General features: G+C 41.7%; 389 protein-coding genes, 6 tRNA genes, 1 other RNA gene, 38 pseudogenes and 2 riboswitches (1 of these 436 only partly in view). Of the genes and pseudogenes, 214 read left to right on the forward strand and 220 right to left on the reverse strand.

From position 1 onward, the window contains the following. From dnaK to JNUCC1_RS16155, 32 genes and pseudogenes are all read left to right on the forward strand, one after another. Positions 1-1,182, forward strand: a pseudogene (gene dnaK / locus JNUCC1_RS16005) (molecular chaperone DnaK); it begins 650 nt to the left of the window's first position. A 203-nt stretch (positions 1,183-1,385) separates the two neighbouring features. Continuing rightward, complete coding sequence (gene dnaJ, locus JNUCC1_RS16010) at positions 1,386-2,507, forward strand: molecular chaperone DnaJ (protein ID WP_331713827.1); 1,122 nt, start codon at positions 1,386-1,388, stop codon at positions 2,505-2,507. Positions 2,508-2,533: 26 nt separating this feature from the next. After that, positions 2,534-3,472, forward strand: a complete 939-nt coding sequence (gene prmA, locus JNUCC1_RS16015; RefSeq protein WP_156646493.1) for a 50S ribosomal protein L11 methyltransferase — start codon at positions 2,534-2,536, stop codon at positions 3,470-3,472. Between the two features lie 2 nt (positions 3,473-3,474). Then, positions 3,475-4,239: a 16S rRNA (uracil(1498)-N(3))-methyltransferase gene (locus JNUCC1_RS16020; RefSeq protein WP_156646495.1), complete on the forward strand. Its 765-nt coding sequence runs from the start codon at positions 3,475-3,477 to the stop codon at positions 4,237-4,239. Continuing rightward, positions 4,236-5,591, forward strand: a complete 1,356-nt coding sequence (mtaB, locus tag JNUCC1_RS16025) for a tRNA (N(6)-L-threonylcarbamoyladenosine(37)-C(2))-methylthiotransferase MtaB (protein WP_156646497.1) — start codon at positions 4,236-4,238, stop codon at positions 5,589-5,591. Before JNUCC1_RS16020 ends, mtaB begins: the two co-directional genes overlap by 4 nt. Positions 5,592-5,688: 97 nt before the next feature. Beyond that, positions 5,689-6,360 carry a deoxyribose-phosphate aldolase gene (gene deoC, locus JNUCC1_RS16030; protein WP_156646499.1) on the forward strand — a complete coding sequence of 224 codons (672 nt, stop codon included), beginning with the start codon at positions 5,689-5,691 and terminating at the stop codon, positions 6,358-6,360. Positions 6,361-6,467: 107 nt separating this feature from the next. Beyond that, on the forward strand, positions 6,468-6,641 hold the full coding sequence (gene rpsU / locus JNUCC1_RS16035; protein ID WP_015009841.1) for a 30S ribosomal protein S21: 174 nt from the start codon (positions 6,468-6,470) through the stop codon (positions 6,639-6,641). A 16-nt stretch (positions 6,642-6,657) separates the two neighbouring features. Further along, entirely contained in the window at positions 6,658-7,107 is a 450-nt protein-coding gene (locus JNUCC1_RS16040) for a GatB/YqeY domain-containing protein (RefSeq protein WP_156646501.1), read from the forward strand. Positions 7,108-8,278: 1,171 nt separating this feature from the next. Continuing rightward, positions 8,279-9,582, forward strand: a pseudogene (locus JNUCC1_RS16045) (NfeD family protein). Between the two features lie 26 nt (positions 9,583-9,608). Further along, a pseudogene (gene floA, locus JNUCC1_RS16050) lies at positions 9,609-10,603 on the forward strand (flotillin-like protein FloA). A gap of 20 nt (positions 10,604-10,623) precedes the next feature. Beyond that, entirely contained in the window at positions 10,624-11,127 is a 504-nt protein-coding gene (locus JNUCC1_RS16055) for a hypothetical protein (protein ID WP_156646503.1), read from the forward strand. Between the two features lie 110 nt (positions 11,128-11,237). Continuing rightward, positions 11,238-11,519 carry a sporulation protein YqfC gene (gene yqfC, locus JNUCC1_RS16060; RefSeq protein ID WP_156646505.1) on the forward strand — a complete coding sequence of 94 codons (282 nt, stop codon included), beginning with the start codon at positions 11,238-11,240 and terminating at the stop codon, positions 11,517-11,519. Positions 11,520-11,549: 30 nt separating this feature from the next. Continuing rightward, complete coding sequence (gene yqfD, locus JNUCC1_RS16065; protein WP_156646507.1) at positions 11,550-12,761, forward strand: sporulation protein YqfD; 1,212 nt, start codon at positions 11,550-11,552, stop codon at positions 12,759-12,761. A 2-nt stretch (positions 12,762-12,763) separates the two neighbouring features. After that, positions 12,764-13,726, forward strand: coding sequence for a PhoH family protein (locus tag JNUCC1_RS16070; protein WP_156646509.1), 963 nt, complete (start codon positions 12,764-12,766; stop codon positions 13,724-13,726). A gap of 75 nt (positions 13,727-13,801) precedes the next feature. Continuing rightward, on the forward strand, positions 13,802-15,934 hold the full coding sequence (locus JNUCC1_RS16075; protein ID WP_331713828.1) for an HD family phosphohydrolase: 2,133 nt from the start codon (positions 13,802-13,804) through the stop codon (positions 15,932-15,934). Continuing rightward, positions 15,935-16,402 carry an rRNA maturation RNase YbeY gene (gene ybeY, locus JNUCC1_RS16080; RefSeq protein WP_156646513.1) on the forward strand — a complete coding sequence of 156 codons (468 nt, stop codon included), beginning with the start codon at positions 15,935-15,937 and terminating at the stop codon, positions 16,400-16,402. Further along, positions 16,392-16,766 (forward strand): diacylglycerol kinase family protein, encoded by a 375-nt coding sequence (locus tag JNUCC1_RS16085; RefSeq protein ID WP_231784253.1) that lies wholly within the window; start codon positions 16,392-16,394, stop codon positions 16,764-16,766. The genes ybeY and JNUCC1_RS16085 overlap by 11 nt, the downstream gene beginning before the upstream one ends. Positions 16,767-16,891: 125 nt before the next feature. After that, positions 16,892-17,794, forward strand: a complete 903-nt coding sequence (gene era / locus JNUCC1_RS16090) for a GTPase Era (protein WP_156646515.1) — start codon at positions 16,892-16,894, stop codon at positions 17,792-17,794. A 95-nt stretch (positions 17,795-17,889) separates the two neighbouring features. After that, positions 17,890-18,030 (forward strand): YqzL family protein, encoded by a 141-nt coding sequence (locus tag JNUCC1_RS16095; protein WP_331713829.1) that lies wholly within the window; start codon positions 17,890-17,892, stop codon positions 18,028-18,030. Positions 18,031-18,055: 25 nt separating this feature from the next. Then, positions 18,056-18,801, forward strand: a pseudogene (gene recO / locus JNUCC1_RS16100) (DNA repair protein RecO). An 816-nt stretch (positions 18,802-19,617) separates the two neighbouring features. Then, entirely contained in the window at positions 19,618-20,496 is an 879-nt protein-coding gene (glyQ, locus tag JNUCC1_RS16105) for a glycine--tRNA ligase subunit alpha (RefSeq protein WP_156646517.1), read from the forward strand. Beyond that, on the forward strand, positions 20,497-22,581 hold the full coding sequence (glyS, locus tag JNUCC1_RS16110; RefSeq protein ID WP_156646519.1) for a glycine--tRNA ligase subunit beta: 2,085 nt from the start codon (positions 20,497-20,499) through the stop codon (positions 22,579-22,581). A gap of 70 nt (positions 22,582-22,651) precedes the next feature. Next, the gene (locus tag JNUCC1_RS16115; RefSeq protein ID WP_331713895.1) at positions 22,652-23,281 is read left to right on the forward strand and encodes a helix-turn-helix transcriptional regulator; all 630 of its coding nucleotides are present in this window, start codon (positions 22,652-22,654) and stop codon (positions 23,279-23,281) included. 20 nt (positions 23,282-23,301) lie between these two features. Next, entirely contained in the window at positions 23,302-24,105 is an 804-nt protein-coding gene (locus tag JNUCC1_RS16120; RefSeq protein ID WP_156646523.1) for a pyruvate, water dikinase regulatory protein, read from the forward strand. A gap of 395 nt (positions 24,106-24,500) precedes the next feature. Next, the gene (dnaG, locus tag JNUCC1_RS16125; protein WP_156646525.1) at positions 24,501-26,303 is read left to right on the forward strand and encodes a DNA primase; all 1,803 of its coding nucleotides are present in this window, start codon (positions 24,501-24,503) and stop codon (positions 26,301-26,303) included. 29 nt (positions 26,304-26,332) lie between these two features. Beyond that, positions 26,333-27,454, forward strand: coding sequence for an RNA polymerase sigma factor RpoD (gene rpoD / locus JNUCC1_RS16130; protein ID WP_156646527.1), 1,122 nt, complete (start codon positions 26,333-26,335; stop codon positions 27,452-27,454). 204 nt (positions 27,455-27,658) lie between these two features. Continuing rightward, a complete protein-coding gene (cccA, locus tag JNUCC1_RS16135) occupies positions 27,659-28,033 on the forward strand; it encodes a cytochrome c550 (protein ID WP_156646529.1) in 375 nt (124 codons plus the stop codon). Positions 28,034-28,105: 72 nt separating this feature from the next. Further along, positions 28,106-28,807, forward strand: a complete 702-nt coding sequence (locus JNUCC1_RS16140; RefSeq protein WP_156646531.1) for a tRNA (adenine(22)-N(1))-methyltransferase — start codon at positions 28,106-28,108, stop codon at positions 28,805-28,807. Further along, positions 28,800-29,914 (forward strand): annotated as a pseudogene (locus JNUCC1_RS16145) (Nif3-like dinuclear metal center hexameric protein). The gene JNUCC1_RS16140 and the pseudogene JNUCC1_RS16145 overlap by 8 nt, the downstream one beginning before the upstream one ends. An 85-nt stretch (positions 29,915-29,999) precedes the next feature. Beyond that, positions 30,000-30,484, forward strand: a pseudogene (locus JNUCC1_RS19345) (DEAD/DEAH box helicase); the annotation flags it as partial. A gap of 129 nt (positions 30,485-30,613) precedes the next feature. Further along, complete coding sequence (locus JNUCC1_RS19350) at positions 30,614-31,270, forward strand: C-terminal helicase domain-containing protein (protein WP_331713896.1); 657 nt, start codon at positions 30,614-30,616, stop codon at positions 31,268-31,270. A gap of 24 nt (positions 31,271-31,294) precedes the next feature. Continuing rightward, positions 31,295-32,185: a deoxyribonuclease IV gene (locus tag JNUCC1_RS16155; RefSeq protein WP_156646533.1), complete on the forward strand. Its 891-nt coding sequence runs from the start codon at positions 31,295-31,297 to the stop codon at positions 32,183-32,185. Between the two features lie 10 nt (positions 32,186-32,195). On the opposite strand, the gene JNUCC1_RS16160 is transcribed toward JNUCC1_RS16155, so the two are convergent. Further along, positions 32,196-32,477 (reverse strand): DUF2624 family protein, encoded by a 282-nt coding sequence (locus tag JNUCC1_RS16160; protein WP_156646535.1) that lies wholly within the window; start codon positions 32,475-32,477, stop codon positions 32,196-32,198. Between the two features lie 149 nt (positions 32,478-32,626). On the opposite strand from JNUCC1_RS16160, the gene JNUCC1_RS16165 reads away from it, so the two are divergent. The 12 genes from JNUCC1_RS16165 (at position 32,627) to JNUCC1_RS16220 (ending at position 41,048) form a co-directional block, all read left to right on the forward strand. Then, positions 32,627-33,043 carry a hypothetical protein gene (locus JNUCC1_RS16165; protein WP_156646536.1) on the forward strand — a complete coding sequence of 139 codons (417 nt, stop codon included), beginning with the start codon at positions 32,627-32,629 and terminating at the stop codon, positions 33,041-33,043. 449 nt (positions 33,044-33,492) lie between these two features. Continuing rightward, positions 33,493-34,146 (forward strand): NfeD family protein, encoded by a 654-nt coding sequence (locus JNUCC1_RS16170; RefSeq protein WP_156646538.1) that lies wholly within the window; start codon positions 33,493-33,495, stop codon positions 34,144-34,146. Between the two features lie 159 nt (positions 34,147-34,305). Next, positions 34,306-35,934, forward strand: coding sequence for a Na/Pi cotransporter family protein (locus JNUCC1_RS16175; protein ID WP_156646540.1), 1,629 nt, complete (start codon positions 34,306-34,308; stop codon positions 35,932-35,934). A 195-nt stretch (positions 35,935-36,129) separates the two neighbouring features. Further along, a tRNA-Asn gene (locus tag JNUCC1_RS16180) sits at positions 36,130-36,204 on the forward strand. 3 nt (positions 36,205-36,207) lie between these two features. Continuing rightward, positions 36,208-36,284 (forward strand) — tRNA-Met (locus JNUCC1_RS16185). A gap of 16 nt (positions 36,285-36,300) precedes the next feature. Further along, positions 36,301-36,376: transfer RNA gene (locus JNUCC1_RS16190), tRNA-His, on the forward strand. Between the two features lie 17 nt (positions 36,377-36,393). Beyond that, a tRNA-Ile gene (locus JNUCC1_RS16195) sits at positions 36,394-36,470 on the forward strand. A gap of 9 nt (positions 36,471-36,479) precedes the next feature. Further along, positions 36,480-36,571: transfer RNA gene (locus tag JNUCC1_RS16200), tRNA-Ser, on the forward strand. 33 nt (positions 36,572-36,604) lie between these two features. After that, positions 36,605-36,680, forward strand: a tRNA-Phe gene (locus tag JNUCC1_RS16205). A gap of 196 nt (positions 36,681-36,876) precedes the next feature. Then, entirely contained in the window at positions 36,877-37,488 is a 612-nt protein-coding gene (locus tag JNUCC1_RS16210; RefSeq protein ID WP_156646542.1) for a superoxide dismutase, read from the forward strand. A 99-nt stretch (positions 37,489-37,587) separates the two neighbouring features. Next, entirely contained in the window at positions 37,588-38,859 is a 1,272-nt protein-coding gene (locus JNUCC1_RS16215; protein WP_156646544.1) for an MFS transporter, read from the forward strand. Positions 38,860-38,930: 71 nt separating this feature from the next. Continuing rightward, positions 38,931-41,048, forward strand: coding sequence for a peptidoglycan D,D-transpeptidase FtsI family protein (locus JNUCC1_RS16220; protein WP_156646546.1), 2,118 nt, complete (start codon positions 38,931-38,933; stop codon positions 41,046-41,048). A gap of 36 nt (positions 41,049-41,084) precedes the next feature. On the opposite strand, the gene JNUCC1_RS16225 is transcribed toward JNUCC1_RS16220, so the two are convergent. Together JNUCC1_RS16225 and JNUCC1_RS16230 are read right to left on the reverse strand one after the other, a co-directional pair. After that, positions 41,085-41,642 (reverse strand): endolytic transglycosylase MltG, encoded by a 558-nt coding sequence (locus JNUCC1_RS16225; RefSeq protein ID WP_231784254.1) that lies wholly within the window; start codon positions 41,640-41,642, stop codon positions 41,085-41,087. Positions 41,643-41,672: 30 nt separating this feature from the next. Beyond that, positions 41,673-41,882 (reverse strand): hypothetical protein, encoded by a 210-nt coding sequence (locus JNUCC1_RS16230; RefSeq protein ID WP_156646549.1) that lies wholly within the window; start codon positions 41,880-41,882, stop codon positions 41,673-41,675. 208 nt (positions 41,883-42,090) lie between these two features. Between JNUCC1_RS16230 and rpmG the strand changes: the two genes are divergently transcribed. The 8 genes and pseudogenes from rpmG to JNUCC1_RS16265 all read left to right on the forward strand — a co-directional run bounded on the left by rpmG (position 42,091) and on the right by JNUCC1_RS16265 (position 48,652). Beyond that, complete coding sequence (gene rpmG / locus JNUCC1_RS16235) at positions 42,091-42,240, forward strand: 50S ribosomal protein L33 (protein ID WP_156646551.1); 150 nt, start codon at positions 42,091-42,093, stop codon at positions 42,238-42,240. A gap of 114 nt (positions 42,241-42,354) precedes the next feature. Continuing rightward, a complete protein-coding gene (locus JNUCC1_RS16240) occupies positions 42,355-42,933 on the forward strand; it encodes a 5-formyltetrahydrofolate cyclo-ligase (protein ID WP_231784255.1) in 579 nt (192 codons plus the stop codon). Beyond that, positions 42,934-43,947 (forward strand): ThiF family adenylyltransferase, encoded by a 1,014-nt coding sequence (locus tag JNUCC1_RS16245; protein WP_156646552.1) that lies wholly within the window; start codon positions 42,934-42,936, stop codon positions 43,945-43,947. Between the two features lie 61 nt (positions 43,948-44,008). Next, entirely contained in the window at positions 44,009-44,185 is a 177-nt protein-coding gene (locus tag JNUCC1_RS18360) for a hypothetical protein (protein WP_197431772.1), read from the forward strand. 115 nt (positions 44,186-44,300) lie between these two features. Beyond that, the gene (locus JNUCC1_RS16250; protein ID WP_156646555.1) at positions 44,301-45,872 is read left to right on the forward strand and encodes a rhomboid family protein; all 1,572 of its coding nucleotides are present in this window, start codon (positions 44,301-44,303) and stop codon (positions 45,870-45,872) included. Positions 45,873-45,941: 69 nt separating this feature from the next. Beyond that, positions 45,942-47,399, forward strand: coding sequence for a spore germination protein (locus tag JNUCC1_RS16255; protein WP_156646557.1), 1,458 nt, complete (start codon positions 45,942-45,944; stop codon positions 47,397-47,399). A 41-nt stretch (positions 47,400-47,440) separates the two neighbouring features. Further along, positions 47,441-47,689, forward strand: a complete 249-nt coding sequence (locus JNUCC1_RS16260) for a YqgQ family protein (RefSeq protein ID WP_331713830.1) — start codon at positions 47,441-47,443, stop codon at positions 47,687-47,689. Further along, positions 47,667-48,652 (forward strand): annotated as a pseudogene (locus JNUCC1_RS16265) (ROK family glucokinase). The gene JNUCC1_RS16260 and the pseudogene JNUCC1_RS16265 overlap by 23 nt, the downstream one beginning before the upstream one ends. A 214-nt stretch (positions 48,653-48,866) precedes the next feature. Here JNUCC1_RS16265 and JNUCC1_RS16270 read toward each other — a convergent pair. Next, positions 48,867-49,055, reverse strand: coding sequence for a DUF2759 domain-containing protein (locus tag JNUCC1_RS16270; RefSeq protein ID WP_156646561.1), 189 nt, complete (start codon positions 49,053-49,055; stop codon positions 48,867-48,869). A 178-nt stretch (positions 49,056-49,233) separates the two neighbouring features. Here JNUCC1_RS16270 and JNUCC1_RS16275 point away from each other — a divergent pair, with 178 nt between their 5' ends. Then, positions 49,234-49,842 (forward strand): MBL fold metallo-hydrolase, encoded by a 609-nt coding sequence (locus JNUCC1_RS16275; RefSeq protein WP_156647163.1) that lies wholly within the window; start codon positions 49,234-49,236, stop codon positions 49,840-49,842. A 56-nt stretch (positions 49,843-49,898) separates the two neighbouring features. Here JNUCC1_RS16275 and JNUCC1_RS16280 read toward each other — a convergent pair whose 3' ends face one another. The 9 genes from JNUCC1_RS16280 to comGA form a co-directional block, all read right to left on the reverse strand. Further along, on the reverse strand, positions 49,899-50,141 hold the full coding sequence (locus JNUCC1_RS16280) for a DUF2626 domain-containing protein (protein WP_156646563.1): 243 nt from the start codon (positions 50,139-50,141) through the stop codon (positions 49,899-49,901). Between the two features lie 100 nt (positions 50,142-50,241). Then, positions 50,242-50,940, reverse strand: a complete 699-nt coding sequence (locus JNUCC1_RS16285; RefSeq protein WP_156646565.1) for a helix-turn-helix transcriptional regulator — start codon at positions 50,938-50,940, stop codon at positions 50,242-50,244. 93 nt (positions 50,941-51,033) lie between these two features. Beyond that, positions 51,034-51,429 (reverse strand): hypothetical protein, encoded by a 396-nt coding sequence (locus JNUCC1_RS16290; protein WP_156646568.1) that lies wholly within the window; start codon positions 51,427-51,429, stop codon positions 51,034-51,036. Then, positions 51,404-51,847 carry a competence type IV pilus minor pilin ComGF gene (locus JNUCC1_RS16295; RefSeq protein ID WP_197431774.1) on the reverse strand — a complete coding sequence of 148 codons (444 nt, stop codon included), beginning with the start codon at positions 51,845-51,847 and terminating at the stop codon, positions 51,404-51,406. Before JNUCC1_RS16295 ends, JNUCC1_RS16290 begins: the two co-directional genes overlap by 26 nt. Continuing rightward, on the reverse strand, positions 51,795-52,136 hold the full coding sequence (locus tag JNUCC1_RS18365) for a type II secretion system protein (RefSeq protein WP_197431775.1): 342 nt from the start codon (positions 52,134-52,136) through the stop codon (positions 51,795-51,797). The genes JNUCC1_RS16295 and JNUCC1_RS18365 overlap by 53 nt, the downstream gene beginning before the upstream one ends. Further along, positions 52,123-52,554 carry a competence type IV pilus minor pilin ComGD gene (comGD, locus tag JNUCC1_RS16300; protein WP_156646572.1) on the reverse strand — a complete coding sequence of 144 codons (432 nt, stop codon included), beginning with the start codon at positions 52,552-52,554 and terminating at the stop codon, positions 52,123-52,125. Before comGD ends, JNUCC1_RS18365 begins: the two co-directional genes overlap by 14 nt. Next, positions 52,554-52,862, reverse strand: a complete 309-nt coding sequence (comGC, locus tag JNUCC1_RS16305; protein WP_156646574.1) for a competence type IV pilus major pilin ComGC — start codon at positions 52,860-52,862, stop codon at positions 52,554-52,556. Before comGC ends, comGD begins: the two co-directional genes overlap by 1 nt. Before the next feature lie 14 nt (positions 52,863-52,876). Further along, positions 52,877-53,926: a type II secretion system F family protein gene (locus tag JNUCC1_RS16310; RefSeq protein ID WP_197431776.1), complete on the reverse strand. Its 1,050-nt coding sequence runs from the start codon at positions 53,924-53,926 to the stop codon at positions 52,877-52,879. Further along, positions 53,889-54,908 carry a competence type IV pilus ATPase ComGA gene (gene comGA, locus JNUCC1_RS16315; RefSeq protein ID WP_331713831.1) on the reverse strand — a complete coding sequence of 340 codons (1,020 nt, stop codon included), beginning with the start codon at positions 54,906-54,908 and terminating at the stop codon, positions 53,889-53,891. Before comGA ends, JNUCC1_RS16310 begins: the two co-directional genes overlap by 38 nt. Positions 54,909-54,952: 44 nt before the next feature. On the opposite strand from comGA, the gene JNUCC1_RS16320 reads away from it, so the two are divergent. Together JNUCC1_RS16320 and JNUCC1_RS16325 are read left to right on the forward strand one after the other, a co-directional pair. After that, on the forward strand, positions 54,953-55,453 hold the full coding sequence (locus JNUCC1_RS16320) for a shikimate kinase (protein WP_156646580.1): 501 nt from the start codon (positions 54,953-54,955) through the stop codon (positions 55,451-55,453). Positions 55,454-55,510: 57 nt separating this feature from the next. After that, positions 55,511-55,684: a YqzE family protein gene (locus JNUCC1_RS16325; protein ID WP_156646582.1), complete on the forward strand. Its 174-nt coding sequence runs from the start codon at positions 55,511-55,513 to the stop codon at positions 55,682-55,684. Between the two features lie 6 nt (positions 55,685-55,690). Here the strand turns inward: JNUCC1_RS16325 and JNUCC1_RS16330 are convergent, their stop codons facing one another. Next, complete coding sequence (locus JNUCC1_RS16330; RefSeq protein ID WP_156646584.1) at positions 55,691-56,497, reverse strand: YqhG family protein; 807 nt, start codon at positions 56,495-56,497, stop codon at positions 55,691-55,693. Then, the gene (locus JNUCC1_RS16335) at positions 56,487-58,151 is read right to left on the reverse strand and encodes a DEAD/DEAH box helicase (RefSeq protein WP_156646586.1); all 1,665 of its coding nucleotides are present in this window, start codon (positions 58,149-58,151) and stop codon (positions 56,487-56,489) included. The genes JNUCC1_RS16330 and JNUCC1_RS16335 overlap by 11 nt, the downstream gene beginning before the upstream one ends. A 124-nt stretch (positions 58,152-58,275) precedes the next feature. Continuing rightward, positions 58,276-58,392: riboswitch (glycine riboswitch) on the forward strand. A gap of 3 nt (positions 58,393-58,395) precedes the next feature. Beyond that, positions 58,396-58,478, forward strand: a riboswitch (glycine riboswitch). A 65-nt stretch (positions 58,479-58,543) separates the two neighbouring features. Between JNUCC1_RS16335 and gcvT the strand changes: the two genes are divergently transcribed. From gcvT to gcvPB, 3 genes are read left to right on the forward strand one after another with little or no spacing between them, the layout of a single operon-like run. Continuing rightward, positions 58,544-59,653 carry a glycine cleavage system aminomethyltransferase GcvT gene (gene gcvT, locus JNUCC1_RS16340; RefSeq protein WP_156646588.1) on the forward strand — a complete coding sequence of 370 codons (1,110 nt, stop codon included), beginning with the start codon at positions 58,544-58,546 and terminating at the stop codon, positions 59,651-59,653. A gap of 15 nt (positions 59,654-59,668) precedes the next feature. After that, a complete protein-coding gene (gene gcvPA / locus JNUCC1_RS16345; RefSeq protein ID WP_156646590.1) occupies positions 59,669-61,021 on the forward strand; it encodes an aminomethyl-transferring glycine dehydrogenase subunit GcvPA in 1,353 nt (450 codons plus the stop codon). Further along, positions 61,011-62,474, forward strand: coding sequence for an aminomethyl-transferring glycine dehydrogenase subunit GcvPB (gene gcvPB / locus JNUCC1_RS16350; protein ID WP_156646592.1), 1,464 nt, complete (start codon positions 61,011-61,013; stop codon positions 62,472-62,474). Before gcvPA ends, gcvPB begins: the two co-directional genes overlap by 11 nt. A 238-nt stretch (positions 62,475-62,712) precedes the next feature. Here gcvPB and JNUCC1_RS16355 read toward each other — a convergent pair whose 3' ends face one another. Then, positions 62,713-63,078: a rhodanese-like domain-containing protein gene (locus JNUCC1_RS16355; RefSeq protein ID WP_156646594.1), complete on the reverse strand. Its 366-nt coding sequence runs from the start codon at positions 63,076-63,078 to the stop codon at positions 62,713-62,715. A gap of 251 nt (positions 63,079-63,329) precedes the next feature. Here JNUCC1_RS16355 and JNUCC1_RS16360 point away from each other — a divergent pair, with 251 nt between their 5' ends. From JNUCC1_RS16360 to JNUCC1_RS16370, 3 genes are all read left to right on the forward strand, one after another. Next, on the forward strand, positions 63,330-65,885 hold the full coding sequence (locus JNUCC1_RS16360) for a vitamin B12-dependent ribonucleotide reductase (protein WP_156646596.1): 2,556 nt from the start codon (positions 63,330-63,332) through the stop codon (positions 65,883-65,885). 153 nt (positions 65,886-66,038) lie between these two features. After that, the gene (gene mntR, locus JNUCC1_RS16365) at positions 66,039-66,449 is read left to right on the forward strand and encodes a transcriptional regulator MntR (RefSeq protein ID WP_156646598.1); all 411 of its coding nucleotides are present in this window, start codon (positions 66,039-66,041) and stop codon (positions 66,447-66,449) included. An 89-nt stretch (positions 66,450-66,538) separates the two neighbouring features. Next, positions 66,539-67,423, forward strand: a complete 885-nt coding sequence (locus JNUCC1_RS16370) for a patatin-like phospholipase family protein (protein WP_331713832.1) — start codon at positions 66,539-66,541, stop codon at positions 67,421-67,423. A gap of 25 nt (positions 67,424-67,448) precedes the next feature. Here the strand turns inward: JNUCC1_RS16370 and JNUCC1_RS16375 are convergent, their stop codons facing one another. Further along, on the reverse strand, positions 67,449-67,826 hold the full coding sequence (locus JNUCC1_RS16375; RefSeq protein WP_156646600.1) for an SA1362 family protein: 378 nt from the start codon (positions 67,824-67,826) through the stop codon (positions 67,449-67,451). A gap of 299 nt (positions 67,827-68,125) precedes the next feature. On the opposite strand from JNUCC1_RS16375, the gene JNUCC1_RS16380 reads away from it, so the two are divergent. From JNUCC1_RS16380 to spo0A, 27 genes and pseudogenes are all read left to right on the forward strand, one after another. After that, the gene (locus JNUCC1_RS16380; RefSeq protein ID WP_231784256.1) at positions 68,126-68,656 is read left to right on the forward strand and encodes a YqhR family membrane protein; all 531 of its coding nucleotides are present in this window, start codon (positions 68,126-68,128) and stop codon (positions 68,654-68,656) included. Positions 68,657-68,729: 73 nt separating this feature from the next. Then, positions 68,730-69,194, forward strand: coding sequence for a type II 3-dehydroquinate dehydratase (aroQ, locus tag JNUCC1_RS16385; RefSeq protein WP_156646602.1), 465 nt, complete (start codon positions 68,730-68,732; stop codon positions 69,192-69,194). Beyond that, positions 69,175-70,242 carry a M24 family metallopeptidase gene (locus JNUCC1_RS16390; RefSeq protein WP_156646604.1) on the forward strand — a complete coding sequence of 356 codons (1,068 nt, stop codon included), beginning with the start codon at positions 69,175-69,177 and terminating at the stop codon, positions 70,240-70,242. The genes aroQ and JNUCC1_RS16390 overlap by 20 nt, the downstream gene beginning before the upstream one ends. 29 nt (positions 70,243-70,271) lie before the next feature. Beyond that, positions 70,272-70,829, forward strand: coding sequence for an elongation factor P (gene efp / locus JNUCC1_RS16395; RefSeq protein WP_156646606.1), 558 nt, complete (start codon positions 70,272-70,274; stop codon positions 70,827-70,829). Positions 70,830-71,016: 187 nt separating this feature from the next. Next, positions 71,017-72,045 (forward strand): stage III sporulation protein AA, encoded by a 1,029-nt coding sequence (gene spoIIIAA, locus JNUCC1_RS16400; protein ID WP_156646608.1) that lies wholly within the window; start codon positions 71,017-71,019, stop codon positions 72,043-72,045. Further along, a complete protein-coding gene (gene spoIIIAB, locus JNUCC1_RS16405; RefSeq protein WP_156646610.1) occupies positions 71,942-72,454 on the forward strand; it encodes a stage III sporulation protein SpoIIIAB in 513 nt (170 codons plus the stop codon). Before spoIIIAA ends, spoIIIAB begins: the two co-directional genes overlap by 104 nt. Before the next feature lie 18 nt (positions 72,455-72,472). Further along, on the forward strand, positions 72,473-72,679 hold the full coding sequence (spoIIIAC, locus tag JNUCC1_RS16410) for a stage III sporulation protein AC (protein ID WP_156646613.1): 207 nt from the start codon (positions 72,473-72,475) through the stop codon (positions 72,677-72,679). A 6-nt stretch (positions 72,680-72,685) separates the two neighbouring features. Further along, a complete protein-coding gene (spoIIIAD, locus tag JNUCC1_RS16415) occupies positions 72,686-73,078 on the forward strand; it encodes a stage III sporulation protein AD (RefSeq protein ID WP_156646615.1) in 393 nt (130 codons plus the stop codon). Positions 73,079-73,107: 29 nt separating this feature from the next. Next, the gene (gene spoIIIAE, locus JNUCC1_RS16420; protein WP_156646617.1) at positions 73,108-74,283 is read left to right on the forward strand and encodes a stage III sporulation protein AE; all 1,176 of its coding nucleotides are present in this window, start codon (positions 73,108-73,110) and stop codon (positions 74,281-74,283) included. Positions 74,284-74,293: 10 nt separating this feature from the next. After that, complete coding sequence (spoIIIAF, locus tag JNUCC1_RS16425; RefSeq protein WP_156646618.1) at positions 74,294-74,914, forward strand: stage III sporulation protein AF; 621 nt, start codon at positions 74,294-74,296, stop codon at positions 74,912-74,914. Continuing rightward, positions 74,911-75,486: a stage III sporulation protein AG gene (gene spoIIIAG, locus JNUCC1_RS16430; RefSeq protein WP_331713833.1), complete on the forward strand. Its 576-nt coding sequence runs from the start codon at positions 74,911-74,913 to the stop codon at positions 75,484-75,486. The genes spoIIIAF and spoIIIAG overlap by 4 nt, the downstream gene beginning before the upstream one ends. 77 nt (positions 75,487-75,563) lie before the next feature. Further along, positions 75,564-76,139 carry a SpoIIIAH-like family protein gene (locus JNUCC1_RS16435; RefSeq protein ID WP_156646620.1) on the forward strand — a complete coding sequence of 192 codons (576 nt, stop codon included), beginning with the start codon at positions 75,564-75,566 and terminating at the stop codon, positions 76,137-76,139. An 838-nt stretch (positions 76,140-76,977) separates the two neighbouring features. Continuing rightward, entirely contained in the window at positions 76,978-77,487 is a 510-nt protein-coding gene (accB, locus tag JNUCC1_RS16440) for an acetyl-CoA carboxylase biotin carboxyl carrier protein (protein ID WP_156646622.1), read from the forward strand. 10 nt (positions 77,488-77,497) lie between these two features. Beyond that, positions 77,498-78,856, forward strand: a complete 1,359-nt coding sequence (accC, locus tag JNUCC1_RS16445; protein ID WP_331713834.1) for an acetyl-CoA carboxylase biotin carboxylase subunit — start codon at positions 77,498-77,500, stop codon at positions 78,854-78,856. Between the two features lie 35 nt (positions 78,857-78,891). Continuing rightward, positions 78,892-79,293, forward strand: coding sequence for an Asp23/Gls24 family envelope stress response protein (locus JNUCC1_RS16450; protein ID WP_156646626.1), 402 nt, complete (start codon positions 78,892-78,894; stop codon positions 79,291-79,293). Between the two features lie 141 nt (positions 79,294-79,434). Continuing rightward, entirely contained in the window at positions 79,435-79,815 is a 381-nt protein-coding gene (gene nusB / locus JNUCC1_RS16455) for a transcription antitermination factor NusB (protein ID WP_156646628.1), read from the forward strand. Between the two features lie 13 nt (positions 79,816-79,828). Further along, a complete protein-coding gene (folD, locus tag JNUCC1_RS16460; RefSeq protein WP_156646630.1) occupies positions 79,829-80,677 on the forward strand; it encodes a bifunctional methylenetetrahydrofolate dehydrogenase/methenyltetrahydrofolate cyclohydrolase FolD in 849 nt (282 codons plus the stop codon). 1 nt (position 80,678) lies between these two features. Further along, a complete protein-coding gene (locus JNUCC1_RS19355; RefSeq protein WP_331713835.1) occupies positions 80,679-80,846 on the forward strand; it encodes an exodeoxyribonuclease VII large subunit in 168 nt (55 codons plus the stop codon). Next, the gene (gene xseA, locus JNUCC1_RS16465) at positions 80,810-81,970 is read left to right on the forward strand and encodes an exodeoxyribonuclease VII large subunit (RefSeq protein WP_331713836.1); all 1,161 of its coding nucleotides are present in this window, start codon (positions 80,810-80,812) and stop codon (positions 81,968-81,970) included. Before JNUCC1_RS19355 ends, xseA begins: the two co-directional genes overlap by 37 nt. 49 nt (positions 81,971-82,019) lie before the next feature. Continuing rightward, entirely contained in the window at positions 82,020-82,253 is a 234-nt protein-coding gene (locus JNUCC1_RS16470; RefSeq protein ID WP_156646632.1) for an exodeoxyribonuclease VII small subunit, read from the forward strand. Positions 82,254-82,256: 3 nt separating this feature from the next. Beyond that, a complete protein-coding gene (locus JNUCC1_RS16475) occupies positions 82,257-83,141 on the forward strand; it encodes a polyprenyl synthetase family protein (RefSeq protein WP_156646634.1) in 885 nt (294 codons plus the stop codon). 659 nt (positions 83,142-83,800) lie between these two features. Further along, on the forward strand, positions 83,801-84,403 hold the full coding sequence (locus JNUCC1_RS16480) for a hypothetical protein (protein WP_156647166.1): 603 nt from the start codon (positions 83,801-83,803) through the stop codon (positions 84,401-84,403). Positions 84,404-84,416: 13 nt separating this feature from the next. Further along, positions 84,417-85,236, forward strand: a pseudogene (locus JNUCC1_RS16485) (TlyA family RNA methyltransferase). A 5-nt stretch (positions 85,237-85,241) separates the two neighbouring features. Continuing rightward, a complete protein-coding gene (gene recN / locus JNUCC1_RS16490) occupies positions 85,242-86,957 on the forward strand; it encodes a DNA repair protein RecN (RefSeq protein WP_156646636.1) in 1,716 nt (571 codons plus the stop codon). 156 nt (positions 86,958-87,113) lie between these two features. After that, the gene (locus tag JNUCC1_RS19535) at positions 87,114-87,404 is read left to right on the forward strand and encodes a hypothetical protein (RefSeq protein WP_231784259.1); all 291 of its coding nucleotides are present in this window, start codon (positions 87,114-87,116) and stop codon (positions 87,402-87,404) included. Next, positions 87,392-88,399 (forward strand): SpoIVB peptidase, encoded by a 1,008-nt coding sequence (spoIVB, locus tag JNUCC1_RS16495; protein WP_442915510.1) that lies wholly within the window; start codon positions 87,392-87,394, stop codon positions 88,397-88,399. The genes JNUCC1_RS19535 and spoIVB overlap by 13 nt, the downstream gene beginning before the upstream one ends. 206 nt (positions 88,400-88,605) lie before the next feature. Then, the gene (gene spo0A / locus JNUCC1_RS16500) at positions 88,606-89,382 is read left to right on the forward strand and encodes a sporulation transcription factor Spo0A (RefSeq protein ID WP_156646640.1); all 777 of its coding nucleotides are present in this window, start codon (positions 88,606-88,608) and stop codon (positions 89,380-89,382) included. Between the two features lie 35 nt (positions 89,383-89,417). On the opposite strand, the gene JNUCC1_RS16505 is transcribed toward spo0A, so the two are convergent. Next, positions 89,418-89,651 (reverse strand): DUF2627 domain-containing protein, encoded by a 234-nt coding sequence (locus tag JNUCC1_RS16505; RefSeq protein ID WP_156646642.1) that lies wholly within the window; start codon positions 89,649-89,651, stop codon positions 89,418-89,420. A 326-nt stretch (positions 89,652-89,977) separates the two neighbouring features. Here JNUCC1_RS16505 and JNUCC1_RS16510 point away from each other — a divergent pair, with 326 nt between their 5' ends. The 7 genes and pseudogenes from JNUCC1_RS16510 to JNUCC1_RS16540 all read left to right on the forward strand — a co-directional run bounded on the left by JNUCC1_RS16510 (position 89,978) and on the right by JNUCC1_RS16540 (position 97,457). Then, entirely contained in the window at positions 89,978-91,072 is a 1,095-nt protein-coding gene (locus tag JNUCC1_RS16510) for a Glu/Leu/Phe/Val dehydrogenase dimerization domain-containing protein (RefSeq protein WP_156646644.1), read from the forward strand. A 38-nt stretch (positions 91,073-91,110) separates the two neighbouring features. Continuing rightward, positions 91,111-92,531: pseudogene (gene lpdA, locus JNUCC1_RS16515) on the forward strand (dihydrolipoyl dehydrogenase). A 30-nt stretch (positions 92,532-92,561) separates the two neighbouring features. Next, positions 92,562-93,556, forward strand: a pseudogene (locus JNUCC1_RS16520) (thiamine pyrophosphate-dependent dehydrogenase E1 component subunit alpha). Positions 93,557-93,571: 15 nt separating this feature from the next. Beyond that, positions 93,572-94,555: an alpha-ketoacid dehydrogenase subunit beta gene (locus tag JNUCC1_RS16525; RefSeq protein WP_156646645.1), complete on the forward strand. Its 984-nt coding sequence runs from the start codon at positions 93,572-93,574 to the stop codon at positions 94,553-94,555. A gap of 18 nt (positions 94,556-94,573) precedes the next feature. After that, positions 94,574-95,857, forward strand: coding sequence for a dihydrolipoamide acetyltransferase family protein (locus JNUCC1_RS16530; RefSeq protein WP_156646647.1), 1,284 nt, complete (start codon positions 94,574-94,576; stop codon positions 95,855-95,857). A gap of 89 nt (positions 95,858-95,946) precedes the next feature. Further along, positions 95,947-96,378, forward strand: a complete 432-nt coding sequence (locus JNUCC1_RS16535) for a BrxA/BrxB family bacilliredoxin (RefSeq protein WP_156646649.1) — start codon at positions 95,947-95,949, stop codon at positions 96,376-96,378. Between the two features lie 92 nt (positions 96,379-96,470). Next, complete coding sequence (locus JNUCC1_RS16540) at positions 96,471-97,457, forward strand: aromatic acid exporter family protein (RefSeq protein WP_331713837.1); 987 nt, start codon at positions 96,471-96,473, stop codon at positions 97,455-97,457. Positions 97,458-97,474: 17 nt separating this feature from the next. On the opposite strand, the gene prli42 is transcribed toward JNUCC1_RS16540, so the two are convergent. Beyond that, a complete protein-coding gene (prli42, locus tag JNUCC1_RS16545) occupies positions 97,475-97,609 on the reverse strand; it encodes a stressosome-associated protein Prli42 (RefSeq protein ID WP_156646651.1) in 135 nt (44 codons plus the stop codon). A 106-nt stretch (positions 97,610-97,715) separates the two neighbouring features. Here prli42 and JNUCC1_RS16550 point away from each other — a divergent pair, with 106 nt between their 5' ends. Genes JNUCC1_RS16550 through JNUCC1_RS16570 form a run of 5 tightly spaced genes read left to right on the forward strand, consistent with a single transcriptional unit; the run spans position 97,716 to position 104,197 of the window. Further along, positions 97,716-99,371 carry an acyl-CoA mutase large subunit family protein gene (locus tag JNUCC1_RS16550; protein ID WP_156646653.1) on the forward strand — a complete coding sequence of 552 codons (1,656 nt, stop codon included), beginning with the start codon at positions 97,716-97,718 and terminating at the stop codon, positions 99,369-99,371. 18 nt (positions 99,372-99,389) lie between these two features. Beyond that, on the forward strand, positions 99,390-100,211 hold the full coding sequence (gene mce, locus JNUCC1_RS16555; protein WP_156646655.1) for a methylmalonyl-CoA epimerase: 822 nt from the start codon (positions 99,390-99,392) through the stop codon (positions 100,209-100,211). After that, positions 100,211-101,758, forward strand: a complete 1,548-nt coding sequence (locus JNUCC1_RS16560; RefSeq protein ID WP_156646657.1) for an acyl-CoA carboxylase subunit beta — start codon at positions 100,211-100,213, stop codon at positions 101,756-101,758. The genes mce and JNUCC1_RS16560 overlap by 1 nt, the downstream gene beginning before the upstream one ends. 24 nt (positions 101,759-101,782) lie before the next feature. Continuing rightward, entirely contained in the window at positions 101,783-102,907 is a 1,125-nt protein-coding gene (locus tag JNUCC1_RS16565; protein WP_156646659.1) for a M20/M25/M40 family metallo-hydrolase, read from the forward strand. A gap of 51 nt (positions 102,908-102,958) precedes the next feature. After that, on the forward strand, positions 102,959-104,197 hold the full coding sequence (locus tag JNUCC1_RS16570) for a DNA polymerase IV (protein ID WP_156646661.1): 1,239 nt from the start codon (positions 102,959-102,961) through the stop codon (positions 104,195-104,197). 43 nt (positions 104,198-104,240) lie between these two features. On the opposite strand, the gene JNUCC1_RS16575 is transcribed toward JNUCC1_RS16570, so the two are convergent. The 3 genes and pseudogenes from JNUCC1_RS16575 to JNUCC1_RS16585 all read right to left on the reverse strand — a co-directional run bounded on the left by JNUCC1_RS16575 (position 104,241) and on the right by JNUCC1_RS16585 (position 107,325). Continuing rightward, positions 104,241-105,602 carry an aldehyde dehydrogenase gene (locus JNUCC1_RS16575; protein ID WP_331713897.1) on the reverse strand — a complete coding sequence of 454 codons (1,362 nt, stop codon included), beginning with the start codon at positions 105,600-105,602 and terminating at the stop codon, positions 104,241-104,243. A 2-nt stretch (positions 105,603-105,604) separates the two neighbouring features. Next, positions 105,605-106,542 (reverse strand): annotated as a pseudogene (gene rnz, locus JNUCC1_RS16580) (ribonuclease Z). A gap of 27 nt (positions 106,543-106,569) precedes the next feature. After that, a complete protein-coding gene (locus JNUCC1_RS16585; RefSeq protein ID WP_156646663.1) occupies positions 106,570-107,325 on the reverse strand; it encodes a glycerophosphodiester phosphodiesterase in 756 nt (251 codons plus the stop codon). 240 nt (positions 107,326-107,565) lie between these two features. Between JNUCC1_RS16585 and JNUCC1_RS16590 the strand changes: the two genes are divergently transcribed. Next, positions 107,566-108,435, forward strand: a complete 870-nt coding sequence (locus JNUCC1_RS16590; protein ID WP_231784260.1) for an MBL fold metallo-hydrolase — start codon at positions 107,566-107,568, stop codon at positions 108,433-108,435. A 108-nt stretch (positions 108,436-108,543) separates the two neighbouring features. Continuing rightward, positions 108,544-109,811, forward strand: a pseudogene (locus JNUCC1_RS16595) (Y-family DNA polymerase). 11 nt (positions 109,812-109,822) lie between these two features. Here the strand turns inward: JNUCC1_RS16595 and JNUCC1_RS16600 are convergent. Next, entirely contained in the window at positions 109,823-110,743 is a 921-nt protein-coding gene (locus tag JNUCC1_RS16600; RefSeq protein WP_156646665.1) for an aldo/keto reductase, read from the reverse strand. Between the two features lie 129 nt (positions 110,744-110,872). On the opposite strand from JNUCC1_RS16600, the gene JNUCC1_RS16605 reads away from it, so the two are divergent. From JNUCC1_RS16605 to sigF, 13 genes are all read left to right on the forward strand, one after another. Further along, positions 110,873-111,436: an NUDIX domain-containing protein gene (locus JNUCC1_RS16605; RefSeq protein WP_156646667.1), complete on the forward strand. Its 564-nt coding sequence runs from the start codon at positions 110,873-110,875 to the stop codon at positions 111,434-111,436. A gap of 9 nt (positions 111,437-111,445) precedes the next feature. Then, on the forward strand, positions 111,446-112,621 hold the full coding sequence (locus tag JNUCC1_RS16610; RefSeq protein WP_156647167.1) for an endonuclease Q family protein: 1,176 nt from the start codon (positions 111,446-111,448) through the stop codon (positions 112,619-112,621). An 87-nt stretch (positions 112,622-112,708) separates the two neighbouring features. Then, a complete protein-coding gene (spoIIM, locus tag JNUCC1_RS16615) occupies positions 112,709-113,353 on the forward strand; it encodes a stage II sporulation protein M (protein ID WP_156646669.1) in 645 nt (214 codons plus the stop codon). A 116-nt stretch (positions 113,354-113,469) separates the two neighbouring features. Beyond that, a complete protein-coding gene (fur, locus tag JNUCC1_RS16620; RefSeq protein WP_156646671.1) occupies positions 113,470-113,925 on the forward strand; it encodes a ferric iron uptake transcriptional regulator in 456 nt (151 codons plus the stop codon). A gap of 174 nt (positions 113,926-114,099) precedes the next feature. Beyond that, the gene (locus tag JNUCC1_RS16625) at positions 114,100-114,306 is read left to right on the forward strand and encodes a DUF4227 family protein (RefSeq protein WP_156646673.1); all 207 of its coding nucleotides are present in this window, start codon (positions 114,100-114,102) and stop codon (positions 114,304-114,306) included. Between the two features lie 4 nt (positions 114,307-114,310). After that, the gene (gene xerD / locus JNUCC1_RS16630; protein ID WP_156646675.1) at positions 114,311-115,204 is read left to right on the forward strand and encodes a site-specific tyrosine recombinase XerD; all 894 of its coding nucleotides are present in this window, start codon (positions 114,311-114,313) and stop codon (positions 115,202-115,204) included. Between the two features lie 59 nt (positions 115,205-115,263). After that, entirely contained in the window at positions 115,264-116,442 is a 1,179-nt protein-coding gene (gene deoB / locus JNUCC1_RS16635; RefSeq protein ID WP_156646677.1) for a phosphopentomutase, read from the forward strand. A gap of 12 nt (positions 116,443-116,454) precedes the next feature. Next, positions 116,455-117,273, forward strand: a complete 819-nt coding sequence (locus JNUCC1_RS16640; protein ID WP_156646679.1) for a purine-nucleoside phosphorylase — start codon at positions 116,455-116,457, stop codon at positions 117,271-117,273. 20 nt (positions 117,274-117,293) lie between these two features. Continuing rightward, positions 117,294-118,601 (forward strand): pyrimidine-nucleoside phosphorylase, encoded by a 1,308-nt coding sequence (locus tag JNUCC1_RS16645; protein WP_331713838.1) that lies wholly within the window; start codon positions 117,294-117,296, stop codon positions 118,599-118,601. Positions 118,602-118,711: 110 nt separating this feature from the next. Beyond that, positions 118,712-119,902 (forward strand): D-alanyl-D-alanine carboxypeptidase family protein, encoded by a 1,191-nt coding sequence (locus JNUCC1_RS16650; protein WP_156646681.1) that lies wholly within the window; start codon positions 118,712-118,714, stop codon positions 119,900-119,902. 95 nt (positions 119,903-119,997) lie between these two features. Then, a complete protein-coding gene (spoIIAA, locus tag JNUCC1_RS16655; protein ID WP_156646683.1) occupies positions 119,998-120,351 on the forward strand; it encodes an anti-sigma F factor antagonist in 354 nt (117 codons plus the stop codon). Beyond that, positions 120,348-120,788: an anti-sigma F factor gene (gene spoIIAB / locus JNUCC1_RS16660; protein WP_156646685.1), complete on the forward strand. Its 441-nt coding sequence runs from the start codon at positions 120,348-120,350 to the stop codon at positions 120,786-120,788. The genes spoIIAA and spoIIAB overlap by 4 nt, the downstream gene beginning before the upstream one ends. A 10-nt stretch (positions 120,789-120,798) precedes the next feature. After that, positions 120,799-121,548 carry an RNA polymerase sporulation sigma factor SigF gene (sigF, locus tag JNUCC1_RS16665; RefSeq protein ID WP_156646687.1) on the forward strand — a complete coding sequence of 250 codons (750 nt, stop codon included), beginning with the start codon at positions 120,799-120,801 and terminating at the stop codon, positions 121,546-121,548. 468 nt (positions 121,549-122,016) lie between these two features. Here the strand turns inward: sigF and JNUCC1_RS16670 are convergent, their stop codons facing one another. Then, positions 122,017-123,240 carry an IS110 family transposase gene (locus tag JNUCC1_RS16670; protein ID WP_156646162.1) on the reverse strand — a complete coding sequence of 408 codons (1,224 nt, stop codon included), beginning with the start codon at positions 123,238-123,240 and terminating at the stop codon, positions 122,017-122,019. Positions 123,241-123,880: 640 nt separating this feature from the next. On the opposite strand from JNUCC1_RS16670, the gene JNUCC1_RS16675 reads away from it, so the two are divergent. The 7 genes from JNUCC1_RS16675 to JNUCC1_RS16705 all read left to right on the forward strand — a co-directional run bounded on the left by JNUCC1_RS16675 (position 123,881) and on the right by JNUCC1_RS16705 (position 129,291). Next, the gene (locus JNUCC1_RS16675) at positions 123,881-124,483 is read left to right on the forward strand and encodes a stage V sporulation protein AA (RefSeq protein WP_156646689.1); all 603 of its coding nucleotides are present in this window, start codon (positions 123,881-123,883) and stop codon (positions 124,481-124,483) included. Further along, complete coding sequence (locus JNUCC1_RS16680; protein ID WP_156646691.1) at positions 124,476-124,904, forward strand: stage V sporulation protein AB; 429 nt, start codon at positions 124,476-124,478, stop codon at positions 124,902-124,904. Before JNUCC1_RS16675 ends, JNUCC1_RS16680 begins: the two co-directional genes overlap by 8 nt. A gap of 37 nt (positions 124,905-124,941) precedes the next feature. Then, positions 124,942-126,417 carry a spore germination protein gene (locus JNUCC1_RS16685; RefSeq protein ID WP_156647169.1) on the forward strand — a complete coding sequence of 492 codons (1,476 nt, stop codon included), beginning with the start codon at positions 124,942-124,944 and terminating at the stop codon, positions 126,415-126,417. Between the two features lie 86 nt (positions 126,418-126,503). After that, the gene (lysA, locus tag JNUCC1_RS16690) at positions 126,504-127,811 is read left to right on the forward strand and encodes a diaminopimelate decarboxylase (RefSeq protein WP_156646693.1); all 1,308 of its coding nucleotides are present in this window, start codon (positions 126,504-126,506) and stop codon (positions 127,809-127,811) included. Between the two features lie 27 nt (positions 127,812-127,838). Beyond that, entirely contained in the window at positions 127,839-128,273 is a 435-nt protein-coding gene (locus JNUCC1_RS16695) for a peptidylprolyl isomerase (protein WP_156646695.1), read from the forward strand. A 24-nt stretch (positions 128,274-128,297) separates the two neighbouring features. After that, positions 128,298-128,756: a site-2 protease family protein gene (locus JNUCC1_RS16700; RefSeq protein ID WP_156646697.1), complete on the forward strand. Its 459-nt coding sequence runs from the start codon at positions 128,298-128,300 to the stop codon at positions 128,754-128,756. Positions 128,757-128,925: 169 nt separating this feature from the next. Next, a complete protein-coding gene (locus tag JNUCC1_RS16705) occupies positions 128,926-129,291 on the forward strand; it encodes a GNAT family N-acetyltransferase (protein ID WP_156646699.1) in 366 nt (121 codons plus the stop codon). Positions 129,292-129,347: 56 nt separating this feature from the next. On the opposite strand, the gene JNUCC1_RS16710 is transcribed toward JNUCC1_RS16705, so the two are convergent. Continuing rightward, positions 129,348-129,434, reverse strand: coding sequence for a YjcZ family sporulation protein (locus JNUCC1_RS16710; protein ID WP_156647170.1), 87 nt, complete (start codon positions 129,432-129,434; stop codon positions 129,348-129,350). Positions 129,435-129,581: 147 nt separating this feature from the next. Between JNUCC1_RS16710 and JNUCC1_RS16715 the strand changes: the two genes are divergently transcribed. From JNUCC1_RS16715 to JNUCC1_RS16765, 11 genes and pseudogenes are all read left to right on the forward strand, one after another. Further along, complete coding sequence (locus JNUCC1_RS16715; RefSeq protein WP_156646701.1) at positions 129,582-130,313, forward strand: segregation/condensation protein A; 732 nt, start codon at positions 129,582-129,584, stop codon at positions 130,311-130,313. Beyond that, a complete protein-coding gene (scpB, locus tag JNUCC1_RS16720) occupies positions 130,313-130,894 on the forward strand; it encodes an SMC-Scp complex subunit ScpB (RefSeq protein ID WP_331713839.1) in 582 nt (193 codons plus the stop codon). The genes JNUCC1_RS16715 and scpB overlap by 1 nt, the downstream gene beginning before the upstream one ends. A gap of 236 nt (positions 130,895-131,130) precedes the next feature. Continuing rightward, positions 131,131-132,077 (forward strand): annotated as a pseudogene (locus JNUCC1_RS16725) (D-alanyl-D-alanine carboxypeptidase family protein). Next, positions 132,070-132,654: a nucleoside recognition domain-containing protein gene (locus JNUCC1_RS16730; protein WP_156646703.1), complete on the forward strand. Its 585-nt coding sequence runs from the start codon at positions 132,070-132,072 to the stop codon at positions 132,652-132,654. The pseudogene JNUCC1_RS16725 and the gene JNUCC1_RS16730 overlap by 8 nt, the downstream one beginning before the upstream one ends. A 1-nt stretch (position 132,655) precedes the next feature. After that, positions 132,656-133,185: pseudogene (locus JNUCC1_RS16735) on the forward strand (spore maturation protein). 61 nt (positions 133,186-133,246) lie between these two features. Further along, positions 133,247-133,990: a pseudouridine synthase gene (locus JNUCC1_RS16740; protein ID WP_156646705.1), complete on the forward strand. Its 744-nt coding sequence runs from the start codon at positions 133,247-133,249 to the stop codon at positions 133,988-133,990. Between the two features lie 52 nt (positions 133,991-134,042). After that, entirely contained in the window at positions 134,043-134,615 is a 573-nt protein-coding gene (gene resA, locus JNUCC1_RS16745; RefSeq protein ID WP_156646707.1) for a thiol-disulfide oxidoreductase ResA, read from the forward strand. Between the two features lie 18 nt (positions 134,616-134,633). Further along, positions 134,634-136,274, forward strand: coding sequence for a cytochrome c biogenesis protein ResB (gene resB / locus JNUCC1_RS16750; RefSeq protein ID WP_156646710.1), 1,641 nt, complete (start codon positions 134,634-134,636; stop codon positions 136,272-136,274). A 22-nt stretch (positions 136,275-136,296) separates the two neighbouring features. Further along, positions 136,297-137,481, forward strand: coding sequence for a c-type cytochrome biogenesis protein CcsB (gene ccsB, locus JNUCC1_RS16755; protein ID WP_156646712.1), 1,185 nt, complete (start codon positions 136,297-136,299; stop codon positions 137,479-137,481). A gap of 636 nt (positions 137,482-138,117) precedes the next feature. Then, positions 138,118-138,834 (forward strand): response regulator transcription factor, encoded by a 717-nt coding sequence (locus JNUCC1_RS16760; protein WP_331713840.1) that lies wholly within the window; start codon positions 138,118-138,120, stop codon positions 138,832-138,834. After that, positions 138,834-140,591 (forward strand): ATP-binding protein, encoded by a 1,758-nt coding sequence (locus JNUCC1_RS16765; RefSeq protein ID WP_197431777.1) that lies wholly within the window; start codon positions 138,834-138,836, stop codon positions 140,589-140,591. The genes JNUCC1_RS16760 and JNUCC1_RS16765 overlap by 1 nt, the downstream gene beginning before the upstream one ends. 150 nt (positions 140,592-140,741) lie before the next feature. On the opposite strand, the gene JNUCC1_RS16770 is transcribed toward JNUCC1_RS16765, so the two are convergent. Further along, positions 140,742-140,981 carry a ferredoxin gene (locus JNUCC1_RS16770; protein ID WP_331713841.1) on the reverse strand — a complete coding sequence of 80 codons (240 nt, stop codon included), beginning with the start codon at positions 140,979-140,981 and terminating at the stop codon, positions 140,742-140,744. Between the two features lie 862 nt (positions 140,982-141,843). Here JNUCC1_RS16770 and JNUCC1_RS19540 point away from each other — a divergent pair. From JNUCC1_RS19540 to JNUCC1_RS16970, 39 genes and pseudogenes are all read left to right on the forward strand, one after another. Further along, a pseudogene (locus JNUCC1_RS19540) lies at positions 141,844-142,166 on the forward strand (helix-turn-helix domain-containing protein). Then, positions 142,117-143,643 carry a RecQ family ATP-dependent DNA helicase gene (locus tag JNUCC1_RS16785; RefSeq protein ID WP_156646717.1) on the forward strand — a complete coding sequence of 509 codons (1,527 nt, stop codon included), beginning with the start codon at positions 142,117-142,119 and terminating at the stop codon, positions 143,641-143,643. Before JNUCC1_RS19540 ends, JNUCC1_RS16785 begins: the two are co-directional and overlap by 50 nt. Then, a complete protein-coding gene (locus JNUCC1_RS16790) occupies positions 143,640-144,227 on the forward strand; it encodes a CPBP family intramembrane glutamic endopeptidase (RefSeq protein ID WP_231784261.1) in 588 nt (195 codons plus the stop codon). Before JNUCC1_RS16785 ends, JNUCC1_RS16790 begins: the two co-directional genes overlap by 4 nt. Beyond that, positions 144,224-144,601 carry a hypothetical protein gene (locus tag JNUCC1_RS16795; RefSeq protein WP_156646719.1) on the forward strand — a complete coding sequence of 126 codons (378 nt, stop codon included), beginning with the start codon at positions 144,224-144,226 and terminating at the stop codon, positions 144,599-144,601. The genes JNUCC1_RS16790 and JNUCC1_RS16795 overlap by 4 nt, the downstream gene beginning before the upstream one ends. A gap of 80 nt (positions 144,602-144,681) precedes the next feature. After that, positions 144,682-145,956, forward strand: coding sequence for a Glu/Leu/Phe/Val family dehydrogenase (locus tag JNUCC1_RS16800; protein WP_156646721.1), 1,275 nt, complete (start codon positions 144,682-144,684; stop codon positions 145,954-145,956). Between the two features lie 170 nt (positions 145,957-146,126). Next, a complete protein-coding gene (locus JNUCC1_RS16805) occupies positions 146,127-147,071 on the forward strand; it encodes a YpdA family putative bacillithiol disulfide reductase (protein WP_156646723.1) in 945 nt (314 codons plus the stop codon). Positions 147,072-148,118: 1,047 nt separating this feature from the next. After that, positions 148,119-148,798 (forward strand): annotated as a pseudogene (gene prsW / locus JNUCC1_RS16810) (glutamic-type intramembrane protease PrsW). Between the two features lie 122 nt (positions 148,799-148,920). Then, complete coding sequence (locus tag JNUCC1_RS19545) at positions 148,921-149,145, forward strand: peptidoglycan-binding protein (RefSeq protein WP_442915493.1); 225 nt, start codon at positions 148,921-148,923, stop codon at positions 149,143-149,145. Next, entirely contained in the window at positions 149,124-149,750 is a 627-nt protein-coding gene (gene sleB / locus JNUCC1_RS16815; protein WP_442915494.1) for a spore cortex-lytic enzyme, read from the forward strand. The genes JNUCC1_RS19545 and sleB overlap by 22 nt, the downstream gene beginning before the upstream one ends. A gap of 15 nt (positions 149,751-149,765) precedes the next feature. Then, complete coding sequence (gene ypeB, locus JNUCC1_RS16820; RefSeq protein WP_156646725.1) at positions 149,766-151,109, forward strand: germination protein YpeB; 1,344 nt, start codon at positions 149,766-149,768, stop codon at positions 151,107-151,109. Between the two features lie 101 nt (positions 151,110-151,210). Then, on the forward strand, positions 151,211-151,867 hold the full coding sequence (locus JNUCC1_RS16825; RefSeq protein ID WP_197431779.1) for a flagellar brake protein: 657 nt from the start codon (positions 151,211-151,213) through the stop codon (positions 151,865-151,867). Between the two features lie 95 nt (positions 151,868-151,962). Further along, positions 151,963-152,643, forward strand: coding sequence for a (d)CMP kinase (gene cmk / locus JNUCC1_RS16830; RefSeq protein ID WP_156646729.1), 681 nt, complete (start codon positions 151,963-151,965; stop codon positions 152,641-152,643). Positions 152,644-152,654: 11 nt separating this feature from the next. Further along, positions 152,655-153,245 (forward strand): lysophospholipid acyltransferase family protein, encoded by a 591-nt coding sequence (locus JNUCC1_RS16835; RefSeq protein ID WP_156646731.1) that lies wholly within the window; start codon positions 152,655-152,657, stop codon positions 153,243-153,245. 137 nt (positions 153,246-153,382) lie between these two features. Beyond that, complete coding sequence (rpsA, locus tag JNUCC1_RS16840) at positions 153,383-154,507, forward strand: 30S ribosomal protein S1 (RefSeq protein WP_156646733.1); 1,125 nt, start codon at positions 153,383-153,385, stop codon at positions 154,505-154,507. A gap of 92 nt (positions 154,508-154,599) precedes the next feature. Then, positions 154,600-155,184, forward strand: a complete 585-nt coding sequence (locus tag JNUCC1_RS16845; RefSeq protein ID WP_156646735.1) for a YphA family membrane protein — start codon at positions 154,600-154,602, stop codon at positions 155,182-155,184. Between the two features lie 4 nt (positions 155,185-155,188). Continuing rightward, complete coding sequence (locus tag JNUCC1_RS16850) at positions 155,189-156,088, forward strand: YIEGIA family protein (protein ID WP_156646737.1); 900 nt, start codon at positions 155,189-155,191, stop codon at positions 156,086-156,088. Beyond that, a pseudogene (locus JNUCC1_RS16855) lies at positions 156,085-156,272 on the forward strand (capping complex subunit for YIEGIA). The gene JNUCC1_RS16850 and the pseudogene JNUCC1_RS16855 overlap by 4 nt, the downstream one beginning before the upstream one ends. A gap of 89 nt (positions 156,273-156,361) precedes the next feature. Next, positions 156,362-157,672 carry a ribosome biogenesis GTPase Der gene (gene der, locus JNUCC1_RS16860; protein WP_156646740.1) on the forward strand — a complete coding sequence of 437 codons (1,311 nt, stop codon included), beginning with the start codon at positions 156,362-156,364 and terminating at the stop codon, positions 157,670-157,672. Positions 157,673-157,684: 12 nt separating this feature from the next. Further along, positions 157,685-158,716, forward strand: a complete 1,032-nt coding sequence (locus JNUCC1_RS16865; protein ID WP_156646742.1) for an NAD(P)H-dependent glycerol-3-phosphate dehydrogenase — start codon at positions 157,685-157,687, stop codon at positions 158,714-158,716. 66 nt (positions 158,717-158,782) lie between these two features. Next, complete coding sequence (locus JNUCC1_RS16870) at positions 158,783-159,043, forward strand: stage VI sporulation protein F (RefSeq protein WP_331713842.1); 261 nt, start codon at positions 158,783-158,785, stop codon at positions 159,041-159,043. 292 nt (positions 159,044-159,335) lie between these two features. Next, positions 159,336-159,476: a DUF2768 family protein gene (locus JNUCC1_RS16875; RefSeq protein ID WP_331713843.1), complete on the forward strand. Its 141-nt coding sequence runs from the start codon at positions 159,336-159,338 to the stop codon at positions 159,474-159,476. Positions 159,477-159,534: 58 nt separating this feature from the next. Continuing rightward, positions 159,535-160,217: pseudogene (locus tag JNUCC1_RS16880) on the forward strand (hypothetical protein). A 226-nt stretch (positions 160,218-160,443) separates the two neighbouring features. Beyond that, positions 160,444-161,922 (forward strand): stage IV sporulation protein A, encoded by a 1,479-nt coding sequence (gene spoIVA, locus JNUCC1_RS16885; RefSeq protein WP_156646744.1) that lies wholly within the window; start codon positions 160,444-160,446, stop codon positions 161,920-161,922. A gap of 295 nt (positions 161,923-162,217) precedes the next feature. Beyond that, entirely contained in the window at positions 162,218-162,490 is a 273-nt protein-coding gene (locus JNUCC1_RS16890; protein WP_156646745.1) for an HU family DNA-binding protein, read from the forward strand. A gap of 96 nt (positions 162,491-162,586) precedes the next feature. Beyond that, positions 162,587-162,808 (forward strand): trp RNA-binding attenuation protein MtrB, encoded by a 222-nt coding sequence (gene mtrB, locus JNUCC1_RS16895; protein WP_156646747.1) that lies wholly within the window; start codon positions 162,587-162,589, stop codon positions 162,806-162,808. Between the two features lie 123 nt (positions 162,809-162,931). Then, positions 162,932-163,690 carry a heptaprenyl diphosphate synthase component 1 gene (locus JNUCC1_RS16900; RefSeq protein ID WP_197431780.1) on the forward strand — a complete coding sequence of 253 codons (759 nt, stop codon included), beginning with the start codon at positions 162,932-162,934 and terminating at the stop codon, positions 163,688-163,690. Positions 163,691-163,693: 3 nt separating this feature from the next. Further along, a complete protein-coding gene (menG, locus tag JNUCC1_RS16905; RefSeq protein WP_156646751.1) occupies positions 163,694-164,401 on the forward strand; it encodes a demethylmenaquinone methyltransferase in 708 nt (235 codons plus the stop codon). A 37-nt stretch (positions 164,402-164,438) separates the two neighbouring features. After that, positions 164,439-165,410 (forward strand): heptaprenyl diphosphate synthase component II, encoded by a 972-nt coding sequence (gene hepT / locus JNUCC1_RS16910; protein ID WP_156646754.1) that lies wholly within the window; start codon positions 164,439-164,441, stop codon positions 165,408-165,410. Between the two features lie 80 nt (positions 165,411-165,490). After that, the gene (gene ndk / locus JNUCC1_RS16915) at positions 165,491-165,937 is read left to right on the forward strand and encodes a nucleoside-diphosphate kinase (RefSeq protein ID WP_156646756.1); all 447 of its coding nucleotides are present in this window, start codon (positions 165,491-165,493) and stop codon (positions 165,935-165,937) included. A gap of 88 nt (positions 165,938-166,025) precedes the next feature. Next, complete coding sequence (locus JNUCC1_RS16920; protein WP_331713844.1) at positions 166,026-166,802, forward strand: CheR family methyltransferase; 777 nt, start codon at positions 166,026-166,028, stop codon at positions 166,800-166,802. 30 nt (positions 166,803-166,832) lie between these two features. After that, positions 166,833-167,897 (forward strand): 3-dehydroquinate synthase, encoded by a 1,065-nt coding sequence (gene aroB / locus JNUCC1_RS16925; protein ID WP_156646758.1) that lies wholly within the window; start codon positions 166,833-166,835, stop codon positions 167,895-167,897. A 62-nt stretch (positions 167,898-167,959) separates the two neighbouring features. Further along, a complete protein-coding gene (locus JNUCC1_RS16930) occupies positions 167,960-169,225 on the forward strand; it encodes a tetratricopeptide repeat protein (protein ID WP_156646760.1) in 1,266 nt (421 codons plus the stop codon). A gap of 36 nt (positions 169,226-169,261) precedes the next feature. Continuing rightward, positions 169,262-169,831, forward strand: a complete 570-nt coding sequence (locus JNUCC1_RS16935) for a ReoY family proteolytic degradation factor (protein ID WP_331713845.1) — start codon at positions 169,262-169,264, stop codon at positions 169,829-169,831. A gap of 71 nt (positions 169,832-169,902) precedes the next feature. Further along, a complete protein-coding gene (locus tag JNUCC1_RS16940) occupies positions 169,903-170,361 on the forward strand; it encodes a DUF2487 family protein (protein ID WP_156647175.1) in 459 nt (152 codons plus the stop codon). Between the two features lie 133 nt (positions 170,362-170,494). Next, on the forward strand, positions 170,495-171,007 hold the full coding sequence (locus JNUCC1_RS16945; protein ID WP_156646764.1) for a QcrA and Rieske domain-containing protein: 513 nt from the start codon (positions 170,495-170,497) through the stop codon (positions 171,005-171,007). 6 nt (positions 171,008-171,013) lie between these two features. Further along, positions 171,014-171,688, forward strand: coding sequence for a menaquinol-cytochrome c reductase cytochrome b subunit (gene qcrB, locus JNUCC1_RS16950; RefSeq protein ID WP_156646766.1), 675 nt, complete (start codon positions 171,014-171,016; stop codon positions 171,686-171,688). 18 nt (positions 171,689-171,706) lie between these two features. Then, a complete protein-coding gene (locus JNUCC1_RS16955) occupies positions 171,707-172,486 on the forward strand; it encodes a menaquinol-cytochrome c reductase cytochrome b/c subunit (RefSeq protein WP_331713846.1) in 780 nt (259 codons plus the stop codon). Positions 172,487-172,552: 66 nt separating this feature from the next. After that, positions 172,553-173,134, forward strand: coding sequence for a DUF1405 domain-containing protein (locus JNUCC1_RS16960; RefSeq protein ID WP_156646768.1), 582 nt, complete (start codon positions 172,553-172,555; stop codon positions 173,132-173,134). Positions 173,135-173,523: 389 nt separating this feature from the next. Next, the gene (locus JNUCC1_RS16970; protein WP_156646772.1) at positions 173,524-174,222 is read left to right on the forward strand and encodes a zinc metallopeptidase; all 699 of its coding nucleotides are present in this window, start codon (positions 173,524-173,526) and stop codon (positions 174,220-174,222) included. Positions 174,223-174,309: 87 nt separating this feature from the next. Here JNUCC1_RS16970 and JNUCC1_RS16975 read toward each other — a convergent pair. Continuing rightward, positions 174,310-175,181, reverse strand: a pseudogene (locus JNUCC1_RS16975) (YitT family protein). 163 nt (positions 175,182-175,344) lie between these two features. On the opposite strand from JNUCC1_RS16975, the gene JNUCC1_RS16980 reads away from it, so the two are divergent. From JNUCC1_RS16980 to nth, 12 genes and pseudogenes are all read left to right on the forward strand, one after another. After that, positions 175,345-175,674, forward strand: coding sequence for a nucleotide pyrophosphohydrolase (locus tag JNUCC1_RS16980; protein ID WP_156646774.1), 330 nt, complete (start codon positions 175,345-175,347; stop codon positions 175,672-175,674). A 19-nt stretch (positions 175,675-175,693) separates the two neighbouring features. Next, positions 175,694-176,410 (forward strand): 4-hydroxy-tetrahydrodipicolinate reductase, encoded by a 717-nt coding sequence (dapB, locus tag JNUCC1_RS16985; RefSeq protein WP_156646776.1) that lies wholly within the window; start codon positions 175,694-175,696, stop codon positions 176,408-176,410. A 55-nt stretch (positions 176,411-176,465) separates the two neighbouring features. Then, positions 176,466-176,881, forward strand: a pseudogene (locus JNUCC1_RS16990) (methylglyoxal synthase). After that, the gene (gene bshA / locus JNUCC1_RS16995; protein ID WP_156646778.1) at positions 176,878-178,008 is read left to right on the forward strand and encodes an N-acetyl-alpha-D-glucosaminyl L-malate synthase BshA; all 1,131 of its coding nucleotides are present in this window, start codon (positions 176,878-176,880) and stop codon (positions 178,006-178,008) included. The pseudogene JNUCC1_RS16990 and the gene bshA overlap by 4 nt, the downstream one beginning before the upstream one ends. A gap of 5 nt (positions 178,009-178,013) precedes the next feature. Further along, positions 178,014-179,210, forward strand: a complete 1,197-nt coding sequence (locus JNUCC1_RS17000; RefSeq protein ID WP_156646780.1) for a CCA tRNA nucleotidyltransferase — start codon at positions 178,014-178,016, stop codon at positions 179,208-179,210. After that, positions 179,186-180,175 (forward strand): biotin--[acetyl-CoA-carboxylase] ligase, encoded by a 990-nt coding sequence (locus tag JNUCC1_RS17005; protein WP_156646782.1) that lies wholly within the window; start codon positions 179,186-179,188, stop codon positions 180,173-180,175. Before JNUCC1_RS17000 ends, JNUCC1_RS17005 begins: the two co-directional genes overlap by 25 nt. 77 nt (positions 180,176-180,252) lie before the next feature. Further along, positions 180,253-183,051 carry an ATP-dependent DNA helicase DinG gene (gene dinG / locus JNUCC1_RS17010; RefSeq protein ID WP_156646784.1) on the forward strand — a complete coding sequence of 933 codons (2,799 nt, stop codon included), beginning with the start codon at positions 180,253-180,255 and terminating at the stop codon, positions 183,049-183,051. A 356-nt stretch (positions 183,052-183,407) separates the two neighbouring features. Then, positions 183,408-183,929, forward strand: a complete 522-nt coding sequence (locus tag JNUCC1_RS17015; RefSeq protein WP_156646787.1) for a cell wall elongation regulator TseB-like domain-containing protein — start codon at positions 183,408-183,410, stop codon at positions 183,927-183,929. 17 nt (positions 183,930-183,946) lie between these two features. Then, positions 183,947-185,131, forward strand: coding sequence for a pyridoxal phosphate-dependent aminotransferase (locus JNUCC1_RS17020; RefSeq protein ID WP_156646789.1), 1,185 nt, complete (start codon positions 183,947-183,949; stop codon positions 185,129-185,131). 19 nt (positions 185,132-185,150) lie between these two features. Further along, positions 185,151-186,443: an asparagine--tRNA ligase gene (gene asnS / locus JNUCC1_RS17025; protein ID WP_156646791.1), complete on the forward strand. Its 1,293-nt coding sequence runs from the start codon at positions 185,151-185,153 to the stop codon at positions 186,441-186,443. 85 nt (positions 186,444-186,528) lie between these two features. Then, positions 186,529-187,209 carry a DnaD domain-containing protein gene (locus JNUCC1_RS17030; RefSeq protein WP_156646793.1) on the forward strand — a complete coding sequence of 227 codons (681 nt, stop codon included), beginning with the start codon at positions 186,529-186,531 and terminating at the stop codon, positions 187,207-187,209. A 3-nt stretch (positions 187,210-187,212) separates the two neighbouring features. Then, complete coding sequence (gene nth, locus JNUCC1_RS17035; protein ID WP_156647177.1) at positions 187,213-187,899, forward strand: endonuclease III; 687 nt, start codon at positions 187,213-187,215, stop codon at positions 187,897-187,899. 959 nt (positions 187,900-188,858) lie between these two features. On the opposite strand, the pseudogene JNUCC1_RS18855 reads toward nth, so the two are convergent. Both JNUCC1_RS18855 and recU read right to left on the reverse strand, forming a co-directional pair. Next, positions 188,859-190,736 (reverse strand): annotated as a pseudogene (locus tag JNUCC1_RS18855) (transglycosylase domain-containing protein); the annotation flags it as partial. Between the two features lie 4 nt (positions 190,737-190,740). Next, positions 190,741-191,337, reverse strand: a complete 597-nt coding sequence (gene recU, locus JNUCC1_RS17045; RefSeq protein WP_331713847.1) for a Holliday junction resolvase RecU — start codon at positions 191,335-191,337, stop codon at positions 190,741-190,743. A 122-nt stretch (positions 191,338-191,459) separates the two neighbouring features. On the opposite strand from recU, the gene JNUCC1_RS17050 reads away from it, so the two are divergent. The 7 genes and pseudogenes from JNUCC1_RS17050 (at position 191,460) to JNUCC1_RS17080 (ending at position 195,989) form a co-directional block, all read left to right on the forward strand. Continuing rightward, positions 191,460-192,410 carry a DUF2515 family protein gene (locus JNUCC1_RS17050; protein WP_156646797.1) on the forward strand — a complete coding sequence of 317 codons (951 nt, stop codon included), beginning with the start codon at positions 191,460-191,462 and terminating at the stop codon, positions 192,408-192,410. 312 nt (positions 192,411-192,722) lie between these two features. Further along, a complete protein-coding gene (locus tag JNUCC1_RS17055) occupies positions 192,723-192,938 on the forward strand; it encodes a hypothetical protein (protein ID WP_156646799.1) in 216 nt (71 codons plus the stop codon). Positions 192,939-193,019: 81 nt separating this feature from the next. Further along, a complete protein-coding gene (locus JNUCC1_RS17060; protein ID WP_156646801.1) occupies positions 193,020-193,412 on the forward strand; it encodes a DUF1798 family protein in 393 nt (130 codons plus the stop codon). After that, positions 193,405-193,809 carry a cytidine deaminase gene (locus JNUCC1_RS17065; protein WP_197431782.1) on the forward strand — a complete coding sequence of 135 codons (405 nt, stop codon included), beginning with the start codon at positions 193,405-193,407 and terminating at the stop codon, positions 193,807-193,809. Before JNUCC1_RS17060 ends, JNUCC1_RS17065 begins: the two co-directional genes overlap by 8 nt. A 194-nt stretch (positions 193,810-194,003) precedes the next feature. Continuing rightward, positions 194,004-194,312 (forward strand): cell division regulator GpsB, encoded by a 309-nt coding sequence (gene gpsB / locus JNUCC1_RS17070; RefSeq protein WP_156646803.1) that lies wholly within the window; start codon positions 194,004-194,006, stop codon positions 194,310-194,312. Positions 194,313-194,369: 57 nt separating this feature from the next. Next, positions 194,370-194,745: RNase P RNA component class B (rnpB, locus tag JNUCC1_RS17075), an RNA gene on the forward strand. A gap of 114 nt (positions 194,746-194,859) precedes the next feature. Further along, a pseudogene (locus JNUCC1_RS17080) lies at positions 194,860-195,989 on the forward strand (THUMP domain-containing class I SAM-dependent RNA methyltransferase). Between the two features lie 48 nt (positions 195,990-196,037). Here the strand turns inward: JNUCC1_RS17080 and JNUCC1_RS17085 are convergent. From JNUCC1_RS17085 to JNUCC1_RS17100, 4 genes and pseudogenes are all read right to left on the reverse strand, one after another. Continuing rightward, complete coding sequence (locus tag JNUCC1_RS17085) at positions 196,038-196,625, reverse strand: SCO family protein (RefSeq protein ID WP_156646805.1); 588 nt, start codon at positions 196,623-196,625, stop codon at positions 196,038-196,040. Between the two features lie 85 nt (positions 196,626-196,710). Beyond that, positions 196,711-198,359, reverse strand: a pseudogene (locus tag JNUCC1_RS17090) (b(o/a)3-type cytochrome-c oxidase subunit 1). Next, on the reverse strand, positions 198,359-198,841 hold the full coding sequence (locus JNUCC1_RS17095; protein ID WP_156646807.1) for a cytochrome c oxidase subunit II: 483 nt from the start codon (positions 198,839-198,841) through the stop codon (positions 198,359-198,361). The pseudogene JNUCC1_RS17090 and the gene JNUCC1_RS17095 overlap by 1 nt, the downstream one beginning before the upstream one ends. Positions 198,842-198,862: 21 nt before the next feature. Further along, on the reverse strand, positions 198,863-199,030 hold the full coding sequence (locus JNUCC1_RS17100) for a cytochrome c oxidase subunit 2A (protein WP_231784262.1): 168 nt from the start codon (positions 199,028-199,030) through the stop codon (positions 198,863-198,865). A 220-nt stretch (positions 199,031-199,250) separates the two neighbouring features. On the opposite strand from JNUCC1_RS17100, the gene JNUCC1_RS17105 reads away from it, so the two are divergent. Both JNUCC1_RS17105 and JNUCC1_RS17110 read left to right on the forward strand, forming a co-directional pair. Then, entirely contained in the window at positions 199,251-200,336 is a 1,086-nt protein-coding gene (locus tag JNUCC1_RS17105; protein WP_156646811.1) for a type III polyketide synthase, read from the forward strand. A 1-nt stretch (position 200,337) separates the two neighbouring features. Continuing rightward, a complete protein-coding gene (locus JNUCC1_RS17110; RefSeq protein ID WP_156646813.1) occupies positions 200,338-200,847 on the forward strand; it encodes an isoprenylcysteine carboxyl methyltransferase family protein in 510 nt (169 codons plus the stop codon). Positions 200,848-200,913: 66 nt separating this feature from the next. On the opposite strand, the gene JNUCC1_RS17115 is transcribed toward JNUCC1_RS17110, so the two are convergent. Next, complete coding sequence (locus JNUCC1_RS17115; RefSeq protein ID WP_156646815.1) at positions 200,914-201,114, reverse strand: cold-shock protein; 201 nt, start codon at positions 201,112-201,114, stop codon at positions 200,914-200,916. 439 nt (positions 201,115-201,553) lie between these two features. Here JNUCC1_RS17115 and JNUCC1_RS17120 point away from each other — a divergent pair, with 439 nt between their 5' ends. Together JNUCC1_RS17120 and JNUCC1_RS17125 are read left to right on the forward strand one after the other, a co-directional pair. Continuing rightward, positions 201,554-203,224, forward strand: a complete 1,671-nt coding sequence (locus tag JNUCC1_RS17120) for a formate--tetrahydrofolate ligase (RefSeq protein WP_156646817.1) — start codon at positions 201,554-201,556, stop codon at positions 203,222-203,224. Continuing rightward, entirely contained in the window at positions 203,224-203,820 is a 597-nt protein-coding gene (locus tag JNUCC1_RS17125; RefSeq protein WP_156646819.1) for an HD domain-containing protein, read from the forward strand. The genes JNUCC1_RS17120 and JNUCC1_RS17125 overlap by 1 nt, the downstream gene beginning before the upstream one ends. Before the next feature lie 30 nt (positions 203,821-203,850). Here the strand turns inward: JNUCC1_RS17125 and JNUCC1_RS18860 are convergent, their stop codons facing one another. Continuing rightward, complete coding sequence (locus JNUCC1_RS18860) at positions 203,851-204,153, reverse strand: C40 family peptidase (RefSeq protein WP_231784263.1); 303 nt, start codon at positions 204,151-204,153, stop codon at positions 203,851-203,853. A 314-nt stretch (positions 204,154-204,467) separates the two neighbouring features. After that, positions 204,468-204,983: pseudogene (locus tag JNUCC1_RS19360) on the reverse strand (peptidoglycan-binding domain-containing protein); the annotation flags it as partial. Between the two features lie 124 nt (positions 204,984-205,107). On the opposite strand from JNUCC1_RS19360, the gene JNUCC1_RS17135 reads away from it, so the two are divergent. From JNUCC1_RS17135 to JNUCC1_RS17160, 6 genes are all read left to right on the forward strand, one after another. Next, positions 205,108-206,061: a thymidylate synthase gene (locus JNUCC1_RS17135; protein ID WP_156646821.1), complete on the forward strand. Its 954-nt coding sequence runs from the start codon at positions 205,108-205,110 to the stop codon at positions 206,059-206,061. Between the two features lie 21 nt (positions 206,062-206,082). Continuing rightward, on the forward strand, positions 206,083-206,577 hold the full coding sequence (locus JNUCC1_RS17140) for a dihydrofolate reductase (RefSeq protein WP_156646823.1): 495 nt from the start codon (positions 206,083-206,085) through the stop codon (positions 206,575-206,577). A 26-nt stretch (positions 206,578-206,603) separates the two neighbouring features. Next, a complete protein-coding gene (gene mobA, locus JNUCC1_RS17145; RefSeq protein ID WP_197431783.1) occupies positions 206,604-207,188 on the forward strand; it encodes a molybdenum cofactor guanylyltransferase in 585 nt (194 codons plus the stop codon). 60 nt (positions 207,189-207,248) lie between these two features. Beyond that, a complete protein-coding gene (locus JNUCC1_RS17150; RefSeq protein WP_156646827.1) occupies positions 207,249-207,425 on the forward strand; it encodes a twin-arginine translocase TatA/TatE family subunit in 177 nt (58 codons plus the stop codon). Between the two features lie 73 nt (positions 207,426-207,498). Next, complete coding sequence (gene tatC, locus JNUCC1_RS17155; protein WP_156646829.1) at positions 207,499-208,245, forward strand: twin-arginine translocase subunit TatC; 747 nt, start codon at positions 207,499-207,501, stop codon at positions 208,243-208,245. A gap of 11 nt (positions 208,246-208,256) precedes the next feature. Beyond that, positions 208,257-208,478 carry a YozE family protein gene (locus tag JNUCC1_RS17160; protein ID WP_156646831.1) on the forward strand — a complete coding sequence of 74 codons (222 nt, stop codon included), beginning with the start codon at positions 208,257-208,259 and terminating at the stop codon, positions 208,476-208,478. Positions 208,479-208,480: 2 nt separating this feature from the next. On the opposite strand, the gene JNUCC1_RS17165 is transcribed toward JNUCC1_RS17160, so the two are convergent. Further along, positions 208,481-208,810 (reverse strand): YolD-like family protein, encoded by a 330-nt coding sequence (locus tag JNUCC1_RS17165; protein ID WP_197431784.1) that lies wholly within the window; start codon positions 208,808-208,810, stop codon positions 208,481-208,483. A 281-nt stretch (positions 208,811-209,091) separates the two neighbouring features. On the opposite strand from JNUCC1_RS17165, the gene vrrA reads away from it, so the two are divergent. From vrrA to JNUCC1_RS17185, 4 genes are all read left to right on the forward strand, one after another. Continuing rightward, positions 209,092-209,541, forward strand: coding sequence for a VrrA/YqfQ family protein (gene vrrA, locus JNUCC1_RS17170; RefSeq protein WP_156646835.1), 450 nt, complete (start codon positions 209,092-209,094; stop codon positions 209,539-209,541). 69 nt (positions 209,542-209,610) lie between these two features. Continuing rightward, entirely contained in the window at positions 209,611-210,567 is a 957-nt protein-coding gene (msrA, locus tag JNUCC1_RS17175) for a peptide-methionine (S)-S-oxide reductase MsrA (protein WP_156646837.1), read from the forward strand. Positions 210,568-210,624: 57 nt separating this feature from the next. Further along, entirely contained in the window at positions 210,625-210,834 is a 210-nt protein-coding gene (locus tag JNUCC1_RS17180) for a DUF6501 family protein (RefSeq protein WP_156646839.1), read from the forward strand. A gap of 97 nt (positions 210,835-210,931) precedes the next feature. Next, a complete protein-coding gene (locus JNUCC1_RS17185) occupies positions 210,932-211,171 on the forward strand; it encodes an indolepyruvate ferredoxin oxidoreductase subunit alpha (protein ID WP_156646841.1) in 240 nt (79 codons plus the stop codon). A 92-nt stretch (positions 211,172-211,263) separates the two neighbouring features. Here JNUCC1_RS17185 and JNUCC1_RS17190 read toward each other — a convergent pair whose 3' ends face one another. Then, the gene (locus JNUCC1_RS17190) at positions 211,264-211,536 is read right to left on the reverse strand and encodes an acylphosphatase (protein ID WP_156646843.1); all 273 of its coding nucleotides are present in this window, start codon (positions 211,534-211,536) and stop codon (positions 211,264-211,266) included. Positions 211,537-211,548: 12 nt separating this feature from the next. Between JNUCC1_RS17190 and JNUCC1_RS17195 the strand changes: the two genes are divergently transcribed. Then, positions 211,549-212,565, forward strand: coding sequence for a P1 family peptidase (locus JNUCC1_RS17195; RefSeq protein ID WP_231784264.1), 1,017 nt, complete (start codon positions 211,549-211,551; stop codon positions 212,563-212,565). A gap of 98 nt (positions 212,566-212,663) precedes the next feature. Further along, positions 212,664-214,205, forward strand: coding sequence for an FAD-dependent oxidoreductase (locus tag JNUCC1_RS17200; protein WP_197431785.1), 1,542 nt, complete (start codon positions 212,664-212,666; stop codon positions 214,203-214,205). A gap of 168 nt (positions 214,206-214,373) precedes the next feature. On the opposite strand, the gene JNUCC1_RS17205 is transcribed toward JNUCC1_RS17200, so the two are convergent. The 16 genes and pseudogenes from JNUCC1_RS17205 to JNUCC1_RS17275 form a co-directional block, all read right to left on the reverse strand. After that, positions 214,374-215,882, reverse strand: a complete 1,509-nt coding sequence (locus JNUCC1_RS17205; RefSeq protein WP_197431786.1) for an FAD-dependent oxidoreductase — start codon at positions 215,880-215,882, stop codon at positions 214,374-214,376. A gap of 262 nt (positions 215,883-216,144) precedes the next feature. After that, positions 216,145-216,765, reverse strand: coding sequence for a CPBP family intramembrane glutamic endopeptidase (locus JNUCC1_RS17210; protein WP_156646851.1), 621 nt, complete (start codon positions 216,763-216,765; stop codon positions 216,145-216,147). A 74-nt stretch (positions 216,766-216,839) separates the two neighbouring features. Further along, positions 216,840-217,706 carry a 5'-3' exonuclease gene (locus JNUCC1_RS17215; protein WP_156646853.1) on the reverse strand — a complete coding sequence of 289 codons (867 nt, stop codon included), beginning with the start codon at positions 217,704-217,706 and terminating at the stop codon, positions 216,840-216,842. Positions 217,707-217,720: 14 nt separating this feature from the next. Continuing rightward, complete coding sequence (locus JNUCC1_RS18370; RefSeq protein ID WP_197431787.1) at positions 217,721-217,885, reverse strand: hypothetical protein; 165 nt, start codon at positions 217,883-217,885, stop codon at positions 217,721-217,723. Continuing rightward, on the reverse strand, positions 217,849-221,367 hold the full coding sequence (locus JNUCC1_RS17220; protein ID WP_156646855.1) for a dynamin family protein: 3,519 nt from the start codon (positions 221,365-221,367) through the stop codon (positions 217,849-217,851). The genes JNUCC1_RS18370 and JNUCC1_RS17220 overlap by 37 nt, the downstream gene beginning before the upstream one ends. A 322-nt stretch (positions 221,368-221,689) precedes the next feature. Continuing rightward, positions 221,690-221,941 carry an alpha/beta fold hydrolase gene (locus JNUCC1_RS17225; protein ID WP_197431789.1) on the reverse strand — a complete coding sequence of 84 codons (252 nt, stop codon included), beginning with the start codon at positions 221,939-221,941 and terminating at the stop codon, positions 221,690-221,692. Positions 221,942-222,068: 127 nt separating this feature from the next. Further along, positions 222,069-222,707 carry an alpha/beta fold hydrolase gene (locus tag JNUCC1_RS17230; protein WP_156646859.1) on the reverse strand — a complete coding sequence of 213 codons (639 nt, stop codon included), beginning with the start codon at positions 222,705-222,707 and terminating at the stop codon, positions 222,069-222,071. A 92-nt stretch (positions 222,708-222,799) separates the two neighbouring features. Then, entirely contained in the window at positions 222,800-223,048 is a 249-nt protein-coding gene (locus JNUCC1_RS17235) for a hypothetical protein (RefSeq protein WP_156646861.1), read from the reverse strand. Positions 223,049-223,211: 163 nt separating this feature from the next. Beyond that, positions 223,212-224,741, reverse strand: coding sequence for an acyl-CoA carboxylase subunit beta (locus tag JNUCC1_RS17240; protein ID WP_156646863.1), 1,530 nt, complete (start codon positions 224,739-224,741; stop codon positions 223,212-223,214). 18 nt (positions 224,742-224,759) lie between these two features. Next, a pseudogene (locus JNUCC1_RS17245) lies at positions 224,760-225,535 on the reverse strand (enoyl-CoA hydratase). Between the two features lie 22 nt (positions 225,536-225,557). Beyond that, entirely contained in the window at positions 225,558-225,767 is a 210-nt protein-coding gene (locus tag JNUCC1_RS17250) for an acetyl-CoA carboxylase biotin carboxyl carrier protein subunit (protein WP_156646867.1), read from the reverse strand. A 23-nt stretch (positions 225,768-225,790) separates the two neighbouring features. Continuing rightward, a complete protein-coding gene (locus JNUCC1_RS17255; RefSeq protein ID WP_331713848.1) occupies positions 225,791-227,137 on the reverse strand; it encodes an acetyl-CoA carboxylase biotin carboxylase subunit in 1,347 nt (448 codons plus the stop codon). Positions 227,138-227,164: 27 nt separating this feature from the next. Beyond that, positions 227,165-228,307 carry an acyl-CoA dehydrogenase family protein gene (locus tag JNUCC1_RS17260; protein ID WP_156646869.1) on the reverse strand — a complete coding sequence of 381 codons (1,143 nt, stop codon included), beginning with the start codon at positions 228,305-228,307 and terminating at the stop codon, positions 227,165-227,167. Between the two features lie 147 nt (positions 228,308-228,454). Continuing rightward, entirely contained in the window at positions 228,455-230,902 is a 2,448-nt protein-coding gene (gene parC, locus JNUCC1_RS17265) for a DNA topoisomerase IV subunit A (RefSeq protein WP_156646871.1), read from the reverse strand. 15 nt (positions 230,903-230,917) lie between these two features. Next, positions 230,918-232,870 carry a DNA topoisomerase IV subunit B gene (gene parE / locus JNUCC1_RS17270; protein WP_156646873.1) on the reverse strand — a complete coding sequence of 651 codons (1,953 nt, stop codon included), beginning with the start codon at positions 232,868-232,870 and terminating at the stop codon, positions 230,918-230,920. A 176-nt stretch (positions 232,871-233,046) separates the two neighbouring features. Further along, positions 233,047-233,466, reverse strand: coding sequence for a CoA-binding protein (locus tag JNUCC1_RS17275; protein ID WP_156646875.1), 420 nt, complete (start codon positions 233,464-233,466; stop codon positions 233,047-233,049). A gap of 195 nt (positions 233,467-233,661) precedes the next feature. Between JNUCC1_RS17275 and plsY the strand changes: the two genes are divergently transcribed. Together plsY and yidD are read left to right on the forward strand one after the other, a co-directional pair. After that, positions 233,662-234,243, forward strand: a complete 582-nt coding sequence (gene plsY, locus JNUCC1_RS17280) for a glycerol-3-phosphate 1-O-acyltransferase PlsY (protein WP_156646877.1) — start codon at positions 233,662-233,664, stop codon at positions 234,241-234,243. Positions 234,244-234,270: 27 nt separating this feature from the next. Continuing rightward, complete coding sequence (gene yidD / locus JNUCC1_RS17285) at positions 234,271-234,519, forward strand: membrane protein insertion efficiency factor YidD (RefSeq protein ID WP_156646879.1); 249 nt, start codon at positions 234,271-234,273, stop codon at positions 234,517-234,519. Here the strand turns inward: yidD and JNUCC1_RS17290 are convergent. The 6 genes and pseudogenes from JNUCC1_RS17290 to JNUCC1_RS17315 all read right to left on the reverse strand — a co-directional run bounded on the left by JNUCC1_RS17290 (position 234,498) and on the right by JNUCC1_RS17315 (position 239,918). Next, a pseudogene (locus JNUCC1_RS17290) lies at positions 234,498-234,793 on the reverse strand (hypothetical protein). The gene yidD and the pseudogene JNUCC1_RS17290 sit on opposite strands and share 22 nt — an antisense overlap. Then, positions 234,793-235,221, reverse strand: a complete 429-nt coding sequence (locus tag JNUCC1_RS17295) for an acyl-CoA thioesterase (protein ID WP_269448178.1) — start codon at positions 235,219-235,221, stop codon at positions 234,793-234,795. Before JNUCC1_RS17295 ends, JNUCC1_RS17290 begins: the two are co-directional and overlap by 1 nt. Before the next feature lie 101 nt (positions 235,222-235,322). Continuing rightward, positions 235,323-235,553 carry a small acid-soluble spore protein Tlp gene (tlp, locus tag JNUCC1_RS17300; RefSeq protein ID WP_156646883.1) on the reverse strand — a complete coding sequence of 77 codons (231 nt, stop codon included), beginning with the start codon at positions 235,551-235,553 and terminating at the stop codon, positions 235,323-235,325. A 74-nt stretch (positions 235,554-235,627) separates the two neighbouring features. Next, positions 235,628-235,846 (reverse strand): FbpB family small basic protein, encoded by a 219-nt coding sequence (locus JNUCC1_RS17305; protein ID WP_156646885.1) that lies wholly within the window; start codon positions 235,844-235,846, stop codon positions 235,628-235,630. Positions 235,847-235,921: 75 nt separating this feature from the next. After that, complete coding sequence (gene acnA, locus JNUCC1_RS17310; protein ID WP_156646887.1) at positions 235,922-238,627, reverse strand: aconitate hydratase AcnA; 2,706 nt, start codon at positions 238,625-238,627, stop codon at positions 235,922-235,924. Positions 238,628-238,835: 208 nt separating this feature from the next. Further along, positions 238,836-239,918, reverse strand: coding sequence for an ATP-binding protein (locus tag JNUCC1_RS17315; protein WP_156646889.1), 1,083 nt, complete (start codon positions 239,916-239,918; stop codon positions 238,836-238,838). A 184-nt stretch (positions 239,919-240,102) separates the two neighbouring features. On the opposite strand from JNUCC1_RS17315, the pseudogene JNUCC1_RS17320 reads away from it, so the two are divergent. Continuing rightward, a pseudogene (locus JNUCC1_RS17320) lies at positions 240,103-240,574 on the forward strand (DUF2621 family protein). A gap of 17 nt (positions 240,575-240,591) precedes the next feature. Here JNUCC1_RS17320 and JNUCC1_RS17325 read toward each other — a convergent pair. The 9 genes and pseudogenes from JNUCC1_RS17325 to JNUCC1_RS17365 all read right to left on the reverse strand — a co-directional run bounded on the left by JNUCC1_RS17325 (position 240,592) and on the right by JNUCC1_RS17365 (position 247,144). Further along, positions 240,592-241,079: pseudogene (locus JNUCC1_RS17325) on the reverse strand (CcdC family protein). Between the two features lie 40 nt (positions 241,080-241,119). Continuing rightward, positions 241,120-241,482 (reverse strand): response regulator, encoded by a 363-nt coding sequence (locus tag JNUCC1_RS17330; protein ID WP_156646891.1) that lies wholly within the window; start codon positions 241,480-241,482, stop codon positions 241,120-241,122. Between the two features lie 69 nt (positions 241,483-241,551). Further along, positions 241,552-241,976 (reverse strand): annotated as a pseudogene (locus JNUCC1_RS17335) (Na(+)/H(+) antiporter subunit B). 63 nt (positions 241,977-242,039) lie between these two features. Further along, positions 242,040-242,747, reverse strand: coding sequence for a cytochrome c biogenesis CcdA family protein (locus JNUCC1_RS17340; protein WP_331713899.1), 708 nt, complete (start codon positions 242,745-242,747; stop codon positions 242,040-242,042). 177 nt (positions 242,748-242,924) lie between these two features. After that, positions 242,925-243,146 carry a YneF family protein gene (locus tag JNUCC1_RS17345; RefSeq protein WP_156646895.1) on the reverse strand — a complete coding sequence of 74 codons (222 nt, stop codon included), beginning with the start codon at positions 243,144-243,146 and terminating at the stop codon, positions 242,925-242,927. Positions 243,147-243,197: 51 nt separating this feature from the next. Then, positions 243,198-243,650: a sporulation inhibitor of replication protein SirA gene (sirA, locus tag JNUCC1_RS17350; protein ID WP_156646897.1), complete on the reverse strand. Its 453-nt coding sequence runs from the start codon at positions 243,648-243,650 to the stop codon at positions 243,198-243,200. Positions 243,651-244,142: 492 nt separating this feature from the next. Beyond that, entirely contained in the window at positions 244,143-246,149 is a 2,007-nt protein-coding gene (gene tkt / locus JNUCC1_RS17355) for a transketolase (RefSeq protein WP_156646899.1), read from the reverse strand. Between the two features lie 36 nt (positions 246,150-246,185). Beyond that, entirely contained in the window at positions 246,186-246,419 is a 234-nt protein-coding gene (locus JNUCC1_RS17360; protein ID WP_331713849.1) for a DUF896 domain-containing protein, read from the reverse strand. An 86-nt stretch (positions 246,420-246,505) separates the two neighbouring features. Continuing rightward, positions 246,506-247,144, reverse strand: a complete 639-nt coding sequence (locus JNUCC1_RS17365) for a YneB family resolvase-like protein (protein WP_331713850.1) — start codon at positions 247,142-247,144, stop codon at positions 246,506-246,508. A 266-nt stretch (positions 247,145-247,410) separates the two neighbouring features. Here JNUCC1_RS17365 and lexA point away from each other — a divergent pair, with 266 nt between their 5' ends. Then, positions 247,411-248,034, forward strand: coding sequence for a transcriptional repressor LexA (gene lexA, locus JNUCC1_RS17370; RefSeq protein WP_156646903.1), 624 nt, complete (start codon positions 247,411-247,413; stop codon positions 248,032-248,034). A gap of 60 nt (positions 248,035-248,094) precedes the next feature. Here the strand turns inward: lexA and glnA are convergent, their stop codons facing one another. The 117 genes and pseudogenes from glnA to JNUCC1_RS19390 all read right to left on the reverse strand — a co-directional run bounded on the left by glnA (position 248,095) and on the right by JNUCC1_RS19390 (position 358,668). Continuing rightward, the gene (glnA, locus tag JNUCC1_RS17375) at positions 248,095-249,432 is read right to left on the reverse strand and encodes a type I glutamate--ammonia ligase (protein ID WP_156646905.1); all 1,338 of its coding nucleotides are present in this window, start codon (positions 249,430-249,432) and stop codon (positions 248,095-248,097) included. A 68-nt stretch (positions 249,433-249,500) separates the two neighbouring features. Beyond that, complete coding sequence (locus JNUCC1_RS17380; protein WP_331713851.1) at positions 249,501-250,775, reverse strand: methionine gamma-lyase family protein; 1,275 nt, start codon at positions 250,773-250,775, stop codon at positions 249,501-249,503. Then, positions 250,775-252,030: pseudogene (locus tag JNUCC1_RS17385) on the reverse strand (hypothetical protein); the annotation flags it as partial. The gene JNUCC1_RS17380 and the pseudogene JNUCC1_RS17385, both read right to left, overlap by 1 nt. Before the next feature lie 88 nt (positions 252,031-252,118). Then, complete coding sequence (locus JNUCC1_RS17390; protein ID WP_156646907.1) at positions 252,119-253,057, reverse strand: AAA family ATPase; 939 nt, start codon at positions 253,055-253,057, stop codon at positions 252,119-252,121. Positions 253,058-253,173: 116 nt separating this feature from the next. After that, positions 253,174-253,404, reverse strand: a complete 231-nt coding sequence (gene hfq, locus JNUCC1_RS17395; RefSeq protein ID WP_156646909.1) for an RNA chaperone Hfq — start codon at positions 253,402-253,404, stop codon at positions 253,174-253,176. Positions 253,405-253,442: 38 nt separating this feature from the next. Further along, on the reverse strand, positions 253,443-254,378 hold the full coding sequence (gene miaA / locus JNUCC1_RS17400; RefSeq protein ID WP_156646914.1) for a tRNA (adenosine(37)-N6)-dimethylallyltransferase MiaA: 936 nt from the start codon (positions 254,376-254,378) through the stop codon (positions 253,443-253,445). Between the two features lie 20 nt (positions 254,379-254,398). After that, on the reverse strand, positions 254,399-254,848 hold the full coding sequence (locus JNUCC1_RS17405) for a Dps family protein (RefSeq protein ID WP_156646916.1): 450 nt from the start codon (positions 254,846-254,848) through the stop codon (positions 254,399-254,401). Positions 254,849-254,911: 63 nt separating this feature from the next. Further along, a pseudogene (gene mutL, locus JNUCC1_RS17410) lies at positions 254,912-256,758 on the reverse strand (DNA mismatch repair endonuclease MutL). Positions 256,759-256,779: 21 nt separating this feature from the next. Next, the gene (gene mutS, locus JNUCC1_RS17415; RefSeq protein WP_156646918.1) at positions 256,780-259,353 is read right to left on the reverse strand and encodes a DNA mismatch repair protein MutS; all 2,574 of its coding nucleotides are present in this window, start codon (positions 259,351-259,353) and stop codon (positions 256,780-256,782) included. A gap of 156 nt (positions 259,354-259,509) precedes the next feature. Then, the gene (locus JNUCC1_RS17420; protein WP_156646920.1) at positions 259,510-260,073 is read right to left on the reverse strand and encodes an outer spore coat protein CotE; all 564 of its coding nucleotides are present in this window, start codon (positions 260,071-260,073) and stop codon (positions 259,510-259,512) included. Positions 260,074-260,211: 138 nt separating this feature from the next. Continuing rightward, complete coding sequence (locus JNUCC1_RS17425; protein ID WP_156646922.1) at positions 260,212-260,643, reverse strand: RicAFT regulatory complex protein RicA family protein; 432 nt, start codon at positions 260,641-260,643, stop codon at positions 260,212-260,214. A gap of 1 nt (position 260,644) precedes the next feature. After that, the gene (miaB, locus tag JNUCC1_RS17430; protein WP_156646924.1) at positions 260,645-262,204 is read right to left on the reverse strand and encodes a tRNA (N6-isopentenyl adenosine(37)-C2)-methylthiotransferase MiaB; all 1,560 of its coding nucleotides are present in this window, start codon (positions 262,202-262,204) and stop codon (positions 260,645-260,647) included. 222 nt (positions 262,205-262,426) lie between these two features. Further along, positions 262,427-262,687, reverse strand: coding sequence for a stage V sporulation protein S (locus tag JNUCC1_RS17435; protein ID WP_156646926.1), 261 nt, complete (start codon positions 262,685-262,687; stop codon positions 262,427-262,429). Between the two features lie 103 nt (positions 262,688-262,790). Then, positions 262,791-263,588, reverse strand: a complete 798-nt coding sequence (locus tag JNUCC1_RS17440) for a TIGR00282 family metallophosphoesterase (protein WP_156646928.1) — start codon at positions 263,586-263,588, stop codon at positions 262,791-262,793. Positions 263,589-263,692: 104 nt separating this feature from the next. Further along, complete coding sequence (rny, locus tag JNUCC1_RS17445; RefSeq protein ID WP_156647180.1) at positions 263,693-265,270, reverse strand: ribonuclease Y; 1,578 nt, start codon at positions 265,268-265,270, stop codon at positions 263,693-263,695. Positions 265,271-266,118: 848 nt separating this feature from the next. Further along, entirely contained in the window at positions 266,119-267,150 is a 1,032-nt protein-coding gene (recA, locus tag JNUCC1_RS17450) for a recombinase RecA (RefSeq protein WP_331713857.1), read from the reverse strand. Positions 267,151-267,317: 167 nt separating this feature from the next. After that, positions 267,318-268,226: a CinA family nicotinamide mononucleotide deamidase-related protein gene (locus JNUCC1_RS17455; protein ID WP_231784265.1), complete on the reverse strand. Its 909-nt coding sequence runs from the start codon at positions 268,224-268,226 to the stop codon at positions 267,318-267,320. After that, the gene (locus JNUCC1_RS18870; protein WP_231784266.1) at positions 268,226-268,564 is read right to left on the reverse strand and encodes a molybdopterin-binding protein; all 339 of its coding nucleotides are present in this window, start codon (positions 268,562-268,564) and stop codon (positions 268,226-268,228) included. Before JNUCC1_RS18870 ends, JNUCC1_RS17455 begins: the two co-directional genes overlap by 1 nt. Then, positions 268,561-269,139 (reverse strand): CDP-diacylglycerol--glycerol-3-phosphate 3-phosphatidyltransferase, encoded by a 579-nt coding sequence (pgsA, locus tag JNUCC1_RS17460; RefSeq protein ID WP_331713858.1) that lies wholly within the window; start codon positions 269,137-269,139, stop codon positions 268,561-268,563. Before pgsA ends, JNUCC1_RS18870 begins: the two co-directional genes overlap by 4 nt. A gap of 85 nt (positions 269,140-269,224) precedes the next feature. Further along, on the reverse strand, positions 269,225-270,154 hold the full coding sequence (locus tag JNUCC1_RS17465; RefSeq protein WP_231784267.1) for a helix-turn-helix domain-containing protein: 930 nt from the start codon (positions 270,152-270,154) through the stop codon (positions 269,225-269,227). A gap of 9 nt (positions 270,155-270,163) precedes the next feature. After that, positions 270,164-270,952, reverse strand: coding sequence for a DUF3388 domain-containing protein (locus tag JNUCC1_RS17470; protein WP_156646931.1), 789 nt, complete (start codon positions 270,950-270,952; stop codon positions 270,164-270,166). Between the two features lie 183 nt (positions 270,953-271,135). Then, complete coding sequence (locus JNUCC1_RS17475) at positions 271,136-271,384, reverse strand: DUF3243 domain-containing protein (RefSeq protein ID WP_156647183.1); 249 nt, start codon at positions 271,382-271,384, stop codon at positions 271,136-271,138. A gap of 80 nt (positions 271,385-271,464) precedes the next feature. Then, on the reverse strand, positions 271,465-272,190 hold the full coding sequence (gene ymfI, locus JNUCC1_RS17480; protein ID WP_156646933.1) for an elongation factor P 5-aminopentanone reductase: 726 nt from the start codon (positions 272,188-272,190) through the stop codon (positions 271,465-271,467). 6 nt (positions 272,191-272,196) lie between these two features. Then, on the reverse strand, positions 272,197-273,480 hold the full coding sequence (gene yfmH / locus JNUCC1_RS17485; RefSeq protein ID WP_331713859.1) for an EF-P 5-aminopentanol modification-associated protein YfmH: 1,284 nt from the start codon (positions 273,478-273,480) through the stop codon (positions 272,197-272,199). After that, positions 273,477-274,754, reverse strand: coding sequence for an EF-P 5-aminopentanol modification-associated protein YfmF (gene yfmF, locus JNUCC1_RS17490; protein WP_156646935.1), 1,278 nt, complete (start codon positions 274,752-274,754; stop codon positions 273,477-273,479). Before yfmF ends, yfmH begins: the two co-directional genes overlap by 4 nt. 61 nt (positions 274,755-274,815) lie before the next feature. After that, a pseudogene (locus tag JNUCC1_RS17495) lies at positions 274,816-277,111 on the reverse strand (DNA translocase FtsK). Between the two features lie 111 nt (positions 277,112-277,222). Then, entirely contained in the window at positions 277,223-277,435 is a 213-nt protein-coding gene (locus tag JNUCC1_RS17500; RefSeq protein ID WP_331713860.1) for a YlzJ-like family protein, read from the reverse strand. After that, positions 277,432-278,153: pseudogene (locus tag JNUCC1_RS17505) on the reverse strand (ClpP family protease). The gene JNUCC1_RS17500 and the pseudogene JNUCC1_RS17505 overlap by 4 nt, the downstream one beginning before the upstream one ends. A 120-nt stretch (positions 278,154-278,273) precedes the next feature. Next, the gene (gene dapA / locus JNUCC1_RS17510; protein WP_156646937.1) at positions 278,274-279,152 is read right to left on the reverse strand and encodes a 4-hydroxy-tetrahydrodipicolinate synthase; all 879 of its coding nucleotides are present in this window, start codon (positions 279,150-279,152) and stop codon (positions 278,274-278,276) included. A gap of 47 nt (positions 279,153-279,199) precedes the next feature. Continuing rightward, positions 279,200-280,432, reverse strand: a complete 1,233-nt coding sequence (gene dapG, locus JNUCC1_RS17515; RefSeq protein ID WP_156646939.1) for an aspartate kinase — start codon at positions 280,430-280,432, stop codon at positions 279,200-279,202. Between the two features lie 20 nt (positions 280,433-280,452). Next, positions 280,453-281,463 carry an aspartate-semialdehyde dehydrogenase gene (locus JNUCC1_RS17520; protein WP_156646941.1) on the reverse strand — a complete coding sequence of 337 codons (1,011 nt, stop codon included), beginning with the start codon at positions 281,461-281,463 and terminating at the stop codon, positions 280,453-280,455. After that, the gene (gene dpaB / locus JNUCC1_RS17525; RefSeq protein ID WP_156647185.1) at positions 281,456-282,073 is read right to left on the reverse strand and encodes a dipicolinate synthase subunit B; all 618 of its coding nucleotides are present in this window, start codon (positions 282,071-282,073) and stop codon (positions 281,456-281,458) included. Before dpaB ends, JNUCC1_RS17520 begins: the two co-directional genes overlap by 8 nt. A gap of 18 nt (positions 282,074-282,091) precedes the next feature. Then, positions 282,092-282,961, reverse strand: a complete 870-nt coding sequence (gene dpaA, locus JNUCC1_RS17530; protein ID WP_156646943.1) for a dipicolinic acid synthetase subunit A — start codon at positions 282,959-282,961, stop codon at positions 282,092-282,094. 123 nt (positions 282,962-283,084) lie between these two features. Next, positions 283,085-283,327 (reverse strand): YlmC/YmxH family sporulation protein, encoded by a 243-nt coding sequence (locus tag JNUCC1_RS17535; protein ID WP_156646945.1) that lies wholly within the window; start codon positions 283,325-283,327, stop codon positions 283,085-283,087. A gap of 58 nt (positions 283,328-283,385) precedes the next feature. Further along, positions 283,386-284,603 (reverse strand): M16 family metallopeptidase, encoded by a 1,218-nt coding sequence (locus JNUCC1_RS17540; protein WP_156646946.1) that lies wholly within the window; start codon positions 284,601-284,603, stop codon positions 283,386-283,388. A gap of 24 nt (positions 284,604-284,627) precedes the next feature. Beyond that, positions 284,628-285,188, reverse strand: coding sequence for a polysaccharide deacetylase family protein (locus JNUCC1_RS19375; protein WP_331713861.1), 561 nt, complete (start codon positions 285,186-285,188; stop codon positions 284,628-284,630). Beyond that, on the reverse strand, positions 285,173-285,586 hold the full coding sequence (locus JNUCC1_RS19380) for a hypothetical protein (protein WP_331713862.1): 414 nt from the start codon (positions 285,584-285,586) through the stop codon (positions 285,173-285,175). Before JNUCC1_RS19380 ends, JNUCC1_RS19375 begins: the two co-directional genes overlap by 16 nt. 117 nt (positions 285,587-285,703) lie before the next feature. Beyond that, on the reverse strand, positions 285,704-287,809 hold the full coding sequence (locus JNUCC1_RS17550; protein ID WP_156646948.1) for a polyribonucleotide nucleotidyltransferase: 2,106 nt from the start codon (positions 287,807-287,809) through the stop codon (positions 285,704-285,706). A 106-nt stretch (positions 287,810-287,915) separates the two neighbouring features. After that, complete coding sequence (gene rpsO, locus JNUCC1_RS17555; RefSeq protein ID WP_156646950.1) at positions 287,916-288,185, reverse strand: 30S ribosomal protein S15; 270 nt, start codon at positions 288,183-288,185, stop codon at positions 287,916-287,918. Between the two features lie 127 nt (positions 288,186-288,312). After that, a complete protein-coding gene (gene ribF / locus JNUCC1_RS17560; RefSeq protein WP_156646952.1) occupies positions 288,313-289,263 on the reverse strand; it encodes a riboflavin biosynthesis protein RibF in 951 nt (316 codons plus the stop codon). 44 nt (positions 289,264-289,307) lie between these two features. Next, positions 289,308-290,198: a tRNA pseudouridine(55) synthase TruB gene (truB, locus tag JNUCC1_RS17565; RefSeq protein ID WP_156646954.1), complete on the reverse strand. Its 891-nt coding sequence runs from the start codon at positions 290,196-290,198 to the stop codon at positions 289,308-289,310. Between the two features lie 40 nt (positions 290,199-290,238). Continuing rightward, on the reverse strand, positions 290,239-290,580 hold the full coding sequence (rbfA, locus tag JNUCC1_RS17570) for a 30S ribosome-binding factor RbfA (protein ID WP_156647186.1): 342 nt from the start codon (positions 290,578-290,580) through the stop codon (positions 290,239-290,241). A 31-nt stretch (positions 290,581-290,611) separates the two neighbouring features. Next, positions 290,612-290,890 carry a DUF503 domain-containing protein gene (locus JNUCC1_RS17575; RefSeq protein ID WP_156646956.1) on the reverse strand — a complete coding sequence of 93 codons (279 nt, stop codon included), beginning with the start codon at positions 290,888-290,890 and terminating at the stop codon, positions 290,612-290,614. Continuing rightward, on the reverse strand, positions 290,887-293,004 hold the full coding sequence (gene infB / locus JNUCC1_RS17580) for a translation initiation factor IF-2 (protein ID WP_156646959.1): 2,118 nt from the start codon (positions 293,002-293,004) through the stop codon (positions 290,887-290,889). The genes JNUCC1_RS17575 and infB overlap by 4 nt, the downstream gene beginning before the upstream one ends. A 15-nt stretch (positions 293,005-293,019) precedes the next feature. Beyond that, positions 293,020-293,325 (reverse strand): L7Ae/L30e/S12e/Gadd45 family ribosomal protein, encoded by a 306-nt coding sequence (locus JNUCC1_RS17585; protein WP_156646961.1) that lies wholly within the window; start codon positions 293,323-293,325, stop codon positions 293,020-293,022. After that, the gene (rnpM, locus tag JNUCC1_RS17590; protein WP_156646963.1) at positions 293,322-293,597 is read right to left on the reverse strand and encodes an RNase P modulator RnpM; all 276 of its coding nucleotides are present in this window, start codon (positions 293,595-293,597) and stop codon (positions 293,322-293,324) included. The genes JNUCC1_RS17585 and rnpM overlap by 4 nt, the downstream gene beginning before the upstream one ends. 13 nt (positions 293,598-293,610) lie before the next feature. Beyond that, the gene (nusA, locus tag JNUCC1_RS17595; protein ID WP_156646965.1) at positions 293,611-294,717 is read right to left on the reverse strand and encodes a transcription termination factor NusA; all 1,107 of its coding nucleotides are present in this window, start codon (positions 294,715-294,717) and stop codon (positions 293,611-293,613) included. A gap of 13 nt (positions 294,718-294,730) precedes the next feature. Then, a complete protein-coding gene (gene rimP, locus JNUCC1_RS17600; protein WP_156646967.1) occupies positions 294,731-295,201 on the reverse strand; it encodes a ribosome maturation factor RimP in 471 nt (156 codons plus the stop codon). 252 nt (positions 295,202-295,453) lie between these two features. Next, positions 295,454-299,746, reverse strand: a complete 4,293-nt coding sequence (locus tag JNUCC1_RS17605; protein WP_156647187.1) for a PolC-type DNA polymerase III — start codon at positions 299,744-299,746, stop codon at positions 295,454-295,456. A gap of 71 nt (positions 299,747-299,817) precedes the next feature. Continuing rightward, a complete protein-coding gene (gene rseP, locus JNUCC1_RS17610) occupies positions 299,818-301,083 on the reverse strand; it encodes an RIP metalloprotease RseP (protein ID WP_156646969.1) in 1,266 nt (421 codons plus the stop codon). A gap of 101 nt (positions 301,084-301,184) precedes the next feature. Then, positions 301,185-301,961: a phosphatidate cytidylyltransferase gene (locus JNUCC1_RS17615; RefSeq protein WP_156646971.1), complete on the reverse strand. Its 777-nt coding sequence runs from the start codon at positions 301,959-301,961 to the stop codon at positions 301,185-301,187. A gap of 15 nt (positions 301,962-301,976) precedes the next feature. Then, a complete protein-coding gene (locus JNUCC1_RS17620; protein ID WP_156646973.1) occupies positions 301,977-302,738 on the reverse strand; it encodes an isoprenyl transferase in 762 nt (253 codons plus the stop codon). 299 nt (positions 302,739-303,037) lie between these two features. Then, on the reverse strand, positions 303,038-303,595 hold the full coding sequence (gene frr, locus JNUCC1_RS17625) for a ribosome recycling factor (protein ID WP_156646975.1): 558 nt from the start codon (positions 303,593-303,595) through the stop codon (positions 303,038-303,040). Between the two features lies 1 nt (position 303,596). Further along, entirely contained in the window at positions 303,597-304,319 is a 723-nt protein-coding gene (gene pyrH, locus JNUCC1_RS17630; protein ID WP_156646977.1) for a UMP kinase, read from the reverse strand. A 118-nt stretch (positions 304,320-304,437) separates the two neighbouring features. Further along, positions 304,438-305,322 (reverse strand): translation elongation factor Ts, encoded by an 885-nt coding sequence (gene tsf, locus JNUCC1_RS17635; protein ID WP_156646979.1) that lies wholly within the window; start codon positions 305,320-305,322, stop codon positions 304,438-304,440. A 107-nt stretch (positions 305,323-305,429) separates the two neighbouring features. Next, a complete protein-coding gene (gene rpsB / locus JNUCC1_RS17640) occupies positions 305,430-306,209 on the reverse strand; it encodes a 30S ribosomal protein S2 (protein WP_156646981.1) in 780 nt (259 codons plus the stop codon). A gap of 173 nt (positions 306,210-306,382) precedes the next feature. Continuing rightward, entirely contained in the window at positions 306,383-306,820 is a 438-nt protein-coding gene (locus tag JNUCC1_RS17645) for a DUF6115 domain-containing protein (protein WP_156646983.1), read from the reverse strand. A gap of 11 nt (positions 306,821-306,831) precedes the next feature. After that, the gene (locus JNUCC1_RS17650) at positions 306,832-307,140 is read right to left on the reverse strand and encodes a hypothetical protein (protein WP_156646985.1); all 309 of its coding nucleotides are present in this window, start codon (positions 307,138-307,140) and stop codon (positions 306,832-306,834) included. A 23-nt stretch (positions 307,141-307,163) separates the two neighbouring features. Beyond that, the gene (locus JNUCC1_RS17655) at positions 307,164-308,540 is read right to left on the reverse strand and encodes a DUF342 domain-containing protein (protein WP_197431790.1); all 1,377 of its coding nucleotides are present in this window, start codon (positions 308,538-308,540) and stop codon (positions 307,164-307,166) included. A 27-nt stretch (positions 308,541-308,567) separates the two neighbouring features. Then, positions 308,568-309,350, reverse strand: a complete 783-nt coding sequence (locus tag JNUCC1_RS17660) for a FliA/WhiG family RNA polymerase sigma factor (protein WP_156646989.1) — start codon at positions 309,348-309,350, stop codon at positions 308,568-308,570. Between the two features lie 22 nt (positions 309,351-309,372). Continuing rightward, positions 309,373-309,870, reverse strand: a complete 498-nt coding sequence (locus JNUCC1_RS17665; protein WP_156647188.1) for a chemotaxis protein CheD — start codon at positions 309,868-309,870, stop codon at positions 309,373-309,375. Continuing rightward, the gene (locus tag JNUCC1_RS17670; RefSeq protein ID WP_442915496.1) at positions 309,863-310,501 is read right to left on the reverse strand and encodes a chemotaxis protein CheC; all 639 of its coding nucleotides are present in this window, start codon (positions 310,499-310,501) and stop codon (positions 309,863-309,865) included. Before JNUCC1_RS17670 ends, JNUCC1_RS17665 begins: the two co-directional genes overlap by 8 nt. A 4-nt stretch (positions 310,502-310,505) precedes the next feature. Continuing rightward, entirely contained in the window at positions 310,506-310,973 is a 468-nt protein-coding gene (locus JNUCC1_RS17675) for a chemotaxis protein CheW (protein ID WP_156646990.1), read from the reverse strand. Between the two features lie 25 nt (positions 310,974-310,998). Beyond that, entirely contained in the window at positions 310,999-313,005 is a 2,007-nt protein-coding gene (locus JNUCC1_RS17680) for a chemotaxis protein CheA (protein ID WP_156646992.1), read from the reverse strand. A 1-nt stretch (position 313,006) separates the two neighbouring features. Further along, entirely contained in the window at positions 313,007-314,068 is a 1,062-nt protein-coding gene (locus tag JNUCC1_RS17685) for a protein-glutamate methylesterase/protein-glutamine glutaminase (protein WP_156646994.1), read from the reverse strand. Further along, a complete protein-coding gene (locus JNUCC1_RS17690; protein WP_156646996.1) occupies positions 314,065-314,928 on the reverse strand; it encodes a MinD/ParA family protein in 864 nt (287 codons plus the stop codon). The genes JNUCC1_RS17685 and JNUCC1_RS17690 overlap by 4 nt, the downstream gene beginning before the upstream one ends. Beyond that, on the reverse strand, positions 314,921-316,030 hold the full coding sequence (gene flhF / locus JNUCC1_RS17695; protein WP_156646997.1) for a flagellar biosynthesis protein FlhF: 1,110 nt from the start codon (positions 316,028-316,030) through the stop codon (positions 314,921-314,923). The genes JNUCC1_RS17690 and flhF overlap by 8 nt, the downstream gene beginning before the upstream one ends. Beyond that, entirely contained in the window at positions 316,027-318,060 is a 2,034-nt protein-coding gene (gene flhA / locus JNUCC1_RS17700; RefSeq protein ID WP_156647000.1) for a flagellar biosynthesis protein FlhA, read from the reverse strand. Before flhA ends, flhF begins: the two co-directional genes overlap by 4 nt. 17 nt (positions 318,061-318,077) lie before the next feature. Continuing rightward, positions 318,078-319,160: a flagellar biosynthesis protein FlhB gene (gene flhB, locus JNUCC1_RS17705; RefSeq protein WP_156647002.1), complete on the reverse strand. Its 1,083-nt coding sequence runs from the start codon at positions 319,158-319,160 to the stop codon at positions 318,078-318,080. Positions 319,161-319,162: 2 nt separating this feature from the next. Next, complete coding sequence (gene fliR / locus JNUCC1_RS17710; RefSeq protein ID WP_156647004.1) at positions 319,163-319,942, reverse strand: flagellar biosynthetic protein FliR; 780 nt, start codon at positions 319,940-319,942, stop codon at positions 319,163-319,165. Between the two features lie 7 nt (positions 319,943-319,949). After that, positions 319,950-320,219, reverse strand: coding sequence for a flagellar biosynthesis protein FliQ (gene fliQ / locus JNUCC1_RS17715; protein ID WP_156647006.1), 270 nt, complete (start codon positions 320,217-320,219; stop codon positions 319,950-319,952). A gap of 32 nt (positions 320,220-320,251) precedes the next feature. Next, positions 320,252-320,917, reverse strand: a complete 666-nt coding sequence (gene fliP, locus JNUCC1_RS17720; protein WP_156647008.1) for a flagellar type III secretion system pore protein FliP — start codon at positions 320,915-320,917, stop codon at positions 320,252-320,254. Next, positions 320,910-321,296, reverse strand: coding sequence for a flagellar biosynthetic protein FliO (locus JNUCC1_RS17725; RefSeq protein WP_331713900.1), 387 nt, complete (start codon positions 321,294-321,296; stop codon positions 320,910-320,912). The genes fliP and JNUCC1_RS17725 overlap by 8 nt, the downstream gene beginning before the upstream one ends. Next, the gene (locus JNUCC1_RS18875; protein WP_231784298.1) at positions 321,206-321,544 is read right to left on the reverse strand and encodes a hypothetical protein; all 339 of its coding nucleotides are present in this window, start codon (positions 321,542-321,544) and stop codon (positions 321,206-321,208) included. The genes JNUCC1_RS17725 and JNUCC1_RS18875 overlap by 91 nt, the downstream gene beginning before the upstream one ends. A 17-nt stretch (positions 321,545-321,561) precedes the next feature. Beyond that, a complete protein-coding gene (locus JNUCC1_RS17730) occupies positions 321,562-321,924 on the reverse strand; it encodes a response regulator (RefSeq protein ID WP_331713863.1) in 363 nt (120 codons plus the stop codon). Positions 321,925-321,948: 24 nt separating this feature from the next. Continuing rightward, positions 321,949-323,123 (reverse strand): annotated as a pseudogene (gene fliY, locus JNUCC1_RS17735) (flagellar motor switch phosphatase FliY). Continuing rightward, positions 323,116-324,111: a flagellar motor switch protein FliM gene (gene fliM / locus JNUCC1_RS17740; RefSeq protein ID WP_156647012.1), complete on the reverse strand. Its 996-nt coding sequence runs from the start codon at positions 324,109-324,111 to the stop codon at positions 323,116-323,118. The pseudogene fliY and the gene fliM overlap by 8 nt, the downstream one beginning before the upstream one ends. A 42-nt stretch (positions 324,112-324,153) precedes the next feature. Then, positions 324,154-324,573, reverse strand: coding sequence for a flagellar basal body-associated FliL family protein (locus tag JNUCC1_RS17745; RefSeq protein WP_156647014.1), 420 nt, complete (start codon positions 324,571-324,573; stop codon positions 324,154-324,156). Continuing rightward, a complete protein-coding gene (locus JNUCC1_RS17750; RefSeq protein ID WP_156647191.1) occupies positions 324,566-324,784 on the reverse strand; it encodes a flagellar FlbD family protein in 219 nt (72 codons plus the stop codon). Before JNUCC1_RS17750 ends, JNUCC1_RS17745 begins: the two co-directional genes overlap by 8 nt. 50 nt (positions 324,785-324,834) lie before the next feature. Next, positions 324,835-325,635, reverse strand: a complete 801-nt coding sequence (flgG, locus tag JNUCC1_RS17755) for a flagellar basal body rod protein FlgG (protein WP_156647016.1) — start codon at positions 325,633-325,635, stop codon at positions 324,835-324,837. 84 nt (positions 325,636-325,719) lie between these two features. Further along, the gene (locus JNUCC1_RS17760; protein WP_331713864.1) at positions 325,720-326,097 is read right to left on the reverse strand and encodes a TIGR02530 family flagellar biosynthesis protein; all 378 of its coding nucleotides are present in this window, start codon (positions 326,095-326,097) and stop codon (positions 325,720-325,722) included. An 18-nt stretch (positions 326,098-326,115) separates the two neighbouring features. Beyond that, the gene (gene flgD, locus JNUCC1_RS17765) at positions 326,116-326,562 is read right to left on the reverse strand and encodes a flagellar hook assembly protein FlgD (protein ID WP_156647193.1); all 447 of its coding nucleotides are present in this window, start codon (positions 326,560-326,562) and stop codon (positions 326,116-326,118) included. A 9-nt stretch (positions 326,563-326,571) separates the two neighbouring features. Beyond that, the gene (locus JNUCC1_RS17770; protein ID WP_156647018.1) at positions 326,572-327,867 is read right to left on the reverse strand and encodes a flagellar hook-length control protein FliK; all 1,296 of its coding nucleotides are present in this window, start codon (positions 327,865-327,867) and stop codon (positions 326,572-326,574) included. A 20-nt stretch (positions 327,868-327,887) separates the two neighbouring features. Then, the gene (locus JNUCC1_RS17775; RefSeq protein WP_156647020.1) at positions 327,888-328,493 is read right to left on the reverse strand and encodes a MotE family protein; all 606 of its coding nucleotides are present in this window, start codon (positions 328,491-328,493) and stop codon (positions 327,888-327,890) included. Between the two features lie 4 nt (positions 328,494-328,497). Then, positions 328,498-328,938, reverse strand: a complete 441-nt coding sequence (fliJ, locus tag JNUCC1_RS17780; protein WP_156647022.1) for a flagellar export protein FliJ — start codon at positions 328,936-328,938, stop codon at positions 328,498-328,500. Next, the gene (locus JNUCC1_RS19550) at positions 328,938-329,189 is read right to left on the reverse strand and encodes a hypothetical protein (RefSeq protein WP_442915514.1); all 252 of its coding nucleotides are present in this window, start codon (positions 329,187-329,189) and stop codon (positions 328,938-328,940) included. Before JNUCC1_RS19550 ends, fliJ begins: the two co-directional genes overlap by 1 nt. A gap of 66 nt (positions 329,190-329,255) precedes the next feature. Beyond that, positions 329,256-330,256 (reverse strand): annotated as a pseudogene (locus JNUCC1_RS17785) (FliI/YscN family ATPase); the annotation flags it as partial. After that, positions 330,253-330,996, reverse strand: coding sequence for a flagellar assembly protein FliH (fliH, locus tag JNUCC1_RS17790; RefSeq protein WP_197431791.1), 744 nt, complete (start codon positions 330,994-330,996; stop codon positions 330,253-330,255). The pseudogene JNUCC1_RS17785 and the gene fliH, both read right to left, overlap by 4 nt. Next, complete coding sequence (gene fliG / locus JNUCC1_RS17795) at positions 330,989-331,999, reverse strand: flagellar motor switch protein FliG (protein WP_331713865.1); 1,011 nt, start codon at positions 331,997-331,999, stop codon at positions 330,989-330,991. The genes fliH and fliG overlap by 8 nt, the downstream gene beginning before the upstream one ends. A gap of 10 nt (positions 332,000-332,009) precedes the next feature. Next, positions 332,010-333,608: a flagellar basal-body MS-ring/collar protein FliF gene (gene fliF / locus JNUCC1_RS17800; protein WP_156647025.1), complete on the reverse strand. Its 1,599-nt coding sequence runs from the start codon at positions 333,606-333,608 to the stop codon at positions 332,010-332,012. A 57-nt stretch (positions 333,609-333,665) separates the two neighbouring features. Continuing rightward, a complete protein-coding gene (fliE, locus tag JNUCC1_RS17805) occupies positions 333,666-333,971 on the reverse strand; it encodes a flagellar hook-basal body complex protein FliE (RefSeq protein ID WP_156647027.1) in 306 nt (101 codons plus the stop codon). A gap of 14 nt (positions 333,972-333,985) precedes the next feature. After that, positions 333,986-334,438 (reverse strand): flagellar basal body rod protein FlgC, encoded by a 453-nt coding sequence (gene flgC / locus JNUCC1_RS17810; protein WP_156647029.1) that lies wholly within the window; start codon positions 334,436-334,438, stop codon positions 333,986-333,988. A 2-nt stretch (positions 334,439-334,440) separates the two neighbouring features. Next, positions 334,441-334,839, reverse strand: a complete 399-nt coding sequence (gene flgB, locus JNUCC1_RS17815) for a flagellar basal body rod protein FlgB (RefSeq protein ID WP_156647031.1) — start codon at positions 334,837-334,839, stop codon at positions 334,441-334,443. 245 nt (positions 334,840-335,084) lie between these two features. Beyond that, positions 335,085-335,864: a GTP-sensing pleiotropic transcriptional regulator CodY gene (codY, locus tag JNUCC1_RS17820; protein ID WP_156647032.1), complete on the reverse strand. Its 780-nt coding sequence runs from the start codon at positions 335,862-335,864 to the stop codon at positions 335,085-335,087. 30 nt (positions 335,865-335,894) lie between these two features. Further along, entirely contained in the window at positions 335,895-337,292 is a 1,398-nt protein-coding gene (gene hslU, locus JNUCC1_RS17825; RefSeq protein WP_156647033.1) for an HslU--HslV peptidase ATPase subunit, read from the reverse strand. Positions 337,293-337,306: 14 nt separating this feature from the next. After that, positions 337,307-337,854 (reverse strand): annotated as a pseudogene (hslV, locus tag JNUCC1_RS17830) (ATP-dependent protease subunit HslV). A 15-nt stretch (positions 337,855-337,869) separates the two neighbouring features. Then, a complete protein-coding gene (gene xerC / locus JNUCC1_RS17835) occupies positions 337,870-338,787 on the reverse strand; it encodes a tyrosine recombinase XerC (RefSeq protein ID WP_156647195.1) in 918 nt (305 codons plus the stop codon). 296 nt (positions 338,788-339,083) lie between these two features. Further along, positions 339,084-341,162, reverse strand: coding sequence for a type I DNA topoisomerase (topA, locus tag JNUCC1_RS17840; RefSeq protein ID WP_156647034.1), 2,079 nt, complete (start codon positions 341,160-341,162; stop codon positions 339,084-339,086). Between the two features lie 172 nt (positions 341,163-341,334). Continuing rightward, positions 341,335-342,246 carry a DNA-processing protein DprA gene (gene dprA / locus JNUCC1_RS17845; RefSeq protein WP_331713866.1) on the reverse strand — a complete coding sequence of 304 codons (912 nt, stop codon included), beginning with the start codon at positions 342,244-342,246 and terminating at the stop codon, positions 341,335-341,337. Positions 342,247-342,312: 66 nt separating this feature from the next. Next, complete coding sequence (gene sucD / locus JNUCC1_RS17850) at positions 342,313-343,215, reverse strand: succinate--CoA ligase subunit alpha (protein WP_156647035.1); 903 nt, start codon at positions 343,213-343,215, stop codon at positions 342,313-342,315. Between the two features lie 68 nt (positions 343,216-343,283). Further along, positions 343,284-344,444: an ADP-forming succinate--CoA ligase subunit beta gene (gene sucC, locus JNUCC1_RS17855; RefSeq protein WP_156647036.1), complete on the reverse strand. Its 1,161-nt coding sequence runs from the start codon at positions 344,442-344,444 to the stop codon at positions 343,284-343,286. A gap of 94 nt (positions 344,445-344,538) precedes the next feature. Beyond that, positions 344,539-344,817, reverse strand: coding sequence for an EscU/YscU/HrcU family type III secretion system export apparatus switch protein (locus JNUCC1_RS17860; protein WP_156647037.1), 279 nt, complete (start codon positions 344,815-344,817; stop codon positions 344,539-344,541). After that, a complete protein-coding gene (locus JNUCC1_RS17865) occupies positions 344,814-346,577 on the reverse strand; it encodes a hypothetical protein (RefSeq protein ID WP_156647038.1) in 1,764 nt (587 codons plus the stop codon). The genes JNUCC1_RS17860 and JNUCC1_RS17865 overlap by 4 nt, the downstream gene beginning before the upstream one ends. A 22-nt stretch (positions 346,578-346,599) precedes the next feature. Continuing rightward, positions 346,600-347,372 (reverse strand): annotated as a pseudogene (locus tag JNUCC1_RS17870) (ribonuclease HII). An 84-nt stretch (positions 347,373-347,456) separates the two neighbouring features. Further along, positions 347,457-348,305 (reverse strand): ribosome biogenesis GTPase YlqF, encoded by an 849-nt coding sequence (gene ylqF / locus JNUCC1_RS17875; RefSeq protein ID WP_156647039.1) that lies wholly within the window; start codon positions 348,303-348,305, stop codon positions 347,457-347,459. Positions 348,306-348,311: 6 nt separating this feature from the next. Continuing rightward, the gene (lepB, locus tag JNUCC1_RS17880) at positions 348,312-348,860 is read right to left on the reverse strand and encodes a signal peptidase I (protein ID WP_156647040.1); all 549 of its coding nucleotides are present in this window, start codon (positions 348,858-348,860) and stop codon (positions 348,312-348,314) included. Between the two features lie 694 nt (positions 348,861-349,554). Then, the gene (rplS, locus tag JNUCC1_RS17885; protein ID WP_156647041.1) at positions 349,555-349,899 is read right to left on the reverse strand and encodes a 50S ribosomal protein L19; all 345 of its coding nucleotides are present in this window, start codon (positions 349,897-349,899) and stop codon (positions 349,555-349,557) included. A 127-nt stretch (positions 349,900-350,026) separates the two neighbouring features. Continuing rightward, entirely contained in the window at positions 350,027-350,773 is a 747-nt protein-coding gene (gene trmD / locus JNUCC1_RS17890) for a tRNA (guanosine(37)-N1)-methyltransferase TrmD (protein WP_156647042.1), read from the reverse strand. Continuing rightward, positions 350,773-351,213, reverse strand: coding sequence for a ribosome maturation factor RimM (gene rimM, locus JNUCC1_RS17895; protein WP_331713901.1), 441 nt, complete (start codon positions 351,211-351,213; stop codon positions 350,773-350,775). Before rimM ends, trmD begins: the two co-directional genes overlap by 1 nt. A gap of 85 nt (positions 351,214-351,298) precedes the next feature. Further along, on the reverse strand, positions 351,299-351,688 hold the full coding sequence (locus JNUCC1_RS17900; protein ID WP_156647043.1) for a YlqD family protein: 390 nt from the start codon (positions 351,686-351,688) through the stop codon (positions 351,299-351,301). A gap of 86 nt (positions 351,689-351,774) precedes the next feature. Further along, positions 351,775-352,002, reverse strand: coding sequence for a KH domain-containing protein (locus JNUCC1_RS17905; protein ID WP_156647044.1), 228 nt, complete (start codon positions 352,000-352,002; stop codon positions 351,775-351,777). A 19-nt stretch (positions 352,003-352,021) separates the two neighbouring features. Further along, a complete protein-coding gene (gene rpsP, locus JNUCC1_RS17910; RefSeq protein WP_156647045.1) occupies positions 352,022-352,288 on the reverse strand; it encodes a 30S ribosomal protein S16 in 267 nt (88 codons plus the stop codon). Between the two features lie 78 nt (positions 352,289-352,366). Then, complete coding sequence (ffh, locus tag JNUCC1_RS17915) at positions 352,367-353,710, reverse strand: signal recognition particle protein (RefSeq protein ID WP_156647046.1); 1,344 nt, start codon at positions 353,708-353,710, stop codon at positions 352,367-352,369. A 13-nt stretch (positions 353,711-353,723) separates the two neighbouring features. Beyond that, positions 353,724-354,044, reverse strand: a complete 321-nt coding sequence (locus tag JNUCC1_RS17920; RefSeq protein WP_331713869.1) for a putative DNA-binding protein — start codon at positions 354,042-354,044, stop codon at positions 353,724-353,726. Positions 354,045-354,094: 50 nt separating this feature from the next. Then, positions 354,095-355,087, reverse strand: a complete 993-nt coding sequence (ftsY, locus tag JNUCC1_RS17925; RefSeq protein ID WP_156647047.1) for a signal recognition particle-docking protein FtsY — start codon at positions 355,085-355,087, stop codon at positions 354,095-354,097. Positions 355,088-355,102: 15 nt separating this feature from the next. After that, positions 355,103-358,552, reverse strand: a complete 3,450-nt coding sequence (smc, locus tag JNUCC1_RS17930; protein ID WP_331713902.1) for a chromosome segregation protein SMC — start codon at positions 358,550-358,552, stop codon at positions 355,103-355,105. Further along, positions 358,444-358,668 (reverse strand): hypothetical protein, encoded by a 225-nt coding sequence (locus JNUCC1_RS19390; RefSeq protein ID WP_331713870.1) that lies wholly within the window; start codon positions 358,666-358,668, stop codon positions 358,444-358,446. The genes smc and JNUCC1_RS19390 overlap by 109 nt, the downstream gene beginning before the upstream one ends. A gap of 140 nt (positions 358,669-358,808) precedes the next feature. On the opposite strand from JNUCC1_RS19390, the gene JNUCC1_RS17935 reads away from it, so the two are divergent. Then, complete coding sequence (locus JNUCC1_RS17935; RefSeq protein WP_331713871.1) at positions 358,809-359,033, forward strand: DUF1128 domain-containing protein; 225 nt, start codon at positions 358,809-358,811, stop codon at positions 359,031-359,033. 569 nt (positions 359,034-359,602) lie between these two features. Here the strand turns inward: JNUCC1_RS17935 and rnc are convergent. The 11 genes and pseudogenes from rnc to JNUCC1_RS17990 form a co-directional block, all read right to left on the reverse strand. Continuing rightward, positions 359,603-360,283 carry a ribonuclease III gene (rnc, locus tag JNUCC1_RS17940; protein ID WP_156647048.1) on the reverse strand — a complete coding sequence of 227 codons (681 nt, stop codon included), beginning with the start codon at positions 360,281-360,283 and terminating at the stop codon, positions 359,603-359,605. A 63-nt stretch (positions 360,284-360,346) separates the two neighbouring features. Then, positions 360,347-360,583 (reverse strand): acyl carrier protein, encoded by a 237-nt coding sequence (gene acpP / locus JNUCC1_RS17945; protein WP_156647049.1) that lies wholly within the window; start codon positions 360,581-360,583, stop codon positions 360,347-360,349. 41 nt (positions 360,584-360,624) lie between these two features. Beyond that, a complete protein-coding gene (gene fabG / locus JNUCC1_RS17950) occupies positions 360,625-361,365 on the reverse strand; it encodes a 3-oxoacyl-[acyl-carrier-protein] reductase (RefSeq protein WP_156647050.1) in 741 nt (246 codons plus the stop codon). Then, complete coding sequence (gene fabD / locus JNUCC1_RS17955) at positions 361,352-362,302, reverse strand: ACP S-malonyltransferase (protein ID WP_156647051.1); 951 nt, start codon at positions 362,300-362,302, stop codon at positions 361,352-361,354. The genes fabG and fabD overlap by 14 nt, the downstream gene beginning before the upstream one ends. Next, positions 362,299-363,308, reverse strand: a pseudogene (plsX, locus tag JNUCC1_RS17960) (phosphate acyltransferase PlsX). Before plsX ends, fabD begins: the two are co-directional and overlap by 4 nt. Beyond that, on the reverse strand, positions 363,292-363,885 hold the full coding sequence (fapR, locus tag JNUCC1_RS17965) for a transcription factor FapR (RefSeq protein WP_156647052.1): 594 nt from the start codon (positions 363,883-363,885) through the stop codon (positions 363,292-363,294). Before fapR ends, plsX begins: the two are co-directional and overlap by 17 nt. Positions 363,886-363,989: 104 nt before the next feature. Next, the gene (gene recG, locus JNUCC1_RS17970; protein WP_156647053.1) at positions 363,990-366,023 is read right to left on the reverse strand and encodes an ATP-dependent DNA helicase RecG; all 2,034 of its coding nucleotides are present in this window, start codon (positions 366,021-366,023) and stop codon (positions 363,990-363,992) included. A gap of 15 nt (positions 366,024-366,038) precedes the next feature. Further along, positions 366,039-366,914: an L-serine ammonia-lyase, iron-sulfur-dependent, subunit alpha gene (gene sdaAA, locus JNUCC1_RS17975; protein WP_156647054.1), complete on the reverse strand. Its 876-nt coding sequence runs from the start codon at positions 366,912-366,914 to the stop codon at positions 366,039-366,041. A 16-nt stretch (positions 366,915-366,930) separates the two neighbouring features. Next, complete coding sequence (gene sdaAB, locus JNUCC1_RS17980) at positions 366,931-367,593, reverse strand: L-serine ammonia-lyase, iron-sulfur-dependent subunit beta (RefSeq protein WP_156647055.1); 663 nt, start codon at positions 367,591-367,593, stop codon at positions 366,931-366,933. Between the two features lie 121 nt (positions 367,594-367,714). Then, positions 367,715-369,370: a DAK2 domain-containing protein gene (locus tag JNUCC1_RS17985; protein WP_331713872.1), complete on the reverse strand. Its 1,656-nt coding sequence runs from the start codon at positions 369,368-369,370 to the stop codon at positions 367,715-367,717. A gap of 25 nt (positions 369,371-369,395) precedes the next feature. Next, positions 369,396-369,758, reverse strand: a complete 363-nt coding sequence (locus JNUCC1_RS17990) for an Asp23/Gls24 family envelope stress response protein (RefSeq protein WP_156647056.1) — start codon at positions 369,756-369,758, stop codon at positions 369,396-369,398. Between the two features lie 217 nt (positions 369,759-369,975). Here JNUCC1_RS17990 and rpmB point away from each other — a divergent pair, with 217 nt between their 5' ends. Then, on the forward strand, positions 369,976-370,164 hold the full coding sequence (gene rpmB, locus JNUCC1_RS17995) for a 50S ribosomal protein L28 (RefSeq protein WP_156647057.1): 189 nt from the start codon (positions 369,976-369,978) through the stop codon (positions 370,162-370,164). A gap of 331 nt (positions 370,165-370,495) precedes the next feature. On the opposite strand, the gene JNUCC1_RS18000 is transcribed toward rpmB, so the two are convergent. The 16 genes from JNUCC1_RS18000 to JNUCC1_RS18075 all read right to left on the reverse strand — a co-directional run bounded on the left by JNUCC1_RS18000 (position 370,496) and on the right by JNUCC1_RS18075 (position 389,584). Then, positions 370,496-371,959, reverse strand: a complete 1,464-nt coding sequence (locus JNUCC1_RS18000) for an IS1182 family transposase (RefSeq protein WP_156643992.1) — start codon at positions 371,957-371,959, stop codon at positions 370,496-370,498. 240 nt (positions 371,960-372,199) lie between these two features. Next, positions 372,200-373,519 carry a group II intron reverse transcriptase/maturase gene (gene ltrA, locus JNUCC1_RS18005; RefSeq protein ID WP_442915421.1) on the reverse strand — a complete coding sequence of 440 codons (1,320 nt, stop codon included), beginning with the start codon at positions 373,517-373,519 and terminating at the stop codon, positions 372,200-372,202. Between the two features lie 892 nt (positions 373,520-374,411). Next, positions 374,412-374,540, reverse strand: a complete 129-nt coding sequence (gene spoVM, locus JNUCC1_RS18010) for a stage V sporulation protein SpoVM (protein WP_331713873.1) — start codon at positions 374,538-374,540, stop codon at positions 374,412-374,414. After that, on the reverse strand, positions 374,527-375,186 hold the full coding sequence (locus JNUCC1_RS18015; protein ID WP_156647058.1) for a thiamine diphosphokinase: 660 nt from the start codon (positions 375,184-375,186) through the stop codon (positions 374,527-374,529). The genes spoVM and JNUCC1_RS18015 overlap by 14 nt, the downstream gene beginning before the upstream one ends. A gap of 1 nt (position 375,187) precedes the next feature. Continuing rightward, positions 375,188-375,850: a ribulose-phosphate 3-epimerase gene (rpe, locus tag JNUCC1_RS18020; protein ID WP_156647059.1), complete on the reverse strand. Its 663-nt coding sequence runs from the start codon at positions 375,848-375,850 to the stop codon at positions 375,188-375,190. A gap of 1 nt (position 375,851) precedes the next feature. Further along, positions 375,852-376,733, reverse strand: coding sequence for a ribosome small subunit-dependent GTPase A (rsgA, locus tag JNUCC1_RS18025; RefSeq protein WP_156647060.1), 882 nt, complete (start codon positions 376,731-376,733; stop codon positions 375,852-375,854). Next, on the reverse strand, positions 376,734-378,722 hold the full coding sequence (gene pknB, locus JNUCC1_RS18030; protein ID WP_156647061.1) for a Stk1 family PASTA domain-containing Ser/Thr kinase: 1,989 nt from the start codon (positions 378,720-378,722) through the stop codon (positions 376,734-376,736). After that, complete coding sequence (locus tag JNUCC1_RS18035) at positions 378,719-379,477, reverse strand: Stp1/IreP family PP2C-type Ser/Thr phosphatase (RefSeq protein WP_156647062.1); 759 nt, start codon at positions 379,475-379,477, stop codon at positions 378,719-378,721. The genes pknB and JNUCC1_RS18035 overlap by 4 nt, the downstream gene beginning before the upstream one ends. 27 nt (positions 379,478-379,504) lie before the next feature. Next, positions 379,505-380,851 carry a 16S rRNA (cytosine(967)-C(5))-methyltransferase RsmB gene (gene rsmB, locus JNUCC1_RS18040; protein WP_156647063.1) on the reverse strand — a complete coding sequence of 449 codons (1,347 nt, stop codon included), beginning with the start codon at positions 380,849-380,851 and terminating at the stop codon, positions 379,505-379,507. Further along, on the reverse strand, positions 380,852-381,787 hold the full coding sequence (fmt, locus tag JNUCC1_RS18045) for a methionyl-tRNA formyltransferase (RefSeq protein WP_331713874.1): 936 nt from the start codon (positions 381,785-381,787) through the stop codon (positions 380,852-380,854). It abuts the gene before it with no gap. A gap of 13 nt (positions 381,788-381,800) precedes the next feature. After that, positions 381,801-384,209, reverse strand: coding sequence for a primosomal protein N' (priA, locus tag JNUCC1_RS18050; protein ID WP_331713875.1), 2,409 nt, complete (start codon positions 384,207-384,209; stop codon positions 381,801-381,803). Continuing rightward, on the reverse strand, positions 384,206-385,411 hold the full coding sequence (gene coaBC, locus JNUCC1_RS18055; RefSeq protein WP_156647065.1) for a bifunctional phosphopantothenoylcysteine decarboxylase/phosphopantothenate--cysteine ligase CoaBC: 1,206 nt from the start codon (positions 385,409-385,411) through the stop codon (positions 384,206-384,208). Before coaBC ends, priA begins: the two co-directional genes overlap by 4 nt. 152 nt (positions 385,412-385,563) lie before the next feature. Further along, a complete protein-coding gene (gene rpoZ / locus JNUCC1_RS18060; protein ID WP_156647066.1) occupies positions 385,564-385,761 on the reverse strand; it encodes a DNA-directed RNA polymerase subunit omega in 198 nt (65 codons plus the stop codon). Then, positions 385,758-386,378 carry a guanylate kinase gene (gmk, locus tag JNUCC1_RS18065; RefSeq protein WP_156647067.1) on the reverse strand — a complete coding sequence of 207 codons (621 nt, stop codon included), beginning with the start codon at positions 386,376-386,378 and terminating at the stop codon, positions 385,758-385,760. The genes rpoZ and gmk overlap by 4 nt, the downstream gene beginning before the upstream one ends. A gap of 32 nt (positions 386,379-386,410) precedes the next feature. Continuing rightward, on the reverse strand, positions 386,411-386,671 hold the full coding sequence (gene remA, locus JNUCC1_RS18070; RefSeq protein ID WP_156647068.1) for an extracellular matrix/biofilm regulator RemA: 261 nt from the start codon (positions 386,669-386,671) through the stop codon (positions 386,411-386,413). A 258-nt stretch (positions 386,672-386,929) separates the two neighbouring features. Continuing rightward, positions 386,930-389,584, reverse strand: coding sequence for a calcium-translocating P-type ATPase, SERCA-type (locus tag JNUCC1_RS18075; protein WP_331713876.1), 2,655 nt, complete (start codon positions 389,582-389,584; stop codon positions 386,930-386,932). A gap of 122 nt (positions 389,585-389,706) precedes the next feature. On the opposite strand from JNUCC1_RS18075, the gene JNUCC1_RS18080 reads away from it, so the two are divergent. After that, the gene (locus JNUCC1_RS18080) at positions 389,707-391,422 is read left to right on the forward strand and encodes an Rqc2 family fibronectin-binding protein (protein ID WP_156647070.1); all 1,716 of its coding nucleotides are present in this window, start codon (positions 389,707-389,709) and stop codon (positions 391,420-391,422) included. A 241-nt stretch (positions 391,423-391,663) separates the two neighbouring features. On the opposite strand, the gene JNUCC1_RS19395 is transcribed toward JNUCC1_RS18080, so the two are convergent. From JNUCC1_RS19395 to JNUCC1_RS18110, 7 genes are all read right to left on the reverse strand, one after another. Then, positions 391,664-392,098, reverse strand: a complete 435-nt coding sequence (locus JNUCC1_RS19395; RefSeq protein WP_331713877.1) for a substrate-binding domain-containing protein — start codon at positions 392,096-392,098, stop codon at positions 391,664-391,666. After that, positions 392,074-392,520 (reverse strand): LysR family transcriptional regulator, encoded by a 447-nt coding sequence (locus tag JNUCC1_RS19400; protein WP_331713878.1) that lies wholly within the window; start codon positions 392,518-392,520, stop codon positions 392,074-392,076. Before JNUCC1_RS19400 ends, JNUCC1_RS19395 begins: the two co-directional genes overlap by 25 nt. A gap of 62 nt (positions 392,521-392,582) precedes the next feature. Beyond that, positions 392,583-393,197 carry an orotate phosphoribosyltransferase gene (gene pyrE, locus JNUCC1_RS18090; RefSeq protein ID WP_156647071.1) on the reverse strand — a complete coding sequence of 205 codons (615 nt, stop codon included), beginning with the start codon at positions 393,195-393,197 and terminating at the stop codon, positions 392,583-392,585. Continuing rightward, entirely contained in the window at positions 393,181-393,894 is a 714-nt protein-coding gene (gene pyrF / locus JNUCC1_RS18095) for an orotidine-5'-phosphate decarboxylase (protein ID WP_156647072.1), read from the reverse strand. The genes pyrE and pyrF overlap by 17 nt, the downstream gene beginning before the upstream one ends. Beyond that, complete coding sequence (locus tag JNUCC1_RS18100) at positions 393,869-394,804, reverse strand: dihydroorotate dehydrogenase (protein WP_156647073.1); 936 nt, start codon at positions 394,802-394,804, stop codon at positions 393,869-393,871. The genes pyrF and JNUCC1_RS18100 overlap by 26 nt, the downstream gene beginning before the upstream one ends. After that, complete coding sequence (locus tag JNUCC1_RS18105) at positions 394,801-395,583, reverse strand: dihydroorotate dehydrogenase electron transfer subunit (RefSeq protein WP_156647074.1); 783 nt, start codon at positions 395,581-395,583, stop codon at positions 394,801-394,803. Before JNUCC1_RS18105 ends, JNUCC1_RS18100 begins: the two co-directional genes overlap by 4 nt. Next, positions 395,558-396,200: amidohydrolase family protein (locus tag JNUCC1_RS18110; protein ID WP_156647075.1), on the reverse strand; the 643-nt coding region annotated here is incomplete at its 5' end. The genes JNUCC1_RS18105 and JNUCC1_RS18110, both read right to left, overlap by 26 nt.

Genomic DNA, 396,200 nt, shown 5'->3' on the forward strand with positions numbered 1-396,200 from the left:
AATGGTCTCGATTTGTCTAAAGACAAAATGGCTGTACAACGGTTGAAAGATGCCGCTGAAAAAGCGAAAAAAGATCTTTCCGGTGTGACTCAAACACAGATTTCGTTGCCATTTATCACTGCTGGCGATGCAGGTCCGCTTCACCTAGAAATGACATTGTCCAGAGCGAAATTTGAAGAACTATCTTCAGATCTCGTAGAACGTACGATGATTCCTACTCGTAAGGCGATCAAGGATTCAGGTCTGTCCATGAACGATATACAGAAAGTATTGCTTGTCGGCGGTTCCACTCGTATTCCGGCCGTTCAAGAAGCAATTAAGAAAGAAACTGGTAAAGAACCTTCGAAAGGTGTTAACCCTGATGAAGTAGTTGCTCTTGGTGCAGCAATCCAGGGTGGCGTTCTGCAAGGTGATGTCAAAGACGTACTGCTTCTTGACGTAACGCCTTTATCACTCGGTATTGAAACAATGGGTGGTGTGTTCACGAAGCTTATCGAACGAAACACAACAATCCCAACAAGTCATTCACAGGTGTTCTCAACAGCTGCTGATAATCAGACAGCCGTAGATATCCATGTCATGCAAGGTGAGCGTGAAATGGCTGCTGATAACAAAACGCTCGGACGTTTTCAGCTCGCGGATATTCCACCAGCACCAAGAGGGATTCCACAAATTGAAGTATCATTCGATATTGATGCTAATGGTATTGTAAATGTTCGCGCCAAAGACAAAGGAACCAATAAAGAACAGTCGATTACCATTAAGTCATCCTCTGGTCTTTCTGATGATGAAGTCGACCGCATGGTGAAAGAAGCAGAAGAAAACGCTGAAGAAGACAAAAAGCGCCGTGAGGAAGTTGATCTCAGAAACGAAGCTGATCAAATGATCTTCACAACTGAAAAGACACTTAAAGATCTTGGCGATAAAGTGACTGATGAAGAAAAGCAAAAAGCCGAATCAGCCAAAGATGAGCTGAAAACAGCGCTTGAAGGCGACGACCTTGACGAAATCAAAGCCAAGAAAGAAGCACTTGAAGAACAAGTTCAGCAACTTTCTGTAAAACTGTATGAACAAATGCAGCAGGAAAATCAGGGTGCTGAAGAAAGTGCAGAAAATAGTGATGAAGATGTCGTTGATGCTGATTATCAAGAAGTAGATGACGAAGAAAGCGACAAGAAGTAAACACTTTAAAAAGTCAAAGTCAGGATCCCCTTGACTTTGACTTTTTTACTGTATCCAACCCTTCTCATAAAAAAACTTTTTTGTTTTAAGTCATGTAACAAACTTAATGTATATGTAGGCAGACAAAGCATTAGTTGCTATGAAGTGTGTGTTAGTGATATTATGAAACCTATGCAATAGTGGATCGGGAGAGTGATTTAATAGTGAGTAAGCGTGATTATTATGACGTTCTCGGTGTGGAACAAGACGCATCGAAAGAAGATATAAAAAAGGCATACCGAAAGCTGGCCAGAAAATATCACCCAGATGTGAACAAAGAAGAAAACGCCGCTGACAAGTTTAAAGAAGTAAAAGAAGCTTATGAAGTGCTGAGTGATGAGCAAAAACGTACACAGTATGATCAATTTGGGCATGCCGGAACAGATAACCAAGGTTTTGGCGGCTTTGGTGGCGCCCAGGACTTTGGCGGTTTCGGTGACATTTTTGACATGTTTTTCGGAGGTGGGGGCAGAAGACAAGACCCGAACGCCCCGAGACAGGGTGCTGATTTGCAATATACAATCACACTTGACTTTGAAGAAGCAATTTTTGGTAAGGAAGCCGACATAAGGATACCGCGGGAAGAAGAATGTGACACTTGTCAGGGTTCCGGTGCTAAACCAGGAACACAGACTAAAACGTGTGGCCATTGTAATGGCTCTGGTCAGTTAAATACGGAACAATCAACCCCATTTGGAAAAGTTGTGAACAGGCGTGTGTGTCATTATTGTAATGGTACAGGCACAATTATTCCGGAAAAATGTAGCACGTGCGGTGGAGCAGGTCGTGTTAAAAAACATAAACAAATTCACATTTCCATCCCTGCTGGTATTGACGAAGGGCAACAAATTCGTGTAACCGGGAAAGGTGAATCCGGTATTAATGGAGGGCCGCCGGGAGACTTGTTTGTCGGTGTGCGTATCCAGCCACATGACTTTTTCGAACGAGATGGCGATCATATATACTGTGAACTGCCATTAACTTTCGCTCAGGCAGCTCTGGGAGATGAGGTTGAAGTACCTACAGTTCATGGGAATGTTAAATTGAAAATCCCTTCAGGTACACAAACCGGTAAAACATTTCGACTAAAAGGGAAAGGTGTACCAAATGTTCATGGTATGGGTCATGGCGATCAGCACATCCAAATTCGTATTGTGACACCGACAAAATTATCCGAACGGCAAAAAGACCTGTTGCGGGAGTTTAATGAAATTGGCGGTCACGATACTACAGAAGAACAACATTCTTTCTTCCAGCGATTTAAAAATGCATTTAAAGGTGAGTAACCTTGAAAAAGAAATGAGTGGGTCTGATGAAATGGAATGAAGTAGCTGTCAATACAAATAGAGAAGCGGTCGAAGCAGTTAGCCATACCTTTCATGAAATAGGGGCAAGCGGCGTATCAATTGAAGACCCGCTTGATATGATTAAAGATCGAGATTCCCTTTTTGGTGAAATCTATGAACTGAATCCGGGTGATTACCCCGAAAAGGGGGTCAATGTTAAGGCGTATTTCCCCGAGGACTTTGATTTGAAGACGGCAACACAACAGCTCAATACATCATTACAGAATCTAAAAGCCTTTTTTGATATTGGAAATGGCTCCATTACAATCAAGGAAATGGATGAAACTGACTGGGCGACCGCCTGGAAGGCTTATTATAAACCAGTAAAAGTCTCTGATAAAATTGTCATTGTACCAACATGGGAAACGTATATACCTGAGGAAGGCGAAATCATTCTGGAGCTGGATCCTGGCATGGCGTTCGGCACGGGTACACATCCGACAACTCAATTATGCATTCGAATGCTTGAGTCATATGTAGAACAGGGGCAAAAAGTTATTGATGTTGGCTGTGGGTCAGGGGTTTTAAGTATTGCCTCAGTGTTACTAGGGGCGGGCTCAGTTCATGCTCTGGACCTGGATGATGTTGCAGTAAGCAGTACCAGAAACAACCTGGACTTAAATGGTTTTCTAGATCATGTTCGTGTTGAGCAAGGCAACTTGCTTGAAAAAACGCATCTTTGCGCTGATATTATTGTGTCTAATATACTCGCCGAGGTTATTGTGCAATTTACAGACGATGCATGGGATAAACTTGAAACGGATGGTTTGTTTATTGTTTCAGGTATTATCATGGAAAAGAAAGCGATGGTAATAGATGCTTTGACTGTGGCCGGATTTGTAATAAAAGAAGTGGCTGAAATGGAAGACTGGGTATCTATTTGTGCCCAAAAGAAGCAGGTGTAAATATGCAGCGTTATTTTGTGCCAGAGTCAAGCTGGCGAAACGATAAAATACTCATTAAGCAAGATGACGCCCATCATATTGCCCGAGTAATGCGTATGGATACTGGAGATACCATTGTTTGTGTTGATCCTGGAGGCCATGCGGCTTTGTGTAAGATTGAAACGGTTGCTCAACAGCAAGTGGTGTGCGCACTTGTTGAGTGGATGGAACAAACCCCGGAACTCCCTGTTGACATTACGATCGTCCAAGGGCTCGCGAAAGGCGATAAGATGGAATACGTTCTGCAAAAAGGAACGGAAATGGGTGCATCTGGTTTCATTCCTTTTCAAGCAGCACGTTCTGTTGTTAAATGGGATCAGCAAAAGGCACACAAGAAACTAAATCGTTATGAAAAAATTGTTAAGGAATCCGCAGAGCAGTCCCACCGGACACGGATTCCGGTCATACATAACCCAATGGAATTACAAGACATTATCAATGTCTCTGGCGACTATGACGTCACTATGTTAGCATATGAAGAAGAAGCAAAGATTAAATCTCGACATGCGGCTCTTTCCGGGATTATTCAAGAACTGGAACCTGGAAAAAAGCTCTTGGTCGTTATTGGGCCAGAAGGTGGGCTGACTCTAGAAGAAGCAAATGAAATGCAAAAAAACGGATTTCTTGCCGTTCGAACTGGTCCGCGTATATTACGCACAGAAACAGCAGCTCTTTATATTTTAGCTGCTGTAAGTTACCATTTAGAAGAATTGAGGTGTCAATCATGACAACAGTTGCTTTCCATACACTTGGCTGTAAAGTCAATCACTATGAAACAGAAGGCATTTGGAATATGTTCAAAGCAAATGGGTATGAGCGGGTGGATTTTGAAAAACAGGCTGATATTTATGTAATCAATACATGCACAGTCACAAATACTGGTGACAAGAAAAGCAGGCAGGTCATACGCAGAGCAGTTCGAAAAAACCCTGAGTCAGTTGTCTGTGTGACGGGATGTTATGCCCAAACATCACCTGGTGAAATCATGGAAATTCCCGGCGTTGACGTAGTTGTCGGCACTCAGAACCGAAAAGAAATGATCGGCTATATTGAAGAACATATGAAAACACGACAGCCCATCAATGGTGTCGCAAACATTATGAAAAACCGTACGTTTGAAGAAATGGACGTACCGGCATTTACCGATCGTACCCGGGCATCCTTAAAGATACAGGAAGGTTGTAATAATTTCTGTACCTTCTGCATTATCCCCTGGTCCAGAGGGTTATTACGGTCGCGGGATCCAGAGAATGTATTGAAGCAAGCGAGACAGCTTGTTGAGGCTGGTTATAAAGAGATTGTGCTTACAGGCATTCATACAGCAGGCTATGGTGAAGATATGAAAGATTATAATTTTGCCAACCTGCTTTATGATTTGGAACATAAAGTGGAAGGACTCAAGCGCATTCGAATTTCTTCAATTGAAGCCAGTCAAATTACAGATGAAGTGATTGATATCCTTGACCAATCAAAGAAAATTGTCCGGCATTTGCATATTCCGCTTCAGGCTGGCTCTGACTCTGTGCTTAAACGTATGCGTCGTAAATACTCCACAGCATATTACCGTGAAAAGATTGAAAAGATCCGTCAAGCTTTACCCGATTTAGCGATTACATCAGATGTAATTGTCGGTTTTCCAGGCGAGACAGATAAAGAATTTAATGAAACCTATCAATTTATTGAAGACCTTGGCTACGCTGAATTGCATGTATTTCCATTTTCACGCAGAACCGGCACACCTGCCGCACGCATGGACAACCAAGTCGATAACGATACAAAAAATGATCGGGTGCATCAAATGATCACATTGTCAGAAAAACTTGCCATGCAATATGCTAAACAGTTTGAGAATGAATTGCTTGAAGTGATACCAGAAGAACATTCCGAAGACCCAGATGAACCCAACATGCTGATTGGTTACACCGATAATTATCTGAAAGTGAAATTTGAAGGTACGCCCGATATGATCGGACAAATTGTTCGCATTAAGTTATTGAAAGTAGACTATCCAATTAATGAAGGACAATTTGTGCGCATAATGGACGAAGCAACGAATCAGCCTATATCAGCACAGTCATAAAGAAAACCGGCGCTTGCCGGTTTTCTTTATGCAACAGATGGAAAGAAGTGCTATGATAGATATGAATAAGAACTTACATACAGAGAGGACGTTATACATGCAAAAGGAACTTGCTAAGTACATTGATCACACCGCATTAAAACCAGGTACAACTTCAAACGAGATCGATCAGTTAGTTCAAGAAGCTGCAAAATACGAATTTGCTTCAGTTTGCATAAACCCTTATTGGGTGAAAAGATGTTATGATCAATTAAAAAACACATCGGTAAAAGTGTGTACGGTTATCGGTTTTCCTTTGGGTGCCACAGCTACGGAAGCTAAAGCATTTGAAGTGAAAACAGCCATCGAACATGGTGCTACTGAAGTCGATATGGTCATCAATGTCGGAGAACTGAAAGCCGGCCATGATGAAAACGTCCAAACCGATATTGCCGAGGTGGTAAAAGCCGCTAAAAATCAGGCGCTGGTTAAAGTCATTATCGAAACATCTTTATTAACTGAAGAAGAAAAAATTCGTGCCTGTCAATTGTCGAAAGCAGCAGGAGCCGATTTTGTTAAAACTTCAACAGGCTTTTCAGGGGGAGGCGCGACAGCTGAAGATATTAAGCTGATGCGTGCTACAGTAGGACCGGAGATGGGCGTCAAAGCTTCTGGAGGCGTGCGCGATAGAGAAACAGCACTTGCTATGATAGAAAATGGTGCGACACGAATCGGTGCCAGTGCAGGTATTGCTATCGTAGAAGGTGGAACTGGAGAATCAACTTATTAAACAGAATAGTGTTGACCATGTTAGATTCATATATTATAATAACATAAGCATATAAGTTCATATGCTATGAAGAAATTGGCTGTTGCTTCGGAGGGAGGGAAATTAGCATGTCAAATACAACTCGCGTTCGTAAAAACGAGTCTCTTGAAGATGCTCTTCGTCGCTTTAAGCGTAATGTATCAAAAAGTGGTACATTATCTGAATATCGCAAGCGTGAATACTATGAAAAGCCCAGTGTTCGCCGCAAGAAGAAATCAGAGGCTGCCAGAAAGCGCAAATAAAGGGTGCTGAACATTTATGACATTGTTGGAAGAATTGAATCAGGATATGAAACAGGCAATGAAAGATAAAGACAAAGAAAAGTTGAGCGTCATTCGTATGGTGAAAGCTTCATTGCAAAATGAGGCAATTAACACCGGGAAAGATTCTCTTTCCAAAGAAGAAGAGCTCACAATACTCTCAAGAGAATTGAAGCAACGAAAAGATTCCCTCCAGGAGTTTAAAAATGCAGGACGAGATGATCTGGTTGAAAAGCTCGATAAAGAAATTCAAATCCTGACAAAATACATGCCTGAACAACTTTCTCCTGAAGAATTGGATCTAATGGTTCAACAAACCATCGAAGAAGTTAATGCAACTTCACCAAAAGACATGGGGAAAGTCATGAGCGCCATCATGCCGAAAACAAAAGGCAAAGCTGACGGTGCCCTGGTTAACCAACTGGTACAAAAGCATTTAAAACAATGAAACATAAAAAGTCCTTGCAATCACCATCAGCAAGGACTTTTTTTATGCATTTAACCTGCAAATGCTTCACAAAATCCGTAAACTGCGAACTAACTTAAGACTGCCACTGGCAACCGCTCGGGGAAAACACTCCGCGTCCAGCGGGCGCTGCTGAGCCTCGGGCCCACAGGATGTGGGTCATGAAGGCGTTGCGACAGGACGTCGCGGTTTTAGCCTTCCTTCCCCTCTGACGACCTCCGGGGTCTCACCGAGGCTTTGCATCCCGCAGGAGTCTTCGCGTTTTTCCCCGAGCTGATTGAGAAGTGTTCACCTTTCTTCTTGCTTTTGTGGGTAGAATAGTTGAAAGTGTGAATGGGCATATAGGGATTGAAAAAAACATAAACGGAAATAAATCTCATAAGTAAGCCGAGATTATGACTAATAAGGAATCATACCTAACAGTGTGCGGCCCTAGAAGTGTTCACGTCCATACTTGATTTCTTAATTAGAACCGTCCAAGCCACTGAAAAACATAAAGTGATTGGAGCGGAGGGAAGTCGACTCCTGCGGGAACAGCACGAGTCCGAAGACCCCACAGCGAGTACATTAAGGAGGGTCGACTAAAACCGCCCTTTGCGGGCAACGTCGACATACCCCTTGCCGGGGCAAGGAGGCTGAGGCCGTGCCCGCGGCTAGAAGACACTGTGAAAGTGGTTTTCTTGAACAGATGTCGCACTTGAGCTGTGATAAAGTTAAAGCGACTTCCCGCAGCGGAAATCACGATGCTCTTACAAACATGTTGGTGTTTTGCTTTGCTATATTGGAAATTCTATGTGTTGTAATCGGCATTTTTGAAGTACATATCGGCGTTTTTAACTCATATATCGAAAAATCACATGAAATTACTATACGAGTCGCATCCTAAAACTTCACAGGCCAGAAGTCTTAAGTTTGTTTTTCATTAGTTCGCAGTTTGTATCTACTATGTAATATGGAATTGGGTTTTGGAATTTGTTATGGTTTCTTTACTTGATGTAAAAAGATATACTGTGTTTAGTTTGGGGGTAAAACATGAGGAGAAATGTGATCTTATGATATAATTAATGAAACCATTTTCAATGACAATCGTATAAACGGTTAACGGAGGGGGTGATGAGTGGTGAGTAAAAAAAGAAAGTTCAGGTCGGTTGTGATGATCTTACTGGTTGTTGCGATTGCATCTATTCAATTTACTACACTGGTTCTCGCTGATAACAGCGGTAGCGGTAAAAAAGTGTATGTGATCCCCGTTAAAGATGAAGTAGAACGCGGGCTTGAAGCATTTTTAGAGCGAGCGACCAAGGAAGCAAAAGAAGCTTCTGCAGACCACATCATTTTTGAAATCGATACACCTGGAGGACGCGTTGATGCAGCCGGCAATATCGCAAATATCCTTCAGAAGCTGGATATACCAACAACAGCATTTGTGATCAACCGTGCACTTTCAGCCGGATCCTATATTGCACTCTATGCAGACGAAATCTATATGACGCCTCAAGCTACGATGGGCGCAAGCGGCATCATTAATCAGGACGGCACTGCAGCTGATAAAAAGGCACAGTCTGCTTGGATTGCGGCTATGGAAGGGGCTGCAGAGGCGAAAGAACGTGACCCACTATATGCACGTGCTATGGCAGATGCATCTGTTGACCTTCCGGAATATGATGCGCCAAAAGGCGAATTTCTTACATTAACGCCTTCCAAAGCTGTTGAAGTCGAATATGCAGAGGGAGTCGTCAAACATCGTACAGCATTGCTTAATGAATTAGGACTCTCTGGTGCTGAAATTCATGAAGTAGAACAAACGACTGCAGAAGGCATTGCGAGATTTCTCACCAATCCTGTCGTCATACCAATTCTCTTATCTGTCGCAAGCCTTGGCCTTGTTGTTGAGTTATATTCACCAGGTTTTGGTGTGCCGGGTATTATGGGACTTATAGCTCTCGTACTGTTTTTCTATGGTCATATTATTGCCGGACTCGCTGGAATGGAATCCGTTATATTGCTCATATTGGGTATTGCACTCATTATTGCAGAGTTTTTTGTACCTGGTGGCATTGTTGGCTTACTAGGTGTTGGGGCAGTACTTGGCGCCTTGCTAATGGCTGGTTATGATTTAGGGCATATGGCAATGAGTGTGGGAATAGCCTTTATCGTATCTGTTGTGGCTGCCGTTATCTTATTTAAGACGATGGGGCTTAATAAGGGATTGTTTAGACACATTGTCTTGCAGGAGCGAACTACGACTGAAGAGGGTTATGTATCCAGTGTCAGCCGACTGGAGCTCATAGGTCTGGAAGGTGTTACACAAACACCGCTACGGCCTGCGGGGACTGCCCTTTTTGATGACGAACGACTTGACGTTGTTTCCGAAGGGGGTTTGTCGAACAGAATAAGAAGGTTAAAATTGTGAAAACAGAAGGCATGCGTATTGTCGTTAGGCCTATGGGAGACTAAATACATACTTTAGAGGAGGAAAATAAATGGAATTTGAACAAGTGTTAACATTGATTATTATTGCAGCGATCTTAATTGTTATAGCTGTATTATTCACCTTTATTCCTGTAATGCTTTGGATCAGTGCTCTTGCTGCAGGTGTAAAAGTCGGTATTTTTCAACTTGTGGGTATGCGCCTGAGACGTGTTATCCCCTCTCGTGTAATTAATCCGCTCATCAAAGCGTACAAAGCAGGTTTGGATGTTAAGACAAACCAGCTTGAGAGTCACTATTTGGCGGGTGGTAACGTTGACAGAGTGGTCAATGCTTTGATTGCTGCGCACAGGGCTAACATTACCCTTACTTTTGAACGGGCAGCAGCGATTGACCTAGCCGGTCGTGATGTTCTTGAAGCCGTTCAGATGAGTGTTAACCCGAAAGTCATTGAAACACCGTTTATTGCAGGTATTGCCATGGACGGGATTGAGGTTAAAGCTAAAGCACGTATTACTGTAAGAGCCAATATTGACCGCCTTGTCGGTGGTGCCGGTGAAGAAACCGTCATTGCTCGTGTTGGTGAAGGGTCGTCAGTACCATTGGTAGTTCTGAAACACATAAGAAGGTACTGGAAAATCCAGATTCCATTTCACACAATGTATTAAGTAAAGGCCTAGATGCCGGAACAGCCTTCGAAATTTTATCCATCGATATTGCGGATGTGGATATCGGCAAGAACATCGGGGCGATGCTTCAGACAGATCAGGCTGAGGCAGATAAGAATATTGCTCAGGCTAAAGCCGAAGAACGTCGTGCGATGGCTGTTGCAAAAGAACAAGAAATGCTTGCCCGCGTTGAAGAAATGCGCGCGTATGTTGTTGAGGCAGAGGCAGAGGTGCCAAAAGCATTGGCAGAAGCATTACGTTCCGGCAATATGGGTGTTATGGATTATATGAATTACAAAAACATTGATGCTGATACAGATATGCGTGATTCCATTGGCAAACTAAGCAGTGATGATAATGATGAAGACGATCAACAATAAGCTGAATTGGAGGTTATGCCATGGATGGGCTCTTTGAATTTCTGTCGGCAAACTTTGTTGTAGTCATTGCGCTGGTTATAGGGCTTATGGGATTCCTGAAAGACAGATCTGACAAGCAGGAGGATGAAAGAAAGCGGCAAACAGCGTCACCTACGAGACGGCAATCATGGCCTGACTCAACCCCTTCCGGTCCAACCCAGGTTGAAAGACCGGATGCTGATATGAGACAAACAGCTATAGAATTATATCAACAGTCTCAAAGGGATGCGTTGGCAAAACGGATGCGCGTTGATCCAGCCGAAACAGAGAACCTCCAGCAAGAAGAAGTCGTTTCTGCTTCGAAATTCAGATCGGCTGATCGATCTGAAACAAATCAGGAGAAGCAAGCATTAAAAAGACAGTTTAAAAACCATTTAACGAAAAAAGGAATCGTAAATGGGATTGTTATGTCAGAAGTACTTGGTCGACCCAGAGCGCATAAGCCATATCAAAGCGTTACAAAAGAACGAATGGATCGGATATGATCTTCTCATGAAAGCCACTAACAGGCTGAACAATGCCTGTTAGTGGCTTTTTTTGTTCTTAAAAACTGTATCTTTTCATAAGTATGTAATGGGAGAGAGGGGGTTTTCATTTGAAAAAATGGCAGCAGTTTAAACCATGGCTCAATCAACATTTGGATCTTCCGTCAGATACACTGCTGGAAGTCCCCCGGATTACTGCAATTGGACAATTCCACGTTTACATAGAAAATCATAAAGGTTTAATCCTTTACACCGATCAAAAACTGGTTCTTAAATCAGATCAGGGGGAGATCCAAATTACAGGTCAGGGATTTGTTATAAAAATGATGCTTCCGGAAGAATTATTGCTTGAAGGTCAGATCGAAAGTATTCAATTCATTGAAACGCCTTAGATATCATTCTAAAGAGAAAGTAGGGAAAACATGCGGCAGATACAAGCAACATTTTTGACAGGGTATGTGACGATCCGAGTCTATGGCGGATATCCTGAACGGTTTTTCCAAAAACTATCCCTAAACGGTATACAGATATGGGATGTTAAAAAAGAACAAGAGATGGTCTGTACCGGGAAGATGCGCTTAAATGATGTAAAACGAATGCGGTCTTTTAGAAGGGGCACCCACTACAAAGTATCTTTCCAAGATAAAAAAGGATTGCCGATTATGATCAATAATATATTGCGTAAACGTGCACTTGTCATAGCGCTTGTGATGAGTGCAGCACTCGTGTTTATTTTATCTAACATGGTTTGGAAAATTGAGATCAATAACGTCTCAAAAGAACTGGAAGAAAAGATTGACACCTCGCTGTCCAAGTACGGTATACGCGAGGGGAGCTGGGCATTGTCCCTTGATGCTCCAAATGTGATCCAGCGGAAGCTTATTGAAGATATTCCGGATTTGTTGTGGATTGGTGTGTCAAAAAAAGGGACAACCTATTTCTTTGAAGGTGTGGAGAAAATAGTGGTTGAAGAGGAAGAAGCCCCATCCCCACGGAATTTGATCGCCAGTAAAAATGGTGTGATCGAGAACATGTATGTGTCCAAGGGGCTTCCGCTTGTACATGTTAATGATTTTGTGAATAAAGGAGATCTTCTTGTAGCGGGAGAGTTGCAGTTTGGTGAAGAAGATGATGAAGAGGATAGCGCGCCCAAAAGTAAAGTCGCTGCGGATGGTGAAATTATAGCCAGAACATGGTATAAAACAACGGTAACTGTGCCTATGAAAACAAATACAGAAAAATTGACAGGTGAACACAAACGGCAGTATGCCCTTAAGTTTGGCGAGACGAAACTTCCAATATGGGGCTTTAAAAAACCGGATTATCAAACAATGCACCAAGATATTCAAGAGCACCCGTTATATTTTTTAAAGTGGAAACTCCCAATTACTTTCCAAAAGACCATCATCAGCGAAACAGAGCAAAAAACTGAAACAAGAACACGTGATGAGGCCATGCAAATCGGAAAAAAACAGGCCACTAAAGAATTGCAACTCCAGCTTGGTCCAAAAGCAGAGATTGTATCAAGTAAAGTTTTGCATGAATCTGTCGGGCGTGGTAAAGTTAAACTAATCATATATTTAACTGTAAAAGAAGATATAACTGAAACACAACCCCTAACTCAAGGAGATTGATTATGTCAGAAAATCTGCATGCCATTGATCTGAGTCTATCCAGTGCGTCAGAAGCTTTGGCACTGTTTGGAACAAATGATAAGTATTTAAAACATCTTGAAGAGCAATTAAACGTGTCGATTGTAACACGTGGAGAAAAAATCAGCGTATCTGGTGCTGAACAAGACGTTACGCATGTTCAGAATATTCTCCTGAAGCTGCTGGATATCATTCGAAAAGGTTTAACGATTACAGAACGTGACGTGGTATATGCTGTGGATCTAGCCAAAGCAGGTAAGATCGATCAGTTTGAAACGTTATTTGAAGATGTGATCACCAAAACCCATAAGGGCAAAGCAATTCGTGTGAAAACATTAGGCCAAAAAAAATATGTGAATGCTATTAAATCAAATGACCTTGTATTTGGAATTGGCCCTGCCGGAACTGGAAAGACGTATTTGGCGGTTGTAATGGCCATTCATGCACTTAAAAATGGAACAATCAAACGCGTGATTTTAACCAGACCGGCGGTTGAAGCCGGTGAAAGCCTGGGCTTTTTGCCTGGTGACCTAAAAGAAAAAGTCGATCCGTATTTGCGCCCATTGTATGACGCTTTGCATGATGTGCTGGGCACAGAGCACACGGCACGATTAATTGAACGTGAAGTGATTGAAATTGCTCCGCTTGCATACATGCGCGGAAGAACGCTTGATGATGCTTTCGTTATCTTAGATGAAGCACAAAACACAACTCCGGAACAAATGAAGATGTTTCTGACACGACTCGGTTTCGGCTCGAAAATGATCATAACAGGTGATATTACCCAAGTTGACCTGCCTAAGGGGACGACATCCGGGCTCCGTGTTGCAAGCAGTACACTCGCCACCGTCAAAGGGCTGGATTTTGTATACCTCGATCAGACAGACGTTGTCAGGCATCCGTTGGTTCAGCGGATTATTGATGCATATGAAAAAGAAAATAAATGATATAAGCGTAAGACCCCGGAAAGCGGGTCTTATTTTACATATAAATCTTCTTGTGGCATGAGAGGTGTCATGAAAATGAAAAAGGCTGTGGCTTGGATAAATCACATTAAAACGAAATGGCTGACCATTGTTTTACCTGTTTTAATTTTGGGTTTTATTATCTTTTTTGCGACACTGAACAATGTGTATACTCAAACGTATGATATTGAACGCTTCACAATTGCAAAAGAAACGATACGCTCTCCAATTACTGTAGAAAATGAACCGGAAACAGAACGCAAAATGCGGGAAACAGTCCAGTCTGTTGAGGATCGGTATACGATTTCAAATGAAGTAACCGAGGAAAGAATTGCTTATGTCGAAGAAATATTTGATGCGATCACAAAACTGGAAAGTGAAACAACGATTGCAGCTGAAAAGAAAACAGGCGAAACTAAATTTGTGCAATTAACGACTGAGGAAAAGGTAGAGCGTCTTAAACAGGTCTTATCCAGTAGCATTGTTCAGTCTGTCAGTGATGGAACCCTGCATGCGTTAATTGAGACATCTCCAAAGGCCCGAAGCGAAGGGGAAAAAGTCTTCATTCGTATTTTGTCTGATACCCTTGACAAAGGCGTAAGAGCACAACATATCCAAACGACAACAAATGAAGTCCAGCAGCATATTAAATATGCGAACCTGGAAAGCGGAATGATCCAGGTTTTATCTGAGTTAAGTGATTTTGCAGTTACGGAAAATGCTTTTTATGACGCAGAAAAAACCATGCAAGCTCGAAAAGACGCCGCAGCTGGTGTAGAACCTGAAGTTATAAGAGCAGGCGAGGTCATTGTAAGAGAAGGCCATCGCATTACGAACGAGACTTTTGAAGAACTGCAGCTTGCGGGATTGCTTAACAAGGACCGCAACCTGTTTCCGGTGATTGGTCTTGTATTGCTGATTGTATTGGTTATGAGTGTTTTATCTTATGAGATGAACCTGCTTTCAGTAAAAAATCAGCTTGATAGAGGCACTGTTATAACAATTCTTGTCGTCAGTGTGATGAGTATCGCCTTAATGAAAGTGGTAAGCTTATATACAAATGAGGTGAATCAGCTGTTTTATATAGTGCCTGTGGCTACAGGTGTCCTTCTTGCTAAACAATTGATTCACGAACGACTTGCCATCGTTCTTGCCGTTTTGTATGCTGTAGTTGGAAGTGTGATTTTCAATTCTGAAATCCCTGGTTCCCTTAATTTTGAAGCAGGTATTTACTTTTTGTTTTCTCAATTGGGTGCGATTATGTGCCTTGTCAACGTGAAAGATCGACTTTCTATTGTCAGAGCGGGTATCGGAATGACACTTGTAAATGTGTCTGCTGTTATGTTATTTATATTTCTGTCATTTGAAAAGTATGCCTGGAGCGACTTAATTGTTCAAGGTGGATATGGCGTGGCTTCCGCTTTCTTGTCCGCGGTATTGACACTCGGATTAATGCCATTTTTTGAAACCTCACTGGGGATCTTATCGGATATTAAGTTACTTTCTCTGGCAAACCCGAACCACCCTTTATTAAGGAAAATTCTGATGGAGGCTCCTGGAACTTATCACCATTCACTCATGGTGGCCAATCTAAGTGAAGCAGCTTGTGAAGCTGTGGGGGCCAATGGACTGCTTGCAAGAGTTGGTGCTTACTATCATGATATAGGCAAAACCGTTCGGCCTCAGTTTTTCATTGAAAATCAAATGGGGATTAAAAATCCTCATGATCAGATTGACCCACAAGAAAGTGCAGACATTATTATAAGCCATCCTTATGACGGGGCTAATATGTTGAAAGAATACCGTATGCCAAAAGAGATTATTGCGATTTCCAGAGAGCACCACGGAACGACATTATTGAAGTATTTTTACTATAAAGAGAAGGAAATCTCAAAACACGCAGATGAAACCCGTTTTCGTTACCCTGGCCCCAAACCTCAAACGAAAGAATCGGCGATCATATGTATTTGTGATTCGGTAGAGGCAGCAGTGAGATCCATGGAAGCTCCGACTGAACAGAAGATTGAAGATACTGTTTCTGCAATTATCAATGACAGACTCATGGAAGGACAATTAATCGATTGTCCCCTGACAATGAAAGATTTAAACAAAATACAGACAGCTGTATGCGAAACACTAAAAGGCATGTTTCATTCCCGTATACAGTATCCAATGGAGGAGGCAACATAAATGCATATTGATATTCATGATCAGACACAGTCCGTAACTGCAGACACAGTGGATTCGATTCAGCAGCTTCTATTATTCGCCGCTAAAGAAGAGCAGATTCCAAGAGAGGCGGAGATTTCTGTTAATTTTGTGGATGACACAGACATTCAAGCGCTCAACAGGAACTACCGACAGCTTGATCGTCCTACAGATGTTTTATCTTTTGCGTTGCAAGATGCCGTGGATGAAGAAATGACAGTTAATGACGAAGCTGACATTCCACTCGCTCTTGGCGATATTGTCATTTCAGTCGACACTGCTAAGCGTCAGGCGAATGAATATGAGCACTCCATTAAGCGCGAACTGTGTTTTTTAGCATTGCATGGTTTTCTGCATTTGCTTGGGTATGATCATATGAACGAAGAAGATGAACAAAGGATGAACAACAGACAAAACGCCTTGCTGGGAACGTTTGGCATTGAGCGCTAAATCAAAGAAACGGGGCATAGGACTATCATTTGCACTTCAAGGCATCGGACAAGCCATTAAGAAAGAACGTAATATGAAAATACATGTCGCAGCTGCTATAAGCGCTCTTATAATGGGGGTTCTGCTTAAGCTCAACAGTATTGAATGGATCGTGCTTGTGCTTGTTATTGCTTTGGTTGTAGTAGTTGAAATGCTCAATACATGTATTGAGGTTATAATGGATTTGATTAAACCAGAATACCACATCATGACGAAGTATATAAAAGACATGGCCGCTGGTGCTGTGCTTGTGGCAGCGATAGCAGCTGCCGTGACCGGGTTGATCTTGTTTGCGCCGAAGTTAATAGAGTTTGTATTGTTGTAAATAGGGTATATTTTATAAAAAAGATGATGATGTCTGTCAGATCAAGAGAAGTTCTGTCGAAGGTCTGGTCAAAGGATCTATTTCATGTAATATAGAGGACAACACATCTAATCGGAGGATACATCATGTCGCAAGAACATAAATCGGGATTTATTTCAATTATAGGCAGACCTAATGTTGGGAAATCAACATTTCTAAATGCTGTGATTGGACAAAAGATTGCTATTATGAGTGATAAGCCCCAAACGACCCGTAACAAAATCCAAGGGGTTGTGACACAAGAAGAAGCTCAGTTTGTATTTATAGACACACCTGGTATACATAAGCCAAAACATCAGCTTGGAGATTTCATGGTCAAGACAGCACAAAGCACCCTTAATGAGGTTGATGCTGTTTTGTTTATGATCAATGCAGAAGAAGGGTATGGCAGAGGTGATCAATTCATTATTGATAAATTACAGACTATTGAAACCCCTGTTTTTCTCATCATTAATAAAATTGACTTGGTGACACCTGAAGCATTATTTGAACTAATAGAGCAATACAAAGATAAGCTCCCTTTTGCAGAAATTGTTCCGATTTCGGCTTCAGAGGGCAACAACCTAGCTCATTTGCTGGATGTTCTCAAATCGTATTTGCCCGAAGGCCCCCAGTACTACCCGGTTGATCAGGTGACTGACCATCCGGAACGATTTATCATGAGTGAATTGATCAGAGAAAAAGTACTTGAATTAACAAAAGAAGAAATTCCCCACTCAATTGCAGTTGTCATAGAAGGAATCGAACAGAAACGAGAAGACCTGGTACATGTGCAAGCAGTAATTATGACAGAACGAAAATCACAAAAAGGCATATTAATTGGCAAGGGTGGCGTTATGCTTAAAAATATAGGTAAGCGCGCCCGCCTTGATATCGAAACCCTACTTGGCACTAAAGTGTATTTAGAACTGTGGGTGAAAGTTCAAAAAGACTGGAGAAACAAAGCTGCTCAACTCCGTGATTTCGGCTATGATGAAGAACGCTATTAGATATGGTAAATTTTAATACTCATTGATTTGCGATGAAGGGGTCATTCTAACAGTATACACATGTTCAAACACATATAGAAAGGTGGGGGTTTCTTGTGATTGATTTGACTTGGCAAGTGTTCAGTCAGACAGGAAACATTGAAACCTATTTACTCATGAAAGAGCTGGAGAATGAAAACGAAATGACGGTCATAAAGAGTCAAACTCAATATCGGCAAACACCATTATCGGATTAATTTGGTGTAGAAATAGGTGACATGTGTGCTCGAGAAAGTTAAGGGGATTGTACTAAAAACACAAGAATATGGTGAAACACACAAAATTGTTACGCTTTTTGGAGAACAGACAGGCAAAATAACTGCAATAGCTAGGGGCGCGAATAAACCTAGAAGTAAGATGACGGCCATAACACAGCCATTTATATACGCTGAAAACTTTCTTTACCTAAATGCCAGAGGCCTCAGTACCCTTCAGCAAGGAGATGTGATCGATTCATTTCGCGGGATTAGGGAAGACATTATCAAAACGGCTTATGCGGCTTATATCGCGGAGCTAACCGATAAGATCATGGAACGCCATGAAGCTGATGCCTTCTTATTTAAACAGTTATATTTAACTTTAAAAGAATATCTGAGAGTGAAGAACCAGCAATTCCGATTATGATGTATGAACTTAAATTGTTTCACAAAGGTGGTTTTGCACCTGTTTTGGATAGGTGTGCTATTTGCGGACGCGCAGAAATGCCGTATGCCTTTTCAATCAGTGAAGGTGGATTCCTCTGTCCGCGCTGCCGACATAGGGATTCCTATGCGGTTACCTTAAATGAAGCCCTAGCAAAGTGGATGCTTGTGTTCATGCAGACGGACTTGGAAAGAATTGATAAAATCTCTGTAAAAGAAGAAAACATTAACCGACTGCGCTCTTTACTGGATGCATATTATGACCAGTACGGAGGTTATTATTTAAAATCAAAACGTTTTCTGAAACAAATGGATCTGCTTAAATGATCTTTAATTGACAAAAATGTATGGTTGAATTAAGATTTAATGAAGAAACAATAAATGATGAATGCGTTGAAGGAGAAGAGTACCCTAGAACAAAGCGATTCCGGGATGGTGAAAGCCGGAAAGAAACAGGGGAATGGCACTCTCGGAGCATCAGCACAATAAAGTGGCCCGTCCAACGGGCAAATAGGGTGGAACCGCGGGCCCCAATCCCGTCCCTATGCCTTTTACCGAGGCATAGGGACGGGATTTTATTATGAAGAGCACAATTTCCGTAAACTGCGAATTAACCAGAAGATTTATGACTGCCTCTGGCAACCGCTCGGGGAAAACACTCCGCGTCCAGTGGGCGCTGATGAGCCTCCTCGGTCTGACGACCTCCGGGGTCTCATCTAGGCTTTTGCTCCCACAGGAGTCTCCGTGTTTTCCCCGAGCTGGATATGAGAAATCAGTTTGCTAGCTCTTATTATGAGTAGAACCGTCCAAGCCGCTGAAAAAATAGAGTGATTGGAGCGGAGGGAAGTCGACTCCTGCGGGAATAGCACGAGTCGAAGACCCCACAGCGCTACACTAAGGATGGTCGACTAAAACCGTCCTTTGCGGACAACGTCGACATACCCCTTGCCGGGGCAAGGAGGCTGAGGCCGTGCCCGCGGAAAGCGACTTCCCGGAGCGCAAATCACGATCTGCTTACTACGCACATTGATTTGACTTCACCTTATGTAGTAAGAACGCTTCTTAAAACTTTCACTAGTTCGCAGTTTGTGTCAATTATGTTATTAAGAAGGTCTGCTAGATAAAAAATCGGGAGGTATTGTAATGAATATTCAAGATATGATTTTGACGCTTCAGTCGTATTGGTCAAAACAGAATTGCATTTTAATGCAGTCGTATGATGTTGAAAAGGGTGCCGGGACGATGTCGCCTATGACTTTATTGCGCAGCCTCGGTCCGGAACCATGGAATGTTGCATATGTTGAACCATCGAGACGTCCTGATGACGGTCGATATGGTCAAAATCCAAACAGGCTATACCAGCATCACCAATTCCAAGTCGTGATGAAGCCCTCTCCAGATAACATTCAAGATCTGTACCTGGATTCGTTAAAAGCACTTGGAATTGACCCCTTGGAGCATGACATCCGGTTTGTTGAAGACAATTGGGAAAATCCAACTCTCGGGGCTGCTGGTCTTGGTTGGGAAGTCTGGCTTGATGGTATGGAGATCACTCAATTTACTTATTTTCAGCAGATTGGAGGACTTGAAGCAAGTCCGGTCTCTGTTGAACTTACATATGGAATTGAGCGACTGGCCTCCTATATACAAGACAGAGAAAATGTTTTCGATCTAGAATGGACAGAAGGTGTAACTGTAGCAGATATATTTATGCAGCCGGAATACGAGCATTCTGTTTATACATTCGAACTGTCGGATTCTAATATGCTTTTCGATCTGTTTACCATGTATGAACGTGAAGCGAATCGAATCATGGAAAAAGGGCTTGTTTTCCCTGCTTATGATTATGTGCTTAAGTGTTCTCACACATTTAATTTGCTGGATGCGAGAGGCGTGATCTCAACTACAGAACGAACCGGCTATATTGGTCGCGTGCGCAAGCTTGCTCGTGAGATTGCCAAAGCCTATGTTGCTGAGCGGGAGCGTCTTGGATTCCCGATGCTCAAAAAGGAGGAAGCGTAGATGCGAAAAGATGCTTTGTTTGAAATCGGACTGGAGGAACTCCCCGCAAGATTTATTGATGATGCTGAACAACAGTTTCATAAGGCAGCTATAAAGTTTTTAAAAGATGAGCGTCTTGCGTTTGAGTCTGTGGAATCCTATGCTACTCCCAGACGACTTGCAGTGATTATCCGCGGACTTGCAGATGCTCAAACGTCAATCGAAGAAGAAATGAAAGGGCCAGCGGTGAAAATTGCCAAGGATGATAACGGGGATTGGACTAAAGCAGCTGTTGGTTTTACGAAAGGGCAAGGGCTGTCAGTTGAAGATATTTATATTAAGGAATTAAAGGGAACGGAATATATCTTTGTCAATAAACATATAAAAGGGCTTCCTGCTATGGAGCGTCTTTCAGGCTTTGCCGATCTTATTCAATCAATACAGTTTAATAAGAACATGCGCTGGGCCGATCAATCTATGCGGTATGCAAGACCGATACGATGGCTTGTGGCATTATATGGAAACGATGTGGTTCCCTTTGAAATAGCTGGTGTTCGAACAGGCCGGATGACATTCGGGCACCGTTTTTTGGGTGGTGAAATTGAGCTGAAGGAGCCGAAAGAATACCTGCCTTCACTTACTGATCAGTACGTCATTGCATCCCCGAAAGAACGGGAAGAAATGATTGTGCGGCAAATTCATCATGTGGAAACAACGGAAGGCTATGAGATTCCGGTCGACCAGGCATTATTGGAGGAAGTTAGAAACCTCGTTGAGTACCCAACTGTTTTCATGGGGAGATTCGAGGATACGTTTCTCAAATTGCCATCGGATATTCTGGTTACATCTATGAAAGCCCATCAGCGTTACTTCCCGGTAAAGGACAGCGACGGTCATCTGCTGCCAATGTTTGTCGGTGTGCGAAACGGTGATGAAAGAGCACTGGAAACAGTTGTAAAAGGGAATGAAAAGGTACTTAAAGCGCGCTTGGCCGATGCTCAGTTTTTCTATGAAGAAGATCAGAAAACCCCCCTTAAAGATCACCTGGAAAAATTAAGCCGCGTCGTATTTCAAGAGAAACTTGGTACACTTGAGGATAAAGTAATGCGCATTAAACAAATCGCAGGCCGGATATGTGATATGATTGCTCTTTCACCTAATACCAAAGACCACATTGAAAGAGCTGCAGAGATTTGTAAATTTGACCTTATGACTCAGATGGTCAATGAATTTACGGAACTGGAAGGTATTATGGGCGAAGATTACGCATTAAAATACGGAGAGAGCCCACACGTGGCAAATGCGATTCGTGAACATTATTTGCCAAAGAGCTCACAAGGAGAATTGCCGCAAACCGTTGAAGGGGCTGTGTTAAGTATCGCTGACAAGCTTGATACAGTTACAGGCAGTCTCTCTCTTGGCCGGAGACCGAGTGCATCACAGGATCCATACGGTTTAAGACGGCAGGCTACGGGGATTTTGCGTATTCTTGAATCGAGAAAATGGGACGTTTCTGTGGAGGATCTCCTACAAGTTGTGATGCGCATTTACGATGAAACGGTTAAAAACATAAACTGGTCAGCTGATACGTTCAACGAAGTGCAGGCGTTTTTCAAAACCCGCGCTGAATATGTGTTGAGAGATGAGCAAGTTGAACAAGATATTGTACATGCTGTTATAAGTAATCGTATTGGAAACTACTCTTATGCGGCCGATAAAGCGCACGCGTTATCCAGTAAACGCCATGATCAAAACTTTAAACCAACTCAAGAAGCACTTGTTCGGGTATTGAATATTGCTAAAAAGGCTGAACAGACAATAATTGAACCAGCCGTATTCCAAACTGATTCAGAAAGAACACTTTATGAGGCGTTTGAAGACATTAAGCCAAAATATCAAACTGCGAAAAGTTCATTAAAGGCCCAAAATGCTTTAGACCAATTGGAGAAGCTGGCTGCCCCCATTCATGCGTTTTTTGAACATAATATGGTCATGGCTGAAGATGAAGAAATCCGCCTTAATCGACTAGCGCTAATGCATGCCATTTCTGAACTGGTTTTTGATTATGCTGATTTATCTGTTGTAGAATGGAAACAGCATTTCTGAAGCCGCGAAACTGATATAGGCTGTGATTTTGGCCCTTAGTATGCCATAATTGGATGTAGGTGATGATATAGTGGAATTATCCAAGCGACAAGAACAAATTATTGAAATTGTTAAGTCTAACGGGCCGATCACAGGCGAGAATATTGCAAGTAAGTTAGGTCTGACGCGTGCAACATTGAGACCTGATTTGGCCATTTTGACCATGTCAGGCTTCCTTGAGGCACGGCCTCGTGTCGGTTATTACTATACAGGCAAAACAGGCAATGAGTTGCTGACAGAAAATATTAAACGGCTGAAAGTCCAAGAATATCAATCAGTTCCGATTGTTGTTAAAGAGCATACGTCTGTGTATGATGCGATTTCCACTATGTTTTTAGACGATGTCGGGACACTGTTTGTAGTAGATGAACAATCATGCCTCATCGGGGTTCTGTCTCGAAAAGATCTATTAAGAGCGAGTATGGGACAGCAAGATCTCACTGCAGTGCCTGTTCATATCATTATGACACGGATGCCTAACATAACGGTTTGCAGACGTGACGACATGGTTCTTGATGCGGCCAGAAAAATGATTGATCAGCAAATAGACGGATTACCAGTGGTTAAAGCCGTTGAAGGCGGACTCGAAGTTGTTGGGCGCATTACCAAGACAACCATTACAAAAGTATTTGTCGAACTGATTAGAGGTAACCATATTTAAATAAGAGAGGAGATTTTACCATGAGTGCCAAACCACCTGTGTATGTCTTGTCAGACTCAGTAGGGGAAACGGCAGAACTTGTTATAAAAGCAGGCCTGAGTCAATTTAATGGTGAATGTGATATTCAGCGTGTACCATATGTTGAAGATAAAACCACAATTGATGAAGCATTACAGCAAGTTGTAGAAACAAACGGAATGCTCGGATTTACTCTTGTGGATCCCGAACTCAGGCATTATACAAATGAGCAAGCAGACAAGTTGAACATTGAGGCGATAGACATCATGGGGCCTATGATGGGGGCGATGGAAAAGTACTTTAAACTTGAGCCTCGTTTAGAGCCTGGGCTTGTTCATAAACTCGATGAAGATTATTTCAAACGTGTGGAAGCCATCGAATTTGCGGTTAAATATGACGATGGGAGAGACCCTCGCGGAATAGCCCGGGCAGATATCATTTTGATAGGTGTTTCACGGACGTCCAAGACGCCTCTATCACAGTATTTGGCATTGAAACGTTTGAAGGTGGCCAACGTCCCGATTGTTCCAGAAGTAGAACCACCAGAGGAACTCTATCTAGTGGATCCATCGAAATGTATTGGGCTAAAAATCAGCTCGGTTAAATTAAATGATATACGAAAAGAAAGATTAAAAGCGCTCGGACTTGGGGATCAGGCTTCATACGCTAATATTGAAAGAATAGAGCAGGAATTGACTTATTTTAACAAGGTGATTGACAAAATTGGCTGCGAAGTGATCGATGTATCCAATAAAGCAGTTGAAGAAACAGCAAACATCATTATGCACATGGCAACAATGAAATAATGCTTGAAACAGAAAACATCCCTAAAAGGTATGTTTTCTGTTACTTTTGTAGTCATTTGGTTATAATTAATGTATAATGTTAATTTTAATGATGAAGAGGAGAAGCAATGTGCCACATATTGATTCTGAAAAATATAACATCGTAAAAAAGAAGGATTTTGTTCCTCTCATGTAGAATTAATATATTGAGCATGATTGAGAAGACACTTATTCTTCTGCGATGATTCGCTGATTCAATCGAATTGTCATTATAAATGAATCCAATGGTCTATTCATCCTTCTAGAATCAACATTAAACAATAGAAGGAATTTTTTACGCCTTGCAAAAAAATATTGTCGAAATATGAAGGATTTTCGAAGGTGGTATCGAATATTAAATAAGCATGGTGGTTGAAATGTCTAAGCGAATATCTGACGAAGTGATCGAAAATGTCAGGAACAACAATGAAATTGTCGATGTCATTGGAGAATATGTGCAACTCAAAAAGCAGGGGAAAAACTATTTTGGTCTATGTCCGTTTCATGGAGAAAAAACGCCTTCATTTTCAGTGAATCAAGATAAACAAATTTTTCATTGTTTCGGTTGTGGTAAAGGCGGGAATGTTTTTACTTTTCTTATGGAACTGGAAGGGTACACTTTTTATGAGGTGCTTGTTCAGCTGGCGGAAAGAAGTGATATAGAGCTACCGGAACAAGTAACAGAAAAGCAACAAACGCTTCCGCAAGCAGACCAAAATATACTTATGGCTCATGAGTGGCTTGCAAAACTCTATCATCACCTTCTTATGTACACAAAGGATGGCAGGGAAGGCCTTGAATACTTCAAGAAAAGAGGGATTCATGAAGAAACCATTAATCTATTTCAATTGGGCTTTGCACCGAATGTGTCAACCTTCACTGTGGAGTTTCTTGAAAAGAAGGGTTTTCATCAGCAAGAACTCATAAAAGCAGGTCTTGTTTCAGAACAGGAGGATGGACGTGTAACCGATCGCTTCAGAGGGCGTATCATGATCCCGATCCGCAACCACCTGGGAAAACCAATTGCTTTTGGTGGCCGTGCAATAGGACAGCAGGAACCGAAGTATTTGAACAGTCCCGAAAGTGATTTGTTTCAAAAGGGTCGTATGCTGTTTAATTTTGATTTGGCCAAGCGGGATATCCGCAAACAGAATGAAGTCGTTTTGTTTGAGGGGTATATGGATGTGCTTTCTGCATATCAGGCTAACGTTCGAAATGCACTCGCTACGCTTGGAACATCTTTGACTGAACATCAAGCTCGACTGCTTAAAAGGTATACAGATACAGTCATTCTATGCTATGACCAAGATAAAGCAGGCCAAGATGGTGCTTATAGGGCAGCGACATTGCTTCGGCAATCGGGTTGTGACGTGAAGGTGGCCAAGATGCCTGATAATATGGACCCCGATGATTATATCCGATCACATGGTGGAGAAGCTTTTAAAAAGCATGTGATTGCTGCCAGTGATACATTCACACACTTTTATATGCAATACGCCAAAAAGGATTTTAATTTAAACATCCAAGGTGACCGCATAGAATATATTGAGCATATAGTCTCATACTTGGCGACGATTGAAAGCCGTGTTGAAAGGGAATATTATTTAAAAGAGTTAAGTAGTGATTTTCATGTTTCAATGGACACACTTTTGGATGAAATAAAGACAAAACGTGAAACTGCAAGAAAACATGAGGATAAGAGAGAAAATAACCGTTATACTAATAGGGCAGTACGTATACAACAAGAAAAAAAATTACTACCGGCATTTCATAATGCTGAAAGACAACTTATTGCACACATGCTTTCTGATGAAACCATTGCCTTTCAAGTTCAGGAAGAATTAGGTGCAGCATTTAATATTGACGCTCATAAAGTGCTTGTTACGCATTTATATGCATATTATGAGAAAGGGAACCCGGCAGAAGTCAGTCTTTTTATGGAACACATCGAAGACGACCAGTTGCGGCAATTAGTAGCAGAGATTACAATGATGCCGATTTTTGATCAAATAAGTTCAAAAGAAATTCAGGACTATATTAATATGATTAAAGCAAAAACTCATGAGCTTGAACACATCGCAGTACTTAAACAAGACCAACGCATAGCTGAGCAGCAAAACGATCCCATTAAAGCCGCGCAAATCGCTATGCAAATCATACAAATGCAGAAACCACAGTAGTATTTTACAGTCTGGAAGGAGGGGGCCTCATGGCAGAACAAAAACCTTCACAAATGAAGGGCAACGAAAATGAGACCACTTTAGAACAAGCAAAAGAACAATTATTGGAATTGGGCAAGAAAAGAGGCGTTCTTGCCTATGAAGAAGTCGCTGATCGGTTATCCGGGTTTGAGATGGAACCGGATCAAATGGATGAATTCTATGAGTATCTGACTGAGCAAGGTGTCGAAGTCATAGGTGATTCAGAAGAGGATCCAAGTATGCAGCAAATTGCCAAGGAAGAGGAATTCAATCTGAATAATCTGAGTGTCCCGCTTGGCATTAAAATAAATGACCCTGTCCGTATGTACCTGAAAGAAATTGGCCGTGTTGATCTGCTGTCTGCAGCGGAAGAAATTGAACTTGCCAAACGCATTGAAAAAGGCGAAGAAGAAGCTAAACGCCGTCTAGCTGAAGCAAACCTGAGACTTGTGGTCAGTATTGCCAAACGTTATGTCGGGCGCGGCATGTTGTTTTTGGACCTTATTCAGGAAGGCAATATGGGCTTAATTAAAGCTGTTGAAAAGTTTGATTACCGTAAAGGCTATAAGTTCAGCACGTATGCAACATGGTGGATCAGACAAGCCATTACCCGTGCCATAGCTGACCAGGCAAGAACCATTCGTATTCCAGTTCATATGGTTGAAACCATTAACAAGCTGATTAGAGTCCAGCGTCAATTGCTTCAAGATCTTGGCAGAGAGCCAACCCCCGAAGAAATTGGGGAAGAGATGGAGCTGACGCCTGATAAGGTGAGAGATATTCTTAAGATTGCCCAGGAGCCAGTTTCTTTAGAGACCCCCATTGGTGAAGAAGATGATTCTCATTTGGGTGACTTTATTGAAGATCAGGAAGCTGTTTCACCTTCCGATCATGCGGCATATGAACTGCTGAAAGAACAGCTTGAAGATGTGCTTGATACGTTAACAGACCGCGAAGAAAACGTGCTGAGATTACGTTTTGGTTTGGATGATGGTCGCACACGCACACTTGAAGAAGTTGGCCGCGTATTCGGTGTGACTCGGGAACGCATCAGACAAATTGAAGCAAAAGCACTTCGGAAACTCAGACACCCAAGCAGAAGCAAACGATTAAAAGATTTTCTTGAATAGAAAAGCATGAGCAGGGATGAGTTAACATTTGTCCAAAAAGACTTATGGGCGTTTGTTAACTCTTCTCTTCCCGGTCTGCCGGGGTGAAACCTAAGTATTATGAAGTGATTTTACTCTTATTACTTTAAAGTCAGGGGCATTTCGAGTAAAATATACGTTAGCAATAAAAAGAATTCATGGGGATTACATAAGGAGGAAACAGAGATGAAGAAAAATGCAGTTATCCCTTATGCAATTATAGCTTCTATCGGGATACTCATGGTCATTGTTTTGTCAACTGCAGGGGTTTTTCAGCGTGAAAACATTCAGCAAGAAGCAGAAGGCGGCGAAGAACAGAGTGCAGAAGAGGGAGAATCAATGGACCCTGAAGAAATTTTCCAAAGCAACTGTATGTCATGTCACGGAGAAGATCTCTCTGGCAGTGGCAGCGCTCCAGCCTTGACAGAAGTGGGTGCAGATCACTCTAAAGAAGATATCAAAAAAATTATTATTAACGGAACCGACGGCGGAATGCCAGGTGGTCTTGTTAACAATGAGCAAGCCGATAAATTAGCAGAATGGCTTTCTGAGAAGAAATAATTATAATTTTATATTCATGGGGGAGCTTTCTTGCAACATGCAGAAAGCTTTTCTTATTAAAGGAGCACTGCAATGAAGCAAGCGGTAAATATATCAAATAGACTTAAATTGATAGCAGATTGGATTCCCCAAGGGGCGCAGTTTGTTGACATCGGCTCTGATCATGCGTATTTGCCCTGCTATGTATGCAGTAAGGATCTAGATGCAAGCGCCATCGCAGGAGAAGTAAAAGAGGGACCTTTCAAATCAGCGGAACGGACCGTGAAACGTCTTGGGCTTAATCATGCAGTAACAGTCAGGCTTGGGGATGGTTTTAACGTTGTGGTTCCTGGGGAGGTTCACACAGCCGTCATTGCAGGCATGGGTGGAACGTTGATTGACGAAATTCTTCAAAACGGTCAGGAAAAGCTTAATGGTATTAAACGTATTATTGCTCAGCCGAATCTCAATACGGGTGCAGTCAGAAAAACACTGTCTGTTTTGGGATTTAAGATAATACACGAAGACATGTTAGAAGAGAATGGACACATTTATGAAATGATTGTTGCAGACCGAACAGAAGAAGCCATTAGTCTGGATGATCAAGCAGCTATGTTCGGACCTATCTTGCTCAAACATAAACCGCCCATATTTTATCTAAAGTGGGAGCATGAAAAAAATAATCTTGAACGTGTAGTCAAACAGATGGAGCATGCAAAGAAACCGAACATAGAAAAAATAGCTCAATTTAAAAAAGACATAGCATGGATCGAGGAGGTGCTCCGAGATGAATAAGACGCTCGTACACCAAGAGGTTATTGAACTTATGGAGAAATGGGCTCCACAGGCATATGCATACGACTGGGACCCTGTTGGCTTGCAAGTGGGTTCTTTGAAAGCACATCTGAATCATATTTTGGTTACGCTTGATGTGACAGAAGCTGTTGTGGATGAAGCAATCAAAAAGAACGCTAATTTGATTATCGCCCATCATCCGTTGTTGTTTCGTCCCGTCAGCCAAATTGATACGGATTCAGTCAAGGGAGGGTGTTGGAGAAACTCCTTAAGCACGACATAACAGTCTATGCATCACATACAAACCTTGATGTGGCAGCAGGTGGAGTTAATGATATGCTCTGCAAGTGTATCGGCCTTGGCGAGACGGCTATTTTGGATGAGACAGACGAGGAGCCATTATTCAAAGTCGTTGTCTATGTGCCCGATGAGCATGCTGATGCGGTTCGCTCTGCACTTGGCAAAGCCGGCGGTGGTTTTATAGGAGACTATAGTCATTGCACTTTTAACACAACAGGCAAAGGTACATTTAAACCAACTGAAGAAGCAGACCCATTTATTGGCGAGATTAATGAACTGACTGTGGTTTCGGAAACAAAAATTGAAACGATCGTTTCAAAAACCGATTTGGACCTCCTTATTCAAGCAATGCTTCAAGCGCATCCTTATGAAGAAGCGGCTTACGATATTTATAAAATGGCCAATGAAGGTGTCAAAAGAGGTATAGGAAGAATCGGTGATCTACCCGAACAAAAAACGTTGCGAGAGCTTGCTGACCATGTTAAAACCAACCTTGATGTGCCAATGGTGCGCACCGTTGGCGATCTATCATCCCATGTAAAAACGGTTGCGATTTTAGGTGGAAGCGGTGAAAAGTTTATTTCATCAGCTTTAAAAAATAAAGCTGATGTTCTTGTTACAGGGGACTTGACCTTCCATGCAGCACAGGATGCGTTGGAAGCCGGATTGATGATCATAGACCCAGGGCATCATGTTGAAAAAGTGATGAAATCTGCAACTAAAGCGTATTTGGAGAACAACCTGGATGACGATGCTGTAAAAATATACGCATCAGAAGTTAATACCGAGCCTTTCCAGTTTGTCTGATACTCAAGTTTCCCTGAGGTATGTATAAAGGAGCAATAAGACCATGACAGAAACAACATTTAACGCCTTTAATTTAAACAGAAATATGCTTGAAGTGATCGGAAAGTTACAATTTACGGCACCAACACCTATTCAGCAACACGTCATTCCAGCAGTTTTAAATCATCAGAGCGTGATCGGGCAGTCACATACCGGTTCTGGAAAGACACACGCGTTTTTACTGCCTTTATTCAATATGATTGACGAGGACAAGGAAGGGGTCCAATGTGTCATTACAGCCCTACACGTGAGCTGGCAAGGCAGCTTGATGAACAAATAAAACGGATCATACAGCTGGCAGAGAAAGAGGGGATCTGGACGTCCCGGCTTCTTGTCGGGGGGACTGATAAGCAAAAAATGAGAGGGAAATTGAAACAAGTGCCTCAAATCGTTGTTGGTACCCCCGGCCGGATTTTTGACATGGTAAATGAACAAGCACTCTCTATATACACAGCTAAAGCCTTTGTAGTGGATGAAGCTGATTTAATGGCTGAACTTGGTCTCATTAACGATATCGATCAATTATTGAATCGAGCTCATCCCGATATTCAGCTACTCGCATTTTCAGCCACAATTCCTGTTGTGCTGGAACAGTTCTTTAAAAAGTATCTGGAAAACCCTGTACATGTAAAATTGGATGATGAGATGGTTCCGGTCAACATGGAACATCGTTTGATTCCAAAAAAGCACCGGGATGAAGCGGATATCATTTTGGAAATATCGCGAGCCATACATCCTTATTTAGCCATCGTATTCACAAATGGTAAAGACGAAGCAGACAAACTCGCGGCCAAACTGGTTGAACGGGGTTTGAACACTGGGATTATTCATGGCGGTCTTGCGCCGCGAGAGCGTAAACGCCGCCTGAAAGAAATCCAAAACCTTCAATATCAATACGTGGTAGCAACGGATCTCGCTGCAAGAGGAATTGATATCAAAGGGATCAGCCATATCATTAATGCCCAAATGCCTAAAGAAGAAAGTTTTTATCTGCACAGAGTGGGGAGAACGGCTCGTGCTGGCCTGGAAGGAACAGCTGTAAGTCTATATGAGGAATCGGATATCACCTTGGTAGATAAATTGGAAGCAAAAGGGATTGAATTTACTTTTTCAGATGTGAAAAATGGTCAGTGGACTACTGCCAATCCATACAATATGCGTTCTAAACGACAAAAATCCACACAAGACATAGACAGAGAAGCATGGAAACGCGTTAAAAAGAGTAAAACGGTAAAGCCGGGCTATAAAAAGAAAGCAAAACAACAGCAAGAGCGCATAAAGAAAAATCTCAGCAAAAAAAATCAATACAAAAAGTAAGTCCGATTGGGAGGAGAGAACACCATGAAACTGGGATCACACGTATCAATGAGCGGTAAAAAAATGCTGCTCGGTTCAAGTGAAGAAGCAGCATCTTACGGTGCGAATGTGTTTATGATCTATACAGGCGCACCGCAAAATACACGCAGAAAGCCAATTGAAGAATTGAATATAGATAACGGACAAGCTCATATGAAAGAACATGGCATTGAGGATATCATTGTCCATGCGCCATACATTATTAACATTGCCAATACAACAAAACCGGCTACATTTGAGCTTGGTGTTGATTTCCTTCGTAATGAAGTTGATCGTACAGAAGCAATTGGGGCCAGACAAATCGTCCTCCATCCGGGAGCACATGTGGGCGCTGGCGTTGATAAAGGGATAGCCAAAATTGTTGAAGGTCTGAATGAAGTCCTCGTTAAAGACAGTCCAGTTCAGATTGCACTTGAAACCATGGCAGGTAAGGGCACTGAAATTGGACGTACGTTCGAGGAATTGGCCCAGATTATAGAGGGCGTTACTCACAACGAATTGCTGTCAATTTGTCTTGATACCTGCCATATTCATGATGCCGGTTACGCTGTTCAGGATGATTTTGACAGTGTTTTAAATGACTTTGATAAAATTATCGGAATTGACCGGTTAAAAGTTGTGCATGTTAACGATAGTAAAAATGAACAAGGTGCACATAAGGATCGTCATGAAAATATTGGTTTTGGCCATATTGGATTTGATGCGCTTTATAAGGTCGTCACACATCCTCAGCTTGAAGATCTTCCTAAGATTTTGGAAACGCCATATGTGGGTCCTGATAAAAAGAACAAAAAACCGCCTTACCAGTTTGAAATTGACATGCTTCGGGAAGGGTCTTTTGTTCCGGATTTGAAAGACAAGATCATGGCACAATAAAGTTAATCATTTAAAACATATGGTCAATGCCATATGTTTTTATGATCTCTCTGAATAAACGTTCTGCTTTTTGCGCTGTTTGCCGATCTGTGATTGAAGCCAAATCGTTAAAAAGAATGGTGCGGCCTTGTTCACTAAATGGATCGACCTGGTTCTGTTTAATATAGGCAATCATGTCCTGCGCTTCCTGTTGCGTTAAATTGAAACCATATTGTCGGGCATACCCCATTAGTTCTTTTTCGGATAATGATTTGAGTTTACCCATCATGATGGTCTTTAAAATATCATTCATCTTTTACCCTCCATTGGTCTTTTTAAGTGTTGTTAAAATATACTATGCGAGATGGTGCATGTGTTGACCATGTGTTGGAAGATATAAGCATCATGAATTCTCCTGACCTCCATAAACTAGGCATGTAAAAGAGGAAGGAGGGTGAGCAAATGGATGATAAAGATAAAGATCAATATTCAAATGAAACAGAAAAAGCACCGGAATATGGAAAAAATAAAAACCATTTAACGCCAGAGATGGCGCCACCACCTGGCCAAGCGGTACAAGTGGATAGCTTGAGGCAAGAAGAAATGGCTCAGGAATTAACCGCAGATGATATTTCCATGGACCAAGATACTGGGACAACCTCAGAATTGCCTGAATCACATGCAAACAGCATAATAGGCTGGGGAGCATTGGCACTGTCTGTTTTATCGTTTTTCATGATGCCAATTATTCTGGGCGGTGGCGGGGTCATTCTCGGATTTGTAGCAAGAGCACGTCATGCTAATACACTGGGTACTACAGCAATTGTTGCAGGAGCTGCATCGATTTTAATCACCCTGTTTATTGCGCCGTTTATTTAAATAAAGAGGCTGTTTCGTCAGAGTCACAACTCTTATGAAACAGCCTTTTCTTATGAATTAATGTATAATGGGATCATGATACAAAGGAAATAAATAATAGTGTCCAGGTTGAAGTTTGTACGGGTCGGCTTGAGGGTTTAATCGTTTGAAATCAGACAAAATACGATTGACATCGAAGGATTGATGTAGACCATGGTTAACGTGTTCTACAACTGTGAGAACTGTATCACCTGCCTCTACCTGAACCTCAATCCTGTTTGAATTGGACTGCTCTTGAGTGCTATTAGATGTAGGTTGGTTGTCAACGGACAGATCATGATACATACTGGAAATAAATAACCAAATACAAAGATATAGTAGCATTCGTTTAATAAATTCCAACTTGATCACGCCTTTTTTGAAACCATATTGAACACTGAACCGTACATATCAATAAGGAGAGGATTCATATGGATATGGCATCGGCTGAATGGATTGCATTTGTAATGACAGGGCTTGGGACCTTGTTTCTCCTTGGAGAAATAATGGTGAATACGAGGGGGATTTTTGCAATCTTGGGCATTGGTTTTATAACTGTATTCTTCACAGTGGCCCTTGATACAAGCTCCTTTATATTAATGCTTATTATTTATTTTGCGGGAATAGTACTGATTATTATCGATGGGAAACTCTTAAACGATGGGACGCTTGGCACACTCGGCGCTGCCGGAATGTTAACTTCTGTGGCGATTGCTGCCCCTACATTCGGCTCTGGATTATTTGCAGTGGCAGGCGTTCTAGTGGGCGGCATCAGTTCTATCTTGTTTCTCAAGGTATTTAAGCGCAGGGAAATGTGGACAAAAATAACACTTCGGGATCGTCTTACAAAAGAAGCAGGGTATAACACAATGACAGAAGAGTACAGTGCATTACTCGATCACACAGGCATCACTTTAAATGATCTGCGTCCTGTAGGTACCGTCAAAATTGCTGGAAAAGATTATAGTGCCGTGTCTAATGGACAATGGATACCTGCTGACACGCAAATTAAAGTGGTTCAGGTGGATGGGACCGGGCTAAAAGTGGAACCGATTCAACAACATCAAAACACCTCTGACGATTAAGTCAGAGGTGTTTTACATAGAATATATTAGGTGTGTTGCAGAGTATTGTAAAGAACATGTTAAAATTATGGATAAGCTCTTTACAAATTGTACAAATTCATACATGATTAAACACGGTACGACATGTTTTTTACAATTTATCGAAGGGATGGGTCACCTTTGGGCATTGATTTACAATCGCTATTATTTGAATTTATTGGTGGTTTGGGCATCTTTCTTTTAGGTATTAAATATATGGGAGAGGGCCTTCAGAAATCAGCTGGCGACCGTCTACGGGATATATTGGACAGATTTACAAGCAATCCCATTCTTGGCGTCTTGGCTGGTATTGTTGTTACCGTCTTGATTCAGAGCAGTTCAGGTACAACTGTATTAACAGTAGGCTTGGTTAACGCTGGATTTATGTCATTAAGACAAGCAATCGGCGTAATCATGGGTGCCAACGTCGGAACAACGGTAACTGCATTTATTATTGGTATTGATATCGGTGCCTATGCTTTGCCAATACTGGCTGCCGGGGCAATGATGCTATTCTTTTTCAAGCATAAAAAAATTAATGCCTTGGGTCAGACTGTATTTGGGTTCGGATCTCTATTTTATGGACTTGAATTAATGAGCAGCGGCATGTCTCCATTAAGGAGTATGGATTTCTTCCAAGAGCTGACGCTGCGTATGAGTGATCAACCGATTCTTGGGGTCTTGATCGGTACTGTCTTTACGCTCATCGTACAGAGTTCATCAGCCACAATTGGTATTCTCCAGGGGTTATTCTCAGAGGGTGCTATTGAACTTAAAGCAGCCATTCCTGTTTTGTTCGGGGACAACCTTGGAACAACGATTACAGCAATATTGGCAGCTATAGGAGCGTCTGTAGCGGCTAAACGTGCAGCATTTACACATGTTGTTTTTAACCTGGTCGGTTCTATTGTGTTTTTATTGCTACTCGGGTTTTTTACGCAATTTATTGAATTTCTGCAAGCACAGTTCAACCTTAACCCGGAAATGACAATCGCCTTTGCTCATGGCAGTTTTAACATTGCTAACACAGTGATTCAATTTCCGTTTATTGCGGGACTTGCCTGGCTTGCCACCAAAGTGATTGCAGGTAAAGATGTTATTATCGAATATAAGCCGAAACATCTTGATCCTATTTTTATCCAGCAGTCACCTTCAGTTGCCCTCGGACAAGCTAAGGCAGAAATCATTCGAATGGGTGGGTATGCCTCAAAGGGACTCGAAGAAACACAAAGTTATTTGGCCACACATCAGCAGAAACACTCAGAAATTGCTATGCAGGTAGAAGGGGCACTTAACAACTTGGACAAAGAAATTACGAATTATCTTGTTGAGATCTCCAGCCGTTCTATGTCAGAACACGAAAGTGCTCAGCATACGAATTTAATGGATACAGTCAGAGATATTGAACGAATGGGAGATCACTTTGAAAACATTATTGAATTGATTGATTATCAAATTTCCAACAAGGTCATTATAACGGATCATGCGATAGAGGACTTGAATAACATGTTTGATTTAACCATTCTAACCGTTAGACAGGCCATTAATGCTTTGGACACCATGGACCGTGAAGAAGCCCTGGAAGTGATTCAAAAAGAGGATCAGATAGACAGAATGGAACGGAAATACCGCAAACGGCATATTATACGCGTGAATGAGGGGCAATGCAGCGCCTCAGCAGGCATTGTTTTTGTGGATATTCTTAGTAATTTGGAACGTATAGGAGACCATGCAGTCAACATTGCGGAAGAAGTACTTGGAGATTCTTAAAAAAGAGGCTGATTTTTATCAGCCTTTTTTTGCGAAATTTATTGCTTAATGGATATGAACATGCTATAGTATGTAGTGTTGTGTTTTGGCTTACATCTGTGCGAGCTGAAAAATAAAATGAAGTATATTGACATATTGTGAAGAACATGGTAAATTATATTTCGTGCTCTTAATTGACATATATTTTAATTCTATTCCACAGTAGCTCAGTGGTAGAGCAATCGGCTGTTAACCGATCGGTCGCAGGTTCGAATCCTGCCTGTGGAGCCATGTGGCGGCGTAGCTCAGCTGGCGAGAGCGTACGGTTCATACCCGTGAGGTCGTGGGTTCGATCCCCTCCGCCGCTACCATTTTATTACGCTTATGGCGGCCGTGGCGAAGTGGTTAACGCACCGGATTGTGGCTCCGGCACACGTGGGTTCGATCCCCACCGGTCGCCCCATAATATATTTTTATTCAGGACCCTTAGCTCAGTTGGTTAGAGCTATCGGCTCATAACCGATCGGTCGCAGGTTCGAGTCCTGCAGGGTCCACCATAACTAAGCGGAGGTATACCCAAGTTCGGCTGAAGGGATCGGTCTTGAAAACCGACAGGCGGGTCAAACCGCGCGGGGTTCGAATCCCTCTACCTCCTCCATACATATTGTTTTACAGTGCAACAACTGAATAAGGCTCGGTAGCTCAGTCGGTAGAGCAAAGGACTGAAAATCCTTGTGTCGGCGGTTCGATTCCGTCCCGAGCCACCATCTTTCAAACAAGCAGATCAATGGCTTGTTTTTTGTTCTTGTGTTTAACCTTTATTGAGAAGGGGTATTATGTATAAGTGGATAGACACTTCAGGGGTAAGAGCACTTTGTTTGCATATCCGAAAGGCCTTTGATAACCTCTAATCAAAAGGGTGAATGTTCTATCCTTTTAAAAATATGGAGGAGGAAGATATATATGGCAAAATTTGAACTACCAGAGCTACCATACGCTTATGATGCATTGGAGCCAACAATCGACAAAGAGACAATGAATATTCATCATACGAAGCATCATAACACATACGTTACGAAACTAAATGATGCAATTGAAGGACATGCTGATCTTCAGAACAAGTCCATTGAAGAACTTGTTTCCGATATGGATGCAGTCCCTGAAGACATTAAAACAGCTGTTCGCAACAACGGCGGCGGTCACGCCAATCACAGCTTGTTCTGGAAAGTTATGTCACCAAATGGCGGTGGCGAACCCTCCGGTGAATTAGCTGATAAAATCAACAGCAAATTTGGCAGTTTCGATAAGTTTAAGGAAGCGTTTGAAACTGCAGCAAAAGGACGTTTCGGTTCCGGTTGGGCTTGGCTTGTTGTAGATAACGGTGACATCGCCATTACAAGTACACCAAATCAAGACTCTCCATTAATGGATGGCAAGACACCAATTCTCGGTTTAGACGTATGGGAGCATGCTTATTATCTTAAGTATCAAAACAGACGTCCTGAATATGCTTCAGCATTCTGGAACGTTGTAAACTGGGACGAAGTTGAAAAGAATTACAATAACGCTAAATAATTGTTTGAGATCAACAGCGCGAGGTATTCCTCGCGCTTTTTGTATATCTGCTTGCTTATTGCCCACACTATTTAACGTGTGAAAAGGAGCATGCAGCCTATGCAAAAAATTATTCAAAGTATGTCTAAAAACATGACCATTACCCGTGATTTGATTTTTTTACTTTTAATTGGAGGTCTCTATTCACTGGGTATATTTTTATCCAATACATTTGTGAATGTGTATTTATGGAAGCAGGCCGGAGATTATATGACAATAGCCGTATATAATCTGGGAATTTTTATATTCCAGCCACTTACTTTTATTATAGCCGGGCGCATCGCCAAGCGGGTCGATCGTGTGATTGTCCTGCGGCTGGGTGTAAGCTTTTTGTCTATATTTTTTCTGAGTGTGTTATTAATTGCTGAACATGCATCAACATTTAATTTTATGCTGGGGAGTCTGCTTGGCATTGGCTACGGTTTTTATTGGCTAGCCTTTAATGTCCTGACATTTGAAATAACCGAACCAGATACAAGGGATTTCTTTAATGGGTTTCTTGGTGTTCTGCAGTCGCTTGGCGGTATGATTGGACCAGTGCTGGCTGGAAGCATTATTGCACGTATGGCGGAGAATACGGGGTATACAACCATCTTTACGGTATCCTTTATTTTGTTTCTGTGTGCGGTGATCATGAGTTTTTTTCTTAACCGCCGGCAAGCAGAGGGGAAGTTTGAGTTTAAGCGGATCTTAAAAGAGAGAAATCACAATAAAAACTGGAAACGTATATTGAACGCCCATGTGTTTCAAGGCCTGAGAGAAGGCATATTCTTATTTGTCATCACAATTTGGGTCTTTTTAACAACTGGCAGTGAATTTTCACTTGGTATTTTTAATCTGGTGCTCTCCGGTCTCTCGTTTGTGTTTTATTTCTTGGCCACACGCTTTATCAAACCTGCCATGAGAAAAAGAGCTATTTTAACAGGAGGACTGTTATTATTTGCAGCTCTATTTACTATTTTATTCGACATCAACTACACCCTTTTAATCATTTATGCTGTATTAATTGGGGCCGCTTACCCTATATTTACTGTCCCATATGTTTCCCTCACGTATGATGTGATCGGGAAAGCACGTTTTGCCAAGGATTTGAGGATAGAGTATATTGTTGTTCGGGAACTTTTTGTTAACACTGGACGGGTCATTTCATTGCTCACATTTATATTGACGCTGAGTGTCTTTGATCCCAAAATAATGATACCAGTACTGCTGGTTATATTTGGCATGGGGCACCTGATGATTTATATCTTTGTTAAAGATATTCACCTTGGACCGACTGGAAAGAAAAATGTCATGGTAAAAGAACAAGTTACAGACGAAAAAAATCGATAAGTGATTTGGAATATGTCCCTTGCATGTTATAATAAACAAGATATGAATGAAAAGGCGGGGGACAGAAACACATGGCGAACCAGAAAAAGAAAACGAAAAAGTCACAACTCCCATTCAGGTTAAATATATTGTTTTTTATCGTTTTTATTTTGTTTTCAGTGCTTATTATTCAACTCGGTGTCGTACAAATTCTAAATGGACAAGAATTCCAAGATGAAATTGACCGAACCATTGAAGACACAACCAAGATTCCGGTGCCGCGGGGGAAAATATATGACCGTGACCACAATGTGATCGTTGATAATAAACCTATGTATTCCATTACGTATACACCGGCAAAAGGCGTCCAGGCCCAGGATCGGCTTGATGTAGCCGAGGAGCTTGCAAAATATATTACAATGCTGGAAGAAGACGAGGATGCTCGGGAAAAACAGCTTAAAGCCATTACAGACCGTGACCGACGTGAATATTGGTATTTAAAGCACGAAGAAGAGGCGAGAGATCGTCTTTCACAAGAAGAAGCCGCAGAGATGGAAACAAGTGACCAATATCAGGCCATACTGGACCGGATTACAGATGAGGAAATCAGTGGTTTCTCCGAGAAACAATTGGAAGTTATCATGATAAAAAAGGAATTGGATAAAGCCCCGTATTTAACACCTCATATTGTTAAGAATGAAAACGTCACTATCGAGGAGTATGCAAGGGTTGCTGAGCATATGAATACACTTCCGGGCGTCAATGCCACTACCGACTGGGACCGGGAATATCCTTATGATTATACTTTGAAAAGCTTTGTCGGAACGATTACCTCTCAAGAAGAAGGTATCCTTGCCGATAAAAAAGACTATTATATGACCCGTGGCTACAGCTCGAACGACCGTGTTGGACGGAGTGGGCTGGAAGATCAGTATGAAGAAATCTTGAGAGGGAGAAAAGAGCAGCTTTTATATACCACGAACAAAGACGGAAAGGTCGTGGACTCTAAAGTTGTTGTAGAAGGTAAACGAGGAAAAGACCTCGTCCTAACAATCGATATGGCTTTTCAAAAGAAGGTAGATCAGATCGTGAAGGAAGAGTTGGAAGCAGCAGTCCGAAAGCAACCTTATGAGAACAGGACCCTTGATGACGCTCTGGCTGTTGTCTTACACCCAAAAACCGGTGAATTGCTCGCTGTTTCGGGTCAGCGTTATGACAGAGAAAAAGGTGAGGCTGTTGATGTGGGTATTAGAACAGTTATTGACCAGCATTTACCAGGGTCATCGATAAAAGGAGCTACTGTACTGGCAGGCCTTGATTCGGGTGTCATTACACCAGGACAGGTTTTTGTAGATAAACCCATTCGAATTCAAGGAGATCCTAAACCAAGAAGTTCGTGGAAGGACCTTGGCCCTGTTAATGACATAGGCGCACTTAAGATGTCATCAAACGTCTATATGTTTAACATTGCTATGAGAATGCTTGGAGATTATAACCATCAATATGGAGACAAAATAGACGTTTCAAATTGGGATGCCTTTCAGGATATTCGTAATTATTTTTGGCAGTTCGGCCTGGGAACCAAGACGGGAATTGATTTGCCTTATGAGGCTACAGGCTTGGTTGGCTCCTCAAAAAAGTCAGGCTACTTGTTAAACCAAGCAATCGGTCAACACGACACATACACGACCATGCAATTGGCTCAATATGTTGCTACAATAGCCAATGATGGGTACCGGGTGAGACCTCATTTCCTTAAAGAGGTCAGAGAGCCAATATCGCAAGACGGTGAACTCGGGCCTATTTATGAAACGGTTGATACCGATGTTTTGAATAAAGTGGAAATGGATGACAGTTATATTGATCGTGTGCAGGAAGGATTCCGACGTGCATTTCAGGAGCGTCCTGGGACAGGGTACAGCTATTGGGGCAACAAACCGTATAAGCCAGCAGGCAAAACCGGTACAGCCGAAAACAGGAAGTATATTGAAAAAGAGGAAAGAGTTGTAGATACAATTAATCTCGCGCTTGTCGGGTATGCCCCATATGACGATCCTGAGGTAGCCTTCGCTCTGAACGTGCCTAATCTCGGTGATGATAACGAATCAAAGATCAACCATAGTATCGGTACTCGAATCATGGATGCGTATTTCGATATGAAAGAAGGTAAGCTGTCTGAAGATGATTCATCAAGTGAGTCAGATGATTAAAAAACAGCCTGAAGCTTCGGCTTCAGGCTGTTTTTATTAAGGGTTTGTTAAAGTTTCAGCGAGTTCATAGGCACTCATGGAACTTTTGACTTCAAAGGTTCCGATTTGAATGAGCATGCTGTAGTCATTTTCTTGTAAATAAGCGTTAAATGCTTCAGCATCATCGATAATGCCTTTATTTTCTAGAGTTGTGCTGATGTCTCTCGAACTCATACCAGGCTCAATGGTAAAAGAGAAAGATTTGGATGAGGCCCTCTCTTCTTTTTCTGCATCTTCTTTGTCTTTGTTTTGCTCTGTATCGTCTGACTCTGTTTCAGAGGATTGATCCTGATCATCTGAATTCGTTTCTTCATCCTCTGTTTTGCCCGATGTGTCAGTGTCCGCCTCTTTTGTCTGACTGGACTTATCCACTGATAAGGCGATATATTCATCCTCTGGAATCACTCGCATGTTTTCTTTTTTCAAATGGGCAATCATTTCATCAGTGGTCAGTTCTTCTTGTACAGCTTCTGAATCGTTGAACATATACACCACAAGCATGATGAGACCTGCAGTGATCAAACCAATTGAAAATATACGTATAGGCTGTTTCATAGTCGTCTCCTTGAAAGTATGTAATAAATGTTATTTAAGGGAATCCTCACCAACTGTATCAGATAAGAGTTCTTCTTCCAGAATTTTAATTTTCTTTTTCATCTGGTAGGTTTCTTGCATGGTTGTAATCTGCAATTGGTCAATCTGGCCTTCAATATCCGACATTTTGTCATTCATGAAAAACGACACGATAAATAACACAAGGCCAACGCCAATTACAGCTCCGATAGCAATCATCATATGACTTTCCTCCAATTTTTGACAGCTTTTGCTGTATGGTGTTGAAAAATGCACTATAATATATATAACATAGTTTGCTGAAATAGAAAATAGCAATTTTTTCTGCACAGACCTTGCTGACTAAGCAAAAATCTGCTATTATAGTTGAGTCGAAATGATTATAACTTGAAGCTGGTAACAGCAGTATAAATAGTCTGGAGGGATACACATGCGCGTAAATATTACTTTGGCTTGCACTGAAACAGGCGACCGCAACTATATTACGACAAAAAACAAGCGTACAAACCCTGAGCGTCTTGAGCTCAAAAAGTACAGCCCACGTTTGAAAAAACACACATTGCACAGAGAAACAAAATAAAGCAACACCAACAGCTCTTATCAAAGTAACTTGATAAGGGCTTAATTTTTAACAGCACAAATTACATAAACTGCAGCATATACCATGAATCGATAGATATTGAAGGTGGGGATTATGATGAGTGAGGATAAGCAGGAGCTTCGGAAATCGGCGATCGGACTGTTAAAAGGAATGCCAGATGATGAGAAAGATCAAATTTCAGAACAGCTCTATCAGCAGGTTTATGCATCAGATGCGTGGCAGGCGGCCAAGGTTGTTGGGCTGACTGTATCACAGGGAATGGAATGGGACACCTGGCCGCTCATCCATCAAGCCTGGAACAGCGGTAAAATTGTGTGTGTACCCAAATGCGACCCTAAAACCAAAAGAATGACTTTCTACCAATTGGACCATTTTGATCAGCTTGAGCGTGTATATTTTAATTTACTTGAACCGAAACCAACAGAAACAATGTCTGTTTCAAAAGAGGATATGAATGCGTTGGTTGTCCCAGGTTTGCTTTTTGATAAAAGAGGCTATCGCATTGGGTTTGGCGGTGGATTTTATGACCGGTTTTTGCAGGACTTTAACCAGCCCACGTTATCCATTTTAAGCTCAAAACAACTTGTGGATCATTTACCGGCAGAATCGTTTGATATTCCGGTCAGACAATTGCTGACAGAGAATGGATCTATTGTGACGGGAGTGAGATAAATGAATAAAGCTCGGTATTCCCGGCAAATGCTGTTTCCGCCTATTGGAGATAAAGGACAGCAACAGCTTGCAAATAGCCGTGTTCTCATCGTGGGAGCCGGAGCGCTAGGAACTGTGGCAGCCAATCACATGGTAAGGGCGGGTATTGGATGGGTTCGTATCGTTGATCGGGATTTTGTGGAATTGAGCAATTTGCAGCGACAGATGCTCTATGACGAAGAAGATGTCAAACAAACCTTGCCCAAAGCGATCGCTGCCAAAAACAAACTCGAACAAATGAACAGTACTGTTAAAATAGAGGCCTTCGTAAATCATGTGTCCTCAGAAAATATCATGACTTTGATCAAAGATATGGATGTGGTCATTGATGGAACTGATAACTTTGCCACACGACACTTATTGAATGATGCCTGTTTCAAAGTGGGCATACCATTTTCCTATGGTGGCGTTGTCAGTTCAAGAGGCATGACAGCATTCTTTCGGCCGGGAGTGACATGTTGTCTGAGGTGTAGGATCAAAGAAGGAGCCCAGACAGGCGAAACATGTGATACTGCAGGTGTGATTTCACCTGTTGTTGATATGGTGGCTTCCCAGCAGTCCACCGATGTACTCAAGTATCTTACAGGCCATGATGAGCAGATTGATCAAACGCTAAGAACGTTTGATCTTTGGTATAACCAACACTTTGCTTTTAAATTTTCCAAACCTGATGATCATTGTCCGACATGTCAACAAAAGCAATATCCCGCATTGAATAGTGATCAACTTACGAAAGAAACGGCTTTGTGTGGCAGAGATACTGTACAGATTCATCACCACCGAAAAATGGATCTGGCTGATTGGGAAAGCCGGTTAAAAGATGTTGCAGATGTGCAGCGTACCCCATTTTTATTGAAAGCGCATTTTGCAACAGGCTTGTCTTTTGCCATTTTTCCAGATGGCAGAGTTCTTGTTCAGGGCACAGAGGACGTAGGCAGAGCGCGTTCAATGTATGACCGTTATATCGGATCTTAAATGCATAAAACATTTTTTCATTAACATACTAGGGACAGGACGTTTTTGAAAGGATGGTTGTATGCGAATCATTGCGATGGCAGCCAGTGTTCTTATTCTGGCTGGCGTTATTTATAAGTGGCGTTACCGCATTATGAATATGCTGTTAGCTGTTGGTGTGTTGAGACATCTGGCTATTTCGTTTACGATGAAAATGCCTCAGATCCGCAATAAAATGCTGCCTGCTTTATTTAAATAATGCATAGAGTAAAAAGAAGCTGGAGGAACAGCTTCTTTTTTTATACCTTGAATGAATAGAATATCAGGTAAAGACAATTCGTTTTTGGTATGATGAGAGGGAAGGGGGAAATTTGATGTATGACGATGAACAAAATGAGCAATATACGCTTTACAAAATAGCATACGAACTGGCAGCTCATCACCAGTTTGAGCCATTGTATATCAATGATGGCAAGGAAATCTGGCTTGAAATGTATCAACAGAAAACATCGTATGTGGTGCGGTTGCAGCATGGCGGTTTTGATTGGAAAAATCATTTGAAACAGGATATTGCCAATATATTTCAAAAAGTTAAGGCGATGAAAGGTTTGTTGAGAGGAAAGTCTGTCGAAATCTATAATGTTTATGTTTCGGCACATGAACCGTTAGATGATTGGGAGTTCCTGAAAAAACCAATGCAGCTGAAAGAAAAAACATCTGTCAAAATGCACGTTTATTATATCTCTGATATGAATGATTCTTCAGAACTACGCAGGTTTCAAGCTGACACAGGCGCTGATGATCTCGTTGTAACCAGCGAATCTCCTGTTGAAGAAAAGTCAGAAGAACAGCTGCAGGATCTGAAAACACGGCTTACCAAGATGCTTAGGGATAAAGAGGCGGAAGTGCAAAATGTATTTTCTCGTGGAAAACCATTTTGGACTTACATACTTCTTGCCGTTAATGTTATTTTGTTTGGGTTGCTTACAATGTTTGGTGGATCTGAAAACCTCGAAACATTGGTTAAATTCGGTGCAAAGTATAATGTGGGCATAATAGAAGATGGAGAATGGTGGCGGATCATTACTTCCATGTTTTTACATATCGGTGTGTTTCATTTGCTAATGAACATGCTCGCCGTTTATTTTCTCGGGACAGCTGTTGAGCGGATTTTTGGCTCATGGCGGTTTATTGTTATTTACTTTTTATCCGGAATCGGCGGAGGTTTGGCAAGCTTTGCATTTACAGCCAATATATCCGCGGGAGCCTCAGGAGCATTGTTTGGGTTATTCGGTGCACTATTATATTTCGGCACAGTGTATAAAAAGATCTTCCTCCAGACAATGGGCCAAAATATCATGCTTGTACTGATCATCAACCTCATATTTGGTTTTAGTGTGTCACAGATCGATATGGGTGCACACTTAGGCGGACTTGTGACGGGCTTTCTGGCTTCTGCAGTTGTGGCCATACCACATAAGAGACGCGTCGGTATACAGCTTGCTGCTGGGGTGGGTTATATTGTAATCGCAGTGGCCTTGATTATATATGGATTTCAGGCCAATCAGAATGATCCATCTTATCAGCTGTTAAAAATGGATGAATTGAGACAATCTGATCAATATGAAGCAATGATAGAAAGTGCAACAACAGGTCTGGAACATAAGCCTGACCAAGATGAGGAAGCCTTGCTTAGATTTCAGCGTTCTTATGCCTATTTATTATTAAACCAGCCTGATAAAGCCATCCCGGATCTGGAGAAAACAATTAAGCTGGATGATTCGTTTACAGAAGCCTTTAATAATCTTGCTTCTGCTTATTACCAGACAGGGTCTCAGGAACAAGCCGAAGAGATGATCAAACGCGCTTATGAACTTAATCCTGATGACCAGGATATCCAGTCGCTTTATCGAGAAATAACAGGAGAAGCACCTGGAACATCATAATGATGTATAAAGTCTAGCTGAGTCACCCACACTAAGCCATGACATTATGAAAGTGCAGGGTGACAATATATGGCAGAATTTAAGCAGTTACTACATGACTCCCATGAAAAAAATGTTCATTATATGCGCGAACGACTTGGCGTTGATAAAAGTTTTGATATGATTCATATCGATTTGGAATATGCGGGGCGGAAAATGGCGCTGTTCTTGATAGATGGTTTTGCCAAAGATGATATTTTACATTTTCTGATGAAGCTTCTGGCGGATATTAATGAAGAAAAATTAGCTTCAGAGCCTTTGGAGAAACTGGTTAAAACATATATTCCATATGTGGAAGTCGATCATGTAAAATACCTCGACGAAGCGGCAGAGACAGTTCTGGGCGGGCCGACCGCCTTGCTTGTCGAGGGCATTGATGAGGTCATCATGATCGACGCCCGAACATATCCGGTCAGGTCTCCTGAAGAACCGGATTTAGAAAAGGTTGTCAGAGGATCCCGGGACGGCTTTGTGGAGACGATTGTATTTAATACAGCATTGACCCGGCGGAGGGTAAGAGACAGGTCACTTCGTATGGAATATATGCAAATCGGCCGACGCTCCAAAACAGATGTCTGCCTATGTTACCTGGAAGACATTGCTGATGATGAGCGGATTACACATCTGAAACAAACCCTCGAGAAGATTGACACAGACGGTCTTCCTATGGCAGAAAAAACTGTGGAGGAATTTCTCAGTGGGCGTCACTGGAATCCTTATCCAACAGTGAGGTACACTGAGCGGCCTGATACAGCTGCAGCTCACCTCTATGAAGGGCATGTCTTACTGATCATTGATGGGTCACCGAGTGTGATGATCACGCCTGCAACCTACTGGCATCATTTACAGCATGCGGAAGAATACCGGCAAAAGCCACTGGTAGGCGCTTATTTGCGTATCGTCCGATTTATTGCTGTGGTGGCTTCGATCTTTATCTTGCCTTTATACTATTTATTTTCTGTGGAGCAGGATCTACTCCCCGCCACTTTGTCTTTTATTGGACCATCAGAATCAGGCCAGATTCCATTGCTCGGCCAATTTTTAATTGCTGAGGTGGGAATTGATATGCTCAGAATGGCAGCGATACACACCCCTTCTGCACTGGCAACGGCACTAGGCCTTGTTGCTACAATCTTAATTGGTCAAGTGGCGGTTGAGGTTGGGTTGTTTTCAAATGAAGTTGTTCTTTATCTGGCTGTAGCAACAATAGGCACATATACAACCCCGAGCTATGAGTTAAGTCTTGCTAACCGGCTGGTGAGGATTTATTTACTCCTGAGCACAGCGATTTTTGGTGTGCTGGGATATGTCGTTGGTGTGACATTATGGATTCTATATTTAAGTCGGATGTCCTCCTTTAAGACAGCTTATTTCTGGCCCTTTATTCCATTTTCGTATAAAGCCTTTCGTGATATCCTTATACGATCCCCGATTCCACTTAAAAATCGACGTCCCGCTTTTTTGAATCCTGAAGATCCAGACCGTTAAATCGGTCTGGATTTTTCCAGTTAGGGCCGGTATTTGCTATAATGACAACAGGTGATGATATGAAAACAATGTATGATGTTCAGCAGTTATTAAAACGATTTGGTACTTTTATTTATACAGGAAACAGGCTGGCTGATCTGGACTTGATGGAATCAGAACTGAAAGAAATAAAGAACATGAATATGCTGCAGGCAAATGATTACACACAGGCTTTACTTTTGGTGCGAAAAGAAAAAAGAAGATTAAAGCAAATGGAGGAGAGAAACAATGACATTTCTAACGGGGATTGATATTGGCGGAACATCAGTTAAGATTGGGTTTATTTCAGAAGAGGGAAACATTATACATAAATGGAATATCCCAACAAACAAACATAAAGGGGTTGAAACCATTATTCCCAATGTATGGGACTCGATTCAAGACAATATGCTGAAACAAGGATTAAATAAGAGTGATATGACAGGAATGGGTGTGGGTGCTCCTGGATTCATAGACGTTGATAGCGGTATGATATACGAAGCTGTTAATATTGGATGGAAAAACTATCATCTTACACAGGAACTGTCTGAACTGAGCGGCCTACCTGTTTATCTTGCCAATGACGCAAACATTGCGGCTTTAGGTGAGAACTGGAAGGGAGCCGGGAATAATGCGCGCGATGTCATTGCCATTACACTTGGAACAGGCGTCGGGGCGGCATCATATCTAATGGGGTGATCGTAGATGGGGCTAACGGTACAGCCGGAGAAATTGGCCATATGACCATTGACCCGAATGGCTATCTCTGCAACTGCGGACGTAAAGGATGTCTGGAAACCATTGCCTCAGCTACAGGAATTACCCGGCAGGCTATGGCTTATAAGACGCAACAACCCACATCTGCCCTCAATCACTTGTTTGAGGAAAAAGGATCACTTGAGGCAAAAGACGTATTTGAATTGGCGGCCCAAGGTGACGAGCCCTCACAGCACATACTTGACTACACAATGAATACACTTGGTTTTGCACTTGCCAATGCAGCGATTTTAATCAATCCTGAAAAGATCTTGATTGGCGGTGGCGTATCAAAAGCAGGACAGGTATTGATTGACGGTATTAATCAATCATTCGCGAGCTACGCGCTGCCCCATGTACATGACGCATGTCAAATTAAACTTGCGCAACTCGGAAATGACGCCGGTATCATCGGAGCAGCCTTTCTTGTCCGACAAAAACGATATCATGTGACGTTTAACAAATCCGAAAATGTTTAAGAACAAAAGCGGAAACGCCTTGGTCACCCCCGAAAATCAAAAGCAAGAAGGCGTAGTGGTGGTCTGTGCAACGTAGTGTTATTGCAAATGACTCGAGGGGGAGGGGTTGGAGCTGGATTCGGCCTTTGGCAAAGTTTATTAACAGCTCGGATACTTTATAATTTCCTAAGCAATAAAAAAAGCCGGTCCATGAGACCGGCTTCTCTTTTAATAGTTAGTTGCTGCAGAAAGGAGCATTGGTTACTTGACAAATAATCGTAGCAATTGAAAAGAATCCGAAGGCCAAAACTGTCAGCCCGGAAAAACCCAATGCGAGGTAGTTTTTTAATTTCATCTGGCGTATGACTGAAATGGCGGCAACGATTGCAACAATAAGAAATAAAATACCCAACACTAATCTCATGCTTGTGTTCCTCCTTCTTAAATCAACCTATGTAATGTTAGAATGACGATAATACTGTATAATAGGATGTGTGAGAAATACCTACTTATACATTTTATAGTAAAACAATTGTTTTGTCGAGCGAGGACAAACGTTTTAACTATTCTCAGAGTGAGGGATCAAATTGATATTGAAAAAAATGAGTCTTGGTCCACTTGGAACCAATTGTTATATCTTGATACAAGACCAAGAAACCTTAATTGTAGACCCTGGTGGTGATGCTGATCAGGTCATTGCTTATCTGGATAAGGAAAATTTGAAGCCATTGGCAATCCTCTTAACACATGCCCATTTTGACCATATTGGCGGGGTAGATGATCTGCGACAACATTATCAAATTGATGTTTATGGACATGAAGCTGAAAACGAATGGCTTAGTTCAGCAAGGTTGAATGGGTCTTATATGTTTACAGGTGAAACCATTGAAACGACACCACCGGAAAAATTGCTTGATCCGGGACACATAACGCTGGGAGGATTTGATTTCGATGTTCTTCATACACCCGGGCATTCACCAGGAAGTGTATCTTTTGTTTTCCATGACAGAGCTTTAATAATCGGTGGAGATGTTCTGTTTAACGGTGGTATCGGAAGAACTGATCTGCCGGGAGGAGACTTTCAGACACTGGAGAGCAGCATTAAAGAGAGGTTCTATACGCTTCCGGATCATTTTGAAGTTTATCCTGGACATGGACCTAAAACAACAATTGATGCTGAAAAACGAGGCAACCCCTTCGTAATGGGGTAAGAAAGGTTCCTTAACATACAAAAAAACCCTGCGCAATAACCGGCAGGGTTTTTTGTTTAACCGCCGAACCCTGGTACAAGTATAAATTCGGAGTACCATGTAAAAGCGGCAAAGAAAATTGTACAGTAGGCTCCAAATAAATACATATACATGCGTTCGGATAATTTCAGATAACTGACTGCAAGGAAAAATACCGTTTGGACCAAAAATATAAGTGCCACATTAGCCATATCCCCTATGTAGAACATGACAGTAAATATACCGGTCCAAAAGGCGAGGACTCGAAACATTCGCTCCATTATTTCCCCTCCTTAAGATGACTTATCAAGAGTATTATAACCAACTCGGGCCTGTTTGTAAATAAATGTCTTACCAACGACCGACAATTTTAAGGAACCTTTACACATGCACAGCATATAAACAGTTTTTGCAACCATCAAGCATATTATCCAGCTCAACCAATTCGACTTCGCCAAACATGACTTCGAACATGCCATTGAGGAAGGCATGATGCATATTACAGATCATTTTTTTATTAGGTCCGCTTTTGCTTGCTACTTCTTTGAAAGGGCAGTTGCTCACAGTCATTGTAACGTGCTGTTTTTCATCATCGTAAGAAAAGACCGGATACATGCCGAATAAAGTCGCTGCTTCTTCAACGATTTTAAACTTCTCCTCGTTAACCATCTGGTGAATCGGCGTATCCTTTTGGTGCTGGGCCATTAATTCGGTTCCATACTTTCTGCCTGTATCATATAAAGCCTGTCTTCCGGGCTCACCAAGGTTTACAAACGTTTCGATGGCAATCGATGAGAGGAGCTTGTAATCCCGATAAGGAAAATTAAGTTCTACCACTTCGTCTGCCAAACGGTAAAGTCTTCCAGGCCGGCCACCTTTACCTGTTTTTTTAGTGTAGGATGCAACAAGCTTAACATCTTCCAGTTTTGAAAGATGGAGTCGGGCAACATTGGGGTGAATGTCAAAAATATCGGCAATTTGTGTGACGCTTACTGATTCGTGGTTTTTAATGATAAACTGGTAAATGTTAAAACGAGTGGGATCGCTTAATGCACTAGTTACTTTCAATGTTTGATCCATGAATGTCATCCCCTTACTTAACTTTTCTATCATAAGTATAGGTGAAACATTCGTATCAGACGGCAAGTTTTTGTTTTTGTTAAAGATTAGTCATTAATTAATGGGGATTTTGTGACAATCACGACATTTCTCTTCCGATGGCATCGAAAAGGGCCGCACAAACGTCTGACGTTGATTCTTGTTGGTGGTGGTTTTGATATTTAATATAGCTTTACTTTCAACAAATTGGATATGGACCCGCCCTTGAGGAAATGTGTAAAATTGTTCACCCGGCGATTCTCCTGTCTCAATGGTTTTCATATAGTTTGTATAGCCCATTTGTAAGAGGGTCTCTGTTTTGATGTTTTCCATCTCGATGTCTGTCATATAAATCTCGTTATGGTACATATGAATAGAAGCACTAAGCGCAATCAAAACCAATGCAGAGATAAAAACAACATATGGCAGTATAAAACCGGATTGGTTAATGAAAAACGATGGTTTTGGCATACTGTTTCCCTTCTAAAGTCGTAATATGGACACGCACGCCATATGGCAATAGATCCAATGTCATTTGCTCAGCATCATAAAGATATACTTCATACCCGCCTTTTAAACGTCTGATAATCCCCTGGTTGTTTTTTTCAAAGGTTGCGGTTTCACCGTCATGCATTTCCATGGTTAACTTTCCTTCATGGACAGACCAAGCTTGTGCTTTTGCTGCTTCTTCATGCAGGTAACTGAAAAAACGCTGAACAGAAAGTGCTTCATAATTATTTTGTGTTTGAAACGTCTGTATTAACGGCGAAATGAGTGACAGTGTCATTGCGATCACCAACAGCGCTAGAAGCGTGGAGACCAGCGTAAAACCATTTTCATTGTGGTACGTATCCATAGAGACAGACTTTTTCTTCTTTTTGTCTTTCATTGATCCATGTGGCACATCCTTCAATATATTGATTTGTTGGTTTAAATGAAAATGTAATGGATTTGTTTTGCATATTGCGGTTATACGGGGTGAAGTCAGCTTCTTGCGGGATAAATATATGCTGTTGTAATTCGTCATGGAGCAAGTTGCCAACAGCGAGCCGTATATCAAGATTGCTACGTTCTCTTTTTAAAAGGCTCACCACCGGTAGGGCAGTGGTAACGAGCATTAAGACGATCGAAAAAGCAACAAGCGTTTCGGTAAAGGTAAATCCATTATATTGTTTCAATACGAGCACGCCCCTTTCCAAGAGGGAATACAAATTTGTACATTTGTCGTGGTGTTGTAATAAGAAAAGATGCAGGTTGTTTCACCACCCCGCTGCTAAAAAATACAATTTCATGCTTTTTGTCAATCCATTGACCTGGTATTTCTCGTTCCACAATTGGAATTGTTCCGGTGAAAATGGTATAAAATTGTTCGGTGCCATTAATCCTCAGGCGAACGGAAAGTTCAGGGTGAGAGGCGGCAAGCATCTGTGTGTAAAGCAGGTCTGATTGAAGCGTTTTAAGAAAATGAACTTCCTTCTGTTCCTGTAACCTGTCGCTGTTTAATGGCGCCATAATTAATAGGAAAGCCGAGACCACTCCGAGAATAATCAACATTTCCGTGAGAGTGAATCCTTTCTCGTTTTTCCATCTCAGCATTATGACCCACCTGCAGTGACATTACCACCCGAAAGTGTTAATACTTTTCCATTTCCACACTTTCTCTGCTCTTTATTGATATAATTATGTGTAACGAGATCTTGTAAACTTCTCGGTTTTTCACTCTTTTCTATCGTATATTGATCTACCTGGGCTTGTACCACAGCAACTAGAGCTTTACATCCTTTCTCCTGTACATTTTCTCCTCTGTTTAACAGGTTCGGAACGATTAAAATTAATAACACGGAAATGACCATTAAAACAATGAGCATTTCAATTAGTGTGAATCCTTTCTCATTTTTAAGCATAAATACATCTCTCCTTATATGGTTTTAATTAAATCCAGCATTGGCGCCATCAATGCGACATAGGTCAAAATGATAAAACAGGCGAGCATCAAGAAGACTGCCGGTTGGATCATAGCGATCATTCGGATGGTTTTTCTATGCATATCTTCTGTGAGAAACTCTGCATATACAGCCAGGTCCTTGACAAGTGTTTCTGAATCGACATTTTTTTGAAACAGGACGGCTAAATTATGATAAATGAACGGCATTTGTTTGAGGATTTCCGAAGGCAGCACCCCTTTCGTTAGTTCTCTGGTCATCTTGACGCTGTAATGAGACAAAATTGGAAGCTGTTTCTGAGAAGCGATGATTTGAAAAACGTCTTTAATGGGAAGGCCGCTCTCTAATAAAGAGCCGACATGGGAGGCAAAGTTAAATGATGTTTGCATGCGGACATAGTTTCGATAACCTGGAATCCGACGAATCAGATTAAGTTGCTGTTTGATGTGAAGGCGCGGAATTAATACGCGCCATACAATGAATACGCCCGATGCACATACCATGATGCCAATTAGACCGTAACTTAGTGCGTTGATCACAAAAAGAGCGTACTGAGCTGCTGAAGAATCTGAGGCTGTTTCAAATATTTGTGTGAAAGAAGGGAGCAGGAATCGTTTAATAAAAAAGAAAAGGATAAGAAAGGACACAAGTAATATAAGAGGGTATCGTGATGTTGATCGGAGGGTTTTCTGCTGGGCGAGCTGGTGCTCGTATAAGACACTGCCTTTTTGTATGCTTTCGACCAGACGTCCGCCATTTCGTGCAAAAAATACAAATGATGTCACGAGACCTGGAAATCTCTCGTTGACCAACGCCTGATCCAGTGTGCCGCCATTTTTTAATGTTAGTTTTATACGTATTGTCATTGATCTGAACTGCTCGTCCGCCTGGAGCGTCTCAAGTGCCTGAATCAATGGATAACCCAATTCCATCAACCTGGCGAGACGTTTCAAAAAACGCAACTGATCTGGAGGCGACAAACGGTTTTTAGCCTTCATTAAAAACAGCTTCTGAAATAAAGCCATATGCATACGCCTTCTTTCGTAAATGGTTAAACGTGTGATAATGTACAGCCTGTTCTGTATCACCCTTTGTGAGCAGGGTCTTCAGCGCATGCTCGTCCAGAATTTCAAGTAAAGCTGCCCGTCTATTGATGCTGTTTTGACTCATCACAGGCAAAAGCTTCAATGATGCTACAGCAATAAGAGATTGCATAAGATCAGATTTCGAAAGATCCATTTCCATTAATCGATGCAAAGTTCCTACAGCATCCTTAGCATGCAGAGTGCTTAATACCAAGTGGCCTGTCAAAGCCGCTTCAAAAGCGAAGTGAGCCGTAAACTGATCCCTGATTTCACCGACCATAATAATGTCCGGGTCGTGTCTTAAGGCCGCTTTGAGTCCGACTTGATAAGACATACCGGCCTTTTCATTAACTTGGACTTGAAGCATATCATGCATGGTTTTCTCTATTGGATCCTCAAGGGTTATGGTTTGGTAGGATTTTTGCTTCATAATGGATTGAAGGAGGGCGTAAAGTGTGGTTGTTTTTCCGCAGCCTGTCGGTCCTGTAAGTAAAATAATGCCCGAGCGGAGGTTGACCAGATTGAGCAGTCGCTCTCTTTGAAAGGGAAACAGAAATAAATCATCAAGGTCGAGGTGTCTTTCTTGAGGTAAGATACGAACAGCAAGACTTTCATAATGGTTTGCAGGAAGTGTGGACAACCTTAGAGCATATGTTTCTTCATTATTATGAAATTGAATCGTTCCGTTTTGAGGTTTTCTTGTTTCACCAATATCCATTCCTGAGGTAAACTTATAATAGGTGAGAAGTGTCTCGTACATGCTTCGGGGAATCGTGTCGTGGAGATAACGTTCCCCTTGAATACGAAGGAAGACTTCAGCAGAGTCTGGCAGAGGATAAAAGTGAATGTCAGAAGCATCTGACTGGATTGCATGAGAAAGTAAGGTTTTTGAAAGGGTTTCAGCGGAATTCAAGCAAATCATCTCCTTTAGCGGTGAATGAGAAATAGAAATTGGGAGGTTTAAAGATGAGGTGCATATATTTAATTGGATTTATGGGCAGCGGAAAAACAACAGTTGCAAAAGAAACAGGTCAATTACTTGGATGGCGGGTTATTGATTTGGATCAGGAAATAGAAGAAAGGTTTGGAAGAATTTCGGATATATTCAAGCGTAAGGGTGAACATGCTTTTCGATGTTTTGAATCTGAAGTCCTTGAAGCGGTTAGAGGTGACGATATCATCGTCTCTACCGGAGGCGGTATTGTAGAAAATAAGAAGAATGTTGATTACATGAATTATAATGGATATGTGATTCATTTGCAAGCATCATTTAAAGAAATTTCAAAAAGGCTGAAAAATGATACAGACCGGCCATTGTGGAATAATGGGCAAAAGAAACAACGTGAATTATACACGAAACGTCTGTCATTATATCATCAAGCAGCACATTTTAATTTGTCAACAGACTGCCAAACACCGGAAGAGATTGCTTGTCAGATTGCGAAGTTGTCAAAGTCATTTGAATAAAAAGGCACTGGGAAGGTCACATTAATATATAAGAAGTATCTGACCGGAGTGAGCTATATGTCCATTAATGATTATGTGAAATTCCTGACTGAAACATTGACGTCATACATCGATCAGCCTAAAGAAGACCGCAAACAGCATAAAAAAGATAAGGCTGAGCCGCGTTCAGCCTTATCTGATCGCTGGTTTGGAGTGCTGCCATTTGCAATGAAGCTTTTCAGGAAGAGGTGAATAACATCACTTGGATGCAAATAACGTATCTGACAAGTACATGACCCCGCCGTTGACGACTTCCATGGTGATGGTCGGACTGAGCCGCTGTTCGATTTCAAGACGCTCTTTTTCCATGAGCTCTGCTTGTTCTTCATTAGCTTTCTGTCCCTCATAGAAGTGATCTAACAGTTCAAGTTCTGCTGTTTTACTTTTTAGTGATTCCTGTGCCCAGTTATGATCCTGTCGCTGAATATAATCACTGATCACATCTTCAATGCGTTTAAATCCACTTCCTAATTTAATCATAGGTGATAGGGTGTAACAAAAGTCCGGAATGGTTAATTGCATATCGATATGAGAGAGTGTGTCCATCATACCGGAAGTCATAATACCGTTAATCAAATTTAATCCGATTGACATCATTTCTTCTTTACGCTGTTTGCCTGTATAAGTGATTTTAAGATTAACGACCAACCATGGATATAATGGGGTTCTAGTATCGACATTTAAAGCCTGAAATAGTTTTGTGTAGCGCTCATTTTTAGTTAAATGACTGACGATCTGTTGAAATCGGGGGCTTCCGTAATCCACATATTCTCCGCGTTCATTCTGCTCTTGACAGACTTTATCCGTGTAAAAAGTCATGTGAGCGGGCTCTCCTTTATAGCCCATTTTAGATATATAATGCCAGTAGAAGGGGCGGTTCATTAAAACCTTGTCCATGTCTTCGGTTAATTGGACAGAGAGCTTGCCTGATGTACTTTCTAAAATGGAACAATGATGGCTTTTAAAATAGTTTTCCATAAAACCATGCAAATTCTCAATTGCCATAATCAACCTCCTCTGTTGTGGTTAATTTTTTCTGATGATCTGCAAGAACAGACGTTAAATTATCGAGTTTTATTTTAGCCTCTCCAGCTGAACTGGATTCTGAGTAGATCGTTTTGATTTCCTCTTCAAGATCGTTGATTTCCAAATCAGCCATAATATCATCAAGTTGACCAATCACATCTTCAAACAAGCCAATTTTCTCGTATAGCAACGTCATAATATGTTCCTCGATTGTACGTCGGGTGCCCATATTATAAATATAGACATCTTTTTTCTGACCATATCTGTGAATGCGGCCGATGCGCTGTTCCAAACGCATTGGATTCCAAGGCAGGTCATAGTTGATCATCAGGTTGCAAAATTGCAAGTTGATTCCTTCCCCGCCAGCTTCTGTTGCAATTAACACTTGGGCATGGTTTTCAAACAACTGTTTCATCCAATCTTTCTTGCTTTTCTTAAATCCGCCTCTATAAGGTACAGAGGAGATGCCGTGCTGCTGCAAGAGCCACTGCAAATACACCTGTGTGGCACGGTATTCTGTGAACACAATGATTTTGGAATCATTATGGTTGTTGATGAGTTCAACAAGCTTTTGCCCTTTTGCATGTTGAGGCAGCTGCTGAATGTGTGAAATAATATCTTGCCCATCTTGTGAAATAACAGGATTGTCGCTGAGCATTTTTTCAAATGATAGGTAACATGCTTCACGAGAAGAGCATAATTCTCTCAGTAAGGTAATTCCCGCAAAAGTGGATATGGATGCTGACAATGATTCCAGCATGTTATAAACAGCTATTTCTTCTTCACTGAAATCCACCCACACCGTTTCAACATGCCTCTTAGAATCGAGCAAAGACTCTTGCTTTCTCGTATTGCGAATCATCACTTTTTGAATAAGGGTTTTTAAGTAAGTATCTTGATGAACCAATTTGCGGTCGTTTCCATACGTTTTCATAAATGTATCATAGTTCCCAAGGTGACCTGGTTTTAAAATAGATACCAGATTGAAGATGTCCATTAATTTATTTTGAACTGGTGTGGCTGTTAGTAACAGACAATATTTTTTTCGTATTGATCTAGCAAAAGTATAATTCTTTGTTTGGTGATTTTTAAGCTTATGAGCTTCGTCGATCAGTACAAAGTCATATTCAATATCCAGAATCTGTTCCCGATGTGGTGATTTTTTCGCCTTGTCCATGGAAGACACAACCACATGATACTCTTGCCATGGATAGTTTTTCCGGTGAGACGCAGCAGGGATAAAGAACTTTTCGTTTAATTCACGCACCCATTGGTTAACGAGAGAAGCAGGAACCAGGATTAAAGCTTTATTAATCAGGCCTCTTACCATATATTCCTTTAAGATCAGACCCGCTTCAATGGTCTTCCCAAGTCCAACTTCATCAGCAAGCAAAGCACGTCCATTCATTTTTTCCACAACCTGGTGTGCACACCTGGTTTGATACGGCAAAAAAGTCATGTGATTAAGATGCTTAAGTGCTGTCAATCCGTCAAACTCTGACGTCATAGTTGAGAGTTGGGCATCATATGCAAGTTTAAATAAGGACCAGGACGATAATTGTTCGTTATTTTCAAGTGCTGTTTCAAGATGGTTGATAAAATGCTGGTCTTTTTTAACATTAATTTCATTCATGACGTACATCACTCACTTTTAGCTGGATTACTTTCAAACCTATGTTATAATAAGCTTGAAATAGATATTCTTTGTGCATGAACAGCATACATAGTGTAACCAACTGAATAATTTTTATAAGCGAATGAATGCAAGAGGAGAGTTTACGCCCGTATGCCGGATATAAAAAAATGGCTCGGTCGTAACGCCGAAGGAGCAAACATATTGTGAATCTCTCAGGCAAAAAGACTCTTGCAGGACGCACCTCTGGAGAGTGTTTACTGCTGTAAACCACCCACGAAGCAAGCCGCGGTCAAACGCGCGAAACTTTCTGGTTGAAGGACAGAGATTTCATTTGAGCACTGGAATCTCTATTTTTTATGCACACTATTTTTACAGAAGGGGTTGGGAGAATGGATGCATTGAAACGCACACCCATTTATCCGGAATACGGGGATTTGGGAGCCAAGACGATTGATTTTGGCGGCTGGGATATGCCGGTTCAGTTTGCCGGTATTAAACAGGAACATGAAGCCACACGAACAAAAGCAGGCCTGTTTGATGTCTCTCACATGGGAGAAATCATGGTGAAAGGACCTGAAAGCGAGTCATTTTTACAAAGAATCCTGACCAATGATATTTCCAAGATGACAGAGGGGAAATGTCTGTATACATTTATGTGTTATGAAAATGGCGGGGTTGTCGATGACTTCTTAGTTTATAAGTTTAAAGAGCATGAATACATGCTTGTCGTCAATGCAGCCAACACAGAAAAGGATGTTGAGTGGCTGACCAAACAGCAATCGGCATTTGGGGCAGACGTAACCATTAAGAATGTCAGTGATTACTATGCTCTGCTTGCACTTCAAGGACCAAATGCACAGGCGATACTGCAAACGATTACAACGACGCAGCTTGCCGATATCAAATTTTTCCGTTTTGACCAGAACGTGCATTTTGACAGTATTAATTCCGCTGCGATTGTGTCTAGGACGGGTTACACGGGCGAAGATGGCTTTGAGATCTACATCGATCAAGTTAATGGGCGTGTGCTTTGGAATCTTATTCTGGAAGCCGGTGCTGACTACGGGCTGGAGCCAGTTGGTCTTGGTGCAAGAGACACGCTGCGTTTTGAAGCCAATTTGCCACTATACGGTCAGGAAATATCACCAGATATCACGCCAATTGAAGCCGGTTTAAAATTTGCAGTTAAAGTAAACAAAGACGCTAATTTCATCGGTAAAGACGTGCTTCGTAAGCAAGTGGAGGAAGGCGCAAAAAGAAAGCTTGTAGGCATTGAAATGATTGATAAAGGCATCCCGCGTCACGGCTATGAAGTGCTTTCTGAAGACAAAGTGATTGGAGAAGTGACATCTGGCACCCAATCACCTACTTTGAAGAAGAATATAGGGCTGGCGCTTATTGATGCCGAATATGCTGATATCGGTGCAGAGTTGACTGTTCAAGTTCGGAAACGTCGCTTGAAAGCAGTTGTGATTCCAACACCATTTCTTAAAAAATGAGGGGGAAGATCTTCAATGGAATTTCGTTATTTACCAATGACAGAAAAAGATAAAAAAGTAATGCTTGATACCATTGGCATCGATTCTACGGAAGAATTGTTTGCAGACATTCCGAAAAAAGTCCGGCTGGAACAAGAGATGAACTTGAAGAAACCAGCAAACGAGTATGCTTTGAAAACTGAGTTATCACGAATGGCAGCCAAGAATGTCAATTTGCAAACGCACGCCTCCTTTTTAGGAGCAGGCGTCTATGATCACTTTATCCCGTCTGTTGTTGACCATGTCATATCACGGTCAGAATTTTATACAGCTTATACACCTTATCAACCAGAAATCTCTCAGGGCGAGCTTCAAGCTATATTCGAATTTCAGACCATGATCTCTGAGTTAACAGGCATGCCTGTTTCCAATTCTTCCATGTATGATGGAGGAACAGCACTTGCCGAAGCCGTTAACTTAAGTGCTGCTCAAACAAAGCGCAGTAAAGTGCTTGTTTCAAAATCGATTCATCCAGAATCAAGAGCAGTCATCGAAACATATGCCAAAGGACCAAATGTTGAAATCATTGATATTGATTTGAAAAACGGTCAGACTGATCTGGATCACTTGGAGAAAGAACTGAACGATGAAATTGCCGGTGTAGTCGTTCAATATCCAAACTTCTTCGGTCAAATTGAGCCGCTTGATAAAATTAACGAGCTGGTTAAAAACCAAAAGAAAACGATGCTTATTGTTTCAAGTAACCCACTTGCACTTGGTTATCTAGCACCACCAGGAGAATTTGGAGCAGACATCGTGGTTGGAGATACGCAAGTCTTCGGAATCCCAGCACAGTTTGGCGGACCGCATTGCGGTTATTTCGCAACAACGAAAAAGCTCATGCGTAAAGTTCCCGGTCGTCTGATCGGCGAGACCACAGATGAAGAGGGTGTGCGTGGGTATGTGCTGACACTACAGGCTAGAGAGCAACATATCCGCCGGGATAAAGCGACTTCCAACATTTGTTCCAACCAGGCCCTGAATGCTTTAGCCAGCTCGGTTGCCATGAGTTCAATCGGAAAGCACGGAATTAAAAAACTGGCTGTGCTGAACATGCAAAAAGCACGTTATGCTGCAAAACAATTTGCAGATAAAGGGTTTGAAGTAGCATTTCAAGGTTCGTTTTTTAATGAATTTGTCATAAAGCTTCCAGGATCCGTTAAAGCTGCCAACAAAAAACTGATTCACAAAGGGTTAATTGGCGGATATGATCTTGGTCAAGTTCATTCAGATATGGAAAACCATATGCTGGTGGCAGTGACAGAAGCACGTACAAAAGCTGACATTGACTCATTTGTAAAAGAATTGGGGGATATTTATGACAAATAACAACTTTCCTTTAATTTTCGAACGCAGTAAAGAAGGGAGAACGAGTTTCAGTCTTCCGGAGTTGGATGTTCCAGAACATGACCTGGATCAAGAATTGGATCAAATGTTTATTAGAAAATCGGCACCAGATTTACCAGAAGTAAGTGAGCTGGAGATTATGCGCCACTATACAGGTTTATCCAATCGAAATTATGGTGTAGACTCAGGTTTTTATCCACTTGGTTCATGTACGATGAAATATAACCCTAAAATAAACGAAGATGTTGCACGCCTGCCTGGATTCAGTCATATTCATCCGCATCAGGATGAAGAGAGTGTTCAGGGTGCACTGGAAATGATGTATGATCTGCAAACTTCATTATGTGAGCTTACTGGCATGCATGAAGTCTCCCTCCAGCCAGCTGCTGGAGCGCAGGGTGAATGGGCCGGCTTAATGATGATCAGAGCGTTTCATGAAGCAAATGGTGATTATAACCGTACTAAAGTGATTGTGCCGGATTCGGCTCACGGGACCAACCCAGCATCAGCAAGTGTTGCAGGCTTTGATGCTGTTACGGTTAAGTCCAATGAGCGGGGACTCGTTGATCTCGAACACCTGAAAGAAGTGGTTGGGGACGATACAGCAGCCCTTATGCTGACGAATCCTAACACACTCGGACTATTTGAAACTGAAATTCTTGAGATGGAAAAGATTATCCATGATGCAGGCGGTAAGATTTATTATGACGGCGCCAATTTGAATGCCATTATGGGCTATGCAAGACCAGGCGATATGGGCTTTGATGTTGTCCACTTAAACTTGCATAAGACGTTCACAGGTCCCCATGGTGGGGGTGGACCAGGCTCAGGTCCAATAGGTGTTAATGAGGAACTTGCTCCTTTTCTGCCTAAACCGTTACTCGTCAAAAAAGAAGATCAGTTTATGTTCGATTATGATCGTCCAAAATCCATTGGTCGTATCAAACCTTATTACGGGAATTTCGGCATATATCTGCGGGCCTATACCTATATTCGCACGATGGGAGCAGAAGGCCTTAAAAAAGCAAGTGAGTATGCTGTGTTGAATGCGAATTATATGATGCGGAAATTAGAGGGTACTTATGTACTGCCATATGATCAGCATTGCATGCATGAATTTGTCCTATCGGGCAAAAATCAGAAGAAATTGGGCGTTCGGACATTGGACATTGCCAAGCGACTTCTCGATTATGGCTACCATCCGCCAACGATTTATTTCCCGCTAAATGTGGAAGAGGCATTAATGGTAGAGCCTACTGAAACTGAATCTAAAGAAACCCTGGATGGTTTCATTGACACAATGATTAAAATAGCTGAGGAAACAGAGAACGATCCTGAATTGGTTCAGGAAGCACCTCATACAACTGTTGTTAAACGAATGGATGAAACGACAGCTGCGCGGAAGCCAATCCTTCGCTATGAAAGAGATAATTAAGGAACAAAAGCGAAAGCGCCTTGATCATCCCCGAAAATCATAAGCAAGAACGCGCAGTGGCGGTCTTGGCCACGTAGCGGTATTGCTTATGACTCGAGGGGGCAGGCGTTGGAGCTGGACATGGCCCTTGGCAATGTTTATTAACAGCTCAGATATTTTATAATTTCCTAAGCAACAATAAGAGAGATGGCCGGCAAAATGCCGGCCATCTCTTTTGAATTCAGAAGGAAAACCTGTATTATTTAACTTTTCCAGTCCATTTTTTAAATCCGCCTTTAAGCTGATTAATATCCTGGTAACCCTTTTTTCTTAGCAACTGGGCTGCTCTAGCTGAACGGGAGCCGCCTTGACAATACAAATAAACAGGCTTATCTTTTCGTAGTTCAACCAAACGCTGTTTCATCTGAGTGAGCGGTATGTTTCTTGCTCCCAGAATATGTCCTTTTTCAAATTCCTGTGGTTCTCTGACATCAATCAGCTGGGCTTTACGATAACCTTCTTTAAATTGTTCTTCTGTTAACACTTTCAAATACGAGCGTTGTCTATAGTAACGGAATATGCTAAATCCGACCAATATGACAAGAATAATAACAAGTACTTCCATAATATCCCCGTCTTCTTAATCATTTACTTCTCTATTATATGACCATTACAATATTTTTTCAAAGAAAATTTTTTACTGATAAAAAAGACGTAAATCTGCTATAATGGTGTGGTGCATAAAAAAAACTTACTGTATGTTTGACAAGCATTGGTTTTATGGTCTAATATCTATATGTAGTATCTACGTATGAATTTTAAACACAATATATTGTTTTTTTAATTGATTGTTTTCAGATAAAGGGAGGGGTACCATTGTCAGTTGTGACAAAGGAATTAAGCAAAATTAATATTAATGCTTTAAATGAAGATATCGCGCATTTTCCGCAAGTATTTCCTATTACGGAGGATATGTCTTTAACACATAAAGGCGTATCCCGACTTGTAATGTTGGATCGCTATGCTTTTAAAGACACAGAAAAAAAGACTCTTAAAACAGGGGATTTTGTTGTGTTGACAGTTAAAGATGATCCAAAATTCCCTGCACGCGGGTATGGGATCATTCAGTCTGTGGACCGAAAGACACAGAAAGCTACAATTGAAGTGGATGAAGAATTCCGCTCTATTCTGGATCCGAGTGAAGGTGAAACAGGATTGATCACACGCGGACTGGATGTTATTGATAAGCCATTGGAAATTTTTTATGAACAAATTGCTATGCGCAATGCAAAAGGTCTCTCAGAAGTGGAAGAGACTGAAGATAAACAGCACATGTGGCAGGAGCGCTTTTCTCAAGAACTAAAAGACTTGAATTTCATACCGGCAGGGCGTGTATTATACGGTGCCGGGTCTCATACAGATGTTACTTATTTCAACTGCTATGTTATGCCTTATATTCGGGACTCCCGAGAAGGAATTTCTGATCACCGTAAGCAAGTTATGGAGATTATGTCAAGAGGGGGCGGTGTCGGCACAAATGGTTCCACTCTGCGGCCTCGAAACACACTGGCAAAGGGTGTGAATGGGAAGTCATCTGGTTCAGTTTCCTGGCTCGATGATATTGCAAAACTGACCCATCTGGTTGAACAAGGTGGAAGCCGCAGAGGCGCGCAGATGATTATGCTTGTTGATTCCCACCCTGATATTATTGAATTTATTATTTCTAAAATGCAAAATCCGCGGATACTTCGGTATTTGGCTGAGAACACAACTGATGATCAGATCAAACGTCTGGCTCATGAAAAACTTAAATTTACCCCATTGTCTGAGACTGAAATGGACCTTTATCAAAGCATTGTAAATTATAAGCACATCCCCGGCCAAGGCGGATTCACGCGAGAGGCAATTCAAGAAGCTGAAAGCAAACTAAGAACTGGAGGAACGTACTCTGTTCATCAACCCGAATTCTTAACGGGGGCCAATATATCTGTCTGTTTGACAAGTGATTTTATGCAGGCTGTTGAAGAAGATGCGATGTACCCACTCCGTTTTCCGGATGTGGAAAATTACACCGAAGAAGAAATGGCCATTTATAATGATCAGTGGCATGAAGTCGGTGATGTTAGAAAATGGGAAGAAAAAGGATTTGCTGTCCGCACATATCGAGAAATCAAAGCACGTGAACTGTGGAAGCTGATCAACGTTTGTGCAACTTATTCTGCTGAGCCCGGAATCTTTTTTATTGATAATGCCAATGAAAAAACGAATGCCAAAGCATACGGTCAACAAGTTGTCGCTACAAACCCGTGTGGTGAACAGCCCCTGGCTCCTTTCTCTGTCTGTAATCTGGCAGCAGTTAATCTGGCAGCAATGGCTGATAAACAAACAAAACGCGTTAATTTCAATAAGTTGAAAAAGACCGTTGAAACAGGCGTGAGAATGCAAGATAATGTCATTGACGCGACCCCTTACTTTCTTGAGGAAAATAAAAAACAAGCCTTGGGAGAGCGGCGGATTGGTCTCGGTGTTATGGGCCTCCATGATTTACTGATTTATACAGAGACTACGTACGGCTCAACAGAAGGGAATGAACTGGTAGACCAGATTTTCGAAACGATCGCCCTTACTGCATATCGCACATCAATCGAACTGGCGAAAGAAAAAGGCAGTTTTCCGTTCTTAACTGGAGACACGAATGAAGAAACTCAAATCTTGAGAGAAAACTTTATCAATACTGGATATATGAAACAAATGCCGGACGACATCAAAGAAAACATATTGAAACATGGCATTCGTAACTCTCACTTGCTGACTGTGGCACCCACAGGAAGTACAGGGACGATGGTCGGTGTGAGTACAGGCCTGGAACCTTACTTTTCATTCTCCTACTTTAGGAGTGGGCGATTGGGTAAGTTTATCGAAGTTAAAGCAGAAATAGTTCAAGAATATCTGGACGCCCATCCCGAAGCAGACCCTGATCATTTGCCTGAATGGTTTGTTTCCGCAATGGAATTGTCCCCTGAAGCACATGCAGATACGCAATGTGTTATTCAGAAATGGGTGGACAGCTCTATATCCAAGACTGTTAACGCTCCTCGCGGTTACACCGTTGATGAAGTCGAGCAAGTGTATCAAAGACTTTACAAAGGCGGCGCAAAAGGCGGTACAGTGTACGTGGACGGCAGCAGAGATTCACAAGTTCTGACCCTGAAAGCAGAAGAGAATTCAGAACAGCTCACATTGGAGGGGACAGATCAGGAGAAACCCCATGTCGTGCTTATGGAGACAATTCATGAACTGGAAAACACGAATGTTACGGTTGGCTCCGAAATTGGTAATACATGCCCGGTATGTCGCAAAGGACATATTGAAGACCTTGGCGGATGCAATACATGTACCACATGTGGCGCACAGCTGAAATGCGGATTGTAATAGGTTAGGTGTATATAGAGCCTCCAGTTGTTTTGACAAACAGCTGGAGGTCTATCTATGTCTGGATAGCTTGTGTAACAGCTCAAATTGCGTTATCATGAAAGTGAAACATTTTTGCGTGAGATAAAAATACGTTGAAATGAGGGAGATTAAATGCCAACACCAAGTATGGAAGACTACATAGAAATTATTTATAATTTAATTGATTCAAAAGGATATGCCCGGGTGTCCGATATAGCAGAAGCACTGGAAGTTCACCCATCCTCCGTAACTAAAATGGTCCAGAAACTGGATAGAGATCAGTACTTGGATTATGAAAAATACAGAGGCTTTGTATTGACTGATAAAGGCAATAAGATTGGTGAGCGTCTTGTATTTAGACATGATTTACTGGAGCAGTTTTTAGGCATTATCGGAGTGAAAGAAGAAAATATTTACAATGATGTTGAAGGTATTGAGCATCATCTGAGCTGGGATTCTATTGATCGTATTGGCGATCTTGTTCAGTATTTTAAAGAAGATGAGGGCCGTGTAAATAAACTGCGTGCCATGCATATGGAATAGGTCGCGTTCTGTTAGCCTTTAAACATTTATGGTTCTATCTCCATACTCACTTGCTTATGCATGTAGTATAAGGTGAGGAGGGGATAGAAGTGCGGATCGATGTTGTTTTTTCAGGAGGTGGAGTGAAGGCCTATGCATTTATGGGGACGCTTAACCGACTGAAGGAAGCTGATCTGGAGCCTGTTCGAGTGGCAGGTACATCCGCCGGTGCGATTATAGCTGGGCTGGTGGCAGCCGGATACGACAATAAGTCCATACAACAAATGGCATTTGACATTGATCTTAAAGAGTTTCTTGATGCCCCTCCTTTGACGCAATATCTGCCATTCACAAAGTGGGCTTTATTATACTTTAAAATGGGTCTCTATCGGGGTGTGAAACTGGAAAAATGGCTTTATGATGTTCTGAGTGAAAAAGGGGTCTATACCTTCAAAGACATTCCTGCCGGCCATTTGAAAATGGTCGTGAGTGATCTCTCAAGAGAAAAGCTGATCGTCATTCCGGATGATTTGCTCACTGTTTATGGAATCCGGCCTGAGGAGTTTTCTGTTGCCACTGCCATTCGGATGAGTGCAGGATTTCCTTATTTTTTTATGCCTAAAAAACTGATGGGAACAGATCATTGTGAAAGTGTGATTGTCGATGGGGGATTGCTTAGTAACTTCCCATTATGGATTTTTGGAAACGGGAAAGTGAAAAAGCTTCGGCCGGTTCTCGGGGTTCAATTGACGGATCAAGATCCACCGATGACGACCATATCAAATGCTACCCATATGCTTCGGTCGTTTTTTACAACGATGAAAGAGGCGCATGATACACGGTACATTGATCAATCACACGTCAATAACATTATACATATTCCAGTTGAACATATTGAGGCAGTTGATATGAAAGTCAGTAAAGAAGTAAAACAGCGCTTGGTCGACAAGGGATACCAGGAAGCTGATCACTTTTTGAAACATTGGTCAACTTAATACATTGAACAAAAAAACGAGCCCATTAATTTGAGGCTCGTTTTTTGCTTTTGGATTTATTTCCTTCTATAACGCGCAAATGACTCGTGCGTTTTTTAGAAGGACGCTTTTGTTTTGATGATGATTGTTTGCGTACTGCTTTTTGATAATTACTTTTTTGTTCTTGATTGTACTTCTGTCTAGATTGTTTTACGGCTTGTTTATACTTCTTTGTCTCATCCGAATTTGTCCGTTTTCGAACAAACACAAAGTAGAAAGCACCCAGAAACAATGCCCCCATACCGACCATGAAAACAATTTGAGTCAGAAAACGAGAGGTGTTGCCAACTAATTGGGTAATTAACCCGACTGCCGCGAGTCCGATTATAAAATAGACAACTAAGGATACGCCACGGTTCTTCATTCTGCTCACCCTTTCCGGTTATGAGTTCGCCAAAAGTGCATTAATAACAGTAACTATATTCATATTGTCTTAAAACCCTCTATATTATACGCATTTCTTATTTTATTCTATCATGAAAGGCCGCTTTGAATCATGTAATTGCTTTGTTTTGAAGAATCCTGAACAGAAAAAATGATTATTATATATATTTTACCCTGCAAGGAGCGTAGTAAACACGTTATTTATGTATAAACCGATGTCTGTATATGAACACTAATGCTGTGGCTTCATATTAAATATTTAAGCTGAGGTGTATTACTATGGCTATGTCAAAACCGAACCAGCTCGAACAAAACAAACAGGAAGATCAAATGACGCTTATGTCCCGTTCACTTTTAACTGGCTTCATTGGAGGCGTTTTATGGAGCTTATTTGGTGTTGTGTTTTATTACTTTAATTTTACGGAAGTTTCGCCTCGAGCATTTCTTCTTCGGTCCTGGCTCAGTAAAGAGTGGACAAGCACATGGCTTGGAGATCTCCTTTCTGTTTTGATGGTAGGTATCATCTCTTTGGGGACGGCACTTGTCTACTACGGGCTGTTGAGGAAAATGAATACGTTATGGGCGGGAGTCGCATATGGTGCAATCCTGTGGGGGGTTGTCTTCTACGTACTTAACCCTATTTTCACTAATATCCCTTTATTGGCTGATATGAGCAAAGAGACCATTGTCTCCACACTATGTCTTTTCATACTTTACGGAACGTTTGTCGGATATTCTATTTCATATGATTATAAAGATACAAACCTTAGAATCATGAAAGAGAAAAAGGAAAACACTTCAACCGAATGACTATTATTATTAAAAACCCCTGATATATGATAAACTGAAAAAAGCCATATTTTGTCTGGGGGAATGAGTCGAATTGAATCGATTACTGATGCTGAATGGGCCAAATCTGAATCTTCTCGGTGCTCGGGAAAAAGATATTTATGGAACACAGACACTTGCCGATATTGAAAGTGCTGTTAAGGAAACTGTTTTACAGGCAGGTTATGACATAGATTGTTTTCAGTCCAATCATGAAGGTGAGCTCATTGATCTACTTCATCAGGGGAACGGGGTATATGAAGGGATCATTTTTAATCCTGGTGCGTTCACCCATACGAGTATCGCCTTACGAGATGCGATCGCTGCGATTGATGTTCCAGTCATCGAAGTTCACCTGTCAAACGTTTATGCCCGGGAAGCCTTTCGCCATACTTCTGTACTGGCGCCTGTATGTATGGGACAGATTACAGGCTTGGGACCCGAGGGGTATCATCTGGCCGCAAAGGCATTAATGCACGTAAAGGGGAGGAGAGAATTCAATGTCAACACAAAAAATTGAAAAATTAAGAGAGCTTTTGGAAAAAGAGAGTCTTGATGCATTATTGATTACAAGTCCGGTGAACCGTCAGTATATGACCGGATTTACGGGAACAGCAGGCGCAGCAATTATCGCACGGGAGGGAGCAGTATTTATAACGGATTTCCGTTATACAGCCCAAGCAACAACCCAAGCAAAAGCGTATACAGTCATCGAACATAAACAATCACTTGAAAAAGAAATTAATCAGCAGCTGGCATCATTAAAGGTTAACACTCTTGGATTTGAAAAAGATCATGTGACTTATTCTCAATATGAACGCTACAGCCAGCTTTTAACCCCAAAGCTGAAAGCAACTTCAGGACTTGTTGAAGCGTTGCGGATCATTAAAACGGATGATGAACTGAATGTTATGCAAGAAGCTGCAGATATCGCTGATGCTGCTTTCGAACATATAAAAAACTTTATCAAACCAGGTGTCAAAGAAATTGATGTTTCCAATGAACTGGAATTCTTCATGCGTAAACAAGGTGCAACTTCCTCCAGTTTCGACATTATCGTAGCTTCTGGAGAACGCTCTGCACTTCCGCATGGGGTTGCATCAGACAAAGAAATACAGTCCGGCGAACTTGTAACGCTGGATTTTGGTGCGCTTTATAAAGGGTATTGCTCAGACATCACGCGCACCGTGGCTGTTGGTGATATCAGTGATGAATTGCGTCGCATCTATGATATTGTTTTAGAGGCCCAATTAAGAGGGGTAAATGAATTGAAGCCCGGAATGACTGGCAAAGAAGCCGATGCTCTGACACGGGATTATATCAAGGAACAAGGTTACGGTGACTACTTTGGTCACTCCACAGGACATGGGCTTGGTATGGAAGTTCATGAAAGCCCTGGTTTGTCTTATAAAACAGAACAAAAACTCAAGCCAGGCATGGTCGTTACTGTAGAACCGGGTATTTATGTTCCCGGTGTTGGCGGCTGTCGTATTGAAGATGATCTTGTTATGACAGAAACAGGATGCAAACGCCTGACGAATTCATCCAAGGCATATACACAGCTATAGAGTTATTATGACTTAAAGGAGAGAAGTGCATGATTTCAGTAAACGATTTTAAAACAGGATTAACCATTGAATATGATGGAAATATCTGGCAGGTCATAGAGTTTCAACATGTGAAACCTGGAAAGGGAGCCGCATTTGTCAGATCGAAACTACGTAATTTGCGCAACGGTAATATCCAGGAAAAAACGTTTCGCGCTGGCGAAAAAGTGGGCAAAGCCCATATCGAACATCGCAAAATGCAATATTTATATGCTTCCGGTGACATGCATGCTTTTATGGATACAACAACTTTTGAACAACTTGAAATTCCGGCGACACAAATTGAACATCAGTTACACTTCATCAAAGCAAACATGGAAGTGTCTGTTATGACATATGAAGGAGAGGTTCTTGGTGTTGACCTGCCGAAAAACGTAGAGCTTGAGGTCGTGGAAACTGATCCCGGCTTGAAAGGTGATACCGTGAGCGGCGGTTCTAAACCAGCAACACTTGAAACCGGTCATGTCGTCCAGGTGCCATTATTTATTAACACAGGCGATACTGTAGTTGTTAACACGAGTGACGGTAAATATATGTCACGTTCCTAATAGCCAATATCAAACGAACCAGGATAAAAAAGCAGTTCTTTCCCATTTGGGGAAGAACTGCTTTTTTTATTCTTTAAAAAAAGAAATCAAATCGCATGTTGTGTTTAGGAAGTTGGATTGATATGGTCATAAATCGTTTATACGCGCATATATTTGTTTGTAAAGTGGCCGGAAGGAGGGACATGCCATGATTGAAATTCGTCGTTTATTTCCAGCATCCATAGAACAAGCGATCTCGCAGCATGTCAATTTGAAATGGGACATATTACAAGAGATCCGTATTAGAGTTGGCCAGCCAATTGAATTGATATTTGATGATGGCTACATTTCAATTAAGAATCCGATACCGGCTGCAAACGACGCCAAACACATTATGAATAAATTGAGTGCTTTTTCGCTTTATAGAATGGAAGAGGAGCTGCGTCATGGATATGTCACCATTGAAGGCGGGCATAGAGTAGGTCTTGCTGGAAGTGTCAATACAATTGATGGTTATGTGAAAGCCATACAGCACGTCATGTTCTTTAATATTAGAATCGCCAAAGAGAAAAAGGGATGTGCGCTTCCTGTTCTCCCACATCTGTATAACCAAGGTCTTTATAAAAATACGTTGCTTATAGGACCGCCGCAAACAGGTAAAACAACATTGCTTAGAGATCTGACCAGACTCATATCAACTGGATGGAGCGATACAGCAGCTCAAAAAGTCGCTGTTATTGATGAACGCTCTGAACTTGGCGGGGCTATTAAAGGCATTCCTCAGCATGATCTCGGCTTCCGGACAGACTTATTGGACGCTTGTCCGAAAGCAGAAGGCATGATGATGGTGATTCGTTCCATGTCTCCAGATGTCCTTGTGGTTGACGAAATCGGCTCAGATGCAGATGTGAAGGCATTAATGGAAGCCTTGAATGCCGGAGTGTCTGTCATATGCTCTATACACGGCTACACACTAGAGGACATCAAGAAGAGGCCTTCTCTTAACACTTTATTCAACCAGAGTGTCTTTGAACGGTTTATTGTTTTGAACAGACATCATCAACCTGGAAAGGTCGGGGCAATTCTTGACCAACAGGAGCAAAACGTCGTGGTGCAAAAGAGGTGTTCAGAACATGATGTGGATTGGCGCGATTCTTTTAATCGGCACCACAACATTGGCAGGTTTCGACGTCAGTCACCGGCTGCAAGAAAGGCCAAAACATATTCGACAACTTAAAAATGCTCTGCAGGTTCTGGAAGCAGAAATCTTATATAGCCAATTGCCTTTGCAGGACGCTTTTAATATGGTCGCCAAACAAGTTCCGAACCCAACCGGGAATTTCTTCGCATCATTAAGTAAAAGGCTTGAAACATTGCCGGATCATTTCGGAGATCTCTGGGAACAGGAATTGAGTCAATTTATGCATCACGCCTGTATAAATCGGAATGATCGGGAAATCATGATGCAGTTTGGGCGAACACTTGGCCAGCATGACTTCGAACAACAGCAAAAACATATTTATTTAGCGAACAGCCACTTAGATCGAGAACTTGAGGAGGCACGGGACAACCAGATTAGGTACGCGAAATTAGCCAAAAGTCTTGGTGTCTTGTTTGGATTATTTATCGTGCTGCTGCTCATTTAGAAGAAAGGAGTCCATCCCATGTTGTACGATGCAACCATCTTATTTCAGATTGCAGGAATTGGCATCATAGTGGCTCTCATTCATACGATTTTAAAGCAAATGGGAAAAGAGGAAATTGCTCAATTCGCCACACTGGTGGGATTCGTGATTGTGCTGCTGATTGTAGTCAACAGCTTATCTAACCTGTTTCAACAAATTAAATCAGTTTTCCTCTTTCAGGGGTAAAGGGATATGGGTATCGTGCAAATTGTAATGCTTGGAATGATTGCCAGTCTCCTTTACTTGGTCTTGAAAGAGACTAATGGAACCTTTGCTCACTTTCTGATCATTATAACCAGCATCATTATTTTTGTAATTGTGATCAGCCAGATTGGCTCAATTTTAGATCTGATTCATTCGTTGGGCCAGCGTGCAAACATCGACGTCATGTATATGAATACCATTTTAAAAATTATTGGCATCGCCTACATTGTGGAACTTGGGGCAAACATTACCAAAGATGCAGGTTTAGGATCAGTAGCAGCGAAAATAGAGTTAGCAGGGAAAGTTTTCATCATCATATTGGCCATTCCTATTATCACAGCTGTAATTGATGCAATTCTTGGTTTTTTGCCTGCCGTGTAGGTAATCGTCTCAGGAGGGGATGCATCTGTATGAAGTGGACAAAGTATCTAATCGCAACCTTGATAACATGCTGCATCCTGCTTATGAATTCTGTTGTAATCTTTGGTGAGACAATGCCAGATGAGAAGAAAAATGAAATGACTGAGGAGATTAATCTAGATGGTATTCAAACCTATTGGCAGAAGATCGTTCAGGATTATGGCCCTTATATTGATGGGTTAAATAAAGGACCTGTTTCTGAAATGATTAAAGGTGATGCCTCCATTTCTTTCAAGAACATTTTCTACGGCTTACTTGAATATTTGTTTCATGAACTGATTTTAAATGGGAAATTGATGGGTTCCTTATTGCTATTGACGTTATTTTCAGCTGTTCTTCAAACAATGCATAATGCTTTTGAAGGAAGCACAGTGAGTAGGGTGGCATACTTTGTTGTTTATCTGGTTTTGATTTACTTGGCTTTGAACAGCTTTTATCTCTCTGTGACATATGCCAAGAATGCCATTGACGGAATGAGTGGATTCATGATTGCCCTGATTCCCCTTGTACTTGGACTAATGGCTACTTTTGGACAAGTTGTATCAGTTTCATTTTTCCATCCCTTCATCATATTTCTGATCCATTTGAGTGGCATTATTGTATCGCGGTTTATTATGCCTTTGTTATTTCTATCTGCATTGATGCACATCGTAAGCAGTCTGAATGATCGGTATAAAGTGACACATTTAGCTGACCTGTTCAAAAATGTTGCCCTGGGAGTGCTCGGATCATTTATGACGATTTTCATAGGTGTGATGTCTGTTCAGGGGGCAGCAAGCGCCATTCAAGATGGCGTGGCAATGAAAACGGCTAAATTTATAACAGGCAACTTCATACCCGTCGTAGGGAGAACATTGACGGATGCAGCCGATACAATGCTGAGCGCTTCCTTGTTGTTGAAAAATGCCGTTGGAGTGGTCGGTCTCGCAATCCTCGTGATGCTGGCTTTGTTTCCTGCCGTAAAGATATTTGTAATTGCCTTTGTTTACAAACTATCTGCTGCTCTACTTCAACCGTTGGGGGACGGACCGGTTATTACCGTAATGAATACCATGAGCAAATTTATTGTTTACATCCTGGCTTGTTTATTGATTGTCACGTTTATGTTTTTCTTGGCAATTGCCATTATTGTCATTTCCAGCAATATTACCTTGCTTTTAAGATAGGTGGTTTAATATGGATGCGATCATACAATGGGTTTCGCAAATTATTATCTTTATTTTACTAGCCACCATTATTGATTTGCTGATCCCTCAAACAGGGTTAAAAAAGTATATTAATCTCGTTGTTGGACTGATTTTAATTTTAATCTTTTTAAAGCCTGTTTTTCATATATTTAATATGGACATACAGGAGGCGTTAAGCCGCTCGTACAAACAGATCGAGCAACAAGAAATAAATCTGGTGGAATCAGAAAAAAAGATGGAATTTCAAAAAAAGGATATACAAGCCTCCCAAGATGCATATATTTTAGAACAGATGGCAAGCAGATTAAAAGAATTGGCTGATCCGCCTTTAAGAAACGGTGTTCATTATGAAGTTGCAGATATTAAGTTTGAATTCAAGGGCGGAACTGAAATGACGCTTGAAAACATGGAAACATTGATTGTTTTTGTTAAACCATCAGAAAGTCAGGAGGGGGTCGTCAAACAGGTAAATGAAATTGAGATTTCCACTAATGATGAACATATACAAGAAGAGTCACTTCCTAGTGACGAGATTAAAGATATTCTACAGTCAACCTGGGAAATTGAAACAGACCGGTTGGAAATTGTCTGGGGAGGGGGGATAAATTGAAGAATTTCTTTAAAGACTTTTTTTCTGGAGAACAAGGCGGGCGTGACACTGACGGAAAAACGTCTAAAAAAACACGTTATCTCATTATTATTAGCTTAGTTGGTCTGCTTTTCATCATTGTGGGAAATGCTTTTTCAAAAACCGATGACAGTTCTTCCTCAGAACCGCCGGATACTTCACCACCGGAAGAACAGAGTACACAGTCAAGCCCTCCGCAGGCGGAAAAAGGAACGTCGAATATCGGCGAACTTGAACATAGTTATGAGGCGGATTTAAAAGGGTTGCTGGAACAAATTGATGGGGTCTCGGATGTGCGCGTAATGGTGAATCTTGATTCAACCGACGTTAAGATCTATGAACGTAACCTTGTAACCGGAAAGCAGACAACCCAGGAGGAGGATACCAATGGGGGAACACGTTTGGTGGAAGATCATACCGAGGATTCTCAGACCGTGCTTGTCAGAAAGGGAGATCAGGAAGTACCACTTTTAGTTCAAACGAAAAAACCTGAGGTAAGGGGGTTCTGGTTGTCGCGAATGGAGTTGACCACGCTACTGTTAAGCAGTGGGTAGTTGAATCCGTATCAAGGGTATTGGATGTACCCACACACCGGGTTTCAGTATTGCCTAAAAAACAAGGGGATAAGTAAATGTTGAAAAAACAAACTGTATGGCTGCTCACAATGCTAAGTCTGATGATCGTTTTAAGTGTATATTATATTATGGCAGATCCGGATGAATCTGCGTTTGATCCTAGTGGTGATGATATAACTGAATCAGAAACTGCGGCTCCTGGAACTGATGGAGATGATACTGAAGCAACCGATTCAGAAGATGTTGATGTGGAAAATACATCCGCTGCTGATAGCAATGAACTGTTCACCATGCTGCGGATGGAAATTCAGGACGAACGCAGTATGAAAAAAGATAGATTAAAAGACATTGTAACATCAAGTTCAGCGTCCATTGATGAAAAGAATCAAGCTTTTGAAACAATGGACCACCTCGATGAAACAAGCAAGAAAGAAGCGGTGTTGGAAAAGTTGATCGGCGCTGAAGCTGAAAATTATAAAGACGTTTTTGTTCGCTCGGACGATGATAAAGTAGATGTTCATGTAATGGGCACAGAACTTTCCAGGGAAGAAGTTATTAATATCATGAAAATGGTTGAAGATGAATTTGGAGAAGTTACAGTCAATGTGAACCAAGGGACGTCAGAAGGATAAACACTTGAAAAGGTGCCTCATACCGGGCACCTTTTCAAATGGGGAAAAATATGAGGTTCGCATTGAAAGCGCAATATTGATATAATATGATGCAGTTGGTTAATGCACAACCGTTTTTCATAGATTGTTGTTATGATGGTAGACATAATAAATAAGGTTTTATAACTACTAATAGGCACTTTATATCTTTAAACGAGCACCGTGATTTCCGCTACGGAAATTCGCTTTAACTTTATCACAGCTCAAGTGCGACATCTGTTCAAGAAAACCACTTTCACAGTGTCTTCTAGCCGCGGGCACGGCCTCAGCCTCCTCGAGGAAGACCACCTCTGCGGGGTCTTCGGACTCGTGCTGTTCCCGCAGGAGTCGACTTTCCTCCGCTCCAATCACTCTATGTAATTCAGAGGCTTGGACGGTTCTGTACACACATTCATCTGAGGCATTTACACGCTCCACCCAAGCTCGGGGAGAACAGGGAGACTCCAGCGGGAGGACAAGCCTCGGTGAGACCCCGGAGCGTGCAATAGGGGAAGGAAGGCTAAAACAGCGACGTCAATCGCCACTTCTTTATGACCAACATCCTGTGCCCCGAAGCTCAGCAGCGCCCGCGGAAAGCGGGGTATTTTCCCCGAGCGGTAGTTAGAAGCAGTCATTCCAAGTTTTAGTTGATTCTGAGTTGGTGTCTATTTTTGTTTGTGTTATGACAATGATCGTTGGAAAATGGTATTTGTAAAAGCTCTTGCCGGCTCAAGGTTGATGTTTGGTTTGTTTTTATCGTAATATAGGATTAGACATTAACATCTGTTATTAATTTTTGACTATGAAAGGATGCCAAATTATGCTTAAAGTCCAGGAAATCCGTGAATTGATCAAGCTGATTGATGAATCATCCATTGATGAATTTTCTTATGAAACGAATGGAACAACTATATCCATGAAAAAATCCTCAGGTGAACAAATTGTTAAAGCTGAGCCTGTTCCTGCAGTTGAAAAACGAGAAACAGCTGTTCAGCAAACTGAAGCACCTCAAACGGCCCCTGTTGAAAAACCAGCTGAGGTTTCACAAGAAGAACCAGTTGCAAATACACCTTCAAATGCCGTTGACTATGATCATGAAATTGTCTCACCGATGGTCGGAACATTTTATTCATCTCCTTCACCAGACAGTGACGTTTATGTCAAAGTCGGGAGCCAAGTTGAGAAGAGCTCCATTGTATGTATTGTAGAAGCCATGAAATTATTTAATGAAATTGAGGCTGAAGCAAACGGTGAAATTGTAGAAATCCTCGTAGAAAATGGCGAGTTAGTCGAATATGGCCAACCGCTTTTCAGGGTTAAAACAAAGTAGGGGAACTCTCGTGATTAAAAAAGTACTTATTGCAAATAGAGGTGAAATTGCGGTACGGGTTATTCGTGCCTGCAAAGAAATGGATATTCAAACTGTTGCTGTATATTCAGAGGCTGACCGTGAATCGCTGCATGTGCAATTGGCAGACGAAGCTTATTGTATTGGGCCAGCCGCAAGTAAAGACAGCTATCTTAATTTCACCAACATCATGAGCCTTGCCACATTGACAGATGTTGATGCGATCCACCCCGGTTATGGGTTTTTAGCAGAGAATGTTGATTTTGCGGAAATCTGCCGGGCTTGTAACATCACATTTATCGGCCCGTCCCCGGAAGCAATTCAGCAGATGGGCATTAAGGATGTTGCCCGCGAAACGATGAAAAATGCCGGTGTTCCTATTGTTCCGGGCTCAGATGGTGTTGTTGCAGATGTGGAAGAAGCGAAGACAATTGCTGCTGAAATCGGATATCCAGTTATCATTAAAGCAACAGCAGGCGGCGGCGGAAAAGGCATTCGAGTCGCTAGAGATGAAAAAGAATTGATAAACGGCGTTCAAATGACACAAAATGAAGCCGAAACCGCATTTGGGAACCCGGGTGTTTATCTTGAAAAATTTATAGAGGACTTCCGCCATGTTGAAATCCAGGTCATGGCTGATACTTACGGGAATGTTGTCCATTTGGGTGAGCGTGATTGTTCGATTCAGCGCCGGCTGCAAAAATTGATTGAAGAAACCCCATCCCCGGCCATTACACCTGAAATCAGGGAGAAAATGGGCCAGGCTGCCGTAAAAGCCGCTAAAGCAGTGGATTACGTCGGCGCCGGTACGATCGAATTTATTTTTGAACGACCGACACAATCATTTTACTTCATGGAAATGAATACAAGAATTCAAGTTGAACATCCCGTAACCGAAATGGTTACCGGTATTGATCTGATCAAGGAACAAATCAATGTGGCTGATGAGAAGGAACTTTCTTTTAAACAGGCAGACATTAAGTTCGATGGTTGGTCCATAGAATGCCGTATCAATGCCGAGAATCCATTTAAAAATTTCATGCCATCTGCCGGGCATATAGACATGTATTTGCCTGCAGGCGGTTTGGGTGTGCGAGTTGATTCTGCTGCATACCCCGGTTATCGTATCCCGCCCTATTATGATTCCATGGTGGCAAAATTAATTGTGCATGGCGCTACCCGTGAAGAAGCGGTGTCCCGCATGAAGCGCGCTTTGGATGAGTTTTTGGTTGAGGGAATCCACACGACCATACCTTTCCACAGGCTCATTATGGACCATGAGGTATTCGTCAGTGGAGATTTTAACACGAATTTTCTTGAATTATATCCTATTGAAGAAGAGAATGAATGATCCAAGCATTTATCTTAGCAGAGGAGAGTGGAAATATGAGTGACCAGCCATTATTGAATGTTAGTGACAATACGGATTTGGGCAAGGTCGAAATTGCTCCCGAAGTGATTGAAATTATAGCTGGGATTGCCGCCTCGGAAGTTGAAGGTTTGTCTTCCATGCGCGGGAATTTTGCGACCGGAGTTGTGGAGCGTTTTGGACGTAAATCACACAGTAAAGGTGTTAAAGTAGAACTTGCTGAAAATGGAATTGTCATTGACTTGTATGTTGTCATGAATTTTGGTGTTTCTATTCCGACCGTCGCACAAAGCATTCAAAACAATATCAGACAGTCACTTAAAACAATGACAGCTCTCGAAATAGAAGAAATCAACGTCCACGTGGTAGGCGTCCAAATGGAAAGCCAAAGCGATCATGAGGCAGAAGACACCGAGTAAACATAAACGATGGCCAGGGGATATCCTTTGGCCTTGTTTATTTGATCATTATGGGCTTATGGCCTGTCATTGTTGATTCTAGCAATACATAGGGGATCGTGTTATGATTTGAAAAGATATGATAAAAGGAGTTAATCAACAATGAATCGTCATACTGCAAGAGAAACAGCATTTCAGGTTATTTTTCAAATGGATATGAATGATATTGACCCTATAACAGCCATTCAGCAGTTTTTGGAAACAACGGATATAGATACTTTTTTGCAAACGTTGGTGGAAGGTGTTGTTTCCCATAAGGTGAATATTGATGAGACAATCTCCAGTCACCTTGAAAAGTGGACCATCGATCGTATTGCCCGTGTTGAAAAAACCATTTTGCGGATCGCTGTATATGAGATTCTGTTTATCGAGGATATTCCTGAAAGTGTTTCGGTCAATGAGGCAGTTGAACTGGCCAAAACATTCGGGGATGAAGATTCAAGCAAATTTGTCAATGGTGTATTATCTAAAATACTAGCTTAAAGGGGAATGAGCAATGGTAGCAGAGATCATCAGTGGGAAGGAATTGGCACAAAAGCTGCGAGAAGATATGAAGGTGGAGGTTGACCGGCTGCGAGAAGCGCATATTGTTCCACATTTGACGGTGGTCCTGGTGGGAGATGACCCGGCTTCCCGTTCTTATGTCCGGGGCAAGGAAAAAGCCTCCAGAGAAACCGGGATTTCATCTGATGTGATTGAACTCCCAACTTCCACTACCGAAGAGGATTTACTAAAGACAATCCACCAGTTGAATGAGGATGAGAATGTACATGGGATCCTTGTACAATTGCCGTTGCCTGACCATATCCGGGAGCAGCTTGTCATCGAAACAATCTCGCCGGACAAAGATGTTGACGGGTTTCATCCAATCAGTATTGGCCGGATGATGACTGGTCAGGATACGTTTTTGCCATGCACACCCCATGGTATCATCCAAATGCTTAAATCCAAGAATATTTCGATGACGGGCAAGCATGCTGTGATCATCGGAAGAAGCAATATTGTAGGTAAGCCTGTAGGACAATTATTGTTAAATGAACATGCAACGGTAACGTATTGTCATTCGAAAACAAAGGATTTGAAAGCTCTCACCACTCAAGCTGATATTTTAATTGCAGCTGTAGGAAAGCCGAACGTTATAAAGGCCGACCATATTAAAGAAGGGGCTGCTGTGATTGACGTAGGTGTCAACAGACTTGAGAACGGTAAACTGACCGGTGATGTAGATTTTGAAGCCGTTAAAGAAAAAGCGTCTTATATCACCCCAGTTCCAGGCGGTGTAGGACCGATGACAATTACAATGCTTCTTAAAAACACCATTAAAGCTGCTGAAGGACTGGATTAAAGTGAATGACAACTATTTAACAGTTACAGCACTCACACGGTATATCAAACGTAAAATGGATTCTGACCGCCATTTACAAAATGTTTGGTTAAAAGGAGAGTTATCCAATTTCAAGCATCACAGTCGGGTCATATGTATTTTACAATTAAGGACGACCGGACTAAAATAAATTGTGTCATGTTTGCAGGACAAAATCGTAAACTCTTATTTCGGCCCGAAAGTGGTATGAACGTGCTCATACAGGGGGCTGTCAGTGTGTTTGAACCTTATGGCCAATATCAACTGTATGTACACCAGATGGAGCCGGATGGCCTTGGCGCACTCCATCTTCAATTTGAACAATTGAAAGAACGATTAAGCAACCAAGGGTATTTTCGGGAAGATCACAAGAAACAGCTGCCAGCTTTTCCAAATCATATCGGCGTGATCACGTCTCCAACAGGAGCGGCAATCAGGGACATATTAACAACGCTAAAACGCAGATACCCTGTTGCGCATGTTACGGTTTATCCAGTTCTGGTGCAGGGGAAAGAAGCGGCAGATTCCATTGCTAAAGGGATCAGACAGGCTAACACAGCTATGCTTTGCGATGTCCTTATTGTGGGAAGAGGTGGGGGCTCCATTGAAGAATTATGGAGTTTTAATGAGGCAATTGTAGCAGAAGCAATTTATGAATCCCACATTCCGATTATCTCTGCTGTAGGACATGAAACAGATTTTACGATCAGTGACTTTACAGCAGACGTTCGTGCCGCAACCCCAACAGGTGCAGCTGAAATTGCTGTTCCCTCGACCATGGAGTTGAAATCAAATCTGGCAGAGTTCAGACGAACCATGACAAGATTGATTCAGTTGAAAATAGAGGGAGAAATGCGTCACCTTCAGAGAATTAAGGCGTCACATGCACTTAATTACCCTGAGCAGTTGACTGTTCAAAAAGAGCAAGAGCTTGATAAAGTAACGGAACGATTTGATCGAGCTTTAATGAATGTATTACAGCGGAAGCGAGAACAGAGTGAAAATGCGAGAAAACGATTGTTTATCCAACATCCCAAACGTCATATTGATCAGGCTGTAAAAGAATTGAATCAATTAACCCATCGACAGGATGCAGCCATGAATCGCTTCATTCAGCAAAAAACAATTGCCTTAGATAATATGCTTGAAAAACTGACTCTGCTCAACCCGCTTGAAATTATGAAACGCGGCTATGCAATACCTTATGGGGAAGATGGCCATATTGTTCGCTCTGTAAGAGATATAAAAAAGATACAGCTTTATCTGTCAAGTTAGCTGATGGAAAAGCGCACTGCACAGTGCAAACATTGGAGGAGGACCCGTCATGACGACCGAGAAAGAACTGTCTTTTGAAGAAGCGATGAAAAAACTTGAAGAGATCGTTCAAAAGCTTGAAGAAGGGGATGTTCCCTTGGAGAAAGCCATCACCTATTATCAGGAGGGCATGGCATTATCCAAGCTTTGCAGCGACAAACTTTCGAATGTACAAAGTAAAGTAACTCAAATAACGAATCAGTATGGTGAATCTGAACCTTTCGATATTCAGGAGGGTGAATAAATTATGACTGCCTCTCTTGAGACGTTTATGGCCCGTTACAAGAAAACAATTGAAAGCGTAATGAACGGCTATCTGAATGAACTTGACGTTCCGAAAGAGCTGAAGGATTCCATGCGGTATTCCATAGAGGCAGGCGGCAAGCGAATCAGACCTTTGCTCTTAATGGCGAGTTATCTCGCATATAAACGCGATGTGGAAATAACATATTCCAGCGCTGCTGCTCTTGAATTTATTCATACATACTCGCTTATTCACGATGACCTCCCTGCTATGGATGATGACAATTTGCGAAGAGGGAAGCCTACTAATCATATTGTGTTCAATGAGGCGACGGCCATCTTGGCAGGCGACGCCCTTTTGACATCCAGCTTTGAGCTGATTTCCAAAGATGAATCGCTTTCGAATTCCCAAAAGCAATATCTTATCGGTCTTTTATCCGAGACGAGCGGCCCAAAAGGCATGGTTGCGGGACAAATACTGGATATGCAAGCTGAAGAACAACAAGTTTCTTTGGTCGAACTTGAACAGATTCATACACTTAAAACGGGTGAGTTGTTACGGTTTGCAGTAACCGCTGGGGCATATCTTGCAGGTGCAACCAATGAGCAACTCGAAGACCTAAAGCTATTTGCGCATTACATTGGATTGATCTTCCAAGTGCAGGATGACATTTTAGATGTAGTTGGTGACGAAACTAAGCTTGGAAAACCAATTCAAAGTGATACAGCAAACCTTAAAAGCACTTATCCACTTCTGCTCGGAATTGAAGGCGCCATAGAACAAAAGAAAGCATATGTCAAACAGGCTAAAGAAGCATTACATCGGGCAGGAGTTGCAGACTCGTACCTTGCTGAACTAACAGATTATTTCAGTGATAGGGATCATTAATGTCTGGAAAAGCAGCAGGAAAAATGTTATAATATAATTATAAAGGAATGGTACAGTATTCTAGTCAGTCCTCCGCTCCTGAAGGCGGGCCTAAAAATCCGCCAAAGGGCACATCGATGAAGTTCCTTGTGCTGGCTTGAGGCGCCCAGCCTTGGGTCAGTGCTGGGAGTTAAGGTTTTCGGGCGATCCACAAAGGCATGTGGGCGTAGACCCGATTACCGCGGAGGCCCATCTCTGTAGCGCAGACTAAGCCTAGGATGTGCTATGGAATGGGGTATGAACCTGTAGAATAAGGTAAGGGAAACCTTGTTTGCAGCGTAGCCTGCCTTGAGTGGTAACGAGGGGATTGGAGTTCATACGAATTGCCCGATTGGCCGTCGGTCAATTCGTTTACTCTCCATGAAATCGTTACTGCAAAAGAGGCTAGGGAGCGGCCAAAGGCTGTTGAGGAAATCTCCTAGACTGTTTCTAAGACATTTAAAAGGGATTATAGTGTGGACTAAGTGGTAATCCAGTCAAGCTTTCGGCGACGGAGCTTAGATGAATTTAAAGGGGAACCGCCTTCATGGCAACATGAGGTATTCATCTGGGAAAACCTACTGGACCTAAGCCACAGTTTTAACCTTTTAAATGACCATTCCTTGTTCTTACATAATCCAATGATTGAGGTATATGATGAAATCTGTGTTAAAAAATCGATCAAATTCAGTTTAACCATAGCCGTTATCACGTTTGTGTTAGCGGCTGTTTTTTCAATTGTGTCATCCACGATTTTGAATGATGTTATTTGGATGGTTGGATTAATTATTGTATTTGTGATTGTCTTTATTGGTGTTGTTTTCGACATGCTTGGTATTGCAGCTACTGCAGCCGCTGAGTCGCCTTTTCATGCGATGGCTGCAGAAAAGGTTAATGGTGCAAAGGAATCCGTGATCATCGTCAGAAACGCGGATAAGTTTGCCAGCTTTTGTAATGATGTAATCGGGGATATATCCGGAATTGTCAGTGGAACCGCCTCATCCATCGTTGTTCTGCAGATTGCAAATTTATTAAATGGCTCACAAGGTTCAATTTACATTATACTTAATGTGTTTTTAACAAGTCTTGTAGCTGCAATGACAGTAGGAGGAAAAGCGGTTGGTAAAACAATGGCGATTCAGTCTTCAACAAAAATTATTTTTACAGCAGGTAAAATAATAGCGTTTATAGAACGTCATACCCCATTCGACTGCTCCCAAGACAATCTGATTAAAATAAACTAAAGGATTCGATTACATGGCAAAAGTAAGACTCGATCTTCTGCTCGTTGAGCGAGGATTAGCTGAAACTAGAGAACAAGCGAAACGATTGATCATGGCGGGACTGGTTTACACTGAACAACAACGGGTAGACAAGCCGGGCGTTAAGGTGTCTGAGGACTTGCCGTTATCAGTGAAGGGAAAAGATATCCCATACGTCGGAAGGGCGGTCTTAAGCTTGAAACAGCACTAAAAGCATTTCAATTGGATGTTAATGATAAAGTAATGGTCGATGTAGGGTCCTCAACTGGCGGATTCACAGATTGTGCTCTCCAAAACGGGGCCCGTATGAGTTATGCAGTTGATGTGGGCTATAATCAGCTTGCCTGGTCATTGCGTCAGGACAAGCGGGTAGAAGTCATGGAGCGAACAAATTTCAGGCACGTAACTCCTGATATGTTCACCCGTTCCCTCCCTAATTTTGCTTCAATTGATGTATCGTTTATCTCTCTCAAGCTCATTTTGCCTACACTGAGAATGATTCTCCAGGAAGACAGTGATGTCGTTGCTTTAATTAAACCTCAATTTGAGGCTGGAAAAAATCAGGTTGGCAAAAAGGGGATTGTAAAAGATAAAAAGGTTCATCTGAGTGTGCTTGAAACCATTATCCAATTTGCCATCAATGAAGGCTACCAATTTATGGATTTGACGCATTCAGGGATAACGGGGGGTCAGGAAACATTGAATTTTTGGGTTATTTCAGATGGCCGAACCGACACGATATACAGACAATTGATGCCCAAATGATTCAGTCGGTGGTGGATAATGCGCATCACCATTTTCAACAAAAGGGGTGAGTGGCATGCTAACTGAATTATCGATAAAGAACTTTGCAATTATTGAACAACTTGCTATATCATTTGATGAAGGCTTAACAGTCCTTACTGGAGAAACCGGCGCAGGAAAATCCATCATTATTGATGCTGTCCAGCTGCTTGCAGGTTCCAGAGGTTCTATAGATTTTGTCAGACATGGAGCGAAAAAGGCCGAACTTGAAGGCCTTTTTACAATTGATGAAGCACATGTTGTTCATGATCTCGGGGCCACGTATGGTATTGATACAACAGATGGAATGGTAGTTCTGAACCGTGATATTACGGCTGCTGGCAAAAGTATTTGCCGAATAAACGGGAAATTGGTAACGCTCGCAACATTAAAAGAATTTGGACATACTTTAATTGACATTCACAGCCAGCATGAAACCCAATCTCTTTTAAACCAGGATCAGCATTTGCGTTTGTTGGACCTCTATAACGAGAAGCAAATTGCACCTATTAAGTCAGCTTATCAGGAATTATATTTTGATTTGAGTCAAATGAAAATTCAGTATAGACAGTTAAACCATAAAGAACAAGATCTTGCTCAAAAACTTGATTTACTTCAGTTTCAATCCAACGAAATTGCAAATGCAAATTTAAACGAAAATGAAGATGATGCATTGTTGGAAGAACGAAAAAAACTGGCGAATTTCGAGAAAATTCATCAGGCACTTGAAGAAGCTTATGAGGCATTGTATGGCGATCAAAAGGGAATGGATTGGCTCGCCCAGGCAATGCAGGCTCTGCAAAACGGACAAGATTATGATGAATATATACAAGCCAAAGCAGATGAACTTGCTAATTATTATTATGCCGCAGAAGAACTAACCTATGACTTGCGCAGTCATTTGGACACATTGCAATTTGATTCTTCGCGTTTGAATGTGATTGAAGCACGGCTGGATGAAATCAGTCGCCTGAAGCACAAATACGGCCCATCCGTCAATGAGATTATAGCCTACGAACAAGAAGTCAATGAAGAGATCCAGCAAATACAAAATAAAGATTCTTTCTTATCTGAACTTGCCATTAAAATCGAACAAGTGGAGAAAGAAGCTTATCAAAAAGCTGTTCAACTGCACGATGTCAGAGAGAAAGCTGCTCATGCATTAACACGGGATATTAAAAAAGAATTAAAAGGGTTATATATGGATAAGTCCGTTTTCAAAATTGTATTTGAAACGACACCTTCTGAAGAGAAAACGTCTAATTACGTGAAGTTGAACCAAAATGGGTACGATCACGTCCATTTTGAACTTTCAACAAATCCAGGTGAACCTTTGAAGCCTCTCCATAAAATTGCTTCAGGGGGTGAAATGTCCCGAATCATGCTTGCTTTAAAAACAATATTTGCTAAGCACGAAGGTGTCACGAGTGTCATCTTTGATGAGGTAGATACAGGCGTGAGTGGGCGAGTAGCACAGGCTATGGCGGAGAAAATCCAACATATTTCAGAGGGTTCTCAGGTGCTATGTATTACACATCTGCCACAAGTAGCCGCAATGGCTGATCACCACAAATATATTGGCAAAGATGTTTCACGAAAAAGAACAGCGACCTATATCATCGATTTAAATATTGAAGACAAAATTGAAGAACTCGGCCGGATGATTACAGGAGCGGAAATGACCGAAACCGCTAAAGATCATGCAAAGGAACTGCTTGAGCTTGCATTTACTTATAAGGAAACCCAAAAATAACGATTGTTTATCCAAGCTGTGTGATATTCCTTTTTATTAAAGGAAATGTTACACAGCTTTTCTTGTCTTTAACCAGTTTAAAACAAGGTCAGTTCGGTCAAATTAGAAGTACACCATCAAAAAAGGTATGGGTTAGAAAGAGGAGAGTGGATAATAGTGCTGACTAAAAGATGTTTACGTTTGACCATTGGAGTTCTGCTCCTGCTGGCTTTGTTTTCGGCTCCTTTTTTAACACCCGTTCAAAATTACCTGTCGATTCCCAACGACATTGTAACCTTTAATAACCAGTCACCCATAGAAATTCCCAAAGTAAAAGGAAATATAACCGTTGAAGCATCAAAAAGTGACATGATGACCCTTCAAAAATTGACACAGAATTTTACGCAGAACAATCCGGCAGCAGTGAGCTTGTTTATAAGCTGGCGGGGCTTCCCATTAAAAAGGTGAATGTTTCGATTCTGGATGATTTGAAAGTTGCTCCTGGTGGACAATCTATAGGAATACAACTGCAAACACTTGGCGTACTTGTTGTGGGCCACCATTTAGTAAATGGGGAGGAAGGAAAAGTGTCCCCTGGTGAAGAAGCTGATATTGAAGTTGGTGATGTCATCCTGGAGATAAATGGTAAAGAGGTTAAAAAAATGGATGATGTTAAACCGATTGTCAAGGAGGCTGGTAAAACCGGCGATCCCCTTGATTTGGTGATTAAGCGCGGAAAAGATAAACACGAAACAACCCTTCATCCTGTAAAAAATAACACGGATGGTGAGTATCAGATTGGTTTGTATATCAGAGATTCTGCAGCGGGTATTGGTACGATGACTTTTTATGAACCGGATTCCAAAAAATATGGTGCGCTTGGCCACGTTATTTCAGATATGGATACAAAAAAACCGATCGAGATTATGGATGGTTCAATTGTGAATTCAACGATCACATCGATTCAAAAAGGAAATAATGGGTCACCGGGTGAAAAGCAAGCTACTTTCTCAACGACCGATAAAAAACTTGGCAATATCACAAAGAACAGCCCTTTCGGTGTGTTTGGGGTTCTTGAGGAAGCTATAGACAACGGCATACAAGATAAGGCGTTGCCGATTGCTTTATCACATGAAGTGAAAGAAGGACCAGCACAAATTTATACAGTTGTTGAAGGCGAAAAGGTCGAAGCTTTTGACGTAGAAGTGATCAACAGTGCACCACAGAAATATCCTGCTACTAAAGGTATGATTGTTCAAGTAACAGATAAAGAATTGCTGGATAAAACAGGAGGAATTGTTCAGGGTATGAGTGGTAGCCCAATTATCCAAGATGGAAAGGTAATTGGTGCGGTAACACATGTTTTTGTTAATGACTCCACATCTGGTTATGGCGTGCATATCGAGTGGATGATGCAAGAAGCAGGTATTGATATTTATAAAACAGAGGAACAGGCAAGTTAACAAAAAAGATCTGCACATGTTGCAGATCTTTTTTATTAGAAATTTTTTTCGACAAAACCATCAAAAAAAGTCGAATCACATCGAATAATCGAGTAAAGTAATGAAAATGGAAGGAAATTAATTTTTTTAACAAAATAAAAAGGAATTGTCATGTTTGTGTCGAATAATAATAAAGGGAAGCATAGTACAAAGGGGAGGAATTATTGATGGAGAAAATATCTGTTTGTCTGGTTGATGATAACCGGGAATTAATTCAGTTGATGGAGGATTATTTTGACACACAGGATGATATTCAAGTAACAGGGGTTGCCTATAATGGCAGAGAATGCCTGGATATAATAGAAGAAGCAGAGCCTGATGTTCTTGTTTTGGATATTATTATGCCGCATGTTGATGGATTGGCCGTTATGGAAACGCTAAAGGGCATGGATTTAACCAAACACCCTAATGTCATTATGCTGACAGCTTTTGGTCAGGAAGAAGTTATGAAGAAAGCGGTCGATCTCGGTGCAGCTTACTTTATATTAAAACCATTTGACCTTGATCACTTAGGAGAACAAATTCGTCAGGTATGCGGTTATCAATCACCATTGACAAACGGTGGACAACGCAATAAAAAAGATAAAAAACTGGACTTGGAAGCAAGCATTACAGCCATTATCCATGAAATTGGTGTCCCAGCGCATATCAAGGGCTACATGTATCTAAGAGAAGCGATTACAATGGTATATAATGACATAGAGCTTCTTGGATCCATTACAAAGGTCTTGTATCCGGATATTGCCAAAAAGTATGGCACGACCGCCTCTAGAGTGGAGCGCGCTATCCGCCATGCCATAGAAGTTGCCTGGAGCCGAGGAAACATTGATTCCATCTCGTCATTATTTGGTTATACTGTTTCAGTTTCCAAGGCGAAACCAACCAATTCTGAGTTTATTGCCATGGTGGCTGATCGGCTGCGGCTGGAGCATCGAGCGAGCTGAAATACATAAAAGGAGCTGACTCAGTCAGCTCCTTTTTAATCTCTTCGTTTTTGTTTTTGGGCTTGACGCTTTCGGTCACGGTAGACAATAAAGCCACCAATAAACCAAATACCTCCAACCAGGAGTGCCAGCCCGGCTATGAATTGTAATCCTGTGTTTATCATAAATGGATTCACTTCATTGAACAAAGAATCACGCATCAGTTTGATCCCGAAAGCCGCTATAATCCCTGGGATGACCAGGAGCGTTGCTGCAATAAGTCGAGCCATAGGTTGTCTGTTCCCCTTAAGAATAATATCAATACATAAACATCATAGCAAATTAGAAGCGAGAACGAAATGAATTTGCCAAAAAATACATCGTCATGTAAACTAGAACCAGTTGTCCAAAATAGTATAGCGTATCAAGTGTTAAATCATCACATATTTTTACGGTTTTACAACGCTATATTTAAAGCGCTTACAAGGAGTGGGGAATTGCATATGTTTTGAAAGGGGGCATTGTTTTTATTTTCCGTTTGGATCAAATACGTGTATATTAATAACATAAAGCAACAGATATATATATGAGTGAACAGGACAAGGAGGAAATAGAAATGGAAATTTTTAACTACATGGAGAAATATGAATACGAACAATTGGTGCTTTGCCATGATAAAAGCTCAGGTTTGAAGGCTATTATTGCTATACATGATACGACACTTGGACCAGCACTTGGCGGCTGCCGTATATGGCCATATGAAACAGAGGAAGAAGCCATCGAGGATGCTCTCCGACTCGCTAAAGGCATGACTTATAAAAATGCGGCTGCCGGTCTTGACCTCGGAGGCGGAAAAGCGGTCATTATTGCTGATCCAAAGAAAGACAAGAACCCGGAAATGTTCCGAGCGTTTGGACGATACGTTCAAGGGCTGAACGGTCGCTACATTACAGCTGAAGATGTAGGCGCAACGGAACAAGACATGGACATTATACATAAGGAGACAGACTTTGTTACAGGTATATCCAAAGAATTTGGATCTGGGGGCAACCCATCTCCCGTCACCGCATATGGCATTTATATTGGGATCAAAGCATCTGCTAAAGAAGCGTTTGGTTCTGATGATCTAAATGGAAAAACAGTTGCTGTACAGGGTGTCGGAAATGTTGCTTTTGAGTTATGCAATTACCTGCACAAAGACGGTGCCAAACTAATTGTAACGGATATTCATAAAGAAGCCGTGGATCGTGCTGTTCAGGCCTTTGGGGCTGAGGCAGTTGAGCCGGACGCCATCTATGATGTACAATGTGACATTTTTGCACCTTGTGCGCTTGGGGCTGTCATTAACGATGACACCATACCACGCTTGAGTGCAAAAGTGATTGCAGGTTCCGCCAATAATCAGCTTAAGACAGAAAAACATGGGAACGTTCTACATGAAAAAGGGATTTTGTACGCTCCTGATTATGTGATCAACTCAGGCGGCGTGATTAATGTGGCAGATGAACTTATCGGCTACAATGAAGCACGGGCCATGCGTAAGGTGGAAACCATTTATGATAATCTGATGGAAATCTACCAGATCTCAAAGCAGGAGAACATTCCTACTGCAGAAGCAGCCGATCGTCTTGCCGAGGACAGAATCGAATCTGCGCGTAAATCCCGTTATCAATTCTTTCCTGACCGCCATCATATTTTGAGCAGACGGTAAGAAAACTAAACAAAGGCAAAGGAAGGAGCGCATATATCGTGGCGAAAGATTATGATGTTGCCATTTTGGGTGGCGGCACGGGTGGTTACGTTGCTGCAATTCGAGCCTCACAGCTCGGATTGCAAGTTGCCCTGGTGGAAAGCGGGGAGTTAGGGGAACATGTCTGCACAGAGGCTGTATCCCATCTAAATCGCTTTTAAGAAGTGCTGAGGTGTATAAGCAAACAAAGGATGCTCATGAATACGGTATTGAGGTTCAGGATGTCAGCCTGAACTTTGATCGTGTTCAAGACCGTAAAAGGACAATCGTCAACACGTTGCACCAAGGCGTTAAAGGGTTAATGAAGAAAGGAAAGATTGACGTTTACGAAGGGTACGGCCGTATTCTGGGACCGAGTATTTTCTCACCTGTAGCCGGAACAATTTCCATTGAGCATGACAACGATGACGAGAATACGATGATCGTTCCCAAAAACGTCTTAATTGCGACAGGGTCCAGCCCCAAATCACTGCCCGGCCTCAAAATTGACGGGACACATGTGTTAACCTCAGATGAGGCGTTGGAACTTGAAACACTGCCAAAATCAATGATAATTGTGGGTGGCGGTGTTATAGGAGTGGAGTGGGCTTCGATGCTTGCTGACTTTGGCGTAGAAGTAACGGTGTTGGAGTTCATGGACCGTATTTTACCGACTGAAGACAATGATATTTCGAAAGAAGCAAAAAAACTTCTCGCCAAAAAAGGAATTACCTTCCAAACCTCAGCTAAAGTGCTGCCAGACACTTTAACAATCCAAGACAGTGTGTCGATTGATGCAGAAATTAATGAACAAACAGAAACGTTCACAGCGGAAAAAATGCTTGTTTCAGTAGGCAGGCGGGCAAATGTTGATAATATTGGCCTGGAGAATACCGATATCATAATTGACAACGGGTTTATTCAAACCAATGATATGTATCAAACTAAGGAATCGCATATATATGCAATTGGTGATGTTATTGGCGGATTGCAGCTGGCTCATGTTGCTTCTCATGAAGGGATTGCAGCAGTTGAGCATATGGCTAATCAGCATCCAGCCCCGATTCAGGAAGAACACGTGCCAATTTGTGTGTATTCTTCACCGGAAATTGCGCGTGTCGGATTGACTGAAAAACAAGCAATAGAACAGGGCTTGAACATTAAAACAGCCAAATTTCCATTTAAAGCTGTTGGTAAAGCGCTTGTCCACGGTGAGACGAATGGTTTTGTGAAAATTATTTCCAATAAAGATAATGACGATCTTGTCGGTGTGCACATGATTGGACCGCATGTGACCGATATGATTTCTGAAGCTGGTCTCGCCAAAGTGCTTGACGCCACAGCCTGGGAAGTTGCAGAAACCATTCACCCTCATCCAAGCTTATCAGAGGTGATAGGTGAAGCTGCGCTGGCTGTGGATGGCAAACAAATACACGGATAACTATGATTCAATTATGAAGGAGGTTATTTCATGGCTGATGCACGCCATAAAGAACTGGGTTTAACAGATGAAGACGTCCTGGAGATGTTTAAAACAATGCTTTTGGCCAGAAAATTGGATGAGAGAATGTGGCTCCTGAATCGAGCCGGAAAAATTCCTTTCGTTATTTCCTGTCAAGGTCAGGAAGCAGCCCAAGTCGGCGCAGCTTTTGCGCTCGATCGAGACAACGATTATACAGCACCGTATTATCGGGATCTTGGGGTTGTGCTGGCGTTTGGCATGACGGCCAAAGATCTAATGTTATCAGCTTTCGCCAAAGCAGAAGACCCAAACTCGGGCGGACGTCAGATGCCGAGCCACTTTGGTCAGAAAAAGAATCGCATTCTAACAGGTTCTTCGCCTGTCACAACACAATTGCCGCACGCAGTTGGTGTTGCTTTGGCAGCAAAAATGGACCAAAAAAATATCGCTTCGTTTGTAACACTCGGAGAAGGTTCATCCAATCAGGGCGATTTCCACGAAGGTTTGAACTTTGCAGGTGTACATAAGCTTCCTGTGATTACAATGGTGGAAAATAATAAATATGCGATTTCTGTTCCCATTCAAAAGCAGCTCGCATGCGAGAAGGTTTCTGACCGTGCGCAAGGCTATGGCATGCCGGGCATCACTGTGGACGGTAATGACCCCTTGCTGTATTTGAAGTCGTTAAAGAGGCAAGAGAACGGGCTGTAAGCGGTGAAGGTCCGACGATGATCGAGGCGTTGACTGATAGATATACCGCGCACTCCAGTGACGATGATGATCGGTTGTATCGTGAAAAGGGTGAAGTCGAGGAAGCGAAAAAGAAAGATGCGATTGTTTCTTTTGCGGCATATTTACGCAATGCAGGTCTATACGACGAAGAAACAGAAGAAGCATTACACAAAGAAGTCGATAAAATTGTAAATGAAGCTACGGATTATGCTGAGAACGCACCATATGCAGCACCGGAAGATGCTTTAAAATATGTTTATGAAGAAGTGTAGGGAGGGGGAACAATCATGCCAGTTATGACCTATATTCAGGCTGTGACAACAGCTCTTAAAGAAGAAATGCAACGGGATGACAATGTGTTTATTCTTGGGGAAGACGTTGGAAAGAAAGGCGGAGTGTTTCGCGCCACTGATGGCCTGTATGATGAATTTGGTGAAGCACGTGTTCTTGATACGCCGCTAGCGGAATCTGCTATTGCAGGTGTTGGGATCGGGGCAGCCATGTATGGCAAACGGCCAGTCGCGGAAATGCAATTTGCGGACTTTATTATGCCTGCTGTCAATCAGATCATTTCTGAAGCATCACGTCTCAGGTATCGATCAAACAATGATTGGTCATGCCCAATTACAATTCGTGCGCCATATGGCGGCGGCGTTCATGGCGCTTTGTATCATTCTCAGTCTGTTGAAGCGGTGTTTGCCAATCAGCCGGGATTAAAGATCGTGATGCCGTCCACACCATATGATGTAAAAGGTCTTTTAAAGGCGGCTATTCGGGATAATGATCCAGTTTTGTTTTTCGAACATAAGCGTGCTTACCGTCTGCTAAAAGGCGAGGTGCCTGAAGAAGATTATGTGCTTCCGATTGGGAAAGCAGATGTGAAGCGAGAAGGTTCCGATATCACCATTATTACTTACGGGTTATGTGTTCAATTCGCATTGCAAGCCGCTGAAAAGCTTGCCGAAGAAGGCATTGATGCACACATACTTGACTTGAGGACCATTTACCCGCTGGATCAGGAAGCGATTATTGAAGCTGCCCAAAAAACAGGTAAGGTTCTCCTGATTACTGAAGACAACAAAGAAGGCAGTATTCTAGGTGAAGTAGCAGCTATCATATCTGAAAACTGCTTGTTTGATCTTGATGCTCCAATTCAGCGTCTTGCTGGTCCGGATATTCCGGCCATGCCTTATGCACCGCCAATGGAGAAGTTTTTCATGATCAACCCGGATAAAGTTGAAAAGGCAATGCGTGAACTGGCGGAATTTTAAACGAAAGGAGGAAATGCAATGACCATTGAAAAAATAAATATGCCTCAGCTTGGAGAAAGTGTTACAGAAGGCACGATTAGCACATGGCTCGTTAAGGAAGGTGACCATGTCAATAAATATGATCCCATTGCAGAAGTCATGACGGACAAAGTCAATGCAGAAGTACCGTCATCCTTCAGTGGTGTGATCAAAGATATTATCGCGCAGGAAGGCGACACGCTTGAAGTCGGATCGTTGATGTGCCACATCGAGATTGAAGGCGCTGCGGAGCGTCCGGAAGAATCTGACTCAGATAGTCAATCCAAGTCAAATCAAGAAGGTTCGGCTGAGCCATCGGATCAATCTTCTGATCAATCCATGAAAAAACGCTATTCACCGGCAGTTCTGAGATTATCTCAGGAACACGGCATTAATCTTGAAGAAGTTAGCGGAACTGGGCGTGGCGGCCGAATTACACGTAAGGATATTGAGGCTGTCATCGCTCAGGGTGGGAAAGCCTCTGCCGATACACAGAAACAAGAGGTCAAACCAGAGCAGGAAATGCCTTCTGCATCAACAGAATCCGCTCCCAAGCCGACGGCAGTTCCGGTGGATTCACAGGCCGGTGACGTTGAGATTCCTGTTAAAGGTGTTCGTAAGATGATTGCGGATAACATGGTTAAGTCCAAAACAGAGATCCCTCATGCTTGGATGACGGTGGAAGTCGATGTAACGAACCTGGTCGCATTACGCAACCAGGTGAAAAATGAATTCAAGCAAAATGAAGGGTATTCGCTGACATATTTTGCATTCTTTGTGAAAGCTGTTGCCCAAGCTTTGAAAGAATACCCAATTTTGAACAGCACATGGGCTGGAGACCGGATTATCAAGAAAAAAGATATCAATATCTCCATCGCTGTTGCCAAAGATGATGAATTGTTTGTCCCGGTTATTAAACAAGCTGATGAACTGACAGTTAAAGGCATCGCTAGAAACATTTACGAGCTTGCTCAAAAAGCGCGCAACGGTAAATTAACAGCAGAAGATATGCAGGGTGGCACGTTTACAGTAAATAACACAGGCTCTTTCGGCTCTGTTTCTTCCATGGGTGTCATTAATCACCCTCAGGCAGCCATTTTGCAAGTTGAATCTATTGTAAAGCGTCCTGTTATTATTAATGATATGTTTGCGGCCCGTGACATGGTTAACCTTTCATTGTCGCTGGACCACCGTGTGCTGGACGGACTTGTGTGCGGGCGATTCTTAAACCGTGTGAAAAACATTCTTGAAGAAATGAATGCCCAAACCACTTCAATTTATTAATCAATGAATTGAAATCTGGGAATGGAATTGATAAGCTAAAGATGGGTGAATGATAACGATCCCCATTAATTTTCAAGGAGTTGAAAGAATTGGATTTCAATCTATTTATGAACGACGTTGTAGATGTGGCACGTACAGATATAAAAGAGGCAGGATATGAAGAATTAACGACACCCGAAGAAGTGGATACGGCTCTTTCCAGAGAAGGCACCACACTGGTAATGGTTAATTCCGTATGCGGATGTGCTGGGGGTGTAGCACGTCCAGCGGCAGCAAATGCCATACATTATGACAAGCGCCCGGATCATTTGGTGACCGTTTTTGCTGGTCAGGACCGGGAAGCGACTGAAGAAGCCAGAACCTACTTTAAAGGGTTTCCACCTTCTTCACCTTCATTTGCCTTTTTGAAAGACGGCGAAATCGTAACGATGATCGAACGTCATGACATTGAAGGATTTACGGCTATGGACGTCGTTGGCAAGTTGCAAAACCTGTTTGATGAATATTGTGAAGAAGTTTAAATCCTGAAATGATGAAATGGGGCTGTCTCAGTTAAAGCGGGCCAGCCCCATTTTTAAATATGATGAGATGTTATAAAAGGGAATGACCGCATGTGAAAATAGGTTATCGTACAATTAAAACAGCACTTGGTACACCTGTTGCCATACTGATTGCACAACTTTTCGGGGTATCGAATGTGGCCACTGCGGGAATTTTAACGATATTATGCATACAGCCTTCACGGAAAAAATCCATGCTGAGTGCTTGGGACAGGTTTCTGGCGTGTATACTTGCAACATTGTTTTCTGCTTTGTTTTTTGAATTGCTGGGATATAACCCAATAGTATTGGGTGTGTTGCTTGCTGTTTTTATACCGGTGACAGTTTGGTTGAACATCACCACCGGTATCGTAACCAGCTCCGTCATTATCTTAAATTTATATGCGTTTGGCCAATTTTCATGGCCTTTCTTGGTTGATCAATTTGTTTTGATTTCCATCGGTGTGGGAACAGCTCTTCTTTTGAATCTATATATGCCAAGCCTTGATAGAAGGCTCGAACAAGAGCAAAAAAAGCTTGAGATAAATTTTCGAATAATCTTGTCTGAAATCGCTCTATATATTAGAAATAAGAATCAAAATTGGGACGGTAAAGAGCTGAAAGAATCAGAGGAGATTCTTACGGAAGCGATGCATCTGGTTGAATTGGATAAGGAAAATCATATGCTGCGATCGGAACACCCGTATTATGATTATTTCAAAATGCGGAAAAGGCAGTTAGAAACATTGAGACGTATGCTGCCACTGGTCACTAGGCTCTCTGTGGAAGCTGAAACATCTGAGGAAATTGCAGCGTTTTTCGAGCGCCTGTCTCGTTCTGTTCACCCGGGAAATACAGCGATTTATTTTCTTGATGAGCTTAAGAATATCCGTAAGGCGTTTAATGATGAGGCCTTGCCCGATAATCGGAAAGAATTCGAAACCCGCGCAAATTTGTACCGGCTCCTGTATGAGATTGAGCAATATCTAAAATATAAACATCAATTTAAAAAGAGTGATTTAGCAAAAGATAAAAATAAAAAGACTGGTTCAGCCACTTGAGCTGCCAGTCTCCTCTATTAAAGAAAAGCCAATCCGTATGTCATGGTGGACAACACCATTGCGATAATCATCACGTACACAGCAATTCTTGTTCTTTTCTCACGTTTTGACTTTTTTCTTTGTGTGTATGTTTTTGTTTGTTTTGCAGCCATGGTTATAACCCCCTTTAAACCCGGTAAACTATGTCTATTCTATCGTGAATAGACCATAACGACAAGTGAAATATTCATGAATTTAACATAAACGGAGGTCTGTTCCATGAATCAAAATGAACCCCGTCATTCAAAAGGGGAACAAGAGTGGAAACGCTCTGCAAAAAAAGCCATTGAACGTTTCCCGGAGAGAAAGGAAACATTCGAAACTTCATCATCGATAAACGTTAACCGACTTTATTACCCAGAACCAACAGAAGAATACATGAAAAAAATGGGTTTTCCCGGTCAGTATCCGTATACACGGGGCATTCAACCAACCATGTATCGAAGTCGTTTTTGGACAATGCGGCAATATGCAGGGTTTGGATCTGCGGCGGAAACGAACAAACGGTTTCGTTATCTTCTGGATCAAGGTCAGACAGGGCTGTCCGTTGCTTTTGATTTGCCCACACAAATCGGGTATGATTCCGACGACCCTATGGCTGAGGGTGAGGTGGGAAAGGTCGGGGTAGCCATCGACACGCTGGAAGATATGGAGGTATTGCTTAACGGGATTCCACTGGATCAAGTAAGCACATCCATGACCATTAATGCACCTGCCTCTGTGTTATTGTGCATGTATATTGCGGTGGGCGAGAAGCAGGGCGTCCCCCTTGAAAAACTGACAGGAACCATCCAAAACGATATTTTGAAAGAGTATATTGCACGGGGTACATATATTTTTCCACCAAAGCCCTCCATGCGTCTCATTACGGATATATTTGCGTTCTGTCACGAAAATGTGCCAAAGTTTAATACCATCAGTATCTCTGGCTATCATATTAGAGAAGCCGGTTCAACAGCCATACAAGAGGCTGCATTTACAATTGCTAATGGTATGGCCTATGTAGATCATGCACTGGAGGCCGGTTTAGATATTGATGCCTTCGCACCGAGGCTGGCCTTTTTCTTTAATGCCCACAACAACTTTTTTGAAGAAATAGCGAAATTCCGGGCGGCAAGACGCGTATGGGCGAAAATCATGAAAGAACATTACGGTGCTAAAAATGCAAAAAGCTGGAAAATGCGCTTTCACACCCAGACAGGTGGTTCAACATTGACAGCCCAGCAGCCGGATAATAATGTCGTGCGTGTGACAATGCAGGCACTGGCAGCCGTCTTGGGTGGAACCCAAAGCTTGCATACAAACTCCAGGGACGAGGCCCTCTCACTTCCGACAGAAGAGTCGGCAAGAATCGCTTTGAGGACCCAGCAGATTATTGCACATGAAAGCGGTGTCGGGGATACGGTAGACCCGCTTGGCGGATCTTATTATGTTGAGGCATTAACAGATGAAATTGAACAGGGAATCAATCAATATCTGGAACGCATCAATGATCTTGGAGGCGCGGTGCAGGCTGTTGAGGAAGGATTTATGCAACGTGAAATTCACCAAACAGCGTATGAGACTCAAAAACAGATTGAAAAAGAAGAACATATTATTGTCGGACTCAATGCATTTGAACTTGAGGAAGAAGTAAATCCGGATCTGATGAAAGTGGATGCAGAACTGGAACAAGCTCAAATACATGAAACGCAAAAAATAAGAGAAAATCGTGATCAGTCTCAGGTCGACCAGGCATTAAATGCTTTAAAAACGGCGGCGGAGTCAGATCACACAAATTTAATGCCATATATTCTTGAAGCAGTAAAAGCCTATGCAACGGTGGGAGAGATTTGTAACGTCCTTCGTGAGAAATTTGGAGAATACATTGGCTAAGCAAGGGGAGGATGCATCATGGCAAATGTTAGAGTACTCATCGCAAAACCAGGTCTAGACGGGCATGACCGCGGGGCGCTTGTAATTTCACAGGCGCTACGAGACAGAGGAATGGAAGTCATCTATACCGGCTTGCGGCAATCACCTGTCCAAATTGCCCTTGCCGCCATTCAGGAAGATGTTGATGTAGTTGGTCTATCTTCCTTATCAGGGGCCCACAACACATTATTTCCCAAAATTATTGATGAATTGGAAAAGCGGGGCGCAAAGGATATCCCGGTGATAGGCGGTGGTGTAATACCGGCAGAAGATATTCCTTATTTACTTGAAAGTGGTATTAAAAAAGTCTTTACCAGTGGCGCGTCCACTGATGCTCTTGCCAATTATATAGAGGAACTTGTCGGTGAGAAACCTGCCCACACACCTCCTAAAAAAATCGCCCACATCGGCATAGCTGTTGAAAACATTGACACGGCACTGCCGTTCTATACCGACACGCTTGGACTGGAATTGGAAAGAATCGAAAGCGTTCAATCGGAACAAGTCAAAGTAGCTTTTATTAACATTGGGGAGTCACGCCTTGAATTGCTTGAGCCTTTAGATCAATCCTCCCCTATTCAGACCTTTCTTGACAAGAAGGGGGAAGGGATTCATCACATTGCTCTTGAAGTGGATGATATTGAAGGGCGGCTTTCACAGCTTAAAGATCGAGGAATTCCGTTGATTAATGAAACGGCCAAGGCTGGCGCCCATAACAGTCAAATCGCTTTTATCCATCCTAAAGCCTCGGGAAGGGTTTTATTTGAACTGTGTGAACCGAGTGAGGAGGAAGAGAGCTAATGGATATTTTTGATAAAATCAATGAGTTGTATGACAAAAGACGGCAAGTGGAACTTGGTGGGGGAGATGAACGGATTGACAAGCAACATGCCAAGGGGAAATGGACAGCACGGGAACGAATTGATTACTTGCTGGATGAGGGGACCTTTGTTGAATTAAACCCGTTTATTGAACATCGTGGCAGTGATTTTGGCATGGATAATAATCATGCCAAGGGAGAAGGCGTTGTCACCGGCTATGGCAAAATTTCAGGACGAGCTGTTTATTTATTTGCCCAGGACTTCACGGTGTATGGCGGGGCGCTTGGGGAAATGCATGGCAAAAAAATTGCTGCGGTTATGGATCTTGCTGCCAAAAACGGTGTGCCGTTTATTGGCTTGAATGATTCTGGAGGTGCCCGTATTCAGGAAGGTGTTTCATCTCTTGATGGATATGGGCATGTATTTTACCGTAACTCAATCTATTCAGGGGTTATACCGCAAATATCGGTTATTATGGGACCAAGTGCCGGCGGTGCGGTATACTCGCCTGCCATTACCGATTTTGTTATTATGGTAGAAGAAACATCACAAATGTTTATAACAGGACCTAAAGTAATTCAAACGGTCACAGGTGAAGATATTTCGTCAGAAGATCTTGGTGGTGCGCATATACATAACACCAAGAGCGGCAACGCGCACTTTAAAGCGAAGGATGAAGAAGAGGCCCTCGATGCTGTTAAGCGGTTATTATCCTATTTGCCTGACAATCACCGGGAAAAGCCAGAGCTGCAGGCTGTGGCTGATCATGACAATTACCGGCCTGACCTTACGGATATCGTCCCCTTTGAGGCAACACGCCCTTATGACGTTAAGCAAGTAATTGCTCAGGTTGTTGATGACGATAGCTTTTTAGAAGTTCACGCAAACTTTGCGAAAAATATTGTGGTTGGTTTTGCGCGGATTAACGGAGAGTCTGTGGGCCTCGTATGCAATCAGCCGAAATATCTTGCAGGCGGCCTGGACATTGATTCAAGTGACAAAGCTGCACGCTTTATCCGTTTTTGTGATTGTTTCAATATCCCTCTGATCACATTTGAAGATGTCACTGGATTTTTCCCTGGTGTCAAACAGGAACATAATGGCATTATTCGTCACGGTGCTAAAATACTTTACGCATATTCTGAAGCAACCGTTCCAAAAATCACAGTGATCACAAGAAAAGCTTACGGCGGTGCCTATGTTGCTTTAAACAGTAAGTCGATTGGGGCAGACCTTGTTTTTTCATGGCCCAACGCAGAGATTGCTGTTATGGGTCCAGAGGGAGCTGCCAATATTATTTTTGCAAAAGATATTGCAGCGAGTGATGACCCGGAACAAGCCCGTCAGGATAAAATTGATGAATATCGCGACAGATTTGCCAATCCATACGTTGCTGCTGGTCTTGGCATGGTTGACGATGTTATTGACCCGCGTGAGACCCGTATAAAACTAATACAAGGATTGGACATGCTGAAAAACAAAGAAGAACAACACCCAAGTAAAAAACATGGCAACATACCGTTGTAATTGATTCAAGGAGGAAACCATACAATGTTTAACATCAATGAAGAACGACTTCTGAATACTTTCCTGGAACTGGTGCAAATCGATTCGGAGACAGGAGAAGAAGCTGAAATCGCACAAGTTCTTAAACAAAAATTCACGGATCTTGGTCTTGATGTCAAAGAAGATCAGGCTAAGGAAGCGACCGGACACGGTGCAAACAACCTCATCTGCAACCTGAAAGGAACACGATCAGGTGTGGACTCCATTTATTTCACATCTCATATGGATACAGTCGTACCTGGTAAAGGGATTAAGCCGATTGTCAAAGATGGGTATGTCACATCAGACGGATCAACTATTCTTGGCGCAGATGACAAGGCGGGTCTTGCTGCGATTCTTGAGACCATTCAAGTATTGCAGGAACAAAATATCTCCCACGGCGATATTCAATTTGTGATTACAGTCGGTGAAGAATCCGGACTTGTCGGTGCTAAAGCACTGAATGAAAGCCTTTTGAACGCGCGTTTCGGGTATGCGATAGATAGTGATGGTGAAGTAGGAGATATTGTCGTTGCTGCTCCGACTCAGGCTAAGTTGTTTGCTGCCATCAAAGGCAAAACTGCACATGCTGGTCTTGCGCCGGAAAAAGGTGTTTCAGCCATTACCGTTGCGGCCAAAGCTATTGCAAAAATGCCGCTGGGACGTATTGATGAAGAGACAACAGCGAATATTGGCCATTTCAGCGGGGGACAAAAAACCAACATTGTTTGTGACTATGTAGAGATCCAAGCAGAAGCTCGGTCACTGGTCCCTGAAAAAATGGAAGCACAAGTCAAAAAAATGAAAGAAGCGTTTGAGTCCACTGCACAGCAATTTGGTGGCGAAGCAGACGTTGAGGTCCAAATCATGTATCCTGGATTTAGCCAAAGCAGCGGTGACCGTGTCGTAGAAGTAGCCAAACAAGCTGCAAAACGATTGGGGCACGACAGCAAATTACTTAAAAGCGGAGGCGGAAGCGATGCGAACGTGATTGCTGGTTACGGAATCCCAACCGTCAATTTAGCAGTCGGCTACGAAGATATTCACACAACCAACGAACGCATTGCCGTTGAAGATTTGAACAAGATTACTAAGTTGATCACGTCTATTATTATTGAAGCAGCTGAATAGACAACGCCCAGCCTTCCCTAAGTGTTTTCGGTTGCTAAAGGATCGATTTAAATGAGCACATTGCAAAATAAAGCCCGTATTATTTTTCACATTGATATGAATTGTTTTTACGCTTCTGTGGAAATGGCTTATAATCCTGATTTGAAGGGAAAAGCGTTGGCTATTGCCGGCAATCCAGAGGAACGAAAAGGGATTGTCGTAACGAGCAGTTATGAGGCACGGGCAAAAGGGGTCAAAACAACAATGCCATTGTGGGAGGCTAAAAAGCTGTGTCCGGAGTTACTCGTGATGCGTCCGAACTTTGACCGCTACCGAGCCGCATCGAAACAATTGTTTCAAATGCTTGCAGACATCACCCCTTTGGTAGAACCTGTTTCGATCGATGAAGGCTATCTGGATGTAACCGATGTCCAGATGCATCCTGTTCAGATTGCTGAAGCGTTACAGAAAAATGTATTGGATACACTGGACTTACCTTGCAGCATAGGCATCGGCCCGAATAAATTTCTCGCTAAAATGGCTTCTGACATGAAGAAGCCTTTAGGCATCACCATACTGAGAAAGCGGGATCTCCCTGTGAAGTTATGGCCTGAGCCTATCGAAACCATGTATGGGGTAGGCGATAAAACAGCTGAGAAGTTAAAGGGTATTAAGATCACAACGATAGGCGAACTCGCAAAAGCTGACAGATACAGTTTGAAACAAGTGCTTGGTGTGAATGGTGAGCGCTTGAAAAATCGAGCCAATGGGATTGACCCACGGCCAGTAGATCCTGAATCCGTCAATGAGTTTAAAAGTATTGGCAGTTCGCAAACACTGCCCCATGATACGACAGATGAACAAGAAATTGTTTCACTGATTCATGCCTTAGCAGATAATGTTGAGCGGCGACTTAAACGAAAAGAGGCCGCGGGACGGACTGTTCAAATTATGATCCGTTATGATGATCGGCAAACCGTCACCCGCAGCCGCAAGCTGCAAACCTATATTGATAATGCAGATGATATTAAGCAAATTGCATGTGATTTATTTTTTCAGCATTGGAATGAAAATCCTGTCCGGCTGATTGGCGTTACTTTGCAGGAGGCTGCAGAAAAAGCTCACATTGCCTATCAGCTTGATCTCTTCACGTATCAAAAAGAAGAGCAGAAGGCGAAATTGCAATCAGTGGTTGAGAACCTTTCAAAAAAATATGGATCAGATACGTTTAAAAAAATGGATCCTTCAGAAGGACATGATATCCGAACCAGCTTTCAAAAAGATTTTCTCGACGATTATAGAAAAAAGTAGCGCAAAAGCATTCAAAATGCCTTTGCGCTACTTTTTTGTTTTTTTATTTCATCAGACGTTTAACAATGGCATGTGAAAGTTTTCCACCTGGATAGCGAAAAGGTAAATCAAATTTGGTGGATTGCTTCATGACGCTTTTTCGGTGTGTAAAGGTTTCAAAGCTATATTTTCCATGGTAAGCTCCCATGCCGCTTGTGCCAATTCCGCCAAAAGGTAAATGCGGATTGCCGAGATGATAAAGGGAGTCGTTGATTGAACCCCCACCAAACTGAATTCGGTCAATAACCTGGTTTTGCCGCTCTGTCTCTTCCCCGAAATAGTATAGAGCAAGGGGGTGGTCGTCTTCGGCTATTTTATCTATGACTTGGTCCAACTGTGCAAACGTCAGAATTGGCAAGATCGGCCCGAAAATTTCTTCCTGCATAACATTATCATGCCATGTGATATCTTTTAATATTGTTGGTTCAATTTTTCTTGTGTCCGGATCTGACCCGCCGCCATGTACAATTGTGCCTTCGCTCAGAAAAGCTTTTAACCGTGAAAAATGGGCTTTATGGATGATTTTAACATAGTCTTTGTTTTGAAGCGGGCGTTTACCGTAAAATGACATGATATATTTTTTGAGTTTTTTGAGCAGACGTTTTTCGATATCTTTATGAACATAAATGTAATCTGGCGCAACACAGGTTTGACCTGCGTTGGTGAATTTGCCCCATACGATGCGCTTGGCTGCAAGGTCAATGTTTGCATCTTGATCTACAATAGCAGGACTTTTGCCACCGAGTTCCAATGTGACAGGGATCAGCTGCCGGCTTGCTTGCTCCATCACTTTTTTGCCGACTTGAGAACTACCCGTGAAAAACACGTAATCAAATGGTTCTTGAAGCAATTGTTCACTGACCTCTTTTTCGCCTTCTACAACGGTTATATAAGCAGACTCAAATGTCGTTTCTATCATTCTCTTCAGTAAAGCAGATGTTGCTTGAGCATGTTCGGATGGTTTTAACACAACGCAATTTCCTGCTGCAATCGCACCTATGACAGGTGCAAGGGCGAGCTGTAAAGGGTAATTCCAAGGTGCGATTACGAGACATACGCCGAATGGTTCTTTATAAATCTTGTTCTCTGTGCCTTTATGCGTAATTGGGGCTTCCACCTTCTCAGGTTTCATCCAATCTTTTAAATGTTTCAATGCAAAATCAATTTCAGTGTACAAAATGCCCAGTTCGGTTGTCAGGGTTTCATGTTTGGATTTGTTTAAATCGTCTTTCAGTGCTTGATAAATTTGTTTTTCATATTGTTTCAGCATTTTTTTCAATGATTTCAATTGAGCTGTTCTGAAACTGTATGATCGTGTTTCACCTTTGAAAAAATACGTTTTTTGTTTTGCTGCAATTTCATGTATACTCACTTTTTTCTCCTCCCTTGGTCAGATACAGGTACTGTCATAAAGTCATGAGCAATGATCGTATTTGGAAAAACATCCTTGGCTTCAGCTAATAATTGCGGGTGATCGTTCATATGATATCTGGATGAAATATGTGTTAACACAAGCTGAGCCGCACTTGCTTCCGATGCCAGATGTGCTGCATCCCCGATGGCAGTGTGAAAGTACCGATGCGCCAGATGGGCATCCTGCTGTGAAAAAGTAGCTTCATGAACAAGCACATCAACATTTTTAATCAAATCCATGTAATCACGGCTTAAGCGTGTGTCTCCAATAAGAGCTAAATGCCTTCCTTGTTTAGGTGGGCCTATATAATCTTCTCTGTGGATGATGCGGCCATCGGGCAAGGTGGTGGAAGGGTTGTCTTTGATCTGTTGATAGACAGGACCCGGCTGTATGTCTGCATCTTTAAGTTGATCAACGAGCAGTTCACCCATTTTATCTTTTTCTTCAATTCGAAACCCGTAGCTCGGCACCCCGTGTTCAAGTCTTTGACAATAAACCGTAAATTGCTGATCGGAAAAGATTTCGCCTTCGTATAGCTCGACAAAGGTCAGCGGGTATCCCAATTTTGTATGGGATAACTTCAGTGTTGTCTGGACAAACTCCTGAACCCCCGTGGCCCATAGATCGTCAATTCGTCTTTTCCTCCTTGGTGTGAGCGGCTGCTCAAGACGCCTGGAAGACCGAATATATGGTCACCATGCATATGCGTGATGAAAATTTTGTTGATTTTTCCAGGTTTAATGGGTGTGTTGAGAATCTGATGTTGGGTTGCTTCTCCGCAGTCAAACAGCCAAATATGATTGTTTTCCTGATGGAGCGTCAGCGCGATGCTTGAGACGTTGCGCTGTTTTGAGGGCATGCCCGCCCCGGTTCCAAGAAAAACGAGCTCCATATCGTCACTTCCTCTTTATATACATATTTAATGGTGGCGAGGTGCATGATTGTTAAATACATGCCTGAATTGAAGCGCTTTGTCAGGCAGATCCGTGAAGATTCCTGTACACGCTGTTTGAAAACAATGAGCCATGCGCCTTGAACTGTTAACCGTAAAGACTCTTAAAGCGATGTTTTTTTGTCTGCATTGAGCTGCAAGAGCCGGCGTTAAAAATTTATATTTAATATGCAAACTCTTGGCTCCAATTGAGTGTGCTTTTTGAACCACATCTGCGCCTCTTTTCTTGGAAACAAGAAGAGCTGTGTCAATCTCCGGATTCATTTGGTTCAGACGCTCGATGCTATGTGGATTAAAGGAAGACAGCGTTGTATCGTTTAATATACGATAATGATTGAGGTGTTCAACCACAATCACTTCCAAGTCTTTATACTCTATTTTATTATTCTTAAGTTCCAGATTTAAATAAAGCGGCTTATCAGAAAGCCAGTTCAGAAAGTCATCCAAGGATATGATTCCGGTTCCGGAAAAGCTTTTGTCAAACCAGCCGCCTGCATCAAATTGTTTTAACTCATTAAATGTGTAATCTTTAACATAACCGCTACCGTTTGTCGTTCGGTTAATTCTTTCATCATGTATGAGCACAGGCACGTGGTCTTTTGTGAGCTGGACATCTGTTTCAATGCCTTCAGCCCCTGCTTGCCAGGCCAAATCAAAAGCCGGCAGCGTGTTTTCAGGCGCCTGTTTACTCGCACCCCGGTGGGCAATAATCATCGTTTGCATAAAGTCACCTCTCGTTTAATTGTCTTGGATTTCTTGTTAAAAGTCAATTTCTGCCCAGCCGGGTTCAAATGTCTTTAAGTGACTTTTAACCTTTTTAAGCGTAAAATAAACACATACTGAATAACCATTCATTTTCGGAGGTTTTATACATATGACGATACTTGGTGAAACCATTCATCAGATTACCCTACCGACTCCTTTTGCAGTTGGTGATGTGCATGTGTATGTCCTTAAAGGGACATGCTGACATTAATAGATGCAGGCGTAAAAACAAAAGAAGCGTGGGAGGTGTTGAAGTCCGGGTTGCGCCAGCTTGGTTATGGACCTGAAGACGTTGAGCAAGTCGTTTTAACGCATCATCATCCAGATCATACAGGACTGGTTGATGAATTTCCGCGGGCTCAATATATCTCCGGGGATGAAGGGTTACAGCCTTGGCTGATGAGAGATGAGACATATTTACAGCGGTACGAACAATTCTTTTATGATTTGTTTAACCAGTGCAGCATACCTGAAGAATACCATAACGCCCTCCATGGCTTAAGGGCTCCTTTGGTATATTCAGGCATTGGCGAGTTGACGACACCCTTGCATGAAGGGGAAAATCTGCCGGGCCATCCTGGATGGGAGGTAATTGAAACAAAAGGACATGCGCAGACCCATCTGTCTTTTTGGCGCCCGCAAAGTGGCGTTCTGGTTGGCGGAGACCATTTATTGCATCACATATCCCCTAACCCGCTTATTGAGCCTGGTAATCCGCGCCCAAAACCGCTGTTGCAGTACCGCGAAAACGTCCGGAAATGTGTGGGATTGGGGGTCAGCCAAGTTTTGCCAGGGCATGGACGGTGTTTTTCTGATGTGAGGGAGACGACTGACAAGCAGCTGAAAAAGCAGGAAGAACGTGCAGATCAAGTTTTGAAACTGCTCCATCAAAAAGCGTTGACTCCGTTTGACATATGCCGGGCAATCTTCCCTCGGCAATATGAAAAACAGTTGAATTTAACCATGTCCGAAACGCTTGGACAGATTGACTTTCTAGAGGATCAAGGACTTATCCAGCCGCTAGAGGACCAGAAATTAATCTACCAAGCCATCCCCGTCTCACAATGATTGCTTTTAGTCGGTTGCTTTAAATTGGTAAAGATTTAACATAGAAACAGAACGTACATTCGTGTATACTGAGGCCATAAGCAACTGACGAAAGAGGAGAATGTTCAAATGACGGAGATTGAGAAATATTCAAATGCAGAACGCCGTGTGCTGTGTGTGGACATGAAAAGTTTCTATGCAAGTTGTGCAGCGCTGGCGAAGGGGCTTGATCCACTAACCGCTCATCTGGCAGTCGTCGCTGATATAAACCGGAGAGGAAGTGTTGTGCTCGCGGCATCTCCTGCTTTGAAACGCGATTTTGATATTCGGACGGGGAGCCGGCTATTTGAGATCCCGGATGATGAAAGAATTGTTGTAGTCTCAGCACAAATGAATTTGTATTTGCGTGTGTCGACTGAAATCACCCGTCTGTTCCACAAATATGTTCCAAAAGAAGCCATTCACACATATAGTGTTGACGAAAGTTTTTTGGAGCTTTTGGGGACAGAACATTTGTGGGGAGGCCGGAAGCACTTGCTGCGGACATTATCGAAGAACTTGAAGATACATTTGGCCTTACTGCTGCAATCGGAATCGGACCGAACATGCTGCTGGCCAAATTGTGCCTGGATCTTGAGGCGAAACAAACGGGCATTGCACATTGGACCTACGCAGATATACCTGACAAATTGTGGCCTGTTACACCTCTGTCAAAAATGTGGGGCATCGGTTCCCGCCTTGAACAACGGCTGAATCGCTTGGGAATTACTACTGTTGGTCAGCTTGCTAATTATTCACTTTCGCGTTTGGAGAAGACATTTGGCGTGATGGGCAACCAGCTTTATTATCACGCTAACGGCATCGATCTGTCTGAGCTGGGAGCGCCGATATTGGAAGGGCAGAAAAGTTACGGAAAAAGCCAAATTTTGCTTCGGGATTACCATCGTCCAGAAGATGTTGCATGTGTGATTTTGGAGATATGCGAAGAGGTGGGAAAGCGGGCGCGAACCCACGCCCATGCCGGTCGCACCATCAGCCTTGGAATTGGCTACAGCAAAACAGAAGGAGGTGGCGGATTTCATCGGTCACTGACGATTGCCACCCCTACAAATCTGACAATGGACATTTACCGTGCCTCCATGTATTTGTTCCGTAAATTTTACACAGAAAAAACGGTCCGCAGTATCGCGGTCAGTTTGGAAAATATATGTGACGATGATCATATCCAGCTTGATTTATTTGCCAGAGATCGCGCTAAAGAACATACGTTGAGCTATACGGTTGATCAGATACGAAATACCTATGGCAGTGACGCGCTGCTGCGCGCTGTATCGTTCACACCGGCAGGAACAGCATTAGCCCGCTCCAAATTGGTGGGCGGGCATTATGCTGAGTGAACAAAGTGTCTTTACCGGTGATTTGTGTATTGAATGGGTTTCGTCAGCCCTGCCAGTTGATGGTATAAATCTTTGGAAAGCGGCTCTTCGGTCTTCCAATCTGTATTGGCTTTGATTTGTTCTGGTGAACTTGCTCCAAATACCGCACTTGCAACGGCCGGGTGTCTTAAGACGTATTTAAGTGCAAGTTCATTGCGGGTGTTGCCGAATCCGCCTATCCGGCTCAATTCTTCATGAATCATTTCCAATTCGGGATAGCTGTAACCGAGAAGCCCATCTTGCGCTTTTGCATCAAGCTGTCTGCTCCCCCCATCGGCTAAAATACCTTTGGCAAGCGGACCGCGGGCGAGTACACTGATATTATGCTCATGAAGTAAGTCCAACATCGCTTCTTCCGGCCGCCGGTCCAGCAAACTGTATTGCATCATAACGACATCCATATTCGAACGCTGGACATATTCCCGGATAACATTGGAACGTATGGATGAAATACCATATGCAAGAATAAGACCTTCCTCTTTTAATTCTTCAAATGCCGCAATCGATTCGTCAATCGGGTCATCAATTGTACCTCCGTGAAGCATATACACATCGAGATAATCGGTTTGCAGGCGGCGCAAGCTTTCTTTAAGGCCGTTTTTGATATGGTCTTTGGAGGGGTCCCAAAACCAGTCTTTTTTAGTGGCATCAAAATGATTGCCAACTTTTGAGGTGAGTACAATATCTTTGCGCCGCTCATGAATCGCGTCACCGATCAATGTTTCATTCATGCCGAAATCATATAAGTCGGCAGTATCGAGATGATTAATGCCAGCGTCAAGCGCCTGGTCGATCAATGATGCCACATTGTCTGGATCTGTTCCAAGTGACATGCATCCCAGTGTCAGATTGGAGACATGGACAGACGATTGCCCCAGTCGATTTTTTTGCATGATGATAACCTCCAGTTCATTTATAAGATGTATCTATATTGTAGAAACGGGCTTTCTGAATTACAACCATTTCACTTCGGGGTATGGTAAAATGGGGTTAAACAATAATAAGAACGGAGGCTATGGGAGATGAAGAAGTTTGAGGAAAAAACGCTTGATTCTCAAAGCATTTATGATGGGAAGATCATTAAAGTTCATGTGGATGATGTCCGCCTGCCTGATGGCAATACAGCGAAACGAGAGCGTGTTGAGCACTCCGGAGCGGTTGCCGTCATTCCGATAACGGAAGAGGGCAAAATAGTGTTTGTCGAACAATACCGGAAGCCGCTGGAAAAGTCAATCATTGAAATCCCGGCCGGAAAGCTTGAACAGGATGAAGCACCGGAAAAAACAGCTGTCCGCGAGCTGGAAGAAGAAACAGGCTACACGACCCATGAGCTTGAATACGTTGCGTCATTTTACACGTCGCCGGGTTTTGCGGATGAACTTATGCATATTTATCTCGCAAAAAACATCATCAAACTGGAAGAAACAATTGCTGGAGACGATGATGAATTTATTGACATCATAGAAATGACACTTGAGGAGGCCGAAAAGTGTGTTAAAGAAGAACGCATCCATGACGCCAAAACAAATTATGCGGTATTATATCTGGCATCGCTGAATTGGCCGCACCTCAATAAACGGAGTTGATTATCGTTGATGCTAAAGAGCGTTTTCGCCGATTTGCATATTCACATCGGTAGAGACATTTACAATAAACCTGTAAAAATCACTGCGTCAAGTCGTTTGACGTTAACAAACATTTTAAAAGAAGCAAGCCGCAATAAAGGAATCCAACTTATCGGAATTATTGACTGTCATGCGCCGGCAGTCCAGGAGGAAATTAAAACGCTTCTGGCCAATGAACAGGCAGTGGAACTGGAAGATGGCGGAATTCAATTTGAAAATGTCACACTGCTGCTCGGCTCAGAAATCGAGGTGTATGATGACAATTGCCGAGGTCCCATTCATGTGTTGGCATATTTGCCGTCCCTTGAGAAAATGGCAATGTTCACGGAATGGCTGGAACAGAGAATGACTAATATTACGTTAAGCTCCCAGCGATACTATGGCACAGCTAAGGATCTGCAGTATAAGGTTAAGGAGCTGTCTGGTATCTTTATTCCAGCGCATGTTTTTACTCCATTTAAAAGTTTATATGGCAAAGGTGTCGCCTGGTCGTTAAGTGAAGTGCTCGACCGCGATCTGATAGATGCTGTCGAACTTGGATTAAGTGCAGATACAGAAATGGCTGATCACATACAGGAATTACGCCGATATACGTATGTCTCCAATTCTGACGCACATTCTTTAGCAAAAATTGGGCGGGAGTATCAGGAAATCGCAATGGAAGAAATCACGTTTAAGGAATTTTATTGGGCTATGCATGAGGTGAATGGCCGGAGGGTTATCAGCAACTACGGTATGAATCCACAGCTGGGTAAATATCATACGACAGTCTGTCAAAAGTGTCTTACACAACTTTCACCTCAAGCAAAGGTCTGTGAAGCGTGTGGCTCTACAAAGGTTGTCAAGGGTGTTGCGGATCGCATAAAAGAACTTCAAACGATAGAAGGCTCACAACGAACGCAAGAGCGCCCTCCTTATGTCTATCAAGTTCCCCTTGAGTATCTACCTTCTCTTGGTCCAAAAACATTCGAAAAGCTACTCGAACATTTTAAAACAGAAATGAATGTGATTCACTTTGCAGCGGAAGATGAATTAGTAGAAATTGTGCCTGCCAAACTGGCTAAAGCGATCATCGCAATGCGCCGTGGCGAGCTGCAGATAAAAGCAGGCGGCGGTGGTAAATACGGGTCAGTTTCTGCAGATTAAAATGGCTCGTCCATCAATTGTTCTTTTTATCCATCAACCATCATAGATTTTATTAATAGACTGATTCTATTGAATGGAGGAAGATGGATGTATATGAAAAAACAATTGATGCTTAACCACATTAAAGAACATGCGACTGTTTACCTGTTTATGGTCATTTTATTTTTGACGGGCGTTGTATTTGGAGCCGTTATTGTTAATAGTATGGGCTTTGCGCAAAAGCAAGATCTGGCATTTTACCTTGACCGTTTTTTTGATCAGCTTCTGCAGCAGGAAAACTCTGAAACAAAGACGGTTTTGATGGACAGCTTTTTATATCACATCAAATATATTTTGTTGCTTTTTATACTCGGGTTGTCCGTCATCGGACTTCCGTTGGTCTGGGTGTTATTATTTACCAAAGGACTTGTTGTGGGTTTTACGGTCGGTTTCATTGTCAATCAATTAAGCTGGAATGGCCTTCTATTGTCTGCTTTATCCATTGCACCGCAAAATTTGATTATCATTCCCATTTATCTTGCGGCAGGCAGTTTGTCTATGATTTTTTCTTTAACATTATTGCACCGGCTGTTCAGTCGTAATATTCGCCAATCGATCTTGAGACCGCTTGGAGTATACGCTGGGACCTTTGCCGTTTTATTAATGTTTTCGTTTATTGCTGCCCTTCTGGAGGCCTTTATAGCACATCAAGGGATGAAAGTGGTTGTCAAAGCATTGTATAGTGCGTTATAATATAATAACTATTATAATCTGGGAATCATTATAGTTATTTAGTTCAACTGATTATTTTTGACAGTTGTTTCTTGATGGGCCTATAATAAAGAAAGGGAATAAGGGAGGAGTTTGCTATGGAACACCGTATCGATAACATTAAAAAACAACTCCATGCACAAAATTATAAATTGACACCGCAACGGGAAGCGACAGTGCGTGTCCTGATCGAACGGGAACAAGACCACTTGAGTGCTGAAGAAATTTATTTGCTTGTTAAAGAAAAAGCACCTGAAATTGGCTTGGCTACGGTGTACCGGACGCTGGAGCTCTTGTCTGAACTGAAAGTTGTTGACAAAATCAATTTTGGCGATGGTGTTTCACGATATGATCTTCGCAAAGAAGGCGCAGAGCATTTTCACCATCACTTGATTTGTGTAGAATGTGGATCTGTTGAAGAGATTATGGATGATTTACTTGTTGACGTGGAAAAAATAGTTGAAAAAGACTGGGGTTTTCAAGTGAAGGATCACCGCTTGACATTTCATGGTGTATGCCGGCAATGTCAGGAAGTGATGGTCAGCACCAGTTAAACATGTAAGTGCCTTTTTTCAATATGGAAGAAAGGCGTTTATTTTTGTGTACATAGATTTCTCCTTGTGACAGGAGCGTAAAGATTAGTTTCTTGTATGGATGTATATTATAATAAAAATATGGCATATCTTTTAATGATACGGTTTTTTACCAAATAAAGGGAGATATGCCATATGAAACAGCTTGTGTGGGATACATTTAAAGTGTTTTTTATCTTCTTGGCGTGCACGGTTTTATTTTATACTGGTCTTCGTATGATGCATGCAGAGTACGAGCAATTTCACAGGTATGATCCGCCGGAGGGGCAGTCTGTAAAAGTGTTTGGTCAAGAACAAACGTTGTTGGACCGGTTAAATTTATTTTTTCGGTTAGGGGAGTAGCTACATGCTGGAGTCTGGTTACAATGATTTTTTTCATTATATTCAAGTGGAACGGGGTTTGTCGGAAAATACATTGAAGTCTTACCGAAGAGATCTGAATCAATACAAACAATTTGTCATAGGTACACTTGAACAACCAGATTGGGAAACGATTACAAGGCAAAATATTTTGCAGTTTCTTCAAAAATTGAACATGGATGGAAGGTCTCCAGCTACAATTGCACGCATGGTTTCTTCCATACGCTCTTTTCATCAGTTTCTATTACGTGATGGCGTTGTGACGCATGATGCTTCCCTGCATATAGAAATTCCACGAAAAGAGCGAAAGCTGCCTGCAATTCTATCCACTGATGAAGTGGGCTTACTCCTTGATATTCACGATCGCACTCCGCTCGGCCTTAGAAACAAGGCAATGCTGGAAGTGCTTTATGCAACAGGGCTGAGAGTGACGGAATTGATTACATTAAAAGTCAGTGATTTACACTTAACCATGGGGTTTGTTCGGTGCCTTGGAAAGGGGAACAAAGAACGCATTGTCCCTCTTGGGGAAGTTGCACAAGAAGCAGTAGAACTTTATTTGCAAAACGCACGCAGAAAGCTCGCCAAGCGGAATGAAGACAGTAACGTGCTGTTTGTTAACCAGCACGGAAGACCTTTGTCAAGACAAGGCTTTTGGAAGGTGCTCAAAGCGATATCGAAAGAGGCGGGTATTAAGAAAAAGATCACACCACACACATTAAGGCACTCATTTGCAACACATCTTCTTGAAAATGGTGCAGATTTGCGGGCGGTTCAGGAAATGCTTGGACATGCGGATATCTCAACGACGCAAATATACACACACGTCACGAAGAGCAGGCTTAAAGATATGTATAAGGCCTATCATCCTCGAGCGTGACACATCAATGTTCATCAAAGGCTATGAACGGGTAACTGATATTTAGGAGGTAATGTATTATGCAACCATTTAAACGTGTATTTTTAATTGTTATGGATTCTGTAGGAATTGGAGAAGCCCCTGATGCAGAAAAATTCAACGATCTTGGAGCACACACGCTCGGGCATATTGCTGAACATATGAATGGCCTTCGCATGCCCAATATGGAAGCGCTTGGCCTTGGAAACATTGAACCTATTAAAGGTATTGGTCGAGTTGAAACAGCTGAAGCCCATTATACCAAAATGCAGGAAGCTTCAAACGGCAAAGATACGATGACAGGTCATTGGGAACTCATGGGACTTAATATCCAACAGCCTTTCCGCACATTTCCGGACGGGTTTCCTCAGGAACTTCTTGATGATTTGGAAGAGCGGACTGGGCGCAAATCTATTGGAAACAAACCAGCTTCCGGCACGGAAATCATTAAAGAACTGGGAAAAGAACATATGGAAACAGGAGCACTCATTGTTTATACATCCGCAGACTCTGTCCTGCAAATCGCTGCGCATGAGGATATTGTGCCAATTGATGAGCTTTACCGGATTTGTGAAGTTGCCAGGGAACTGACACTGGATGAGAAATATATGGTGGGACGGGTTATTGCTCGGCCATTTATTGGACAACCTGGTGCTTTTGAACGCACATCAAACCGTCATGATTATGCATTGAAACCATTTGGACGCACGGTTATGAATGAGATGAAAGACAGTGGACTTGATGTCATAGCTATTGGGAAAATTTCTGATATTTATGATGGCGAGGGCGTGACAGAAGCGATCCGGACTGCTGATAATGACGACGGGATGACAAAGATTGTCGACACATTGGATCAAGATTTTACTGGATTAAGCTTTTTGAATCTGGTTGATTTTGATGCGAAATTCGGCCACCGACGTGATCCGGAAGGCTATGGAAATGCGCTTGAAGCCTTTGATCAGCGCTTGCCGGAGGTGCTGGAAAAAATGACTGACGATGACCTGCTCATCATTACAGCCGACCATGGCAATGACCCGATCCATCATGGCACAGATCACACGCGGGAATACGTGCCTTTGGTCGTTTACCACAAACAAATTAAAGAAGGAAAACACATTCCGCTCAGAGAAACTTTCGCTGATGTGGGGGCAACCGTCTCGGAGAACTTTGACATCAAAATGCCTGAGCATGGCAAGAGTTTTCTTAAAGAGATTAAATAGGGGGATGATGACATGAAGGAACAACTGAATGAATCTGTTTCATATATTAAGTCAAAGTTAAACGCTGCACCAGAGATCGGGTTGATTCTCGGCTCCGGTCTTGGGGTGCTTGCTGATTCGATCGAAGAACCAGTTGTGATTGATTATAAAGACATACCTCATTTTCCGGAGTCGACAGTTTCCGGTCATAAAGGACGTTTGGTCTGTGGCATGTTCGAAGGTAGACAGGTCCTTGCTATGCAGGGGCGCTTTCATTACTATGAAGGCTATACCATGCAGGAAGTGACATTTCCTGTGAGGGTTATGAACCAGCTTGGTGTTGATAAGCTTTTGGTTACCAATGCTGCCGGCGGCGTTAATACAGCGTTCACACCTGGAGATCTGATGATACTAACCGATCATATCAACAATATGGGAAATAATCCGCTGATCGGTCCGAATGATGATGACGCAGGGGTACGTTTTCCCGATATGTCGCGTGTTTATACAGAGTCTTATATTGATCATGCAAGTAAGTGTGCTGACGATCTGGGAATGGATATACAAAAAGGGGTATATGTCGCCAACACAGGACCTGTTTATGAAACACCTGCAGAAGTCCGTATGCTTAGAATGATGGGAGGCGATGCTGTTGGAATGTCTACCGTTCCCGAGGTTATCGCCGCAGCACATACAGGCATGAAGGTGCTTGGAATTTCCTGTATCTCCAACATGGCTGCGGGCATTCTTGATCAGCCGCTCACACACGACGAGGTCATCGAAACAACTGAAAAGGTAAAAGGTAATTTCATAAAGCTTGTTAAAAAAATCATTCAAACATTACCACAATAAGAATGTGCAGGTGAAAAAACGTGAGAATGTACGATATCATTACTAAAAAAAGAGATGGTTTGGCTTTATCAGAAGCAGAGATCCGTTATTTTATAACAGAATATACAAACGGCAACATCCCGGATTACCAGGCAAGTGCTTTGCTCATGGCCATTTATTTTAACGACATGACTGATGAAGAGCGTGGTCTGATCACCATGGCCATGACAGAATCAGGCGATATGATTGACCTATCAGCAATTGAGGGGATTAAGGTAGACAAGCATTCCACAGGGGGAGTAGGGGATACAACAACTTTGATTCTTGCGCCTCTTGTTGCCTCTCTGGGCGTGCCTGTTGCCAAAATGAGCGGACGTGGACTCGGTCATACTGGTGGTACCATCGATAAATTGGAAGCAATTCCAGGTTTTCATGTAGAAATTACCACAGAAGAATTTATCAATCTTGTGAATAAAAATAAAGCTGCCGTCGTTGGGCAAACCGGGAATCTGACCCCTGCAGACAAGAAGCTTTACAGCTTACGAGATGTGACTGCCACAGTCAACTCGATCCCTTTAATCGCAAGTTCCATTATGAGTAAAAAAATTGCTTCGGGTGCTGATGCCATTGTACTTGATGTAAAAGTTGGATCTGGGGCATTTATGGAGGAATTGGAAGACGCAAGAGAACTTGCCCGTGCGATGGTCAGTATTGGTCGTCATGTTGACAGACAAACGATGGCGGTCATTTCAGATATGAATCAGCCACTTGGAAAAGCGATTGGGAATGCCCTGGAAGTAAAAGAAGCGATTGATACATTAAAAGGACACGGACCTGAAGACCTCACCGAGCTCTGTTTGACGCTTGGCAGTCAGATGGTTGTTCTCTCAGGGAAATCGGGATCAATCGATGAAGCAAAATCATTGCTGAAAGAACAATTAACAAATGGAAAAGCACTTGAGCAATTCAAGACTTTCATAACAGCTCAGGGCGGTGATGCCAGTGTTGTAGATGAACCGAATAAGCTTCCGACAGCACAGCATCAAATTGAATTGCCAGCTCAAGCCGATGGCATTGTAGCCCAATTCGACTGTAATAGTGTTGGAGCTGCAGCAGCTATGCTGGGGGCGGGAAGAACCACAAAAGACTCAGTAATTGATCTCGCAGTTGGAATCGTGCTCAACAAAAAAATTGGTGATCATGTTCATGAAGGCGAGTCGCTCGCAACCATTCATACAAATCACGCTGATATTACTCAAGTTAAAGAGAAATTATATAACAGCATTCATATTCAGGATGAAGAAGTTAAGCTGCCAACCTTGATTTATGATACCATTACAAATTCATAATATGAAAAAGACACACATGAATAAATCATGTGTGTCTTTTATTTTCTAGTATAAAAATGATGGCCCTCGGCAATCCTAACTATATATATTAAATTGTTGGAGGGAAAACTATGAAAAAGTATCTGCTCATTGCTGTCGTGGCAGTGTTGTCTTTATTCACAGCAATTGCGCCTGTTAACGGTGAAAGTCATAGAGAAGAAAAGGAAGAAAATGCTGACAACCTCAAGCTTGCTGCGACTGCTAAATCGGCCATATTAATAGAACGTGATACCGGGCAGGTTATTTTCAAGAAGAACGAAAATGAGGTCCTGCCTCCTGCAAGCATGACCAAAATCATGACCCTTTTACTCATTATGGAAGCATTGGATAAAGGTGAATTGAAACTGGACGAAATGGTGCGTGTGAGCGAACGTGCGGCGTCTATGGGCGGCACACAAATATTTTTGGAAGCAGGCGAAGAAATGTCTGTTAAAGACATGCTTAAAGGAATTGCCATTGGATCGGCGAATGATGCGAGTATGGCCCTTGCTGAACGCATTGGCGGCAGCGAAGAAGCCTTTGTTAAAAAGATGAACGAGAAGGCAAAAGCACTTAGCCTGGAACACACAAAGTTCCAGAATCCATCGGGGCTCCCGGCCAAAGATCACTATACTACTGCTCATGACCTGGCTATAATGGCAAAAGAATTATTAAAATACGAAACTATAACAGATTATACATCAATTTATGAAGATTATTTACGAAAAGGGAAAGAAAATGAATTCTGGCTTGTGAATACGAATAAACTTGTTAAATTTTATCCAGGTGTGGATGGGCTTAAGACAGGCTATACAAGTGAAGCTAAATATGGCTTGACTGCAAGTGCAGAGAAGGACGGGATGAGGCTGATAGCAGTTGTAATGGGCGCCGAAACATCCAAAGAGCGCAATCAAATGGTATCGGGTATGCTCGACTATGCTTTTAGTCAATATGATACAACACGTTTATTTAATAAAGGCGACGTTATCACACATCTGGAAATGTTAAAGGCAGACCATGCACAAACACCAGTAGTTGCGTCAGAATCTGTTAGTACTATGTTTAAAAAAGGGAATCCTTCTGAAAACATTTCAACAACTGTGAACATGGATAAAGATATCACACTTCCGTTGAAGGCCGGGGATCGAGTTGGAACATTGGTTGTCAAAGATGGGGATAGAGTCATGTCACAAACACCACTAATTATTGACCGGGACCTATCAAAGGCATCTGTATATATGTTGTTTAAACGAGCCATGCAAGAAATAGCAAAGAAAGACTAAATATGCCGATTTGCTTCTTCTTTTGTCAGCTGGCAGGATTTCTTTTACTGAATGGAGAAGTAAGCAATACAGCATTTTTTCAAGGAGGAGAACATATGGGGTTGAGGATAATGTTTGAAGTGCGGGAAGATGTTTTGATTGTCAGATTATCAGGGGAACTGGATCATCATGAAGCCGAAGAACTTCGCGAAGAATGGAAAAGTATGATTTATAATAACGCTGTTCAGCATGTCATATTAAATCTTGAAGATGTTACATTTATGGACAGTTCAGGATTGGGTGTTGTACTTGGCAGGTACAAAGAAGTGTCACAACTGGGGGGAGAAATGGTGGTATGTGCGATTTCCTCTCCAGTTAAACGTCTATTCGAAATGTCGGGGTTATTTAAAATCGTTCGCCTGGAAGAAAGTGAAACAGGGGCCTTGGCAACTTTGGGGGTGGCTTCATGAGAAATGAAATGTCTATACAATTTTCAAGTTTGAGCGAAAATGAATCGTTTGCCAGAGTGACTGTGGCTGCCTTTATTTCTCAGCTTGATCCCACAATGGATGAATTGACGGAAATTAAAACAGTCGTTTCTGAGGCCGTAACAAATTCAATTATTCATGGTTATCACAACCAGCCGACGGGCACGATCACCATTACGTGTGTCCTGCATGACGAAGAAGTTGAACTCACTGTAAAGGATGATGGGTGCGGAATTGGAAATCTTGAGGAAGCCAGACAGCCGCTATACACATCCAAACCCGAGCTGGAACGCTCTGGAATGGGTTTCACCATCATGGAGAACTTTATGGATGTCATTGACGTGACTTCTGGGGAAAATCAAGGAACCATCATCCAAATGAAAAAGCAACTTACTACGAGCAAAACGGTTTGCAAATAGAGGGGCCGCCATGGATGTGAATGTAACCGAAAAAAAACGTCAATTGACCGATGAACAGGTGAAAACATATATCCATAGAAGTCAACAGGGGGATCAAGCGGCCCGAGACCTCCTTGTAGAGAAAAATACGCGACTGGTCTGGTCTGTTGTTCAACGATTTATCAATCGGGGTTACGATCCGGATGATTTGTTTCAGATTGGCAGCATCGGTTTAATTAAATCCATAGATAAATTTGATCTATCGTATGATGTACGGTTTTCAACCTACGCTGTCCCCATGATTATTGGAGAAATTCAGCGGTTCATTCGGGATGACGGCACCCTTAAGGTGAGCAGATCACTTAAAGAAACCTCCAATAAAGTACGGAGGGAAAAGGAACGGCTGACAAAAGAATTCGGGCGATCACCGTCCGTTAATGAACTTGCTGACAGCTTGGGCATACCAGTTGAGGATATCGTTCTTGCTGAAGATGCTGCACGTTCACCGCAATCGATCCATGAAACAGTGTTTGAAAATGACGGTGATCCAATTACACTTCTTGATCAGATAGCTGATTCGGACACAAGCTGGTTTGATAAAATGTCGCTTGAAGAGACAATCCGCACTCTGAAGGAAAGGGAACGACTTATCGTCTATCTCAGATACTACAAAGACCAAACACAATCCGAAGTCGCCGACCGATTAGGAATTTCCCAGGTCCAAGTATCCCGACTCGAGAAAAAAATACTGCAAGACCTAAAAACACGCATGAACCTCTAAAAAGCCGTCAATCAAGACGGCTTTTTTCGTTATATAAGTAAACTGCGAACTAACTTGTAACTGCCTCGCTCAGCGGCTCGGGGGAAACACTGCGCTTTCCGCGGGCGCTGCTGAGCCTCGGGCCCACAGGATGTGGGTCATGAAGGCGTTGCGACAGGACGTCGCGGTTTTAGCCTTCCTTCCCCTCTGCCGACCTCCGGGGTCTCATCGAGGCTTTGCATCCCGCAGGAGTCTCCGTGTTTCCCCCGAGCTTGGTATGAGTGATTATTCCCTAACTCTTATGTGAGTAGAACCGTCCAAGCCTCTGAATTAAATAAAGTGATTGGAGCGGAGGGAAGTCGACTCCTACCATGAAAATTAAAATACTATAATACTTAAAAATGGCAATACTAAAGTAGACGCAGCTCATTCTTTTTTAAAAAAAGTAGGAGAGCGCCAATGTCTAATGGGTATAGAATCAGTAAGATGTTAAGATACTTCTTGTTCCTTAATATCAACTGTATATCCTAAACTTTCTAGGCGGCGCAGTGAATGGTTAACAATAGATTGTTTTCTTTGCTTGTCGAAGTGATCTTCGCCTAAATCTACATACATCTCTTTACGAGTTAGTAGATAGTAGGCTATTCGTAAAATGGCATGAGCAACTACAATTGCTGCTCGTTTTCTACCCTTACGGGCAGCCGTACGACGATAGAGTGCTCCGAGATAGGTCTTGGAACCCCGAAGTGAATGAGCTGCTTCAATTAATGCAGATTTCAAATATTTATTTCCATTCCTAGTTCTAGATGATTTACGTTTCCCAGCACTTTCATTATTACCGGGAACTAACCCCGCCCATGAACACATTTGCGGTGCAGTAGGAAATTGTTTTTTAATATTTGTTCCAAGCTCTGCAAGTATTTGTTCAGCCATTCTTGTTGCTATTCCTGGGATTGAATCCAGTCGCTCAATATCTTCCTGATATTCACTCATTCTTTGAGCTATCTCTTCATCAAGCATATCTATTGTTTTAGTAAGGTAATCATAGTGGTCTATAATAGTCTTTATCATGAACCGCTGATGATCTTGTATATAACCTTGTAGAGCAAGTTTTAGTTGTTCTTTTTTCTGTTTCATTACGCCTCTTGCATAATTGGCTAAAACATCAAGGTCTTCAACGCCATTAGCTATAGACCGAAGCATATCAAGAGAAGAGACGCCTGTAATGTTAGAAACAACAGAACCTAGTTTGATGTTAGCGCCTTCTAGGACTTTCTGAATTCGATTGAGTTGTCTCGCACGTTCTTCGATGATGCTTCTACGATACCGAACAAGTTCACGTAGTTCCCTTTGTTTCCGATCTGGAATGAAGCTAGCCTTTAGTAAACCATGACGAAGAAGCTTAGCAATCCATTCAGCATCTTTGACATCTGTTTTTCTTCCTGGAACAGCTTTAATATGTTGCGCATTCACTACTAAGAATTCAATATCTTCTGCTTCTAACAAATTAACAATTGGTTTCCAGTAGACACTCGTGCTTTCCATCGCAACATGTGTGCATTTGTGTTCCTTGATCCAATCCACTAATCCGATCAGATAAACAGTTTTGGTTGAAAATGTTTCAATCTCCTTTCCTTTTGGTGTGATAATGCATGCAGTAATGTTGTCTTTGTGGACATCCAAACCGCATGCTCTTTCAATGAGTATATCCATTGAAAAGCATCCTTTCTACGGCATTAAATATTTTAAGGCTGGCGCAACAACCAGAATAGGGTTAATCTACCATGAGTGCTTCCCGAAAGGGAGCAACAATAAGTGATGCGCCGTGGTCGAAGGAGTCAGACTGCGGGTAGGGCTCTAAGGCACCAAGGAGTATCGACCTTCCTCATCCAGCCGTAGCACTAGTATCGCCACCCTACATCTATTTTCATCCCCTTGTGGTGTATAGCGTTTTTTGCGATACATGGTTGACTCCGGGAACAGCACGAGTCCGAAGACCCCACAGCGTTACATTAAGGATGGTCGACTAAAACCGCCCTTTGCGGGCAACGTCGACATACCCCTTGCCGGGGCAAGGAGGCTGAGGCCGTGCCCGCGGCTAGAAGACACTGTTAAAGTGTCCTTCTTGAACAGATGTCGCACTTGAGCTGTGATAAAGTTAAAGCGACTTCCCGGAGCGCAAATCACGATCTGCTTACTATGCACATTGATTTGCCTTCATCTTATGTAGTAAGAACGCTCTTAAAAACTTTCACTAGTTCGTAGTTTGTGTCAAATGTGAAGTGGTTTTGATAATTTTGAGGGGTGTTGGTCATAATAAGGGGTAACCTTTTTGATGAAGGAATGGTGAGTTATGGTTGACACTGTATATTTGCGGATGAGGAAGAATGTTGATTTGACTGATATGAAACTGTTGAAATTAAATGACATTGCATATATTTCCGCTCCGTCAGCTCTTAAATCACATCTTTTGGAGACCGACATTTATCGTATGACAGAGAAAGACCAGAATACAGTTGTGATCGATGGCTTTATGGTTATTGATCATCTGAATGAGATATTTTCAGATGCTGAGTTTCAAATGGTTGGTCCAAATGAAGCGATTATCCGTGTGCATAAACAGCGGAAGAGAACACCAATTGTGATTGTCGCTTTCATCTGGCTGCTGCTATTCATTGGAACCGCTATGACCATTATGAATTTCCATTATGATGTCAGCATGCAAGAAGTTCAGCAAAAACTACATTATATCATAACAGGGGAAAAGAAAGAATATCCCCTTTGGCTGCAAATTCCTTATTCAATCGGCCTTGGGGTCGGAATGCTGTTGTTTTTTAATCATTGGTTTAAAAAGCGATTTAACGAAGAACCAAGCCCACTAGAAGTTGAGATCTTCAATTATCAGCAAAGCCTTGATCAATATGCTGTCCAGCATGAGAATAAACTTCATGATTAAAGAGATCGTATTAAGGGTGGCAGAAAGCATCATCGGTTTTGCTGGAGGTTTGGCAGTGGGAGCAGGTTATGTGGCTTTTTTGACCGTATTGGGCATCATCCCCAGGCTGATTCAATTAAGCAAAACAAGTCACCTCCTTAAAGTGTATGCAGCATGTATCATACTAGGTTCCATGTTCGGCATTTATTTAAGTTTTGCCGATGTCTCCTGGGATCACCCTGTTATCCTTGTTGTTATATGGGGGGCATTTCATGGGATTTTTGTGGGGATGATTGCAGCTGGTTTGACGGAAATTCTTAATGTGTTTCCGTTATTATCAAAGCGCATCGGACTTAACCGATACTTGAAAGGATTAATGATGGCAATTGTTTTTGGCAAAGTTGCCGGGTCGTTGTTTCAATGGCTTTATTTTGTTCAGTAGTTTTAAAAGAAATGTGGTGGGTTTTATGGCGAAGGACATGTCAAAAAGAAAACATAAAGCGCCTGTTTCAAGGCGCATTAAAGTCAATGAGGCCTATATGAAAGAGCACCTGGGTATAGGTGTTTCATTTGATTTGGGATTTCGAAAACTGACGCTCTTGAAAAAAGATGTCTACATTTATTATTTAACTGGCTTGACTGAAACGCCTATCATTGTAGAATTGTTGGAGCAACTTGTAAGGATCAATGATGATGAGAGACAAAGTCAAAAGTTGGATGACATTATTCAAAATAGACTTGTTCATCAACAGGTTAATGCGGTTGATACGATGGACGAGGCCGTTGATCAGCTTCTTTCTGGATTGATCGTTGTGTTTATTGATGGTTTCACTAAAGGATATGTTATTGATGTGCGTTCATATCCGGGGCGCACGCCAGAAGAGCCTGATACAGAGCGTGTGATAAGAGGTTCACGGGATGGATATACAGAAAACGTGGTCATAAATACAGCTCTGACACGGCGCCGCATTCGTGATGAACGCCTCCGCAATGAAATGTTGAAAGTCGGTGAACGCTCTAAAACAGATGTGTGTGTTGCTTATTTGCAGGATGTTGCCGACAAAGGGCTGATCGATCTGGTAAAAAGCAAAATCAATGAAATTGAGATTGATGGGATCTCTATGGCAGAGAAATCCCTCGAGGAATTCATTGTGAAGCGGGGCATCATTCCGTATCCAATGGTCCGATTTACCGAACGCCCTGATGTGGCAGCTACACATTTGCTGGAAGGGCATGTTGTGATACTTGTGGACACCTCGCCAAGCGCCATCATAGTGCCTGCAACGTTCTTTCATCACATGCAGCATGCTGAAGAGTTCCATCAGTCCCCTGTGATTGGGACAGTCATCAGATGGCTGCGATTTTGTGCTGTATTGATGTCGATTTTCTTATTGCCCTTATGGCTGCTATTTGTGATGGATCCCACATTACTCCCAAAAGCATTGTCCTTTATTGGTCCCAATGAAGAAGGCAATATCCCTATCTCTATTCAGATCATTATGGGCATGGCGGGAATTGAATTTCTGCGTATGGCTGCAATTCATACACCCACACCGCTCTCGACAGCTATGGGATTAATCGCAGCAGTGTTAATTGGTCAGATCGCCATAGACGTCGGGATGTTTAGCCCAGAGGTTATTTTGTATGTATCTTTATCTGCAATCGGAGGGTATGTCACACCCAGTTATGAACTAAGCGTTGCCAATAAGTTGGCTAATGTTTTTCTTGTGATCGTAACTGCATTGTTCGGTTTAAAGGGTTTTCTGATTGGTGTTCTGGTTTATACGTTATGGCTGGTGCGTTTATCCGCACTGAATACGCCATATTTGTGGCCGTTTATTCCGTTTAATTTTAAAGCGATGATGCAAATTATCATCCGTGTGCCTGTGCCATTTTCCAATAAACGACCAAGTATTGTCCATCCTGAAAACAACTACCGGCAGCCGGTCAAATAATCCTTGGCAGGGCCTTCTTTAACTTTGCCCATTATTGTGGTATTGTGTTTTTATCGAATGAACGATCTCGGATTGGGGATGGTCGGATGTCTATTAAACAATATGAATCCTATAAGGTGAACGAATTAGGCCATTTAACGATTGGCGGAATCGATACAGTTGATCTGGCAAAGCATTATGACACGCCTTTATATGTCTACGACGTTACACGCATACGGCAGAACGCCCGTATCTTTAAAGACGCTTTAAAAACTTTAGGGGTTAGAGGTCAGATTGCTTATGCCAGTAAGGCCTTTTCAACCATTGCCATGCTGCAGATCATTAAACAAGAAGGATTAAGTCTTGATGTGGTTTCAACCGGGGAACTTTATACCGCTATTAGGGCTGGGTTTCCAAAAGAAAAGATTCATCTTCATGGCAATAACAAAACCCGTGAGGAATTCTCTATGGCGGTTGAGGAAGACATAGGGTGTGTGGTGCTTGATAATTTCCATGACATTACCTTGCTGGAGAATGAGCTTGGCGATACACAGCATATGGATGTTCTCATGCGTGTTACACCAGGGGTAGCATCTCATACCCATCAATATATTATGACAGGCCACGAGGATTCTAAATTTGGATTCGATCTATTTAACGGACAAGCTGATGAAGCATTCACGCGCCTCGTCAGTCACTCTAACATTCATTTAAAAGGACTCCACTGCCATTTGGGGTCACAGCTTACTGATTCTTCAAGTTATACGCAGGCTTCAGCACGTTTGTTTAAAAAGATAAGGCAATGGCATGAGGAAACAGGCTATGAGCCTAAGGTAATGAACTTTGGAGGCGGCTTTGGCATTCAGTATACAGATCAAGACCCCTTGGTTCGATATGAAGAGATGATTGCTTCTCTAATTAATGATGTCAGGGGACGGGTTAAAGCCTTGGATATACCGTTCCCTGAGATATGGCTCGAACCAGGCAGAGCTATTGTCGGTAACGCCGGTTTGACCTTGTATTCAGTTGGTGCCATCAAACACTTACCGAATATTAGAACGTACGTATCTGTTGATGGCGGCATGACAGATAATATCCGCCCAGCGCTCTATAATGCGGATTATCATGGCGTCGTGGCCAATAAAGCGGCGAAAAAAACCAGCTCCACGGTATCCATAGCTGGTAAATGCTGTGAATCAGGAGATATGCTGATTGATGAACTAACCGTTCCCGAAACAGAACCAGGCGATATTTTGGCTGTTTATTCGACAGGTGCATATGGCTTTTCAATGGCGAACAATTACAATCGGTTCCCTAAACCTGCTGTTGTTTTTGTGGAGGAAGGCCGGGACCAATTAGTCGTTAGACGGGAATCACTTGACGATATCATAAAGAATGACTTATCGTATGAATGATACATAAAAATTTAAGGAGATGTACAAATGGCTAATAAAGGATATATACTCATGAATAATGACGGAAAAATTGAATTCGAACTGTACCCTGAGGCAGCACCAAAGACAGTGGAAAATTTCGCCTCCCTTATACAAGACGGTTTTTATGACGGGTTGACTTTTCATCGCGTGATCGATGGGTTTGTCAGTCAAGGCGGTTGTCCAAAAGGAAATGGAACAGGATCAGCTGGTTATACGATTAAATGCGAAACAGACAATAACCCTCATCGTCATGAAACTGGAAGTCTTTCAATGGCACATGCTGGGAAAGACACAGGAAGTTGTCAATTTTTTATTGTGCATGAACCTCAGCCTCATCTTGACGGGGTGCATACTGTTTTTGGTAAGGTAACTTCGGGAATGGAGCATGTTAAAGCCATGAATAATGACGATGTCATGAAAGAAGTTAAAATAACAGAATAATAAACTGGGAAGCAGGTGACGTTTATGGGTGTGCTCATCATAATGCTTTTCCTGATTGTCATCGTCCCTGTGTCGAACGCGCTTCATGAAGCCGGACATATGGCTGCTGCTGCGGCTGTCCATTCTGACCGGTTTAACATGATTATTGGCAGCGGACGCCCGTTATGGCAACTTGATTTTGGCCGATTAACGATAACAGTTCATAGAATGTTTTTCATTGGTGCCTCAGCTGAGCAGACCAGAGAATCTCCATTTACACCACTTGAGAAAACATGGATTTCGCTTTGTGGGCCGCTTTTAAACGTCTTTGCTTCCCTTATTGGATTGATGGCATTAAATTGGATCAGTCTTCCTTTAATTGAATGGTTCATTTTGTATAATATGTGGCTTGGTATTATGAATCTGATTCCTCTTAAGATAAAACAGAGGCAATCAGATGGCTATATTATTGCAGCCAATCTGTTTAAAAAGCAGTTTCAATAATTCGATCGGTTTAGGTATGTAATAATGATTAATTGTTCAAACTGATTAAAAATAATCCAAACCGATTTTGACAGGTTGACAAAGTTTTGTATTCGTGCATAAATATATATCAACCACTTGAACCTAATACAGCAACCTTAATAGATTGCTAATTTAAAGAGGGATAACTATGTTAATTCGCTATAAAAAAGCTTTTGAAAAAATAGCTATGGGCTTATTGTCCTTTATGCCTGAGGAGAAGGATGTCAAAAAACTCCAACAAACGATTAAAGAATATGAAACAAATAAAGACTGGCATTTATTTTTATGGAAACAGGGTGATGATGCCATAGGAGCTATTGGTGTACGCATTGATGATGAGATCAATGCCGTCATTCAGCATATTACAGTTAATCCTTCACATCGTAATATGGGTGTCGGAAAGCGTATGGTTCATGAAGTGAAAAAAATGTATAGGGATAAATATGCCGTTTGTTCAAATGACATGACAGAATCATTTATCGATTCTTGTGAAGAACAGGACATTGATGATTAAATAAGCCAGCCCCTTTTGTAGCGAGCTGGCTTATTCCCTCTTTTAGCATGGCTGGTTTAGAACCACGCAGCGCCAACAATAATCAAGAGAATAAACAAAACAACGATTAACGCAAATCCTCCACCGTAATATCCACCACTCATAAGTGAATGCCTCCTTAAAAGAATTCTTGTCAGAAACTTGCTCTGACATATTTTTTCATCTTACATGATTAACGTATGTAGCATCTCCGGAAAGCGTTTGGGCGGTCATACATAAATGAATATTTATTCGAGATAAGGAGAAACCCAATGAGTTTGTCATATGAAGTAAAGCTGGATGCATTTGAAGGTCCGCTCGATTTGCTGCTCCATTTAATCTATCAATATGAAATTGATATTTATGATATCCCTGTTGCGCAAATCACGGAACAATATATGGGCTACATTCATGCGATGCAGCAGCTTGAGTTAAATGTTGCAAGCGAATATCTGGTTATGGCATCGACCCTTTTAGCACTCAAAAGCCAGATGCTTTTGCCTAAACAAGAATTTGATGAAGAAGATGAATATGAAGAAGATCCTCGTCAGGAACTTATGGAACAGCTGATCGAGTATAAAAAATATAAAGAAGCCGCTAAACATCTCGAGGAAAAAGAGAATGAGGCTCTTGGCGTTTATACGCGTCCACCTGTGCAGTTAGAAAAAAACGAAGCAAAACCTCTCATGGAACCGGGCGCTGTCTCGATCTATGACATGCTGGATGCACTTGCCCATGTGCTGGAGCGTCAGAAGTGGAATGAGCCACTTGATACCACCGTGCAGCGCACTGATATTTCTATAGAAGACCGCATGGATCAAGTATTAGATATGGTCAAAGCTAACCATAAAGGGATACGGTTTGATCATTTATTCGACACTTATACACGTTCCCATATTGTGGTCACGTTTATCGCTGTTCTTGAATTAATGAAACACAACTCTATTCTCTGTGAGCAAAAACACCACTTTGATCCTATTATAATTTATGGGGAGGGCGCATAGTGGAATACAAAGAGATCAAAGCTATTATTGAAAGTCTTCTATTTGCGAGTGGGGACGAGGGTGTTAAGGTTAGACAGTTGTCACATGTGCTTGAAGTTGAAAGTGAAATGATTCAACATTTATTGGAAGAGTTAAAGTTCGATTATGATAATAAGCAGAGTGGCATCATGCTTGCAGAATCCCAGGAAACATATTTCTTAACGACGAAACCGGAATACAGCCCTTATGTTCAAAAATTGCTCAATACGCCACACACCAGCAAATTGTCACAAGCTTCACTTGAAACACTTGCTATAATTGCGTATGGACAACCCATTACGCGGACGGAAATAGAACATATCCGTGGCGTAAATAGTGATCGAGCCGTTCAAACCCTTGCAGCACGCTCCCTGGTTGAAGAAGTCGGCCGTAAAGAAGGAGCGGGAAGGCCAGTATTATTTGGAACAAGTAAGACTTTTTTAACTTATTTTGGTTTGAGCACGTTGGAAGAACTCCCAGAACTTCCCAGTGAAGTTGATGTTCAAGATATTACAGAGGAAGCAGATTTATTTTTTGATGCATTCAATGATGAAACAGAATAGACCTATCACCTGCAAACATCGCCCCGTAAGCGATGTTTTTGTTTTTGAAACATAATGTTTGTTAATCCCTGGTTCATAATGGGGTTGTCTGTGCATATGCATATAAGGAAACAAGCCCTGGGAGGTTGTCTGATATGAGGTCAGTCTTTTTAACGTTCATGTGTATACTGTTATTGCCGGTTTCTACTGTATTAGCTAATGAAAAACCAAGTGTATCTGCTGAAAATGCTGTGTTGATGGATCAAACAAGCGGACGTGTATTATTTGAGAAACAGCCGCATGAACAGCAGCCAGTGGCCAGTATCACTAAAATTATGACTGCGATTTTGGTTGTGGAATCCGGGAAAATGGATGAAACAGCAATTGCCAGTAAACGAGCTGTTCATGCTGAAGGTTCGGCAATTTATTTAGAGCAAGGTGAAAAAATGACCGTGAAAGATCTTGTGTATGGCTTGATGCTCAGGTCGGGAAACGATGCAGCTATAACACTCAGTGAGCACATCGGCGGTAGTGTGGAAGGGTTCGCGCACTTGATGAACGAAAAAGCGTCCTGGCTTGGAATGACACAAACACATTTTGAGAACCCCATGGCCTTCATTCGGATCAACACTATTCATCAGCCTACGATATGGCGTTATTAATGCGATATGCCATGGATAACGACGTGTTTCGTGAGATATCGGAGACCCCTTTATATAAAGCGGAATCAAGAGCATACGCTTGGAAGAACAAAAATAAACTTCTCACCTCTTATTATAAATATTGCACAGGTGGAAAAACCGGTTTTACAAAAAAAGCCGGGCGTACGCTGGTTTCGAGTGCCCAAAAAAACAATATGGATTTAATAGCTGTCACCTTGAATGCACCTGATGATTGGAATGACCACATAAAGATGTATGACTGGGCTTATGACGCCTATACGCTAAAAGAATTAAAGGAACAAGAAGACGCAGAGCATGGAAAGTCCTTTTTTTATCCACTTAGTACTGACGAACAGGATCAACTCGTTAAACAAACTGTGAAGTCTGATTTAGCCAGAAAAACTATTTATTATTTGAATGGCAACACGATCGGTCGCACGCTCACAAAACAAACAGCTGATGCGGTCCCAGATCGAACGTCTTTAAAAGCCAACATCACAACTGTTTTCAAGCAAATGATTGGAATGCATGGCGATGGTTAATTATATTTGGGCTGCAATGGCGATGATTGGTATTGTGTACGCGATGTTTAACGGCACGATGGAGCAGGTGAACCAAGCCATATTCGAAAGTGCTGGTGAAGCGGTAACACTGTCAATCGGATTAATAAGCATCCTTGTGTTTTGGCTTGGTATTATGAAGGTTGCTGAGCACGCTGGGATGTTGCGGTTTTTGGCAAAGGTATTTCGCCCGTTTGTTGAATGGCTGTTCCCGGAAATCCCTAAAGACCACCCTGCTATAGGCTATATCCTCTCAAATATGACGGCCAACCTGTTCGGTCTTGGGAATGCAGCCACACCCATGGGGATTAAAGCAATGGAACAAATGAAATCACTCAGTCGATCTGATTCAGCTTCACGGTCCATGATCACATTTTTGGCACTCAATACATCCAGTCTAACCATCATCCCAACCACTGTTATAGCGATTAGAATGCAATACGATTCCATTTCACCTACAGAAATTGTAGGGACGACCATTGTAGCAACCGTCATTTCCACATTAGGTGCCATTATGATTGATCGTTTTTTTTACTACCGGAGCATACGGAGGAAATGATATGAGTCTCATCACAAGCTTGAGTACGTGGATGATTCCGTGCTTTATACTGATTGTCCTTATTTTATCCACCTGGAAACGTGTTCCCGCATATGAATTATTTGTGGAAGGCGGGAAAGAAGGTATTAAGATGGCGTTTTCCATACTGCCGTTTCTAGTCGGTATGATTGTTTCCATATCCATACTTCGAAGTTCAGGTGCACTGGAAGCATTTATTGTAATGATATCCCCGCACTTTCCTTTGTTGGGATTCCACCTGATATCATCCCTTTAGCCTTGGTAAGGCCAATATCTGGGACAGCAGCGCTCGGCATGACGACAGAAATTATCGGCACCCATGGACCAGACTCGTTTCTTGGCAGGCTTGCCTCAACCATGCAAGGAAGTACGGACACAACGCTTTATATTATTACCGTTTATTTCGGGGCAGTGGGCATCAGGAAAATGGGCTATGCCCTAAAGGTTGGACTTGTTGCGGATGTAATTGGTATAATAGCTTCGATCATTATTGTAACGATTGTATTCAATTGATGGTAGGCGTTAACATTGAGTTAACGCTGTATTTTTATTTTAAAAAGAATGGTGGATCTATATGACAAGTTCAAAAGAACGTTTGCAAAAAGTTATGGCTCGAAGTGGTGTTGCCTCGAGACGAAAAGCCGAGCAGATGATTGTGGATGGCAAGGTGAAAGTGAATGGGAATGTTGTACGGGAGCTGGGAGTGAAGGTGCTGCCTTCTGATCGAATCGAGGTTGAAGGGGGGCCGATAGAGAAAGAAGAACCTGTTTACTTTTTACTGTACAAACCCCGCGGCGTCATATCAAGTGTGCGTGATGATAAGGGCAGAAAAGTGGTAACAGATTTTCTTCCAGAAATCAGTGAACGCATTTATCCGGTAGGACGTCTTGACTTTGATTCATCAGGAATCATCCTGCTTACAAATGATGGAGATTTCGCCAATTTGCTAATGCATCCAAGCCATGAGATTGACAAAGTCTACGTTGCTAAGGTAAAGGGCATACCTGATAAAGCAGACTTGAATCGGATCAGAAAGGGCATCAAATCTGAACAGGATGTACTCAAAGCTGTTCACTATCAGATCCTTTCAACAGATAAACAAAAAAACACTGCTATCGTGAAGATCGTTTTGAACGAAGGCAAAAATCGTCATGTACGCCGAATGATGGAGGGAATCGGGTTTCCTGTGTTAAAATTGAAGCGTGAACAATACGGGTTACTAACACTCGATGGCATGCAGCCGGGAGATATTCGTCCGTTGACACCGCATGAAGTTAAACAAATGCGTGCTCTAGCCATGGAAAATGTTGAAGAATAGTCATAATTTCCACTGTGTATAAATGGTATAATGGCGGCGGGAGTGATGTCGAATGAGCTTGGAAGAGAGAAAAAAAGCGAAGCAGAAGAAAAAAAGGAAACGTTTAATCATTCGAAGCGTTATATTAGCTGTGCTTTTGGCAGCAGTTGTCTATGCACTAATCGATAATTTACAAAAAGATAAGTCAATTTACAAGGCTGGAGACCAAGCTCCAGACTTTGAACTTATGCAGGTGAATGAGCACAATGAAATGGAAAAAGTCAGATTAAGTGATTTGCAAGGAAAAGGGGTTATGCTTAATTTCTGGGCAACATTCTGTGACCCATGTAAAGCAGAAATGCCGTATATGCAAAATTTATATCCTGAGTATAAGGATAAAGGCATTGAAATTGTAGCTGTCAGTCTTGACAACACTGAGCTTCGGATTGATCAGTTCATTGAACAGTATGGCCTCACGTTTCCAATCCCACAGGATAAAAAGGATACTGTACGGGAGAAATATAAAATCGGCCCAATTCCTACAACATTTTTCATTGACCCTGATGGAGTCATTGTAGAAAAGGTTGAGGGAGCATTAACACTGGACAGGCTTGAAGGGCATCTCAAGGACATCATGCCTGAATAAAGGGAATGAGGGGTTTTAATGAAACATATCAAATGTGAATGCGGCCACGTTAACCCGGAAGGCACAGTGCTTTGCGAAGCATGTGGAAAGCCGGTAGAAGGAAATCAGCATATTGATGGAAACGATGAGAAAAAACTGCTCAATATGCGTTATGAAGGCAGCGCGCGGCGTTCACAAACATATAATAAATCAATTATTGACAAAATATGGAGCTTTTTTTCATCAGTAAAAGTAGGTGTATGGCTGATCGTCCTGGCATTGATTGCCTCAGCGATTGGCACGATCTACCCGCAGCGGGCATACATACCTCAAGATGCTGTTTCAAGAGATCCAGCCATATTTTATGAAAGTGCCTATGGTCTGACTGGAAAAATATTTTACCAACTGGGCTTTCATGAGTTATACAGCTCTTGGTGGTACATGATTCTAATTGCTTTAATCGGTGTATCGCTTGTCATTTGCAGCTTGGACCGTTTTTTACCGCTTCACAAAGCATTAAAGAACCAAAAGGCAAAGCGGCATAAAACTTTTTTGGAGCGGCAGCGTCTGTTCAGTCAAACAGATCATGTGACAGATGAAGAAAAAGAAAAAGTGATTAACGCTCTTAAAAAGCAAAAATATAAGGTTCGGAATGAAGATGGGCATATTCTGGCTGAAAAAGGCCGTTTTTCAAGATGGGGCCCATATGTGAACCACATCGGCTTAATTATTATCCTTCTTGCCGCCTTGTTGAGAACGACACCATGGATGTATCTGGACGAATATGTGTGGGTTAGAGAAGGCGAACAGAAAGTTATACCAGGGACAAATCAAGAATTTTACATCGAAAACAAAGAATTTATTTTGGAAACATATGACGAAGACGATGAACTTTTCGGAGAAGCCATTAAAAAACAAGGTGTTGTTCCGAGTAACTTCCAAACCAACGCTACAATCTATCGTGCGAAAGGCCAGGACGTGTCCGCCGAAGACCAGCAGTTAGAAAAGTATGACGAAGCCGAGATCTATATGAACAACCCTTATAAGTTCGAAGGCTATTCATTGTATCAGGCGGGTTACCAGTTAAACGAATTCAGCTCTGTCACCTTTGCAGTCGGAAAAAAAGATGAGGGCGACATTGCCGGACAATTTAAAGTAGATCTGAACAAACCCCGATCGACCTATGAGCTTGATAACGGGATAGAAGTCGCAATCAGAGATTACTATCCGGATTATTATATGGGTGAAAATGGGCCTAAATCAAGAACAGATGAGACAAAAAACCCAGCATTTGTATTTAAAGTGACAGCACCGGATGTTGAGACACCTGAAGTCAGTTTTGTAGGGGATTTTATGGAAAACCCCATCAATTTCGATGCAACTGGTGAAAATGAATACGTGGTCGAGCTCGTTGATGCTGAACTTCATAACGTAAGTGGGCTGACTGTGCGCCGTGATTATACGTTGCCGTTTTTTGGTCTGGGTGCCGCTATTTTTATGATTGGCGTTATTCAAGGCATGTATTGGCAGCACAGACGTATTTGGCTTAATATGAAAGACGATGGTGTTTTGCTTGCCGCTCACACGAATAAGAACTGGTTTGGACTGAAAAAAGACATAGATAAAGTCATTTCAGATACAGATATCAACAACGTAAATGATCAACAAGAGTTGGAATAATGCTTGCAGAGGAGGATAAGAAATGGATTTACTTAAAATAAGCAGCGCCGCTTTATATACAGCTTTCATTTTGTATTTAGTTGCGACTTTCTTTTTTGGGGCAACCATACGCGATAAACGAAGTACCAAAAAAGGAAAGGCGGGCACAATAGGCATTGCGCTTACGATAATAGGGGTCATTGCTCAACTCATATACTTTATCACGAGATGGATCGCCAGTGGACATGCCCCGGTGAGCAACATGTTTGAGTTTGTTACGTTCTTTGGCATGGGGATCGTAATGACCTTCATCGTTTTGTATTTTATTTATCGGGTTCATGTGCTGGGGTTGTTTGCGCTGCCAATTGCAATGATTTTAATTGCATACGCAAGCATGTTCCCGACAGAAATTGCACCGCTGGTACCGTCATTAAAAAGTCATTGGCTCTATATCCACGTTACGACTGTATCACTTGGGAGCGCCATTTTGTCAGTCAGTTTCGTATCAGGCCTGATTTATTTAATCAGGCAAATTGACCAGAAAGTAACAAGTAAGCACAACATGTTTCTTGAACTGGTCATGTACATTTTGTTCTTGTTCATAGGTTTTATTGCCATTTCAACGGTGTTCAATATTGCCGGTTTTGAAGCGACATATGGTTATGAGCATAATGAAAAACCTTATGAATCGGTTTATCATATGCCGCCAATTGCTGGGCCGCATGACGGTGAAATGCTGACACCAGGTGCTATGGAACCTGTGTTTGAAGCGCCGGCCTGGATGCAAGGTAAAGATGCAGGCCAAAAACTCAACACGATTATTTGGTCCTTTATCAGTGGTACAGTCATTTATGGGCTTGTACTCCTGTTCATTCGAAAGCGGGTAGGCGCTGCTCTTCAGCCCCTTCTGCAAAGAACAAAGCCGGACTTGCTTGATGAGATTACTTACCGTGCTGTAGCGATTGGATTCCCCGTTTTCACACTCGGGGGACTCATTTTCGCGGCGATATGGGCTCAGATTGCTTGGGACCGGTTCTGGGGATGGGATCCTAAAGAAGTGTGGGCTCTCGTAACCTGGTTCTTTTACGCCGCATTTCTTCACCTCAGATTATCAAGAGGCTGGCATGGTGAAAAATCAGCCTGGCTCGCAGTCGGCGGATTCGGGATCATTATGTTTAACATCATTGTTGTAAACTTGATCTTGGCAGGCTTGCATTCATATGCTTAACTAACAGACAGGATATCACATAGATGTCCTGTCTTTATAATAATAATGTATGCTTTCCTTATACATTTTATGCTTTTTCATTTATAATCTATCACAACAACACTTTTAAAAGTGGACCAACAAAAATACTAAGTAGACACAAACCGCGAACTAGTGAAAACTTGGATTTACACACAAAAGCTATTGCTGGAAATGCAAGGAGTATATAAATTAACTTGTGTGATAAGCGTACCGTGATTTCCGCTGCGGGAAGTCGCTTTCCGCGGGCACGGCCTTAGCCTCCTCGAGGAAAACCACCTCTGCGGGGTCTTCGGACTCGTGCTGTTCCCGCAGGAGTCGACTTCCCTCCGCTCCAATCACTCTATGTTAGTTAGTGGCTTGGACGGTTCTACTAACAAAGGAGTTAGAGAATTAACCTCTCATACCTAGCTCGGGGAAAACACGGAGACTCCTGTGGGAGAAAAAGCCTAGATGAGACCCCACAGCGCGCAGCGCGAGGAGGCTCATCAGCGCCCACTGGACGCGGAGTGTTTTCCCCGAGCGGTTGCCAGGGGCAGTCATTAAAATCTGTCTAGTTACTTCGCAGTTTATGGATATTTGGTATTGGTTAATGATGAATATAAGGGGGATTGCTGCGTGGAGGAAACAAATAAGGTATTGGTAGTAGATGATGAGGATCGGATCAGACGGCTTATTCGTATGTATCTTGAACGTGAAGAGTTTGAGGTGGAAGAAGCTGAAGATGGCACGGAGGCACTTGAGATGGCAATGAATGATACATACAGTGTTATCTTGCTTGATATTATGATGCCTGGTATGAATGGCATTGATGTATGCAAGGAAATCCGAAAAGAGAAAGAAACGCCTATAATTATGCTGACAGCTAAGGGAGAAGAATCCAATCGTGTGCAAGGGTTTGAAGTCGGTGCAGATGATTACATTGTAAAACCTTTCAGCCCCAGAGAAGTTGTGCTTAGAGTTAAGGCCATTTTAAGGCGTATGTCTGCATCACAGTTTGAGCAATCTTCATTGCCGCCTAAAGATATCCTTTCTTTTCCGCATTTAACGATTGATCATGATGCACATAGGGTTACAGCAGATGGGACAGAAGTGGGTTTAACACCAAAAGAATATGAATTGCTGTGTTTTTTGGCTAAGTCCCCTGACAAGGTCTTCCACCGAGAGGATTTGTTGAAAGAGGTATGGCATTATGAATTCTTCGGCGATCTGCGTACTGTGGACACACATGTCAAAAGATTAAGAGAAAAATTAAGCCAAGTATCCGAACAAGCTGCTAAGATGATTGTAACGGTGTGGGGCGTCGGCTATAAATTTGAGGTGGATGATAACTGATGTTTTGGCGCAGTGTGGTTGGCAAACTAGCAATAACAATTCTATTGCTAGTTTCTTTTGTATTATTCGTACTCACAATTCTCATGCTTGAGTTTTTTGAGAATTTCCATATTCAAGAAGCTGAAGAAGATATTTTGGAAACTGCCAATAAAATATCAACGATGGTTAACCAGTATGAACATCGGGAAAATTTAATTGAGACAGTTGATTATATCAAAGATCCCTCAAGCCGTGTGTTGATTAGGTTCAACGATGAAGAGTATTGGCTGTCTGAAACAAGTGATGACGCTCTTTCTGCTGAAGACTCAACAACATGGATAGGTCATGACCAAGAACTCAATAATGTCGTAAAGGGAGAAGAAGTCAAAAAGCAAACACTTCTCCCAGGAACATCCACAGAAATAATGGTGGTCGGGACTCCTATTCCAAATGGACAGGGAGCAGTGTATGTTTATCAATCTCTAGCTGTGATCGACCAAACAAAAGCTGAAACAACAAAAATTATTTTTCTGGCGGCTGGAATCGCGATTATTTTGACGACCATTTTCGCTTTCTTTCTGTCTACGAGAATTACCTCTCCGCTCATTAAGATGCGAGAAGCCGCGTTTGATCTGACAAGAGGGGAATTTAATACAAAGGTCCCCATCTTAACCAATGATGAAATTGGCGGTCTGGCGATGGCATTTAACAGAATGGGGCGTCAGTTAAAGTTTCATATTAATGCACTGCGGCAGGAGAAAGAGCAAATGTCCAGCATTATCAGTTCAATGGCTGACGGTGTGATGACTTTAAACAGAAATGGCAATATCATTGTCACCAACGCCCCTGCAGAACACTTTCTGGATAGTTGGTATTTTGATAAAAATGAAGACCAATTTGAAGAAAATCAAATGCTTCCGGAAGAATTAAAGGAATTATTAACAGAGGTTGTCAATAAAGAAACTGAAGTCATGCAAGAAATCAATTTGCAAGGACGTACATGGGTCATGATCATGACACCTTTATATAACCAAACCTATGTAAGAGGCGCAGTTGCTGTCATACGCGACATGACTGACGAACGTCGGCTTGATAAATTGCGTAAGGATTTTATTGCCAACGTCTCTCACGAACTGAGAACACCAATAGCGATGATGCAAGGTTATAGTGAGGCGATAGTGGATGATGTTGCAGAAAGTAAAGAAGATAAAAATGAGCTGGCTGAAATCATTCATGAAGAGTCACTCAGGATGGGCAGACTGGTAAATGAACTGCTTGACCTGGCTCGGATGGAAGCAGGCCATATTCAACTGGATAAAGATGAAGTTAATCTTGACAAATTTTTTGAACGGATTATGAGGAAGTTCAGAGGTTTAGCTGAAGATACTCATATTGATCTGACACAGGAAAAAGATATCCAAACACAAACGGTCATGATGGATGCTGATAAGATGGAGCAAGTGCTCACCAATTTAATTGATAATGCTATTAGACATACAAGTGAAAATGGAGAAGTCAAAGTCATCGCTTTGAGTCATCAAGATAAATTCACCATTTCAGTGAAAGATAATGGTTCAGGTATACCAGAGGACGATCTTCCATTTGTATTTGAGCGTTTTTACAAAGCAGATAAAGCCAGAACACGAAACGGCAAGAAAAAAGGCACTGGTCTTGGACTCTCCATTGCTAAGCACATTGTTGAAGCACACCGGGGATCTATTACAGTCAACAGCAAACTGGGAGAAGGTACTACTTTCACCATTAAAATCCCAAATTAGTTTTAAATAGGATATAATTTATTAAAATTAGAACGCATGTCTTGGATAAGCACAAATCAAATGACATGCGTTTTTTTGACTTATTTTGAGAAAACATTTAATCTGTATATGAACAAAAGTATATTATTCTTATTCACATTCTGAATCAAATTACCCCGTCTCGCCATTGAAAGGTTGATGAGCGGTTTTTACAGAATTGGTCGGGCACTCTTCCCAAGCATCATTCAAGTCTTCAATAATATCCTCATCAACCTCTTCTGTTCCAGTATTGTGATCTATGCATACAAAAGCGATGCCTTCTTCGTCATAGTCAAATAGATCCGGAGCTGCCATCCCGCACGCCCCACAAGCAATGCATGTTTCTTGGTCTACAATGGTATAGGTCGCCACTAAGTATCCTCCTTGCTACTTCATCTATATTGTAAAACCCTCCGAGATAAATGGCAACCTGGCAAATATTCTCATTACAAAGGAATTGGTTAAAATGCTGCTTGAAGGTATGATCATAGCTTCTAATTTAAAATTCCGAGGAAACCGAACAACATCTGCATGCTACAATATTCTAATCGGTAAAAAATCCGTCCAAACTCTTCAAGATATACATGTATATGGATTGGGACCGCTTTATGGCGTTTACAAAGCTTTGGCAAGACATCGATTTCAAAGCGTTGTGCAACATCTCCTTGATGAGAGGTTACTAACCCTCCTAGACTCCAAAACAGTTATGCCAACGAAGAAAGGTGCAACATGGTTAAAAGACCAGAAGTTTGATCTTCATCATTTCAATGGAATACATTATCATGCTGTTGAACCTGTATTTATCAGACGACTGCTTCTCCTCATTCAGACGATGACCAACGCTGCAAACAACTATTTTTCTTTCATACCTATTGAAGATGATCGTTTGATATTGAACTGGGTTAAGAAGATCTATCGGCAAAACAACCATCCTGAAAAAGTGCTTGAGAGACTGTATTATGAATTATTCTCTCTTCTATCCAACATCCACGAGGAGCAGGCAGAGATGTTTGTGGATCGAATAACGGGGTATCTGCACTACGGAGCAAGCATACGACAGCTATCGCAAGCATACAACCTTTCTGTTGATGATGTTCATCTTAAGCTAACTTTGGTCAATCATCGAATGATACAGATGATTAGCGACTCAGATGCCTATCCATTTATGCAGAAGGTGTTAACAGGGATTGAACAACCAAGTACAATGAGCCATTCAGCAAGTCAAACCTATGATATGATCAAAAAGAAGTACACGCCCGAAGAAATTTCTGTAGCCAGGGGACTAAAACTGAATACGGTGTATGATCATATTGTCGAAATCATTTATTTTGACCCCAACATCCCCTCGAACCGTTTGTCCCCAGTAGGGAGAAAGACAGAATAGCTCAGGCGATTCAGCAAACAACCTCATATCGATTAAAGGACATTAAAGAACAAATGAATGAGGATGTTTCCTATTTTCAGATACGTTTGGTCATAGCTGCCATGCAGAGAGAAGGTGAATTTGATGCCCTCAAGGGAATTGGAAAAAGAACTGAAACATCATCTCAATTATGATGCATTCAGAACTGGACAGAAGGCGATTATTGAAGATGTTATGGGAGGCCATGATGTTATGGGGGTTTTGCCGACGGGCTCAGGCAAATCATTATGCTATCAATTGCCAGCTCAACTTTTAAAAGGTTTAACAATTGTTGTAAGCCCGTTAATCTCTCTTATGACAGACCAGGTGAAACAATTAAGAGCGCAGCACTATAAGGGTTCGATTGCCTTGAATAGCTTTATGAGCCCTAAGGAAAGGCAGGAAGTTCTCCGATCCCTTGGCGCATATAAATTGATCTATATCTCACCCGAACTTTTGCAGAACCCTGTTATTATGACAGCTTTTAAGCGACAAGAAGTTAGTTTGTTTGTCATTGACGAAGCACATTGCATTTCACAATGGGGACATGAATTCCGGCCTGACTATATGAGGCTTTCTGAAACGATTGCACATCTTGGCAATCCCCCTGTGATGGCTCTAAGTGCGACTGCAACCCCACAGGTACAAGAGGATATCATACGCGTATTGAATCTTCCCAACATCAAACGGCATATACATCCAATGGATCGACAGAATATTATGTTTGCAGTTGAGCAGGTTTTTGACCATAAAGATAAGATGTCGCGGTTAAAGGATTTGCTCGAAATGTATCAGGCACCGACATTAATATACTTTTCAAGCCGTCAGCTTACGGAGGAGGTTGCCTTAAATCTTCAAGCCGCTTTTAAGGATCGCCGCATTGCTTATTATCATGGCGGAATGGAACAGTCTGACAGACTATTAATTCAACAGCAGTTTATGAATGACCAGACAGATGTGATTTGTTGTACAAGCGCCTTTGGAATGGGGATTGATAAGAGCGATATTCATCTTATTGTACATTATCATTTTCCAACTCAGCTGGAATCCTATATCCAAGAGGTAGGCCGAGCCGGCAGAGATGGAAAAGATAGTATGGCCGTTTTGTTGTATGATTCTAAAGATGTGCATCTATCAAAACGGCTGCTGGCGAATGAATTGCCTGATGAACAGCAACTCGGAAATATAATTAGCATTATTAGAAATCTTAGCACCACAAGCAGAAAACTTCCTTTCGATGAAGAAATGATACTTATGACAGGCTTAAATGAGATTCAGTGGCGATTTCTGAAACACCAGCTTATGAAACGTGATATAATAACTGAAGATGGTCGTTTTATTCAGTCAGCAGATGATTGGGTAAAAACAATAGATACCATTCTTTCTCATATCCAACAACGTATGGGCGTCAAAGAACATAAGTTGAAACAAATGGTAGACTGGATGGAAACCACTAATTGTTTGCGATACGAGTTATATCGTCATTTTCAAGATGGTTATACCAAGAGGACTGTGAACTGCTGTTCAAATTGTGGCCTTCAATGGGATAAGCGCATTATCAGTGAGAGAAAACGCGAATCAAATGGAGAGAATTGGCATATGAAACTCAGAAAGCGTTTGCTGCAGCAATGAAAATGAAATCACAAAGCGATATTATTAAAACATTGTCAGATCGTCAATTAACCATACAGGTATATATGTCACAAGCACTGATGATGGTTTTCGCTGTTGGGCTGAGTTTATTTTTATTTGATGATCTTTCTGTTTGGCTCCAGCTGGTTAAATGGGACATCGAAGCCATAAGCTATTATGGCGTGGGTGCCGGGCTTGTGGTTATTTGTGCCGACCTGGTGCTTATGAAAGTGTTTCCTGAGCGTTTTTTTGATGACGGCGGCATTAACAAGCGTTTGTTTCAAAGCCGCCCATTTGGCGGTATATTTATCTTAGCAGCAGTTGTTGCCATAGCTGAAGAAATGTTATTTCGTGGCGCTATTCAAACTGTATTTGGATATTTTACGGCAAGTATTTTGTTCACACTCGTACATATTCGTTACTTGAAAAAACCTGTACTGTTCGTTTCCATTTTATTTGTCAGCTTTTACATTGGCTATATGTACGAAATTACAGGCAATATTCTTGTTACGATAGCTGCACATTTTACAGTTGACTTTGTTTTAGGATGTTTGATTCGCTTCCGGATGGGGGGATTTCGATGAATGAAAAAACTGAGCGACAGGATGAGGATCAGGCAGAGGAATTGCGAAGATTAATAGGAGACGTACAAGCAAATGAATTTCAGGCAGATGAAACTGACCAGAATAAACCAGAACATAATCATTCAAATCCGGATTCTGAAGAAGAAATTGATATTCTGAATTTACCGCCGCGTAAAATGGTTCATCAGCAGAAAAAGACGCCTGTAAAATTAAAGATCAAACGTCCTTTACTCCGGCTTTTACTTGTTGTAATTATCCTTATTGTCATATTGGTGTTGGCATGGATGTATTTGGATGGTACAATAATGGCGGCAGGGCCCCAATCAAGTGAAGAGGGTCCGAGTATATGGTTGGATACGCATGAATTCTTATGATTGCATATTTACTATGAACGTGTATACTAAAATTTGAGTATAACTTATAATAATTTTTAGGGATATTGTAGGAGGTAATCATGGTGGCCGAGAAAGCAGCTTCAAGCAAAGAAAACGAACAGATGGATGTTTTGCATTCAACTCGGGTTGTAATTAAAAATGCCTTGGACAAATTGGGATATCCGGATGAGGTTTATCAGTTACTAAAGGATCCGATTCGTATGTTGACTGTTCGAATTCCTGTCAGAATGGATGACGGGTCAATCAAGATTTTTACGGGTTACCGTGCCCAGCATAACGATGCTGTAGGACCGACAAAGGGCGGCGTTCGCTTTCATCCGGATGTTACGGAAAAAGAAGTTAAAGCGCTATCAATATGGATGAGTTTAAAAGCCGGAATTGTCGACTTGCCATATGGTGGAGGAAAGGGCGGCATCATCTGTGATCCGCGAGAAATGTCTTTTCGTGAACTTGAGGGATTAAGTCGGGGTTATGTCCGGGCCATCAGTCAGATTGTAGGACCGACAAAAGACATCCCTGCACCGGACGTTTTTACAAATTCGCAGATCATGGCTTGGATGATGGATGAATACAGTCGTATAGATGAATACAACAGCCCTGGTTTTATTACTGGCAAGCCCATTGTTCTTGGTGGTTCTCACGGACGTGAATCTGCTACAGCCAAAGGTGTTACAATTTGTATCAATGAAGCAGCCAAGAAAAGAGATATTGAATTAAAAGGGGCAAGAGTTATTGTCCAGGGGTTCGGTAATGCCGGTAGCTTCCTGTCCAAATTCTTACATGACGCAGGTGCAAAAGTTGTTGCCATTTCAGACGCTTATGGTGCTATTCATGATCCTGAAGGTTTAGATATCGATTACCTGCTGGAACGTCGAGACAGTTTTGGTACGGTGACAAACTTATTTAACAATACCATTTCAAATAAAGAAATGCTTGAATTGGAATGTGATATTTTAGTTCCAGCAGCTGTACAAAATCAAATCACCGAAGAGAACGCCCATAATATCCAAGCTAAAATTGTTGTGGAAGCTGCGAATGGTCCAACTACAATGGAAGCCACGAAAATATTGACCGAAAGAGATATCTTGCTTGTGCCGGATGTCATGGCATCAGCTGGCGGTGTTACGGTATCTTATTTCGAATGGGTGCAAAACAACCAGGGTTACTACTGGTCAGAAGAAGAAATCGATGAGAAGCTTCATGAAATTATGATTAAATCATTTAACGCCATCTATCAAACAGCTCAAACTAGACGTATAGATATGAGACTTGCTGCCTATATGGTCGGTGTGAGAAAAATGGCTGAAGCTGCGAGATTCCGTGGCTGGGTATAATAACCCGCGCACATCTTTATAAATGACGCAAAAACTCTTATCGTGTATATTAGATAAGAGTTTTTGTCTGTGCGATAAAATGTTTTTATTGAACAAAGGACGTGATTGACAGTGAAGGAAATAAATCAAAATGAGGAAAAAGTGGTGATCGTTGGGGTGGGCCGTGTGGCATGTCTTGTGCCATAGAACTTAAGAAACAAGGCTTTAATCCGCTCATTATTGAAAAACAAAATGTTGCCCATACGATACACCAATTCCCAACCCACCAGACATTTTTTAGTTCAAGCGACAAACTGGAAATAGGAGAAGTGCCATTTATAACAGAAAAGCAGAAACCCGTACGTAACGAGGCACTTGTGTATTACCGCAATGTTGCAAAAAGAATGGACCTGCGCATCAACACATTTGAAAAAGTAACAGCCGTTGAAAAGAAAGGCGATGCTTTCTTAATTTATACCCAGCACACTACAGGGGAAGAGCGTATATACAAAGCCGATTATGCAATCATTGCAACAGGGTACTATGACCAGCCGAATACGCTTGGGGTACCAGGTGAAACATTGCCCAAAGTATCACATTACTTTAAAGAAGCCCACCCTTACTTTAATACAGATGTCGTAGTGATTGGCGGTAAAAACTCTGCAGTAGATGCAGCCTTGGAACTGCACGCTGCTGGTGCTCATGTGACGGTGCTTTATCGGGGAGCTGAATATTCCCAAAGTATCAAACCGTGGATTTTACCCAACTTTGAGGCGCTTGCCAATAAACAGTATGTAAAAATGGTTTTTAGCGCGCAGGTACGCAGCATTACAGATCACTCTGTTACCTATCAGACTGGTAAAGAGGTGCATACCATTGATAATGATTTTGTGTTTGCTATGATTGGATATAAACCAAACGTTGAGTTTCTTGAGACAATGGGGATTAAAATTGATTCTGAGACAGGAAAACCGTGCCACGATGAGCACACATACGAAACCAATGTACCAGGCATTTATATCGCTGGCGTCGTAGCAGCGGGGTTCAATAATAATAAGATCTTCATTGAAAATGGACGCTTCCACGGTATGAATATCGCCAAATCGATTGCAGATAAAGAAACGATTCACCAGTAACCATCAATTACGGCATATTTGAACGAGCCAAATACTTCTTTACTGCGTTTACTATATAAGACAAATTATTTGTATTTACTAGAATGGCTCGTTATGGCTTTAAAAGAAACATTTGGCTATTACTCACACGGTAAACTGAACTTAATTACATGCATCGGAAATTAGAATGATCAAGTAGGTACACACCAACAACGCCTGATGGTGTATACCCAACCGAAAGAAACATCAAAAAACAACCTCCAGCTGAATGATTCCAGCTGGAGGTTTTTCCATTAAAAGTAAATCTTTTTCATATATATTACTCCTGTTCATTAAAGCACAATATAAGTAAACTGCGAACTAACTTGTAACTGTCTCGCTCAGCGGCTCGGGGGAAACACTGCGCTTTCCGCGGGCGCTGCTGAGCCTCCTCGGTCTAACGACCTCCGGGGTCTCACCGAGGCTCGTCCTCCCGCTGGAGTCTCCGTGTTTCCCCGAGCTTGGTGAGAAGTGTTCACCTTCCTTCTTGCTTTCATGAGCAGCCCAAGAAGTGTTCCGTTCAAACTTAAATTCTTATGCAGAGCCGTCCAAGCCCCTGAATTACATAGAGTGATTGGAGCGGAGGGAAGTCGACTCCTGCGGGAACAGCACGAGTCTGAAGACCCCACAGTGAGTACATTAAGGAGGGTCGACTAAAACCGCCCTTTGCGGGCAACGTCGACATACCCCTTGCCGGGGCAAGGAGGCTGAGGCCGTGCCCGCGGCTAGAAGACACTGTGAAAGTGGGGTTCTTGAACAGATGTCGCACTTGAGCTGTGATAAAGTTAAAGCGACTTCCCGAAGCGCAAATCACGACGCTCTCATTGTGGTGGTTAGTTGCCAGAAGCAGTCATTCAAGTTTTCATTAGTTCACAGTTTGTGTCTACTATCACCATGTTTTTTAAGTGAAATCGGCAATTTTTTAAGGAAAGAATTTAAAGTGAATGTATATGTATTTTAAAATTTGTGTTTTCAATTTTTAGTGTTAATGGTACGATTGTCTTATCAACTCGAAATGAGGGCATTTGTATGTTTGCTGTACTGTCTGCCAGTGTGGCTCCGGCGGTTGCGTTGATGTCATTCTTTTATCTAAAAGACAGGTATGCTGAGCCGCTGCCGTTAATTATAAAGATGTTTTTGTGGGGCGTTTTGCTCGTATTGCCGATTATGTTTATGCAATATGCCATAGCTCAGGAAGGCTGGATACAAAATGGCGTGTTTCAGTCATTTATTGTGTCAGGTTTTTTTGAAGAGTTCTTCAAATGGTTCATTTTTATATACATGATCTATCATCATACCGAATTCGACACCCATTATGATGGAATTGTATACGCAGTAGCAATCAGTCTAGGGTTTGCAACTTTTGAAAACGTGCTGTACTTGATGACAAATGGTTTAAAATATGCGCTTACAAGAGCGATTTTCCCGGTATCATCCCATGCTCTGTTTGGGTTATTATGGGTTATTACTTTGGGAAAGCCAAAATGAGGAAAGCTCGAAAGGTTCGTCATATCATTCTGGCACTTGTACTACCATTTCTTTTGCATGGGACATATAATTATATTTTGACTGGAACGAACTGGGCATATGTTTTAGTTCCGTTTATGTTGGGCTTATGGATGCTTGCCATGCGCCGTGTTAAAACTGCATCAGCCCTGTCCCGACATAACGACGTGGTTCCCATCAATCAATTTAAAAATCAAGCTTAAGCCTCCATACAAACGTGTGGAGGTTTTAATTTGTCTTAAGAGACAGGATTTTGATGTATAAACCTGACGTGTTTGACAAAAAATAACTGACCAGAACAACCAGTAGAGCAGGAGGAGCAAATATGACTCTTAAGAAAAGACTTATCCTGGCCGCAGGAATAATCATCATGACGATTTTCCTTGTGCCTGTTCATTCAAATCATCCGGTGAAGGCATTTTCAAATCAGGTTATTCAACACGGTGCGGTGGGGGACGATGTAATTGAATTGCAAGCACGGCTGCAATATCTGGGCTTTTACAATGGAAAAATTGACGGTGTTTTTGGATGGGGACATACTGGGCTTTAAGAAACTTTCAGTATGAATTCGGGCTTGATATTGACGGTCTTGCAGGTGGCACCACCAAGAATAAGCTAGCAAAGGCAAGTAAGTATGATAAAGATTTTGTGCAAAAACAAATTAAAGAGGGCAATCGCTTCACTCATTATGGAGGGGTGGACAACAAGAAGCAGACTGCTCCAAAAAAGCAACCAGACCAAAAGGAACAGCCTTCAACTACCCCCACGGGGACTTCAAAAGTAAATGTGCCACAAGGTTATTCGCAAAATGATATTAAATTGCTGGCGAATGCTGTTCATGGGGAATCGAGGGGAGAGTCTTACGTAGGCCAGGTTGCCGTAGCTGCGGTCATTCTTAACCGTGTTCAGAGTCCGACATTTCCTAACACGGTTTCAGGTGTTATATTCGAGCCGAGAGCTTTTACAGCCGTAGCAGACGGTCAGATATGGCTTACACCGAACGACGAATCAAAACGCGCAGTCTTGGATGCCATTAATGGCTGGGACCCATCTGGAAATGCTTTATATTATTTTAACCCAGACACGGCTACCTCTGCTTGGATATGGACAAGACCGCAAATCAAAAAGATTGGCAAACATATATTTTGTAAATAGAAAGGTGGGAACAGTATGATACGCTGGATATTGATCGGAGTCTTGTCCATAACGACAATCGCAGGCGGAATTTGGGGTTACCAAGAGAGACAGGATAAAAACGCAATCTTGATTCAGGCGGAAAACAATTATCAAAAGTCATTCCATAACCTCACTTACCACATGGATTTGCTTCATGATAAAATTGGTACAGCACTGGCTATGAATTCCGAAAAAAGTCTATCACCCGCCATGGTGGAAATCTGGCGCTTAACTTCAGAATCTTTGTCAGATGTGGGGAATCTCCCTTTAACATTGCTGCCTTTTAATAAAACGGAATCATTTCTGGCAGATATTGGTGATTTCACCTACAGAACGTCGGTTCGAAACCTGGAGAAAGATCCGCTGACAGATGAAGAGACAAAGGCTTTGGAAAATTTGTATAAACAAGCTGCTGATATAAAAGACGAGCTGCGGGAAGTACAGCACCTGGTACTTGAAAATAATCTGCGTTGGATGGATGTCGAACTGGCTTTGGCTACTGAAGACGAACAGGCGGATAATACCATTATTGATGGCTTTAAAACCGTGGAAGAAAAAGTGGAAGGGTATTCAGAAGGCAACATTCAGTCCAGTGTGATAGGCATGGCAACGAAAGATCATGAGTTTAAAAATATCTCAGGCGAAAAACTCAATCAAGAAACAGCGCTTGACAAAAGTAAAGCGATTTTTAAACTGAAAGACGACCAGGATCTTGCAATTGCCGGGACAGGCAAGGGGGCTGATATTCCCCTCTACAGTATATCGTATAAAGATGGTGATCGTCATGGATATATGGATATGACCCAAAAAGGCGGGCATCCGCTGAATATTTTAGTTGAGCGACCTATTAAAGAAAAAAAGCTCAGTTTGAATAAAGGGCTTGAAAAGGCAGAGCGTTATTTACAGGATTATGATCTTGATCATATGCAGATCTTCAACAGCAGTGAATATGAACATATCGGCGTTTATTCATTTTTATATAATCAGGATGACATTCGAATATACCCGGACGCTGTGGAAGTGAAAGTTGCCCTCGATAATGGAGACATTCTTGGATTGACTGCACGAAACTTTTATATGAATCACCACGAGAGGGAAATACCGGAACCGGAATGGTCCGCCGAAGAAGCAAAAGAGCAAGTGAATTCTAATGTGAAAATACAAGAAAATCATCTTGCCGTCATCGAAAACGATTTAGGTGAAGAAGTTCTTGTTCATGAGTTTCTAGGAACCATGAATGATGACACATATAGAATCTTTATTAATGCTTTAAACGGAAATGAAGAACGTATTGAAAAACTTGGGGGTACTGAGATCAATTACGAAGGGTTATCGTAAAACAAGATTGAATGGTCAGTTTTGGAAGGAAAGGGCTGTTTAGCCTTTTCCTTTTGCTTTTTTTCTGTAATAATAAAATTATATACAAAGGGGGAATTTGTATGCTGCCAGTTGGTACGCCATTGTCGCTTGTTGTGCTGGACGGTGATGAATATGCTGAAGAAACTTACAGGGCAAATGTAATTGATGTGAGGGATCAATTTATATACATAGACTACCCGATTGGGGAACAAACAAATAAATCAGCATTTCTTCCAATCGATGCACATGTCCGCATCTCTTATGTTGGAAAGGATAAAGCAGTTTACACTTTTGCGACACATATTGTATCAAGGGTGAAATTAACGATACCAGCGTTAAAGCTGTTTCAACCTGATCAAACGACTATTAAGAAAATACAACGAAGACAATACGTACGCATCGATACCGCAATAGACATTGCCGTTGAACGTATTGAGAAGGGGCAAGAAAGCTTCACGACGGTTACACTCGATATCAGCGGCGGAGGTTTGTCCGTCATTACACAGAATCAGACTCTGATTGAAGGTGAAAACGTTGCTGTCACGATGGTGCTTCCATTCTTATCAGGGGAAATCATTTATAGTCATGCTAAAGCAAGAGTTGTCAGAATCCGTATGGTTAATAAGATTAAAAGCGCATCACTCGGATTCACTGAGATATCAGATAAAGATAGACAGACGATCATCCGTTATTGTTTTGAAAAACAGCGGGAGACAAGACGTAAAGAACGATTATGATTGCAGTCAAATGGACGCTGGTTTGTTACTTATGTTATGATATGTATGCGAAAGTAGGTTGAGACCTTAAGAGCCTTTGGAAGGAATGACTGTACATGAATGAAAATAATATCGCCATTGCAATTGATGGGCCGGCAGCAGCTGGCAAGAGCACGGTTGCCAAAATAGTTGCCCACCGTCTATCCTACATATATATTGATACCGGCGCGATGTACAGGGCATTGACATTATCTGCTATAGAACAGAGTATGGATGTCCGTAATGAACAAAAGCTTAATGAGTTATTGCTGCAAACCGACATCGTGCTGGAACAGGAAGAAGACGGGCAGCATGTTTTTGTAAATGGAAAAGATGTTACATTTGATATCCGGACAGACCAGGTGTCGAACCAGGTATCCCATGTGGCTGCGCATCCCGCAGTAAGACATGAAATGGTCCGCCGTCAAAAAGAAATGGCAACAAAACGTTGTGTGGTTATGGATGGGCGAGATATAGGCACCCATGTAATACCAGATGCCGAAGTGAAAATATTTCTTGTAGCGTCTGTTGAGGAGCGGGCTAAACGCCGGTATGAAGAAAATGTAAATAAAGGCATTCCAGCAGATTTTGATAGATTGAAACAAGAAATTATTGACAGAGATTTGATTGATTCGCAACGTGAGATTTCGCCACTGATTAAAGCGGATGATGCAATTGAAATTAATACGACCAGCTTATCCATTCAGGAGGTCGCTGATCGTATATTAACATATGCCGAACAGCGGATACAGGCATAAGGGGGAGAACTATGAATCTATATACGATCGCCAGAACGGCAGTTAAAATCATTCTCTTTCCCCTGTATCGCATTAAAGTTCATGGCAAGGAACACATACCGAGTAGAGGGCCTGTGATTATTTGTTCGAATCATATTTCGAATCTGGACCCCCCTGTTGTGGGCATCACTTCGCCCAGACCCATTTATTTTATGGCTAAATCAGAACTGTTTGATAAACCAGTTCTAAAAAAGTTGCTTCCTGGTATCCAGGCATTTCCAGTCAAGAGGGGCATGAAAGACCGAAATGCATTAAGAAAAGGTCTGCAAGTGCTGGAAGATGGCAATACACTTGGGTTGTTTCCTGAGGGGACAAGAAGCAAAACAGGCGAACTTGGAGATCCTTTAGCAGGTGCCGGTTTTTTCGCATTAAGATCTGAAGCTACGATTATACCATGTGCAATTGTCGGTCCATATAAAATTGGCAGACGGCTGCACGTCATTTATGGAAAGCCAGTGGACATGAAATCATACAGAGAAAATAAAACTTCTGCTAAAGAAACAGTCAATATGATAATGGGCGATATACAGACCTTAATTGATGACCACAAAAAACAAAAATAGCTTTTTTTGTAAAATCAATTCTTTTCAGGTTAAAAATATCTTTATTTATGATATATTATGGTGGACAAATAAAATATCGAGACATATTTCATTTATAAGATGAAATTGCTGTTTGTATTTCTAAGGAGGGCTATAGTATGAGTGAGCACGAAGTACCAAATGTCAATGTGGGAGACATTGTAAAAGGAACTGTTGTGAAAGTTGAAGACAAGCAGGTTCTTGTAGATATCGGTTATAAAACCGAGGGAATTGTTCCCATCAGCGAGTTATCCAACCTTCATGTCGAAGAAACTGCGGATGTCGTTTCTGAAGGTGATGAACTTACTTTAAAGATTAAAAAAGTGGAAGATGATGAAATTATCCTTTCCAAGCGTGCTGTCGAAGCAGAAGAAGCATGGGAGCAACTGGAAGAAAAATTCAATAGCCAGGAAGTTTTTGAAACAACGGTTAAAGAGGTTGTAAAAGGCGGATTGGTTGTTGACGTTGGTCTGCGCGGATTTATTCCGGCTTCACTTGTTGAGACCTATTATGTTGAAGACTTTTCAGACTACCTTAACCAGCCCCTTACTGTAAAAGTGGCTGATCTTGACCGTGAACAGGATCGCGTCATTCTTTCTCATCGGGCTGTTGTGGAAGAGGAAAATGAAAAGAATAAGCAGGAAATCCTGCAAAAACTTGAGCCAGGACAAGTCATCGAGGGCACGGTTCAGCGTATCACTAATTTTGGTGCTTTCGTGGACGTAGGTGGTATTGATGGTCTTGTGCATATTTCCGAGTTATCACATGAACATGTTGAAAAGACATCTGATGTCGTGTCGGAAGGCGATAAATTGGAAGTGGAAATCTTGTCAGTTGACCGAGACAGTGAGCGTATTTCGCTTTCTCACAAGAATACACTTCCTGGCCCATGGACAAATATAGAAGCGCGTCTTGCGCCTGGTGATGTTGTAGAAGGTACTGTTAAAAGACTTGTTAATTTTGGCGCTTTTGTAGAGCTTTTCCCAGGTGTTGAAGGGTTGGTTCATATTTCACAGATTGCCAATCGTCACATCGGTACACCATCAGAAGTTCTTGAAACCGGTCAGACTGTTAATGTCAAAGTTATAGATGTGAATGAACAAGATGAGCGCATTGCGCTGAGCATCAAAGAACTTGAGCAGGAAGAAGAAGCTAAGGAAATTACGTCTTATGAAAAAGACAATGATCAATCAAGCTTTTCTTTCGGTGATGTTATTGGTGACAAACTGGACAAATATAAATAAGAATTGCTTCCCCCTCTCCATGATGGAGGGGGATTTTTTTGTTTAAAAAGTACGATCACAACCCATAATGATAAAAGATGGGGGTGGTCAATTTGAGCAGTGGATTTTTGTTTGTGTGGATGACATGGGTTATTTGGGTGATTATGGTTTTCTTTTTGTCATCTTTTAATAGCAAAACATTGCTCTCAGGCGGGCTGTTATTAATGATTTCATGTGTCAATTTTTATGTAGCCTTGTCGGATATCAGTTTTAATATGACATTTTTCTTGATGTTTTTAGGAAGCATTTTTGTTTTTGTCCGTAAATCCTTGCCTCTTTATGCTTTATTCTGTGCCTTAGCATTATCAATTGGCTATACCAGTATGCTGTTATGGGAGCAACTGATGCCTGTTTGGTGGTTCATGCCTAAACTTCTGATGATGCCTTTATTGGTCTGTATATTGGTCGTGCTCATGCAACGTACTACAGAAGGAAGAATGGTAGTCTCTGTTTTGGGTATGGTAAACGGGGAAATGCTGCATAAGCTGATTTTGTATGGTTACCATATACAGATAGACATTGGATCTTTTGAGTTTTTGGATCAAGTGACTGTAACGGTATTGTTGATCTTGGTCATACATACTTTCAGATGGCTTAAATCCCCATTCTACAGTTTTCCGAAACAACTGGTGAGGTGAGGTTATGAATGAATATATCTATCCTATTGTATTTGGCATTTTAATCGGTGTCATAGCGCGGATTATAATGCTTCGAACAGATTACAGGCAATATCCGACTTATCTGCACGGCAAGATCATCCATCTGGCCCTTGGATTTATAGCGGCTTCACTGGGAGCGATGGCCGTGCCTGCTCTGATGGAAAAGGAATTTACAGCCATCACTTTTTTAACGCTTGCAGCCAGTCAATTTCGTGAAGTCCGTAATATGGAAAGACAAACTTTAACAGAAATTGACGGTCTGGAACTGGTTCCAAGAGGCAAGACATATATCGAAGGCATCGCCATCTCGTTCGAAGGCCGTAACTATCTGGTTATATTCACATCACTTGTAGGCACGTTGCTGTTTCTTGTCTATAATGTCTACATTGCTTTTTTAGGAGGCATCCTCTGTTTGCTGCTTGGAAAAATGCTGATGAGTGGCTCCACATTAAAGGATATTGTTGATATTGAGCATCACCCACTTCATTTTGACGGAGCAGGGCTGTATATTGATAATATTTACATCATGAATATTGGACTAACAGAACGGCAGGAAGATATTAAAAAATATGGCATGGGTTTTGTTTTAACACCAAAGAACATGAATATTAATACAACCATTGCAAACCTGGGGCAGCGTCAGGCGATTTTACATGATGTATCGATTTCACTTGGAGTGTTCAGAGATTCAGGCACGCCAGCCCTCACCCCACTTATTAAGCGTGATCTTGACGATGGACGCATTGGTGTGTTTATCCTACCCCAAATTAGAGAAGTGAAAAAAGCCGCAGAGATTATTGGAGCAGTCCCGGTACTTGAAAATGCAATTCGACTTCCATCCAAGTCCAGGACGCATAATAAGGATGAGGAGGCAGCACAATGATCGTTGAAAAAGCGATACTGGCAGTCATTACAACGAACAAACAAAAATCGGCGGCGGGGCTCCGGTTTTTTTGTGCGATGACAAAGAGGAAATGCAAATGGTAGCCTCGAATCTGGAAGCAATTATGGATGGCATTGCCCATGCACTGGGGGAAGAATTGCTTGTGATTGTTAAACACGGTTAAAAATTGTTTATATCTCTCAACTTTGATAAAATGAGTAACAGACTTTTACAGTTCGATACTTATAGCACAAGAAAGGATGTTCTTCATCCATGAGAAAATCAGTTGTTGCCATTGTGGGCAGGCCAAACGTTGGAAAGTCAACGATATTCAACAGGCTTGTCGGGGAAAGAATTTCAATCGTTGAAGATACGCCCGGTGTAACCCGGGACAGAATATACAGTGAAGCAGAATGGTTGAACACAACATTTAACCTAATAGACACAGGGGGCATAGATGTCGGTGATGAGCCCCTGATTGCTCAAATCAGATATCAGGCGGAAATTGCAATAGATGAAGCAGATGTCATCATTTTTATGGTTAATGGCCGTGAAGGTATAACTGCTTCCGATGATGAGGTTGCGAAGCTTCTTTACAGATCAAACAAGCCTGTGGTACTTGCTGTGAATAAAATTGATAATGTGGAAATGCGTAATTCTATTTATGACTTTTATGCACTTGGTTTTGGGGAACCCTTCCCGATATCCGGGGCGCACGGGCTCGGTCTTGGTGACCTTCTTGATGATGTAGTGGCTAAGTTTCCTAAAGATCAAACTGAAGATGTAGATGAAGACACAATATACTTCAGTCTGATCGGAAGACCGAATGTGGGTAAGTCCTCTTTAGTTAATGCGCTCCTGAATGAGGAACGGGTTATTGTTAGTGATATTGAAGGGACAACCCGAGATGCTGTGGATACAAGACTGCGCAGAGATCATCAAGATTATATGATCATTGACACAGCAGGCATGAGGAAAAAAGGAAAAGTTTACGAAGCGACAGAAAAATATAGTGTTCTCCGTGCATTGAAAGCAATCGACCGTTCTGATGTCGTTCTTGTTCTGATAGACGCTGAGACCGGCATCAGAGAACAGGACAAACGGATTGCCGGATACGCTCATGATGCGGGTAGGGGTATTATTATTGTTGTAAACAAATGGGATACTGTTGAAAAAACAGATAAAGCCATGAAAGAATTTGAAGACAATGTTCGCCAACAGTTTCAGTTTCTTGATTACGCACCGCTTGTCTTTTTATCTGCCAAAACCAAAAAACGCATTCATACACTGATTCCAGCTATTAAACTTGTAAGTGAACACCACGCCAAACGTATACCGACAAACGTTCTAAACGATGTGATCATGGACGCCCTTGCGATCAATCCTACACCTACTTATAAAGGGAAGCGGCTTAAAATTTTGTATGCAACACAAGTCGCTGTGAAGCCACCCGCTTTTGTGGTATTTGTAAACGATACAGAGCTCATGCATTTCTCATATGAGCGCTTCCTTGAAAATAAGATAAGAGAAGCGTTTGGCTTTTCAGGGACACCAATTAAAATCTTTGCCAGAAAAAGGGACTAGGAGGAAATACACATGAAACGAGTAGCAGTACTGGGTGCAGGCAGCTGGGGAAGTGCCTTGAGCATTGTTTTGGCAGATAATGGTCATGACGTCAGATTATGGACACATCGAAAAGAACAGGCTGATTTAATCAATGAAACTCATAAGAACGAAAAGTACCTGGAAATCATGATACCAAAACAGATCATTGCTTATCACGATATGTCTGCCGCAATTAAAGATGTTGACGTTATTTTGATTGTGGTGCCAAGCAAGGCAATGAGAGAAGTTTGTCAGCAATTGAGTTCAAGCATGGAAGGCCATCCTGTGATTGTCCATGCTTCCAAAGGCATTGAACCAGGTACTTTATCACGTGTTTCACAAGTCATTGGTGAAGAGTTGGCTGCTTATAAAGAAGAAGACATTGTTGTGTTGTCGGGTCCAAGTCACGCAGAAGAAGTGGCGCAACGTCAGCCGACCACAGTCACTGTATCTTCAAACAATGAGCAGAATGCCAAAGCTATCCAGGATCTGTTTATGAATGAATCTTTTCGTGTATATACGAGTACCGATGTGATCGGCATAGAGCTTGGCGGCGCATTGAAAAACATTATCGCTCTTGGTGCCGGCATTTCTGACGGTCTTGGGTATGGAGATAACGCTAAAGCAGCTTTGATTACAAGAGGTCTCGCAGAAATCTCGCGTCTGGGAACGAAAATGGGAGCTAACCCTTTTACATTCCTCGGATTACCGGGCGTGGGAGATTTAATTGTAACATGTACAAGTGTCCATAGCCGTAACTGGCGGGCCGGAAATCTGCTTGGTAAAGGCAACCCGCTTGATGAAGTTCTTGACCAAATGGGGATGGTTGTAGAAGGTGTCAGAACGACCAAAGCTGCTTACCAATTCGCTCAGGATCATAATATTGAAATGCCGATTACAGAAGGTATTTATGAGGTGCTTTTCAACGATACAGAACCTCGGGCGGTTGTGGAACAACTCATGAATCGCACTAAGCGAGAAGAATTGGATGATCTTAAACAACTGTTGAACAATCCAGAATAGACGATACACAGAGACTTCTCCGCTTGCATACAATGTGGTGTACCCACATCACAAGGAGGAGAGCATGTGAGCCATTCACAAAAAAACGTTTTTGACAACATTCAAAATAACTCTAACATTAATCCAGACGAAATTTATAAAGTCGCGAACTCAGTAAAAAACGCAGACTTTTCAGATGAAACAACAGTAAGAAATCTTGTTAGGCGCCTGTCAAAAATGGCTAATAAACCGATATCGAAAGAAAAAGAAGATCAAATTGTTGCTTCAATTATTAACAAAGATGTTCCGATGAATATGCAATCATTAAGCAACATCTTTAAAAATTAGTCTGACTGGGCAAGTGATGATACAATGTGCTGCGATTGAGCATAATATAAATCGTACAAGGATTTATGGGTAGAACTGTGTTGGATGTTATTTGGTCAACCGAGATGAAGCTCATTCGCCCGCTTCATCTCGGATATTTTGTTAAATGTGCATATATCTGAAGAGACAAGCATATTGTCTCTTGTTTTTTTATGTTATAATACTTATGTTAACGACGTGTAGTTAGGGTGAGAACAATGAGTGAGGCAGGATTAAAGGAACTGATTTCATTTGGGGCATTGGCCTCTTGATTTTGGCACTTGTTTTAATACAATTAAGTCGAAGAAAATTGTCAGGGGTGCTGGCAGGGGTAACGGCTTTTTTCGCTTATATTTCTCTGATCATTGGCGGGCTGTTTGTCTTATATGTGGTATTCAGCGGGCCAACCATATAGCACCAGGAGGTTTACCATGAAGCGGTCATATATAACAATAATACTATTACTTATTTTGATGATGATCTTAAACGGATGTATGTTTCCGGAAAGTGAAAAAAGAAAAATTCAACACCGAATGAAGATCAGCTGCAAATGGTCCAGACCGCAGTTGATCAGTTTCGTGAACAGACAGATGGACTGCTCCCTATAAGAACAAAACCGAACGAGACACCAATTTTCCAAAAGTACCTGATTGATTTTGCCCAGTTAAAAGAACGCAATCTATTGACCGAGATTCCAGGAAATGCATTTGAGAATGGTGGCGTGTATACGTATGCCATCATTTATCCTGAAACAGATCCACAGGTCAAACTGATCGATTTGCGCCTTTCAGAAGAAATCAGGCGCATTAACCTGAAGTTGGATATGTATCGGGACGAGCATCTCTATCCACCTTATGGCAGTCAGATTGCAGATGGTGTGTTCCAAATCAACTATAAAAAGCTTGGTTTAGAGGAGCCACCTCATGTCGTCAGTCCTTTTTCCAATGTTAATCTTCCAATCGTAATGGATACAACAGGATCACTCTATATCGACTATCGGATTGATTTAAATAAAGCACTTGAAGAACAAGAACATAACTACCAGGAAAAAGACGATATCAGATATATCCTTGCAGAAACATCTCCATTTCTGCCAGCCTATTCGTTACCTTATACAGTAGAAAATGGTGAACCTGTTTTTATGGCGGAAAAATAATATATATCAGGCATATTAAGTCTCTTGATACATATAGTGTGTCAAGAGGCTTTTTTAATGAGTACAGCCAGGCTGCATATATGTCTAAAGGGCGAAAAGGAAGTTTTAACCGTCTTTTACACATATTTAAGTCATATTGTGATAGGACAACATCATAGAATTGTAATGTCAATTCATCGAGATTGTTTTTAACACTATTCGGCAAAGGAGATCGGGAGGGGATCGTTTGGAACGGGTTGATATTTTTAGTGATATTTCGAAGCGCACAAATGGTGATATTTATCTAGGAATTGTTGGTGCTGTCCGGACAGGCAAATCTACTTTCATTAAGAAGTTTATGGAATTGGTTGTCTTGCCTGGCATTGAAGAAGAAGGGGCGCGGAACAGAGCACATGATGAACTGCCCCAAAGTGCAGCAGGGCGCACCATTATGACAACTGAGCCTAAATTTGTTCCGAATCAAGCAGTTTCGGTGCAAGTGGATGAGGGGCTTGATGTAAATGTCAGATTAGTGGATTGTGTGGGGTATGCAGTTGAAGGCGCGAAAGGTTTTGAAGATGAGAATGGTCCGAGAATGATTCATACACCTTGGTATGAGGAACCTATTCCGTTTCATGATGCAGCTGAAATCGGAACACGGAAAGTCATTCAAGAACATTCAACCATCGGGGTTATTGTAACTACAGATGGATCAATTGGTGATCTGCCGCGTTCAGATTATGAACCAGCAGAAGCAAGAGTTGTTGAGGAATTGAAAGAAGTAGGCAAACCATTTATCATGGTGGTTAATTCGGTTCGACCAACAAGTCAGGAAACTGAACTGCTCAGACAGGAACTGGCGGAAACCTATGATATACCAGTTCTGGCTATGAGCGTTGAAACGATGGAAGAACATGATGTCTATAATGTGTTGCGGGAAGCATTGTATGAGTTTCCTGTCCTGGAAGTAAACGTTAATCTGCCCAGTTGGGTAATGGTACTCCGTGAAGATCATTGGCTGCGGCAAAATTATCAGGAAGCTATTCAAAACACCGTTCAGAATATTAAAAGGCTCAGAGACGTCGATTCAATCATGGGTGACTTTGATGAGTATGAATACATTGAACGGGCGAATCTCGCTGGTATGGAGCTTGGGGAAGGAATTGCTGAAATAGACTTACATGCTCCAGATGCATTATATGATCATATTCTGAAAGAAATTGTAGGGGAAGAAATACGGGGGAAAGATCATTTGCTGGAGCTGATGCAGGATTTTGCGCATGCTAAAAGGGAATATGATCAGGTCTCAGGAGCTTTGCAAATGGTGAAACAAACTGGCTATGGCATTGCAGCTCCGACTCTTGAAGACATGGTCCTGGATGAACCTGAAATTATCAGGCAAGGCTCAAGGTATGGTGTTCGGTTGAAAGCAGTAGCACCATCCATTCATATGTTAAAGGTGGAAGTGGAGTCGGAATTCGCCCCCATCATCGGAACAGAGAAACAAAGTGAAGAGCTGGTGCGGTATCTGATGCAGGATTTTGAAGATGACCCTTTATCAATATGGGAATCGGATATCTTTGGCAGATCATTGAGTTCAATTGTGAGGGAAGGGATTCAAGGGAAAATTTCTCTCATGCCAGAACATACCAGATATAAACTAAAAGAAACATTGGAGCGAATGATTAATGAAGGCTCGAGAGGCTTGATTGCGATCATTTTATAAACATAAAAAGCAGCTGGTGTACAGCTGCTTTTTTTACGTTTATATAAGAGAGATCAGGGGTACATAAAGAGAACGAATCATGATAAATGAGTTCACTATAAAGAATAATATGCTAAAAATGGCATGAAAACCAAAAAAAGTGCGGTTTAATGTTGAATTTTAAGTGAAACTCAGTTATGATAATCGTTGTCAACCATTGATTTGAATAGGTTTGACGTATAAAAATGAGAAAAACAGTGAACAAATGATGATAAGATTTATTTGTTCTGATTTCAATTGGGAGGAGGTGAATGTCATGAACAAAACAGATCTTGTTAATGCAGTAGCTGAGCAAAGCGACCTGTCAAAAAAGGATGCTGCGAAAGCGGTTGACGCTGTTTTCGATTCTGTCATGGATTCACTTAAAAAAGGTGAAAAAGTACAGCTGATCGGCTTCGGTAACTTCGAAGTACGTGAGCGTTCTGCTCGTAAAGGCCGTAACCCACAGACAGGCGAAGAAATTGAAATTCCAGCAAGTAAAGTTCCTGCTTTCAAACCAGGAAAAGCCCTAAAAGACGCTGTTAAATAATAGCTACATAGGGTAATGAGGGGTGCGTAAATACGTGCCCCTTTTTATATGCCTCTTATGTACGAGAGTGAACAAGCAATAAGGGAGTGATAACGGATGGATTCAGAAAATCAAAATGAATTTTTTGTGATTAAGGCTCTTGAGGATGGTGTTAACGTCATTGGACTGACAAGGGGAACAGATACCAGATTCCACCATTCTGAAAAACTTGACAGAAATGAAGTTATGATTGCTCAATTTACCGAACATACATCAGCTGTGAAGATCAGGGGTAAGGCATTGATTCAAACCAAACATGGTGAAGTGGCAACTGATTAGTTTCTCCTGTCGGCTTGTTTTTTATACTGTTAGTCCTTTTGGTTATGTGCTATAATAGCGAAAGACATAACTAGAATAAAGGGCCGTGATCAGATGCAGACTTCCATCATCACAATGGAGGACATGAAGAAAGAAATTCAGGCAACTATAAAACAGTCATTTTTAGAACAATATATCCAAGCGCCCGTTGATGAAGAAAAACTGTTCGTGCTGATCGCGATCATGAATGATATAAAACTGCCCACATACCGTAAAGTTCAGTATATCCTTGCTGTAACCCTTATACAGACCGCGCTTGACGCACACGATTTGGTGCGTGTGAAGGGTGAAGCCTCTGAACAACCTTTCTCTGTACAGGATCAACTAACGGTCCTGGCCGGTGACTATTACAGTGGGCTGTATTATTTTTTGTTATCGAAAATAGATGATCTTCGAATGGTCAGACAGCTTGCTACAGCAATTAAGGATATTAATGAAGAAAAAATGGCCTTGTTGTATGGCGACACAGAGACCCTACACAAGCGTGTACAACGCCTTAAACGAATTGAGACGCTTCTTATTACGCGTGTCGTTCAACATATCGGATGCGAATATATAGCACCTTTGGCGGAAGAATGGGTGCTTGCTGCAGTTTTAATAAAAGAAAGAGAAGATCTTGAAAAATACGGGAAGTCAAAATGGTTCTGTGGTCTGAAACAGAGCGGTGGAAGTTTTGATCGTGTGAGTTTAATCGGACATCTTAGTGACTGGATTGATGAATGTTTACAGTATACCAAAAGCGATCTGCCTTTAAGAATTCAGGAGAATATGCGCAGGGAGCCATATCATTCCCGCTTATATCGTGAACTGTGTGGACTGGAACTAAACAAGGAAGAAGGATAAACATTGACAGAACCATCAAAAGAGGAACGCGTGCATCACGTATTTGAAAAAATATATGGTAAATATGATGTTATGAACTCCATTATATCTTTTCAGCGCCATAAAGCCTGGCGTAAAGATGTGATGAAACGTATGAACATCGAACCGGGGGCCAGTGCATTAGACGTATGTTCCGGAACCGGCGATTGGGCAATTGCAATAGCGGACGTTGTTGGCCCCGAGGGCTCTGTTATTGGGCTGGATTTCAGCAAAAACATGTTATCGGTTGCTGAAGAGAAAAGAGAGCATTTCGATATTCAACAACTCAGCTTCCTGCATGGAAATGCAATGGAACTACCGTTTGCCGACGATACATTTGACTATGTTACAATTGGTTTTGGTTTAAGAAATGTGCCGGACTACCATACGGTGCTCAAAGAAATGTATCGCGTAGTAAAACCGGGTGGCATAGTGGTTTGTCTTGAAACATCACAACCTTCATTAATTGGTTTCAGACAACTTTATTATTTTTATTTTCGTTTTATAATGCCCATGTTTGGTAAATTATTTGCCAAAAGCTACAAAGAATATGCTTGGCTCCATGAATCCGCAAAAGATTTTCCTGACAAAAAAAGACTCAAAAAAATGTTTCTGAATGCTGGCTTTGACCGTGTGGATGTCAAAAGCTACACAGGCGGTGTGGCAGCTATGCACATGGCCTTTAAACAATAACAGCCATGGAGGCCTGCATTTATAAAAGGTGACCTGCATGAAACTAACCAAAACATATGGATACTTAAAAAAAGACCTCACAATGATTGAGGAAGCCTTGAATGAAGCAATTGATGCTGATCACCCGGTTCTTAAAAAAGCTTCAGTCCAATTACTGGAAGCGGGAGGAAAACGGATACGCCCAGTTTTTGTCCTATTATCCGCTCGTATGGGTGATTATGATGAAGAGAAGGTTAAGACCGTGGCAGTATCTCTTGAATTGATTCACATGGCCTCTCTGGTACATGATGATGTAATCGATGATGCAGATTTGCGCCGGGGCAAACCAACTGTCAAGCATACATATGATAATAAAGTTGCCATGTATATGGGGGACTTTATTCTTGCACGCGCACTGGAAAATATGACTTCTATCTCCAAACCGGAAGTTCACCGCCTGCTGTCTCACGCTATGGTGGAACTTGCTCTTGGGGAAGTTGAACAAATTAAAGACAAATTTAACTTAGATCAGAATTTACGCCATTATTTGCGGCGTATTAAACGTAAGACCGCCTTACTTATTGCAACAAGCTGCAAACTGGGTGCCATTGTCTCAGATGTACCAGCCCACGAGGCGCGTCAGCTGTATAAATATGGCTATTATATAGGCATGTCTTATCAAATTATAGATGATATCCTTGACTTTACATCAAATGAGAAAGTTTTAGGGAAGCCGGCAGGTCATGATCTGCTACAAGGTCATATTACGCTGCCGATTCTATATGCAATGGAAGATTCACATTTTAAACATGAGCTGATTAAAGCGGGGACAAGTCAGGGGCATATCACTTCTGATCACATAGACCACTTAATGGAAGCCTTTCATCAGACGGACGCTATTGCCAGATCTTATGCTCTGAGTGATCGTTATTTGCAGAAGGCACAATCCTCATTGGATATCTTTCCTGCTTCAAAAACAAAGGAAACAATGCAGAATATCGCTCAATTTATTGGCAGTCGCCGTTCATAGTCCTGATGTTTGTCATATGGAAGGATATTTGATAGAATCTAAAAGGCTGTACCAATATATACAAATGATGAGGTGTAATAATGGAAAAGACATTTTTAATGATTAAACCAGACGGCGTACAACGCAATCTGATCGGCGACATTGTATCTCGTTTTGAACAAAAAGGTTTTACACTTGTCGGAGGTAAACTGATGCAAATTACCAATGAACTCGCACAAACACATTATGGGGAGCATAAAGAACGCCCATTTTTTGGTGAGTTGGTTGATTTTATTACTTCCGGACCGGTTTTTGCCATGGTTTGGGAAGGCGAGGACGTCATTAAAACTGCAAGAAATATGATGGGGCAGACAAATCCTCAAGAAGCTGCGCCTGGCACAGTTCGAGGAGACTACGGAATCACTGTGGGAAAAAATATTATTCACGGATCTGATTCTCCAGAGAGTGCTGAACGTGAAATCAAATTATTTTTTGATGAACAAGAGCTCGTCAGCTATCAAAAACAACTGAACGATTGGATTTACTAAAACCAAAGCCTCCGTTAAATACGGAGGTTTTCTTGCATAAGGAGAGACTTTTTCAAAGATTATATAGAACGTAAGAGGAGAATGAACCGTGACAGAAGAATATACAGCGTTTATGTCTCGTATTAAGAAGAAACTGGATATTGACCTTTCCTTATATAAAGAAGCCCAAATGAAGCGCAGATTAACATCTTTAAGAGACAAAAGAGGGTTTACCAGCTTTGACCTTTATTATAAGGCTCTGGATCGTGAGGAAGAATTACTCCACGAATTTATGGATCGGATCACGATTAACGTCTCTTCTTTCTTCCGTAATCCCAATCGTTGGGATGTTCTTGAAAAAAAAGTGCTACCTGAATTACTTAAAGAAAGGAAACATCTCAATATCTGGAGTGCAGCTTGTTCAACAGGGGAGGAACCGTATAGTTTAGCCATGGTGCTGAACAAACATTTCCCGGGTATTACAGCACATATTCTAGCGACAGATATTGATGACAACATCTTACATAAAGCAGAAACAGGCTTGTACACGAAACAAGCGATAACCGGTGTTCCAACAGATATGCAGCGGTTGTATTTCACTGAAACAAATGGCAACTATCGGGTACAAGATCAGTTGAGGGATATGATTACATTTAAAAGACATAACCTTCTTAAAGATTCTTACCCGAAACAGTTGGATTTGATTTTATGCAGGAATGTGCTCATTTATTTTACGGATACTGCGAAAGAGCATATTTATAACAAGTTCAGCCAATCAATGACTCAGGGCGGAACGTTGTTCGTAGGAAGCACTGAGCAGATTTTCACACCGGAAAAATACGATATGCATCTTTTGGATACATTTTTTTATCAGAAAAACACATAACGGGTTGCTTGAGTGGGGCAGGAGGTTCAAATGGAGATTTTGCATATTAAATCAGAAAAAAGATCTTATTCTATTTATATTGAGGAAAATATCCGATACCAAATTTCGAAATACGTGTCAAAAGATTATTCTAAGATTCTGGTGATCACAGATGCTCACGTCCAGAAACACTATTTACAGGATATCCTTGATGCCCTTCATGGCTACGCTGTTTCTTATGTTTCTTTGCATCCAGGAGAAGGAAGCAAAAGCTTTGAAGTGTATCAGCAGTTATTGACAACAGCATTGAATGAAAAGCTTGATCGGCACTCCCTCATTTTAACACTTGGAGGCGGTGTGGTGGGTGATATCGGCGGGTTTGTTGCTGCGACCTACATGCGCGGCATTGATTATATACAGATGCCAACGACCATCCTTGCACATGACAGCAGTATAGGCGGGAAGGTTGGAATTAACCATGAACAAGGGAAAAACTTGATCGGCAGCTTTTATCCGCCCACTGCGGTTATTTATGATATCGCCACACTTCAAACATTAGAATCCAAAGACGTTCGGTCCGGTTATGCGGAATTGCTGAAAGAAGCTTATCTATCCAGCCCAGTTTGGACAAAAGAATTGCTAAATTTAAATCTCAGAGATTTAAATTCTTCAGCGGTTCAGGCGCATATTGCCAAAGGTATAAAGGTAAAAGCAGCCATTGTTGAGGCAGATGAGTTTGAAACAGGCAAGAGAGCTTTCTTGAATTTCGGCCATACATTGGGCCACGCCATTGAACATGCTGCAGATTTTAGGAATTATACTCATGGGGAAGCAGTTGCCATAGGGATGCTGTTTGCTCTTTTTGTAAGCGAAACGGTATTCAAAACGACATTAGGGTATAAACAATTATATAAGTGGATGGAAGAGAACCGGTTCCCGCTTAATCTTCCACATTTTGAAACAGAACGCTATTTGACTGCTATCCAAAAAGATAAAAAAACAACACGATCTGTCATAACGCTTGTGTTACTCCAAGATATAGGCAAACCGGTTTTAAAAGACTTTTCTGCTGAGGAACTCAGAGTGTATTTGAATAGATTCTATCAAAGATTATAGCTTCTTTTGAGAAAAAGAGAACACGAATTATAGCCTCATTCGGTATAGAAAGGACGTTGTAAATGGAAGAGATTATGAAAGCGATCCGGCTGATGGAACAGCAAAAGCATGACGAAGCTGTTATTCAACTTGAAACAGCTTTAGAGACTGCTGACGAGGAAGAAATGTTTACCATTGCTGAAATTTATCAGCAATGGGGATACGTTAAAGAGGCAGCTGAGATTTTGGAAATTCTGAGACAATCCTATCCAGGTGAAAGCGAATTGAATATTATGCTGGCGGATTTATATATTGAAGTTGAAAATGATGAACAAGCAATTGAATTATTAAATGAAGTAAAAACAGATGATGAAGCATATGTGCAATCACTTGTGCAGTTGGCAGATTTATACCAGGCACAAGGCTTATTTGAAGTGGCTGAGCAAAAATTATTGGAAGCCAAACAGCTGGAGCCAAATGAAATGATCATTGACTTCGCGCTTGGTGAATTATACTTTTCAATTGGAGATCATTTAAAGTCCATTAACTACTACGAACGTGTTTTACCAGAGTCGACCGTTGTAGCTGACATTTCTGTCGGTCTTAGACTTGCAGAGGCCCACGCTGCATCCGGCGGCTATGAAGAAGCAATCAATTATTATCGTGATGCAGAGCCCGAAGACCCTGACACACTTTTCAAATACGGGCTGGCTGCCCACCAAATTGATCGTAATGATATAGCGATACATGTGTGGGAACAAGTGATTGAACTGGATATGTATTATCATACTGCTTACTATTATCTTGCAGAAGCGTACGATAAAGAAGAGATGACAAAAGAAGCGTTGAACGCTGCCAAAAAAGGTCTTACAGTTGATGAATATAACGCTCAACTCTATTTTTTGGCAGGCAAGCTTGCACATAAGTTGGGAGAAGATGATGAAAGCGAACAGTATCTCAGACAATCCATCGCTCTTGATCCGGATTACAAAGAGGCCATACTATTTCTGGTTGAAATGTTTAAATCAAACGATAGCCACGAGGCTATTATAGATCTGCTGCAAGAAGTTAACAGAACCGAAACAACTGATGCCTTATACGAGTGGGAGCTTGCCCGCGCCTACTATGAAAATGAGTCATTTAAAGATGCATTAAAGCATTACGACCTTGCATATAATACACTTAAACAGGACAGTGACTTCCTCAAAGAATATGCTTATTTCCTGATAGAAGAAGGGAGGAAAGAGAAAGCCATTCAAATATTTGAGTCTTATTTGCTGCTTCAGCCGCTCGATACGGAAACAGAAGCATATGTTGATCGATTAAAAGAAACCCATACAAGTGAATAATAATTTGCAAATGACATTTGGGAGGCGATGTTACGCGTGCAAACCCCAATTTCTGCCCATGATAAAAAGTCGTTTATCAAGTGGTTTCTCAACCATTATCAATTAAAAAAACGGGAAAGTGTCTGGATTCTGAACTATTTATCAAATCACCCTAAAATTTTATCCAATGTACACTTTGTAAGAGACATTAAATTTTGTCCAAGAGGCATCGTCATTACGAGCCACTGTTCGGATCATGTACCTTTTCGGTTTTATAAAAAGCAGGTTGTAACCACCGATGCGGAGAAATCGTTTCATGATATTCGATTAAATCAGCAGGAACCGCTTTATATCCAACTGAATTTCAAGAATGCGCATCAAAATACATTTTATGCTGCTGTCCTTGAGGAAAACCCTTTTATACCTGATGCTCACTTCATTACCAAGAAGGATGAAATCAATGCCAGACAACTGCTTGAACATACGCTGTATCAATTTCAACAGGAAAAGCTTTTAGCAGAAATTAATGAAGCACTGGATCGGAAAGACAAACAGCGATTCATGGATTTGGCTCAGCAAATGGAAGAAATAAAACGCTCGTATATTAATCAACCTGATTCGTTTTAGGTTGATTTTTTTTGATTGTATGGTTAATATTTGAGTTGGCAGACTGTATCAGGAAAGGCAGGCTACATACTATGAAGTGGACTAAATCTGATTTATCACGATTTTTGGAAGCGCAGGAATATGTTGATACTGTAATAATTCCATTGGTTCCTTTTCAGTTTTCACATGAAAAAAAGATGGGAAAAGACGCATTTCAAGCTGAACTTGTTTATTTATTTGCTCAAGGCGTTGAACAAGAGCTTGCAGGAAGGGTGATACTTACCCCCGCCTATCATTATGTTAAATCAACAGATAAACATAAAGAAGCTGAGCGCGTGGCTGAGTGGGAGAAGGAAATTAAATCACAGCCCTTTAAACACGTTTTTTATCTTACCTTTGACCCATCATGGAAGAAAAACGAAAAAGCGCTTGAGGGTACGCTTCTGTGGTTTCCTGCAATATCTGCGAATGGAGACGCTCACTCATCTGTGGATGTGCTGCGCCCGCAGGTTGAACAGGTGGTTGAATTAATTCGATCTTATTGGGAATAAATACAATAATCATCGTACAATTAGAGTATAATTGATTGACCGCGTCATCACTTTGCGCTATCATGGGTATGTCCTAGTAATCTGTATAAAATGCAAAATGTCCGTGATATTATCTTTAAGAGGGGGGAAAAACATGAGTGGAGAAAAACAGCAGGTGTCCCGTCGCCAGTTTTTAAACTATACGCTTACAGGTGTCGGTGGATTTATGGCAGCCGGTATTATGGTTCCAATGCTGCGTATGGCAGTAGACCCGGTTTTAAAACCATCCGGCCATGGTGATTTTCACAACGTCAATTTGTCTGTTGATGATATCAGCAATGACCCACAGCGTGTTGAATGGGAAGTTGAACAGGTGGATGGCTGGTATAAATCCAAGGTGCAAAAAGCAGCCTGGGTTTACAAAGATGATGGTGGCAACATCATTGCGCTTTCCCCAATTTGTAAGCACTTGGGGTGCATCGTGACATGGGAAGGCAGTGAGCAATATCCAAATGAATTTTATTGCCCATGCCATGACGGACGCTATTATAAAAGCGGTGTAAACGTTCCGGGCACACCACCAACAGCGCCGTTAGATATGTACGAGAAAAAAGTTGAGGATGGCATGTTGTATCTCGGCGATACCAAACCACATAAGGAGGCGTAATCATATATGCTGCAGAAAATGTATGACTGGATAGATGAACGCGTAGATATTACGCCTATATGGCGGGATATTGCCGATCATGAGGTGCCAGAGCATGTTAACCCGGCACACCATTTCTCGGCCTTTGTTTATTGTTTTGGCGGATTGACGTTTTTCGTCGTCGTCATTCAAATTCTATCCGGTATGTTTTTAACGATGTATTATGTCCACGATATTGAAAATGCATGGAGATCTGTTTATTATTTGCAGATTGATGTAGCTCATGGACAGATAGTCAGGGGAATGCACCATTGGGGCGCGAGTGTCGTGATTGTTATGCTGTTCTTACATACGTTGCGTGTCTTTTTCCAAGGTGCTTATAAAAAACCTCGGGAACTGAACTGGATGGTGGGAGTATTACTATTCTTCACAATCCTCGGTCTTGGTTTCACAGGTTACTTGCTGCCATGGGATAACAAAGCTTATTTCGCAACCCAAGTAGGTTTAGAAATTGCAGAGCAGGTACCTTTTATAGGTCCTGAAATTAAAACGCTCCTTGCTGGTGATGAAAGTATTGTCGGAGCCCAGACATTGTCAAGATTCTTTGCGATTCACGTGTTTTTCTTGCCAGGTGCGTTATTTGCTTTGATGGCAGTTCACTTTATCTTGATTAGAAGACAGGGCATATCCGGTCCACTATAATAAAAAGGAGGTAAAGCTGTGCATAAGGGAAAAGGAATGAAGTTTGTCGGAGATTCCCGTATTTCCGCTGAACGCAAATCAACCATACCTAAAGATTATTCTGAATATCCCGGAAGAACAGAAGCTTTTTGGCCCAACTTCCTCTTAAAAGAGTGGCTGGTGGGAGCTGTTTTTCTAGTCGGTTTTCTAACATTGACATTGGCACATCCTGCTCCTTTGGAAGGGGTTGCCGATCCAACAAGTGCAACGTACATACCGTTGCCTGACTGGTACTTTCTGTTCTTGTATGAATTATTAAAATATCAATTTGCAAGTGGTCCGTTCGTTTTGTTTGGGATTCTTATCTTGCCAGGACTCGCTTTTGGTGGTCTTTTACTTGCTCCGTTTTTGGATCCGGGACCAGGCAGAAGGCCTCATCAGCGTCCGGTAGCAGTAGCTATGATGCTGTTGGCTGTTGTGTCAGTAATCTGGCTCACATACGAGTCTTCTTCACATGTTGATTGGGAACAGCGTGCCGAAGCGAATAAACCGATTCATCCAGATGAGTCTGTAGTTGATCAAGACGACCCGGGATTTGCGATATATGAATCCAACTGTATGTCTTGTCATGGAGATAACCTGCAGGGCACTCAAATGGGACCTTCACTTCTGGAAACCGAACATAGCGCAGAAGAAATCGCCACAATTGCTCATGAGGGAATTGGCGATATGCCAGCTGGTATTTTCCAGGGTTCGGACGAAGAATTGGATAAATTGGTTGAGTTTATTGTGAAAACGAAAGAAGAAAGCCAGAAGTAATGATTAAACACCTTTGCCTACACACGGCAAAGGTGTTTTCCATCTTGTTTGAAAAGGAAGAGGTTTATGCCGCTTAAATACATCCTTACCGATCGACGTTTTTTGATTGTTTTATTTTTGATCAATTTATTTGGCACCGTTTACGGTTACATATGGTATGAAAGCCAACTAGCGATTACACCGGCTATTTTCCTTCCTTTTGTGCCAGACAGTCCAACTGCCAGTCTCTTCTTTACGATTTTTTTGTTGTTTTTCATTGCTGGCCGAAATATACCTTATATAGAGGCCTTGGCTATTATGTCATTATTTAAATATGGCATATGGGCAGTTGTCATGAATTTGCTGACCTTATATGTAGATGGATCTCTTCCATGGGAAGGCTATATGCTGATTGTGTCCCATGGTGCGATGGCCGTTCAAGGGCTGTTATACGCTCCTTTTTATCGGATTAAATTACGGCATTTTGCGGTTGCGGCAGTCTGGATTTTACATAATGACATTATTGATTATGTGTTCGGTATGATGCCAATATATTCAAAACTGACAGATCACATGAACCAAATTGGCTATTTTACTTTTTGGCTTAGCATTGCCACTATTGTGGTGACATATTTCGTTACGTTAAGAAATGAAAAAAGAGGACTATAAAATATTTTTACCCACTTCTCTTGTGTGATAAATGGGAGACGTCCTGCATATATTGGAAGAAAGTCATGTGTGTGGGGTGGTGCTTTGTGGGACAGAGCGTTAAAAAGCATATACAGATTCTGTTGTTCCTTACAGCGTGTTCCATTGCCATCTTTTTTAACAATCAGCATCACGTATTTGCAAGTAGTGTGAATAACAAAAAAGTTCACATCATCAATATGGTTCCTTTTTATTGGCTGGTTGGGGTTGTAGGGGGATCCATCGTTATCACACTTCTTTATGTAAGTTTAAAAAAATACAATGCAGAACATAAAAGGCAAAAACAAAGGAAAGATAGTTGACGAGCATACCATTTTTGACTATAATTGACCTTAAGAGTTAATCTATTTATGGAGGCAGGTAAATTGGGAGGACTAGGGATATATCTTGTATACTTTGCGATATTAATTATTATCCCCTTATGGGCTCAGGGTAAAGTAAAAAGCACCTATAAAAAGTATTCCAAAATCGGGTATTCTTCACAGATGACCGGTGCGGAAGTTGCGCGGAAAATATTAAATGATAACGGTCTGTTCGATGTAGAGATCCAAGAAACAAAGGGAATGCTTTCAGATCACTATGATCCAAGAAAAAAGGTTGTTCGTCTTTCAAGCGCAAACTATCATGGCCGGTCTATGGCCGCTGCTGCGATTTCCGCTCACGAAGTAGGCCACGCTATTCAAGATGCTGAGGCATACGCCTTTCTGCGTTTTAGACATGCGCTTGTGCCAGTTGCCAATCTCGGATCTAATATGTCAATGTTCTTGATTATTGGTGGTATTTTCCTCGATATGGCAAATTTAATTCTCTTCGGTGTTATTTTTATGGCCGCTGCAGTATTGTTTCAGTTTGTCACATTGCCTGTTGAATTTAACGCTTCAAGCCGGGCAATGACACAACTTGTATCTACAGGAATTATTACAAATAGTGAAGAACGTCCGACGAAAAAAGTCTTAAATGCCGCAGCTCTCACCTATGTCGCTGCAGCAGTTGTTGCGTTAATGGAACTGATGAGATTTGTCTTGATATTCGTCGCGAGCGATGATTAAGTATTAAGCAAGTCATCTGACATATGCTAAAAGAAAATCCGGCCCGATTCACTTTCCAAATGAATCGGGCCGGATTTTTGCGTTTTGTTAGTGCTCCAATGGCTTTTTGTTTTCATCCAGTGTGAATCCTTCACCCATTACATCGTGTACGGAATCAACAGCGACAAAAGCGTGGGGATCAATATCGTTGATGATGTTTTTGAGGCGAACGATTTCATTACGTGCAATGACGCAGTAAAGTACATCGCGTCTTTCCCCGGTAAAACTGCCTCTTCCATCAAGCATCGTCACTCCGCGGTCCATTACCTGGTTGATTTTAGCAGCAATTTCACTGCTCTTTGACGAGATGATCATGGCCCCCCGTGCTGAATAAGCACCTTCCTGAATAAAGTCAATAACCCTAGCACCTATATACACTGCTACCAACGTATACATACCCTCTACCAGCTCAAGAACAAAAAAGATGGAAGTGGAAATCACAACAAGGTCAAACAGAAACATGGTTCTTCCCATACTCCAACCGGCATATTTATGTACAATCCTGGCGATGATATCGACCCCGCCTGTTGTACCGCCATAACGAAATATAATACCGAGCCCTACACCTATAAACACTCCTGCAAATAAAGCGGCCAATGTCATATCCGATTGCAGGTATGTCGGAAAATGGTGTGCCTGAAAGACGCCCAGAAACACTGAAACAGCAAAAGTCCCAATAATCGTATATAAAAAAGTAGTTCGGCCCAGGAACTTCCAACCAATAAAAAAGACTGGAATGTTAAGGACAAGGTTCATGACAGCAGGGTCCCATCCCCACAAAAAGTAAAATAACAATGTGATCCCTGTAAAACCGCCTTCACTCAAATTGTTCTGCATATTGAAATGAACAATTCCGAATGAAAATATTGCAGAACCCAACAAAATAAAAAAGTGTTTTTGAGCTTCAATCCGAATAACATCTATAATTCCTCCTTCCTTGCAGCAAACATGCCTCCAATTATAGCCAAAAACATCATGATCTACAATGAATCAGCTAAAACATTTGTCAAATCTGCTATTTTTAGCTAACATTAAAGAAACGCAAAACATGATCATACAATTTAGAAGGGTTTTGACGACCATATGAATTATCGCACGAAAGAGATACAACAACGTGTACATAACTATATTTCCCAATTTGAAGAAGGTTATTTTTCACCTTTGTCTATGATGGCGAGACTCACCGAAGAAACTGGCGAACTTGCGAGGGAGATAAATCATTTTTATGGAGAGAAACCTAAAAAGTCCAGTGAAAACATTCGAACAGTAGAAGAAGAACTCGGTGATATACTGTTTGTTATTACGACTTTCGCAAATTCATTAGATATTGATTTATCAGATGCATTTGAAAGCAGTATGAGTAAGTTTGAAACGCGTGATAAAGATCGCTGGACTAAAAAGAATACGGACTGATGAGCACAGGGGGACTGCTATGAAAAGCATTCGCATCGTATTGGCCGGACCAAGAGGGAAAATGGGAGGAATTGTGCAACAGATGATCAAACAAACAGAAGGGTTTGATCTCGTTGGATGTATCGACCGAAAGTCAGGCAATCCAGACCTTCAAGCTCCTGTCTTTGATAATGCATATACATGCTTCGAGCAAATAGAAGCTGATGTTTTGGTAGACTTTACGGTAGCCGATGCTTGTTTTGAACACTGCAGAGCTGCGATAGCTCAACATGTGCGACCCGTCGTTGGGACATCTGGTATGACAGAGAAGCAAATGAATGAACTTGTTCAGCTTACACAAACGCATAAAACGGGCTGCATTATCGCTCCTAATTTTTCCACAGGGGCTGTATTGATGATGCAGTTTGCCAAAATGGCTGCGAAGTTGTTTCCGGAAACAGAAATTATTGAAAAGCATCACAACCAAAAAGTGGATGCACCATCGGGTACAGCTATTAAGACCGCTGAGATGCTGGAACGTGATCACGCAAATAAAACCATACCCATACACAGCATTCGTCTTCCTGGTCTGATGGCTCACCATGAAGTTATTTTTGGTGGCGAAGGAGAGACCCTCTCCATAAAACATGATTCATACAGTCGAGATTCATTCATGGAAGGTATTAAATGGGCTGTCCATCATGTTATGACAATGGATCATTTCATTTATGGACTTGAAGAGATGCTAGAGAACTGAAGATCATTAGTGATACAAACCAGTTAATTAATTGCAGAAGAAACAGGTGAGTGTGTTGAATATAGCTTTAATTGCACATGATAAAAGAAAGAAGAAATGATTCGCTTTTCAATGGCGTATAAGCATGTCCTGAAAGAACATCACTTATATGCAACAGGAACAACAGGCAAGTTAATTCATGAAGCAACCGAATTGCCTGTAACGCGCTTTCAATCAGGACCACAAGGTGGCGATCAACAAATTGGAGCGATGATTGCCAGTAACGAAATGGACATGGTGATTTTCTTCCGAGACCCTTTAACGTCCCAGCCGCATGAGCCTGATGTAAGTGCCTTGATGCGTCTTTGTGATGTGCACTTAATTCCACTGGCTACAAATTTAGCAGCTGGAGAAATTGTGATCAGAGGGCTTGAGCGGGGAGATCTTCAATGGCGTGAGATTGTTGCAGCACAAAAGGATTTGAAAAAATGAAGATCGGAATCACATGTTACCCAACAGTTGGAGGATCGGGCGTAATTGCGACCGAACTGGGTATGTTGCTTGCTGAGCAAGGCAATGAAATTCATTTTATTACTTCTAGCCTGCCATTCCGTTTAAACCAGGTCAATCCCGCTATTTACTACCATGAAGTCGAACCAAGTCACTATCCAGTCTTTCAATATCCGCCATATGATCTGGCACTTGCTTCAAAAATGGCTGAGGTTATTGATCGCGAAAAACTGGATATCCTTCATGTGCATTATGCGATGCCGCATGCAATATGCGCCATACTGGCTCGTGATATTGCTAAACACAAGGTTAAAATTGTGACAACACTGCATGGAACAGACATCACTGTACTGGGTATCGATGATATCTTTAAAAAAATGATTAAGCATGGAATTGAACAATCTGATGCAGTTACAGCGGTTTCAGAGAGTCTTGTGAAACAGACGCATCAAACACTTCAAATCAATAAACAGATACATGTTGTCTATAACTTTGTCAATGAGCAAGAATATTATAAGAAATATCTGCCCTTGATTAGGGAGCAGTATGGCATTAAATCTAATGAGAAAGTTATTATACACATATCGAATTTCCGAAAAGTCAAACGTATTAAAGACGTCATTCGCACATTTCATGGTATTCAAGCGAAAATCCCAGCAAAACTTCTACTGATCGGTGATGGTCCTGAGTATTCAGAAGCGTGTAAGTTGGCAAGAGAGCTTGGGGTTGAAAACAGCATATTATTACTTGGTAAACAAAAAAACATCAGTGACCTACTGTCAATCTCTGATTTAAAGCTGTTAATGTCAGAAAAAGAAAGTTTCGGGCTGGTATTGCTTGAAGCAATGGCGTGTGAAGTTCCGTGCATCGGCACGAATACAGGTGGTATCCCCGAAGTCATCAAACATGGAGAAACGGGCTATATCGTAGAAGTTGGAGATGTTAAAACAGCAACTGATTACGCTGTGAAGCTCCTGACAGACGAAGCCTTACTGGAACGCTTTACGCGTAATGCGAAGCTTCGGGCCAAAACAGAATTCAGTTCTGAAAAAATACTGCAACAATATATGAACGTTTATCAAGACGTTTTGCAGAAAGGAAAAGAGTGAAGCCAATGGAGCATCCATTCCACAACGCACTTGGTATTATTCAAACCTTGAAGCAGTATGGGCATGAGGCTTTTTTTGTTGGGGGATGTGTGCGAGATTGGCTTCTTCAGCGGCCGATAGGGGACGTCGATATCGCGACATCTGCCAAACCTAATGAGGTACAGGACATCTTTGATAAAGTGATTCCCGTCGGGATTGAACATGGCACTGTTATAGTCAGATATGATGGTGAATCATATGAGGTGACCACCTTTCGGGTGGAAGGTGCGTATTCTGATCAGCGCCATCCTGATACGGTTCATTTCGTTACCTCACTCGAAGCTGACCTAGAGCGCCGTGATTTCACGATTAACGCCCTTGCGATGGGTGAGAATGGTGAAATCATTGACCCCTTCAAAGGAAGACAAGATTTGCAGTACCAGCAGATTAGGACTGTGGGTAATGGCCATGACCGATTTAAAGAAGATGCGTTGCGTATTATCCGTGGGTTAAGATTTTCAAGCCAGCTTGGGTTTTCGATCGCCTTTAATACATTGAATCATATGATTGATTTAAAGAATCATATCAACTATTTAGCGGTTGAACGGATCTATGCCGAAATGGAAAAACTTCTGTCAGGTGATTCAATTCAGACAGGGCTTAATTATTGCCTGCAAACTGGAATCGGGTATGAATTGCCAGTGTTTAAAGACCATCCGGGATTATTTGAGGAAATCGTTGTCTTGAATAGGCCCCTGACTTCTTTTGCAGAATTTATTGCTTTTTGCCATTATAAACGCCCAGATGTTTCCATTCATGAATGGGTAAAAGAATGGAAAGCACCGAATCGCATCAAGTATCAAGCAATGGCACTAACACATGCGCTGACCGATTATGGACAGAATGGATTGAATACATGGCTGGTGTATCAATTACCATATGAACTCCTGGAGTCTTTTGTTCGACTTGAACACCTCCTGCAAGATGGTAGCGTCACTGTTGAAGATTTACGCAATATGAAAGCAAATCTCCAAATTAACTCTAAAAGAGAACTTGCTGTTGATGGAAATGATCTTCTGCAGATGTTTCCCGAACGCATGCCAGGTCCATGGCTTAAAGAACATCTTCAACTGCTCGAGAAGCATGTCGTGATGAACCATTTAAAAAATGATAAACATATCTTAGAGGAGTGGATCCAATGTCATCCACCCGGCAAGCATTAATCCGGATCCTGGCTGGGAATAAACAAGACAACACTTATATTTCCGGTCAGCAGCTTTCAGAGAAACTTAACATATCGCGAACCGCGGTATGGAAATATATGAACGATTTAAAACAAGATGGTTTCATTATAAATGCGGTCCCAAACAAAGGATATCGAATTCAGCAATTTCCCAGCAGATTAAGTGCGAATTCCATGCAATGGGGGCTTGAGACGAAATGGCTCGGTCAAAGAATTGTTCATAAGAATACCGTTCCGTCCACCCAATTTGTCGCCCATGATCTGGCGAGAGAGGGAGCGGAACACGGCACAGTTGTAATTGCGAATGAGCAAACAGCCGGAAGAGGGCGTCTGAACCGGAAGTGGCAATCAAGAAGGGACAAAGGTATTTGGATGAGTATGATCCTGCGGCCAAATATGCTGCCGCACCTAGCGCCCCAGCTCACGCTGCTTACGGCGTGTGCTGTTGCTGAAGCTGTCTTAATCGATACCCATCTTACACCGCAAATTAAATGGCCAAATGACATACTTTTTAATGGACGGAAAGCTGTCGGGATCTTGACGGAAATGCAAGCAGAGCAAGATCGTATTCAATACGTGATCATTGGAATTGGTGTGAATGTCAATCATAATACTGCTGATCTTGCTGAAGGCCTGACACAACATGCCACTTCTCTTCAAATTGAATCGAATGAGCCACAGGACATTGTCCAACTTTCACAGCAGATATTGGTTCAATTCGAGAGACTGTATGCTTCCTACTGTGATAAAGGATTTAGTGTTGTTAAAGACAAATGGGAGCGTTATGCATACAAAATGAATGAACCGATTGCCATTCATACTCACAACAAGACCTCCAGTGCCATATTTCGTGGAATAGCCGAGGATGGTGCGCTGTGCATTGAAGAAAAGGGTATGCCAAAAAAAATCTACTCGGCAGAAATCGTGTGGGATGATGAAGATTGACGCACTTAGTTAATCTGCTATGATATGAATGAATTACATTTTAAACAGCTGATTTATTTTTTTAGAAGGGGATAGCCATGACGAAGTATGCAGTCATAGACCTTGAAACTACCGGACATTCTCCGGCGAAAAATGATAAAATTATAGAAATAGGTCTTGTTATTGTTGAGGACAACCAAATTCTAGAAACATACTCGACATTCATCAATCCTCAAATTCCAATACCATCCTTTATTTCGACCCTGACTGGTATAAAGGATACGGATGTGGCAACGGCTCCCTTGTTTTCTGAAGTCGCCGGGCATTTAAGCCAGTTGGTGTCAGATTGTTATCTTGCAGCACACAATGCTGATTTTGATATCGGGTTTCTAAACGCGGCTTTCGATCTTGAAAATATGCCCAAGCTTGAAAACCCAGTTATAGACACTGTCGAGTTGGCCAGGATATTGTATCCTTCAGCACCTGCTTTTAAACTTGGGTATTTGGCGGAATACTTGGAACTTGATCATAGTGATCCCCATAGGGCCTTATCAGATGCTTTGGTAACAGCCAAGATGCTGATGAAAATGACAGCGAAAATTGAAATTTTGCCACTTGAAACAATCATTCACTTGCAAACACTTGAAAACAAATTGAAATCGAATATCAAGCATTTACTTAGTGAACGGGAGGAGGCGAGCCTCCTTTCTCCCGTTTCTTCAGACTCAATAGACACTTTTCGTGGTCTTGCTTATAGGAGAGTGCCAGATAACCCTGAAAAAAACACACCGTTTCTTTCATCTTTTGGACATTTGCTCGATGAGGTCTATGAGGATGGGGGGCGCTTATCGGAATTGTTCAGCGGACGCTATGAAAAAAGACCTGGCCAGCGACATATGTCAGAAGTGGTTTTCGATGCTTTTCAATCCAACAAACATGCTCTGATTGAAGCTGAAACTGGTACTGGTAAATCATTGGCATATTTAATACCTGCTGTTTATGAAGCCTTGAAAGCCTCAGAGAGAGTGGTCATCAGCACGCACACCACACAATTGCAAGCACAGCTACTTGATGAAGAAATTCCGCTAGTACAGCGCGTCATGCCCTTTCCATTTCAAGCGGCTTTACTTAAAGGAAAGCGTCATTATATCAGTCTGGAGCGGTTCCAGCATGAGCTGTATACATCAGAAGATGACCATTACGGAGTTACATTGACCAAAGCGATGTTGCTTGTTTGGTTAACTGAAACAGAAACAGGGGATATTGACGAGGTATCTTTACCTTCAAGCGGTTACTTATTCTATCATAAGGTATCTGCTGAAGGTGAAGACTTTAGTCAAAGTGATCCGGCATGGTTTGGTAGATCGTATTATCAAAAGGCCCGTAAACGTGCGCAAAGTGCTCATATCATTATTACCAACCATGCGCTTTTATGTACAGATTTATTCAGTGATTCAAATTTCATTCCAGCCTATGATCGGGTGATTATTGACGAGGCACATCATTTAGAAGACACTGTCGCCAACCACTATGGACTAAAACTTGACTATCAAAACATACAATATAATCTGAATCAAATCGGATCAACCCAGGAAGGCGGATGGATGAACCGTGTGATGGGGCAAATGGGTGACATGGCACCATTATTTTTGGAGGCACAATGGCATGAGGCCCTCATATCAAGTAAAAAAGAAATTGACGAGTGCTTCAACCAAATATTTCAATATGTTAAACTAAAACAGAAAAAAAGTAATACAAAGAGTGACATTGGACGGGTCCAGCACCGAATCAGCCCAGAAGACGTTAACGGGGAGAGCCGCTGGAGCATTATCGTAGAAATGACAGCACGTGTGACGTTTTACTTACGTGACTTAATCCATATGCTCACTTTGTTGAAACAGACTTTAAAAGAAGAAAAAAGTGACTCTGTTCTATTGGAAGAAGCCGATAACCATATTGAACGGATCCAGGATATCATTGATAATATCGAGACTTTATTTCTCGTTGAACAAAAGAACGTTGTTAAATGGATAGAAATCGATCCAGCCGGTTCTAAAAACACCGTATATGTATACAGCGAGCCCTTGGAAGTATCCCAGGTGTTAGAAGGGACCTTTTTTGACAAAAAGAAAAGTATCGTCATGACAAGTGCCACTCTTACGATTCGCGATTCTTTCACTTTCATTGTTGACAGGTTGGGTATACCTGAGAGTGTCATGAAAGAACAGATTAAATCGCCATTTAATTATGAGGAACAGGTTAGGCTGATGATTCCTAACGACTTTCCAGACATTAAACATGGCAATATGAATGATTTTATATATTCAACGTGTGAAGCGATCTTGTCACTAGCGGAAGTGACGCACGGACGAATGCTCATATTATTTACCTCTTATGATATGTTGAAAAAAACACACGCCATGTTAAAAGAAACCCTGGACACAAACCGATATGCTTTATTTGCTCAAGGTATTACAAGTGGCAGTCGAACACGGTTAAAGAAAAATTTCCAGACTTTTGACCAAGCTATTTTGCTTGGAACCAGCTCATTCTGGGAGGGTGTGGACATTCCTGGTGATGATTTGTCATGCTTGATGATTGTTCGATTACCGTTTTATCCGCCAGGTCAGCCGGTGTATGAGGCACGTGCAGAAGCGATCAAAGCACGCGGTAAGAATGCTTTCATGGATTTGGCTTTGCCCCAAGCCGTTATTCGCTTTAAACAAGGGTTTGGCCGTTTAATCCGATCAACCCAGGACAGGGGGATTGTATTTGTATGCGATACCCGTATCGTTAAATCCCGTTACGGTCGTTATTTCACACAATCGATACCTCATGTGCCTATTATGCACGCTTCCATGACAGATTTGGTGGAAGAGGCATCAGAATGGTTTTAAGCACAAAAGCGGAAACGCCTTGTTCACCCCTGAAAATCATAAGCAAGAACGTGTAGTAGCGGTTTTGGCCACCAAGCGTTATTGCTTATGACTCGAGAGGGTAGATGCTGGTGCTGGATATGGCCTTTGGCAATGTTTGATAGCAACTGGGATATTTTATAATTTCCTAACCTTAAAAAGCCGGCACAAGTGTATCGGAATTGTAAAAAGTTTGGGTTAATGATTTGATCCGTCACTCACCACTTTAATCGAACAGCACAGTTTAAAGATGAAGCGGGTTGCTCGTATATATAGATTGTTCTTTCTTCGTGGTACAAAATGTGTTAAAAAATGTCATCTTTGATAGGTGGTGGTGGATGTTGAAATCTAAAAGAGTTATATGGACATGGATGAAGTGGGGGGCTGTTTTTTTATGTGTGGCAGCAATCGTGCTTATGGTCTATGTTTGGATTGCGGTTCAAAACATACAGGCTCAAAAAGAAACTGGATTTGAGCGTTCGGAGCAAGCAGTAATTGACGAAACAGACATATCAGCCATCAATGATATACACGCTTTTCATGAAGCAACATCATATCATATTGTGTTTGGTTCTACCGATGACGGAGATCAGAAAATTGCTTTTGTTCCTCTTGAGGATGATCGTAATTTGACGGTATTAAACCAAGATGCGCTATTAACTAAGCAAAGCATGCTGAAAGAGTGGAGACAATCATGTGATGCATGCGAGCTTATCCGCATTCAGCCCGCTATGATTGAAACCACGGCGTTATGGGAACTGACCTATCGCGATCAAAACGGTCGTTATGTGCTCGATTATATGACCATGGCAGACGGTGAGCAATATGAACAAATGCGGTTCAAACAGCGATTTAAATAAATTAGGAGGCGTTTATATTGAATTTAGCCAAACGGATTCAAACCTTATCACCTTCACCAACCCTGGCCATCACAGCGAAAGCCCAGGAATTGAAGCAAGCAGGACATGATGTCATCGGCCTTGGGGTCGGGGAGCCGGACTTCAACACTCCAGAGTTCATTATTCAGGCAGCCAAACAGGCAATGGATGATGGCCACACGAAATATACACCAGCTGGCGGTATATTAGAACTAAAAAAAGCAATTGCAGCCAAATTAGCCAAAGACAATTCACTTACATATGATCCTGATCAAATTATTGTCACATCAGGTGCTAAATACGCTTTATATAATTTGTTTCAGGTTTTATTATCCCCTGGGGATGAAGTCATTGTACCGGCACCTTATTGGGTCAGTTATCCTGAACAAGTGAAATTAGCAAACGGAGAACCGGTGATTGTCAAAGGTGAAGAAGCCAATGATTTTAAAATCACCCCCGAACAACTGAAAGCCGCGATTACAAATCAAACAAAAGCACTCATATTGAACTCACCCAGTAACCCGACCGGTATGATGTATAACGCTGATGAACTGGCACAATTGGGTGAGATCTGTCTTCAGAATAACCTCATGATTATTTCTGATGAGATCTATGAGGAACTTATTTATACAACTGATGTTCATGTTTCAATTGCCCAGATATCACCCGAGTTGAAAGAAAGCACAATCATTATAAATGGGGTTTCTAAATCCCATGCAATGACTGGCTGGCGAATCGGTTTTGCAGCAGGGCCCAAAAAGATTATCAAAGCTATGACCAGTTTAGCATCCCACGCCACATCAAATCCGGCTTCCATCTCGCAATATGCCGCACTTGCTGCCTATGAAGGCGGGGAAGAAGAGATTGAGGAAATGCGGTCACAATTTTCTGCGCGGTTAGACATGCTATATGATATGATTATGGATGTCCCGGGGATGGCATGTCGAAAACCAAAAGGCGCGTTTTACTTATTCCCGAATGTGGAAGAAACTGTTCGTATGACAGGTTATTCTTCAGTCGATGAGTGGGTGAAGGCTCTCCTTGAAGAACAGCGTGTTGCTCTTGTACCGGGTTCCGGATTCGGTTCTCCCGAGAATGTTCGCTTATCTTATGCAACATCAATGGAAATACTTGAAGAAGCAGCAAAGCGCATTAAACAATTTGTATTGGATCATCAAAAATAGCATCTGGAGGTTTTGCAATATGAAAACAACGATATCTCATGTTGAAAAGCATGAAGGACAAGAGGTCACAATAGGTGCTTGGTTGTCTAACAAACGCTCAAGCGGAAAGATAGCTTTTTTGCAACTGAGAGACGGTACGGGATTTATGCAAGCCGTTGTCGCGAAAAACGATGTAAGTGAAGAAACATTTCAGCTTGCGAAAAATATGAACCAAGAATCATCTTTCTACATAACTGGAACAATTGTAGAAGATAAACGGTCACCCCTTGGATTTGAAATGCATGCAACAGAAATTGAAATGATCCACGAGGCACATGACTATCCGATTACACCGAAAGAGCACGGTACAGAATTCCTGATGGACCATCGACATCTGTGGTTACGTTCTAAAAAACAGCATGCCATCATGAAAGTGCGCAATGAAATTATCCGTTCAACCTTCCAATATTTTAATGATCATGGCTATGTTAAAATCGATCCCCCGATATTAACCGGGTCATCAGCAGAGGGGACAACAGAATTGTTCCATACTGAATACTTTGGAGAAGAAGCTTATCTGTCTCAAAGCGGACAGTTGTACCTAGAAGCCGCTGCTATGGCACTGGGAAAGGTTTTCTCGTTTGGACCAACATTCCGTGCCGAGAAATCCAAAACACGTCGTCACTTAATTGAGTTTTGGATGATCGAACCTGAGATGGCCTTTGTGGAACATGATGAGAGTCTGGAAATTCAAGAGTCCTATATTGCCTTTGTCGTCCAATCCGTATTGGAAAATTGTCAGATGGAATTGGAGACATTAGGTCGGGACCTTTCAAAATTAGAGAAAATCAAAGCACCATTTCCAAGGATCACCTATGACGATGCCATAACTTTATTGAAAGAAAAAGGGTTTACAGATATTGAATGGGGAGAGGATTTTGGGGCTCCACATGAGACTGCTATCGCTGAACATTATGATCAGCCGGTATTTATTATCAATTACCCTGCTGAAATCAAAGCATTTTATATGAAGCCTGTACCTGGACGTCCAGAAGTGGTGCTTTGCGCCGATTTAATTGCACCAGAAGGTTATGGTGAAATTATTGGAGGGTCTCAACGGATTGATGACCTCGAATTGATGCAGGAACGATATGAGGCGCATGGACTAACTGGAGAGGCTTATGAATGGTATCTGGATCTCCAAAAATATGGCAGTGTGCCACATTCAGGCTTTGGACTCGGGCTTGAACGTACTGTAGCTTGGATTTCAGGTGTTGAACATGTCCGGGAAACAATCCCATTTCCACGTCTGCTTAACCGTTTGTATCCATAATGAAACATCCACCCCTTGCTTTTTTAGCAAGGGGTCATTTAGTAAATGGTGATCCCATGTTAAACTGTATTAGAGGTGCACAATAATGACACAATCTTTAAACCATCAAGCTATGATTCTCGACCAGATTCCTATCCCAGGTCAGCTTTTGGCTTCATATACACGATTAGGACTAGACGAAAAAGAACTGATCGTGATATTACAGTTATACCGTTTTCTATACAATGAAATCGCGTTCCCAACGCCTGGTAACTTGGCTGAGCATGTGAATTTCGATGTAGAGGAATGCTCGGCAATTTTGCGAAAACTGGTCCAGCGCAATTTGTTGGATATTAATGAAACAAAAAACGAATACGGGCAATTGAGTGAAACATTTTCATTAAACCCGTTATGGAAGAAGTTATATGAACCACAGGAGAAGGATACAGACCAACATGAAGGCACATTGTTTATTTTGTTTGAGCAAGAATTTGGCAGACCGCTCTCGCCTTTTGAGATTGAAACGGTAAACATATGGCTTGATGAAGATCACATGAAACCAGCGCTTATTAAAGCAGCGCTCCGGGAATCTGTTTTAATGGGAAAGCTCAACTTTAAATACATTGATCGTATTCTTCGTGAATGGAAGAAGAAGGGTATTCACACAGTTGACCAAGCTCGTCAAGCGGGAAGGGCATTTCATGATAAACAGAAAAAAGACCCTTCACAACCCGCGCAAAAGCGTGATACTTCAATTTATTATAACTGGCTTGAAGGGGAAGATTAACCCATGTTGAACAAAAAGCAAATTCGTTACTGCCTGGATCAAATGGCGGAGATGTTTCCACAGGCAAAATGTGAGCTAAACCATTCCAACCCATTTGAATTGGTGATTGCCGTGTTATTATCAGCTCAATGTACCGACGTGCTCGTTAATAAAGTCACAAAGGAATTATTTAAGAAATACAAGACTCCAGAAGATTTTCTCACTGTTTCTTTGGAAGAACTGCAGCAGGATATCCGGTCAATTGGTTTATATCGAAATAAAGCCAAGAATATCCAAAAGCTTTCTAAATCCCTTCTAGAACAGCATGACGGACAAGTTCCGCGTTCAAGAGATGAGTTGATGCAATTGGCGGGCGTCGGGCGCAAAACGGCTAACGTTGTGGCATCTGTTGCTTTCAGAGAGCCGGCAATTGCAGTGGACACCCATGTCGAACGTGTATCTAAACGCTTGGCAATGTGTCGCTGGAAGGATTCAGTTCTTGAAGTTGAACGAACACTCATGCGGAAAGTACCAAAAGATGAATGGGCTGATACGCACCACCGGATGATATTCTTTGGTAGATACCATTGTAAAGCACGGAATCCAAATTGTCCGGAGTGTCCACTTCTCAGCCTGTGCAGAGAAGGTAAAAAACAAATGAAAAAGCGTGGCTTGGCGGATATGATTCCAAACAAAGAAGAGGGCACCTGATTTAAACAGGTACCCTCTTTATTAGTTTCCAGTATTTTTTTGTTGTTTATTGTCACCTTGCCCTTGTTTATCGCCATTTCCGTCGTCTTTTTATTATTACTGTTATTGCCGCCGTCTCCATTGTCATTTTGATTATCACCGTCTTTTTGAGGGACTGTGACACTTGCTGATTGAGGATCACCTTTTTTATTTTGGTTGGCTCCATTTTTGCCAATAGGCGTGACGGTAATCGTATATTGACCCGGCGGCAGTTCACCTGATATTTCAATTCCGTTTGATTCAACAGTTTGAGTCTTGCTGTTCGGGCCACTGACTTTTACCTCAAATGAGGCAGGAGGACCGTTATACCCCCAACTGACGTCAATCATCGAATCAGAAGCTACGTATTGAGCTGACAGATTTTGAACAGCCGGAATTTGCTGTGCTTCGTCATCTCCGTTGTTTTCCTCATTATTTTCATTTTCTTCATTGTTCTCTTCATTGTTTTCTTCATCTTTATCACCAGGAACTTTAAGTTTGACCGTTTTTGGATCACTGTCAGCGGCTGCAGTGTCTTTCCCTTTGACAACTACTTGTATCGTATATTCTGCGCCTTCTTCAACGTTGGATATTTCTATCGCAGTTTTGTCCGTTGTCGACAGGTTTTTCATGCCGCCATCATCGATCGCTGCGCTGATCTCAAAGGTGACATCTTCGCCAGAATCATAAGACCATTCCACGTCAATTAATTCATCATCCTTATTATATTCGGCTTTTAAATCACTTACTGGATCAAGCTTGTCAAATTTTTCCGAAGTTGATTTAGGTTCAGTTCCTTTTACGAACAGTTCAGTAACGATCCTGGAGTCAGGTGTATACTCACTTGGCAGAGCTGGCGGATTGGATCCTTTTTCAACTTGAACCTCGGAAACAGAGCTCGGTTTCGACCAGTCTGGTGTCTCAATGTCTTTGGATATATCTTGCATGGTCAGCTTAAACAAATCCAATGCGATTGTCGTATCTTTGGAATCAATGCTTAAATCATTGGCACCCTCATAGCCGGTCCATACGGAAATGGTATAGTTGGTCGTGTATCCGCTGAACCATCTGTCTCTGGTTTTGTCGGTCGTTCCTGTTTTTCCCGCTACTGGCAAACCAGGGATTTGTACTCTTTGACCAGTGCCTTCTTTTACGACATCTTTTAACATGTCGGTAACCATATAAGCGGTGTAATCTTCCATGACAGCTTTGGGTTCAGGCTTGAATTCCATCGTTTCGCCGTCTTGAAATTCGATTTTGGTTACAGAATAAGGTTCATTATAAACACCTTCGTTACCAAAAGCCCGGTAAGCACCGGCAAGCTGAAGCGTCGTAACATCTGTCGAGGTGCCGCCGATCACATCTCGCAAGTTAATATTCTTTTCAAAGTTAATTCCAAGGCTTTCTGCAAACGACTGGGCCTGAGAAGGGTCCACTTCCTCAAATAATTTAACAGAAGGGACGTTTCGAGAGTCGACTAATGCATGGCGCATGGTCATCCAGCCTTCAAATTTTTGGTCGACGTTTCTGATGTCACTTGAGCCCTTCACCTCATAGGGCTTATCATCGTTAAGTTGATGATAGGTTGACAGCTTTTCATATTCAATGGCCGGTCCATAGGCTATAATCGGCTTGAAAGTTGAACCAGGTTGATTGTGTCCTTGAGTCGCATAGCTGAACCCACCATTTTTGACTCCGTCTACAGCACCGCCAATCGCCCGGATCGCCCCTGTTTTCGTATCCAGAACTGTCATCCCAGCCTGGAACGCACGCTCATCCCCATTATCGTCTGTTTTGTCCTCGGGGTATGTGATGCCATGATCGCCATCACGTGACATGAGATACTCGACACGATCTTGCACAGAAGGATCCAAAGTTGTATATATTTTTAGTCCATCTGTCCGTATGTCCGCATCATCTGCTTTATTTGCTACTTCTTTTTCCACTTGCTTTACAAATGCTTCATAGGGTGTTGCTTGAGGTTTCTTGCCTTCGAGCAGTGATGCAATTTCTACTGTTCTCGCTTCTTCAGCATCTTCTTCGCTGATCTTGTCATGTCTAACCATAAGCTTTAATACCGTGTTCATGCGTTTTTTCATCAAATCCGGATTTTCATACGGATCATAGGCAGAAGGGCGTTGTGGGAGACCTGCAAGAATGGCTGCTTCTGGTAGTGTCAGTTCATTTAGGTCTGTTTTACCAAAATAAACTTCTGCGGCTTTGGCAACGCCATATGCATTACTGCCATAGTAAATTTTGTTTAGATACATGGCCAGGATTTCTTCTTTGCTATATTCTCTCTCAAGCTTGAGCGCCATCCATTGTTCCTGCACTTTCAGCTTGATTTTTTTGTCACGGGCGAGAAAGTAGTTTTCAACCACTTGCTGGGTAATGGTGCTTGCACCTTCAGACCCGAATCCATTTTTAATGTTGGCGATAATGGCCCCGCCAATACGTTTCAAATCAATACCAGAGTGTTCGAAAAACCTGACATCCTCTGTGGCTGTGACAGCATTGATGAGAACAGGGGGGAGATCATCATATTCGATCTTTGTCCGGTTTTGCGCCCCCAGGTCACCAATCAGGTCACCATTGATATCGTATAATTGTGATGAAAACGGATCTTGAAGTTTATCCGGATCTATGCCCGGTGCGGTAGCTGCGTAATAAGCAAATAAACCGCCGACACTGATCATTCCCACCAAGCCAACTAAGAGCAGGATCAGAATGACTCTTTTCCACATAGGTTTCTTTTGAGATTTTTTTTGAGCTTTCTGTTGTTTCCGTCTTGCTGTGCGTGAATTATTATTTTCAGCCATGGCTTCAATCCTCCGATCTAAAATAAAGCCTGTCGATGATGTTTAAATAATCTACCCTTGCTTGAAAGTGAAAAGGGATATAAAACCCTTTGGACTCAATATCTTGAAATGGTATGGATTTTCTGCCTCCATTATCCTGAGCATACCAATAATCCAAGAGCTTGTCAGCTTCAAGAAAATATGTTGCATCTAATGAAGAAAAGCGAATAATGACAAAGGCAATACCACCATGTTCAATGATTTGCTTCATATGCTCCGCTTGGTGCTCGTGGATGTTTTTGAGCGGGAAGCGTGTGGTGTGCTTGGTTTCTTTAGCCTCGAAGTCAATGTATTTACCTCGATAGATCCCGTTGTAATCCGTCGTGGATGCTTGCTTGAAATAACCTTCCTTTATAACAGCAGCACTTCGTTTCGGGTAATGGACATCAACGATCTGAACGGGTGTCGGCTTTTTATGAACAATTGCTTTATTAGTCGATAAATAGAATATATTCGTTGCATTGATATCTTCTTCGAGAGACATACCACGATTGGCAAAGTTTGGTTTTGCTGTATTTTGTTGCACTTGATTTGACCTTCTTTGCCCGTTTGGGTAATTCACTTCTTGCACCTCCATGTCTCACAGTATCATATCAGAATCCCGCTTCTCTTGGTAATTATTCAGCATATTTTAATCTGCTGGCGGCAGATTAATAAATAACTTGTTTCAATAAGGGGGACTCAATGTTGCTTAAAAGAAATCACCATCCCATTCATTATATAATAAAAAAGGCCAGAGCGCATAATATGGATAATATTTCCCGGACCAAGGCTTATCAAAACTTTTATTTTCATCATCCTGAAATCAGGTGGGCCCTGCTGGCGTCGGTTGTTTCGAGAAATGCGGGATGGAATATGACAGATTTATGTCTGCCGCCGTATTTAAATATGCTTACAAGCAAAGATTTAAGGTATTTATTTATGACATATGAACGGGCCAATTGGTTGATTTTTTCAGACGCTTATCCTCAGCTGCTTGTGTATGAAAGATCTAAACAAACGAATCAACCCTGTTTTAATTGGCTGAGGACGCTAAACGTATCAGAATATATCATTCAAGAATGGGAGCATTTTTGGACATACCGTGATGAAACGAGGCTGATGCATGCGCTTATTGTTAATGAACAAAATGTTATTGAAAATCCAGTCATACAGCAATCATTCTTTAAACGGCGTGTGTTTCGTGAAACACCTTATTTCATGCAACGTATATTAAGGATGAACGCTGTCCTGCTGCCGACGCGCTCGAGTGCTTTATATGGCATAACCGTGAAAAAGTTTACAAACTTAGACAATCGTATTGCTTTAGGAAAACAGCTCGCCAAGTATCTCTTTGAATCCGGGATCTATACAAAGGTAATTGATTTTGCTATTCATGTTGAACATACGGGCTCGAGACGGGATTATGAAATCTACCACGAATTCCCATTTCCATACGCACCAGTGCTAAGATCCATATACCCGGTTATTACACATCATGATCAAATAAGGATAGATTGGTTTAACCGAAAACGCAAATACTCTATAAAGATAGGGAGGGAAAAAGACGCGGATATAAAAGATATCAGTCGCCGATATTATCAAAAAAGGCATTTATTATTCGCTTATAATCATTTCAAACAAATGCTGACATGACAAAACCCAGGCATCCGCCTGGGTTTGTATGTTTAAGTGGATGGACGATTGGGACCCGCCAGCTTCTTGTCTCTTTGAAGCGGAGGTGTGTTGCGGTTCTTTTTTTGATGGTTCTTTTCGGGCATATCATGTGTTTTCTTAGTCATAATTCATTCCTCCTTCTTGGATAGTGTGTCTGGATTAAAACGAAATATGAGGGTTATACACATGTTTTGTATATTTAGTTCTAGTTTTGTCGACTGAGCAGGTTAATCCGAACAAATCACGAACTATACTATAACACTTTAAAAAGGGAAGGTGGATTTTATGACAATGGCCATGCAAATCTCAAAGAAAGCGCCTGAAAAAGGGATTGAAACGTCTGATTATATTAAACGTCTTCTTCATATGACCGATCAATTACGGATTGCCGAACAAAAAGTGACCATGTCAATTGAGAGGGAGATCGAAAGTATATACAAGAAACATCAATATGCAGTCAATACAGGGTTCATCTCGATAGATGATTTAAATAAAGAAAAACCATAAACTCAACTTAAGTTTTGTGCCAAATGTCCTAAAACATGGTATAATGTTATTATAGCTTCGGAAATAAAGGCAGGTACTGATATGAGTACATTGAGACAATTAACCATACAACTTAAACAAAAACTTGAGCGCTTAAAAAAGATGTATGAAGAGAACGAACCACCCGAGTCTATAAAAGATAAACAATTCTTTCTGCATATGAAGGAAGAAACAGCTCCTGTTTATGAAGAGCTTGCACAATGGGAAGAACGTGTCCTGGATGTTGTAAAAGAACAGCGCATTAACTTGCATCCGCAACAGATTACGTCTACAAAAGAAAACATGGAGCTTGTAATTTTGCACAGCTATTACATTGATGCGCGAGAGAAGCGTTATATGGAACTTTATAAATCTATTTTGTATATATTCGATCAACTGTTGAGGAGTCTTGAGACACTGCAGCATGATGACACTGGAGGACAAACGGATGCATAAAAGCGATTTAGTTGATAAAGCAGTAGAAGCGATGAAACAGGCATATGTACCCTATTCGAAATTCCCCGTTGGTGCAGCACTGCTGACTGCTGATGGGACTGTTTATACAGGGTGCAATATTGAAAATGCCGCCTATCCTTTAGCATGCTGTGCGGAGCGTGTTGCGATATTTAAAGCTATTTCAGACGGCTGCACCGTATTTGAACAATTGGCCGTAACAGCAGAAACGGATCGTCCTGTACCGCCTTGCGGATCATGCAGACAAGTGATGAGTGAATTTTTCCCGAAGGATATGGTCATTCATCTGGCTAACTCGAACCGTGAAGTTACCACACTCAGAATGGAAGAGCTGCTGCCATATTCCTTTCAGGCAGAAGATATGGATCATAGTCATTAGATGGTCATCAAACGGACATTAAATCTTAATATGAAAAAGCAGAGAGGCTGATTTTCAGCTTCTTATTTTGATGCTATACTTGAGATGGTTATACATAAACAAAATGACCATGCATAAATTGTATCAATAACATAAGCATGGACATAAGATTTCAGGCTATTTTTGCCTGGTAAAGATTAACGAGGTGAATAAATATGACAACAGGCCGTACACAACTCGCAATAAACGATATTGTGGAAAAAGAATTTAAAACAGGCTTACGAGGCTATAATCAAGAGGAAGTTGATGCGTTTCTAGACACAATCATTCAGGATTATGAAGCCCTACAAGGTGAAATAACGCAATTAAAGCAGGAAAATGAACGACTCAAAAAAAACGCTTCGTCATCAGGATCATCACGCTCACAGCAATCAACTGCGCCAAACCAAGTTAACTACGATGTGCTCAAACGTTTGTCCAATTTAGAAAAAGCGGTATTTGGCAAACGCACGATGGACACATGATTTTTGCATCTTTTTTCCAGTGTTTTCAAAGGCGGATTATGCTATAATAATATAGGAATACTCACGTAATCGCTGCAGACTTGATCTGCAGAGGAAAGTCCATACTCACACAGGCTGAGATGCCTGTAGTGTTCGTGCTTGACGAAACGATAAGTCAAGGTAGCCATACGGCTAACGGCAGCGGAGCCCCTAAGTCAATTGATATGGGGCAGTACGCTTGAAAGTGCCACAGTGACGTATGCGTAGTGGAAACACTGCGCGTGGAACGCGGTAAACCCCACGAGTGAGCAACCCAAACAAAGGTAGGGGCACCCTTGATTAGGAAATTCAACCGAAAAAGGGACAAGAACTTTCTTGTAGACAGATGATTACGACCGTTGTACGAGGCTGACCACCGCTTGCAGTACGACGGAACAGAATATGGCTTACAGAGTATTCCTATGGTCAACACACGATAAACCTTCCAATTTTATTGGTAAGGTTTTTTATTTTATACCTTAACATGATACACTGAAATCAATTAAAAAGATGTGGAAGGAATTATGCTATGAAAAAAGATGTTACGTTAATTGCTACAGCGGCTATGGGCCTTGAGTCTATTGTGGCTCAAGAAGTTAAAAATCTAGGTTACGCTCCGAAAGTGGATAACGGAGCTGTTTATTTCGATGCCCCATTATCCGCCATTCCGCGTTGTAATTTATGGCTTCGGACGGCTGATCGTCTTAAGATTCAAGTAGGTGAATTTAAGGCAGACACATTTGATGCATTATTTGAAGGTGTAAAAGCCTTGCCATGGGAATTTTTTGTGAGTGAGGACGGTGCTTTCCCTGTCCAAGGCAAATCTGTTAAATCGACTTTGTACAGTGTCCCGGATTGTCAGGCGATTACTAAGAAGGCCATCGCAGAGCGTTTGAAATTAAAATATGGATTGGCTTCAAAAATGCCTGAATCAGGCCCCCTTTATAAAGTGGAAGTCGCTCTTCTTAAAGATCAAGTATCATTAACCCTTGATACGTCAGGGGCTGGTTTGCATAAGCGGGGATATCGAACAGGGCAAGGAAGTGCTCCTTTAAAAGAAACGCTTGCTGCAGCTCTTGTTTTATTGACCAACTGGAAGCCTGATGAGCCGTTTGTAGATCCTTTTTGCGGTTCGGGCACAATTCCGATAGAAGCAGCTTTAATAGGACAGAATATAGCACCTGGATTCAACAGGGAATTTGACTCCGAAAATTGGTCGATCATATCTTCAAAATTCTGGGACAAGGCTTTTGAAGAAGCGGAAGATCAGGCTGATTATGACCAAGCTTTGGACATTACCGGCAGTGACATCGATCATAATATGATTAGCATCTCCAAACAGAATGCAATGGAAGCAGGTCTTGCTGATCTTATATCATGGAAGCAGATGCAAGTGCGCGATCTGACCATTAAACGTCATAATGGATATATTGTCACCAATCCCCCGTATGGGGAACGAATTGGCGACAAGGATAAAGTCGCTCAATTATATAAATCCCTGGGGGCGTCATGAACAACCATCCTTCATGGAGTGTCTATGTATTGACAGCGTTTGAACAATTTGAAGCCCTGTATGGAAAACAGGCTACTAAGAAGCGGAAATTATTTAACGGCTTTATTAAAACAGATTACTATCAGTATTTTGGAAGTAAGAAATAGAAAAACGTCATCACGCATACATGTGTATGCGTGATGACGTTTTTAAGCTTAATTAATCGTACTCATAATGCGTCTGTATACTTTATCCTTATCAAAGCCGCTTCCCATTGTGAATTGCTCGCGGAGATTATTGTTTTTATCGAGGAAATAGGTAAAGGTGGAATGAATAATGTCACCAGTGCCTGGGTCCCGATAAAGAAAATTCAAAGAATCGGTTATTTTTTTCGTGTCTTCCTCTGATCCCCTTAGAAACAACCAGCCGTCATCTTCTTTATCTACATTGAATAATGAGGCATAATCTTTTAAAACCTCTTTTGTATCCTGTCTCGGGTCGATGGTAATCGTAATAAATTCAATTTCATCTCCAAACACGCCGGCTTCTTCAAGCTCATCTCGCAGCTTGGACATTTCTAACGTTGTGACTGGGCATACATCTGGACAGTTGGTGTACATAAATTCAATTAATCGTGCTTTTTTAGGCATATTTTCGAAAGAATATGATTCGTCGAATGCTGTTTCCATTACAACGTCTTTAGGCAATTCTGCGCTTCCGGGTCTGATTATAGTCAAATAAAGTATACCTGCAGAAATTCCCAGAACGAGAAGGACGCCAAATGTTATATAAAGCTTTTTCATGAGTTAACCTCCTAACCAAACGATTCACTCATAAGAGAAAGGGGGAGAGGGCATCGTCTCCCAGAACCCCCTATTTATTTTCCTTTTACCAGAGTTTGAATCCTTTAGATCCTGGTGGTGCGTTTTGTATAATATCTATAAACGGTATTGTATAGGCAAACAGGATGAGCAAAACGGTAACTCCAATCCAGACTTTCCAATTTTCCAGAATTTTCGGTGTCGGAGCTGCTTCATCTGCAAGCTCTGCAATTGGGAACTCTTCTTCACCCTTTGGTGCGAAAAATGCTAGGTTTATGAAGATAATGATCATAATAACCATGCCGATGAATAAGATAGAACCCCGATTGCTTGTGCCAGTTGGTATGCGCCCCATGCAGCAGTATCATCGTTTCCGACATATTCGGAATAAGCCGAACGTCTTGGTCCGCCCAGCAGACCCTGCCAGTGCATCGCACCGGACATAATCAACATTCCTACTGTCCAGAACATGGTCTGAACCATACCCAGCTTATTCATTTTCGGCGTCAATTTTCTACCTGTAAGAGAAGGGACAAGCCAATAAGTGATACCGAAAAACGTTAAGATAACTGTTGTAGCTGCAGTTAAATGGAAGTGTCCGGTGACCCAGATGGTATTATGAATAACCTGGTTCATTTGGTTTGAAGCGTTGATGATTCCGCCGGCACCGCCGGGAATAAACAACAGCATACCGATAAATGGTGCAAAGAAACGGACATCTTTCCATGGCAATTTCTTAAACCAGCCCATTATGCCTTTTCCACCAAGTTCTCTGCCGCGCATTTCAAACGTCGCGAATAAAGAGAAAGCTGTCATCAAGGATGGAATTACAACTAAGAATGTTAAAACAACTTGTAAGTACTTCCAAAATGGATCGATCCCTGGTTCAGTCAGCTGGTGGTGAAATCCAACTGGAATCGAGAACAAAAGTAACAAAATAAAGGACATCCGTGCCAATGAATCGGAAAAAAGTTTGCCACCGATAATTTTTGGTATAATGGCATACCAAGCCATATAAGCAGGCAATAGCCAAAAGTAAACGAGCGGATGACCAAAATACCAAAACAGGGTACGGCTGACCAGTACATCAATTTCTTCAGTCAACCCAAGTGACCACGGGATAAATTGAATTAAGACCGCTGCGGCAACTCCAATTGTAGCAATCTGCCACATCAGCATAGTGATGACACCCATATAGCTCAACAAAGGCGTGCGCTCACCTGGATTTTCTTTTCGCCATCTGTAATGTTTATGGAAAATGGCAAAACCTTCAAGCCAGCTTCCCACTACGACAAGTGCGAGACCGATGTAGAAAATTGGGTGTGCTTGTAATGGAGCATAGAAAGTATACAAGACAGAAGCTTCATTCAATAAAATTACAATCGCTGTCATGATCACACCGGACACCATCATAAGAAAACCAGTCCAGGCCCATTTTCTTTCACCTGAAGTGTATTGTCCGGCAGATTTGCTTTGTGTTGCTAGAATAAAACCAATAATGAAGAACGTTGTCAAAACAAGTCCAAGGACGACTCCGTGAAGCGTCAGCACTTGGTAATAACCAATTCCAAATGGCAGCGTAAAGTGGCCTGATCTCTCTAGTGTCTGCAACAAGCCTGCAGAGGCCCCGATAAAGAGTGCTGCAAAAGCAACAAATAAATGTGCCATGGCTAACTTTGCGTCTGGTGTATAAATGCTTCTTATTGATTTAATCATTACTCTATCACCTCAATTGTTGCGGCCATCATATGGTGACCAACACCACAGTATTCATTACAAAGCAATGTGAATTCCCCGGCGTTTTTGAATGTATTCGTATAAGTGCTGATATAGCCAGGTTCAAGCATCATATTGACATTTGTGCCAGCAAGCTCAAAACCGTGTACAACATCTGCAGTTGTCACATTAAAATGAACAGTAGCGCCTTTGGGGATCTGAACAACCTTATCATCTGTTCCAACGTCATAGTTAAAAGCGGATGCTACAATGGTCAGCTGATATTCATTATCGCCAATCTCTACTAGGCCTGGATTATCAAATGGTGCCGTTTCATGAACTTTTTCGGGATCAATGGTGACTGCACAACTTGGAGGCTGATTGCCCATGTAAAATGCACTGACACCAACAACCGTTAAAAAAACGAGCAGTGTGGCTGTACCAAACAACAACCAGATTTTTTCATATTTATGCATATTCATAAGTGCTAAACTCCCTTCGTTTTAACGAGATAAGTACAACATCCAAACTCCTGCCCACGAAACAATTAAAAATACCCCCAAAATCATAACGGACACAAAAGAGCCTTTTAATGATTTTTCCTCCTGTTTTTCTTCAGCGACTTGTTTTTGTTTTGCGGCGTTTCCCATCAGGCCACCTCCTTTATTCATGGTAGCTATAGTGAAAAATATGACCTATCCCTATAATACAATGAAATGAAAGCGATTTTGCTTGTTTTGTGATGTATTCACACTTTGTTCAATAACTCTTGAACCCCGTTGTATCAAAGGTTTACTAACCTTTGCGTTTAAAAAGTTTGTGACTGATATATGAACAAAGAGTGGATAAAACGTTACAAAGACACAAATAATAACTGCAGGAGGGATGGATATGGCTTTTATCGGCTCAGTAGGGATTGGCCTGCCTGATCACCATATTTCTCAAGATGAGGCGAAGCAACTTGCAAGCAGCCTGTTTTCCAACAAAATCGCTGACACGGATCGTTTACTAGCTGTATTCGACCATGCTGCAATTGAAGACCGACAACTTGTTGTAGATCTAGATTGGTTTGCTCAAGATCACAGGTTAAAAGAAAGAAATGATATGTACACACAATCGGTTCTAAAACACACATTAACAGCACTGGACGAAACATTGGCTGCGGGTACTTTTTTGTCAAAAAACGTTCCATATGAAGCGATTGATTTAATCGTGTTCGTATCAAGCACTGGCTTGTCAACCCCATCCATTGATGCACATCTGATCAACTCCCGCCCCATTCGTGAAGATGTTGCGCGCATGCCTTTGTGGGGTTTTGGGTGTGCAGGTGGAGCAATTGGCTTGGCACATGCGCATGATTGGCTTCAGGCATATCCTGACAAAAACGCAATTGTGATTTGTGCTGAAACAGCCAGCCTGACTTTTCAGCATCAGGATACAAATCCCAGTAATTTGATTGGTACAGCGTTGTTTGGTGATGGAATGGCAGCAGCATTATTAATGGGGAAAGAATCAAAATACCTAAATCATCTCATGAAAACAATTCCTAAAATCGCTAAACGAGGGTCTCACACTGCTAAAAATACATTAGATGTTATGGGGTGGGATGTAGTAGATAGTGGTTTTGAAGTCGTCTTTTCCAAACAAATCCCCTCGTTAGTAGAATCGGTATGGAAATCCCATGTAGAGCAATTCACCAGCGAGGTCTCCCTGCATCCGTCTGACATCCATTCCTATATCGCACATCCGGGTGGGCGAAAAGTACTGGAAGCAATGGAAAGTGTGTTTAATATCCCTCGGTTTAAACTACAGCCCTCATGGGATATACTTCGAAACCACGGTAATATGTCGTCACCAACAGTCTTGTATGCTTTAGAAAAATGGATGCAAAGTACTGTAGAAGCAGGGGAGAAAAGTATTCTGTCTGCTCTTGGACCTGGGTTTAGTTCTGAATTAATGAGTTTGGAGTGGGTGTGATATGGCGGGTTGGATGTGGATTTTTATTGGTTTTCTGAGTGTGCAGCGGGGACTGGAATTGGTGATTGCTAAACAAAATGAACGGTGGATGCTGCAACAGGGAGCGGTGGAGAGGGGGCAGCGGCACTATAAGTTGTTTATTGCTGTTCACATTCTATTTTTCATTGCATTAATTGCCGAGACAAGCTGGCGGAATGATCAAGCTATGACTTTAAACCTTGTATTATTTACGTTGTTTATCATAGTTCAGCTTCTCAGGGTTTGGTGTATCACAGCATTGGGACGCTTTTGGAATACAAAAATAATCGTGCTACCCGGGGTTTCATTAATTCAAAAGGGACCGTACAAATATGTAAAGCATCCAAATTATATTGTTGTAGCTTTGGAGTTCATCATAATTCCTTTATTATTTGGAGCTTATTACACAGCCTTCCTATTTCCGATGCTGCACTTTCTACTATTAAAAGTACGCATACCCCAAGAAGAACGAGCCCTGACAACTGCGAAATAAACAATTTGAAACACAAAAAAGAAGCGACGGGTTGTCGCTTCTTTTAATTCTCATATATGTCGATGATTAGTTTTTGGTTACGTTGGCAGCTTGTGGACCGCGTTCACCTTCGACAATTTCAAAAGTGACACTTTGGCCTTCTTCAAGTGTCTTGAAGCCTTCTTCTTGGATCGCAGAATAATGTACGAATACATCATTGCCTTCTTCCAGTTGGATAAAGCCATACCCTTTTTCTGCGTTGAACCATTTTACTACACCGTTTTCCATTGATAAGCCTCCTAAAAACTTTCACGTTCTGCCAGTCGTTCGATGATGCGATAAATCCAAAAACAACATTGAAGCTGTATTCATGATAGTGACACTTGCCGTACGTTTATCGTCTGATCAGTCGGAACATACTTCAAACGTGGTGGTAATACAAAGCAGATCCAGAACACAAAAAAACACTCCAGATAGAAGATGGGGAACATTACGCATCCACTTCCATTTGAAGTCGCTTGTTTCATGATTCCATCGATCTTCTTTGCTTGAGTATAATATAACGTATTTATGGCTATGCGTCAAGAAAACAAGTAAAAAAAAGATGATATCTCCAGATTTTCTTGATATTTGTTTGAAAAAATTGGATTACTTTTGAGAAAAGTATTAAACTGTGTGTATGCGCAATCATTTTGTGCAGGGTGAGAATACAGAAAGGGGTTTTTCTATGCCAACAGATATTGAAATAGCACAAAAAGCAGAACTTAAGCCGATAGAGGAGATTGCTAAAGGTCTTGGTCTAGCTAAAGATGATTGGTCACCATACGGCCACACAAAAGCAAAATTATCCGATCAGCTTTTAAACAAACTCTCTGACAAGCCGGACGGCAAGGTCATATTGGTTACGTCCATTAATCCAACAGCCGCCGGGGAAGGAAAGTCAACTGTAACAGTTGGTTTGGGTCAGGCGTTAAACAAAATCAATAAAAAGACAGTCATTGCACTTCGTGAACCATCGCTTGGTCCCGTAATGGGGCTTAAAGGCGGGGCAGCAGGCGGGGGTTATTCACAAGTACTCCCAATGGAAGATATTAACTTGCATTTCACTGGTGATCTTCATGCCATCACGACTGCTAACAATTTGCTCGCTGCCATTATAGATAATCATATTCACAGAGGAAATGAGTTGAATTTGGACCCGCGTCGTATTGAATGGAAACGCGTCATGGATATGAACGATCGCGTGTTGAGACAAATTGTCGTCGGTCTTGGAGGACCGCTTCGAGGCGTTCCGCGTGAGGATGGGTTTAATATCACAGTTGCCTCAGAGATCATGGCTATTTTATGTCTTGCTAATGATATTGATGATTTAAAGGCCAGGCTGTCTGAAATTGTAGTCGGTTATACATACGAGGAGCACCCGATTCGTGTTAAAGATTTGGCGGTGGAAGGTGCACTGACGCTCGTACTGAAAGATGCTTTAAAACCAAATCTTGTTCAGACCATTGAAAACACACCTGCTATTATACACGGTGGTCCATTTGCGAACATTGCTCATGGATGCAACAGTATCATGGCAACAAAAACAGCTGCTAAACTTGGTGAATATGTTGTGACAGAAGCCGGGTTTGGAGCAGATCTTGGGGCTGAAAAGTTCCTGGATATCAAATCACGCGCAGGCGGGTTTGAGACAGATGCGGTTGTCATTGTAGCGACAGTGCGCGCACTGAAAATGCATGGCGGTCTTTCTAAAGATGCGCTAACTGAAGAAAACCTCGAAGCACTGAAGGCAGGTATGGAAAACCTGAAGAAACACATTGAAACGATTGAGTCGTTTGGATTGCCGTTTGTGGTGGCCATCAACAAATTTCCTGCTGATACAGATGCCGAAGTGGAATTTGTACAGTCATGGTGTGAATCACGAGGTGTCGATGTGGCACTGGCTGATGTTTGGGCCAAAGGAGGAGCAGGCGGTATAGAACTCGCTGAAAAAGTGGTCCAAAAAGCCGACGTAACAGAGCGACAGTTTAACTATATGTATGAACTTGATGAAACACTTGAAATGAAAATACGGCATATCGCTCAAAAGGTGTATGGTGCAGATGACATCGAGCTGTCACCAAAAGCCAAAAAGCAAATCGCCTTTTATGAAGAACAAGGGTGGGGGAAGCTGCCGGTTTGTATGGCAAAAACGCAATACTCTTTGTCGGATGATCCTTCACTTCTGGGACGTCCTAAAGGATTCACAGTTAACATCAGAGAACTCAGACCTTCCATAGGTGCTGGTTTTATCGTTGTGTTGACCGGGGATATGATGACCATGCCAGGACTGCCGAAAAAACCAGCAGCCCTTAACATGGATGTTCTTGAAGATGGCAAGATTACCGGGTTGTTTTAATGGATCAAGCGGAACAATTGGAAACAATCCGTCAGTATGTTTTTAATTTGTTTGAAACAGACGCAACCGGACACGATTATCATCATATGAAGCGTGTTGCTTTAATGGCAAAAAAGATTGCTCAAGAAGAGCAAGCGGATGTGTTTATGTGTGAAGCAGCCGGCTGGCTTCATGATGTTGGAGACCATAAATTGTTCAAGAGGCCTGCGGAAATCAAAGAAGATATGCAGAAGTTATTAAAAAACATCGAACTACAGACTTTTTCGATCGATCATATCAACAGCATCATTCAATCAGTCTCATATACGTCGGGAAAACGAATTCCTGCGACACTGGAGGGGAAGATTGTCCAAGATGCGGACAGACTCGATGCACTAGGTGCTGTAGGGATTGCCAGAACTTTTGCTTATGGCGGCTTCAAACACCAGCCGATCTTCAGTGATGATGAGACTGAAAGAACATCAATGCGCCACTTTTATGATAAGCTCTTCAAATTATCAGATATGATGCATACGCAAAGCGCCCGCGAACTGGCAAAAGAGCGCCATCAGTTCATGGAGCAATTCGTGGAACATTTTTATAAGGAATGGCTATAACATCAACAGCCGGGCAAAAGCCCGGCTGTGTTATTGGATACGACGTGTTCCGATATACCGTTTTTCCCAATAGTTGTCGTCCAGGCTGGCAGTGGTCACACCAGTCGATGTTCCAGCATGAATAAACTGGCCATTACCAATATAAACTCCCATATGGGACGGACCTGGTTTATACGTTTCAAAAAACACAAGATCACCAATGGACCGATCGTTGACAGGAGATGTGAAATTCCACATGTCTGACACCGTTCTGGGCGCTGTAACATTGTGTGCCTGAAAAACATATTGAATAAAACCGCTGCAGTCAAATCCGCCTGGGTCGTACCTCCCCATACATACGGTGTTCCTATAAGAGCGCGCGCTGTTTGAACGATACCGTTCCCTGAATTTGCAAGCTTTTTCACAGGTTGTTTTTTGGGTTGTTCTTTCTTGGCGGTTTGTTCAGCTGGAGTTTCTGCTTGGGCTGTTTCAACTGGTGCTTGAACATTATCGTGTTGTTCATGTTCCTCTTTTTCTTTTGGTTCACTTTCAGGTTGGTTTTCAGACTGGTTATATAAGGTTTCAATGGAATCTGCAGTGACTTCGGGCGTTAGCTGAATCTGGTGAACATCTTCAGCTTTTTTAACAGCCTTGCTTGTAAGGGGGCCGTATAAACCATCTATTTCGCCGGTATAATAGCCAAAATACTTAAGCGCCTTTTGAACAAGTTTCACATCTTCACCTTTTATCCCGGGATAGACCGAGCCGCTCATTGTTTTTAATTCTTCAATGTACTTTTGCCGTTCCTCTTCGACAATACTATAAAGTGTATGATAATCGGCTTCACCGGTTATTTTAATGTTCATATCCGTTTGTATTTTCTTCAAAGCATGCTCGGTGAAAATCCCAAACTCTCCGTCTATATCATCATTATAGTAATTGAGGCGGTTCATTTTCTCCTGAAGAATTCGCACACTCTCTCCATGCTCCCCGAAGGATATATGTTCAGCTTCCAGCAGTTTATTATTTTCCAGAACAGGATAAGCATCCACATACACGGAAAATGGCTGACTTAGCACATAACTGTACAGAAACGACTGCTTAACCACCTGATTGATGGTTCCACTTAACATGCTCATGTCCCCTTTCTCATAGATGCCTTCTATGTATGACGGTAGCTCCATCACTTCTAAAAATTTATGTTGCGGCCTAGTTGTTTATAACTGTGTTGTCATTACGTTTGTGTTACAATAAGTAATCAATGTAATTTATAACATCGTACATAAATAGAAAAGAGGAGGGCATGGGATGACTACTGGTGAATACGCCTATTTGTCACTTTGCCGGCACGTACTGGAGAATGGCTATGAAAAATCAGACCGAACACAAACAGGGACGAAATCTGTCTTCGGTCACCAGGTCCGTTACGATCTTCAAGAGGGATTTCCTTTACTGACAACTAAAAAAGTGCCGTTTCGACTCATTGTCAGCGAACTATTATGGTTTATTAAAGGTGATACGAATATCAGATATTTGCTCGAACACAATAATAACATCTGGAATGAATGGGCCTTTAAAAAATGGGTTGAAAGCGATGCGTATTCTGGGCCTGATATGCATGATTTTGGAAACCGCAGCTTGCTGGACCCTGAGTTCAAAGCCCAATACGATGCCCAAATGGCTATATTTAAAGAGAACATCCTGTCAGACGATGCGTTCAGTGAACGTTTTGGTGATTTAGGTGCCGTTTACGGGAAGCAGTGGCGGGAATGGGAGACGTCAAGGGGAGACGTTATTGATCAGTTGAAAGACGTCATTGAATCGATCCGCAACAATCCCGATTCCAGACGTCACATTGTTTCAGCCTGGAACCCTGAAGACATCCCATCAATGGCGCTGCCACCTTGCCATACGTTATTTCAGTTTTATGTTGCTGACGGAAAACTTTCATGTCAGTTATATCAAAGAAGTGCAGACATCTTCCTTGGTGTGCCCTTTAATATAGCGAGTTATGCTTTGCTGACACATCTCATTGCCCGGGAATGTGACTTAGAAGTAGGAGAGTTCATTCATACCATGGGGGATGCGCATATTTATTTGAACCATACAGAACAAATACAAACACAGCTTGAGAGAACGCCAAGAGCGTGGCCAATATTAAAAATTAATACAGACCGCTCTATGTTTGATTTGGAAGTGAAAGATCTAATTTTGGAAGGGTATGATCCACACCCAGGCATTAAAGCACCAATTGCTGTTTAACAGGCGAAGGAGGACTTGAATATGATATCACTTCTTGTTGCTATGGATCGTAACCGTGTAATTGGGTATCAAAACGGAATGCCATGGCATTTACCGGAAGACTTGAAATTTTTTAAGCGTCTTACTACAGGCCATATGATTGTGATGGGACGAAAAACGTTTGACTCTATCGGGCGCGCACTGCCCAATAGAGAAAATGTAGTCCTGACACGAGGCACTGTTGATACTAATGAAAATATTAAAGTGATTCATGGCCTGGATCAGGTACAAACGTGGCATGACGAAGATCCTGAGAAAGAAATATTTGTGATTGGCGGCGGACATATCTTTGAACAGGTACTGCCTTTTGCTGATCGGATGTACATTACGTTGATTGAGGATGAATTCACAGGGGATACATATTTTCCCGAATTCAATGAAGCCAATTGGAAAGTATCATCTCGCGTGAAAGGTGAAAAGAATAACGATAACCCATACGACTATTACTTCATTCAATATGACAGGAACAAACATTAACAACCAGTCAATAAAGGGGGATGTCAATGAAGGTAAGTGGCGTCATCCTCTCCGGCGGCAGGTCATCCCGAATGGGTAAAAATAAAGCTGTGCTGCCGTTTGGAAACGAAACAGTGATTGAACGTATTGCTGATCAGATGGAAACATATGATGAATGGTTTGTTATCGCAAACGATGCTGATCAATACCAGTTTTTGGGTTGTCCTGTTTATGGTGATTATTATATTGACCAGGGCCCTCTTGCCGGTATTGAAGCAGCCCTTAGTCACAGCGTTCACAACGTGTGTGCGGTTACGGCATGTGACACACCTTTCGCGGACAGGCGTGTGTATGACCTGCTTCTTGAACAAATAAACACCTGCGACGTTGTGATTCCGATATATAATGGGCGGATGCATCCGTTGTCAGGTGTTTACAGTAAGTCTGTTCTTCCAGTGATTCGTCAGCAATTGACTCATAATGAACGAAAAATACGCAGCTTCTTTGACCATGTTCACGTACAGTATGTGTCTGATTTAACCGTTCTTCCAAAAGATATTGTTGACTGGCATTTCTTCAACATGAACACCCCTGAAGAATACGAAACAGCCAGAGCGAGGTTGAAGTTGTGAAGACTCATCTCTTTATGATAAAATAGACATGTACCTAGAATAAGGTCGGGAGTGATGAAAATGGGACTTGGAAGTATTGGTTTTCCGAGTTTGATTTTGATATTAGTTGTGGCGCTAATCATTTTTGGTCCATCCAAACTGCCTGAAATCGGTAAAGCAGCCGGGCAAACTTTACGTGAGTTTAAGAATTCAACGCGTGATTTGATGGATTCAGATCAAAAAAACAAAGATGAATGATAAATATCAGGAAGGTGTAGGGGAGCTGCAGGCCTTACATCTTCTTTTATGTGTATGGTGAGAGGGTGAGGTCATGTCCGCTAAAACAAGTGAAAAAGATATGAATTTGGTCGGTCACCTGACTGAATTGCGCAATCGGCTAATCGTTACAGCTATTTGGTTTGTGGTCGCTTTTTTAGCAAGTTTTACATTTATAAGAGATATTTATGCTTTTTTTGAAAACGATATTCATTTCCAGTTAACCATAACAAGTCCGGCGGATACGATCTGGATCTTTTTTACGATGGCAGGAATCGTTGCGATTGCAGCAACACTGCCGTTATTGGCGTTACAAGTATGGCTGTTTATTAAGCCGGCTTTAACATCGAAAGAAAGAAAATCATCACTGCCCTATGTGCCGGCCATTTTCTTACTGTTTGTCGGAGGGCTTGTATTTGGATATTTTATATTTATAAAACTAATACTCCCGTTTCTACTGAGCTTGAATGATGGCATGTTTAATGAATTATTTACAGTGGACCGGTATTTTAAATTTTTGTTCCGAATGACCCTGCCTTTTGCATTCTTGTTTGAAATTCCAATTATCGCGATGTTCTTGACAAGCCTTGGTCTCTTATCACCGGCTTTCCTAAGAAAAGTGCGTAAATATGCTTATTTCATTTTGCTGATTGTCGGGGCGCTTGTGACACCGCCGGACGTTGTTTTACAAGTGACCGTTGCGATCCCAATGTTTATTTTATATGAAATCAGCATCTATTTGTCAGCAGCAGTCTATCGGAAAAAAGAACGAAAGCATCGCGAATTCATGGAACAAAGCTAGTAGGTGAACATATGAGATCATTTTATCAATTTATGATGACTTATCGTGGAAAAAAGCCGCCTGACGATGCAGCGCGGCTTGCGGACTGGATGTTTTTTGATCATGATTTTCCAAAACATTCCACAGCATATGACGAAATCAGTGCTTATCTAGAATGGAACAGTCCGTTTGCAACAGCTTTATCCCTTTTTGATGAACTATGGGTTGTGTATGAAAACAAATATTTATTGTAACGTTAAAGGAAAGCTGCATCAAGCACATCCTTAACAGCGATACTATGCTGTCTGCCGGTTGTTGCACTGAGGACCAGCTTCTTTGAAGTCGTGTCCAGTGAAGTGATGACACCGGTTTTTTGTATCATGTGACCTTGATCATACAAGGTGACGCGCAATGTGGTTTTGAAGTGCAAAGCCTCTTGCAGGATATGGTCCAGCCGTTCTTTTTCCTGAGCATCAAGTGTTGGAGGTGGGGAGATATTATCTTCCTCCCATAGTTCTTTAAGCATCATGACATGTTCTGGTAACATGAGTGATGTCCATTTCATTGTACCTCGGTCTTTAAGCATCCTTATCATCCTTTCTATAGAAATATTATAAGGGAATACACGTTCGCTTTCAAGTAGTTTGGGTTCTTAATCAAACGTTTGTTTAATTTATATGACTCTAGTCACAACAGCCTAGTGTGCTTTTTCGACAAGTAATTGGTGAAATACGGAGAAAAAGCATATACGTGCGGTTGCCCGGGAAATATACTGATACAACAAATGAATTCTGGTCTGCTGTCCCGAACGTTCATGGGTGGTTATACGTACAATAACCTAGAGTACGATGAAAGCGGGGGATAGATATGGCAATCCCATTTAGAAGAATGCCAGTCAATATGATATCACCACAGCCGCCCAGGAATTCTTATCCTGTCCAACCACAGCCTGCGTATCAAAGCACTGGTTTATTGCAACAACTGCTTGGCGGAGCAGGGGGTAGCAGTCAAATCGTGAGTGCAGATGGAATTATGAACACATTGAATCATGTTCAACGCATCCTGGGGTTTGTGCAATCAACCGCCCCGGTGCTTCAAGAGTATGGTCCGTTAATCAAAAACCTGCCGGCGATGTACCAAATGATGAAAGCTTTAGACAGCAACGAAACAGATAATCTCAATTCAGACGATGAATCTGAGGTAGAACAAACAACAAGAAGTGAAGATGCGTCTGAAGAACCCGTATCCATTTCGGATAGTGAGCCGAAAGTGGAGCAGCCGCTTCAGGGACAATCGGTACCTAAATTATTTATTTAGATGCATACAACTTGATTAATTACCCGATAAACGAAAAAATAGAGATACATCATTTCTTGGAGGTGCCAAATGAAAACAGATACAGCAATATTTGCAGGTGGATGCTTTTGGTGCATGGTGGAACCATTTGACGAAAGGCCGGGCATTGAGCGTGTCGTATCAGGATATACCGGCGGTCATGTTGAAAATCCAACTTATGAACAGGTATGCTCGGATACGACAGGCCATGTTGAAGCCGTACAAATTGAATTTAACCCTGAGATTGTTTCGTATAGACAACTCGTAGACACGTTTTGGCAACAAATCGATCCAACTGATGCCGGGGGACAGTTTGCTGATCGTGGCGAATCATACCAGACGGCGATCTTTTATAATAGTGAAGAACAAAAATCTGTGGCTGAACAATCGAAACGCGATCTCGAAAACAGTGGTAAATTCAAACAGTCGATTGTAACCCCGATTTTGCCGGCTGAACCTTTTTATCCTGCCGAGGACAAACACCAGGATTACTATAAAAAGCAGTCCTTTCACTACCGCTTGTATAAAAAGGGTTCAGGTAGACAGGATTTTATTAAAAAACATTGGCAGAAACGTCCCGATTCTCAAGAATTAAAACAAAAACTCACGCCTATCCAGTATCACGTCACACAAGAAAGCGGCACAGAAGCGCCATTTCAAAATGAATACTGGAACAACACGCAGGAAGGGATTTACGTAGATGTTGTTTCTGGAGATATCCTTTTTTCATCTAAAGATCAATATGATGCAGGTTGCGGTTGGCCAAGCTTTACAAAGCCAGTTGATCCTTATCACCTGACTGCTCAAGAAGATACGACTCACGGTATGCGTCGTACCGAGATCCGAAGTAGGGAAGCTGATTCCCATCTTGGTCATGTTTTTGAGGATGGGCCCAAAGAAGCTGGAGGATTACGATATTGCATGAATTCTGCTGCTATGCGTTTTATTCCGAAAGCGGAAATGGAAGCAAAAGGCTACGGTAACTTTTTATATCTGTTTAATTCGTAAATCATAGGTTACGATATTAATATTATGTAAACTAATGTTTGGAACGAGGTGGAACGGATGATTCATTTGGATTGGGAGAACAGAGAAACACTTAAACAGATTAAATGTGTTCATGCAGACGCAGAAAAGTTCATTGTGAACAATAAACTGACACCTGGAAAATGGTATGATGTGAAAAACGAGACTGATGAGTTTTATTTCATCGTGGATAACAGCAATCGGATCGGCGGTTTTCACAAAACTTATTTTTCTGAAAACGAAAAATAACAGGTGCTGTATTAGCAGCCATACCCATTTTGTATTATAATGTGGGTATGGCTTAATTCGTATAGATGTTCAGCTGTATACCGAGGAGGAGAGCATTATGGCATTTATTATAACGTCCCCGTGCAAAGATGAGAAGTCCGGGGAGTGTGTGGAAGTTTGTCCCGTTGACTGTATTGAAGAAGGTAAAGATATGTTTTATATAGATCCGGATATTTGCATTGACTGTGGAGCATGTGAAGCGGTTTGTCCTGTTGAAGCGATATATATGGAGGATGAGGTTCCGGAAGAAGAAACAGAGTACATTGAGCTAAATCGTAAATTTTTTGAGGAGCGTTAAAATAAAGACTGAAACATACGAGTGTATAAAACCCGAACAACGCCATCACTATGGATAATTGTTCGGGTTTTATTGTTGCCCTTTTCTTTTCATTAATGTTTGATTGTAAAGTCCTGATAGTTTTTGTTTTCATCATACGTTGTAATATCGGTACTTTCCACTTGAATAACGGGTGTGAATCCGGCTTTAAGCTTGTCCACGAACACGTTTAATTGATCTTCGGAACCTTCTACTTCCATTTCGACGGTACCGTCCGCATTGTTTTGAACCCAGCCGAATAACCCAAGTTCATCAGCTGTTTGTTTTGTGCTGAATCTAAATCCAACACCTTGCACCATGCCTGATACAATGATATGTTTCCGCATTGAAATCACCTCATGGTTAATGATATCGTGAATACATCAATATTTAAAGGGAGAGACATTCATTTGAATACCATCCATATTCAGGACATGAGGGGTTTTTCGTTTGGGCATGCTGAAGATCAAGATGCACTGACAGGTTGCAGTGTTATTTTATGCGAAACAGGTGCAGTTGGGGGAGTTGATGTTAGAGGAGGAGCTCCTGGAACCCGAGAAACAGATTTACTTCATCCACAAAATACCGTTGATACGGTTCATGGGGTGTTTCTATCGGGTGGGAGTGCATTTGGCCTAGAGGTTGGGACTGGAGTTATGACATATTTGGAGCGTAAGGGTGTTGGACTTGATGTGCAGGTTGCAAAGGTGCCCATTGTGCCAGGGGCCATCTTATTCGATTTATTCCCCGGCGATCCAAAGATAAGGCCCGGGAAGGAAATGGGAATCAATGCCTGTGAACATGCGGTTCATGGGGAAAGCTTTCAAAGTGGCAATGTCGGAGCTGGAACAGGAGCAACTGTCGGTAAGGTGCTCGGGCCGCAGTACGCCATGCGCGGTGGTATTGGAAGTTATGCTGTTCGAATAGGTGATCTTGAAATTGGAGCAGTCGTTGCAGTTAACGCTTTTGGCGATATTATGGACCCCGCTACAGGGGAGATCTTGGCGGGTGCTTATGATCATGACAAAAAAATATTCATGAACAGTGCCGAACAATTGAAACAGCAGATTTTAAACGGAGAAACAAATCCATTTTCCGGCAATACAACCATTGGTTCGATTGTGACCAATGCTGTATTAACTAAAGCCGAGGCGAATAAACTGGCCTCGGTAGGACATAACGGGATTGCCCGAATGATTCAGCCCGCACATACGCTCTCAGACGGTGATACATTATTTGCGTTATCGACAAATGAAATTGACGTTGATCTGAATGGTCTTGCAACACTTGCGGTGGAAGTCGTTGAACGGGCCATTTATGTGGCTATTGTCCATGCCACACCAGTTCAAGGGATTCCGAGTTCGAATTCTATTTGATACGTGTTTTCGTGTTTAACTTTTTCAAACTGTATATATGTAAGCGTTGGTGTAACAATATGGAATGAATGTTAAACACGGAAAGGATTGTTTTTTATATGAACTCTAAGATGCCGCAATTTCCTGAGTCGTATTGGCGCAAGTCGGCTGCCCTAAAAACGTATTCCAAACTGGAAGAAACCATTCAAACAGAAGTTGCTATTGTCGGGGGAGGCATAACGGGCATTACAGCTGCTTATATGCTTGCACAAAAAGGGGTGGATGTTGTTCTGATTGATGCAGGACCGATCCTTGAAGGAACAACGGGCCATACCACCGGCAAGATTACTGCTCAGCATGGATTGATTTATGACGAACTTATTCAGCATATCGGTGTAGAAAAAGCAAAGCAATATTATCAAGCAAATACTAAGGCTATACAAATAATTCAATCAATTTCAAAAGAGCATCAGATCAACTGCGATTTAAAAACGGAAGATGCCTTTATTTATACCAACGCACAAGACAAGGTGGCTCAATTGGCGAAAGAGGAAGAGGCTTACCAAAAACTTGGCATTCAAGGTGAAATCGTTCAAAATATGCCACTGGATGTGCCGTACATGTCAGCTTTAAAAATGTCAGATCAAGCCCAATTTCATCCTTTGAAGTATTTAACTGGTGTTCTGGAACAAGCAATAGCAAAGGGCTTAAAGGTTTATGAAAATACCGCGGCGATAGATATTGAGTATCAAAGGAACCCGGCTGTTGTAACCCGGGACGGGCATCGTATTCATTGTGAACAAGTGATCCAGGCCTCACATTATCCTTTCTATGATGGTGAGGCTTTTTTCCCGACGAGGATGTATGCAGAACGAGCGTATATAATAGCTGTAAAATCACCAACACAATTTCCTGGCGGCATGTATATTAACGCTGAACAACCTACTCGGTCTATTCGAGAGGTTACAATTTATGAAGAACCGTATTGGTTGATCGCAGGCGAAAACCATAAAACCGGGCAAGGGATCTCAACCATCAAGCATTATGAAGCATTGGAAACGTTTGCAAAAGAACATTTCAGCATTGAAGAGCTTCAATATCGATGGTCTGCCCAAGATCTAACAACACTTGATAAGTTGCCTTATATTGGTCCTGTTACAAGAGGCCAAAACAGAGTGTTTGTGGCAACAGGATTCCGCAAATGGGGTATGACGCACGGCACGATTGCAGCCAAAATGATAACGGATTTCATTGTAGAAGGTGACTCACCATATGCTGAGCTGTATACACCGTCAAGATTTCAGGCTGACCCGTCGTTACGAAAATTGGTGTCATTTAACACGGATGTTGCCAAACATTTAATCAAAGGAAAACTGGAATTCACAAATGAAAATGTTAAGAATCTAACAACCGACGAGGCCACTATAACCAGAATAAATGGCAAACGGACGGGTGTATATAAAGATCAGGAAGAAAAACTGTTTGCTGTGGATACAACATGCACGCATTTGGGTTGTGAAGTTGAGTGGAATTCCGGTGACAGAACCTGGGATTGTCCGTGTCATGGATCACGTTTTACGTATACCGGTGATATTGTAAATGGTCCAGCAACAGAACCACTTAAACAAATTGATATTCAATCATCATATAAGCAGCCATAACAAGCTGCTTTTTTTGTTTCATCTCACTATCACAAGTTTACTTAGGTAATGAAATATGAAATATACTACTTCCTATAATATATATTATGTAAACTAGAAGAAATGATAAAAGAGGTATGAACAAAGCAGCAACACCCTCCTGTCTTTGGGTGTTGCTGCTTTAAAATATTATTTTTTCCAAGTTGGCATGTCTTTTACAGCCGGGCCTTCAATCACTTCGCCGGTTGCAGCAAATCGCGAACCATGACAAGGACAATCCCAAGTTTTATCGCCATCGTTCCAAGCCACATCACAGCCTAAGTGTGTGCATGCTGTATCCAATAAATGCAACTGACCGTTGTTGTCTTTGTATGCAGCTACGTTTTTGTCGTCGATTTTAACAATGGAGCCCATCCCAGGACTTAATTGTTTAGGATCACTTGCTTGGCTGGATTTATCGTAGCTTTCAGTTGGATTATCATCTTTAGGTTCAGTTTCTGTAATTTTATTGATCTGACGGTTTGGCGCGAATAATGCTGCATAAGGGTTGTCATCACCCTGAATGAGATCCGTAATAACTTTCCCACCCGTGACGGCGGCAGCGAGGCCCCATTTGCCAAAAGCGGTTAACGTATACACATGGTCGGTATCTTCATGCAACTGACCAATGAATGGAATCCGATCAGGAGCAATATAATCATGAGATGACCAATGGTTAAGCACCTCAACATCACCAAAGTGCGATTCAGCAAATTTAACCAGTTGTTCATAACGTTCTTTGGAAGATTTGCCATCTCCAGTTGGGTGACTTTCACCACCTACAAGGAGGTAATTTTCACCGTTATCACGGATGGATCTTAAAGTCCGCTTCGGCAAGTCATTATTGATATACATGCCTTCCGGAAATTCGTAGCTGGATTTTACAGCGAGTGCATAAGAGCTTTCTGTTTTCACATGACTGGAATAAAATTTCTTGCCTGGTTCATAGACAGGAAGATGTGTGGCAAGTACAACATCATCAGCAGTGACTGTATAATCTGAATCTGTATGACAAGTGACTTGTTTGTCTACAGACAGATCCATAACGGGTGTATGTTCAAACACATAGCCACCTAGTGCCTTAATTTCCTTCACGATCCCCTGAAGGAACTTCACTGGATGAAATTGAGCTTGATGCCGCATCATCACGGCTGCTGATATATCTAGATCCAATGGCAGATCTTCAACAAAAGCGCCTTCTATGCCTAATTTTTGATAAGCATCGTATTCTTTTTTCAATTTATCTTTATGTTGTATCTGTTCGGTGAAAACAAATGCATCCTGCTCTTCCAAATCACAGTCGATTCCGTATTGATTTGCGAGCTCTTTAACAAAGGCAATGCCTTCCATGTTGGCCTGGTAGTATTGCTGGGCTGTTTTCTGGCCATATCGATTAATCATTTCATCATATATCAAATTATGCTGTGCGGTTAATTTTGCAGTTGTGAATCCTGTTGTTCCACTATAAAGCTCCCGCGCTTCAAGGAGCGCAACGCGTTTGCCGCTTTTAGCCAGAAAATAGGCCGACATCACTCCAGCAATACCGCCACCAGCGACAACAACATCAGTCTGAATATCTTCTTGTAAGGTATTTTCTTGGTCCTTCTGATAAATTTTGTGCCAGTATGATTGTACATTGTCAGTTAGTTTTGTGCTCAATTTAAATACCCTCCGTTCAAATAGATTCATTACTTCTAATAACCTAAATTGATCTTTTCTAAACGGAGAAGCATACCCCCTGCCCATCTTTGAGATACCCCACCCCGTCCGATCATATACCCCTGGTGTTTTTTGTTATACGGGTAGTGGGTATATGTATATACATCTGAAGTGTTGTTGTCATAAGTGTTGCGTATACATGTTGCTGTGGGGTATTAAAATAGAAAACCCCTGGTGAGGTCAATCCCCTCAACAAGGGTTTCTAAAAAAACAGAGTTAGTCCAATGATTATAATCATAGTATCAGCGCAAACATGGATCATCCATGATGACCAAATCGTCCCTTCTCTCTCGTTCACCTTCTGAAAGATCATCCCGATCAGCCATAAGCCAATAAAACATAGTACAATCTGATAAAGATCAAACCATAGAATAATCATCGGAATATGATAAGCGGCAAACAGTAAAGGGCTATAGATATAGCCAGTCTTTCTCGGTAAGTTAAAAAATATGAAGCCTCTGAAAAAATACTCTTCAAGAAATGAATTCCCAAAAGTGATATACAAACCGACAAAAATGAAACCCACCGGTGTGATACCCAAACGATTGGTAAGATCTGATTTAATCATAGATAAATCAAGAAAAGGCTGCAGAACGATGTAGGCCAATAAAATAACGGCAGCAGAGCTTCCTCCGAGGAAAAGTAGCCTGAGCCACTTGCGTACGTATTCTTTATTGCGCAATACATCGGTCCACCTAAAATGGTCGAACCATATACGGTATATTGTGATCACTGTAAAAAACAAACTGATCTTCATGCCAGTTTTAATGACATAGTTGATACTGACACCATGCTCGAACCAGGCGAGAAAAGCACAAATCAATAGTGAGCTGATGATGATATAGAGGTATCTTGCTTTAATAATTGGACGCCTCCCTTGTATTTCTTGGGGTTGCTTTAGCCGAGAAGTTTGTCAAGGTTGCGAAACTCCAATTTTTCGAATACGGACTCAATTTTGTCACGATCGATTTCCCACAATGCATCATCCAGTTCACACGTTACGGGGACGTCACATTTTATTTGGGCCAGTTCACGGCTAAGGTGCAGCATATCCAGATCAGCCTCAAACTTTTTCTGCATGGCTGGTGTTAATTCTGTGGTTTTCTCAAGCAGTGTATCCACTGTTTTATATTGCTGCAGCAGCTTTCGGGCTGTTTTATCACCAATCCCTTTGACGCCTGGATAATTATCAGCACTATCACCGGTCAATGCTTTCATGTCGACAATCTGCTGTGGTGAAAGACCTTGTTTATCCAAGAAGTTATGCGCGTCAAACAAGTCGTAATTACCCATCCCCTTTTTCATGATGGCAACGCGCGTCCCTTCATTGACAAGCTGAAGCATATCATGATCACCGGTCAAAATCGTCACATCGTGATCTTGTGAATAGGCAGCAGCTAGTGTACCGATACAGTCATCAGCTTCGTAATTCTCAAGGCCAATGTTTGGCACATTAAAAGCCTCAACGACCTCTTTTACAAGGTCAAATTGTGGAATGAGTTCTTCAGGCGGTGCGCCTCTATTTGCTTTATAGTTGTCATATAGCTCTGTCTGGAATGTTTTGCTTCCCATATCCCAACAGCAGATGACATGTGAAGGCTTGAAGGTGTTAACAGCGTCCATAAAATAGCGCATAAATTGATAAACGCCATTTGTAGGCACGCCTGTTGACGTCAACATGTAATTGCCTCGGAATGATGTTGCATAAAAGCCACGAAATAATAAGGCCATTCCATCCACCAATAATATCTGATTTCTATTCATCGTTATATCCACCTTTATGATGTCAAAGTATAGTGTGCAAGAATGTGCTCGAGCAAGGTTGTTTTTCTTTCAATGAGGTCAATATCAGCTGGGGTGGCCATCATCTCAAGTTGCGCAGAGACTTGTTCTTCAAGGTGTTTTGTTACCCCTGCTGGATTGATTGGATCATGCGCGACCATTCGGTTAAATAATGGTCCTCCATAATGTTTTTGTTCATATCCAAATAGCTCCTGGCCATTGGATCCAACACTTCATAAATCTTTTCTTTCATGATTTCTTTTTGGTTATCGACAAAAAAGCTTTTTGTATTTTTAAATACGGTCAAAGCATGGTCGAAATTAGTAAGATCAATAGATTTAAACCCTGATTCGTAGTTTGGTGTTTGCAGGTCCGGCGTTTCAAAAGCCGGAAGGGAGAATACATGATGCTGCTCTTCACATGTTGCGCCCAGTTTGTCATAGATTTCTTGGGCGAGCTTTTGTATTGTACTTTCTACCCTGAGTGACACTGCTCGCAATTCCTGCAATAATTCATAGGCAATATCGTCTATAAGTTCGCTTAAGCTTTGTTTTAATTCCTTGTGTGCTTCTCTGCCAGATGATGTAATCGTTGTTGGGTTAAAGGATTCTTTAAACAGATCATGATAACGAAGCGAAACACGCTCCCATACATAGTGAAGCTGCTTTTCAATTCTCTGGGTCAACTGCTTGACTTCTGCATCGCTATTGACCACTGCAATGTCTTGTTTTGCTTGCTCAAAAGCTTCTTCCAAAGATTCTATGAAAGTTTGTTTTGCTTCCTGATCCATGTGAATGGATTGTCTGTAGTTGTCAAGTGCAGCCTTGGTCCGATGGATATCCTTGACAGCAGATTGGGCGGTTATAGCAGTTAAGTCATAGTGAATAAACCGGTTAAAGTCTTTTTCAAACTGATGCATCATCCCGTTTAACTGAAGATCTTGCTCTTTCTCTCTAAGAGACTGCTTGCTTGAAACGGGGTATAAATTCGGCAGCCTGATACCAAGCTGGGTTAATTGTTCTTCCACATAGGTGGTGACAAGTTTAAGTTCAGCTTCATCTTCAGCAAGGTCTGCGGCATTCACGATAAAAAACATTTTATCCAGCTGGAAGGCATCCTTGACCCGTCCAAGCTGAGTTAAGAAGGTTTTATCTGCTTTAGACAATGCATGGTTATAATAGGTGACATATAAGATTGCATCCGCTTGTTTAATGTAATCAAATGCCACATTTGTATGGCGAGCATTCACGGAATCGGCACCTGGCGTGTCGACAAGTGTAATACCTTCCTGTGTTAAAGGACAATCATAATACAAATCAATTGATTCTATAAAACTGGCTTTGGTTTCGTCCGCTACATAATCTGGAAAATCATCTAACGTTACTGTCATTGTTTGGCCAATCGCATGTTTAATTGAATCATAGCCAGCCAGTACTGCCTGCAAATATGACTGATATAATTGACTCAAACTTTTCGAGTGTTGAATGTCGTTTGCTCTCACCCACTCCAGAAATGAGGATAAATCACTTTCTGGGGGTGATAACTTTTTGGTAATTGCCCTCAGATCACTCAACATCGTTGCCGCATCTTTCACCTGTATTGTGACTGTTCCATGTGGATATTTTGGCGTAACCGGATTGATTCTATTAACAGCTGCTGTCGTTGGGTTTGGAGAGACGGGCAAAACCGACTCTCCGAGCATGGCATTGGCAAATGTAGATTTCCCAGCGCTGAATGCTCCAAATAGTGATATGGTGTAGCTGCGTTCTTCCAGTCGTGCCTGTTTTCGTTTTAAGTCCGATATAAATGTTGAAAATCCTGGTGTGTCAGCAACTGTTTGTATGGTTTCTTCAATATGTTTGGTAATATAATTATAAGATGCTTCAGGTAATGAAACTTCTTGTGATGCATGCCCTGATTCCATCTCCCCAGATGTCTGTCGGTTGTGGGGTTGTTGGAGTGTGACACCGGTTTGCTGTTTGAAAGTGATGACTTGTTCGGCCAAATGTGCTTCAGCTTGAGTGATATAAGCGTTTGTTTCGAGTGTTTGATTCAGTGCTGCATCAATTGCGTCATAGCTGTCTTGAAGTGCCTCGTCAATCATTTCTTTTTCATGGTCGAGGTCAACGTTCTTCTCCATTTCTTTTTTTGCCTGTTTCAATTCTGTTAACTCTGGCGTATTCTCATGAACAATATCCTGTTTGATCTGTGTGAAGACATGAAGCGCTTTTTGTTTATATTGCTGTTTTATATCGTTCGCTACTTCATTCGTAAAGTTCAACACATATTGCCCGGTCACCATGGCACCTGATTTAACCAGCTTCAGAACATCGTTTTCACCATAATTGATGTAAATAGACTGGATGCGGTTTATCGTGTTCTCATCGTGTACATTATGCTGTTTGAGGAGACTTATAAACTTATCCCGCAATTTCCATTCGATTGTTGTCTGTATATTTTCTTTCAGCGCATTCAAAAAGGCGTTCAGACGATCAATTCGTTCATTCTCTGTCTTGCGCTTTGACCCAATCAAGCCTACTTTGAAACTGGATTGTGTTGATTGCAGAAACGATTCAGCCAAATCTCTGGTTGTGGCTGGCATTAGATAAGCATTTTGTAATGTGAGATTTAGTTCAGCTGTTAAAGCATGAACTAAATCGTCGGGCAGGCGTTCCAGATGGGATATCTTATCATTTATATCGTTCAAATGCTCTCTATTAAAATCTGAATTCTGCTTTTGCTTAAGGATGTCCTTTTGTTCAATTGCCTGTTCTTCAAGCCGATGTTTATATGATTCAATGATCTGTTTTGCAGATTGAGAGGTATTTTGTATGTCTTCATAATGACTGCTCAGCATCTCAGAAAGTTTAGTTTTAACTTTATGCAAATCGTTGTGGGAGAATTTGGCTTGCACAAGGCTCGTATAGTATATGTCCTCAGGTTTCAACCCCCATTGAAAAAACGTTTTTTCAACGTTCATTTGGAAATTCGCAAAGCTCAGTTCCTCCTCATCATGCTTGTCAATTTGGTTGATAATCAATGAAAAAGGAAGTCCTTGTTTTTGTATGTTATTTAGAAATTCCAAATTAACTTCTGATTGGACATGGTTATAGTCCATGACATAAAAGATATGATCGACAAGATGGAGTGCACCTTCAGTCATAACCCTGTCTGCATCATCCGCGGCATCAATCCCTGGTGTGTCAATAATATAGCGGTTCTTGGGGATCAATGATTGGGAGGTACTGATGTCGATTTGTTTAATATCTGTTTTATCCTTGGAATACGCTTTTATTTGCTCAATATCATACGGTTCACTATATTCCACAGGCTGCTGATGTTTAAAATAAATGCGTGCAACCCCTTCTCCCGATGTAAGCCTGACGATATTTGCACTTGTAGGAATCGGACTCTTAGGCAGTATATCCGCATCCAACAGTGTGTTGATCATAGAGGACTTACCGGCGGAAAAATGACCCGCAAAGCTAATTGAAATGGTTTGCTGTATGTGTTTGTCGTACAAATCTAACATTTTTTGTGCATTGATTTCGTCTTTACGTGTGAGCATTTGATCGTATAATGCCGCCAGCTGCTCTTTTGAAATATGTAATCTCTGCTGTTTCACTGCTTCCACCACATCCATGTCCTTTCATTAAACATCTCATCCAGCGTCTATTATACGAAAAACCTCTCCCATTTACCATTACAATTTCTCAAAAACCAGTAGTTAACATAACATTATTATGGACAACTATAGTAATTATTACGACGCAACACGATATAAATAGATGTTAATAACTGCTCAAGCAATCGCTCGGAGAAAACACTACGCTTTCCATGGGTGCTGATGAGCCTCCTCGGTTTTACGTCTCCGGGGTCTCGTCTAAGCTTTTGCTCCCATAGGAGTCTCCATGTTTCCCCGAGCTTGGTAATGTACTCTTTTTAGATTAGATTACTGCACCTGGTTACGAAAAATTCAGGCTACATAACCCCAATACTTCATCTTGCATAAATTTATAAAAACGTTCCGATTCCTCAATAAAAGGAGTGTGGGACGAATTTTCAAAGGTGAACATTTTCTTATATGGAGCCTTTACCGATTCATAAAAGCGCTTAGCCTGTGTGTGCGTCGTTTGATAATCATACTGACCTTGGAGTATCATGACCGGAAGAGCAAGCGTTGGAACAAGTTTGACTATGTCGGTTGTTGCCATCACATGACCTAATGACTGATAGCTGGAAAAACTCCCCCGAAAAATATTTATGCGTTCTTTGATCGTATAATTTGGGCAGGAAACAATATGTCTTAAATTTTCAAAGTTTGAGTACCCGTTCCGTTTAAAGTCACCCCCCGTACTTGTTCGTGAATTTAGCCCTGATGGCACCATATGAACGATTTTTATAATAATTTTCATCAAATGCTACATTTTTTATTTGTTTCATTGCACGATGATCATTTTTATCGGTTGCGGTTTTTAGAATAAAGTTATATGTCTCATGCTCTGATTCTTTTGCTGAGCCTACTTGACCAACTCCAATATAAGCGTGGAAAAGGTGAGGTTTTTTATGTGCTGCAAGGCTTCCAAGGTAAGACCCCCATGAATGCCCAAGTAAAAATACTTTGTCTTGTGCATATTTTTCCCTCAAATAGTTTACGACTTGAATTGTATCATCCAATAGCTGTTCAACGCTTAATGGTTCATTGGATTCTTTATTATAATAAGACATGCCTGTTCCTCTTTGATCCCAATAACACACGTCGAAAAACTGTTCAAGACTGACACCATGGGCTTTAATGACGGGGTAAGCAGGTAATCCCGGACCACCATGCAAAAATAATAGCAATGGTTTTCCTTGATTTAAAGACTCAATGATTAACCCTTGTCTGACTCCATTAATTTCTATGTATTCCTTTGTTATAGTTCCTCTTCCATTTTGCTTACTTAGATTATTCAAAGGCTTTTCAAAAGACTTTAAAAGCATCGTCACACCTCTTTTCCAATAATGTGTTTGCCTATACTTATTCAACTAACCTGGCCCGTGCTTCTTTCCCAACTGCGCCCACTTGTGGTAAATTAATTGCTGCTATTTTTAATAAATATCTTAGGTGCAAAATAAGCAATTGTTGCTGCAAAAAAAGCTAAAAGGAAGGGGGAAAAAGAAGGACTTTCTTTAATAATAACACTGCTAGATAAACTTCCACTTTGACCCCAAGCACTTGGCACATCTGAAGTATAAAAAAGTGTCATAAAATATCCAGATATAACTTGAAATGCTCCAAATAAAACTAAAAAGCTAATGGAAAATACAATGAACTTTTTCATTCATATCCCTCCTTTTATTACCTAACCTTAACATATTATATTTAACTGCCCTTTTTGCTTAACAATACATTTATAATACAATCTTTCACTTATCTACCGCACTTAAAGACTTTTAATTCCATTGTTAAAAAACAAGGGCTGTTTCATAGCCCTTGTTTTTATTTTAAACTGGATATACGCCATGTTTGCGTTCGGTGAAGGTGACGTTTTTGACATCGTAAGCTGAAAAGCGGCTGATGAGTTCGTCACGTAGTTTTTCTGGATCAACGACTGCATCGACAACCAATTCGGATGCCAGACGGTATATATCAATATTCTCTTTATACTCCTCTTGTTTCTCCTGTATGAATGCCGGGCGCTCTTCCTCAGGTAGCTCGGCAATTTTATTGGCATATACAGCGTTCACCGCGGCTTCCGGTCCCATAACTGCAATCTGGGCGGTAGGCAGTGCAATACATGCATCAGGTTCGAATGCAGGGCCTGCCATGGCATACAGACCAGCACCATATGCTTTTCGAACGATAACGGATATCTTTGGAACGGTTGCCTCGCTCATTGTCGCGAGCATCTTGGCACCGTGTCTAATAATGCCTGCACGTTCAACTTTAGTGCCGATCATAAAGCCTGGAACATCAACCAAGAATAACAGCGGGATGTTAAATGCATCGCATAATTGGACAAATTTTGCTGACTTATCCGCTGAATCCGGGAACAGGACACCGCCTTTCATTCTTGGCTGATTGGCAATGATACCGACAAATTGTCCATTAATGCGGGCAAGTCCTGTGATCAATTCAGGTGCAAATTTCTTTTTGATTTCACAAAAACTGTCTTCATCAATGACGCGTGCAATCAAATCATGCATATTAAATGGCGCATTTTGATTTTCAGGAATCAAGTCTGTAATTGTTTTTTCAAATGATTTAATATCACCAGGTGCTGCTGATTTTGGTTTTTCTCTAAAGTTAGCAGGAAAGTAGGATAGATAGTGCTGTGCGTATTCAATCGCTGCCTGTTCAGATTTAACGAGTACATCTCCGCACCCGGAAACAGAACAATGCATTTTCGCACCACCCATTTCCTCCAAGCTGACTTTTTCTCCGATAACTTTTTCCGCCATACGCGGGGATCCGAGGTACATGGATGCATTACCTTCTACCATGATAACGATATCAGAGAATGCTGGTATATAAGCCCCGCCAGCTGCGGAAGGTCCAAATAGCAGGCAGACTTGTGGGACGCGACCGGATAGTTTTATTTGATTGTGAAAAATCCGTCCTGCTCCACGTCTTCCTGGGAACATTTCAATTTGATCCGTAATCCTGGCCCCTGCTGAATCGACAAGGTACAGCATAGGGATTTCCAGCTTCATCGCTGTTTCCTGAATGCGGATGATTTTCTCGACCGTTCGTTTGCCCCAGGATCCTGCTTTAACGGTTGAGTCGTTGGCCATTACACAAACAGATTGTCCGTTGATCTTCCCAATCCCTGTGACCACACCATCTGACGGCAGTGTATCATCCATGCAATTTGCAAAAAATGCGTCTTCCACATCAACCCCTGTGTCAAATAATTGCTTGAGACGGTCTCGGACAAACATCTTGCCTTTTTCCGCATTTTTTTCATGATATTTCTCATAGCCGCCTTTTTCAATTTGACTGACCCGGTCTTTCAGGTCATTGATATATGACATGAACCCATTCCCCTTATGCTAATTTCCTTTGTATTCAGGTTTTCTTTTTCTTTAAATGCTACCAGCCCTTCCACTCTGTCTTCTGTTGGGATGGTCTGCTGGTAAGCGAGATTTTCGAATTGAAGGCCCGTTGTTAAATCACTTTCGATACCGACATCTATTGCTTTTTTGGCCTGACGTACGGCGATGGGGCCGTTATGTGCAATCTGCTCTGCCAATTCCATGACAGTGTTCATGAGTTCATCAGCAGGCGGAACACTTTCGACAAGACCCATTTTCAGTGCTTGTTCCGCTGTTTTTCTTTCAGCAGCGTAAATCATGCGCTTTGCCTGACCAAGACCGATCAGACGTGGCAAGCGTTGTGTGCCTCCAGCTCCAGGAATGATGGCTAATGAGGTTTCTGTGAGCCCCATTTTAGCATGTGCGGCTGCGATTCTAATATCGCAAGCCAATGCCAATTCAAGTCCACCCCCAAAAGCAGCCCCATTTATGGCCGCTATAACAGGAACCTCCAGACTTGCGATATTCGACACCGTTTGACCGATGAATTGTACCGCCTCGATGACTTGGGTTTCATTCATGCCTCTTCGTTCTTTTAGATCTGCTCCTGCACAAAAGACTTTTTCACCCGCACCCGTGATCACGACACAACGAATGGAAGGGTCTGTCTTGATTGCGGACACCTTTTCGTTTAATTCATCCTGTAATGCTTTGGATAAGGCGTTGGCGGCTTCAGGTCTATTTAAAGTTAAAACAGCAATATAATTTTTTACATCAAATTTCACCAAAGAGATTTCAATCACCCCCACTTATTCACTATTCGATAACAGCAATAACGTCGCCTTCGTTGACAAAGTCACCTTCAGCCACTTTAATGGCTTTCACCGTGCCATCGTCTTCAGCTGGAATAGGTATTTCCATTTTCATAGATTCCAAAATAACAATATCCTGATCTTCTTCCACTTGGTCTCCTTCACTTACGACAATCTTCCATACACTACCTGCCATTGATGCTTTTAATTCCATTTGAATAGCCTCCTTGATTTTCATTAATCCTTTTTATTGTAGTAATGCTCTACGAATGCTGTGGTCGTGATCCCAGATTTAAACTGTGGGTGTTTAATGACCTCTTTCAGCATCGGTATGTTGGTTTTAATGCCTTCAATATGATAATCTGCCAAAGCTGCTTCCATTCGGCTTATAGCTTGATCCCTTGTTTCACCCGATACAACGAGTTTCCCGATCATGGGATCATAAAAGGGTGTGACATTAAAGCCGCTCACAACGGCGTTTTCATGTCTGATGCCACTACCTTCTGGAAGGCTCAGGGCAGTAATTTGGCCGGGTGACGGGAAGAATGTTACCGGGTCCTCAGCATAGATCCGTGCTTCAATGGCATGTCCCGTCCTTGTGATGTCTTCTTGCTTAAAAGCAAGCGACTTACCGTTTGCGATATTAATTTGAGCTTCTACAATATCCACACCCGTAATTTCTTCAGTAATCGGATGTTCAACTTGAATGCGAGTGTTCATTTCCAAAAAATAAAAATGTTCCTGGTCGTCAACTAGAAACTCAATCGTTCCTGCACTTGTATAACCCAACGCTTTTGCTGCCTTTACAGCAGACTCTCCCATGGAATGCCTGGTCTCTTCGCTGATGAATGGTGAGGGCGCTTCTTCAATCACTTTTTGATTGCGTCTTTGTATAGAGCACTCTCTGTCAAACAAGTGAATCACGTTGCCATCTTCATCTGCAAGCAATTGAATTTCTACGTGGTGTGCGTCTTCTATTTTCTTCTCCAGGAACATGGCACCGTCACCGAAGAACGTTTCAGCTCGTTTGGCGTTACCGCTAAAGGCTTTCAGCAGTTCCTCATCAGAGTACACGGTTTGCATACCGATGCCTCCGCCTCCAGCTGAGGCTTTAAGGAATATTGGATAGCCGATTTGATTGGCTGCTTTCACAGAATTTTCAGCTGACTCTACTGCTTGATCTGTACCGGGCACAATCGGCACACCTGCCTCTTGCATCACCCGTCTTGCTTCTATTTTACTACCCATTTGTTTCATAACATGACTTTTAGGACCGATAAAGGTGATCCCCTCTTGTTCGCAAGCTTGCGCAAACGCGGGACTTTCACTTAGAAAGCCATATCCCGGATGAAGTGCATCTGCCTTCGTTTCTTTAGCAATGGAAATGATTTTATCCGTGTTTAAATAACTTTCATTTACCCTGGGTGGGCCTACAAGATGTGCTTCGTCAGCCATGGCTACGAACGGGGCATCCTGATCGGCTTCAGAATAGATGGCAACTGTTTTGATGTTCATCTTTTGACATGTGCGTATCACACGTGCAGCAATTTCCCCTCGGTTTGCAACGAGTATTTTTTGAATCACGGCTTATCCCCCTATTATACGATTAATCTAGCAGCCTAGTTGTCTTGAAATAACAAGACGTTGAATTTCAGAAGTCCCTTCACCGATCTCCAATAGTTTGGCATCCCGCAGATATCGTTCAACTTCATATTCGCGCATATAACCATATCCGCCATGAATTTGAATAGCCTGGTTGGCTGAACGGAAAGCGGTTTCAGTTGCGAACAACTTAGCATAAGCGGATTCTTTAGTAAATGGTTTCCCCTGGTCTTTGAGCCATGCAGCTTTATAGACCATATTCCGTGCAAGTTCTACCTCCATTGCCATATCCGCCAGTTTGAATTGTATAGCTTGAAAGTCTGAAATGGACTTGCCAAACTGTTTCCGTTCTTTGGCATATTCCAGTGCCCTGTCAAGAGAAGCCTGTGCGATACCGACACCAAGTGCCGCAATCGAGATTCTGCCTCCATCAAGAGTATGTAGAAACTGTTTAAAGCCCTTTTCTGGATCGCCGAGCAAATTGGCCCGGGGAACTCTGACATTTTCCAAGACCACTTCTGCCGTATCTGAACCGCGTACACCCATTTTATCATAATTGCTTGTGATGGTAAGCCCAGCCGTATCGGTTGGCACGATAATAGCGGATATAATATTTTTGCCGCGCTCATCTTTCTCTGTTACAGCCGTCACAATAATTGTTTTGGCGAAACTGGCATTTGTGATAAAGCACTTCTCACCGTTTATAATAAAGTCATCGCCATCAACAACCGCTGTTGTTTTGGTGCCGCCTGCATCACTTCCAGCATTGGGTTCAGTTAATCCAAAGGCACCCAGAGCTTTGCCTTCTGCAAGTGGTGTGAGATATGTTTTCTTTTGTTCTTCAGTACCGAAATAATAAATGGGACTTGCTCCCAAAGAAACAGCAGCTGCATAACTCAGCCCAGTGCTTCCGCAAGCGCTGCCAATTTCCTCAACAGCTATTGCATAAGAGATTGTGTCTGACCCTGAACCGCCATATTCTTCCGGAAAGGGGATGCCAAGCAACCCGAGTTCTCCAATCTGCTCAAAAATATCTTCTGGAAATACTGCCTGTTTATCAATGTCAACAGCACGTGGGCGTATGACATTCTGTGCGAAGTCCCGAACCATTTTTTGAATCATAAGCTGTTCTTTATCCAATTCAAAATTCATTATAAACCTCCCGTAAACGATAATAGACCTTTTTGGATGGTCTGGTTTTTATTATACAATAAATTAGAAAATGGTGCAGTATCCACTAACCAAACGGCCGAACCCCCTGATCACAATTGCTGTGTATGCAGGGGACTCGAGAGATGATTATTGTATGGTTTCAAATGGTTTTGTATAACCCGCTTTCTTCCACGCTTGAATCACTTCACCGTCTGTTTCAGTGTCGATTACAAATGACCCGTTACTGGATCGATCACTTTCTGTAAGTTCCAGCGGAAACACATCTATTTGTTTCCCCTCGCTCGTCAAAAGGGTGAGCAGGTCAGCTTCATTTACTGTATGAAAGCCTCTGATCCGGTGTGGCTTGCTTTTTAATTCCCTAAGCATAAGAACACCTCGTTTAGCCCTGGTGGTTTTTTCAAACGATCTGATCTTCATGCGTTTGCAGGCGCCTCGCTGAGTTACCAGCACAAGTGACGGATCTGATAAATCATCAAACACTTGGCCGCTTACCACATAATCATCATCCTTCAGGGCGATCGCTTTCACCCCTTGAGCCCTTTGTCCCACTGCAGATATCTCAGATTCATGGTACCAGAGACCATACCCCTTATGGGTTGCGACAAATACATCAGAATAACCATTTGTCAAATGAACATTGACAACCTCGTCCCCTTCTTTAACATTCATCGCAATCATGGTACGTGCAGTCCGTTGTGCCTGATACAGCTTAAATTCGCTTTTTTTGACCATACCTTGCTTGGTGAAGAATAAAAGATAGGCATTCTCCATGAATTCTCGAACCGGTATGGTTTGTACGATTTTTTCATCTTGTTCCATACTTGCAATGTTGGATAGATGCTGGCCCATATCTTTCCAGCGGATATCCGGCAATTCGTGGACAGGAATATAAATGAAACGTCCTTTGCTTGTGAACAACAGCATATAATCTGTTGTATCAAGTTCAGTCAGGCTGACGATATGATCATCCTCTTTAATGGCAAAATCTTCCGCATTGGAAGCGCCGTATGATCGCAGACTGGTTCGTTTAATATAACCCCCTTGAGTGACTGAAACGAGAACGTCCTCGCTCGCAACGAGCACTTCAATATCGATATTTAATTCCTCAATTTCATCTTCAATAACGGTGCGTCTACTGGTCGAGAAAGTCTTTTTAAGTGATCTCAGATCCTGTTTGATTGTCTGCAAAAGCTTTTTTTCGCTGCCTAAAATGGCTTCAAGTTTAGAAATAGCTTCCTTTAATTCAGCTGCTTCTTTTTCCAGTGCGGTTATATCAGTGTTTGTAAGACGATATAGCTGAAGCATAACAATGGCTTCTGCTTGTTTTTCAGTAAAGCCAAACTGCTCCATAATGCGTCTTTTGGCATCACCTTTATCTTTAGAAGCTCTGATGACAGCAATCAATTCATCTAATATAGATACGGCTTTAATAAGCCCTTCGACAATGTGAGCTCTTGCTTGAGCCTTGTTCAAATCAAATGTCGTCTGCCGAGTGACGACTTCTTTCTGGTGTGCAATATAAGCATCCAGCATGGCGGGCAATGATAAGAGCTTTGGTGTTTTATCCTGTATGGCAACCATGTTGAAGTGATACGTAACCTGCAAATCTGTATTTTTATACAAATAATTCAGGATGCCAGTTGGATTGGCGTCTTTTTTAAGTTCGATCACTACTCTGAGACCGGTGCGGTCGGTTTCGTCACGCACCTCCGCAATACCTTCTACTTTTTTGTCAATGCGCAGTTCATCCATTTTTTTAACCATAGACGCTTTGTTGACTTCAAAAGGAATTTCATCGATGACAATTTGCTGTCTATTGCCCCGAATATCTTCTATAGCCGTCCTTCCGCGAATAACCACCTTGCCTTTGCCTGTTTCATATGCTTTGCGAATTCCTTCTATACCTTGAACAATGCCCCCTGTTGGAAAATCAGGACCTTTGATGATCGTCATCAAAGTGGACAGCTCAACAGCAGGCTGGTCGATTTTCTTAATAACAGCGTCAATCACTTCATCAAGGTTATGTGGGGGAATATCTGTCGCATACCCGGCCGAGATACCTGTAGACCCATTCACAAGTAAATTCGGGAATTTAGCTGGCAGTACAACAGGCTCAGAAATGGTGTCGTCAAAGTTCGGAATATAATCCACTGTTTCTTTTTCAATATCACGCAGCATTTCTGAAGCAATTTTAGAGATCCTTGCTTCAGTGTAACGCATGGCAGCAGGAGGATCACCATCAACACTACCATTATTCCCATGCATTTCTACGAGGACGTTTCTCACTTTCCAATCTTGACTCAAACGAACCATGGCTTCATAAACAGATGAATCGCCATGGGGGTGATAGTTACCGATGACAGTTCCTACAGTTTTGGCAGCTTTTCTAAAAGCTTTGTCATGCGTATTTTTCTCTTCATGCATCGCAAATAAAATTCTGCGCTGGACTGGTTTGAGTCCGTCTCTGGCATCTGGCAGTGCCCTGTCTTGAATGATATATTTACTGTATCTGGCAAACCGGTCCCCGATGACTTCTTCTAATGGAAGATCGAGATAATTTTCTGATCGTGCCAAGATAATCCCCCCATGTTACGAATGAATTTTGTCATTTTCTAGTATATTAGCTGCTTCCTGCATGCCGAATTCAACGTTCGTTTCAATCCAGTTTCGTCTTGGTTCAACCTTGTCTCCCATTAATGTTGTCACGCGTCGTTCAGCTCGTGCCAAATCCTCAATGGTGACCCGGATTAAAGTTCTTGTCTCAGGGCTCATTGTTGTTTCCCACAACTGATCAGCATTCATCTCACCAAGACCTTTATACCGCTGGATGATATAACCGTTTTTAAATGTTTTGACCGCTTCTTCCATCTCTGTTTCATCCCAGGCGTAGACGATTTTTTCTTGCTTGCCTTTCCCCTTGGAAACTTTATAAAGTGGCGGAAGAGCGATATAAACTTTTCCAGCTTCAACTAAAGGTCGCATATACCGGTAGAAAAAGGTCAGCAGCAAGATTTGGATATGAGCACCGTCTGTATCCGCATCTGTCATGATAATGATTTTATCATATTGTACGTCTTCCATATCAAAGTCCCCGCCGACGCCAGCTCCAATGGTGTGGATGATCGTGGAAATCTCCTCATTTTTTAAGATCTCCTGAATCTTGGCTTTTTCGGTGTTAATGACTTTTCCTCGAAGCGGCAGGACTGCTTGAAACTTGCGGTCTCTTCCTTGTTTGGCAGAACCGCCGGCAGAATCCCCCTCCACCAGATAAAGTTCATTCTTTTTGGGATTTTTGGATTGTGCTGGTGTAAGCTTGCCGGAAAGGAGGGCATCTTTGCGACGGCGTTTCTTTCCGGAACGTGCTTCCTCACGCGCTTTTCGAGCTGATTCACGTGCTTCTTTTGCTTTAATGGCTTTACGGATGAGCATGTTGGAGATATCAGGATTTTCTTCAAGGAAAAAAGATAGTTGTTCTGATACGACTGAATCAACGGCAGATCTTGCCTCTGAGGTTCCAAGCTTTCCTTTGGTTTGACCTTCAAACTGCAGCTTATCCTCAGGTATTCTTACAGAAACAACTGCCGTCAGACCTTCTCTTATATCACTGCCTTCGAGATTTTTATCTTTTTCTTTAAGAAGTGTATTCTTTCTGGCAAATTCATTGAATATCCGTGTAATAGCTGATTTGGCTCCGGACTCATGTGTGCCCCCATCATGTGTCCTGACATGGTTGACGAAAGATAGCACATTTTCGGCGTAGCCATCATTAAATTGACAGGCAAAATCGACTTCTATGCTATCATTTTCACCTGAAAAAGCTGCAACAGCATGTAAGGCGTCTTTTTCTTCATTTAAATAATGAATGAATGAAACGAGCCCATCTGGATATTCATATACATCTTGTTGATCGTGACGTTCGTCAATAAGTTCTACACGTAAGCCTTTAAGTAAGAAAGCAGCCTCTCGCAGCCGTTCGGCAATGACGTCATAATCAAACGTAGTAACAGAAAAAATAGCAGGATCCGGTTTAAAATGCACACACGTGCCTGTTTTCCTGATTGGTTTTATTTTCTGTAATGGTGTGATATCTTTTCCGCCATTGGCAAAACTCTGGTCGTATTTGTAGCCATCTCTGTATGTAGTCACTTTCATCCATTCGGAAAGGGCATTGACAACAGACGCCCCTACTCCATGCAGACCGCCGCTTGTTTTGTAGCCGCCTTGACCAAATTTACCTCCTGCGTGCAGGATTGTGAAAATCACTTCGATTGTGGGCTTACCTGTCCGGTGCATACCGGTTGGAATGCCCCGTCCTTTGTCCTCAACCGATATACTGTTGTCTTTATGTATGGTTATTTTGATCAAATCACCGTAACCGTTCAGCATTTCATCGACGGCATTATCAACTATTTCAAAGACAAGATGATGAAGACCTCTGTGGTCAGTGCTGCCGATATACATGGCCGGGCGCTTACGCACAGCTTCCAGCCCTTCCAGCACCTGTATCGAATCATCTGTATACTGCGAAGATTGATTTGTCATATTCAATGACTCCCCTCTGTCTTGCAAAGCTTACTATATTATAAACATTAGAACGTGCGTTTGCAATAGACCGTTTTTTTTGACTGCCATTTAGTATACTATATTTGTCAAACCCTTGTATAGTGCCTTTTATTCGCTTTAAAAAGGTGCCCCATGAAGGGCACCTTTTGACATAGTTACTGTTTAACAAGCAGGGAATGAAGAACTTTAATGCACATATCCATTATTACGGTGAACTCGTGGTCGTTTAAATAATGATAGGCTTCTTCGTTGATGATCCCTTGTTGGGCCCAAAACACACGGCATTCTGTCTTAACTGCTTCCTCTGCTATCGCTGGTAAATATTCAGGTCTGCGGAAGACGTTGATAATGTCGATCTGTTCAGGAACGTCTGTCAGTGTGGCGTAGGCTTTTTCACCGAGTACTTCATCGACGGTAGGGTTAACAGGTATAATCCGGTACCCATTATCCTGCATAATTTTAGCAATTTGGTAAGAGGTGCGTTCAGTATTTGCTGATAACCCAACGACTGCGATGGTTTTTGATGTTTCTAGAATTTCGCGGATTGTTTGGTTGTCAGGATTTTGCCATGACATATGCGTGCCTCCCATTCGATAAATTTGGTTCTTATTTCATTCTACCACAAAACACCTAAAACCTTAATGCTGCTGCACTTAATCTCAGATCAGGCAGTTTTATTTTGATTTGCAAACTTGGCATATCCCTTTCGTTCTTTAATGTGTTATAATTTTAATGAACATGTTCCTATTCTTCTGGCCGAGGTGTTTTATATGGAGTTTTTGATGTTTGCATTGATTGCCTATCTGCTTGGGTCCATCCCATCCGCTTTAGTCATAGGCAAAGTGATATTTAAGTTGGATATCCGTGAACATGGCAGCGGTAATCTTGGTGCAACAAATGCTTTTAGAGTGCTTGGATTCAAAGCAGGCAGTGCCGTTACATTGATCGATATTTTAAAGGGCACAGCCGCAACCGTTATACCGGTTTTGGTTGGGACAGGTGTTCATCCCCTTCTCATTGGACTGTTTGCCGTCGTTGGACATACATATCCTTTGTTTGCACGTTTTAAAGGTGGTAAAGCTGTAGCAACTTCCGGCGGCATTATTTTAGGCGTTTATCCGCTTCTATTTGTTATTATGATCCTTACATTTTTGCTGACATTATACTTATCGAAGTATGTTTCGCTTTCGTCTATGGTGACGGGGGTTGTGACAATCATATTGTCATTCATCATTCAAGATATTGTTCTGATGATCATTATAACAGCTTTGACGGCATTCGTGTTTTATCGGCATAAAGACAATATAAAGAGAATCAAAAACAAAACCGAGCCAAAAATCACTTGGATGTAAATCTGATTATAAAAAGAGGCGTTGCAAATGAAATATATCGCTATAGCGCTCATTAAATTCTACCAAAAAGCCATTAGTCCTTTTAAGCCTCCAACATGTCGCTTTTATCCGTCATGCTCGGCATATAGTCTTGAAGCGTTTAAACGATTTGGTGCATTAAAAGGCGGATATTTATCCTTAAAGCGCATTAGTAAATGTCATCCATTTCATCCAGGCGGCGTTGATTTAGTTCCAGAAAAAACCAAACATCACCATCACTCAAATCGTTTAAGTTGATCCTGGCATCCTTCTGCTGTCAGGATCTTTTTTGTCTTTCTCCGAATAAATCAAAATGTGGATATGTGTCGTCTCTGTGAATCCACTCTTTTTTAAGGCCGTATTGTCTTCCCCAAGCTTCTAATTTCGGGAGATCTGCACAACCCGCTTTTGTAACGGTATCACATCCCGGAAACCGATCATCCAGCCAGTAGTGTGTCAGAAAGGCAATTTCTCCTTTCTTGACAGCTTTTTTCCATTGATTCAGTTCTTGCCTTCTTAATCCAAAAGCCATTATGATTCATCCTTTATGATTTCTTTATAAGCCTTATGCCATTCGGGATAAGCTTTCCTGAGAGACAAAGGACGGAATGTGTCTTTTTTAACAATGACATGTTCTGTTTCTCCGGTAACAGCTGCAGTGCCATCTTCAGTAAAAACAGTGTAGCCATAGGTTGTGCGGATACCATTATAGGACTGCAGCCATGTCTCGATATAAGCCTTTTCTCCGTAGCGAATGGGCTTTATGTAGGAAACATGTACATCGACAACGGGGGATACAATTCCGTTTCGTTCCATATCTGCATAATCAAAACCGAGATTTTTTATGAAGTGGGTTCGTCCAATCTCAAACCAAATTAAATAATTGGCGTGATATACAACCCCCATTTGATCAGTTTCCTGATAGCGTACTTCTATAGGTGTTTGTGTTTTCTGTGACAATCTAATAGCCTCCTTGTATCCTTGCACATTAATTTTATCATATTACATTCAAAATCACATAAAAAACCAGGCTGCATCTTAATGTCAGCCTGGTTATCAATTCATTGTTGCTGATGATCGTATTCATCCTTGATTTCCTGTCGCATGCCTTCGATCGCTTGTTCACGACGTTTGTTTTTTGCTTTTAATTGCTCTTTGTCCTGACCTGATAAGTGTGACATGGTTTCATGCGATTCTTCAATGTTTTCTATGGTGTCCTGAACCATATCCTGCAGTTTTTCTACATTATCACTTCGGTCATCTGGCTTTGGTGCATATTTGTCATCTTTCATTTATAAAGCCCTCCCCATTATGATGATTGATTCAAATGTAGTTTATACATAATGGGCAGAACTATACACGGCATTCACGTGTCTGCTTTCTGCAAATATTCATGTCTTCTTTGTTCTAACTTTTTTTCGATTCGGTTCATGAGTTCCTGATCTGACATGATTTGTCTTCTGTTCTCCTGAACAAGTTCATCAAATGATTGTCGTTTCTTCAAGGCCACTTCAACCACTCCTTTAATATGCCTGTTCAAATTGCTAGGTGAATTTGAATTTACATTTAATAGAAGTATGGCCATTTTTTAAAAAATATATACAAAGAAAAAAAACTTCCTGCACAATTGGGTGCAGGAAGTTTTTTGGATTTCAATGTGTTAAGCCATTTTTTGACGAAGAACCATTTGCAGGATTCCGCCGTGACGATAATAATCAACTTCCACGTCACTATCGAAACGGGCAATGACTTCGAATTGAGTTGTTTTACCTGTTTCGTCCACTGCCGTGACAGACACAAGGTCATGTGGTTTGACAGACTCTCCAACTTCAATGTTAAATGTTTCTCGACCGGTGAGACCAAGTTTATCGGCGTTTTCACCTTTTTTAAACTGCAGCGGCAGTACACCCATCATAACGAGGTTTGAACGGTGTATACGTTCAAAGCTCTCTGCAATGACAGCTTCAATCCCCAACAAGTTGGTTCCTTTGGCCGCCCAGTCACGAGAAGACCCCATACCATAGTCTTTGCCTGCCATTACAATCAGACCTGTTTGATTTTCTTGATATTTCATGGCTGCATCGTATATTGGCATAACTTCTTCAGTTGGCCAGTAAGTGGTATATCCACCTTCTGTTCCTGGGGCAAGCTGGTTCCGAATGCGGATATTCGCAAATGTGCCGCGCATCATAACTTCATGATTACCACGGCGTGAACCATATGAATTAAAGTTTCTTGGTGTGACGCCTTTTTCCTGCAAATATTGTCCTGCAGGCATATCTTTGGCGATGGCTCCTGCCGGTGAAATGTGGTCCGTCGTTACCGAATCACCGAATTTCCCAATTGCGCGCAGATCATTTAATGGATGGACAGACCCAGCTTCTTTTTGCAGATTCTCGAAAAATGGCGGGTTCTGAATATAAGTGGATTCAGCATCCCACTCAAATAACGGTTCATCTGTCGTTTGAATCTTATTCCATTTTTCGTTCGAGTCGAATACACTCTCGTATTCTTTACGGAAGATAGTTGGGTTAACGACTTGTTCAACTTCTTGCTTAATTTCTTCCATAGCTGGCCAGATATCGCTCATATAAATCGCGTTACCTTCAGCATCCGTACCGAGCGCTTCTTTGGTAAGATCAATATCGACTGTTCCTGCCAAAGCATAGGCAACTACAAGTGGCGGGGAAGCCAGATAATTCGCTTTTACAAGCGGATGAATGCGTCCCTCAAAGTTACGGTTCCCGGAAAGCACACTGGAAACTGTTAAATCATTTTCGGCAATCGCATCTTCAATCTCAGGTAATAAAGGTCCGGAGTTACCGATGCAAGTTGTACAGCCATAACCGACTAAGCTGAAGCCCAACTTCTCTAAATATGGCATTAAGCCTGCATCTTCAAGGTAGCGTGTAACCACCTTAGAACCGGGAGCAAGTGATGTTTTAACATAATCAGGTACTTCAAGGCCTTTTTCAACAGCATTTTTGGCCAAAAGTCCTGCACCAAGCATAACGTATGGATTTGAGGTGTTTGTACAGGATGTAATAGCAGCAATCGCCAGAGAACCTGTCTTCATGACAGATTTTTTGCCGCTTGCATGCTCAATAGTAACCTCTTTGTCAAATTCATTTTTATCAAGCCCAAATCCTTGGTTGCCTTCAGGTGCTGTGATCGCTTTGTTGAATGTTTTCTTCATATCGGACAAAGCAATCAAATCCTGTGGGCGTTTAGGGCCGGATAGATTTGGCTCGAGATCAGAGAGGTCGATTTCAATGATATCTGTATAATCCGGATCGGCTTGTTCAGGTGAATACCACAGATTATTTTTCTTAGCATAGGTTTCAACAAGCTCAATTTGTTCTTCGTCCCGTCCGGTTAAACGTAAGTACCGCAGAGTTTCTTCATCAATTGGGAAGAAACCGCATGTTGCCCCATATTCCGGTGCCATGTTGGAAATGGTTGCACGATCTGCAAGTGGCATATCTGCAAGACCAGGTCCGAAGTATTCAACAAACTTCCCTACAACACTCTTCTCACGGAGTACTTGCGTGACCTTTAACGCCAAGTCTGTAGCAGTTGTACCTTGTGGGAAGTTCCCTGTGAATTTAACGCCTACCACTTCTGGTGCCGGGAAATAAGAAGGTTGACCAAGCATGCCTGCTTCAGCTTCAATTCCGCCTACGCCCCAGCCTAAAATACCGAGTCCGTTAATCATCGTAGTATGGGAATCTGTACCAACGAGCGTATCTGGGAATGCATCATAATGACCGTTTTCATTTTTGATACCATGAACGACGTTTGCGATGTATTCCAGGTTAACTTGGTGCACGATTCCGGTTGCTGGTGGAACAGCACGGTAGTTGTCAAAAGCTTTTTGTGCCCAGTGGAGGAATTCATAACGTTCAGCATTACGATCAAATTCCAATTCCATATTTGCTTTGAGGGCATTGGCTGTGCCATATTCATCAACCTGTACAGAGTGGTCAATGACAAGATCCACTGGTACTTCGGGATTGATTTTATCCGGCTCTCCCCCCATATCCACCATAGCTTTGCGAAGAGATGCCAAATCAACGACAGCAGGCACTCCTGTAAAGTCTTGCAAGATTACCCGTGACGGTTTAAAAGGAACATCCACGTTTCCTTTTTTTGTACCCCAGTTTAACAAGCCTTCAATGTGTTCATTTTTAATAACCCGTCCATCATGTTGGCGTAAGACAGATTCCAATAATACTCTGATGGAAAATGGCAATCGAGAAACGGCATCTTTTTTATTGCTCTCCAATGTTTTCAGCTCAAAGTAATCATATGTTTTACCATTGAGTTCAAATTGCTTTTTCGCATTTTGTGTGTAATTCTCTCCCATTGCTATTAAACCCCTTTCAGCTTAATATTTTCAATTTGCTTTGTTACGATTGGAAAAAGTTTCATTAATAGACACAATAAAACCTCTGTCCCTCTTTATACTAAATGAAGACAGCTGATAACTCAATGAATTCGTTATACTGGACAGATATCATATTGTTATTCAAGGTGATAAGTAATAGTTATACACAATGGAAGAAATGTCTATTTTAATTTAAAGGAAGTATTATTTGAAACGTACTTCCCTTTTTTTCGTTACTTAAGACTTTTAATGTACCGTTATGCTTTTGGAGAATTTGATGGGTGATCATCAATCCAAGACCAGTTCCGCTTTCTTTAGTTGTAAAAAATGGTTCAGTTAATTTATGAATAATTTCTTCAGGAATTCCGGGGCCTTCATCAATAATATCGATATAAACCGATTCCTCTGCTTTATAGGTTTGTATGTGTATAGTACCTTTTTGCTCCATCGCTTCAATGGCATTTTTAATAAGGTTGATGAGTACTTGCTTAATTTGGGATCGATTGCAATTTATTAAATGGTCTTCGGTTTCTTCCCAGTTCAATGAGATATTTCTGATTTTTCCTTGTGCACGCAGCAAATACATTACATCGTTTACCATATCATTGAGTGATTCTATTTGAAAATCATTGCTAAGTGGTTTGGATATAAATAAAAGTTCTGATGTTATGGACTCCATCTTGTCAATTTCATCAAGCATAATCTTGTAGTAGGCATCTTTTTGTATGAGACCGCCTTGCAAAAGCTGGACAAATCCTTTTAACGACGTTAGAGGGTTTCGTATTTCATGAGCAATACCCGCAGCCAGCTGCCCTGCAACTGACATTTTTTCAGAGCGGATCATAAGTTCTTCAGCTTCTTTTTTGTCAGAAATATCCTTTAACACAACTGTATAACAGATTTCATCATTTATAATATGTTTTGCAGCAACGACTTCAAACCAAATCCATTTACCTTGTTTATGTCTCAATCGAATATTGAACGCTTGAGCGTCCAGCGAATGTCTCAAAAAATGTTCATTGATGTATGCCAGATCGGAAGGAGAAATGATTTCACGCCAATTGAATCCATTCAACTCAGTGGGGGCATAACCAAGCTGTCTTTGAATTGAGTGGGAAGTGTAAAATATATTACCTATGTCATTGAACATTACAATGACATCATGATTATAGTTGTCAACCCAATTCAGTATATGCTGCGGAAGTGTCTCCAGTGTATAGGATGGCAGCGGTTTGGAAAGGTCCTTACTATTTTCGGACTTTGGTACCATACATAGACCTCCTTTGTGTCAATGACAACAAAATCTGCTGTTTAATCCATACTTATGACAATAAACGTAAAAAAATGATGATTTCTTGTATGTATGTGATAATGCTATTATAATGTTAAATGTTACTAAAAAACAGTTGAAAAGACAAAGTTTTGTTTTTCATCATATAAAAAAAGGTGATTACATGTCTGCTTTTATCGATGTGCTCATTATATTATGGGGATTTCTGCTAATTGGGTTAATGGGGATTGGCGGGTTTTTCATGTTCAGAAAGTTTTTGAAGCGCATGCCTAAAGAAGATGGAAAATCTGCAATGGATTGGGAAGAATATTACATGGAAAAGTCAAGGCATATGTGGGCACTGAAGAGAAAGAACTGCTGGAAGAGCTTGTTTCCCCTGTACCAGAATTATTCCGTGACGTGGCAAGACATAAAATCGCCAGTAAAATTGGAGAACTGGCAATTTATGAAGAAAAGACACATGTTGATCAGGATGTCGTAATCCGGGATATATTATCGCTACTCCAAAAAGGGATCATAAGTTTTTGCGCAAAAAACTGAAGCAGAAACATATCGACGTTGCTCCATACGAAATCTATTTCGAGCAGTCTCGAGACGATTATGAAACTGATTGGAAAGCCCGATATAAATCGTAAAAAAAAGCACCTCATCCTTATGATGATGGTGCTTTTTGCATGAGTTGTTTTTTTAGATTCAAAAATTGCAACAGCATGGCAAGCCGCCAAGTGACAATCATACCAAATGCCAGCAAGAAAAACATTCCGCTCATTTCGCCTAAAGAGATAGAAGCCCAGCCCCGATTACAAGCTTCAGTAAAATCCTTGCTGCCAGCAAACCGAATAAAACGAAAGCAAATGCTTTAGACGGTATTAAATAGACGTCGTTCTGTTTGATTTCAAATTTCGAGGTTTTAATTAATAAAACAGAGAAAAGAATACCAACGCCCACTGCTTCCATAACTTGCTGCCATGGGACACGAAACTCCGGTATCAGAAACATAAATGCCCCTGTGCTCATCATAAGAGGTGGAATAATAATTTTTTTAACTGTAGCTGGTTTACGCGCTGCTTTCAAACGTATAAATATCATTGTAGTGGCCATAAATGCTGCCACTACAGTGCTTGCTATGACCCAAAACATAAATACCATCCCGATCCTTATTCAAGTTTAAAACGTTAATTTATAAGTTCAACGCCCGTTCGATTGTTTCAAGAACCCTGCTTTTATCAAACGGTTTTACGATAAAGTCTGTTGCTCCGAATTCAATCGCTTGCACAACAATTTTTTGCTGCCCCATCGCAGAACAAACGACAATTGTTGCATTGTCATCAAACGCTTTAATTTCTTGTATGGCATCGATGCCGTTTTTGACAGGCATGGTTATGTCCATTGTGACAAGATCTGGGTTTAGTGCTTTGTAAAGCTCAACCGCCTTCTGGCCATTCTCGGCTTGCCCGACGATTTCATAACCTTCCTGGTTTAATATATTGGTTAACGTTACCCGCATAAAGTTTGCATCATCAGCAATAAGTATACGTGCCATATGTATTTCCCCCGTTCGCACTGGCTTGAACTGCCTAATTATCCACTATTATGGAGACAGAATATGATTTTATTGGTCACTTGCAATTGTAAGGATAATCGTAATGGTAACACCTAAAACAGTGAAAAACACACCAATATCAAACAACATGGCGGTGGCAAGTTCAATCTCTCCAAAGATAGGTAATGTCACATACCCAAATGTGTGAGACAAAAACGGTTCACCCAAAAGAATCGCTCCAATGCCTGTTGCAACAGCAATGAAAAGACCAAGTAAAATTAAATACTGAAAGTTAATCGGTATAACCTTTTCTACAACATCCATTCCATAAGCCATATACATCAATAACACTGCCGATGACGTCATTAGGCCCCCACAAATCCTCCGCCGGGCGAATTGTGTCCTGCAAGAAGCAAATATATGGAAAACCCCAGTAATATAAAGGCGATCAATGAAGTAGTCGTTCTCAAAATCAAATTGTTTGGTTTGTACATCATAGGGTACTCCTTAAAGAAAGATTGATTCTATCATAATATAAATGATTGGTAAAATCCACATTAAAACCCGCTGAACCCGAAGAGACCTGCTAAATATGACGTCAAATCCGTCAGCCAGTCAAAGAAAAGCGCAATACCCATCAGGATCATAATGACGCCGCCGATTTTAACGATTTTCTGACTGTATCGTTTAATCCAGGACATCCTGCCAATGAAAAATGATAGAACGAAGAATGGGATCGCAAACCCAAGTACATAACTGATCATCATCAGTAATGCAATGTCTGGTGTGGTCGCAGCCGAGGATAAGACAACCGCCAGGATAGGACCCATACAAGGGGTCCATCCTAATGAGAAGGCTAAACCAATTAAAAAACTGCCAGCATATCCGGTTGGCCGGTTTTTGAATTTCACTGATCGGTCTTTCATCAAAAAATCAAAATTAAGAACTCCAATAATGACGAGACCGAAGAAAATAATAACGACGGCCCCCACTTGGCGAATCAATCCTTGATTAGCTGTGAGAAAATCAGAAATCACACTTCCCATAAATCCGCCCATCAACAAAAATACCACCGAAAACCCTAATAAGAAAAACAGCGTATGTAAAATACTTTTTTTCTGTAGCATTTTATTCTCATTACTGATTTCGCTAACACTCATCCCTGTAATATAAGATAAAAAGGCGGGATATAAGGGTAAGACACAAGGAGAAATAAATGAAAGAAATCCGGCTCCAAAGGCCATGAAAATATTAATATCCTCTATACCAAGCATTGTTATCTGCCCCCTTAGTCATGTATACTCATCCTATAATTTTATCAGATATGGTCGTATAAAAACGGTTAAAGTCTAACAAATGAGCGACAAATTTAAGAAAATGGAAAACCCCCCTTGCGCTGATCAAGGAGGGTTTTTGCAAAATTAATCGTATAAGTGCAACAATTATTTGTTTGCTTGATTGTTCATAGCGCGCATCATTTGGTTGATTTTCTTTTGAGACGGCTTTTGCCCCATTTGCATCATTAATGTACGCAGCATTTGCTCGTTAATTGGCGGGTTCTTTTTCAAATAGTTCATCATATATTTTCTTGCGATGAAAAATCCAAGAGCAACACCAGCAATAAGCGCTGCGATAGCTATGAGTACGACCCAAATCACGTCCATTGTTTCTTTTCCTCCTTCGTGTTGTCTCTTTTAAAGTATAGACATTCCGTGTTAAGAATACAATATTTGTTTAGGATAGTCCAGTTTAAAATAATATGGTGAGGACATCCATCCATAATTATCATGATTGAGACCTGACACAAATAAAAACGGCTGCAAGCTTTGCAACAATGGGAATAAGCTTGTTTCAGCCTCATGGAGCATATCACATTGAAAGATGATTTGTCTATCCAGCAAGTTGACGTGAACTGGGACATGGTCTGCTTGGGCTATTATATGTTTATTTTCGTTTGATATAAGAGGCTGATGATGTTGATGAACGTTCATTTGCTCTTGCAGTAAATCTATGGGCATCGAATGTGTCACATAGTTAAATTGTTTTTGCAGGATAGGATCATTGGGATGCTCCGCACAATCACTGAAAAATCGATGCAATAGGTCCCCTTGGTGAACATAATACATAGCAATTTCTTTTTTAACCCGAAAAATTGAATATGTTTTCAATAGAATCACTCCCTATGGATCCTACCATATATGAAATAACAGAAAGAAGCTGTCATATCCTGACGCAAAAAACTACTACTTTTGTCAAACCCCAACGAACCCCAAAAAACCATCGGATCCTATCTCAACCATCGCCTTTGAGCCAAACTGCAAACTAGTGAAAACTTGACTCACACTCAGGATGATAGCAATGTAATTTCCGCTGCGGTAAGTCGTTTTAACTTTATCACAGCTCTAGTGCGACATCTGTTCAAAAAGTTCGCTTTCAAAGTGTCTTCTTTGCCGTGGACGCGGCGTCAGCTTCCTTCCCCCGGCAAGAGGATGTCGACGTTGTCCGCAAAGGACGGTCTTAGTAGACCAACCTTCGGAAAGCGCAGTGTTTTCCTCGAGCGGCCGCATGAGGCAGTCATATGTTACTTCGCGGTTTACGAATTTTGTGTTGATTAACTAAAAAAAAGAGAGATGACGTTTTGGTCATCTCTCTTTTTGGGTTTATTTGATTAATGATTCTACTCGTTTAACAACGTTGTCGACGGTAAAGCCGTAATTTTCTATGACGGTGTCTCCTTTAGCGGATGCTCCGAACATATCGATGCCCAACACGTCGCCCTGATCACCAACATATTTGTCCCAGCCGACAGAAGCTGCCATTTCAATGGCTAAGCGGGCTTTCACCTTCTTAGGCAGGACAGAGTCTTTATAGCTATCATCTTGTGCTTCAAATCGATCCCAGGACGGCATACTGATCACATTCACATCAATCCCTTTATCAGCCAGTGCTTTTTGAGCCTGAACGGCAAGTTGCACTTCTGAGCCGGTTGCAATCAATAAAGCATCCGGTGTTTCTTTGTCGCTTTGGCTTAACACATACGCACCTTTTGAAACGCCCTCATAAGCTTTGTGGGCTGTCCCTTCAAGTGTTGGAAGGCCTTGTCGTGTCAAAACCAGTGCGGTTGGTTTATCTGTTGACTCCAGCGCCAAACGCCATGCAGCCTGTGTTTCATTCCCATCAGCGGGACGAATTAAGGATACGTTTGGCATAGCCCTGAAGGAAGCGAGATGTTCAACAGGCTCATGTGTTGGACCATCCTCACCTACAGCGATAGAGTCATGTGTAAAGACGAATGTTGCAGGATTGTTCATGATCGCAGATAGTCTTACTGCAGGACGCAGGTAGTCGCTGAATACAAAGAAGGTGCCAGCATATGCTTTAAGACCGCCATGCAACATTATGCCATTTAAGGCAGCTGCCATGGCAAATTCTCGAACGCCGAACCAAATGTTCCTTCCAGCATAATTCTTGCGGGAAAAGTCTTCCACATCGTTAATTGTCGTTTTATTGGAACCAGCCAGATCTGCACTGCCACCAAATAGATAAGGTACAGATTGTGCGATTGCGTTAAGAACTTCTCCGGAAGAGGCACGGGTAGCAAGTTTGTCTTTTCCTGCCTCATACACTGGAAGATTCTTATCCCAGTCTTTTGGCAGTTCGCCTTTGATCGCCAACGACAACTCCTTCCCTAAATCAGGATATTGTTGTTTGTAAGCTTCAAATAACTTGTTCCATTCTTCTTCTGCAGTCTGGCCACGTTCTTTGACTTTCGATTTAAAATCATCATATACTTCTTCGGGAACATGGAAGTCCTTGTCATATGTCCATTTGTAATATTCTTTAGTGAGCTTGACTTCATCAGCTCCAAGTGGTGCACCGTGAGAAGCGGCAGATGCCGATTTATTAGGTGAGCCATAACCAATGACAGTTTTAACCTCGATCAGTGTTGGCTGAGTTGTATTTGAGCGTGCCTTTTCGATGGTTTTCTTTAAATCTTTAATATTGTTACCATCTTCCACACGCAGCACTTGCCAGCCATAGGCTTCAAAGCGCTTAGCTGTTTCATCGGAGAAAGATCTGTTTAAATCACCATCTAATGAGATATCGTTTGAATCATATAATGCAATCAATTTCCCAAGTCCTAAATGGCCTGCAAGTGAGGCAGCCTCGTGTGAGATCCCCTCCATAAGGTCACCATCACTAACAAGTGCATACGTATAGTGATCCACAATAGGAAAATCTTTCTTATTATACAAAGCAGAAAGGTGAGCTTCTGCCATTGCCATTCCGACTGACATGCCAAAGCCTTGTCCAAGTGGGCCGGTTGTTGCTTCTACCCCATCTGTGTGGTGTACCTCAGGATGTCCTGGGGTTCTTGAGTCCCACTGACGGAACGATTTCAAATCATCGATCGTCACATCATAGCCTGATAAATGAAGCAGACTGTATAACAGCATTGAACCATGACCTGCTGACAGAACGAAACGGTCCCTGTTAAACCATTTGGAATGTTTAGGGTTATGAGTCATATACTCTGTCCACAATGTGTAAGCCATTGGAGCAGCCCCCATTGGAAGCCCCGGATGTCCTGAACTTGCATGTTCAATTGCATCGATCGATAATGTTCGGATGGTATTGATAGATTTTTGTTCAATTTGATTTGCCATAATTATGCCCCTTTCCTTTGAGCAGCTATAGATACATTAATGTTTCTTTTCATTGCTCTGCATTTCTCTGACTTTTTTTGGTGTGACATCATTACCCTCAGGATCAATAACTGTCATCGTTTTAAGTTGATTCTTAAATGAAGAACGTACGTTTTTTAGATATTCTTGCCGAAGTGTTTGACGTTCTTCAGCTTCTGCATCAGTCAATCCTTCATTTTTTGCTTTATGTGCTAGTTCATTGATCCTCTTAAGTTTATCTTTGGAAATCACGTTTGAACCCTCCTGTTTAAGCCGTGAAAAAAAGCCGGGTGGAAAACCTCCCTGCTTTTTAATATTAAGCCTTGGAAGGCTTATATTCAAGTATTATGATATTCTCTGTATCGGCGGTGAACCGTTGCTTTGGAAACATGGAATCCGAGACCGTTCAAAGTGGTTGCAATCTCTTCAAATGTCAATTTTTTTTCACGTAAGCGAATGACTTCTTCAATTGGAAACTCTTTTCGGCTTCTCCCTGGGGCGTGTTCAATGTTTTTGAGGTTCTTGGCTGGCTCGTATCCCTGCTCAACCGCTCTTTTCATTCCACGTTTTATTTTCATGTTATGAATACGTCGCTGGTACTCTTCAACAACGCCCACAATTTTAAGGACCATGGAGTCGGATTCGGAAACTTCAAGCTTTCCATCATGTATCGCCGTATAAATTAAAATCTCGAGCTTGTCCAATTGATGAAATAAAGCTATTTTTGTATTTCCCCGTCCAAGCCGGGTTTCATCTTGTATAAGAAGACAGTCTGCTTTGTGTTCAGAAAAAAGGTCAAGCAGTTTAAAGACACCTTCACGTTCAATGTCATAGCCACTGGCCTTTTCTTCAATAATATCAACAACATCCATTTGATAACGTTCTGCTAAAGCAGTAAGTTCATGTTTTTGTCGTGTAAGAGATGTTTCCTGGCTGCTCTTTTGGGTGCTGACTCTGCAGTAAATGATGGCTTTCACGTTAAAGACCCCTTCTTAAGCATTGATCATCGCAAAATACAATACTACTAATGTTAAAATGAACGTTATCATATAGAATACATCTACTTTAGATAGATTGCCAAACACTCACTTCATCCCCTTTCAAAGTCAAGAACTTTTGTTCGTATTCATAGTATATGACGAACAAAAGTTCTTGTCAACGTTTTTCGAACGAATGTTTGCTTTCAGGGTTTCAGAATGCTATAATACAAGTATTCACAATATATGCGGGAGGCGTTAAAGAAATGAAAAAACTTTCAGCGCGTCAACAAAAAATCATTGATTTTATAAGAGATGAAGTACAACAGAAAGGGTATCCGCCATCTGTGAGGGAAATTGCCAAGGCAGTGGAACTCGCTTCAAGTTCTACCGTACACGGCCATTTGTCGCGTCTTGAAAAGAAAGGCTACATCAGAAGGGATCCGACAAAACCACGTGCGATTGAATTGCTTGATCCCTATGCTGATCCAAGTATCGTGAGAGAATCCGCTTTATACGCGCCTGTAATTGGTAAGGTAACTGCGGGGGTACCGATTACAGCAGTGGAAAATATTGAAGAATTCATACCGCTGCCTCAATCAACTGCAGGGGCAGATGATGAGGTGTTTGTTCTTGTTATCGAAGGCGACAGTATGATCGAAGCTGGGATTTTGGAAGGTGACAGAGTCATTGTCAAGCAGCAGAATACGGCGAACAACGGTGATATTATTGTTGCAATGACAGCAGAGGATGAAGCGACCGTCAAGCGATTTTATAAAGAAAAAGATCATATCAGGCTGCAGCCGGAAAATGAAACAATGGAGCCGCTTATCTATTCCGATGTTTCAATCCTTGGTAAAGTCGTCGGTTTATACAGAACGATTCATTAAATGATATGCATATAAAAAGACCGGGCAAAAGAAAATATCTTTTGCCCGGTCTTTTTAGGTTTAATACATAGTCAAGTACTGTTCTCTTTCCCATGGGTGAACCGTTGTCCGGAACATGTCCCACTCAATTTGTTTTGCTTCGATAAAATGTTCGTATAAGTGGTTGCCTAAAGCTGTTTGAATGATTGTATCATTTTGTAATTCTTTTAAGGCGTCCATTAAGGTTGCAGGTAACGTTTCGATCCCGTTTTCTTGACGTTCTTGTTCCGTCATTTCATAAACGTTTTGATCAATTGATTCAGGCGGTGTTATTTGATTGCGGATTCCATCAAGACCGGATGCCAGCAGCACAGACATAGCCATATATGGGTTAGCTGTTGGATCGACACTGCGCAATTCAACACGTGTGCTTAATCCTCTTGAATAAGGAATACGCACGAGTGGACTCCGGTTAAAAGCGGACCACGCCACATGGCAAGGAGCTTCATAGCCAGGCACTAAGCGCTTGTATGAATTGACGGTCGGGTTGGTTACAGCTGTATAATTTTTGGCATGACGCAAGAGTCCCGCAGTAAAGTAATGTGCATCATCACTGAGCTGTAGCTCTTTAGATGTATCGTAAAATACATTCTCTCCATCCTTGAATAAGGACATATTGACATGCATTCCAGAGCCATGTACACCAAAAAGAGGCTTTGGCATAAATGTCGCATGTAAATTATGCTTTCTAGCAATTGTTTTAACAACCAATTTAAAGGTTTGAATGTCATCACAATGTTTTATTGCATCTGAATACTTAAAGTCAATTTCATGTTGTCCAGGAGCGCCCTCATGGTGGGAAGCCTCAATCTCAAATCCCATTTCTTCCAGTTCAAGCACGATATCTCTGCGGCAGCTTTCTCCCAGGTCAGTTGGTCCCAGGTCGAAATAGCCGCCTCTGTCATTAAGTTCAAGAGATGGTTCACCATATTGATCCAGTTTAAATAAGAAAAATTCCGGTTCTGTTCCAATATTGAAGGCTGAATACCCCAATTCTTCCATTTTTTTCAGGTTTCGTTTAAGTGTATATCGTGGACAACCTTCAAAAGGTGTTCCATCAGGGTTAAAGATATCACAAATAAATCTTGCTACTTTACCTTTGTCAGATGTCCATGGGAACACCACAAAAGAGTCGAGGTCCGGGTACAAATACATATCAGATTCTTCAATTCTAACAAAACCCTCGATGGAAGAGCCATCAAACATCATCTTATTATCTAAAGCTTTATCAAGTTGACTGAGTGGGATCTCCACATTTTTGATCGTACCGAGCATGTCTGTGAATTGAAGTCGAATGAAGCGTACATTTTCTTCTTTAATAATGGCATATATTTCTTCTTTTGATAATCGGGAACTCATCCGTTTTCCTCCTAATTAATTTCAAATCGTCTTTAGATTCTGGTGTCAGTGGGATCAGTTATGCGAATTCAGGAATACTTCCCGCTCCTTTCCGGCTGGCTTCCTTGAAAGGAATACCCTTGATCTGTTAAATCCTTAATCGTTTGAATGACAGCGATTTTAACATGTGCATAGGTGAGTCCGCCCTGGAGAAAAACCATATAAGGCGGTATGACGGGTCCATCTGCAGACAATTCTATGCTGGAACCCTGAATAAAAGTACCTGCAGCCATAATCACATCGTGGTCATATCCTGGCATCGCACTCGGAAATGGAGCAACAAAAGAATTGACGGGTGAGTGCGTTTGTATACCCTGACATAAAGCAATCATAAGATCTTTGTCCCCCAGCTCAACAGATTGAATTAAATCTGTTCGCTTCGCCTGATAATGTGGCATTGTCTTAAACCCTAGCAATTCCAAAAAGCGTGAGGTGAACACAGCCCCTTTAAGCGCTTCTGACACAATCAGAGGGGCAAGGAAGAGCCCTTGATACATTTCCTGAAGCATATTGAATGTTGCGCCTGTTTCCTTACCAAGTCCAGGCGCAGTCAGCCGATTGGCACATTGCTCAATTAAATCGTGACGTCCAACAATATATCCGCCTGCACGTACGATACCGCCTCCAGGGTTCTTAATAAGTGAACCGGCAATCACATCAGCACCGATATGAAGTGGTTCCTGATCCTCAACAAACTCTCCATAACAGTTGTCCACAAAAACAATCAGGCTTTCATCAATGTTCTTAACAAACGCGACCATCTGAGCGATATCGTGTATTGTAAAGGAAGGTCTGTCATCATATCCTTTTGACCGCTGGATGCCAATCACTTTTGTTTGACCATTGATGGCGGCTCTGACACCATCAAAATCAATCGAGCCATTTTCGGCTAATGGCACTTCATTATACGAAACACCAAAGTCCTTCAAAGAACCGTGAGCAGCGCCACGTGTACCAATAACTTCTTCTAGTGTGTCATAAGGGTGTCCGGTGATATACAACAATTCATCTCCTGGTCGGAGCATACCCGATAAAGCAGTTGAGATTGCATGGGTTCCGGAGACAATTTGAGGTCTGACTAAAGCATCCTCTCCTCCAAATATCTCTGCATAAATTGCTTCCAGTCCTTCTCTTCCCATATCATCGTATCCATATCCACTTGTTGAATGAAAATGGCTGTCACTGATGCGGTGCTGCTTAAAAGCGTCCAGCACACGTTTTTGATTGGTTTCTGTCATTTTGTTAATCGCTTCGTGTTGTGGTTTACAGTCCTGTTCTGCTTGATTTGCATAATGATCGATCACGTTGTCTTCTCCTTTAGTATGCCGTTCAACGGGTGATTACTTCGAATATAACCGGAGACAATGTATACTTGTTTGTCTTCGTCAAAAGTATGAAATGTGACGATTGAATCACGTTTAAGCTTATTTAAAATGTCGCCTTCATTAGGCTCTATTGTGACATTGTAGCGTGTCCATTCTTCCGTCAGAATGGTTTCTATTTTATGAAGCATCTGTTGCACATCTGTTTCTTCATAAGCACTGATCAATATATTGGGATGGTGTGCAGGAATAAAGGTTTCGGATATTAAATCTTTTTTATTGTAAACCATCAGCATTGGAACAGTGTCAGCATTTAATTCCTTTAATAAATCGTGAACTGTTTTTTGCTGCTGCTCAAGATCTGGATTAGACACATCCACAACATGAATAATAAAATCTGCTTCTGCAACTTCTTCCAGAGTTGAACGAAATGCAGCAATTAGGGTGGTCGGCAAATCTTGAATAAAGCCAACGGTGTCTGTAATAAGTGTCTGTAATCCAGAAGGCATACGAATTTCCCTTGTTAATGGATCAAGGGTTGCAAAAAGTTGATCCTCTTCTAATGTGTGGCTTGTTGTGAGCCGGTTAAATAAAGTGGATTTCCCTGCATTCGTATACCCTACTACAGCAATTTGAAACATATCATTTGATTTTCGACGTTTACGGTATTGCTCCCGTTGCTTTACGACAGCGTCAAGCCTTCGTTTGATATCATGAATTCTTCTTCTAATATGACGTTGATCGGTTTCAAGTTTTGTCTCACCAGGTCCACGTGTCCCAATTCCTGCGCCAAGTCGGGACATTAAAACACCCTGCCCCGCAACCGCGGCAGCATATATTCAAGCTGAGCCAGCTCAACTTGCATTTTGCCCTCTTTTGTTTTTGCTCTTTGAGCGAAAATATCCAAAATGAGCTGACTTCGGTCAATAATTGGCACACTTAATTCATCATTTAAATTTCTGGATTGACTCGGGGAAAGCTCATCATTTGCCACAATTAATTCAATGTTATGTGTTTCTATTGCACTTTGAACCTCAGCGATTTTCCCTTTTCCGATATAAAGTGCTGAATGAACTTTCTCCCGTTTTTGAGTTATCACATTTTCCACTGTGCCTCCAGCTGTTTCGCATAAGGAGGTAAGCTCTTCAAGCGACGAATAAAACCCAGATTCATCTTGTGATTGTTTGAGTACACCCAAGGCAAGTATTCTTTGTTTAATCATGGATGAAGCCCTCATTTCAATGTCATGTATTTATTTATGTGATTGTTTATCCGACACATATAAATCATGATAGCAAAGAAAAGCGAGCTTCACAAAGCATAAATCATTCACTTAGACTTTTTAACGTATCTAATTTAAAGTCGGGGGCAGTCAGATGAATTAAATCTTCATGCGAAACGTGGTTGTGCATCATGAGTCTCATTGCCTGCATACGAATTGCATGTTCTATGATATTACGGATATATCGAGCGTTCGCAAAGTTAATCTTTTTTTGCAACAATTCTTGTTTGATTTGGGCCTTTAATACCCACTTTGCTTCCCTGGTCAATTTGTATTCTCTCTCCTGCGCCATTCTTTCTGCAATTTCAATAAGCTGTTCAGTATCATAGTCCTTAAATTCAACAATAAAAGGGAAACGAGACTTTAATCCTGGATTCAGAGTGAGAAAACGCTCCATTTCATACGGATAGCCTGCTAGAATGAGGACAAAATCATTGTGATGGTCTTCCATATGCTTTACAAGCGTATCAATTGCTTCTTTACCGAAATCCTTCTCGCCGCCGCGCCCCAAGGAATAGGCTTCATCAACAAACAAAATGCCTCCCATCGCTTTTTTAACGATGGCTTTTGTTTTTTGAGCGGTCTGACCGATGTACTCCCCGACTAAATCCGCTCTTTCGGCTTCAATGAGATGTCCTTTGGAAAGCAAATTCATGTTGTGATATAATTCGGCGAGCTTTCGAGCCATTGTTGTTTTCCCTGTTCCCGGATTACCTTTAAATAACATATGAAGTACTTGATTTGTGTGCTTAAGACCGAAATTCCCACGCTTTTCATTTATCATTTTAACAGCATAAATTTCCTTAATGGACTGTTTAAGATCATGGAGTCCGATAAAAGATGTGAATGCTTGATCAATGTTAGTGAAAGGATCTTTTTTTTGTTCCTGTTGAACGGATTCATGATGCGATCTCATTATATGTCGATCTTGTAATACGATATTAATTTGGCCGTTTCGTTCACTTTTGAGTTGCGTTTCCATTTCATCACCTCGTTCACCACATCTTACGCAATACAGATGAAAGGTGTGATAAATGCCCAGATGATATCTTTTTAAAAAACAAAAAAACGGACGACAAAGCGTCCGTTTGGTTAAACCTATTGTTCATTCAAATCAAGCGTTACATTTTTAACTGGGGCAAATGTTGAAATGGCGTGTTTAAAAATCAGTTGTTGCTTTCCGTCAATATCAAATAAGACTGTAAAGTTATCAAACCCTTTAACTGTACCTCTTAATTGAAAACCGTTTGTCAAAAATAGCGTAACAGGGACGTGATTCTTTCTGAGTTGATTCAGATATTGATCTTGAATGTTAATTTGCTGTGCCATCGTTCTCCTCCTCTTTTCTATCTATATTTATACTATTTCTACATATCTTGTAAAAATCCTTCTAAATCACTAAAAATAGTTGACCAAGTATTTCTTTTTTGAGTTGGTTCAATAGAATACCAATGTACATTCATTTTATTCTTAAACCACGTATATTGACGTTTGGCATACCTTCTTGAATTACGTTTCAATAATTCGGTGGATTCTTCTAGAGACCGTTCATTCTTTATCCATGGTATTAATTCCTTATAACCAATTGCCTGCATGGATTGTGTGTTCTCATAACCGGCATGATACAGCTTAAGTACTTCATCCATTAAGCCATTTCTCAACATAAGATCCACACGAGCATTAATACGCTCATAAAGAATTTCTCGTTCCATTTCCAGCCCAATTACAAAGGGTTGGTATGGAGAGTGGACAGTTTGCTGCTGATGGAGCTGTGTCATGGTAAGCCCCGTTGTTTTATAAATTTCCAGTGCACGGATAACGCGTCTGTAATTATTGGGATGGATTTTTTTTGCTTGTTCGGGATCCGCATTCATTAGCTGATTGTAGATGGCATGGACCCCATCTGATTTAACCTGAGCTTCTAGCTTTTCAGTGAATACAGGGTCTCGCCGCTCACTTAAGAATTGATAATCATACAGTACTGATTGGACATATAGTCCACTTCCGCCTACAATAATCGGCAATTTTTCTTTTTGTGTAATATGATCGATGCTACGTTTTACATTTTCTTTAAAGTCAGCTACGGTAAAACCTTCATCTGGTGATTTAATATCTATTAAATAATGGGGGATGCCTTGCATTTCATCAGGCGTAACCTTCGCAGTCCCAATGTCCATCCCTTTATAGACTTGCATGGCATCCCCACTAATGATTTCACCATTAAATCGTTTAGCTATTTCTATCCCAAGTTCCGTTTTTCCGACCCCTGTCGGCCCAACGACCGAAATGATTTTGGTCTTCATCAATATTCCCCTGTAGTGGTTTATTTTTCTTCCTGGTAAGCTTTAAGCATCCACAAGTGTTTTTCGTAAATACCTTGTAATGATACAAGAAGATCTGTGCTTGGTTCATCGCCATCTTTGTCAGCAAGAGGCAGCCCTGTTTCACGGATTTCATGAACCAGGGTTTCATAATCCGTTTGCAGCTGATGAATGATTTCCGTCTCTGTATCATCAGCCGATGCCTCAACAAGTGTTGACTCTTCAAGGAATTTTGCCATAGTGGCAAGTGGCTTGCCGTCTATGGCCAGTATTCGTTCAGCAACATCGTCAAGCTGCTGTGCAGTTTCTTTATACAACGACTCAAACAGCCTGTGGAGTTCAAAGAAATGCTGTCCTTGAATGAACCAGTGATACCGGTGCAGCTTTACATACAATACAAATTGATTCGATAACAGTTGATTTAAAAAGTTGATAAGTGGTTGTTGTTCCATTAAGAAGACACCTCGCACACAATTTTGTATCAGTTTAGACACAAACTGGGTACGATATACCCATTACATTACCCGTTTGAACATCTTCTCAAGTTCATATGATGTGAAATGGATGATTACTGGGCGCCCGTGTGGGCATGTGTATGGGTTCTCGGCTTTGCGTAAACTTTCCAGTAGGTGCGTCATGTCTGTGATATTTAAATGATGGTTGGCCTTGATTGATCGCTTGCATGACATCATTATTGCAGCTTCTTCACGTATTGTTTCGATATCCATCATATCTTTTTGCATGATTTGTTCCACCATATCGCGAATGATTGACTCTTCCTGTCCTTTTGGGAACCAGTTTGGGTGGGAGCGAATCACATAAGATTGGGGTCCAAATTCTTCAAAGTAAAGGCCGATGGCTTCCAGCTTGGATCTGTTATTATCGATAAAGATTTTTTCCTGACCTGAAAAATCAAATGTTAGAGGAATCAGCAAGTCTTGAAGTTCATTTTCTGGTTTGCCCAACTGTTTCTTGAAATGTTCATATTTAATACGTTCTTGGGCAGCATGCTGATCAATCATATATAAGCCATTATCGTTCTCAGCGAGAATGTAGGTGCCATGCAATTGTCCAATCGGATACATGGGCGGGACACGTTGAGCATCTTTCACCTCGGATTCTTCATGTGCCTGAACAGTTGGTTCTGGCCATGTATGTGGTTTTTCTTGAGGTGTCTTGGACTCCGGCTCCCAAGCATATTCGATATCAGTCTTGTTCGTTTGAATAGGCTCCTTATGTGAGGATGTATCGTTTAGAGATGATGCTGGATCCTCTGGCTCTTCTTTTTCAAAGCTGTGTCGTTTTGTCTCTTCAAACACAAACTGCGGCTGAACAGACCGCGGTTTTTCCCGGGGGGTATGCTGCATTTCCGGAATCAAATTTGTTTTCTGTAATGTTTGTTTGATGGTTTCCTGTACTAAGGCTTCGAGTTCTTTTTCTTTGCTGAAGCGTACTTGTAATTTTGATGGATGCACATTAACGTCGACCAGAACCGGATCCATATCAATTGCCAGAACGACAATAGGATGCCGTCCAATTGGAAGCATTGTATGATAACCCTGTGCAATCGCTTGTGTTAGACGATAATTTTTGATGTAACGCCCGTTAATGATCATCGTAATATAGTTTCTTGAAGCACGGGTTAATTCCGGTTTTCCAATATATCCTTTTAAGGTGAAATCTAAGGAAGTGTTTGCTACCGGAAGCATTTGCCGGGCTACTTTCATCCCATATACATTTGAAATGGCTTGGAGCATATCGCCTGAACCAGTTGTGCGGAACAGCTGGTTTCCATTATGAAACACCTCGAAACGAATATTCGGGTGAGATAATGCAAAACGATTCAACAGTTCTGTAATATGACCGAGCTCTGTATGAAGGCTTTTCATATATTTTAATCTTGCCGGTGTATTAAAGAACAAGTCTTCAACCACCATCTCTGTGCCTTGTCTTGCATCGCTTTTTGTCTTGCCAATAACCTTGCCCCCTCCATCGTCAAGGTCGTTCCGGCTTGATGTCCTTCAGAGGACTTAACCATTATACGACTAACCGCAGCGATACTCGCCAGTGCTTCACCGCGAAAACCGAGTGACCGCACATGGAAAAGTTCAGCCTCACTTTTTATTTTACTTGTAGCATGACGTAAAAACGCACGTTCAACATCTTCTTCAGACATGCCCCTTCCATTATCCACAAGTCGAATTTTCTCCAGGCCTGCTTCAAATGTTTCAATCTTAATCCATGAACTGTCTGCATCGATGCTATTTTCTACAAGCTCTTTGATTACAGAAGCAGGTCGTTCAACCACTTCCCCGGCTGCTATTTTATTGGCAAGGCTGTCAGGCATTAAAATAATTGACATGTATACCTTCCTTTCAACCTATTAAACTTTTGATTTTTTAACACGTTTTTGCAAACGATATAAAGCGTTCATCGCATCCATCGGTGTCATATCAAATAAGTCCATATCAGCTAATTGTTCTGCAACCGCTTGTTCTTCTCCAGATATTTTACCTTGTTTTGGTTTCGTCTCTTCAACAGGAAATAAAGTAAGCTGGGCTGATTCCTGTTCAGGTTTTTCTCCGTTTTTTTCGAGTTTATGCAAGATAGATGTAGCGCGTTCAATGAGAGCATCAGGTAAATCAGCTAATTTAGCAACATGAATGCCGTAGCTTTTATCAGCCGGACCATCTTTAATTTGATGAAGAAATACAACTTTGCCCTCGTATTCTTCTGCTTTAACATGAATGTTTTTCAACCCGGACAATTGGTTCTCAAGACTTGTCAGTTCATGGTAATGGGTTGCAAATAACGTTTTTGCTCCAATTTGGTCGTGAATATATTCCACGATTGCCTGGGCAAGTGCCATGCCATCATAAGTGCTTGTCCCGCGTCCGATTTCATCAAGTAAAATCAGGCTATTCTCAGTAGCATTGGCAATGGCATGCCGTGCTTCCAGCATTTCAACCATGAAAGTGCTCTTGCCAGATACTAAATCATCAGCCGCACCGATGCGGGTGAATATTTGATTGAAAATGGTCAGGTCAGCCGATTCACAAGGGACGAAACAACCAATCTGGCCCATGATAGAGATGAGTGCGAGTTGTCTCATATACGTGCTTTTACCCGACATGTTCGGACCGGTAATAAGCAGCATATTACGTTCGCCATCCATATAAACATCGTTAGGCACATAGATATCATCGTTCATGACCTGCTCTACTACGGGATGGCGCGCTTCTTTGATTTGAATTGTATTTAAAGTGAAGTTTGGCCGTGTATAGTGATTGGTTTCACTAACAGTTGCAAAGGCTTGAAGAACGTCGATCTCACTGACTTGTTCTGCAAGGTCCTGCAGATCTTTAATATAAGATTTAATCTCATCTCTAATCTGGATAAACAGTTCATACTCAAGATCAATAATCCGATCTTCAGCTTCAAGGATCAGTTGCTCCTTTTCTTTTAATTCCGGTGTGATAAAACGCTCGGCATTGGTTAATGTCTGTTTGCGTTCATATCGCCCCTCAGGAAGAATATGCAGATTGGCTTTAGATACTTCTATATAATATCCGAATACTCTGTTATATCCCACCTTCAGAGATCTAATACCGGTATCCTCTTTTTCCCTCTTTTCAAGAGCAGCAATCCATTCTTTTCCATTACGTGAAGCATCTCTATAGGTGTCAAGCTCATCATGATACCCGTCTTTGATCAGCTGGCCCTCTTTTAGAGAGATTGGCGGGTTAGGATTCAGGCTCTCTTCCAGCAGATTAAGAACATGCTCGGGATATGTAAGCTTTGCGCCAAGCTCTTGAATCTTCTGGCTTGGAAACTGACCAAGCGTGTGTTTAAGATCAGGAATTTTTTGAAGCGATTGTTTGAGCTGTAATAAATCCCTGGCATTAACATTCCCAAAAGAAACACGTCCTGCTAAACGCTCAAGGTCATAAATATTTTTCAAGCGTTCTCTCAATGTATCTCTTTCCATAAATCCTTCCATAAATCCTTCAACATAATCCAAACGCTTTTCAATGGCTGCTTGATTTAAAAGTGGTCGCTCAAGCCATTTTTTCAGTTGTCTGGACCCCATTGCTGTAATGGTTCGATCGAGCACCCAAAGCAGGCTGCCATGCCGCTTCTTCTTCATGAGTGTTTCTGTGAGCTCAAGATTGCGTTTAGAGTACATATCAAGTGTCAAATAATCTTTCAGTGTGATCATTTCAGCAGGCTGTAAATGATCAAGAGAACGTTTTTGAGTATGTTGAATGTAATTTAACAGTCTGCTGAAAGCTTCCATGAGCCGATGATCATGAATATCTTGGCATAGAGCGCGGTATTCAGCATTAAATGTGGTCTCATCTTGAAAGGAGAGCATAATGTTTAAGGTATTCCTGAGATCGTCCTGCATATCTTTTGGCAAATCAGAAGATACAACGATCTCCCGGATTTGTCTATTATACAATTCATGAACCACAGCACTCCAACCGTGATCAATTAAAACGAGTGTGTTCTCACCCGTAGACAGGTCATTATAAACAATTACGAAAGACTGATCATTAAAATGTGATAAACTTGCGATGTAATTGTTTTCTTTCTCATTTAGCATACCTGATTCCATGATGGTTCCCGGTGTGATTAACTGAATGACTTCGCGTTTAACCACGCCTTTTGCAACCTTTGGATCCTCCACTTGTTCACAAATGGCAACTTTATAACCTTTCTCAACAAGCGTTTTGATATAATTCTCAGCTGAATGGTAGGGAACACCGCACATGGGGACGGCGTCTTTTTTACCAGAATCCCGTTTTGTCAGCGTAATTTCAAGTTCGCGTGCAGCTTTAACAGCATCGTCAAAAAACATTTCATAGAAATCACCTAGACGAAAAAACAAAAAAGCATCCTGGTGTTCTGCTTTAATCTTTAAATATTGCTGCATCATTGGTGTTTGCTTTGACATCGTTAACCCCCGGCAATCCATTATAATTCTGTCTGATTTAATAGCTTCATTATATCATAGATGACAAAACGAAGCCGAATGATCGTCTGCTTTCTGACAGCTTGGCCAAACGCAAAATAAAAAATCTGCGAGAGAGAAGCCTCTCTCACAGAACGTTTAGTCTTTATGGGGAAAGAAATTCGGATTGACATCTTTTAATTCATCATCGGTTAACTCAAAATCCCATTCGTCATCATCTTCTTCATGAGCATATTCTTTTGGAGCAACCTTTACATAAATCTTTGTGTCGCCAATGACTTGAACAATAAATTCCCGCTCAACCTCAACGTTGATTTTGTGATCATCTTTGGAAATGCTGCACTCCAGGCAATTGGGTTGCTGTACAACTTTGGCCACAACATCAAAGTCATCGCCGATGCACTGCTCATCCTTAACGGATAATGGCACATAATCACAATACGTGATGCGTTCTGTCACGACCTCTGTTTTGGTGTTGTCGTTGAAAGAATACCAGACGTTTATGTCGTAACTGCCATTGATTTCCACTGTGTCTTCCGATATCTTCTTGGCGTTGTAGAGGTGGTTGATGACCCAGCAGCCTAGAATACTTGAAGGCCTGTGGGAAGGTGAAATGGTATGGGTTGCTTGTGTGAACTTGCGCCCTTTCCCGCACACTGCTCTTGTAATGACCTCTCTATATTGTTTATCCAAAAAACTCATATCGCGTTTACCTCCTCTTTTTCATAGTCATATTATGCAAGGCAAACACCTAAAGTGCATACTTCACATTTAAAGAGGTAAATACGGCTGAGGTAACAGGATAAAAACACCCGGATGAACAGATCATCCGGGCAGTGATTATTTAAAGCTGCATGCTGTGCTATTGGCCACTTTCGATCCTGTTTCACCTGATAGCAAGTCGCCTCCAGTGGATCTAATGACATGGTTGGTCACTTCTCTTGCAATGGTTCCTGACACCAACTGAAGAACGTCATTCACAAGCAATTGAATGTCCTTGAATTCTTTTACAACGGGGATTTCATCCAATTCAGTTTGCAGACGATCAATTTCTGCTTCAACTTTTTGCAATGCTTCTGTCTTTTCATAGGCCTGAAAGTTGACAGCTTGCTTTTGTAACGCTTTGATACGCTTAATCATTTGCTGAACTTTTTGATTGCTGTTGAGTTTTGCCTCGACCTCTTTAAAACGATCAATTTCTTCCATGTTGGCCATCATATTTGCCAAATGTTTGGCTTCATCAAGGACTTGCTTACGTGTATATTCTGCCATGTTATTTCGCTCCTATCGTTTGTTCTGCCATGACGCCGTCAAGAGACCACGTTTTGGCTTGTGTGATGGTGACATCGACAATCTCACCTATGGCCGATTTCGGACCTGTGAAGTTAACCAGTTTATTCTTTTCGGTGTAGCCGGCGAGAACATTAGGGTCTTTCTTGCTTTCACCCTCAACGAGTACTTTAACCGTCTGTCCGGCATATTTTTTCATGGCTTCGGCTGATTGGTGATTAACAAGTTCATTTAGGCGGTAAAGTCGTTCTTTTTTTACGTTTTCAGGCACATCATCTTTCTTGCGAGCAGCAGGTGTACCGTCGCGTGGTGAATAGATGAAAGTATAAGCTGATTCAAATCCGACTTCCCGCACGAGTGACATTGTCTCCTCAAACTGTTCTTCGGTTTCATTAGGGAAACCGACAATGATATCAGTGGTCAGAGTGGCATTTGGGATCGCTGCACGGATCTTGTCGACCAGTTCAAGATAGGATTCCCGTGTGTATTTCCGGTTCATTTTCTTAAGCACTTCGCTCGATCCGGATTGTACAGGCAAGTGAATGTGGTCCAGCAGGTTGCCACCTTGGGCAAGCACTTCGATTAAATGGTCATCAAAATCCCGTGGATGTGATGTTGTAAAGCGGACACGCGGAATATCGATTTTATACAAGTCATTCATAAGATCGCCAAATCTATACTCCCGGTCATCAAAGTCTTTACCATACGCATTGACGTTTTGGCCAAGTACAGTAATTTCTTTGTACCCTTGTGCTGCCAAGTGGCGGACTTCCTGAATGATATCCTCGGGGTGTCTGCTTCGTTCTTTGCCTCTTGTCATAGGTACGATGCAATAGGTGCAGAACTTATCACAGCCATACATAATATTAACCCATGCTTTAATCTTTCCGTGACGGACTTTTGGCAGGTTCTCGATAATGTCCCCTTCTTTGGACCATACTTCGACAACCTGCGCCTTTCCGAACATGGCTTCTTTTACAAGATGTGGCAGACGGTGAATGTTATGCGTTCCAAATATTAAGTCGACATGCTGATGTTTTTTCAAAATCCGGTTCACGACTGATTCTTGTTGGGACATACAGCCGCAAACACCAATGATCAGATCAGGATTTTCAAGTTTCAAAGGTTTTAAATGGCCAATCTCACCGAAGACTTTGTTTTCGGCATTTTCCCGGATCGCACATGTGTTAAGAAGGATAATATCAGCTTCTGACGTTTCTGAAGTGGCTTCATAGCCCATTTCTGTAAAAATACCAGCCATGACTTCAGTATCATGCTCGTTCATCTGACAGCCATATGTTCTGATCAGAAACTTTTTACCTTTCCCAATCTGTTTCATTTCATCGGGAATGGTGAAATCGTAATGAACTTCCACATGTTCCCGACCACGCTTTCTTGCTTTATTAATATTGGGTGGTTCATAAGTGGTTTCAAAGTATTTGGCAAAATCAGCGGATGTCTTTTCGGATAATGACTTATCCTGATCGGATACAGGTCGCGGATCACTGATTTGAGCTTGTTCTTTACGCTGCTTTTCGTTCATTATGACACCTCTTTTTCTTTATATAAACATTTCTTTAATGAACAATGTAGTAAAAGACCTAATTATAAATATAACAATAAACACCTGCAAACCGCAACCCTAAACATTATTAAACGAACATACAACAAGATATCTGTGGCAAAATTGTAACGATATCAACAAGCTTTGATACCAATAAAAAAGTACCGCCCAAAAGTGACGGTACTTTTTTCTTAAAATTGATTATCTTGGTTCTATAATCAATTTAATGGCAGTGCGCTCTTCCTCGTCAATCATGATGTCAGTAAAAGCAGGGATACATATCAGATCTACACCACTTGGAGCAACAAATCCACGTGCAATGGCAACCGCTTTAACGGATTGGTTGAGTGCTCCTGCGCCAATGGCCTGGATCTCTGCCTTGCCGCGTTCCCGTAATACATTTGCAAGTGCGCCCGCTACTGAATTGGGATTTGATTTTGCTGAAACTTTCAATACTTCCATGCCTGGTACCTCCTTTTGATATTGCCATTCTATTGTCAATATATTCTCGAGACCCATGCCTTATTACAGTATTATGAAGCAATCATGAAAGTTTGGTTGGATTTCATCCAAAGAAAGGGTGATCGTCATTGATTAATATTCGTTCAATGTGCTTTGCTTTGCCTGTTTTCTCATCAATTTGTATAAAAACACCATTTAATTGACTCCTTCCCTTTTTGTCAATATCAAAACGTGCGGGCAATTGTGTAAGAAACCGTTTGATTACTGTTTCACGCTCTACCCCCAGAATACCATCGTAAGGCCCGGTCATGCCCGCATCACTTATATATGCTGTTCCTTCCGGTAATATTCGTTCATCAGCAGTTTGTGTGTGTGTATGCGTGCCCACGACCGCACTTACCCTGCCATCTGTATACCAGCCAAAAGCTTGTTTTTCACTTGTGGCTTCACCGTGAAAATCAATAAAAATAATCGGCGTGCGTTTTTGAGCTTCAGCTATTAATTCATCAGCTATTAGGAATGGGTCATCCAGTGGCGGCAAAAAGGTTCTGCCTTGTAAATTGATAACAGCAACCTCTGTTCCATTAATATTTGAAAACGTTAGTCCCTTTCCGGGCGTTCCTTCCGGGAAATTCGCTGGTCTGATCATATGCTTGGCATCATCGATGAAATCAAAAATCTCTTTTTTATCCCATGTGTGGTTACCCATTGTAATAACTTGGGCGCCCGCATCCAGGAATTGTTTGTATATTTTTTCTGTAATACCTTTTCCCGATGCTGCGTTTTCACCATTAATGATCGTTAATTGGGGGCGATATTTGTCTTTTAACTTTGGCAGATAATGTGTAATCATATCCCTGCCCGGCGAACCTACTACATCTCCGATAAATAATATATTCATGAATTTTACCATCCTTTATATGGATTAACAAAAATGCATCAAATCGTAAATAAAGCATGTGACCGACTATGGTTCAGCTGGTCACATGCTTTTGGATGTCATTGCTATTTAGCGTATTCAACTGCTCTTGTTTCTCTGATGACGGTTACTTTAATGTGACCTGGATAGTTTAGCTCGCCTTCGATCTGTTTTCGGATGTCACGCGCAATGCGGACTGACTCAAGGTCATCAATCTCTTCAGGTTTGACCATAATACGAATTTCACGTCCTGCCTGAATCGCAAAGGATTTTTCAACACCCTTGAAGGACTCAGATATTTCTTCCAATCTTTCAAGGCGCTTAATGTAATTTTCCAGTGTTTCACTTCTAGCTCCCGGACGCGCAGCTGATAAGGCATCTGCTGCCGCAACCAGTACAGAGATAATAGAAGTTGCTTCTTCATCACCATGGTGTGAAGCAATTGAATTAATGACCACTTCATGTTCTTTGTATTTCATTGCAAGTTCCTTACCAATTTCCACGTGACTGCCTTCAACTTCGTGGTCAATAGCTTTCCCAATATCATGAAGCAGCCCGGCTCTTTTGGCCAATGTCTGATCTTCACCAAGTTCAGCAGCCAGCAAGCCTGACAACTGTGCAACTTCCATGGAATGTTTAAGGACGTTTTGACCATAGCTTGTCCGGTACCTTAGACGTCCGAGAATTTTGATCAGATCTGGGTGCAGCCCATGAACACCAACTTCAAAGGTTGTCTCTTCACCAATTTCACGAATATGATCATCGACATCTCTTCTTGCTTTGTCCACCATTTCCTCAATTCTGGCCGGATGGATTCTGCCGTCCTGCACAAGTCTCTCAAGTGCCATTCGGGCAATTTCACGACGAATTGGGTCAAAGCCTGACAAAATGACCGCTTCTGGTGTATCGTCAATGATCAAGTCAATTCCTGTCAAAGTCTCTAATGTTCGTATGTTGCGGCCTTCACGTCCAATAATGCGGCCTTTCATTTCATCGTTCGGCAGGTTGACGACAGAAACAGTCGTTTCAGCTACATGATCGGCTGCACAGCGTTGCAGCGCAAGCGAAAGAATGTTTTTGGCTTTCTTGTCAGCTTCTTCTTTGGCGCGGTTTTCTGCTTCCTTGATCATCAAAGTCGATTCATGAGCAAGGTCTTTTTCAATACGTTCCAGAATGATTTGCTTTGCCTGGTCGTTTGTAAGTCCTGAAATACGCTCCAACTCTGTTTGCTGCTCTTGTCGCAACTCTTCCACTTTGCTTTCCATTTCTTCAATTTGTTGTTGCTTGTCTGCTAACGATTGTTCCTTTTTTTCCAACATGAGCTCACGCTTATCCAGCGTATCACTTTTCCTGTCCAGATTTTCATCTTTCTGCATCAGTCGATTTTCTTGCGTTTGTATCTCTGAACGTCGCTCACGAAGCTCATCTTCTACCTGCTGGCGAAAGTTATGGTTTTCTTCTTTTGCTTCCAGCATAGCTTCTTTCTTGGCTGCATCTGCATTTCGATGTGCTTCATCAACAATTTGTTTTGCAAGACTTTCCGCACTGGATATTTTGGCTTCTGCAATGGACTTTCGGATCAGATAACCAACAACAATACCGACGAATAGGGTCAGCAAAATGGAGATGATAATAGTTGTTAGATCCACGAATTCACCTCCCATTGCTATAAAATTGTCAAATTCTTTATTGTCGGCATATACCATTTCATAAAAACAAAAAGAATGAATGGACGTGTATAATTCATTAATATAATTATACATGTCAATTTTAATTGTCCACGCCCATAAAGTCAAGAAAACGTCAAAAAGACCCTAATAATTATCTACCATATTTTTCATGCGTCTATTGAAAGACCAAGTCATAATCTAAGTAAACTGCGAACTAATTAGTTAGATCTAATTTGGGGTTTTATGACTGCCACTGGCAACCGCTCGGGGAAAACACTCCGCGTCCGGTGGGCGCTGATGAGCCTCCTCGCGCTGCGCGCTCCGGGGTCTCATCTAGGCTTTTGCTCCCACGGGAGTCTCCGTGTTTTCCCCGAGCTAGATATGAGAGGTTATTCTCTAACTCTTATGTGAGTAGAACCGTCCAAGCCTCTGAATTACATAGAGTGATTGGAGCGGAGGGAAGTCGACTCCTGCGGGAACAGCACGAGTCCGAAGACCCCACAGCGTTACATTAAGGAGGGTCGACTAAGATCGCCCTTTGCGGACAACGTCGACATACCCCTTGCCGGGGCAAGGAGGCTGAGGCCGTGCCCGCGGCTAGAAGACACTGTGAAAGTGTTTTACTTGAGCAGATGTCGCACTTGAGCTGTTATAAAGTGAAAGCGACTTCCCGCAGCGCAAATCACGATACTCTCATTGTGGTGGTTAGTTGCCAGAAGTAGTCATTTCAAGTTTTCGTTAGTTCGCAGTTTGTGTCGACTATGTAATGGTGAGAATGTTTTTCTTTTAGGGCAGGAGGTTATATAAAAAACCTCTGTCTACTAAAGACAGAGGCTTGTGTATTATTGTTCGACTTCTTCTGACTCTTCTGATCCATCTGCTTCAACTTCATCCAATTCATAGTGCTGTCGGATTGCATGATGAATTTCTTGGTGCATATCCTTGTTCTCTTTAAGAAATTGTTTGGCATTTTCTCGGCCCTGCCCAAGACGTTCTTCATTATATGAATACCATGCGCCGCTTTTTTGGACGATATCAAGTTCTGAACCGATATCGAGAACTTCACCTTCAGAAGAGATACCTTCTCCATACATGATATCCACTTCTGCCTTTTTAAATGGTGGCGCGACTTTATTCTTAACAACTTTGATACGTGTTCTGTTACCAACAATATCATTACCTTGCTTCAGTGATTCGGCACGACGGACTTCAAGACGAACTGATGAATAAAATTTTAATGCACGGCCGCCTGGTGTTGTTTCCGGGTTCCCAAACATGACACCAACTTTTTCTCTGATCTGGTTAATGAAAATGGCAGTTGTTTTGGATTTATTAATGGCGCCGGATAATTTTCTTAAAGCTTGTGACATGAGTCTTGCCTGCAACCCGACGTGGGAATCTCCCATTTCGCCTTCAATTTCCGCTTTTGGAACAAGGGCTGCGACAGAGTCGACAACCACAATATCCACGGCCCCGCTCCTGACAAGTGCTTCGGCAATCTCCAAAGCCTGCTCACCTGTATCGGGCTGTGAAAGGAGCAATTCTTCTATATCGACGCCAAGCGCCCGGGCGTACGTCGGGTCAAGGGCATGTTCTGCATCAATGAATGCCGCTTGTCCACCTTGGCGCTGGGCTTCTGCTATAGCATGTAGGGCGACAGTTGTTTTACCGGAAGATTCTGGTCCGTAAACTTCCACCACGCGTCCTCTAGGGTAACCGCCGATACCAAGGGCCACATCCAACGCCAATGATCCGCTTGGAATGGTGGCAATTCTTTGTTCGGCCTGTTCACCTAATTTCATTATAGATCCTTTGCCAAATTGCTTTTCTATTTGTCTTAATGCCATATCTAAAGCTTGTTTTCTATCACTCACAAAGCCTACCTCCTTTTTCAACTAAGTCTATCATACCTTGTTTTATTCATTTTGCCAAGCATAAAACGAATAAGTGTTCTTATGTTTTTGGTGTTGATTTATAGACAAAATTCATTTTTTTGTCCTCAGTATTTGTTAAAAATCAGTACTTACAGCGACTGTGTCTTTTACTTTAAAGTTTTATATAAAATTTCCATACCTTTAATCACTGTTTTTTGTCTAATCTTGTCCCGATCACCTTCTAAAGATAATGATTGAACTGTATTTTCCCTATTCTTATGGGAGATGGCAATATACACGGTGCCTGCTGGTTTATTTTCCGAAGGCTCAGGACCTGCTACTCCAGTAAAACCAATCCCGATATCTGTTTCCAGAGCAGTTCTTGCACCAGAAGCCATTTCAAGTGCGCATTGTTCACTGACGGCTCCGTATTTTGAGAGTGTTTGTTCAGAAACACCAACCAGTGTCTTCTTTTGATTGTTTTGATAGCAAACAATACCGCCTGAACATACCGCAGATGCTCCGGGAATACTGATGAGCTTTGAGGTGAATAAGCCTCCAGTTAAACTTTCGGCGGCTCCAATCGTCATACCAGTTTCTTTAAGACGTTCAATTATAACAGATTCAAGTGTATCTTCATCACACCCAACATAGTAGTCGGTTAGTCTGTTAACAATGTGTGATTTTGTTTCATTGATCAATTTAGCAACTTCTTCTGTTGTTTCGGCTTTGGCTGTCAAACGGATCACATTGCCCTCTAACTGGGAAAGAGGCGCTATTGTCGGATTATGTTGATTCGAAATTAAGTCTTTCAATTCATGTTCCAGTTGTGACTCGCCAATACCCGTAAACTTCAAAATGGTGGACTTAATCGTCGTGTTACTACCGGAAAGACGCTTAATGTATGGTTGCACATCATCTAGAAACAGCCGTTTCATCTCTCTGGGCACCCCGGGTAAAAACACCCAAATACATTCATTTTGTTTGAGCATCATCCCTGGGGCCATTCCGGCGGTATTATCAAGAACCTCTGCCCCTTCGAATACTCGGGCTTGGCGACGGTTATTCGGCGTCATCACCATGTCTCTTTTTGCAAAATAGGATTCGATTTTTTTAGGGATGGTTCGTGCTCAATGATCGGTACATTGTTTAACGTACTAAATGCCTCACGAGTCATGTCGTCATCCGTTGGTCCAAGTCCGCCTGTAACAATCACAAGACGGGACCGTTTCTGTGCTGAAGCAAATGTTTCCTGAACCCTTTCAGGATTATCCCCAACAACACCGTGATAAAGAACATTTATCCCATATTGAGCGAGTTGTTGTGATAACCACTGAGCATTTGTGTTGGCAATTTGCCCAAGCAGGAGTTCCGTTCCAACAGCAATAATTTCTGCATTAATGGATGTTGTCATTTGGAATCACTCATCACATGCCAGTTCTTCATAAAATACTCAACTCCAGACCAAAATGTTAAGATAGCGGCAATATAAAGCATAATTGTTCCAAAAGGTATGCCTATATATGAAAACGGAAAGTTATGCAGCAATAAAACAGCAGTTGCTAAAAGTTGAGTAACTGTTTTTAGTTTTCCCATGCTGCTTGCTGCCAGAACAATCCCCTCGCCGGCCGCGACAAGCCGTAGTCCTGTTACTGCAAACTCTCGGCTCAAAATAACAATAACTATCCAAGCAGGTGCCAGTCCGGTTTCAACTAGTAAGATTAATGCTGCAGCTACGAGTAACTTATCAGCGAGAGGGTCAAGAAATTTCCCAAGATTTGTCACGAGATTGTGTTTTCGTGCGTAATAGCCATCGACCCAATCGGTAGTAGCTGCCAAAATAAATAACAAAGCAGCCAGGAAATGCGAAATGGGCAAACTTGCGCCGCCAATATCCCATTCTCCAAACCCAAGCGGGATGCTGTACAAGGCAATAAAAATAGGAATCATAATAATACGGGATAAAGTTAATTTGTTTGGTAAATTCACTGTTTGACGCCTCCTGATTAACGTATACAGGACCCTTCCAAAACAGGACTATGGTCAAGGAAGGGTCCGTTCAAAATCATTCTGTTTAGTTATTAGGGTTTATTGTTATATTTTGAACAACATACTCATTTGGATCAGCTGGATATTCTAACGCCTCACCGTTTATTTTGATTGAGACATCAGGTGCATGGCCGATCTTTATGAAAACACTCTCTTTTCCGGAAATATCAAGTTCCAAAGGGGAATTGTCCGCATCAAAGAAATCGTAATACATCGATTCGCCTCCATCACTTTCGACGGTCAACCATGTTCTGGCTGTCGTCTCAAGTGTGGCTGTAACCTTATCCGGGGCATTTTTTAAATCAAATACAGCTGTGGCTTGACCGCCTCCTGATTGTTCTTCAACCAATTCAAGCTCAGCTTCAGGTTCAGATGGTTCCTCGCTTTTTTTATCTTCATTTGTATCCTCTTTAGTTTCGCTGCTGTTCTCATTGGTATCGTTGGTCTCCTGATCTTCTTCAGAAGGCTGCTCACTTTCCTGGTCTTCATTCAAAATCACTTGGTTATCTCCTGGTTCTTGGCCATTTTCAGAAGAAGAGTCTGATAATGACTGTTTAAGGAAATACCAGGCAGCAAAAAGAATCCCAATAATCAAGAGCACGACAATAATTCTTGGTATTAATGCAAATACCGCTGAGCTCTTGGCCGGGGTTGTACTTTTCCGTGACCGTTGAATTTGTGTATATTGAGGTGTTTCTTCGGCTTCAGTTTGAGGTAGCTCTTCTTGATACTCCTCAAGCAATTCTTCAGCATTTAGACCAACAGCAGTGGCGTATTCTTTTATAAATGCTCTTGCATAAAACGTTCCAGGTAAAATCCCGAAGTTTTCATCTTCAATGGCTTGCAAATACCGTTTTTGTATCTTTGTTGTTTCTTGCAGCTCATCAAGCGTGATACCTTCTGTCTCACGCGATCCCTTTAATCTGGTACCAATTCCCATTTTAACACCGTCCATTTTTAGAAATCAATCAAACACGGAAAAGCCGTCATTTGGATTAAAGCCGGGCTGCTCAATGGCTTCATATGTGATTTGTTCGTCTTCAGTGCTTCTAAGCTCTATAATGTAATCAAAATCATCTATCTCATATTCTGTTGCTTGAACAAATATGTCAGGGTGTTCAACTACTTTGACTGCCGGTAGTTGCATGATTTCCCTGATTAGCTGCCAATGAACCTCATTTGCCCGTTTTTTTGATACGACCCCATCAATGATATAGATATGATCTCCGCTGTATTCGCCTTCTATCAATTGACTTCTGACAGTTTGTTTCAATAACGTACTGGACACAAATAACCAACGTTTGTTGGCACTGACACTTGCAGCGACAATTGATTCCGTCTTACCCACTCTTGGCATCCCACGAACGCCGATCAATTTGTGCCCTTCAGTTTTATAGATTTCTGACATAAAATCAACGAGTAAGCCAATTTCATCTCGGACAAAACGAACTGTTTTGTGATCGTCCGCATCGCGATGTATGTACCGCCCATGTCTGACGGCGAGCTTATCCCGAAGCTTGGGTTTGCGGATTTTCTTGACTTCAATTGTATTCATTGTATCCAGTATAGACGATAAACGCTGAATGTGTTCATCTTCTTTAGACAAAAGAAGCATCCCGCGGCGGGAATTTTCCACTCCATTAATTGTAATGATATTAATGGAAAGCATCCCTAGCAGCGAAGATATATCCCCCAGCAAACCAGGTCGGTTAATTTTTATTTCATATTCAAGATACCATTCTGTTTTCTCCATAATAAACCCCTTTACATGCTTCACTTATGGTACCCACTATAGCAAAAAGTAATCTCTTTCTATCATAGCTGATTTATGGCTTTGTGAAAAGTCGATTGTAACATTTATTGCAATAAAATCCCAGGTTTTCAAAAAAAACACGTTTCCATATCGGAAACGTGTTTTTGTGGAGGATTTTCATTTTCACTGATTTTGAACGAGTTTAACCATCGTGTTGGCAAGAGATTGTTTTTCTTCCTCAGAAGCAGCATTCCAGAGTTCAAGTAATACGGCTTCTTCACCATTTTTAGCGTCTACATGTTTTGAAAGATAATCTCCTATTTCATAGGCCACATTTGAAATGGTTTGTTGGTCCATCCCTTGAGATTGTGCTTGTTCTAATTTGTTGGACAAAAAGTCTTTCCATGTGTCGAAATTATCAAGAACTGACATCATTAATGCCTCCTTTTTGGTTTTGCACACTTATTGTTTGTACAAAAAGGCATTTTATGCGCGTTCCTGTGATAAACTTTTTAAGGATCCCAACCCCCAGTCACATGAATTGTATCATCAAGCAGGGTGCGCGAGGCCGTATCCGTTAATAAAAATGCCGCTGTTTTAGCCACGTCTTCAGCTGTACCGCCTTTTCTAAGCGGGATGTCATTGAATAAAACGTGCTTCTCATCTTCACTGAGGTGACGGTTCATCGCAGTGTCGATATAACCCGGACTTATATTTTTGACTATGACCCCACTGGACGAAACTTCCTTAGACAGCGCCTTGACAAAACTTCTTTGAGCACCTTTCACACTGGAATATACGACTTCCATGCTGGCCCCCACTTCTGCCCATATAGAAGTGACAAATAAAACATGACCGGCGTTTTTCTGAATCATGCCCGGTAACAGACCCTGAGTAATGAGCCATGGCGCTTTCACATGAAGCTTGAGCATCCGATCCATGATCGTCTCCGGTGTATCTTGGAAGAGACTGGTGTAGGCCTGCCCACTGGCAAAAATAACTGCATCCATACTGAATGCCAGAGCACTCAGCACATTTTTTGCGCTTGCTTCCATGGTTAAATCACTTTGGATCACCGAAAGTATACTTGCATCCTCTACTTGCTTTATAATTTGTTCAATTCCAACTCGATTAGTATTGTAATGCAGGACCAAATGATGTCCCTCTTTTGCAAGTTGGATTGCAACGGCTTGACCAATTTCTCCGCTTGCACCAACGATCAAAATATTCTTCCCCATTTTTAACTACTCCGTAACGATTTTACAAACGGCAATACGATCAGGAACTATCCAGTGTTCAAGGAACGATTGTGCTTCCTTGATTGTTAAGTCTTGGATCGTTTGAATCATATTAAATAAATCGATATCCTGCCGATTATAATGAATCAACTTATTAGCTGTGAATTCCAATGAGTTCAACGCCATAAGCCACTGTCCAATTTTTTTATTCTTCATGCGTTCAAAGTCTTCAGATGACAAGCTGTACTCCCTAGTGGACAAAAGTAGAGTTTTAACGCGTTCGGCAAACAGATCCGGATGATCCGTGTTTCCGCCGATAAGGGAATAACCGAAATTATGTTCCAGATTGGATTCGAAATAAAAGCTGGAATCAATCAGATCTTCATCATATAAAAGGTGATAAAATGAACCGCTTTTAGAAAAGAAATAATCAAGGAACATATTTTGCAACAGATCTTTTTTTACGAACGCTTCACCGGTAATTGCCTTGTTTGATTCTTTGACACCAACTGTACACTTAGGGGTTGATACAGGCATATTAAGCACATGTTCACTCATGGCGACGTGATCGGGCTCTTCCGGAAATGACTTGTGAATAGGTTCAGGCTCGGTGAACGTTTTGTTTGCCTGGTTTGACTGAATCAGTTTCATCATCCGTTCGGGATCAAAGTTGCCAGCAATAACGAGATTCATATTCGATGGATGGTAAAATGTGTGATAACACGTATATAGATCTTCTTTAGTAATCGCTCGAATAGTCGGTTCAGTACCGGCTATGTCAATGTTGACGGGGTGATGATGAAACATAGCTTTGATGGTTCCCATAAAAGATTGCCAGTCCGGTTGATCATCGTACATATTAATTTCCTGAGTGATGATTCCTTTTTCCTTTTCAACAGACTGATCAGAAAAATAAGGATTCTGGACGAAATCAAGGAGTGTCTTAACATTTTCTTCAATATTGTTCGTGGCGCTGAAGAGATAAGCCGTTTCTGTGAAAGAAGTAAAGGCGTTTGGAGAAGCACCTTGCTTCCCGAAGTCGGCGAATACATCATGATCTTCCTTCTCGAATAGTTTGTGTTCGAGAAAATGAGCAACACCATCAGGGACAGTGATGGGCTCACTTTCACCCAAAGGAATGAATGACCTGTCGATGGATCCATATTGTGTTGAGAAGACCCCATAGGTTTTTGACATTTCTGTTCTTGGAATAAGATGTAAGGTCAATCCATTGGGAAGCTGCTCATAATAGATGGTTTCAGAGATCTGTTTGTATTGGTGTTCTTTCACGCCGACTCACCTCTTTCGTCTGTTAATAAGTACACTGTATCCAAAAATATGGGCTCTGCCACTTTGATGACGTCTGTCTTCGTGACAGCTTTTATTTGATCGATTAATTGCTCAGGGGGCAGTTTCGTGTCCGCCAACACTTGCTGATAGAGTAAATCAATCAAACCATGGGGGTGATCCATTGTCTCCAGAAGTTGATTGACCACCAAGTCTTTTGTTTGTACAAGTTCTTCTTGGGAGAAATCACCCTTCTTCATGGCGGTCAGTTGATCAGCAATAATTGCATTGGCCTGTTCAAAGTCATTTGGGTTGATTCCAGAAAATACAAGCATTAACCCTTTGTGACTTTCAATACGTGAGGCTGCATAATAAGCAAGGCTGTTCTTCTCTCGGACATTAATAAACAGTTTTGAACTCGGAAAACCGCCAAATAGTCCATTAAATACATGCAAAGCAGGATAAAGATTATCTTTATATGTGCAGTGTGTCCGATACCCGATATGAAGCTTGGCTTGTTGAACAGGCTGTTTGTCAATGATGGTTCTTGCTGGTTTTTCTGAATCCGGATGAGGCGCGATGCGTTCTTTGGGTGGCCTTTCAGTATGCCCATTTCTGAATGTACGAGCCAAAAGGTCTTTTATCGATTCAGTATCCACGTCACCCAGTATATAAAGATCGAAGTCATCGCTTATGAGCATTTCCTGGTAGTACTGATACAAGTTATCAGACTGAATATCATTCAGATCTTCTTCGTACCCGTGGACGTGCAAATGATAGGGATCCCCTTCGCACATCTCATCGATAAGCCGCATATTGGCATATTGCATTTTGTCATCTTGAATCGCTATCATTTTCTTTTTAAGAGTTGCTTTTTCTCTATTTAAGATGTTGTCTGAAAAAGCTTCGTCTGTTGTGTTTGGATCAAAAATGATATCACGAACCAATTGCAGGGTCTCCTCCAACGCAGTGGATTCCCCTTGTATATACTTCTGATTCGCTATGTCAAGCCTTAATGTCAATACATGATGGTTTCCTTTTTTAGCCCCGCCCAAGGAAAAGCGTGCTCCGTATAAAGCATCTAATTTAAGCTGCAATGCACGTCTTGTAGGGTATTTGTTGGGACCCTGGGCCAAGACATACGGGAGCAAAGCGCGCTTGGTTATCGTTTCCCGAGATAGTTCACCTTTTATTTTTAAGACAATGCTGACTGTTTTAAACGCTTGATGCGGGACAATGTGGTACCGGATGTTATTTTCTTCAAAAATGGTTTCCATGTGCATCCCTCCAACTTACGTTCTAGTCTTTACAATGGATGTTAATTTAATTCCAAGCCAATTACGAGGTTTTTTCTTCGGTGGTTTGAGATACGAGAACAGTCCTTGGTTTGCTGCCTTCATAAGGGCCCACAATCCCTCTGTCTTCCATCGCATCAATAAGGCGTGCTGCACGGGTGTAACCAACCCGGAAACGCCGCTGCAGCATGGAAACACTCGCTGTTTCCATTTCAATGACAAGCTTAACCGCATCGTCGAACAATTCATCATCCACTTCTTCAACAACTTCACTCGTTTCTTCCGGAATCATTTCCTCTTGGTAGGAGGCTTTTTGCTGCTCTATGCAATGATCAACGATACGTTCGACTTCTTCATCAGATAAAAACGCACCCTGAACACGCATTGGTTTCGAAGCGCCGACTGGCATAAATAGCATATCGCCGCGTCCAAGGAGCTTTTCAGCTCCGCCGGAGTCCAGGATTGTGCGGCTGTCCGTTTGAGAAGACACGCCAAACGCGATTCGAGATGGGATATTGGCTTTGATAATGCCGGTAATGACATCAACAGAGGGACGCTGAGTTGCAATAATCAAATGAATCCCTGCTGCTCTCGCCATTTGAGCGAGCCTTGTAATCGCATCTTCTACATCACTTGAGGCAACCATCATTAAGTCTGCCAGTTCATCGACTAAAACAACGATATATGGCAATAACGGCTGTGCTTCTTCTTCCTCTACTGTCTGATTATAGCGTCTGACATGCTCATTATACCCTTCAATATTACGGGTACCTGTATCTGAGAATAAATCATAGCGCCTCTCCATTTCAGCCACAACTTTTTTCAAAGCTCTTGCAGCTTTTTTAGGATCCGTTACGACCGGTGCAAGCAAATGCGGAATGCCATTATATACATTCAATTCAACCTTTTTAGGGTCAATCATCATCATTTTGACTTCATGTGGTTTGGCACGCATCAATATGGTCGTAATAATGCCATTGACACAGACACTTTTACCACTGCCGGTGGCACCGGCAATAAGCAAATGAGGCATTTTATTCAATTCTGCAATGATTGAATCACCCGAGATATCCCGTCCAAGCGCGAAAAGCAGTTTCCCGTTCTGCCTGGGGTAATGGATTCAAGAACTTCCCTGAGTGACACCATGGCAACTTCCTTGTTTGGAACTTCAATTCCAACAGCGGACTTTCCTGGTATCGGTGCTTCGATTCTTAAGTCCCTTGCTGCAAGCGCCAGTGCCAGATCATCGTGAAGTCCAACAATCTTGCTCACTTTTACACCTGCTTCAGGGTAAACTTCATATTTAGTTACAGCTGGTCCGACATGAACCTTGGATACTTTAGCTTTAACACCAAAACTCTGGAATGTACGCTCAAGCTTACGGACAATACCTTGAATATGCGATTTCTCCTGTTGCTGTGAACCCTGTTCAGGTTCGGTGAGCAGTTGCATTGCCGGAAGCGTATAGTCATGGTTTTCTGTTTCAGTCATCGGCAATGTTTCCGTTAAGTCTGTTTCACTTTCAGCTGAATCAACAGGCTCACTCTGACCGGTATCAACATTTGAATTTTGTGCAGATACGTCACTATGTGCATAAGCTACATCAGTGAAATCCTGAATAATCGGATCATCCTGCACAGCTTCTGCTGTTGCGGGCAGCTCTTTTTCGTCTGGAACATCAAGTGCTGCTTCTTCTTTCTTCAATTTCCGCTCTTCACGAGATGATTTTATTTTCCCGCTCAACGAAGTGAGATAGTTTTTAAGTTTAAGAGACAGTTTGCCGAAAAAATCCCCCAATGAAAACTCAGTAAGGAAAATCAGACCGACCAAAACTGTGAAAACTGAAACGATTTTAGCACCCGTCAATGAAAACAAATAATAAGAGAACGCAAATAATATGGCACCAATCATGCCGCCCCCAGTCTGAGACCCTGTCCCTTCTCCTTGTACGAAAGCTATGAAATTGGTCCATGTTGCTTTTAATATCGATGTATCGTCACTCGTCAGTAGCAAGCGATCAAAGGTCTGGATGTGGGTAAACAGCAATGTTCCGAAAAATACAATCAAAAACCCAATCATTTTTTTATGCTTAAAATCAGGATATCTTCTTTTGACTAGTAATGTTATCCCAAAAATCAATAAAAATACTGAAGCAACAAAATACCAGATCCCTAAAAAGAATCGGAAAATGTGCTCAAGACCGCCTGGTATGACGCCATCACTAATGGCACTTGCTCCACTGCCGAATATCGCTAGGAAAATAAATAATAGACCAAGCAGTTCAAATTTTACTTGCTTTTTTAGTGTGCCTTTTTCTTGCGGCGTTTCTTTTTCGCCATTGTAACTTCACCTCTGCTCGCGTAACCTTTTCATTGAAAACAAACCCCTGTCATTTTGACAAGGGGGCATGTCCAGCCAATGATATCCATTATATCATAGATTTAGCATATTTACGGCTTATTTATGATCGTTCCAGGGAGAAATGACCCATCGAGAAAATCGTTTGGATCTGTTGATAGCAGCTGTAAAACAAGATAAGACCCATCGTCCTGCTTCTCTGTATAACATGTTCGACCCTGATGGGATAGAAAAGCTCGCTTGGCCATCGCCTTTTCATCTGCAGGGAAAATGTCCGTTTCAGATAGAGGGGTATAAAGAATCACTGGATCACTCCCTTTGATTTCGTCATAAGTTCATTTACCTTTTCCATGGCTTCTTTAACGCCACCAATGCCATCAATAAGGCCATATTTAACAGCATCTTTGCCGATCACATTTGTTCCGATATCCCGTGTTAGATTACCTCTTGCGAACATCAGTTCTTTAAATTTCTCTTCTTCAATTTTCGAATGCGTCGTAACAAAATCAATCACTCTATCCTGCATTTTATCAAGGTATTCAAAAGTCTGCGGAACCCCAATCACCAGGCCGGTTAAGCGAATTGGATGAATTGTCATTGTGGCCGTGGGGGCAACATAGGAATAGTCAGCAGCAACAGCAATAGGAACGCCTATAGAATGACCTCCCCAAGAACAATAGATACAGTTGGTTTTGATATGGAAGCAATCATTTCAGATAATGCCAACCCGGCTTCGACATCACCGCCTACTGTATTTAGCAAAATGATTAATCCTTCAATTTTGGGGTTTTGTTCAATGGCAATCAGTTGAGGCAAAAGATGTTCATATTTGGTTGTTTTATTTTGTGGCGGAAGTTGAACATGTCCCTCTACTTGCCCGATAATTGACAAAACATGAATGTTTGAATCAGGCGCCTGAGCTACATTCGATTGCCCCAATTGTTGAATCTTTTGTACAAGTGAGGATGACCCTTCTTGTGACTCTTTGTTGTCGTCATTTTTGTTCGGTTTCTCTTCTGTCATAAAATCATGCCTCCAGTTATCTTCATATTAATATTAGTATGGACCGAATAACCCGTGAAAATACAATGGAACCAAGAGACCTTAAATGGTTTCCTGGTTCCAAAATGAATTGAGCTTATTTTAAAGCTGTAATGAAGGCAGTAATTCTCTTAAGTCCTTTGTTTCTTGCTGGGATAAATTTTTTAATGGTAATCTTACAGGACCTGCAGAAAGGCCCAGAAGATTTAAGGCTGTTTTGACTGGAGCTGGAGACGGTTGGAGAAACAGGGCTTCCATTAAGGGCAGATAGCGGCTGTGAATAGCTTGCGCCCGTTTGACCTTCCCGTCGTTGTATGCATTAATCATATCTTTTATTTCAAGACCGACAACATGGGAAGCAACCGAAACAACGCCATCTGCCCCAAGTGCAGCCATTGGCAGAGTCAGACTGTCTTCACCACAGTATATTTTAAAATCTTCAGGGGTCTGTGCTGCAACATAAGACAGCTGTGTAAGGTCATTACTTGCTTCTTTAAGCGAAACGATATTATCGATTTGGCTCAATTTAATAATCGTTTCAGCTGTCATGTGAACAACCGACCGCCCCGGAATGTTATAGAGCATAATTGGAAGTGACGTACGTGCAGCTGTACTGGCAAAATGTTCATACAGCCCTTCCTGACAAGGTTTATTATAATATGGCGTTACAAGCATTACACCATCTACACCAAGTGACTCAGCTTCTTTAGTAAGAGCGATCGTTTCGGCTGTATTATTGGATCCTGTTGCAGCAATGACCGGAACCCGGCCATTCACGATTTGTACAACTTTCTCAAATAAATTGATTTTTTCTTTCTTGGACAATGTGGGAGATTCTCCTGTAGTCCCGGCGATTACGAGCCCTTCTGTTCCATTATCCAATAAATGTTCAACCAAACGTTCAGTTCTCCCTAAATGCAACTCTCCTTGATCATCAAAGGGTGTGACCATAGCCGTATATACGACAGGCTCTTTCTCCATCAACCAACACACCTCTCTTAACAGGTTGTAAACATATAACCACTGACTCAGTTTTTTTCAGAAACGGGAAGGCCGAGTTTAAATACATCATGAAGTGCATTGACAGCCATATTGACATCTGCCCCTGAGACGAGTGCCCATATCGTTGTATGACTGTCAGCAGATTGCAAGATACGGATCCCTTTATCCGTTAAAGCTTGAATCATTGTCGAAGCAACACCTGGCATGCCTGCCATGCCAGCGCCAACCACAGAAACTTTGGCACAGTCTCGCATTGCACTTACAGTAAAATGACGCTTTTTTAAAGCCTGTAACGCAAGCTCTGTAAGAGGATCGGGCACTGTGTAACTGACGCCGGATGTTGAAATGTTAATAAAGTCGACCGAAATGCCTTCTGAAGCCATAGCTTTAAACACTTCGGATTGCACATGGTATGATTGCCCCTTTGTATTGACTTTGATTTGTGTCAATCCTTTCATATGAGCAATACCTGTAACTGGACGTTCCAACCGTTCGGAAAAGGGGTCACTTGGTTGTGTGCTTGAAATATGGGTTCCTTTATCTTTTGTATATGTGGACGCAATCCTCAGCGGAATATTGGCTTGCATTAATAATTCAACAGCACGCGGGTGAACGATTGAGGCACCCTGATAGGCCATATGACAGATTTCCAAGTATGTGGCATTAAGCAGCGGTTTTGCTGAAGTTACAATAGAGGGATCGGCTGTCATAATGCCATTTACATCAGTATAAATATCAACCCGCTCCGCTTTTAAGGCGCTTCCCAGGGCAGCAGCCGTTGTGTCACTACCGCCTCGGCCAATTGTCGTAATATCCCCTGTTTCTGCCATGCCTTGAAAACCGGCAACCACGACAACATCATGATGACGAAGTTCTTTTAACACCCTCGCCGGCTTGATTTTTTTTATTTTGGCTTTTGTGAAATCACTTGAGGTTCGTATTCCTGCTTGTGCACCGGTCAATGCTGTGGCAGTAACTTGATTAGCCCTAAGCTCATGAGCAAGGACGACAGAAGAAATCGTTTCCCCGCATGAAATTAATAAATCAAGTTCTCTCGGGGAGCAATTTGATTGTTCTTTCTGTATCAAATTCATTAACGAATCTGTTGCATAAGGTTCAGGGTAGCGCCCCATGGCTGACACCACCACAACCAGTTTATGATGATTTTGGACGGCTTCTTGAATATGTGCGATAACGTGTGCTCTATTTTTTTCTGTACTCACGGATGTGCCGCCAAATTTCTGAATTAAAATGGACATTGCATCACCTCTTTATTAAATCAAAACGTTTTGATGAGGGATTCTGCAATTTGAACAGTATTTAGCGCCGCCCCTTTACGCAAATTATCACTGACAATCCACATATGAAATGCATTAGGAAGGTCTAAATCCTGTCTGATGCGTCCAACAAACACACTGTCTTCATTTGCTGCACGAATTGGAGTCGGGTATACACCCCTCTCAGGGGCGTCTTCAACCACAATTCCTTTTGCTTCCCTCAAAATCTGTTGGATATCTTGAACAGTTTTACTTTCACTGTCAATTTCAATATATACACTTTCTGCATGTGATGTGAAAACTGGGACTCTTACACAAGTGGCGCCCACTTGCAAGTCTGGATAGCTAAGAATTTTTTTCGTTTCCTCAATCATTTTCATCTCTTCATATGTGAATCCTTTATCTTTAAACACATCAATTTTAGGAATAACATTAAATGCTAGGCCATCTTTATCTTTTTTATGAGGGTCTTTAAGACTGGAAGAAGCTGCATCTTTCAAATCACTGACTGCCTTTGTCCCCGCTCCCGAAATGGACTGATAAGTTGAAACAATGACACGCTTTAAGCCGACTTTTTCACGAATCGGGTATAGAACGGCTGCCATTTGTATGGTAGAACAATTTGGGTTGGCAATCAGCCCATTATGATGCTTTATATCGTACTCATTTACTTCTGGGACGATAAGGGGAACATCTGGATCCATCCGGAAAGCACTCGTATTGTCAATTACAATTGCCCCTTCATCAATGGCTTGAGGAACAAACCTGCGGGAAATGGTTCCTCCTGCTGAAAAAAAAGCTATATCAACATCTTTAAACGCTCCTTGTTCAATGACTTTGATAGGGTGCTTTTCTTCTTTGAAACCGAGCGTCTGACCGCGTGAGCGATCAGACGCAAACAGACTCAGTTGTCGGACAGGAAAGTTTCTTTCTTCAAGTATATTCATGATTGTTCGGCCAACTGCTCCTGTCGCACCGATAATGGCAACATGATACTCTTGATCTTTAGACATTACCGGCATTTCCTTCCTGACTGTCTTGAAAAGGAATGATAACAGGCTGAAGCTGCTTTCCTTCTAGCGCAGCTTCGATTGTGTCTGGCAACAATGTCATGTCAGCAACAAGAGAATTTGGTTTTTTATATGGAGCGTCTTGCCCATATGGAATAAAATAAATCAACTTTGAAGCCATTAGACGCATTAAGTTAACGCCATTTAATCCGAGGGCATCGTTCGTCGCAATGCCAAGTACTACAGGTTTGTGGTTGCGCATCGTTGCTTTCGCAGCCATTAATACAGGAGAATCTGTCATGGCGTTTGCAAATCGGCTCATCGAGTTTCCTGTTAATGGTGCAATCACCATACAATCAAGGGGTTCTGCAGGTCCTAACGGTTCTGCTTCAGGCATCGAATCAATGACACGCTTCCCAGTCAATGATTCTATTTTATAAATATGATCTGCTGCTTTTCCAAACTTTGTATCCACGTTTTGCACATTGTAAGTGACAATGGGAACAACTTCTGCTCCAAGCGACATAAGTTTTTCAATCTGGGGAAAGACAGCTGCATACGTACAATGGGAGGCTGTCAGTCCAAATCCAATGCGTTTTCCTTTTAAAGACATCATGACCTCATTCTCCTCTCATTCATTTAAAAACTGCTTAATGACATCTGCCAGAATTTGCCCAGCTGTTTTAGGGGCAACAATACCTGGTAAACTTTTAGCGAGAATTGCCTTAATGCCACGCTGCTCTGCAAAATCAAAATCAGTTCCGCCCGGTTGGGAAGCCAGGTCAAAAATAAGCGCATGAGACGGCAAGTATTGTATTTCTTTTTTTGTGATTATATTGGCTGGAATTGTATTAATTAACACATCACATGATACTGTGTGATTTTTAAGGTCTTCCAGCGGGATGGCTTTTAGACCCATTTCTGTAATTCGGGCCAAGTCCTTAATATGTCTGGCTGCAACAGACACTTTTGCTCCGAGAGCAGAAAATTTATTGGCAACCGTATGCCCGACCCGCCCAAATCCAGTAACAATCACCTGTGAACCATGGATGGTATAATCTGTTTGTTCTATAGCCATCATAATGGCTCCTTCTGCCGTAGGAATAGAGTTATAGATTGCGACATCATCGCGATTTAAAAGCGGGATAAGTGTAACTCCCGATTGTTTCGCTTGTTTCCGCAGATAACTATTGGCGATCCCCGTAAAGACAACCGTCTCTGAATTTAATTGTTGAAACCATTCAGATGTTAGTTGAATGCTTTCATCAGAAAAGACTGGTGTGATATATCCTTCATTATCGGTTCCAGTGATCGGAAGTATGACAGCATTCAATTGATCAGGTTCAAGATCACTGAACGTCATTTGTTCCAATCCTGTAAAACCTTGTTCAAGATTGTCATAACCAACGAGCTGGATCGTCGTTTGAGGCATCATTTTAAGCTGGCGTATCAGTTCCAGATAACGCCCATCCCCACCAATAACTGCAATTAATTTATTCATAGTGTCAAGCACCCTCCATCAGTCAAGAATCAATCATCGTCCTTATAGCCTATGTCATATCAAGATGAAGGTGCATTAGGACAAAAAGAAAAACCGTCAGCCTATATGCTAACGGTTTTTCCTTTAGTCTATATTCGGGGTTTCGATCATGATCATGTCTTCCCCTATTTTCCGGATGGAGCGCCAATCAATAATTGTTTCAGCCCCTTCTTTTTTAAAGCCGAGCCATTTGTAGTTGGCGATGACCAGAGCCTCAATCTGTCCTGTTCTTTCATTTATTTGCAGATCTGTCTGCCCAAGCACTCCAAGTCTGGACCCGTGTGTGATATTAACAATTTCCTTTCCACTTATATCCTTGTAGCGCATCACACCTGCTCCCCTTTTTTATTTGTCATAGTATAGATGTATGCTGGTTTTCGTTCACCTATTCTAACGATGTCACCAATGCCATAGAAGGTTTGTGTTTAAAGAGGCGATCAATGACAGATTGAACGTTTTCGTTTGTAACAGCTTCAATCTCATTCAGCATATCCTCAATAGATCTATCTGTGTTGAGAAGCAATTCATTTTTGCCATTCCTTGACATACGGCTATTTGTGCTTTCATGACTGAATAATAAATTTGCCTTCAATTGTTCTTTACTGTATAAGAGTTCTTTATCTGTGATGCCTTTTTCGACAAATTGATCAATCGTTTGATTAATGCTGTCTTTTAATAGGGAAAGTTGTTGAACACCAGTACCCGCATATATCGTCAGCAACCCATGATCCAGAAAAGAAGAATGGTAAGAGAATACAGAGTAAGCGAGTCCATGCTTTTCACGTATTTCTTGAAACAGACGTGAACTCATGCTGCCCCCAAATACGTTATTCATTAAAATCAAACTATATAGGTCATCATCAGTTACAGCCATTCCGCTAAATCCATAGCATAAATGAGCTTGTTCGATATTTTTTTTCTTAATAACTTCCCCGGCAGTAAATACAGGTGCACGGGCATTCAAAACATTTGTGGAAGCATTAAATTGACCAAAGTAATTCTCAAGTTCATCTTCAAGGCGTTCATTAATGTGTCCTGCTGCCGATATAACGATATTGTTTGGTGTATAGTGGTCTTTCATATAGGTTCTCAGTTCATCTGATGTAAATGATTGAACATGTTGACGGGACCCCAAGATTGGATTTGCCAATGGATGTGCACTGTAGGAGGACTGAGCCAGGAGGTCATGTACAATATCATCTGGTGTATCTTCATACATATTAATTTCTTCTAAAACTACTTTTTTCTCCCGTTCTATTTCTTCTTCTTCAAAAAGGGAATTAAAGAACATATCAGCAAGAATCTCTACCGCGTATATTTGGTGCGTGTCCATTACTTTTGCGTAAAAACATGTATATTCTTTAGAAGTAAATGCGTTGACCTGACCACCAATTGAATCAAAAGCTTCAGCAATATCCCGTGCATTACGTGATTTTGTCCCTTTAAATAACATGTGTTCCAGAAAGTGTGAAATTCCACTCTGATCTTCAGGATCGAATCTGGATCCCGTTTTAATCCAGACCCCTATTGTAACGGAACGCACATCAGGAACATGTTCCAATATGATTCTTAGTCCATTGCGACATGTATTTTTATAAATCATGAATGTCCTCCTGTTAAGTCTTCTTTATCTTTTTTCGTCCAGCAGCTGTTCGATTGTGCCCAGTTTGTAATTTTTCTTCTTAAGCTCGGTAATCATCAAATCCAACCCCTGTTCAATGACCGGGGTGGGATGCATTAAAATCGTTGCTCCTTTATGCACTTTAGACATAACTCGGTTCATCATCACTGACGGTGTCGGGTTTTTCCAGTCAATTGTATCCACAGACCAAAGGACCGTTTCCATATTTAATTCATGAACTGCATTTACGACATGATTATTAAAACTTCCACTCGGAGGCGCAAACCAATCTGGTTTTTGGTTCGTAATCGCTTCCAGGACGTCATTGGTTTTTTGGATCTCTTCTATAGTTTGAGATTTAGTGATTTGCGCCATATCAGGATGACTGTATGCATGGTTTCCAATTGAATGGCCTTCTTCAGCTATCATTTCAACATAGTCCACATGCTTTTTAGCCCAATTACCTTCAATAAAAAAAGTTGCTTTGACATTATGTTTTTTTAATGTACGAAGGATCCCGGGGATATGATTTTCCCCCCATGAAACATTAATTAGCAAACTAACCATATTTTTTTCAGGATGCCCGCGGTATACAGGCGCTGCCGGCAAGTCTTTGAAAGTAACCTCTGGGGGATTTGTTCGTATACAAACAATGATGTGTCAAAAACTCCATTTTTATTCATTTGTTCATATGATGCATCAACATCTACTTTAATGCCATTTCTGCCTGGAGTCTTTTTCCAGACTTTATCGATGTAGGCATTTTCCGGCTCTTGTTCATAATTTTTGGCTTTATGTATAATTTCTTCATATAAGGGATTATTTTCTTTCATTGCAACGTCAGCCTCATAAGGAAGTTGATTTAAATGGGCGGTTGTAAATGGATTGTAGCTCTGGCCCTCGAATGAAATGAACACAATTAGGATAAAAACGATCATATGAATAACGCCTTTAAACCGATACATACAGATGCCCCTCTCCTTACACTTATATGTTGAAGAAGGACAAGATATGCCAGCCTAAAAAAACCAAAAAAAGAAACTGTTTGTATCAGTTTCTTTTTTACGTATTTAACAGGTATGCTATTGTTTTGCTTTTTGTTTTTTCTCTTCCTCGAGGACGGCTTTTCGAGATAAATTCACACGGCCTTGAGAGTCAATTTCTTTAACTTTAACCATAATCTCATCGCCAATTGAAACTTCATCTTCTACTTTATTGGTACGTCCTTCTGCTAGTTCAGAGATATGAACGAGACCATCTTTGCCTTTGAACAATTCAACAAAAGCACCAAACTTTTCGATGCGCTTAACTTTTCCGAGATAAATTTCTCCCACTTCAGCTTCGCGAACCAGACTTTCAATGATTTCTTTAGCTTTGTTGTTCATGGTAGTGTCTGTTGAAGAAATAAAGACACTTCCGTCTTGTTCAATATCAATTTTCACGCCGGTTTCATCGATGATCTTATTGATTTGCTTCCCGCTTGGACCAATAACATCACGGATTTTTTCCGGTTTGATGCTCATTGTCAGTATTTTTGGTGCGTATAACGATAATTCAGCGCGTGGCTCTGAGATGGTCTGGAGCATGGAATCAAGGATATGCTGACGACCACTTTTAGCTTGGTTTAGCGCTTCTTCTAGTATATTTTTTGATAAGCCTTCAATCTTGATGTCCATTTGTAAAGCAGTGATGCCCTTTGTAGTTCCTGCGACTTTGAAATCCATATCGCCAAGTGCATCTTCCATGCCTTGAATATCTGTTAAGATTGAATAATGTTCACCTGATTTAACAAGTCCCATTGCGATCCCTGCTACAGGCGCTTTAATCGGAACACCAGCATCCATCATAGCCATTGTGCTGGCACATATGCTGGCCTGAGAAGATGACCCATTGGACTCCAGGACTTCAGATACAAGCCTGATTGTATAAGGGAATTCAGTTTCAGAAGGGATCACTTTTTCAAGTGCACGTTCTCCCAGTGCCCCATGACCAATTTCTCTTCTGCCAGGTCCTCTGATCGGCCCGGTCTCACCAACGCTGTATTGCGGAAAGTTATAATGGTGCATGAACCGCTTGGATTCTTCGAGATCAAGCCCGTCCAATATTTGAACATCTCCTAGAGCGCCAAGGGTGCAGATGCTTAGAGCCTGCGTTTGTCCACGCGTAAAAAGACCAGACCCATGCGTTCTTGGAAGTACGCCTACGCGTGATGACAATGGGCGAATTTCATCTGGTTTACGGCCATCTGGACGTATTTTTTCTTTCGTAATCAAATGCCGTACTTCTTCTTTTACCATATTGTTCAAAATGGTTTTAACCTGTGGATAAAGTTCTTCATCTTCTTCGTACGCTTCTAGTACAGTTTCTTTAACTTGATCAATTGCTTCTTCACGGGCATGTTTCTCTTGTACTTGAATTGCTTCAGTCAGTTGAGCTTTTGCTTCTGTCTCGACCTTCTGAACCAAATCCTGATCCAATTCTGCAACTGTAAAAGGTTTCTTTTCCACCCCAACAGCAGCAACAATCTGCTCTTGAAATTCAACGATCCGTTTAATTTCGTCATGGCCAAACATAATTGCTTCAAGCATGACTTCTTCAGGGACTTCATTAGCATTGGCCTCTACCATGTTGACGGCATCTTTTGTGCCAGCTACGGTTAAATCAATATCACTTTTAGCGTCTTGTTCAATTGTTGGATTGATAATCAGTTGACCATCAACTCGTCCAACATGAACACCTGCGATAGGTTGTTCGAATGGAATATCAGATATTGAAAGTGCTATGGAAGAGCCAATCATAGCAGCAATCTCTGATGAACAGTCCTGGTCGACACTCATTACTGTACTGATCACTTGAACATCATTACGGTATCCATCAGGAAAGAGCGGGCGTATCGGTCTGTCTATAAGTCGTGAAGAAAGAACAGCTTTATCACTGGGACGACCTTCGCGTTTAATAAATCCTCCCGGAATCTTGCCAACGGCGTATAAACGTTCTTCATAATTAACCGTTAGTGGAAAAAAGGGCAGGTCTTTTGGTTCTTTGGATGCAGTTGCAGCAGATAATACAGATGTGTCTCCATACTGAATCATACAGGCGCCATTTGCTTGTTTAGCAAGTTCTCCTACTTCTACTAAAAACGAGCGACCGGCAATATCAATGGAGAATGTTTGTTTTGAATCCGACATTAATAATGGAACTCCTTTCAATAACATGTTACATATAGTAAGCAGTTGATTTAAAAATCAAATTATGAGAAAAAAAGCAGGATTTCTCCTGCTTTTTCCCTTCATATTATCGACGTAAGCCAAGCTTTTTAATCAGTTCACGGTAACGGGTTACATCTTTGTTACGCAAATAAGTAAGCAAATTACGACGTCTGCCTACCATTTTAAACAATCCCCGGCGTGAATGATGGTCTTTTTTGTGCACACGCAAATGCTCGTTAAGTGACGTGATTTCTGCTGTTAAAACAGCAATCTGCACTTCTGGCGAGCCTGTATCACTATCATGAACCTTGTACTCATTGATAATTTCATTTTTGCGTTCTTGTGAAATAGCCATTCAGCGCACCTCCTAAATTAAAATGTATCCCCTGTCCCCCAGCAAACGTCGGAGTTACGATTTGCCAAGCGAAGGTTGATCTTTTATAGCGTACACCCAATACGAATAAAATGCAAGAGATGGGCGGTTAATTTTCTTCTTTTTGTTCAAAAAAATGTTTAATCGTTTCCTCATCATGGCGCATTTCTTCAATGAGATCCTCGATCCTGTCGAATTTCTTTTCTTCCCGAATGAAAGCACACCAATCAAGTTCGACAGGCTCATGATATAGGTCGCCGGTGAAATTAAATAAGAACGCCTCAAGACTGGGATTGGAAAGGTTCCCTTCAAATGTCGGATTAAAACCGAGACTTGCCATGCCGTTATAAACCTGATCATTGTGACGCACTCTTACCGCGTAAACGCCTGGAGCCGGCAGACGTGTTTCAGGCAGAACTTGTATGTTTGCTGTTGGATAACCAAGCGTTCTGCCGCGTTTAAACCCTTCAATAACCTTGCCTCTTACACTTGGATAACGACCTAGTAATTTTGCGGCATCTTGCACATCGCCCTTATCCAGTTTTTCTCTAATAAGGGTGGAACTGATTTTCTCCCCGTCATATGTCATCTTGTCAAGAACCGTATAATCAAATACACCTCTGGAATGGTCTTTCAAAGTCTGGACATTTCCGCTGCCTTTATGACCATAGGAAAAGTCGAATCCAGCGACTAGATGCTTAACATTGAGTCCAATAATAAAATGATCAATAAAGTCCTGAGGTGTTAATTTGGACAGTGTTTTGTTAAATGTGATGACATAGAACACATCAACATTCATACCTTCAAGAATGTCTTTTTTCTCTTCCATCGGTGTTATATAATCAACAGAATCGATGTTCGGGTTTAACACCACTGACGGATGTGGAGAAAACGAAATAACAGCACTTTTCATTTTTTTTTGCTTAGCCAGATCGATTGCTGCACCGATCACTTTTTGGTGGCCGCGATGAATGCCATCAAAGAAGCCAATCGCTGCGACTGTTTCAGGTGCTGTATTTACTGTTAAATTGTGAGGATATGTTAATTGTATCGTCTGCAATCTGCTTCACCTGCACTTTGTTCAAGACTTATCATTCGTAAATATTAATTAAACACGCGGACTGGCTTAATTTCATCATTATTGTTCGGATGATATTGATAAATGGCAAGAAGTTCCCCATCTGCTATGATCGCAAATGGGTCATTTAAGCGTTGATCCGGGAGTGGCAGCTTTTGTCCCTGAAGAACTTTCTGTTTGGTTTTTTCATCAACAGTTAGGCGCTCCATCCCCTCAATTCCTGCTGTCATAGGGAGCAAGAGCGTATCTGGCTGAGCGTTTTTAACAGCGGCCTGTATGTGATCAAATGTATATGTGTCTTTTTTAGTAACAGAACCGGTTTTTGTCCGGTAAAGTTTAGCCATATGGGCAGGATAACCCAGCTTTTTGCCGATATCCACACATAAAGTCCTGATGTAAGTCCCTTTCGAGCAAACTACTTTAATATCAAACTTATGTTGTGCTTGTCCAGTCGATGGAAGCAAGCTGATTTGATTTATTATGACGTGCCTTTCAGGTCGTTCAACTTGTTCTTGAGCTCTGGCATATTCATATAAATGCTTTCCTTTTACTCTGACGGCAGAATACATCGGGGGGATTTGAACAATGGTCCCTTTGAATGCATTCAGAGCTTGTTCGATTTCAAGGTTAGACGGCATATGTGTGATCGTTGCTTCTTCCACCACTGCACCAGAAGCATCTTCAGTCTCTGTAGCTGTTCCAAGTTGAACAGTTGCTATATACTCTTTAGCAGTATTGGTCATATATGGAACGAGTTTGGTCGCCCGACCGATACAAAGGGGAAGAACCCCCTCCGCATCTGGGTCGAGTGTACCTGTATGCCCGACTTTTTTCGTTTGTAAAAGACGTCTGACTTTCATCACACAATCATGGGATGTCATGCCTGGCGGTTTCCAAAGTGGCAGTATACCGTCCATCCGATCAACTCCGTTCTCTTATTCTGCAAGTATCGGTGGGCTATTCGTTTAAATCACGCAGAATAGCATCAATTTTATTACCATATTCAATAGCCTCATCGAATTCAAAACTGATTTCCGGTGTTTTGCGTAAACGAATTCTTTTACCAATTTCAGATCGGATAAATCCTTTAGCTTTGGCTAAACCTACAAGAGATTCATGCTTTTTTTTCTCATCTCCAAGGACAGATATGAATATTTTTGCTTGCTGTAAATCTCCTGTAACCTCAACATCAGTAACGGTCACAAACCCTACACGCGGGTCCTTTATCTTTCGCGTTAAGATGTCTCCAAGCTCTTTTTTCATTTGCTCAGCAACTCTATTCGCCCGTATGTCCTGCATCACCTTCACCTCACTATTACATAATAGACTCTTATAAACGCTCAGTTACAGAATGGGTGCATTCCATTTCAGTATCAGCGTCGATCACGGCCTGTACCTCTTGCATTATTTTTTCTGCAAGACGGAGGTCATTTGATATCGTGACAATACCAAGTTTCGTACGCTGCCATAAATCATGATAATCCAGTTCTGCTACTGATACGTTAAAATCCTGACGTAACCTGGTTATGAGAGACTTGAGCACAGAACGCTTTCCTTTAAGCGAGTGTGTGTTATACAAAAAGCATTCAACTTCCATTAAAAGGATCATACACGTTCTATTTCTTCCATGACAAAGGCCTCAATTAAGTCGCCTTCTTTAATATCATTGAAGTTCTTGATGGTAATACCACACTCGTAATTCTGTGCCACTTCTTTTACGTCATCTTTAAATCGTTTTAAGGCATCGATTTCGCCTTCAAATTGAACGACGCTGTTTCTAATTAAACGTACACCGGCATTTCGTGAGATTTTCCCGTCTGTTACATAACACCCTGCAATGGTTCCAACTTTTGATACTTTAAAGGTTTCGCGTACTTCTGCTGTTCCAATTACTTTTTCCTCAAATTCAGGATCCAGCATTCCTTTCATAGCTGCCTCAATTTCTTCAATGGCTTTATATATCACACGGTGCAGCCTTACATCCACTTTTTCAGATTCTGCTGCCTTTTTGGCATTGGCATCAGGTCGTACGTTAAAGCCAATAACAACCGCATTGGAAGCGGAGGCAAGGATGATATCTGATTCAGTGATTGCGCCGACGCCGGTATGGATGATTTTAATTTTGACACCTTCGACACTGATTTTTTGCAGTGAAGAGGCAAGAGCTTCGGCAGAGCCTTGAACATCAGCTTTTATAATGATATTGATTTCTTTCATTTCGCCTTCTTTTATTTGTTCAAAAAGGTCTTCGAGGCTGACTTTTGATTGTTCACCCCGGTTTTCAGCAATGTGTTTTTGCTGTCTTGCTTCACCAATCTGACGGGCTTTTTTCTCGTCGGTAAACACGAGGAATTGATCACCTGCTTGTGGAACATCGTTCAAACCGGTAATTTCCACTGGTGTAGATGGGCCGGCTTTTTTCACGCGCTGTCCAAGGTCATTGACCATGGCCCGCACTCGGCCATAAGTGTTTCCTACAACAAAGGCATCTCCAACATTTAATGTGCCGTTTTGTACGAGAAGAGTTGCGACAGAGCCGCGCCCTTTATCAAGTTCTGCTTCAACAACCGTTCCAAACGCAGTTGTATCCGGATTAGCTTTCAGCTCTTCAACTTCAGCAACGAGTTGAATCATTTCCAATAGATCATCTATGCCTTCATGCTTTAGGGCTGAAATATTTACAAATATTGTTTCTCCGCCCCAATCTTCCGGAACGAGTTCATATTCAGTCAATTCCTGCATAACTCTGTCGGGATTAGCCGACTCTTTATCCATCTTATTGACTGCAATAATAATTGGTACACCTGCTGCTTTCGCGTGATTGATCGCTTCAGCAGTTTGCGGCATGACACCGTCATCAGCAGCTACAACTAAGACAGCTATATCTGTAATTTGAGCCCCGCGTGACCGCATGCTTGTAAATGCAGCGTGTCCTGGTGTATCGAGGAAAGTGACTTTTTTACCGTCATTCTCGACCTGATATGCACCAATATGTTGTGTGATGCCGCCAGCTTCGCCCTCAGTCACTTTTGCATCTCGTATGGCGTCAAGAAGTGTTGTTTTCCCATGGTCTACGTGCCCCATAATCGTTACGACTGCCGGACGCTCAATAAGATCATTAGGATCATCTTCTTTAATATATTTATCCAAGTCCGTATCATCAAGTATAATTTCTTTCTTAACTTTCACATTATATTCTTCGCATATTAATTCAACGGCGTCATCATCAAGGTCCTGATTCTTAGTAGCCATAACTCCAAGAAACATCAATTTTTTGATAATATCAGAAGTATCTTTGTTTAATTTTTCAGCTAGATCGTCAACCGTCAGAACCCCACTGTATACAATTTCTTCAGGGGTTTCTTTAGATTTTTGTTGTTTGCCGGCAGGGCTTTTTCCTTTGTGTTTCTGATTACTTTGCTTTTGATTGTGTTGTGGTTTGTTAGGTTTTTTACGATTCTGCTTCGTATCTTTCTTTTGCCCCGGATTTTGAGACTGTTTCTGATTGGAAGAATTGGTATTTGAATGACTTTTAGCTTGAGTTTCTTGTTTCTTTTGCTCTTTTTTACCTTTAATGCGTTCATCTAATTTGGTTATGGTCTCGCCAGATATGGTTGACATATGGTTGGCTACTTCTATATTCATATTTTTCAAGTGGTTAATCACATCTTTACTTGTTAATTTATTTTCTTTTGCATATTCATATACACGTATTTTACGCATACAGTCACCCCGTTATTATTTGTCAGAGAGCAGTGTTTCGAGTTTGGATGCAAATCCTTTATCCAGAATTGCAATTGCCACTCTCTGTGACTTCCCAATTGCATGTGAGAGCGTGTCTCTGTCGTCAACTATGATCGCAGGTATATTGTATGTCTTGCATTTATCCAATAGTTTTTTTCTAGTGCGCTGCCCGGTGTCGGAGGCAATTAACACGAGTTTGGCATGTTGACGCTGAATGTCTTTAACAATTACTTCTTCTCCTAAAGAACATTTCCCTGCTCTGAAAGCAAGCCCGAGAAGATTGAGATACTTGCTGTTCATTTATTTTTGCCTCGAGCGATATCAACCATGTGTTCAAAAATCTCCGGTTCAATCTCTGTACCCAATTGGCGATTTAACGCACCGGTTTTTTTCGCCTTTTCTATAATAGCCTCATCAAGGCTCACGTAAGCGCCACGCCCATTTTGGCGGCCAGTTTCATCAACGAAAACATCGCCTTCTTTGTTGCGGACGACCCTGATCATTTCTTGTTTTGGCTTCATCTCGTTGGTTACAACACATTTGCGAAGTGGAATCTTTTTCTTTTTAACCATATCATGTTCCCCCTTATTCAAATAAGGTATCATGGTCAGTATTTTCATCTGCACTGTTTTCATCGACTTGATCAAGTAAACCTTCTTCTCTTGCTTCAGTTTCACTCTTAATGTCGATTTTTAGCCCGGTAAGTCTCGCTGCCAATCTTGCATTTTGACCGCGTTTTCCAATTGCCAGAGAAAGTTGGTAGTCCGGAACAATCACAGTTGTGGATTTTTCTTCTTCATCGACCAGTACGTCAACTACTTTAGCAGGACTGAGTGCGTTTGACACATACACAACTGGGTCTTGGGACCATTCTACAATATCAATTTTTTCACCTTGAAGCTCGTTGACTATCGCTTGAACGCGCTGTCCTCTTTGACCCACACAAGAACCAACTGCATCAACGTCTGGATCTTCAGCGTGGACAGAGATTTTTGAGCGGTCGCCTGCTTCCCTGGAAACGGATTTAATTTCTACAACACCATCATAGATCTCAGGAACTTCCATTTCAAAAAGACGTTTCAACAATCCCGGGTGAGACCGTGAAACATATACTTGCGGTCCTTTACTTGTGTTTTCGACCTTGGTTACATAAACTTTTAAGCGATCATGGGGATGGTATTCTTCAGTAGGCATCTGTTCTGCTTCAGCGAGTTTAGCCTCTACCTTCCCAAGATGAACGTAAACAAAGCGAGCATCTTTACGTTGAACGATACCCGTCATCACATCGTCTTCACGTTCTACATATTCGTTGAAAATCACTCCGCGTTCGGCTTCCCTGACCCGCTGTGTAACAACTTGTTTAGCTGCTTGTGCAGCAATTCGCCCAAAGTCTTTTGGAGTTACTTCAACCTCTATGACATCTTCTATTTCGTAATTTGGATCAATAGCACGGGCCTCTTCCAAAGAAATCTCCTGCTGATGATCTTCTGGATTCTCAACAATCGTCTTACGTGCAAACACACCCATAGATGCAGTGGCTTCATTAAGTTCTACACGTACATTGGTCGCAGAGTTAAAATTCTTTTTGTATGCAGAGATTAATGCGGCTTCGAGTGCTTCCATCAAGATATCTTTATCGATCCCTTTTTCTTTTTCCAGGTAATCCATCGCTTCAAAAAGCTGGTTATTCAATTTTTATCCCCCTTTAAAACGTTACGGCAAGTCGTGCTTTAGCAATCTTTTCGAAAGGCAATTCGACTTGTTTTTCCCGTGTTTTGATTTTGTATTCGACGGTGGCAATTTTATCGGCAAAGTGAATCAATACGCCCTCATAAGTTTTCTCACCATCAATCGGTTCATAAAGCTTAATATACACATTGTGATTGACATGGTTGATGAAGTCCTGTTCAGTTTTAAGCGGTCGCTCAGCACCAGGTGAAGAAACCTCAAGGAAATAAGCGCCTTTAACCGGATCGGCTTTATCCAACTTCTCGCTGAGCATTTCTGACACTTCACCACATTCGCTGATATCAATCCCACCAGGCTTATCAATAAAGACTCGCAAGAACCAGTCTTTACCCTCTTTGACATATTCAACATCGACCAGTTCAAGTTGTTTTTCTTCAAGTATTGGCTGAACGAGTTCTTCTGTTTTTTGGATGACGGTTGAGCTCAAATTAATCCTCCTCTTTGACACAACATTAATGATTATTATAAACAAGTTTGTTTTATTAATTTGCAAAAGATGTACAACTAATACAAAATCCCCGCCAATAAAACGTGGCAAGGGAAGGAGCGGTTTGCTAATAAAGCAACGGTATGAAGAAAGAGTGGGTTTCCCCACTCTTTTGCTCAGTCGTATCTGATGCTTACCATAAAAAATATACCATATATCCCAGCTTAATGCAAATAAAACCTAATCATACCATTAGAATAATGAGAGTTGGTTTTTTTCCGGCATACCTTCTAGACAGCCGTGTTGATCCATGTATTCAATCACTGTTTTGGATATCTTACTCCGTTGACGGAGATCTTGTTTAGACAGGAATTCTCCTTCATCGCGCGCTTTGACAATGTTAATTGCTGCATTTGTGCCTAGCCCATCGATGGCATCAAAAGGCGGAATCAAGGCCTGTCCTTCAACTAAAAATTCGCTGGCCTGTGATTTGTAAAGGTCAACTTTTTCAAATGTATAGCCGCGTTGTTTCATTTCAAGCGCGATTTCGAGAACGGTTAACAAGCTTTTTTCCTTAGGTGGAGCATCGTTTCCTTTATGAAGAATCTCTTCAATTCGACTCTTTATGGCACCAGCATCTTTGATCATCGTATCAAGCTCGAAGTCGCTCGCTCTAATTGAAAAGTAAGCTGCGTAGAAATAAAGTGGATGATGCACTTTAAAATAGGCGATGCGAATAGCCATTAAAACATATGCTGCTGCGTGTGCTTTAGGAAACATGTACTTGATCTTCTTACATGACTCGATGTACCAATCCGGGACATCATGCTTCTTCATTTCTGTGATCCACTCATCTTGAAGACCTTTCCCTTTACGGACGAATTCCATAATTTTAAACGCAAGAGATGCTTCAAGCCCTTTATGCATGAGGTAGACCATAATGTCGTCCCTGCAACCAATTACATCAGCAATTTCACAAATGCCATCATTAATCAGTTCCTGGGCATTACCAAGCCACACATCGGTACCATGGGAAAGCCCTGAAATAATTACCAGTTCCGCGAATGTTGTCGGTTTAGTATCTTCAAGCATTTGTCTAACGAAGCGCGTACCAAACTCAGGTACCCCTAACGTGCCGGTTGTACAATTGATCTCCTCTGGGGAGACGCCGAGCGATTCGGTTCCTGAAAAGATTTTCATAACCTCTGAGTCAGAGGTTGGTATGGTTTTGGGGTCAATACCACTCAAATCTTCCAGCATTCGAATCATTGTCGGGTCATCATGCCCCAGAATATCGAGTTTTAATAAGTTTTCATCAATAGAATGAAAGTCAAAGTGTGTTGTTCGCCAATGACTGTTCCGATCATCTGCTGGATATTGAATCGGGGTAAAATCGTATATTTCCATGTCATCCGGAACAACAATAATACCACCGGGATGCTGACCAGTCGTTCGTTTGACGCCTGTACAGCCTTTGACAAGACGGTCTATTTCAGCCTGTTTATAAATAAGTTGTTTATCAGAGGCGTACCCTTTCACATAACCATAAGCCGTCTTTTCTGCAATGGTGCCGATGGTTCCGGCACGATAGACATTATCTTCCCCGAACAGCACTTTTGTATAGTTGTGAGCCTCAGGCTGATATTCACCGGAAAAGTTCAAGTCTATATCAGGAACTTTGTCACCTTTAAATCCTAAGAAGGTTTCAAAAGGAATATCCTGACCGTCTTTGACCAGCGGAATATCGCAATTTGGACAGGTTTTGTCCGGCAAATCAAAGCCACTGCCCACTGTACCATCTGTTATGAACTCATTAAAGTGGCAAGATGTGCAGACATAGTGCGGCGGTAATGGGTTCACTTCAGTAATTTCTGTTAAGGTTGCTACAAGCGACGAACCGACAGAACCCCGGGACCCGACAAGATAACCATCGTCAAGCGATTTTTTGACCAATTTATGAGAAATTAAATAAATAACCGCAAACCCATTGTCGATGATGCTTTTAAGTTCTCTTTCCAAACGTTCTGTCACAACATCAGGGACGTCTTCTCCATAGATAGCTTTAGCACGTGAATAACATAAATCGCGTATTTCTTCCTCTGCGCCTTCGATCTTCGGAGTATACAGCCCTTCCTGGACAGGAGATATGTCTCCAATTGCTTCATTCAGCCTGTTTGTATTATTCACAACGATTTCTTTCGCCTTGTCCTCACCTAAAAAGTGGAAAGCCCCTAACATTTCATCTGTTGTTCGAAAAGGTGTGTCAGGCAATGATTGTCTATTAAGCGGATTTCCAGCTTGTGAAGCAATAAGTATTTGCCTGTAAAGTTTCTCGTGTTCATCAATATAATGGACGTTTCCTGTTGCCACCACAGGCTTATCCAGACGTTCTCCAAGTTTAGTGAGTTTTGTAATAATATCTATAAGCTGTGCCTCACTTTGAACAAGGTCCATCCCAAGTAAATGCGTATAGTTTGCAGGGGGCTGGACTTCGATATAATCGTAGAACGCTGCAGCTTTCTCAGCTTCCTCTTCAGACTTCTGCATCATTGTTTCAAATACTTCTCCCTTATCACACCCGGAGCCTATTAAAATCCCTTCACGCATTTTATTTAATAGCGATCTTGGGATCCTCGGCATTCTGTAAAAATAATCAATATGAGCATGAGAAACAAGTTTATATATATTTTTTAAGCCTTCCTGCGTCTGAGCAAGAAGCGTACAATGGAAAGGTCTTGACCGCTGGTAGGCGTTATTTTCGCCCATATAATCATTTAATCTTGCATGATTCGTGATGTCTCTTTCTACAAGTTTTGTCAATAGCTTCCAGAATAAATAACCCGTGGCTTCGGCATCATATATAGCTCTATGGTGTTGTGTAAGTTCAATATCCATGTATTTGCATAATGTATTCAGACGGTGATTCTTTAACTCGGGGAGCAAAAACCTGGCCAGTTCCAGAGTATCAATAACTGGGTTGTCGGCTTGTCCATAATCGATTCTTTCATAACCCTGGTTCAGGAACCCCATGTCAAAACTGGCATTGTGTGCTACAAGCACATCATCTTTACTCCACTCATGAAATTCTTTTAAAACCTCACCGATTTCAGGAGCATCTTGCACCATATCATCTGTAATACCTGTTAGATCTGTTGTTGTTTGTGAGAGTGGGTGATGCGGATTGGCAAACCTCTCGAAACGATCAATAATTTCACCATTATATATTTTGACCCCAGCAAGTTCGATGATCGTATCATAGACGGCTGACAAACCTGTTGTTTCCACGTCAAAAACAACAAAAGTTGCGTTCGTCAAATCAAGGTCCTGCTCATTGTAAGCAATCGGAACGCCGTCATCAACAAGATTTGCTTCAAGTCCGTATATGATTTTTATCCCATGTTTTTTGCCGGCACCATGGGCTTCAGGATACCCCTGAACAACTGCATGATCTGTAATAGCCACTGCTTTATGGCCCCAATTGGCAGCCTGCTCAACCAATTTGGCAGGTGAAACAACTGCATCAAGCTGGCTCATTGTTGTATGAGCATGAAGTTCTACGCGCTTTTCGTCCTCTGGAGCATTGTCCACTCTGCTTGCAACTTTAACTTCATGCATATCATTTGCCATCATCGCAAGTTCATTTGTGTACATATCTGTTTGAATACTGCCTCTTGCTTTAACCCACATCCCGGCCTTAAGCTGGTCAAACATTGCCTGATCGTCATCACCTTTTGAAAACATTTTAACCTGCAGGGAATCTGTGTAATCCGTAACCTTGGCAATCAAGAGACTTCTACCTGATCGCAGTAATCTGACTTCGACATCAAAAACATAGCCTTGCACAGTCAGTCGACGTTCTTCTTCTTGGATATAGTCAAGAGAAACAGGTTCATCTTGGATTTTATATCCAATAGCAAATGGTTTGGAAGAGCTGCCGTTGCTTTTATTTTTTTCTTGCGCTTGTCGTTCTTCCATCATTTTTTGAACGATTTGTTCATCTTCGAGCGCTTTTTGTTCTTTAAACTGCTGAAGACGTGCATGATCGTTTTCAATTTTAAAATCAAGCTGATACGCCGGCGCTCCGACACGGATGCAAAATGAACGAAAATCATTATCCAATCTTTTTCTTAAAGCGTTTGCTTCTGCATCGTTACGTGCAGTGAGAATCAGTTTTTTGTTTTCGGTATGAGGAATCTGTTCTTGTACAAGGCTTTTATAAGCTGGAGAGAGGTTACAAGCTGAAGCCAAATAGTACTTCCAATAAGAGCAGATCGTTTCTTCATCCATTTCCTGTTCATTTGCATAGAGGGTGCATTCAACTGTGGCAATTTGCTGAAAAGCTTCCTGCAAGCGCGTGAAGAACAGTTGGTAAACATCCACTGGCAACGTCTTATTGACTCGAATATGGAAGTGCCATTGTTTTTGTTCTTTATAGACTTCCAGTTTCTCAAGAAGGCTGTGTTGGAAGTGATGTTTGACAGTGTCTTCAGGTATTTGCAATTGTTCAAGTAAGATGTTCATTTTTTCTCGTTTAGTCAAATCCATCATAGCTCCCCCTTTTTATTATGTAAAAATGCTCCCTTGGGCTAAATCCAGACAAGGGAGCACAATCTTGATCAAAGAAACAATCGTTGAATATCATTCCATGTAACAACAAGCATTAACAACATTAGTAACGCAAGTCCGATTACATGGACCATGCCTTCTTTTTCCGGATCAATCGGCTTGCCTCTGACTGCTTCAAGGCCAACAAACACCAACCTTCCACCATCAAGAGCAGGGAGTGGAACAAGATTTACAATTCCAAGATTGATACTCAACATTGCTGTCCATATCATAAAGTTTGTAAAGCCTGTCTGGACGATTTGGTCTGTAGCATCATAAATGCCTACAGGTCCTGCCAGCATATCGATAGAATACTGTCCTGTTACGAGCATCAGGAGGTTGGTTAGTATTAATTTTGTTGTGTCATAGGTCTTTGAAAAACCGTAAACAAAGGTACCGCCAATCGATTTCTCGAACATATGGGTGACACCAATTTGCCCGATTTCAACACCTTCTTGAATCTCTGTCCGAGCAGGGGTGATGGTTACCTCTTCTTGCTGTCCATCTGCTCTTTTCAAGGTCATAGACAATTCTTCTTCAGGACTTTCCTGAACGATCGAAGTGAAGCCTTCCCATGTAGAGATCGGCTGGCCGTCTATGCGAATGATTTCGTCTTCTGATTTAAGCCCTGCTTCTGCTGCGGGCGTTCCCGGCTCAACATGATCAATAATAGCTTCCTTAGTAGGAACACCTTGTACCAATCCGAGTATAACGAAGATTACAATAGCCAGAACAAAATTCATCATTGGCCCGGCAAATAACTGCATAGCACGTTTACCAACAGATTTGGAAGCAAATTGACGATCATAAGGTGCAATTTGAGTTTCGGTTTCATCCATCACAAATAAAGCTTTAGGATCGACTTTAAAAGTCAGGAGTGGTTCTTCTTCATCTGGCTCGTATCCTGTGATTTGCAATGTGTGATCCAGGTCAGCATGATTAACTTCTATGACACGTGCGTTCGGATGCTTTGATTTGTTATTGACAATAATTTTATTGACAACGCCTTGCTCGTTGAATTCAAGCCCTATATGGTGCCCTGGCTTTAATTCAATAATTTCCGGATCTTCGCCAGCAACACGGACATAACCACCAATCGGCAAGAGTCTGATTGTATAGACCGTTTCATTCTTTTTAAACGAAAACATTTTCGGTCCAAATCCAATGGCAAATTCACGTGCTAACATCCCGGCTCTTTTTGCAAAGATCAAATGACCGAGCTCATGTATAAAAACAAGCAATCCAAACATAAAAATAAACGCAATAACCGTATTCAAAAAGATGCACCTTCCTTTACTCTGAATGAGCGACCCGCCGGAAAATTACAGAAGCGCCCTTTTTATAAGCTATGCTTGTATACCGATGTATATTTACAGCATTATAAAAAACCGATAATGTGCAAGATCGGAAATACGAATAACATACTGTCAAACCGGTCCAGAATCCCACCATGACCGGGTAAGATATTGCCAGTATCTTTCACACCGTAATGTCGTTTAAATGCTGATTCTACCAAATCACCAAGCTGTCCAAATATAGAAGCCAGTATGGTGGTGCCAATCAGCGCAACAAGTGACACCTGTAAATCAAAGGAAAAATGGAAAGCTACAGCCATAACGCAACTTAAAAGAATACCACCAATAGCGCCTTCAACCGTTTTATTCGGACTTATATCTGGCCATAATTTACGTTTCCCCATTGCACGTCCAGTAACATAAGCCCCGGTGTCAGTTGTCCAAATAATTACAAGCACATAAAAAAAGTAAACTAGACCAGCTTCCCGTGTTTCCAGCAGGTAAAAGAATCCAAAACTAACATATAAAGTAGCCATCAAGATCAGTGCTGCATGATCGAATGTGAATTTATTCTTTGATACTACAGTATATAATAATAAAATCACCAGATAAGAAACAAATATTTCGGTTTTACCAAAACTCTCCTGGAACCACGGGAGGGGATATAAGAGCAATAATAGTGCTGCCATTGATGCAACAGCAGGCACCTTATACGGATTCAAATTGCCCATTTTAATGAATTCAAGCAACCCAATGATGCCAATAATCGAAATAAATACAGTAAAAGGCCATCCTCCATAGATTGCAACAGGTAAAAAAAGAGCTAATGCAATGATTGCTGTAATGATCCTCTGTTTCATATTAAAGTCAGCACCTTAAATTCCTCCATACCTTCGCTTTCGTCTTTGATATTCCTTAAAAGCTTTGATTAATAAATCCTCGTTGAAATCAGGCCATAATACCTCTGTAAACCAAAATTCCGTATAGGCAGACTGCCAAAGCAAGAAGTTGCTCAAACGCTGTTCTCCACTCGTGCGAATTAACAAATCAGGATCAGACAATCCTTCAGTATACAAGTATTTGGAAAACTCTTGTTCATCCAACGCGTCTATAGATAATTTAGAAGCTTTAACATCACTCATGACGCGTTTCATGGCTTCCATAATTTCAAATCTGCTTCCATAGTTTAAAGCGAAATTCAACAGTAAACCATCATTGTTCTTAGTTTGCTCCTTAGCATAGGCAACAGCTTTTTTTGTATGCTCAGGAATATCATTCATATTTCCAATCGTTTCTATTCTAACGTTATTTTCTATCATTTCGGGTAAGTATACATGTATAAATTCTTTTGGGAGCCGCATAATGAATTCAACTTCTTTACTGGGACGTTTCCAGTTTTCTGTTGAAAATGCATAAAGGGTTAGGATTTTAACATTCATGTCTGAAGCAGCTTTAGCAACCTTCCTTACAACGTCCATACCTTCTTTATGCCCGGCAATCCGTGGCAATCCCCTTTTTTGAGCCCATCTTCCATTCCCATCCATAATAATAGCAACATGTCGCGGTATATTTTCCAGCTCATTCAGATGGGCGGTTTTTTTAGATTTGGCTTTTATAAAAGGTAGTTTAAATGACATATTTGGTCCTCCGGTAAGCTTGGTTGATCATCATGTATGAATGAAGTATAACTTACACTTTCATACACGTCATGATAAGTCTACATTATACCATACAAAACATGAATTATTGATCCTGATTGATAAAAAATCTTAGGCCCGCTCCCAACTTCTATACACCATAGCACAAAGTCAACATTTTATTCCATAACCATTTATGATGGTGTCGATTGTGTTTTGAGCATAAATATATTTATTATATGTAAAAAATAGAAAAGCCCTCTTAATGAAAGAGGGCAATATAAGGCATTGTATGCCAATCAGACTTCCATAATTTCATTTTCTTTGGTTTTCGCAAGATTGTCTACTTCCTGGATTTGTTTATCAGTTTCTTTTTGTACATCCTCTTGCAGACTGCGCAAATCATCTTCTGTGATATCGCCATTCTTTTCATCTTTTTTAAATTGATCATTGGCTTCTCTGCGGAGATTGCGGATTTGAACACGCGTTTCTTCAGAATATTTTCCAACAACTTTAACCAAGTCTTTACGTCTCTCCTCAGTTAGAGCAGGGATATTAATACGTATAACATTCCCGTCACTTGAAGGTGAAAGTCCAAGATCAGCTTTTTGAATGGCTTTTTCAATCTCACTGCTCGCACTTTTGTCATACGGCGTTATAACGAGAAGGCGAGGTTCAGGTGCCGAAACATTTGACAACTGATTCAATGGCGTCGTTGCACCATAGTAATTCACGAACACATTGTCAAGCAAAGAAGGATTGGCACGTCCAGCTCTTACCGTAGCCAGATTTCGCGAAAAGGCCTGCACAGCTTCATTCATTTTGTTACGCATATCGGTCAATGTACTATTAGACATATTATTTCCCCCTTATTGTGGTACCAAGCGTTTCACCTTGTACAACTCTTTTAATATTACCTTCATCCGTAATGGAGAATACGATTAAGGGTATATCATTGTCCATGCATAGCGAAGACGCGGTGGCATCCATAACGCCCAGCCCCTCATTAAGCATGTCCATATATGATAATTCCTCATATTTCTGAGCATCGGCATTATGCTTTGGATCAGCAGAATACACGCCATCGACATTATTTTTAGCCATTAAAATGACATCTGCCTCAATTTCAGCAGCTCTCAATGCCGCAGTCGTATCTGTTGAAAAATACGGGTTTCCAGTGCCTGCAGAAAAGATAACAACACGCTTTTTCTCAAGATGGCGAATGGCCTTTCTTCTAATATAAGGCTCAGCGACCTGTCGCATTTCAATTGATGTTTGAACACGAGTAGGTATCCCGATATGTTCGAGCGCATCTTGGAGGGCAAGAGAGTTCATAATTGTTGCAAGCATCCCCATGTAATCGGCTGTGGCACGGTCCATGCCCATTTCACTTCCAACCTTGCCTCGCCAAATATTCCCGCCGCCAACGACAACAGCGACTTCCACACCTAAATCAGCGACGTCTTTAATTTGGGACGCAATAGACTGGATGACTTGTGGTTCAATGCCATACCCTTGTGCTCCGCTCAACGCTTCACCACTCAATTTTAGTACAATTCTTTGATATTCAGCTGTTGTCATATGAACCTCCATCGTTATTCATTTGGTTTTAATGTCTGTCCTGAGGTGTTTTTTTGTGAATGAATCCCAGAAAAGGGGCATTCAAGTGCCCCCTTTTCTGGAAATGAGTTCATCACTATTATTGTTTCATTTGGCTCATAACTTCTTCAGCAAAGTTATCTTCACGCTTCTCCATGCCTTCACCGACTTCGTAACGGATAAAGTCTCTCACTGTGGCGTTTTTATCCGCAACAAACTTTTTAACCTTTTGATCTGGATCTTTAACAAAGTTCTGTTCTAGCAGACAAATCTCTTCAAAGAACTTCCCAAGGCGCCCTTCCACCATTTTTTCTACGATATTCTCCGGCTTACCTTCGTTGAGGGCTTGTGTTTTTAGAACTTCTCGCTCACGATTGACTTCTTCCGCAGCCACATCGTCGCGTGAAATATATCGCGGATTAACGGCAGCAATATGCATTGCAATGTCTTTTGCAATATTTTCATCTGTTGTGCCTTCCAGAACAGTGAGTACACCAATTCGGCCACCCATGTGTAAATATGCACCGAAAGCATCTTGATCTGTTTTAGTAAACAGTTCAAACCGGCGCAGGGAGATTTTCTCACCGATTTTAGCAATTGTGGCATTGATATAAGATTCGACAGTATCTTCGCCATTATATAGTTTTTGATTCAGTGCATCATTTAAGCTCTCAGGCTTTTCACTCAAAATGTGTTTCCCGATTTCAGTGAGCAATGTTTTGAACTGGTCATTTTTAGTAACAAAATCTGTTTCACAATTTACTTCAATTAATACAGCACTATTTCCCTCAATTTCAATATGTGTTGAACCTTCAGCTGCAATACGGTCAGCTTTTTTAGCAGCTTTGGCCATACCTTTTTCACGAAGGAAATCTACTGCTTGATCCAGATCACCATCTGTTTCTTGCAGCGCTTTTTTACAGTCCATCATGCCTGCACCTGTTTTTTCACGCAATTCCTTAACCATCTTAGCTGTAATTGCCATACTAAATCCTCCTAATAATTGAATTAATGTTATATTTGTGCCAGTACGTTATCGCTTGTAAAAAAAGGGTGATAAAAGGCTTATCCCCTTATCACCCACCTTTTAACTTAAGCTTTTTCAGTTTCTGTTGCAGATTTTTCGCCGGCGTCTTCTGCTTTCGGCTCTTCTACTGTCTCTGCTTCAACAGCAGGCTCTTCAATTTCTTCTTCTTGTTTAGCCTCTAAAACGGCGTCAGCAATTTTAGAAGTCAGCAATTTGACGGCGCGAATCGCATCATCATTAGCTGGAATGATATGATCAATTTCATCAGGGTCACAGTTGGTATCAACGATCCCGATAATCGGAATGTTCAATTTGTGAGCTTCAGCAATCGCAATTCTTTCTTTACGCGGATCAATGACATAAATCGCATCAGGGAGACGCTCCATGTTTTTGATCCCGCCAAGAAATTTCTCGAGGCGATCTTTTTCTTTCAGCAAGTCAACTGTTTCTTTCTTCGGCAATACTTCAAATGTACCGTCTTCTTCCATGCGCTCAATGTCCTTCAGACGGGCGATCCGCTTACGGATTGTCTGGAAGTTGGTGAGCGTACCACCGAGCCAGCGCTGGTTCACATAGTACATGCCTGCTCTTGTCGCTTCATCGCGAACAGAGTCCTGGGCTTGTTTTTTTGTTCCCACGAAAAGGACATTTCCCCCGTTCGCAACGAGGTCCTTAACGTATTTGTACGTTTCATCGACCTTTTTAACAGTTTTCTGCAGGTCAATGATATAGATGCCGTTTCTTTCCGTAAAGATATATTTCTTCATCTTTGGATTCCAGCGGCGTGTTTGGTGTCCGAAATGAACACCAGCTTCAAGCAGTTGTTTCATTGAAATGACTGACATATTGTCGTCCTCCTATTTGGTTAATATCCTCCACTTGCCTCTGCTTTAACCAAAGTCCATTTTTCCGAATGGCACCCTTCAGTAAATCAGCAAGTGTGTGTGATTAAGCAATAGTTGTATTGCATTTACACCAAAAATTAATATATCATATCATCAGCCTTCAGGCAAGTTTTTTATTTGTGTTGATCATTTTGCATTTTAATGACCAGATCGGCTTCGGTTTTTCCGCAGTTTAGATGTCTGGCAATCTCATCGGCATGGTACCCCTCATGGTGCATATGCAGAATTTCACTATGGAGAGAGTGTTCGTATGTATCAGAAATGTCAGAAGCCAATGTGTCTGCCCCATGCTGAGAGTCTTGGGGCTTAACAGGTCTTTGTGTCGTTTGTTTTACTTGATCGGTACGGTGTTCAGTGTTTGAATACCCTTGATTTAGTTGTTCTCTTAAGTTTTCATTCTCCAGCTTGATTTCCTCCAAATAAACATCGAGTAACTCCAGCACTTCATGAGGCTTGTCTTTTTTGAAGGTTTTGATATGTGAGTATAAAAGATAAATGGCTAATAAAGTAATAATATGAAGCATAAAACTCATGACTAATAAAGTGGTCATAAATATCCCTTCTATCTGCTTAAATCAATAGTGTTTCCCAGAAATGGATGTGCAGGCGACAGAGTTCTTTTGGAGGCATCTGCCTGATTGCTTTCGTTGTGTGCCAAATGTTTCTGATAGTGTTCTTTAGGATGTTCGAGATGATTTTTAACATGGTCATAGTTGTTTACCTGAGCACGTTCCATTATCTGGCGTTTTGTGTGTGTTTGTGCCAAGTTATCTTGAAATTGCTGATGTTGTTTAAGCATTTGATCTTGCATTTTTCCGGCTTCCAGAACACGCGGTAAAGCAACTTGCATTTCAATGGATTTCCAGCTCAATGACATCACCCCACTTTACAAGTTCAATCGGTTTGAAGCGGTTGAATGAGTATGTCTCTGTTGAGGAGTCGCAGTTGAACGGCTTTTCTGTCATGCTGTATTGTTTCAGCATATTTTCCAAAATGGGCCACAACATTACGGTATAAGGTGCCAAATACATTTAGGCAAGCTTTTTCTTCATTTCCATACATTGTGTTTACTTCATATAATTCTTTTTCAACATGTGCAAGCTTCTGCTTTGTCTGAGCGTACGACTTTTTTTGTTTGAGTTTCATTACGCTTATTTTATCAGATTGGGAATCATTTTTCCCGGCATTTGCCAGTTTATCACCAAGCAAAGTCAGTTTTTCCAATGTTTCTATTAAATCTGCTTGTTGTTCGGTTAATGTAGTGATACGCTCAAGTTCCGACTGATCAGGCCCTAAGTAAACTTTGGTCAAGGAGTTCATACGATTACCGAGATCTTTCACCTCTAGTGTACTTCCTGCTGAAATATGTCCGCCAATTATACTCCCTTTATGGCAATAAATATTGTTTTTAGCTTCACAAGTGCTGTGAATAATAGATTTGTCTACATAAATATCTTGTCCCGCTTTGATAATCCCTTGATTGATATAGCCTGCGTGAACATCAATACCAGCCGTAATGGAGCCAGAGGATTGCCCTGAGAGCCCTTCTGAGATATAGATTGATCCTCCTGCTGTTAAATGTGCTGCTTCCACGGTGCCGAATACCTTGATGTCCCCTTCCGCTTGTACGGTATATCCAGTCGGAATTGTACCATGGATTATAATTGTGCCAACGAAATTAATATTCCCGGTTTTCATCGATAAGTCCTCTGCGACATCATAGACATTGTGTATATTAATATGCCTTTTACTTACACTGATTTGGCCTTCCGAGGCTGCATAAAAAGAGGAATCTGCTGGCCTGAATACGACATTTTTACCTGCTTTGATTGTACAAGGTCTGCCTGGTGTGGCTGAAACAATTTTTCCGAATACATCTATACCATCTTTTCCGGGTTGCGGGTCAATGAGCGTGGCTAATTGTTCTCCCTTTCGAGCCGAAGGGATTCGCATGACATCTCTGAAACTGTTTTTCTCCCCTTGAAGATCTGTTGTTAAATTGGCTTTGAAAGAGATATCCCCGTCGATCCCATTAACTGGTTGATTGCCTTGAGCTATGACGAGCGGAAAGTTGATTGATTCAGGATTATGTACAAGACGATTGATGGCTTTCCAATCAACCCCATGAACAATCTTTCGGTCTTGCAGCAGAGCCTTCATAGATTCTTCAGTTACGGGAGTATCAGAAAGGAGTTCTCTTGTTTCTGTCACAATGACTTGCATGTTTTGATCAGTAATTGTAATTTGATAAGGCATCATATCATCTGCCATAGCCAAACCTCCCATGATATACAGCACCTACTTTAAGACGGCATCATAGCTTTTTTGCAGTATGTGTTTGAGTTTAAATATACATTTCTTATGAATTTGTGAAATTCTGGAAGTCGTTAAGCCCATGACTTTCCCAATTTCTGTCAATGTAAGCTCTTCGTGGTAGAACAAACTCAAAACAAGCTGTTCATTACGATTAAGTTGTTTGATGGCTTCTGCAAGCTGGATCTTCATTTCCTTTTCTTGAACTTGGTCCTCGGGCATGTCAGCACTCTCATCGGGTATCACATATCCAATGCCCTCATTAGATTGATCGCTATCGTCATTAGGAATTTCTTCAATAGAAAGGACATGGGCAAACAATATGTCTTTTGTATAGGTCTCGACTTCCTGAGAAGACATGCCTGATTGATCAGCTATTTCCTGTGAAGTTGGACGGCGGTGATAACGTTGCTCAAGTTCTGCTGATACGCGTTCAATTTGTTTGGCTTTTTCCCGTATTGACCGAGGCAGCCAATCCTCTTTCCGAAGTCCATCAATAATAGCACCTCGAACACGAAAGGAGGCGTATGTGTCAAACTTAAGTTCCCGTTCTATTTCAAACTTTCGAATGGCATCATATAAACCGACCATCCCAAGACTTTTGAGTTCTTCCTTCTGGACATTCTTTGGCAAATGAACTGCAATTCGTTCCACATGGTAACTGACGAGATACATATAATGTTCGACCAGACTTCCCGCTGCTTGCCGATCTCCGTCTCGCAGCCATCTATCCCACAACTCTTGCTCAGGCGGGGTATGTTGTGTCATGATTACATGCTCCCTTCAAAACCTAAATAATCGTTTCTCCTTTGTGCACCGTACGTATGTGAAGTCTTCCTGTTTCTGGATCAAATTCAATGGTCCGCCCGCTATTGCCGCCCACATCCTCTGACATAATACGAATTCCATATTGTGCCAACTTTTCCTTTACTGCAGCGGTATTCCTTGGTCCAATACGCATCGATTCATTGCTTGTCGAAAATTGAAACATTTCTGCCCCGCCCGCAATTTTTGCTTTTAACACGGAGGGTCTTTTCCCTTTGGAGGTCAGTTTCTTAACGAGCACATCGATGGCTGTATCTGCATATTTAGACGTATTTAAATCAGCTTGTTTTGCTAATGAGGAGTCTGGAAGCATAATATGGGCGAGACCAGCCGTTTTTTGACTTAGGTCATAAATAACCACACCCACACAAGATCCTAGCCCGGATGTCCGGATCATGTTGGGAGATTTTACGATTTTCAGTTCTGCAATACCGACTCTCACAACGGGTTTTGGTTCATTCATCATCGCGGTAAACCCCTAAGGCATTAAAAATTTTCGTGAAGGACCCGGGGTCAGGCAAAAGTAAAAAATGCCCATGTATACGGTTTGAATGGCTTTTGCCTTTAATTCGTGTGTCAATAATTATCGCATAGTCGCTATACTGTGATAAATCTACTAATCCACCACTTAATATTGCTCCTGCCATATCAATGCCTAAATCGGGCACTGATGAGACCATGTTGAGTTGTGTAAAGTCCGAAAGCGCGGATAAATATGATCCGGTGAGGATATTACCGATCTCCTGCAATGCTGAAATGGCAATGGTTTTAGGTGGTGCTCCATTCAACAGCTGAATGTCAGGTTCGCCTGTAACTTGAGAGGCAATAAACTCTGCCTCTGCGATCGAGAGTACAAAATACACCTTGCCGGTAATGTCACCGGTAATGTTGATGACAACTGCAGCAACAGGTGTGTCAGGTCCCCCTACAATCTCCATCACCTCGTCAAAAGCAGCAATATTAACAGTTGGTACGGCCATGTCCACTGTTTGATTGATCAATTGTGCCATTGCTGTAGCCGCATTGCCTGCTCCGATATTACCAATTTCTTTTAGCACGTCTTTTTCAATGCTTGATAATTCATGTTCCATCATGATCCTACCTTTCTGATGCATGCGCATGAAAGTTATCTTTAGTCAGCACTTTACTCAAGTCCAGCAGGATCAGCAAACGGCTGTCTACTTTTGCAACACCCTCAATGTAATCAATATCAACCGTGCCAACCAGTTCAGGTGGGGGTTCGATGTCTGCTTCAGGAATATCCATCACATCACTTGCTTTATCTACCAGCAGGCCTACTTCCATCTCATCCCAATGTACAATAATAATCCGGGTTGCATCATCAGCTGCCTTTGGTTCAATCCCAAATCGTTCTCTTAAATCAATCACAGGTGTAACCACCCCGCGTAAATTAATAACACCCTTCACAAAAGCTGCTGTGCCAGGGACCCGTGTAATTGGCTGCATGCGTTCTATCAACCCGATTTGTTCGACAGGGAGTGTGTAATAGTCGTTTCCTAATTGAAAAACAATTGACTTCCTGAAGCCCATTTCCTCTTTTGACATATTCTTTCCTCCTCACAGCTTCTATTTATCTTACAAGTGCATTGCTATCAATAATAAGCGCAACTCTGCCGTCACCCAGAATCGTTGCTCCAGATATTGCAAAAGTATTGGTTAAATAATTACCCATTGATTTAAGAACGACTTCTTGCTGCCCAATTAAGTCATCTACGACCAATCCAGTCAGTTTATCGCCTTTTTTGACAATGACGATCGAGATATCTTGCTCGTCTTCCTTCATCTCACCTGTTTCAAATAATTCATTTAGAAATGCCAGGGGAACAACTTGTCCTCTAAAATCAATCACTTTTTTGTTATGAGCATGCATGATCGTTTCTCTGCTTACGACAGCTGTTTCCATAATGGAAGATAGAGGAATAGCATAGGTTTCTGTTCCAAGTTCGACCAATAATACGGACATGATGGAGAGGGTCAATGGCAATTCAATCGAAAACGTGGAGCCTTGTCCCGTGGTTGCATTGACAGACATTCTTCCGCCAAGAGATTCAATTGTGTTTTTTACGACATCCAGCCCAACACCCCGGCCAGACACATCCGAAATTTGCTCTGCAGTCGAAAATCCACTCGCCATGATGAGCTCATAGATTTGCTGATCGGACATGATTGCAGCTTCATCGGCTGTCACAATACCTTTTGCGATTGCTTTATTAAGAACTTTATCCTTGTTAATGCCAGCTCCATCATCCGAGATCTCAATAATAACGTGATTCCCACTATGATAGGCCTTTAGATTCAATGTGCCTTCTTCCGGCTTGCCATCTCGTTGTCGTATTTCCCTTGATTCAATACCATGGTCGACGGCATTTCTGATTAAATGCACTAATGGATCCCCAATTTCATCGATAACCGTACGATCCAGTTCCGTATCTGCCCCAGTAATCTCTATACCCACTTGTTTATCAAGGTCCCGGGCTAACTGGCGAATCATGCGTGGGAAACGGTTAAATACTTGATCTATTGGAACCATACGCATGTTCAGGATGATGTTTTGTAAATCTCCTGAAATACGCGTCATACGTTCTACGGTATCTTCGAGATCTGGATTCTTTAACTCCCCTGAGATTTGCTCCAGCCGCCCACGGTCTATCACCAATTCCTCGAATAAGTTCATTAAGGCGTCAAGTCTGTCAATATTGACACGGATTGTTTTTGTGACTGTTTTTTTTGTGTTAATTGTTGCATCTTGATCATCGTTATTGGAGTCTTCAGCCTCAGTTGCTTCTTGCTTTACGGCTTGTTGATCTTGTTCGTGTTTATAGGAAGCAACTGAAAAAGTGTTGATTGACACATGTTCAACTTCAGAGACTTTTTGAATAAGTTCTTTTATCTCATCTTTCGAATGTTCGGATACGAGCAATACTAAAAAGGACGTGTCAAAGTTTTCCTCTTCCAATTCATGAACGGTCGGGACTGATTTGATAACTTCACCCATTTTTTCCAAAACTTCGAACACCATGAATACACGAGCAGCCTTCAGCAAACAATCCTCCCGAAGTTGGACTGTGACTTCATAGTTGGCATAGCCTCTGGTCTCTGATTCGTTTAAAATAGACAACTCAAATTCATCAAGGACCTCGGTGAATGTGTGGGAATCTTCTTGAGAAGGTTCTTCTATGTGATCTCGTTGGGTACTGTTTCCTTGTTCAATATCATCCAGCAGATTAACAATTTGTGAAACGTCTTGTGCGCCGGTTCCGCCATTTTCTATATCATTTACAATGACTTCCAAGGCTTCTCCTGCCTCAAATAAGACATCCATAATCTCTGTATTGACTGTGATTTTTTCATAGCGAATGGCATCTAAAACATTTTCCATTTTATGGGTTAAATTTGCCAAGTCTGTATAACCCATTGTGGCAGACATACCTTTAAGTGTGTGTGCCGCACGGAAAATTTCTTCTATCACCGGTTTTTCTCCGGGCTGTTTTTCAAGAACGAGTAACTGATTATACAGCACGTCTAAATGTTCCCTGCTCTCATCAATAAATACGCCAAGATATTGTGTTGTGTCCATTTTACTTCCCCCTTGGGTGTTCTACAAGCGTGATAAGCTTTTCGGCCATGTCACTGAGGGCAACCACCTCATCAACATGTTTGGTCATAATTGCAGCTTTCGGCATGCCGTAAACAACAGATGATGCCTGGGATTGTGCAAGGACTATGGCATGCTTGTCCTCTTGTTTAATCGCCATTATACCATCTGCCCCGTCTTTACCCATCCCAGTTAAGATAGCGGTCAATTTGTTGAGGTGGTTCATTTTTGATAATGATTTAAATAATACGTCAACAGATGGCCGGTGCCTGCTTTGAGCAGGGTGTTCTGATAACTCAATGGCATAGGTCAGTCCCGTTTCCCTGATGCGCATATGAAGATTTCCAGGGGCAATATAGGCGGTACCAGATTGAATAATTTCACCATGTGCTGCTTCAGTGACATGAATGTGTGACATGGCATCGAGACGTTCAGCGAGTGATTTTGTAAACCGCTCCGGCATATGCTGAACAATTAAAATTGCTGGTTTAAAATCCTCTGGAAGTTCTGTCAAAATATGCTCTAAAGCTTTTGGCCCTCCTGTTGAAGTGCCAATGGCGATAACCGTTTGAGCATGAATCTGGTTCAAATGGTCTGCCGTTCCTGTTTCGTGTGTCTGTGTGAAGTTACCGTCTGGATCTGGTAAAGGCTTTGCTTCTGAAGCTCCAATCACTCGATCTACAATTTCTTGCTTAATCTCTGCCAGATTAAGAGAAATGGCTCCTGACGGTTTCTTAATGAAATCGACAGCACCTTTTGTCATGGCCTGAACGGTTTTCTGAGCATGATCATCACTTGAGAGCATAACAACCGGTAATGGATGTTCAGACATAATATGTTGGAGTGTTTGAATCCCGTCCATTACAGGCATTTCCACATCAAGTGTGATAACATCTGGAGTAAAGGCTTTAATTTTACGCAATGCATCTTTTCCATTTCTCGCTGTACCAATGACTTCGATGCGTGCATCCTCTGTCAGTATGTCAGTTATCAACTTTCGCATGAAGGCAGAATCATCCACAACAAGTACACGGATTGGCTTCATAACAATGATCGCTCCTTCATAAGTTGTTTCAGTCTATCCACAAAAGATTTGGACTGGTGCGTGTCTGGAGGACCTGTCATACGTTTGGCCATTAATGTGATCGCTTTAGCTGCAGGAGATTTTTCGTTCATTAATAATAACGGTATTTGTTTCATAACTGCGCGTGCCACAGCTTTATCTTCCGGCACTGTTCCAAGTGCCATAAGATTAATATGTAAAAATTGTTGTACCACCGATTGGAATTCATTTAATGATTTCTCACCTTGTTTATCATTCCATGTACGGTTCATAATCCCATACAGCTGCTTATTAAACCCATGCACAACCATATGTTTAATCATACTGTAAGCATCCGTAATTGCTGTTGGTTCTGGTGTTGTGACAATAATGCTCGCGTCCGCAGCGAGAATAAATAATAAGCTTTCAGATGATGCACCCGCCCCCATATCCATAATAATATAATCAAAACTTTCAAGAAGTGTTGTATACTCTCTGAAGAACAACATGCGTTCCTCATCATTCATCGTAAACAACTCGTTTAAGCCTGATCCGCCTGCTATATAGGCGAGACCCTCAGGCCCTTCAGAAATAATTTCTTGGATTGATAGATGTTTCTCAAACAAGTCGACAATACTATAAGGTGCATCCAGACCGGATAAGACATCAATATTACCCATTCCGATATCCATATCAAATAACAGGACTTTTTGATGTTGTTTGATCAGAGCAAGTGCCAGGTTAAGAGAAATGTTCGACTTCCCTACGCCGCCTTTTCCGCTTGCAACAGCTATTGTCCTGCACTGCTTGTTTAGGGTGCTGCCTTGAATCATTTGCCGAAGCCGTTCAGCCTGATCATGCATCTTTACAGCCCTCCATAATCAGTTGTGTGATATAAGCGGCGTTAGGTTCAAGGATATCTTCAGGTACATCTTGTCCATTTGTAATATAAGCAATATCCAACCGATGGGGCAAGGCAATATTTAGTAAACTGCCGAATTGTCTTGTTTCATCTGCTTTTGTATAGACCAGGCCTTTAATGGGCAAATGGCTGAATTGCTCATAGACCGACAGCATATCTTTTGGTTTAGAAGTCATGGACAGCACCAAATATGTATCTATTAAATCATTGAAATCGATTGTGTTTTTTAACTCCTGAACATATCGCTTGGATTGGAAATTCCGCCCGGCTGTATCCACAAATATTAAATCATAATCATGAAACGACTTGATGGCATTTCTATATTCATGCATATCATAGACAACCTTCACGGGTACATTTAAAATACGGGCATATGTCTTTAACTGGTCAACCGCAGCAATTCTGTAGGTATCCGCAGTGATGAAGGCGACTTTTTTTCCGTGACTCATCATGGCTTTAGCTGCAACCTTTGCCAAGGTCGTTGTTTTACCAACTCCTGTTGGCCCTACAAATTGAATCACTTGTTTGTTAAATGTGATACCTTCAAAGGAAAGCTGTTTCAGCTGTGTTTCTAATTCTTGCTTTGTAAGAGCCACAACACGATCGGTATCAGCCTCTGCCTCATCTGAATGTTTATGAATGACATTTTCCATGATTGACCGACTTAAATCAGTACTTATATCCTGTTCCAATAAGTATCGGTACATCAACTCATATTCTGCAGGAAATGCTTCCCCAGATTCATGTGAGAGCGAAATCAGCTTTTTTAAATTCTTAATTTCTGTTAAAACATCTTCATTTGAATGCGAGACAGGCATATGTAGATGCTCTTTAGGTTTCAGGTCAGGCTGTTTCTGCTGAATGTTTACCGGAGATGGATCAAGGGCGGCCACAACTTCGATATAATTCTTTTGAAAAATTCCCAGAAAACCTCCTTTTTTAGTTTCTCTGGACTGAAGAATAACAGCATCTGCGCCTAATTCTTTTCTAACTTGTTTCATCGCTTCAGGCATGGTTGGTGCGGTATATTTTTTTATTTTCATGCGACATTCACCACCCCGATACTTTCAATTTGTACATTTGGCTCAAGTTCGTTATAGGATAATACAACAACATGCGGCAGAAAACGGTCAAGTAATTGTTTTAAGTACATTCTAATCGCAGGTGAACAAATAACAATTGGCGTATCTTCTTCTAGAGCAAGCTTCTCTACCTGTTCATGGACGGTTTTGATAATGGATTCTTGTGTTTCAGGATCCATGGCCAAATAGTTTCCATGTTCTGTTTGCTGAATACTTTCAGCGATGGTTTTTTCAATTTTTCCTGAAATCGTAATCACTTTAAGTGTTCTCCCACCGTCAGCATATTGCTTGGTTAACTGAGGAGAAAGCGATTGTCTTACATATTCAGCCAGAAGATCCGTATCATTCGTCATTTTTCCGAAGTCAGCAAGTGTCTCGAATATCACTGGCAAGTTACGTATCGAGACATTCTCTTTCAGTAATTTAGCAAGGACTTTTTGAATATCGCCAACACTTAATGGTTCTGGTGAAACTTCATCAACCAGAATCGGGTAACTTTCCTTCAAATGATCAATTAACTGCTTTGTTTCCTGTCTGCCGAGTAATATATGCGCATGTGTTTTAATAACTTCCGTCATATGCGTTGATACTACCGATGGCGGATCGACAACTGTATATCCCGATAGTTCCGCTTCATCTTTCAGTTCTTCGCTGATCCATTTAGCAGGCAATCCGAAAGCAGGTTCAGTTGTAGCAATTCCGTCTATTTCATCGTCTTCCATATCCGGAGACATGGCTAAATAATGGTCTAGTAGTAATTCACCGCGTGCTGCTTCATTACCGCGAATTTTAATTCTGTAGTCATTTGGATTCAACTGAATATTGTCGCGGATTCTTACAACCGGCACAACAATACCAAGTTCAACAGCGAGCTGTCTTCTGATCATGACAATCCTGTCAAGTAAATCCCCTCCTTTTTCTGTGTCAACAAGGGGGATCAACGCATAGCCGAATTCAAATTCGATTTGATCCATTGTTAATAAGTTCACCACACTTTCTGGTGATTGCATGGTGCTTGCTTCTGCTTGCTCTTCTTCCATCTCTTCCGGCATCGCATCCTCCTGTGATTTCCTTAGGAGAAAATACCCTCCCAACGCCAGGAAACCTGCAAGAATCGTTGTCAGCATGAAGTTGATTGGCGTAAGACCGAGAAAGAAAATGGCCCCCGCTGCAATAAATAACAATTTCGGAAATTGCAGAAGCTGTCCCGTTACATCACTCCCTAGATTACCGGTAGTAGTGACGCGTGTTACAACGATACCTGTTGCAGTGGCAATTAAAAGTGCAGGAATCTGGCTAACGAGCCCGTCCCCTACTGTCAGCCGCATATAAACATTAATGGCTTCCTGGAAAGATAGTCCTCTCTGAACCATACCAATGATGAGACCAAATATAATATTAATCAGGACTATGATAATGCCTGCTATGGCATCTCCTTTAACAAACTTACTCGCACCATCCATTGCTCCATGAAAGTCAGCTTCAGATTCAACTTTTTCCCGCCTGTCTTTTGCCTGTTGCTCAGAAATTAAACCGGCATTCATGTCGGCGTCAATACTCATCTGTTTACCAGGCATCGCATCAAGCGTAAATCTGGCTGCAACCTCAGAGACACGCTCAGCTCCTTTGGTAATCACGAGGAATTGAATAATAACCAAAATAACAAAAACGACAAATCCCACAAGGGGGTTATTGCCGATAACAAATGATCCAAACGTATCAACAACTCCACCTGCTTGTCCTTCAGACAGAATCGACCGGGTTGTAGATACGTTGAGACCTAAGCGAAATAACGTTAATAATAATAGCAATGAAGGAAAAATAGAAAATTGCAAGGCCTCTTGTGTATTCATCGAGACTAAAATAACAATAAGCGCTAACGTGATATTACACAGGATTAAAATACTAAGAATCCAACCCGGTAATGGAATGACCAGCATAACAATAATTAAGATAACGCCTAATAATACAGATAAATCCCGCGCCTTCATGAGCTTCCTCCTTTCTTTTATAATTTTTTCTCCAGATTATAAACATAGGCAAGTACTTCAGCTACCGCTTTGTAAAATGCTTCAGGTATGATTTCTCCTATGTCTGCTGCTTGATAAAGCGAGCGTGCCAGAGGCTTGTTTTCGACTGTAATTACATCATGAGCTTTGGCAACTTCTCTGATTTTTAAAGCCAGATGATCCGTTCCCTTAGCAAGAATGTAAGGTGCACTAGCCTCTGTTTCATCATACTTAATTGCAAGCGCGTAGTGGGTTGGGTTTGTAATGACGACATCGGCTTTTGGAACTTCACTCATCATTCGTCTGGTTGCCATCTCTCTTTGCTTTTCTTTAATTCTTGATTTAATTAAAGGATCTCCTTCAATGTTCTTATGCTCATCTTTTACATCTTGTTTTGACATTTTCATGTTTTTTTCAAAGTCATAACGCTGGTATGCATAGTCAAATACGGACAAAAATAATAGTGCAAGAGTTGCCGAGATTCCCATAATCATCGTCGATCGTCCAAAGAAAGCCAGCGCATCGTCAACGCTCTTAAATGCCAGCATCATCATGTCATCTTTGTAAAGCCATATTACAAAAAATGTAATGCCACCAATAAACACGATTTTGAACAATGATTTTAAAAGTTCCACAAGCGCTCGAACAGAAAATATGCGTTTAGCCCCTTGGATGGGGTCGATTTTTTTCAGATCTGGCTTTAAAGGCTCGCCTGTAAACATGAATCCGAATTGAGCCAAGTTTGCTGCAACGCCCGCGATAATGGCAACAATCATGACTGGGGCCAAGATTTTAGCCATTTGAATGACAGATTCAACAAACACTTGCATAACCGTTTCAGTGGTTACATTCCAATTGATGTATTCTGTGAAAGCTTGATGATAAAGAGCCAGCATGCCGTTTTTCATGAACCCGCCAAACGCAATTAAAATAATAAAACAAAATAGCAATAACACGGCGGTATTGATATCCTGACTTTTGGCCACTTTACCTTTCTTTCGTTCATCTTCCCTTTTCTTCGGAGTTGCTTTCTCAGTTTTTTCGCCTGCAAAATATTGTAAATCCAATTTGAGTTGCTGCATCGCTAACGCCCTCCGAAAAGCTGCATCAATGTGCTCATAGCATTAAATAATAAATGAAATAAATTCTTTGCAAGGATCATATAAAGACTGATGAAAAATAACAGCACAATGAAACTGACAAGAATTTTCAGCGGGAGACCAACAACAAAAACATTTAGTTGCGGAACAGATCGGGCAATCATGCCGAGTGCGACATCCACAAGGAACAAACAACCGACAATCGGAATAGCAATTTGGAACGCTACAATAAACATCTGGTTAAATGTTTTAATGATAAATAGTAAGATGTTTTCATTATCAAATGCTATCCACTGGTCAATCGGTATGAGTGTATAACTGTTGTGAATTCCATCAATAATCATGTGATGCCCATCAACGGCCAATAAAAATAAAAGCGCAAAAATATAAAAATATTGACCGATCAAAGGACTCTGTGCGCCAGTCTGCGGATCAACAACATTCGCTATGGCAAACCCCATTTGAAAGTCTATAAAACCACCGGCTATCTGAACAGCTGATAAAATAATATAAGCCAACAGTCCGATGAGTAAGCCAATCAAAATTTCCTTGATCAATAGAACAGGATAAACGTTTAACATCTCTTCAGGCAGGGGAGAAACTGTATAAAACATCGTCAGTGCAAGAAAAAAACTCAAACCAACTTTGAATGGTGCGGGTATGGTTCGATATGAAAACAAAGGCATCGTAACAAAGAAAGCTGCGACACGGGCAAAAACAAGTAAAAACGTTGGTACAGCTGATAAATTAATAAATTCTAACATAATGGCTTTACCCTATATAACGGTTCATGTTTAAATAAAGGTCTGTGGTGAATTCCACTATGTGGGAAAGCATCCATGGTCCGAAAAACACGAGTCCGACAAGCACAGCGACGATTTTTGGAATAAAGGCCAGTGTCTGCTCCTGGATTTGGGTTGTAGCCTGGAAAATACTGACCAATAGTCCGATTGCAAGTGCTAGAATTAACAATGGCCCGACAACGAGCAAGATCGTATAAATACCTCTTTCAGCTAATGATAGAACAAATTCGTTAGTCAAACAGACGCACCTTCTTTTTCTTGTGGAAATGGTTAAAACCCGTCAAGCAACGACCATGTAATAAGATACCAGCCGTCTACCAGAACAAAAAGCAAAATTTTAAACGGCAGAGAGATCATCACAGGCGGCAACATCATCATCCCCATGGACATCAGGACACTGGCAACAGCCATGTCAATGATCAGAAATGGAACAAAAATCATGAATCCCATTTGAAAAGCAGTTTTTAATTCGCTGATTGCAAATGCTGGAACAAGTGTTGTCAACGGTATATCTTGTATGGTCTCAGGCCTCTCCATCTCAGCATAATTCATAAATAACGCCAAGTCCTTTTCCCGTGTATGTCCGGCCATGAAATCTTTAACCGGACTGCTGGCTTTATCGTAGGCTTCTTCAAGTGTAATTTCCTCATTAAACAATGGTTCTAAAGCATCGTTATAAACGTCACTGAAGGTCGGTGCCATAATGAAGAATGTTAAGAATAAAGCAAGCCCGATCAGCACTTGATTGGGTGGCATCTGCTGTGTGGCAAGAGATGTTCTGACAAACGATAGAACAATGACAATACGTGTAAAGCTTGTCATAAGTATTAAAATACTTGGTGCAAGCGACAGTACTGTTAGTAAAAGCAGCAATCTGACTGAAGTGGAAACAGATTCAGGATCTGTTCCAGAAAACATGTCTATAACTTCATTCATGGCGATCTTCCTTATATGTGTCGACAAGCTTTTGTCTGTTTTGCTTCATTTGTTCAAGCTCTCTCGCATAATGTGACTTGAAAGTTTCAGATTGTTGATCATCAGGCTGCTTTTTAAAACGTGAAAAGATTTGTGTCATCTGGTTGACAGGTGTCGTTTCTTTGCCCTGCATCAACTCTGTTGTTACATTTTCGTCAGTGATCTCATGCAAGATTTCAACATTATCACCGACACCAACCACATAAAACTGTTTTCCGATCCGGACAATTTGCAGTGATTTATTTTGACCTACAGAAAGGCCCCCATACTTTCCATGGTTTGCACGCCTGAAAACATCTTGCCCCGCTTGCTCAGTAAATACAATAATCCATAAATTAATCCGAGTATGAGTATAAGAGCAAAACCCATTTGAACAAGTTTCCATACCATGGATCCCGGCGATTCTGTTTTATTTGCCGCCTCGGGACCTTCTTGATCTTCAGGTGAGCCTGTATCACCATTTAATTTAGGGCAGTCTGCGCCTTCTTCGACACAATCTTTTATATTTTCTGCTGCTGCCGGAATCTGCTCAGTTATCAGGAACATGACCAAGCCGGTGATTAAAACGATTAATAATTTCCGCCCCAATTGTCTCACTCATTTCCTTAACCCAGTGCTTTTTGGATAGCCTCGATCACTCGATCTGCCTGGAATGGCTTGACGATGAAATCTTTAGCTCCTGATTGAATAGCATCTATAACCATTGCCTGCTGTCCCATAGCTGAGCACATAATGACTTTTGCTTCTGAATGAATCGCTCTTATTTCTTTCAATGCTTCAATTCCGTCTTTTTCAGGCATGGTGATGTCCATCGTAACCAAATCAGGGTTCAGTTCTTTATATTTTTCAACGGCTGTAACACCATCTTGGGCTTCACCAACTACATTAAATCCGTTTTTTACAAGAATGTCTTTGATCATCATTCGCATAAATGCTGCATCGTCTACAATTAGAATATTATTTGACACGTGTCATACCTCCTGAGTATATAGCTACTTCAATTTTTGTAATCGATCTGATTGACTGATAATATCTGTAATACGCACACCAAAGTTTTCGTCAATTACCACAACTTCTCCGCGGGCAATCAGTTTATGATTAATGAGAACATCAACCGGCTCGCCGGCCAGCTTATCCAGTTCAATAATCGAACCCGCTGAAAAGTCCAGTATATCTTTGATTGAACGCTTCGTTCTGCCCAGCTCAACTGATACCGATAGCGGTATATCCAGAAGCATATCAAGATTACGCTGTTCATTTTCCGGAAGTGACACAGGCTCAAATTCCGTAAAAGCTGCATGCTCCACTTTTGAATTATTAACAGGCTCCCCTATATGCTGACTGGCTTGCTGATGATTCACTGCCGCTTGTCGTGCCTGTGTGTTTTGGCTATTTAATTCAGGCTTTGCCTCTGCTTCGTGACTTACTTCGACTGCAGGCGCGGCTTCTTCAAATGCCGTTTGTTCAGATTCTGTGCCGTTTAGCAAGACGTCTGTCAGGCTTTTCGCAAACTTAACCGGAACAAGCTGCATAATATTCGAATCTATTAAACTGCCTACTCTTAACTGGAAAGATACTTTAACAAACAGATCATCCTCCGGGAGTGATTCCACATCTATTTCATTCGGTGGTTCTGACATATGTATCGTCGGTGGAGAAATATCAATCCGTTTATCAAATACAGTGGACATGCTCGTTGCGGCTGCCCCATCATCTGGTTCATCGCTTCCTGTACTGCACTCATGTGAATGTCATTTAGGTTGTGATCTGGAGCTGTGCCGTCTCCGCCCAGCATGATATCCGAAATAACCGCCGCATCATCTTTTTTCATGACGAAGACATTTTTGCCGGTAAAACCTTCAACATATTTCACCTGAATTGTGACGTGGTCAAAGTTAAACGCCTCATCGATATCACCACGTTTGATCGTGGTGACGCTCGGAGTCGTGATTTCAACTTTTTGGTTTAACAAAGTCGACAGTGTTGTGGCGGAGCTCCCAAAGGATATATTGCCGATTTCTCCAAGCGTGTCTTCTTCAATACTTGTTAAATAATGCTCTGCTTGCGACTCGCTCACAACTGGCTCGTCAGGTGTCGTATCGTCTTCATCTTTCCCTATGTTTAATAGGGCATCTATTTCTTCCTGTGAAAGCATCCCATCATTCATCTTCAGTCACCTCCTCGATTTCCTCAAGCACCTGAACAGATTTCTTTTGTTTATAAAGTCCCGGTTGGACGAGAAACTTTGGTTTTCCATTTACACTCAGTTTCAATGGTTCATCAATCCCTTGATTCAAAGTTATAACATCATTAAGACCCAGGTTAAGAAATTCCTGAATCGTAATATTCGTTTCCCCCAGATTTGCCACAGCCTGTATTTCTGCTTTTTGTAAGCTTTTTGTCAGTTTATTATAGGATTCAGGGTCTCTCTCTTTCTTATTATCCTGCATCCAATAATGAACAGATAGTTTAGGTATAATCGGTTCCAATACAATATGCGGGATGCAAATATTAATCATACCGCTTGTTTCACCGATTTCTGTATTAAGTGAAACCACTACGACTGTTTCATTAGGGGAAACAAGTTGTAAAAACTGTGGATTCACTTCAAATTCTTCCAGTTCCGGCTCAATATCTACCATTGTTTGCCAGGCATTTTCCAAATTGAACATTGCTTTTTCAAAAAGCTGAGTCATTAATCGTGTTTCAAGATCGGTTAAGTTATCTATTTTATTAATGCTGGCACCCGTGCCGCCAAGAATCCTGTCTAGCATGCTAAAGGCGATATTGGGGTTAATTTCCATAAGGATGCGACCTTCCAGAGGCGCAAGACTGTATACATTCAAAACAGTCATTTCCGGAATGGAACGAATAAATTCTTCATAGGGGATCTGGTCTACTGATGCAACTGAAATGTCCACATATGTACGCAAATGACCTGAAAAGAACGTTGTCAAAAGTCTGGCATAATTTTCGTGAACTCTTGATATGCTGCGAATTTGATCCTTTGAAAAACGAAGAGCTCGTTTGAAATCATACAGACGGACTTTCGGTTCTCGATCTTCTTTTTTGAGTTCATCTGCATCCATTTCGCCTGATGTGATTGCCGAAAGCAATGCGTCAATTTCATTTTGTGACAGTATATCTTCTACCAAAGGGCCTCACCTCCCATTTAGGGTGTTTGAACGTGTGAAGGGTTATTGCAATATTTTACTGATGGTATAGACCTCGGTAATTTTGCCTTCAGTCATCTTTTCATTCAATTTGTCTTTAACTGCTACCTCAAGTTGTGCCAAATCTTCCTTGAAATCAGTTTCATTCATAACTGCTAGTTCTTTTATAAGGATGTTTTTAAACTGAAATTCTCTTTTGCCAACTTCTTTAGTGGCGTCCTTACTGTCTGTCACAATTTGAAACTGGATTTTAACAAAGGAACCATCATCAAGGTCTGTTGTGATCTCAGGAGTCTGGTGTGAATAGGCAACCATATCATCTATGGATTGTTTTCCATCTGCATGCTTTTCTTCAGTTAAGTTCATTATCAGAAAAACGGCTACTCCAGCCATAACAACTATAATAGTGAGTGATACAAGCATGGCTTTTTTTAAATTACTCATCTTTATCACCTGTTTCTATGTGTACTGCCGAAAACCCGGCGGATCGATAAACCGCCAAAATGCGTTCGGATACTTCATCTTCTGTATCCGCAACAACAAGTTTTTTTCCATTCACAAGTGTAATTGTAGTATCAGGATGAGATTGGATTTGTTCGATCATCAGCACATTCAGTTTAAACGTCTCTCCTGTCAGCCTAGTTAATTCGATCATAACCTGGCGGGCATGCGACAAGATCGCTCATCACATGCCCTATCCCCCTATTAACGTTTTAGATTAACAAGCTCCTGCAATATTTCATCAGATGTTGTAATAATTCTTGTGTTTGCCTGAAAACCGCGTTGCGCAGTGATCATTTCTGTGAACTCTTCAGCAAGGTCAACGTTCGACATTTCCAGTGCACCGCTGACAATACTGGCAGCTCCGTTAGACTCTGGAGCAATAAGACCGTCTGCCAGACCAGCATTCTCTGAATTAAAGTACAAGTTGCTGCCAGCTTTTTCGAGTCCGGATGGATTTGAAAACATAGCAAGGCCTATCTGACCCAAAGACTGGGGTTGGTTGGTGGCATCAACGATCGTTACTGTACCATCTTTTTCGATACTGATGCTTTTCGCATCGTTGGGAATTGTAATCTGACCATTATTAACATCAAGCACATAAAAACCATCCGCATTAACAAGTTTGCCACCTTCGTCCAGATAAAAGTTACCTGCACGCGTATAGGCCGTTCCATTTCCTGTATCCAGTACAAACATACCGTCACCTTCCAGCTGGAGGTCAAGCGGATTATTCGTAGTCTGACTAAATCCTTGAGTATGCAGATTGTCTATAGAACCAAGCTTGGATCCTAGGCCAACCTGTTTTGGATTAATTCCGCCTCTGGTTCCGCCATCAGCAGGACCTGAAGCACCTGAAGTGGTTTGACTTAGCAAATCCTGAAATGTCACACGGCCTTTTTTAAAGCCGACAGTGTTAACGTTGGCTATGTTATTGCCAATCACGTCGAGTTTTGTTTGAAAACCTTTCATACCTGATATTCCTGAATACATGGATCTGAGCATGTGTATTCGCCCCTTTAATTTTTAGATTTATAGCTGCTTCAATCGGTCAGCAGCCTGTTTGGCTTCCCATACGGGGCCAGCCATTTAATGATTCAATAAGATCGCACCATTGATATTGGTAATTAATTTGCTAGACGCCTCTTCTTTATTCATTACCGTGACCACTGTGTTATTTTTGTTGCTGACAATTAAAGCGGCATCTTTGGTTAAAACAAGTGAATCAGTTACACCTTTTTGTTTCGCTTCTTTCATTTTATCAGTCATGAGCTGCCATTCATGGTCACTCAGGTTAATCTGGCGTTCTTTCATGCGTTCTTCAGCATGCTTAGAAATTTTTAAATCAAGTTGGTCTGATAGAACATCCTTAAATTGAGTCGTTTTTGGGTTATGCACAACTTGTTTTCCAGTGTTCGGTAGTGGCATTGTTTGGTGCGTTCGATGTGTATGAATGTAATTGACCACCTTGTACAATCACTCCTTTTATGTGTTTGCTTGAGGTTCTTCTATTTTGGTCACTGCATCTGCATAGACTTTTTCACCGTTTGCAAGTTCAAAGATCGCCCAGCCCTCTTTCTGGCTGACGGCAATGACTTGACTCGTTACGGGGTCAAGCTTTTGTCCTGTTTCGTCGTCTTCAGGCTGGTAGGTAACCTCTTTGCCAATCACATGGCTGTATTGAATCACAGGAGATACCAATTGATTTTGGACTAGATTGTCTATAGAAGCGGACATATTCATCATTTGTTCAAGAGATGAAAATGAAGCCATTTGGGATATAAATTCCTTATCTTCCATCGGATTAAGTGGATCCTGATTCTGCAGCTGAGCCATTAAAATCTTCATAAATTCATCCTTGCCAAGATCAGGACTAGGCGTTCTTGGTTTGGATTGTTGGTGCAAATAAAGTGAAGGGTCAATTTTGTTCAATGTAATCACCTAAGCTTTCTCATCCAATATGTCACTAAGTTGGTCTTGAAATGTATCTCTATCTTCTTCGTGATGATGATCGTGTTCTTCTGATTGATCAGGGTGATGTCTGCCAGATGTATCTTCTTCCCCCTGGTCTTTCTGGTCGGAATAGAAGCCCTGGTTTTGGTTCACCTGTACTTCCTGACGTTCAATAACAACCTGATGCGGGGAAAACATATGCTTTAGTTGATGGATGTTTTTCTCCATCATTTCTTTAGCTGCGTGGGTACTGACAAGGATTTTCACGGTCATTTGGCCATTAATTTGTGCTAGTCGAACCGTCATTTCCCCCAGATTTTCTGGTCGTAAGGCAAAATTGAGACGCAAGCCGCCTTCTTTCTGCATGAGAAATCGACTGGACTGAATGGCCTTTTGAAACTGCTCCATGAGTTGTTTATCCGGCTCCAACGCGTCCGGCTGATGTGGTGCTGTATGAATGACAAATTGTTCTACCCGCGCTATGGGCATCGTCTGTGAAGTCATTTTGGTTATTATTGCATCGTTATTAACAGGCGTTTTCGTTTCCTTTAAGGCGTTTCGCAACCATTTTCCAACATCCTGACTTGTGATCCTCGCTTCGGTGTTATATTGTTGTTTGACAGCCAAATCTGCCCGTTTGTTGAAAGTATTGATTAGTTTTTGCCAAATCGTTTCTGCTTTCATATGACCGCTTTCGTTCTGTAGTGAGACTAAATTCTCCTTTACAGTCATACTTTGAGAAGCCCGACTTCCGGTTTGTTCAATAGCTTTGAGAATCTCGAGCAGCTGAACAGCAGCTTCTTTAATGTCATGAGTGAACTCAGATGCTGAAAATAGGTTTTCTTCCTGCTTAATTCTGCCTAACAATTTCTCGATAATCTTAAGGGCCTCTTTATTTAGGAGGATAGCTGAGTCCTTGCTGATATCAGATCCTTGAAGTGGTTCCGGACCTCCACCTGAAAAAATCCTTCTCACTAAGTCGTGCTTTAAATCGGGTGTTTCTTGGGTTTCATCGTTTTTAATGATTGTTTGATTTGCCTGCAATTGTTGTAAAAAACTGAGCAATGAACGTTCTTCAACGTTGTTAAGGGCCAAATCCTGATCAGAGATGTCCTGTGAGTAGGCATTTGGCTGACTATCTGAGTTATGACGTACGTGTTGCAGCATCAATTGAAAACCGTCTGCTACAGTTGAACTGTCGGCTTTATCATTGTTTAAAGATTGTCCCAACGATGATCGACCATGAATTACATCTTGTTGTTTTAACATTTGCATCGCATTCATTGTTTCACCTCCTTTCAAAGTTATGGTTTGTGTTCAACAAAAGCCTTGGTTAGTTGTGCTGCCTGTTCCGGTTTCATAGACTCGAGAATTTGGCCTCTTACATCTGTTGATACCTGCTCCAGAAGTTCAACTGCGAGTGTGTTGTCCATTTGGTCAATGATTAAAGCAGCCTGGGCGGCGTCCATTTTGTTGAACGATTGAGCAATTGATGCAAACACTTCTTTGTTTTGTCCAGTTTGTACAGCCTCGGGCTGGGTCTCTTGGGCTCTTTCCAATTTGACTATTTCCTGTTCCAGTTCTCTGTTGGAAGTTTGCAGTTGTTGTATGGTTTGGTTTAATTCCTTAATATCTTCATTTTTGTTAGCCAACTTTTTCTGCCAGATTTCATCGGCATTTTGCGTCGCTTCTTTTTCAGCCTGCTCTTCTTCAGCTGCTAAAAAGGCGGAAATGCCAGGGATATACTCAGCTTTTTCCTTCGCCCAGCCTGTTACATTAACACCTGCGTAACCAAGAACAATGACAGCTAACACGCAAGCGGCCATAAAAGGAATGATGATCGTAAACACTATCCAAATAAGTGGAGAAGATTGCTTTTCTTTACCGTTTAGGTTTAAGTTTTTTGCCATACCATCACCTGTTCTTTAAATACTGTTGTACAGATGTCTCATCCATTGTTTTATGTTCTCTTTTCTCTAACTGCTGCCGAGTGGCAGTGTGTCGCCGATCGATAATGGTCTCATATTTTTTTACCTCAATGTGAGCGTTTAACAGTTGATCTTGCTTTGCTTCCATATCTTCACGTGCCTGTTGAACTTCCTGCTGCAGACTGTGAATATGTTCGCTCAATCTTTCTATGTATGCCAGCTGCTCTTTAATGGTTTCTAATTGAACCGGTTTATGTAAATACTGTTCATATGAATCCTCAGCCTGCTCTTTTTTTCGCAGCAGTTGGTATAGCTGTGTTGCTATATCTTCAAATGAGAGTGTTGATTGATCATATGCTTTTTGAGCTGTTTGTTTTTCGTTTTTTCTAAGCCGTAGAATTTTGGTTAAGGCAAGTGTATCAGCCATTAATTATGTCCTCCTTGAAGCAGCAAGTGCATCTTTTCAATCGATTCCTGGAGTGTATGATACTCATAAACGCCTTGTTTTAAAAATGCTTGTATTTTAGGGTGAAATTGGATAGCCTGATCAATTGAACGATCTGATCCTCTCTTGTAAGCACCAATTTGAATGAGTTCAGCATTGTTTTCATAGGTGGCCAACAGCGACCGCATTTGCTGACTTGTTTCCTGATGTTCAGATGATACGATACGGTTCATGGTCCTGCTGACGGATTTCAAAATATTGATGGCTGGAAATTGCCCCTGTTCAGCTAGCTTCCTGTCCAGAACAAAATGGCCATCGAGAATTCCTCGAACAGTATCTGAAATCGGTTCATTTAAATCATCGCCATCAACAAGCACCGTATAAAAAGCTGTGATTGCACCACTGTCACTTGTTCCCGTTCGTTCCAAGAGTTTCGGCAAATTGGCAAACACGCTTGGGGTGTATCCCTTCGTCGTCGGGGTTCTCCTGTTGCCAACCCGACTTCACGTTGTGCCATGGCAAATCTGGTTACGGAATCCATTAGGAGATTCACATGGAAACCTTGATCACGAAAATATTCACTGATAGCTGTTGCTGTGTACGCGCCTTTAATCCGCATTAATGCAGGCTGGTCAGATGTTGCAGCCACGACAACAGATTTAGCAAGACCCTCTTCTCCAAGATCGTTCTCCAGAAATTCTCTTACCTCTCTGCCGCGTTCTCCGATTAAAGCGATCACGTTAATATCTGCACTGCTGTTTCTGGCTATCATGCCCAGCAATGTGCTCTTACCGACCCCACTGCCTGCAAAAATACCTATTCTTTGACCTTTCCCGACTGTAAGCAGACTATCAATTGCTTTAACCCCCACTTGAACGGGCTCCTTGATTGGCGCTCTTGATAACGGATTGGGAGGTGTTCGTTCAGTCTGGAAGCTTGCAAGTCCTTTCGCAAGTGGTGTGCCGTCTAGTGGCGTGCCCAAAGAATTCAACACCTTACCGATCAAACCGCGGCCGATTTTAATTGTTAACGGATCACCGCTGGCCTCTACAATACACCCTGGACCGATATCACTTACCTCTGCATAAGGCATCAAAATAATTTTTTCTTCGTCAAACCCGACCACTTCGGACAGAACCGGTTTTTTATCTTGCTTAACAGGATGTATATAACACACTTCTCCGAGTCTCACATCCGGGCCAAGTGATTCAATCATCAGGCCAACTGCCCGGAGTACTTTTCCGTACCGTTTATAAGGATCGGTTTGATCAATTCGATTTATGTAGGACATCACATTCATTGGTTTTGCTCCCTTGTATAATCCAGCAAACTTTTCCTTATTTGGGTCAACTGTGTGTCGATTCCTGCGTCAATTTGCCCGTAAGGGTGTTCAATCAAACATTGGTTTCTGACCATGTCTTCCTTAATATACAGATTCAAAGTTGAGTTCTCTCCTATTAGTTGGACCAACTCGTCTTTTTGCTTGAGTACTTGTTCATAGTTTTCTGGTGATAGATAAATAGATACATCAGACTGATTCTTTAACTCATTGATTGCGTGATGAACGATGGTTAAGAAAGACTCGGGGTTTTTCTCTAAGTGACTGTGCAAGATCTTTTCAGCAGTTCTGATTCCCAGATCTAAAATAGCGTCAGTACTTTTTTGAACAGTTTCATAGTAATCACTCTTACCGAGGTCTACGATACTATTTGCTTGTTGAAGCAATTCACTGTATGACTTCAACGCTTCTTCTTTGCCACTTGAAAACCCTTGTTCATAACCTTCCCTCTGTGCTTCTTCTATCCACCCTTGTTTTTCTTCTGCCCATTTTCTTTTTTCCTCGTGAATACTTGTATTTGTTTCTTCTATAAGCGCACTTTGTTCTTCTTTTAGTCGAGTGATATCATTTTTCAACAGTTCAACTTGTTCTTCGGCTTGCTGGACGGAGATTTCTTCATCGGGTGTTTCATGATTGGGGCGTTTTGAAATATGAATGGGCTTAATCCTTATTTGTTTAATATGATGTGATAAATTAGACAATAATATCATCTCCGCCGCCGCGTGCTATGACGATTTCGCCGATTTCTTCCAGCCTGCGAATCGTACCAACGATCCGTGTTTGAGCCTCTTCTACGTCCCGCAGTCTGACAGGTCCCATGAATTCCATCTCTTCTTTAAACGTTTCTGCCATTCTTTGTGACATGTTTTTAAATACAATATCTTTTACCTCATCACTGGCGACTTTAAGAGAAAGTCTCAGATCTTCATTATCCACTTCCCGCACTACTCGCTGGATTGCTCGGTTATCAAGAATAACAATATCTTCAAATACAAACATCCGCTTCTTAATTTCTTCTGCGAGATCCGGGTCCTGAACTTCAAGAGCATCAAGTATCGTCCGTTCTGTACTGCGGTCAACACCATTCAATACTTCGACTACAGCAGGTATGCCGCCAGTCTGAGCATAATCTTCTGTTAATGAGGAGGAGATTTTCCGCTCAAGAATTTGTTCAACCTGACTGATAATATCCGGGGAGGTTGAGTCCATCAAAGCGATCCGTCTTGCAATGTCAGCTTGAAGCTCCTCAGGTAAACCTGATAAGATTTGACCAGCTTGTTCTGCATCTAAGTAAGATAGTACGAGTGCTATTGTTTGAGGGTGTTCATTTTGTATAAAGTTTAATAGCTGCATGGGGTCAGCTTTGCGGGCAAAATCAAAAGGTCTTACCTGCAATGAAGATGTTAACCGGTTAATAATATTTGTTGCCTCATCTTCCCCAAATGCTTTTTCCAAAACGGTTTTGGCATAGCCAATCCCTCCTTGGGAAATGTAATCCTGCGCAAGCGCAATTTGATGAAACTGATCCAGTACGTCCTCTTTAATCGTTTTATCCACCTTTTTAACTGAAGAGATCTCCAGACTCAATTTTTCAATTTCTTCTTCAGTTAAATGTTTGTACACTTGAGCTGAAACATCAGGTCCCATGGAAATTAATAATACAGCAGCTTTCTGTTTACCAGATAAAGTTTTTTGTCTCGCCACGATCACACCCCTACTCTTCAGATATCCAACTGCGAAGAAGTTTGGCGAATTCTTCCGGTCTATCTTTGGCCATTTTTTCAAGTTGTTTTCTTCTGATCGTTTCTTCTGATTCTTCTTGAGTCTCAAGGTCAGGAATTTCAGGCTGCTCTGGTGCAGGCATTGTTGTTTCAGTTACCTCTTCTACTTTACCTTTGCGTTTTGTCCTTACAAGCAGGATTAAAAGTAAAATAATAACCAGTAAGAGTGCACCTGCAGTAATGTATAGCCATAACGGTATAACTGGAGCAGGCGTCTCGGGCATTTTAAGGTCATCACTGAACTCCTGGAATACAATTGACGTTTTTTCATCTGGATTAATCTCACCGTAATCCTTATCAATCGAGGTGTTGATCATTGAATCCAGTATGGAGGATATTCCTGCTCTAACTGCTTCTTCATCTTGAGCTGTTAAATACTGAACATCATTATCCGAACGGGATTTAACATTATCAACAGCTACCTGAACGCCAAGGTCCCTAATCTTATATGGACTTTCGACAATGTTTTTCCTTATCCTATTGTATTCATTGTTAATGGTTTCTTTGGACAATTCATAATCGCCTTCTGAATCATCATCAGCACCAGGATAGTTATCAATGTCTTCATTTCCGGAACCGGCGACGCCACCCGCAGGAGGATTGCCGGAGTATGATTCCTGGATCCGCTCTATGCTAACTGGAAGTCCTTCCATATTCTCAACATCAACCGGCTGAATAAGTTCTTCTGTGCGGTTTTCTTGGGTGAAATCTATATCAGCTGTAACAGAGACGATTACATTGTCGCTCCCGACCATTGCGCCAAGCATTTGTTGTACTCTGCGCTGCACGTCACGTTCAATGTCTTGCTTAACAGTTTGTTGATATGTATAGGTCGTTTGCTGCTGATAATTGCTATTATCCGTTTGATCATAATACTCGGAATACTGATTCATAATTACAATATTTTCTGTCGGCAGATTCGGTACAGCTTTAGATACCAAATGATATAGTGAGTTCACTTGGCCGCCCTGGAACTTATAGCCTGGTTTTGTATTAATGACAATTGAGGCTGTTGCTTCTTCTTTCGCATCACTGATAAATACCGGTTCTTTCGGCATGTTAATCATAACGTCAGCATCATTTATGCCTTCTATTCTGCTGATAAGAGTCGATAATTCAGTTTGCATTGCGTCAAGCTTCATGATGTTGAATTCGTTGTCTGTCGTCCCCCATGATTTGTTTTCACTAAAAAATGAGTAATCAATATTGCCGCTCTTTGGTATACCCAACGCCGCTAAATCAACCAATAAAGCATCCGCTTGTTCCCGAGGTACCTCAATGGTCGATCCACCGGAAGTCAATTCATAAGAAACGCCCCTTGAATCCAGTTCCTCCTTTATTTGTCCAACTTCCTGAAGCGACAAATCTTTGTACAGGGGAACGTAGCTGGTATTGGTTGATAATATAACAACAGCTGCGAGCAGAATAATAATTAATCCCATTGACCCGCCAAAAACCACTTTTTGTGTTTTAGAGCGTTCTGTCCAATAGGACTGGGTTCTTTTGATATAATTTTTTAATCTATTGTTCATATTTCCCCCGCCAAATGTTTACTTCTTTTTGTCAAAACGTTTTTTGAGCCGTCATTCTTAAATCTGCATACGCATAATTTCGTTGTATGCATCAATTGCTTTTTGCTGGATTTGCACAGAGGTTTCCAACATGATACCCGCTTTTTGAGCAGTAATCATGACGTCATGCAGGTCATCTGTTTTTCCAGCAGCAAGCGCCTGGGTCTTTTGATCTGAATGATTTTGCGCTTGATTAACAGTTTCAATCGCACCTTTTAACAGCTCACTGAAATGATGCGATTTCTCCTCTGGTTTAACCGGTGATGTTGGTTGCAGTGAGTTGTTATGTAATGCGAGATTATTGAGTTCGGATACGCCTTTCATTATTTGTCACCTCGTTATTTACCAATTTCAAGTGCTTTCATAAGCATATTCTTGCTGGCGTTAAGCGATGTTATATTGGCCTCATAGCTCCTAGTAGCACTCATCATGTCGACCATTTCTTTCAGGGGATCAACATTGGGCATTTGTACATACCCGTTGTCATCAGCATCAGGATGCTGGGGGTTGTATACCATTTTAAAGGGGCTTTCATCTTCCACAATGCCTGTGACCTTTACGCCGCCAGAAGAGGCAGTGTTGTTTTGTGCTTGGTTTAAAAAGGATTGGAAGCCCCCACCTTTTGGTGCGACGGTTACCATTTTACGACGGTATGGGACAACTTCCCCGTTTTCATTCACAGTTGCCCTGGTTGTATCTGAGTTTGCTATGTTTGAAGATACAACATCCATTCTGAGACGCTGTGCCGTCAGGGCGCTAGCACTCGAATTTAGAGCGTTAAACATGGACATCCTTACCTACCTCCCCTAATCACTGTCTGCAAGCTCCCGAACTTTCCGTTTAACCGGTCAATTAAAGCCTGATAATAAATTTGATTCTTAGCCAGTTCAGCCATTTCTTTATCTATATCGACATTATTGCCATTATGATTATAAACAGTTTGGGAATTATTGGATGTTCGGTAGGGCTGTTGGGGATTGCCCGCTGAAAAAGTGAGGTGCTTGGGATGTGTGCGTTTTGCTGCAAGAGGCTCATCCATAAATTTATGAAGTTCATCTTTAAATTGTACATTTTTCGCTTTATAGTGTGGTGTGTCAACATTGGCTATGTTGTTCGAGATGGCTTTGTTTTTTGCAGATGCAAAATCAAGTCCATGTTCAAGTGTTTTTATAGTTCCGCCAAACAGACTCATCTTTTTTCCTCCTTGGCTAAAATCTGGGTTTATCTCTTTTTTCCTTTATTATACATAACCACATTGTAAAAGATAAAACTGGTAATGTCTATCGTGTTTCGACATTTTTCTTGTAGGATTTGTGAAATAGGACTTAAAGCCTATGAAATTTGTATGAGTTATCATCATTTATCTACATAATTCGCTAAATATATAAAAAGCAGCTCTCCTACAAAGGAGAGCTGCTTTTTATAAAAATTTACTATTTATCTTGAACGGAGTTTTTCAAGTTCAACAAGAAATTTGTCGTTAAGAACTTTAATATACGTTCCTTTCATCCCCAAGGATCTAGATTCAATTACACCGGCACTTTCGAGTTTACGCAGAGCATTAACAATAACAGAACGTGTTATACCTACGCGATCGGCAATTTTACTTGCAACAAGGAGGCCTTCTTTGCCATCCAGTTCTTCAAAGATATGGTCAATGGCTTCGAGTTCACTATATGACAATGAACTGATGGCCATTTGCACAACGGCTTTAGAACGGGCTTCTGTTTCAATCTCTTCTGTTTTTTCATGAAGAATTTCCATTCCAACAACTGTTGCCCCATATTCGCCGAGAAGCAAATCATCGTCACTGAACTCGTCTTTCAAACGGCTTAGTATCAATGTTCCGAGACGTTCGCCTCCGCCCATGATTGGTACAATCGTTGTTAAACCTTCTTTAAACAGCTCTTTGTTTTCGACAGGAAATGCCGTGTACTGGCTTTCGATATCCAAGTTTGAAGTTGTTTCATAAATATTAAACAAACGCTGGGTATACTCTTCCGGAAATTGTCTTTCCTCAAGCATTGATTTCATGCGCTCATTCTCAATTTCCTGATTGATGGCGTAACCCAAGAGCTTGCCTCGTCTGCTTACGATAAATACATTTCCTTTAATAACATCACGTAATGATTCACTCATCTCTACAAAGTTCACAGGTTTGCCACCTGTTTTCTGTAACATAGCGTTGATTTTTCTAGCTCGATCCAATAGTTTCATAATGATCCTCCATTCAATAGTGGGTATATTTTATAGAATAAATTGACTCAAGTCTTTATTTCCTACAATATCATTCAACTTTTTGTCAACGTACTCGGCTGTGATCTCGATCTTTTCCATTGTTATATCCGGAGCTTCAAATGATAAATCTTCAAGTAATTTTTCTAAAATGGTGTGCAAGCGTCTGGCCCCAATGTTATCTGTTTCCTGATTAACTTGATAGGCAATTTCTGCTAGTCTGTCTACAGCTTGCTCTGTAAAAACGACATTTATACCTTCTGTTTCCAATAAAGCTGTATATTGCTTCAACAAAGCGTTAGAAGGTTCATTTAATATGCGCTTGAAATCTGCTACAGATAACTTGCTTAATTCAACTCTCACAGGGAATCTGCCCTGAAGCTCAGGTATTAAATCTGCGGGTTTCGCCATATGGAAGGCACCTGCTGCTATAAACAGCATATGACTTGTATTAACTGGGCCATATTTCGTAACCACACTGGAGCCTTCAACAATTGGCAATATATCACGCTGAACGCCTTCTCTAGAGACATTAGGGGAATTATCTTGTTTGCCGGCAACTTTATCAATCTCATCGATAAAGATGATACCAGATTGCTCTGCACGCTTCACGGCCTCATTAGCGGCTTCATCCATATCAACCAGTTTTTGCGCTTCTTGCTGTGTTAATATCTTTCTGGCATCAGAAACTGGTAACTTCTGTTTTTTGTTTGTTTTTGGCATGAACTTACTAAATGCATCTTGCATGTTCATACCCATTTGTTCCATACCCGAACCTTGGAGCATGTCAAACATTGATGGGGGCTGTTCTTCAATTTCAACTGTTACAACGTGATCTTCCAATTCCCCCATGTACAATTGATGTTCCACGCGTTGTCGTTTATTACGAATCTCTTCGTTCGCTTCTGACTTTTCTTCAGTATCATTTTCTTCACCCTGCTGGGAAAAAAGCATTTCCAACGGGTTTTGCATTTTGTTTGATTGTTTTTTAGCCTGTGGAGCCAGAAGGGAAACGAGCTTTTTGTTGGCTTCTCTTTCAGCGCGTTCATGTACCTGTTCCATTTTTTCTTCTTTCACCATGCGTACAGCCATTTCGACCAGATCACGCACCATGGACTCAACATCACGGCCCACGTAACCAACTTCGGTAAATTTGGTCGCTTCAACTTTGATGAAGGGGGCTCCTACTAATTTCGCCAAACGTCTGGCGATTTCAGTTTTTCCAACGCCGGTCGGTCCGATCATTAAAATATTTTTAGGTACAATTTCTTCTTTAATGGCACTTTCAAGCTGCATGCGTCTATAACGGTTTCTTAGCGCAACAGCTACGGACTTCTTGGCACTTTCCTGACCGATCACATAACGATCAAGCTGTTCAACAATCTTTCTCGGGGTCAGATTCAGTCCCATAAACATAATCCTCCCTAATTATCAAGTACCTCAAGTGTAATCTGGTCATTTGTGTAGACACAAATTTCACCTGCAATTTCAAGAGCTGCTTTAGCAATTGATTCAGCACTCATGTCACTGGAATAGCGTTGGAGTGCACGCCCTGCGCTTAAAGCAAAGTTACCCCTGAACCGATGGCTAATATACCATCATCAGGCTCAATAACCTCTCCAGTACCGGAAACCAGAAACATTTGCTCTTTATCCATGACAATGAGCATAGCTTCCAACTTCCGCAGCACCTTATCACTTCGCCATTCTTTAGCAAGTTCTACTGCTGCTCGTGCTAAATTGCCATCATACGTTTCAAGTTTGCCTTCAAATTTCTCAAACAGTGTAAAAGCATCAGCTACCGATCCAGCAAAGCCGGCAAGAACATTGCCTTTAAAGAGACGTCTGACTTTCTTGGCTTTGTGTTTCATTACGACAGCGTTGCCAAGTGTGACCTGCCCGTCACCTGCCATTGCACACTGACCGTTATGCATGATTCCAAAAATCGTTGTCGCATGCATGCTTTGTTCCAGATCAATCACTCCATTCTACTCATTGTCATTTTTTGCACGTGGGTGACTTGACATATACACATGACGCAGTCTGTCCTTTGTAACATGTGTATATATTTGTGTGGAGGATAGATGTTCATGTCCCAGTAACTCTTGTACTGTTCTCAAGTCTGCACCTTCATTCAACATATGTGTTGCGAACGTATGTCTCATTTTATGCGGGTGCAAATGAATTGTCATAGCAGCTTTTTCGACCAATTTCGATAAAACAAGCCTCACACCTCGTGCGGTCAACGGTTTTCCCTTTGCATTTAGGAATAGAGTCGAAGTATCCGCGCCTGATCTATCCAGCAGTCGCTTGCGGCCATCTTCAATATAAGTTTCTAAGGCAATGGCAGCAAAGCGACCAAATGGCACATAACGTTCTTTTCTTCCTTTTCCATTAACAAGCAGCAATCCGAGTGCGAAATCAATGTCCTCCAATTGAACTGCAGTACACTCACCGACTCGCATTCCTGTGGCATAGAGTAATTCTAAAATAGTCTGATTGCGCTGCCCAAGAGGCGTTTCAAGATCACTGACACTAAACAGTTTCTCAAGTTCTGCATCATATAAAAATCCAGGTATTGTGTGGTGTCCTTTAGGCAAATCTATATTTCCAAAAGGATTGGCCTGAACCTTGTGATCTCGCTCTAAAAATTTATAAAAACTTCTAAGTGATGAAATTTTGCGCGCAACAGAGTTCCTGCTGAAGTGACGATTATATAACCTTGTAAGATACAGGCGAACGATTTGTGCATTTACATCTTCTAAATTAAATATCTGTTCTTCATGAAGAAACACGAAAAATGACTCTAGATCAGCTTGATAAAATTCGATTGTATAAGGCGATGCGGCTTTTTCAATCTTTAAGTATGTTACAAAAGCTGATAACTCTTTTGAGAAAATTCCCATTGTTCCACTCCATTTTGCAACACCATAAAAAAGAATACCATATTTGGTTGTTATAAGCAACGGATTTAACATAATTGTAACAAAATTCGGATGTGACTTGCTATACTAACAAATAAAAAGCTTCATGGTGTCAAGTGAATTCACTTACCAATAGGCAATTATAAGCTGTAAAAATGCAATAGTCAACACATAACAATGGCATTATTCTAAAATTGATTCGCTATGTATCAATATTGCCCAAATACTTATTTTTAAACGTCAAATATAAAAACCGCCCTTATAAGGGCAGTTTTTATTTAGCTTTGAGTGGATTCTTTATAACTGCAAGAGGTGCATTGGACTTGTGTTTCTTTTTTACGTTTTTTCTCTACTAGCAGACCACTGCACTTTGGACAAGGCCGCGATATTGGTTTATCCCAGGAGACGAAATCACATTCTGGAAACCTGTCACACCCGTAGAAGATTCTACGTTTTTTAGACTTTCTTTCTACAACATCACCTTGTTTGCACTTAGGACAGGTGACGCCTATTTTTTTCAAGATCGGCTTTGTGTTACGACAATCCGGAAAATTAGAGCACGCAAGAAATTGTCCATATCGTCCCATTTTATAAACCATTTCATGACCGCATTTTTCACAATCAATCCCGGCTGGTTCATCTTTGATTTCAATTTTTTCCATTTCCTGTTCTGCTTTTTGCAGACGTTTATTGAAGTCGACGTAGAAATGGTCGATTAGCTTTACCCAATTCATATCACCATCTTCAATGGAATCGAGGTCATTTTCCATCTTGGCGGTAAAATCAACGTTAATAATTTCCGGGAAAAACTCTTGTACAATATCAATAACAATTGTTCCAAGTTCGGTAGGGACAAAGCGTTTATTATCCATACTGACATAACCCCGACGCTGAATTGTATCTAGGGTAGGGGCGTACGTTGATGGTCGCCCGATTCCTTTTTCTTCCATAGTACGCACCAGGCGTGCTTCCGTATATCTTGGCGGTGGCTGTGTGAAGTGCTGATTTGGTGAGATCTTCGACGCTTTAACATCCGTTCCTTCTACAAGCTCAGGCAATCGTTTGTCTTCTGTCTTTTTGTCATCATCCGTTCCTTCTACGTAAATTTTCATAAACCCTTTAAATTTCACAACGGACCCTGTGGCGCGGAATTCAACGTTATTATTTAATAAATGAACGGTCATTGTATCAAGAATGGCAGGTGCCATCTGGCTTGCTAAAAATCGTTCCCATATGAGTTTGTAAAGCCTGTATTGGTCTCTTGACAGAATGCTCTTCAACGATTTAGGGTCACGCAAAACAGAAGTGGGACGGATAGCTTCGTGTGCATCTTGAGCCCCTTCTTGCTTTTTCCCTGCTTTATAGAAACCCAGGTAGTTCTTACCATACTGTTCTTCAATGTAACCTTTGGCTTCTTGTTTTGCGGTATCGGAAACACGGGTTGAATCTGTACGCATATAGGTAACAAGACCTTGAATGCCTCCTGCTTTCTTGCCTAAATCAATTCCTTCATATAATTGCTGGGCAATCATCATTGTCTTTTTAGCTCTGAAATTCAGTTTGCGAGCGGCCTCTTGCTGAAGAGAAGAAGTCGTAAAAGGCTTTGCAGGGTTTTTCTTGCGTTCTCTTTTATTTACTTTATCAACAGAAAAGGTATCCCCTTGAAGTTTATTCAATATAGCATCCACTTCTTCTCGGTTAGGCAGATCTTGTTTTTTTCCATCGATTCCGTAAAACGAGCCTTCGAACGTTTCTTGATCCTTCAGGAAATCAGCCGTAATAGACCAATATTCTTCGGGCTTGAAATTCTTAATTTCATTTTCTCTGTCAATGATCATTTTGACTGCTACTGATTGCACACGGCCGGCGCTTAAGCCTTTCTTAACTTTCTTCCATAACAGAGGACTGATGTTATAGCCGACCAGGCGGTCAAGTATTCGTCTCGCCTGTTGAGCGTCAACGAGGTTTTCGTTAATCTTTCTAGGATGTTTAAACGAAGCCTTGACAGACTCTTTTGTGATTTCATTGAAGACCACACGGCAGTCTGTTTGATCATCTACGTTTAATGCATGGGCAAGATGCCATGCTATTGCTTCACCTTCACGATCCGGGTCAGCTGCAAGGTAGATGCGTTTGGCCTTTTTAGCTGCTTTTTTAAGATCTTTGAGAATGTCCCCTTTGCCGCGAATGGTAATATACTTTGGCTGATATTCATTGTCAACGTCTACACCCATTTGACTTTTGGGCAAGTCACGGACATGGCCCATTGAAGCCTTTACAGTATATTTTTTACCGAGGTAACGTTCTATTGTTTTCGCTTTGGCCGGAGATTCAACTATGACAAGGTAATCAGACATATTTCTTCCTCCTGTACTGAGGTTCTTTCAACCATTCAGTTACTGAAAATTTTTATTGTTAATGGTTACATACATGCTTTTATTATATTTGAAGCATCATGATGCGGTTCCAGTTTTTACAGATGACAAATCGCTACTAATACTAAATACATCGTTTGCATTTGTCAAATAATCAATCATTCACTTGGGTTTGATAAAACAAGCCAATACTCGTATTGTGCCAGTCTTGAGATATGTCTTCTGAAGTTCGCACGAGCTTGGCACCGTCTTGAATCATCTTATGACAGCCTGTTGTCTGTTTATGAAAAATAGATCCAGGAACAGCGTAAACTTCTCTGCCTTGATCAAGAGCTTGATCCACCGTAATAAGCGTTCCGCTTCTTTCCGTAGCTTCGATGACAAGGGTGCCAAAACTCAGGCCACTAATGATGCGATTTCTTTCCGGGAAGTGGTGTTTTCTTGGAGGTGTATCAGGCGGATATTCGCTTAACAGAAGACCTTTCGTGGCAATCTGATAAAATAAATCGATGTGATTTCGGGGATAAATATGATTAAAACCACTCCCTAAAACAGCTATGGTAAACCCTTTTTGTTCAAGTGTCAGTTGATGAACAAAACCATCAATGCCTTTTGCCATACCGCTTACAGTCATCCAGCCACCTTCAATAAGCGGCTTTACAATATAGGAAACTTTGGCATGAGCTTCTTTTGATGGGGTTCTAGTTCCGATCACACTTAATGCAGGTATGTGTTTCAGCAGTGACACATTGCCCAGGGCATACAAAATTAAAGGCGCATCTTGAATGGTTTTTAATATAGTAGGATAGTCTTTGTCCAAAATGGTAATGGCTCGGAATTGAGTGAGGTCGTTTTTAATTTCATCGAATAAGGCTTTTGAACCTAGGTCTTGCTTCAGTTGTAAAGCGTTTTGATACGAGATGGGAAAAGTTATGGATAACGCGTTCGCAGATAAATTGTAGATGGTTTTTAACGAAGGATCGTATTGGAGAAAAGCGCGGATGACACGTCTATTGGCACCTCGGCATCTTGTGATATGAAGCAATCGTCGTCGAACATATTTCACAAAGTCACTTCCTTTTTTTACAATATTTTATCATAGGGCCGATCATTCTCGGCCCTATGATTCCCATTAATGGGTTTTACACTTTTGATCCAGATTCTTTTCTTTTAACATGTCAATCATGGTTTCCCCCATAACAGCTGGTGTATCAGCAACTTTAATGCCACACTCAGTCATAATGCGGATTTTTTCTTCAGCAGTACCTTTACCGCCTGATATAATCGCACCAGCATGTCCCATTCGTTTCCCAGGAGGTGCTGTTGCACCACTGATAAAGCCGGCTACTGGTTTATTCATGTTGGCTTTTACCCATTCAGCTGCTTCTTCCTCAGCAGTACCGCCAATTTCACCAATCATGATGACGGCTTCTGTTTCCGGATCTTCATTGAATGCCTTCAGCACATCAATGAAATTCGTTCCGTTGACAGGGTCTCCGCCAATTCCAACGGCAGTGGTTTGACCGTATCCAGCTTCTGACAATTGATGGACAGCTTCATAAGTAAGAGTTCCGGAACGTGAGACGACACCGATATGTCCCTTTTTATGAATATAACCCGGCATTATACCAATCTTAGTTTCGTCAGCCGTGATCACACCAGGACAGTTCGGTCCAACAAGACGTGTGTGTTTGCCTTCCATATACCGTTTTACTTTAACCATGTCCATAACCGGGATATGTTCTGTAATACAGATCACCATGTCCAATTCAGCATCCACCGCTTCAATAATGGCATCCGCAGCAAAAGGAGCAGGAACATAAACAACTGATACAGTTGCACCAGTTTCATTTACGGCATCTTGGACCGTGTTAAAAACAGGTACCCCTTCAACATCAGTGCCACCTTTTTTGGGCGTAACGCCTGCTACAATTTTTGTCCCATATTCAAGCATTTGCTTGGTATGGAATCTAGCGGTTCCACCGGTAATTCCCTGGACCATTACTTTTGTATCTTTATTGACATAAATACTCATGTTCGTCCGTCCTTTCTACATAACAATTTCGATCATTCAAGAGCTATAAACGTCTTTTTTAAGCTAACTTATTTTACCAAGGAAACGATCTTTTCAGCGCCATCTGCCATAGAATCAGCAGAGGTGATATTCAAACCGGAATCTTTAAGAATTTGTTTGCCGAGATCCACATTGGTACCTTCCAGTCTGACAACAAGCGGGATTTCAAGACCAACTTGTTTCGTTGCTTCAACGACGCCTTCAGCAATGACATCACATTTCATGATACCGCCGAAGATATTGACAAATATCCCTTTTACATTTTTATCAGACAGAATAATTTTGAACGCCTCGGTTACTTTCTCCGCGGTTGCACCGCCCCCAACGTCAAGGAAGTTTGCGGGATCTCCGCCGTAATGTTTAATAATATCCATTGTCGACATTGCAAGGCCAGCACCATTAACCATACAGCCAATATTGCCGTCAAGAGAGATGTAGCTCAGATCATGTTTTGAGGCTTCAATTTCTTTTTCATCTTCTTCATCAAGATCTCTTAGATCCATAACGTCTTTTTGACGATACAGAGCATTGTCATCAAAGTTCAATTTTGCATCCAGAGCCATGACTTGGCCATCCCCGGTTGTAACAAGCGGATTAATCTCAGCTATTGAACAATCTTTATCAGCATAGGCTTGGTACAGACCCATCATAAATTTAACTGCTTTAGACAAAAGGTCATCTGGAATATTAATGTTAAAAGCCAGACGACGTGCCTGGTAAGGCATTAGTCCTACAACTGGGTCAATTTCTTCTTGGAAGATTTTCTCCGGTGTTTCCGCTGCCACTTCTTCAATTTCAGTACCGCCTTCTTCAGAGGCCATCATAACAATGCGTCCAGTGGCACGGTCTAATACAAGACCAACGTAATATTCTTTCTTAATATCGCAGCCTTCCTCTATTAAGAGGCGTTTAACCTCTTTGCCTTCTGGACCTGTTTGGTGCGTTACAAGCGTTTTGCCCAAAATTTCCTCAGCATATGTACGCACTTCATCCAGATTTTTCGCGACTTTTACACCGCCGGCTTTACCGCGGCCGCCAGCGTGAATTTGAGCTTTTACCACTGTGACATCAGTGCCCAGTTTTTTGGCAGCTTCGACAGCTTGATCAACTGTAAATGCAACATGGCCATTAGGCACATTGACGCCGTAGCTGCGCAAGATTTCTTTGCCTTGATATTCATGAATGTTCATACTGATCCTCCTAACAAAAATTACTGCATGTCTATTGTATATAAAAAGCGTTTGTTTCACAAGAATAAGAGAATAAGCTCTTGATCAGAATCTATTATTTACCTTTATGATCTTTCTGCGCTTCATCCATTCTGTACACAAACGCGAATACCTCAGCTACTGCCAAATACAATTCTTCAGGTATCTTTTCATTAATATTCAGTTCTGCCAGTAATTCAGTAAGAGAAGGGTCCTCTTGAATGGGAACTTTGTTTTCAATGGCTTTTTTCATAATGTTATCTGCCGTAAGACCTGTACCTTTTGCTGTTACTTTAGGCGCATAGTCTTGTGCATCGTCATACTTGAGCGCTATAGCTTTTCGTCTGGGCTTCATATTCTTAAATCCACCCCTTCATAGGTTGTTTCAGGAAAAGTTTGAGCTGACGACCCTGTTTCCGGACGCCGGTCAGACCTGTCTGTAATCTGCTTAAAGTTTATGTGCGTTAAATGATAATCCAAAGATTCAAGCCCTGCTTTTAAAGCTGGTTTAAAGGATTCTGCCAGATCAGGATGGACAGATTGCTCATTCCATATTGTCAGTGCAACAGTACGTTTTTGAATATGCATATCAATGACCGTTTCATTAAGATGTGCAAGATTTAAATGAAATAGAATTGAACAGTCACTTGGATCGATTGTTCCATTTTTTCTTTTACGCCCATTAAATTCAAGTAAGATATCTTCATGTAAACCGATCTTTTCTCCAGGAAGCTGCAAGGCTGCTTGAACAAGAAATGATGTTTCACGTACGGAATCAATTTGCAGCCCGTTTATGAGATTCAATAATGGCTGGGCCCGTTCACTCATTGTTTGGTCCTGCTGTTGTACCAGCTGAATCAGTAATGATTTAATGCTTGCTTCTATTTCTTGTGTATCCCGTGCAAGCAAAGACTCATGAGCCAACCCAATATGACTGAGCGTTGTATCAATGTGGGCAAGAAAACGCTCTTGTATGGTCAGATTTGGACTTGATATCATTTTTTGCTGATGTACAAGAGCTTCTAAATAAGCTTGCAATGCCTGGAGCCCTTCAGGTTGATTGCTAAGAAGAGAATTAAGCCGATTCTGTTGGGGCAATGACAATTGCGTAGACGCTTGTTGCAGGTTTTGCTGCAATTCCTCAAATGTTTCATTCGGCAAACGCGTGTTTTGTGATATCACATTTTTAACGACACCTTCCCAACTTCTAATTACATCTTGGACAGACTGTGGAATGGTATTTTCTCTGAGTTGTTTGATTGAGGCAGCCATCTCCTCTGGATTGATTGCAAAGGGTAGTCTTGTCCGATTCAAGAGTAAGTTTACAGTCGATTGATTCCAGTTATGAACTTTCATAAACTGGGACCACTCGTTTTTCCATGTGTCAAAGTCGAGAGTCGGATCAATCGTTCCCGAGGTTTTAAGTAATTGGAAGAAATCAGGATTGTTTTGAGAGACTCCATCTATAATTTGCCTGATGACTTCGCTCGGAGAAGGATTGCGCGCATCCATAAGCCATTGCATCCGATTGAGCAGCATACCCATAGTCCCTTGAGTCCTTTGTTGCCGAAGATGTTGTGTAAGCGTCTGGAATTCTTGTGATAAGGTTGATGTATTTTTTGTTTGAACAGCTGCTAGAATGTTATCGATAAATGGCAGACGGTCAGCCATCATCGTTTTAACAGCCACTTGTGCTTCTTTTCGATAACCGGCAGCTTCCAATAATCCAAAAGCCTGAGCAAGTTGCTCCTTTCCAAATGGAATTTGAGATTTAATCACGTCTGCTAGAAAATCTGTGCGTTGTTTTGACGACGCAAACCCAAGTTGGTCAAGGAGTGCATGAATGTTTTGAATCGGTTGCTTTCCCAGAGCCTGACCAACAACTTTTAAAATGAAAGGACTGCCTGCTTGCTCAACTTTAAAATGATAATGACCTCCTTTGGCAAGGGGGGCTTTCAACTGCGCTTGCCACTTTTGGGAGCCAACTTGAATAGTTGCATGTTGACCGGGGTATAAATTAAGAACTTTACCTTGAATGATTTGTCCTGCCCGCAATTGCACCCTGTCAAGACCGGTGTTATGCATAGCTTGATTTGAAAATCGATTTACAAGCATTGCAGTCATCCTTTCATTAAACTTATACAGATATATGATTTACCGGACTGAATGTTTTTCGATGATATGGGGAGGAACCCTTTTCTCTAAGCGCATCAAGATGATGTTTAGTGCCATAACCCATGTTTTGTTCAAATTGATAGTCCGGGTATTCAGTATGTAATTGCTGCATGATGCGGTCTCGTGTCACTTTTGCTAAAATACTTGCTGCAGCTATGCTGACACTTTTACAATCTCCTTTGACCAGTGCTTCTGATGGGCATGGGAGGTTATCCAAGGCTACTGCATCAAGCAAAACGCAATCAGGTTGGGGATCGAGTTTAGCAATAGCTTGAGTCATTGCCAATTTTGTCGCTTCATAAATATTGATTTGATCAATCTTCTCATTACTTACAGCACTGATCCCATAACTTGTAGCATTCTGAATAATCGATTGGTAAAATGCCTCTCTTTTGCTGGCACTGAGTTGTTTAGAGTCGTTTAAACCGATTAACCTAAAATCTTTTGGCAATATAACAGCAGCCGCAACCACTGGTCCAGCTAGGGGCCTCTCCCCGCTTCATCAACACCTGCAATGTACTCACACCCTTTAGCGAACCAAGTCTTTTCTATTTGGCACATTTCATCATAACGCGCATTTAGCCGTTCTCGGGTCATGCGGCGTTTCTCATAAGCGCTAAGTAATTTCTGTACCCCTTTGCGTTGATCACTTTTCAACAGTTGGATATCCTCCTGAGATACCATTTCCAGCTGAGTAAGCATATGTTTAATTTCTGCAATGGTTTTATCTTTCATGAAACCAACACCCTTCTTTCCCCTTTATTATCGGTTATAAATCTTTTAATTGAAATGAAAAAGCACATCCATGCGGGATGCGCTTTACTCTGCTGGTGATTCAAGTGTAATACGTCCAAGGCGTCCTGAACGCAAATCCCCAAGTACGATATCGGCAACTTTATCAAAATCGATAGAACCTCCGCTTTGCAACGCACCTCTTTGACGCCCAATATCATTAAACAATTCAACCATATCGTCTGTTGACGCGTCGGTGCCGTAACGCGTTTTTAAAACGCCTTTATAATGAACCTGAATATATTGGAGCGCAAATGCGGCAATATCCTGTAAAGATAACAATTGATCTTTGATAGTGCCAATCGCGGCCAGTCGGTAACCAACAATTTCGTCTTCAAATTTAGGCCAAAGGATGCCAGGTGTATCGAGCAGATCGAATTCATTCTTGACTTTGATCCATGCCTGCTTTTGTGTGATGCCTGGTTTATCCCCCGTTTTAGCAATTTTCTTGTTGGCTAGCCGATTGATCAATGTAGATTTTCCAACATTGGGGATGCCAACAATCATGGCACGCATTGCCCTTGGTTTGATGCCTTTGCGGACCATTTTATCGACTGTCGCCTGACTGATTTCTCTCGCCTGCTGAATGACATGATTGATGTCTTGTTTACGATTAACATCCACCGCTGCTGCTTTGTGGCCTTGATTATGAAAGTAATGCATCCAGTGCTCGGTTTTATTTTCATCAGCCAAATCTTTTTTCATGAGAATGATCAGTTTGGGTTTTTGCTGCAACACCTGTTGCAACATTGGATTTTGTGAAGATTCGGGTGCACGTGCATCTACAAGCTCAATAACGAAATCTACGAGCTTAATCTTCTCTTGCACTTCTCTTTTGGCCTTTGCCATATGGCCGGGATACCATTGTATTGACATAACATTTTACTCTCCTACTATTTGAATTCGCTTCAGTGGCCAATAAATTAAATTCGTTTTACCGACGATTTCATCCCCGTCGATTACACCAAATACACGGCTGTCAGTTGAATTGTTGCGATTGTCTCCTAATACCAGATAGTGTCCTTCAGGGATTTGTTCATATCCCCCTGGTAGATCTTCAAGCACAAAATCACTTTCCCATGTATACAAATAATCATTTTGATTTAAAAAAGACTCTTCTATCGCTTCTCCGTTAATATACAAAACGTTATCCTTAACGGCAACATGTTCCCCGGGCAAGCCAATAATTCTTTTGATAAAGTCCTTTTGCTCGGAAGCATGAAAAACGACAATGTCAAATCGTTTTGGTTCACCCACACGGTAAGCGAACTTATTAACAATCATTTGATCCCGATCGCTTAAAGTCGGTTTCATCGAAGGCCCATCAACAATAATAGGTGTGAAAAAATATGTTTTAATCACAACAGCGAGCAAAACAGCAATTAACAACGCCTTAACCCATTCCAGCCAATCATTTTTCGATTCAATCATACACGTTCCTCCGAGTCAATCAGCATATGTATCCATATTATAAATCTTCCCGCACAAAAAACCCACTATAACGACCAAACCACACCAAAACCCCTTGCTTTTCGCAGTAGACACAAACTGCGAACTAGAGAAAACTTTATGACTGCTTCTGGCAACCGCTCGGGGAAAACACTCCGCGTCCAGTGGGCGCTGATGAGCCTCGGGCCCACAGGACGTGGGTCATGAAGGCGTTGCGACAGGATGTCGCGCTCTTAGCCTTCCTTCCCCAAATGCGCGCTCCGGGGTCTCATCGAGGCTTTTGCTCCCACAGGAGTCTCCGTGTTTTCCCCGAGCTAGATGAGGAGTTACTTGCCTATTCCTTTTGTGATTAGAACAACCCAAGCAATGAATAAACATGAAGTGATTGGAGCGGAGGGAAGTCGACTCCTGCGGGAACAGCACGAGCGCGAAGACCCCACAGCGGTGGTCTTTCCGCGAGGAGGCTGAGGCCGTGCCCGCGGAAAGCGACTTCCCGTAGCGTAAATCACGATCCTCTTATAAAATGATAGCGGATCTAATTACTTCGCAGTTTACTTTAATTACGTCTGAATTTAAGGTTGTGAGAATGGTTATGTAAATAAAAAAGGAGCTGCTGTTTAAAGCTAGGCTCCTTTTGTTGGTTGCTTTTATCACGGTTGTGTATAAAAAGCGGTTATTAACGGCGTTCTTTGATGCGTGCTGCTTTACCACGCAGGTTGCGTAGATAGTACAACTTCGCACGGCGAACAATACCGCGGCGTGAGACTTCTATTTTTGCTATTCTTGGTGAATGTAGTGGGAATGTACGCTCAACACCTACACCGTAAGATAACTTTCTTACAGTAAATGTTTCACTGATTCCACCATGTTGACGTTTAATCACAACACCTTCGAATACCTGAATACGTTCACGTGTACCTTCAACAACTTTTACGTGTACTTTTACCGTGTCACCTGCACGAAACTCAGGATGATCTGTACGCAGTTGGTCCTGTGTAACTTCTTCAATCAATTTTTGCATCCTGTTTCACTCCTTCCAAACCAATGCTCATATTTGCATGAAACAGCGGAACATCGTTTATCTGGCTTGAATTATGCAATTCAAGCACATCAATTAATATATCATAAAGAATTAGTGGGTTCAACTATTATTTTGGATTCTCTATTTCTTTTTTGGCCTTTTGCAGGGTTTTAATATCTTTTTGGCTCAGGTCAATACGATCCAACAGGTCAGGACGTCGGTTCAGCGTTCTAATCAAAGATTGTTCTCGTCGCCAAGCCGCAATATTTTCATGATGACCTGATAAGAGAACATCAGGAACTTTCGCACCTCTAAATTCAGCTGGCCGTGTGTAATGCGGATGTTCCAGAAGCCCTGTTGAAAACGAATCTTCTGGGGCTGATTGGGTGTTGCCCAATACGCCAGGCAGAAGTCTAGCGACACTATCGATTACAACCATGGCGCCAAGTTCACCACCAGTAAGAATATAATCTCCTATAGAGATCTCGTCTGTCGCGAGATGGGTTCTAATCCGCTCATCGTAACCTTCATAATGGCCACAAATTAATATAAGATGCTCTTCTTCAGCAAGTTCTTCAGACTTTTGTTGAGTCAATGTCTCACCTTGTGGGCACATAAGTATGATTCGAGGACTTTGAGATCTGTTTTTGGTAATTGCCTCCACAGCATCAAACACCGGCTGCGGGGTCAATACCATTCCCGCTCCGCCACCATATGGATAGTCATCGACCTTGTGGTGCTTGTTCGTTGTATAATCACGAAAATTAACTAGATTATACGATAACTTGTCTTTATCTTGAGCTTTTTTTAAAATCGATTGATTCATGACCCCAGTAAACATGTCCGGAAATAGTGTCAATATATCAATATGCATTAATCAAGCAATCCTTCCATCAATTCAATCTCTATCCGTTTGTTTGCAACATCCACATCTTTAACGACATCTCCTATATATGGAATGAGAATGTCTTTGCCTTTTTCGGGTTTAATTACCCATACATCATTGGCTCCCGGGGAGAGTATTTCTTTAATTGTCCCAAGTTCTTGCCCGTCTGTGGTCCATACAGTGCATCCAATAATATCATGGAAGTAATATTCGCCTTCCTCCAGCTCCGTTAATTGTGATGCTTTAATCTTTAATAGACTGCCTTTCAGATGTTCAACATCATTAATGTTGTCATACCCTGAAAAATGCAGAATATCAAAGCCTTTATGAACCCGGTGCTGGTCGATTTTGAGTTCAAGCGAGGAATTATTCGGGAGAACGGCATATACAGTATTACCAACCTCAAACCGATCATCAAAATCAGTAATACGAACTACTTTTAATTCCCCCGAATTCCTTGGGTATTGACGATTTTTCCAATGTTATACATGGATTCTTTCATTTTGTCACCTGCTATTCATCAATTCGGATTACGATGTCATCCTGGACAACTATTGAAGTCCCTTGCATAAGGGCACGCCAGTTCATTCCGGTTTCCACCTCAACAAGCGCGTCAACTTCGCTTTCGGTTATTTCTGTCCCTATTTCCAGCATTTCCAACTGTTCTATTTTAAAATCAAGCAGCTTGATCTTTTCTTTACGGTTTTTAATTTCCTGCTGAAAGCGAGCAGTGGCTTCATGTTTGGAAACATGAGCTTTCCGTTCTACTTTTTTCTGCTCAAATAAAAGCTGTTGACACTCTTGTTCAAGCCGTAATTTGTGAGTGTTAAAGTCATCATATAACTTTGCCCGGCTCTTCTCTGTAATAACTTGCTTCACCAAGACTTTTTTAATAATTTTCATGGGTATCACCCTTTTTTGGATGTGCCTGCCTGATTTTTGAATGTGTATAATGAGCAAAAAGGGAAAGGCAGATTCTCCCTTCCCCTTTACATAATATCCAAATAAATCCGTTTATCCCCATCATCTTTTGCTGCATATACAACTGTGCGAATCGCCTTGGCAATTCGTCCATTTTTCCCTATGACCTTCCCGACGTCATTTTCATGAACAGTAAGATGGTAAACAATCTTCTCATCTTCTTCCTGTGTATTGACCACAACATCCTCTGGATGATCAACAAGGGCAGTCACGATGGACTCAATTAGGGCTTTCATGGATATCACTCCACACTCATTAATTTTTTTGTTCGTGGAATTGCTTCATGATGCCTTCTTTAGAAAACAAGTTGCGGACTGTGTCGCTTGGCTTAGCACCCTTTGTCATCCAGTCCAATGCTTTATCATTGTCTATCTTGACTTCAACAGGGTTGATTACAGGGTTGTATGTGCCAATTTGCTCAATGTAGCGTCCGTCACGTGGTGAACGGGAGTCTGCTACAACAATACGATAAAATGGATTACGTTTTGAACCCATGCGCTTGAGTCTGATTTTTACTGCCATAATCTTGCACCTCCAATAAATGTTTTTCACAATTTTAGATTCTAACAGAAAAGAACAAGTCTGTAAAGTGTTTTTACATTACATGAAAGGAAAATTCATTCCCTTGCCTTTTTTTCCTTTTTGGGATCCTGTCATTTGTTTCATCATTTTCTTCATTTCGTTAAATTGTTTCAGGAGACGGTTAACCTGTGCAACAGTGGTTCCAGAGCCTTTTGCTATGCGTTTTTTGCGCCCTGCATTAATAAGCCCGGGTTCTTGCCGCTCTTTTTTGGTCATAGATTGCACAATTGCTTCAATATGCGATAATTGTTTTTCATCGATCTGAGCGTTTTTGAGACCTTTCATTTTGTTAGCGCCCGGAATCATATCCAACAGCTCATCCAATGGTCCCATTTTCCTGACTTGCCCCATTTGCTCCAGGAAATCGTCAAATGTAAATGAGGCAGTGCGCATTTTTTCTTCTAATTCCTTGGCTTGTTGTTCATCAACACTTGTCTGAGCTTTTTCAATTAATGTCAGCACATCACCCATTCCTAAAATGCGTGAAGCCATCCGATCAGGGTGGAACGGTTCGAGTTCATCCAGTTTCTCACCCATACCAGCGAATTTAATCGGTTTTCCTGTGACAGATTTAATCGATAACGCAGCACCACCACGGGTGTCACCATCCAGTTTGGTTAATACAACGCCAGTAATATCAAGCTGTTCATTAAAATGTTCAGCAACATTAACTGCGTCTTGACCAGTCATAGCGTCTACCACAAGAAACACTTCATCGGGTTTAATTGCCGCTTTAATATCAGTAAGCTCGTTCATCAATGCCTCGTCGATATGCAGCCGTCCAGCTGTATCCACAATAACATAATCCTGGTGTTCTGCTTTGGCTTGTTTCACCGCTTCTGTTGCGATATCAACCGGATTCGCCTCAGTTCCTTGTGAATAAACAGGTAGGTCGAGCTGTTTGCCAAGTGTCTCCAATTGGTCAACTGCAGCAGGCCGATAAACATCACAAGCTGCTAATAAAGGTGTACGGTTATGGTTTTTGCGTAGATGATTTGCCAGTTTCCCTGTGGTTGTGGTTTTACCAGCACCTTGAAGACCTACCATCATAATAACGGTCGGTGGTCTATCAGCGACAGCAATTTTGCTTTGATCTCCGCCCATAAGGTCTGAGAGTTCTTCTTTAACGATTTTTATGACTTGCTGGCCTGGTGTCAGGCTTTCCATAACTTCTGCCCCAACAGCACGTTCCTTGATGCGGTTAATCAGGCTTTTTACAACCTTGAAATTAACATCAGCTTCAAGCAGCGCAAGTCGAACCTCACGTGTCATTTCCTTGACGTCCTGCTCACTCACTTTACCTTTACCGGTTATCTTCTTGATCGTATTTTGCAGTCGGTCGGAAAGTCCTTCAAATGCCATGGAAGGTATCCCCCTAATCTATTTCTTTTAGTTTTTGAACCAGCTTCATACCATTAGAATTGCGATCTATATGGTGTTCAATTTGTTGAATTAATTCGATACGCTGTTTGAACTTAACATAAAGTCCGAGCTTTTCTTCGTAAGTTTCAAGCATGGCTTCCGTTCGTTTGATATTATCATAAACCGCCTGTCGAGACACATCAAGAAGTTCAGAGATTTCACCAAGGGAGTAATCTTCCAGATAATACATATCCATGTAGTTGCGTTGTTTGGGTGTCAGCAACGATTGGTAAAAATCAAACAGATAATTCATTCTTGTCGTTTTTTCAAGCACTTAAATTCACCCCTTGTTAAGTGAAAACCCTTTACAAAAGAATAACACGATTATGCTTCCTCTTCAAGCATGTCAGCAAACAGTCCATAAACAAACGCATGTGCATCAAACGGCTGAAGGTCTTCCATCTGCTCCCCGAGACCGACATATTTAACTGGGATATTTAATTCATGTCTTATGGCAAGCACAATGCCGCCTTTTGCTGTTCCATCGAGTTTTGTGAGAACAATACCGGACACATCAGTCGCATCTGAAAATGTCTTAGCCTGACTTAAAGCGTTTTGGCCTGTTGTAGCATCAAGAACGAGTAAAACCTCATGAGGCGCACTTGGTATTTCACGTTCGATCACCCGTTTTACTTTAGCCAATTCATTCATCAAATTCACCTTGTTCTGTAATCTGCCTGCAGTGTCGCAGATTAGCACATCTGCTTCTCTGGATTTGGCAGCTTTAATCCCGTCAAAAATAACAGCTGCCGGATCACTACCCGCACTGTGCTTGATCATATCGACCCCTGCCCGTTCACTCCATACGTCAAGCTGTTCGATAGCTCCTGCACGAAATGTATCTCCGGCTGCAAGAACAACACGTTTGCCTTCAGATTTTAGGCGGTGGGCAAGTTTGCCGATGGAGGTCGTCTTCCCTGCTCCATTCACGCCCACTACGAGAATAACTGACAACTCATCATCATTAAGGTTTAATTCAGCAATATCACCTTCGTCCTCGCCATAATAAATATCCACAAGCTTTTCAGAAATGACCTCTTTAACTGCAGCGGTGTCTTTTATATTCTGACGTTTGACTTCCATTTTCAGTTCGTCAATCAAATCCATTACCGTCATAACACCCACATCAGCTGTTATCAAAATTTCTTCAAGCTCTTCAAAAAAGTTTTCGTCTACTTTCCGATAACGGGCAAGAAGGTTATTGATTTTGCCAGAAAATGACTGACTCGTTTTCTTCATGCCGTCTTTATATTTCTCTGTTACCTCTTCTTGTTCTGGTTGTTTGAATTTGTTTTTAAGCTTTTCCATAAACCCCATACAGTTTCAGCCTCCTTAGGAATTAACAAGTTCTTTTGTATCCTCCAGTCTGACCGAGACAAGCCTCGACACACCGGACTCCTGCATTGTAATACCGTATAGCACGTCTGCTTCTTCCATCGTGCCTTTGCGGTGTGTGATCACAATAAACTGTGTATCAGCACTGAAATGTTTGATATATTTGGCAAAGCGCGTCACGTTGGCTTCATCAAGTGCTGCTTCCACCTCGTCTAGTATACAAAATGGAACAGGACGAACGCGCAAAATGGAGAAAAGCAGTGCAATAGCTGTCAACGCGCGTTCACCACCTGAAAGCAGCCCAAGATGCTGAAGCTTCTTTCCGGGAGGCTGTGCAATGATCTCAACCCCTGTGTCCAGCAGATTGTCAGGGGAAGTTAATTTAAGTTCTGCATAGCCGCCTCCGAACAACTCAGTAAAGACTGTCGAAAACTGAGCTTTAATCTGAGAAAAGGTTGTGTCAAAGCGACTGATCATTTCTTCATCCATTTCGGAAATAACCTGATATAATGTATCTTTTGCTTCAAGTAGATCATCTCTTTGCTCTGTCAAAAATGTGTAGCGTTCAGAAATGCGCTCATACTCATCAATTGCACCCAAATTGACCATACCAAGCTGATCAATAGCTTGTTTCAGCTCTTGCACCTCTTGTTTTGCCTGTTCTACATCATCTGTTTTAGAATACGTATTTTTGGCTTTTTCATAGGTCATCGTATATTCAGTCTGTAATAGGTTAAGACGGGTTTCCAGTTCAACATCCAACCTATTTGCTTTAACTTCAGTTTCCTGCAGCTGTTGGCTCAGGGCTTGGTGTTTTTTATGCTCTTCTTTCAATTCTCTTTCTTCGGTTTGAACGTTTTGTGAGCGTCTAAAGCGATCAGAACGTTCTTCCTTAATCCTGTTGGTCAATGTTTCTTTATCGGATTGTAACGCAGCAATTGTTTCGGCCATGTCTGCCTCAGTGGTTTCAGCTTCTTTCAATTCGAGCAGTTCTTCAAGCGCCTCTGTATGCTCTTTGAGCTCTGATTGTGCTTCTGAGAGTTGTGCGTGTAATGTCTCAACTTTATCCTTTTGACTGTCAATTCGCGCTGCTTGTTCAGCATAGTCAACTTGATGGTTTTGCAGCTCCTGTTGCAGTTGTTGACGGTTTTGTTCAATTTCATCTTTATCTTTTGTTAACTGATCAATATTAGTTTGAAGATGTTCCAGTTCAGTCTGGATATCGGTTAATTTCATTGACAGTTTTGTTTCTCTTTCATCCAGATCGTTTACTTCGTTTGTGAATTGATGCTGATCCTGTTCGAACAAGGAGACTTGATCGCGAGATGTATCTCGCTTCATTTTCAGTTCCCTAAAACGTGTTTCCAATTCGGAACGCGCTACTTGTTCATGAGAGAGCATATCTTCCAGCTCTTGAATTTCAGTTTCTGTTTCTTGTATGCGTTTCTGCTCTTTTTCAACTTTCTTTTTAAAATCAACTGTACGACTTTCATAGTCATCAAGCTTATGACTTATATCGTTTAGTTCCTTGTCCCTTGTAAATAAGGATTGGTTTGTTTTCTTTTTCGCACCGCCCGACATTGAACCGCCGGGATTAACAACATCTCCATCAAGGGTTACGACTCGGAATTTACGCTTTAACTGACCGGCGATCTCATTTGCATCCGAAAGATTGCTGGCAATAACAACATGCCCCATCAAATGGTCAATTGCTCTTTGGTATGCTTTAGGAACATTGATCAAATCTTTTGCTACACCAATAAAGCCTTTGTGGGATTGAACTGACTCAATTAATTGGGCCGGAATGTTCCGCGGCTGTATAGATGCTAGAGGTAAAAATGTCGCACGACCGTTATTCGTTCGTTTCAGCCAGCTGATGGCATTACGGGCTGCATGGTCGTCTTTTACTACGATATGCTGAGCTTGGGCACCAAGTACAGTTTCGATGGCCGTCACATAAGAAGCTGGTACATCAATCAATTCAATAACAGCGCCCTCAATGTTGGTTATGGCCTTTTCATCCCTAGCTTTAAGAATAGATTTAACACCATAAAAAAATCCTTGAAAATCTTCCTTCATACCTTCCAGCATATCCTTTTGCGATCTTAGTTTCTCGAGCATTTGATAGCCTTTATATAACTTGTCTTGGGACACCTGGAAGTCATTTCTATAGGTTATTACAGATTTTTTTAACTTTTGCAGCCGCTTTTCTTTTTGACTGAGTTCAGCTTCCTTCGCCTCATAAGCTTGCTTTGCTGCTTCCAATTCTTTACTCAATGTCTCTTTTTCTGACAAGAGGATGTCATATCTCTCTGTTCGTGCGGTTTGTTTCTGTTGCAATTGTTCTTTTTGCTTAGCCAAAGATTGCTTCTCATTCCGAATGGCTGCTTGTTCATTCAGATATTCAATATACTCTGATTTTGCATCTTCAATTTGTTCTGCAATCTCTTCTTCGCCTGTCTCCAGCATTTGTTTAATGTTTTCAATTCTTTTCTGTTTGGAGTGCTGATCCTGCTGAAGCTGTTCTAAATATGCCTGTTCTTTCTGCACAGTTTCTGCCAGTTCATGCACTTGTTTAACTGAGTACGCTTTATCTTTTTCAAGTTTACTTTTGTTTTCTGTAAAATGTTTAAGACGTTCCTGAAGGACTTGTTTCTTTCCCTCATATTGTTCCAGCTTTTGTGTGAGGGTGATCAAGTCATCTTGAAGCCGGTCAATTTGTGTGTCCTTTTCGCTGATGGCAGATTGTTCTTTTTCCAGTTCTGCTTCTCGCTTTTGGATGGCGGTGGATAATGCCACCTCTTCATGCTTCAGTGCATCCGTTTTTTTAAGAAGGATCTGCCAGGTTTCGTTAAAAGATTCTATTTCCGTTACCAATAAGGAAACTTCTTTATCATCTAATTCCTTTTTGCAGGTTAAGTACCTTTGGGCTTTATCGGCCTGCTCCTGCAGTGGATTAATTTGCTGTTCAATTTCATGAATAATATCCTCAACACGATTCAGGTTATCTCGTGTTTCATTCAATTTAAACTCTGCTTGTCTTTTACGCTGCTTATACTTTAATACGCCCGCAGCTTCTTCAAAGATTACGCGTCTTTCATCTGCTTTGGAACTTAATATTTCTTCAACTTTTCCTTGGCTTATAATGGAGAATGCTTCACGACCAAGACCGGAGTCCATAAACAAATCAACAATATCTTTCAAACGGCACGATTGTTTATTTATATAAAACTCACTTTCTCCTGAGCGATACACCCGTCGTGTGATACTTACTTCATGATAGTCAAGAGGCAAACCGTGGTCACTGTTATCCATAACGAGTGTTACTTCTGCCACGTTTAATGCTTTACGACTGTCACTGCCTTGAAAAATAACATCCTGCATTTTGGAGCCACGCAATGATTTAGCTGATTGTTCGCCGAGAACCCATCTGATGGCATCGGTAATGTTACTTTTGCCGCTTCCATTAGGGCCACAACAGCAGTAACCCCAGGGACAAATTCAACATTGATCCGTTCTGCAAAAGATTTGAACCCAGCGCTTTCCAAACGTTTTAAATACATACACATTCTCCTAGTTGCGTGGTTAAGCAACCATACAACACTTGGTATTTTACCGCATTTATTTTATCATATATTTAACAACAAAAGAAGTATGGTCCGGCCGTACACGTTGTAATCTATAAAAAGCGAGGAGAAGTCACGTGAATCTTGAACAACCGACTGAAGAAAATCTGAAATATATTCTGGAGGATTTAACAGAACGTCTTGGTGTCGTAAACCGATCACTTATGGATCATGAAGACTACGACTTGGACAAGTATGATGAGTTGAAAATGATGTACGACATGATTAAGCAAAAAGGACAATTAAGCGCCCCTGAAACACAAGCATTCATTAGCGAATTAAGATCCGTACGTAAAGTTTAATAACTAGAGAGAACAACCGGCAGCCCCAATCACAACGCCGGTTGTTCTTCGTTAAAAGCCGTTTACGTACTAACCATTGCTACTTTTTGTTGCGTAGTTTAAGTAAACTGCGAACTAAAAAGCATAGTAGGTCAAAACCCATCAATGTATATAAGAGCACCGTGATTTGCGCTCCGGGAAGTCGCTTTCCGCGGGCACGGCCTCAGCCTCCTCGCTCGCAAAGACCGCTCGCTGTGGGGTCTTCGGACTCGTGCTGTTCCCGCAGGAGTCGACTTCCCTCCGCTCCAACCACTCTATGTTAATCAGTGTTTGAACTGTTTGCTCACAAAAGCAAAAGAAATGATAAACACTCCTTACCAAGCTCGGGGAAAACACGGAGACTCCTGTGGGAGGAAAAGCCTCGGTGAGACCCCGGAGGTCGATAGACCGAGGAGGCTCAGCAGCGCCCACTGGACGCGGAGTGTTTTCCCCGAGCGGTTGTAAGAAGCAGTCATTTCGAGTTTTCACTGGTTCGCAGTTTGTGTCGACTGTGTGTTAAGTGTTTTAACTGTAAAGTCTTGTTTATAGGGTCATTGAAAAGCGTCGAGGGCTTGTTTGGCGGCTCTTTGTTCAGATTCTTTTTTTGACCGTCCTGTACCCGTTCCAGCCAGATTATCGTTGATCATAACTTGGGTTACGAATTCACGATTATGTGAAGGGCCTTTCTCATCAATAATCTTGTAGGAAACAGTTTGATGCTTGTCTTGTTGCACCACCTCCTGCAACTGACTTTTATAATCCATCACATGCGAAAAAGCACCTGTATTGATTTCCGGAAATACATGGGTCTCCAAAACCTCAAGCGCCACAGAAAAGCCCTGATCAAGATATAAAGCCCCAAGAAATGCTTCAAATGCGTCCGCCAGAAGTGCTGGTCTGTTTCGACCACCGGACTGTTCCTCTCCTTTTCCTAGAAGAATATATTCGCCGAGATTTAATTTTTGGGCAAAGCTTACCAGTGATGCTTCACACACAATAGCTGCCCGCAATTTTGTTAATTGTCCTTCAGGCATCTTTTTGTTTTCTCTGTATAGAAACTGGCTGACCCCAAGTTCAAGTACAGCATCCCCTAAAAACTCCAGCCGCTCATTATCCGCGACATGGGCATCACGATGCTCATTCACATATGATGAATGTGTAAAAGCTTGTTTAATCAATGATTGATCCTTAAATTTAATATTCATCCGTTCTTCAAACTGTTGAATGTTCATCTGTTTCACCTCCTTAGTTTAGGATATATAGAAAGCCCCGCTTACAGCGAGGGCTTCCCGGTATTAGGATTGAGTGCTGTTTATGTAATTCACAGCGTCCCCAACCGTATTAATTTTTTCTGCCTCTTCATCGGCAATTTCCATATCAAATTCATCTTCAAGTTCCATAACGAGTTCAACGACATCCAATGAATCAGCTTCAAGATCATCTTTAAAAGAAGCTTCCATTTTCACCTTTGACTCTTCAACGTCGAGTTGCTCGACGATAATGTTTTTGACACGTTCAAATACGTCTGCCATGTTGTCACCTCCCTTCAAAGGGTGTGTTGCCCCTCATTAACTCACATGACCATGCCGCCGTCAATATGAATCGTCTGACCAGTTACATAATCTGCATCCTCTGAGGCAAGAAAACGGACAATATTTGCAACGTCTTCGGGTTTTCCAAGTTTGTTCAGCGGAATGAGAGACAGGATATTGTTACGCTGCTCCTCTGTTAATTCATCCGTCATGTCTGTGGCAATGAAACCTGGTGCAACAGCATTAACATGAATATTTCTAGAAGCAAGCTCTTGGGCTGTCGTTTTGGTTAAGCCGATCACTCCGGCTTTGGCAGCTACATAGTTGGCTTGTCCAGGATTCCCGCTTACCCCCACGATCGAAGCAACATTTATTATTTTACCGCTTCGTTGCTTCATCATTTGCCGAGTAACGGCTTTGGTACATAGAAATACCCCTTTGAGATTGGTATTAATCACACTATCGAAGTCTGCTTCTTTCATACGCATAATAATATTGTCTTTCGTAATGCCCGCGTTATTCACCAGGATATCGAGGCTTCCAAATTCAGTCGTAACTGCTTTAACCATCTCTTTAACAGAGGTTTCATTGGTCACATCCGCCTGAATTTTAAAAGATGACCGCCCCAGTGAGTGAATTTCATCCACCACAGCTTGAGCTTTTTCGGCATTGCCAGCGAAATTCACGGCAACATTGGCGCCTTGGCGTGCCAACTCAAGCGCAATTGCCCGTCCGATACCGCGTGAAGCGCCGGTTACGAGTGCACTCTTACCTGTAAGCATTAATCCGCCCCTTATACCACTCCAGAAATTTATTCAATGACTCTACATCTTGAATAGGAAAAGTTGGAATACTGCGATCTATTTTCTTAACAAGGCCGCTTAAAACCTTGCCATTGCCTACCTCGACAAAAGCGTCTGTCCCCTGCTCAATCATATTTCTGACTGATTGCTCAAACCGTACTGGCGAATACAATTGTTTAACCAGTAAGTCTTTAATCGTATCTTGAGCTGTAACGGGTTCGGCAGTGACATTTGCGTAAACAGGAATTTGGGCATCCCGAATGGACACATCATTTAATTCCTCTGAGAAAGCTGCATTTGCCTGTTTCATAAGACGCGAGTGAAACGGTCCGCTGACATTAAGTTTCATTACCCGTTTGGCACCCTGTGATTTCAGCTGTTCTGAGGCCTTGTCAATCCCTTCTTTTGTGCCTGAAATGACAATCTGGCCAGGACAATTGTAATTGGCGATATCCACAATTTCCTCTCCAATTCCTTCAAGAACCTGTATGACTTTAGATTCTTCAAGACCAAGTACTGCGGCCATTGCCCCCTTGCCATTCGGAAAAGCGTCTTCCATAAGCTGTCCTCTGCGTTTCACTAATGGCAATGCATCCTGAAGTGATAAAGCACCGGAAGCGACAAGTGCACTGTATTCCCCAAGACTATGGCCAGCTGTCATGACGGGCTGCACGCCTTCACTAAGCAAAATTGTGTGTGCTGCGACACTTGAAAGCAGCAGTGCTGGCTGGGCATGTTCTGTTTCAGTTAACGTCTCCTCGGGACCCTGAAACATCAGCTCAGACAGGTCATATCCCAGCATCTCATCTGCCTCATTATATATGTGCTTTACATCAGGGTATGCTTCATAAAGTGCTTGTCCCATCCCGACTTTTTGTGACCCTTGGCCGGGAAATAAGAACGCTGCTCGTTTCATTCATCTGCCTCCTCATCAACATTCAAAGTTTTAATGGTCTGTTCAATCGTTTCTGTGACTTGATGATCCACCATGTGGCACGCCTGTTTAATAGCATTGTACACAGCCCGTCGATCTGATGATCCATGAGCCTTAATCACAGGGGCCGCGAGTCCAAACAAACCCGCACCTCCGTACTCAGAATAATCCATTTTACTCTTTAAACCTTTTAGATCATTTTTAACCAATCCCGCAGCGAGTTTGGTTTTTACAGATGACATAAAAGTTTCTTTAAGCATTGAGAAAACTGTCATGGCTGTTCCTTCAAGTGTCTTCAAAGCAACATTACCAGTAAAGCCATCAGTTACCACTACATCAGCTGCACCGTTCAATATGTCTCTTGCTTCTACATTCCCTATAAAATTAACAGGGGCTGCTTCCAGCAAGGAAAACGCCTTTTTTGTCATAGTGCTGCCTTTGCCGCTTTCCGTACCAACATTCAATAACCCGATTGTAGGTTGAGAGATGCCCCGGACATTTTCAGCGTAAACGGACCCCATAATGGCATATTGTACCAGGTGTTCAGCTTTGGCATCAACATTCGCCCCACGTCCAAAAACAAGAACCCTTTTCCATCGGCAGTTGGCAAAGTCGGACTGAGCGCAGGACGGGCTATTCCAGGAAGACGCCCGACAATAAACAAGCCTGCGCTCATTAAAGCGCCTGTATTGCCAGCAGACACACACGCATCGGCTCGTTTTTCTTTTACTTCGTTTGCCATAAGCACCATAGAAGCTTGTTTCTTTCGTCTGACGGCTCTGACAGGTTCATCTTCTGCTGTAATAACTTCATCAGTATGTATGATGTCTATACGTGATGTAGATTCAGGGACAAGCGGTTTTATTTTCGTTTCGTCTCCGATCAGGGTGATGTGCAATTGTTCATGATCCGATACGGCATCAAGAGCGCCAAGCACAATTTGTTCAGGGGCATGATCACCGCCCATGGCATCAATAGCCAGTTTCATGAGAAGACTCTCCTTTTTGTTCGTTTGAACGAAACATATTAAATATACCGGAAAAAACCGGCTCTTGAGCCACAAAGCTGTTGACATGTACTATAGTATGTCCTTTAGAGCTCTGACCTTTAACAACGGCTTTTGCAACTACTTTTTCACCTTCTACAACCTGACGCATAAACGTCAGATCACTTTTGGCTGTCAATGCCAGTTCGTCATTCATTACGGCAACGGCAAGTGAATTTGCTTGAGCAAACAAATGATGACCTCTAGCAATGTTATTTCTGGAAAACACGTGTTCATGCTTAATTTCCAAAATAGAAATGGCCCGTTTATCCAGTTCCAAGTCAACAATTTCTCCGATCACTTCTTCAAGTGGAAGAGCTCTGACAGTTTCATTCCATTGATTCTTGGCAACCGTTTTAATCCTTTCCCGCAACTCGGGAATAGACAATTCCATTCGGTCAAGTCGAATGGTTTGTATACTGACTTGAAACTTTCTAGCTAAATCTTCATCTGTGATGAACGGTGTTATTTCTATTGTTTCAATCAGTAATTCCTGGCGTTTAGGTTTACTCAGCTTCATGCAACATCATCCGTCCACTCTCTTTTCTTATAAATAATTATATGAGATTAAGACTAGATACTAATAGTAGTATATTATATCAATTTTAATTATACAAGCAGGATTTAATCCATTTTTTCTTTAAAAGCAGACTCCCTTTTAATCTCTTCAGCTAACGAAGCATAGTTAGGATCTGTCTCAAGGGAATTGTTTTGTATGATTTCGGATGCATCAGCTCGAGCGGTCTCTAAAGCACGGTAGTCATGAACCATATCTGCTACCTTAAATTCCGGCATGCCACTTTGTTTGGTGCCAAAAAAGTCTCCAGGGCCTCTTAGCTTAAGATCCTGTTCAGCCAACTCAAATCCATCAGTTGTTGTAGTCATGATACGCATACGCTCTTTACCGACTTCACCTTTAGGGTCAGCAATCAGAATACAATAACTTTGGTTATTTCCCCGGCCAACGCGACCTCTAAGTTGATGAAGCTGAGATAAACCGAATCGCTCAGCATCATATATCACCATGATGGTAGCATTCGGAACATTTACCCCTACTTCAATGACTGTGGTTGAAACAAGCACCTGAATTCGATTAGCACTAAAGTCTTTCATCATCTGCTCTTTTTCATCAGTGGGCAGCCTTCCGTGTAAAAGCCCTACTTGAATGTTTCCAGGAAAAAACGTCTCCATTTGGTGATGAAGGTCCACAGCGTTTTGGATATCTAATTTATCAGATTCTTCTATAAGCGGACATACAACATAAGCTTGTTCACCATTTGTTACATGCTTTTCAATAAAAGACAAAACACGGGGAAACTGGCGTTCTGTTGCCCAGTGTGTTTCAACTGGTTTACGCCCTGAAGGTAATTCATCAATAATCGATACATCCATGTCTCCAAATGCAGTGATCGCCAATGTTCGTGGGATTGGAGTAGCTGTCATGAATAAAACATCAGGATTCATGCCTTTATCTCTTAAAGTGCGTCGCTGATTGACCCCAAAACGATGTTGTTCATCAACAATGACAAGACCGAGGTCGGAGAAATGGACATTATCCTGTATTAGTGCATGGGTGCCTATGACAATATCCACGTCGTGAGCATTGATGGCTGTTTCAATTTCCTTACGGGGCTTTCCTTTAACAGAACCCGTTAACAATACAATCCTGGCTCGGTCCTCAAACAAATTCATGAGAGACAGGTAATGCTGTTCAGCAAGTATTTCAGTTGGTACCATAAAGGCGCATTGTTTGCCAGCTGTAACGGTGGCATATATTGAAATCGCAGCTACGGCAGTTTTGCCCGAGCCAACGTCCCCTTGCAGTAAACGGTTCATCCTAAATGGGGATGCCATATCTTTCAATATATGGCGAAGAACTTTTTCCTGGGCCTGTGTGAGTTTAAACGGAAAGGTATTGACAAATGAACTGACTTCATCCTTATCAAATACCTGGCTTATGCCTCCTTCAGCTTCACGTGTCATTTTCTTATAGACTTGCATTTTCAGCTGGAATAACAGAAATTCCTCATACACGAACCGACGGCGGGCATGTTTGAGCTTGAAGCGGCTCTCAGGAAAGTGCATTGTTTTGAGTGCTTCATGTCTGACAGGCAGTTTGTAGTTTTGCAAATAGGAAGCCGGAAGCAGCTCAGAGACTTCTTTTTCATAAACTTTGAGAGCATTCTTTATGGTTTTTTTCAAAACATTGCTCGTGATATCACCCTTAATGGAATATATCGGGTGTATGGCAGCGTCCTGATCGTACCGCCCTTTTTTATATGTATTAACCGTAATTTGCAAACGATTGGAATCCCACTTCCCTGTGAGAGTGACAACATCTCCTGCATTCAAATGTTTTTTGGCAAATGCCCTGTTGAACATAACAGCTTTAATAGAGATCCCTTCAACTTCAACGTTAAACATAAGCCGTGATTTATTGCGGGAGAAAAAAGTAAGGGAAGGGTCATAGACCACAGTTCCCTCTATCGTCACTTTATCTCCGTGGATAAGTTCTGAGATCGGTTTAACCTCAAACACGTCATATCGATACGGGAAATAAAACAACAGATCTTCAATGGTTTCAATGTGCAGCATTTGGAGATCTTCAGCCAGTTTTTCACCGACACCTTTTATTTGCTGTACGGATGCATTCAACATATTAGATCCCCTCTTTTAACCGATTGCTCCAAATATCTTATCCTTAAGCAAGCGTCCTGTTGGTGTATCGGCAAGACCACCTTCGCCAGTTTCTCGTAAACTTGAAGGCATTTGTTTTCCGATTTTGTACATAGCACCAATTACTTCATCACAAGGGATCGTACTTGTGACCCCTGCCAGTGCCATATCAGCCGAAACAATTGCAAGTGAAGATCCGGCGGCATTTCTTTTAACACAAGGAACTTCAACAAGACCTGCTACTGGATCACACACAAGTCCGAGCATATTTTTAAGGGTTATGGCAAATGCATCTGCTGATTGCTGTGGAGATCCGCCTGCCATTTCTACAATGGCAGCTGATGCCATCGCTCCTGCAGAGCCCACTTCTGCCTGACAACCGCCGGCTGCTCCAGAAATGAAAGCATTATTGGCCACAACAAAACCAAACGCCCCAGCCGTAAATAAATATCTGATCATTTCTTCACGCGTAGGATTGAGTTGATTCTTAACAGCAAATAGAGTTCCAGGCACACAGCCTGCGCTACCTGCTGTTGGTGTGGCACATATGGTACCCATTGCTGCGTTGACCTCATTAGTACCCATGGCTTTACTAACAGCATCCATCATCAATGGCCCTGATAATGGCGTGCTGTTTTTCATATAGTTTTGGATCTTTACAGCGTCACCACCGGTTAATCCTGTAACAGATTGCACACCTTGTAAACTATCTTCTATTGCTTGTTCCATGACTTGAAGATTTCTTTCCATTTCAGAAATAACGTCTTCCCGAGTTTTTTCTTTCACGTCCATTTCCTGGCGAATCATGACTTCTGAAATATGAATCTCATCTTTTTCAGCCATTTCCACTAATTCTTTAACTGTACGAAACATCAGGGATCCACCTCCATTAACTTGATATTTTGGCAATACTTATAATGTGATCTGCTCGCTGAAGCTCTTGAAGAACTGAATCATCGGCGTTTTGGTCCACTTCAATCACCATCAAGGCGCTTTTGCCTACATCTTTCCGATTTACTTCCATGTGACCGATATTAATCTCATGTTTAGCAAGAATCTGTGTCACTGATGCAATCGCCCCAAAACGATCATCATGCATAATAAGAATAGCGGGATGATTCCCTGAAAGGCGCAGTTCAAAACCGTTTAATTCGGTAATTTCAATCTTACCGCCACCAATGGAGATGCCAACAAGTTCCTGCTGCTGGTCTCCCTTGCCAATGACTATCCGGGCGGTATTTGGGTGAGGAGCCTTTCCTGCATCCTCAATAAACTCGATGTCTAGTCCTTTTTCCTTTGCAATCTCAAGTGACTGACTCATACGTGTATCGTCCGTATCAAAATCAAGCAACCCTCCAGCAATTGCAAAATCTGTCCCATGTCCCTTATACGTCTTAGCAAATGATTCATATAAATACACTTTCGCCCACTCAGGTTGTACGCCAAATAAATTTCGGGCAGCGCGACCAATTCGTGCGGCTCCAGCTGTATGAGAACTGGACGGGCCGATCATAACCGGGCCAATAATATCAAAAACTGAATTAAACTTCATTTACATCACCACCTGAATAAATTCCATCTGTTATTGATTATATCAAACATTTGATCTCAGAACAGTCTTAAGCTTGAAGGCACAGAAAAGCGATGGTTGTACGCCATCGCTCTTAATCAGCCTATTCAACAGAGAAAATAAAAGAATAAATCGGCTGGTTGCCTTTATGGGACTCTACTTCAATTTCGCTGTACGTTTCTTCAACATAAGCTGTAAGCTCGTCCATCTCTTTCTCTGTTGTATCTTCTCCCTGTATAATGGTCAGAATTTCATCATCGTCTGTGATCATCTCACTTAGCAGCTGTTTGACAGTTTCAAGCTTGTCTTGATCAGTCGCTTTAATATTTCCATCCAGGATCCCCATAAAGTGATCTTTTTCAATTGTCATGCCTTCTATTTGCGTATCCCTTACAGCATATGTGATTTGACCGGATTTAACATCGCCGCTTGCTTCCAACATGACTTTTCTATTATCTTCAAGTGTTGATTCAGGATGAAATGCAAGCATTGCTCCGATCCCTTGTGGAATAGACGTGGTTGGAACCACCGCTACATTGGCATCAACCAAGTCACCCGCCTGTTCAGCAGCCATGACAATGTTTTTATTATTCGGCAGGACAATGACATTCTCCGCATATGCATCCTGAATGGCTTCAGCTATATCCTGGGTACTAGGGTTCATTGTTTGTCCGCCCTCGATCACCACGGAAGCTCCAAGGCTTTCAAAAAGGGACTTAACACCTGACCCCATCCCGACTGTTACGACAGCATATTCAGCTTTTTGTTTAGGCTTTTCGGCTTTCTGATCTCCCACAATAGCGGTATGTTGTTCCCGCATATTTTCTATTTTCATGTTGATCAAGCTGCCATATTTCTGTCCAAGTGTCATGGTCTTGCCTGGGTATTCTGCGTGAATATGTACTTTAACAACTTCCTCATCTGCAACTACAAGCAATGAATCGCCGTATTCACTAAGTTCTTCCCTAAAGGCTTGTTCGTCAAATGGGTTGTCTTTTGTTTTATCCGCTTCAAATTTAACCATAAATTCTGTGCAATAGCCGAATTCAATGTCGGCTGTATTCATGAAGTCCTGAGCCAGCTTATGATGTTCGGCATTGACCATCTCGTCCATTGACACATCGTCATCTTCAGGCAATTCCTCGCCCTTAAGTGCTGCTGTAAAACCCTCATAAATCGTGACAAGACCTTGTCCGCCTGAATCTACCACACCCACTTCTTTTAAAACAGGCAATAAGTCAGGTGTACGCTTAAGGGATGCTTTTGCAGCATCTAATGTAATTTCCATAAGCTTCACAATATCAGCTTCAGACTCGGCAGCCTCTGAAGCTTTATTAGCAGCATCTTTAGCTACAGTTAAAATAGTGCCTTCTACCGGTTTCATAACTGCTTTATAAGCGGTTTTGACGCCATTTTCCAATGCATCCGCGAACTCTTTTGCAGTTATGATTTCTTTTTTGTCAATTCCTTTAGAAAAACCACGAAAAAGCTGCGAAAGGATAACGCCCGAGTTGCCACGGGCACCCATCAACAAGCCTTTTGCAAAAGCACCACTCACTTCCGATACGTTGGTGCCTGTTACTTTTTTGGTTTCACTTGATCCAGATGTCATAGATAGATTCATATTTGTTCCTGTATCCCCGTCAGGCACAGGGAACACGTTCAAGGCATCTATTTTATCTGCATTATTACTCAAATGGTGTGCGCCCAAAGCCACCATTTGTGCAAGCATTTCTCCATCCAGCGTTCGTAATGTCACATTAGTTCCTCCTTCAAAGGATTGGTCAATCTTTAGCGACTCTTACACCTTGTATATAGATGTTTACTGAGTCGATTGCCAGTCCGAGCGATTGATTTAAAGTGTATTTAACTTGGGATTGTACATTATGGGCAACTTCTGATATTTTTGTGCCATAACTAACGATGATATACATATCGATGTGCAGGTGATGGTTCTCTTGTCTGACCACAACACCACGTGCATAATTTTCTTTTCTTAGTATTTCTGCAATACCATCCTTAATCTGGCTTTTCGAGGCCATGCCAACAATACCATAGCACTCGACCGCAGCACCACCGGCAATTGTAGCAATGACATCATTTGTGATCGTCACGTGACCGTCGTTTGTATTCAGTTCAATGGACATGATAATCCTCCTTTAATACCTGCTCCTAATCATCATATGGTTATTTTACTATATACGGGTATATTTTTAAAGCGAATCGGTACCATTTTCCCTATTATACAATGTATGAATTCCCATCATCTGTCAAGAATTTTTTCTTTATATTGCATTCTGTCCAGTCATGTGATAAATTAATTAAAGTATAAATGATACACTGTATAGAGTAGGAGGGATCAACATGGCTAGAAAATGTGTTGTAACAGGGCGTAAAACCCGTACTGGGAACCAGCGCTCCCATGCCATGAATGCGAACAAACGCAGTTGGAAAGCAAACGTTCAAAAGGTAAGAATTATGGTAGACGGCAAACCAAAACGTGTATACGTATCAGCGCGCGCTCTTAAGTCAGGAAAAGTAGAACGCGTATAATATACGAATAATGCATTACCAACAAAAAGCATCCTCATACAGGATGCTTTTTGTTATTTCACAAGACTTTTTACAAAAAATGATGCTTTTACAGGTGAAATCCCCTTAATAAACAGTCGACACAAACTGCGAACTAATGAAAACTTGAATGACTGCTTCTTGCAACCGCTCGGGTAAAACACTCCGCGTCCAGTGGGCGCTGCTGAGCCTCCTCGGTCTATCGACCGAGGCCACTGAAAATCACCCTCTTTTTTTAGGAAGAGCGAAACAAGAAAAATAAAACAAAAAAACGGAGCTTTTTTTCGCAGTAAAAAGAAAAAAAGCTCCTCTATTACTCAGAAGCTTGCTCTTTTTTGTCTATCAGCTTCATTATTCTTTTTAAATTAACTACAAATATCGTCGCCGCACTTTGCAATTCCATGCCAAATAAACCCGAATATGCGGCTCTGTCGTATCCGTGCCTATTTTTCAATTCACTATTCTTAGCCTCAATCATGTATCGATCTTTTGCTATTTCTTTAAAAGCTTCACTTTGCTGGAAAGCCTCCTGATCTTTATGTTCCGTTGACTTCACTGAAACAGAATACGTTTTGGTTTTGGCTCCATCTTTATAGCATCCGTCCCGTAAAGGACAAGTTTTACACTTATCCACATCAAAGTAAAACTTTAATTGGGCATTTCGATTTTTTCTATTCTTGTATAACTTTTTTGTTGCTAAATGTCCTGCCGGACATACAAACATATCTGCATCCTTATTAAATTCAAACCCAGTATCGTGTCTTTTTCCATTTGTAATAACCGGATGCAGTTTGGACACTAATTGAAACGATTCTTCTTTTGCTAACTTTAAGTTATTCGTTCCAGAGTATGCAGTATCTCCAATAACTGTATCTACTTTCATGCCAGCATCTTTGCTTTTTTGTACGAGTTCTTTTAAATACTTACCATCACTTTTCTCTCCTGTAGTAACTGATGCAGCTGTAATAATTCTCTCCCTTGAAATAGCCAAATGTGTTTTGTAACCAAAAAATGAACTATCTGATGTCTTGTGCCCTGTGCGGGCATCCTGGTCATCCGAAAGAACTGTTTGATGTTCGCAGTCATCCAAGACTTCTTTTAATAGATTTATTCTTTCCTTCACAGTCGGCATGTTGCTGATTTCCGGTTCTTGTTCAATCGTCTTGATTAGAGACTCACAATACTCAGTTGTTTCATTAATATCATCGTAAGAAGGTTTGACTGGAAATTTTTCTTTCATAGATTCATCAAACCCATATACAGCTTTACGCACCAGCTTCGCTTTCTCTTTTAAAAAGTCATTGGCTGATTTAGAATTGTGTCGAGAAGCGGTATGTGTGGCATCCACAATTAATATATTACTCTCGAGTACACCTTGTTCTATCCCGATTTCAACGGTTTTATTAATAAGTAAATCTAACATATTTTTATCCTCGAGACGCAATTTGCGAAACTTTGTTAAGGAACTCGAATCAATGACTGGGTCCTCAGGAGCCATTTCCAAAAAATATTTAAAGGACATATCATATCTTGAGCGTTCTACAACGTCACTATCTGATAGATCATAAATACGTTTCAACAGTAGGTATTTGAACATTCGAATAGGGGAGACCGCATTTCGTCCATTATTATGAGAATACTTATTTTTTAATTCCTCTATAATAAAACTAAAATCAACTAGCTCATTGATGCGACGGAGAAAATTATCATTAGGAATAATGATCTCGTAGAGATCCGTATAGGAGCTAATGTTTAAGGATTGTTGACTTGCTAACATTTACGATCTCCCACTTTCTTTTTTATTATTTTCATTATAAGCAATCGCAGATTATAAATCACCTCCTACCTAGATATTTAGAGGACTTTTTCAGTGGCCTCCTATCGACCTCCGGGGTCTCACCAAGGCTTTTCCTCCCGGTCGAGTAAGCGGGAATACTCTCTAGTTTTCGAGAGTATTCCTCACTCCTCACAGAACCGTGCGTGCAGTATTACCGCACACGGCTCTTCCTATCATCATTTACAAAATATAGCTAATCTCGTTTCTTAGTTCGTAAATGTTCACTTTCATTTTCGGCTTGGGCAAGGGGTATTTTCTTAAGAATAAGTTGAATTTATCCCAACTAAAAGATTTCCTTTGACTCCGTCGATTCATCCACTTAAATAACAATTGCTTGACCCGGTAGAGGAATTCCTCCACCGCCAACGTATTATCTGTAATACAATAATAGTTGTAATATCCTTTAAGTGACCGATCGAGTCTTGCCATAATCTCTTGAATATCTCTGTTTCGATTGGCTTTCAGCCACTCCTTTTGATTCGCTAGCTTGGCTTTCATTTTCTTGCGACTGGTCTTTCGTTTAACACGAAAGTTACCGGTTCGGCTTTTACTGCAATAGTGCGTGAAGCCAAGAAAATCAAATGTAGATGGCTTTCCAGATCCTCCATTTCCAGCGTTTCGACCAAATGAAATGATACTTGTTTTGTCTTCAGCTATTTCCAAGCCAAATTTGGCTAGTCTTTTAATTAATGCTGAGTAGAAAGCTTTTGCTTCGTCCTCATACTGAAAACAACATACAAAGTCATCGGCATAGCGCACGATGTATGCATGTCCTTTGCATTGCTTCTTGACCCGTTTCTCAAACCATAGGTCTAGTACATAGTGCAAATACACATTCGCTAAAATGGGGGAAATGATCCCTCCTTGCGGAGTCCCTTTATCCGTATCAAAATACTTTCCTTCCTCCATGTAACCTCCCTTAAGGAAGCGTCGGATGATTCTTAAGAGGTTCGGGTCTTTGATACGATGGTTCAGAAACTTCATCATCCAGTCATGATCGACATTGTCAAAGAATCCTTTAATATCAGCATCCACCACAAAGTTGGTGGGGCGCTTTTCAATATATACATTCAGGATTTTCAACGCATCATGACAGTTTCTGTTAGGGCGGAAGCCAAAAGAGCTTTCAAGAAAATCATTCTCATATATGGCATTAAGAATCTTCCCTATAGCCCGTTGAACAATCTTATCCTCATGGTCAGGGATACCTAAAGGTCTTTTCTTTCTCGAGCCCGGCTTATCAATGTAAGTGCGTCTGACTGGTACAGGGCGGTAAGCATTGTTCTTAAGCCGTTTGACCAGATCATCGACATTTTCATTGAGGTTATCGCCGTAGCCTTCCTTAGAAATTCCTTTTGTACCTCTGGCTTTTTCACTAGGCAATTCATAATGACATTGTTTAAGATTGTTCACGTTTAAGAGATGTGCCAATGACGTAAACGCCATATTCTTATCTTTCTTAGCTAATTCTGCTATCCTTGTTAGTTTCGTTTCCATCATTAATTCCACCTCTGGGTGTAGATAATGTTTCCCTTTCAAGGTCGATGACGGGTAGCGGCCTTCCCTCCATCGGAGTTACCCGATTTCTTTGGTACTATGCCGCTATCCGACTTCCTTTAGACATCTGACAGCCCTTACTTTATTATCGCTTGTTCGTCATTACTCTTCGTCAGAAGAGATCTAAAGGACCTCCCGAGTTGCCATAATATATCAATGTGTGACGTGCCGAGGTCACCGACTCCGAGGAAGCTGTTATGATCTTGCCTTGTCGATCATAGCAATGTTGCCTTCTATGCTCCTGAGCATATCGACCTTCCTGAAAGCACGAATTTCGGAGCTCAATCCCTTCAACCGCTTGGCTTACGGCCCATCACCTCGCTGTCTACGCTTAAGGGCAAATGTTACCATTTGCCGTCCAAGACTCGCTACGAGCGAATGGCTAGTTCTTTCTCGACGGGGATTCCACCCGTTATATATTACGACCTATGCTCGGCCGCACCAGGAGTCTCCGTGTTTTCCCCGAGCTTGGTTAGAGCGTGTTAATGTCCCAGATTAATACGTGTGCAGAACCATCCAAGCCACTGAATTACATAGAGTGATTGGAGCGGAGGGAAGTCGACTCCTGCGGGAACAGCACGAGTCCGAAGACCCCACAGCGGTGGTCTTTCCGCGAGGAGGCTGAGGCCGTGCCCGCGGAAAGCGACTTCCCGGAGCGCAAATCACGGTGCTCTTATATACATTGATGGGTGTTGACCTACTATGCTTTTTAGTTCGCAGTTTACTTATATTGTGCTTTAGTTACATGTAACTACTTATTATGAAAACACCGTTTCGGATTGCTCCTATAAAAGAAGAAAGCTTTTGCCACGTGTATGACAAAAGCTTAGAGTTCTTATTTTTCCTTTTTAAAAACCCCAATGATCATCTGTACAAAACCACCAACAAATCGCGGGAGTTTAATGGTATAAAATTTCATGAGTTCCCCCTCCTCTTGTACAACTCCGGCGTTACCCCAGAGCATCACGGCTCTTTATAATTAATAATATGCCGCTGTCGAAGGAAAAAGTACCATTATTTCCAATAAGCTTGTTAGAAATACAAAGCGTTGACCCCCAAGATATATCAGCCTGTGATAATGAATAGTAAAAACCGCTCAAAGTCAGCCCTCTGACATGTTCTGTCTGAGGAATAAATGATATATACGGAAAGCGGCGATCTTGTTTAATTTCATGTGTGCCGGGATGTGCTGCTGTCAATAGGTTATTTTGATCGATCAGGGCAGCAGGTATATTTTGATCTGTCAATTTCACGATCATTTGGATGTTGATCAATGTATGATCAAGTCTCCCTCCACTCAGGCCAAACATGTATAAATAGCTCGGAGTAAGTGAACAGGCATATTTAACTGCCAGTTCTAAGTCAGTCCAATCTTTTTCTGGTGGGTAAGGAACATATTTTTTTGCTTTTTGTCTGATTTCGTTTTCTTCATTTTCAGTAACTGAATCGAAATCCCCCACAGCGTAATCTAACCTCAGTCCATGCTCCAAAATTGATAGGGCACCGCGATCGGCTCCGATCCACATATCTATTCCCTCAGCTTCTTGGGTCAAGCGCAAATCTGGGATACTTGTCTCAGGCCCACCACCCACAATTGCTATTTTTACCATCTTAAAAACCTTTCTGAGCAGCCGATCTGATAGCGTTTATTGCTTGTTTTCTGTCTGGTTTATTAAATACAGCACTGCCCGCTACAAGAATATCAGCACCTGCTTCTGTACACAACCCGGCTGTTTCTGTTGTGACGCCCCCGTCAACCTGTATGTTAAATGACAAATCTGCTTCTTCTCGCCATTTCGCAATTTGCCTGATTTTAGGAAGCGTACTTTCAATAAAACTTTGCCCGCCAAATCCTGGATTAACTGTCATGATCAGAACCATGTCAACATCGGGAAGAATATCACGGATCATCTCTGCAGGGGTGGCAGGGTTGAGTACTACACTGGCTTTTGCACCATGATGTTTAATCAAGTGCAACGTGCGGTGCAGGTGCGGACAAGTCTCTTGATGAACACTTATAATATCAGCACCTGCCTTAGCAAATGCAGGGATATATGCGTCAGGATTTTCAATCATCAAATGAACGTCAAGCGGCAATTTTGTGACAGGCCGTACAGCTTCAACAATTAAAGGGCCGATAGTAATATTTGGGACAAAATGCCCGTCCATTACATCAACATGAATGAAATCCGCCCCGCCTTTTTCTACTTCTGTTATTTCAGCTCCTAATCGTGCAAAATCAGCTGAAAGAATAGAAGGTGCTATTTTTGTCATATTAATACCTCGGCTTCCGTGATTGTATTTCTTCATAAAAACGAAGATAATGATTGTATCTGAATGTTGCAATCTCTTGCGCTTCTACAGCCGCTTTAACAGCACAACCAGGCTCAGTCCGATGTGAGCAGCCTCGAAATTTACAATCGTCTTGCCGATTACGGATTTCCGGAAAGCAGCTGCTTAAACTTTGCAGTTCAATGTCACTGAAATCTATAGAGCTGAAACCCGGTGTATCAGCCACTAAGCCTTCGTAAACCTCCAAGAGTTCAACATGCCGTGTCGTGTGTCGTCCCCTGCCCAGACTTTTGGAAATAGCGCCTGTTTCCAGTTCAAGCGTTTCATCAAGTGCATTAATAAGAGTCGACTTTCCAACGCCTGACTGTCCGGCAATCACACTTACTTTGTTGTTTATATGGGGCTCTAACTTCTGTAATTCGTCATGATTGTGAGCTGATAAACTTAATACTGGATAACCAAGTGCTTCATATGCATTAAGAGTTGAACGGACTTCCGCAAGTTTCTCTGTTGCAGCCAAGTCCATCTTGGAAATCACAATGACTGCGTGAATCTGCTTTGCTTCAAGCAGTACGAGAAACCTGTCCAGCAAAAGCGGTGAAAAAGAGGGATTTTCAGCTGAGCTCATCACGATAGCCTGGTCAATATTGGCTATTGGTGGACGAATTAATTCATTGCGTCTGGGCAGAATCTCCGTTATATAACCCTCCATTTCTTCTCTGGCATCAAATTTAACAAGATCACCCACAAGGGGTTTAATGGATTGGTTGCGAAAAAGTCCACGTCCTCTTGTCTGATATATTTGATTATGGGTTTTAACATAATAAAAACCGCTCAACGCCTTTATAATTCTTCCTTCAAGCATTTATTCACCTTCCTTATAGGGGACCGTTTTTTCGATCACAGTATCTTCGTCCCGAACCACTTTATACGAAGCTTTTTCTCCTGGTTCTATCGTAAGTTCAATTGTAAACTCGGTATCTTCGGTAATTTCCTGTTGTTCTGCAACGTGTGTCATGTCACGTTCCATATCCTCAATATAAATCGTTACCTGCTGTGGTTGTGGCGTTTCTTCTTCACCGCTATTGTCCTTATTAGGTTTATATTTAACCGTAAAGGTTTGGTAAACGGTGGAGATTGGCTTGGCTTCCGGGCCGCTGGAGAAGACAACATCTACTTGTCCGCCCTGTTCCATCCTGGTTGATGCTGATGGGCTTTGACGAATAACTTCCCCCGCTGGGATGGTATCAGAGTGCTCACTCCGTTTGTTCATCTTAAGGTTATTTTCATCAAGATATCGGTTTACTTCTGCTTCAGTCATATTTTTTAGATTGATTAATGTAATTTCTTCCGGTCCAGCACTCACATCAAATATCACACGCGTTTCCTCAGGAATCACTTTATCGTCAGGGTCAGGTTGAATTTGTTTAATAATTTCTCCCTCAGGGAGGTCTGAGTTTTTCTCTATGGCCATAATATCATCGTAGCCCTTGTTATTTAAGATACGCTCAACTTGGTTGAAGTTTTGTCCTGTATAATCTTCAAATGAAACAGGTTCTTTTCCTTCACTGACAAGTATCGTGACTTCTTGATCCACTGGGATCGAGCGCCCAACTTTAGGATCGGTTTTTACAACCAAACCTTTTTCAACTTCGTCCGAATAGATTTCCTCTTCAACTCCTGACAAACCTACTTGTTCAAGTTCGTCAGATGCCTCTTCATAAGTCATACCCACAACGTCGGGGATTTCAGCTTCGTCAGGCTCCAGCATTCCTGGTATGACTAATGCAGCAGCAACGCCTCCACCAATTAAAAACAGCAGCAACAGGGTGATCCAAAGCCATTTTTTACGTTTTTTAGGCTTTTTTTTCTTTTCGGATACAGGCTTCACTTGTTTGGTTGGGCTGTCTGTTTTGTGTACGATCGTGTCGTCATTTTTACTGTTTGAATACTGGCTATCCGTAATTACCGGGATTGCTTTAGTTTCTTCTCCTGCCTCTTCAGGTGGGACAAAGGGAACTGCTTCAAGGTTTTCCGGATCAAGTGCTGTCTCAAGAACCTGTTCCATTTCGTATACATTCCCGTACCGGTGAAAAGGATCTTTAGCGGTCGCCTTTAGAACAATGTTTTCTACACTCTGTGGAACTTCAGGATTAAACCGAATTACAGAAGGCGTTTCGCTTTGCAAGTGTTTTAATGCGATTGCTACAGGGGTTTGCCCCGAGAAAGGAAGCCTTCCTGTCAGTAATTCAAACAATACAATCCCCAGAGAGTATATATCAGATTTCTTGGTTGCCATGCCGCCTCGTGCTTGTTCTGGGGACAGGTAATGAACAGAACCTAAAACAGCATTTGTTTGTGTCAATGCCGTTGAGCTCAGCGCCACTGCAATTCCAAAATCGGTTACTTTTACGTCTCCATATGTATTGATTAATATATTCTGGGGTTTAATATCACGATGTACGATATCGTTGGCATGGGCGTGTGAGATGGCAGAAGTGATTTGCTTCATAATGCTGATCGCCTCTTCAACACCCAGTGGTCCATGGAGCTGAATATATTCTTTTAATGTCATACCGTCTATGTGTTCCATTACCATGTATAAAATGTGATCCTCTTCCCCAACATCATAAATACTCACGATATTAGGGTGAGACAGACTCGTCGCAGATTGTGCCTCACGGTCAAACCTTGCGATAAATTCTTCATCATTGGCATACTCAAATCGAAGCACTTTAATGGCCACATCACGTTCTAAAATTATATCGCGTGCTAAATAGACATTGGCCATCCCGCCCCCGCCGATGGTTTCTTTGATTCTGTAACGTTCATTTAACAAATGACCCTCCATCATGAAGCCTCACCTTCTTCTTTCAGGGCATCATTTGTTACAATTGCAAGAGATATATTGTCTTCTCCGCCTCTCTCATTTGCCACGCTTATCATCTCTTGTGCCAGCTGTTCAATATCATTGGATTCAGATAACCAATTTTCCAGCTCTTCTTCAGTCACTTTATCGGTTAGTCCGTCTGAACATAATAATAGTTTGTCCCCATCCTCCCAGCTGATCGTTTTAATGTCTGCAGCTATTTTTGCTTCTGTTCCTAATGCTTTGAGCACAACATTTTTTCTCGGATGTGTACGTGCTTCTTCTTTTGTAATCTCCCCGGAGCGCATCAGTTCGTTTACAAGTGAATGATCCTCTGTCATCTGAACAAACCCATTACTATTGAGTAGATAACAGCGGCTGTCACCGATATGGCCCAGTGTCACAAATTCATTTGTGCATACAGCAATCACGACCGTCGTGCCCATCCCTTGGTATCCCGGGTCAGAAGCGGCCTTTGTATAAACCGCGTCATTAACATGTTGTATATTTTCGTCAATCCATAACTCGGTTTCTTCGGGTATGGTGAATTCATTTGTAGGGGCCCAAGCTTTCTGCAACATGGTTGTTGTCAGCGTGCTGGCAACATCACCTGCTTGATGTCCACCCATACCATCCGCAACTACAGCCATTGGCTGACCGGTTAGATTCCTGTAAATCCCCACTGAGTCTTCATTATGATGCCGCACCTGACCCCTGTCTGTTGCAAATACTCTCTTCATTACGTTCACCTCTCTCAACACAAGACATTATTTCGTTAACCGTACCAAGAAAAAGCCATCGGTCTCAAATGTTTGTGGGAAAATTTGCAGGCCATAATCTGTCACTCCAGGTGATAACCTTAACTGATCAGGTAAGTCTTGCCAGAAATCTGGGTCAACCTTATAATCTGAGTGATCTGCCAAAAAGGTTTTTATCACATTCTCGTTTTCAGCTTTGTCTACTGTACACGTGCTGTATACCAATTTCCCGCCTTTTTTCAAAAGGGGAGCAAGTTCTTTAAGGATATCAAGTTGAATATGTGACAGGTTTTCAATGTCAGAGGGCTGTTTCGTATACTTAATATCAGGCTTGCCTCGGATGACTCCCAGTCCTGAACAAGGAGCGTCTACAAGAATTCGGTCGAAAGATTCGTTGGCGTGACGTGATCTTAACGTTCGCGCATCCGCTTGATCAGCTGAAATGATGGTAATACCAAGCGTCCTAGCCTTCTCATCTATTAAACGGGTTTTCTTTTCATGTAGGTCGTAAGCATATAGAGTGCCCGTGTTCTGCATCTTCTCCGCTATATGCGTTGCTTTACCACCTGGCGCACTGCAGGCGTCCAATACTGTCATGCCTTCACTGGCATTAAGCACTTCTCCTGCCAGCATAGAGGTTTGATCCTGGATAGTTGCCAGTCCACTGGAGATCACGCTGGTTTTAAGTATATTGCCTTTTTCAAGGACAATTGCCTGAGTAGAAAAAAATGACGGATGTGTCACGAAGCCTTCTTGCTCCAGCTGTGCTACCAGGTTTTTTTGTGTTATTTTCAAGGGCTGTGTTCGAATGGAAATTGGTTTGTGCTCCAGGTTGGCCATGCACATCGCTTCTGTTAAATCGGTACCATACATATCAATCCAACGTTCAACCAGCCATTCTGGATGGCTGGTCCTGATCGAAAGCTGCTTGGATAAAGGTTTTATACCGTCCAAGTCAGGGACACCCTTACGCTGAATGTTTCTAAGGATGCCATTAACAAGCGAGGCGATTCCTTTATGGCCTTTTCTTTTAGCTATTTCAACTGCTTCATGGATAATAGCATGATCTGGTACTTTATCCAGGTAGACCATTTGGTAAATCGACATCCGAAGAAGCATTTTGACCCAAGGTTTAATTTTATGTTTGGGCGCGAGAAAAGCGTCTAAAAAGTAATCAAGGGTTATTTTGCGCTGCATGGTTCCATAAACAATTTCCGTGAACAACCCTTCATCCTTTTTACTGATATCCTGCTGGTTGATTGCATGGCTGATGACAAGATGGCTATAACCACTTTGCTGCTCAATTTTTATAAGAACGTCTAGTACAGCTGATCTGAGTTGCTGCGGATTGGTCATTTAATCACCTAATTTCATACCTGTAGTTAGTTCAGTTGTCCCCCGCAAAAAATCCCCTGCAGACATTCTTTTTTTACCTGCCGGCTGCAGTTCCGTGATTTCGATCCCCTTATGATTGCCGCATCCCACTATTATGGAGCCATTTGTCGCATCGACAATCTCTCCCGGTTGACCCGGATAAGTGTTTTCATTTTTTTGAGCACGCCATATTTTAAGCGGATCCCCCTTAAAGGTCGTATAAGCAACGGGCCAAGGACAGAGCCCACGAATATGGTTAAAGATCTCCGTATGGTCTTTTCTCCAGTCAATCTCCTCTTCTCCCCGTCTAATATTAGACGCAAATGTTGCCAGCCTTTCATCTTGCTCCCTGGGTTCAACCGCACCTGAGAAAATATCTGGCAATGTTTTAAGTAATAACTGTGTACCGAGTTCAGATAACTTGTCATGAAGTGTTCCCACATCATCACTCTCTGCAATCGGAATCGCTGCTTGAGACAAAATGTCACCGGCATCCAACTTTTCTGCCATATACATGATCGTAATCCCAGTTTGTTCTTTTCCTTGTAAAATGGCGTAATGAATGGGAGCACCGCCTCTTAATTCGGGCAACAAGGAAGCGTGGACATTGATACAACCAAATTGCGGCACTTCAAGCAATTCATTCGGCAAAAGTTGTCCATAGGCCGCGGTTACAATCAAATCGGATTCATACTCCAGAATATATTGATACCCCGCGCGGAGCTTTTCCGGCTGATAAACTTTGAGTCCGGCTTCCTGGGCAGCAACTTTCACAGGGGGAGGGGTCATAACTTTCTTTCTCCCTTTAGGGCGATCAGGCTGGGTGACTACAAGCACTATTTCATAATCTGATTCAATCAAAGCATTTAAAATGGGGACCGAAAAATCAGGCGTTCCCATAAACACAATTTTTTTCACGTCCATCTTCCTCCTACATAAGCTGGTAAGGTTGCATGTCTACTGTAATCATCAGTTCGCCACGGGTTGTTTCTCGGTCAAATTGCCGAGTGATTTTCTGAATTAATTGTTTTAAGTTCGGTTCATATTTGTATTTTACCATGCATTGGTAACGGAATCTATTTTTCATACGAGCAATCGGTGACGGAGTCGGGCCCAGTATGGTTGTTTCTTCATGGGTATATTTGGACAATAGCCCAGCAATCGTCTGGCTGGTCTGAACAACCTTCAATTTCTCTGGATGGGAAATCGTTATTAAAGCTAAAAACACAAATGGCGGATATTGAAATGTTTTTCTAAGCATCATCTCACGTTTGTAAAATGCTTCAAACTGATATGTGCTTGCAAGTTCAATACTGTAATGCTCCGGCGTATAAGTTTGCACAATGACTTCACCCGGTAATGAGTGTCTGCCAGCGCGCCCGCTTACTTGTGTCAGTAATTGAAATGTTTTTTCAGCTGATCGAAAATCAGGCAAATGCAGCATTGAATCTGCTGTCAGAACCCCAACAAGTGTGACATTTTTAAAATCGAGCCCTTTGGCAATCATTTGAGTCCCAAGTAAAATATCCGCTTCTTGCTTTCCGAATTTTTGAAGGAGTCGTTCATGCGAGCCTTTCCTTCTCGTCGTATCAACATCCATGCGGATCACACGAGCTTCCGGGAGCAATTGCACAAGTGCCTCTTCTACCTTCTGTGTACCTGTTCCAAAATAGCGAATCATATCACTGGCACATGCGGGACAGGTCAGCGGTACTTTTTCTTCATATCCGCAATAATGACATTTCAATCGGTTGGCGTTTTTATGAAAAGTCAGCGCAATGTCACAGTTGGGGCATTCACTTACATGACCACAATCACGGCACATGACAAATGTTGAGTAACCGCGTCGATTTAGCAATAGAACAATTTGTTCACCCTGTTCAATGCGTGTATGAGTGCTGTCAATCAATTCCCGCGAAAACATGGTGCGGTTTCCTGCATGCAGTTCATTTCGCATATCCACGATGTTGACGTCGGGCATTGTTTGCTTGTTGGTCCGTTCTTTCAGCACCGCTAGCTCATAACGTCCTTTTTGAGCCCGGGCATAGGATTCCAAGGATGGTGTGGCACTCCCAAGAATTACAGGACAGTTGTGCTCCCGGCCTCTGTATACGGCCACGTCTCGTGCATGATATCTGGGTTGTTCTTCCTGTTTATAAGTTGTTTCATGTTCTTCATCAATAATGATTACACCAAGATGCTCAAATGGCGCGAAAACAGCTGAACGGGCGCCTACTACGACATTTACCGTTTTTTGATGAATGCGACGCCATTCATCATACTTTTCTCCAGCTGATAAAGCACTGTGTAAAACGGCAACTTGCTTGCCAAACCTGCCTTTAAATCTTCTGACCATTTGTGGAGTTAATGATATCTCTGGTACAAGAACAATCGCTTCCTTACCTTGTTCAATAACATCTTGAATGATTTGTAAGTATATTTCAGTTTTTCCGCTGCCTGTTACCCCGTGAATGAGATGAACGCGGTGTTTTTCTTCAGCAAGGTCAGCTTTGACTGGTTCAATTGCTTTCGCTTGTTCATCGGTAAGCGCGAGTGGCTCAGTTCTTTCGATGCTATCGTCATCAAATGGATTTCGGTATACTTCTTCACGCGTAATGCTTAAAAGACCTTTTGATGAAAGTGCTTTAACAGGACTGGTGGTTGTGTTTAATGTTTCGAGCAGTGTCTTCTGTTCAATACTCTGAGGCATTTGAATAAAAAAGCTGAGCACTTCTCGCTGTTTTTTGGCTCCTTGAGACAGATCCAGTAGCGCTTCTTCCAACATATGGACCGGTTTTTGCGGTTTAATAAAGGTGGCGTACTTCTTTGTGACGCGGGATTTTACGATGTAATTGACATATAGATAACCTTCCTCGATACATTTTTGCAAACTGGAATATGATACCCCTGCTTGCTCAATAGCTTCATAAGGGACTGTGTCAAAATCCCCGAACATGTTTTCTATGTCCTCGGGCAAATGCGCATCTGTCAATTTTATAAGTTCTTTTTCATAAGTGGATTTAAACACTTGTGGGAGCATGGCCTGGAAAACTGTAATATACAAACTGAGGGTTTCGTCTGCAAGCCATTTCCCCAGTCTAATCAACTCATGTGTCAAGACTGGTGTCAGGTCCAGAATTTCAACAATATATTTTAAGTTTTCAACTTCCGATTCTTTTGTGAAATTCACAATGAAACCTGTAATGGTTCTGACACCAAAGGGAACAACAACTCTCATGCCAGGTTGGACAATCGCTTCCAAATTTTTAGGCACAGCATAGTCAAATGTCTGATTGATGGTACTTGCAGGTACATCGACAATGACTTTTACGATCGTCACATTGCAGCCTCCTCTAAATCACGGACCACCAAAGATAATATATGGTTCGCCATCTCTTGTTTTGATGTGAGCGGCATATGTTCTTCTTGAAGTAATTTATTGATGAATATGGCTTTATTGGTGTCACCTTGGAACCCTGCACCTGTTTCTGTCACGTCGTTAACCACAATCGCATCTAAATTTTTTCTTTTAAGCTTATCTTTTCCGTTTTCAAGGGGATCATTTGTTTCAGCAGCAAAGCCAACGATGTACTGGTCCTGTTTGCGCTCCCCAAGTGACATGAGAATGTCTTTAGTGCGCTCCATTTCAACCTGAAAGTCGCCAGGTTGTTTCTTAAGCTTCTGCTCCAGTATGTTTTTGGGGCGGTAATCCGCTACAGCCGCTGCTTTTATGACAATATCCGCTTCCTCAAAACGTTTATGCACAGCTTCGTACATCTCTTCTGCCGTTGTCACATCAATTCTTTCAATATTTTTATGTTGTATGGATAACGCAACAGGCCCGCATATGAGTATCACTTTTGCCCCCCTCTGCGCCGCAGTTTCAGCGAGTCGAAATCCCATCTTGCCTGAGGAACGATTTGAGAAAAACCGCACCGGATCTACCGCCTCTCGCGTTGGTCCTGCTGTAATAAGGACTGTTTTGCCATATAAATTCTGTTCTGCAGCTTGATGACGTTCTATTGTTTCAATGATGCTCTCCGGCTCTTCCAAACGGCCTTTTCCGACATAACCGCAAGCCAAATAACCAGCGCCTGGCTCGATAAAATTACAGCCGCGCTCTTCAAGGGTTTTCATATTTGCCATCACCGCGGGATGAGCATACATGTGAACATTCATAGCCGGTGCAATGTAAACATCTGCCTGTGTGGCCAGTAAAACGGTTGAAAGCATATCATCACCGATACCATTCGCAAGCTTCCCCAGGATATTAGCGGTTGCAGGAGCGAGAATAACGATATCAGCCCAGTCAGCAACATCAATATGCGCAATTTTCTCAGGATCCTTTTCATCAAATGTATCAGTATAAACAGGCTGCCTTGACAGCGCTTGGAAAGTCAACGGTTTCACAAATTCAGCCGCATGACTGGTCATAACGACTTTCACCTGTGCACCTTTCTGTGTGAGTTTACTTACAAGTGCACACGCTTTATAAGCCGCAATTCCTCCTGTAACCCCTACCACGATATGTTTATCATGCATTTTATAACAATCTCCCTTTCTGCCTTAAGCAGATGTGATTCTGACATTGACTAACCTAAATATACCATAATGTGATTTTTTATACTGACATTTTTTCTTAAACATAAATGATAAACCCCTCGGAAAATAATCGAGGGGCTTGAATGATGGTATTAATCTTGTTTGACGTAAATATCACCAGATTTGATTTCTTCTAGTGCTACACCTACAAGTTTATTGGACTTGGAGTCTTCAATCAAAGGACTGTTTGTTTGCAACAGCTGTCTGGCGCGTTTGGCCGATAAAGTAACGAGTGTGTATTTAGACTTGATCTTTTCTTGCAAAACATCAATGGATGGTTCCAGCATCATAACGTATCATCCTCCAATATGGATTTATATTGACTTGCGATCCGTTCCCGCTTGCAGTGCTCACTTTGAATAATGGCTTGAATTTTGGTTGCTGCCAGATCGACTTGATCATTTACAACAACATAATCATAAGCATCCATCATATCTATTTCTTTTTTAGCCTCTTTAAGCCTGTTCAAAACCAGCTCTTCTGCTTCTGTTCCCCTGTTTATAATTCTGTCTTTAAGTTCCTCAAGACTCGGCGGGAATAAAAATATAAAGACCCCTTCCGGGAAGTTTTCTTTTACTTGAAGCGCACCCTGCACTTCAATCTCTAAAAAAACATCATGTCCGCCTTCTAACATTTCTTCAACATATTCGCGGGGCGTGCCGTAATAGTTGTCAACATATTGAGCATATTCCAGCAAACGGTTTTGTTCAACTAAAGTTTCAAATTCCTCTTTTGTTTTATAAAAATAATCAACGCCCTCTTGTTCTCCGGGACGCATTGCCCTTGTTGTCATGGAGGTTGAGTATTTAAGATTCGTCTCTCGGCTGAATAATTCTTTTCTGACTGTCCCTTTTCCTACACCGGAAGGGCCGGAGAGTACGAATAGAATGCCTTTCTCGTCAATCAATGACTTTCCTCCTCGCCTGTTTCTAAATCTATTTATTCCTCTTGCGTGTCGTCATTTGCAATAACGCGTTGTCCGACAGTCTCCGGCTGAACAGCTGACAGAATAACGTGATCACTGTCAGTGATAATAACAGCGCGCGTCCGTCTGCCATATGTAGCGTCTACAAGTTTATTATTATCTCTCGCAACCGTTATAATACGTTTAATAGGTGCGGATTCCGGCGATACAATTGAAATAATACGATCTGCAGATACAACATTTCCAAAACCAATATTAATTAAACTTAATCCCATTTAAGCTTCCCCCTTTAGTATGAAGCCATTTCAACTTATATAACTTTAAAATCGCATACTAAATTCATTATAAATAAAGATAACACCAAAATACAACCATTTGCTCGATATCTTGAAGTTATTCTTAAACTAATCCCTCTGCGACTATGTACAACAACCTATATTATACCAACAAATCCTTCAATACAACAGACAATCGAAACAAGATTGCACTCACTGCATAAAAAACTCCCGGATTAACCCGGGAGCTGAGTTGAATTATTTTTTTGTGAAACCAAACAAAATTGTAGGCAGGGCACTGAGCGGCAGAATCAACATCCAGTCCATTAATCCAAGCCCTGTGGTATGGAAAATCGGCTGCAATGGGGCCCAGTATATAACAACCAGCAAAAGCAGCACAGAAGATAACACAGCAAATACCAAGTACAAGTTGCCAAACGGGTTTCTTGCAAATATCGAATGGTCACTTCGGCAATCAAACACGTGGATCAACTGAGCCATAACCAGGGTTGTAAAGGCAACTGTTCTGGCATGAACGAGGTTATCAGCATCACTTTGATAAACAGATACAAACGCAATTAATGAAACAACCCCAATCAGTATGCCCCGGCTGATGATTTTAAAGGCAAGCCCTCTCGCAAATACCCCTTCTTTTGGGTGCCTGGGTCCGCGTTTCATTACATCCTTTTCTGCTTTATCAAGCCCTAGCGCCATTGCGGGCAACCCATCTGTAACAAGGTTGACCCATAATATTTGCACTGGCACGAGTGGCAGTGGCATAGCCATGAGCATGGCAAATAACATGACAAGAATTTCACCCACGTTTGAGGCCAGCAAGTAACGAATGAATTTACGAATGTTCTCGTATATATTCCGGCCTTCGTTGATAGCCTCTTTGATTGTTGCAAAGTTATCATCCATTAAAATAAGTGATGAAGCCTCTTTTGTTACATCTGTTCCGCTTTTCCCCATGCTGATTCCGATATTGCTCGCTTTAATCGCTGGAGCGTCATTTACCCCGTCTCCTGTCATTGCAACAATGTGCCCCCGTGCCTGAAAAGCCTCAACAATTTTCAATTTATGCTCTGGCGTGACTCGCGCAAATACATATACCTCATCGATTATTGCTTCCAAATCTCCAACTGACATTTGATTAAGGTCTGACCCTGTTAGCACCAATCCATCATCCGGAAGCAATCCGATATCATCAGCAATGGCACGAGCAGTCTGAGCATGATCGCCTGTGATCATTACTGTTTTAATTCCAGCTTCTTTACAATCTTTAACAGCTTGCTTTACTTCTTTTCGAGGGGGGTCCATCAAACCGTAGAGACCAATAAAGGTAAGATCTTTTTCAAGTAAGACATCATCCGGTGTTTCGTCTTTTGACAAAGGCTTAATTGCAATCGCAATTGTTCTTAAAGCTTTTATGGCCATGTGATTAACGGCTTCTTCAATCTGCTCTTGGTCTTTTGGCTTCAACAATTGTCTACTATCATTAACCATATGAAAAGCAGTTCTTGGCAAAATTACTTCCGGCGCACCTTTTGTTATCAAAAAACGCATCTGGTTCTTATCTTCCACAATCATACTCATCCGTTTTCTATCCGAGTCAAACGGTATTTCTTTTATAATTGTGTATTGTGCTTCCATGTCCTGCGTAAGGTGGCCTTTCCGTGCCGCTACTAGCAATGCACCGTCTGTAGGGTCCCCCTCTACAGTGTAAGCTCCCTTTTTAACTTTAAGGATAGCATTGTTGCACAGCATGCCATATAAGAGCATCGATTCCAGGTGTGAATGTGCCGGATTTAACTTTTGTTTCCCAGCGTAAAATGCACCATCTGTCTGATATCCATCTCCAGTCACTTGAATCGACTGGCCGTTCACATACATTTCTTTAACAGTCATTTTATTTTCAGTCATTGTGCCGGTTTTGTCAGAGCAAATAACTGAGGCACAACCAAGCGTTTCCACCGCAGACAGTTTTCTAACAATTGCCTTTTTCTTAATCATGCGCTGCACACCAAGTGATAAGGCAACAGTCACAATCGCCGGAAGACCTTCAGGAATTGCTGCTACTGCAAGTGATACCCCGGCCAGAAACATGTCATATATCTGGTGGCCTTGATAAATTCCAACAACGACAACCATAGCTGTCAGTAAAAGAGCCACAACGATCAGTATTTTACCGAGTTCACGAAGTTTATATTCCAGCGGGGTTATTGTTTGCTTGGTCTGCGCCATTAGTGAGGCGATCTGACCCATGACTGTACGCATTCCTGTCCCCACAACAATACCCATCCCGGACCCTCGTGTGACCATTGTACCCATAAAGCCCATGTTTACCTGATCTTGCGGATCCAGATTATCTTGATTGATCTTTGAGGCATGCTTGACAACCGGTAAGGACTCTCCAGTTAATGCTGATTCCTCTGTTTCCATGCTATTGGACTTGATGATTCGAATATCAGCTGGTATTCTATCGCCAGTCCCTATTTTAATGACATCACCAATCACAAGTTCACGTGAAGAGATCTGCTCCCATGCGCCATCTCTAAACACATGCGACATTGGCGCTGAAAGTTCTCTTAACTTATCAAGTGACTTTTCAGCTTTTTGTTCTTGAAAAAATCCGATAAAACCGTTAATTAACACAATGACCATGATCGCGATAGCATCGACATATTCACCAAGCAGACCAGCTACAAGAGTCGCAGCCAGCAAAACAAGCACCATAAAATCCTGAAATTGCTTCAGGAAAATCAACAGCTTGGATGTCTTTTGACTGGTTTGCAACTCATTCGGTCCGTATTGTTCACGTCTTGCTTTCACTTTTTTTTCGTTCAGACCTTTATGGGAGGCAACTTGGAGCTCCTGTTCAATTTGTTCAATATCCCGCTGATACCATTTCACATAGCATTCCTCCATGACCGCAATAGTGCGTGCATCTGTTTACATGTTTTAAACAAGCTTTCAAGTAATCCTATGCAGACTTGTCCGTAAAAATGCTATAATGACGTACAGAGGTGAATATTATGCCATTTGATGGAATCGTGACACGAGCAATCACTCAAGAATTGCAAACAAATCTTTTAACGGGAAAAATTAATAAAATTTATCAGCCAACTGCTACTGAACTCGTATTTACTGTCAGAGCGAACGGGAAAAACAATGCGCTCCTGCTTTCAATCCATCCCGCTTATGCCCGGATTCACTTAACAGAAGATCAATACACAAATCCAGCTGAGCCGCCGATGTTCTGTATGCTGCTGCGAAAACACCTGACTGGAGCCATTATTGAATCGATTGAACAACATGAGATGGAACGCGTCCTGACGATCACCCTTAAAGCACGAAATGAAATAGGTGATCAGACTTATAAAACGCTGATTGTAGAATTAATGGGGAAGCACAGTAACGTTATGCTGATTGACCGGGAAGAGGGCCATATTATAGATAGTCTCAAACATGTCCCCATGTCCCTGAACAGACACAGAACCATTCAGCCAGGTCACCAATATGTACTGCCTCCTCAACAAAATAAGCTTAATCCGCTAACGGTGGACGGGAAAACCTGTGTGAACAAACTGGACTTTAATGCAGGACGGATCGATCAGCAAATCGTCAATACGCTGTCCGGATTTTCACCGTTTTTTGCCAAAGAAATCGTTTCACGGGCAGGCTTGGGCAACCAGGAAAAATATGTGATGGTTATAGACAACATCCTTGACAGCATTGTAAATAATACCTATACACCTGCCATTTACATTGCTCAACGGGAAGACTTCCACGTCCTTCCCATCACTTACATCACTAACGGAAACCAAACATTTCCCAATGTGAGTGAAATGCTCGATGCATTCTATTCAGGTAAAGCAGAACGGGACAGGGTCAAACAGAAGGCGAAAGATCTCCATCGTTTTCTTCAGAATGAATTGAAAAAAAATCAACGCAAACTCAAAATTCATGCTGACACCCTAAAAAAAGCCGAGCGTGCTGATCATTTTCAAAAAATGGGAGAACTCTTGACAGCCCATATGCATCTTGTGCAGCAAGGTGATTCCTCTGTTACTGTTACGGACTATTATGATCCTGAGCAGGGACAAGTTGAGATAAAGTTGGATTCGCAAAAAACGCCGAGTGAAAATGCCCAACATTTCTTTAAACGATATCAAAAGCTAAAAACATCCCGAAAGAAGATGAAATCAGAAATTAAAAAAACTGAACGCGAACTGAATTATCTCGATCAATTGCTGCAACAGATCGAAACTGCGGGCGAAAACGATATAGAAGAGATTCGTGAAGAGCTGCGCGAACAAGGCTATTTAAAAAAACAAAAACGCGGCAAACAAAAGAACAAACCTGTCAAGCCTGTACCTGATGCGTATTATGCTTCTGATGGAACACTTCTCCTAGTCGGAAAAAATAATAAGCAAAATGAATATGCCACCACTAAGATGGCTCATCGAAACGACATCTGGCTGCACACCAAAGACATCCCAGGGTCACATGTTATTATCAGATCCAATGAGCCTTCGATGGAGACAATTGAAGAAGCAGCTTTGCTTGCAGCCTATTTCAGCAAATCCAGACAGTCTTCTTCGGTTCCAGTAGACTACACAGCTGTTAAACACGTTAAAAAACCAAACGGCGCAAAGCCAGGCTTCGTCACATACGACCAACAAAAAACCATATTTGTCACACCCGACGCAGCCACAGTTCAAAAAATGCACAACACAAAAAACGGGTGACTCTTAAGAGTCACCCGTTTTTTATTACCTTTAACTCATTGGCTTGGACGGTTCTGTCCACATATTCATCTAGGTCATTTAGACGCTAAAACCAAGCTCGGGAAAAACACGGAGACTTCAGCGGGAGGCTCAGCAGCGCCCGTGGAAAGCGGAGTGTTTTCACCGAGCGGTTGCCAGAAGCAGTTATAAAATCTACCTGATTAGTTCGTAGTTTACGGTAAGTGTGAATAGGTGGTTCTTGTTAGAAGCGATGGTTTTGAAGGGCTTTTATGAATGCTTGGACCTGGGGCAGTTCTGTGCCGCCTTTGTGGTAGCATACCCATGTATCCCGGGTGACGCGTTTGCCATCGATCATGAGCGGGATATTTGGGAATTCCTGTTGCATTCCTTCTGAGACACTCTCCGGCAAAACTGCCATACCTAGCCCTTGCTTCATCAGCTGTTTACATGTTTCAATCTGATCAACAGTAATCATACGCTGCGGCTTAATGGTTTGAGAATGCCGGTATAACCAATCATCTACAAGATCATGCATACTATCATCACTATTAAACGAAATTAACGGACGTTCTTTAACACCTTCGTCAGGAAACGGTTCTGTGTCAAAAATGTAAAGCGCATCATCAAAAAGATGATGGCAAATTGATTCTTTTAACTTCTCCCGCGGATTACACATACGTGATAATCCCTGTGATTTTGTTTAATATCCTCACTGATCCCAGTAACAAGATCAATTGTTACCTTTGGATACTCAGCCGTGAACCCCCCTAAAATAGCGGGCAGAAAACGTTGACTTACAAGCGAGGAACAAGCAATCGAAAGTGTTCCTTGGATCTGGTTTCTGGACTGCGACAGGTTTGCTTCAAGAGTTTGTTCACGTTTTATAACTTCTTGAGCATGTGCGAGAATCAATTCGCCGGCAGGGGTTGGTTGAAGTTTCTTCTGTGTACGAATAAAAATAATGGCATCAAAATGATCTTCAATCCACTTAAGGCGTTGTGTTACGGCAGGCTGAGAAATCAATATGGCTTTGGCCGTTCCGCGGATGGTTCCAATTTCGTTTAGTTTTAAGAGTAATAAGTAGTCATCAATTTTCATATTGTCCAATCCTTTATGTGATCTTTACTTCATTATACCATATATAACCTCACCAGCTGGGACTATAATGATGCACGCCAATCAATCAATCTGTCTTTTTGTACAACGTCAATGGCTCCTTCATTTTCAAGTAGTTCTATAAGGACATCGAAGTTGGTCAATGACTTGAATGTAAGTCCTGCCTCAGCAAAATTTTCTTTGGCCTGGGTAAGTCCGTAGCTGAATATGGCTAAAACGCCAAGAACATTCGCACCAGCCTCTTGTAAGGCTTTCGCAGATTGGATAGCGGAGTTGCCGGTGGAAATAAGGTCCTCGATCACTACCACACGTTGTCCCTGTGTTATCGGACCTTCAATTTGATTGCCTTTCCCATGTTCTTTTGGTTTAGAGCGCACATATACCATTGGGAGATGCAGCATGCCTGCCAGCCATGCTGCATGAGGGATCCCCGCTGTTGCACAGCCCGCGATGACTTCGGGATCAAAATCGAATGTTTTACACTCAAGACTAAAAGATTCGGCGATTTTATCTCTCAGGTCGGGATGCCCCATTGTGAGCCGGTTATCACAGTAGATTGGAGATTTCAGTCCAGATGTCCAGGTAAAATAATGATCTGGATTAATTTGAACAGCTTCTATGTTTAATAGTGCCTTGACAAGTTCAAAACGATTTTCCATTTTTCCACTCCTTCTCAATTCTCCTATAAGCTTCAAAAGGATTCTCAGCTTGTGTGACCGCACGGCCAACAACAAGCACATCCGCCCCCTTTTGACGTGCGATTTCAGGTGTGGCAATACGTGCCTGATCATCGGACGGACTATCCTTTAATCGGATTCCCGGGGTAACGGTCAAGCATTCTTTTCCAACAATAGATTTAATGCTTGCAGCTTCAGCAACCGAACAAACAACCCCATCAGCTCCATTTTGAAAGGCCAAATCCGTCAAAGAAATGACTTGATTCTCTATGTTCTGTGTAATATTAAGCTCGTTCTCTATCATCTCCTCAGTCATTGAAGTCAGAACAGTTACAGCCAACAGCTTTGGAATATTCGATGATTGGGAGCCTGTAGTTAATCCTTCCTTGGCTTTGTGAATCATAGCACTGCCGCCGCTTGCATGGATGGTAACCATATCCACTCCCAATGCTGCTACATTATGCATTGCCTTGTTTACGGTGGTAGGTATGTCATGCAGCTTGAGATCCAGAAATATAGGATGTCCATTCTCTTTTAAACGATAGACAACTTGAGCACCTTCTCTATAAAATAACTCCATACCAATTTTGACTGGGACACCTGTTAATTGGTGGTTGCGAATAAATTGTTCTGTTTCGGACCAATTCTTGAAATCAAGAGCCAGATAAATTGAGTTCATGGTGGTGCCCCTTTCCGATTGCATCTTGTACAGTTTCAAAGTGATAACGATCCAAAACGTCTGGTAGAGCATCAATTATTTCCGGGCATATAAACGGATTCGTGAAATGAGCTGTTCCAACTGCCACAGCACTTGCACCTGCAAGAAGAAATTCAAGCACATCCTCAGCCGTTTGAATGCCACCCATACCGATAATTGGGATTGAAACAGACTGTCTAACTTCATAGATCATGCGAATAGCGATGGGCTTAATGGCTGGACCTGATAAGCCCCCGGTTTTGTTAGCCAATAGCGGACGTCGTGTTTGCAAATTCATTTGCATACCTGTAAGCGTGTTAATCATTGATAACCCATCCGCTCCTGCGTCTTCTACTGCCCTTGCTATTTCTATAACATTTGTGACGTTTGGTGATAACTTAACGTAAACAGGTTTGTTGCTGCTCTCTTTTACCACTTCAGTTATTTTGGCAGCCATTAAAGGATCTGTTCCAAATTGAATGCCGCCTTCTTTGACATTAGGGCAAGATATATTTAATTCCAATGCTGAAACCGAATCTACTTCATTAAATGCACGGGCTACAGTTTCATATTCAAGGATTGTCTTGCCTGCGATATTGGCAATGATCTCTGTATCGAAGGATGACAAAAACGGCACTTCATTTTCGATAATGGCTTCTGCACCTGGGTTTTGAAGACCTATAGCATTCAACATACCCATCGACGTTTCAGCAACACGGGGGGTTGAGTTTCCAGGACGCCGATCGCCTGTTGCCGATTTCATAATAACAGCTCCAAGTTTAGACAAATCATAAAATTGTCCGTACTCCCTGCCAAATCCAAAACAGCCTGATGCAGGCATAATTGGATTTTTCAATGCTAAGCCAGGTAAATCAACTGATAAACGGCTCATAAGTACACCTCCTCTGCCGAAAACACTGGACCGTCCGTACAAATCTTGCGATAACCTCCGTCATGACTCGGAATCACGCATGCCATGCATGTCCCAACACCACATCCCATGCGTTCTTCAATCGACAGAAAACCTTTTGTATTTTGCATTGTTTTTTGAACCGCGCGCAGCATCTGAATAGGACCACATGAATAATAGCGATCAATATGTCCCAAGCCAGAAAGTTTATCGGTAACAAATCCTTTTTCACCATATGTTCCATCATTGGTCATAATAATGGTGTTACCAATTGTGTTAAACTCAGATTCATAGAATACGTGACTTTTCGATTGGTAACCTAGGACTGATGTAATTGAAACACCTTTTTTATAGAGCGTTTTGGCCAGGTAGTATAATGGCGGAATGCCGATACCGCCCCCAACTAACAGCACATCTTTGCCCTGGTGAACGTCTAGCGGAAACCCTTTGCCAAGCGGTCCAATCCCCCTGAGGATAGAACCAGCAGCTAAACAGGCAAGGGTCTTCGTACCTTGACCGTTTATTTTAAATAAAAGCGTTACAGTTTCTTTGACCTTATCAACATCAGCAATGGATAATGGTCTTGCCAGCATATGTCCTTCAAGAATGACGTGTAAAAACTGCCCAGGTTCTGCTTTTTGACTGATGTATCTATTGCTCATAATAAGTTCAAAAGTTTCATAGGCGACTTTCTTGAGAGAGAGAATTTCAAAGTCAGAAACATGCTTCTGATACTCAGTTGTTATGACTGACTGCTTCATTCTTTCCCTCCTCGTATACAATTTCGCCTTCCACCATGGTCCATAAGACTTTTCCTTCAACCTGCCAATTTGTAAAAGGAGTGTTTTTTCCCAATGATTCAAAATCAGCCGGATCAATTTGATAAGCGTGCTCAAGATCAACCAGTACCAGATCCGCAGCTGAATTTTCTTCAAGTCTGCCGTATGGAAGTCCAAAGACATCAGCTGGTTTACGGGTCATGCATGCCACCAATTCGCTGAGGGTCAAGATACCTCTTTTAACGAGATGGGTGTACATCAACGAAAAGCACGTTTCCAAACCAACAATCCCGAATGGAGCTTGCATAAATCCTAGCGCTTTCTCGTCTTCTGCATGTGGAGCATGGTCGGTAGCTATAAAGTCAATTGTTCCATCTTTCAAACCATCAATAAGGGCCTGGTGATCCTCGGGACTCCTTAGAGGGGGATTCATTTTAAAGTTGGCATCATCCGTTAATACATCTGTTTCGTTCAACAATAAATGATGAGGCGTCACTTCAGCAGTTACACGTATACCAGCTTTTTTAGCATCACGGATGACCCTGACTGATTCTTTCGTACTAACGTGGCACACATGGTAATGGCAGCCTGTTTTTTCA

Origin of the sequence: Lentibacillus sp. JNUCC-1 (genome assembly GCF_009741735.1) — a bacterium.
Classification (GTDB): Bacteria; Bacillota; Bacilli; order Bacillales; family Amphibacillaceae; genus Lentibacillus_B.

Bases quoted from the DNA above. Each gene is read 5' to 3' on its own strand.
- prmA (WP_156646493.1), top strand. From the start codon at position 2,534: ATGAAATGGAATGAAGTAGCTGTCAATACAAATAGAGAAGCGGTCGAA.
- JNUCC1_RS16020 (WP_156646495.1), top strand. From the start codon at position 3,475: ATGCAGCGTTATTTTGTGCCAGAGTCAAGCTGGCGAAACGATAAAATA.
- mtaB (WP_156646497.1), top strand. From the start codon at position 4,236: ATGACAACAGTTGCTTTCCATACACTTGGCTGTAAAGTCAATCACTAT.
- deoC (WP_156646499.1), top strand. From the start codon at position 5,689: ATGCAAAAGGAACTTGCTAAGTACATTGATCACACCGCATTAAAACCA.
- rpsU (WP_015009841.1), top strand. From the start codon at position 6,468: ATGTCAAATACAACTCGCGTTCGTAAAAACGAGTCTCTTGAAGATGCT.
- JNUCC1_RS16040 (WP_156646501.1), top strand. From the start codon at position 6,658: ATGACATTGTTGGAAGAATTGAATCAGGATATGAAACAGGCAATGAAA.
- JNUCC1_RS16055 (WP_156646503.1), top strand. From the start codon at position 10,624: ATGGATGGGCTCTTTGAATTTCTGTCGGCAAACTTTGTTGTAGTCATT.
- yqfD (WP_156646507.1), top strand. From the start codon at position 11,550: ATGCGGCAGATACAAGCAACATTTTTGACAGGGTATGTGACGATCCGA.
- JNUCC1_RS16070 (WP_156646509.1), top strand. From the start codon at position 12,764: ATGTCAGAAAATCTGCATGCCATTGATCTGAGTCTATCCAGTGCGTCA.
- JNUCC1_RS16075 (WP_331713828.1), top strand. From the start codon at position 13,802: ATGAAAAAGGCTGTGGCTTGGATAAATCACATTAAAACGAAATGGCTG.
- ybeY (WP_156646513.1), top strand. From the start codon at position 15,935: ATGCATATTGATATTCATGATCAGACACAGTCCGTAACTGCAGACACA.
- era (WP_156646515.1), top strand. From the start codon at position 16,892: ATGTCGCAAGAACATAAATCGGGATTTATTTCAATTATAGGCAGACCT.
- glyQ (WP_156646517.1), top strand. From the start codon at position 19,618: ATGAATATTCAAGATATGATTTTGACGCTTCAGTCGTATTGGTCAAAA.
- glyS (WP_156646519.1), top strand. From the start codon at position 20,497: ATGCGAAAAGATGCTTTGTTTGAAATCGGACTGGAGGAACTCCCCGCA.
- JNUCC1_RS16120 (WP_156646523.1), top strand. From the start codon at position 23,302: ATGAGTGCCAAACCACCTGTGTATGTCTTGTCAGACTCAGTAGGGGAA.
- dnaG (WP_156646525.1), top strand. From the start codon at position 24,501: ATGTCTAAGCGAATATCTGACGAAGTGATCGAAAATGTCAGGAACAAC.
- rpoD (WP_156646527.1), top strand. From the start codon at position 26,333: ATGGCAGAACAAAAACCTTCACAAATGAAGGGCAACGAAAATGAGACC.
- cccA (WP_156646529.1), top strand. From the start codon at position 27,659: ATGAAGAAAAATGCAGTTATCCCTTATGCAATTATAGCTTCTATCGGG.
- JNUCC1_RS16140 (WP_156646531.1), top strand. From the start codon at position 28,106: ATGAAGCAAGCGGTAAATATATCAAATAGACTTAAATTGATAGCAGAT.
- JNUCC1_RS19350 (WP_331713896.1), top strand. From the start codon at position 30,614: ATGGAACATCGTTTGATTCCAAAAAAGCACCGGGATGAAGCGGATATC.
- JNUCC1_RS16155 (WP_156646533.1), top strand. From the start codon at position 31,295: ATGAAACTGGGATCACACGTATCAATGAGCGGTAAAAAAATGCTGCTC.
- JNUCC1_RS16160 (WP_156646535.1), bottom strand. From the start codon at position 32,477: ATGAATGATATTTTAAAGACCATCATGATGGGTAAACTCAAATCATTA.
- JNUCC1_RS16165 (WP_156646536.1), top strand. From the start codon at position 32,627: ATGGATGATAAAGATAAAGATCAATATTCAAATGAAACAGAAAAAGCA.
- JNUCC1_RS16170 (WP_156646538.1), top strand. From the start codon at position 33,493: ATGGATATGGCATCGGCTGAATGGATTGCATTTGTAATGACAGGGCTT.
- JNUCC1_RS16210 (WP_156646542.1), top strand. From the start codon at position 36,877: ATGGCAAAATTTGAACTACCAGAGCTACCATACGCTTATGATGCATTG.
- JNUCC1_RS16215 (WP_156646544.1), top strand. From the start codon at position 37,588: ATGCAAAAAATTATTCAAAGTATGTCTAAAAACATGACCATTACCCGT.
- JNUCC1_RS16220 (WP_156646546.1), top strand. From the start codon at position 38,931: ATGGCGAACCAGAAAAAGAAAACGAAAAAGTCACAACTCCCATTCAGG.
- JNUCC1_RS16225 (WP_231784254.1), bottom strand. From the start codon at position 41,642: ATGAAACAGCCTATACGTATATTTTCAATTGGTTTGATCACTGCAGGT.
- JNUCC1_RS16230 (WP_156646549.1), bottom strand. From the start codon at position 41,882: ATGATGATTGCTATCGGAGCTGTAATTGGCGTTGGCCTTGTGTTATTT.
- rpmG (WP_156646551.1), top strand. From the start codon at position 42,091: ATGCGCGTAAATATTACTTTGGCTTGCACTGAAACAGGCGACCGCAAC.
- JNUCC1_RS16240 (WP_231784255.1), top strand. From the start codon at position 42,355: ATGATGAGTGAGGATAAGCAGGAGCTTCGGAAATCGGCGATCGGACTG.
- JNUCC1_RS16245 (WP_156646552.1), top strand. From the start codon at position 42,934: ATGAATAAAGCTCGGTATTCCCGGCAAATGCTGTTTCCGCCTATTGGA.
- JNUCC1_RS18360 (WP_197431772.1), top strand. From the start codon at position 44,009: ATGCGAATCATTGCGATGGCAGCCAGTGTTCTTATTCTGGCTGGCGTT.
- JNUCC1_RS16250 (WP_156646555.1), top strand. From the start codon at position 44,301: ATGTATGACGATGAACAAAATGAGCAATATACGCTTTACAAAATAGCA.
- JNUCC1_RS16255 (WP_156646557.1), top strand. From the start codon at position 45,942: ATGGCAGAATTTAAGCAGTTACTACATGACTCCCATGAAAAAAATGTT.
- JNUCC1_RS16260 (WP_331713830.1), top strand. From the start codon at position 47,441: ATGACAACAGGTGATGATATGAAAACAATGTATGATGTTCAGCAGTTA.
- JNUCC1_RS16270 (WP_156646561.1), bottom strand. From the start codon at position 49,055: ATGAGATTAGTGTTGGGTATTTTATTTCTTATTGTTGCAATCGTTGCC.
- JNUCC1_RS16275 (WP_156647163.1), top strand. From the start codon at position 49,234: ATGAGTCTTGGTCCACTTGGAACCAATTGTTATATCTTGATACAAGAC.
- JNUCC1_RS16280 (WP_156646563.1), bottom strand. From the start codon at position 50,141: ATGGAGCGAATGTTTCGAGTCCTCGCCTTTTGGACCGGTATATTTACT.
- JNUCC1_RS16285 (WP_156646565.1), bottom strand. From the start codon at position 50,940: ATGGATCAAACATTGAAAGTAACTAGTGCATTAAGCGATCCCACTCGT.
- JNUCC1_RS16290 (WP_156646568.1), bottom strand. From the start codon at position 51,429: ATGCCAAAACCATCGTTTTTCATTAACCAATCCGGTTTTATACTGCCA.
- JNUCC1_RS16295 (WP_197431774.1), bottom strand. From the start codon at position 51,847: ATGAAAGACAAAAAGAAGAAAAAGTCTGTCTCTATGGATACGTACCAC.
- comGD (WP_156646572.1), bottom strand. From the start codon at position 52,554: ATGCTGAGATGGAAAAACGAGAAAGGATTCACTCTCACGGAAATGTTG.
- comGC (WP_156646574.1), bottom strand. From the start codon at position 52,862: ATGCTTAAAAATGAGAAAGGATTCACACTAATTGAAATGCTCATTGTT.
- JNUCC1_RS16310 (WP_197431776.1), bottom strand. From the start codon at position 53,926: ATGGCTTTATTTCAGAAGCTGTTTTTAATGAAGGCTAAAAACCGTTTG.
- comGA (WP_331713831.1), bottom strand. From the start codon at position 54,908: ATGATTTGCTTGAATTCCGCTGAAACCCTTTCAAAAACCTTACTTTCT.
- JNUCC1_RS16320 (WP_156646580.1), top strand. From the start codon at position 54,953: ATGAGGTGCATATATTTAATTGGATTTATGGGCAGCGGAAAAACAACA.
- JNUCC1_RS16325 (WP_156646582.1), top strand. From the start codon at position 55,511: ATGTCCATTAATGATTATGTGAAATTCCTGACTGAAACATTGACGTCA.
- JNUCC1_RS16330 (WP_156646584.1), bottom strand. From the start codon at position 56,497: ATGGCAATTGAGAATTTGCATGGTTTTATGGAAAACTATTTTAAAAGC.
- JNUCC1_RS16335 (WP_156646586.1), bottom strand. From the start codon at position 58,151: ATGAATGAAATTAATGTTAAAAAAGACCAGCATTTTATCAACCATCTT.
- gcvT (WP_156646588.1), top strand. From the start codon at position 58,544: ATGGATGCATTGAAACGCACACCCATTTATCCGGAATACGGGGATTTG.
- gcvPA (WP_156646590.1), top strand. From the start codon at position 59,669: ATGGAATTTCGTTATTTACCAATGACAGAAAAAGATAAAAAAGTAATG.
- gcvPB (WP_156646592.1), top strand. From the start codon at position 61,011: ATGACAAATAACAACTTTCCTTTAATTTTCGAACGCAGTAAAGAAGGG.
- JNUCC1_RS16355 (WP_156646594.1), bottom strand. From the start codon at position 63,078: ATGGAAGTACTTGTTATTATTCTTGTCATATTGGTCGGATTTAGCATA.
- mntR (WP_156646598.1), top strand. From the start codon at position 66,039: ATGCCAACACCAAGTATGGAAGACTACATAGAAATTATTTATAATTTA.
- JNUCC1_RS16375 (WP_156646600.1), bottom strand. From the start codon at position 67,826: ATGAAGAACCGTGGCGTATCCTTAGTTGTCTATTTTATAATCGGACTC.
- JNUCC1_RS16380 (WP_231784256.1), top strand. From the start codon at position 68,126: ATGGCTATGTCAAAACCGAACCAGCTCGAACAAAACAAACAGGAAGAT.
- JNUCC1_RS16390 (WP_156646604.1), top strand. From the start codon at position 69,175: ATGTCAACACAAAAAATTGAAAAATTAAGAGAGCTTTTGGAAAAAGAG.
- efp (WP_156646606.1), top strand. From the start codon at position 70,272: ATGATTTCAGTAAACGATTTTAAAACAGGATTAACCATTGAATATGAT.
- spoIIIAA (WP_156646608.1), top strand. From the start codon at position 71,017: ATGATTGAAATTCGTCGTTTATTTCCAGCATCCATAGAACAAGCGATC.
- spoIIIAB (WP_156646610.1), top strand. From the start codon at position 71,942: ATGATGTGGATTGGCGCGATTCTTTTAATCGGCACCACAACATTGGCA.
- spoIIIAC (WP_156646613.1), top strand. From the start codon at position 72,473: ATGTTGTACGATGCAACCATCTTATTTCAGATTGCAGGAATTGGCATC.
- spoIIIAD (WP_156646615.1), top strand. From the start codon at position 72,686: ATGGGTATCGTGCAAATTGTAATGCTTGGAATGATTGCCAGTCTCCTT.
- spoIIIAE (WP_156646617.1), top strand. From the start codon at position 73,108: ATGAAGTGGACAAAGTATCTAATCGCAACCTTGATAACATGCTGCATC.
- spoIIIAF (WP_156646618.1), top strand. From the start codon at position 74,294: ATGGATGCGATCATACAATGGGTTTCGCAAATTATTATCTTTATTTTA.
- JNUCC1_RS16435 (WP_156646620.1), top strand. From the start codon at position 75,564: ATGTTGAAAAAACAAACTGTATGGCTGCTCACAATGCTAAGTCTGATG.
- accB (WP_156646622.1), top strand. From the start codon at position 76,978: ATGCTTAAAGTCCAGGAAATCCGTGAATTGATCAAGCTGATTGATGAA.
- JNUCC1_RS16450 (WP_156646626.1), top strand. From the start codon at position 78,892: ATGAGTGACCAGCCATTATTGAATGTTAGTGACAATACGGATTTGGGC.
- nusB (WP_156646628.1), top strand. From the start codon at position 79,435: ATGAATCGTCATACTGCAAGAGAAACAGCATTTCAGGTTATTTTTCAA.
- folD (WP_156646630.1), top strand. From the start codon at position 79,829: ATGGTAGCAGAGATCATCAGTGGGAAGGAATTGGCACAAAAGCTGCGA.
- xseA (WP_331713836.1), top strand. From the start codon at position 80,810: ATGTATTTTACAATTAAGGACGACCGGACTAAAATAAATTGTGTCATG.
- JNUCC1_RS16470 (WP_156646632.1), top strand. From the start codon at position 82,020: ATGACGACCGAGAAAGAACTGTCTTTTGAAGAAGCGATGAAAAAACTT.
- JNUCC1_RS16475 (WP_156646634.1), top strand. From the start codon at position 82,257: ATGACTGCCTCTCTTGAGACGTTTATGGCCCGTTACAAGAAAACAATT.
- JNUCC1_RS16480 (WP_156647166.1), top strand. From the start codon at position 83,801: ATGATTGAGGTATATGATGAAATCTGTGTTAAAAAATCGATCAAATTC.
- recN (WP_156646636.1), top strand. From the start codon at position 85,242: ATGCTAACTGAATTATCGATAAAGAACTTTGCAATTATTGAACAACTT.
- spo0A (WP_156646640.1), top strand. From the start codon at position 88,606: ATGGAGAAAATATCTGTTTGTCTGGTTGATGATAACCGGGAATTAATT.
- JNUCC1_RS16505 (WP_156646642.1), bottom strand. From the start codon at position 89,651: ATGGCTCGACTTATTGCAGCAACGCTCCTGGTCATCCCAGGGATTATA.
- JNUCC1_RS16510 (WP_156646644.1), top strand. From the start codon at position 89,978: ATGGAAATTTTTAACTACATGGAGAAATATGAATACGAACAATTGGTG.
- JNUCC1_RS16525 (WP_156646645.1), top strand. From the start codon at position 93,572: ATGCCAGTTATGACCTATATTCAGGCTGTGACAACAGCTCTTAAAGAA.
- JNUCC1_RS16530 (WP_156646647.1), top strand. From the start codon at position 94,574: ATGACCATTGAAAAAATAAATATGCCTCAGCTTGGAGAAAGTGTTACA.
- prli42 (WP_156646651.1), bottom strand. From the start codon at position 97,609: ATGGCTGCAAAACAAACAAAAACATACACACAAAGAAAAAAGTCAAAA.
- JNUCC1_RS16550 (WP_156646653.1), top strand. From the start codon at position 97,716: ATGAATCAAAATGAACCCCGTCATTCAAAAGGGGAACAAGAGTGGAAA.
- mce (WP_156646655.1), top strand. From the start codon at position 99,390: ATGGCAAATGTTAGAGTACTCATCGCAAAACCAGGTCTAGACGGGCAT.
- JNUCC1_RS16560 (WP_156646657.1), top strand. From the start codon at position 100,211: ATGGATATTTTTGATAAAATCAATGAGTTGTATGACAAAAGACGGCAA.
- JNUCC1_RS16565 (WP_156646659.1), top strand. From the start codon at position 101,783: ATGTTTAACATCAATGAAGAACGACTTCTGAATACTTTCCTGGAACTG.
- JNUCC1_RS16570 (WP_156646661.1), top strand. From the start codon at position 102,959: ATGAGCACATTGCAAAATAAAGCCCGTATTATTTTTCACATTGATATG.
- JNUCC1_RS16585 (WP_156646663.1), bottom strand. From the start codon at position 107,325: ATGCAAACGATGATTATTGCCCACCGGGGTGCGAGTAAACAGGCGCCT.
- JNUCC1_RS16590 (WP_231784260.1), top strand. From the start codon at position 107,566: ATGCTGACATTAATAGATGCAGGCGTAAAAACAAAAGAAGCGTGGGAG.
- JNUCC1_RS16600 (WP_156646665.1), bottom strand. From the start codon at position 110,743: ATGCAAAAAAATCGACTGGGGCAATCGTCTGTCCATGTCTCCAATCTG.
- JNUCC1_RS16605 (WP_156646667.1), top strand. From the start codon at position 110,873: ATGAAGAAGTTTGAGGAAAAAACGCTTGATTCTCAAAGCATTTATGAT.
- JNUCC1_RS16610 (WP_156647167.1), top strand. From the start codon at position 111,446: ATGCTAAAGAGCGTTTTCGCCGATTTGCATATTCACATCGGTAGAGAC.
- spoIIM (WP_156646669.1), top strand. From the start codon at position 112,709: ATGTATATGAAAAAACAATTGATGCTTAACCACATTAAAGAACATGCG.
- fur (WP_156646671.1), top strand. From the start codon at position 113,470: ATGGAACACCGTATCGATAACATTAAAAAACAACTCCATGCACAAAAT.
- JNUCC1_RS16625 (WP_156646673.1), top strand. From the start codon at position 114,100: ATGAAACAGCTTGTGTGGGATACATTTAAAGTGTTTTTTATCTTCTTG.
- xerD (WP_156646675.1), top strand. From the start codon at position 114,311: ATGCTGGAGTCTGGTTACAATGATTTTTTTCATTATATTCAAGTGGAA.
- deoB (WP_156646677.1), top strand. From the start codon at position 115,264: ATGCAACCATTTAAACGTGTATTTTTAATTGTTATGGATTCTGTAGGA.
- JNUCC1_RS16640 (WP_156646679.1), top strand. From the start codon at position 116,455: ATGAAGGAACAACTGAATGAATCTGTTTCATATATTAAGTCAAAGTTA.
- JNUCC1_RS16650 (WP_156646681.1), top strand. From the start codon at position 118,712: ATGAAAAAGTATCTGCTCATTGCTGTCGTGGCAGTGTTGTCTTTATTC.
- spoIIAA (WP_156646683.1), top strand. From the start codon at position 119,998: ATGGGGTTGAGGATAATGTTTGAAGTGCGGGAAGATGTTTTGATTGTC.
- spoIIAB (WP_156646685.1), top strand. From the start codon at position 120,348: ATGAGAAATGAAATGTCTATACAATTTTCAAGTTTGAGCGAAAATGAA.
- sigF (WP_156646687.1), top strand. From the start codon at position 120,799: ATGGATGTGAATGTAACCGAAAAAAAACGTCAATTGACCGATGAACAG.
- JNUCC1_RS16670 (WP_156646162.1), bottom strand. From the start codon at position 123,240: ATGGATATACTCATTGAAAGAGCATGCGGTTTGGATGTCCACAAAGAC.
- JNUCC1_RS16675 (WP_156646689.1), top strand. From the start codon at position 123,881: ATGGTTGACACTGTATATTTGCGGATGAGGAAGAATGTTGATTTGACT.
- JNUCC1_RS16680 (WP_156646691.1), top strand. From the start codon at position 124,476: ATGATTAAAGAGATCGTATTAAGGGTGGCAGAAAGCATCATCGGTTTT.
- JNUCC1_RS16685 (WP_156647169.1), top strand. From the start codon at position 124,942: ATGTCAAAAAGAAAACATAAAGCGCCTGTTTCAAGGCGCATTAAAGTC.
- lysA (WP_156646693.1), top strand. From the start codon at position 126,504: ATGTCTATTAAACAATATGAATCCTATAAGGTGAACGAATTAGGCCAT.
- JNUCC1_RS16695 (WP_156646695.1), top strand. From the start codon at position 127,839: ATGGCTAATAAAGGATATATACTCATGAATAATGACGGAAAAATTGAA.
- JNUCC1_RS16700 (WP_156646697.1), top strand. From the start codon at position 128,298: ATGGGTGTGCTCATCATAATGCTTTTCCTGATTGTCATCGTCCCTGTG.
- JNUCC1_RS16705 (WP_156646699.1), top strand. From the start codon at position 128,926: ATGTTAATTCGCTATAAAAAAGCTTTTGAAAAAATAGCTATGGGCTTA.
- JNUCC1_RS16710 (WP_156647170.1), bottom strand. From the start codon at position 129,434: ATGAGTGGTGGATATTACGGTGGAGGATTTGCGTTAATCGTTGTTTTG.
- JNUCC1_RS16715 (WP_156646701.1), top strand. From the start codon at position 129,582: ATGAGTTTGTCATATGAAGTAAAGCTGGATGCATTTGAAGGTCCGCTC.
- JNUCC1_RS16730 (WP_156646703.1), top strand. From the start codon at position 132,070: ATGGTTAATTATATTTGGGCTGCAATGGCGATGATTGGTATTGTGTAC.
- JNUCC1_RS16740 (WP_156646705.1), top strand. From the start codon at position 133,247: ATGACAAGTTCAAAAGAACGTTTGCAAAAAGTTATGGCTCGAAGTGGT.
- resA (WP_156646707.1), top strand. From the start codon at position 134,043: ATGAGCTTGGAAGAGAGAAAAAAAGCGAAGCAGAAGAAAAAAAGGAAA.
- resB (WP_156646710.1), top strand. From the start codon at position 134,634: ATGAAACATATCAAATGTGAATGCGGCCACGTTAACCCGGAAGGCACA.
- ccsB (WP_156646712.1), top strand. From the start codon at position 136,297: ATGGATTTACTTAAAATAAGCAGCGCCGCTTTATATACAGCTTTCATT.
- JNUCC1_RS16765 (WP_197431777.1), top strand. From the start codon at position 138,834: ATGTTTTGGCGCAGTGTGGTTGGCAAACTAGCAATAACAATTCTATTG.
- JNUCC1_RS16785 (WP_156646717.1), top strand. From the start codon at position 142,117: ATGCCCTCAAGGGAATTGGAAAAAGAACTGAAACATCATCTCAATTAT.
- JNUCC1_RS16790 (WP_231784261.1), top strand. From the start codon at position 143,640: ATGAAAATGAAATCACAAAGCGATATTATTAAAACATTGTCAGATCGT.
- JNUCC1_RS16795 (WP_156646719.1), top strand. From the start codon at position 144,224: ATGAATGAAAAAACTGAGCGACAGGATGAGGATCAGGCAGAGGAATTG.
- JNUCC1_RS16800 (WP_156646721.1), top strand. From the start codon at position 144,682: ATGGTGGCCGAGAAAGCAGCTTCAAGCAAAGAAAACGAACAGATGGAT.
- JNUCC1_RS16805 (WP_156646723.1), top strand. From the start codon at position 146,127: ATGTCTTGTGCCATAGAACTTAAGAAACAAGGCTTTAATCCGCTCATT.
- JNUCC1_RS19545 (WP_442915493.1), top strand. From the start codon at position 148,921: ATGACTCTTAAGAAAAGACTTATCCTGGCCGCAGGAATAATCATCATG.
- sleB (WP_442915494.1), top strand. From the start codon at position 149,124: ATGGGGACATACTGGGCTTTAAGAAACTTTCAGTATGAATTCGGGCTT.
- ypeB (WP_156646725.1), top strand. From the start codon at position 149,766: ATGATACGCTGGATATTGATCGGAGTCTTGTCCATAACGACAATCGCA.
- JNUCC1_RS16825 (WP_197431779.1), top strand. From the start codon at position 151,211: ATGCTGCCAGTTGGTACGCCATTGTCGCTTGTTGTGCTGGACGGTGAT.
- cmk (WP_156646729.1), top strand. From the start codon at position 151,963: ATGAATGAAAATAATATCGCCATTGCAATTGATGGGCCGGCAGCAGCT.
- JNUCC1_RS16835 (WP_156646731.1), top strand. From the start codon at position 152,655: ATGAATCTATATACGATCGCCAGAACGGCAGTTAAAATCATTCTCTTT.
- rpsA (WP_156646733.1), top strand. From the start codon at position 153,383: ATGAGTGAGCACGAAGTACCAAATGTCAATGTGGGAGACATTGTAAAA.
- JNUCC1_RS16850 (WP_156646737.1), top strand. From the start codon at position 155,189: ATGAATGAATATATCTATCCTATTGTATTTGGCATTTTAATCGGTGTC.
- der (WP_156646740.1), top strand. From the start codon at position 156,362: ATGAGAAAATCAGTTGTTGCCATTGTGGGCAGGCCAAACGTTGGAAAG.
- JNUCC1_RS16865 (WP_156646742.1), top strand. From the start codon at position 157,685: ATGAAACGAGTAGCAGTACTGGGTGCAGGCAGCTGGGGAAGTGCCTTG.
- JNUCC1_RS16890 (WP_156646745.1), top strand. From the start codon at position 162,218: ATGAACAAAACAGATCTTGTTAATGCAGTAGCTGAGCAAAGCGACCTG.
- mtrB (WP_156646747.1), top strand. From the start codon at position 162,587: ATGGATTCAGAAAATCAAAATGAATTTTTTGTGATTAAGGCTCTTGAG.
- JNUCC1_RS16900 (WP_197431780.1), top strand. From the start codon at position 162,932: ATGAAGAAAGAAATTCAGGCAACTATAAAACAGTCATTTTTAGAACAA.
- hepT (WP_156646754.1), top strand. From the start codon at position 164,439: ATGAAACTAACCAAAACATATGGATACTTAAAAAAAGACCTCACAATG.
- ndk (WP_156646756.1), top strand. From the start codon at position 165,491: ATGGAAAAGACATTTTTAATGATTAAACCAGACGGCGTACAACGCAAT.
- aroB (WP_156646758.1), top strand. From the start codon at position 166,833: ATGGAGATTTTGCATATTAAATCAGAAAAAAGATCTTATTCTATTTAT.
- JNUCC1_RS16930 (WP_156646760.1), top strand. From the start codon at position 167,960: ATGGAAGAGATTATGAAAGCGATCCGGCTGATGGAACAGCAAAAGCAT.
- JNUCC1_RS16940 (WP_156647175.1), top strand. From the start codon at position 169,903: ATGAAGTGGACTAAATCTGATTTATCACGATTTTTGGAAGCGCAGGAA.
- JNUCC1_RS16945 (WP_156646764.1), top strand. From the start codon at position 170,495: ATGAGTGGAGAAAAACAGCAGGTGTCCCGTCGCCAGTTTTTAAACTAT.
- qcrB (WP_156646766.1), top strand. From the start codon at position 171,014: ATGCTGCAGAAAATGTATGACTGGATAGATGAACGCGTAGATATTACG.
- JNUCC1_RS16960 (WP_156646768.1), top strand. From the start codon at position 172,553: ATGCCGCTTAAATACATCCTTACCGATCGACGTTTTTTGATTGTTTTA.
- JNUCC1_RS16970 (WP_156646772.1), top strand. From the start codon at position 173,524: ATGGAGGCAGGTAAATTGGGAGGACTAGGGATATATCTTGTATACTTT.
- JNUCC1_RS16980 (WP_156646774.1), top strand. From the start codon at position 175,345: ATGAATTATCGCACGAAAGAGATACAACAACGTGTACATAACTATATT.
- dapB (WP_156646776.1), top strand. From the start codon at position 175,694: ATGAAAAGCATTCGCATCGTATTGGCCGGACCAAGAGGGAAAATGGGA.
- bshA (WP_156646778.1), top strand. From the start codon at position 176,878: ATGAAGATCGGAATCACATGTTACCCAACAGTTGGAGGATCGGGCGTA.
- JNUCC1_RS17000 (WP_156646780.1), top strand. From the start codon at position 178,014: ATGGAGCATCCATTCCACAACGCACTTGGTATTATTCAAACCTTGAAG.
- JNUCC1_RS17005 (WP_156646782.1), top strand. From the start codon at position 179,186: ATGTCATCCACCCGGCAAGCATTAATCCGGATCCTGGCTGGGAATAAA.
- dinG (WP_156646784.1), top strand. From the start codon at position 180,253: ATGACGAAGTATGCAGTCATAGACCTTGAAACTACCGGACATTCTCCG.
- JNUCC1_RS17015 (WP_156646787.1), top strand. From the start codon at position 183,408: ATGTTGAAATCTAAAAGAGTTATATGGACATGGATGAAGTGGGGGGCT.
- asnS (WP_156646791.1), top strand. From the start codon at position 185,151: ATGAAAACAACGATATCTCATGTTGAAAAGCATGAAGGACAAGAGGTC.
- JNUCC1_RS17030 (WP_156646793.1), top strand. From the start codon at position 186,529: ATGACACAATCTTTAAACCATCAAGCTATGATTCTCGACCAGATTCCT.
- nth (WP_156647177.1), top strand. From the start codon at position 187,213: ATGTTGAACAAAAAGCAAATTCGTTACTGCCTGGATCAAATGGCGGAG.
- JNUCC1_RS17050 (WP_156646797.1), top strand. From the start codon at position 191,460: ATGTTGCTTAAAAGAAATCACCATCCCATTCATTATATAATAAAAAAG.
- JNUCC1_RS17055 (WP_156646799.1), top strand. From the start codon at position 192,723: ATGGCCATGCAAATCTCAAAGAAAGCGCCTGAAAAAGGGATTGAAACG.
- JNUCC1_RS17060 (WP_156646801.1), top strand. From the start codon at position 193,020: ATGAGTACATTGAGACAATTAACCATACAACTTAAACAAAAACTTGAG.
- JNUCC1_RS17065 (WP_197431782.1), top strand. From the start codon at position 193,405: ATGCATAAAAGCGATTTAGTTGATAAAGCAGTAGAAGCGATGAAACAG.
- gpsB (WP_156646803.1), top strand. From the start codon at position 194,004: ATGACAACAGGCCGTACACAACTCGCAATAAACGATATTGTGGAAAAA.
- JNUCC1_RS17085 (WP_156646805.1), bottom strand. From the start codon at position 196,625: ATGAAAAAGCTTTATATAACATTTGGCGTCCTTCTCGTTCTGGGAATT.
- JNUCC1_RS17095 (WP_156646807.1), bottom strand. From the start codon at position 198,841: ATGAATATGCATAAATATGAAAAAATCTGGTTGTTGTTTGGTACAGCC.
- JNUCC1_RS17100 (WP_231784262.1), bottom strand. From the start codon at position 199,030: ATGAATAAAGGAGGTGGCCTGATGGGAAACGCCGCAAAACAAAAACAA.
- JNUCC1_RS17105 (WP_156646811.1), top strand. From the start codon at position 199,251: ATGGCTTTTATCGGCTCAGTAGGGATTGGCCTGCCTGATCACCATATT.
- JNUCC1_RS17110 (WP_156646813.1), top strand. From the start codon at position 200,338: ATGGCGGGTTGGATGTGGATTTTTATTGGTTTTCTGAGTGTGCAGCGG.
- JNUCC1_RS17115 (WP_156646815.1), bottom strand. From the start codon at position 201,114: ATGGAAAACGGTGTAGTAAAATGGTTCAACGCAGAAAAAGGGTATGGC.
- JNUCC1_RS17120 (WP_156646817.1), top strand. From the start codon at position 201,554: ATGCCAACAGATATTGAAATAGCACAAAAAGCAGAACTTAAGCCGATA.
- JNUCC1_RS17125 (WP_156646819.1), top strand. From the start codon at position 203,224: ATGGATCAAGCGGAACAATTGGAAACAATCCGTCAGTATGTTTTTAAT.
- JNUCC1_RS18860 (WP_231784263.1), bottom strand. From the start codon at position 204,153: ATGGGGAGGTACGACCCAGGCGGATTTGACTGCAGCGGTTTTATTCAA.
- JNUCC1_RS17135 (WP_156646821.1), top strand. From the start codon at position 205,108: ATGACTACTGGTGAATACGCCTATTTGTCACTTTGCCGGCACGTACTG.
- JNUCC1_RS17140 (WP_156646823.1), top strand. From the start codon at position 206,083: ATGATATCACTTCTTGTTGCTATGGATCGTAACCGTGTAATTGGGTAT.
- mobA (WP_197431783.1), top strand. From the start codon at position 206,604: ATGAAGGTAAGTGGCGTCATCCTCTCCGGCGGCAGGTCATCCCGAATG.
- JNUCC1_RS17150 (WP_156646827.1), top strand. From the start codon at position 207,249: ATGGGACTTGGAAGTATTGGTTTTCCGAGTTTGATTTTGATATTAGTT.
- tatC (WP_156646829.1), top strand. From the start codon at position 207,499: ATGTCCGCTAAAACAAGTGAAAAAGATATGAATTTGGTCGGTCACCTG.
- JNUCC1_RS17160 (WP_156646831.1), top strand. From the start codon at position 208,257: ATGAGATCATTTTATCAATTTATGATGACTTATCGTGGAAAAAAGCCG.
- JNUCC1_RS17165 (WP_197431784.1), bottom strand. From the start codon at position 208,810: ATGCTTAAAGACCGAGGTACAATGAAATGGACATCACTCATGTTACCA.
- vrrA (WP_156646835.1), top strand. From the start codon at position 209,092: ATGGCAATCCCATTTAGAAGAATGCCAGTCAATATGATATCACCACAG.
- msrA (WP_156646837.1), top strand. From the start codon at position 209,611: ATGAAAACAGATACAGCAATATTTGCAGGTGGATGCTTTTGGTGCATG.
- JNUCC1_RS17180 (WP_156646839.1), top strand. From the start codon at position 210,625: ATGATTCATTTGGATTGGGAGAACAGAGAAACACTTAAACAGATTAAA.
- JNUCC1_RS17185 (WP_156646841.1), top strand. From the start codon at position 210,932: ATGGCATTTATTATAACGTCCCCGTGCAAAGATGAGAAGTCCGGGGAG.
- JNUCC1_RS17190 (WP_156646843.1), bottom strand. From the start codon at position 211,536: ATGCGGAAACATATCATTGTATCAGGCATGGTGCAAGGTGTTGGATTT.
- JNUCC1_RS17195 (WP_231784264.1), top strand. From the start codon at position 211,549: ATGGTTAATGATATCGTGAATACATCAATATTTAAAGGGAGAGACATT.
- JNUCC1_RS17200 (WP_197431785.1), top strand. From the start codon at position 212,664: ATGAACTCTAAGATGCCGCAATTTCCTGAGTCGTATTGGCGCAAGTCG.
- JNUCC1_RS17215 (WP_156646853.1), bottom strand. From the start codon at position 217,706: ATGAATAGAAATCAGATATTATTGGTGGATGGAATGGCCTTATTATTT.
- JNUCC1_RS18370 (WP_197431787.1), bottom strand. From the start codon at position 217,885: ATGGTCGCGCATGATCCAATCAATCCAGCAGGGGTAACAAAACACCTT.
- JNUCC1_RS17220 (WP_156646855.1), bottom strand. From the start codon at position 221,367: ATGGATGTGGTGGAAGCAGTGAAACAGCAGAGATTACATATTTCAAAA.
- JNUCC1_RS17230 (WP_156646859.1), bottom strand. From the start codon at position 222,707: ATGCTTTTAAAGTCTTTTGAAAAGCCTTTGAATAATCTAAGTAAGCAA.
- JNUCC1_RS17235 (WP_156646861.1), bottom strand. From the start codon at position 223,048: ATGAAAAAGTTCATTGTATTTTCCATTAGCTTTTTAGTTTTATTTGGA.
- JNUCC1_RS17240 (WP_156646863.1), bottom strand. From the start codon at position 224,741: ATGTCATATATCAATGACCTGAAAGACCGGGTCAGTCAAATTGAAAAA.
- JNUCC1_RS17250 (WP_156646867.1), bottom strand. From the start codon at position 225,767: ATGGAATTAAAAGCATCAATGGCAGGTAGTGTATGGAAGATTGTCGTA.
- JNUCC1_RS17260 (WP_156646869.1), bottom strand. From the start codon at position 228,307: ATGAATTTTGAATTGGATAAAGAACAGCTTATGATTCAAAAAATGGTT.
- parE (WP_156646873.1), bottom strand. From the start codon at position 232,870: ATGACAAATCAATCTTCGCAGTATACAGATGATTCGATACAGGTGCTG.
- JNUCC1_RS17275 (WP_156646875.1), bottom strand. From the start codon at position 233,466: ATGTCATGGCAAAATCCTGACAACCAAACAATCCGCGAAATTCTAGAA.
- plsY (WP_156646877.1), top strand. From the start codon at position 233,662: ATGGAGTTTTTGATGTTTGCATTGATTGCCTATCTGCTTGGGTCCATC.
- yidD (WP_156646879.1), top strand. From the start codon at position 234,271: ATGAAATATATCGCTATAGCGCTCATTAAATTCTACCAAAAAGCCATT.
- tlp (WP_156646883.1), bottom strand. From the start codon at position 235,553: ATGAAAGATGACAAATATGCACCAAAGCCAGATGACCGAAGTGATAAT.
- JNUCC1_RS17305 (WP_156646885.1), bottom strand. From the start codon at position 235,846: ATGGCCATACTTCTATTAAATGTAAATTCAAATTCACCTAGCAATTTG.
- acnA (WP_156646887.1), bottom strand. From the start codon at position 238,627: ATGGGAGAGAATTACACACAAAATGCGAAAAAGCAATTTGAACTCAAT.
- JNUCC1_RS17315 (WP_156646889.1), bottom strand. From the start codon at position 239,918: ATGGTACCAAAGTCCGAAAATAGTAAGGACCTTTCCAAACCGCTGCCA.
- JNUCC1_RS17330 (WP_156646891.1), bottom strand. From the start codon at position 241,482: ATGGCACGTATACTTATTGCTGATGATGCAAACTTTATGCGGGTAACG.
- JNUCC1_RS17345 (WP_156646895.1), bottom strand. From the start codon at position 243,146: ATGGACGTGATTTGGGTCGTACTCATAGCTATCGCAGCGCTTATTGCT.
- tkt (WP_156646899.1), bottom strand. From the start codon at position 246,149: ATGGCAAATCAAATTGAACAAAAATCTATCAATACCATCCGAACATTA.
- lexA (WP_156646903.1), top strand. From the start codon at position 247,411: ATGAAAAAACTTTCAGCGCGTCAACAAAAAATCATTGATTTTATAAGA.
- glnA (WP_156646905.1), bottom strand. From the start codon at position 249,432: ATGAGTTCCCGATTATCAAAAGAAGAAATATATGCCATTATTAAAGAA.
- JNUCC1_RS17390 (WP_156646907.1), bottom strand. From the start codon at position 253,057: ATGGAAACGCAACTCAAAAGTGAACGAAACGGCCAAATTAATATCGTA.
- hfq (WP_156646909.1), bottom strand. From the start codon at position 253,404: ATGGCACAGCAAATTAACATTCAAGATCAATATCTGAATCAACTCAGA.
- miaA (WP_156646914.1), bottom strand. From the start codon at position 254,378: ATGAAGACCAAAATCATTTCGGTCGTTGGGCCGACAGGGGTCGGAAAA.
- JNUCC1_RS17405 (WP_156646916.1), bottom strand. From the start codon at position 254,848: ATGGAACAACAACCACTTATCAACTTTTTAAATCAACTGTTATCGAAT.
- mutS (WP_156646918.1), bottom strand. From the start codon at position 259,353: ATGTCAAAGCAAACACCAATGATGCAGCAATATTTAAAGATTAAAGCA.
- JNUCC1_RS17420 (WP_156646920.1), bottom strand. From the start codon at position 260,073: ATGAGTTTTTTGGATAAACAATATAGAGAGGTCATTACAAGAGCAGTG.
- JNUCC1_RS17425 (WP_156646922.1), bottom strand. From the start codon at position 260,643: ATGGCAGAATATACACGTAAGCAAGTCCTTGATGAAGCCAAACATTTG.
- miaB (WP_156646924.1), bottom strand. From the start codon at position 262,204: ATGAACGAAAAGCAGCGTAAAGAACAAGCTCAAATCAGTGATCCGCGA.
- JNUCC1_RS17435 (WP_156646926.1), bottom strand. From the start codon at position 262,687: ATGGAAGTATTGAAAGTTTCAGCAAAATCAAATCCCAATTCAGTAGCG.
- JNUCC1_RS17440 (WP_156646928.1), bottom strand. From the start codon at position 263,588: ATGAATATATTATTTATCGGAGATGTAGTAGGTTCGCCGGGCAGGGAT.
- rny (WP_156647180.1), bottom strand. From the start codon at position 265,270: ATGGGAGGTGAATTCGTGGATCTAACAACTATTATCATCTCCATTTTG.
- JNUCC1_RS17455 (WP_231784265.1), bottom strand. From the start codon at position 268,226: ATGACGCCGAATAACCGTCGCCAAGCCCGAGTATTCGAAGGGGCAGAG.
- JNUCC1_RS18870 (WP_231784266.1), bottom strand. From the start codon at position 268,564: ATGACAACATCCATTAATGCAGAAATTATTGCTGTTGGAACGGAACTC.
- JNUCC1_RS17465 (WP_231784267.1), bottom strand. From the start codon at position 270,154: ATGGACGGTGTTAAAATGGGAATTGGTACCAGATTAAAGGGATCGCGT.
- JNUCC1_RS17470 (WP_156646931.1), bottom strand. From the start codon at position 270,952: ATGGAGAAAACAGAATGGTATCTTGAATATGAAATAAAAATTAACCGA.
- JNUCC1_RS17475 (WP_156647183.1), bottom strand. From the start codon at position 271,384: ATGTCAGTTCTTGATAATTTCGACACATGGAAAGACTTTTTGTCCAAC.
- ymfI (WP_156646933.1), bottom strand. From the start codon at position 272,190: ATGGGGAAGAATATTTTGATCGTTGGTGCAAGCGGAGAAATTGGTCAA.
- yfmF (WP_156646935.1), bottom strand. From the start codon at position 274,754: ATGGAAACCATTTTTGAAGAAAATAACATCCGGTACCACATTGTCCCG.
- dapA (WP_156646937.1), bottom strand. From the start codon at position 279,152: ATGGAGAAAGAGCCTGTCGTATATACGGCTATGGTCACACCCTTTGAT.
- dapG (WP_156646939.1), bottom strand. From the start codon at position 280,432: ATGTCCATTTTAATTCAGAAATTTGGCGGCACATCCGTGAGTACAGAA.
- JNUCC1_RS17520 (WP_156646941.1), bottom strand. From the start codon at position 281,463: ATGTCTAAAGATCAAGAGTATCATGTTGCCATTATCGGTGCGACAGGA.
- dpaB (WP_156647185.1), bottom strand. From the start codon at position 282,073: ATGTCTTTAAAAGGAAAACGCATTGGATTTGGACTGACAGCCTCCCAT.
- dpaA (WP_156646943.1), bottom strand. From the start codon at position 282,961: ATGAATAAATTAATTGCAGTTATTGGTGGGGATGGGCGTTATCTGGAA.
- JNUCC1_RS17535 (WP_156646945.1), bottom strand. From the start codon at position 283,327: ATGCGCTACAAGGATATAAGTGGAAAGGAAATTGTTAATATCACACAC.
- JNUCC1_RS17540 (WP_156646946.1), bottom strand. From the start codon at position 284,603: ATGATTTATAAAAATACATGTCGCAATGGACTAAGAATCATATTGGAA.
- JNUCC1_RS19375 (WP_331713861.1), bottom strand. From the start codon at position 285,188: ATGGTTAGTTTGCTAATTAATGTTTCATGGGGGGAAAATCATATCCCC.
- JNUCC1_RS19380 (WP_331713862.1), bottom strand. From the start codon at position 285,586: ATGTATCGGTTTAAAGGCGTTATTCATATGATCGTTTTTATCCTAATT.
- JNUCC1_RS17550 (WP_156646948.1), bottom strand. From the start codon at position 287,809: ATGTCGGATTCAAAACAAACATTCTCCATTGATATTGCCGGTCGCTCG.
- rpsO (WP_156646950.1), bottom strand. From the start codon at position 288,185: ATGGCTATTTCACAAGAACGCAAAAATGAAATTATCAATGAGTACAAG.
- truB (WP_156646954.1), bottom strand. From the start codon at position 290,198: ATGGACGGTATACTGCCACTTTGGAAACCGCCAGGCATGACATCCCAT.
- rbfA (WP_156647186.1), bottom strand. From the start codon at position 290,580: ATGCAGGACATACGGGCGAATAGAGTTGCTGAGCAAATGAAAAAAGAG.
- JNUCC1_RS17575 (WP_156646956.1), bottom strand. From the start codon at position 290,890: ATGATCCTTTTAATGGAAGTTGAATGCTTTTTGTATAACACACACTCG.
- infB (WP_156646959.1), bottom strand. From the start codon at position 293,004: ATGCGTAAAATACGTGTATATGAATATGCAAAAGAAAATAAATTAACA.
- JNUCC1_RS17585 (WP_156646961.1), bottom strand. From the start codon at position 293,325: ATGAACAGCAAGTATCTCAATCTTCTCGGGCTTGCTTTCAGAGCAGGG.
- rnpM (WP_156646963.1), bottom strand. From the start codon at position 293,597: ATGGTTAAAAAGAAAAAGATTCCACTTCGCAAATGTGTTGTAACCAAC.
- JNUCC1_RS17605 (WP_156647187.1), bottom strand. From the start codon at position 299,746: ATGGATTTGACTAAACGAGAAAAAATGAACATCTTACTTGAACAATTG.
- JNUCC1_RS17615 (WP_156646971.1), bottom strand. From the start codon at position 301,961: ATGAAACAGAGGATCATTACAGCAATCATTGCATTAGCTCTTTTTTTA.
- JNUCC1_RS17620 (WP_156646973.1), bottom strand. From the start codon at position 302,738: ATGTCATTTAAACTACCTTTTATAAAAGCCAAATCTAAAAAAACCGCC.
- frr (WP_156646975.1), bottom strand. From the start codon at position 303,595: ATGTCTAATAGTACATTGACCGATATGCGTAACAAAATGAATGAAGCT.
- pyrH (WP_156646977.1), bottom strand. From the start codon at position 304,319: ATGACAACAGCTGAATATCAAAGAATTGTACTAAAATTGAGTGGTGAA.
- tsf (WP_156646979.1), bottom strand. From the start codon at position 305,322: ATGGCAATTACAGCTAAGATGGTTAAGGAATTGCGTGAAAAAACAGGT.
- rpsB (WP_156646981.1), bottom strand. From the start codon at position 306,209: ATGTCAGTCATTTCAATGAAACAACTGCTTGAAGCTGGTGTTCATTTC.
- JNUCC1_RS17645 (WP_156646983.1), bottom strand. From the start codon at position 306,820: ATGACCACTTTATTAGTCATGAGTTTTATGCTTCATATTATTACTTTA.
- JNUCC1_RS17655 (WP_197431790.1), bottom strand. From the start codon at position 308,540: ATGGCAGATGATATGATGCCTTATCAAATTACAATTACTGATCAAAAC.
- JNUCC1_RS17660 (WP_156646989.1), bottom strand. From the start codon at position 309,350: ATGACACAACATACCCCGCCTGAGCAAGAGTTGTGGGATAGATGGCTG.
- JNUCC1_RS17665 (WP_156647188.1), bottom strand. From the start codon at position 309,870: ATGAATGAACCAAAACCCGTTGTGAGAGTCGGTATTGCAGAACTGAAA.
- JNUCC1_RS17670 (WP_442915496.1), bottom strand. From the start codon at position 310,501: ATGATGGAACATGAATTATCAAGCATTGAAAAAGACGTGCTAAAAGAA.
- JNUCC1_RS17675 (WP_156646990.1), bottom strand. From the start codon at position 310,973: ATGTCAAAAGAGGAAATGGGCTTCAGGAAGTCAATTGTTTTTCAATTA.
- JNUCC1_RS17680 (WP_156646992.1), bottom strand. From the start codon at position 313,005: ATGGACACAACACAATATCTTGGCGTATTTATTGATGAGAGCAGGGAA.
- JNUCC1_RS17685 (WP_156646994.1), bottom strand. From the start codon at position 314,068: ATGAAGCCAATCCGTGTACTTGTTGTGGATGATTCTGCCTTCATGCGA.
- JNUCC1_RS17690 (WP_156646996.1), bottom strand. From the start codon at position 314,928: ATGCATGATCAGGCTGAACGGCTTCGGCAAATGATTCAAGGCAGCACC.
- flhF (WP_156646997.1), bottom strand. From the start codon at position 316,030: ATGAAAATAAAAAAATATACCGCACCAACCATGCCTGAAGCGATGAAA.
- flhA (WP_156647000.1), bottom strand. From the start codon at position 318,060: ATGAAGGCGCGGGATTTATCTGTATTATTAGGCGTTATCTTAATTATT.
- flhB (WP_156647002.1), bottom strand. From the start codon at position 319,160: ATGCAGCAACTCAAATTGGATTTACAATATTTTGCAGGCGAAAAAACT.
- fliR (WP_156647004.1), bottom strand. From the start codon at position 319,942: ATGTTAGAATTTATTAATTTATCAGCTGTACCAACGTTTTTACTTGTT.
- fliP (WP_156647008.1), bottom strand. From the start codon at position 320,917: ATGAATGAAGTTATAGACATGTTTTCTGGAACAGATCCTGAATCTGTT.
- JNUCC1_RS17745 (WP_156647014.1), bottom strand. From the start codon at position 324,573: ATGAGTAATTTAAAAAAAGCCATGCTTGTATCACTCACTATTATAGTT.
- JNUCC1_RS17750 (WP_156647191.1), bottom strand. From the start codon at position 324,784: ATGATCGAATTAACTAGGCTGACAGGAGAGACGTTTAAACTGAATGTG.
- flgG (WP_156647016.1), bottom strand. From the start codon at position 325,635: ATGCTCAGATCCATGTATTCAGGAATATCAGGTATGAAAGGTTTTCAA.
- JNUCC1_RS17770 (WP_156647018.1), bottom strand. From the start codon at position 327,867: ATGAATGCGATGCAAATGTTAAAACAACAAGATGTAATTCATGGTCGA.
- JNUCC1_RS17775 (WP_156647020.1), bottom strand. From the start codon at position 328,493: ATGGCAAAAAACTTAAACCTAAACGGTAAAGAAAAGCAATCTTCTCCA.
- fliJ (WP_156647022.1), bottom strand. From the start codon at position 328,938: ATGGCTGATACACTTGCCTTAACCAAAATTCTACGGCTTAGAAAAAAC.
- JNUCC1_RS19550 (WP_442915514.1), bottom strand. From the start codon at position 329,189: ATGAACCGTATCGTATCATCTGAACATCAGGAAACAAGTCAGCAAATG.
- fliF (WP_156647025.1), bottom strand. From the start codon at position 333,608: ATGAACAATAGATTAAAAAATTATATCAAAAGAACCCAGTCCTATTGG.
- fliE (WP_156647027.1), bottom strand. From the start codon at position 333,971: ATGAAAGGCGTATCCGAACTCAATAATCTCGCATTACATAACAACTCA.
- flgC (WP_156647029.1), bottom strand. From the start codon at position 334,438: ATGTCCATGTTTAACGCTCTAAATTCGAGTGCTAGCGCCCTGACGGCA.
- flgB (WP_156647031.1), bottom strand. From the start codon at position 334,839: ATGAGTCTGTTTGGCGGAACTATAAAAACACTTGAACATGGACTTGAT.
- codY (WP_156647032.1), bottom strand. From the start codon at position 335,864: ATGAAACTATTGGATCGAGCTAGAAAAATCAACGCTATGTTACAGAAA.
- hslU (WP_156647033.1), bottom strand. From the start codon at position 337,292: ATGGGACTGAATCTGACCCCGAGAAAGATTGTTGAACAGCTTGATCGT.
- xerC (WP_156647195.1), bottom strand. From the start codon at position 338,787: ATGGGAATTTTCTCAAAAGAGTTATCAGCTTTTGTAACATACTTAAAG.
- topA (WP_156647034.1), bottom strand. From the start codon at position 341,162: ATGTCTGATTACCTTGTCATAGTTGAATCTCCGGCCAAAGCGAAAACA.
- sucD (WP_156647035.1), bottom strand. From the start codon at position 343,215: ATGAGTATTTATGTCAATAAAGATACAAAAGTAATGGTCCAGGGAATT.
- sucC (WP_156647036.1), bottom strand. From the start codon at position 344,444: ATGAACATTCATGAATATCAAGGCAAAGAAATCTTGCGCAGCTACGGC.
- JNUCC1_RS17860 (WP_156647037.1), bottom strand. From the start codon at position 344,817: ATGAAGCCCAGACGAAAAGCTATAGCGCTCAAGTATGACGATGCACAA.
- JNUCC1_RS17865 (WP_156647038.1), bottom strand. From the start codon at position 346,577: ATGCTTGTAAATCGATTTTCAAATCAAGCTATGCATAACACCGGTCTT.
- ylqF (WP_156647039.1), bottom strand. From the start codon at position 348,305: ATGTCAATACAATGGTATCCCGGCCATATGGCAAAGGCCAAAAGAGAA.
- lepB (WP_156647040.1), bottom strand. From the start codon at position 348,860: ATGATTGAATCGAAAAATGATTGGCTGGAATGGGTTAAGGCGTTGTTA.
- rplS (WP_156647041.1), bottom strand. From the start codon at position 349,899: ATGCAAAAATTGATTGAAGAAGTTACACAGGACCAACTGCGTACAGAT.
- trmD (WP_156647042.1), bottom strand. From the start codon at position 350,773: ATGCATATTGATATATTGACACTATTTCCGGACATGTTTACTGGGGTC.
- JNUCC1_RS17900 (WP_156647043.1), bottom strand. From the start codon at position 351,688: ATGAAAATTATTAAAAAAGTCTTGGTGAAGCAAGTTATTACAGAGAAG.
- JNUCC1_RS17905 (WP_156647044.1), bottom strand. From the start codon at position 352,002: ATGAAAGCCCTAATTGAGTCCATCGTGACTGCCCTTGTTGATCATCCA.
- rpsP (WP_156647045.1), bottom strand. From the start codon at position 352,288: ATGGCAGTAAAAATCAGACTCAAGCGCATGGGTTCAAAACGTAATCCA.
- ffh (WP_156647046.1), bottom strand. From the start codon at position 353,710: ATGGCATTTGAAGGACTTTCCGACCGACTGCAAAATACGATCAAGAAG.
- ftsY (WP_156647047.1), bottom strand. From the start codon at position 355,087: ATGGGGTTTATGGAAAAGCTTAAAAACAAATTCAAACAACCAGAACAA.
- JNUCC1_RS19390 (WP_331713870.1), bottom strand. From the start codon at position 358,668: ATGTATTTAAAACGTTTGGAAAGCGCTGGGTTCAAATCTTTTGCAGAA.
- rnc (WP_156647048.1), bottom strand. From the start codon at position 360,283: ATGAACATTCAACAGTTTGAAGAACGGATGAATATTAAATTTAAGGAT.
- acpP (WP_156647049.1), bottom strand. From the start codon at position 360,583: ATGGCAGACGTATTTGAACGTGTCAAAAACATTATCGTCGAGCAACTC.
- fabG (WP_156647050.1), bottom strand. From the start codon at position 361,365: ATGCTTACAGGTAAGAGTGCACTCGTAACCGGCGCTTCACGCGGTATC.
- fabD (WP_156647051.1), bottom strand. From the start codon at position 362,302: ATGAAACGAGCAGCGTTCTTATTTCCCGGCCAAGGGTCACAAAAAGTC.
- fapR (WP_156647052.1), bottom strand. From the start codon at position 363,885: ATGAAGCTGAGTAAACCTAAACGCCAGGAATTACTGATTGAAACAATA.
- recG (WP_156647053.1), bottom strand. From the start codon at position 366,023: ATGTTGAATGCATCCGTACAGCAAATAAAAGGTGTCGGTGAAAAACTG.
- sdaAA (WP_156647054.1), bottom strand. From the start codon at position 366,914: ATGTTTCGTACAGTTAAAGAATTAGTGGAAATGGCTGAAAAAGATGAG.
- sdaAB (WP_156647055.1), bottom strand. From the start codon at position 367,593: ATGAAGTTTAATTCAGTTTTTGATATTATTGGCCCGGTTATGATCGGC.
- JNUCC1_RS17990 (WP_156647056.1), bottom strand. From the start codon at position 369,758: ATGTCCATTGAACTGAATACAAACGACGGTCACGTGACGATCACAAAT.
- rpmB (WP_156647057.1), top strand. From the start codon at position 369,976: ATGGCTAGAAAATGTGTTGTAACAGGGCGTAAAACCCGTACTGGGAAC.
- JNUCC1_RS18000 (WP_156643992.1), bottom strand. From the start codon at position 371,959: ATGTTAGCAAGTCAACAATCCTTAAACATTAGCTCCTATACGGATCTC.
- ltrA (WP_442915421.1), bottom strand. From the start codon at position 373,519: ATGATGGAAACGAAACTAACAAGGATAGCAGAATTAGCTAAGAAAGAT.
- spoVM (WP_331713873.1), bottom strand. From the start codon at position 374,540: ATGCTCTGGGGTAACGCCGGAGTTGTACAAGAGGAGGGGGAACTCATG.
- JNUCC1_RS18015 (WP_156647058.1), bottom strand. From the start codon at position 375,186: ATGGTAAAAATAGCAATTGTGGGTGGTGGGCCTGAGACAAGTATCCCA.
- rpe (WP_156647059.1), bottom strand. From the start codon at position 375,850: ATGACAAAAATAGCACCTTCTATTCTTTCAGCTGATTTTGCACGATTA.
- rsgA (WP_156647060.1), bottom strand. From the start codon at position 376,733: ATGCTTGAAGGAAGAATTATAAAGGCGTTGAGCGGTTTTTATTATGTT.
- pknB (WP_156647061.1), bottom strand. From the start codon at position 378,722: ATGATGGAGGGTCATTTGTTAAATGAACGTTACAGAATCAAAGAAACC.
- JNUCC1_RS18035 (WP_156647062.1), bottom strand. From the start codon at position 379,477: ATGAAGAGAGTATTTGCAACAGACAGGGGTCAGGTGCGGCATCATAAT.
- rsmB (WP_156647063.1), bottom strand. From the start codon at position 380,851: ATGACCAATCCGCAGCAACTCAGATCAGCTGTACTAGACGTTCTTATA.
- coaBC (WP_156647065.1), bottom strand. From the start codon at position 385,411: ATGCATGATAAACATATCGTGGTAGGGGTTACAGGAGGAATTGCGGCT.
- rpoZ (WP_156647066.1), bottom strand. From the start codon at position 385,761: ATGATGCTGGAACCATCCATTGATGTTTTGCAAGAAAAGATCAAGTCT.
- remA (WP_156647068.1), bottom strand. From the start codon at position 386,671: ATGGGATTAAGTTTAATTAATATTGGTTTTGGAAATGTTGTATCTGCA.
- JNUCC1_RS18080 (WP_156647070.1), top strand. From the start codon at position 389,707: ATGCCATTTGATGGAATCGTGACACGAGCAATCACTCAAGAATTGCAA.
- JNUCC1_RS19395 (WP_331713877.1), bottom strand. From the start codon at position 392,098: ATGTGTAATCCGCGGGAGAAGTTAAAAGAATCAATTTGCCATCATCTT.
- JNUCC1_RS19400 (WP_331713878.1), bottom strand. From the start codon at position 392,520: ATGAAAATTGATGACTACTTATTACTCTTAAAACTAAACGAAATTGGA.
- pyrE (WP_156647071.1), bottom strand. From the start codon at position 393,197: ATGGAAAATCGTTTTGAACTTGTCAAGGCACTATTAAACATAGAAGCT.
- pyrF (WP_156647072.1), bottom strand. From the start codon at position 393,894: ATGAACTCAATTTATCTGGCTCTTGATTTCAAGAATTGGTCCGAAACA.
- JNUCC1_RS18100 (WP_156647073.1), bottom strand. From the start codon at position 394,804: ATGAGCCGTTTATCAGTTGATTTACCTGGCTTAGCATTGAAAAATCCA.
- JNUCC1_RS18105 (WP_156647074.1), bottom strand. From the start codon at position 395,583: ATGAAGCAGTCAGTCATAACAACTGAGTATCAGAAGCATGTTTCTGAC.